This is a genomic window from Prochlorococcus sp. MIT 1327, assembly GCF_047304785.1.
GTDB classification, from domain to species: Bacteria; Cyanobacteriota; Cyanobacteriia; order PCC-6307; family Cyanobiaceae; genus Prochlorococcus; species Prochlorococcus marinus_D.
The window spans coordinates 343,189-804,561 of the sequence record NZ_CP138972.1 but is presented as its reverse complement, the minus strand read 5'-3'; the positions used below and the strand labels follow the sequence as shown (position 1 = coordinate 804,561).

The window sequence follows — 461,373 nt, the reverse complement described above, 5'->3', positions numbered from 1 at the left end:
TTCTCCCCCAGGTTGGCGCCATCACCATGGATCAACTCGTGCTTGATGCCACAAATCATCCCGACCTAGAGGTGGGAAGCATCGTGACCCTCCTAGGCAAGGACGGTGACGCCTGTATTACACCACAACAATGGAGTGATCTCAGTGGATCAATTCCATGGGAGGTGCTCTGCAGCTTCAAACATCGACTACCCAGACTGGTGGTTTGACACCAAACCCAGACAACTAAAACAAAGCACTAGAGGTGGGTATTGGTAGGGTATGTAGGCCGCTGGAGAGGTGGCCGAGTGGTTGAAGGCGGCTCCCTGCTAAGGAGTTACAGGAGGCAACTCTTGTCGAGGGTTCGAATCCCTCCCTCTCCGTTGAAAGTCAGTTTCCGAGAGTGCCAGGCACTCCTCAAACGGCTTTAATCGACTGCCCTCAAACAGTTCCTGCGTGTCAAACGGATTTGCGCCGTTTAGACCAGCTGCAAGCTTGTGTTGTCCAAGAAGCTATCCAATAATCGGCAAGAATTTTTCTTCGTGGCATGGCAAATCGCTTTGACTGCAAAGGCATGCAAGGAATTCGTTATCCAATTCTGCGTAATGTTCAACGAAAGGCTCTCCAGCTCGACAAAAGCAGGCAATGAACACATCTAAAAAGCTTATTATTTTCACTCAACTAACCAAGCTGGGGCTGAAAAGCATTAAACATCTAACAAATTCTCTACCGTTTTACCCCTCTAAAGGCGATTTGTTAAACGGGGCATAACAGGAAGCTTTGCCTTCTCTACTTAAGCAGAGAGCCTCCAAAGGATGTGTGAGACTTTGACTTCAAGCATAATATATGTAGCTTTTCTCCAAACTAATCCCGCTTTAACCGACTTAACTGAATCGATCCATTCAAGCCCCGCCAACGAGAAAGGCGGGAGCACTTCTGAAAAGATAAAAGGATATGAATTCACCAGATCACTTGCTATCAAAGGCTTTATCTGTATAGATAAATACTATTTAGGCATGTGCTGTCTGCTGTATACTGCTTTCACTCAAATTCAACTTTTTCTCGTTTGATTTACTTAGAGACCTCAATTCTTTTATCCCTATAGCTTGCTGAGTTCGCGAGCTATTGCCGGCAAGAGGGTTGTGTCATTAGCTCGCTCCCTTCCTTGAGTGAAGACTACCAAAAGCATCGGCCTGCCTCCTTGTAAAGACCACCAAGCCGCATCATGACGAGCCTGACTCATCCAGCCAGCCTTACTCCACAAACGGGATCCCACCGGCAAACCTTCTCCAAGAAATCCATCTACCTGATTCTCTGGATCAGCCTTGCGCTGCATGAGATCAATAGACCTTGAAAGAAGTTGACGCAAGCGCTTGCAGGCCAACGGAGACACCAAAGCATCAGTCATCACTGACTCAAGCAGGCGAGCTGTAGCTGCAGTGGTTAACGCATTGCGATTCCCGAGACCTACGCCATAAAAATCTCGCTCTCGACCATAAGGTCCATCACCCCAGGTCTTCTGGCAACAGTTCACCTTTTCCAACTCTTCCCAGCCCAACCCTTGCAGCCAGTCGTTCACCAGGTGCCGCTGCTGCTGCCAAGTCTGCCAGGATTCTCCCAGAAGCGATGGGCCGCTTGTCGTGCCGGTAAGCAAATCCAACACAAGGCTGGTGGCGTCATTACTCGAATCAGCAATCATGTCTCGCATCGCCCGACGAAGCTCATCGGCCTCTGGCAACAGGTCCCGCTGGAGCCATGCCTCAGCAGCAAGGGCATAGACAAGCTTGACCACACTGGCAGGGAAAAGAATGCGCTGATCCGACCAACCGGCCCCCGAGCCACTGCCGGGAGTTGGATCAGAACAGTCATAACGAACCCAACTGATCGCCACGCTGTTATGAAGGCCAGGGCGCCTCTCTGCCGCCAATCGATCTAACAGCCCCTTTAGCTGAGCCTGCATAGCACTATCGGGGCGGTAGAACGCCATTGCTAATCACTTCAGGCAATGCCGACCCTAGGCACCCCAATCACCACTGATCTTCTTGCTCCAGGCAGCTGCTGGCAACTGCAAAAGGGAGTCAACGGTTATGCCTGTGTCGAAGGAGCAGGACTGGCCACCCAGGCGGCCGCAGGCCGAAGCTTTGAAGTGCTCGATGCAGCGAAGCCCAACAAATATCAACAGCAAGTAACACGGCTACGGGTGCGGCTACTGGAAGACGGATACCCCTGCTGGATTGATCTGCGCGAAGTGAACGGCCAGATCATTCAACGGGGACGCTGGCGACCTCAACTGCTTGTCATCAGAGAGATCCGGCAACGACTAGCGGCTGTGATGACTTGGGTGGAGGCAGCAGCCAACCAGTCAAACACTTACCTATGGGGCGGCAGCATCGGGCCAGATTTTGACTGCTCTGGCCTTGTACAGACCGCCTTTGCTAGTCAAGGCATCTGGCTGCCGCGCGACGCCTATCAGCAGGAAAGGTTCTGTACGCCAATAACTGTGCAACCTGACAACACCAAACAACTCCGCCCTGGAGACCTGATTTTCTTCGGCAGTCGAAAACAGTGCAGCCACGTTGGCGTATATGGAGGCAACGGAAGCTACTGGCATAGCTCCGGTAAAGAGCATGGACGCAACGGCATCGGTTGCGATCGGCTGCCTGCCAACGACAACCATCCAGTGGCCTGCTACTACCGAGCTGAGCTGCGCGGGGCGGGGCGAGTGGAACGCTGCCATGACGGCACCACCCTCCCCTAAAGGGCAGCGCCTAAATTGCTCGCTACTGCGGAAGGCCTCCGGCATGCCCTCGCCCATGGACCTCTCAGTCGTAGTGCCCCTCTTCAACGAAGAGGAAAGCCTGCCAAAGTTGATAGATCAACTCCTTGCAGCCTTACGCCCTACTGGTGAAATCTTCGAGCTGGTACTCGTGAATGATGGCTCCACCGACGGAACCGCCAAGGTGCTGGAGCAGCTAAGTATTAAAACGCCAGAACTGGTAGGCGTACTTCTACGCAAAAACTATGGCCAAACGGCTGCCATGGCTGCAGGGTTCGACGTATCCCAAGGTGAAGTGATTGTCAGCATCGATGGCGATCTCCAAAACGATCCCGCCGATATCCCGCTACTCCTATCGAAGTTGCGTGAGGGATACGACCTCGTGAGCGGCTGGCGTCATCAACGCCAGGATGCTGCCCTAAAGCGCAAACTACCCTCAAAAATTGCCAATCGCCTGATCGGCCGAGTTACCGGTGTACGGCTGCATGACTACGGCTGCTCACTGAAAGCCTATCGGAAAGAAATCCTGACGGATATGCGTCTCTATGGCGAGCTGCACCGCTTCCTGCCGGCTTTGGCCTTTATCGAAGGGGCTCTGATCACAGAAGTGAAAGTCAACCACCGTGCACGCCAATACGGCAATAGCAAGTACGGGATCGATCGCACCTTCCGCGTGTTGATGGACCTATTCACGGTGTGGTTTATGAAGCGCTTTCTGACCAGACCGATGTACGTTTTCGGCTTCGGCGGGTTGCTCGCCATGGGCGGGAGCCTGCTGACGAGTATCTATTTACTGGCGATCAAGCTGATGGGAGAAGACATTGGCAACCGCCCACTACTCACCATGGCTGTGGTACTCGGCCTGACTGGAGTCCAATTGTTCTGCTTTGGTCTACTAGGCGAGTTGGTCATGCGCACCTACCACGAAAGCCAAGGGCGACCGATCTACCGCATACGGGCGACGTTGCGCGGCGGCGGTACATCCTGAATTAGCTCTGCACGCGGCTTACCTCGATAGCCTTCAAGTGCTGCCGCTGCAGCAGCCACAACACGGCCATCGGAGTCGTGCAGCCCCTGCCGTAGCAATGACATAACTGAAACATGACCCCACAGGCCTGCCAGGGTCACAGCCTCTAATCGTTGCTCAGGGCCGGCAGCCATGGCCTCACGTAACTGCCTTTGCAGAGTAAGGCGTTCAAGAGATGTAGCCGGCGAATTCCATGTAACCGGACTCTCAAGGGCTAACGAAGTGGAATCCTCAGATCCCTGCGATTGAGGCTTGGCTAGCGTTAGCTGAACACGATTCAAAGCAGCCACGCTGCTGGCGTCGGTACTGCTCAGCAGGAGCTTGCGAGGGCGTCTACCCAAACCCCAGAGCACCAGCGTGAGAGCTAAAACAGCAGCACCAGCAAACAGTTGATTCATTGAAAGATGGCTCGTTGAAACAGCGGTAACCGATGATGAGCCCGATAGTGATGGATTGAACTTTTATGTCGCCAATAGGGCCTGAATAGGCCCTATTCAAAGGCGATCTATACAGTAGCTATGGAACCTTTGGCTGACGCCATGACAAGTGATTTTGCTGCCACCTGGCTGCCTGCGGTGTTTGTACCCCTGATTGTGCTAGTGACACCGGCAATTTTCATTGTCCTAGTGGGTCGCCATATCACAGCTACCGATTGAGCTGTAGACGCTTAACCCCAGCCAACCGACTCCCCTAATGCCGAATGACTGACGAGAACCTGCCTCTAGGCCCCAAGACGCTCAACGAAAAGTACCGTGACCGAGGGCACGTAGAAGAGTGGGCTGTGCAGCCTGCTGCTGACCCCTGCGTCGGAAACCTGGCCACTCCAGTCAATAGTGGCTACTTCGTGAAAGCCTTAGTCAACAATCTTCCCCTCTATCGCGAGGGTATTTCTGCAAACTTCCGCGGCTTGGAAACTGGTGCCGCGATCGGCTACTTCATTTACGGTCCCTTCCTTGTAATGGGTCCGTTAAGAACGACCGATTTTGCTACAACCGCAGCTTTATTGGCAACAGTTGGAGCAGTGCATATCCTTACTGCTCTTTTAGTGCTTTACAACGTCCCCGGCAAGGCACCCACCGTGCCACCCCCGGACGTCACTGTTGCCAACCCTCCTGCCGACCTGTTCACAAGGAAAGGCTGGGCAGACTTCACGAGTGGCTTTTGGCTGGGTGGCTGCGCGGGCGCAGCCTTTGCATGGTTCCTATGCAACACTTTGCACATGCAACCACTGCTGAATGTTCCCATGAATGTCTGGGCTTCTTAAGAATCAAGAAGCTTTCACATCATCAAATCGAAAAGTAAAAAATCTTCTCCTGGGGTGGCTTGATTGCTTCCCCAGTTTTTTATTGCTTCAAGAATGCCAAGGCATGCTGAAAGGCCAATGAGTAAAGGTGTGGCAAGGTGGGAATAAGAAACCTGCCTCTAGCCCGCTTAAGCCAATCGCTTTAAGGATTTTCTGCCTCGCCAAGGAGAGGCAGAAAATCCCCACCCAACTTCAAAATCTCAGGCATTGGGAGAAAAAGGCACTAAGAAGACTAAGGCGAGCCTAGAGACTCGAATGAGATCGATAGACAATTAGAGGCATTGACGCCTCCTCAAAGTGAGCAAGCTTACAGAACAAATGGGCCTACATTCGCATCTTGGTATTCGCCAATACAAAGAGAGACGAAAGCCTAATCCGAGCAAAACCACCTAACAAGATTCCCTGAGTCGACTTGTATACACAGAACGGATTAACTCAGAGACAAGATAGTCCAGAGAAAGCGCATAAAAAGAAACCCTCTATCGGGCATGAACAAACTTTTGACGGCTTGCAATTGGCATCCTTTTTCAATTAATCCAATCAAAGCCAAACTCTTTGACTAGACAATTTCAAAGAATTTGACAAATCATTCTCATGGCATTAATTGCCCAATAGTTTTTTTTACAAGCCAATACTCTAAGAAGAAATGCATCCAACAAAGCAAGAAAAAACCCCGTCAAGTAAAACCTGACGGGGAATTATCTTTCTGCCGATGAATCGACTAACTAACTAGCTAGAGGGGATGTTATCCAAACTTGCTAGCTGTAGATGCAATCACAAAGGCACCGAAAGTAAAGATGTTCCCCACTGCAAAGTGAGTCACACCAACCAGACGGGCCTGCACGATCGAAAGAGCTACTGGCTTATCACGCCATCCAACCAGGTTGGCAATCGGAGAGCGCTGATGAGCCCAAACGAGAGTCTCGATCAGCTCCTGCCAATAACCCCTCCAAGAGATCAGGAACATGAATCCTGTTGCCCAGACCAAATGGCCTGCAAGGAACATGTATGCCCAAGGGGAGAGATTATTAATCCCGAATGGGTTATAGCCATTGATGATCTGGGAACTATTGATCCAGAGATAATCCCTAAACCAACCCATTAAGTGGGTACTCGACTCATTGAACTGAGCCATGTTGCCCTGCCAAGCGGCAAGGTGCTTCCAGTGCCAGTAATAAGTTGCCCAAGCAATGGTATTCAGTGCCCAGAAAATAGCCATGTAAGTGGAGTCCCACGCAGAGATGTCGCAGGTGCCGCCACGTCCAGGGCCATCACAAGCAAAGGCATAGCCGAAGTCCTTTTTATCGGGCATCAGCTTGGAACCTCTTGCATCAAGTGCACCCTTGATCAAGATCAATGCAGTGGTGTGAAGACCCAAGGCAATGCCATGGTGAACCAGGAAGTCTCCTGGGCCAATAGGCATGAAGTTGGAAACTTCTGGACTGGCATTAATCAGATCCATCCAGTAGTGATCCCCAGGCATCCCAGCCGCAGCCAAGGATGGGGCACTATTTGCATTCGCAAGCAGCACATCAAGGCCATACATGACCTTGCCACTAGCGGCCTGAATGAACTGAGCAAAAATGGGCTCAACAAGTATCTGCTTTTCGGGGGTTCCGAAAGCAATCACCACATCGTTGTGGAGATACAGCGCCAGGGTATGGAAACCTAGGAGCATGCAAACCCAGCTCAAGTGACTGATCAGTGCTTCTTTGGTTTCTAAGACCCTTGCAAGAACATTGTCCTTGTTGGCCTCAGGGTCATAGTCACGGACAAAGAAGATTGCTCCGTGGGAGAAGGCACCGCACATCAGGAAGATGGCGATGTACTGATGGTGGGTGTAAAGAGCTGCCTGAGTGGTGTAGTCCTGCGCAATGAAGGCATACGAGGGCAAGGCACCCATGTGATGCGCTACAAGACTGGCTGCTGTACCTAGACAGGCAAGAGCAAGACCAAGTTGGAAGTGCAGGGAGTTGTTGATCGTATCGGTGATCCCGTTGTGATTGAGACCGTAGTGACCGATTTTTTCTCGGAAACCATCCTTATGAGGATCATTGGGATGATTGGTGTTGTGACCGTCGGTGATTTCCTTAAAGGTATGGCCGATACCGAAACTATTCCGGTACATATGGCCACCGATGATCATGAAGACACCGATCGCAATATGGTGGTGCGAGATGTCAGTCAGCCAAAGGGCACCACTCTGTGGATGAACACCACCTAGGAAAGTAAGGATGGCCGTGCCAGCGCCTTCAGAAGTACCAAAGGCATGATTCAAAGAATCAGGATTCTGTGCATAGGCTCCCCAGTTTCCTGTGAAGAATGGGGTCAACCCTTCAGGGTGAGGGAGAACTGTGAGGAAGTTGTCCCAACCGACGTGCTGACCACGTGATTCAGGAATGGCCACGTGAACGAGGTGACCAGTCCAGGCGATGTTGGTGAAACCGAACAACACTGCGAGGTGATGATTCATCATCGCCTCAGCGTTCTTGAACCACGCCAGCGAAGGACGGAACTTTGGCTGTAAATGCAGCCAACCACCGAACAAGAGCCAAGCAACCAGGATGTCAATAAAGATGGCGCCCTGGTAAAGCTCTGTATTGGTGCGCATTCCGATGGTGTACCACCAGTGGTACAAACCGGAATAGCAAATGTTTACTGGACGGGAAGCACCCGCTTGAGTCAAAGCATCACTGATGCCTTGACCGAAGTGAGGATCCCAAATTGCGTGGGCAATAGGTTGAACATTTTGTGGGTCGGCGACCCACTGTTCGAAGTTGCCCTGCCAGGCGATATGGAACAGGTTTCCTGCAACCCATAGGCCAATAACAGCCAGATGACCGAAATGGGTAGAGAACAGCTTTTGGTAAAGCCGTTCTTCGGTCATGCCGTCGTGGCTCTCGAAGTCGTGAGCCGTGGCTATGCCGTACCAAATACGGCGGGTTGTAGGGTCCTGTGCCAGACCCTGGCTGAACGAAGGAAATTTCGTTGCCATGTGGGGAAAGGTCAGGAAAGGTCAGCCGAGCCCAAGAAGGCGGGCATGGAAGAAGGCCCAGGTGGTCACAATGCCACCAAACAGGAAGTGGGTTACACCAACTGCACGGCCCTGCGTAATCGAAAGTGCCCGGGGCTGGATGGTGGGAGCAAGCTTGAGCTTGTTATGAGCCCAGATGATGGATTCAAATAGCTCCTGCCAGTAGCCACGGCCGCTGAACAAGAACATCAAGCTAAAGGCCCACACGAAGTGGCCACCAAGGAATAAGAGGCCATAGCCGCTGAGGCCAGTGCCGTAGCTCGTGAGCACCTGTGAGGACTGAGCCCAGAGGAAGTCACGGAACCAACCATTCACAGTGATGGCGCTTTGAGCAAAGTTGCCAGAAACAAGATGAGTCACACTCCCGTCTGAATTAACAGTGCCCCATACATCGCTTTGCATCTTCCACGAGAAGTAGAAGATCACCATCGAGAGGGAGTTGTACATCCAGAACAGGCCTAGGAACACGTGGTCCCAAGAGGAAACCTGGCAGGTACCACCACGACCTGGGCCATCGCAAGAGAAGCGGAAGCCAAGATTTGCCTTGTCAGGAACAAGACGAGAACTGCGGGCAAAAAGCACACCCTTAAGAAGGATGAGGCAAGTTACGTGAATGGTGAAGGCATGGATGTGGTGAATCATCAAGTCGGCTGTTCCCAAGGGAATAGCCATCAGAGCCACCTTGCCGCCCACTGCTACAACACTTCCGTTGAACACATCACTAACTGCACCTGGCAGACCTGTTGTCGTGCCAACCACAGATGATGTGCCAATTGAAGACGCCCAAAGGCTTTGGATCCACTGAGCCAAGACAGGCTGCAACTGGATTGCAGAATCGCTGAACATGTCTTGGGAACGACCCAAAGCACGCATGCTGTCGTTGTGTATATAAAGTCCGAAGCTGTGGAAGCCAAGGAACATACACACCCAGTTGAGGTGACTGATAATGGCGTCGCGCGCTTTGAACATGCGGTCAAGCACGTTATCGACGTGAACTGAGACGTCATAGTCACGAATGACTGCGATGCCAGCGTGAGCGGCTGCTCCGCAAATCATCAAGCCACCAATCCACATGTGGTGTGTGAACAGCCCAAGAACCGTTGGGTAATCAGTAGCGAGGTATGGATATGGAGGCAGAGAATACATGTGGTGTGCAACCACGATGCTTCCTGAACCAATGCAGGCCAAGTTCACTGCCAGCTGAGCATGCCAGCTGTTGGAAAGGAACTCAAAGAGACCTTTATGACCATTGGGGGCTGGGAATAACAGGGGGTCACCCTTTACGTTCCCCATGATCTCTTTCATGCTGTGGCCGATACCGAATCTTGAGCGGTATACGTGGCCTCCAAACATCAAAAAGACGGCCCATGCCAAATGGTGATGAGCAACATCAGTACTCCATAAAGCACCGGTTACAGGATTCACTCCTCCGTTGTTGGTGAGAAAATCACTAAAGGCCCACCAATTAGCCGAGAAGAAATTCCCGATGCCTGAAGCAAGACCTGGATAAATCTGGCCAACGAGATCAGCGTTGTAGAGCTCGTGTGGCAGAGGGATATCCGCTGCAGTGGCAATGGTCTTGCCATCAAGCACCATTGGAGTGCCTGCATCTATGGCATCCAATAGGGCGTTGGTGGGGTTGGCCACATGGATCAAGTGACCTGTCCAACCAAGAGAGCCCAAGCCAAACAGACCAATCTGATGGTGCTGAAGCATCGACTCAATCTTCTTAAACCACTCAAGCTTTGGAGCTGCTTTGTGGTAGTGGAAGATTCCGCCATGGAGAACCAGGGCAGCCATGATTAGGGCACCAGTTGCAAGAGCCATGAGCTCTGTCTCACTGGTAATTCCCCAAGCCCTCCACATTTGGAAAATGCCGGAGGTGATCTGGATGCCGTTAAAGCCGGCACCCATCTCTGCATTCATGATTTCTTGACCGACAATTGGCCAAACGACCTGCGCACTTGCTTTCACGTGCGTGGGGTCGGCTAGCCAGCCGGAGTAGTTGGAGAAGCGGGCACCGTGGAAGAAGGCACCGCTTAACCAAATAAACACTATGGCCAAATGGCCGAAGTGCGCCGAAAAGATCTTCCGGCTGGTTTCTTCCAGATCCCCAATGTGGGTATCGAAGTCGTGGGCGTCAGCGTGGAGGTTCCAAATCCAGGTTGTGGAGTTTGGTCCCTTAGCGAGGCTTTTCGAGAAAAATCCGGGTTGTTCGAATTTTTCGAAGTCGGCTGGAACGTGGTCCCGGTCAACTGGTTGATCGTAAATAGGCTTCGCTTTTTCCCCACGCTCTGGTGGGCTGATGGTCATCGAGAGGTTCCTCGAGGGACGGGATCGAGGTGGAGGGCCACCCCTTCGACAGGCCCAAGGGCTTGCCGGGGCCCCGGAGACACCACCACCGAAGTGGTGCTGATACCGGGCGCCAGCACAAGTCAAAAGTCGAAACTCAGACTCACACTGGAGCTATGGGCCCCTACAAGGGGACCGCTTCAAGCAGCATAAAGCTGAGCACCACTCACTACGACAGCAAGTAACAAATGTTCTATCCGCTCGCTAATCAGTGGGGGCCTGGCGTCTGCAGAAGGGCCACTGACAGAAGCGGATCATTAATACACGTAAGTTTACAACTGCAAAAGAAGCGTATTTTCAACGCTAATTAACATAAATCAATCAACTAATCCAACACTGCCGCCTTGCAAGGAGTTGCCACGCTTTTACCCACGCCGGGTGGCTGCCCAGAATGACCAAATCTTGCCCCCTTCTAATGCCGCTTTCGAGCCGGCGTCAGCAATTCAATCTGTCGTTATGGCATGGGAAGGCCATGCGCCTATTGCAAGGCCTGGTGTTGGTTGTGCTGCTGAGCATCTCTGGGCTCTCCCCCGCACAAGCCCTGCCAGGCTGGCCCTTTAACAACCTAAACAAGGAACGTTCAACAACGCAATCCTTACGCGTGCCAGCGCCAACTGGAACTCTGCAAGAGATTGCCCCACCAGGCGCAGTACAACAACTGCGAGAGCAACTCGCCAAGCATCACCCCCAACTGAGCCTGGAAAGCCCAACAGACGGGACAGTGCTTGAGAAGGATGGGAGCTGGGAGCTCTTGCTCAATTTGAAAGACTGGCCACTCGCTAACGATCCAGAACTAGGCCTCGGTGCCCATGTTGTGGTGCAACTTGATGAGAATCCACCACTCCGCATTAGCGAAGCAGATGGTGGCCAACTGCGTATTGCGATGGAAGGCCTGCAGCCTGGAAGTCACAGACTCAGCGCCTACGCCGCTTATCCATGGGGCGAAGCTGTAAAGGATCCCAAGGCCAGCCTGCAATGGCGGCTGCATCAGCTGCAACCTCTGCAACGAACTCAACCGACAGAAGATGAGCCTTGGTTCGTCACCGTTAGCCCCTCAGAACTCAGCAACAGTGAACCCCTTCTATTGGACTGGTTGATTTGGAATGCTCCCATTCAGAACCTTAAAGAAGACAATGGCCGCTGGCGACTCCAAGTGAATGTGAATGGTGAAAGTTTCCAAATCACACACCAAGACGCCATTTGGATCAAGGGCCTGCCCTCAGGATCAGGCCCCATTAGCGTTCAAACAGAGATGCTCGACGGCTTTGGCAAGCCAATTAATCCAGTATTCAACAACCAACTGAGGATTGTTCAGACCAGCGAAGCAAACAAGCCAGCTTGGATGCAGGCAACGCTGACAAAGCAGCAAGTAGCAAGGCTCTTAGGCGAACCCCAGCCAGAAGAAGACCAGCCTTTGGCTGATCAAACCCCTCAAGACAAATCAGAAGCCCCGCAAATCTCGACACTTGACAACGCATCAGAACCAAAAAGTATGCAAGACGAACTTTCTGATCCGTCTGCAAAACAGAAGTTGCCGCTCTCAAGTCAAGCCGAGACAGAGCTCGAGTCTGGAGCCGAACTAAAGCCAGAAGCCGAACCAGAATCTGATCTCAATCCAACCCCTGATCTAGAACCAAACCCTGATCCAGACTCTGCTCTCGAGACAACTCCTGATCTAGAACCAAATCCTGATCCAGACTCTGCTCTCGAGACAACTCCTGATCTAGAACCAAACCCTGATCCAGACTCTGCTCTCGAGACAACTCCTGATCTAGAACCAAACCCTGATCCAGACTCTGCTCTCGAGACAACTCCTGATCTAGAACCAAACCCTGATCCAGACTCTGCTCTCGAGACAACTCCTGATCTAGAACCAAACGCCGAACTAGAGCCAAAACTCAAAGCAGACGCTGCCCAAGCCTCCCCAGCACCCAATTCCCAAACCCCTTTGCCAACCCTTGATTGATCCAAAAGCATGCTTTAACGCTCATGCCTAGATCAAATAAAAAGAAACAGCCTCCAACGTTCCCCTTGGCCAACCTGCCCTGACCCATCCCGACGCACCTAGCCCCGCTCTGCGCCTGGCTCTTGGTCTCTCTGTCAGCGCCTGGCCCCTTTTGCAAAGGCTTGCAAGACGCCACCAGGTTGATCAACTGGCCCTTACCCCGCGTGCAGCAAACACTCTCGAGGAAACACCTCAAAGCCTTGTAGTTGGCCCCGCCAGCGAAGTGCTGAGCAGAAACTGGCAGCCAAACGGGGTCTTGCTCATCGTGGGTGCTATCGGCGCCGTGACTCGCTTAATTGCTCCATTACTGATTGAGAAGGACAAAGATCCCGCCGTGATCGTCCTTGATGCCCATGGCAAACACGTCGTGCCATTGCTGGGCGGTCACCAGGCGGGCGCAGAACAACTTGCCATGGAACTGGCCGCAGAGCTAGGCGGCCATGCTGTACTCACCGGAGACTCCAACAGCCAAAACCGCTTGGCCCTCGATAGTTTTGGCAAAGGCTGGGGCTGGCGACGTAGCGGCAGCCGCGACAACTGGAATCAGTTGATGCTGACCCAAGCCCAAGGGGGGAAGCTTTTGCTTCTGCAGCATTCTGGTGCGACGTTTTGGCAAACAACTGCTGCTGCACAAGACGTTTTTGATGCCAATGCCAATGGTGATCAGGCTCGGCCAGGCCAGCTAACCATCGGCCCACAAAGCAGCATGTCTTGCAGCTGGCATCCCGCCAGTCTATGGATTGGAATTGGCTGCGAACGCGATACAAGCCTGAGCCTGCTTGAGCGCGCCGTGACAGCTGCCCTGGCAGAGGCAGGCCTTGCCCCAGAGGCAGTAGCAGGCCTTGCCAGCATTGACCGAAAGGACGATGAAACCGCTCTGCTCGCTCTCGCGCAAGCAAAGGACTGGCCTGTGCGCTTCTTCAACGCTGATGCACTCTCAGAAGTTGACGTACCCACACCTTCTGCTGTGGTAGCAAAAGCTATGGGCACCTCTTCCGTGGCCGAAGCAGCAGCACTACTCGCAGCTAGCAACAAAGGCACTTTGCTGCTAACCAAACAGATTCACCATGCTCAAAACGCTGAACATGGTGCTACCACCATCGCCATCAGCGAAGCCAATCACCCTTTTGCACCGCAAAGAGGCGAATTGCATCTGATCGGAAGCGGTCCTGGAGATTTAGCCTTTCTCACCCACGATGCCCGTGCAGCACTAGCCCGCAGTGCCATATGGGTTGGATACGACCTCTACCTCGATCTACTGGAACCGTTGCGCCGCCCAGATCAAGCCCGTCTGGACGGGCAACTCACTCGCGAACGGGATCGCTGCCTTAAGGCCCTGGAGCTAGCCCAACAGGGAGCTCGAGTCGCCTTGATCTCTTCAGGAGACAGTGGCATCTACGGCATGGCCGGCCTAGCCCTGGAACTATGGCTCACACAACCCCCTAGTGATCGGCCACAATTTCAGGTGCATCCAGGCCTCTCAGCCCTGCAATTAGCCGCCGCCAAGGTAGGTGCCCCTCTGATGCACGATTTCTGCAGCGTGAGTCTCAGCGATCGCCTCACTCCCTGGTCAAAGATTGAAACCCGCCTGAAAAGTGCAGCCAGGGGAGATTTCGTGGTAGCCCTTTACAACCCACGCTCTCAAGAACGCGACTGGCAGCTGACGCGTGCCATTGAACTCTTGCTGGAGCATCGAGCCCCCAGCACGCCAGTGGTCGTAGCACGTCAACTTGGACGAGCGCAGGAAAACATACAGCTGCACACACTGCAGACGCTGCCAGTCAAAGAGGTCGACATGCTCACGATTGTGCTAATCGGCAATAGCAGCAGCCGTTTGCAAGACAATCATGTGGTGACACCAAGGGGATACCCCGGAGCCGAACTGGCTTGAAAACAAGGCATAGTCAGTCAAGCTGAACGTTGTTTCAAGGCATCGCTGTTTCAAGGCATCGCTGAATTGATAGGGAACTTTTTAGCGAGGCGGAAAAAGAAAGCGTGAAAGCAACTTCAGCTCCCGCCCCTGCATACCCATTAGGCCCCAGCGAACACTCCAAGGGGCGCTAACAAACATGTTCACCATGGCAGCGACCAATTCCCGCAGGCTAAGAGTGTTGGTCAAAAAGCCGTACCATTCTTCGCTCGGCAAAGCAAAGAAACTGACAAAGAAATCACGCAGTTGGGGCTCTTTAAAACGCATCAGCTTCTCAAGGCCAAATTGATAAAGAGCATGCTTACGGCGCAACTCCTTGGGCCAAAGAGTCTCCCAACCTGCAGCCGCGAGCACCGCCGGCCCCGCCCCTGGATCGGCCATGGCTTCAGCCACAGCCTTTGCAACATAAGGTGCGCGGCGCAGCATGCTGCCCACCAAATAGCCCGAAGCAGGGTGCACCATCGCCGCCGAGCCGCCGAAACCAAGCAGCGGTTGCTGCAGGTCAGGCAGAGGCAAATTCATCGGCAGGAAATAACCAAGCTCCTCGTGCTGCAATTCAGTGATCGTTAAACCTTGATGAGCCAATCGCCGCTCCAAGCGTGAACGCAGGGTTTCTAAGGACACCGGAGGCGCGAGCCCTAGCGATGTTTCCTCTAAGAAGAAGCATCCCCCACCAAAGTCCATGGCATAAAGAAACGTGGGTGGCTCAGCTTTCTCCGCAGGGCTCAGATGATCACAGCGGTAGTCCATCAACACAAACTGGCCAGGCTCCACTGGGGGCTTATTGAAACGTCCCACCACGCCAAAGCAGGTCTGAACAGCCACCGGCCCATGATCTACATGACGCAGAAATACCGGCTTATAGCCAGTTGCATCAACCACCAAACGAGCTTGCAGCTCAACACCTTCGGCGGTGGTCACAGTACTAACGGTGGCATCAACAGCAAAATCAGTTGCAAGACCTTGATGCCAAGTCAAACCAGCAGCTTCGCATTGCTGCAACCAATGCTCCTGGAGCTTGATCTTGTCGAATAGGCCGTAATCCCGATGATGAGGACTTGGCCGATTCTCGTCAGCATTGGGGTCAGAGGCGCCTGGGCCAAAAAAACTCACTGTGTTCGACCAGCGGTGCTCGAGCAGGTGCCCCATATCAAAGGCATCCACCTCGTCACCCCAAATGCCATAGGTATATGGCCATGGCTCGCGAGGATTGCCAACCGTCAGTGCTGAGACCTGTAAACCCTCCTTGCCCAGGGCTGCAGCAATGGCCAGGGCCGCCGGACCAGCGCCAAGCACCAAGACATCCACCACTGCCTCTGTCACTGGCTCACCAGAACAATTGGTTGGGCATAAGCCACCAGCAAAGGCATTAGTAGACAGCGATAGACGTTGTTGCTCTCGTCAACCACCACTGCCAGGGATCGTCTCTTAAAAAGAGACTACCGCCCCTGGCGATAGTGATTTAAACGACATAGTTTTCTCGTGACTTTGCAACATCGTTTAAAGAGCAATCCTCTTGATACCGCAAGCGCTCAGCGACAAGGCTTCATAACAGTGGTCATTGCGATAGCCATTTGCTCATCCTTTGAGACGTATTCAATAGGAGTGTCAGACACAACAGCTTGAGCAGCACGATCCAGTGGATAGAGCCCCAATAGACCACCCTTCCTAAAGGCTCCCAACCAATGCACCGACCACTCCACACGACAAGAAACAAGATAAATCGGCCGACCGTGGTCTACAGCCATGCGTGGATTTAGAACAAAAAGAACAGCCGCAAATGCCACTACGGCAAGCAAAATGACTGGCTTCATCACTTCAAATTTCCCTTAAGCCTTGAACCTCCATTCCAAAAGTCAAGCAGCTGAAGCAAGTTTTCCTTGACCTAGGCATTAATAATCCATCAATAGCCTTCCCAGGGTTTACTCATGCATCCCATTGGCAGGCCTTAAGAATGATCAGAGAACTGATTAATATCAATTGTCGAAGGGATTACCTCGGACTAAAGCAACGATCAATCGGGATGACAGGATTCGAACCTGCGGCCCCTTCGTCCCGAACGAAGTGCGCTACCAAGCTGCGCTACATCCCGATAGGCTCACTGTAGAAGGTGAAGTCGCCTGGAACTGCTGCTGCCAGTGGGTTCCTGAACTGCTCTCATGACTGGAAAAGCCTTACTGAAACCCCACTGGTTGCGCGTCAAGGCTCCACAACAGCAACGCATCGGCGAGGTAGCCGAGCTGCTGAAGGGCCTCAATCTCAACACGGTGTGTCAAGAAGCCAGCTGCCCGAATATCGGGGAGTGCTTCGCAGGAGGAACTGCCACCTTCTTGATCATGGGGCCAGGCTGCACCCGCGCTTGCCCTTACTGCGACATCGACTTTGACAAAAGCCCACGCTCCCTAGACCCCACTGAGCCAGAGCGCCTAAGCGAAGCGGTGGCTCAGATGAACCTTCGTCATGTTGTCATCACTTCAGTTAACCGTGATGACCTCAGCGACGGGGGAGCCCGTCAATTCGTCGCATGCATCGAGGCCATTCGCCAACGTTCTCCCCTAACCACAATTGAGCTGCTAATTCCTGATTTCAACGGCAATTGGGATGCCCTCGCCAAGGTAATGGGAGCAGCTCCGGAGGTGCTCAACCACAACATTGAGACCGTCCCCCGGCTCTACAAACGGGCTCGTCCACAAGCCGCCTACATGCGATCTCTTGAGCTGTTGTATCAAGTGCGGCAAGGCTGGCCGAAGGTCTATAGCAAGTCCGGCCTGATGGTGGGGCTAGGTGAAACAGATGCTGAGGTGATTGAGGTCCTAGAGGATCTAAGCCGGCACCGAGTCGACATAGTGACCATCGGCCAATACCTATCGCCAAGCCCAAAGCATCTGCCAGTCGATCGCTTTGTGACACCAGAACAGTTCGAATATTTCCGCTCTATGGGGGAAACCGAGCTGGGGTTCCTTCAAGTGGTTAGTACCCCTCTCACACGCAGCAGCTACCACGCCGGCGAGGTCCAGCGGCTGATGGCCGCCCACCCACGCTGAACTCAAGCCATGAGCTCCCCACACACAGGGATCCACTGCTGCAGATCCCATTTAACTAAACCCTCAACAATCATCGGGTCCTGTTCGACTAAGCGTTTGGCTGCTTCAAAGGAGTCTGCCTGCAGCACCAACAACCCTCCACCTCCTGGTCGTTGTTCAGCATCAACCAAAAAACCACTCGAAACCTTGACACCTGCGGAGCGCAAAGCCTTGATCCATTCATGGTGGGCAGCTAAGTAAGTCTGCCGCTGCTCTGGCAAAAGGGTCAAAGTCTGCGCCGTAAACCTCTCGGTTTTGATAAACCAAGGCATTCATCAGGCTGCAACTTTCTCAAGCAAAGTTAAACCAACATTGACCTTTTCACTGGGTGGAACAAGCACCTTAAAAAGTGCTTTCCAACTGTTCCAGTTGGCCAAAATCGCCTTGGCTTTTGTACTGCCGGTCTGCGCGAGATGGGCTTCGAGCAGTGTTTTGAGAATGGCTTCCTGCTCAATAGTGGTTAGCGAGAAAATCTCAACAATCTCTTTGTTGACCCGATCGCTCACCATTCCCTGCTCATCCAGCAGGAACGTCACACCACCGGTCATCCCTGCCCCAACATTGCGGCCAGTTGATCCCAACACCACCACCACCCCACCGGTCATGTATTCACAGCAATGATCCCCCGCACCTTCAACAACAGCCTTCACACCGCTATTGCGCACAGCAAAACGCTCGCCAGCTCTACCTAGAGCAAACAACTCTCCACCGGTCGCGCCATACAGGCAAGTGTTGCCCAAAATCACCTGGCTGCCGCTTTGATCTGCACTCGAAGCCGGTACGAGCGTGATCCGACCACCATTCATGCCTTTACCGACATAATCATTGGCCTCACCCTCCAAGCGCACATTCACCCCCTGCAGCAGAAATGCCGCAAAACTCTGACCGGCAGCCCCCTCAAAGGAGAGATCGAGCTGACCTCGGAAACCTTTGTTGCCATGGCGTTCAGCAATCTCACCAGAGATCCGTGCACAAACGCTGCGATCCGTATTGACGATCGCGAGATTGCGGGCGATATGACCATGGCTATCGATCGCTGCCATCAGCTCGGCATCAGCAAGCAGCTGATCCTCGAGGATCGGTCCATTGTCATGGGCCTTGGCGTCATGAATCAACCAAGCCCGATCAACGGCCCCCGGAATCGGATCCAACAAGCAAGAAAGATCAAGGGTTTGGGTCTTCACCAAGTTGAGGCTGCGAGGCTCAAGCAGCTCTGTGCGACCAATGAGATCCTCAAGCCGAGCCACACCGAGCACACTCATCAGTTGGCGCACCTCCTCAGCTACAAACAGAAAGAAGTTGACAACATGCTCCGGGACACCTGGGAAGCGCTTGCGTAAGCCCTCCTGCTGGGTAGCAACCCCCACAGGACACTTGTTGGTATGACAGACGCGAGCCATGATGCAGCCCTCGGCAATCATCGCGACTGAGCCGAAACCATATTCCTCAGCCCCAAGCAAGGCGGCGATCACCACGTCCCAACCAGTCTTAAGACCACCATCAGCGCGCAATAACACACGATCACGCAAGCCATTTTCAAGCAGTGAACGGTGTACCTCGGTGAGACCTAACTCCCAAGGGCTTCCAGCGTGCTTAATCGAACTCAGAGGCGATGCGCCTGTACCACCGTCATGACCAGAGATCTGAATCACATCTGCCTTGGCCTTCGCCACTCCAGCCGCAATCGTGCCGATGCCAATCTCAGCAACCAGCTTCACGCTCACCTTGGCAGCCGGGTGAACCTGATGAAGGTCGTGAATCAACTGGGCCAAATCCTCAATTGAATAGATGTCGTGATGGGGAGGTGGCGAGATCAGCGCCACACCGGCCTTGCTATTACGCAACTTGGCGATGTAGGGATCAACTTTTTGCCCAGGCAACTGACCTCCCTCACCAGGCTTTGCCCCTTGAGCCACCTTGATCTCAAGTTGCTTACCGCTCCGCAAATATTCCGGCGTCACACCAAAGCGACCAGAGGCGACCTGCTTAATCGCAGAGCAAGCCGTATCGCCATTGCGCAAACCCTTAATGCTGGGCAGCGTTGCTGAACGACTCTCAAGATCGACATCATCAAGGATCTTGAATCGAGCCGGATCTTCTCCTCCTTCGCCACTGTTGCTCTTCCCACCGATACGGTTCATCGCCACGGCAAGCACCTCGTGAGCCTCCCGCGATAGGGCGCCAAGACTCATTCCACCAGTACAAAAACGTGCGCAAATGGATTCAACACTTTCAACCTGATCTAACGGGAGGGGTGTAGGGGCTAAGCGAAACGTCAGCAGGTCGCGCAGCCCAGTAGCAGGCCGATTCTCCAGCAGGTTCTTGTAGGTAGAGAAGTGGTCGTAGCCCGGCCCAGCCCTCACGGCCGCATGCAGGGCCTTAGACATGTCCGGAGTGTTGAGATGAAATTCACCGCCACTGCGATATTGCACAAAGCCCATGAACTCGAGCTTGGTGCGATCCAATTCAGGAAATGCCTTGGCATGGAAGATGAGGGTCTCGCTAGCCAAGTCATTGAGACTGAGTCCAGCGACTCGACTGGTCGTGCCCTTAAAAGCCAGCTCAATTAAATCGGCACCGATACCAATCGCCTCAAAAATCTGAGCGCCGTGGTAACTAGCAAGTAAGGAAATACCGATCTTGGAGAGGATCTTGCGCAGGCCATCTTCCTGCGCCTTACGTACGTTGGCCTGGGCCTGATCAATGGTCAGCGCTGGCAATTTGCCGGTTTCAATCAGTTTCTGAGTACGAGGATGCTGCCACCAATGCCGCGTAGTCTCCCAAGTAAGCCAAGGGCACACAGCGCTAGCGCCATAGCCGATTAAACAGGCCAGATGATGGGTACTCCAGCACTGTGCCGTGTCGACCACCAAGGAAGCATTCAGCCGCAAACCCTGCTTCAGCAAGTAGTGATGCACTGCACCAACCGCTAGCAGCGGTGGAATGTAGGTGGTGCTCGCAACAACCCCGCGGTCGGAAAGCACCACGATCTGGCTGCCATCGCGCACAGCATCCGCTGCTTCAACGCAGAGCCGTTTAAGAGAATCCCCCAAACCGCTAGGCCCATCATGAACGGGCAGCAAAGTGGAGAGTGTGGTCGTGGGAAACTCCAGCTGACCAAAAGCTGCAAGTTCCGCCTCATTGAGAATCGGAGTCTCAAGATGAATCAACGAAGCCGCCGCTGCCTCAGGCTTGAGGGGAGAACCACGCTTTCCCAGATGCATCTCGAGACTCATCACCAACTTTTCCCGCAAGGGATCAATCGGCGGGTTCGTGACCTGCGCAAAGCGCTGTTTGAAATAGTCGTATAGGAGGTGGGGCTTATCGGAGAGCACCGCCAATGGGATGTCATCACCCATGCAAAAAGTGGGTTCTTTGGCCCCAGCCGCCATTGAATCGATGATTAACTCCAAATCCTCAGCAGTGAAACCGAAGGCTGTCTGCTGCTGAAGCAGTTCCAGATCTCCCAGTTGAGAATCCTGCTGCCAAGACTTTTGACCAAGCTTGCAACGATTTTGACTGAGCCATTCGCCATAGGGATATCGGCCAGCAACCTCCTGCTTGACATCCCAATTGCGCAGCAAACGACCCTTTTCAAGATCAACCGCCAACATCTGACCAGGGCCAAGGCGTCCCTTCTCGATGATGCGACTTTCCTCAAGCTCAACCACACCAGTTTCTGAACCCATCACCACCAAGCCATCACTGGTGATGCAATAGCGGGCCGGGCGTAAGCCATTGCGATCGAGGCTGGCACCAACACTGCGACCATCTGAGAACACAAGCAAGGCTGGGCCATCCCAGGGCTCTTGCGTGCACGCGGAATACTCATAAAAAGCCTGAATTTCTGGCTTGTCAGCCAGCTCTGGCTGTTCTCGGAAGGCCTCAGGAACCAAGGTCAGCAAGCTGTCAACAATCGGGCGACCACTGCGGACAAGCAGCTCCAGAGTCGCGTCAAGGTTGGCGGAATCACTAAAAGCTGCATTAACAACCGGTTTTAGATCAGCCGCATCAACACCCCAAACGCTATCTAGGTTGACTTCAGTAGCCCTAGCCCAATTCAGGTTGCCCAACAACGTATTGATTTCACCGTTATGACCGAGCAAACGCATCGGCTGGGCGAGTGGCCAACGGGGCAACGTATTGGTGCTGAAGCGGCGGTGATAAACCGCAAAAGGAACCTCAAAGCGAGGGTCGCGTAGATCGGCATAAAACGCCGCAAGCACCTCGGAGCGCACCATGCCTTTGTAAACGACTGTGCGACTACTGAGTGACGCCACGTAGAGATCATTGGCATGCTCTCCCCAGGCCTGCCGAGCACGATCTCCGATACGCCGCCGCAATCGAAATAACAACGCCTCCAACGCATCACCTGGCTGAGATCCCTGCACCAGCCACTGCTCGATAACCGGCGCTGTATCACGGGCGAGGGGACCCAACACCGCCACATCCACAGGGACTTCTCGCCATCCTCTGGACCTGAGACCAAGGGACTCGGCCTCCTGCTCGCAAAAGCAACGTGCTTCTGCGCGACGTGCAGCATCTCGAGGCATAAACAACATGCCCAGGCCACAACGATGGTTTGCAGCTTCCACTGCCGACCACACGGCCTCAAGATAGCTCCAGGGAATAGCGCAAAGCAGACCTGCCCCATCTCCGGAATCCGCATCACCTCCGCAACCACCACGATGTTCCATGCAGTTCAGGGCCCGAAGTGCCTGCTGCAAAATCCAATTGCTAGCTACCCCATCAATTTGAGCCAAGAAACCAACGCCACATGCATCCTTTTCGCCAACCACGGCCGTAGGCGCGCTGCTGTCGCAATAGGGCCAATTGGAGCGACGGTGATCCTGAGACATAACCTTCAGCCAAACTATTTTCCTGCACCGCAGTGGACTGCGTTCACAGTGAAAAGCTCAATCAGTGATCCTAGGCAGGCGCCCTCCTCTAAGACTTAGCCGAATGAGAGGACTAGCGTCCAAACCATGGTTTCTCCTCCTCCCCCACCTCCCACTGTTGAGGTAAGAGCCGCGAACTTATTTGTTGGAGATCGCCTCAACATCGATGGTCAGTTAATCGAGGCCCCTTGGCGCTGGAGAGGCCATAGGGATGGCACTGCAAACCAGCTCTGGCTTCCCCTGGATCTACTGGTCGGACGTTTTGGCTTCCGCAGGTCCACACAGCCAAACGGACAGCAATTGCAATGGTATGGAAGCAAAGCCTCTCTGAAATCCCTCCCACAAATCACGCTTCAAGATGAAGTGGCATTGAATGTGGCCGAATGGCTCACGACGACAGGAGTCAAGATCAAGCGGAAAAGCAAGACCCTTCACGTTGAACTGCCAACACCACGCCTCAAAGGTCTTCGGCAGGGCAAGGGCAGCAATTCAAATCGTCTGGTGCTTGACCTAAGCGGTCCGGCGCTCGTGCAAAGCCTTGACAACAATCTCCTTCTTAATCTTCAGGCCACCGTCAAGCAGCGTAGGCAGATGAAGGCATTAGGCCTCATGCCCAAGCAGCAGCGCAATGGCCTAATGCTCATCGGTCAGGCAGAAGCCCTAAGCAGCCTCACCCTAGACAAACCCTGGCGCATTGTCTTGGACGGTATTGGCAAGCACAGCAACGCAACAAACCTGCGCTCGCCACTGCTCAATCCATCCATCCAGGCCCTCATCCAGCGCGGCCTGATCTTCGACACAAAAGTGGTGAACGTTGGGGTAAAACCACTGCAGATCACCAGGGTCGGTACAAATCTGTCAAAGCAAGGCCTGCTCCTCAGGCCTCTGCCGCAAATCAGCCATCAACAAGGCCTGCGTTTTCTCAACCAGTTGGCCCAACCTGCAGACGCTCTGATCGCCATCAACGGGGGTTTCTTCAATCGAGTGCGCCAGTTGCCCCTAGGGGCCTTACGACTTGATGGCACATGGTTGTCAGGCCCCATCCTCAATCGAGGGGCAATCGGCTGGGGCCCTACAGGACATCTATCCTTCGGCCGCCTGCAACTTCAACAAGAACTTCAAGGTTCTAAAGGGCAGAGATGGAATCTTGACACCTTGAATAGTGGCTATGTGCAGCGAGGCCTTAGTCGCTACACCAGAGCCTGGGGGCCTATCTACCAAGCCCTCAGCGGAGAAGAAAAAGCAATGATGATCATCAACGGGCGAGTCGTGCAGAGCTTCCAGCAAGTGCAGCTGGCCCGGGGGGTTCCTCTGAGCAAGGATGGGGATCTGGTCGTAGCCAGAGGAGGCTTCCCTTTACCGGCGGCGACTGGTGAAACAGTGAGCATACGGATGAAAGCATCACATCCTCTGGGCGAACTGCCTCAAGTGCTTGGTGGTGGTCCATTGTTGCTGCAAAACGGGCGGGTGGTTCTGTCTGGAAGACAAGAAGGCTTCAGCCCAAGCTTTCTATCTCTTGCTGCTCCCCGCAGTGTGGTGGGCCAAGGTGGTGGCAAGCTCTGGCTACTCACTCTCAAAGGGGCCAGGGGCAGCGATCCAACCCTGCTGGAAACAAGCCTAGCTCTGCAACAATTGGGGATCAGAGACGGCCTGAACTTAGATGGAGGCAGTTCAACGTCCCTATTGGTAGCGAATCAATTGGTTGTAACAGGTCGAGGCACACCCCCCAGAATCCACAATGGCCTTGGCCTCATTTTGCGCCACCACAAAGGCAATCCCCAAAGAAGCTAATAAGCCTCTTAAAAATGCCAGAGGTCAAGATCGAATCGCCAACAAATAATTAAAGAGATCAAACTTGGCTTCTCGCTCAACAAAACCGAAGCACTGCAAGGGCCCATGCCTCCCTTATCACCACATCCTCCATCGCTTTTAAGATTAAATTTCAAATAAGTATTGGTTGCAGAGCTGCTCTAATCACAATCTATTCCGTCTGATCATCAATCAGGCAAGCCGAAACGGTATGGTGGTTGATTGTGGAATCAGGTCGGATCTCCGACCAAATGCCGACCTTCGATGCCAACCATCCAACAGCTGATCCGAACTGAGCGTCAGCACCTGACTCGCAAGACAAAATCTCCTGCGCTGCGCGCTTGTCCAGAGCGACGTGGTGTCTGCACACGGGTCTACACCTCCACACCTAAAAAGCCCAACTCAGCCCTACGCAAAGTTGCGCGCGTGCGCCTTACCTCAGGTTTTGAGGTCACGGCCTACATCCCAGGCATCGGCCACAACCTCCAGGAACACTCTGTGGTGCTCATCCGCGGCGGCAGAGTCAAAGATCTCCCTGGGGTGAGATATCACATCATCCGCGGAACTCTGGACACTGCAGGTGTCAAGGATCGCAGTCAATCCCGCTCAAAATACGGCGCCAAGGCGTCGAAGCAGGATTAAAGAGCCTCTTCATTAATCTCTCTCCTTATTAGCTCTACCTCCGCCTTCTCCACTCCTAACGGTCTATGTCCCGCCGCAACGCAGCCGAAAAACGCCCAGTCCTGCCGGATCCCCAGTTCAACAACCGACTGGCCACGATGATGATCTCTCGGCTGATGAAGCACGGCAAGAAGTCCACTGCTCAACGCATCCTTGCCCAAGCCTTTGGATTGATTAATGAGCGCACCGGTGGCGACCCGATAGAGCTCTTCGAAACAGCCGTAAAAAACGCCACGCCACTGGTGGAAGTAAGAGCCCGCCGTGTTGGTGGTGCCACATATCAGGTGCCGATGGAAGTACGCCAGGAGCGAGGCACGGCAATGGCCCTGCGCTGGCTGGTGAACTTCTCTCGCGCCCGTAATGGCCGCAGCATGTCCCAAAAACTGGCTGCTGAACTAATGGATGCCGCCAATGAGGCTGGCAGCGCCGTTCGCAAGCGAGAAGAAACCCACAAGATGGCAGAAGCGAACAAAGCTTTCGCCCATTATCGCTACTGAACATGGCCAAGCCCTGACGGCACTGAACCGTTCCAACGGCTGACCTGTAGAGTCTCACCCGCCTTTTAACGCCAAACCCCGGAGAGTTTCCTGTGGCTCGCGCCTTTCCCCTGGAACGCGTCAGAAATATCGGGATTGCCGCCCATATTGACGCCGGCAAAACCACCTGTACGGAACGCATCCTTTTTTATTCCGGTGTCGTTCACAAGATGGGCGAGGTGCATGACGGCGCCGCCGTCACCGACTGGATGGCTCAGGAGCGCGAGCGCGGAATCACGATTACAGCGGCTGCGATCTCGACAACCTGGAACGATCACCGCATCAATATCATTGACACCCCAGGTCACGTTGACTTCACCATTGAAGTGGAGCGCTCGATGCGAGTGCTCGATGGTGTAATCGCCGTGTTTTGTGCGGTAGGTGGCGTGCAACCTCAATCAGAAACCGTCTGGCGGCAAGCCGATCGCTATTCCGTTCCACGGATGGTTTTTGTCAACAAAATGGACCGCACCGGGGCCGACTTCCTCAAGGTTCACGGACAAATCAAGAATCGCCTCAAAGCCAACGCCATCCCAATCCAGCTGCCTATTGGTGCAGAGGGAGATCTCAGCGGCATTATTGACCTCGTTAAAAACAAAGCCTTTATTTATAAGGACGATCTCGGCAAGGACATCGAAGAGACAGAGATCCCAGACCATATGAAAGAGCTTGCAGCTGAATGGCGATCCAAGCTGATGGAATGTGTTGCTGAAACCGACGAAGAACTGATTGAAGTTTTTCTAGAGACAGAAGAACTAAGCGAAGCCCAACTTGCATCAGGCATTCGCGAAGGGGTTCTCAATCACGGCCTAGTACCTTTGCTGTGTGGATCTGCCTTCAAGAACAAGGGCGTTCAACTGCTATTGGATGCAGTAGTGGACTACCTACCCGCTCCTGTTGATGTACCCCCGATTCAAGGTTTACTTCCCAATGGCAAGGAGGCAGTAAGGCCATCCGATGACAACGCACCATTTAGTGCTTTGGCCTTCAAGGTGATGTCGGACCCCTACGGCAAGCTCACCTTCGTGCGTATGTATTCAGGGGTGCTCGAGAAAGGCAGTTATGTGCTGAACTCCACGAAGAACGAGAAAGAACGAATTTCCCGACTGATCATTCTCAAGGCCGATGACCGTGAAGAGGTCGATGCACTACGCGCTGGAGATCTCGGTGCTGTTCTAGGCCTGAAGAACACCACGACAGGCGACACCCTTTGCACGACTGACGATCCAATTGTTCTAGAAACCCTCTACATCCCCGAGCCAGTGATATCGGTGGCTGTTGAGCCCAAAACCAAGGGTGATATGGAAAAACTTTCCAAAGCCCTGCTTTCATTAGCGGAAGAGGATCCCACCTTCCGCGTCAGCACAGACCCTGAGACCAGTCAAACCGTGATTGCTGGTATGGGCGAACTCCACCTTGAAATTCTCGTGGATCGCATGCTGCGAGAATTCAAGGTGGAGGCCAACATCGGCGCTCCTCAGGTCTCCTACAGGGAAACCATTCGTGCCAGCTCTAAAGGCGAGGGCAAGTTTGCCCGTCAAACAGGTGGTAAAGGCCAATACGGCCACGTGGTAATCGAAATGGAGCCAGGCGAACCTGGTTCTGGCTTTGAATTCGTCAACAAGATTGTCGGCGGCATCGTTCCCAAGGAATACATCAAGCCTGCCGAATCAGGCATGCGTGAAACATGCGAATCCGGCGTTATCGCTGGCTATCCGCTCATCGATGTGAAAGTCACCATGGTTGACGGGTCTTACCACGATGTGGACTCATCCGAGATGGCTTTCAAAATCGCCGGATCGATGGCTTTCAAAGACGGCGTCAAGAAGTGCAATCCTGTGCTGCTTGAACCGATGATGAAGGTTGAGGTCGAGATCCCCGAGGATTTCCTCGGTGCGATCATCGGCGATCTGTCCTCGCGGCGAGGTCAGGTTGAAGGCCAGTCCATTGACGATGGACTCTCTAAAGTGCAGTCCAAAGTGCCTCTAGCCGAAATGTTCGGTTACGCCACCCAGCTCCGATCTATGACTCAGGGTCGGGGTATCTTCTCGATGGAGTTCAGCCATTACGAGGAAGTTCCTCGCAACGTTGCTGAAGCCATCATCTCCAAGAATCAGGGCAATTCCTGATCTCTATAACACCCACTTTCCACCCCCCGATTCTTTTACACAATGGCTCGCGAGAAGTTTGAGAGGAACAAGCCTCACGTCAACATTGGCACCATCGGCCATGTCGACCACGGCAAAACAACCCTGACCGCAGCCATCACAAGTGTGCTTGCGAAAAAGGGTCAAGCCAAGGTGCAAGATTACGCCGAGATCGACGGCGCGCCTGAAGAGCGTGAGCGCGGTATCACGATCAACACCGCTCACGTGGAATACGAAACCGATGGGCGTCACTATGCACACGTGGACTGCCCCGGCCACGCGGATTATGTCAAGAACATGATTACCGGTGCGGCCCAGATGGACGGCGCAATCCTTGTTTGCGCAGCAACCGATGGTCCCATGGCTCAAACCAAGGAGCACATCCTTCTTGCCAAGCAGGTGGGCGTGCCTGCACTGGTTGTCGCTCTCAACAAATGCGACATGGTCGACGACGAGGAAATTATCGAGCTCGTTGAAATGGAGATCCGTGAACTCCTGAGCAGCTACGACTTCCCTGGTGATGACATCCCCATAGTCCAAGTCTCTGGTCTCAAAGCCATTGAAGGTGAAGCTGAATGGGAAGCAAAGATCGATGAGTTAATGGAGGCAGTTGATGCATCCATTCCAGAGCCCGAGCGAGAAATCGAAAAACCTTTCCTAATGGCCGTAGAGGACGTTTTCTCAATCACTGGTCGTGGCACGGTGGCCACCGGACGAATCGAACGCGGCAAGGTCAAAAAAGGCGAGGAAATTGAAATTGTCGGCATTAGAGACAGCCGCAAGACCACCGTGACCGGTGTGGAAATGTTCCGTAAAGATCTTGACGAAGGCTTGGCTGGAGACAATTGCGGGCTCCTACTTCGCGGCATCGAGAAGGAAGACATCGAGCGCGGAATGGTCCTCGTCAAGCCAGGCTCAATTACACCTCACACTAAATTCGAGGGTCAGGTTTACGTCCTCAAAAAAGAAGAAGGTGGACGCCACACCCCCTTCTTCGCCGGATACCGTCCACAGTTCTACATCCGAACCACTGACGTGACGGGCCAAATTACCGCCTTCACAGCCGAAGACGGCTCCAATGTGGAGATGGTGATGCCAGGCGACAACATCAAAATGACTGGTGAATTGATCTGCCCTGTGGCCATCGAACAGGGCATGCGCTTTGCCATTCGCGAAGGAGGCCGCACCATCGGTGCGGGAGTTGTCTCGAAAATCATCGAATGATCAAGAGGGGGATGATTGGGCCTTTGCCTGGTCATCCCTTAAATTCAAAGCTTCAGCCTGCATGAACGATCAACGTTCAATGCATCCCCAAAGAACCTCGACAATCCATCCCTAACCCCAATACAGGGAAAATCTCCTAAACCTTTCATGTCCACGGCTATCGCTCAGCAGAAGATCCGCATCCGCCTTAAGGCTTTTGACCGTCGCATGTTGGATCTTTCATGCGACAAAATCATTGAAACAGCCGACAACACTGCCGCGACGGCAATCGGCCCAATCCCTCTTCCCACCAAAAGGAAGATTTACTGCGTGCTTTGCTCCCCCCATGTGGACAAAGACTCAAGGGAACACTTCGAGACTCGGACCCATCGGCGCATCATCGATATCTACAACCCGTCAGCAAAGACCATCGATGCCCTGATGAAACTCGACCTCCCAAGTGGTGTTGACATTGAAGTGAAACTCTGAAGGCCTTCCAAGATGTGTGCAGGCTAACTAGGCTTTTAATCTCTCTAGGACATTATCTGTGACCGACCTGTCCGTCAGGGAGTTGCCTCTCTTCCCTCTGCCGGATGTCGTCTTATTCCCCCAAGAAGTGCTTCCACTGCACATTTTTGAGTCTCGTTACCGAATGATGCTCCAGAGTGTGCTTGAAAGTGATCGGCGTTTTGGTGTGCTGCGCTGGGATCCTCAAACAAAAACAATGGCGAATGTGGGATGTTGCGCAGAGATCCTGCAACACCAAACATCCAAAGACGGACGCAGCAATATCGTCACCCTTGGACAGCAGCGCTTCCGAGTGCTCGATGTGATTCGAGACGCCCCTTTCCGCACTGCCATGGTGAGCTGGATCGAGGATGACCAAATGGATAACCACAGCCAGCTAGAGGAGCTATCCATCAGCGTTGCAAAAGCCCTACACGATGTGGTGATGCTTACAGGCAAGCTCACAGATTCAGACATCACCATGCCCGATGACCTACCTGATCTTCCAAGGGAACTCTCTTTCTGGATCGGCGCCCATCTCGGGGGACCTGTTGCTGAAGAGCAACAGGCACTACTGGAGCTCACAAGTACCAGCCATCGCCTGCAGCGTGAATACGAGATGCTTGACCACACCCGCCGTCAGCTTGCGGCAAGGACTGCACTCAAAGAAAGCCTCACCAACGTCGATCAAGCCAACAATTAATGGACCTTTGGGTGTGGATATTGATCCTGGCAGGGACAACCCTGACTTCTGCTGTAGTGATCTGGACCCAACGGGATCGGCGATACAAATCAAGCGCCAGTGTTGCCTCTGCTTACGATGCCTGGACCAATGACCAGCTGCTCGAGCGGCTCTGGGGTGAACACGTCCACCTCGGCTATTACGGCAAACCTCCTAGCACCAGAGATTTCCGAGCCGCAAAGCAAGACTTCGTACATGAGCTCGTTCAATGGAGTGGACTCGCCCAACTCCCTCGAGGCTCCCGAGTGCTTGACGTGGGCTGCGGTATTGGTGGTAGCGCAAGAATCCTGGCCCGGGATTACAACTTTGAGGTACTTGGCATCACCATCAGTCCAGCCCAGGTGAAACGAGCGTCTCAACTCACTCCTGAGGGGATGACCTGTCAATTCCAGGTGATGGATGCCCTCGATTTAAAACTGGCCAACGGTAGCTTCGACGCTGTTTGGAGTGTGGAAGCAGGCCCCCACATGCCAGACAAGCAGCGCTATGCAGATGAACTGCTGCGTGTGCTGAGGCCAAAAGGTGTACTTGCGTTGGCCGATTGGAACCGCCGTGATTACGAGGATGGGGAGATGACCAGCCTTGAGCGATGGGTGATGCGTCAGCTACTCGACCAGTGGGCCCATCCGGAATTCGCCAGCATTAAAGGATTCCGCCGCAATTTGCTTCATAGCCCTTTTGCTTGCGGCACTGTCGAATCTGACGACTGGACAAGATCCATCCTGCCCTCCTGGAATGATTCGATTTTGGAGGGGGTTCGTCGCCCTGGAGCCGTGCTCGGGTTGGGTCCAGCCGCAGTGGTCAAGGGATTCAGAGAAATACCAACGATTTTGTTGATGCGCTGGGCTTTTGCCCACGGTCTGATGCAATTCGGTGTCTTCCGCAGCCGCGACTGATCTCAATCGAGCTCCAAGTCGCTGCTGAGATAAGAGCCGAAATGCACAAGATGTTCACACAAAGGCTGCAAGGCCTCGATGAGCTGCTCAGATGCACCAATACCCCCATCCCTCAATTCCACATCCACAAAGAACACGTATTCACCTAGTTCTCGCTTCGAGGGACGCGACTCAATACGACTCATATTGAACCCCAGTCGAGCCACACAAGTGAGTGCTTCGAGCAGGCTGCCCGGGGCGTTGGCATGCAGAGAGAATGCGAAGCTGGCCACATCCCCACGTTGCAGCGGTGTTCCCTGCCGTAACAACAGGAATCTGGTGCGATTGCCCGCGACATCGTTGATAGGAAAAGCCAGTTCTTTAAGGCCTCTTCCCTGGCCCGTAGGCCTAGAAGCGATCGCTGCCCGAAATCGACTATCTATAACCATGCTGGCCGCCTCGGCCGTAGAACTTGTAGGCAACTGCAGGGCATCAGGAAGATGATCAGCCAACCAGCCACTGCACTGAGCCAGAGCTTGGGGATGAGACAGGACTTCAGAGATGTCTTTGAGTCCGCCACTGCTCAGTAGAGCATGACGAATCGGCAAAACCACTGCCCTAAGGATGCATAACTGCGGATGAGACCAAAGCGCATCCAAGCTGGCAGTGACACCACCCTCCACGGAATTCTCCACCGGAACCACCGCCATTTCAGAGCATTTAGTGGCCACATGCTCAACGACGGAACGCAGACCTATACATGGCACCAGCTCAAAATTTGCTAATCCCTCAAGCTCCGCCAGAGCTTGGGCCGCTTGCTGACCATAGGTTCCCTCCGGTCCGAGGAAGGCCACGCGTATTGGCATCAGAAGCGCATCGCAAGTGAGGTCGATAGGATCATGACGCGTCAACCGCAAGCCATGCCTCTGGCTTTCCAAGCCTGCCAGAACCTCAATTTGCCGGTAAGGCAAAACACTGAGCGACTGCCTGCTTACCTGCTCGAGCAGGATAGGGTTCTGGCTGCTCTGCTGGAATGGGAAAAACTTACCCCACTAGGTGAGGGTCGCTTCAGCTACGCAGTGACCAGCCTGAACGTGTTTCAGCTGCAGATCAACCCAATTGTCTCACTCAAAGTAGACATCTGTGACGGCAAACTCAGCATCCGCGCAACCGATAGCGAACTTAAAGGTCTAGATCTAGTGGATGACTTCGACCTCGGCCTGGAGGCCATCATGGAAGCCACCCCAAAGGGTCTTGAAGGGGAAGCTCTGCTATCTGTCAGCGTTACCCCACCAGCACTGCTGAAGCTGATCCCCAAAGGGGTGTTAAAAAGCACCGGTCAATCAATTCTCAGCGGCATCCTGCTTGGCATCAAAACCCGTGTTGGCCAACAACTTGTCAAGGATTTCAGCCAATGGTGCCAAGAGACACCCATACGCTCAAGCGAGACTGCCATTAACAGCAAACAGCTTGGTGAGGAATGAGCGACGATGAAGCTCTGTAGGGCCTAAATCCAACAAGGCACGCCGGTGGATCGCCGTTCCATAGCCAACATGTCGCTCCAAACCGTAGCCATAGAAGCGACTAGCCAACCGCTTGATCAGCCCATCACGCGCCTGCTTGGCCAACACACTGGCTGCAGCGATGGCCGCACATTTGCTATCACCGCGCACCACGGTACGTTGTGGCCCCATCCAGAGGCGCAATGGCAACACGCCATCAACCAAGACAAGCTCCAACGGTATAGGTAGTCGCTGCAATGCCCTCAGCATGGCAAGTTCCGTCGCTGAGCGAATGCCTAGAGCGTCAATTTCGCGAGCCGAGGCCTGTCCAAGAGCCCAAGCCGTCGCGGCATCCTCAATCAGCGGCACTAGGCGAGCCCTGCGGCGAACAGTCAGTGCTTTGCTATCTGTTAACCCCTCAGCTAACAATTCGACTGCCGCAACTTCAGTCAGGACAACCGCTCCTGCAAACACAGGACCAAACCAGCAGCCCCGACCCACCTCATCAACTCCGGCGATGGATTCCGCCGAAGGGTCCATATCAGCCTGCAGCTGAGGAGCGACGGCGGCGGCGGCGCGGATCCTCGGGTTCACTCTCCTGGGGCTCGGAAATTGAAGAAACGGTTTCTACAGAAGCGCTACTCGATGAATGATCAACCTCAAGAGGAGTGATTTGAACACTTAGAGGATCATTCTTTGCGACAACCTTGGATTGCTGGGCAACGACCTCTGTGCCATTGGATGAAGGGGTTTCGACACTGGCTTCGGGAGCACCACGGCCGGCCCCTCGACCACCACCTCGTCCCCGACGCCGACGCCGATTGGAACTAGCTGAAAGCTGCTCACGGGCCTCCTCAAGGACAGACTCAGCATCTTCTCCAGGCCGAACCACGCGAACCAGAAGGTTGTCATTCTCTGGAGGTGGCTCAATCAAAAGCAAAGGGTTTAATCCAAGCCAAGCAAACACCTCCTCCTGCCCTGAATCCATTGGAACAGCAACCAATTCAGGTTCCTGGCGACGAATAACACCCTCAGACGAAGCCGAAGGCTCTTGTCTCTCAGGTTCAACAGTCGTGGTTGACTCAACTCCATTCGCCACATCAGAAGGAGACGTATGTGCAGGCAGCTCAACCGCACCGGTACGAATGCGCCCACCACGCCTACGGCGACCATTCCCGCCATCCGCTGGCACCTGCGCTTCAGCTCGAGCAGCGGCGGCTGATCTCACCAATCCAGTCGCCATAGCAAGTGGCTGTAGCAGATCTTTGCCAGGTAGTACCGCCACATGGCCAAGGCCACCACAGGCAGGACAAGCCCTGCCAAACAATTCATAGATGTTCTGCCCCTGACGCTTACGAGTGAGTTCCACCAGCCCCAATTCAGTCAACTGGGCAATCTGAGGACGAGCAGCGTCATCGCGAACTGCTGCTGTGAAATGCTCCAGCAACTGCAACTGATCACGGCGCGACTCCATGTCGATAAAGTCGATGATGATCACACCGCCAATATTGCGAAGCTTCAGCTGGCGGGCAATCTCAATAGCTGCCTCACAATTGGTCCAGAGCACCGTCTGACGAGCATTGGCCGAACGAGTGAACGAGCCTGAATTAACATCAATAACAGTGAGTGCCTCCGTCGGCTCAATGATCACGTAGCCACCGGATGGCAGATCTACCCTGGGCTTGAGAGCATCGCGGATGGCCGCATTAACTCGGTAATGCTCAAGAAGTTCGGTGGATTCGTTATGGGCCTCAACTAATACATTTGGCCCTTCCTGGCCAAGGAAACTGCTCACACGCTCAATGGCAGCGGCATCATTCACCACTACTCTCACAAGATCTGGACCGACGTGATCTCTTAAAACGCGATGAATGAAATCTTCATCGCGATTGAGAAGTACCGGTGGTAGAGCATTGTCTGCCGCCTGCTGGATAGCTTCCCATTGCCTGAGTAAAACCTCCAGATCATCGATCAGCAGATCTTCACTAATGCCATCGGCCTCGGTGCGAATCAACAGGCCAGCACCCGGCGGCTTCACTAGTACGCCAAGTGCTCGCAAGCGATTGCGTTCCCCTTCGGAATTAATCCGGCGAGAGATGTTCACCCCCTGGCCATGGGGCTGCAGCACCAAGTAGCGACCAGGCAGCGCCAGGTTGCCAGTAAGCCTTGGCCCCTTAGACCCTGTTGGCTCCTTCATCACCTGAACCAACACCTGCTGACGGGGCTCCAGCAGCTCGGTGATCCCTGCCGCACCCTTCTTCAAACGCAGAGGGCCCAGATCAGTGACATGGATAAAACCATTTTTCTCACTTTCCCCAATATTCACAAAAGCGGCATCAATTCCCGGAAGAACGTTCTCAACCGTGCCGAGGTAGACATCTCCGATCTGGTATCGACCCTGAGCGACGATCAACTCATCGACTCGCTCATCTGAGAGCAAGGCTGCGATGCGCAGCTGCTCAGAGATGACAATTTGCTGGGGCATAGAAAATAAATAGGGAGCCCTGCTGGACTCAGAACCGATCAATGGCCTGCCGGCTCAATGCATCGGGTGGAAAACGAATTAACAGCCAAAGGCCGTTGAAGAAGCAGACGGAGTCCAAAACTCCTATGGGTTATGTGTCTCACTGCTCCCGAACAGAGGGAACGGAATGAACGAGCAGCAAATAGCCTCGCTTTGCTCAGAATTGGAGTGAAGAAGGCCGGGACGGACCAGTGGCAAAAATTGCCCCTGCATTCGCGTCATATTTTGACTCTAACACTGCAGCAACTTGAGTTCCTGCCTTTGCACACCGCTCATGCACAAGGGCTCACCCATCTGCTCTGCAAGCCAATGCTGCACCTGAACAGGTTTAAGGCTACGGCCCATCGAATCAATACTTGCCTCCAGACGCAGTTGAACGGCGTCTAAGCAAAGAGACTCACCTCCCTCTTCGCATCTGTTGCACAGTTGAAGTTCACGCAATGCTGGCCGGCAGTCTCGTTGACGCGGCCGTCCCTTCTTATCAATGTCATGCCACAGCAGTTGATGAGCTTCCTTCAAGGACTCGACAGCTACTTGCCACTGATGCCACGTCGATGGCTTCTCAGACTCAATGGCCAAATCAAAGCGCCATGAGGCTGCAACCAGCAACTGAGAGAGGCTGCTACCACCTACAGGCACAGATTCCGCACTAAGCAAAGAGAGTCCCTTCGGCAAGGTGACCTGAAGCTGCTGACGCATGGTCTCGGCCTCCACCGGCTCCACAAACTCGAGATCCATCCATTCCCCAAAGGCCTCTACCCCCAAAGGCAAAGCCAGAGCTATTTGCAAACGCGGCAGGGAATGAAACCCACCGCTGTAACTCACTGGCAAACCACTGCGCCGCAGTGCTCTTTCAAGCAGACGCATGACATCCAGATGACTAAGAAGGGCCATCGAACCAGTTTTTGCAAATCGCAAACGGATGCGACAGGCTCGCTTAGTTAAAAGAGTTTTCTGAAGCTGCCGATCTGGCACAGGCGGCGGTGGCACCACCTCGTTGTGACCCATTTCAGAACCACAGACGCCACAACTACTACAGCCTTCGAAAGAACAGTCAGGCACCACCGTTGCCGTTAAAGCACGCTGCAGATCCTCTGCCAGCCAGCTCTTATCAATGCCCGTATCAATGTGATCCCACGGCAGAGACTGAGCGCAGAAGCTGCTCAGATCATCGCGATTGAGGGCTGATGTCGCTCCCCAGCTCCCTAACTCCAGATCCCTATATCGGCCCTCCAGCCCTGCAGCTGCAATAGCCCAGACCCAGGCCTGATAAGTGCGATCAAGGGCCTCGAACCAAGCATCCATGCCTCCCCCCGCCCGCCAGGCTGCCTCGATCACCGACGAGAGACGACGATCACCGCGACCGACAAAGTCCTCCATGGCGGAGAGGCGCACATCAGTGAAATTGACCTTTACGCCTCTGAGCGCCCGAAATGCCTGTTGCAGCTTTTGCTGACGTCGTTGCAGTTCTTGCGTAGATACGCTGTGCCACTGAAAAGGCGTATGTGGCTTTGGAGTGAAGTTACTAACCGTGATCTTCAGGTTCAACCGCCCAAGATCCCTGCACTGCTCCTGCAACATCTGACAGGTATCGGCAATGCCAAGCACATCCTCATCCGTTTCGCTCGGCAATCCGATCATGAAGTAGAGCTTGACCTTGCGAAAGCCGTTTTGCATCGCCGTGCGGATCCCCTGCAGCAGGTCGGCGTTCGTAAGACCTTTATTGACAACGTTCCGCAAGCGCTGACTGCCAGCCTCCGGCGCGAAGGTGAGAGCGGCCTGACGAGCACCGCCAACGATGTGAGCGATATCATCATCAAAGCGATCGACCCGTTGGCTGGGCAGCTGAAGGGTCACATTCTGATCAGCTAAACGATTTCGCAACTCCACACCAACCGCTGGCAGAGCCAAGTAATCGCTGCAACTGAGCGACAACAACGAAAAATCGCTATATCCCGTTCGCTTCATACCATTGTGCACTGCTTCAATCACCGCCTCCGGATCAACATCCCGAGCTGGACGTGTGAGCATGCCGGGCTGGCAAAAGCGACAACCACGAGTACAACCGCGACGAATCTCCACCTTGAGTCGATCATGCACCGTTTCGATATGTGGAACCAAACCCATGGCGTAGTGAGGCATCGGCTTGGCCACCCGTCGCAGAATCTTGGCCGGCGCAGCAGGCTCCAAAGGAACGATGGAGGTGCCATCAGGGCCTTGACCGTAAAGCGACGGCACGTAAACGCCAGGCACCTGAGATAAGTCCTGCAAAAGGCTTGAGCGACTCAGTCCATTGGCCTTAGCGTCAGCCACTACCAAACCAATCTCAGGTAGCAGCTCTTCACCATCGCCAAGGGCTACAAAATCAAAAAAAGCGGCATAGGGCTCAGGGTTACTGGTAGCCGTTGGTCCGCCAGCAAAGATCAATGGTGGTGCTGCTAGATCATTCAGAGGCTGATCACCACGATCGCTTGCCAACAAAGGAATCTCTGCCAGATCAAGCATCTCAAGGATGTTTGTGGCTCCAAGCTCATAACAGAGACTGAAGCCAAGGATGTCGAAGGCCTGGAGAGGACGGCGACTCTCCACCGCGAACAGAGGCTGCCGAAGATCCCGCAAGCGCTGGGCCAGGTCCTGAGCCGGAAGATAGGCCCTGTCACAAAGCTGACCAGGAACTGCGTTGAGAATCGAATAAAGAATGATGTGGCCCTGATTGCTCGCGCCCACCTCGTAGATCTCCGGGTAGGAGAGAGCCCAGCGCACCCGAGAGACCTGCCAATCACGAGGCTCCACCCCCAACTCATGGCCCATGTAACGGGCAGGGCGATTGATCCCGGCATTGACCAGGCTGTCGAAATCCACCGGCTCCAGACGGGGTGAGGCGACGGTCATGGCCAACAGGGCACTAATCCCATCGTATGGACAACGCTGGCCAACCCCCCGACACAGCGCAAGGCCCCGTGACGTAGCAAGATGCCTGCCAAGACTGCCAGCTCATCAGTGGTTCAGGTCAACAGCAACTACCTCAAACTCAAGGCGGGATATCTATTCCCCGAAATCGCCAGGCGGATCAAAAGCTTCAGTGAAGCCAACCCGGATGCTGCGCTCATCCGCCTCGGCATCGGCGATGTAACCGAACCTCTGCCACTGGCATGTAGAAACGCGATGAAGGTAGCCATCGACGAGATGGGGACCAACACTGGCTTCCATGGCTATGGCCCTGAGCAAGGCTACGACTGGCTGCGCGAAGCGATCGCCAAGCATGATTTCCAGACCAAAGGCTGTCAGATCAATGCCGAGGAGATCTTTGTCTCCGACGGATCGAAGTGCGACAGCAGCAACATCCTCGACATCCTTGGAAGCAGCAATCGCATCGCCGTTACAGATCCGGTTTATCCGGTCTATGTCGACAGCAACGTGATGGCGGGTCGCACCGGCGACGCCAATCAAAGCGGCCGCTACGCAGGCCTGAGCTACCTGCCAATCAACGCCGAAAATGGGTTTGCAGCCAAGATTCCCTCCGAACCAGTCGATCTGATCTATCTGTGTTTCCCCAACAACCCCACCGGAGCGGTAGCCACAAGATCCCAGCTCCAGGAGTGGGTGAACTATGCCCGCACCAACAGTGTCTTGATTTTGTTTGACGCTGCCTATGAGGCGTTCATCCAGAATCCCGACCTGCCGCATTCGATCTATGAGATCGAGGGCGCTCGCGAGTGTGCCATCGAATTCCGATCGTTCTCCAAGAATGCTGGATTCACCGGCACCCGTTGCGCCTTCACGGTGGTACCGAAAGGCTTGAAGGGCAAAAGCGACGATGGATCAGATGTGGAACTCTGGAATCTCTGGAACAGGCGCCAAAGCACCAAGTTCAACGGCGTCAGCTACATCATTCAGCGTGGCGCCGAAGCGGTTTACTCCGCTCAAGGCCAGGGGGAGATCAATGCGCTAGTGAGCTTCTACATGAGAAACGCCGCCATCATCCGCAGGGAACTTACCGCCGCCGGGATCGAAGTGCATGGTGGTGAGCATGCGCCCTATGTGTGGCTGAAGACACCGGACGACATGGATTCCTGGGGCTTCTTCGATCATCTGCTCCAAAACGCCCACGTGGTAGGCACCCCAGGCAGCGGTTTCGGTGCTGCAGGCGAAGGCTACTTCCGTATCTCCGCCTTCAACAGTCGCGTCAATGTAGACGAAGCCATGCGTCGGATCCGTGCCCTCTGAGACCACAGAATCAATCCCCCGCCATTGAAGCTGGGATTGCTCACCATCTGCACCATGGGTGAGCGGCCCACGTACATTGGAGCCGTCCCGATCGTCCTGGCCATGGCGGTGAATGCCCCCAGCCCCACTCCCGGTGGTGCCGCCGTCCTCGAGAAGCAAACCGAGCGGATCCGCAAGCAATCGCCTCATTACAAGGTGCTTCTTCACAACGATCCGGTGAACTCCATGGAATACGTGGTGGTCACCCTCCAGCAGGTCGTACCCCAGCTAAGCGAGCAGGACGCCATGGCCGTGATGCTGGAGGCCCATAACACCGGCGTCGGGCTGGTAATCGTCTGCGACCTCGAACCAGCCGAGTTCTACTGCGAAACACTGAAAGCCAAGGGGCTGACCAGCACACTGGAACAGGAAAGCTGAACAGGTCGGGCCTACATCCGCTCTGGTCAGCATGGTTAAACCAACGTTGGCGCTGGTTGCCGACAGTGACCCTGATCCCCCTGCTCTACGGGTTGGGCTGGCTGATCATGCAACCGACGGTCCTTTTCCTGCCAGGGCTGCCGCTCCAATGGCGCGACCTGCTGGGAACCCTCTGCAGTGCACTGCTGTTTCTAGTGCTACTGCCTGGCTGGGTTAGGGCCCGCTGGATCAGCCAACATCCATGGCGCAGCTTGGGCATCACTGGTGCAGACGTTGGCAACACCCTTCTGAAACCCCTGCTACTGGGATTGGTCGGGGCCGGGGCCCTGCTGCTGCTAATCAGCGTGATCACGATCAGCGGCCATTGGGGCTACTGGCTAGGGGATCTCAACGCCGAGAAACAGCTCAATGCCATTCTGCTCTGCCTCGTCGTGGGCTTGCTGGAAGAGCTGCTATTCCGCGGATGGCTCTGGGGAGAGCTCAAGCTACTGATCGGAGCACGGCTGGCACTGCCCATTCAAGCCCTGATTTTCAGCCTGGTGCACACACGCTTTAACATTGGAATCTGGCCAATGCTCAGCCTGCTGAGCGGGCTGTTCCTACTGGGCCTAGTCCTGGCCATTCGCAGGCGCCTAGACCATGGCTCCCTCTGGGGATGTGTAGGACTGCACGGAGGTTTGGTGGGTGGCTGGTTTGCCCTCCAATCCGGCCTCATCCGATTTTCCCCTCAGTCGCCGCTTTGGCTCACCGGACCAGCTGACAACCCCCTTGGTGGAGTGGTCGGCATCCTGGCGATGGCTTCCTTACTCGTCTATCAGCTCACGGCATTAGCCAAGGCCGCCCGCCCCATCACTGGAGCCCGTAGAGCCTCCTCCAAAGGCGCCACCCCGTAATCCCGCTCAAGCAACGCCATTACTGTACGTCCGAAATTGCCAGGCTCAGTCTCAAAAGCCTCGAGACAGATTCTTCCGAAAATGCTTCCCATCGGTTCAGGGTTCCAGAGCAGCTTCCTAGCCGTCCAGGGCATCATGCTCATGGGGTTGTAGCCGGGCTGAAGCAAACCCTGTTCAAAGCCGTACTGCTCCAAATGGGTGTGAGGTTGGAGGCCAATGAAGAAGATGGCAGGCTCCACCTTGTCGGGCCCGAAAATCCGTTCCAGCTCGCGGTGATAGGCGATGGATTGACGAATCGTTTCCGGTCTTTCGTCAATCACGTTGAAGGAGTAGTTCACCGACACGTGTTGACGGAAGCCAGCGCGGACTAACAGCCGACAGTTCTCAAGCACAGTTCGCAGGTTGTACCCCATGCGCATCTTGCGCACGAGCTCCTGAGACCCTGAGGTAATGCCAATCTCGAAGTAACTCATGCCGGTTGCAACCATCAACTCCGCAAGCTCGGCATCAAGGTTGTCGGCACGGATGTAGGCGGCCCAACGAATTCCATTGAGCCCTTCGGCCTGGATCGCCGTCAGAAGATTTTTGGCATCCTCAATGTATCGGCGGGCGGGGATGAACTGTGCATCAGTGAACCAAAAGCCACGTACGCCACGGTCATAAAGCTGGCGCATCTCCGCCACCACCTCTTTGACAGGATTGAGCCGTACCTGTTTCCCCTCCACAACGGTGTAAACGCAATAGCAACAATTGTGGGGACAGCCCCGCTTGGTCTGTACACCGACGTAGAAGTCACCACCCTCTAGGTACCAATTCAACTGAGGCCATATCGATGAGATGTAGTCGTAATCGCAGGCGGTTTTAGGACGACTTTCAGGCTGCTCATGAATCAGACCAGCTCGTACTGGCTCACCCACCACAAAACAGCGTTGATCATTCAGGGAAACGCCGCGCAGCAAATTCTCCAACAGGAGCTCCCCTTCCCCCACCGACACGATGGTGCCCTTCGGCAAAGAGCGACCAAGTTGCTCATAGAACACACTCACTGCACCACCACCCAAAACAGCCCGGGCATGGCTGACATAGCGACGAGCAGCTCGCAGCCCATGTCGCAAAAGTCGCTGATTGCGCCAGAGCTCCCCGTAATGGCTTTTCATCAACAACAATCCACCGAAGGCGCCCCGGAGGCGTCGCAAAGGATTGCTTGCATAAAACACCTCAAAGGAGTGCTGCAGTGGATTGCCAGTGCGGCCATCTACCGGTGCATAGATCTGGATATCTCTCCAAGAAAAAACCAGCAGGGTGGGGCGAAACTGATCAATGGTGGCCAACAACACCCGTTCAACATCCAGCACAGGCAAAGCAGCCAAATCCAAAATCCGTTGAGGAAGATCCGGGAAACACTTGTGCAGGTGATCGGCCAGGTAAATCGGCCCAATTGGAAAGATGGGATTGCAGGGCAACCTCACCAGCAGCACACGCTCCTCTACCTGCGAGGAAAATCCTCTAAAAACCTCAAAGGATGAAGCGGAACCCATTGGTCAAGAGCGCAGGATCTCAGCGATTGATCAAGCTGAAAGCGACGCTAACAATGACTGCGCTTCTCCCAAGCGCTAATCAGTCAAGCCGTTGTCTCTGAAACTCCCGGCATCAATTGAAGATGAGCAAAGCAAGCTCCCCGCTGCGCAGCGACTAATTACTCTCTAATAAGAATGAGTTCTTGATGGGCAGCAGCTTTGGGGATCTATTCCGAATCAGCACCTTCGGTGAATCTCATGGAGGGGGCGTGGGAGTCATCGTGGAAGGCTGCCCACCAAGGCTTGAGCTTGACCTACAGAAGATTCAGGCCGAGCTAGATCGACGCAAACCTGGCCAAAGCAAGATCAGTACACCCCGCAAGGAAGAAGATCAAGTCGAAATCCTCAGCGGTCTGCTCAACAACACAACCCTTGGGACACCAATCGCCATGGTGGTGCGCAACAAGGATCACAAGCCTGGCGACTACAAGGAGATGAATGTTGCATTTCGGCCTTCCCATGCCGATGCCACCTATCAGGCGAAGTACGGCATCCAAGCTCGAAGCGGTGGAGGGCGAGCCTCCGCAAGAGAGACGATTGCGCGGGTAGCCGCTGGAGCGATTGCCAGGCAATTACTGACCAAAGCCCATAACACCGAAGTACTGGCATGGGTCAAACGCATTCACACCCTGGAGGCCGAAATCAATGCCCAAGACGTCAGCATTGATGACGTCGAAGCAAACATCGTGCGTTGCCCGAACCAAGTCATGGCAGCGCAAATGGTGGAGCGTATTGAAGCCATCAGCCGTGAAGGCGACTCATGCGGTGGTGTGATCGAGTGTGTTGTACGCAATGCCCCAATGGGTCTGGGGATGCCTGTGTTCGACAAGCTTGAGGCAGACCTCGCCAAGGCCGTGATGTCACTACCTGCCAGCAAGGGCTTTGAGATCGGCTCGGGTTTTGGCGGCACCCTGCTAAAAGGCAGCGAGCACAACGACGCTTTCCTCCCCAGCAATGATGGTCGCCTACGAACAGCCACCAACAACTCTGGTGGCATCCAGGGAGGGATCACTAACGGTGAGTCCATCGTGATCCGAGTGGCGTTCAAGCCAACAGCCACCATCCGTAAAGATCAACAAACAATTGACGCTGATGGCAACACCACGACACTGTCTGCCAAAGGTCGTCATGATCCCTGCGTGCTACCTAGGGCCGTACCGATAGTTGAAGCCATGGTGTCCCTTGTACTCGCTGATCACCTCTTACGCCAACAAGGACAGTGCAGTCTCTGGTAAAGCAAATCTGCGCCTACCTAGACCAAGCAATGATTCCCCCTTCACAAGGTCCTACTACTCAATCATCATCGACAAATAGTTAAAGCATGCGCTGCCAATGGCGCTCTTCCCTCGTGATGCTGCCGATTCACGAGCCATGGAGCCATGAACGCCACAGCAGAATTGCCTTAATCACCAGCGGGATCGCCACTGCCAAACCACTGGCTCGACAATTAAAAAGGCCTCTTAGTACGACTGGCAAAACCGTTGGTTTGTACCCATTCGCCCGAGGCCTTAAAAAACGAAACGGAGGCACTGGATCAGCCAGTCACCTCCAAGCATCAAGTGCTCATTTGAGCGCTAATGGAACGCTACCGTTGGCGCCAACCGCCGAGCTAACGACAGAGGTCCCGAGACGACCAGCGGCCTTCGCCATGCGTTTTGCTACAGACGTGGAGGCAACAAGACTTTTGCTCCCACTAGCTTTGCGTGCACGGCGAGCTGGTCGCGACGTGCCAACTGATGTGCTGGAAGACTTCTTCGCGGAGGCCTTGGCAGCAGAGGTTTTCTTCGCGGGGGCTTTAACAGCAGAGGCTTTCTTTGCAGGGGCTTTAGCAGCAGAGGCTTTCTTTGCAGGGGCTTTAGCAGCAGAGGCTTTCTTTGCAGGGGCTTTAGCAGCAGAGGCCTTCCTTGCGGGGGCTTTCTTCGCAGGGGCTTTAGCAGCAGAGGCTTTCTTCGCAGGGGCTTTGGCAGCAGAGGCTTTGGTCGTAGAAGCCTTCCTTGCGGGGGCTTTGGTCGTCGAAGCCTTAGTCGTACTGGATTTCTCTGCAGACTTTCCACTAGAGACCTTCTTTGCAGGAGTCTTACTCGTTGATTTACCTGGACCACGACTGCGATGAGTCAGCACCATGGCCCACTCATCAGCAGTGAGATTTGAAGGCTTGCTGCCATGGGTATTGGCGAGCTTGGCAGCCTTTTCGATGTCCTTGATCAAATTGGTCCAGGAAGTCGCAAAGCGCTTGTCCGACTGAGACTTGGCACCGCTTTCAACCAAAGTTTCCACGACTCCAGCTGCGCTGACCTTCTTACGGCGACGGTTAAAAATCTCCTTCTGAAGCTGTGCGATCAGAGCATCGGCTTTAACGCTGAGCTTGATGGTTAGCTGAGACATTCAAGAATAAATAGCTATCTTATATGTAGCATCTCAATCGAATGTCAACAAATAGTCGAAGTTAGCCTGTCGTTGCCGGAGGCTTCAAACAAGCCTTCAATGCATGGTCAAGCTGCCCCTGTTGAAACAAATCACGCCCAAGAGCAACAGCGTCATACCCCGCATTAAGCCAGGGGACGAAGTCTTGAACCGTAAGCCCACCAGCGGCAATCACAAAGGGCAAAGAGTCCATCGGTCCAGCCAACTGACGCCAGTAGTCAAGCCCCAAAACTGATGCAGGGAACAACTTAACGAGCCGGCATCCAGAACGGTAAGCCTGCTGGATTTCAGTGGGAGTGAAAACCCCAGGAACAAGGACCTGATGCATTTCCCGCGCCTTCTGATGAAGGTCGGCATCCCAATATGCAGTCATGGCATAAGCAAGGCCTAGCTCTGCCACAGACTGCAAGGCTTCTGGACAGCTAATAGATGCTGCTCCCAGGCAGAGCCCTGCAAAGCAGTCCTGCACCTCCCTCATCAAAGACATCCAACCAGGATGAGGAGACCAGGCCAGCTCCACATGCCGAACTCCGAGAAGATGCAGCTGCTCGAAAACCGCAAACAAAGAAGCTCTGGAGCTAGATCCCTCCAGATGGTCGTACTCGCTACGCAATACCACAACCAAAGGCTGGGCTCGTAGTGAGGCTATCAAGACCTCTTGCCTATCAAGCCAGAGGCAATCACAGGAGCGCTCAGATGTATTCGGCAACCCTGACATCGCGTCGGATCAGCAAGTCCTGCAAATCCTGAGCATCAACAGTTTCCTTCTCGACAAGCAAATCAGCCAACTCATCAAGAACTGAACGATTTTCGATCAGTACTTTAGTGGCACGCTTGTAAGCCACATCAACCAGATCAGAGACCTCTGCATCGATAATCGCTGCAGTGTCTTCAGAGAAATCGCGTTCAGAGGCGATGTCACGACCAAGAAACATCCCTCCCTGAGACCGCCCCAAAGCGACCGGACCAAGCTTGTCGCTCATCCCGAACCTCGTCACCATCTGCCTGGCGACCTGAGCGACCTGTTGAAGGTCATTTGATGCACCAGTGGTCACTTCGTCTTCGCCGTAGACGATTTCTTCTGCAACTCGACCACCCAGAGCAACAGCCATCTGGTTCTGCAAATAAGACCTGGAATAGAGACCCGACTCCATCCGCTCCTCACTCGGGGTGAAGAATGTGAGACCACCAGCCTGACCACGAGGAATGATGGAAATCTTCTGCACTGAGTCGTAATCAGGCATAAGCGCTCCTACCAGGGCATGACCAGACTCGTGATAAGCAACCAGTTGCTTACGCCGTTCACTCATGACACGATCCTTCTTCTCAGGACCAGCCATGACCCGCTCAATGGCGTCGCTAATCTCGTCATTGCTCACTTCTGTGAGCTCCCGACGAGCTGCGAGGATTGCTGCTTCATTGAGCAAGTTGGCAAGATCAGCCCCTGTGAAGCCTGGTGTGCGCCGCGCCACTTTGTCGAGATCAACATCCTTGGATAGGGTCTTATCGCGGGCATGCACATTGAGGATCTGCAGGCGACCGGTGTAATCAGGGCGCTCCACCACAACCTGTCGGTCAAAGCGACCAGGGCGCATCAACGCCGAATCAAGCACATCAGGCCGATTGGTGGCCGCCACGATGATGATGCCGGTATTGCCCTCGAAACCATCCATTTCAGTAAGCAGCTGGTTAAGAGTCTGCTCACGCTCATCGTTGCCACCGCCAAGGCCAGCGCCCCGCTGCCGACCCACCGCATCAATTTCATCAATGAAAACAATGCAAGGAGCGTTCTTCTTGGCCTGCTCAAATAGGTCACGGACTCGACTGGCACCAACCCCAACAAACATCTCGACGAACTCCGAGCCTGAAATCGAGAAGAACGGCACCGCCGCTTCACCAGCCACTGCTTTGGCAAGCAGTGTTTTGCCAGTTCCGGGAGGGCCTACAAGCAGAACACCTTTGGGGATTTTTGCGCCAACAGCAGTAAATCGATCAGGGTTTTTGAGAAAGTCAACGACTTCGGTAAGTTCAAGCTTTGCCCCTTCGATCCCAGCAACATCACTAAAGGTGACCTGAGTGGAAGGCTCCATCTGAACTCTGGCCTTGCTCTTGCCAAAATTCATGGCAGGGTTGCCACCGCCGCCCCCACTCTGAGAACGTCGGAAGAGAAAGAAAAGTCCACCCAATAACAACAAGGGGAAAATCAAACTTCCGGCGGCCTGTTGCCAAGCACCTGCCTGACGGGTTGGTTGAACAGCAATATCAACGTTGTGATCCGTTAACAACTTCAAAAGGTCCTTGTCAGGGGCAAGGTTGACATCCGCGCGTCGACCATCGCTTTCAACAACCTGAGCGGTGGCCTGGTCGGGGGAGATCAGCACACGACTCACTTGGTTGTCCTGAACTGCTTCAACAAATTCGCTGTAGCGGAGAGTCTCCCGCTCAGTCGTGCCAGGTTTGCCGAGGAAGGCCGTGCCGACCACGACCACCACGACCACCAGAAGAACGTAAAGGCCTACGTTGCGCCAGCGTTTATCCAAGATTCTCCTGCCTGTAATGAAAGAATGTTATTCGGGCTCAGGGAATCACGTGGCTCTCAGCACCTCAACCACGCTACGGAAGGCAAACCACTCAGGGATCTCCTCGCCACTTCTCAACATCTTGCGAAACTGCGTACCGCTCAGCTTCTTGACATGTAATCCTCGAGTCTCGGCATGCTCGGCAGTGACGTAGCCCTCCTCTTCAGTGAAAACAAGATTCAACGAGGGGACCGTTTCCATTGCCAGCTCTACTGCACATTCCTGTGCAAAGTTCTGCGCGTCGTAAGGACCATAGAAGTCATCGCCGCTAAGGGAGGACTTACATCCGGCCATGTCACGACCGATAATGAAATGGGTACAGCCATAATTGCGGCGAATAATCATGTGTTGCAGGGCTTCGCGCGGACCTGCCATATGCATGGCATAGGGAAGATAGGCCCAACGAATGCGGGGATTATCTACCTCAGCAGCCAACCGCTCATAGGTCTGAAAACGTACACCGCCAGGGATATCATCCTGCTGAGTTGGTCCACAGGTGGGATGAACTAGCACAACAGCGTTCTCGCTCACATTGCTGGCATGCAAGGCTCGCGTAAACAACTCGTAGTGAGCACGATGAATGGGATTGCGACACTGAAAGGCAACAACGTCCTCCCCGGCAGGAAGTTCCGCCCGAACCTGTGCAGGGCTCTTGCAAGGGAAAATGCGCTTGGGCAAATCCAAACCCTGCAAAGTGCCCCCGAGATAAAAGCGCTTGCGTTCAGTGGCAATCATGCGCACAGCAGGATGTTCTAGAGAGGTGGTGCCATAGCAACCTTTGGCTTCCACAACCTTGTCGGGCTCCCATTTGTCCTCGACTTGAAGAACTGCCAAATCCTGATCCTTGTAACTCAGCAACACCCGATCACCAATCGCTACATCCTCTCGATCGGTATCCATCACGATTGGCAAGCCGAAAAGATAGCCGGAAAGAGTGCGATGGCCTGCAACAACAGCGTCGTAATCACCCTGGTGCATAAAGCCCCGCTCAGGCGAAAAGCCTCCACCGACAAGCAACTCCAGATCGCAAGCATTGCGATCTGAACACTCCAACACATGGTTAGCACTTGCCTTGACAGCTTCCTGCTGATCAGGAGCCACCATCAAATCCACCAGTTTCCCCCCATAGGGGGCGATCACGCCTGGAGACTGGGCAGATGCAGAGGGACTGGCAATCATGACAAGCCTGGGGATGCCGGGAGATTCTCCCAGACGACTGGTTTTGATCAGCTAAGACCAAACGCAACCAAAGCATGGTCAAAAAAAAGGGGCCCATAGGCCCCCTTGAAAAATCTTCAGTTAATTGGGATTAGGAACGATGAGAAGTCTTCTAATCAGCCCTTACGGCCATAGAGAACTCCAGAGATCTTGAGATCACGAGCTTCCTTAGAACCCATGTCTGTATCAGCAGTCTGTAATGCGACGAAGGTTCCAGCAAATTCATTAGAACCAGCGTCAACACTATCGACAGAGAGGGTGATTTGACCCTTGCCATCGATATAGCGCTTCACATTTTCAGTCTGGAGCTCCTTGTCATCACCCCCCAATGCTACGAGGCCTTGGGCATAGTCAACACCTGTAGTCAAAGCGCGACTCTTGGGATCAAGGAAGTTGCTGGTGCGATAGCTAGGTGTCCTTGTTGTGCCTTTGAACTCAGTACCAACAGAGATTGAAGAACTGTTGGAATCCACCTGCATGTCTTTAGCTGAGAAGACAAAAGGCACTTCCTCTCCGTTAGGAGCGAGGACGGTAATTAATTGAAAGTCAATACCACCCTTTTCAGCGAAGGCGCCAGATCCAGAAATGTCTCCGAAAACCTGCTCAATAGTGGTGTTATTGGATGGGCTGATGATCTTTGTTTTAGCGAAATCAGCTTTTTTGCGCTTTGTAGGAGCAACCTTCACAAGCACCTCAGTCGGTTGCAAGCAAATGTCGCTGAGAGTATCGCCAGAACCAATGCTGATGGATCCACTTGAACCCGCGGCGATGGTTGGGCAATCGTTTGCTCTACCGGTATTAACGATGTTGCCAAAACGTGCATTAGAGCGTTCATTGCCAACAACGAAATCGCTATCGCCCGCGCCATCTGTGATTGCGGCGGACACACTGCTTGGGGCAGCTACAAAGGTGAGACAGAAAGCCAGCACCAGGGCCAGCAAAGGACGAAACAGCATGGGAAGAAGCCGAAAGGCCAGATAACTGCGGGATGAACCGCCCAAAATGATCGTTTGGATCCTACAGGGCACAAATAGGCGTTACGGCTAGCCTTTTGCACCTCTCAACAACCCGTCGCTTACCGAGCTCAGTGACCACCCACAGCGACCACGCCATAAAAGGCCGTATAGCCCCACTGATAGCTGAACTACGAGAGGTGGCCGATGAGCACAAACAGGCAGAGACCCTGCTCCCATTACTGCGAGAGATTGCAACGATCCATCGCGATTCCAGGAAGGTCCCTTTCGCCAAAGATTGCCGGAAGACCGTCAAGACCTTTAACCGTTGCTTCAGACCATGGAGAAAAGCGGAGGCTGGCCATATATCTCAAGGCTGCAACTGCGCACTTTCATCGATCTACCGGGTCAAGATGGCGTCGAAATCACGACCTGAACCTCCAAAATGGCATCAAGTAACTGATGCGCCAATGCCAGCTTGGACGTAACAGGTAAAGAACGAACGCTGCCACCGGCAGAAAGCAACCAACCACCATTGAAATCCTCCTCAAAACCCTGACCAGGGCGATCAATCGGATTCGCCATCAGCAGATCACAGCCTTTGCGAAGACGTTTTTCCTCCCCAAGCTGCTGAATCTGAGCGTCATTACCAGTTAGCGCAGCAAAACCAAGCAGAACCTGACCAACTGGTCGCCTTAAAACGAGCTCAGCGAGAAGGTCAGGGACTTGCTCCCAGCCCTGACAAAAAGACTGAAGCAAGCAATCCTTCGAAAGCTTCTCAGTCTGAGCAGGATTAACCCGACGAACGTCCGCAACCGCCGCCGCCATTGCCACTGCATCTGCTTTGGACTGCAGCTGCGCCAGCATGTCCTGCATTTCATCTGCGCTTGTCACTGGATAGGCCGCCACCCCCTCCAACCAAGCAACAGGTAATTTCAAAGGACCATGCACCAAATCCACCTGGGCACCGCGTAGCCGCGCTGCCTGCGCCAGCAACACCCCCATACGGCCGCTGCTGCGATTGATCAACAGCCTGGCTGGATCCAAAACCTCCACTGTCGATCCAGCGGTCACCAACAACCTTCGCCCTTGCCAATCGCGTTGCAGCCTGCCTGTCTCATCAGCCTGCAAAAGCCCACTCACGACAGCCAGCTCAATCAACTTCGGATCGGCCATGCGGCCATCCCCGATCCGATCACAGGCCAGCAGCCCAGATTCAGGTACCAATGGCAGCACGCGTGGATCAGTCTGCAACTCTTGCCAGTTCCTCCTCACGGCAGGGTTGGACCACATGGCAGTGTTCATTGCTGCCGCTGCAAGCACCGGCCGTTCACAAGCCAGCAACAAACTTGCCAGAAGCCCCTCTGCAAGCCCCTGAGTCCAGCGGGCAAGACTCGTAGCACTTAAAGGAGCGACAATGACAAGCTCAGCCCATTCAGCCAGGGCCACATGTAAAGGACGAGGTTCGCTCGAATTCCATTGATCCTCATCCTGGTAGCAGCGATGCCTACTAAGACTGGCCAGAGCAACAGGGCTGACTAGACGAGCAGCACTAGGGGTCACAAGACAACGCACCTCAGCGCCGGCCTTGATCAGAGCACTCACCAGCAATGGTGTTTTAACAGCCGCGATACTGCCAGTGACTGCTACAAGCAGACGACGACCCATAAGAGGGCGTGCCGCCTCAATCTTCATCGAAGGGTTCCTGATCGATCAGATGCACGTATGGAGCTGTCAGCTCAGGGCGATGAATCGCCAAAGCCCTCAATAGATGCCAATCGCCCAACCCGGCAAAGGGCGTGGGGTAATCGTCATCTTCAAGACGCCTAGCAAGTACCGCAGTTGCCTCATCATCAAAGGCCTCAAGACGTTCTGGAGTAATCGCACCAGCAAGATCCATGGAAAGCACCTTGGAGTTCCGCATGGAGTTTGCTCAAACAAGGAGCAGCTCCATTCTGCCTGGACGCTAGGTTCCTGCCGCTGGGGAATTAGCTCAGTTGGTAGAGCGCTGTGATCGCACCGCAGAGGTCAGGGGTTCGAATCCCCTATTCTCCATTCAGGTCTCAATGAGATCGATTGCTATAGAGAGGCTTGTCAGATGCAAATCCGCTTAGACAAGTCTTAAGGCCATGGAGTTTCCTCTTCGAAGTATCCGTAAGCACAAACATCAGATCCTGATTGGGCTGGCAGGTCTTGTCACGATGACGGTGATCACACGTCCTTCAGCCCTACTCACATTTGCCTTAATTGCCCTTGCAGGAAATCTGACATGCGGACACCAGCACTCTTTGACAGTCCATGCGTTAAAAGAGAGTGAAGAAGGATCTGGTCCTCAATGTCGCAATCAAAACGTGAACAGGTGGTGAGTCATCTTCGCTACATCCGCCAAGAGCTACGAGAAATGCATCAAGGAGTCATGGAAGATGGCCTTCTCCCCGAAGCAGGCGAAGTGCGTGGAGTGATGGCACAAATGGAAGCTCTGCTTGAGCTACTCGAAGGCAAGTCATCGCGTAAAGCCAAAGCCGAAGCTAGTTAATTGCCCAGATCACTTGCCAAACCCTGCCTAGCAAGCTTTTTATTCAAATCCACAAACTATTGGAGAGAATGAAGACACATACGCTCCAAGTGTTGCAAAAGGGTCTGGCAGGATTCCAGGCTGGGTGATGGGGGGGCAACTCAATCCCACCCTGACAGTTTTTACTTATGCCCCAAAAGCTTCAGTTCACTCGCTTTCAACGCAGTGTTGGTCAAGCAGGGGAGCGCCTGGAATTTTGGGCTGTGAACCCATGGCGGAGAAGCTCATTGTTTGTGATCGTTTTATTAATCACCTTTCTGTTAGGCAGCTCGGTTGGAACGATCAGTGGCGCGTTAGACCTCATGGACCCCATCGGAGCCCTTCTCACTGTCGTGATTTGGGAAGTGATGGTGCGATTACGGCGGCAGTGGCCTGCTCCCAAACGGGCCGTTCTGGCCCGTCAATTATTAGATATGGCAAGGATTGGTCTGCTTTACGGCCTGCTCCTAGAAGGCTTCAAGTTGTTGTGATCTAAGTGAGAAGCATGACCTCAAATGAAATTGCCAACTTGCTCCATATCCGTCAAGCAATCCCATCATCAGAGGGGGCATGGGCAAAGAGCACTTCTTCCTCGAATTAGAGCCACCAGAAGAACGCCTACGCCCTGCACCCCATGTTGTGATTATTGGTGGTGGGTTTGCAGGAGTGCGTGCTTGCAAAGCTCTCGCCAATACAGAGGTGCGCGTCACTCTGATCGACAAACGAAATTTCAACCTCTTCCAACCCCTCCTCTACCAAGTCGCTACAGGCCTTGTCTCCAAAGGAGATGTGGCCACCCCCCTACGACAGTTGGTTGGCAGGCAATTCAATGTGCAAGTTCTGCTCGGTGAAGTCACCCAGCTCAATCCGCAAGACAAACAGATCGTTTTCAATAACAAAAGCTTGAGTTACGACTACCTCGTACTCGCTACCGGCTCTGGCAGCACCTACTTCGGGCATGAGGAATGGCGCAGCTTTGCTCCACCGATGAAAATCCTTGAGCACGCCGAAGAAATCCGGCGTCGACTGCTGATGGCAATGGAACAGGCCGAACAAACACCCGACCCCAACGCCCGTCAATTCCTACAGCGCGTCGTGATTGTGGGTGCAGGGCCCACTGGCTGCGAGATGGCAGGAGCCGTATCTGAGTTAATGCACAATGCCATGCGCCGTGAATTCAAACAACTCAATCCTGACCAAACCAAGATCTACTTGGCTGATCCTGGCGAAAGGGTGCTGCGCGCCATGCCTGAAATGTTGTCGAAATCAGCCCGCACGACTCTCGAATCACTAGGTGAAGAATGGTTTTCAAAGGCAGGGTGCAGTCCATGCAACCCGGCGAGGTGATGATTAGCACCCCTAATGGTGATCAGTGTCTTCAGGCTGCCACCGTGATCTGGACCGCTGGCGTGCGTCCTTCACACCTGGGCCGCAATTTGACCGACTCGATCGGTTGTGAACTCGACAAGGGGGGGGGCGAGTCGTTGTGGAACCAGACTTCTCCGTTGCCGGCCATCCCGAAATCCGAGTCGTTGGAGACCTCTGCTCCTATCGGCACACAACCAATCAGAACCCCCTCCCTGGCATGGCAGGCCCAGCTACGCAAGCAGGCGGATTTGTGGGCAAAGACATCACTGCAGTACTGAGTGGGTCATCCCGGCCAACATTCAACTGGTTTGATTTCGGCAGCATGGCGGTCCTTGATCGTGTAGCAGCGGTGGCAGATCTGCGTGGCTTCAAATTCTCAGGAGGGATTGGCTGGATGTGCTGGGCTCTTGCCCACTTGGCCTTCATGCCCAACCCGGAGAACCGCATCACGCTGCTTTTTAAGTGGTTAGTCGCCGTGGTGTCTCAACAACGCTCATCGATGCTGCTCACGGGAATGCCCAGCCAGCACATCGACATTGATGCCCCAGATGCTCATTTCCCAATGCAGCCTGGTTTAGGCCCCTCAATCGCAGCACCGGACGCAGCACTACAAGCCGCCATGAAGTACTACAGCACTCAGATCGCAGGCATAGCTCCTCAGCCGATGGCTGCTAAGGAAGGATCTGGGGAAGACTCAACAGCTGCCATCAAATAAAGCAAGGCCATGCGGATAGGAATGCCATTGCGCACCTGCTCTTCGACAAGACTGATGGAGTGATCATCCAGTAATGATCCACCCAACTCAATCCCTCTGTTCACAGGCCCAGGATGGAGCAGAGGGACAGACTTCCCGCATAACTTGAGGCGCTCGTGGGTGAGCCCATAATCACGATGAAAGCGGTTGAGATCAGTAAGCAAATGCTGATGCATCCTTTCCTTCTGCAACCTCAAAGTCATCACCGCATCCGCACCAGGCAACGCCTGCTCCAGAGTTCGCACTACCTCCACACAACCACGATGTTGAACCGGGTCATGAGCCTGACCAGGAGGTGGTGCCTCGACAAAAGCGACAAAATCTTGAGGCACAAGGCTCGGCGGACCACACAACACAACATCAGCACCGCAGGCAGTGAGTGCCCAAAGATTGGATCGCGCAACACGTGAATGGAGAACGTCTCCAACGATCACAATCCGCTTGCCCTGAAGGGCTTCAGGCAGAGGGTGATCCGGATCAAAATGATGAGCGAGGGTGTAGAGATCAAGCAATCCCTGGCTGGGATGGCTATGCAGCCCATCGCCACCATTGAGCACGGCCGTGCGTTCGCCTGAACGATCTAAAGCACAAGCAAGTTGTTCGGGAACATTGGTAGAGCTATGACGCACCACCAGAACATCAGCCCCCATCGCCACATAGGTGCGAGCTGTATCAAGCACAGTCTCTCCTTTGCTGAGTGAACTGCTAGCTGGAGTGAAACTCTGCACATCAGCCGAAAGACGACGGGCCGCCAACTCAAAGCTGCTACGGGTGCGCGTACTGGGCTCAAAAAACAACGTTGCCACCAAACGCCCCTGCAACGCCGGCAACTTGCGCGCACCCGTGACAGGCATGGAACGGAAGCGATGCGCTAGCTCCAGAACAGAGGTGTAATCCTCACGAGAGAAGCTGGCCAGATCAAGGATGTGACGATGGGACCAGCCGCTCATGGACAATCACTTACGGAAGGAGCCCAGGCTTGTTGCAAAGGCGGCGTGCGATCTCCCTTGGCACGGCGACTAATACTGCGACAGTTCTTCAGATACCAACGCCAAGAAATGTCTTGTCCTTGAGAGATACCGATCCTGGTTGTGCTCACAATCGTTGGCGTACCGAAAGCAGCCGGCCTAGGTGCCAGCCACACGTCATTGTCTCCTGTGACGGCTGCTCTGTCATGGGAGCGATCCAAACCAAAACGACGCGCCAATAAAGCTGGCCCCGCCGCGACGCGTTCCGGTTCGTCCGGCAGTGCAATCGCCCTCAACAAAACACCATTGGCCCATTCAGGTCGATCCGTCACCACATTCACGCAGTGGTGGATGCCATAGCTCACATACACATAAAACCGCCCAGGCTCTCCAAACAGCGTTTCGTTTTGCGGTGAGCGGCGCCGATAGCCGTGGCAGGCGGGCTCATCCTGCGAATACGCCTCCGTCTCAACAATCACGCCCCAGAGCACACGTCCATCCGCTTGGCGTTTCACCAGCCTGCAGCCCACCAAGTCAGGTCCGACAACTTCTGCGGGGCGGCAGAAGAAGGCGTGGGGCAGAGCGGGGAAATCCTGGGTGATGGGCTCGTTGGCTATAGGAGTGGCTTGGGGGGGGTGGCTTGCGTAGAGTGGGGTGCAGCACTGGATTGGGTGAGAAAGACCAAAAAGGGAGGCAGTGGGTTCTCAGCCGCCAAGCCAACCCCAACCCAACCCAACCCAACCCAACCCAACACAAAGGCAAACTGCCTCAAAAGCCTCTGCTATTCAAGACGCAAAGGAGCAACAAGCACTTGCAATAATCAACAAGGGCAAGCTGCAAGAAGCAGAGGTGATTTATAGGGATCTGATTAAAGCAAGATCAAATAATCACATTGTCTATGGAAACTTGGGAGGTCTTCTCAAGATAAAAGGAGACCTTCAAAGCGCCATTGCCTCCTTCAACACTGCTCTTCAACTCAAGCCCAACTTCCCAGACGCTCACTACAACCTTGGCAATGCTCTCAAAAAGCAAGGCGAGCTAAAAGCTGCCATTGCCTCCTTCAACACTGCTCTCAAACTCAACCCCAACTTGCCAGAGGCTCACTGGAACTTATCGCTAACAATGCTTCTTGGCGACGACTACAAAAACGGCTAGGAGAAATACGAATGGCGAACCAAGAAAGAAAAGGCTCCCATGAAATCTCACTCATCACCAAAATGCAAAACATGGAATGGGAAAACACTAAAGGAACAAAGCCAACTTCTCTTAGTGACTGAACAAGGTCTTGGCGACACGCTGCAATTTATGCGTTATGCCATAGCCCTACGAAATAAGGGAATATCCGTTTCATTGTGCGCTCAGTCAAAGCTACACAACCTCATCAAGAACTCAGGTGTTGACCCATCACCACTTACTCCTCAACAAGCAAATGAGGCTACTGAAGGTCAGTGGATACCCCTTCTATCAGTCCCCAGACATTTAGACGTCAGTCCACAGAACCCGATTATCACAGAGCCTTATATCAAGACCACAGACAAACTCAAGGCAAAATGGGCAGATATCCTCGCTACAGAACAACGACCCATCATCGGCGTCAACTGGCAAGAGAATCCAAAAATCGAGGTAACAGGACTTCGGGGGCGTTCATTGGCACTGGAGGCCTTTGCTCCAATTACTAGAAGCAGCAAAATATCCTTCCTCTCACTGCAAAAGGGCTTTGGCAGTGAGCAGCTGGAGACCTGTTCTTTCAGGGATCGTTTCGTCAATTGTCAGGATCAAATCAATGACACCTGGAACTTCCTAGAAACCGCTGCCATGATTGAGGACTGCGATCTAGTCATCACCAGCGACACCTCTGTGGCTCACCTGGCAGGGGGATTGGGAAAAACCACCTGGTTGCTGCTCCATAAAGTTCCTGATTGGCGATGGGACTGAGAAGGAGAGACCACCTTTTAGTATCCCTCCATGCGCCTATTCCGTCAGAAAGAGCTGGGCAACTGGGATGAGGTATTAGAGCGGGTCGCAGAAGAGCTCCAGCAGAAATTTGGGGATAATTCAATGGCTACTTAGGCTGAACCACCACCTCCAGAAACCAAGGTACCTACAGCTTCTACACCAGCACCCAAGGCACAGATGATCCAAGATATTTTCGCCCCGATTTCTTTGGGTGAACTCATTGACAAAATCACAATCCTCCAGACCAAGACTAAGCACCTTCATGGATCAGCTCTAGAGAATGTCAAAAAAGAGCTTGCAGCACTAGAAACTACACTCAACAATCTTCAGCTAGTCATTGATCCAACGCTCATCCAGCGCCTCAAGGAAGTCAATCAAGACCTCTGGCAGATAGAAGATGCTATTCGTCGCAAGGAAAAGCAGAAGGACTTTGGCAAGACCTTCATTCGCCTAGCAAGATCGGTCTATCAACAAAATGATCGTCGCTCAGTCATTAAAAAAGAAATCAACACCACCTATGGTTCAGCCTTCGTGGAAGAAAAGTCATACCAGCAGTATTAATCCCCTACCTACATAGCGAATACACACCTGCAGGCTGCCGTTGCTGTTGCTGAGGGAAGGTGGTTTCCTCAAGCTGCCGCCGCGGCTGACAACAGGGCTACGTTTGCACCACTGACCAAGCCAAGCCAGAAAACTCGTCTTGTAGCCCTTCCTAGCTGGGGGAACCCTCTAGACGAAAAATGTGGGAATTTTTCTGGAAGTGGCTTGGCGGTTGGCTGGGAGCCCTGAGCTACCGCTAAAATTTCAGCTCAGCTCGTGCTACTTGACCCCTGGGCTCGTTCCACGCAGTTGTGAATGCCATAGCTCACATACACGTAGAAACGACCGGGCTCTCCAAACAGCGTCTCGTTCTGCGGTGATCGTCTGCGATAGCCGTGGCAAGCAGGCTCATCCTGCGAATACGCCTCCGTTTCCACAATCACGCCCCAAAGCAAGCTGCCGTCGTCTTGGTGTTTCACCAATCTGCAGCCCACCAGCTCAGGTGCAACAACTTCTGCTGGGCGGCAGAAGAGCTCAAGGGGCAGAGCTGGGAAAGCCTGGGTGATGGGCTGGGTGGCTATGGGAGTGGCTGGAGCGGCAACCTTCTTCACCGAAGTCTGACAACGCTGCTTGCAGAAGAGATAATGAAATGAACCAAACCCTTACTCTCAGATGTCAGAAGAACAGCTCAAAGCATTTCTTGAGAAGGTCAAAGGCGACACCATGCTTCAGGACAAATTAAAAGCAGCAAAGTCATCTGAAGATGTTGTATCTATCGCCAAGGAATACGGACATGAATTCACCGCTGACAAGATCAGCCAGCTCAGTGAAGAGGAACTGGAAGGCGTAGCTGGGGGGGCGGGTTGGATCCATATACAACTTCAGTGTCAAACTCGTCAAAGCCACTGTTAGCCCTATTAAGCGATTGAGCGCAGTAATTATTAGCCAAAGACGCTGCAGCAGGCCGTTGCTATGACTCCAGGACAGACCTCATACCCATGTCAGAAGAGCAACTGAAAGCCTTCCTTGAAAAGGTCAAAGGTGATTCCAATCTTCAGGAAAAGCTGAAAGTCGCTGCTGATTCAGACGCAGTTCTTGCGATTGCGAAAGAGGCGGGATTTATGATTTCTGCTGACGACTTGAAGATGGCTCAATCAGAGATTTTGCTAACTTACAAATCAGAGATTTCTGAAGAAGAGCTGGAAGGCGTGGCTGGGGGGACTTGTATTGGGAGTCTAGGCGCTGTCAAGGACGGCGTAATGCTAGATACTGCTGTCAAGGAAGATTTACTCTGAACTAGGCTTAGCCTTAGACCGATGTGAGCCTACTCATCAAAGCCCCTGCAACCGCAGGGGCTTTTTATTTCTTCAATCACCCCAAACAGCCCACAAATCAGCCTTCAATACCTGGCACCACTGATAACAAAATAGTCATAGCCTTCACACATCCAGTCGCCTAATCCATCCACAAAAAATACAAGGCAGAGCAAATAAAGCCTCAGCATTCTTTAGCCCTGCATCTATTCATATTCCCTCAAAGCAACTGCCAAAACCTTCGCTCCCTATCACCATCACGGATGCCATTTGCCCTTCTAAATCTCACCGCAACTTGATGCCACTCCTCTGGAATTTGATTGAGCCGCACATCAAATGAAAATGGGAGTTGCTGTTGCTGTCCTCGTGCAACTCACTTCCTATTGTTTCTAGAAGAATTAAAACTCTGTGCCAAGCTTAGAGTTAAATGTATTGTTAATATCAGGTGATTGAAGAGCGCTATAAATTAGCCGAGCCACTAAAGACATATAAAATTTAGAGTCTTTGGAAGGGAAAAACTTTAGCGTACCACTCAAATCATTCCCTGCCGCCATGCCATTGACGAATGATCCTGTCAATTGATCTTTAATTGACAGCCGAAATTTCTCATTCACATCCCATTCTATGGCAGCCCCGATTGTTCCAGATGGAATGATCTCACCGCAGTATTTTTCCAAAGCAATTCCATCCGAAACGTAATCGCCTGTGTTGCAACCAGAGCCACCATCAAACCAGATCAGAGAAGGGCCTAAAGAGACTCTTAAAGATAATTTCTTATTATCTAAAACCTTATAGCCAACACCAACTGAAAAAACATTCGTGTTAACACCAACATCATTGAGTGCATTGTAAGTGTAATCCGTGGAGGCATATGTACTCCATTTAGGAGAAGATAAAATTCTGTCATAGCTAATAGAGAATGCGCCTTGATTGGTGTCAATCGCTGAAACACTTTCAGCATCTACACTCTTATCAAAGTCAAAGCTCGCCGAAGCATTCAACTCATGATCCATGCCCTTGAAACGAGTGGAAGCCGAAAGAGAATAGCCAAATGACAAATCATCTCCCGTATTCGATCCATCAATACCTACGTCAACCGAACTGAGCCATCGCGATGGAGTGGGCTCTGGTTGAATCAAAGAGGCATCAATATCTATACGATCAAAATAAGGACTAAGAAGGACTTTCACCTTATTGCTGCTTTCTTCTGGCAAGTACTCGCCACTGACCACATCTCCATTAATCAGTGTCAATGTAAGATTTTAAGCTCGTGCATATTGAGGGGCAATCATTGCACCAATGGCAACAAAAGCATAAACACTCTTGGCCAGCAAGGATGACAGATAGGCCAAAGGCAGGAGAAGAGCGCAGTCAATATTATAAACGAAAATACCTCTAATGTAAGCCTTCTAAGCTCAGAGACTAGCCCTTATACAGCTAGTTCATATGTTCACTATCAGCCCAAAATCTGATTCCACTCCTGTAGCAATCTGAATTAGATTCAAAAGAATTGTCCTTAAATATTCAACTAAAACCACAAGCAATAGGCCCCAGCACGGCAAATAAATCTGGAACAAACCATTATAAGAGAGAACCAATTAGGGCAAACGCTCTTGAGCCATCAACTACCGAAAGAATCCATGGCTTCACAATCTGCGGTGAGAGCTCTGATTCCCTCTCTTACCGTTGATTAATATCGCCAACACCTTCATCCAAAGCTTGAATCTCTGATCGATCCGCTTCCTTGAACAACTGAGCCAAGGTTTTTACGCCCTACAGGCAGCTTGAAAAGCATCAGCAACTAAAGCGTCCTCTGATTGAGCTACACATTTTTTGCGTGGCCGCCATGCTGTTGTTCAGAACCCAAGTTCTGCAACAACAAGACCATTGGTTCAACAGCAGCACCCAATAAGCCCTCGTCAAAGCATCCCTCCCCATCATGTCTTCCACCCTGCCCGGCGCCGTCAGCAGCGTCGACTCCATTCGCCTAGCCCTGCGTAGCTGGCCAGAAGTGGACGACTATCTGAACCATTGCAAAGGCGTGATCCTGCCACTTGGCTCCACCGAACAACATGGACCCACTGGCGCAATTGGCACCGATGCACTCACCGCTGAAGCAGTAGCTCTTGAAGTCGGCCGTCGCACAGGGGTGCTTGTCACACCGACCCAAGCCTTCGGGATGGCTGAACACCATCTCGGTTTCGCCGGAACGATGAGCTTAAAACCCGCCACTTTGCTCGCATTGATCCACGATCTCGTGATATCCCTTGCCAACCATGGCTTCGAGCGGATCTTTGTGATCAACGGGCATGGCGGCAATATCGCCACCACTAAAGCCGCCTTTGCCCAGGCCTACAGCAGCGCCATCAGCAACGACCTGCCCGTAGCATCCAAACTGCGATGCAAACTGGCCAACTGGTTTATGGCGGGCTCTGTCTTTCACGCAGCCAGAGAGTTATATGGCGATCAAGAAGGCCAGCACGCCACTCCCAGCGAAATTGCTCTCACCTTGTACATAGAACCCAGTCTGCTAAGCAAACAGCTGCCTCTACCAGAGCCAGCCCCTGCAGGACCGATCCACGGCCCGGAGGATTTCCGCCGACGGCATCCGGATGGCCGCATGGGCTCCAACCCCTATCTCGCTAAGCCAGAGCATGGTGCCTCATTACTAGAGACAGCGGCTACCGCGTTGAGCGAAGATCTAACAAGCTTCCTTAGCGCAGCATGAGCAAGATCACCGCCAAAGACGTACGCAAAGTGGCCCAGCTAGCTCGCCTAGACCTGCCAGATGATCAGATCGCAACCTATACAGAGCAACTAGAGAAAATCCTTGCTTACGTGGCCCAGCTTGACGAAATTGATACCACGAACGTAAAACCCACCACGCGAGCAGTAGAAGTGGTGAATGTAACGCGTACTGACGAGGTCTTTGAGACACCAGTACGCGAAGAACTTCTAAATCTTGCCCCTCAACGCGAAGGCAACTTCTTCAGAGTGCCAAAAATTTTGGCCGAATAATCAACGTTTCTTCGGTTCTGGCAAGACAGCAGTGCGATGCAACAAACCAATCCAACGTCGCCGCCAGCGGCGGCTGGGAATCAATTTGGCTAGTGGACGCATCTTGCTACGACGTGTTGTATGGCTACGGACACCCAAAACGATGTCATAGAGAAAATTAAATCCATCGGATCTGCTTTCAAAAAATCCGAGTCGCTGAGGTGATCCCCTGGCATCCAATAGAGGTTTTGTTGCTTCGTAGGCCGGCTTATACTCAAACCAGGGAATAGAAGGCCATAAATGATGAACAAGATGATAATTCTGACCCATAATTAACCAATTCATCATCCTGCTTGGATACACTCTGGCGTTATGCCAACGGTCCCTTGCAGTAAAGGGACGATGGGGCAAATAGTCAAAGAAAAGGCCCAGGGTGACCCCAACCATTAAGGCAGGGCCAAACCAACAATTATAAACAAAATTCATGAAGTCAAAATGAAGACCAGCGATCACAATCGAAACAAACAAACCGCGCTCAAGCCCCCACTGCATCAGCTCAAAGCGACGCCATAAGCGTCGTTGAAAGAAGAAATATTCATGATAGAAAAACCGCGGCGCAATCAACCAAAGCGGGCCAAAAGTGCTGACAATGTGATCCGGATCATTGTTGGGGTCATTCACATGTGAGTGATGCTGAAGGTGCACTCTTGTGAACACAGGAAAACTAAAGCCCAGCAAAATTGCTGAACCATGACCCATGAACTGATTAATCCAAGGATTCGGATGAGCCGCCTTATGACAAGCGTCATGGATCACAGTGCCTTCCATATGCAAGGCGAAAAACGCCAATGCCACCAGAACTTGTAAAGGCCAATCACCAAAACACCACTGCCAAATCGTTAGAGCCGCCAAGCCATAACCGCCCAGGAACAATCCCACCGTGGGATTCCAAGGGGAAGGCGGATCGAGGTACTCCTTCGGCACCGTTAGCTGTTGAGAGGCCGACTTGGAGCTGGCTTCAGCCTCAACAGGATCCGGGTTGGAGAGTACCTGAGTCATCAAATGGAAACATACCCCCTGATCAAACCAGGGGCTTTAAAAAGGATGCCCACCGGGGGACTTGAACCCCCACGACCTAAGCCACTGGTACCTAAAACCAGCGCGTCTACCAATTCCGCCAGATGGGCACGTACTGAACTCTAAACACCACTCCAGAATGGACCTACACCGTTGTGCCAAAGATGCTGGCCACCCTCCTCGGGGAGTTCTCTCTCCTGTTCGGCCTGGCAGTACTCCTGCTACCGCTGCTTGCCACTGAACTCAGTCGCCCCCGTGACGGACTGTGGGGAGCTGTGGTGCTCATGCTGGGGCTGGGGCTGATCACCAGCAGCGACCGCTTGCAGGGGCCCCCAATGCTGGCAGTGATCTGTGGCGCACTACTCGTGAGCAGGCTCGGGGTGGAAGTCGCCCAAAACCGATGGCAACAACTCAGCTCGGATGATCAGCAAGGGCTAATTTCTCGTGAGCGATGGACCACCAGCCTCAAGCAACTAGGCGCCTCTATCGCAAACCTGGGCAGCACCCTCAAGGGATTGATGGAACGGCTGCGGCCAAAACCCAACGCAGACCAAGACTCAGCTTTGGCCAACGAGATCACATCAGCGGAGGGATCTGAACCCAGCCCTGAATCAGGAGAAAGCCCTGAACCTCTCACCACTGAGAGTTTCAAAGAACTGTTTGCCTCACTGGCAAGCATCGGTGACAGGCTCAACGGGTTGATCGAACGGGTGCGGCCAAAAGCAAACGCAAGCAAGAAAAAATGGGTGCGACCTGAACCAACCGCCGACCAAGACGCAGCACCAGCTGTTGAGCAACAGCCATCTACAAGCCAACCTTCATCAGCAAATCAACAAGCCATCAACATTCCCCCAGCGGTGTCAACCGAGGCGGCAGCAGCCGATCAAGCAAAAACAAACTCTGAACCTAAAGAAAGTTCTTCGGCTTCAGCCAATACCAGCCTCAAGACATCGGTAGCCCCCAAGCAGACCACTGAACAACGATCAGAAGATCAGCAACCCGCTAAGAGCAAACAAACTATTGACGTTGGCAAAACTGACTCCCCTAAAAACTCAACACACCCTGAAGCAAAGGTTCGAGAACGCCCAGAGCCGAAAGCAAGCCAGCAGCAGACTTCAACGCCACAGCAAACGTTTGACCAACAGCCAACTGAAGCTCAACAGCCAACTCAAACTCAACAGCCATCTCAAGCCCAACAGCCCAAAGACATCCTCCAGGTGACTCCCGCCAAGGCCCCAACAGATAGCGAGCCAGACACAACTTCAGACACTGAAGACATTCAAGAGACAACAGCGGTAAAAACTGAATCGACACAGCCTTCCATTGATAATCTCTCCTGCTGCAGTGACACCGTGACCCAGGGAAAACAACCGGATGGTGTTGCACGAACCTCTTACAAGGACACTCTCAACCTTTTGCAAACCAGCTTTGGCATGCGCGCCAATGCAAGCCAACGAGAACCAGAGTTACAAGAGTTCTGGAAGCAACAAGGCATTGATTTAGAGCTTGGCCTGAACAATCAGGGCCAAAACTTCACCCTTCATGACGGGCCGCCCTACGCCAATGGAGCCCTGCATATGGGCCATGCCCTCAACAAGGTGCTCAAAGACATCATCAACAAGCATCAAATCTTGCGTGGCCGTCAAGTGCGTTTCGTGCCCGGTTGGGACTGCCACGGCCTTCCGATCGAACTGAAGGTGTTGCAGAACCTCAATCAGGAGCAGCGCGAAGCACTCACACCACTGAAATTGCGCAAGAAAGCTGCAGCCTTTGCACGCAAGCAAGTGGACAGCCAAATGGCAGGCTTCCGCCGCTGGGGCATCTGGGCCGACTGGGAGCATCCCTACCTAACGCTCCAGAAGGAATACGAAGCCGCCCAAATCCAAGTGTTCGGCACGATGTTTCAAAAGGGATACATCTATCGGGGACTCAAGCCGGTGCACTGGAGTCCCAGCTCCCGTACAGCCCTTGCTGAAGCGGAGTTGGAATATCCAGACGGTCACACCAGCCCAAGTGTCTACGTTGCTTTTCCAGCAGCCAAGCTGCCCGAGAACTTGCGCACATCTCTTGGCAATCAGGGCCTGGAGCTGCCGAATAACGGCCTCGAACTCGGCCAGGCTCTGCAAATTGCAATCTGGACCACCACCCCCTGGACTCTGCCCGCCAACCTTGCGGTTTCGGTCAACGAGAAACTCGACTACTCCTTTGCAGTTGACAACCAAGGTCGACTACTACTAGTGGCCGCTGAATTGTTGCCATCGTTACGCGACACCCTCGCGCTGGAACTCACAGCTCGCGCCACGGTCAAGGGAGCCCTTCTTGCAGGTCTCATCTACAAACACCCACTACTGGATCGAGACAGTCCGATCGTGATCGGCGGTGAATACATCACCACCGAATCGGGAACTGGTCTTGTGCACACGGCCCCAGGCCATGGTGTCGACGACTTCAACACAGGCCAAAAGCACGACCTGGGCATGCTCTGCCCAGTAGACGAAAGCGGAACCATGACAAGTGAGGCGGGTCCATTCGCTGGTCTCAACGTGCTCAAAGACGCCAACCCCACCATCATTGCGGCACTTGAGGAAAGAGGTGCTCTGCTGAAGCACGAACCCTATGCCCACCGTTACCCCTATGACTGGCGAACAAAGAAACCCACCATTTTTCGCGCCACAGAACAATGGTTTGCCTCTGTCGAAGGCTTCCGCAATGAAGCATTGACAGCTATCAACAGCGTGGAGTGGCTACCAGCCTCGGGCCGCAATCGCATGGAAGCGATGGTGCGAGAACGGGGCGACTGGTGTATTTCCAGACAACGCACTTGGGGCGTGCCGATTCCAGTGTTCTACGAGCGAGAAGGCAATGAGGTGCTGTTGAACGACGAGACACTTGCTCATGTCAAGGCCCTGATCACAGAACATGGTGCCGACGTGTGGTGGGAACGCAATGAAGTCGAGCTGTTGCCACCCGCCTATGCCGAAGAAGCTAAACGATGGCGTAAAGGAACCGACACGATGGACGTATGGTTTGACTCGGGCTCGAGTTGGGCGGCTGTTGCTAGTCAACAAGATGGCCTCGCCTACCCTGCCGAGCTGTACCTAGAAGGCTCTGACCAACACAGGGGCTGGTTTCAGTCTTCTTTGCTGACCTCCGTAGCCATCAACAGCCAAGCTCCCTATCGGCAGGTGCTCACCCATGGCTTCGCCCTCGATGAGAAGGGTCGGAAAATGAGCAAATCGCTAGGAAATGTCGTCGATCCAGCGGTGATTATCGACGGTGGCAAAAACCAGAAACAAGAACCTCCCTACGGCGCCGACGTTCTGCGCCTATGGGTGAGCTCTGTGGATTACTCCGCCGATGTTCCGATCGGAGCCAGCATTCTGCGTCAGATCGCAGATGTGTATCGCAAGGTGCGTAACACGTCCCGCTATCTGCTGGGAAACCTGCACGACTTCGATCCCGAGCGCGACGCGATTCCCGTGCAAGATCTACCCCTACTCGATCGCTGGATGCTGCAACGCACAGCTGAGGTCATGGATGAGATCTCAACGGCCTTTGATCGCTACGAGTTCTATCGCTTCTTCCAGTTACTCCAGAGCTACTGCGTGGTCGACCTATCGAACTTCTACCTCGATATTGCCAAGGACCGGCTCTATGTGAGCTCACCATCCGAACGTCGCCGACGCAGCTGTCAAACGGTGATGGCTCTCATCATTGAGCGTCTAGCTGGGGCCATTTCCCCAGTGCTATGTCATATGGCCGAAGACATCTGGCAGAACCTGCCCTACTCCGTAGCGGAAGACTCTGTCTTTCGTAGGGGATGGCCCACGGTCCCAGAGACCTGGCGAGACCCCTCAATGATGGCGCCAATGCACCAGCTACGTGAACTGCGCAGCGCCGTGAACCGCGTTCTAGAAGACTGCCGAAGCCAAGGAGAGCTGGGTGCAGCACTTGAAGCAGCTGTCCGCTTGGAAGCACACAGCGAAGCGCTCCAGGAAGCACTCGACTGGCTCAGACAACAAGGAGATCCCGATGTGGATGGATTGCGCGACTGGTTGCTGGTGTCTCACTTACAAGTAGGTGGTGAACCATGGGCAGAACTACTGGCAAGTCAGGACAACACCTTGGCGACGATCGAGGTTGCCAGGGCTCGCGGTAGCAAATGCGAACGTTGTTGGCACTACGAAACTGATGTCGGCCAGCACAAGACACATCCCACCCTTTGCGGTCGCTGCGTGGGCGTGCTCGAACATCAATAAAAAAAAAGGGGGGGGGCTCCACGACATCCCCCCATCCATCACAACCATGGCACCACCAATGTCATCAGCACTGAGCCTTTGCGTCCCTAGCGATATCCAGAGGCTTATCCAAGTCAATGCGGTGATGACATCAGCTCACAAGCAGCACACACGCATCCAGAACGGAAGTCATTAAACATTCTGCTTGAAAAAGCAAAACTCAAAGCATCGAAAGGGTGCCAAAAAATCATTCAATCGCGCAGTGGATTCAATGATCAAGCCTCCATCAAAAAGCTCCAGTAGCAGAATCTGGCAATGGCAGAGGGTCAACGTCAGGCAAACCAGATAGAAAAGATGTCTCTTCTTTGCTGGCCTGCTCTGAAAGGCCTGCATTCGAATTTGTATTAGCTTCTGCAGAAGGTGATCCACAGATAACCGCAGCAATACAAATTGCAGCAATCAGCGTAAAGAGCTTGTCGGGAATCAGCTCGGCTTTGTCGAATGTCATTGTCCTGATTTGGTTGTGAGGACAACCTGTCCTCGATACACATAGCTTCTCTGCAAGTTCTCTGTGTTGTGTTGACGCGCCGCAAGACCCGAGGTGATTTTGCTCACAGCTCCTCTATCGCATCAAAGGCAATAGGGTCAGAATTCACCAGCAACCCGACCCTGACGGGGAAGTCGCACCAGGAGCCACTGCAGCAAGCCCACTACATAAGCCACCAAGGCCACATAACCAATAAATGCGGCGACCGCTTCGGTCCACTGTCCACCGAAAACGAAATCGAACAGTCGCTCCGCAACCCGATGCAACCCCTGCGGAGCCTCAAGCCAGACGGGACAATTAGCCCCTGCAACGTCCTTCATGCAAGCAAGACTGGTTGACGCCATAGCCGCCGCCATTAGACCGAATCCGCTCAGAGCCCAGCGCCAAATACGCACCGTTAATGGCAGAGGCCGCCAGGGGGGTAAATCAGCAAGCTCCTCATTAAGGTCTACCCAAAACCAAACTGAAGCCACCATCAACAAGGGGGCCAGAAAGGTCGTCAGATAACCAATAGGCCTTTGATCGGTCAGCAACAGCACGCTGATGGCTAGCAAACTGGCAATCTTCCAATAGATGGTCAGTAAACGCACCATCGAAGCCTCCCGACGCACCGAAGCCCAGATCAACAAAACAAATGGCAGGCCCAGTGCAAACATTGCCGCAAGGCGGTAGGTCAGCCAGACCAGAGTGCGATAGGGGAGTTCAGGCACTTAGGAGGTTCGTGAAGGCGTCATTATCAATGCTGGCCTGAGTTCCGTCAGTGTTGTTAGGGTCCAATTCATGGAGCCCTTCTCTCCGCTCAATTGGTTCAGACGCAGCTCATCCCAGGCCAGCTGCCGAACGGCATTGTCCAGCCAACCTTCCCTTGAAGCTGCGGTTAACGAGGTGGCGGCAGCCCTGGCGGGGGGCAGCTCGGCCGATCTAGCACTCGTCTTTGCCTCCACCCACTACGCCAGCGATCTACAGCGATTGCTGCCTTTATTGCAGCGTCGACTGAAAGCAACCCACTGGTTGGGGTGTGCCGGTGGAGGCGTGATTGGCACCACAGCCAAAGGGAATGCCTCAGAGCTCGAAAAAGAACCTGCTCTCAGCATCACCATGCTGCAGCTGCCAGGAGCCATTCTCAAGCCCTTCTGCCTTGAAACCCAGTCATTACCAGACCTAGATGGACCAGCTCAGCACTGGCAAGAATGGGTTGGCGCTGATCCTTTCAATGCCCGCAGCATGTTGCTGCTTGTGGATCCCAGCTCACGCTCCATCAATGATCTCATTAGCGGCCTGGATTACGCCTACCCAACCACGACCAAACTCGGTGGCATTGCAGGCCCTCATAATGCACCTCATGGCTCCCTGTTCTTTGACGACCGCGTTGTCATGGGCGCCGTTGGCTGCAGCTTTGGGGGCGACTGGAATCTGGAAGTCGTGGTCGCACAAGGTTGCAAACCGATTGGTCCTGTGTTCGCCATTGAACAGGTACAAAAAAATATTCTTTTGGAGCTCAGTCACGAAAACCAGCGGGACAGTCCGATGGCCTGCCTACAACGCGTGTTAGATGATCTCTCAGAAGAAGAACGAGAGATGGTCCGGCATTCACTTTTTTTAGGAATAGAACGACGCGATCTGGTGTTAGCAGGAACCGGAGCACCTCAGCCTCAAGGAGCTTTTTTGGTGAGGAACCTGATCGGAGTAGATCCCAAGAATGGTGCCGTTGCCGTCGCCGAGCAAATAAGAGCTGGCCAAAACGTGCAATTTCAGCTGCGGGAAGCTGAGGCCTCACGGCAAGAATCTGAGCAACTGCTCGGTGCCGCAAGAGAGCGCAATACCAGCCCCCCTCTCTTCGGCCTATTAATGGCTTGCCTCGGGCGAGGACATGGCCTCTACGGCGTACCCAATGGTGATGTACACATCGCACGCAAACTGATGGCAGAACTACCTATCGCTGGAGTGTTCTGCAACGGTGAAATCGGCCCTGCCGGAGGCGTTGGCGCTACCCACATTCACGGTTACACGGCCTGCTGGGGTTTGCTTAGGCATGACCCCTCTGCCTCGGAACCAGCCAAATCGGTCTAAGTGTGCGCCAGCACGTCAATCCCCTCAGCCGTTTCTTCCAACTTCCCAGGCCACTGCCAAGCCCGGAAGAAATGTTTGCGCAATCCAGCCGCCCTCTCCATCTCGACATCGGTTGTGCTCGAGGTGGCTTCCTATTAAGCCTGGCTCCACTTCAACCAGAGTGGAATCATGTGGGTGTTGAGATTCGCCACCCGCTTGTGCTTTCAGCGGAAAGGGATCGCCAAGAACTCGAACTCGACAACCTCCGCTTCTTGTTCTGCAACGTCAATGTGAGCCTTGAGGAATGGCTTGATGCCCTGCCTAGAGATCAGCTGCAATGGGTGTCCATCCAGTTCCCAGACCCCTGGTTTAAACGTCGTCATCAAAAGCGCAGGGTGCTGCAACCCTCCCTGTTAATCGCCTTAGCAACAGCCCTGCAAACAGGCCGTGAACTCTTTATCCAGAGTGATGTGCTGTCTGTTATCGAGCCGATGGTGATGCTGATTGAACAAAGCAACTGTTTCGAGCGTCCTAAAAATGATTCCCATGCCTGGCAAAAGGCCAACCCACTGCCCGTGCCGACGGAGCGAGAACGTTATGTGCTCGATCAGGGCCTACAGGTTTACCGCAGGCTCTACCAACGCAACGACCAACAAGCTCCTGAACTGTCCAACCTCGAAGCTTTATGGCAACAGGTCGATAATCCCAGTGAAGAAAAACATAGCGACTGCTGATGCCTAAGACTGCGGCCCCACAGCCCCTTCTACTGCGCTGGCAGGGACGCATTCCCTCTTCTGAGGCGATGCAAATGCGCCTGCAGTGGATTGCGGGGTTGCTGTTGATGATGCTCCTAGCAACCCTGCCCATGCTGACTCGAACCGGGCTTGGACTAACAATCCTCGCGGCCGGAGCGTTATGGATCATCTGGGGCTGCGTGACACCAGCAGGCCGAATTGGAAGCATCAGTAGCTGGTTACTTGTGTTTTTCGCTATTGCATGTCTCGCCACAGGGTTCTCACCCGTTCCATTGGCAGCTGCCAATGGATTGATCAAACTCATCAGCTACCTGGGGGTGTACGCACTGATGCGACAGCTACTAGCCACCAGTAGCGACTGGTGGGATCGCCTGGTGGCTGCCCTACTAACCGGCGAACTGATCTCTTCTGTGATCGCAATCAGGCAGCTCTATGCCCCTGCTGAGGAAATGGCCCACTGGGCAGATCCCAATTCAGTGGCTGCAGGGACAGTGCGAATTTATGGTCCGCTTGGTAACCCCAACCTGCTAGCCGGCTATCTCATACCCATCCTGCCGCTGGCCTTAGTAGCCCTACTGAGATGGCAAGGCTTGGGAGCAAAGCTTTACGCGATGGTCGCTCTAGGGCTTGATATCACAGCAACCCTATTCAGCTTCAGCCGCGGTGGATGGCTAGGCATGCTTTCGGCTCTAGCTGTGATTTTGGTGCTGCTGCTGTTGCGCAGTACCAGCCACTGGCCTCTCGTCTGGCGTCGTCTGCTGCCCCTAATCGTGATTGTTTTAGGCACAGCCATGCTGGTGATAGCCGCAACCCAGATTGAGCCCATCCGCACCCGAATCACAAGCTTGATCGCAGGGCGAAGTGACAGCTCTAACAACTTCCGCATCAACGTTTGGCTATCAAGCCTTGAAATGATTCAGGCACGCCCGTGGCTGGGTATTGGCCCTGGCAACGCTGCCTTCAACAGCATCTATCCGCTCTTTCAACAGCCCAAATTCAACGCCCTAAGTGCCTACTCTGTTCCCCTGGAAATCCTTGTAGAAACCGGACTGGCTGGCCTCATTGCAAGTCTCGCTCTAGTAATTACCAGCATGCGCAAGGGCCTCGCTGGCCTCTACTCAAATCATCCGCTGGCCCTCCCCGCTCTAGCAAGCCTGGCCGCCATGGCTGGGCTTGCGGTTCATGGCATCACAGATACCATTTTTTTTCGACCTGAGGTTCAACTCGTGGGCTGGTTCTGCCTCGCCACACTGGCCCAAACACAGCCAGAACAAAAGCAACTCCAACAGACAGAGTGAACGGCCTTTTCCTTGCAGGCTTTGATGCAGGCCAAACCCAAACCCGATGCCGCCTAAGCCGCTGGCATCAAAATCAATGGTTGCCGATTGCAGAGGGCCTCGGCAGCGGAGTCATTCACCTGCACGCCTCTGACGGTGAAGAACGCTTTGAGAAAGCACTGCGAAGCAGCTTCAGCAAGGCTGTAGGCAATGCTGGATTGAGATCTGAAAAAGCTCTGATCTCTGCAGCGGCCGTCGGAGCAAGCGGAATAGAACATGACACCCCACTGCAAGAGCAAGCGCAGCACTTGCTCGCGCGTTGTCTAAACATCCCATCAAACCAATGCCTAGCAACTGGGGATGAACGCACAGCCCTGCATGGGGCCTTCCCCCAAGACGCAGGCATTGTGTTGATCAGTGGCACCGGCATGATCTGCATCGGGCGAAACAATCAAGGAAAAGAACAACGCTGTGGCGGCTGGGGTTGGCTACTTGATGAGGGTGGCTCAGCTCAAAACCTCGGACAAAAGGGGCTACAGCTCAGCCTGCGCATGGCCGATGGCCGTATCCCCGATCGACCTCTCCGCGAGAAACTCTGGCGCGCTCTCAATTGCTCATCGGCAGCAGCTATCAAAGCCCTTGTTGTGCAGCCCAGTTTCGGTGCTGCCGGATTTGCTCAACTCGCGCCACTCGTCGTTGCAGAAGCTCAGGTAGGCGATAAGGATGCAATCGCAATCCTTGAACAATCAGCCCACTCCATCGCCGAAGCGATCGCAGGAGTTGCCCAAAGCCTTGAGTTATCGGCTCCCAAGATCTGTGGCAACGGCGGAGCCTTTGAACATCTACAACCCTTTCGCGAGCTGATCGAGCAAGCCATTGCCAAGCGACTGCCTACTGCAAGCTGGATCAAAGGCCAGGGGGATGCCCTGGATGGTGCTCTGCAGCTTGCACTCCGCCAACTCAAACGCAACCCCGATTGAGGTGTTGCTCGGCAAGGTCGGCCAACTGTGCTGTCCAGAAGTCCACGGCAGCAGAATCCGCCGCTTCAATCATCACCCTTAACAACGGCTCCGTTCCACTCGCCCTTACCAAGACTCGGCCGTCTTCACCCATGGCTGATTCTGCCGCCAAGACCGCCTCCTGCAGAGGCTCACATTGCTGCCAACCCATACGTCGTTCCAAATCAGGAACGCGCACATTGACCAACTTTTGTGGGAACGCCTGGAAACTCTGATCCAACCACTCACCAAGACTCAGCCCCCTGCCATGACAGAGAGTGGCAAGCTGCAAAGCAGTGAGCACACCATCACCACAAAGGCCATGAGCTGCTGAAAGGATATGGCCAGACTGTTCACCACCTAAAGCCGCATTGCTCTCCACCATGGCGGCATAGACATGCTGATCACCTACCGGCGTGCGTTCAAGAACCCCACCTCTTTGCTGCCAAGCCCTCTCAAATCCGAGATTCGACATCACAGTGGCCACAAGCCTTTGTTGAGGTAAAGCCTGCCGATCCTGAAGGTCTGATCCCCAGAGGTAGAGCACATGGTCACCATCGACGACGCGACCCTGTCCATCCAAAGCCAGCATCCGATCAGCATCCCCATCAAAGGCAAAGCCCATGATCGCGCCTTGCTCAATCACAGCTCGACGCAACGGCTCGAGCTGGGTAGAACCACAACCGACATTGATGCGCCTGCCATCCGGTTCACCATGCAACACAGTGAGATCAGCCCCAAGGGCCGCAAACACCTCAGCACCACAGGCTGTTGCCGCTCCCCAGCAGAGATCAAGCACAATGGGCACGCCATCCAGGCGTTGATGCAGCACTGAGGCAAGCAGGGCATCGCGATAGTGGCTAAGAAGCTCGTTGCGCTGATAAGCAGGGCCGCAACTCGTGATCGTTGGTCGACCTTTGTCACCAATGGCCTCGCCGCGAAGCCCCGCTTCGATGAGACCCTGCTTTGCTGGGCTTAGTTTGGCACCATCGGCCCCAAACACCTTGATGCCATTGTCTTCAGGTGGGTTATGACTTGCTGAAACCATCAAACCGCCTGCAGCACCAAGCTTGCGAATTAATCCAGGCACAGCTGGGGTGGGACATAGGCCCAAGGTCCAAACTTCCCTCCCTGCAGCGGTTAAACCAGCCGTTAATGCCGAGGCCACCATGGCCCCACTGCTACGGGAATCCATCCCGATCAACACCGGGCCTTGATCAGGCAACACCTGACCACACCAGTAGCCCACCTGCAAAATAAACGCAGGCGTCAGCAACGTTCCGACCCGACCGCGAATGCCATCTGTGCCGAAGCTGGCCTGGGCCGTCCCGAGGGGAACACCTAAGGGGTCAAGAGCAGCAAAGACCATCAGGTCTCAAAAGTGGACTGAAGGTTAAAGGGCATGCGCCTGAGACTCAAGCGAGAGGGGACATGATCGAAGACAGTCTCAACGCCTAAAGCATGGGAGCCCAGAGCAAAGTGACGGGTTCAGGCACGCTTCAAACCACAACCAAAGCCACAATCCATCAAGGCCGCAACGGCATGGGCCAAAGCCAGCACAATCCCTCAACGAATCATGCCGCTTCCGCAACGGGTGCACACTCAGAGAGGTGAGCCTGAGCAAGCGGCATCAATCCTTTCGAAGACTGCATCACACAACTGGACTTCATCACCACAGAATGCCAACAGTTTCTGCTCTGGCGTGATCGCGAGCCCCTGTCGCGGATTCCCTCTACTCGGAGGTACAGCCCTACTCAGCTTGGCGGCAAGCCTCGCTGGGCAAGCCCTTTTAAAACCACAGCTCAAGCGACTTACGCCAAGGATGTCGCAAACAGAGCTCTGGCAGGCCTATCGCTGGTCAATCGATCCCCAGCAACGCCGAGATGCCTCATTGCTGCTCGTGAGCAAGACAAAAGGATCAACCCTTAGGCATCAGAGGCTGTTGGCCGGCCAAGGCTGGGGGAACAGCCCCTTAGCAGCCGTTGCCCTCAAGCTGCAAGCCCAAACAGCCGAGCGTCTTGGGGAAAAATCAAAGGCCAATCATCTTTGGCAAAGCCTGCTGAAACGTTTTCCAAACACGACGACGGCGGCTGATGCGTATTACAGCCTCGGGCGCCATAACCCTGAACTGCGTCAGCAACTCCTTCAGCAACATCCTGCTCATCCAGCGGCACTAGCCAGCGCAATTGAACTGGATACCAGCAACAGTCGCCATCAAAGAGCCATTCATCTAACGCGTTGGGGGGTCTTCTGGCCAGGTGCCGCAGAAGTCCTACGCAGCGCCTGCAGCGCTCCGGCAAGGAACGGACATTCAAACCAAGAGCGACAAGAACTAGCCCTTGGTCTTGCACAACTAGGCGACGGCAGAACAGCCCTGAGCTGCCTACAAGAACAACCTCCTGATCCTGCAGCAGCCCTAGCCATTGGCCAGACACTGCTCCGAGGCAATAAGGAGGAACAACTCCAGGGCGAATCTCTGCTCTTGAAGCTGGCTCAAGACAATCCAGAGGCTGCTGAAAGCCTTGAAGCGGTGAGCCTCCTCAGTGAACCTCTTCATCCGAAGGCGACTCTGCTGAAGTCCTTGCCGCCTGCCCTTGCTGATCGTTCCCCCAGCGTGGCGGCAGCCCGCGTACGCCTCGAAAATGGGATCCAAGCAGACGAGGTGTTTCAACGCTGGCCTGATAGTCCTGCTAGCTGGCAACTGCAATGGGATCTGAGCCGAGACGCTCTGCTGAAAGAGCAATGGAACAAGGCCCAATCGATTCTCGAAAGCATCCCAACCCAAAAATTGCCGGAGCCCCTCGCCGCTAGGCAACAGTTCTGGATCGGATTCACTGCCTCCAAACAGAGTCGCAATCGAGAGGCCACCCAGATCTGGAAAAAGCTGCTCCGATCCCATCCCAATGGGTACTACACCTGGCGCGCCCAGGCACGCCTTGGTCGAGCTGGTCTTCCTGCACTGCAAGGGCAACCCGTATCAATTTCGAACCCTGAACTCCCATCCTGGACCCCACTAGGCAGTGGAGAAAAGCTTGTAGACGAACTCTGGCGACTTGGTCTCGCAATGGAGGCCTGGGAAACGTGGCGGACTCTGAGGGTTGAAGTCGATCGCGCACAACATGATCCCAACACCAGGATGGTGGAAGGGCGGCTAAGGATGGCCGTCGGCGATAACTGGACGGGGCTAAGTCAGCTCTGGCGAACAAGCCTGCGACTCGTAGGAGAGGACTGCCACACACGCCAACTGCTCCATCACAGCCAACATCCATATCGCTTTTGGCCTGAGATCAAAAAAGCGAGTCACCGCAGTGACGTCCGAGCTGAACTATTGCTGGCCATAGCAAAGCAAGAATCACGCTTCTCGCCAGGCGTGGAGTCTCCAGTAGGCGCAATAGGGCTGATGCAACTGATGCCGGAAACAGCGGCAGAACTCAGCGATAGCCCTCTGAACAAGCAAGTGCTGTCCACTCCTGAAACCAATATTGAACTTGGGGCCCGTTACCTAGCAATGCTGCTGAAGCAATGGCAAGGCAATCCATGGCTGGCAGTGGGCAGTTACAACGCAGGGCCTGCTGCAGTAGCCGACTGGCTAACCCCAGAACTGGCTGCGGACCCTGAGCTCTGGGTAGAACGAATCCCTTACCCAGAGACACGCCTGTATACAAAAAAGGTTCTCGGCAACCTCTGGAGCTATTTAGGCCTATCCAGCAAAAAGCTTTGCGAGACTGAGATGTAAAGGCATAGAGATCTGCTGGCCAATCCATATCCCGCCAAGCAAAATCAACCCCAGAGCAATCGCCATCACAACCGGTGGTGGAACCACACGAATGCGAGTGAGATCCAAGCGCGCAAGCAATATCGCAGAAGCAAGGATGAGAACATCCGCAAGCAGGCTCAGGTGCAGTAGGTACAGGCCAGCGGTGATCACCAACAACAAAACCACCAGCAAACTGATTGCACGACTGGCAGCCATCAGCAAGGAAACCTGACGCAAGATCAGATCCGGCATCGTGCAAATCACGACCAACACGACCGCCTGAAGGAGCTCAACAACCCAGAAGAGCTCAACATCAATACCGAGGCTGTCTATCTGCTCAGACTGAAGCAACGACCAATGGTTGCCCATAACGACCGCCACCCCAAAGAGCAACAGCAACGAGGGGGCACGAAATGGCACAACGAGGAGACGCAGCATCAGCCTCAGCCTCAACGAATGGTGAAAAGACGCTTCACTTCTGAACAGTTAGCCCATTGAAGCGAGCAACAACAACAAAACAGACCTGCCAAAGTGCATCGAGAATCTTGCCCATCATGACCGGAAGTTCCCCGTCTTCCACTCTCGGCCAAGGCCAAAGGTTGATCCTGCTATTCACAGCATTGGGATTAGCAGTCGTTCTTTTCCTGCTGCGGGGCGGCCTCAATGCTGAGGCACCGCTCGAGCAACTGGCACGGCGCTCCCTCGACCCAGATGTCGCACTCACCAATGGTCGACCGACCGTGATCGAATTTTATGCTGATTGGTGTCAAGCCTGTCGTGAAATGGCCCCAGCCATGCTCACAACGGAACGTGAAAGGGAAAACCAGCTCGACGTTGTGCTGGTAAACGTCGACAACCCCCGCTGGCAAGACCTTGTCGATCGCTACGACGTCAACGGCATTCCCCAGCTGAACTTCTTCGATAACAAAGGCAAACTGCAGGGTCTCTCACTGGGTGCACGCACTCAAGAACAACTACAGCAATTAACTGACGCTCTGATTCAAAACCAACCACTACCCAAGTTCGCCGGTGTAGGCGCTATCAGCAACCTGAATGCATCACAAGAACGAACAGACAAGCAAAACGATTTAGAGGCTATTGGGCCAATGAGCCATGGCTAATCTAAAAGCAGTCAATAAGCAAATATCGATAACATGACGAGCTATCGCAGAAGCTCTTAAACTATCCACTAATATAATTATATCGACTGAACAGATCAAGCAAAATATCAATATTGTCCAGCGACTAAAGCTCTAGTCGCATAAGGCTAGAACAATGTATCGCAAGCAGCCTATCGACCATAACGCGAAAATAAATCTTACTCCAGCGAAGCATTTAAAGTGCTTTCTTATTCCTTATCGGTAGTTTTATCGCGAGCAAATTCTCTCCAATAGGCTAGACAAATGACCACTGCTCCCTAGCTAGCCGACCCCAGTTTCTCACTGGAAGTAACACCAATCTCACAAGAGACACTCCCGCTTGACAGCTCTGCTTCGCAGACAGTGACTGAATGCGGCAAGCCAGCAGGAAAGGTCAATAAGTTAAACAGCTGAGGCGATCTTTAGACACCTTGTTGAACTTAGCCCTAAAAGCTGATTAGGCCAAATATCCCCATCTCTAAACAATCGCAGGTTTGCTTGTCTAGCTAAATTCTTCTTATATCTAGGCCTAATTTGCGAATAAACTATTTAGGCATTTAACCAAATCAATAGCATCAATTCCCTTGGCTAGAAAATCTCTGTTTTCTAAGGCCAGGCAAAAGCAAAATCCCTATTGCAAGATGAATAAATACTCCTGGCCACAAAAAAACACCAATTAAATCTTGGCTCACACCAATAGACGCTAACAAAAGGCCAACAGCAATATTATAACAACAAAGAGATCTTCTCGGGTTTTGCATCGGCGCATGACTTGAAACTTCCCAGCACGCCCAGCCAAGAGCAATGATTGCCAATGCAAATAATCTTGCAATACCTACCAGTTCAGTGACTAGCGTATAACCAAAAAGTAGTGAACAAAACTTAACAGGCAGAACAAGAGCAAAAATCCCACCAAGAATTTCAAAGCCCGCAGAAAACCTGAACAGCAAAGAAGTCCGTATCATGGAATTAAGTTGCAAAAAATCTCATCTTTAACCTTGAAGCAGGCTAATACTGAACGCCAAAACTCCTACACAAGCAGCGAGAACGACAGCACTCACCCAAAAGACAAAAGAGTTGCCAAACTGTCCCCATCCACCAAGATAATCACCTGAGGTATTCACCTCCACCTCAGGAGGTGCGGATTTTGGCTGCTTGTCTGACATACGTGGGGGATGAGATCAGTAGCTTCACTCTATCAATGTCTACAAAATCAAAAAGATCTGTTGAGAGCAGACATGCATTCAACAGATCTTTTTCGTTCAAATCCTGGCGAGAGTGACGCGTTCTGGCTGATGTTGATATTTACCCTGGCGATCGCTGTAGGTGGTATCGCAGGGATCACCCTCGAAGAAAAGAAGCTGACAAATGCCTTCATTGGCATAGATACGGCAATCAGCTCCAGAACTATTGCTGAATTCAAGCGTGAGATGCCCTTCCCAACTGGCTTCGGCGGGAGTCGTATTAACGATGATACCAAGGCGAGCATAGGTACTCTTACCTAGGCAAATGACAGTGATATTTGATGGGACCTTCATCTTCTCCAGCGCCACACCGAGACCATAAGAATGAGCCGGCAGGATGAAATACTCGCCATCCTCGTCCTGATGCAAAGGGGTGGATTCGAGATTTGCAGGATTAAATCGCTTCGGATTCATCACCGTGCCTGGTACATGGCGAAAGATCAAAAACTCCTTCGCAGAGAGCCTTAGGTCATAACCAAAGGAAGAACAGCCAAAGCTCAGTACAGGCCGTTGATGCTGCTCAGGATCAAGATGTCGAATCAGTCCGGCTTGAAAGGGTTCAAGCATCCCTGCTGCGGCCTGTTCGGTGATCCAACGATCGTTTTTAAGCATTAGAAACCACGACGCAACTCAGTGACCTGATCAGCCATTGCCATCAGGATCGATGGCATGACTGAGCCAGTCAAGATGACATCCATCGACCCGGGGCGCTGTTCCAGAGTTGATAACACATCAGCTTCATCGAGATAACCAAGAGCAATCGCCAGACCAACCTCATCCAACACCATTTGATCCAAATCACTCGCCAAGATGCGATCCCGACATTCATGCCAAATGGCCTCCACGGCCTCAGGCGCGCTGGAGTCAAGGGCAAGCGTTGAAGCAGGCTCAGATAGACAGCCAGGAACCGCCGGGCGCAGCCACTCAAGTCGCCCACATAGGCGCACACGCCCATCTGGGCCTTGGTCTACTCCTCCCTTGAGGAACTGAGCCACCAACACACGACTTCCCAGCCCAGCCGCTCTTAACGCCTGACTCAAGACAACAGAAAAACTGCCTCGATAGGGGGCTGTATAAACCTGAAGCTGCCCTTCAGGAGCTACCAGATGCAGCAAACGCCTATCAGCAACTACTGCCAAAGACCGACTCCCATCACTCTCCTGCGAGCGATGGTCCGTCATGCACGGATCCACGGAGCGATGACTAGGGCTCAGGCTGGCAGTCATAAAAGTCTCAATCGCCCCGACAAAACCAGCAGAAATCAAATGTAGCGGTGGGAAGCTGCTTAACAAGGCTCTTGACACTATCCATGGTGTAAAAGCACCTGTTTCTGCCAGGCTCAGTTCATCTCAACCACCAACAGCACGATGCTCACATCCCCCCAGCCACGTGCTGACGGCCGCCTTGCTGACGTGATGCGGCCCCTTCAGATCACATGGGATCCAATGGGCTTTGCCCTCAGTTCGTTAATCATCCGCACTGGTCGCACCGCAGTGCTCTGCAGTGTTTGCGTTGAAGAAGGTGTACCCCGCTGGCGCAAAGGCCAAGGCAAAGGCTGGCTCAGCGCCGAGTACCGCCTTCTGCCTGGGTCTACACCGCAAAGACAGAACCGTGAACTGCTCAAGCTTTCCGGACGCACTCAAGAAATTCAACGCCTCATTGGCCGCAGCCTGCGCGCCGTGATCGACATGGCCGCTCTTGGGGAAACCACCCTGCGAATTGATTGTGACGTCATTCAGGCCGATGCCGGCACACGTACAGCCTCCATCACCGGCGCTTGGATTGCCTTAAAACGAGGCTGCGATCGCTTGCTAGAACAAGGGCTGCTCACGCATCAACCCGTCATCGAGCAAGTTGCTGCAGTATCCGTTGGTTTAGTGGAGAGTTATCCCCTTCTCGACCTCGACTACAGCGAAGACTCCAGGGCTGATGTGGATCTAAACGTGGTAATGGGCTCCAATGGGCACCTATTGGAGCTGCAGGGCACCGCTGAAGGGGCTCCATTCAGCAGGAATCAACTCAACGACTTGCTGAATCTGGCAGAACCCGGCCTGCAACATCTACAAGCCTTCCAACGTTCGGCATTAATGCAAGAAGACTAAAAACCGTCACCATTGCTACATGGTGGTGGAGGTCCACTCCCTAACTTCATATTTCTGCCGTTTGCTGCGCAGCCATGGCCGGCGTCATCCGCGGCTTCAGCCGTTACGCCCAGCAACCCTATGTTCAAGGGTCAGGAAGTATGGCCAACTCGCCTGCTCCACCCCAGAAAACCCTGCTGGAAGTCATCCGTGAACTGGATGGCGCCAGCAACGAAATGGTGGAGCGCTCCAAAACCATCTTCTTTCCTGGCGATCCTGCCGAAAAGGTTTATCTCATTCGACGCGGCGCCGTTCGGCTATCTCGGGTCTATGAATCTGGTGAAGAGATCACCGTGGCATTGCTGCGTGAAAACAGCCTATTTGGAGTGCTCTCTCTACTCACAGGCCATCGCTCGGACCGTTTTTATCACTCCGTAGCCTTCACCCGAGTGGAAATGATCACAGCGCCAGCCACCTCAGTTCGCCAAGCGATCGAAAACGACACCAGCGTGGGGTTACTTCTGCTGCAGGGTCTCTCAAGTCGGATCTTGCAAACCGAGACCATGATCGAGACCCTCACTCACCGCGACATGTCATCAAGGCTTGTGAGTTTCCTGCTAGTCCTCTGCCGGGATTTCGGGGTTCCAGGGGAACAAGGAATCACCATTGACCTACGCCTCTCACATCAGTCCATCGCTGAAGCAATCGGCTCGACTCGCGTCACCATTACTCGCCTGTTGGGAGACCTGCGCAATTCAGGTCTAGTGCAAATCGATCGCAAGAAAATCACCGTTCTTGATCCGATTGCCCTTGCTAAAAAATTCAACTGATCCCCGTCCCAGTCCAGGATGGTGAAACGGGTTGACACTATTCCTGATCCCACCCGCCCATTTTCGTGACCGGCTGGCTGCTGATCCTCTCCCTACTCGTCCTCGGTGGTGTGCTCTCCACCCTCGGCGATCGACTTGGCAGCCGTGTAGGCAAAGCAAGGCTGAGCCTGTTCAATCTCAGACCGCGAAGGACAGCCGTCTTCATCACCGTTCTCACTGGCAGCCTGATTAGCGCCCTGTCCCTAGGACTGATGCTGCTGGTCAGTCGACAACTGCGAGTAGGACTTTTTGAACTGGATGACCTTCAGGCCAAACTCCAACAAAGTCGTGATGCCCTCAATTCAAGTCGGTCGGCCCAGTTCAATGCCGAGCTTGATCTCAAGCAGGCCAGGTCGGACAGCAATCAGGTTCAGAATGAACTGAAGGAAGCCAAAAAGCGAGCTACTGCCCTTCGCAACGAACTCGCACCACTACAAAAACAAAGGCAACAGCTCGAGGCGGAACGAGCTCGTCTCAGTCGCGACATTTCCAAAAAAGATGCCGACATCCGCCGAACGGAAGTTGAACTAGCCAATGTTCGCAGCAGGATTAGCGCGGCTGAAAAAGAACTGAAGCAGCTCGAGACCAACCTCATTGCCTTACGTCGAGGGGATGTTGTGCTGAGCAGTGGGCAGCAACTTGCTGCAGCCACCCTGCGGCTCGATAACCCCAGCCAGGCGAAAGCCGTCATCGACCGCCTACTTCAGGAAGCAAACCTGGAGGCTTTTCGACGCGTACGTCCCGGTGAAGAAGCCAATCGACAGATCCTGCTCGTGCCACGCACCGATATCAACCGCATCGAACAGATCATCCGAAAGCCAGGCACCTGGGTGGTCTATGTGCGCTCTGCCGCAAACGTGTTGCGTGGTGAGAACGTGGTATATGCCTTCCCGGATGCTCGCCCAAATATCAACATCGTCCGACAAGGCGAAGTTCTCGCACGAACGACTCTTGACCAAAACGAGAAGAGCAGCGAAACCGTGCGCAACCGACTTAGCCTCCTGCTTGCATCAACTCTGGCAGAGGTAAAAAGACGCGGATCCCTCAGTTCAGGACTGCAGTTCGATGGCAGTGAGATGAACCGGCTCGGCAAGGCATTACTGAACCGTTCTCAAGAGCGGATTGAGCTAGAAGCCGTGGCACTCCGCAACAGCGATACAGCCGATCCAGTAGCAGTTGTCCTGCAGCCCGTGGGTGGTCCTTGGACAAAGATTCCCGAAGACAAACCATGACAAAGCTTGTGGCCATAGATCCTGGTCGCAATAAATGTGGATTAGTTCTTGCCGATACAGCAACAAGTGCTGTGCTGGAGGGGAAAGTGGTGGCCGCAGCCGCTGTGCTCGACCTCATCATGCATTGGCAAAACCAAGCACCCTTAGAAGGCATCTTGATCGGCAACGGCACCAGCAGTGAATACTGGCAAAACCTTCTACTGCACATTGCCCCCTTGCATGTGGTCGAAGAACGTGGGAGCACACTGCGCGCCCGCCATCGCTATTGGGAGCTATGGCCCCCAAGCAACTGGCGCCGCTGGCTACCCCGAGGAATGATCCTGCCTCCCCATCATCTGGACGCCATAGCCGCAATGGTGTTGCTTGAAGACCACCTCGGGCAACAACTCCTTTGGCCCGGACCACCCAACTTCAGAATCGGGCCCTAACAGTGAACATATAATCCCCACCAGGCTCAAGGCGGTAGTCAGCCTTAACGAGGAATCGCAGTAAAGCATCCTCAATCAGTGCTCGCCCAAGAGAGGGTTCCACTTTCAGTTCACCCCGATCGAAAGCCCAGCTGAACTGCCACTGAAACCCCCCAGCGGAAACCTCCCCATCCAAGCGTTGGTCGGCAAAGCTTTGGCGGTGTACACAGAGGCGAGCCGTGGTGACAGGCAAATGACTCATCAGCAGGCAGAACAACCCTCCGGTTGAAAAGCATTGAGACGATTACCTGCCCGTTCCAACCCAAGGCACTGAATCAGATCCAAACCCATCAGCACCTCATCAAGCACTTGATCGACTAGGAAGCTCTCCTGCCGACTAAACACCCCGAGCACATGCGAGACGGTTCGAGCTCTTCGTTCCTCAGAGGTACAACCTGGAGCACCGATCCCGATCCGCAGACGACAAAAATCCTGAGTCCCCAGATGTTGAATCGCGCTGCGCAAACCATTGTGACCTCCTGCACTTCCCTGGGCGCGAAGCCGCAGTCGACCCAAAGACAAATCCATGTCATCTACAAGCACCAGCAACTGATCAACCTCCAAGCCAAACCAATCGATGGCTGCACGAATCGCCCGACCGCTTTCATTCATATAAGTTTGAGGCATCAGCATTCGAACCCTCTCTGAGCCAACCGCCACTTCCGCCATCAGTCCATGGAACTTTGTTTGCGGCCTGAAACTGACTGACTTCTGCGCAGCGAACTTATCGAGGGCCATGAAGCCGATGTTGTGACGGGTACCGACATACTTTGAGCCTGGATTGCCTAGGCCTACCAATAGACGTAAACGACCCGGCCTCATACAACTCTCAGCTGGCGGGAGGGTTTTTAGCCTCCCGAGGGGTTTCACTTATTGCATTGGTGTCTTGCTGTATGGACCCTTCCGTCGCAGCCTGTTCGATGGACTCAGGTTCTGCCATCGTTTTATGAATCTCACGCTCGAATTCCTTTGAGGCTGCCTGAAAACCTTTCAAGGTTTTACCAAGGGTGCGACCAAACTCTGGAAGTCGTTTAGGTCCAAAGACAAGCAGGGCTATGGCGCCGATAACCGCCATCTCGGGGAGACCGATGCCGAACACATTCATAGGCGAGCCTCAGCCCAGCAGAGCCGAGGACAATCTATTCAAAGCTGATGCTTTGGAGAAGAAGCGACTGGTTGTAGATCTGCAAGATGGTCACCAGGAAAATTAGCAACATGAAGCCAATCCCAGCCATCACTGGGGTAGTTCCCCAACCTGGCACTACCTTGCCAGGGGCGTAGCCGGGTAGAGATTTGATCAGATTTCCCAGACGGGTGCTTTGAGCCATAACGGAGCTTCGGTCTCGGATGGTGATTAAGCATGCCTACTGTAATGGTCATAGTCCGCATACGGACTAATCCTGTCGAGAGATGTGATGGAAAACTCCTCCTCCGAGACCTACTCCCTGCTCATTGCCATGGTCACCATCACCTTCGGGCTGACCGGATACGGGCTCTACACAGCTTTTGGTCCTCCCTCAAAAGAACTCGAAGACCCCTTTGAAGAACACGAAGACTAACGATCACATCAATCGACACGCTCAAGCAATAGTTCAGCCAACTCTCCAGGCTTCAGCTCTACCGCTTCGCCGAGACAGGACTCGTGAGCGCTACCAACCCGCCAAGTCTTCCCTACGGCCCAAGACTGGCGTGTTGCACCGGCATTAAGCACGCTGAGCTTCAGCTGCCTTACTTCGGCATACGTCACAGCCAATGGAACCAGCTTTGAAGGCAGCGACGGCAATCCTGACCATGACACCTTGAGATCAGAAGGCCCCAGCCAGCCCGGCTCTCGAAAAGCCAACGCTGCCTGAGGCACAGCCTCCCGACTCCAACCATTGGGAACAGGCATCAGTGCTAATCGCTGACGATGCCAACCCCGATCAGCCGAGGGATCTGGCCAGGTAGCCCCTCTAAGCAGAGAAACACCAAGCCTGTCTGGGCACACCCGAACGCCTTGAGGTCCATCCAATAACACCGCAAGGCCACCACCCGGCGCCGCCGACTCGCTCGCCAACCAGGAGATCACAGGGACCTCCCAACGTGCTTTTTCCCTAGCCGTCATAGCGTCAGCAGGCCGTTCAATGACTCCACCGCTGGTATCCGCCGCCCATCTCACCGCTGTGCAAGCCAGGGGAACCTCCAAACGCAGTAGCTCATGACTTTGACGCCAATCCACGCCTAGACGCAGCTCGAGCCAGGGGCAATCAGCTCTCAGCTGCACATCAAGGCGCAGAGCACTGCTCCCAGCCCAACCTCGCAAGACCAAGCGCGCTACAAGAGGTCCGCGCTCCACCAGCTCCATCGAACCATTCCAGTTCAGAGCCAATGGATGCTGGCGATAATCTGCCGCCAGATCCCAGGCGTCCCAAAATTCGCCACGATCGCGAAAAAGCCCCCAGATCAGAGGTCCTGCGAACTGAGGTGTCCCGTTCCGATCCCAAAGTTGCTGCAAGCCTTCGGCACCAAAATCAGCTTGCAAAAGGCCATTACCAATCCGCCAACCGCCTTGATCAAGGGGCTGAATCTGCACAGCCCCACGAACAGGTAAGCCATCAACAACATCTAAGGCCTTACTGACACAACGCTGAAGCGGAACTGCTGCCAACCCTTGCTGCACAGGCAACTGCACCCAGGTTCCGCCTCCCTTGGCCTGTTGGCATGGAAGCTGCCTACCGGCGCTGCCCCATTGATCTCGTGGCAATCTCAGCACAGGCGACCAACGGTGTAGTGGCTGTAGACCTATCCAGACCCAGCACCCACCCGAAGACTCTGGATCGAATCGATCGGAGCAGGACACCCCACTGCGAAAAAGCTGCTGCAGATGCTGGTCGCGGCTCCGCCTTGATTCACGACATGACGATCGCCAGACCGGCTCAGCCTGCTCAAACACTTCAGGAATCGATGTGCCTGGAAGGATGTCGTGAAATTGCTGAAAGAGCAAAGGCCGCCAATCTGGCAATGAAGATGCAGAGGTTCCAGGAACGTCAGCCCTAACGTCAGCCTTATCGCCAAGCTGGCAAGCCAGCAAAGCTATAGCCAGGTCGGCTTCCCTCAAAAGCCTTTCAAGGTGTCGGTTTTGACGCTTCTGATCGGGACGGGTCGTCGCACAACCGCGATGAAGCTCCAAATAGAGCTCATCACGCCACACCGGCAAAGTCTCAGCATGAGCTTCAAGCGTCGCAAGGTAAGCCCTTACTGTGCCCGGCCTCTGGGGCAAAGCCTGAGGATGATCCTCCCAAAGCTGCAGCTGCTCTAGCATTTCTGCAGTGGGGCCACCTCCATGGTCGCCAACTCCCGGAACCCACAAAGCCTCTTCAACAGCGGTAGACGCCTGCCAAGACCGCTGCTCGCGAAGCATGGCCATCGGATTCCCATCAGTGCCAATTGGCGGAAGCATCAGCGCTAGCACCTCAGCCTGGCCACGACTGCACCAACGAAACAGTCGATGCGGGAAGGGATTACTGGCATTCCAGGCCAGTTTATGGGTGCAGAACCAACGGATTCCTGTCTGGGTAGCTACCGCTGGCAAACCAGCGGCAAAGCCAAAGCTGTCTGGAAGCCAGGCCAACTGATGGGACCACTCCGGGAATGCTGATCGGCTGTACTGCTGTCCAAGCGTGAACTGTCGCCAAAGCGAAGCAGTGCTCACCAGCACACAATCAGTCTCGACCCAAGGGCCATTGATCGGCTCCCAACGACCTGCCCGACTTGCATCCTGAAGCGCAGCAAAAAGAGTTGGACGGTGATGTTCAACCCACTGATAGAGAGCTGGCGAGGAGTGGCTGAAATGGAAATCAGGAAATCGCTGCATCAGGTGCAGCACAGAGCGGAACGTGCGCTCTGCCGCCTGCCAAGTGTCAGCCACTGACCACAGCCAGGCCAAATCAAGATGGGCATGGCCGATCCAATGGATCAGCCCCGGCGGCTGCGCTGCATTGCGTAGTTGCTGGTCGACAGCCACGGTTGCCTCCTGACTGTGCGGATCCAGCTCAAGCCAATCCTCCGGCAACACCTCTCCCACCTCTAAATAGAGCGCCAGCGCTTCGGGCAGCAGAACCTGATCTAGATCCACTGCACCGGCCCTGGGTTCCAGCACCAACTCACTGTTGATCAACGCGCCATCGTCATGGATAGGACTCCTCAACTCCAGCAAGAGTGTTAGAGGTCGCTCCCAACGGATCGATTCATGAAGGCTCCACCGACAAGTGGTATCGAACAGATCCCCCTCATGCACCAACACACCATCCACCCACAGCCGCATCTGATCGGCCCACCAACCCAAGACCAGTCGCAAACAACTTGCTTGAGCTTGTCGCCAGTCTTCAGGACAAAGGATCTCCTGCTGCAATTGCAGCCATACTCCGCCTCGAGGCCAGACCAATAAACCCCTGGAAACCCAGTCGGGTCGATGGATTTGAGCCCAATCATCGTGAAGCAGAGACTGCCGATCACGGTCCCCTGCGCGATACCAACCTGGCTTGAGATCCCACCGAGAGCGACTTCGAAAAGTTTCAATCCACGCCAATCGTCGGGCTTGAAGCTGCTCCTGCATCCCTAAGTGTCCTCTATGCCCCATAAGATGTCATCGATGTACTAGAAGCTGAACGGTCTCTCCATGCTCGCCCTCAAGCTCTCCGTTTACTCGGTCGTCTTCTTCTTCGTTGCGGTTTTCGTCTTCGGCTTCTTGGCCAGCGATCCTTCGAGGACACCAGCCCGTAAGGATCTCGAAGACTAAAAGCCTTTGCAAGCGAAACTTCTCGGGTCACGCAACACACTGGACTGAGGCCTGCTCAGATCTTCCATCAATTATGGGAAGATCAGCTGCCCCAGCTGAAGTCTATTGGCGGCGAACAGTCCCCCAACCCTTCTTGTTGGGCTCTTACTTGCTACAGGGGTAATCCCTGCTGAGGCAAATTCTCAGTCAAGCAACTCATACAAAGAAGACACCTCCTCGCCCAGCCAAGCAGCTCCCATCGCAAGATCAGGGGGGCAGTTGAGGCAATCAACAGTCCTTCAACGCCAGCCCAGCCTTCCAGAACAATCTCCCGAACCTCCCCGAGAGCTCAACCTTCGGGCTAACCGCCAACGCTATGACGCCCGACAAGAGCGTTTTATCGCTGAAGGTAACGTCAAGGCCGTTCTCAATGGAGGCGTCCTTCATGCAGACCGCATTGAGTTCGACAGCAACTTCAACACCCTTTATGCCAGGGGTAGCGTTAATTACCGCAAGGGATCTCAGTACTTCCAAGCCAGTTCCCTGCGCTACAGCCTGATTCAAAAAGAAGGGGAGCTTGAGGACGTCTATGGCGTTCTAGATCTCGACAGCGCAGCAATCGACCTTGGCCCCAATTCACCCGATGCAGCTCAGATCCAACAAAGCCCCTCAAAGCCAAGACGGCGCCTAGCAATACAAGGAAGTGAAAGCCTCGGGTTCCCCACTGCTTTAGACACTGAATTAAACAGCACCACCGCTGGAGCTATCAGCAACCAGACCGCTTCAACAACGATCTGGGATCAAAGTCTTGCCCAAAACAATCAATGGGTCCAGCTAGATCAGCCACCGCAATCGTCCGAGACATCTCGACAAGACGCAAACAATCAACCAGGCATGGCCTGTCCACCTGTGCTGCCTCCGATACCAGATTGGCATCCCCATCCCTGGGCCGTAACGGCTTGGGGTGGCCAGATGATTGATTCAAATTTTGGAGACACCTTTCTATTCAATGGCCGAATGAGGGAGGAATATCTCCTGGGCCTGGGTCTGCAGAAAAGAATCGCTCGTGCAGGCCCCTTCGCTCTTGAACTAGAAGCAGACCTCTTTGCTCACCATGCCAACCAACAAGCTGGTGGAGCATTCAATCAATCAGTACCATTTGCAGACACACCTGCCCAGAGCTTTGGTGAAGGTGTGCTGGGTATCGGAGCACGGCTATGGGTAAAACCGTGGTTGAGTTTTGGCGTGATCGAGGGAATCAGCTTCAATACGGCCTATAGCAACTATGAGAAGACCTACCGCGAAAACTATGCAAAATTGCTCAACTATCTGAGCTTTGAGCTTGAAGCCGCAGTCTCACAACAACTCTCTCTTGTGGGACGCATTCACCATCGCTCAGGAGCCTTCGGCACCTATAGCGGTGTCAAAGAAGGAAGTAATGCTTACCTTGTTGGCTTGAGATACCGCTGGGGCCAAGACAAAACAGCACCGCAGCAAGTTGACGTTCCGCCACCATTGGGTTGTCCTGACCCCGATCGTGCTAATCGAACAACTCGCCAAGGGCTCCAAGAGACCCTTGAGTCGATCACCCTTGGAGAGGGTGACCCTAAAGCCCAAGCAGAAGCTCTCCCTCTTGGCACCAGACCTCCCCAAGCTGTTGCCACGCGACAAAGACTCGCCCAGACGAATTCATCGACGCTCTCTCCAGCAGAGCAAGAAGAATTGCGCGCCAAGGCAATTGCCAAGATCGATCAACGTATTAGCAGCATCCAGTTCCAACAAGCCCTTACCATTGGATTGCAAAGAGGAAATCTGGCCTCAGCAAGGGAAGTAAGAGAAACAAATGCATATGGTGGAATCAAAGTTTCTCAATTAAACAGAGTATCGAACACTAAATTAATCACAGGATCAATCAGCCGCTGGAGGATTCAAGCCGCCAAGGTCACGATCAGCCCAGAGGGATGGAGAGCAGATCGCATGGGCTTCTCCAATGATCCCTATACACCTTCTCAAACGCGTATTGACGCCGAAGATGTTATCGCCACTGAAGAACCCAGTGGCGATATTGTGATACAAAGCAGCCGGAATCGACTCATTGTAGAGGAGCGTTTTCCTATCCCAGTCTCCAGAACCCAAACCATCAAAAAGCAGGAAGATGTTGAGAACCGTTGGGTATTTGGCATCGACAATGAAGATCGAGATGGTTTCTTTGTTGGTCGTGATCTAAAACCTATCGAGCTAACAAAAAACTACACCCTCTCCCTCCAGCCTCAATTCCTTTTACAGCGAGCCATCGACGGAGAGACCAACAGCTACGTTGCTCCTGGCACCTCAATTGACAGCAGCAAAACAACTCAGCCCATTACAGCTGCTGACTTATTCGGCCTAGAAGCAGAGATAACTGGGAAGACTTGGGGGTGGGACATTGATATTAATGCTGACATAAGTACCTTTAATCCTCTAAACATTGCTGACGGAAGCCGTTATTGGGTAGACCTCAAAAATGAGTTTGATATTCCCATCGTTGGCAATATTGATGCACATATCTTTGGGGCTTATCGCTACAAAGCTTGGAACGGATCACTGGGAGAAACAGATATCTACTCTGCTTATGGAACTTTAGTTGAGAAGCAAGGCAAGTGGCGCTGGGGTAAACTAAGAAACAACTTCCTCATTAGGGCTGGCGCAGGTAATTATCAAGCGGAATCATTTACTAGTGAAAATCTTTCAGATCTATGGCGTGTCAACTTCTATGGATCTTGGAATAGTAGATACCCAATTTGGCGCGGTAAACCTGCTGCACTCACACCAGAAGCAGCCTACCGATATTCCCCTTTAGCAATCGTACCTGGACTCGACTTCAGAACTAATCTAAGAGCCTCATTAAGCGCATACAGCAGTGAAGTTAATTCAAGTCAAAGCACCTTCACTTTTAGCGCTGGGCCAACCCTTACACTAGGAACATTCAGCAAACCTTTTCTAGACTACACACAACTTTCGCTAAGCGGTGGAATAACTCTAAAACAAGGCGAAAGCCCATTTGAATTTGACCAAGCCGTTGACTTAGGGACATTTGGGATAGGCATCAACCAACAAATTGCAGGCCCTTTATTACTTAGTGCAGGCATAGGAATGAATGTAGACCCCGACTCCATTTACTACGGTGACATCATTAACTCAAACATCGAACTGCGCTGGCAACGTCGTTCCTATGACTTCGGTTTCTACTTCAACCCCTACAAAGGCATCGGCGGCTTTCGTTTCCGTCTTAATGATTTCAACTTCACCGGCACTGGCGTACCTTTTGTTCCCTATACACCCATCAATCAATTCGATCAATTTGAAGAGCACCTCTTCTAATTCAGTTGATCAAGGAGCACCCCCATAAATCAAATGACTACCGGTTAAATCAGCACCGGCAAACTGCATTCCTTCCGTACGCACATCTGGCGAGTAAGCATTGATCACCACAGCCTCACGTAAGTCTGCACGCCGCAAGTCTGTCCCACTCAACTCAGTATTCGTAAGCACCGCCCCATTGAGCTGAGCATCATCCAAGCGAGCACTACTTAGATCAGCACCCTCAAGATTCGCTCCCTCAAGACGAGCACCCCGCAGATCAGCATCGCGAAGGTCTACACCAATCAAATGAGCATCACGGAGGTCTGCCCCGCGCAAATCACAACTCCTACACGCTCCGAATTGGTGCAACTGCTCCATCTGTGTTGTAAAAGGCTCAACATTGAGCGACACCACTGACGCTGCAAATGCTGGAGGAGCTAACAGAACGAGCACCACAGTCCAGATGTAACGGAGAGAAACCATGACCAGCTCGCTTTCTCTTTTCATAGACACGCTGCAAATGATCTGCCGCAGCAAATCACTAAAAATTCAATCTTCCGTGTCCTCAACAAACAACATTCAATGCAGAGACGCCACAAAATCATTGAGGTATGGGAGGTCTGCCATCGTGCGCTTTAGGGCTGCGTCCTGAGCCACCAACTGCGATGTGGCATCCCAACGTCCGCTAAGCAGCATCTCGCGATGGCCAGACTCAATCTGTAAATCCCATGAACCCGCAGCACTCGTCAACTGCTGAGCCTGAAGATTGAAGGCCCAGCTCTGCGACGGTTCCGCTGCTACCGCCTGCTGCAAGGCATCAATCTGAGCAAAGGCGGCAGTTGCACATGGAATTCCCAGCGCTAGACAGTTGCCATAGAAGATTTCTGCAAAGCTCTGTCCAATCAGCGCACGGACACCCCAGCGCATCAAAGCTTGAGGTGCATGTTCACGACTAGAACCACAGCCGAAATTATCATTAACAACCAAGATCGAAGCACCCTGATGAACCTTCAGGTCGAAGGGATGTGAACCACCCAGTTCCAAGCGATCATCCTCAAAAACCTGATCTCCCAGCGCCTCGAAACTCACACATTTAAGAAACCGGGCTGGGATGATCCGATCCGTGTCAATGTCGTCACCACGCAACATCACGGCCCGGCCCCGAACCTGGTCTATAGGGCCATGAGGGAAAGGTATAGCCTCAATCGTCATTGGTGGAAGCTTTGAGAAGGAACAGTGTTGCTGATTAGCTTGCGCACATCGGTGACCTGGCCGGTAATGGCAGCAGCAGCCACCATTGCGGGACTCATCAACAAGGTGCGGCCTCGGGACGAACCCTGCCGCCCCTTGAAATTCCTGTTACTGGAACTTGCACTGATCTGCCGCCCCTCAAGACGATCAGGATTCATTGCCAGACACATGGAACAGCCTGGTTCACGCCATTCAAATCCAGCCTTCCGAAAAACACCATCAAGCCCCTCTGCTTCCGCAGCCCTGGCAACTTGTTCCGACCCAGGCACCACAAAGGCCTTGATCCCTTTTGCTACATGGCGGCCCTTGGCAATAGCGGCAGCAGCCTTTAAATCACTCAGACGACCATTGGTGCAACTGCCAATAAAACAAACATCAACTGGAACCCCTTCAATCGCCATTCCCGGCTCCAAATCCATATAGCGACAAGCTTCCTCGGCGATTGGACGTTCACTTGGCTCAAGCGAATCAGAAGTCGGTACCGATTCGTCTACAGCAATGCCCTGACCGGGAGTGATGCCCCAGGTCACCATGGGCGCAACACTGGCCGCATCAAACGTCACCTCATCATCAAAAACAGCATTGGGATCACTGGCCAAGCTCCTCCACCAAGCCACTGCCCGATGCCAAGCCTCCCCAGTAGGCGCATAAAGCCGTCCTTGCAAATAGTCAAAAGTGACCCCATCAGGATTGACATATCCGCAGCGGGCGCCTCCCTCAATCGCCATATTGCAGAGGGTCATGCGTTCTTCCATGGAGAGCACATCAATGGCTGGTCCGGCGAACTCATAGGCATAGCCCACGCCAGCTTTAACCCCAAGGCTTCGGATCAGATGAAGGATCAAATCCTTGGCATGAACCCCGCAACCAAGCTGACCGTCGACCCAGATCCGGCGCACCTTGAGCTTGTTCATGGCAAGACTCTGACTAGCAAGCACATCCCGCACCTGGCTGGTACCGATGCCGAACGCAATGGCGCCAAACGCCCCATGGGTAGACGTGTGTGAGTCACCACAAGCCACAGTCATGCCCGGCTGGGTCAGCCCCAACTCAGGAGCTATCACATGCACGATGCCCTGGCGACCACTGCCAAGGCCGCAAAGAACAATCCCGTAGTTGGCACAGTTTCGTTCCAAGGTGCTGAGCATCTCCTCAGCCAAAGGGTCAGCAAACGGACGCTTCTGACTGATCGTCGGCACGATGTGATCAACAGTCGCCACGGTGCGCTCAGGGCACCGCACCGGCAAACCCTTGTCCTGCAAAGCAGCGAAAGCCTGCGGGCTGGTGACCTCATGGATCAAATGCAAACCCACAAATAACTGAGTGGATCCACCAGGCAGTGCAGCCACCCGATGGAGATCCCACACCTTGTCGTAGAGGGTGCCGGAGCTCAAGGTTCAGAGGCAGTAGCCGAAAACCTTAGCTCCCATCCAGCAGGAACCTGCGCAGCCGATCGAGACTGCGAACCACACTCAACTCCTGAATTGCCAACCTTCCACGACGAACACCGAACTGCACAGGGCTTGCATCACAGCCATGCGGTCCAGCTACTGCGATATGCACTAACCCCACAGGCTTGGCCTGCGTACCACCGCCAGGGCCTGCCACACCGCTGACCGCAATGGACCAATCTGCCCCCAGCCGTTGACGCGCGCCTTCAGCCATAGCCCGCACCACAGGATCCGAAACTGCACCGTGCTGATGCAAAAGGTCTGTGGATATCCCCAGTAGGGCTTGCTTAATGGCATTGCTATAAGCAATAACCCCGCCAAGAAAAACCTCAGAAGCTCTCGGAACAGCAGCCAAAGCGGCACCAACTCCGCCACCTGTACAAGACTCTGCCACTACAACGGTCTCACCTCGTTGACGCAACAAATCCAGCACAACCGAAGCCAAGCTCTCATCATCCGAGCCATAACAGAACAAGCCGGTGCGATGACGGAGCTCTGCATCCACTGGATCCAATAGCTGCCTCGCTTGCTCCACCGTTGCCCCTCGGGCCGTGATCCGTAGTTTCACCTCTCCCAGGCCGGCATAAGGGGCCACTGTTGGATTGCCCTGCTCAAGCAAATCAGCCACCTCTTCAGCCAGCGTGGATTCAGCAATGCCTGTAAACCGCAATAGCCGACTCACAAAGATGTCAGCCACTCCTCCGTGCTGACGCAGCCATGGCACGGCTGTCTGGGACCACATCTGCTTCATTTCAGAAGGCACACCCGGAAAGGTGAGCACAGTGAACCCCGGCCGAGGACACCAGATCATCCCCGGCGCAGTGCCGGAAGGATTTGGAAGGATTTCAGCTCCACGAGGGAACAACGCCTGCTTGCGATTACTGATTGCAGAAATGCTGCCGCCAGCAGTGAGCTTGGCCTGAATCTCGAACCAAAGTTCTAGACGTTCCTCAAGCGGAGTATCAAAAGCAGCCGCCAAAGTTTCAGTAGTCAGATCATCAGGCGTTGGTCCTAGGCCACCAGTGGTGATCAGAATCCGACTGCGATCAACAGCCTCCAAAACTGATTCTTTGAGACGTTCAACGTTGTCTCCTACAACAGTTTGGCGGTAATGAGGGAGCCCCAGAGCAGCCAGCTGCTCAGCTAACCAACGAGCATTGCTGTTAAGGATGTTGCCAAGCAACAGCTCCGTGCCAATGCAAAGGATCTCAACGCCATGCCTAGCCGAAGCCTCAGCCATGACCATCGCGATAGACACGTGGATCACTAGGAGCTGCAAGGGGGCCAGAAGGGTCTACGAAGACACCTTCAGCACTACGTTGACGACGGCTGATCACGACTGTCGCCACGAGAATGGCTGTCGCTAAAGCCAGCCACAAAAAACGCATTTCAGCATTGGCCACCACGAGGGCCAATGCTGCTAGCCATTGTGTAAACACGTAGATCAACAACACCGTTCGGCGATGACTGAAGCCGGCGCGCAGCAGACGGTGATGAAGATGGCGACGATCAGGGTAAAAGGGAGAACGGCCTTCCCGCAAACGCCCCATAATCACTGCCGACATATCAGCCAAAGGCAGAGACAAAATCAACAGTGGCAGCAACAGACTGACGGTAGTGAGTCCCTTGGCTGGTCCCACGATGCTGATTGCTGCCAAGGTAAAGCCAAGGAAATAGGAGCCGCCATCACCCATAAAAATGCGGGCTGGATTGAAGTTATGGCGCAGAAAACCAAGACAACAGCCCGCCAAAGCAGCTGCCAGAAAACCTGCAGCCACTTGATGAAGTGAAAAACTGACCGACACAAGACCAACAGCGGCAATACCAGCCACTCCTGCCGCAAGACCATCAAGACCATCTAGCCAATTGATGGCATTGGTAATACCCACAAGCCACACCAGCGTGGCAGCAAGGCTAAGCAAATCCGGCAAGGCAATTAAAGAAGAAGAGCCTTCCCCCAACCAGGGGAACTCAATCGTTCCAATGCGTACCCCCTGAGTCCACATCGCAAACGCAACGGCCACCTGTCCTGCCAAACGAGGCCAAGGAGACAAAACGAACAAATCATCTGCCAGGCCAATCACAAAAAAGCAAAGAGCCCCCGCCAGAGTGGACCAGATCAGCTGATCCTTCGCAGGCGCAAGTAAACCAAACCCCCCCAGCCCCCATGTCACTGCCAGAGCCAAACCAAATCCCAGCACCATGGCGATGCCACCAAGACGCACCATCGGAGTGCTGTGCTGCTTGCGGGAATCAGGCTGATCAGTGAGACCAAGGTGAAGGCCAAGCGCCCGCACGAGTGGGACAACCAAAGTGGTAAGCACAGCAGCTATCACAAAGCTCGCCGTAGCAAAAGCAAAGGGGCTGCTCGCGAGAGTCAAGTTCGCTCCTGTAGCAAGCGACCTAAAGAAGGGCCGATGGAATGAATCCTAGGCAGAGCAAACCTGTGATTCCAGAGCGAAGGGCCAGTCAAGCAAGCGCTGGCTGGAGGGCACCCCTGTAGAGAGGGAAACGGCCACAAAGTTGTCTCACCCGTTCCAAGCACTGCGCCTTGATCGATTCATCTTGCGGTTTAAGCAAACGATCTGCAATCACATCAGCAACCTCACGGAATGCCTCATCATCAAAGCCACGAGTTGTGAGCGCCGCCGTGCCCAAGCGCAGACCACTGGTCACAAAAGGCGACTCAGGATCAAAGGGCACTGTGTTCTTATTGGCGGTGATGTTCACGTCACTGACAAGCAAATCAGCAACCTTCCCGGTCATCCCAATGCTGCGCAGATCCAGCAAGACAAGATGATTATCTGTTCCTCCACTCACCACCGCAATCCCGCGCTCCTGAATGCGACCAGCAAGAACCTGGGCATTCGCCACCACCTGGCAGCTATAAGCCTGGAACTCTGGCTGAAGAGCTTCTCCTAAGGCCACAGCCTTGGCTGCGATCACATGTTCCAAAGGGCCGCCCTGACTGCCAGGAAACACTGCCTTGTCAAACTTACGGCCAAAGTCCGTATCACGACAAAGGATTAAGCCGCCTCTGGGGCCACGCAATGTCTTGTGGGTGGTCGTCGTCACCACATCACAGTGGGCGATAGGACTCGGATGGACCCCAGCCGCAACAAGGCCGGCAATGTGTGCCATGTCCGCCAACAAGTAAGCGCCCACCTCATCAGCGATGCTGCGAAAAGCAGCAAAATCGATTGTGCGGGGATAGGCCGAGTAGCCGCAGATGATCAGTTGAGGACGCTCTTTCAGGGCCAGCTGACGAACAGCCTCCATGTCGAGCTGCTGACTATCACGCTCCACGCCGTAATGAACGACCTTGAACCACTTGCCGCTGACATTGACAGGAGAACCATGAGTGAGATGCCCCCCATGAGATAGATCCATCCCCATGATGGTGTCACCGGGCTGCAACAGCGCCAGGAAGACGGCGAAGTTGGCCTGCGCGCCACTATGAGGTTGCACGTTGGCCCAAGCCGCACCAAAGAGCCGCCGAGCACGCTCGATCGCCAACTCCTCAATCGCATCGACATGCTCACAACCGCCGTAATAGCGCTTATGGGGAAGACCTTCGGCGTACTTGTTGGTGAGCACAGAACCCTGAGCCTGCATCACAGCTTGCGAAGTGAAGTTCTCACTGGCTATCAGCTCTAGATGGGTCTCCTGACGTTGCCTCTCCTGATCGATCAAGCCTGCAATCGCCGGGTCGGAATCCGTCAGGGCAGCATTAATAGAAGCCAAGAAGCGATCCGTCATTTACAGAACCCAACAGTTTTCGGATCGTAGGCAATGGTTCTACACGTCTTAAGCACAGCCCTTAGCCCTAAGACCGCCGCCGGACCCAAGTGCAAAAAAAAACTGCCCGAAGGGCAGTTAATCAGCGCGCCTGGAGAGATTCGAACTCCCGACCCTCTGATCCGTAGTCAGATGCTCTAATCCGCTGAGCTACAGGCGCTTAGAAGGAAACATCAGACTTCATCATGGGGGCCTTCGTCAACCGAGTCTCATCCAAGCGCCACAATCGAGAGATCTACAAGGACACTGCTCATGCCAATTCGCTGGTACGGCAACGCCGACACAACCGACCCGACCTATCAACATTTCGCTCGAATCGTCAACTTCACCCTGCATGCCATGGCCTTTGCAGCTTTCAACAGTGGCCTTTGGTTCATTCAACAAATGCGCCACCCATGGCCACACTTGGATTGGTTCAGCGAAATCTGGCTTGCTGGACTCTTCATCCACCTTGCATTTGTAGTCGTCAAAAGACCCAAGGCCAAGACCACCGAAGAGCAAGCCTGATCCCAACATCAAGCCAGCATCCACCTAGCAAGACCATCACTTATGACAATCGATCCAGCAGATTTAAAAGAGCTACAACTATCCCTTGCCGATCGCATCTACCTTCAGATCGCCAGCTGGCACCTTTATCTGGGCGATGCAGGGCTTGCAGAAAACCTTGCCATCGAATGCAGCGTCAGGCTCAATGAAGGCGCCAATGTGGCAGCCCGCCAAGCCCTAGAATCAGTGCAAGTGCCCCTAGGTGGAGGGAGCACCCGCCTACCACTGGCGCGCCTAATCCCAGCCTCTCAACTTCGTGACCTTGAGGAGATCCTGGAGCCCTACTGCCGATAAGGTTGCTGCCATCCATGGAGGGCCAGTGCTGATCATCGAGGTCACCAACGCCCGTGAAGTGATGCGTCAACGCATCGGACCACTAGGGGAGCGACTCATCGGCAAAGTTGTCGATGCTGAGGACCAGGTGGAGAAAGCTCTGATTCAAGAGCTCGAAAACGCCTTCCAGGAATTCGGGATCGAAGCACGCATCGTTTCGGTACAGGGACCCCAGCTAGTGGGCCGAGACCATCTGGAGCTACCAATTCAAGTCCGTGAGGATCGCGAAGTTCGCCTCAGCGAGGAATAACTCTGTAACGCAGCTCCCGCGCTAGCTCACGCACCTCAGCGACACCAAGAGAGATGCTGATTAGAGCGAATACAGCAAGGCCGGTGATCACTGACAGACACACCTCAATCAAAAGTCCCAGCAGGTCCTGAGGCCATTGCATCAAGGTCGCCAGAGCCCAAGCCGCAAACCCTGCCGCCAGGCCAGCCCAAAGCACCTTGACGCCATCAAAAGCCCACCGTTGCAAAGGCAAGCCCCCTAGCCGCGAATGCAAGCCCACCAAGAGAGCTGCGCAGGTCAGCAGATTGATTGCAACCGTCGCCAGCACCAAACCGGTAGCCCCGAAATTGAATGGCAACTGAGGGCCCCAAGGGGTTGGGCCACCAACCAACAACCAATCAAACACCACATTCAAGCCAATCCCTGCCGTAGAAAGTCGGAAGGGGGTAGTGCCATCACCTAGGGCATAAAACACACGCACCAGCAGATCACGAGCTAGATAGGCAGGCATGCCCACGCCATAGGCCATCAGCAATCCACTCACCAAGCTGGCCGCCTGGGCATCAAAGGCCCCTCGCTCGTACACCAAAGCAACGATTGGGGTTCCAAGAGCCACGAACATGGCCCCCAGAGGAACCATGCTGGCCGTAGACAACATCAACCCCTGACGGATGCGAGTGACTAGTGCAGGCCGATCTTCCTGGGCAGTGAGCCTGGCAAACGTTGGCAGTAATGGCACCAGCAATGCATTGGAGATCAGCCCCAAAGGCGTCTGTACCAAAAGATTGGCGTAGCCCAGACCAGCTGCCGCACCCAAAATGCCGGAAGCAAAAAACAGATCTGTAAAGACATTGATCTGCAACATGCCTGAAGAAAGGGTGGCCGGGCCCATGACCTGCCATACCTCCCGCACACCTGGATGATGCCAATCCCAAACCAACTTCATCTTGGTCAAGCCTTGCCTGATCAACGCCGGCAGTTGAATCAGCCACTGCAAAAGGGCTCCCACCAAGGTGGCTAGTGCCAAAACAATGCCACCCCTAAGGGCGAACTGCATGGAGCCGATGTTCGTGCCGACCTGCCACCACAAAACTCCGACACCGACCACCAAAGCAAGACTGGACATGATTGGCGAAACCGCCGGAATCCAGAACTCATCAGCAGCATTAAGGGAGCCGAAGCCCAGGCCGATCAAACCTGCCAACAAAGCCATTGGTGCCATCACCTGAAGCTGAACCACAGCAATCCGATGCAGCTCAGGACTCAGACCTGGGCCCACCAAAGTGATCAACGGATTGGCTGCCAGCACTAATAGAGCCGTCAAGAACAACAAAGCAGCACTAACCATGGTGTTGAGCGCCGCCAACACATGAGCGCTCTCCTGCCGCGGCCGTCTGCTGAGGACACTGACCATGGCGCTGTGGAAAGGACCGTTGATCCCACCCAGGAGAATCAACAGAAACCCCGGCAAGACGTAGGCGTAGTTGTAAGCGTCATAAGCCGCTCCCACCCCGAAGGCAGCCGCAATCACAAGCTGACGAACCAGCCCTCCCACCTTGCTAAGCAAGGTGCCGACTGTGACAACCAGAGCAATACGCTTTAAGGATCTCCCCATCCTTGGGCCTCAGACCATCTGATCATTTAGCAGCATTCTCAAGCCCTGCAAGCATCCCCATGACCGAGGCCATCCCGGAAGGATTGTTAGGGAGTCCACTGCTCACATTCCCACCACTCGAGGAAGGAATATTGGTGAAGCGCTACAAGCGCTTCCTTGCCGATGTGGAGCTAGTCAGCGGCGAAATCGTGACAGCCCACTGCGCCAACACAGGCCCCATGACTGGTGTTCTTCATCCTGGAGGCAGAGTGCGACTCCGCCATGCGCCTTCTCCCAAGCGCAAGTTGGCCTGGACATGGGAGCAAGCGGAGGCACCCAGCGCCCAGGGCGGCCTCTGCTGGGTGGGTATCAACACAGCCTTGGCCAATAGCCTGATCAGAGCCGCGATTGAAGCCGGACACCTCAAGCAAGTCCTCGGTCCGATCGCAGCAATCCGTGCGGAAGTGACTTATGGAAGCAACCGACGCAGCCGCATTGACCTGTTTTTAACCCCTGATGCCAATTGCTCGGACACCAGACCCATTTACTTAGAAGTCAAGAACACCACCTGGATCGAACACTCCTTAGCCCTCTTTCCCGACACGGTGACAGAACGAGGGCAAAAACATCTCAAAGAGCTAATCGGTGTCCTACCAGAGTCCAGAGCAGTCTTGGTGCCCTGCCTCAGCCGCCAAGATGTCCAAGCGTTCGCCCCAGGGGATAGCGCAGACCCTCGCTATGGCGAACTCTTTCGTCTGGCTCTTACAGCTGGCGTGGAAGTCATTCCATGTTGCTTCGGATTTCACCGCGACAAGATCACCTGGGAGGGCCTTAGGCCTACCAAGACAACACAGAGTTGACACAGCAAAAAGAGCTCCAGATGTAACAAAATGAACTTTCACCCCCGCAAATAGACCTAAAAGCGTCCATCAATCCCATATTTCGTATCAACATGAACATAAAAAAAACCCAAGTTGAGCAAGTTTCTCCTTTGAGCTATCACAAAGGCTTCCAGCTCGTTTTGCAGATCTGCTTCTTCCAATGACAACTGCTCCGCTTCCGCCCTCCAGGCGGCGCACGGTTCGCCTTCAGGAGGCCAGTCTCCTGGAGGGGCCAATGCTCCTCCTGCGCAGCATCCGTGGCTTCAGCTCCAATCGCTCAATCACATGGCTGACCTGTGTGCCCTTCGCCCTTTTCGGCCTAGGCGTTTTCAACCTTTCAGCCCATGCCGCCGACCTCCCTGAACTCACGCCAGGATTCCTAGCTAACAACCTCTGGTTGCTGATCGCAGCTGTGCTGGTGATCTTCATGAACGCCGGCTTCGCGATGGTCGAAGCAGGGATGTGCCGTCAGAAAAACGCCGTCAACATCCTCGCCAAAAACCTGTTTGTCTTCGCCCTTGCGGTGACGGCCTACTGGTTCATCGGCTTCCAGATCATGTACAAAGCAGACTGGCTGATCCCTGGTGTTTTGAAGTTCGGCGGGTTGTTCTTTGACCCCGCAGTAACGCCTGACATGGTCACCAATGGAGACTTGGTCCCAAGCGTTGACTTCCTCTTCCAGGCTGCCTTTGCAGGCACAGCAGCAACGATTGTCTCTGGCCTGGTAGCTGAGCGAATCAAGTTTGGCGAGTTTGTTGTTTTCTCGCTAATCCTTACGGCACTCATCTACCCAATCGCGGGTTCCTGGCAATGGAACTTCCCAGTCGAAGATGCAGCTGGTGTTGTCACTGATGCAGGTGGTTGGCTCAATCAACTTGGTTTTATTGACTTTGCCGGCTCAACGTTGGTGCACTCCGTGGGTGCCTGGGCTGGGCTGGTAGGGGCCATCGCTCTTGGCCCTCGCATCGGCAAGTTTGTCGGTGGCAAGGCCCAAGCTCTACCAGGTCACAACATGGCCATAGCCACTCTCGGATGCTTGATCCTCTGGATCGGTTGGTATGGATTCAATGCTGGCTCCCAGCTGGCAATGGATGCAGCGGTGCCTTACATCGCAGTCACCACAACCCTTGCTGCAGCCGGTGGCGCCATCGGTGCAACGATCATTTCCACCCTCTATTCCGGCAAGCCTGATCTAACGATGATCATCAATGGCATTCTTGCCGGCTTGGTAAGCATTACCGCCGGTTGCGACGGTGTCGCCATGTGGGCGGCTTGGCTGATAGGCCTCATTGGCGGTGTGATCGTGGTCTTCTCTGTGGCCTTCATCGACGGCCTGCAGATTGACGACCCCGTTGGGGCTTTCTCTGTGCACGGCACATGCGGCATCTGGGGCACTCTGGCAGTGGGCCTGTTCAACACCGATGCAGGTCTATTGACTGGCCATGGGTTCAGCCAACTTGGCGTCCAAGCGCTCGGCTGCATCTCATACGCAGTGTTCATTGTTGTGACCTGTTGGATTGCCTGGTCTGTCATCGGAGCACTGTTTGGAGGTATCCGCGTAACAGAGGCTGAGGAAATCGAAGGTCTGGATATCGGTGAGCACGGTATGGAGGCTTATCCAGACTTCGCCTCAGCCGGCAACTAAAGCCTGATCAACAACCTGAATCCCATTAAGCCCGACCCTGTGCCGGGCTTTTTTGTGCTTCAAAAGTGTTGAGCTGCCCATAGAGTCAGGAGATTGCTGCTGCCACGATGGATACACAAGCTTTCAAACGCTCGCTCCATCACTCTGAGCGTTACAACCGTAGGGGCTTCGGGCGAGCCAACGAAGTCGCCAGCAACCTTGAGAAGGCCTACCAAAGCAGCCTAATTGGCTCGATTCGAGACAACGGGTATGTGCTTCAACATGGCCGGCTTCAGGTGAAATTGGCTGAGGCCTTTGGTTTCTGCTGGGGAGTAGAGAGAGCAGTTGCGATGGCCTATGAAACCCGTAGGCACTACCCAAGCGAGCGCATTTGGATTACTAACGAAATTATTCACAACCCTTCAGTGAATGAACACTTACGCGAAATGGACGTGCTGTTCATCCACGCTGAAGGAGGTGTCAAAGATTTTTCCTGCGTCAATGATGGCGATGTAGTGATCCTGCCCGCCTTCGGTGCCACTGTTCAGGAGATGGAGCTGCTTCATGAGCGTGGCTGTCACATCATCGACACCACTTGTCCATGGGTTTCCAAGGTGTGGCACACCGTGGAGAAACATAAGAAGCAAGAATTCACCTCAATTATTCATGGCAAGGTGAAGCATGAAGAAACCTTGGCCACAAGCTCCTTTGCAGGGACCTATCTAGTTGTTTTAGACCTTGATGAAGCCCAACTAGTCGCCGATTACATCCTGGGCAAAGGAGATCGTGCAGCGTTCATGAAACGCTTTGCCAAGGCATGCTCTGCAAACTTTGACCCAGATCAAGATCTCCAACGCCTTGGGGTAGCCAATCAGACCACCATGCTGAAAAGTGAAACCGAGGAAATCGGTCGTTTATTCGAGCGCACCATGCTCAGAAAATATGGCCCAATAGAGCTCAACAAACATTTCCTTTCCTTCAACACCATCTGTGACGCCACAGAGGAGCGGCAACAAGCAATGTTCTCGCTAGTTGATGAACCTCTAGATCTACTGGTGGTGATTGGTGGTTTCAACTCATCCAACACCACTCACCTACAGGAAATCGCCATCAGCCGAGGAATCCGATCCTTTCACATCGATACCCCAGAACGTATTGGTGATAACAACAGCATCCAACACAAGCCACTGGGAGAAGATCTGTTCATCGAAAGTAATTTTCTACCTGCTGGAAGCGTGAGCGTCGGCATCACCTCCGGAGCCTCAACACCCGATCGAGTGGTTGAACATGTGATTCAGAAGCTGATCGACCTAACCTCCGACTGAACAACACCCTGGCTTTACATTTGTTAATATCCCAAGCCAACCCAGCCAGGGATGACCATCCGTGCCGCCCTTGTCGATACCTGCCGACCAATACCTGCGCCTCAGCGACAAATCACAAGTCCGCTGCTATCGAAGTCATTTTTCCGATCGCATGGAGATGCTTGCGCCGCCAAAAAACGTGGCGGCATATCTTGACCACCATCAAGGCTGGTTTCAACGCTGTGCTGCACCCATGGAGGTCAAGGCCCTCGATGATCAGTCCTATCTCCTCACCCTTGGTCGATTCGGAAATTTTGGCTTTGAAGTGGAGCCTTGCATCGGCCTAAAGCTGCTTCCTCAGCAGCAAGGGCTCTACCAAATCATCAATGTGGACCTAACGCATCAAGATCAGCCCCTTTGTGATCACTACGATGTGGACTTCAAGGCTGGGCTGCAACTTGAGCCATCAGAAACAGAAGCCAGCAATACTGTGCAACAAACCACCATCGTGAACTGGGATTTGGATCTTTCGGTGGGGATCCAACTACCGAAAGTGATCACCCTGCTACCAGATGGTCTTGTACAGACAAGTGGTGACCAGCTGCTGAGGCAAATCGTGCGACAAATCTCGCGACGACTCACCTGGAAGGTTCAAGAAGACTTCCATGCCACCCATGGACTGACCTGCCCACCACGTCGCCATGCAGCTTTCTGAGCGAGTCAACCCTGTTATCGCCTTGATCTGCAAACCGATTCTCTAAAGTGCTCACCTGCAATCCATGGTGATGATGGCCGGCTCCGAAACCCCTAAAGCAAAGGGATCTGACTCTGACCTAGGACCTCAAGCCAGTTCATCGTCAGAATCGATTAACTACTTCTCCGAATTTGGAATTCTCATACTCCGGCTCGGGATCAGCATTTTGATGGTCCACAACGGATTAGAGAAGCTCCAAAATCCAGAAGGCTTCTCGGAATTTGTCATCGGCCAACACCTTAACTTCTTACCAGGCGACCCTCTGCTGTGGACCTATGCAGCAGCTTTAACAGAAATCATTTGTCCAATTGGAATCGCTTTCGGACTTGCTACTAGGCTCTGCGCGCTTGGCCTTCTATCGACAATGGCTTTTGCCATTACATACCACTTATTTGATACTGGCCTGCAAGGCTTCCCCTTCGCCGTGGTCGAAAACCATAGCTATGCCTTTGAATTGTCTGGTGTTTATGCAACTATTTTCTTTTACTTGCTTTGCGCAGGGCCAGGGCGCATTTCACTGGCAGCAAGGAACAAAGCTAAAGCAAATTCAGTCAGAATGAAACTCATCAAGGAAATCAACAAAGTCAAAATATAGGCAAACAAATTCGCTCGATATTAGCTTTGATTATTACTAACTTAATGCAAGAAGTGGCGCTTTCCCGTCAACACCATTGCCAGACCAAAATCATCGCAAACAGCGATTGAATCTGCATCACGCTTGCTCCCACCAGGCTGGATTACGGCACAGATGCCATGGTTAGCCGCCAAACGCACCGTGTCGTCAAAGGGGAAGAAGCCATCACTAGCCAAAACAGCTCCCCTGGCTTGATCGCCAGCTGCCTCAAGGGCTAGTCGCGCCGAGCCGACTCGGTTCATCTGGCCCGCTCCAACTCCGAGACTCTGGCCAGCACGAGCCACCACGATGGCGTTAGAGCGCACATGTCTCACCAGACGCCATGCAAAGGAGAGATCCTCGTTTTCTTCAGCATTAGGCGAGCGTTTGCTGGCCACAGTCCAACTGGTGGGATCAATCGATTGATCGTCTTGGTCCTGCACCAACACGCCACCGAGGATGGTGCGAATGTGATCACGACCAGCCGCATCAATGGCACCTGGTGCCAGTTCCAACAAACGTAAGTTGGCCTTGCTGGCAAGGATTTCCCGAGCTTCTGGTTCAAAGCCTGGTGCCACAACACACTCCAAGAACAAACTGGTGAGCTCCCGAGCAGTCGTGGCATCCACCAATCCATTCAGAGCCACGATCCCTCCAAATGCACTCACCCGATCCGCATCCAAGGCACGGCTTAAGGCCGACGCCACGCCAGTGCCAATCGCGACGCCACAAGGGTTGGTGTGCTTAACCACCACGGCAGCATCTTGAACAGCTTGTTGAGCGCCTTCCGTGCCATATCCAAACTCCCGAACAGTGGCCAGGGCAGCTTCCAAATCAAGCAAATTGTTGGTACTGAGCTCCTTGCCCTGCAACTGAATGGCACCGCCCCAACCCTGCTTCGGAGCGCTGTACCAAGCCGCATGCTGATGGGGATTCTCGCCATAGCGCAGCCTCTGGCTAAGGGGAATAGCCTCAAGCCATTGGGAAGCTTGCTCAGTCAGCCGCTCGCCCATCCAATGGCTGATGGCCACGTCATAGGCAGCGGTGTGCTCAAAGGCTTCAAGGGCAAGCTCACGACGGAGCTGGTCATCCACACCATCACTTAAAGCCACTAGGAATCTGTCGTACTGATCCGGCCTCGTGAGCACGGCCACATGCGCATGGTTCTTTGCCGCCGCTCGCACCATGGCGGGGCCACCGATATCTATATTCTCAATTGCAGTTTCCCAACTCACCTGCGGATTGGCCACTGTTTCCCGAAACGGGTAAAGGTTCACCACCACCACATCAATGGGAGGGATCTGATGCTGCTCCAGATCGACCTCATGATCAGGGTCGCCCCGCATCGCCAAGATGCCTCCATGGACACGAGGATGCAGAGTCTTCACCCGTCCTCCAAGAATTTCCGCAGCACCTGTGTGCTCAGCAACCCGCGTCACGGGCAGACCGGCATCCTCCAGCACTTTGGCTGTGCCACCACTGGAAAGCAGCTGAAACCCATGCATGCGATGCAAGGATTCCGCTAGAGGCACAATCCCATGTTTGTTTGAAACGCTCAACAAGGCGATGGGAGCCATGGCAGCAGAGACGAAAGCATTCCGTGAGCCAACCTACGCAGCAGCGATACAACACCTGCCGTGAGCGACAACCTTCTCCGCGACATTCCCAAAGGTGCTTACTACAGGCTTGTGCTGCTGCATGGCTGGGGTGCAGATGCAGACGATCTGATGCCCCTTGGCCGAGAGCTCTGCCAAGTCATCGAGCCTCCCGTAGAACTAGTGGCTCTACGAGCACAACAACGTCATCCTCAAGGTCTGGGCCGGCAATGGTATGGACTCTTTCCAAGCGACTGGGCAGCCGTTCCTGATGCGATCTCTCAACTTCAGGCTCGATTGAAAGCCCTGGAAACCCCAGAAATTCCTCTACAAAGAACGGCTTTACTGGGTTTCTCTCAAGGAGGAGCAATGGCCCTGGCGAGTGGTTGTGATCTACCTCTAGCAGGCCTAATCGGCTGCAGTGCATACCCACATCCAAATTGGGTAGCGCCAAGCATTCGCCCCGCTGTGCTTCTCCTGCATGGGCGCCAAGACGATGTAGTTCCCTACGCCGCCTCTGAACAACTCCTCAAAAGCCTAAAAACAAGCGGATTGGAGACGGCATTAGTGAGCTTCGAAGGGGGCCACTGCATTCCGGGAGAACTAATCCCCCGGATGCAACAGGCCTTGCACTCTTGGTTCAACTAAGGAATCGCTTTCTCGTCAAACGAAGGCGTACTCATACTCCTCGATCTCCTCCCAGTCGTCGGAAGTCAGTTCAAGGCCTTCAAACATGACCTCTTCCCCAACGGAGTCAACGATCAAGCGCAAAGAAGGGAAGAGAAAATGGTTCTCTTCAGCGTACTGAGCACTAAACAATCCTTTCTCGCCCCAGAAAAAGCGATCAGTGGTGTGTTCGTTACGACGAACATTAAGGATCGCTGGTGAGACCAAACCAGATTCGGCGATGTAACGACGAGCTGCCGTCACAGGCTTGTATTCACCGGTTTCGAGATGGAAAGTAGGCACATGAGCCAACACCCGTTGACCAGCCAATCGTCTGCGGCTGATCCGCTTGCGCTTCTTAGACATAAACGGGAAACTCCTGTATAGGAGTGCGATGGAGAGAGGAACGGGGCGGCTTAGGACCGTCCTGCAAATAGCGCTCAAGCACGATGCAAGAGCATGAAGATGCCCAAATGTCAGCAAGCCTTACTCAGGGAATCGCAGCAGAGCTACAACACCCTGAGGGATCACTTTCAACATGATCGGCCGAGGCCGAGGATCCAACAGAGGACGCATCTACCTCTGCTGTAGCTTTGGCGACACGATTTGTGCAACCTCTGCTGTGGCTTTGGTGACACAATTTGTGCAACCTCTGCCTTGTCCGACTTTGAGCTACAGCCTCTGGGCGAGGCTTTCAAGCCAATCGACGCTCAAATTTTAATACTTTTTTCAGAATTTACAAGGTGTCATTCGTATCAGCCTCTTGGTGTCGGTGTCCAGAGGCACATCGCTCGCCATGAAGCTGTCAAACCGCTTCCTCAATCTGGTGAAGCAACAACTCAGCAGCTTCGAAGCGGAGGCTCCACTAGAGAAGCTTGTGGTCTATATCGCTCAAGCAAGAGACGGGCGCGCCCCCAGCCTGGAAGCCGTAAGTCAGTGGCCCGCCAATGGGAACAAATCCCTGCCACCTGTAGAGGCAGACCCTGAGCTTCGTGCACCCTCACCTGATCGACGCTGGTACCCGCTTCAAGAAGGAACGATCTTGCTTGGAGTACTCAGAGCCGAAAAACCCCTCTCTTCGCCATCCTGGCCCACCCGCCTAGACCGACGGCTGCTTGCTACTGCGAGTGCCATCACCGATTGCCTCAGTCTTGAGCTTGAGCGCGCCAGGCTGCTTGATGAGCTGGCCGAGCAACGGGAACAAATCAGCCTGATGGTGCATCAACTGCGCAATCCGCTAGCCGCGCTTCGAACCTATGCCCAACTCTTGATGAAGCGCCTAGAGCCCGATAGTCGTCACCGCCCCTTGATCAAGGGTCTGCTGAGCGAGCAAGCACAACTAGATCGCTATATCTCCAGCCTCGACCAGATCGGCCAGGACAATCTGCCCATCCAACCAAGCATCAAGGCCCCATTGCTGCTGCCTCCATTACTGCCACAAGCCACTGATCTCACTATCAAATCCTTACTAACACCACTGATCGAACGCGCCATAGCCACATCAGCCTTGCAAAAACGCCCTTGGCATGGACCCAGCCAATGGCCTGCCTGGACTGAAGAGCTACGTCCTTCAGCAGATGGAGTGGTCGCTGAAATCGTGGCCAACCTGCTGGAGAATGCTTTCCGCTATAGCCCTGCAGGCCGCCCTATCGGCCTTTGCCTGCAACAAAACGGAGTATGCGTCTGGGATGGAGGTGAACCCATCAATAAGCAAGAGCGTGAGCGCATCTTCAGCAGAGGCATTCGAGGCCAGAGCAGTGGCGATCGCCCCGGAAGCGGCCTTGGCCTCGCCCTGGGACGCCAACTGGCTGAAGATTTGGGAGGTTCGCTGCAACTGATCACCTCTCCAGCGAACCTTGATCCAGCCCTTCCTAGCGAAGGGAATGCCTTTCTGCTCAGCCTGCCGGCAGTAACACCGCCAGCAACAGAAGCGTGATTGTTTCCACCAGCACGACTGAAGCGCCATAAGAATCCCCGCTATGCCCACCAAGACGACGTCCAAGCAGTTCAGGCACTAAAAACGCCGGCAAGACACCCACACCAATTCCTGCCATCAAAACCATCTGACTGGGCCACCCCACGATCATGAGTGAAGGGACAAGCGTTAATGCCAAAAGCAGCACTAAGCATGCTGGTAATGCTTCCTGCCATCCCTTGCGATAACGACGATGAAAGGATGCGGTGCCAGCCTGCCCCTCACGCAAGTAAAAGAAGCGCGCCATGGCCCAAAGCGGCGCACAACGCCCCCAAAAGGCAGCAATCAGCAAAGCCAAAGGGGCTAGAGAACCAAGCCGAAGTAGGGCTGCAATCTGAAGTAACACCACCACAAGCAGAGCCTGGACTCCACTAGCTCCAACACAACTGTCGTCCATAGCCTGCAGACAGCGCTCACGACCAGCCGCCAGACCATCGGCCGTGTCCATCAACCCATCAAGGTGAAGACCACCCGACAGCCAGGCACCCAGCCCGATGACCAAAAGTGCCACTGCCGAGGTCGGCCAATCGGCACGGATCAAGACAAGCCAAAGGAAAGACTGCAGTCCTCCCAGCACCAATCCGATCCAAGGAGCAAAGCGAGCAATCCGTTCAAAACGTGGCTTCAGCCCTGGCCAAGCAGGCAATACGGAGTAGAAGATCCATGCTCCAGCCAAATCCCGGAGCCAAAGGGGAGCGCGCAAGATCTCCAAGCTCCAGCCAAAGGCAAAGCCCAACGTAGGGTCATGATCGGCCTGGTGCCCTGTGGCGCTGAAGTATCGCCGTAGCACTAGCCGTGTTTGATTTTCAGATCAACGCCCACTGTTCACACACACGTGCTCGCGTTGGCTGCTTCCGCACTCCTCATGGTTCTGTCAACACACCTCGTTTCATGCCTGTGGGCACGTTGGCAACGGTGAAAGGCATCACAGCCACTCAACTGGCCGACACCGGAGCTCAGATGGTGTTAGCCAACACTTATCACCTCCATCTTCAGCCAGGCGAGGGGATCGTGGCCGATGCCGGTGGCCTGCATCGCTTCATGGGCTGGGACCGCCCACTGCTTACCGACTCAGGTGGCTTTCAGATTTTCAGCCTGGCAGACCTGAATCGTATTGATGATCACGGGGTCGTTTTTCGCAACCCTCGTAATGGCAGCCAGATTGAACTCACGCCAGAACGAGCCATCGAAATTCAAATGGCCCTTGGCGCTGATGTCGCTATGGCCTTCGACCAATGCCCCCCATACCCAGCCAGCGAAAGCGATGTGGAGGCTGCCTGTAAGCGCACCCATGCATGGCTGGAACGCTGCTCGAACACCCATCAACACACAAATCAAGCCCTATTCGGCATTGTTCAAGGAGGATGTTTTCCCCACCTCAGAGAGCAAAGTGCTCAAATCGTGGCCAGCTTTGATTTGCCTGGCATCGCCATCGGTGGCGTCAGCGTGGGTGAACCGGTTGAAGACATTCATCGCATCGTGCGCCAGGTTTCTCCTCTGCTTCCCCAGGATCGCCCCCGCTATCTGATGGGGATAGGCACCCTGCGAGAAATAGCGATTGCAGTTGCCAGCGGTATCGATCTATTCGACTGTGTGCTGCCTACTCGCCTGGGAAGACATGGCACAGCACTTGTCGCTGGCGAGCGATGGAATTTACGCAATGCCCGCTTTCGTGAAGATCACACACCCCTAGATCAAAGCTGTACCTGTACAGCCTGCCGCCATCACAGCCGGGCTTATCTGCATCACTTAATTCGCAACGAGGAGCTCCTAGGGCTCACGCTTCTAAGCCTGCACAACCTCACCCAGCTGATCAGATTCACCTCAGCTATTAGCCAGGCAATTCAAGATGACTGTTTTTCAGAGGATTTCGCTCCTTGGCAACCGGACTCAGCAGCACATCACACGTGGTAACGTCCATGAAACGCAGCTGAGCAACTAGGGATGGCAGCCTTCACTCTCGATCTGATGGCCCAACTGCCAGAGGCCTATCAGGCCTACGCTCCAGCAGTGGATGTTCTTCCACTCATCCCCATTTTCTTCTTCCTGCTTGTCTTTGTTTGGCAAGCATCTGTGGGCTTCCGCTGAAGCATTCATTTCAATCAACGCTTTTTTCCTCGACGCCATACCTCCCAGACGAAGGTAGGCAGACAAAGAATGCGATTCCATCGGCTGGGCTCTTGGCCCAACCGATAGAGCCATTCGAGCCCTAACTGACACATCCATTGGGGGGCTCGCTTTTTCATGCCAGCCCATACATCGAAGCTTCCCCCAACACCCATCCAGAGGCCTGGGCATGCCCGCCTTACGCGTGGTATCCATGTTTCTTGACGGGGAACTCCTAATGCCACAAGCACAAGATCAGGATGCAAAACTCTCAACTTGGCTTCCAGGCCAGGCCAAGCATCTTGGGGCTGATAGCCATGCGAAGACATCACAAGTCGCAGAGCAGGCAGGTCTTGCTGCAGGAGTTGCCTCAAACGATCCATGACCTGCGGTGTTGCTCCCACTAGAGCCACCTTCCAATCATGAGCCTCTGCATAGGCAAGTAACGAACGTGCCAGTTCAATGCCAGGGCTGCGCGGCACCACAACTCCCTGACGCCTCAGCGCCCAAACCACGCCAATCCCATCTGGGATGACTAGATCTGCCGCCGCAATAGCATCACCTAGCCTCGGATTCTCTCTAGCCTCCATCGTCATCTCCGCATTAAGCGTGACGATCTGGCCACCACCACGAGCATGCAAACCAATCGCCGCAGCCTGAACATCGCGGCATGCATCCACTGGCACACCTAGAACACTTCGACGGTATTGATCGCTCGGTGCGGTGCTTGTTGATTCCATCAGCGAGACAATTGAGGTTGAAAATTTAGTGCTCTAAACCTTGAACGCAATCGATGGAGTCCAAAGCCCAATCGTCACAAGCAAGCGAATGGAGCAACAGCCGATTTGCAAAGAAGGCCTGAGAAAGTAACGCTGTGCGAGCCGGGAGGGTTGGACTGATGTGTTCCTAACGACTCAGATGGGCTCCTCCAAGGGAAGCCCCATTCCGGGGTGTTCGACGGCATGTTCAATCAGGTCAGCCAAACGCAGCGCGCGCGAAGCCTGCTCCCCATCCACGGCTGGTGTCTCACGACCTCGCAAACACTGAAGAAAATGCTCCAACTCTGCATAGAGAGGCTCAATAGAAGTCGTGCTGACCTCTTCGATAAAACCGTCATTGCGATACAACAACTCACCGTGATCGGCTGAATACCACTCATGAGCACGACGATGTATGTGCAGGGTGTGATTAAGAAAATCAGTCTCAACAAGACTGCCCCGACAATGAGCACTGAGACTGCGAATTTTGCGGTGGCTCATCTTGCTAGCCGTGAGGCTAGCCACCACACCATTGCTGAAGCCAAGCGTGGCATTGACGTAATCGATCGGACCCTCGGCAGTGCGGCCCCCTGCAGCAGCCAGACCTACCACCGGAGCACCCGCCAGCTCAAGAACCAAGTCGAGGTCATGAATCATCAGATCAAGCACCACCGACACATCATTGGCTCGGTCACCATGGGGGCTATGACGACGAGCCTCAAGAACCACCACCTCCTCATTTTCCACCACCTTTATTAACTCTCGAAAGGCAGGGTTAAAGCGTTCGATATGGCCAACCTGCAAGAGCCGTCCAGCCTTATTAGCCGCCACAATCAATGCGGATGCCTCCTCCTGACTGGCCGCAATCGGTTTTTCGATTAACACATGCAGGCCTGCCTCCAAGCAGGCCTGCCCGACCTTGTGATGGAGCAATGTCGGCACAGCAATGCAAACGGCTTCGACCTCGCCCAACAAGCTGCGGTAGTCAGGAAACCAATCACATCCAAACTGTTCAGTTGCCAGCTGACCGCGCTCCGGATCTGGATCAGCTACTGCCACCAGCTGGGCATCCTTAAGCAGACTGAGCACACGGGCATGATGCCAACCCATATTGCCAATCCCGATCACACCAACCTTCACCGGAACCATGGGATCGGTCATCGGCAGGCCATGGCGTATCGGGGAAATTATCAACGATCATTCCTCAATGTGATCGTGACTGGGAAGAATCAGTCGCACACGCTCGATACGAGGACCCTTCATCGTTACGATCTCGAATTGCAAACCATCGCAGCGCAAGGCCTCTCCAGCAGAAGGGATGTGTTGCAACTTTTCAAGCAGAAAGCCAGCCAAGGTGTGATGTCCATCAGCTTCAGGCAAGTCCAGATTGAGCTGTCGATTGAGCTCAATGATCTCAAGATCCCCTGCAACCATCCATGTGTCTGACTGACCCTCAATATGCTCAAGATCCGGCTCATCGTCGTCAGCATCAGGCTCATCGCCCACGATCTCGCCAGTGAGATCGGCAGCTGTAACCAATCCTTCGGTGCCGCCATGCTCATCAACCACAAGCAGTAGGGGCTGTCCACTTCGGATCATCGGCAACAATTCAGCCAAAGTGCTGGTCTCAAGAACCCTTGCAGCTGGTTGTAAAAAAGGTTCAAGCGCAGATTCTGCCTGCAAAGCACCCTGGGAGATTGGCTCCGCCAACCGACGTAAATCAAGCACACCCCTAACATCATCTAGGGACTGACCGATCACTGGAAAGCGCGCATGGCGGGTGCTATGCACCACTCTCATCAGTTCAGCGAAGCAGACCCCAACAGGCAAGGTGACCATGCCAGAGCGTGGCACCATCACCTCTCTAACTTGAGTGTCGCGCAAGGCAAAAACACCTTCAAGGATATTGCGCTCATCAGGACGAAGGCCTGTTACACCACCAATTTCGATCAGAGACTCCAGCTCACCAGCAGAGAGAGCAGGAACGAGAGAATCCCAATGTGCATTCAAACCAACCAGCCGCAACATCATCGAAGCGACAGCTTCCAGAAGGGCCAAAAGGGGAGCAAGCACACGCATCACCATCTCCAACAATGGAGCGAGGTTTAGAGCTGCAGCCTCCGGACGATTCAGCACCCAGGCCTTAGGAAGAAAACCAGCCAACAAGGTGGCCAACACCACAAGCAGCAGAAAAAGCCCCCCGTCCAACCAGTGACTAGCAGGATCAGCCAGAGGCCACCAGCGATGTCCAACACCACGGCCAACCCAGCCCAGGGCTACCAACGCCAGCATTTCACCCAATTGAGACACCATCAACGCCCTCCTCAAACGGCGCTGAAGACGATGCACGGCGGAAGCTCCGGGTTGCTGCTCTTCCACTAAAACCTGTACTCGACTAGGCCGCAGCCGCAACAAGGCAACCTCTCCCGCCGCGAAAAAAGCCGGTAGAACCAGCAATACAGCCAGGAAAAGCAACCTCATTTAATGAAAAAAATATGGGGGTCGCGAGGATCGAACTCGCCTTAGGCGAATTATGAGTTCGCTGCATTCACCAGATTGCTAGACCCCCTCAATCACGGATCTACCTCATGCCACGTGTAGGAGTGAAGGCCTCAGGCGCCACATTCATCTCAGGACCATCCTCCACCATGACAACTTCTGAACGATCACCCCCCGCAAGGCTGCTATCAAAACCGCTAGAGATATCTACAGTTCTCAAAGGCAAAATAGTGCTCTGCTCTTCTAGAAGCAACTGGTAGGTGTTCTGTAAAGCAGCACCATCCCAGTTGATCGTCTGATCAGGGAAACCAAATCCCATCAAACGATTCCCATCCTTACCAGCCACAACAATACCAAGCATATCTGTGAGCTGATGCCACACATCAACCCCCCTTGTATAAGGAGCAGTCCAACTGTAAAAGCGATTCTCCACCAAGTCAGCAGTAGTGGCTTTCAACGGTCCACAGTGGATCACCTCAACGGGCCCCATTGACGACTCGGACAATCCACGGTTCGTGAATATAGGCATCTCGGAAGGATCAGGCGCTTCAAGGGTCGTGGTGCAAACCACAGGCATCCCCCAGGCCAAACCGCCACCCCATCCAGTGACTGCCAATGGTGTCACCAGGGCTAAACCAAGCATCCTTAGTTTATGGAAGGACACCCAAGCCATAACTGCAAAAAACACGACTGCGCGCAAACTAGGCAATGAATCCTTAACGCACCAGCCCAATGAGCCCTCTTCCCCCATCGGCGGAGGCCTGCCGCGATGAGCTGCTCAACCGGCTAGCGCGAGAGGCCTACCGCCATGGAGACTTCACCCTGGCCTCTGGTCGCCAAAGCAACCACTACGTGAACTGCAAGCCAGTCAGCCTCAGTGGATCTGGCCTGGCGTTGCTAGGCCTGGCGTTACTCAAATATGTAGAGCCCGATGCTGTTTCTGTAGCTGGCCTCACCCTCGGCGCCGATCCCTTGGTGAGTGCAGTAGCGATGGCAGCAGCACAAGCGGAACGCACTCTCAATGCGCTAATAGTGAGAAAGCAAGCCAAAGGCCATGGCACCGCTGCTTGGCTTGAAGGTCCACTACCTCCCAGCGGTGCACGCATCACCATTTTGGAAGACGTTGTCACCACTGGCGGATCGTCACTCAAAGCCGTGCAACAGCTGCGTGAGACGGGCTATCTGGTGACACGCGTCGTCACGATCGTCGATCGACAAGAAGGTGGTAGAGAGGCCTTGAATGCTGCTGAGTTAGAGCTTGTCAGTTTGTACCAGCTCAATCAGGTCGCTGAGCGGGCCAGACAGCTGGAGACGGAGACATGAGCAGCTCGAGCAAGCAACGCTGGGACGCCCTTAAACCCCTATTGAGGCTGGAGGGTTCTGGTAGTCGAGACTTTCTTCACGGCCAGACCAGTGCCGATCTGCTGGCTGCCGAAACAGGCGCCCTACTGCGCTGCTGCTGGCTCACCGCCACAGGAAGGGTGCGGGCGCTGTTGGAGATTCGTCTGGATGAGAGAGGTGCAGATGTGCTGGTTCTCGCCGGCGATCACAACGCCGTAGCGACGGGATTTGAACAGGTGATCTTCCCTGCAGACCAGGTTCGTCTGAAGCCGAGCGACCCAATTCGACGCCTGCAGATAATGACCCAACTCAAACAGGAGCAAACTCCTGAGGTGATCTGGCTGCTGCCAGACGAACCACTGCCAAAGCAATGGGCTGCTATGGAGCAGGCCAATGCAGATCAAATTGAACGCTGGCGAATCAAGCAAGGCCTGCCCCTTGAACCTGGTGAAATCAATGGCGATACCAACCCGTTTGAACTGGGACTAGCCGCATGGGTGAGTCTCAGCAAAGGTTGTTACTTGGGGCAGGAAACCTTGGCCAAGCTGGCCAACAGCGGTGGTATCAAACAACAACTGCGCTACTGGCAAGCCAACCGCCCAATTGCCGTAGGCCAAAAACTAATCAAGCTTGAGCCAGAGGCAGGTGTCAACAATCGAGCAGGGGTCATTACTTCAGCGATGCAAGACCAAGACTCAAAAGGCAGCTATGGCTTGGCCTTGGTGCGCCGCAAGGCTCTAACAGAGACTGAACTATGCCTGGCGGAAGACTCAACAAGGGTTCGCCTCACCATTCCTACGGGATTTGTGACTCCACCCATAAGTGACTGAACATGGCTTGACGATGCCCAGCTACTCGTCTTGCTTTAACAGCTCGTCTTGCTTTAACAGCCATGCCGCCACGGCCCAAGTGGCGAGACAATCATCGTGGTTGTAATCAAAGATCCAACGCAGTGAATAGGAACTGCCGCGATCTTGAAGACCTGAACCACGCCACTGGCGCCACCAAAGCAGAGCTCGAGCCCCATCGACCCCCACCTGACGCCAACAAAATCCCAGCCAACTAGCCACGCACTTCAACCCATAGCTGTTTAAAGGCAATCGCCAATAACGCCGCACCCGATCGTGCACATCAATCATGCGCTTGCTCAGTACACTCAACTCAGCCGCGTCAACTCCCTGCCGTTGAGCCATACGGCGAAGAGCCAGAGACTCCGTTTCGCCATAATGCATCACTGGCCAGTCGGGATAACTCTTCAGCATGCGTTGCAACCGCTGCCAGCAACGTGCCTCGCCGTGCTCATAAAGCACCAAAAAGGGGTGATACTGCGCACCCTCTAAATCCCAACTGCCATCTGGCCTGCGGCCCAGCAGGACAAAACCATGCAGAAAATCATCGCGAGCATCTGGATCAGATTCGATGTCGTACAACAACACGCCAGGGGCAGTGGCCAATTCCGGCAAAGCTGATGCGAAATCCAAGCGCTCACAACGACCATCCCGCTGAGCGCGGGCCTGAGCGACAAGCTCACAAGCCACTTCCCCGTGCTGCTCACCGAAATGTTGCAAACGACTTCCGAGTTCATTCGGATCGGCTGCCGCTAACTCCTGCAAACCAAGGATCCCCAGTTCCTGAAGCATCTGCCGTCGACGAGTCCCGATACCGCTCACCTCACTGAGGTGTCCCTCTGCAGAAGCCGCGGCATTGCAAACACCTCGCCAGGAACACAACTTGCACTTGCGCCGATCGGCAACCAAAGGCGGAGGCTCGCTCAGCTTGAGGTCTACTGCCAACTTGACCAGCACATCATCAAGCTGCCGCTGCAGCCCCCCCAGCAATGAAACTCGTTCCATGTGAAAACTGCGACCAGCTCCGGCCAAAGCCAATCCTTCAGGCACGGGAGCCGACTGCAGCGGTGCCAATAAACGACCAGCAAGGGCCAAAGCCAAGCGATGCTCTCTGGTCAATCGTCGACCCTGACGTGCAAGCACCGGTCGGTAAGCAAATGCCCCCCAACGACTTTGCCCCTCGACCCTCTGCAGCAATGGCGGATGGGCCTCCAATAACTGCCCCGCAGGACCAAACCCCTTAAGCCTCAGCCCCACCACCCCTGGGCATCCTTGACTGCAACCTTCTAGACCCCTGCATGGTTTGCGCGGCAACAAAGCAACAAAGTTGCGCTGCTGATCATCAAGTTGCAGAGTGCGGTGAGCAGTCCAGAGCCGTTGCTCTCCATCGCCATAACGGTCTAACCAAGCCCTACGACGACAGCGCAGCCAACTACGCAGCAAGCGATCAGTCAGAACGTTGGCAGCGAGAGGGGTGGCACCCATCAGTCGACGTTACGGCGCCTACCTGCTAGATCGAATCCATTAGTTGATCATTTATGGCATCGGCCTCCCTGCCGCTGGCCGCGGCCCCCATCCACTTCGGTACCGACGGTTGGCGCGGGGTCATCGGCGTGGACATCACAGTCGAAAGGTTGTTAACCGTTGCTGCTGCTGCTGCACAGGAGCTGGCCTATCGCGCACCCACAGAACTCAAAAGCCGCTCAGTGATCATCGGCTACGACCGCCGCTTTCTAGCTCCGGAAATGGCAGAGGCCATTGCTGCCGCCGTGCGCGGCTGTGAGCTGGAGCCCTTACTCACCGAAACGCCTGTGCCGACACCTGCCTGCAGCTGGGCAGTCGTTCAACATCAGGCCATTGGCGCCTTAGTGGTGACAGCCAGTCACAATCCGCCGGAATGGTTAGGGCTAAAAATCAAGGGGGCCTTTGGCGGCTCAGTGGAAGACACTTTCACCGCAGCGGTGGAACAGCGACTTGCTGCCGGAGGGATCTCAGTACCCATCAATGGGATTACCAAGCGATTTGATGGGCGTGGGCAGCATCTCAAAGGATTGCGAGAGAAGCTCGATTTAACGTCCCTGGTCAAGGGCCTGCAGAAGATGGGGCTCAAGGTCATCATCGATCCGATGCACGGTTCAGCAGCGGGTTGCATTGCCGAGCTACTGGACCCGCACAACCAGGGCTTGGTTCAAGAAATTCGCGCCCAGCGCGACCCGTTGTTCGGCGGCAACCCGCCCGAACCCCTCGCCCCATATCTGAGCCAGCTGATCGCAGCTGTGCAGGCCTCCAGCGCTACCGGACAACCCGCCGTGGGTCTTGTGTTCGATGGCGATGGCGACCGCATTGCAGCCATAGATGAAGCTGGCAACTTCTGCAGCACCCAGCTGCTGATGCCCCTCCTGATTGACCACCTCGCCCGAGCCAAACAACTGCCAGGCAAGGTTGTAAAAACCGTGAGTGGCTCTGACCTGATGCGTCTAGTTGCTGAGGATCTAGGCCGGGAGGTGCTGGAACTACCGGTTGGTTTCAAATACATCGCCGCTGAAATGCTCAGCGGCGATGTGCTGGTGGGAGGTGAGGAATCAGGAGGGGTGGGCTTCGGAATGCACCTACCTGAAAGGGATGCCCTCTTTGCAGCCCTGCTTGTACTGGAAGCACTTGTGGAGGGAGGGCAGCCCCTCGGCGCTCGCATGAAAGCCCTGCAAGAGCGTTGTAGGGGGAGCAGTTTTTACGAACGCTTCGATCTACGCCTTGCTGACATGGACTCGCGACAACGACTAGAAACGCTGCTTGAGCAAACCCCTCCAGCCACAGTTGCTGATCAACCCGTTCAGACCGTGATCCGTACAGATGGCGTGAAATTTCGACTTGGACCTAGCCACTGGTTGATGCTGCGTTTCTCCGGCACCGAACCCCTGCTCAGGATCTACTGCGAAGCTCCCAGCGAGACAGACGTCAAAGCAGCTCTGAACTGGGCAAAGCAGCTCGCAGAACGAACATGAGCAGCAATGAATTGACAGCGCGGGTGCTGGTGATCGCCAGCGGCAATGCTGGCAAAATCCGCGAGTTCCGTCAGTTGCTGGCTCACCTGCCGCTCAGCGTGCAAGCCCAACCCAAAGATCTTGCCGTGGAAGAAACAGGCCAGACCTTTGCAGAAAATGCACGCATCAAGGCCTTGACAGTTGCTCAAGCCACGGGGCAATGGGCCCTCGCAGACGACTCCGGACTCAGCGTAGAGGCACTGGCAGGCGCCCCTGGGGTGTATTCAGCCCGCTATGCCGCGAGTGATGCCCTAAGGATTGAGCGCCTACTACAAGAACTCAAAGGGATCGATGATCGCCGCGCTCACTTCAGCGCTGCTCTTTGCATCGCATCTGAGACGAATGAAGTTTTACTGGAGGTCGAAGGCCGCTGCGAAGGTTTGATCACCCACGCAGCTCGAGGAGAAAAGGGCTTCGGCTATGACCCGATCTTCGAAGTCGAGGCAACCGGCACAACCTTTGCAGAGATGACTATTGAGCAAAAACGCCAATGGAGCCACAGAGGTTGCGCCTTTGCCCTGTTAGATCCAGCCCTGCAAGAACTGCTCCACAAACAAAACAAGCCCTAATCGCGAGACCACCGAATCGCTAAACAATCAATCCGCTCTCAACTAAGGAATTGAGCAGATCGCTTGATGGTGTTGATCTGAAGCAAGGCAGCCAAAATGATCCCCAACAAAGCAAGGCTGCCGTAGGTCAACACCACCAGAGTTGTATTGCCGGGGGTCGATACCTGCAGCAATACCCCAGAGAGCATGATCATCAACGCTCCCATCAACGTGCCTGCTGTATTCACAAAAGCGACAACAAGAGCCGTTTGAGCTGGAGGAGCTGCAGCTTCTGCAAGAGGAAAAGCCAAAACACTCGTGCCAAGGCCCAGACCAAGAATGGCTCCAGCCAAAATCAAAACGATGACGGATTGAGGGTTGGTCGCCACCAAGACCAGCAGAGCGGCGGCGGCGCTGCAGCTGCCCGCCAACAAGATGGGAGCACGCCTGGACTGATGACTGCCAAGCCAACCTGCCCCAAGCATTCCTACGGATGTAAAGAGGGAAAGAACCATGCCCACGCCCACCTTGAGGGAACCGCTCCACCCCTCAACCTCGGACAGCAAGCCATATTGACAAAAGCCAAAAAGAGTTCCAGCACCCCAGGCATAAATCAAGGCCGCATGAACAACCTTCTTGATGGCATCGGCACTCCAGCGCCCTGAATGATCAGCAACTTGGCGTTCGCGGATCGATTGGCTTGGCTTTGCACGACTCTGCTGCGAGCTGGCAACAACCACGACAACTAACGGTGTTGCCACCAGCAAAGCCAGCACCATGATCTGCAACGTCACCTGCTGCCGCCAGGAGCCCAAATGGATCAACACAGGCATCAAGGCAGCCAAGGCGGCGCCAAAACCAAGCAGGCTGTCGGTAGCACCCATCGCCAAGGCAAAACGCTGCGGCGGCAGGGTTCGCCTCGCAAGCAGCCCTGAGGCCGGGAAGGCAACAGCACAAGCAAGACCCATGCCAGCGCGGCTGATGATCAAGCCATCAAGGGTTTCAGCTCGAGCGAAGGCCAGTGTCAGTGCAGTAGCCGTGATGGCACCGAGTAACAGCCAACGTTCGGCACGGCCACGATCCAACACCCAACCGACAGGAATCTGAACGAGGCCATAGGGCAGCAGGAAGGCTCCCCCCACAACGGCAACATCAGCAGAGGAGAGAGCAAGCTCATCAGCGAGCGATTGATCGAAATATTGAAAGCTCGTTTCAGACCAAACCATCCAGGCCACGAAGAGCAGGCTGAGGATCCAAAGCAAGCGATCGCGCATCAAGTCATTGAAGACATCCAGGAGAATGTATTGGCTGCGAATCTGTTTGTCTTCAAGACAAGCAGTAATCGAGATTCAGCGTGAGCGACTGGCGCGGCTGCGGTGCTTCGTCGGGATTGAAGCGTGAGCTTGCTGCTTTTGAAAAACTGAGCCGACGTATCGAGCCATCACCGCGCTGATCAATGCGCAGCAATCGCACCTGCTTGAGGCCAAGTGCATCAGAGGTGGTTTCAGCCTGATGCTTGCCCTGCTGTAGAGCCCTACGCAACAACTGATTCTTCAATTGCTGTTCGCTAGCAAGATCAGCACGTGAAGACATGCCTTGCAAATCAACACCAGGCAACCTGCCTGCGATCTGAATCAACGCGTCGTAATTGGATCGGCCCACCTCCCCACTGACACTGGTAAAAGCACGCTGCAAGCGTGGTTTGCCGCTGTTGCCATCAATGGCATAACTGCGCGGAGCAGGAATCTTGAGATCGCCCAGGCTGAGTGGCCGCACGCGACTACGAACTGTGGCTAAGCGCTGATTGAGCTGATCCATTGCTGCCGATGAAGTTTTCCCCTCGGCTTCAACTTGCAAGGAGAAACGAAAGCGATCTGATCGCAGCTCGCCACTTTCACGAACAATAAGCTGCAGCAAAGTGCCATCACATCGAAGCTCACCAGCATGAGCAGGCGAGCTTGCTAAGCCCATCAATCCACTCGTGCTAACAAGCAAGCCAAACATCAAGGGAGAGCACAACAATCGCATCGAAGCTGAAAACATTAGACAGTGAGATCTCTAACTTAGGTCTAGCGCCCTTGAGCCATCAAAGTGTGAATGAATTACATAGCAAAAACGTCAATTCACAACTAAACATGGCTGGAGAGCAATGGATTCCCTTTTACTTTCTCCAACAAAATTGACCAATTAAATAGCAATGATCCCAAGTCAACACAAAACCGCAAAGCTTTGCAGCGCCTATAAAATATTGGGCTATCATCAATAAATACAGACTTTACAGTGATGGGCAATCAGATCTCTCCAAATCCAAATCCAGCAGGCACTATATATGCTGTAGGAGATGGTGATTAGAACAAGTAATTTTATCAAAATCTTGGCACGCCGGACAGCGATGGCTTCACGCTGAACAACAACCACATACTGCATGACTTCGGCCGTGGCAAGCTAAGCAACAACTACTATTTGAACAACAACAGCAACACCTCCCTAAATAACTCTCCCTGCTGAATAATAATGCCGATTGCGAGCTAATCGACTATGGCTGACTAAGAAATTACAACGGCACGCTGAACAGCAGTGGATGGCTGTGCACCTACAACAGCGGCAGGCTGAAGAACGAGGGCGGTGCAACGCTAATCAACGACGGGACTATTGACAATTCGAACAATTATTTAGGCGCAAAAAGTTTTATTAATCGGGGATACTATTCAGGAAATAGCAAAATTATAGGCAGCTGGATTGATCACGGCCAAGTCAAACCAGGCAGCTCGACTGGCGGAATGTTGGTTGATGGCAGCTACTACAAGAAAGGTGGCTCTACAGAAATAGAACTAGGAGGTACACTCGGTGGATGGTGGAAATTTGCAGAATTCGATCGGATTGAGATTACTGGCGATCTAGAACTTGCCGGGGATTTACGTGTCTTAGCGATCAATGATTTCCAGCTTTCTGCTGGTGATTCATTTGTAATTACTAGAGTTGATGGAGATCTCGATGGTCAATATGATGGCCTCAATGAGGGAGATTCAGTCGGGAGTTTTGAAAGTGATAACGACGGCATCCTTGAGCTCTTCATTACCTACAAAGGTGGTGATGGCAATGATATTGCGCTCTACACCCAATCATTATCTGGTGTTCTTCCTGAGAGCTTGCGTGAGCCAAAAATCATTGGTTCTGCTGCTGATGATTCCTTAACTGGAACCTCTGCAGATGAAGTGATCTTTGGTGGTAGTGGTGATGATGTTTTGCTAGGAGGCGGTGGAGATGATCAAGTGACTGGAGGAAATGGCGATGATCGGCTATATGGTGGTTTCGGTGATGATATTCTCAAAGGTGATCGAGGCGCTGATACCTACAGGCTGAGTCGTGGTAATGATGTGATCATCGCCTTTTCATTCGCTGAAAACGATCGCATCTCTGTAGCAGATGGAGATGAGCTTTCCTTTAAGCAAGTTGGTGATGATCTATTGATCACAGCAGATGGCATTCACACCACCTTGAAGGATGTTGATAAGGGTGAGTTTCTCGCCGCTGATGTGATTGACTTTGTCTAGTCAACCAACCAAATCCTGAAGTTCAGAGCGAACAAATTCCAAATAAGCTTGGACTTTGTTCGCCAATCAACACCCTAAACTCAATCAATCAATCAGCAGCAACCCAGCTGCCATGTAATCCGTATGGAATGGTTATAGGCATCTCAAGCACTGCCTGCTCGCTTAAATCGTTTGCATTCAAAATCAACAACTGACTGGCACGACGCTCTCCATTCCATACAAAAACCAACAGCCAACCATCATCCTCAGCTTCACTGCCAGGGCGTGGCACCATCAATGGCTCACTGACAAATCCACGCGGCGCTGCACTCCACAAGCATTGATCACCATTGCTCAAATCCAGTTTTTTGATCGCCTGTAGGGGGGCATAGCCGGTTTCACGCTCTGCCACAGCCATCCATGCATAACGAGCCGACAACCCTTCTCGGCGTGGATTGACCATCGCAAATTCACAACAACGCTCACTAAAGCGCTTGGTTTCAATTCCTTTCCCCAAAAGATTGATGCGGCACTGCTCTAATCGACCCTCAGGGAAAAAGTCAAAGTCCATCGAGAGGAAGTCCTCGCCGGGATCAATCGAGGGGTAATCGCTGTAGTAAATGCTCTCCAACACCAACTCATCCCCCTCCTCCCAAGCATTGAGATGGTGAAAAACAAAACCATCGGGAGCATCAAAGATGCGCGGCGGCTGCCCAGCAAAAGTGCCGCAATCACGAGGAATCAACCAAAACTTTGCCTGGCCTCCAGGCTTAGACGTTAAACATTGCGCCGCACCTTTCTGACCCAGAACAAACGGCAACGGATTGAAGTTGATCGCATTCTGCAAAAAAAGCGTCCAGTTGGGAGTAATCGCGAAGTCATGCAGAAAAGCAAAACCCTTAAAACTGTCTGTGCGATCACTGATGAGGCGTCCCGCATCTGGCCCCTGAGTGGCAAACTCCATCAGCCGGATCTTGCTAGTCGGCCCTGTGTTCACACCAAAGGTGACCATGCGAGGATCGCCATGGTGGCCAGGATCGAAGCGGGGATGAGCGCTAAAAGCCTCTCCAGGCTTCAGCACCCCATTGAGACTCGAAAGCCCATGAGTTTCCAGGCTGACAGGGTCAAGCGCGTGCGGGCCAGCCGCCTCCCAAAGAGCCAGTAACTGATCGCCAAGTTGAACCACTTGGGTATTGGCAATGTTCTTGAAACGCACGTCAAAAGCATTCGCCTTCGCCCCACCACGCTTCTGCGTGCCAAACACCCCCCGATAGAGGAAGCGACCGGCCTTTTCCTCTTCCTGCCAGTATTTCGTTCGCACAAAGCGATTACTCAGCGTGGCCTTGCTATCGCTGAATCGCACAGCAGTGATCATGCCGTCGCCATCAAAGGGGTGATGCACCCATTGCCCATCGCGTTCAAACCTGCCTGGACCATTGCGATAGTGGCTGCCTTGCAGTTCAGCTGGAATCTGTCCCCTCAGGGGACTTAAAGACACAGCATTGAGCTCTTGCTCAACATTGCAATAACCACTTGCCCAGTCATCCCGATCAAACCCGCCGGGTACATCTATTGAGGTCGCGGACACTGTTGAAGGGCTATCGCTCACTGTGCTCACTGCAAGGCTGATCAAGATTGACCAATCCTTACGCAAAAAGGCTTACAGCCGCGAGCGAGGAAATCCCCACTCCCCAAGCATTCAGCTCTTCTGCCCGCCAGCCTGCTCCAGCACACCCTTGCTGCTAGGTACTGCTCCGGCCCTTCGCGGGTCGATTTCAATTGCCATGCGCAGAGCTCTGGCAAAGGCCTTGAAACAGGCTTCAACGATGTGGTGGGAATTGGTGCCTGCCAACTGGCGAATATGCAGGGTGAGGCCGCTGTTGTTCACAACTGCCACGAAAAACTCCTTCACCAACTCGCTGTCGTAGCTACCAATGCGCTGAGAGGGAATTTGCAGGCCATAACTGAGATGAGGCCTACCGGAGCAATCCAGAACAACCTGAACCAACGCCTCATCGAGTGGTGCCACAAAATGACCGAAGCGGTGGATGCCACGTCGATCTCCAAGCGCCTGAGATAGGGCCTGACCAACAGCTATACCAACATCCTCATTGGTGTGATGGTCATCGATGTGGGTGTCACCAGTCGCGGTGATCTCTAAATCCAGCAGGCCATGGCTGGAAAGCTGGTGAAGCATGTGATCGAGGAAGGCGACCCCCGTAGAAACGTTGCACTGACCACAGCCATCAAGCCCAACACGAACAAGCACGTCGGTTTCAGCGGTGACGCGATGAACATCCCCCTGCCTTAGCGACGTCATGATGCCCATCCAAATGAAGTCATGCTGCCAGTCAAATCACATTCCGTTAATGCAGTAACCAGCATCCACATAAAGCGTCTGACCGGAGATACCACTGGAAAGATCGCTCAGCAAGAACGCGGCTGTATTGCCAACTTCGATCTGGGTCACAGTGCGACGCAAGGGAGCCTTTTCTTCAACGTTATGAATCATCTCGAGGATGCCGCCGATCGCAGAACTAGCCAAGGTGCGAATTGGGCCAGCACTGATCGCGTTCACACGCACCTGCTTATCAGGGCCAAGTTCTGCAGAGAGATAACGCACTGAAGCCTCCAAAGCAGCCTTGGCAACACCCATCACGTTGTAATTCGGAATGGCACGATCTGCACCGAGATAGGTCAACGTCACAACCCCTGCACCATCACTAAACAAAGGCTTGGCGTGATGACAAAGCGGGGCCAGCGAGTAGGCACTGATCTCCAAGGCGCGTGCGAATCCCTCGGCCGAGGTGGCGCTGTAATCACCCACCAATTCCTCCTTGCCTGCAAAGGCAAGACAATGGACCAAACCATCCAACTGGCCCCACTGCTGGGCAATCACAGCAAACACCTCCTCGATCTGATTGCTGTCCTGCACATTCAAAGGCAAAAACAAACTGGGTTCTAGAGGAGCAGTGAGATCGCGCACCTTGCCTTCCGAACGGCCCCTTTCATCCGCCAAATAGGTGATTCCCAGCTCAGCGCCGGCAGCTTTCAACTGTTGAGCGATGCCCCAGGCAATGGAACGGTTGTTGGCGATACCTGTGACGAGGATCTTCTTACCGCTTAGATCGAGAAGCATCAGAGCGAACGCACTAGGGAACATTGGCAGCGATTCTCTCCCATGCCACGCCGAGTTTCACTGGATGCCCCGAATAAGGTCGCCAAGAGTTCTATTCGATCAGCTTCCAGACCAGTTGCCGTTTAACAACTCATCCTGAAGCTTCCTCTCTTCTTCTGGATCCCTGAGCAGGTCTTCTTCCTCCAACGCAGGCAATCTCAAAGGCTTCACCTGATCAGCAGCGCGGGGCGGCTCCTGCCAACGCCATCTCGCCCTAGGTGCCCGATCAACACAAAGAGCCTTCAGCTCACGCTTCAAGGCACGGCGGACATCCCCGCGGGCCACTACCACGAAAAATTCCTTACGAGACGCAAGCCCTGAGCTGAATGGGGCATTGCCATTGCCATTGAAAAGCCTTGCAGGGTCTGGCAACCAACGGGGCGTACAGATCCCTGGATCACTGGTGTCCGTTTCGAGAAAGAGATGCACGCCATAGCCATCAGGCTCACTCACCACCGCCAGGCCGTCATGAGCTTGATGCCGCTGCAAGGGATAAATAGCCCAGCTGGGCTTGGAAGACGACGTCATACAGCCGTTAAGCACTACGGCTAAAGCCACTAACAGGAAGGTCTTTCCTTTTGCATTGACTTGCTTCACGGCATTGATGCAGCCATGCAAAGTCATCCTGAACCAGCATTGAAGGGCTGCTTTCCCAACATGGCCCTCACTCCCTCCACGATGCTGCCTCTCGGGACCTCCTTACCGGCGTTTGAATTGAAGGTGGTACCCGGCACCAATCTTGAGATCGATGGCGGGCTTGGCGCCCTGAACACAATCAAAACAAGCAACCTGCCAACCAAGCCCCTCCTGCTGATGGCGCTCTGCGCCCACTGCCCTTTCGTGAAACACATTGAAAAAGAACTGACCCATCTTGATCAGGACTACGGAGATTCCGTGCAGCTACTGGCTATCGCCAGCAACAGTCTGATCACTCATCCCCAAGACGGTCCTGAGCAGCTCGCGGCTCAAGCCAAGCAACAAGGCTGGCGGTTCCCTTATCTACTGGATACTGACCAAAGCCTCGCCAAGGCCCTACAAGCCGCCTGCACACCAGACTTCTTCCTCTTTGCCCCCTCTCCACAAGGACAGCAGCGACTCTGCTACCGCGGCCAACTGGATAACAGCCGCCCTGGGAACGATGCACCTGTGACTGGATCGGACCTACGTGCTGCCTTAGATGCCGTTTTGAACGGGCAAAATGTCTCTCCCCACCAGCAGGCCTCAATCGGCTGCAACATCAAGTGGCACCCAGGACAAGAGCCCCCCTGGTTCGGCTGATCTGCCACTTCAAAAGCTGCTAAACCGTCTTCGGCTCGGCTTAAGGTGCTTCTCATGCAGGTGCCCCCTTTTAGCCTTACTCAACAGATAGCCGAACTGGGGCCTGACCTTGATGAGGCGGTCTTGCGCGTGCTGCGCAGTGGCCAATACATCGGCGGCACCGAAATTGAATCTTTTGAACAAGCCTTTGCCAACTCCCTTGGCGTGCCTTATGTCGTTGGTTGCAACAGCGGCACCGATGCTTTGGTCCTGGCCCTGAGGGCACTGGATATCGGAGCAGGAGATGAGGTGATCAGCTGTTCTTTCAGCTTTTTTGCCACTGCCGAGGCAATCAGTTCGGTCGGCGCCAAACCTGTCTTCGTGGACGTCGAAGCGGACACCTATCTCATCGACCTGGAACAAATCGAAGCAGCAATAACCCCAGCCACCCGTGCTCTTTTACCAGTTCACCTTTTCGGCCGCCCCGTCAACATGGAGCAGCTGATGGCCATCGCCAACAAACATGGGCTGAAAGTGATCGAAGATTGTGCCCAAGCCAGTGGTGCAGCGTGGAACGGACGGTCTGTAGGCAGTTGGGGCGATGTGGGCTGCTTCAGCTTCTTTCCCACCAAAAACCTTGGCGGCGCTGGCGATGGTGGAGCCGTCAGCACACATGACGCAAAGCTTGCTCAGCGAATGCGAGAACTCGCTGTTCACGGAATGCCGCGTCGATATTTGCATACCGAACTTGGCTACAACAGCCGACTGGATGCACTGCAAGCCGCCGTTTTAAACGTGAAACTACCAAGGCTTTCTTGCTGGGTTGAGAAGCGACAAGCCATCGCGACCCGTTATCAAACGTTGCTCACAAACCTTCCTTGCCTTGAGCTTCCAGAGCAAACAAAAGCAAGCCATCTGCAGCATGCATGGAACCAATTCGTGGTGCGGGTAACAAGCTGCCCAATGAACCAAAGCAACTCTGAGAGCCTTGGCAAACCATCAAAAAACAATGGCAGCAATAGCCTGCCGGATAGCAGTTGCCGTGATTGGCTCAAACAAAGTCTTTTAGAACATGGCATTAACACCATCATTTACTACCCAATCCCGATCCATCTCCAACCGGCCTATGAAGGCCTAAGCCAAGGCCCAGGCAGCCTGCCGGTCACTGAACAGCTTTGCAGTCAAGTGCTGAGCTTGCCGATCTTCCCAGAATTGAGCGAAGACCAGCAGCAACAGGTTGTCTCTATGTTGCACAAGCTGCTGAGTCCAGCAACCACAACTCAAATGAGCAAGGTTGCTTAAAAAGCCTTATTTAATACCTGCTATTGCTTGTTATTAGGCACAACCTCCATAGATAAATACTGCTTCGCAGTAATACCAGAACAACCAGCGGAATAGTGATCTTTAGAGACCCAACAACTGACGCGCCCGATACCAAGCGGTAATGCTCTTGCCATCCAGAGCTTCATCACCACTAGCTAAGCAAGCATCGAATTCAGCTGGGGTCATATGCAGCACCTCAAGATCCTCGTCTTCATCACCAGCAGGAGATTCGCTCAGGGCTTTAAGGTCTCGGGCCAGAAAAAGGTGTATGACTTCATCGGAGTAGCCAGGACAAGGCAGCATCTGCCCCAAAGAATCCCAGCGAGCTGCGCTGTAGCCAGCCTCCTCTGCCAGTTCCCGCTCCATCGAAGCCTGGGGATCTTCACCATCCTCAAGCGTGCCAGCAGGAAATTCCAGGATGCGGCGGGCTACCGCAAAGCGGTACTGACGAAGCACCACAACCCTGCCATCGGCAGTGATTGGCACCGCTAAGGAAGCACCAGGATGGCGAATCAGACCAAAGAGACCCTGTACCCCAATCGGCAGCTCAAAACGGTTGATCTCAAAACGAATCTTTCTTGCCTCTAACGCTGCTGTGGTTTCCAACAGCAAAGATGGCTCAGGGGGCGGAAGAGGCACCATGTTGACCACAAACAAAGAACTCCCAGCATGGTGGCTGATGACCAGACAAGGACTTGAATTGCGCCACCCCTATTCAAGCCAGCCCAAATCAGGGGGAATACGGCGCGGCACCTGAGCCACTCCCGTTAGGGCCGCTGCAAGTGGCACCACGACAAAACTTCGTTCAATCAGACGGGGGTGAGGAAGGATTAGGGCCTCGTGCTGAACCTGTAGTGCGCCCCAGGCAAGCAAATCAAGATCCAGTGAGCGCGATTCCCAGCGCATCAACTCTGCCTGGCGATCTCGTCCGAAGCGCTTCTCCAGGGCCAGCAGTCTGGCTAACAAGGACAGCGCAGCCGCTTCACAAGGCTGCAACAAAGCAAGCCGCGGCCCATCCACCACAACTACCGCATTGATGTAGACAGGCTGCTCGGGTGGACCGCCAACGGGGTCGGTCTCAAATAATGGCGACCAACGGCAACGCAAACCTGCAGGATTCACCCTTTCGCCCGATGCCTCTCCAAGCGATGTTGAGAGCCACTCATGGATGGCCTGCTCTAACTCAGGTCGCACTGCCCTCAAGGTGGCACGCGGAGGTCCAAAAGCACTAGCCAAATTGGCTCCTAGTGCCACAGCTAACGTGCTTGGAGCAGAATAAGCAGTAGAAACTCCGAGTTGATCAGCGAGACTGGCGCACACGTCATCGAGCCGGGGGGACTCCATGGTTGCAAGCGGATCGGCCGCAACTGCCAACACAAGGTCCAGAGATCGAGCAGGCCAGGACATGGCCACTCGTGCTTTTCCTCTTGCCGCAATTACAGGCCATGGAACGCTCAAGCTTTCACTGCTCCTAGCAGCGGTTGATCCAGAACTCGGTGGGGTGGTGATCGCCGGCGGCCGCGGCACTGGCAAATCGGTCTTGGCACGGGGACTGCATGCACTGCTACCGCCAATCGATGTGCTCGATCTGGAAGCCCTTAGCAAAGATCAGCAGACTTCACAAATTCATCGCCCCATTGGTCTCAACCTGGATCCAAAGCTCCCTGAGGAATGGGACGAAGCCAGCCAACGCCTGATCACGAAACAGGGCGCCACCGATGAGGAGAACTCAAAGGAGCCACTGCCGAGCCGTGTGATCCCAGCACCCTTTGTGCAAGTTCCAATTGGCATTACTGAAGACAGACTTGTTGGCGCTGTAGACGTCACGGCCTCCCTAACCAGTGGAACCCCTGTCTTCCAACCTGGACTACTAGCAGAAGCCCATCGGGGAGTGCTCTATCTCGATGAGCTCAATCTGTTAGATGACGGCATCGTCAACCTCATGCTGGCGGCAGTGGGAGCCGGCGAAAACCGAGTAGAGCGAGAAGGCCTCAGCCTCAGCCATCCCTGCCGTCCACTACTGATTGCTACTTACAACCCTGAAGAAGGGGCAATGCGCGACCACCTATTGGACCGTTTCGCCATCGCTCTCTCCGCCGACCAGCTGATCAGCAACGAGCAACGTGTTGAGATCACCGAGGCAGTACTGGCCCATGGCCAATGCAGTGTCAGCTTCGCTGCAAAGTGGGCCCAGGAGACCGAAGCACTAGCAACTCAGCTGCTACTGGCTCGTCAATGGCTGCCCGATGTACAAATCAGCCACGCACAGATCGAATATCTGGTCAATGAAGCCATTCGTGGAGGCGTGGAAGGGCATCGCTCTGAGCTTTATGCAGTACGCGTGGCACGGGCCCACGCGGCTCTCAGCGGCCGAGACCAGGTTGAAGCAGACGACCTCCAAGTCGCCGTGCGGCTGGTGATTGCACCGCGTGCATTGCAATTGCCGCCTCAAGAAGAGCAAATGGAGCCCCCCCCGCCAGAGCAACAGCAAGCACCGCCACCTCCAGATCAATCGCAAGAAGACACTTCTGAAGAAGATGAGGATGAAGATGATGACGAAGACACCCCTGAAGAGCAGACATCACCACCGGTTCCAGAAGAGTTCATGCTTGATCCAGAAGCAATTGCAATCGATCCAGACCTTTTGCTGTTTTCTGCAGCCAAGTCAAAAAGTGGAAACAGTGGGAACCGTTCGGCAGTCCTCAGTGACAGCCGTGGCCGCTACGTCAGGCCCATCATCCCTCGTGGCCCTGTTCGACGTATCGCCGTCGACGCGACATTAAGAGCTGCGGCCCCATATCAAAAAGCTCGGCGATCCAGACAGCCGGATCGCACAGTGATTGTCGAAGAAGGAGATCTGAGAGCCAAGTTGCTGCAACGCAAGGCTGGTTCACTCGTCATTTTCCTTGTTGATGCAAGCGGTTCGATGGCTCTAAATCGCATGCAGGGCGCCAAGGGAGCAGTCATTCGCTTACTCACCGAGGCCTATGAGAACCGAGATGAGGTTTCACTCATCCCATTCCGAGGAGAACAAGCAGAGGTTTTACTGCCTCCAACCAAATCGATTACTGCAGCAAAAAGAAGGCTAGAAGTGATGCCCTGCGGCGGCGGCTCTCCTCTCGCCCATGGTCTTACCCAGGCTGCTCGTGTGGGTGCTAACGCATTGTCTAAAGGAGATCTCGCCCAAGTTGTCGTTGTTGCCATCACGGATGGACGCGGCAATGTGCCTTTAGGGACCTCACTAGGTCAGCCACAACTTGAAGGAGAAGATCCACCGGATCTAAAGCAGGAATTACTTGATGTAGCGAGCCGCTACCGCAGTCTGGGGATCAAATTGCTAGTCATCGATACCGAGCGTAAGTTCATCGGCAGTGGTATGGGCAAGGACCTAGCAGAAGCTGCCGCCGGCAAATACGTCCAACTGCCAAAGGCAACTGATCAAGCGATTGCCGCCATCGCAATGGAAGCAATAGACCAGGTTAAATAATACTTAGACCTATTAATTGATCACGCATATAGGCTCTAAAGAGCTTAATACTTCAAGGTCTATTACCACTATTTTGGGCCGGGTAAAGCTCATTAAAAAACTCACCAAGGCCAATCGTAACGCTACGCAAAGAATTCATGAATTGCGGATCATTCGTAAGCTTTTCCACATCTCCACCCACTGCATCAAACTTTTTAGTAAGCGAGCGAGCGTAACTCACAGTCTGCTTGAGATCATTAACTGTTTTCGGGTTATCGAATGCTTCAACCACATTGTTGATATGGCCGGTTGCCAGATTGAGATTGGTAATCATCGGTTCAGCTCGAGCTACCTCATCCTTGAGCTGACTCATTAATTTGGAGACATCTTCGGCGGTGCTCTCAATCTGCTTGGTGGAATCAACCAAATACGTGACCAACTTCTGCTTCTCTACCTCTTGCAGAATGCGCTCAAGTGTCTCTGTCACTGAAGAGATACTCACCGGAGGCTCACCCACAATCGTTGCCCCGTTACACAACACCTTGCTGCCAGAACAATCCATTGATCGAGGCAGGGGAGCATTAGCAGACAACGGCTGGCCAAGACTCACCAACGCCACCTGAGAATCACCCCCAAGCAATGAACTAGAGGCCACCTTGGCGACAACCGGCTTGGAAAGGCGCAGATCACCCTTATTGATTTCGAGGGTGGCCCGCACAGCTTGGGAAGTCACATCGATTTTGACGACAGTGCCCACCAAGATGCCGCGATAAGTCACGGGGGAACGTTCAGCAAGACCGGTTGCATCGGGGAAGTTCACCTTGATGCTCCAAACCTTGGCGCCAAGACGCACACCCCTTAACCAGAGCAAAGTTCCTGCAAAGGCAACCACGGCTCCAACGATGGAGAATCCGACAATCGCATCACGAACGCTACGTCGCATAGACATCAATGCTCTTCAGGTTGCATTGGCCCGCGAAGACTACCGGTACGGAACTGTTCAACATAAGGATTATCCGTCTTACCGAAATCTTCTATAGAGCCAGCCCAGTGAAACTTGCCTCCATAAAGCATCACAACCCTTTCTGCAGAACGTTCAATCGTGCTGCGTACATGGCTCACCACTACCGAACAACCTCTGGCCACTGTGGTGGTCTTAACAATTAAATCTTCAATTCGTGTGCACGCCACAGGATCAAGGCCAGCAGTTGGCTCGTCATAAAGCAATAGCGGCATCGCTCCGCTCTCCCGATCAGGATCATCAATCAGGGCCCTAGCAAAACTTACTCGTTTCTGCATGCCACCACTGAGCTGGCCTGGAAGTAGATCAGCCACATCGTAAAGCCCTACAGCTTCTAGACAAGCCATGGCTCGCTCACGAATCTCCTTCTGCTTAATGCGCCCCCCCCGCATCAACAAAAACCCCACATTCTCCTCAACCGTGAGGGAGGCCAGCAACGCTGGGTTTTGAAAAACAAGGCGCACATCAGGGGGTTGCTCCTGATCAAGACGCAAATAAGCCTGCTGCTCACCAAAGAGACGAAGCTCTCCGCTGGTAGGCAACTCCAAACCTGCCAGCAACCGCAACACCGTGGACTTACCAGCACCAGAGGGCCCCACGACCGCCAAGCGTTCCCCAGGCTGCATGACCAAGTTGACCTGATCAAGCACTGGCCATTGTCCCCACTGCATGGTGAGATCACACATCTCGACCACGGGGGTGGCGTTTGACACAAATACCCTGTGCTGGGAACCGAGTCATTGTGCCCGGGATGTCGAAGAAGGAAAGCTTTCGTACAGTTGCGTTAAAGACCTATGGCCGGTTTGTCCCCGCGCATGTGACCTCGCCCAAACACCGCTTTACTCAGCGCCGCTCTCATCAGCGCCGCGCCAGTATCAAAGGGATAAAGGCTGCTAGCGAAAGGGGTCTAATGATCCGTTCTCGCAGAGCAGTGAGTTGGCTCCTACCTGGACTGGTCGTCAAGCGCTGGCTGCTCACTTCGGGCCTGGGCCTTCTTATGGCACTTCTAGGAGCAGCCATCTGGGCAGACCTCAAGCCCATCTACTGGATCATCGAGACCCTCGTCTGGCTACTGGGAACAATCACAACTGTGCTGCCACGCAGCATTACAGGTCCTTTAGTGGTCTTAATCGGAGCCGCCCTAGTGCTATGGGGACAAAGCCGCAGCTTTGGTTCGATCCAACAAGCACTAGCGCCCGACAAGGACACCGTGCTCGTCGACGCCCTTCGTGCCAAAAGCAAACTCAACCGCGGCCCTAACATCGTCGCCATCGGAGGTGGAACAGGCCTCTCCACTCTGCTCAGTGGCCTGAAGCGCTACAGCAGCAACATCACAGCGATCGTCACAGTTGCTGACGATGGCGGCAGTAGCGGAGTCCTGCGTCGCGAACTTGGTGTTCAGCCCCCAGGCGACATTCGCAACTGCCTGGCTGCACTCTCAACAGAAGAACCCCTGCTCACACGACTGTTTCAATATCGTTTCTCAGCAGGTAGTGGCCTAGAGGGCCACAGCTTCGGCAATCTCTTTCTCTCTGCACTATCAGCCATCACGGGCAATCTAGAGACAGCCATCACAGCGTCTAGTCGAGTCCTCGCAGTTCAGGGTCAGGTCGTTCCCGCGACCAATGCAGATGTACAGCTCTGGGCGGAACTGGAAAACGGCCAGCGCATTGAAGGGGAATCAGCGATCGGCAAGGCACCAAGTCCAATCGTGAGGCTTGGCTGCTTGCCCGCACAACCACCAGCCCTGCCCCGCGCGCTAGAGGCAATCTCTAATGCAGACCTGATTCTTCTAGGACCTGGCAGCCTCTACACATCCCTATTACCCAATTTGCTTGTACCGGCCTTAGTTCGAACCATCCAGCAGAGCCGAGCACCGAAGCTTTACATCTGCAACTTAATGACTCAACCCGGCGAAACAGATGGCCTGGATGTTGTTGGTCACCTAAGAGCAATCGAAGCCCAACTCGCCAGCCTGGGCATCAGCCAGAAACTATTCAATGCCGTATTGGCTCAGGATGACCTAGGAGAATCCCCATTGGTGAAGCAATATCAAGCACGAGGCGCTGAACCGGTCAACTGTGATGCTCAAGCGCTCATCGCCAAGGGTTATGAGTTGATGCAAGCTCCATTGCAAGGGAAAAGGCCTCGCGCAACACTGCGCCATGACCCACGCAGCCTTGCCCTAGCGGTGATGCGCTTCTATCGAAACTATAAAAAGAATGCTCAATAAGCATCCTGCATCTCATAAAAGTCTGGCTGCACATAATCTTTCCGCAGTGGCCAGCCCTTCCAGTCTTCAGGCATTAGCAACCTTTTCGGATGGGGATGTCCCTCAAAGTTGATGCCGAACATGTCAAAAGTTTCCCGCTCCTGCCAGTCAGCTCCGCGAAACAAGCCGTAGATCGATGGGAGCGAAGGTGTGTCTTCACGGGATAAAAACACCTTGAGGCGTACCTCACGGACCTTGGCCGCTTCCGACGACGAATCTCCCACCCCCATCTTTGCAACCATTTCAGCCATGGCCACGAGATGGTAGAAGCAGACCAGCTGCTGGCCAGGGCCTTCGTCATAGCCACCCTGGCATTGAAGATAATCAAAACCATCAGCCTTGAGAGCTGCAACGATCACCTGCAGGAACATCGACTCAACACCAATCACCTCCACACCAAGATGATCAGGATCAAGCAACTGATGCTCAAAACCCTGCTGGTTGAGCCAGCGGCTTACAGGTCCCGGTTCCGGACCCGCCGGCACCGGGGGGGTGGAAGGGGTCTCGCTCATGACTCGTAGGTTGATGAAGACTGAGAAGCTGGGCTGGCATCAATTTCAGAGGTGTTCAACTCCGCAGCCATTGGCAGCCCAGCACCAGGCGTCAAAGCAGCTTTCTGGGTATCAGCACTCAAGTAGGCCCCGGTGACAATTGGCTCAACTCGCTTCATTTGATGGGGCACTGTGAAGTAGCGGTGGGTCTGGGCAATCTTGATCCGCTCAGCAACCGATTCATCACCCACTTTTTTACGTAACTTGATCACCGCATCAAAAATTGCTTCAGGGCGAGGTGGGCACCCTGGGAGATACAGGTCTACGGGGATGAGCTTGTCTACTCCACGCACAGCGGTAGTGGAGTCAGCACTGAACATGCCACCAGTGATCGTGCATGCACCCATAGCAATCACGTATTTAGGCTCAGGCATCTGCTCATAAAGCCTGACCAGGGCTGGAGCCATCTTCATGGTCACCGTGCCCGCAACGATCAAGAGGTCAGCCTGCCGAGGAGAGCTTCGGGGCACCAAGCCAAAGCGGTCAAAATCAAAACGTGATCCAATCAGAGCCGCGAACTCGATAAAGCAACACGCGGTGCCATACAGCAACGGCCAGAGACTGCTAAGCCGAGCCCAATTGTGTAGATCGTCCAGGCTTGTGAGAATGATGTTCTCACTCAAGTCACTGGTCACACTGGGAGCGCCGACAGGGCCACAACTCGCTGCACGCAAGTCACGTACGGCATCGATGGAGGGGGTCACTGACATGAAATCAACTCCACTCGAGGGCACCCTTGCGCCAGGCATAAGCCAGTGCAACAAGAAGGATGGCAATAAAAATAAGGGCTTCGATGAAAGCCAATAGACCTAAGCGATGAAATGCCACAGCCCAGGGATAAAGGAAAACGGTTTCCACATCAAAGATGACGAAAACTAAAGCGAACATGTAGTAGCGAATGTTGAACTGAATCCAGGCGCCACCAATGGGCTCCATCCCTGATTCATAGGTCAGCTCCCGCTCGCCGGTACGACTGCGAGGCGCCAAGAGCTTGTTGGTGACAAGCGCCAAGATCGGTACTGCTGCTGAAATCAGCAGAAAGCCGAGAAAAGCGTCATAACCCGGCAGCGCAAACATGGACAAGTACGACTTGCTTCTCAGTCTGGCATTCACTGCCATGGGCTAACGCCGATAGAGTTATCCCACCTGACAGTGCAGCTGTGAGCGACAAAACCACACCTGCCGAAGACTCGACAGAAGCCGAATCAGTTGCTCAAACTGACGTTGATGGTATGGCCACAGACACCATCGCCTCAGCAGAGTCCGACACCGATCAGCTCACTCATCGCTTTGAGTGCCGCAGTTGCGGTTACGTCTATGACCCAGAAGAAGGAGTCAAGAAGCTTGGCATCACTTCCGGAACAGCTTTCAAGGATCTCGATCCAACCAACTTTCGTTGCCCCGTATGCCGTGCCCGCATCGACGCCTTCAAAAACATCGGTCCTCGCAGTGCACCTAGCGGCTTTGACCAAAACCTCAACTACGGCATTGGCGTCAACCGCTTAACACCAGGGCAAAAGAATGTCCTGATCTTTGGAGGCCTGGCACTGGCCTTCGCCTTCTTCCTCTCCCTCTACTCACTGCGTTAACGCATCCCTGCCATGAGCCGCCTGTTCTCGAACCTTTTCAACCTTCTGCTGATTGCGGCCATCGGGTTCGGCCTCAGTGGGTGCGTCACCAGCCGCCTTCCGATCGCCAGCACCAGCCCATGGCAACCCGTGGAGTTGAACACTGAGTCAAATCCACTGGACATCAGTTTCTCTGACGCCAACCACGGCTTCGTTGTTGGTACCAACCGCTTAATCATGGAATCAAATGATGGCGGTGTCAGCTGGAAGAAGCGCAGCTTGGATCTTGAAGAGGATGAAAACTTCCGGCTCATCAGTATCGATTTCAACGGCAATGAGGGTTGGATCGCTGGGCAGCCAGGGCTGGTGATGCACAGCACTGACGCAGGCAAGAACTGGTCCCGCCTGAAGCTTGAAAACAAACTCCCAGGCGATCCATATCTGATTACCAACCTAGGTCCAAATAATGCTGAGCTTGCCACCAACGCAGGTGCCATCTATCGCACAAGCGATGGTGGCACCACCTGGCAAGCAACTGTGAGTGAAGCTGCAGGTGCAGTGCGCGACCTCAGGCGTAGTGCAGCTGGCAATTACGTGAGCGTAAGCAGTCTCGGCAATTTCTTCTCCACCTTGGATGTAGGCCAGGATGTTTGGCAAAACCATGAGAGGGTCAGCAGCAAGCGGGTGCAGAGCCTGGGTTATCAACCCAACGGTGAACTATGGATGGTGGCCAGGGGGGCCGAGATCCGCCTGAACGATCAACCCGGAAACGTCGACAGCTGGGGGAAAGCGATGATTCCAATCACCAATGGCTACAACTACCTAGATCTTTCCTGGGATCCCAACGGGGGCATCTGGGCAGCGGGCGGCAACGGAACTCTTATTAAGACTCTGGATGACGGAAAAAGCTGGCAGATCGATCCCATGGGCGACACACAGCCCTCGAACTTGATCAGGGTCCTGTTCGACACCAGCTCTGAAAGCCAAGCCAAAGGGTTTGTTCTTGGGGAACGAGGCCACCTTCTGCGCTGGGTGGGCTAAGGCTTGACCTTCAGCCAAATGAGCAACGCTCTGTAACCATGCCGTTCACCAGACGCAGTGTTGAGGCTCAGCCTTATAGGATCTAAAAGCTGATACGCCTGAGGCCATGGCTGCTGGCTCCACCGGGGAACGCCCTTTTTTCGAGATCGTCACTAGCATCCGCTACTGGGTGATCCACGCCGTTACCCTGCCGTCGATCTTCCTCGCCGGCTACCTGTTTGTGTCCACGGGCCTTGCCTATGACACATTCGGCACACCTCGCCCTGATGCCTATTTCCAGGCAAGCGAAAGCAAGGCTCCTGTCGTTAGCCAACGCTACGAAGCCAAATCCCAACTCGACCTGCGCCTGCAATAAGCCATGGCTCAATCTTCTTCTGCACCTCTTCAAGCGCTTAACGTCCGTGTCTATCCGATTTTCACGGTGCGTTGGCTCGCTGTACACGTCCTGGGTGTACCCACAGTGTTTTTTCTTGGCGCCATAACCGCCATGCAGCTCATCCGTCGCTGATCCCACTCCCAAACCATGGAGCAAAACCCAAACCCGAACAACCTGCCGGCAGAACTGAACCGCACCAGCCTTTACCTAGGTCTGTTGCTGGTTTTTGTGACAGCCGTGCTATTTACCAGCTACTTCTTCAACTAAGGGATCTGAAGCATGAGTACGAAACTTAAAGGCCCTGACGGACGCATACCTGACCGTCTTCCAGACGGCAGTCCAGCCGTTTCATGGGAACGCCGTTGGACAGAAGGTTCACTACCCCTATGGTTAGTTGCCACAGTTGGCGGCATGGCGGTCCTCTCAGTCCTAGGCCTCTTCTTCTTCGGCTCCTTCACTGGAGTCGGTTCCGCTTAATTTAGAGTCAAGATTCTGTGTGTAAACCCTACCTAGCAGGGTAGGGATTTACATGCAGAGCTAGATCTTCTAAAAAACAAAAACTGACCATCAACTACCGCCAAACTCGCCCCAATAAGGCCTTGTAAAGAGGTCAAGTTTGCGGCGGGTTTTGTCAGTTACATGTTTTTTGGCGGTTAGCAAAGCATCTTCCAAAGCATTGTGCGCTGTGCTGACGGGACGAATATCTGCAACCATTTTGGCTGTTGCCCGAACGATCTTTGTGGCCAACTGTGCATTGGCCCTCAGATTTGCAAGCACCATCTCTACCGTCACGCTGTCATGGTGACCATGCCAACAATCGTAATCAGTAACCATTGATAAAGAAGCATAGGCAATCTCGGCTTCCCGAGCCAGGCGAGCCTCAGTGTGATTGGTCATTCCGATCACCATGCAGCCCCAACTCCTATACAGCTTCGATTCAGCTCGAGTGGAAAAGGCCGGACCTTCCATCGCCAGATAGGTACCACTACGATGCAATTGGCGTCCATCCGGCATCAGACTTTCGCCAACATCAGCTAACAAGCGAGAAAGCGTGAGGCAAAAAGGATCAGCCATTGCCACATGAGCCACCGCCCCATCTCCAAAAAAAGTCAGTGGTCGCTGATGAGTCCGATCAATGAATTGATCAGGTACCACCATGTCTAAGGGGCGCACCTGTTCCTGCAATGAACCAACTGCTGAAGGCGAAAGGATCCAACGCACACCAAGCGAACGCATCGCCCAAATATTTGCTCGATAGGGAACTTCCGTAGGCAAAAAAGTGTGATTACGCCCATGGCGAGCAAGAAATACCACCTCCATACCGTCAAGGGTGCCGAGTCGAAAAGCGTCAGAAGGCTTTCCAAAGGGAGTATCAATCTCCAATTCTTGAATGTTCTCAAGGCCTTCGATGGCATAGAGACCACTGCCTCCCAAAACTCCCAAACGAGCGCCTTCGAGAGGAGAAGTTGTGAGGCGATTCAATTAACGTCTTTCAGCTTTAAATAGCATAGCCCGTCAATAACTCGATCAATACTTATAGCCTTCAAGGGCTTCATACATACAACTGATAGTCGAAGTATCACATCAAGTCATGAGTTTAATTAGCAAATATTTATTCAACCTTCAAAAAACTAACCAGCCAAGGTCTCCAGCAGAAAGAATCCATCAATCCCTGAGATAACTTACAAAGTGTTTACGATCAAGATGCCTGCACACACACGTGAAATAACAATTAGATGATTCAAGCGGGCAATCATCTAAAGAGCCGCCTTGATCCACTGCATTGAGTTGAACAAGAGCAAATCCTAACTGGCTTAAAAAGCATTTTAAAACCTGAAGGCGAGGTTTATCTTGATAAGGTTAATTTAAAAAAGAGTTAACTCTTAAACACAAGAGGCACTAACCCAGGCAAAGGTTAGACCAGGCCTAATGCTTTCATTCAGCCCAAAAGGTTACTGGGCCTAGCAATAATCAACAAGCCACACTTGAGCTAATCTTCAACCATGACTTCAATGCAGAAGCCTTGCTCGCAGCAAGGCTCAATGTATTAGTAGCCAAATATCACAATGGGCGATTGCACCAGGATGAATTAGCCATGCAACCTAACCGCTTTAGAAATTAGGATCTGCCCAGGCATAACATCGACTCGATCAACACTGCCCAGGATCATCTAAATGGTGAAAGGTCATGAACATTGATGGCACAGCCTGGCGCACCATCTGGCTTGAAAAAGATGGGCATTCAGTCGGCGTGATCGATCAAACCCAACTGCCCCACAAGTTCAGCACCCTCAAGCTCAGCAACTGCCAAGAGGCCGCAACCGCAATTCGCACCATGGTGGTGCGTGGGGCTCCATTGATCGGAGTCACCGGGGCCTATGGATTAATGCTGGCCCTACAAGAAGACCCCAGCGATGACGCCCTAGAGGCGGCCTTTAAGCAACTCAATGCCACCCGGCCAACAGCAGTCAATCTGCGCTGGGCCCTCAAACGAATCCGAGACAAAGTAAAACCCCTTCAACCAGCTAAGCGTGCAGAGGCCGCCAGAGCCGAGTCTGCCCTCATTGCCGAGGAGGACGTGGCCATGTGTGAGGCCATCGGCAACCATGGCTTAGCAATCATCCAAAAGCTTGCTGCAGACAGACCAAGCGTGCGACAACAAGAGCCCATACAAGTGCTCACCCACTGCAATGCTGGCTGGCTAGCCACCGTTGATTGGGGGACCGCGCTGGCACCGATTTACAAGGCCCACCGGGCCGGCCTAAACATTCATGTATGGGTTGACGAGACACGCCCCCGCAACCAGGGCGCGAGCCTCACTGCCTATGAACTAGGTCGTGAAGGCGTACCCCATACCGTGATCGTGGATAACGCGGGTGGGCACCTTATGCAGCAAGGATATGTTGACGCAGTCGTCGTAGGTAGCGACCGAACCACACGCAGCGGTGACGTGTGCAACAAAATCGGCACCTATCTCAAGGCCTTAGCGGCCCTAGACAACGGCGTGCCCTTTTATGTGGCCCTACCCGCCTCAACAATCGACTGGTCAATCTCGGATGGGGTCGCAGAAATCCCTATCGAAACCCGCTCGGCGATGGAAGTGACCCACATCCAGGGACGAAACAACAACGCTTCTAGCAACAACCAACTCACCACCGTACAACTCACTCCCAATCAAAGCGAAGGATTCAACCCTGCTTTTGATGTAACCCCTGCGCGCCTCGTAACGGCCCTAATCACCGAACGCGGAGTCGCGGCAGCAAGCGAGACGGGCCTCATGGAGCTTTACCGCGATGATTAGAAATCAAAACCAATGAATGAAAAATATCACTACGGAAAGATTGGTCAATGACCAATCAAACTCAAGGTCGTCTTTAATTATAGAAAAATCTTCACAGCAGCACTCAATCCTCACTATCCATAGATGCTAAACATGAGATGAATTGAAATCACTAAGATCGACTCAACTTACACACTCAAATACAAAGAAGATCCTTACATTGCTACTCCCTAAGGCTTAACTAAACCTATGCAAAAGAAGCAAATCTTCGTCAAGGTTAAATACTTTGCAGAAAAGATATGACATTCCGCATAGCAAGCTTTTATTCCTCAGCTTGACACCTTTACAGCACCAGAGCTAAAATAGTTCATTAGATCTAGAGTTCGGCAATCATCAACAGAAGGCTGCTCGGCTTGACAGGAATAGCCAACATTATACTCTTCTATATATGGCCACACAATCATTCAAAATCCTAAACATCCGAGGCTTTAGAACTTTTATATCAACATCTTTTTCACCTGCAAAGCCCAGACGGAACAGCATATGCACAATAACCAATCAGTAAAAATTCAACCCTCTGGCTGAGAATCTCTTCAGTCAACACTTCATGCCAGGGAATTATAATTCTTGTCATGGCAACATCTCAACGAACTGTCTAATAAAGCTTTGCCCCTTAAACATCAGCAAAGGAGAAAGCAGAGGAACTTCAGCGCGACTGAAGTAACGTTCTCGTCGATACGCACCAATCAATGACGTGCCAAAACCGCTGGTCGGATGCCGAGGCACAAGCTGCCATCAAATCTTACGCCGCGCAGGACGTCTCTGAAGACCTGGCTCTCCGCACTTACACAGCCCGTCTGCTCGGCTCCGACCCCCAGCTGGTGCTGCATGGCGGAGGCAACACCTCGGTTAAAACCAGCTGCATAGGATTGTTTGGTGATCACATACCAGTGTTGTGCGTGAAGGGCTCAGGCTGGGACCTATCAACCATCGAGCCGGCCGGCCATCCTGCTGTGCGATTGGAGAACCTGCAGGCCTTAAGAGATCTATCTGCACTTAGCGACGAGGACATGGTTGCAGCTCAACGCAGCAACCTGATCGATCCATCGTCACCCAACCCTTCGGTTGAAGCACTACTACACGCGTTCTTACCAAGTAAATTCGTCGATCACACCCACGCAGTAGCTGTTTTAGCCCTAGCAGATCAACCAGATGCCGAACAGATCTGCCGTGAGCTCTACGGTCGACGTGTCGCGATTGTTCCCTATGTCATGCCGGGCTTCCAACTAGCCTTGGCCGCCATCAAAGCCTACGAACAAGCAGAAGTAGAAGCAGCTAAAGCGGGAGTTGAACTTGAAGGGATGGTGCTTCTCAAGCACGGCTTATTTTCGTTTGCTGCCACAGCACAACAAAGCTACGAGCGAATGATCAACTTGGTGCGTGAGGCGGAAGAGCATCTTGGGGAAACCCCAACGCTTTGCCTACCACCACCAACCAATCCAGCTCCTAAAACAAACATCGCTGCAATTCTGCTCCCACTGTTACGTGGTGCCCTGGCTCAATCTGCAGCTGTGCATAACGCTCCCCAACGTTGGCTTATGGAGTTGCGCTCAACCCCACTGGCACTCCAACTAGTCAACGACATTCACCTCCAAGACTGGTCTCGCCGTGGAGTCGCTACCCCCGACCACGTGATCCGAACCAAACCCTGGCCTCTCATTCTCAAAAAGCCTCCACAAATCCAAGGAGATGAAGCGATTGAATCCTGCCCAGTGCTGAAGGAATGGCTCCACTCAGCAAAACTGGCATTAGAGAAATACATCAACTCATATCAGGATTACTTCGAGCGTCAGAATGCTCGCGTTGGAAGCCATAAACAACACCTCGATCCACTACCAAGGCTGATCGCAATCCCTGAACTTGGCCTCGTTGGCCTAGGTCGTTCAACAGCCGAAGCCAATGTCACCGCAGATATTGGTGAAGCCTGGGCCGCAACACTGATGGCAGCTGAATCAGTGGGACGTTTTCAACCAGTCAACGAGGCAGATACCTTCGAGATGGAGTACTGGAGTCTCGAACAAGCAAAGCTCGGCAAGGGCAAAGAAGCACCACTGGCACGCCATGTTGTCTTGGTCACTGGTGGTGGTGGTGGAATTGGTGCAGCGATCGCCCTTGCCTTCGCCAAGCAAGGTGCACAAGTTGTCGTACTTGACAAGAATGGTGAAGCAGCAACAAAGACTGCCAAAGAATGTGGCTCAAGTGCTCTCGGACTGAAGTGCGACCTCACCAATGCTGCTGAGGTTCATGATGCATTCACGACAATTGCAGCTTGCTTCGGGGGCTTAGACATCGTGGTATCCAATGCTGGGGCGGCTTGGAGCGGAGACATTGCCACTCTTCCAGAATCCAAGTTGCGAGCAAGCTTCGAGCTCAACCTATTTGCTCACCAGCACGTTGCACAAGCTGCTGTTCACCTGTTTCGAGCCCAGAGCAATAGAACGACAGAAACCAGCAAATCCTTAGGCGGACAGCTGCTCTTCAATATCAGCAAGCAAGCGCTAAACCCAGGCCCTGGTTTTGGAGCCTACGGAATTGCAAAAGCGGCATTGCTGGCACTTATGAAGCAATACGCCCTGGAAGAAGGGCCCTCAAGCATTCGCTGTAACGCCATCAATGCAGATCGGATTCGGTCCGGCCTGCTCGATCAGGCAATGATCCGAGAACGAGCGGAAGCGCGCGGCATCAGCGAAGCCAACTACATGGGTGGGAACTTGCTCGGTGCAGAAGTCCGAGCAAGTGATGTGGCGAATGCTTTCGTGGCATTAGCCTTAATGCCACGAACCACTGGTGCATTACTGACAGTAGACGGCGGAAATGTTGCGGCGATGGTGCGTTGACGCCTACATGCACATGCATGTCAAGCTCTCGATCAAACCTCATAAAAGCTTCGATACCACTGAGAGAAGCACTCCACCCCCTCTGCGATTGGGGTCGACGGCCGAAAATTCACCCAGGCCTCAAGAGCAGATGTATCAGCAGCGGTGGCCATCACATCACCAGGTTGCATCGGCTGGAAGTCCTTCACCGCTTCCCTCCCGAGAGACTTCTCCAAGAGCTCAATAAAATGCATCAACTCAATGGGCTCGCTATTACCAATATTGAAAAGACGGTGGGGTACAGCAGCGGTGGCTGGATCAGGGTTCCGCGGATCGAAGCCTAAATTTGCGGTAGCAGGCTTGTCGCAACAACGAAGTAGTCCTTCAACGATATCGTCGATATAGGTGAAATCACGCTGCATCTTGCCGTAATTGAACACCTTGATGGGCTCGCCAGCAAGAATCGCCCTGGCGAAGAGCATCGGAGCCATGTCCGGGCGGCCCCAAGGTCCGTACACAGTAAAAAAGCGCAGTCCTGTAGCAGGCAAACCATACAAATGGCTATAGGTATGAGCCATCAATTCATTAGCCTTCTTAGTAGCTGCATAGAGACTCACCGGGTGATTCACAGGCTGTTGCTCGTGAAAAGGCAAGTTGCGATTGCCACCATATACCGAGCTACTTGAGGCATACACCAAGTGCTGCACTCCATGATGACGACATCCCTCAAGGATGTGACCGAAGCCCACCAAATTGGCCTGAATGTAGGCCGCCGGATTTTCCAATGAGTAGCGAACCCCTGCCTGAGCCGCCAAATTAACGACCACCTGAGGCTTCTCAGCCCTAAACAATTCCTCTATGCCTGCACCATCTTCCAAGGCTATTGGATAAAAAGTCCAAGACGCTGTAAGGGAAGCCGCTTCAATCTGAGCAAGTCGTGCACGCTTCAAAGACGGATCGTAGTAGTCATTTAGGTTGTCAATGCCAATGACACGGTCACCCTGGGCTAATAGCCTCTGCACGAGGGCAGCACCAATGAATCCTGCAGCACCGCTAACAACAACGCATCGACTCATACAGCACCATCTCCAACTCGCCAAAGCATCAAGCCAGACGATTTCACAGCTTCTGGATCGACAACAGCGCGAGCATCAAACACCCAGGCAGGTTGTCGCATCAAAGGGGCCAAGGCGACCCAATCAAGCTGTCTAAACTCATGCCACTCCGTCAGGATCAGCGCAGCATCAGCACCAGCGACTGTATCGGCAACGCTACTGCCGGACCACCAGGTTCCTTCGCCGCTAAGGGCGGCACGGGTAGGACCTGCCTGGACATCTGGCGGGGAACTAGCCGACAGCTGCAAATCAAACGCAATCTGTTGCGGATCCACCTTCGGATCATAAATAGCCAGCTGAGCACCCTCCTCAAGCAGATCATGTGCGATACGAATCGCCGGCGCTTCTCGAGTGTCGTTGGTGTCTGCCTTAAAAGCAAAGCCGAGCAGTGCCAGCCGCTTACCTGTAACCGTTCCAAAAAGCTTTTGAACCACCAAACGAGAAATGCGGTGCTGCTGCCAAGTATTGAGAGCTACTACGTTTTCCCAATAGTCCGCTACATCCGGCAAACCAAAATGACGACAGAGATAAACCAGATTGAGGATGTCTTTCTGAAAACAACTCCCACCAAATCCAGGCCCAGCTTGAAGGAACTTGGAGCCAATACGAGAATCGCTTCCAATAGCGCGCGCCACCTCACGAACATCCGCACCAGTGCGTTCGCAAAGAGCCGCCACTGAGTTAATGGAACTGATGCGCTGAGCAAGAAACGCATTGGCGGTGAGCTTGGAGAGCTCACTGCTCCAAAGATTGGTAAGCAGAATTTTCTCAACTGGCACCCAATGGCCATAAATCTCTGCCAAAGACTGAATGGCAACGGGGTTTTCACCACCGATCAACACACGGTCCGGCGACTCCAAATCACGAATCGCCGTGCCCTCGGCAAGGAACTCTGGGTTGGACAACACAGAAAAACTGATCGGTAGTTCTCCATCAACCGCCTGCCGCTGAGCTGCCTCAAGAATCGAACGCACAACTTCAGCGGTTCGCACTGGCAGCGTGCTCTTCTCAACCACAATCGTGTGACCCTGCGCAGATTGAGCAACCTGACGAGCACAAGCTTCCACCCAACGCAGATCACTGGCCTGACCGGCCCCCAGCCCTTTTGTTTTGGTTGGTGTATTCACCGAAATGAACACCATGTCAGCAGCAGCAATCGCAGCGTCCACCTGCGTAGAGAAAGTGAGATTGCGCCCGCGAGCCCGGTCGACCACCGCATCCAACCCAGGCTCATACACAGGCAGTTTGTTGAGATCAAGGTCATTCCAAGCAGCAATGCGGGCCTCATTGAGGTCCACCACGTTCACCTGAATCTGTGGACAGCGATCGGCAATCACCGCCATAGTCGGACCGCCTACGTAACCCGCACCAATGCAACAGATGTTGCGGATCGGGAAGGTACTCATAGCGTTGTAAACAGCGAGTTCAACAAAAGATGAGGGGAGAGGCCTGCTCAGTCATGGCAAAAGATTAAGTGGAACCTCAGCCTGCGAAGAAAGTTATACGAAGTCATTCTTGAAGCAAACGAACAAGACCAGTGACATCGTCGAGTCGATGGAGTTGATCGATGGGAGTCGGATTGGCTTGAGTTGTTGCCTCCTGCAAATACTTAAGGCGTCCCTCGCCCCGTTCGACCTCATCATCACCAATCACCAAGGCCCAGGTAGCCCTACTGCGACCGGCACGCTTGAACTGCTTATTAAAGGCAGCTCCAGAACTATCCAGCTCCACCATGAGCCCCGCAGCCCGTAGCTGATGGGCAATGACCAGGGCGACTCGTTCCGCCTGCTCTCCCCGATTCACCACATAAAGATCCGGACTCGTGGAAGCCGTTAAGCGAGCAGCTGATCCACTTGGATTAATACTCGCCGCAGCCTCAAGCAAAAGCATCAACCGCTCCATACCAAGAGCCCAACCAAAAGCGGGCGTTGGCGCCCCCCCTAGCTGCTCAACCAACCCGTCATATCGGCCTCCTCCACAGACTGTGGCCTGGGCCCCAAGCTGATCGCTAGTGATCTCAAAAGCGGTATGGCCGTAGTAGTCAAGGCCGCGCACAAGACGAGGATTGAGTTGACAAGGTATCTGGAGAGCCTCCAAGTCGACCTGAACCTCCTCAAAGCGGGCCTTACTCTCCACGCTGAGCGCCTCAAAAAGCGTGGGAGCATCCTGCAACAATTCACTGATTACAGGATTTTTACTATCAAGAATACGCAGTGGATTGGTATACAAACGCTTGCGTGAATCGTCATCAAGCTGGTCACTGCGGGCTTCTAGCCACGCCACAAGCTCCTCTCGATACTTCTGTCGATCCTGAAGGGTGCCGAGGCTATTGATCTCCAGAACAAGACCTTGCACCCCCAAGTCGACCAGAAGTGCCCAGGCCAATGCAATGACCTCAGCATCACTACGAGGACTACCAACCCCGAGATACTCCACACCAATCTGATAAAACTGTCGTTGCCGACCAGCCTGAGGTCGCTCATAGCGAAACATTGGACCGCCATACCAAAGACGCTGTGGCCCCTGACTTAACAAGCCGTGCTGTAGAGCAGCACGCACAACAGAAGCGGTTCCCTCCGGCCGAAGGGTGCAGGATCGATCACCCCGATCAACAAAGGTATACATCTCCTTTCCAACAACATCTGTAGCTTCACCAATGCCACGTGCGAAGAGTTCAGTCACTTCCAGAAGAGGCGTGCGAATTTCCTGCAACCCTGCTCTGCGGAAGTGATCTCGCGCAACGCTTTCTACCGCCTGCCAGCACCTCGTCTGTTCCGGCAATAGATCCACCATTCCTCGCAGGCTCTGCAGCTGAGTCACTCTTCACCGACAACCAGTAGGCAGTCTGCCGGGCCAGTGATCACCAAGCTCGATAAACGAGGCAACCAAACACGTCGCGCAATGCCCCTGAACTGTTAGCGAGGCTGCAGGCCGCTGGCAACCACCACAACGGATCAAGCCACAAGCGATCTGCCCAAGCCCAGCAAGCCTTGAAATCAACAAGAAATGGCACCACCTTGAGCCCCCCTACGCTCAAAAAGCCCTGAGCAGGACGCCTATGGAAAGTACCTCTCGCAAGAAGAATCCTGATAGATAATGATGCGTTAACTGATCTCAACAACTGACTGATGGTGGTGGCCTCTGCTGCTGTATTCACCACTGGCGGAGTCCTGGCCATTGCGGTACCAATGTGGGCCTAAAAAAACACCAGCGAAATACCACGCCAACAAGCAATTGAATGAGGTTCAATCCCAGAGGCAAACGATTGATGCGCAAATAGCTGATCACGAGTCGAAAAGCTCTCGGAAGTAGGCGATGGTGGGTCGAAGCCATCAATCTGGTGTATTTGATGCTGCCAACGAAATGCTGCAATACCAAATCAATAACCGACCGGCGCTGCAATGGAGCATCGCTAGGCAAGAGTTTGTTCATTCATCGATAGAGAAGGATTGATTCGCTAGCACTCCAGCTCAGCCAAGTTTCAGGTCATGACTTCAACGAGGTCCCGAAGCATTCGAAGTCTTTGATGGAGTTCAGGGTTGAGCTGCTGCCTTGAAGACTACGGTTCTGAACATTGAAGGACAGCTCACTATCACAACGAAAGGGGGCCGACGATGCCCCGCAGACTCTGCAATGGCTCCTCTGGTCAGCTGATCATTTCAAGAGTCTTATGAAATGGAACAGGTACAGCTCCTAGCCTGACTGCCTAAGTCATTTAATTTGCGATGGCCGAGTTGTTGATCACGGGTGGTGCCGGGTTCATTGGCAGTCACGCCTGCCTGGTGCTTCTGGAAGCCGGCCACAGACTAGTGATACTCGACAACTTTTCCAATAGCTCAGCTATTGCCTCAAAAAGGGTAGCCGAACTTGCTGGAGTGGCCGCTCAAGAGCGAATGCTCGTATTGGAGGGAGATATCCGCAATAGCAACGATCTAGATCGCGCTTTCAACTCAATGGAAAACGGCATCGCGGCTGTGGTGCACTTCGCCGGGCTTAAGGCAGTTCATGAATCAATTCAGTGGCCACTGAAATACTGGGATGTGAATGTGGCTGGCAGCCGCTGCCTGCTGGAAGCCATGCAACGGCATAACTGCCGCACGATTGTTTTCAGCAGCAGTGCAACGCTCTATGGCTATCCCGAGCAAATCCCAATCCCTGAGACAACTAGGGTGCAACCGATCAATCCATATGGTCAAAGCAAGGCAGCGGTGGAGCAGTTGCTAGATGACCTGGCCTGCAGCGAACCTGGTTGGCGCATTGCCCGATTGCGCTATTTCAATCCAGTTGGAGCCCACCCCAGCGGCTGCATCGGCGAAGATCCCAAGGGAACACCCAACAACCTTTTCCCTTTTGTGAGCCAAGTAGCAGTGGGCCGGCGAGCGGAACTCCAAGTATTTGGAGCCGATTGGCCTACACCCGATGGGAGTGCTGTGCGCGACTACATCCATGTGATGGACTTAGCTGAGGGACACCGAGCTGCACTGGAGGTACTGCAACGAGAGGAACCGCAACTCCTCACTCTTAATCTCGGCAGTGGCAAAGGCCACTCGGTGTTGGAAGTTGTGCAGGCCTTTGAAAAGGCAAGCGGCCAACCCGTTCCATACAGCATTAACCAGCGCCGCGCTGGAGATGCCGCATGTAGCGTCGCAGATCCAAGACTTGCCGCCGAGCGGTTGGGATGGTACACACAGCGCAGCCTGTCAGACATGTGCCGCGACAGTTGGAATTGGCAGAAGGCCAATCCACAGGGCTACAGCCAGGAACAACAATGAAACCATTGTTGTTCCCCAAGACCAACACATAGCCAGGCCAGACCTAGGGTCACCAAGTCGCTGTGATGCCCTTGTCCTGGCGCGATCCTCGCCGCAACTTGCTGATTTGTGTAGGCCTAGATCTGCTTGGCCTAGTGGGAGTCCTGTCTGGATTATCAAGCATCTGGTCACAACCGCTAACGGAACAACTTGGCTGGATGGTGACAACGATCACGGCCTATTTACTACTGGGCTGGCTGTTGGGCACATACACCCTGCTGAGCTGGCGCAGACTGCCCCGCTGGACACTGATCCAACGACTGGGGCTTTGCCTGCTGACCACATTGATGCTGGTGGCGATCCTGCGCTGGGTGATCAATCCACCACTAGACATCTGGCTGGTGCACCGCAGCACCCAGATGTCATGGCTGCTACCAGCAACACTATGGTCACTCCTAGTGCGAGTCAGTCTGCGCAAGGGGAGACTTCAAGCTGAAGAGCCCAAGCTGATCCTTCTAGCCTCCGAAACAGAAGCAGATCAGACCCTTCAGGCCTGGCGACAAACACCGACAAGACTCATGCCGAAATGGCTACCTGCTGCAGAGATAGCAAAACAACAAGGGCCATTAGTGATAGCTGTATCACCCAACTTCAGGCACCAACCTGTTTGCAGCGAATTACTCGAAAAATTGGAGCAACGCGACCCCCGCGAATGCAACCTGACAACACCTCTTGCCCTTGCAGAGCGACAACTCGAACGACTGCCTCCAAAGCTGCTGCCTGAAGCCTGGCTGAGCTATTCCGAAATTCCCTGGAACATGTTGTTCAGCCCTCAACGCCAACTCAAGCGAGTAGCAGATGTTGTATTAGCAATGCTGCTTTTGGCGGTGACAACACCGCTATTCCTGCTGCCAGCGGCCCTGCTGATCTGGTTAGAAGATCGCGGTCCGATCTTTTACATCCAGGAACGCAGCGGCTGGTTAGGCCAGCCATTCATGGTTCTGAAACTCCGCACGATGAAAGTGCTACCACCTCATGCCCCCATCAGCTGGACAATGCCGGGCGACCCACGCATCACCCGAATAGGCAACTGGCTGCGACGCTCGCGCCTCGATGAACTCCCTCAGCTCATCAACGTGCTGCGTGGTGACATGAGCCTGATAGGACCGCGACCTGAACGTCCTGAAATAGAGCATGAACTGGAAGAAAGCATTCCCCACTACCGCAAGCGCCACTGGATGCGCCCGGGATTAAGCGGCTGGGCCCAGGTATGCGCCCCCTATGCCGCAAGTGTTGAGGATTCAGAGCTCAAACTCTCTTACGACCTCTATTACCTCAAATACTTCAATAGCTGGCTAGATCTCATGATCCTGCTACGCACAATTAAAACGGTGCTCAAGGTGGGTGGTCGTTGAACATCTCGCCACAGGCAACACGGTCAACTGCCAACGCAATACCAAGCCTCAACTCCATGCTGCGCTGATAAACCATGACGGCTGATCACCTCGTTCTGGCCGGGGGGGGACATAGCCATGCCCTGATGCTGCGTCGCTGGGCCATGCGTCCCCAACTCCGACCTGCAGGACTGATCACCTTGATCAACCGCCACAGCAGCACCCTCTACTCCGGCATGGTGCCTGGTCTCATTGCCGGTCATTACAGACACAGTGAAATCGCGATCGACCTCCGTCGCCTCACAGACCGAGCTGGCGTAGCACTCATCATTGCCGAAATCACAGCAGTGGAGGCCCACAACAATCGCCTGCTCCTCGCCAAGCGTCCTCCCATACATTTCCAACGAATTAGTTTCGATGTGGGCGCCGAAACCTTCAACAAGAGTCCTTACCTTGAACGAAGCCAGGCTGCACTGGCAATGCCAATCAAGCCTTTGGAGCCTGCCCTGGCATGGCTTGAACAGCAAGACAGTCAGGTGCTGCTCAATGATTCCACGCCACTGACGGTGATCGGGGCTGGCCTGGCGGGAGTAGAAGTGGCGCTCGCCCTTCGTCAACGCTGGCCCAAGCGCCCTTTAAATCTGCAGGCGCATCATGGGCAACCCAGACCAGCTCTAAAACAAGCCCTCTCCAGGGCCGCAATCGTAGTAGTGCCAAGCGGAACTCCCTCGAGTGGCCCCGCCCTGCTCTGCACTGGCAGCCAAGCCCCCGCTTGGCTTGCTACCAGTGGCTTTCCCGTGGATCCCTTTGGGCGTGTTCGCACCACTAAGACACTTCAAGTCATCAACCATCCCCACTGCTTCGCCGTCGGCGACTGTGCGGTGATTGATAAGGCCCAGCGGCCAGCCGCAGGGGTATGGGCCGTGCAAGCCGCAAAGCCTCTTGCCCAAAACCTAGAGCGGCTCAGCCGTAGACAACCCACCCGTCCATGGCAGCCACAACAGCTTGCCTTGCAAATACTGGGAGGTCAGCTGACCTCCGGGAGGTTCACCGCCTGGGCTTTTTGGGGCAACCTGATCATCGGGCCCCATCCCTGGCTTTGGTACTGGAAAGAAGCTATCGATCGGCGCTTCATGGGGAGCTTTAACGAACTCCCAAGCATGAGCGGCGTTCTCAAGCGACAGGAGAGCATGGCTTGCCGAGGTTGCGCAGCCAAATTGGCTGAGAAGCCTTTAAACGATGCCCTAAAGCAGGCAGGCCTAGGAGCTCTTGGGCAACAACCTGAGGACGCTGCCTTGATTGCCAGCACATCATCAGGCGACAGCTTGCTGCAAAGTGTCGATGGTTTCCCTGCACTGATCAGCGACCCCTGGCTTAATGGTCGCTTAACCACACTGCATGCCTGCTCAGATCTTTGGGCCAGTGGTGCGCATGTGATCTCTGCACAGGCTGTCATCACCCTGCCCAAGGTGTCTTCTGAACTTCAACAAGAGTTGTTGGTCCAAACGCTCAAAGGAATCCAAGCAACCCTCGAACCGCAAGGCGCCAAATTAATTGGAGGGCATACCCTCGAAGCCCGCAGCATTCCCCCCCAACCAATCAATCTTGGGATCCAGCTCACCCTTAGCGTTAACGGCAAGGTGGCTTCTGGGCGTGTGCCTTGGAGCAAAGGCAAGCTGCAATCGGGAGATGTCCTGCTCCTCAGCCGCCCCATAGGCAGCGGCGTGATCTTTGCTGCAGCCATGGCAGGAGAAGCTCACCCAGAGGATCTCGACGCTGCACTTGCGCAGATGACAATCAGCCAGCACAACCTCCTGACAGCGCTGCGCAGCCTTGAAGAGAGACATACAGGAATGCAAACCATTCATGCATGTACCGACATCACCGGCTTCGGACTACTGGGCCATCTCGGTGAAATGCTCAGTGCAAGCAATCACCAACGCCATAGAGCAGGGCTACAACCTCTACGTCTCATCCTCGAAGCCGCCGCCATTCCCTCCCTGCAGGGTGCTCTACCGCTACTCAAAGCTGGCTATTCGAGCACCCTGGCCCCAGCCAATCGCCGCAACTGGCACTTGCTCAATCCAAGCATCAACGGCGAACCCGCACCGATCGAAATTGCACTGAACGATGTAACGCCAGGCAGTGAACACCACCAGGCACTGCTCGAACTCATGGTGGATCCACAAACCTGCGGCCCATTACTCCTGGCCTGTTCAACCAAGATCGCCTCAGAGCTGCTCAGGGACGGGCCTTGGCAACGCATCGGCCAGGTTCAGCCGATGTAGAGGTTGCTGCTCATTCAGTTGAAGTTAGCTACTGAGAGTCACCAACATTGGACGTCGTCAACGTGCAACGCAAGATGCGTCTGTACTCAATCTATGGGCCATCCTCCCGACATTCATACCCCCCTCTTTCAGCTCTCTTAATCAGAGGCTTGAGCCACCGACGCATTGATTGGTCAGGACCACTACTCCCAGCCCCAAGCGCCGCCAGAACAACATCACCTCAACGCCACCTGCTGATCGATCAGCTCCAGCCTGAGCCGCTGTAATTCGGCCCCCAAAGCCGGACCGGGTCGCCAGCCCTGATCAATCAAAGCCTGTGCCGATACAGGAGACTTCACTTGCCGCCAACGCCCCCACCAACGCAGCAAGGGTCGCCACATCGGTACACCCAAGCAAACGCAAAGAGCAACCGCCTCTGGCTGCCAACCATTGCCCTCCAGGGTTTCGCACCAGCGAGCGGGCGACCACGTCGACAAACTCTCAGCGACCTCTAGCGAAGCCAACACAATCTGCAATTCGGCCGCTTCCGCCAACAACCTTTGCTGCAATTGTGGCAGCTGCAAGCGTTCTGCCAGAGCCAGAGGATCCGCAGCTCCGGCAACCAATGCTGTCAGCAACGGCAGCTCCAAGCGCCAGGCCCAGCGCATTCGACGATGCCAGTTTTGATCAGCCTGAAGGTCCTCATCAAGTAACACCAGAGCTCCCCAGTCCTGCAAATGAGCCACTGCCTTCTGCCAAGGCTCCCTTTCCAATAACAACTCCAGCTCCATCCGCAACCGCGTTGAAAGGGCTGGCGGTGCCAGCTTCGGCGCTTCGCCTGGACGCCAAGCCCAAGGCCAGGATTGAAGAGTGGAGCGCACCTGAGCGAGAGCCTCAGGCGCCAATACAAAACCAAGACGGGCCGCATAACGGGCCCCTCGCACAACTCGCGTCGGATCGTCCGCGACACTGTTTAAGTGTAAAAAAACCAGCTGACGCTTGGCTAAAGCCGCCCAACCATCATGGGGATCTAACAAGGTCATCCCTGGCAACTCCAAAGCCATGGCATTCACCGTGAAGTCCCTTCGGGCTAAATCTTCTTCGAGATGACCCTCCGTGACCTGCGGGTTTTGTCCAGGAGAAGCATAGGTTTCTTGCCGAGCAGTCGCTAAATCAAGCAATAACCCATCAACCACAAGTTCCACCGTTCCGTAAGCCCCATGCACACGCAGCTGCGGCAACTGCTCTGGCCCTACATGCCGGCGAAGTGCCTTGGCTAAAACCACCGCTGAACCCTCCACCACCAGATCGAGATCAGGCAAACCTCGCCAGGGATCAAAAAGAACCCGATGCAACAGGCCATCTCGAACCGCACCACCCACCAAGGCAAGGCGTTTAATCCCAACCTCCGACGCAACTTGCTGCAGTACCGCCAACAAACCCATTGGCAAACCTGGTCCATCGAATCCAGGCTCTGGCTTCAACAGACTCTCCATGGCGGTGGTATGCAGGAGAATTACCGCATCATCACGAACTTACAGTTTGTCTGCCCTCACCCGCTGCCTGCAGGAAGAGGCCGCGGCCATTGCCGCCGCTGCCGAACGACTAGGGACAGCAGAAGTTGAACAGGCCTTGGCCCTACTCGAGGACTGCGCTAATCAAGGCGCAAAACTTGTCATTACTGGTGTTGGGAAGAGCGGCATCGTGGCCCGCAAAATCGCCGCCACCTTTTCGTCTATCGGCCTAATGGCGATTTACCTCAACCCACTCGATGCAATGCATGGCGATCTGGGAGTGGTAGCCCAAGAGGACGTCTGCCTCATGCTCTCCAACAGCGGTGAAACTGCTGAGCTTTTAGAAATAATGCCTCATCTCAAACGACGTGGCACGTCAAGAATCGCCCTGGTGGGTCGTCGCAATAGCTCACTTGCCGACGGTAGCGATGTGGTGCTTGAAGCCAGCGTCGATCGTGAAGTGTGTCCATTGAATCTAGCGCCAACTGCCAGCACAGCTGTGGCCATGGCAGTTGGCGATGCACTTGCCGCAGTGTGGATGGAACGTCGGGGCATCTCACCAACCGACTTCGCTATCAATCATCCAGCCGGTGCGCTGGGTAAAAAACTGACAAGCACTGCAGAAGATTTAATGGTGCCCACTAAAAAACTTCATCCGTTAACTCCTAATACCCCCTTTCAAGAGGTCATTAGCGGACTGACCCGCGATGGGATTGGCAGTGGTTGGGTTGAGGATCCCAACCATCCTGGCCGCCTACTAGGAATCATCACTGATGGTGACTTGCGTCGTGCCCTTCGCAATCATCCAGCCGAAAAATGGGCCTCACTGAGTGCCATTGACTTGATGACAAAAGATCCCATCACTGTGGAAGCTGATTTACTCGTTGTGGAAGCGATTAAACAGATGGAACGTAATCGTCGCAAACCGGTCTCGGTCTTACCTGTGGTTTCAGCAGCAAGCACTGGCCGGCAGCTGCTCGGGCTGCTACGGCTTCATGATCTGATTCAAGCAGGGCTGACATGAGCGGCACCACCCTGATCTCCCGAACCCACCCCCGTTACTGGAACCGAGAGCTGCAATGGCGACTGAAGTGGAAGGCATTAGCTTCCATCGATCTACTGGTGATGGATGTTGATGGAGTCCTTACCGATGGTGGGCTATGGCTTGATGCTCACGGTGAACTGCAAAAGCGATTTGATGTGCGCGATGGACTGGGACTACGACTGCTCCAACAAGAAGGGCTGACCCTTGCTTTCCTCAGCGGTGGCAAAGGAGGTGCAACCGAATTTCGCGCTAAACAACTGGACATTCAGCATTGCTTAGTGGGAATCAAAGACAAAACAACAGCGCTATCCGAACTGCAACAACAGTTAAACCTCGCCCCATCGCAGACCGCCTTTATCGGCGACGACCTCAATGACCTGATCGTGCGTCCTCTGGTCAAGCTCTTGCTCGCCCCTGCGGATGCCTGTCGTCCCCTTCGATCCCAAGCCGATGCCGTGCTCCAACGCCGTGGGGGGCATGGTGCAGTGCGAGAACTCGCAGAACGCCTACTAAAAGCCCGTGGTCAATGGCATCAACTGCGCAAAAAAGGTTGGAAGGACCGCAATGACTAAAACAAACTCGACGACACAACAAGGGGTCTTCCTTCTCGTGGTTGGCGCGCAAAAAGCCGGCACGTCTTGGCTCCATTACAGCTACATAACAGAGCCGATGCACATTTTGGCTTCTGCAAGGAATATCACATCCACGATGCATTAACTGTTCCAAAGCTAGTCCGCTATAGGCAACAACAAGGTTCATGGCTCAAGCCACACACTTGACGTCGCCAAGGCTTCTTCAAGGATACTGAGCGCTATTACGACTACTTCTGCAGTCTACTAGGCCAACCTCATATCAACCTAACCGGAGACATTGCCCCCTCCTATTCATGCCTAAGCGCCAATACCCTGATGACAATCAAACGTGAATTTACACCACGCGGGATTCCTGTTCGACCGGTTTTTCTGATGCGTGACCCCATTGAACGAGTGATTTCCAGCCAACGCATGAAACTGCGTAAACGCGGCCAACTATCCCCAGACGAGGGAGTAGAAAGCCTTCGTTCTCTTGTTAAAAAACTGCCAAAACAAGTCTCGATTCGCAGTAATTATGCGCAGACTTTGGGTGCCCCAGACGAAGACCTTGGTCACGAAAACTGCTTCATCAGCTTCTACGAAACATTGTTTAAGCAGAAAACTTACGCGAACCTATGCAAATTCCTAAACATGAACTACCCAGAGCCAAGCTGGGGACAAAAGATTAATGTAAGTGCTACAGATACTCTAATACCAGAAGATATTTTAGGGCAGCTAGGGCTTTGGCAATCGCCTATCTACCACGCAGTTAAAAATCAGTTAATAAATGTCAATATTGACTCAATATGGTCAACATCTTCAAATTGGTGCAGAGACCAATAAATGCCATTCACCTTGGCTTCACAGTCATGATTTCAGCATAACTTCCTAGCCTCCTCCAACTGCTCCTTCGTATCCACAGAAAGAGATGATCCTTCGACAGTAAATGTGGCAATGGTATGGCCAGCCTCAATTAATCGCAGCTGTTCAAGACGCTCCACATCCTCAAGAGGGGATGGTGGTAGATCCGCCCAACCAGCCAACACATCTCCTCGAAAGCCATATATCCCCAGATGCCCCCAGTAGGTGGCATGGCGATGCCAATCCAAAGGGTCCACATCACGCACATGCGGAATCGCTGAGCGGGAGAAGTAAAGAGCACGTCCATCCTGAGCAAGCAACGTCTTAACGACATTGGGGTTATGGATGGTCTCGGGCTTGAGTCGGTAAACCGGAGTTATCACAGCTGGAACAATCTCTCTCTGCTCGAACTCCATCGCCATTGTCGTCACCACCGCAGGGTCCAAGAACGGCTGATCCCCTTGCACATTGATCACTGCAGTCATAGCCAACCGCTGTTGTTGCTGCTGCTGCCAACGATCAGCTTGCTCATCCCAAGCCATGGCAACCAAATGATCTGCAACCGAAGCAATTCTTTCGCTACCTGAACTGCATGAAGCCGAAGTCATCAACACCGGGAAACCCCAGTCTTCCGCCATCTCTTTCAATCGATCACTATCCGTGCAAAGGACAACCGCCGTGGGCCCATGAGCCTGACTGCAGCGCTCAAGAACACGCTGCAGCATTGGCATCCCGCCGATATCTGCCAGAACCTTATTAGGTAATCGCGATGATTCAAGCCTTGCAGGCACGGCCACGACACTGCGTTGAACTCCCATCGGCATTAATCCCAAAGCTTCATCGCATCATCGCGAGCACTAAACCATTCAGCCGCTAAGGCACCACCCATTGTTCGCTGATCGCGGAACCATGGTCCACCCAGAGTCCAATGCAGTAACTGGGGTCGTGTCTGCTCATCTGACAACGCAAGGCCATCCTGTACAGCAACCAAGTGGTTCCAACGCCCACCATCAAGAGCCCCAATCTCATGATCACCTGCAAGCCAGTGAAAACGATGCAAATCCAAACCCGTAGCCATATTCACGTAATCAACTGTGAGCGCTTTGCAACGACAGCAGTTCAGCATCATTAGCGAGCTCCAGTTTTTTTTCGGGTAGGGGCTCTGCACCTCACCCAAGAATTTTTTCGTTTCTCCTGGCTCATGCTGATGCTTAACGCACATCACAGCCATCTGTTCATCTCGCTGTGTCCATAGCTCCGCGATATCACCACGACATAGCATGTCGCAATCCATAAAAATCGCCCAGCCTTGATAATCCATCAGCTTCGGCACAAGAAATCTCGTGAAGGAGAATGCCGTGCTTTGCTTCGGATCGCGCTCCCGCCTAAACAAGCCTTGGCATTCTAGCTGAGGAGTGACCAAAGGGGTGATCGCCAGCGGCATCGAGCTGTGCTGGTAAAGACTGTCAATCAGAACATTGGTTGCAGCTCTTTCACGCGGGTCGTAACCGATATAAATCGGTATCGGCGTGGTCATGACTCACATGTTTCGCTCATGAAAATGAGCGTAAACCTTTCTCGTCTCACTAACTCAATGGAGCAGACACCCAAGCCGAATCAGGCGCAACAAAATTCAACGTCGTAGCTCTATGACTTGAGGATGATGACAAAAAGCAATGAAGCCCAACCAACGAACAGCAGCAGCAATCACATCCAAAGCAATGTCTCCGATTCAAGAACAGCAAGGCTGCGATTCTCCAAAGCAGGAGAAGAAGATCTGTTCTAGATTAAAACATTTTTCGCCTCACCATCATGGCCTGTAATTCAATGCTGAGCCAGCCGATATTGGCTTAGAATATACTATGGCAAGACTAATAATTACCAGCCAACAATCGTTCACTAGTATCAAGACAAACCTAGAAAGGCTACAAAAAGATATCAGACAAGCAAAGGCAGTTCAGGAATTCCGTATCACCGTGATCAAGGTCATCCAAAAATCACAAAAATACCGTCGATTGCCCAAGCCGGCTACACTCAATACAGAAAATCAAAACGAACAATCAAGATGACAAGTACTCGCGTCTCAATAGATGGTATTAGCGTTGGCAACGATCAACCCTTCGTATTGATCGGCGGGGTGAATGTGCTTGAAAGCCTTGATTTTGCCATCAACGTGGCCGGTCACTATGTTGAAGTTTGTCAACGCCTAAGCATTCCATTTGTCTTCAAAGCCTCTTACGATAAAGCCAATCGTTCTTCAATTCATTCGTATCGAGGTCCAGGGATAAAAAAAGGTCTCAACATACTAAAAGCCGTGAAAGAAACATATAAAGTCCCGGTTTTAACTGATGTGCACACACCAGAAGAGGCCTCTGAAGCTGCCGCCATTTGCGACGTAATTCAACTTCCTGCCTTCCTAGCACGCCAAACAGATCTTGTGCGGGCGATGGCAGAAACAAATGCCGTGATCAATATCAAGAAGCCACAATTTCTGAGCCCAGAGCAAATGAAAAATATTACTGAAAAATTTAGCGAATGTGGCAACACTAAATTGCTTCTTTGTGAACGTGGCTCCAACTTTGGCTACGACAATCTAGTTGTCGACATGCTGGGCTTTGGAGTCATGAAGCAGACCTGCAATGATTTGCCCCTGATTTTCGATGTCACCCATGCATTGCAATGCCGCGATGCTGGTGGAGCCGCCTCGGGCGGCCGGCGTTCACAAGTTCTTGAACTCGCCCGTGCTGGCATGGCCGTTGGGCTTGCGGGGTTATTTCTTGAATCTCATCCCGATCCCAACAAAGCTTTATGTGATGGTCCAAGTGCGCTTCCTCTAACACTTCTTGAGGCTTTCTTGGGACAAGTTAAATTAGTTGATGACCTAGTCAAAGCCATGGATAAATTAACCATTGAATAAATACAAAGAATCAAGAACCCTTGCTCTCGAAATGGGAGCAATCTTAATTATCGGGTAAAATATTTAGAGAATTAGTTTTGAACATTAAGATCTGGGTCCATGCACAAAATACTTCTTGCCACAAAGTCTTGATTAAATTTATCATCTACATAAGTAGATGTCTCTAGCAATGCATAGCGAGACTATGATTCAATACTTTCTCCCAAGTCACCCGAAGTCCGATCCACGTGTCCGCACACTGTGCAGAAGATCACACCCATTCACAAGCTTTCGCTACCTCACATCAGATCTATATTCGAATCACAAAAAGATAACTTTCGGCTATCTAGGTACATTCGCCAGAACGATCCTATTAGGCCCATCAAGTGCTCAAAAAGCTGCTCTTGAAAAGCTGGTGATCCTTGATCACGCCTATGCTCCAAAAAGTCATAAGTTTGGCCTATTTCGTGCAAGCCGCTTTAGCAAAGAACTCCAAACACTCAAATTGCCAGGTCAAGATCTACTCGAAAATAAGCACAAGAATGATCTCTACTCATACCTAAAAGAACAACAAGGAGAAGATCAAATCATGCTGAACGGGGAAGCAATTCAAGACTTCAGCATCAAAAACTCATCCAACATTCTTCTAATCAACCCGGCACCAGTATTACTAGCGTTGCGCTCAATCAATCGCGAAAATTTCAACCAGGAGCTAATTGAGAGGATCAAAGACAGGCATGATTCAAAAAACATATACAACTCGTACAAGCCTCTAGAGATTAATTTGACTCAAACAGGCGAAAGAGACAAGCAAAAAAGACCGTGCAAAAAAAAGACCTTTCAATACAACTCTATCGATAAGGTTTACTGTCCAACTTCAATGCTTGCGCTACGTTTCATCCTGAAAGGAATTCCAGTTGAACTTTCAAGTCTTCATCCACTACAAAAAATCCTTGGCGAAAACATCCATGCTCATTCAAGTCAAGAGGCCTTAGACATCGTTTACAACTCACTTCTCAAAACAACTTTGTCTATCCGAAGACTACGAAAATTCGAGAGATTTATAGCGAGTAAGTCAACCTGAAAAATTAAATCATCTCAGCATGATGACCAGAGAAGCAAATCGAAACGAGTTGACGAGCAAGAGCAGAAAACTGAGCGGGTCTCAAAATCTCAAAGCGTTGGCGAAAAACATCCTCATTAAGAAGCTCATTGTTAGACAACAGCATTGTAATTTGCATGCACCAAGCCTCACAGTCGGCTCGTAAGGGCATCAGCCAACTTCCAAGCTCACCTGACTGAATATCTGCTGGGAAGCCTGTTGGAGATGACAGCATCAAGCAGCCACTAGCCATTCCTTCTAGGAAAGAAACAGGACCACCCTCCTGAGCCGCCACCGAACAAACCAAGCGAGAATTCTTATAAACTTTAGGGGTCTCAGAATGTGGTAGATCAATCAAGCGAACGCGTTGATCAAGAGAATATTCACAACACTCCCAATCATGGCCTAGTATGGCTACATTTAGGCCCATCATAATCAAACGATTGACTATCTGTACCTGCAAGCCATAACGTTTACGCTTGTGGTAATAACCATCAGAGCCTTCACGATAACGACCAACAAATAAAACATCGATATTACGCTCGCCACACTGTTGAGAAACCCCATCTTGGTCATTTCCGGCAAATAAACAGGGGTCGTATCCAGCAGGAAAAACATGAATCCGTTCTTTCTTAACCTTGCGCATAGATACCAATTCTTTTTCAAAGTGATTTAAAACAAGCACTGCATGAAGCCGATCAATCCGATCAAGTGGTAAACCCAAGCGCACATGAGTATGATAAAAGACAATACGCTTTTCAGGTACTCCAAACTCAATAAGTTCATCTAAAAACTTCAAGCCCATAGCCACTACATAGATATCGTGACGACCGATAAATTGGCGCAACTCAGCTTCATCCCCAGCAATCTCACAGCCAACCGATTTAATACAACTAAACTGCGCCTGAAGATCTCTCCAAAGAAAATAGAGAATCCATCCCCGATTTTGCATCGGCAGGTAAGCAACCAGGCAAGGTTGCTTACCTGCCGATGCATCAAATAGCCGCTTATACTGCTGGCCTTTGATTAAGCGTAAAACGCGCTTGCATACATACAGAAGTGCTTGCTTCAGAGCTTTCATAAAGGATACGCAGATCGCAACGCGGGATACGCTCGCAGAAAGTATTGAACTTGCCAAAGGAATAACCAGTAGGCGATCCAACTTCCCCCTATAACGCTACAAAACAAACCCAAACGATTGCGTAGCGCAATCGCGAGACAGGCGACGAGATAAACCAAGCCCAGACCTAAAGCTGCTGTCCAAGTAATGGCATGAATATCTGGATGCTCTGCTACCGACTGGTTAATCAAAACACACCAGAGTAACGGGGGAGCTGTTATGATTGCAAGTGAACCTGAATATAGAGAATTCACATGGTTACAGTAAATAATCAATGCAATCAAGCCAGTACCTGCCAAAAGGTAAAGAAGAAGGTGCTCAAAGCTAGCGACTTTTGATATCTTGTCAATCATCAATTCAGATTGCCTCCATGCAAAACCAAAAGACTGAGCTATTGATTCATAATCCAAATCTGATTGAGCTTTGCCTTTTGTTTTATGAATAAAGCCAAAACGGTCGAGCATGGAGCTACCACCTAAAATGAAGCGTCCTGTCAAATCAACTACAGCAAGACGGATATAATGCATCGCACTAGAAGCGAAAAGTGCCAATGCCATTGACCAAGAATAGATAGCGCGAACAAAAGAGTCTTTCAAGTCCAATGCATAGCGACCAATCAGCACTGTGATTGCACACATCACTCCCATCCTTGGGCAGCCAATTGCAGCAATCACCAACAGCACCGCTGAAAGTTGATGAAGCCAAGCACTCCTCAAACGGATCGCCAACGCCAAGCATGATGCACTAACAGCCACTAGGACAGCAGAAAGAGCACGGTCATCGCTATTCCACAACGCTCCCCAAATACCCTCGCTTGGGAAGACAACAGCAAAAGCAGCAAATAAGACCAAACCAAAAATATAACGAGGAGTCGAAATTGAACGAGAACGTTCTTCAATAATTAGCCATGACAGCGTGGCAACAGAAAGAGAAATTAAAACTGCAGATGCATAAGCAGAAGCCCGAATTACTTGCCAAAATCCAACCACTCCAGCCAACTGGTAGGCAAAATAATGGGGCACAATATATAAGGTGGACTGTGAGGAATAAAGATCCTTAGGTATTGATGAAGGCAGCGTCACCAATAATTTTCGAAAAGTCATCAGACCACCAAGCTCCCAAAAACCAAATTCATGCCATGAACGAACAGAATCAAGCAAGCGAACATTGCATGTTGAGGCCAAATGGTTCAGAGAATTTCCCGCATTTCCCAAAGCCGCATTAAACAACAACACGCAAATCGTTACGCCAAGTAACCAGGGTATGTACATCAACCAACATGGGCCGGTTGAGCTGCTTGGCGATGTTGATGTCATGAGAATTCCTCTCTGACTAGTGGTTGCTCTGAGATGAACTGTTTAGACATATTAAAGTACAAAGGCATTACTCCTATAACGTTAACAACTGTATGCTCAGGTAGAGAAGAATCCATGCGAATCAAAACCGTAATCACTACAGATCTCATCGATCTATTTCATCTAAAGGGAATAATAAGACTGTACTAATCATGAGACTGTTGATGTCATCTCTATTGCTATACCCCTCACACTGGCTGCTAGCCCATCAATGAGCTGAAATCATGATCTCGGCTGTATGTCACCGAAGAAGGATCATCCGCTGCAATCACCCTCTCCTTGCTGTTGCAACAAGGGTAAAAGTCAACAACAACGTCATCAGCATGGGAAAGTTCTGCTAACACTCTCCTCTCCAACCATCTGCCAGGAAGTAAAGAGATCTAAGAAACAGACATCAAATCTACAACTTTGCAGCTATCGCTAACCGAGAGGGTTAACAGCTTCCACCTAAGCACCCTACTAGTTGATTTCTACAGAGTTCAGCAGCGGCAGGCACTTCAGAGTCATGAGATTTTTGATGGCTACCACTCGATGAAACCATCGGCAAGCTGAGGCAATTCGTATCCACTTTTTCTCGCATTGCCATAGCTTTCAGCACAAACGAGCTTTTTATGGCAATGCATCTCTACCCTGATCAGAACTTGAGTGAACCAAGCATGGTTCAAATAAATCGCCTTGAATCCATGTATAAGCAGATCCCTGCCATCAACACCATGGTAGCTGTTCTGCTCTTTCAAAACATCCTATGAAAGACACCCTGCGCTGGCAGACCATCGCTTGGGGACGCATCCTGTTCAGGAAACGCTTGGCTCGTTCGGAATGGGAGGCCTTGAATGCTTGGCAGGGATTGGTCCATCAGGCCTACCAAGGCAATCCGATACAACCCAATCTCTGCCATGACCTTTGGCACCAAGACCAATTCCAAAAGCCTGACGAGCAAAAAGCTTTTTTCACCCCCAATCGACGCGAACGAGAACCTTCATCGCACCACTACGGCCACGATATTCAGTTGAAACGCTATTGCGGTTTGCCACTAGTTGGAGCCCCGCTTGAAGTGCTCTTGGAACACGGCCTCAAAGTTGCAAAAAGCTCACGTTTTGAAGCTCCAAAAGCCTGGGCAAAGCAAGGCTACCTTTGCATGGGTCCATTACGTGCTCGATGGTTACAGGAAGAACAGGCTGTCCCTGCTCACCCGATTGGACCATGGATTCGCTTCGCAAAACCTTTGCTCACTGCTAAGCAGCTGCAGCTATATCGCGAACACTGGGGCAAAACCCTACTGGTGGTACTAGCCCACAGCTGGGATCAAGTGGAACGATCCATGGATCTAAAGGCCTGTATCGATGCAGTCAGCTCCATTGCTGAGCAATACGGTTACTTAAAAGTGGTTTGGCTACGGCACTGGAAAGATCCTGTGAACCCACCTATTCCAGATGGTTGGATCACCGCCTGCAATGGCCACCGCTCAAACCCCTGGTTTCTAGACTCACTGCGCACACTTCTGGAACTTAGTGATGGATTAGCAAGCAATGCTTTCGGCACACATTTGGGTTACGCCACAGCTCTCAAAAAAAATCTGCACTGGATCAATGTCACAGCCAAGCAGGATCTAAGTCTGTTGGCAGCTACCAAAGCACAAGAGGAGCAGATCGAATGGCAGGAAAGACAACGCTTGAGCGAAGAATTGATCTCTGCACTTAAATTACCGTTTGATCAGCAAGCCTTAGCGATACATCAACTACTAGATCCTTACTGGGGATTGAGTATTCAGCCTTCCCCTACAGAGATCGCAAAAATACTAGGTCGTTAATTCAGTCCTTCCACTCATAAGAATACTATTGCTTGCAATAAGACAGAGGTTGAAGTCAGTCAGCAGACATCAAGCCAAAGAACAAAGCGAAGGCAGCGTTGGCCAACCAGGCAAATAGCCAGAGCAGTATTTACTGAACAGAAGTACAAAATCCCCCACAAACCTGAGCCATAGATATCGGCTCCTGGTACTTGACCACGCCTCAGCAGCTCCGTGACTGGTACTTACTGAAAAGAGTGGTCCTTCAAAGCCAACCAAGGCAAAAACTGTTCCAACCGCGACCACCTCGCCAAAGGGCACACAGCAGTTCAAAGCAACCTCCATCCAAAAGAAATGCAAGGCCTTTTCCACCCTCTCTCGAAGCAGGGTTACGCAAAATGCGAACTGCCTCTGCAAGACCAAGCCTCTGAGGATTGGCCTGTTGACAAGATCGAGCACCTTGACTCCGGCTATGACCCAAAGTGCGAATCAACAGCAGCGCTGCCTTTTCAAGGCAATCATTTTCAGGGATAAGTAGCCCACTTCTCTTATCACCTCACTCCAATGGTTCTATCGGCGCAAGACGGGGGTCAAGAATCTTTGGCCCCATCCCTACAAACTTCACCGCAATTGAAACCTTTTGACCACTGCCGAAGGTATGTGTAATTTCACCAACACCGAAGCTGGAGTGCGTAACCCGATCACCAACGGCCCAGCGGCGACTAGAAGCGGAATTAGTCTGTCGACGTCGAACAGCATTTGCCGGCGGTGCACTAGGCCGCTGACGATCCACACGCGTCAGTCTTTCCAGATGACGTTCACGACGCATGGCGGCCCCTCCGCTCTGAGGGACATCACCATGCACTAGTGCTTCAGGCAGTTCCGAAAGAAAAACTGATGGCACGGCAGCCTCACGCATGCCTCCCCAGAGCCGTCGCTCACAGGCGTGAAAAATGAACAGCCGCTCTTTAGCCCGGGTAATCCCTACATAACAAAGACGACGCTCCTCCTCCAGCGAAGCCGGATCATCTAGCGAGCGATAGCTCGGGAACAGTCCCTGCTCCAGGCCCACTAGTGAAACGACGGGAAACTCAAGCCCCTTACTGCTATGCAGAGTCATCAAGGTGACCCGGTCGGCCGCAGTGTCTTTGCTGTCGGCATCGCTTGACAGAGCAGCACTAGCCAGAAAGCCCTCTAAATCACCTTCCTCGTTCTCCTCCTGATACTGAAGTCCTGCATTGACTAATTCCTGCAAATTGCGACGCCGCTCCTCCGCCTCATCAGTTCCATCTGCAATCAGCTCACTCACGTAGCCACTCTTCTCCATCACCTGCTGAATCAATTCCGCAGGAGAAGACTCCTGAATCTGCCGCTGCAAATCATTAACTAGCTCACAAAACTGCAAAAGACCCTTGGCTGAACGACCACCCAAAGAACGCACGGCTTCCGGATCACTGACCACATCCCAAAGCGGGATCCCAAGCTGATTAGCCGCATCGGTTAATCGCTGAATAGTGGTTTTACCAATTCCCCGCTTAGGCACATTGATAACACGCAAAAGACTTACACCGTCTGCTGGGTTAACAAGAAGCCTCAGATACGCCAACACATCTTTGATCTCACGTCTGTCATAAAAGCGAAGGCCACCCACCACCAAATATGGAATTCCCCAACGAACCAATGATTCTTCAATGGCGCGTGATTGGGCATTGGTGCGGTAAAGCACCGCCATATCCCCCCAACTGAGTTCTGGGTTTGCAGACTCCAACATCCTCAGCCGATGCACCACTGCTTCGGCCTCGGCAATCTCATCATCACAACGAGTGAGTGTGATCAGCTCTCCTTCGCTACGCGTCGGTCGCAATACCTTGTCGATCCGTTCGGTGTTGTTCGCAATCAGCGCATTGGCAGCCTCAAGGATCGTTGCAGTGGAGCGATAATTCTCCTCCAACTTGACCATCGTCCGTGTGGAGTCCTCCGGAGCCTGATCACCAAAATCGTCCTGAAATCCCATCAAGATGGTGAAATCCGCAGCCCGGAAGCTGTAGATACTCTGGTCGGCATCGCCGACCACAAATATTGAACGCCCCTGCCAATCGTCGTAACTCTGAGGATCTCGACCATCAATCACCAGAAGCTTGATCAGCTCGTATTGGGTACGGTTGGTGTCCTGATACTCATCCACTAACACGTGACGGAAGCGGCGATGCCAATAGCCGCGAACCTGCTCGTTCTGTTGTAGCAACTGCACTGGTAACAACAGAAGATCGTCGAAATCGAGTGCATTATTCGCCGCAAGAGCCTTTCGGTAACGGCGATAGGTCTCAGCGGTAAGCTTGCCCCGCTGGCCTTCTGCATTGGCCTCCAGCTCATCAGGCAGCCATCCCTGGTTCTTGGCGTTGCTGATCGCCCAACGCACCTTCTTCGGCTCAAAACGCTTTGGGTCTAGCTGAAGATCCTGAGTGACGATCTCCTTCACCAGGCTTTGGGCATCAGCCTCGTCATAAATTGAGAATTGCTTGGTCCAGGTGAGGCCCTCCGGATCTTTGAACTTATCGATATCAAAACGCAGCATGCGCGAAAACAGCGCATGGAAGGTGCCGATCCACAGCTCCTTAGTCACCTCCCGGTAGATGCGCGAACGCAGTTGACGCTGCTCCACCGGCGGCAGCGTGCTCCAGGGCTGGCCGTACTGGCTCTGAGCCAGGCGCTGGGCCAGCAACAACTCCAGCCGCTCCTTCATCTCTCGGGCGGCCTTGTTGGTGAAGGTCACCGCCAGAATCTGAACCGGATCGGCGCCATGCTCACCGATTAGGTGGGCGATGCGATGGGTGAGGGCCCGGGTCTTGCCGCTACCGGCACCCGCTACGACCAACAGCGGCCCTTCGTGGTGATCCACCGCCCTGCGCTGGGCGTCGTTGAGGCCGGCCAGAAAGCTCATGAGCAGAGGCTACAGAGCCTCAACAGCGCCAAGGCGGCGCTTCTGCCGCTTGGGGTCCTTGTAAAAAATGGATTGAAATCAAGCCTCTTAGAATCCAGGCCAGAAAAGACAAACAATGAGCGATACCTGCAGTTCCCATTTTTCATTCTCGGAACAACTCAAGCAAGCCGAATTTCATCCCGAGACATTTCCACACTGGATCTGCCGTAACTTCCTTCCCGAAGCGCTACTCAAACCGCTCGCCAGCCGCTTCCCCACAAGCCAGGCCATCCACCATTTTACCAAACCCAACACTCCTTACACACAGAACACGGCCTATCCCTGGGAATTCACATCACTTCCAGCCGACCTGACGGAACTCAACACGGTCGCATCCGCCTGGACAGCACAGAAGCAAGACCTAATCCAGTTCATTCATCCCCATCTCCCCCCCCATCTGCAGCCTCACCTTCAGGAGCTGATCGACCACACCGAATCTCGAGGAGATGGGCGGGCAACCTCTCCCTGCACCATGAAGGGCACAACGCAGTTAGGCCCCCATTGCGACAACCCCAAGGAACTTTTGGCAGGGCTCATTTACCTGAGAGACGATCGCGATCAAGGAGAAGGCGGAGCCCTCGATATCTATGCGCTGCGAAACCCCAACCGAACCCGCTACATGTCGGCAAAGAGACGAATCCCCTCCCGCTATTTAACCAAGATTCGCTCGATTCCCTACGCCTCCAACACAGCTGTTTTCTTCGTGCCCACCCACTTGGCGATTCACGGGGTCTCATCCCGCGACATCACTACTCATGACAGGCGCCTGATCAACCTCTCAATCGAAATCACCAAACAGTCCAATCTCAAACTCTGGGATCCCCAGCGACATCTTCATCGCAGACATGAACTGAACCTTCGCCTTGCTCACCGTGCAGCGAAGCTGGCCCGTCAGGCGGGACTGAGCACTGTCAGCAAAGTGCTGAGCGAAATCGGCAGCAGTGGCGAGATCTACAACTTCATCAACAGCAAGAGGCTCAGATGAGGTCCAGTCACAAGACTGCTGATCAGGAATGACGGCTACGGTGACACTGGGCTGCAGCGTGGCCCAGGACAGATGCCACGGTGGAGATGTGATTCCCCACCGTGAACCGCTCGCGGGCATGCCGCTGCGCGGCACGCCCCATCTGCGCCGCCAGAGCTGGATGCTCCAGCAGCCTCAGCAACCCATACGCCAACGCCTCCAGATCCCCTTCTTCTGCAAGGAAAGCGGTGCGCTCCTCAAGCACCACCTCCGGGATCCCCGCATGAAGGGTCGACACCACAGGCAGCCCGGCCATCTGCGCCTCGAGCACGGCCACGGGGCATCCCTCGGAATCACCATCCGCCGCGACCCGGGAGGGCAGCAACAGGCAGCGCACCTGCCGCATCGATGCGGCTACCTGGGCAGGTGACTGAAATCCCAGCAGTTCCACCTGACCCTCGAGGCCCAGTTCTCGGATGCGCACCTCCAAAGCCGGTCGCAGGGGACCCTCACCAATGAAGTCCAAATGCAGTGGCAGCTCAGAACGCTGCTGAACCATTGCAAAAGCCTCAAGCGCATCTAAGGGAGCCTTCTTCTCAACTAATCGACCGACAAACAACACTCGGGGTGGTGCATTTGCAGGCGAAGCTCCGTAAAACAAAGTGGGGTTTGCCCCAGAAGGGCTGATTGTGATCCGTTCAGAATCTGCCCCAAGCTCCTCCAAAACGACTTTCATGGGCCGACTCTTAACGATGAATGCTGATGCGATACGCATCAGACGCCTATAGCGCTCCTGCAACAATCTCAAACGCCTGTCTGCGGATGCATCAGAACCCCGGAAATGCACAACAAGAGGCACGCCACTCCAGCGAACAGCATCCATGACCCGCACTGCATGGAAACCAAATTCAACAAGAATCACGTCTGGCCTATGACAACGGATCAGCCAATAAGCGATGAATGATGATGGCAAAGTTGCCAATCGCTGAAGACCAAGACGTGTGCAGACCTTGCTAAGGAAAATTGCAACGCCATAGGCCATTTGCCCAGGACTATTTGAAGTTCCAGCGTATTCATCGCCAAAAAAAGCAATTTGCCGCAAAGGCATTGCAGCAAGATTGCTCCGTATAAATGTCTCCGAAGGAGAACATCTAGTGGGTGCGAATACCATCACAAGAGGGTCCAAAGCCTGCTGAACAACATCCTCAAACTGCTTACGAACTACAGACGGTGAATACAACTCACGGATCCTTCGAGCTTCTCGCCCAAAACCTTCAAGCTTTAAAGGGTTCTCAATCAAGGTTGCAATAGAGTTTCCCAACTTCTGCGCATCAACATTTTCAGGTAGTAATTCACCATTAACGCCATGTTGTATCAACTCTCGAGGCCCTGTTGGACAATCAATGGCAAGACATGCTGTCCCAGATGCCATTGCTTCCATAAGCACATTGGGGCAGCCTTCAAACCTTGAACTAAGGACAAAAAGATCAGCTCTTTCATACCAATCACCCACATTCCCGACACGTCTAATTAACAGACGCCGGCTTTGACCGTTGACATGAGCGGAAAGAGTCTGACGCAAGTAAGGATGACTCTGATGAACACCCGCGATAACAAGCCAGCAATTCGGATGATCATTAGCAAGCAAACTAAAGGCCTGCAATAATCGATCAAATCCCTTTTGATGAGGCTTAGTCCCTACAGCCAAAACAACCTGTGCTTTAGCCGGGAGACAAGATTCAGGAGGAATGCAAGGGTCCTGGATCGGCAAAGGCCATTCCACTGGATTAGACACAATCCGCCAATGGCTAGTCAAGCCTGAATCTTCAAGCCACTGACCGATTCTTAAAGTTTGGACCTGATGCAGAGCTGCTCTTGGATAAAGAATTCTGCGTAAAATCCACCACGACAATGGCAATATTTTTGCCGGTGGATAATTAACCTCTGCAACAATGACACGCCAGGGTTTACCTACATTGGCCAATAGCAAGTTAATCGATGGCCTGGTGGAAACACCAATTGCTAGATCAGGTGGATACTTGGCTAAATAACTTCGCAGCCATCTCCAAGTAGACTCTTTTGATCCAATAGGGCGGGTAACTACTTGAAGGCCAGGCGGCGCCTGGAAAAATACTTCATCAGGCGGGAATCCTAATAAAAGAGTTACCTCATGCCCCATATCCTGCAACCAAGCAATCCACTTCAAAGCAATACGCTCTGCACCCCCCAAGCCCAAATCATGGATATGCAATACAATCTTTGCCATATTTTAGCTATCCGATAAAAAGTTAGGTTCAAGGGATTCAAGCCAGTCAAGCGCCCCCTCAGCAATGCCAGGCGAAGCTATGTTAATCATTATGGAAAGCCTTTTTTCACGCAAAGCTTGTGAATCTGACGTCATAGCCAACTCGACCAAGTCAAGGACTTCAATCAAGAGGCCAAGATGATTCTCCTTGGCCTCTTCAACTGGTCTTCGATATCGACCACACTCAAGCTCTATCCGCAATCTTTTCAAGGAATTGCACAACTGATGACATCCTAACCGATTAAAGCTTAGACACAAAAGTCCTCTCAAAAGATTAGTAGTACTGCGATATAGCACATCAGCAGAAATCTCTCGAAAAGGCATCGCATTGAGAATCCGTAAATTTGCGTTGCCAATTGACTCAATTGTTTTAGCAGCAGCCCTTCCTTCAGAAAGAGATAACTGCAGCAAGCAGGCGCGAGCCGAAATAATTTGTTTATATGGACATTCACGGTTACGCCAATGAGGACTAAAAACAATCTGTTCTGAGCTAGTCAGGCCTGCCTGCCTAAAAAGCCATGGGCGTAAGCCATCCAAACTAACTGAATTCTTTTGTTGAATAGAAATATAAATAGCTGCAATTCCAGCATAAAAACACTGATGAGAAAGGAGAGACTCAGACTTGTGAATCCCGACAAGTAAAGTCAAAGCCTTATCAGGTCCTGCCGGCCTGCAATCTGGTCTAAAAACAAACCTCTCCACCTGAAAATGCCACTGATATTTATACTGCTGATATTCAAGAAACCTTAATGCACTATGTATATCATCGGCATCGATAGCAGTGTCGACAGAACATTCAGAAGCCTTGATTTTTTTATAACTCAACAGCCACAGGAGGCGTCGACACAAACGACCCATATGACGCCTTAAAGCTCCAAACAAATCAGCCACAACTCCATAATAACCTTACAATGCTTATTGGAGCAACTAAAGGGATTAAAGCCCTCTAAAAGACATAAGCATAATTTTGCGGCCACCAGCACATAAACCAAACCTTTAAACGACTCCCCCACCGAAATTGTCTAAAAAAGTACAAATAAATCAATAGTACACAATCTGCCAAGGCCACCTGTCAGGGATGCAAAGGAAGTCATCATCAAAGCCACAATTAAGGCCAACCGGGTCAACCAATTGCTTACCCCAGATCATCAAACTAAAGAGAAGTAAAGGCAGCAACATCTGATTACTGCTATAAAGTTGAAACCAACGCAGTACAGATAGCAGCAAAAATAACCCTATCGGATCTGCAAATCTGAAGACGATCTGTGGGTAGATTTCAAACCTCACTCCGCATTGCACAATGATGAACATCAACATGTAAAGAAGCAAAGTCCTACTCGCCTGACAATGCTTCAAAACAGACCATGATATTTGTCTCCTTTGGCAGGAAAGAACAATCGCTACCAACAAAAGCACTTCTGAAACCAAAACAGGTCGCTGAATTGAATAAGAGCTGAAAAAATTCATCTGACTTGTGTAATCCAGCAATTTGAGCCAGATCGGTTGTGCAAAAATAGTCAATACAACGACGAGCAATCCAAAGACGCCAATCTTCACGAGACGCGGCAACCTGGCCAAAGAACCTATGCCTTGCCAACTTGCAGGAATTGAGGCCAAAACAAGCGTAGGGAAAGCCGTGAGATGACTAAATAAAGCCAAAATAGCAGAAGATAAAACAGGAAGTATTCGTATTTCAACAAAGCCCGAGGCACGTAGAAACAGTGGCACAGCCAGTAAAACTGCCCAAGCCTGTCGGGTGTGAGCGTTCTGCAAAAAACCTCTTAGTAATGGGCTTGTCAACAACAACAAAGCCCACCAGCCACCCCAGCCTGGCAATCGCCAACAACGGGAGAGAAAGATGGCCAAAACAGCGAAAAACGTCGTAACAAGCCCATGAATGGCTGCCATCCTGTAAGGAAGAACCTTGATCAAGGGAGCCAATATCCACCAAAAGGGCTCTCTAGGTAGATGTACAACAAACTGGTCGATGTAATGATTCAACTTGGTGACATCGCTTGTACCCCATGAGGACAACGTGAAAAAAGCCGTAGTCACTAGACAAAAAAGGCCTACAGCAAGCCACCACCAAGACATCTTCTGGCGGACAGCCAACCAATTGATGCAAGTCGCAAAGAGCACTTGGCTGAAAAATAACAACGTCATCAACCATGGTGATGACATCACCTGATCAATCCGATAGGGGGACTCGCTCGGGAACATCAGCAAGAGACTCAAGAAAGTGCTCCAATACATAGAATAATCAGATCTTTGAGTGGCATAGCCAACGTCGAACATAAGCAACTGAAGTACATCCGCAAGACACTAAAGGTACTTATTAAGTGTTTGACGAAGCTAGGCGGTAAACAAGGATGGCAAGTTGATTTTCAAAACATTCCAACTCAGAAAAAAATTAAGAACAAGAAGCTTTCTCCAAGCGAAAATGAAAAGGATTTTAATCAAATTTCTGATGCTTTTATAGTGCCCATCAGCAACCAAGTCGTGTTAACGGCATAAGGCCTTGACTATTGCTCCAATAGAACATCTAAAAGAACTTCAAAAAAACGTGCCCATCAAGGGTAAGGGCGGCGTAGACATCCCTTAAACAAGATAAGCAGATTGACAGGGATGCGCAAAAGCCGACGCAAAGTATGCCAATAACACAAATGCCAAGAGCGAACAACAAATTTACCCTCATGATCGGGAGGGAGGAGCTTGACAGGCAAAAGCTTTACGTGCAGATCTGGCAGCTCAAGGAAGCGTGACCAGAACACCTGCCGACGCAAATGCTGGAGTTCTGCAGCAGCTAAGCCATCAACTTTTGGAATCGTGCTGGGGTCACACCGCCATACACCAGCAGCAACATATTCGTAACGACTGCCTGATCGCTGAGCTGTCCAAGGCATGTGAGCTGCAGCTACTCGGTTGCTCATTGCAGTAGCCCTATGCAGAGCAAAGCTACGCGAATTTTCCAAAGCAGTGGATTTGAGCTGAGGGGCTCGCAAACGGCTCACTCGTTCATGAATGGAGTGAGGAATCACCCCGATAGCTGCTTCTGGCATTAGCTGAACGGAATAGTTGAGGCTCTGCAACCTGGCCTTGAGGTCTTTGTCATCAAATCCATAGCCAACGAGAACTTCGTTGAAGCCTCCAACAGCTTCAAAAGATTCACGTGCCATTAAGAACTGTCCAAGGCGGCCATCCAGGCCAGAACCAAACCAACACCTTTCATAACCATCCGCAAAATATGCAAGAGGGTCAAGATCTTCTGGCCAGCAATCTGCATCTAGCTTGAGCAAGAGACTACCCCTTGCGAGTTGTGCTGCGAAGTTATAAGCACGGCATAGATTCCATCGCTCTTCCCGCTCGACGCGTTCCAAACGAATCCTGGAATCATCTGGCAACTGACTCCTTTGCACAGGATCTCGACTACTCCAATCCAGGACCAAATGTTCTTGATGATGGGGCCAAGCAGCTAATTGCTGAGCAGAGGTCAACAAATGATGTTGACGATTCATGCATACCGTAATAACACTCAAATCTCTAATCATGGCAAGGCCTCTAAAGCCGACAACATGCGTTTAGTACGCGCCTGGTAGGTGTACTGCGATGCCATCGCCAAGCGCACACTCTGATCAGGTCCATGACCAGCTAAGCAACCCGTCAAAGCTTTGGAGAAGGCCTCAGGTGTGTCATCGCACAACCAAGCAACAGAAGAAAACTCTCTTAAAGCATCAATCTCTGTAGCCACTACAGGCAAACCGGCGGATATGTACTCAAAGAATTTCATCGGGAACATGGCCTCCGTGTAAGGCGTCAACCGCAATGGCAACCACCCACATGCAAATCCTGCGCAATAGCGCGGCAAATCCTCATAAGATCTCTTACCGAGCAAATGGATATTTGGCTCCTTCTCAAGCAAGCTGATATCTGTAAAGGGCTCTCCCTCACCAGTAGGCCCAATAAACACGAACTGCCAAAGCGGCTTAGAACGAGCAACTGCTACAACTAATTCAAAATCAAGCTTGTAACTGCTCACAGCCCCGATAAAACCAATTCTGGGCAACGTTATAACTGCAAGGTCGCTAGGCAAGCCTGCCGATCCAACCTTCATCGCCTGCGCAAAATGATCCTGATTGGCAACATTGGGATCATATCTAATCCGTGCAGAATGCGGCTCAAGCTGACGTTTCAGTTGTGGAGAAGTCACAAACACTTGATCAACCAAGCGACATAGTCTTTGCTCTTCAGCTTCAATCACTTCCCGAGGCATACAAGGCTGTTCCTGCAATGCATCAACAGCGTGATAGATGCATAAAGAAAAGCCCTTCAAACTCAGAAACCTTGCTGTGAGAGGGTTATATGTCCATAACCAAGGTCGACGAAATTCAATAAACCAGAGAGCTAAACGCAACCCCATCGCAAGGCTGAGACGATTCAACATCAAAGCAATTCCCTGATTACCACCTGGAAGAACTAAAGGAGACCAAACCCAGAGCCCTTTGCGGACTTGCCTGGGCAAGCCAAGACCACGTCTCAAACGACTAATAACACGTCGAAGATCACGCCCAGTGGGCTGAAACATCCGCAACCCAAGCGAATCTACATAAAGGATTCTGTGACCTTCATCTAAAAGAGAACAGGCCACATGTTGCTTATTAGTCCACAACGGATGATCCCAATCCGCTGTGGATACCAACACAACATCAGCCATCCTGAAGATTGACCAACTCCTCAAAAGATCGCGAACGATCCTTCAACTCATCGTAGGTGCCAGAAGCCACCACCCGACCTTGACTAAATTCATAAATACGGTCACAAAAGCGAATTGTAGACAATCTATGAGCAATAACAATTGTCGTACAACGCCTTCCAATCAGCTCAAGTGATTCCATGACATCACTCTCCGTCTTGTTATCTAAAGCACTTGTAGCCTCATCTAGCACCAGTACTTTGGCACGCTTATAGAATGCTCTTGCTAAAGCCAATCTCTGGCGCTGACCACCGGAAAGGCGCATTCCATCTTCACCAATCCTTGTGAAAGCTCCAAAAGGCAAATCAGAGACAAATTCAGCCAACTGAGCCATCTCGAGACAGTCCCAGAAAACATCTTCATCAATGCATGCATCATCAATACCAAAGGCAACATTTGCACGCACACTTGCATCAAGAAGCCTGATATGTTGGGGAACAAAAGCACAACATTGCTGCCAGGCTTGAACCTCTTCCTGCCTAATATCTACACCATCAAGTAGTAAACTCCCTTTTTGAGCACGTAACAGGCCCAAAATAATATGAGCCGCCGTGGTCTTACCTCCTCCAGTGGTGCCAACCAGTGCCACTCTGGCCCCGACAGGAATAGTCAACTCAACATCCTCTAGGACCCAGTTAGAATGCTTTAAATACCTATAAGAAACTCCATTCAATTTAATCGTATAACGTGGCATAATTCCAGCTGGACTAACGGGGCCGGAAGATGAATCAAGCAAGCGATTAGGCTTAAGCTGAAGAAGATCAATGGCATTTTCTAGATCTGGCAGTGATCCTCTCAAGATGGTTACTGCTTTAAAAACAGCCTGTATTGGAGACGCTAGTCGCAATGATGCAAAGACCACGCCTACGAGAGCAGGCAATGCATCGCGTACAGAGTCTTGGCTCTCACCGCCAATCAAAAGCGGAAGAAGACCGAGTGCAAACAAAACAGTTACCCCTACAGGCTCAATTGCAAAGCGAGGTAAATTAGGCAGGATTTTTGATATACGATCATAGCGCTTGCCTTGAGATCCAATTTCCTCAAAACGACGAAGAAAGAAAACCTCAGAACCATGCAAATGAATATCACGAATAGACCTAGAGGATTCTAATAGTATTTGATTGACTCGTCGGCTATATACATACTTCTGCCTCGAGAGAAAGCGCATCCTTGGCGTAATCAACAAAGAAGCAATCGAATAGGCAAAAAGCAATAAGCCAAAAACAACAAGTGCAATCCACCCAAAAGCAACAATAACCCCGAAAGCTAAAATTGCAGCAGACAAGCTATTGCCAAAAATTGTTAATATTGGCATTACAATATTATCCGAGACTTTACTCAATACACGGTTCAGACGCGTGAGTAACTTGGTAGAACTACTATCCTTAAAATAGTCAAACGGCTGCAACAAAAGATTTCCATAGATCTTGTTACCCAAGGCCGACCATATCTCAGCACTGACTCTGGCACCTATCAACTGGGTAAGGAATTTCAATCCAGTAGAGGCCCAGATCAAAACAATCAAGATCCCCACAATCCATAGCCCCCTATCCAGAGCATCACCTCCGAAAACCCTGACATTGGGGAGATTATCTGCGAGACTAGAGCCACTTAACGAACCCACTAACTTAGCAATCAAACCCACAAACAAAAGATCCCCCAATCCCACACCAATGGACATCAATAACAACAAAAAGAATCCTCTTAATTGCCTCTTAGGTAGATAACTAAGAATCCCCCTGACGTGTTTCAGGGTTGCACTGCGACCAAAGTTTCTCTTATGTTTAGCCACGTGAGATTCAGGCAAGTATCAACCTCACCTGATGAGATGCACACAACATAAGGCTGTACTTCCAAGCCCTATTGACCTTCAGTGCCAGCCAGCCAACCGATTGACCATCCCCAAGTCCCTTATTCGATGCAGCAGCTCATCAGAAAGGCAGAAGCAACAATTAGCTGCGAGAGATCAGCTTTCTCAAGAGCCTCAATAATCGACCAACCTTTCGATTGCATCGCAACACAAAAAGTGAAGACCTCCTGAGGGGCAGTTCATCTGACGGCATGGTCTCAATAGCAGCCAGCGCCGATCTCCAACGCGACATCAAAGCCGTTTCCGTATGTTCACTTAACAGCTGATTGAGCCGCTCCTGAGTTGGACGCCAAGCCGCCGGCTCTCGCACAGATTCGCAAATCCGCCGCACATCCCAGGCGAGACTGCCGCAACCAATCTGATGGCCCACCACACTCGGCTCAAGTGTATCGGCGAGCGCATGGTTGAAACTGCTGAACACAACGCAGCCGCAAGCCATCGCCTCCAGAGGGGGCAAACCAAAGCCCTCACTCAGGCCATTACTGCGCCAATACTCAGCCGAATCGTAGATATAAACCTTGGAATCGTTGAACAGAGCGACCAGATCCTCCACCCAGCCACTCTGAACCACAACCTTCAGCCCCAGCTTTCTCAAGGCAGGAACCAATTGCCCCAGCACATAACGGCTACTCTTTCGCTCCTGCACCAAGACATCGATGGGACGATCTCCAGCTTCAGCCACAGCTTCTCCAACCCGAGCACCTCTCTCCAACCAATAGGGCTCTAAAGCATTAGGCACCAAAAACAGAGGGTTGCGAGGAGCCCGGTCACCCCAGTAGCCAAGGGTATTCCTGCTCACAGCGAAGACAGGAACCCCTGATGGAAGATCAAATCCATAACCGCTGCTATGGGCGTGATACACCACATGCCGCCCCCTTAGACGCCGCAACAACTTCGGCACTTCAAACCCCCAGCTCACCACCCAAAGTGTTTCCCCTTGAGCTGGTTCTTGCTGCAAAAGATCATCCAAAAACAGATAATCGTCCTGACGGTTCCGATAGGTCACCAAATCAGTAGGAATAAGCCTGTTCACCAACCTTGCGGTATGGAGCGCCACTGAAAGACCACCGCAGCGATAGCGATCAGTAGTCCCCGGAACCAGAAAAAAGACGCGACGCACAGGGGCGAGTGGACTAACCGATGCAGAACTATGCCGCAGTTTGCTCAAATCTGACGATTGCAAAGCTCCTCAGACCACCGCATCGTCGGTGCTGCCACCTCGTTGGCGGCACCGAGGAATCCACCAGCAAGACCTTTCCAATTGCAGCCACCAGGTTGCGATAACTGGAGAGATCAACCACGTCTTTAAGGAAAGAGCTCACGAAATCAGTGTTCTCGGCCATCGTATGGGCTGCCTTAGTGCCTTCTCTGAGTGCGCTCGCAAGGGCTACCGCAATTGGGGAAACAAAGCTTTCAAAGGTGAAAGGACATGAAAAATAGCCGGTGCTTCATGAAGTCATCGATTGCAGAGAGTTAAGAGAACAACCTCGCCGCCTTGTTGATTTGCATCAACAAGGCGGTACTAAAGCAACGAACTCCAAAGGTGTATTAGTAGAGAAAGATCAAGGGGCTCACCCTCAAACCAACTGCAAATCTCTGGATCATCCCATCAGCAAATGAAGATGGATTGAGCGGCTGGTATATGCGGACTCAAAACATGACCATTCAATCTGGCCCTGAGCAAACTCCAAGTGATTCATCTTGTAGGGACTGCATCCAGTCTCCTAAAGCGTACCAATCTTGCAGGATCAATCAGTGCCATGCCATTACGGTTGCGGCACTTTGATGTTGTCCCTGATGAGGAATCGCTCTGCCATGTCATGTCTATTGCTACTCGATCATCTCAAAACGATGAATACAGTCCTTGAGACTGTGCTCTCATGAGTTTGCAGCCATTGGCTGCACGGGTAGGGCGTTATGGACTAGTCGGACTAGCAGCTGCAGCCATACACGCAACGCTGCTGGTGCTCATGGCAAAGCTCATACCGTTCTGGCTGAGCAACCTCAGTGGCTTCTTGGCCGCCTCATTGGTCAGCTATCTAGGCCATGCCCTGTACACCTTCCGTTCAGAAACAACTGGACAGCGCTTCGCACGTCGCTGGTTGCTTCTGCAGTTCAGTGTCAATGTCAGCGTGAGCGCACTGTTGCCATTGGCGCTCAGCCCTTGGGCTGCACTACCCATCACCACAGTGATGCTGGTTTTTACACCGACATTGCTCAATGCTTTGATCTGGTCAAGGGCAGCCCGATTCAGCATGCGCCGGCACCAACGATCTAACAAGACGAAGCCTCAACTGCATGCCGATGACCTAGGTCTCACCAACGCGACCAACACCGCCATCCTTGCTCTTGCTGCGGCCAGGCAGCTCGACAGCGCCAGCCTGCTGGTCAACGGCAATGCCGTTGAGTCCGCTATTGAACAATGTAGAAGCTACCCCAGCCTTCAACTTTGCTTGCACCTCTGCCTAAGCGAAGGTCGAGCAGTAGCGCCCCCTCAACAAGTCTATGAACTCATTGATAATTTAGGGCGGCTCAAATGCTCTTTTGGGACGTTAATGCTGGCATCATGCCTACCTAAAAATGCACCAAGACGACGACGACTTGAAAGGCAAATTCGCTGTGAACTGAATTCTCAAATCCAGCGATTTCGAGAACTCACTGGACTCACCATCATCGCCATTGATGGCCATCAACATGTGCATCTGGTGCCCATCGTGCTCGATGTGATCCTCGAACTAGCCCCTGAACAAGGCATCAGCTGGTTACGCACCACTGCTGAGCCCTTGCCCACTGGACTGTCATCACGCTACTGGCTAACAGCTCTAACGAATGGTGGCTGGTTGAAGTGGCTTGTGCTGCAAACCCTCACTCGCATGGCTTTACCAAGACTGCGCAAAGCGTTAGTAGCTACCAACGCCCGATTTGCCGGCGTACTTTTCACAGGGCGAATGGTGGATGCTCCGCTCAAAGCCGCTTGGCAAGAACTCAAATCTGTTTCATTCTCACCACCGCACACACAACCTTTGCTGCTATCGCATCCAGCTGCAGCGCTAAAGCCAGAAGAGATTCATAAAGGCCTAACAGATTTCCCTTTGTCTCGTACATTTTTCTCATCCTCATGGCGTCAAATGGAGTGGCAAGCAGTAAAAAAACTACAAGCCAGTGCCTCCACTCAAAGGGAACCGTGAATGGCCCTAATGAAATAGTGTGGTCTGGCTTTGGTATCCACATAGATCCGACCGATGTACTCGCCAAGTACACCGATACCAATCAATTGAATGCCCCCAAAAAACAGAACCGCCACAATGAGTGAGGCATAGCCAGGAAGATCAACTCCATTGAAAATCGTGATCAAAATGATAACTGCAGCGTAAAGTAAACTAATCAAGGAAACTACAAGGCCCAAAAAACTCCAAATCTTTAGAGGAATCACTGAGAAGGAAAAGATGCCGTCGAGTGCATAGCTCCATAGCTTCAGTGGGCTCCAGGAGCTACGACCTCCCATTCGTTTCACCCTGCTATAACTCAGCTCGAGACTGCGATATCCGGTCCAAGGAAGTAAACCTTTGGAGAAACGACTGAATTCGCGCATTTGAGTGAGGGCTTGCACAACTGGTGCACTGAGTAAACGAAAATCTCCTGCCCCATCAATCAGTTGAATGGAATCCACTACCCGATTGAAAACCCTGTAGAACCAGGAGGAAGTTGTTACTTTCAACCTTGATTCCTGATCACGATCGTCACGGACTGCAGTGACAACCTCAGCACCATCACGCCAAGCCTGAGCCATCTGCGTAATCAGCTCTGGCGGATGCTGAAGATCTGAATCAATCAGCACCACAGCATCGCAGTGACCCTGGGCATAATCCAAGCCAGCCAGCATTGCCGCTTCTTTACCAAAGTTCCTTGTGAGCTCCAACAAAGTGACTGGAATAGAAGCCTTAGAACCAACAAATCGCTGCTGCCATATGCGGATCTGAGCCACCGTGGCATCACGTGAGCCATCATCCACCAGCAACAAATGACTGACTTCCGGCAAGGCCAGCACTCGTTCTATGAACTGACAGATCACAGCCTCTTCATTGAAACAAGCCGCTACTACCCAGATCTGACCAGGCAAACGCTCTGAGATTGATGACATCTCCATCACTCTCTATGGACGTAGAACTGCACTACTGAATTCGAGAAGAGTTTGGCAAGCTCAAGCTAAGTCTCTGAAGCCTGGTCGTCAGGGCCACCACCAAGGCATAGGCTCGCCTCAGCAAGCGTCACCGTCGAGCACGTTTCCATGGCTCAGTTCGAGAAGCTCTCCACACCAAGCCAGGGCACGGCCATCCGCTTCGTGAACGGCCAGCCAGTCGTACCCAACGAGCCAATCATTCCCTTCATCCGCGGCGATGGCACAGGTGTCGACATCTGGCCCGCGACCCAAAGAGTGCTGGATGCAGCTGTAACAAAGGCCTATCAAGGGGTGCGTCGTATCGAATGGTTCAAGGTATATGCAGGCGACGAGGCCTGCGATCTCTACGGCACCTACCAGTACCTACCAGAGGACACCCTTGAAGCGATCCGCACCTATGGGGTCGCCATCAAAGGCCCCCTCACGACTCCAATCGGTGGCGGCATCCGTTCCCTCAATGTGGCCCTACGTCAAATCTTCGATTTGTATTCCTGCGTCCGCCCGTGTCGCTACTACAACGGCACACCCAGCCCCCACAAACGGCCTCAGGATCTTGATGTCATCGTCTACCGAGAAAATACTGAAGATATTTACATGGGGGTGGAATGGGAAGCCGATGATCCAGTCGGCCAGAAATTGCGCGAACATCTCAACGCAGTCGTCATTCCAGCCAACGGCAAGCTGGGCAAACGCCAGATTCCTGAAGGCTCAGGCATCGGCATCAAGCCGGTAAGCAAGCACGGCAGCCAGCGCCATATCCGCAAAGCGATCCAGCATGCGCTTCGACTGAAGGGCGACAAACGCCACGTCACCTTGGTGCACAAAGGCAACATCATGAAGTTCACGGAAGGAGCCTTCCGTGACTGGGGCTATGAACTCGCCACAAGCGAGTTCCGCGATGTGTGCGTCACCGAACGAGAGAGCTGGATTCTCGGCAATCTTGAGAACGATCCAGAACTGACCATCCAAGCCAATGCCCGCATGATCGAACCTGGCTACGACAGCCTGACTCCTGAGAAAAAGGCCAGCATCGATGCCGAAGTACTCGCCGTGCTGGATGCCATCGGCACCAGTCATGGCAACGGCCAATGGAAAGCGATGGTGCTTGTCGATGACCGGATCGCCGACAGCATCTTCCAGCAGATCCAAACGCGGCCGCAGGAATACTCGATTCTCGCGACACTCAACCTCAATGGCGACTACATCTCCGACGCCGCTGCGGCGATGGTGGGCGGCTTAGGCATGGCCCCCGGAGCCAACATCGGCGAGAACGCTGCCATCTTCGAAGCGACCCACGGAACAGCACCCAAGCATGCCGGCCTTGATCGCATCAACCCTGGATCGGTCATCCTCAGCGGCGTGATGATGCTGGAGTTTCTGGGCTGGCAAGAAGCCGCAGACTTGATCACAAAAGGGCTAAGTGCTGCGATTGCCAATCAACAGATCACCTATGACCTGGCTCGCCTGATGGACCCGCCAGTAGAGCCTGTGAGCTGTAGTGGTTTCGCTGAAACGATCATCAAACGATTCTGAAACGCAACTAACCTTGCCCTTCAGCCATGCCTACCCAGCCTTCAAAAGCTATCGCAGAATACAATCAATCACTACATAAACAATAAGCCAAATCTCATAAATTCCAACTCGGCAATCAAGAGCTCTAAATTACTAAAATGGCAATCCAAAAAAAGAAATACTCAAAAAGCAATTTACAATTTCCATGGCCAATATTCCTCATAACAATTAGCAGCTTAATTGCAGGCATCGGAATATGCCTGGCAATCTGGATTCACAAAAACAACCACTTACTACCAACAGCTAATTCAAGTGAAGGCAGAGCTTTGATTCGCTTATATCTCGGATACGCACACGACCTCTTTCTAATATTCATATTAACCGGGACATACAAGCTGACAGCGCTTGCACCTCGACATTACAAAAAGAACAAAAGTCAATATCAATCAACTCGCCCTTTCTTGAAAAACTTAATCGAATTCGGAAGCAAGAATCCACTGACTTCAATCCTTCTTGCCTGCTATGCAATAGCAATAATCTATGGTTCTTCCTACCTTTACTTCGACATGATTGGCTGGTATCCAGACCTAATCAATGGAAACCTGTTAGATAATTTTTCAATCCGCTACAGCTTTGTCAACGAAACAATGAGGAGAAGCGATTTTCGCTTTTTCCCACTAGCCCATCAGGATTTACACATTCTTAGCTGGTTCACAGTTCAAATCAAGACCTGGCTACTTTTTTGCTCATTCCAGCTTTTTTTAATAGTTTTCTTTTGTACAAAAATCGTCGAAAACCTTTCAATAAAAGGAAAAGTTAATCAGTCAAGCTTAGCAATATTTATCACCATAATCCTTCTCTTTCACCCTTCTACAGTATTTACGTTTTTCCACGTCATCTACTCCGAGAGAACAGTAGGAACACTTTTTGCAGCCTATTTATATTGCTACATTAGACACGCTAAAGAGAATAAAAATACAACTTTCTACACGGCAATTATTCTCGCATCAATAGGATCTTTAACTAAAGATATAGCCATCCTTCTCTTCCTAACGCCTTCTATCGTGAATCTTGCGCTAGAGGCGAAGAAGATGTCCGCTTTTGGCCCGAACCATCTTAAAGGCCTATTCAGCAAACTCTTAAAAAGCAACAAGCTGGATCTCTACATTCTTCTTCTTATTCCAGTATTCATTGCAAGCTATGTAGTTCTCTCCTTAATTCCAGGAGTTTATGCAAGTGAAGGTCTTTACATCGAGGGGAATCAACTCAATCTGAATCTCGACATTCGGATCACAGCGTTAGGCCTCATAACCATCACAAGGTTATGGATGGCTATAAAAAAATTAGTCACATTAAACATACTTGATTCTTTTAATATTGCTGCGTTTATTTATGGGACAGCTCTTCTTGGCCTAACACGCCTGAAAGCAGACGACTATCAATCATTTCCCCTCCAAATAGTCATTATCATCAATGCTGCTTATGCATGGTCAAAATGGATTGAGCCATGGATTAAAAATCACTTAAATACGAATAAACCTGTTTTCACCAGCATAATATTTGCGGCTGGAATTCTCATATGCGAACACTTGCAGTTCTCAGCGCTCAGGATTTCAAGCGTTTACCAAACTGCAAAATGGATAAAACTAGAGCAAATTTCCAATCAAGCAAATTTCGAACATTTAGATGAAACCCTTAGACAGATCAAAAGAATTGGCAACGAGGTCAACCTCATTATCAACGAGAAATCGAGGCTTTCACGCGAGCGGTTCCTGGGACAATTAAAATATGATAGGCTGATTGAATACGATTCAAAGACAAAAACTTATTTAATTAAGGACGGTATCAACAAGGGTCAAAGGTACTTACCTAAATCAGGAGACATTGTTGCAAGCATTGACCAAAACAAGAGCCTGCTAGATCCAATTTTAGAACAAAGGCAGTTTACGATTATCTACAAAGATCAGATTGTACCTAACAAAGGATTATTTGTCCGCTTAAAATAAACTCCTGATACCTTTCAAAAGGTTGATCTGCAATACTGATTCAGATTTGCAAACAATGCCCATATCTCGAACTCTTGGGAGCCCAAAATCCAGGATATTTTCCATCAAATTGGCAGTGCCTCTAAATGCTAGCGGCAATATTTATCCTGAGTAAGTAGCATGAGCAAAAAATCATAAAGTTGGTGCCAAAAAGCAAATCTTCAGGCAACAGCCAACGGTATTGAGAACGATCGCCAATAGTGATGGCGCATACTGCCGGCATGCGACAGAGCGACATGGAAGTCGCCAGACTCAAAGCATGACCTCTGTTGACGTCACGCCAAACCAAAATGACAAGGTCTTGAGCCGTCTCCCAGCAGACGCCACCGACCCCTGCGTGCACTGTGGTTTCTGCCTGCCAACCTGCGCAAGTTACCGAGTGTTGGGCACTGAAATGGATTCACCACGAGGGCGAATCCATACCCTCAAGGCGATCGACAACGGTGAGCTGGAGCTTGATGCCACCGTCGCCAGCCACTTCGACTCCTGCCTAGGTTGCTTTGCCTGTGTAAGTGCCTGCCCCTCAGGCGTTCGCTACGACCAGCTCATCGAGGCGACGCGCCCTTTACTGAACCAAGCAGAACTTCGCAGCCCCTGCCAGAACCACTTTCGTCAAGTTCTACTGAAGTTGCTCCCCTATCCCGGCCGACTGCGCGCCCTTCTGCAACCTTTGCGTGCCTACGCGGGGACACCAATACAAGCACTCAGCCGCCGCCTCGGTATCAACAAAATTCTTGGGCCCCAACTGGAAGCGATGGAGGCCTTGTTACCTGCACTTGCAGCAGAAAATTTTCAGGATGATCTGCAGGTTCTCCACCCCGCAACAGGTCAACGCCGCAGCAGAGTGGGGCTTGTTCTTGGCTGTGTGCAACGTTGCTTCGATCCCAACGTGAACCGAGCCACTATTGCTGTGCTGCAAGCGAATGGCTTTGAAGTCGTTGTGCCAAAAGATCAAGGCTGCTGTGGCGCCGTCTCCCACCACCAGGGGCAACTCAAACAAACCCGAGAGCTAGCCGAGAAGCTTGTCCAAAGCTTTGCCAATGTTGTCGGCCCAGGGCGACCTGCTGGAGCCGAGCCCTTAGAGGCTGTGCTGGTGGCCGCCTCGGGCTGTGGCCACACCATGAAGGCCTACGGCGAACTCCTCAACGCAACAGCAAGCTTCAACATTCCCGTCTTCGATGTGCATGAATTCCTTGCGGAACACGGTCTCGACAGCAACTTTCAGCAAAATCTTCAGCCTCTTGCCCATCACAATGGGCAGCCTGCCAGCCCCCAAACTCCTCTGAAAGTTGCATACCACGATGCCTGCCACATGATTCATGGCCAAGGAATCCAAGCCCAACCAAGACAACTATTGAAGGCCATTCCACATCTGGTTTTGAGCGAAGCCACAGAAGCCGGAGTTTGCTGTGGGAGCGCAGGAATTTATAACTTGGTCAACCCTAAAGAAGCTGCCGAACTGGGGAGAATCAAGGTTGCTGACCTCAGCAACACTGGAGCGGAGCTGATTGCCAGCGCCAACATTGGCTGCACCTTGCAACTCCGCCGCCATCTGGATGGTGATGTGGCCGTCGCCCATCCAATGGAACTACTGGCCTGTGCCGCCGGCCTCCATCAATCGCCAGGCGGTCAACAGCGTGGTTTCATTGCCAAGATTTCCCGGGAAGGTAAGGATCGGCAGATCAACCAAGCCATCTCCAGCTAAAGGCCGCACCAACGACAAGCCTGGCAAGATTTGCCCCTCAAGCTGCACCATCTCCAAGCCCAGCCCTTCTGCCAAGAGAGTGTGGGTTGTAATTCCACCCTTACTGATCAAATAGCCCAACCTCGGCGCGAGAGCAGCCGCCAGACGAGCCATCAATTGAGCCAAAGCAACGCCAAAGCTCAGCCTTGCCGCTGATGTCGAACAATCCAATTCACCGCGACTCGTAAACAACACCGGTGTACGACCGATGGCAAGCGCCTCGCCAAGCTGATTGAAGCAATGCTGCTCCAATTCAGCCAAGCGCCCATCAGACAAGCCTCTCTGCAAGATCTGCGCCAAGCGGGGAACTGGCAATTCCACCCCCATGCACTCTGGCTCCTCGAGTAAACATTCCAACTGAGCATCAGCCAGAGGAACGTGGGAACCAACCATCACCAACCCAGGCCATCGTTGACCTGAGTGATAGGTCCGTCGCATGCCAGCCAAGCCATCAGCAGCATGAGGTTGTGGTGCAAGATCTGCCAACGCATTGAGCAAGCTTGCTGCAGAGCGAAACAGAAAACGCTTATGACCAGCCAACTGCCTTACCGCTTCTGCTAAGGCCAGCAATTGCTCAGAATGCTCCGCATCCACTACCACAGACTGATTGTGATGAAGCCGAGCCAACCAACGACGCAACTCTGTGCGGCCTGTCTTCAATGGCGTCGCAGCATCTTGATTTTCAACAGCCGCATCCAACTGCGCAAGGCAGAGGCGCTGAACAGTTTGAGCTCGGATCTGCCCACCACTTTTCTCCTCTAGCCAAGCAGGGAGATCACTGGTGCTGTAACCAAACAAGCGATCTTTGGCAAAAGCACTGGAATGCACTGGCTTGCCATCAAGCAAATGCACGCCATTTACCGTGGTGCGCCCTCCTTCGAGGAAGGCAGGAACATGCAGCGTCGCATCGAAGGGGCCAAGCTCCTCAGCGATCACCTCAGGCTCCAAAACGCCATGACCGCGCAGCGTGGAGTCACCGCGACTGACCACAACAACTTCCGCTGCTGACATGCCTTCCGCCGCGAATGCTTGCCGCAAAGCAGAACAAATCTCACGATTGCGGGATGCCGCCTGATCAGGAGCTAACGCACGTGTGTTGGCCAGCACAAACAAGAGTGGCGAAGGGTGGCGCAACCCATGCCGCAACACATCAACATCCCAGCGCAGCAGCAGCAGACAGCCATGCACAGTCTGGGAGCCGGTGGGGTCGTCATCAAGCACCACAATCTTCATGGCACCATCGTGACGTGAACACGTTCTTCGCCGATACCGCCAACGTGCCAGCACCTGCTACGGCAGATGAACTGGCCGATCTTGTTGCGGGGCTGCATGCAGCAGCAACCCCCTGGCTGCCCTGTGGTCTTGGCAGCCGTCTGCAATGGGGGCCGCCTGTGGAGATGCCTTCACAACCAATCAGCGTGAGTGGTCTCAATCGCATCCTTGATCACGCTGTCGACGACCTCACGATCACTGTTGAAGCCGGCCTGCCGCTGGCAGAGCTACAAATGGTTTTGAAAGAACACCATCAGTGGCTAGCTGTGAACTGGCCCAGGGGAAGCCAAGCCAACGCAGATCCCAACAGTGCTGGCAGTGTGGGTGGGTTGGTGGCTCGTGGCCTCGCCGGCGGTTTGCGACAGCGGCATCTGGGTATCCGCGACCAACTGATCGGAATCGGCCTCCTGCGGAGCGATGGCATTGCTGCGCATGCTGGAGGCCGGGTCGTCAAAAACGTGGCTGGCTATGACCTCATGCGCCTGCTGTGCGGCAGTTGGGGCAGCTTGGCTCTGATCACGGAACTCACTCTGCGCTGCCAACCAATCCGCCCAGCACACATCGGCCTTCACCTTGATGGTTCTCTGGAAGCTCTGGAAGCATGGCGAGCTGCACTATTGCGCACCAGCTTCACCCCGGAATACTGCGATTGGATCAAAACAGATTTAGAAGACTGGCATCTCAACATCGGCGTGGCCAGCGTGAGCGATCAAGCCGTCAACGACCAAATAGGCCACCTCAAAGCCCTCGCCAATCAACATCAACTGGGCACAAGACAGCTCGACTGGCTCGGCCCCCATCAAGAGCCACACCCATCTGAAGGATCTTTCGATAGCAACCATTGGCTAGTACGGATAGCGCTGCAACCAAGCAACATTCACCGGCTGATCGCCAGCAAAGAACTACAAGCCCTCAACGGCTGGCATTGGCAGCTTGCCGCTGGCGCCGGCATCGGCGACGGCTGGCAAATATCACCAGCAAACGCAAACGAGATAAGCCAAAGCGAGGATCTCAACGCGCTGCGCCACGAGATTGCTCGCCTCGGTGGCCAGCTCACACTCCTGCAGCAGCCCAGTCAAGCTGGCGATCACCTCCCTGCTTGGCTGGATGCACCTTCAAGGCCACTGATTGAAGCTGTGAAGAAACAATTCGATCCGAAACAACAACTAGCAAGAGGCCGATTGCCAGGAGTTTGTGGTTAATCAACGGCCAAGTAGACATGGCGGAATGCCTCAATAAAGCATCGAGAAGAGGGCTATCTTATCAAACTTAAACCCTGAAGATAGCACTAGCATATAAACAACTATCAGGCACAAGATCTAAACGGCCAGGCCTCTTCCCAAGCCTTTAATCGCACCCAAGCATATCAATCAATTAACTTAAACCCTAAAAGATTAGATCCAAGCCATGGCCACCGCAGAGATCAACATATCCCATGTTAAACTTTTAGAAAATGATTAGACTATCAAGACCAAGACTCCAAGTCCTTTGCGCAAGGATGCATGCAAGGTAAGTCCAATCAAGGTAGATTAATTTAAATCTTATGGCATGGTCGAATACGAGCCAAAAGGCAGAAGCTTGGCCAGCCAATATCAATTCATACTATGCGTACTCAATCTGAAAATGAAGATATTTTCACTGGGGATTAAAGTTGCATCAATAGGGAAAATTGATCAACAATTAACCAAGGCACATCTCAGCCTCTGCTGGCCACCAGCTTCGATCTCCAACTTTCGATCCCCACTAATCAAAGCCTCACGCGGCCCAGTCCAAGGCTCAAGGCATACCATCTGCCGCGGTGGATCAGTCCACACCACAGTGAGATCCATGGGATTCTCATGCTGAAGCTGCAGAGATCTCTCACAGGCTTCATCCACAAGGGTGACTGGCCCCGCAGGGCGAGTCAAGAAGTCCACCCCCTCAGTTAAAGCTGCCAATTGGATGGAGGTTTCAGCTTCTGCCATCTGCAAATGATTGAGACATGAATTTGGTAAGCCTTCAAGGCGAACCTTGTTCAAATCAGTGACCTTGAAATAAGGGTGCAAACCAAAACTGAATGGCATCGCAACTTGACTACGGTTATGTACATTTACCTCGATCTCTAAAGCATTGCGAATCGGACGCACCACCATCTCAAGCAAAAAAGCGAATGGATAAGCAGCACGCGTCTCTTCACTATCACCAAGGCTAAGCTTCACGCCACTGTGATCTTCTAATAACTGCAATTCCCAGGGCTGATCCCTAGCAAAACCATGCTGTTTAAGAATGAACTCACCACTTGGGAAGGATAATAAATCGTCTGGCAGGTTTCCGCAGATGGGAAACAACACTGGAATGCCTCCGCGAATACTTTTCTCTGGATCTGCAAAACGCTCCTGATCCAAATAGAGCAGCTCATGGCCATTACAACACCAATCAGTGACTAAACCACCTCGCTCAGGCACAATCCGCAAACGATCACCACTTTCTGGGTGCAGATACTGCCAATGAGGATAGGGACTCTGCCTACGTAGAAGAGGAGAACTATGGCCGTCAATCATTCCTAATTTAAGCAATACTCAAACCATTTAGCCACTCCAGCAATTCAGAATTCACCAAGTCAGGCACCTCATCATGAGGGCAATGTCCAGCATTTAAAAGCACCTCTTTCACTTCCAAAGAAGCTTCTCTGGCATATGTGCGAAACTTATCTTGCTTAGCTTTTGCATTCCTCAACCAAGGATCACCATCACCCCAGAGCAATAAAAGAGGAGCTTGCAAATCATTGAACAATTCATCAATAGCCTTACCCCTAAGCCCACGTGCCTGAAAAACATTGCGAAACACTTGGAACGCGCCTGGATCCAGAGAAGGCCTACGAATCGACTCAATTAGATCATCATCAACATTGGCAGGGTCTATATAAACCTGCTGGAGAGTCTTGCGAATGACACCAGGCCTGCGCAGATTCTCAAAGATCATTCTCTGGATCAAGGGATATATCAACCACTTCACCACAAGATCCCTTGAAAGACCTTGCCCAATCATCTGGCGAAGCCTCGAACTCATGTCTTTTGGTTTTGGAGAAAACTTCTCATCGCTGAAATAACCAGCAGCATTCAGTAAAACCACTCCGGCCGATTGCGATTCAAGAGCAGCAGCTGCAGCCAAGGCTGCATAACCTCCCAGCGAATTGCCAACAATCACAGTGGGCCTTCCAATCCGCTCATTGACATATGCAACCAACTGGTCTTTCCAAAGGTCCCCGCCATAATCGAGCCCACCAGGTTTGGCACTACGACCAAAGCCAAGCAGGTCTATGGCATGCACCTCATGGGTGAGAGAAAGCTTTGGAATGTTGTGGCGCCAGTGATCTGTAGAAGCCCCGAAGCCATGCACCAACAACAATGCCGGCCGTTGGCGTCCCCCATGCTCAACATCCTGATCTGGGATGCGTTGTAAGCAATGAACATCGTGCCCCAGATGGCTCCAGGAAGCATTAAGAACGGCAGATGGAGCTGACGTCACAACGGCGACGGTGGCGAAAGTTGATGGTAGGCAATTCTTTTACTTATCAGGGCTAGGCAATCAAAAAAGCTGCACTAAACCAGGCCAACAGGATTGGCAGCAACGTCATCAGGGATGGAGTTGCCGCCTCCAGGCGTTTTGTCTTTAAGCACCAAACGCAAAAGCAACGGTGCAAGGAAGGTGGTGCTAATCACCATCAATAGAACGGCAGCTTCTAAAGAAGGAGAAAGCAGTCCGGCGCTTGTACCCAGCCCAAGAAAAATCAAACCAACTTCACCGCGCGGCATCATGCCAAGACCAACAACCAAACGATTGGTGGGTTTGTCAATCCAGAAAGCCCAACCAGCAGCAATCTTGCCCACAATCGCTACAACAACCAGGAAGCCAGCCACAACGAGTGCAGAGCGGCTCGCAGGATCCAGAGGATTGATCACTGAAAGATCCATGCCAGCGCCAACCAAAACAAAGAAAATCGTGGCGAAGAGGGTCACGATCGGCAAAACCGACTGCTGAATCGCGTGATTGTTCTTCGAGCTGCTGAGGATCAATCCAGCGGCAAAGGCCCCCAAAGCGGCTTCCAAACCAATCGCCGTAGCGATAAAGCAACACAGTACAAGAATCACAAACGAGGCCACAACAACCGCTCCAGGCGCTTTAAGTCGGTCGATCACCCAATCAAAGGCTGGAGCCGCAGTACGGCTAAGCACGATTGCTAAGACCACAAACACTGTCGCTGCTACGACAAGTTTCACAATCGGGGCAATCTCGAGGTTGCCTCCTGTGGCCAAGGCCACAACAACAGCAAGGATCACAATGCCAAGGATGTCATCAAGCACAGCCGCACCAATCACGATCTGGCCCTCTCGCGTTTTGAGATAACCGAGTTCGCCAAACACACTGGCAGTGATGCCGATGCTGGTAGCAGTCATCGAAGCACCAGCAAAAATCGCCGGGATCAATTCCACCTGGAAGAGAGCCATCAAACCAAAGGTGCCTAAGGCAAAAGGCAGCACCACGCCAGCCATGGCCACGGTGAAGGCCTGGACTCCTACAGCGACCAACTCTTCCAACTCACTTTCCAACCCGGTGAGGAAAAGCAGGGCATACAAGCCGAGCGTGGCAACCGCTTGCAGAGAGGGGAAGGTTTCGTAATAGAGGTCTGGTACGGCCTCAGGAGGAATCGAGGCCAAAGCGCTGATCAGGCTGACCAAACCCTCATTCAAATGAGAATGAGTACTTGGCGGCACCAATAGATGCAAACCTGAGGCCCCGATCAGAACCCCTGCGAGCAGTTCGCCGACGATCGTAGGTAGATGCAAACGCACTAAAAGCTCAGCCAGAGTGCGTGCTGCAACAAAAATCAGCAGGAAATTCAGCACACCGATCAAAGTTTCAGCCACCTCCACGTCGTGGCTGCTCAGCACGGACAACACTGAATGCAAAACCATGGAGCCGGATTTCAGTCTTTGTGAGCGAGATTAAAGGAAAGGCAAATCCTGCTTTGGTGTGCTCAAACCGAAGCGTGAGGAGAACCTGCAGGTGTTGATGTGCGGTTGCTAGGGCAAACAAGCCGCACATCGCAGCTAACTTCCAGAGATTCCCCAGCTGGGTTCGATGGCCTAAACCCTTCGCCTCAAGAGAATGAGCATCCTCAACACACGTGACGAGGATGAACCAATCAATCACCTTGACACCTTTTGAGCTGCCGATTGGCCACTGACTCCTACTACGCCTGATTACTCGTTCCCTTAATACCCCTTACAAGGAGAGCCTCCAGCCCTCCAACATTATTTTCTCTCCGCCGTCATGAGCAGCTCCCACCCCCTAGATCTACGCCTGCCCACTCCGGGGTGCTTCGCCGACCCTGAACGAGCCGGGCTGGATGCCGATGCTGTATTCGACGGGATGACAGAACATCTGTTCTTTACCCTCGGAAAACTTGCTCCCACAGCAAGTAACCATGACCTCTACATGGCCCTGAGTTATGCCGTGCGGGATCGGCTGATGACTCGCTACCTGGCAAGTCTTGAGGCAATCCGAGCCAGACCCCACAAGACGGTGGCCTATCTATCTGCTGAATTCCTCATCGGTCCGCAGCTCAACAGCAACCTACTCAACCTTGGCATCTCGAAAGAAATCGCAGAGCAAGCTTTACGCCGCTTCCGGATCGAATCACTCGATCAGATCCTTGAGGTCGAGGAAGAGCCCGGTCTCGGCAATGGAGGTCTAGGCCGTCTTGCCGCCTGCTACATGGAATCACTGGCCAGCCTGCAGGTGCCAGCTATCGGCTATGGAATCCGCTACGAATTCGGCATCTTCAACCAGTTGATCCGAGATGGCTGGCAGGTAGAGGTCACAGACAAATGGCTCAAGGGTGGTTGGCCATGGGAACTCCCCCAACCCGAGGAGGCCTGCTTCGTGGGCTTTGGTGGTCGCACCGAGAGCTACACCGACGGCAAGGGCAACTACCGCTCACGCTGGATCCCCTCCGAGCATGCCATCGGCATTCCCCACGATGTGCCGGTCCTTGGCTATCGGGTCAACACCTGTAACCGCCTACGCCTCTGGCGAGCAGACGCGACTGAAAGCTTTGATTTCTACGCCTTCAACATCGGTGACTACTACGGAGCTGTGGAAGAAAAGGTTGGTTCAGAAACCCTTTCCAAGGTGCTCTATCCCAATGACGGCACCGATGAAGGACGCCGCCTGCGCCTCAAGCAGCAACACTTCTTTGTGAGCTGCTCCCTCCAAGACATGCTGCGCAGTCTTGGAAACCGAGGCATTCCCATTGAAGAGTTCCCTAATCACTGGACCGTTCAGCTCAACGACACCCACCCGGCGATTGCGGTAGCAGAGCTGATGCGACTGCTCATTGATGAGCACTATCTGGATTGGGACACCGCCTGGGACATCACGACCCGCTCAGTCGCATACACCAACCACACGTTGTTGCCAGAAGCCCTAGAGAAGTGGGATCTCACTCGCTTTGCCAGCCTGCTGCCCCGCCACCTTGAGCTGATCTATGAGATCAACCGCCGCTTCCTACAACAGGTACGCCTGCGTTACCCAGGCAATGATGCGATCCAGAGAAAATTGTCGATCATCGATGAGGATGGTGGCAAGGCCGTGCGCATGGCGAACTTGGCCACCATTGCAGCCCATCATGTGAACGGTGTTGCGGCGTTGCACTCTGATCTGTTGAAGCGACAGCTGATGCCGGAATTCGCTGAGATCTGGCCGGAGAAATTCACCAATGTCACGAATGGCGTCACGCCGCGGCGCTGGGTAGCCCTTGCCAACCCAGCCCTCTCACGATTACTCGATGAACACGTTGGTCCTGAATGGATCACCAACATGGAATTACTCACCAAGCTGGAGGAGCGGCAACATGACACCGCCTTCCTAGAGCAATGGGGAGCAACCAAACTTTCGGTGAAGCGCAAACTTGCCGGTTACATCCATCGACAAACCGGTGTTCTGGTGGATCCTTCGAGCCTCTTCGATGTGCAGGTCAAACGAATCCATGAATACAAACGCCAACACCTCAATGCCCTGCAGGTGATCACCCACTACCTGCGCATCAAGAACGGCCAGGCCAAGGGAATGGCTCCGCGCACCGTGATCTTTGGAGGCAAGGCAGCACCTGGCTACTACATGGCCAAACTGATCATCCGCTTCATCAATGGCATTGCCGAAACAATCAACGCTGATCCCGATATGGAGGGCCGCCTTCGGGTCGTTTTCCTACCTGACTACAACGTAAAACTCGCTGAGCAGATTTATCCCGCCTCAGACCTCTCCGAACAGGTCTCAACCGCAGGCAAGGAAGCTTCAGGCACCGGCAACATGAAGTTCGCGATGAACGGAGCTCTCACCATCGGCACCCTTGATGGTGCCAACGTTGAAATCCGTGAGCGAGTCGGCCCTGAGAACTTCTTCCTGTTTGGCAAAACCGAGACGGAAATCATGGCACTCCAAACCAAGGGCTATCGACCCAGGCAAATTGTTGAAACCTTGCCCGAGCTAGCGGAAGCCTTAAGGCTGATCGGCCTTGGCCATTTCAGCAACGGCGATGGAGAACTGTTCCGCCCCCTGCTCGACAACCTAACTGGCTTCGATCCATTCTTCGTATTAGCCGATTTCGCCGATTATCTGCGCGCCCAGGACGAAGTCAACCAAGCCTGGACCAACCGGAAACAATGGAACCGGATGTCACTGTTAAACACCGCAAGGACTGGCTTCTTCTCCTCAGACCGCTCAATCCAAGACTACTGTCAGACAATCTGGAAAGCTGAGCCCTTCCCTGTAGAAATTACCTGCGATGTGCCCTGAAGAATCAATAAACGATGGATTAGGAAAGCTAATTGCGATCAGGCAAATCAGGGGTCTGATGCAGAAGACGGTTGAGGCGAAGCCGATCTGCATTGAGAGGATCTGGAGCTAGTTCACCTGCAAGTTCTCGGAATTTCTGCTCAACAGCTTCTGGCACCTTCACATCAAAGATGCGTTCCATCAGGGCTTCGATGGAAAACAGGTGCGCATTGATGTTCTCCAAATCAGCGATCGATTGCTGGATTGCATCAGCTGGCTCTTCTCCCCCACTAACAGGAGTGGCGTGAGTATTAGCAGCCTCATTGGCTTGGGAGCCATATTGCTTCTGCAGATCTTCAAGAACACGACCAGAAAGTGTTCGAAAAGACTGCAAAGCAGCCCAATTGAGCTCCTGCTGATGACGCAAGGTAGGGCACTCACGAATCAGCCGATCATGCTCCCGGTAAAACCTTTGACAGTCAGGGCATTGACAGGGCTCTTCAGGCACCGCACTCCGTCTAGCTCAGATCCCATCATGGCATCTACTAAGCCGCAAGAGGAGGCTCGCTTGAAAAACTGCCCTCCCCCGAATCTGTATCGCCTGGAGCCGGCAAGGGAATCTCAATGGTGGACACCACCTGGATCACGTCGCGGAGTCGCATCGAGTCAGCAAACCAACCCATCGCCTGCTCTGTATCACCTCGACGTTCAGCATCACTGGCCTGATCTTCATGAGCCTCAGCCAATACAGCCAACCAACAGAGGCAGCGTGCCTGAACCACAGAGAGGTCCAGGTCCATGGGTTGTGAATTTGCAATGCTCTCGCTTTCCTGCTGCACAAGTAGCCGTAGCCGCAGATCGTGAAGCTGGGTCATGACGCCTGATCCACCGAATCAACACTAGCGAGAGCGTGGCATTTGCCTAGCCCACCAGATGTAGTACCGGCTACCGCGAACAGTTGGCAAAAAACGGGGCTGGCGGGACTCGAACCCACGACCTACGGTTTAGGAAACCGTCGCTCTATCCGGCTGAGCTACAGCCCCATCACAGGGAATTATGCCCTCAATGCATGATGGAAGCTGAAAGCAGGTGAGGTGTTCGCGATCAAGTCGTCATTGCCATTGGCAAGACGAGCTTGGTTGAGGAAAGTCCGGGCTCCCCGATGGCCAGACTTGCTGGGTAATGCCCAGTGCGGGTGACCGTGAGGAGAGTGCCACAGAAAAACACCGCCGATGGCCTCATGGGTTTTTACTCCGGGCACAGGCAAGGGTGCAAAGGTGCGGTAAGAGCGCACCAGCAGCATCGAGAGGTGCTGGCTCGGTAAACCCCGGTTGGGAGCAAGGCCAAGGGGCGATGGCTGGCCATCTGCCACGTTCCACATAAATGCGCCGCTTGAGGCCGTCGGTAACGGCGGCCCTAGATAGATGAGCACCCACTGCTCTTGAGCAGTGAACAGAACCCGGCTTACGACCTGCTTTCACCCTCTTCCCTAACGCTGTTGATCAATCTGCAGAGAAGGCCAGACAATCCATCCTTAGCGTGATGACTCATCGATCAAAGACGAAAACATCCCGAACAACCCCAAAAAACCTCTCTAACGAGCGGGTCCAGCAACTGCAAAACCTGCTAAAGAAACTCTCGCTGGTGGATCCTGCACGATCAAAAAGCTGCCCTGGAACTGAACCGAGAGGTTTAGCCATTCTCGATGAAGCACTGACGCACACCTCAGCTCAAGAAATAATCAACCACGAGCGCCTGGAATTCCTTGGCGACGCAGTTCTGCGGCTAGCCGCCTCGGAGTATATCGATCGCCACTTCCCGCGCATGGACGTAGGCGAGCGCTCGGCATTAAGAGCTCACCTTGTGAGTGATCGCTGGCTAGCCGAAGTCGGTCAACGTATCGGCATCGAAGCAGTACTCATCATCGGACCCATGGCGGCAGGGGATGCCTCTGCTAAACCCACTCTGCAAGCTGAAGCAACCGAAGCGTTGATTGGAGCTATCTATGAGTGCTGGCAAAGCCTTGAGCCAATCCACCACTGGCTCACACCCCACTGGCAAGAAGCAAGCAGTGCGGTTCTAGCCGATCCTCATCGACTCAACAGCAAATCCGCGCTGCAGGAATGGAGCCAGGCACGAGGGCTCGGGCTACCCCGCTACGAATGTGCAGAACGAAGCAAGCAACATGGCGATCCTCAACGTTATGTTTGCCAAGTTCATCTCGATGATCGGCCAATTGGAGAGGGTTGGGGAGGCTCCCGCCGCAATGCCGAGCAAGAGGCAGCCCGCCACTCACTTCAGGCACTCACCCAATCAGCTACCGACAACTAAAGCCGCACTGAACAGAAAACCAGGCTCCTGAAAGATGGAGATCAATCTCTTTGCTGACTAGAGAAAGTTAGTGGCAGCAGTGAAGGGACTGCCAAAACCTCAAGCCAGCAAAAGATGTTTCAGAGGAATCGTGACCAACTTGTCCCAGTTTCCCCCCTCAAACAAGACTGCAGCTCGATCTCCACTGATACGTTGCACACATCCGCTATAGCCGTTGTAGATCGAGCGAATCTCGTTCACAACCACATTGGAACCAGGCAAGATCGGTGCTTCTACAGAGGCCATGAGATCAGCTTTTGGCAGTCTTAGCGCCATTATCAGCAGACATGCTTTCTCCGCCCATGAACGGCGACGAAGACTGGCTCACCGTGGGAAAACTGGTGGCCGCCCAAGGAATGCAAGGTGAACTACGAATCAACCCCAGCAGTGACTTCCCTGAACGCTTCACTCTTCCGGGTCAACGCTGGCTCAAAAAACGCAATGATGAGCCACGACCTATTGAATTGCTGACTGGACGTCAACTACCTGGGAGGTCCCTCTATGTCGTGAAATTTGCTGGGGTGAACAATCGCAATGCGGCCGAAGCGCTTGTAGGCCAAAACCTACTGGTGCCTTCAAGTGATCGTCCCAGCCTGGCAGAAGGCGAGTTTCACCTGCTTGATTTGGTCGGCCTCGAAACCCGTTTGGAAGCGGAAGGCCCTGCAATCGGTCATGTCACCGACCTCACCACCGCCGGGAACGACCTCCTCGAGATCGAATTACTTGCAGGACGGCGGGTTCTGGTTCCATTCGTAGAAGCCATCGTTCCAGAAGTGCAACTCAATCAAGGCTGGCTCCGACTCACCCCACCTCCTGGACTGCTAGAGCTCTAAGCAATCGACAGAAGCAAGATATCTAAGCGATTCTGGGAACACTGAAGTACGAAACCGTGGCCACCACCACCCTGATTCCTGTGATCCTCTGTGGGGGAACAGGCACCCGCCTTTGGCCTCTGTCGCGCGCGAGCTACCCCAAGCAGTACTGGGCTCTAAGCGGCTCCAGTGAAGAAACGCTGCTTCAGCAAACCCAACAAAGACTTAAAGGCATCGAGGGGCTTAGTGCGCCATTGCTGATCTGCAACGAAGATCATCGCTTCATCGTGGCCGAGCAGATGCGCCAAATCGATGTGGAGCCCAATGCAATCATGCTGGAGCCCATGGGCCGCAATACAGCTCCAGCAGTAACAGTGGCGGCGCTGCAAGCCACAGAACGAGGCGAAGATCCACTCCTGCTAGTCCTGGCTGCAGACCATGTCATCCGCGATGCAACTCAGTTCCGTCATGTCATCGAAGCCGGTCGCATCCCAGCAGAAGCCGGGCGACTTGTGACCTTCGGCATAATACCCACCGCCCCTGAGACAGGTTACGGATATATCGAAGCCGCAGAATCATTCGGCAACGGTGAACCCAAAGCTGTACCCATTGCCAGGTTTGTGGAAAAACCTGATCGCACCGCAGCTGAGCAGTTCCTCTCAAATGGATGCTTCACCTGGAACAGTGGCATGTTTATGTTCAAAGCGAGCGCCATACTTAGCGAGCTGGAGCGACTATCTCCCGAGGTGGTGAGCTGTTGCCGTGCTGCCCTGGAGCAGGAAGTGCCAGACCTTGACTTCTTACGGCTGGAACGTGAGGCCTTCGCTAAATGTCCCAACATCGCTATCGATGTGGCAGTTATGGAGCAAACCGAACTGGGCACTGTGCTGCCTCTCGATGCTGGCTGGAGTGACGTGGGCAGCTGGAGTGCCTTATGGGACACCACTGATCGAGATCTGAACGGCAACGTGCTACGAGGTCATGTCATCGCTGAAAGCAGTCGAAATTGTTACCTACGTAGCGAACATCGCCTGGTGGTAGGCCTAGGAGTAGAGAACCTGGTCGTAGTCGAAACCGACGATGCTGTACTTATTGCCGAGCGAAGTAAAGCCCAAGACGTAAAAACTATTGTCAAACAACTAGAAGCAGACGGAAGCCCAGAAGGCAAGGCTCACCGCAAGATCTATCGCCCTTGGGGGCATTACACCTCTGTAGTTGAAGACAGCCGTTGGCAGGTCAAACGTATCGAGGTGAAACCCGGTGCAAGCCTCTCCCTACAAATGCACCATCACCGTGCTGAGCACTGGATCGTAGTCAAAGGAACCGCCTTAGTTGAAAGAGACGGAGAGCGCCAATTAGTAGGCGAGAACCAGAGCACCTACATCCCTTTGGGCTGCAAGCACCGACTCACCAATCCTGGACGAATGCCAATGGAATTAATAGAGGTGCAAAGTGGTCCTTACTTAGGCGAAGACGACATAGTCCGCTTTGAAGATCGTTACGGACGAAGCGAAAAAATGATCATCAATTGATCTATTCCACTGCTCTATTCCACCGTGACGCTTTTGGCCAAGTTGCGTGGCTGATCAACGTCCAAGCCTCGATGAGCTGCAATGTGATAGCTCAGTAGCTGTATCGGAACAAGTGTGAGCAGGGGGCTGATCCACTCGCTCACCTCAGGGACAGGAAGTAAAGCATCAAACAAGTCCGTATCAGGACACTCCGGCGCCACACCGATCAGCTTTGCATCACGAGCTTTCGCCTCCTGTGCATTGCTGAGCACCTTCTCAAAAACCACTCCCGGCATCGCAATCGAGACGACCGGCACATGCGCGTCGAGCAAAGCAATAGGTCCATGCTTCATTTCCCCAGCTGGGTAGCCCTCTGCATGGATATAGCTGATCTCCTTAAGCTTGAGAGCCCCCTCGAGAGCAATGGGATAGTTGATGCCACGACCCAAAAAGATCACATCCTGAGTATCAGCGAAGCGATTAGCTAAAACTTCGCAGCGTTGATCATGAAGCTCCACCAGCGAGTGCAGCTGATGCGGTAAAGCCCTTAGTTCCTCTTTTAGGTTGGCAATCTCAGTCACTGAACGGTGACTACGACGAGCAGCAAATGCCAACGCAAGCCCATAAAAAGCCAACAACTGCCCCAAGAAGGTCTTTGTAGCTGCCACCCCCACTTCAATCCCTGCACCGATATCGAGAATGTATGGAACCTGACGAGTCAGGGAGCTTTCTGGCCGATTCGTGACCCCTAACTGGCGAGGCGCAAATGCAGGCTCCCCATGAGCCTGCCTACGCTGAGCATCCATCGCCAATGCCGCGAGAGTATCAGCCGTCTCACCAGACTGGGTCACCCCAATCGTGAGTGTGTGGGGTGCTAGTGGAGGCGGTGCATAGCGAAACTCACTTGCGTAAAAGACAGAAGTGGGAATTCCCGCGAACTGCTCCAACAAATAGGCCCCTACAAGTGCCGCATGACGACTCGTGCCACAGGCCAAAATCTGAATTCGCTCTAGATCGGCATAAAAGGAATGATCGAAGGGCAAAGCCACAGGATCATCAGACGAAAGATCTGGAGGCAGATGACGTGCTAACCACAGCTCCGCAGTCTCAGGCTGCTCGTGGATTTCCTTCAGCATGAAATGACGGAAGTGACGTTTATCGGCCACTTGATCACCGCCACTGAGCAGTGAAGGGCTTCGCTGCTGCCGTTCGCCTTGTGCGTCATAAAGCTCAATCCCCAAAGGCGTGAGCAAGGCCACCTCTCCATCTTCCATAGGAAGAATCGTGCGCGTGAAGCCTGCCAAAGCTGGCGTATCACTTGCACAGAGGAATTCACCTTCGCCAAGACCAATCAACAGCGGTGCCTGCTTGCGTGCGACGACAAGAGCACCTGGTACTTCCCCCCAAACCACTGCAAGGGCATAGGCACCCTTCAACTGAGGCAACACCCGTTGCACAGCCTCTAACAACATCCTTCCACTCACGACTCGGCCCTGAACCTGCAGAGCACGAAGTTCAAGCGAGATGAGATGAGGAATGACTTCCGTATCTGTCTCTGAAACAAACCTCACCCCTTCAGCCTGAAGTGCCTCGCGGAGAGAACGGTGATTCTCGATAATGCCGTTCTGCACTACCGCCACAAGACCAGAGCCATCCCTATGGGGATGAGCATTGCGCTCTTCAGGTTTGCCATGGGTGGCCCAACGGGTGTGGCCGATGCCGCAATGCCCTGGCGCACCCTTCTCTTCCACACATTCTGTGAGGTTTACCAGCTTTCCTTTAGCCCGCTGGCAGGTGAGTCGACTTGAACCATCCTCAGCTAACAGCTCAACAGTGGCAAGACCAGCAGAGTCGTAACCGCGGTATTCGAGCTGCCTAAGCCCTTCTAAAAGCAACGGGGCCGCCTCACGGGAGCCAATAACCGCAACGATTCCGCACATAAAAAAAGCCCGGCACCTGCCGGGCTGAGCTTATGGGGTAGATGCGCAAAACAGGGCCAACTGAGACTGAGACGTTGAACTCAGATCAGTAAGCCAGACCCATACTGCGCGTGGTCTCGTCGCCTAAATAAACCCGAATGCTAAGGAAATCAGTGGGGCAGGCGGTTTCGCATCGCTTGCATCCCACACAATCTTCAGTGCGAGGAGATGCAGCGATCTGGCCGGATTTATGGCCATCCCAGGGAACCATCTCGAGAACATCGAGAGGGCATGCACGAACGCATTGGGTGCAACCAATGCATGTGTCGTAAATCTTGACAGCGTGAGACATGAGCCTGGTCCGGAACAAAAGGCTTGAATTAACGGTAACTGGCAAGACTCCTATTGAGACAAGTTCGACGTGTTGCCGTCACCGTTGTTAACCCCACTACCGCCAGCTCGTAGGATGCGTCGTCCCGTCTTCACGGCTATGTCCCAGGAAGCGATCCTTGAGAAAGTCCGTTCAATCGTTACGGAGCAACTGAGTGTTGAGGCCGGCGAAGTGAAGCCAGAATCGAGTTTTCAGAACGACCTTGGTGCCGACTCCCTAGACACCGTGGAACTCGTGATGGCCCTCGAAGAGGCCTTCGACATCGAGATCCCCGACGAGGCGGCTGAGGGCATCACAACCGTCGGTGACGCCGTCAAGTACATCGAAGACAAGCAAGCCTGAGGATCGGCATGATGGAGGATCTCCATCGGGTTGTGATCACCGGTCTCGGAGCGGTCACACCGATTGGCAACACGGTCGCGGACTATTTAGAAGGGTTGAAGACAGCCAACAATGGCGTAGGCGCCATCAGCCTGTTTGACGCGTCAGCCCATGCATGTCGCTTTGCCGCAGAGGTCAAAGACTTTGACCCAACCGGTTTCCTCGAAGCGAAGGAATCAAAAAGATGGGATCGATTCAGCAAATTCGGTGTAGTAGCAGCCAAGCAGGCAGTTGCTGATGCCGGTCTAAGCATCGCAGAGGAAAATTCCTCCCGCATCGGGGTGATTATTGGTTCAGGTGTTGGTGGTCTGCTCACCATGGAGACCCAAGCCCACGTTTTGAATGAGAAAGGTCCCGGTCGGGTCAGCCCATTCACAGTGCCGATGATGATCCCCAACATGGCTACTGGGCTTGCCGCCATTGCATTGGGGGCCAAAGGACCCAGCTCAGCAGTAGCCACAGCCTGTGCAGCTGGATCCAATGCCATCGGCGATGCTTTCCGGCTGCTGCAACTCGGCAAAGCTGATGTAATGGTATGTGGTGGTGCAGAAGCAAGCATCACGCCACTAGGTGTGGCTGGCTTCGCCAGTGCCAAGGCCCTCTCCTTCCGCAATGATGACCCCGCCACGGCTAGCCGTCCGTTCGATGCAGAACGAGATGGATTCGTCATCGGGGAAGGATCTGGCGTCCTGGTCCTTGAAACCCTTGAGCACGCCAAAAATCGCGATGCCACGATCCATGCTGAGATTGTGGGCTATGGCATCACCTGCGATGCCCACCACATCACCTCACCAACCCCTGGTGGCGTTGGTGGTGCAGAAGCAATCCGCCTGGCCCTAAAAGACGGACAGCTGGAGCCCACCAGCGTGGATTACATCAATGCCCATGGCACCAGTACTCCTGCCAATGACAGCAACGAAACAGCAGCCATCAAAAATGCTCTCGGTGAGAGGGCTTATCAGATTCCTGTGAGCTCCACAAAATCCATGACGGGTCACCTTCTTGGTGGATCGGGCGGCATTGAAGCTGTGGCGTGCGTGCTTGCCCTTCAGCACGGCATGGTGCCTCCCACCATTAATTACCTCAACCCAGATCCACAGTGTGATCTGGACTATGTCCCCAACATGGCCAGAGAACACAGATTAAGCGTGGTGCTCTCCAATTCCTTCGGCTTCGGCGGCCACAACGTCTGCCTCGCCTTCCGCCAAATGGCCTAAGCGGCTCTGCCGCCTCCATCCTTCAGACTCCCTGCTATCCCATCTCAACACCATGGTCGCTGCGACTGCTTCCCTAGATACGCTCTGCATCAACAGCATTCGCATGCTGGCCGTCGATGCGGTCAACAAGGCCAACAGCGGCCACCCTGGTCTTCCCATGGGCTGTGCCCCCATGGGCTACACCCTCTGGGACCAATTTCTGCATCACAACCCCAAGAATCCTCAGTGGTTCAACCGCGACCGCTTTGTCCTCTCAGCCGGTCACGGTTGCATGTTGGTTTACGCGCTGTTGCATCTCACCGGGTATGACTCGGTGAGCATCGAGGACATCAAGCAATTCCGCCAATGGGGCTCCCGCACTCCTGGACATCCCGAAACATTTGAGACCCCTGGAGTCGAAGTCACCGCAGGCCCCCTTGGTGCTGGGATCTCTAATGCCGTTGGCCTTGCGATCGCTGAAGCTCACCTTGCGGCCAAATTCAATAAACCCGAAGCAAAGATCGTTGATCACTACACCTACGTGGTGATGGGCGATGGCTGCAACCAAGAAGGTATTGCCTCGGAGGCCTGCTCCCTTGCCGGCCACCTCAAGCTAGGAAAACTGATCGCCCTCTACGACGACAACCACATCACGATCGACGGCCGCACAGACGTTTCCTTCACCGAAGACGTTCTCAAGCGCTACGAGGCCTATGGCTGGCATGTACAACATGTCGCCAATGGCGACACCGACGTGAATGCCATCGCCAAGGCGATCGCTGCCGCCAAGGCCGTGACCGATAAGCCGTCCATTATCAAGGTGACCACCACCATTGGTTACGGCTCCCCTAACAAAAGCGACACTGCCGGCGTGCATGGGGCGCCCCTTGGCGAAGAAGAAGCCACTCTCACTCGCCAACAACTGGGATGGAACTATGGCCCTTTTGAAATTCCCCAAGAGGCCTACGACCAGTACCGCAAGGCCATAGATCAAGGCGCTCGCCTTGAATCTGAGTGGAATCAAGCACTCGCCAACTACAGAAGTCAATACCCAAATGAAGCAGCTGAATTCGAGCGGATGTTGCGCGGTGAACTTCCCAAGGGGTGGGACAAAGATCTACCGACCTATACCCCTGAAGACAGCGGCCTCGCAACGCGTAAGCACTCCCAGATCTGCCTCGGCGCGCTGGGGCCAAATCTGCCCGAACTGATTGGCGGTTCTGCCGACCTCACTCACTCCAATTACACCGATATCAAAGGTGAAACCGGCTCCTTCCAAAAGGAAACACCCGAAAAGCGTTATCTACATTTCGGTGTGCGCGAGCACGCCATGGCCGCCATCCTCAATGGCATCGCGTACCACAACAGTGGTCTAATCCCCTACGGCGGAACCTTCCTGGTTTTTGCTGACTACATGCGCGGCTCAATGCGCCTTTCAGCCTTAAGTGAGCTTGGAGTGATCTACGTACTCACCCATGACTCAATCGGCGTCGGTGAAGATGGGCCTACCCACCAACCGGTCGAAACCATTCCCTCCCTGCGCGCCATGCCAAACATGCTGGTGTTCCGTCCCGGAGATGGTAATGAGACCAGCGGAGCGTACAAATTAGCCATCCAGAATCGCAAACGCCCCAGCTCTCTTTGCCTGAGCCGTCAGGGCATGGCCAACCAAGCCAATTCATCCATCGAAAATGTCGCTCTCGGCGGCTACGTACTGGAAGATTGCGAAGGAACAGCTGATCTGATCCTGATCGGTACAGGCACAGAGCTTGACCTTTGCGTGCAAGCCGCCAAGCAACTCAGTGCTGAAGGCCACAAGATTCGCGTGGTCTCGATGCCTTGCATAGAACTTTTTGAAGAACAGAGCAGCGCATACAAACAAGAGGTGCTGCCAAACGCTGTACGCAAGCGCATCGTGGTGGAAGCCGCCGAATCATTTGGCTGGCACAAGTACATCGGCCTTGATGGCGACAGTGTGACCATGAACAGCTTTGGCGCTTCTGCACCAGGTGGCACATGCATGGAGAAGTTTGGCTTCACCGTAGAGAATGTGGTGGCGAAGTCAAAAGCGTTGCTGAATTGATCTGCAAGTTAATCAATAGCTCTAGCAAGCCTCGTTTCTGCTCCGCATCTCTACTGGTGCGGAGCTTTTTTCTTGGTATCAAGTGAGCAGACATCTCCGCCTAGACTCAGATCTAAATATCTAACACTGAAGCCTTGCAACCGACTCGCAATCTTGTTACCGGAGGCGCAGGTTTTCTTGGCTCTCATCTAGTCGACAGGCTCATGCAGGCGGGGGAAGAAGTCATTTGCCTCGACAACTATTTCACTGGGCGCAAAGTCAATGTTGCGCAATGGATCGAGCATCCACGCTTCGAATTAATCAGACACGATGTCACCGAACCAATCAAGCTCGAAGTTGATCGGATCTGGCATCTGGCATGCCCTGCATCACCGGTTCACTATCAGTTTAATCCAATTAAAACAGCCAAAACCAGTTTTCTTGGTACCTACAACATGCTGGGCCTCGCTCGCAGGGTAGGCGCACGCCTACTACTCGCAAGCACAAGCGAGGTTTACGGCGACCCAGAAATTCATCCCCAACCAGAAAGCTATCGCGGTTGCGTTAACACAATCGGGATTCGCAGCTGTTACGACGAGGGAAAGCGCATTGCAGAAACACTCTGCTTCGACTACCAGCGCATCCATGCCACGGAGATCAGAGTGATGCGCATCTTCAACACCTATGGCCCCCGAATGTTGCCAGATGATGGCAGGGTGGTGAGCAACTTCATCATGCAGGCACTTCGTGGTGAACCACTAACCCTCTACGGAGATGGCCTACAAACGCGTTCATTCTGTTATGTGGATGATCTCATCGAAGGCATGTTGCGCCTAATGAACAGTGATACAACTGGACCCATTAACATCGGCAATCCCAGTGAATTCACGATTCGCCAACTAGCAGAGTTAGTTCGCAATAGTATCCAACCCAATCTGCCTTTGATCTCAAAGCCCTTGCCTCAAGACGATCCAATGCAACGCCAGCCAATAATCGACTTAGCCCAAAAGCAACTGGACTGGAAGCCACGCATTACACTTGAAGATGGACTAACAAGAACGATCGACTGGTTTCGCAAGCAACTATGAAACAATGGACCAATAGAATTCACCCTGGCCTCGGCAAATTCAAATATTAGCCATCAACTAGACAACCCCATTTATCAAAACAAACCATCAGAAATAACACGGATTTACTAACAGACAAGCACTAAAGAAAATATTGATTCTATGCCCGGAAGGAGATTGCCTTGCCGAGCATCGAAGGATGCTAAAATAGCAAGCGGTCAACCAACGCTTAGAGATGGCAGAGACTGCCAGCTTATCAATAATATTGCCTGCTTTCAATGAAAGGGATAATATTTGCACCATCATCGAATCAATCATTGATCTATCCTTGCAATACAAGTTAGAGATTATCGTTGTAGATGATGATTCGCCAGATGGCACCTCTGAGGTGGTATTGGAATTGGCTCGTCAATATTCATTCATCCGATTAGTTAGGCGTGTAGGCAGAAGTGGTCTTTCCAGTGCCATCAAAGAAGGACTCTTAAATGCTTGCCATGAATATGCTCTTGTCATGGATTGCGATGGTCAACATCCTACGTCAGCCATCAAACAATCAATAAGTCATCTAAGAGGCAAAGGCTTAGATCTTGTTGTTGGCAGCAGGTTTCTTCAAGGTTCTGCAATCAATGGTCTCACCAATGATCGAGAAAGTGCTTCTACTTTTGCAAACTTTCTTGCCAAAAAAAGTATCTCAAAAAGATATCGTCATTTAACTGATTACATGAGTGGATTTTTTGCAGTCGACTTGAAGCAGGCCATGCCAATCATTCGCTCTGTTGATGTCAATGGCTTTAAGTTCCTATATGAATTATTGGCCAAAAGCAATGGAGCCTTATTGGTTGGCGAGGTACCCCTGATCTTCGAGAAGAGGCTTCATGGAAGCTCTAAACTGGATATCGCAGTCGCATGGGATTTCTTATTATCATTTCTACATTCAATTAGCCTAAAGCTTATTCCTCGTCGCGCAATAAGCTTTGCGCTCGTTGGCCTAAGTGGTGTTTTCGTACAGCTGTTTAGTGTTTTTATTCTCACCAATATACTTGCTTATTCCTTTCAATCCTCTCTGCCTATTGCTGTCATATTAGCAGCAACATCTAATTACTTAATCAACAATATTTTGACTTTTAGGTTTGCACGCCTTAATGGCTTGAAATTAATAAAGGGCCTTACAAAGTTTTTACTTGTTTCCTCTTTACCATTCGTGGCCAATATTGGTTTGGCATCTGCTTATTACGAGCACATCTCTTCCAACGAGCTGATCGCACAACTGCTTGGCATCATCTTTGCCTTTACTTGGAACTATGTGGCAAGCAGCAAATTTGTTTGGAATACTCCATAGCCATATAACTTATGCTCTTCATTGGTGACACACAAAATATTTTAGGGCAATGCCATTTCAGACTTGCAATTGAATTGACGCATCTATCTCGTATGACTCAACATAGTCTCCAGCCATTCTATATGCTCTCGAGACAGATTTTCATTTATAGGATACTTGCTTCAGTCCGCAGATCTAGAAATGATCAATGTGCTGACATGCATTCAACCCTAGATTCACATCATAATGCCCCTGGGAAAAATCGCAAACTGCAACAATTATAAGTGATGATTTAAAGGCTCATGATGTTAAAGGGAGCTTGGATTGAGTTTGTCTTCTCGATACGTAATGCCTGCACGATTTCATCGGTGTTCAGCAACAGTGTTGTCAAAGCGAACTAAATCTATCCAAATGAACTCAACTTTGAACAGATCCAGGAGGTTCCAGGCGTACCGCAAACCACTGCAGGCAGAGACCTTGGCCCACCTCCAGCTCACAAGCTGTATCAAGCAACCGCTGGGCCGCTGAAGCGAGTGAGTTCTGACTCTGCAAATCCTCTGGCAAGACATCCAAACTCTGGAGCCAAGCCTGCAGCCAAACAAGTGTGTCAGCAGCGCTCAGAAGCCGCTCAGGCTGGCCAGGCTCCAAAACAACGTAGTGATCAGAATCACGAATCAAGGGATCAGACATTAGACAGCCATTTCTGCATCGATGTTCAAGCAAGGCTCATCGGACTGAGTCATCCGTCTCAAGCAATAACAACTCAAGCTGATCCCTCCAGTGGAATAAGGGCTGCAGCCGCGGGTGATCACTCAGGCCGAACACACCTTTACCGGCAAGTGCTGCCCCAGCCGAGGCTGGAAAACGCATTAAAGAAATCTGAGCGGCTACAGCTAAATCAGCCAAACTCATCGCATCTCCTACTAGCCAGGACCTTTTCTGCATCAAATCAGCCAATTGTTCGAGGCTCGCTAATAACTCAACCCTCTCTGCCTGGCCAATGATCTCAGAGGCACCGTTCAATAACCCCCCCGGGAGATCTCCCATGACCTGACGCAAGGGAGTTGGCAGATCTTCTGGAAGAAGAGCTAAACGCAACTCAGAGTCCAAGGCTGCAGCCTGCAACAAGGCTGACCGGCCTGCCCGCGCCAATGTCGTATCAGCCCAATCTTCAATCAAGTACACCTGCGCGGCCTGCTGTGGATCAACCGGAATGAGGGCTGGTTCCGGCTGCTTAGCCTCGAGATGTCGAGCAATGGTGCTGGAATCTGCCAAAACAACATCGCCATCGACAAGTACCGGGACCTGACGCTGACCTGACAAGCGAAACACGTTGAGCTGTCCTAGCCCGGGGGTAACTTCCACCACCTGGTAAGTCAAACCCTTGGCCTGCAAGACCATCCGCACCTTGAGACAGAAGGCGGAATGGCGGAATTGATGCAGTTCCATCATCGTTTGCTCTGCCAAAAGAACGGCAGAGTAGCTAACAGCTTCAAAAGCCCGCTAAGGCAAAAAGGGCAATGATCGAATTTGGCTTTCGGCTGAGAGTGGAAAATGAAAAGAGCTGTTTTATACAAATTCAATCAAGTCAGGCCAATGCAATCGGCTTTGAAAGTTAGCCAAATGGCTGTATTTCAAGACACCAATTAAACAGTTTCTTCTAGGTAAATAATTAATTTAGCAACCGCAAATGGTGCATGCTGAGCAATGAATTAACAGAAATTTGCGACGCGCCGAAGAGAAGTGTTCCAGATTTCTTCCCCTTTAACGGCTTCGCTAATTGCCTTTTCTTGAGCAACACTGCCTACGGCTATCGCCAGAATGGCCGCACCAACTGAGCTGAGATCTGAGCCCCCCGCTGGCCGCTCTAAGCAATAGAGGCAACAGCAAGCCCTAAGACGCTGCACTGCGGTCTCTCAAAGGAACTACCGCAGTGCCTTCTACCTCACTAAACTAACGTCGTATAACTGGTCACACTGAGAATGCACGATACCGGCAACCTTCGCGCTCAGGTGATCTGTGACTTCAGAAGTAGCTTCATCCTCACTTTGGGCTAACCCATTTCCCAAAAACCCTCTGCAATAACTGAAGATGAGAGAGTTATTTCTCAACTTGTCACGCTATCCGCGATACCTCATCGCCTTCTGTCTTGGTTTGCTCAACAACTACATCGAGCCACTCGCCAAGCGTCGCAGTAATCCCGTCACTGCAATAGCCATCATTGGGGCCCTAATAAGTGGATTGATCAGCATTGTCTTAATCATGCATGCCATGGTGTATCCAACATCACTGGCATAGATATGGCACCTGGACGACGGGTGGAGCGGGTCGCTGCCCTAATTCGCCGAGAGACAAGCGAATTACTCATCCATGGCATCCGCGACGAACGGGTGCATCAGGGCATGGTGAGTATTACGAATGTGGAAGTCTCCGGCGATCTACAGCACTGCAAGATTTTTGTGAGCATTTACGGCGAAGAGATCCAACGCTCTGAAGTGCTAGAGGGTCTAGAGGCCGCCAGTGGTTTCCTCAGAGGCGAGCTTGGCCGCAGATTGCAGATGCGACGTGCACCTGAAGTGCACTTTCATTTGGATCGCGGAATCGAGAAGGGAACTTCGGTACTGAATCTTCTTGAGCAATTGGAACAACAGCGAGAAACCCTTGAAGAAGTGCCATCAGAGAGTGATCAACCAACCACTTACGAGACAACAACTGTCAACAAAACGTGAACCCGCCGATCCAGAGCCCCCTTCGACGTCAAGTCGCTGAGTTGCTGGTGGTGCGAGCAAGTGGTCATGCCAGCGATGACCAACGCCGTTATCCAAAATGGGAACTAAGCAACGCTGAGCTAAAACGTCTGCTCGCTGAAGGTGTGGGCGGTGTGATTTTGCTGGGCGGCACAAGCACCGAAATAAGGCATCGCTGCAAGAGACTTCGACAATGGGCGAGAGCACCCCTCCTGTTATGTGCCGATGTGGAAGAGGGTGTCGGTCAACGCTTTGAAGGCGGCACTTGGCTCGTACCGCCCATGGCCCTTGGACGGCTTTATCAAGAAGACCAAGGTCGTGCTGTCAATCTGGCCGAGCGCTACGGCCGCTGCACAGGACACCAAGCTCGACGCTGCGGACTCAACTGGGTGTTAGCACCCGTCTGCGATGTCAACAACAACCCAGCCAACCCTGTCATCAATGTGCGGGCATGGGGAGAAGACACTGCCACCGTCTCTTCTTTGGCCTGTGCTTTCCAACAAGGTCTTGCAGCAGAAGGTGTGCTGGGATGCGCCAAACACTTCCCAGGTCATGGCAATACGGGAATGGATTCCCATCTGCAGTTGCCTGTACTGGATGACAACCTCCGCCAGCTTGTGGAGCTTGAACTCGTGCCTTTCCAGGCAGTCATGAAAGCCGGCATCGACAGCGTCATGACGGCCCATCTATTGATGCGAAACCTCGACGCCTCCTGTCCGGCGACCCTGTCTCCAGCTGTTCTCCAAGACCTTTTACGCCGCCAACTCAAGTTCGAGGGATTGGTCGTGACCGATGCCCTGGTCATGCGAGCAATCACTCAGTCCTATAGCGCTGGCGAAGCCGCCGTGATGGCCTTTGCCGCCGGTGCTGACCTGATTTTAATGCCCGAGAACGCAGATGACGCTATCGAGGCCCTATGCGAGGCCCTCCAGTCGGGCCAAATTCCAATGCAACGCTTGCAAGCCTCCCAAGAACGCCGGCGAGAAGCCTTACAAAAGGTTGCTACCTCCACTGCAAAGCTGACCCTCAAAGACAGCACAAGCATTGACAAACCCCTGGAACGAGATGAAGACCGTGCTCTCGCCAGAGAACTGGTGACTGCATCGCTAAAAATCCACCATCCAGGACCGGTCACCCCAACTGAGTCAGGCATCAATCTCCTGCGGGTGGATGGAGTCTTGCCCTGCTCGGTACTCGCAGCCACGGCCCCAGCACTCGTACTGCCCTCTGAAGCTGGATTTCAAAGTTTGCTCTGTCACCCCCTAGGGATCTCTCCCTGGCAAGACGACCCAGATCAGCCTTTAGCTCTTGAACGATTGGGCAGCGGCCCAATAATGCTGCAACTTTTCTTACGCGGGAACCCCTTCCGTGGCGACCAGGATCGCCACGAACCATGGGTGGCAACCGTCAAGCAACTCCAACAGCAAAAACGCCTCGCAGGCCTAGTTGTCTACGGCAGTCCTTACATCTGGGATGAGCTGATTGAAGTGTTAAATATCGACATCCCCGCGGCTTACAGCCCTGGTCAGATGCCTGAAGCGCAGCGCCAGGTTCTTACCTGCCTGCTACAACCTGCGCAGGTGCAATCAAGTGCCCAAACGCCGCTGTTCCAAGACTTCACTGACTGACGTCTATATCCTCGAGCCAACCTACGAACCAGCTCCAATGCTCAGCCTCTCGATGGTCGTACGCAACGAAGAGAGTCGCCTGGGAGCCTGCCTGGCGTCCGTGAAAGGGTTCGTAGACGAAATCGTGCTAGTCGACACGGGGTCCACGGATGCAACAGTGGCCATAGCTGAAGCCGCCGGTGCACGAATAGAGCACCTGCCGTGGCCAGGGGACTTTGCCCCAGCCCGTAATGCCGCCCTGAACCTGATCACGGGGGATTGGGTGCTTGTTCTTGATGCCGATGAACAACTACGCGCTGAGGCCATCTCAGGCCTACAAAACTTGATGGCTCAGCCAGATGTTCTGGTGATAAACCTGCTGCGCTTTGAGCAGGGAGCAACGATGGCCCCTTATTCAAACGTCAGCCGTCTGTTCCGCCGACACCCGCGAATCCACTGGAGCCGCCCCTACCACTCCATGATTGACGACAGCGTGAGGGATCTGCTCAGCGAAGAACCCCATTGGCGCATCGTCGATTACCTTGAGCCGGCTTTGCTCCACGAAGGCTACCGGCCAGATCTACTCCAAAGCAGCAACAAATCCCAACGGTTGAGGACAGCAATGGAGGCCTGGCTGGCTGAGCATCCAGGCGATCCGTATACCTGTGCAAAACTCGGCGCTCTCGAGGTGGACGAAGGGCAAAAAGAACGCGGCATCCAGCTCTTGCGGCAAGGCCTAAAGCAGAACGAAAACACGAATGCCAATCCGATCGAACGCTACGAACTTCTTCTGCACCTAGGCATTGCCCTTGCCCAAGACGATCCCCAAGGAGCCGTCACGGCCTACCGCGAAGCCGTGGCTCTACCCATGGACATCAGAGTGAGCCTGGGAGCTCGCCTCAACCTGGCAGCCCTGCTCATGCAACAAGAGCTACTGGATGAAGCCATCGCACTCACCACCACCGCGACCCAACAAGCCCCGGAAGTCGCTCTGGCGTGGTACAACCTCGGATTAATGCAGCGTCGCCGAGGCAATCTTGTAGAAGCCTTATACGCCTACGAACAAGCGAAACAACTCAATCCTGAGCATGCTGAGACCCACCAAAATCATGCGGTTGCGATGCTCGTCGCTGGGGACATCAATGGTGCCCGCAACAGCTTTAGCAAGGCTATTACGCTGCTGCAGCGTCAAGGACGAAGCAAGGAAAGCGAAGGGCTGCGCCATCAGGTAGCGGGCATTGTGAAACTAAATGAGGAAGAGAAATGAGCAGCAAACCCATAGCTCCCCTTCATGGCTGCACAATCATCATGACCCGTGCCCAGGAGCAACAGAGTGAGGCTCGGAGTCGACTTCAGGCCCTTGGATCGAACGTTCTTGATCTGCCCGCTCTTGTAATTGGCCCACCCGACGATTGGCAACCCCTCGATGATGCCTTAGCCGACATCAAGACTTTCCACTGGTTGGTTTTCTCCAGCGCCAATGGAGTACGGGCCGTTGAAGAACGGCTTCAGCGGATCGGCCGATCTCTTGCTAATCGTCCCAAGGGACTAAAACTTGCAGCAGTAGGCCGCAAAACAGCCCAATATCTTGAACACCTAGGAGCTGCGGTTGATTTTGTTCCCCCAAACTTTGTGGCTGACAGCCTGATCAATCATTTCCCAGTGTCAGGCTTTGGACTGAAGATGCTGCTGCCAAGAGTCCAGAGCGGTGGCCGCACCATTCTGGGAGAAGCCTTCCGGGAAAGCGGAGCACACGTGATTGAAGTAGCAGCTTATGAATCCCGTTGCCCAGAAGCAATCCCGGAGGACACGGCCACAGCCCTCGCAAACAGCAATGTGGATGCAATTGCTTTCAGCAGCGGCAAAACCGCTGCACACACAGCAAGTTTGCTCAGCCATCGTTTTGGTAGCGACTGGCTGCAGCAGCTTCAAACAGTCAAAGTTATCTCCATTGGCCCCCAGACAAGCCTCAGCTGTGAGCAGCATTTTGGAAGGGTCGATCAAGAAGCCGATCCCCATGACCTTGAGGGGCTTGTCAGTGCTTGTGTTAAAGCATGCAGGTCGGAGACTGAGACTTGCCCCCCTGGCTCAGGGTGATGCAGCCGCGCTGAACGTCGATCGATAGCAGCGACCAGCTTGGAGGTAACAGCTGGTCCGCCTCAACTTGACCGGGGCAAAGACCTCCAGGCCCCACGCACAATGCTCCTGATCCATCTGATGTTTGAACCAATGCCCGCTGCTGCCCGCCAACAACCAGGACACCTTTCAGGATGAATCCATTTGAAGTTGTTGAGCCAACAAGCGGTTGAAAAGGATCCCTTCGACCTGCGAGCACTCGCTCTTGAACCTCTGTGGCCGAAGGCAGTGGTGTGAGCCGATCAGAAAGATCAATCGGCATCACAAACTGCTCAGAACGATCCGTAGCCGATCGCGGTGTTGTAGCCAACTTCTCGGTAGTAGTGCGATCGGTACTGCATCCCGTTAGCGCAACCGTGAGCAGGATCAATGCACTCCTCAACCGCCAGACGGCTGTCCTCGAGTACTCAGGAGGAAACGCAGTAACCGCTTTCCACAAGATCCCTAAATCTGTCAAGATTGGCCTGGAGCTCACGAGTAACAATCCCTCCCAGGATGCTCGGTTCCATCAAGGGTGCCAAGGGCCTCGGCAACTCGTAAGTAACGCTCAATTTCACAGCTGTACGGTTCTCGCTCTCCGGATAAAAACGCACAGCTCCTTTCGTAGGTAGCCCTCCGATCGATTCCCATTGCAACTGCTGCCCTTCAACCTGCTTGCTGATCCTTGCCTGCCAATGGAAACGAAAGCCCTGAGCAGCCAAGGTCCAATCCGTGAGGCTTGGATCCTCCAGGGTTTTGACAGATTCAATCCAGTTCATCCAGCGGGGCATGGCCTCGAGATCCATCCAGACAGCCCATACCTGCTCAACGGGAGCATTGATATCGCTAGTGACTGTGTGTTCAAGCCAGCGTCCCATCGTTAAGCCACCGCCTGATTGGTGGCCAACTTGGCTGGTTGATGAAGGATCGCCGCCGCCGCCAAATGGCCACTCATCGTGGCACCCTCCATTGAGTCGATGTAATCCTGGCGGGTATAACTCCCCGCCAAAAAGAAATTGCTGACAGGCGTGGACTGATCTGGTCTATAAGGCTCCATCCCTGGAGCTTCTCGATAAAGAGACTGAGCAAGTTTGACGACGTTGCTCCACACCAGCTTGAGAGAAAGAGACGAAGGGAACAATTCACGCACTTGAGCATCGGTGTGCGAAACAATCGTCTCTAAGGATTTAGAAATCCAGGGGTCACCAGGAGTGAGTACACATTGGAGTAAAGAGCCCAGACCCTCCCGGCGATAGTCCTCAGGACTCGCCAAAGCCAGATCCGCAAAGCAGCTGAAATCTGCATCAGCTGTATACAAAAGATTATCCAAGCCAACAGGACTCCGGAGATCCCGGCGTGCAGCCTCGTGAATGGGGTCATTACCCAACTCAGTCACCCAGCCGTCGTAACGGAGCTGCACGGTGGCGACTGGCACGGCTTGGAGCTTGTAGATGTCATCAAATTGGGGGAACTTACGCCATGCTTCAGGAAGCAAGCGCTGAATGCCTGGCACATCGCAAGCGGCCAAATAGCAATCAGCTTCAACCATGACATCCCCGTCTGGTGTGCCAAGGCTTAGCCCGGTAACCACGGGAGCTTCGTCATCGCGAAAGTGCACCTCACGAACACGATGGCGGAGATGAAGACGACCACCCCTTGCCTGGATGTAATCAAGAATCGGCGCGGTAAGCCAACGATGAGGGGAGCCTTTAAGCAAATTCAGCTTGGATGCTTCCGTACGAGCTGCAAACATCATGAAAATGGTGAGCATGCAACGGGCAGAGATCGCCTCACAGTCGATAAAGCCCAGGGCATAGGCAACCGGGTTCCACATGCGCTGAATGCTCTGCAGGCTGCCGCCATGACTGAGAAACCACTGTTGAAAACTCACTGCATCGAGAGCACGGATTGTGCTCATGGCCCCCTCGTAATCCACCAGGCCCCTAACAATGGGACTCGTTCCCAGAGCAAGGGCATTGCGCAATTTATCGATCCAGTTCAGCTGAGGAGTCGTAAAAAAAGCCTTAAGACCGTTAAAAGGAGCCCCTAGGGCAAAACGAAAATCAAGAGATCGAAGATCACCGCCACGATTGACGAACAAATGGGTGTGGTCCTTTGGCAGCAGATTGTCAATTGCACCCACCTTGCGCATCAGCGCAAAAAGATTGGCGTAATTGAAAAAGAAAACATGCAACCCCATTTCGACATGGTTGCCATCTGGATCTTCCCAACTACCAACCTTGCCACCAATGAACGGCCGAGCTTCGTAGAGATCCACGGTATGACCGGCATCAACGAGATCAACAGCTGCAGCCAGTCCGGCAAGCCCAGCGCCCACAATGGCGACCCGCACGCGCTTCCTACAAAAATCCTTCCGACTCTATAAATATGGCGGATAGGTTGACTGAATTGGATAGTGCAACGAGAGACATCCCTCCATAAAATGAATTGAGGTCTGTGCCAGCACTGAATGACCAGCACCACTAATCCTGCAACCCACCACACCGCTACTGACGGCAAAGGCATCCAAATCACCAACACAGCTATGCAGCAGTTGGCCAGGCTCTGCCTTGAGAAGGGGAATGATCAGGTGCTGCGAGTAGGCGTGCGCTCGGGCGGCTGCAGCGGCATGAGCTACACCATGGATTTTGTACCCTCAGCCGATATCCAAGAAGGAGATGAGGTCTATGAGTACACCGCAACCGATGGCGCAAGTTTCCGTGTGATCTGCGATCCCAAAAGCCTGCTGTACATCTATGGGATGCAATTGGATTTCAGCACTGAAATGATTGGCGGCGGCTTCAATTTCACCAATCCCAACGCCAGCCAAACCTGCGGTTGCGGCAGCTCATTCGCTGTCTGAAGTCAATGGCCACCGCTCCGTGGGAATCTGAAGAGACCTAAGCAGTTCTGCTGCATCCGATGGCGTCCACCAACGAGAACCTCTTTGAAACAGCTATGGCCCGGTATCAGTCCGGAGCTGAAGCCAGTGAGCTGATCGAAGACTTCAAAACCATCACAGCAACGGCGCCCAATCAAGCGGCTGGCTGGACATGCCTAGCCTGGCTACAGCTTCTTAATGCGCAACCCGATGAGGCCCTGCGCACAGCGCGCACTGCGGTAAAGCTCAACGCCCAGGATCCCCAAGCTCGTATCAACCTCAGCCTGGCCCTGCTGGAAACCAACTCCAAGGGTGTACGAGATCAAATCGACATGGTGCAAAAAATTCTTGCTGTTGCACCGGAGTTTGCCAAAGACCTCAAGGACTCAATCGCCGATGGGTTACTTCGCAGACCAAATTGGCAGGCTTTGAAAAAAGTAAAGGCTTGGCTGGAGCTCTGATTTGGCGAAGCTGCTGCTGTTGAGTAATGGACACGGGGAAGACCTTTCCGGGGCCCTCCTAGGCAAGACCCTGCTCAACCTCGGCCATCAACTGGAGGCCCTGCCTTTGGTCGGTCATGGTCATGCCTATACCGAAGCAGGAATCAAAATCCTTGGACAGGCCAAAGCATTCAGCACAGGCGGGCTTGGATACACCAGTCTTCGAGGCAGGCTGACTGAACTGCTACAAGGCCAAGTGTTGTATCTCCTAAGGCGCCTGGGACGTTTGTTGCAGGTGGCACACCACTACGACCTGCTGGTGGTGATTGGCGATGTGATCCCTGTGATGGCAGCTTGGCTTAGCTGCCGTCCCGTCGCGATCTACCTAGTGGCTTACTCCAGTCACTATGAAGGTCGCCTGCGCTTGCCTTGGCCTTGTGGCAGCTGTCTGAGAAGCAAGCGGTTTTGGGGTGTATACAGCCGCGACGAGCTCACCGCAACAGACCTCACGGCTCAACTTCAACGCCCAGTGAGCTTTCTGGGCAATCCCTTTATGGATCCAGTCCTCACACCTCAAGCACGCTTACCAAGCTGCCGTTATCGCCTAGGACTTCTCCCTGGCAGCCGCCTCCCAGAACTAGAACACAACCTGCTGTTGCTGTTGGCGATGGTGGAATATCTTCCAGAACAACTACTAGCCAGCGATGAAATAAGCCTAGATCTTGCACTGGTCCCAGCTCTAGACGACAGCAGCCTGGCTCAATTAGTCGCTCAAAAAGGCTGGCAAATGCAACCTGGTATTGGCAACGCAACACTCACCAAGCTTGTGCTCGGTCAACGACACATCACCTTGCAACGCAACTGTTTCATTGCGGTCCTTCAGAGCAGCGACCTCCTGATCAGCATGGCGGGCACGGCGACTGAACAAGCGGTAGGACTCGCTAAGCCAGTGCTACAACTTCCAGGAATGGGGCCCCAGTTCACCGCCGCATTCGCAGAAGCTCAGCGCCGACTACTCGGGCCCACTGTGTTTTGTGCTGGTGGGAAGCCTGGCGAAGCGCTCAACCTGCAGAACACTGCCAAACTGACTCTGGAGCTCTTGAAACGCAGCCAAGCGGACCCTGACCTGCAACAACAATGCCAGAAGCAGGCCTTGCAAAGACTCGGGGTGGCAGGTGGCGGGCAACGATTAGCCCAAGCCATTACAAACATGCTCACTGAAAGACATCAATGACAACTCCTTCTGCCGATCCCCAATGGAAACAGTGGTTGGACCGACTGCTGATCATCGATGTGTTCCTAGTGATTGCCGGAGCACTCTGGTTTGTCACAGCGATCCTGGCCGCAAGCCAGGGAGTGGAGAAACCAATAGGACTGTTTCAGCAACTCTGGATGCCCCTATTTTTGCCCGCCATCAGCCTGTTAATGACCGCTGCCCTCATCAATGGGGTGTGGGCATGGTGGCTGCGGATAAGGCCTGGCATAGATCGGGATACTTAAACCTGAAACCCAACCCTGCAAGTCGTTCTGAGAACACCTGTTGACCCTCAAGGACGACACGAGCGCCATCCCCAAGCAAGATCTTGAGGAGCGGACCTGGAACCGGCAAGAGGCTTGGACGACCAAGAGTCTTGCCGAGAACCTCCGCGAACGAAGCCATAGGGACAGGCTCAGGAGCAACCCCATTCACCACACCGGACCAAGCCCGTTCCTTAAGAGCCTTTTCAATCAACTGACACAGATCAGTGCGATGAATCCAACTCATCCACTGAAGGCCACTGCCCACCGGACCACCAATACCAAGCCTGAACACTGGCAGCATCTTGCCTAGAGCCCCTCCGTCGGGCCCTAGAACGATGCCGATACGCACTACTACCAATCTGGTAGCAGACGGTTTAGCAGCCGCTGCAGCCTCCCACCGCTCACAAAGGTGAGAGAGGAAATCTTGTCCACAAGGACTCTTTTCCGTGAAGCAGCCATCTGGACTGGTGCCGTAATAGCCCACCGCAGAGGCATTCAAGAGCACTCTTGGTGGTGTCTTGAGTTGACTCATGGCTTTCACCAATGCCCTGGTTGTGTCCAAACGACTCGACTCCAGCTTCTGGCAATGAGCAGCTGTCCAGCGCTGCTCAGCGATCGGTTCTCCGGCCAGGTTCACCACTCCTTCGACTTGCGCCAAGGCAGTCAGTAGTGGGCCATCGAGCCAACTGTTTGGATCAGCGGGGTCGATCTGCAGCCACTCCAACTGCCCTGTCTGGCGCTCTTGATCGAACCCAGAGGCAGCCTTACGACTGACCAAGATCAACTGATGCTTGGCTGCCAACAACTGGGGGACCAACTCACGGCCGACAAAACCTGTGCAACCAACAAGTAGAAGGCGCATGAAAGAACTGAGGGCATTGGCCGCGAGACTAAAGGGCTGAGAGCGGAGCCTCCACTCGACTAGCTAGCCCAAGGCGATTTGCAATAGGCACTAAAGCAAACCCCTGGAACAACAATCCGAACAAAACCACCGCCAGGGCAAGAGGAGGCATGGTTTTCCCCCAACTCACCGACGACGAAGCCCAGACCTGAATCGCTAAAGCAATAGGCACCGCACCACGCAGGCCAGCGCAGCACACAAACGTCCGCTGCCCTAGCGAAAATGAACTGCGTAAGAGCAGAGAGTGAACAATCAACCAACGCACCACCTGCACTAAGAGAAACAGCAGTAATGCTCCGCCTGCTGATCGAACAACGTCTTCAGGGGAAACAACAAGCCCCATACAAAGGAACAAAAGCAGTTCAGCCATTTTTGCGAAACTGGCATGGGCCTGCTCAAGAACCAACTGATCGGTGCTTGAACCATTGCCGAGCACAAGCCCCGCCACATAAGCAGCCAGCAAGGCACTGCCACCCATCAAGGTGGTTCCACCTGCAAGCACCATCAACAAAGCAAGGCTCACAACTGGCAACATGGAATTGGTATTCAAAGACCTACGACTACCGAGCACCTGAGTGGTGAGACTGCCCCCGAGAAAACCAAGCAAGATACCCAACAGAAACTGACGTAACACCTCGGTCACCAAAGCAGCCGGAGCAACACCCTCCCCGCCTGCCAAAGCCATTGCCACCCCTGCCAAAACCACAGCCACAGGGTCGTTGAAGCCCGACTCCGTTTCAATCAGGTCCAAAACAGGCTTGGGTAATCGTCCAGCGAGAGGCCGCAAGAGAGCAAAGGTCGCAGATGCATCCGTGCTGGACAACATCGCACCCACGAACAAAGCCTGCGGGAACAACACCACCCAACCGGCACTGCCTTCGGCCACGCCAAATGCAAGCATCGCCAAGGTAATCAGAAGGGCTGTGAATAAAGCACCAAAAGTTGCCAGTCTTAGAGCCGATGGGATCACAGAGCGCATTGCTGCCCAATTCGTCGTGAGCCCCCCGAAGAAAAGCACTAAAACAAGTGCTGCCTGCGTGATTTGGTCTGCGTGGACCAGAGAAAGCAAGGGAGGAATCGCGTCAGCCGCATCCGAAGTCACAGTCAAATGGTTATCAACCAACAAACCAAGAATCAGCACCATCAGGATCCCCGGAACCCTCACGCGAGCAGCCAGGTCATCGAGAAGTACGGCTACAAGCAACAGAGCTCCGAAGGCCAAAAAATAGAGGGCGAGTGAATGACCCAAATCAGAATGTTGGTGATCCTGAGGAGGTTCTAGCCTGAGTCTTAGAGAAAGCCACCTCATGGCCGAAACATCTGCACCAGCAAAGGCCACGGCAGCCCTCAAAAAAGGAGCCCTTGTTCGGGTCAATAGGCACGCCTTTAGCAGCAGCACTGAAGCAGCGGCCAGTGATCCTTCTCCCCCCGACTACATTTTCGAAGGTCCTGGTGAACTACTCGCCGTCAAAGAGGGCTATGGGCAAGTGCGCTGGCGCATGCCTGTTCCGGACGTGTGGCTACGGATCGATCAGCTGGAACCCTTCTCATAAGAAGAGGGCTTTAGCGCTTCCTCAACCTGTTGCACAGCCTTAGGGATCGAGCCTGAGGCCGCAGGCAAACGCCACAAAGCTCCTGCTAAAACCCCACTGAGATCACCAAGACCCGCCAATAGATCATTGGGATGCTTGCGCTGGGCTCGATCAGCCACAGCTGATGCCTGCCAGGGATTCAAGCCCGCCAGGATCACCACACTGCGATAAACACTGGGCCAAGGACTCTCTGGTAGTCGTTTCTCCAAGACGGCGAATTGAGTCGCTGCCTCAACAGGGCGATTCGCCAACACTGCCAAAAGCGCCAATGTCCAGCGCGCATCAGTATCCGCAGGATTATCAAGCAAACGCCGCATTGCGGCTTCTCGCACTTCAGCTCGATAACTGAAATGGCCATCCAACATATGCTCGACAGAGACCGCAGCAAAGACTGGTTCAAGCCCTTGAGGTCCCTTCGCCAGCCCCAGGGCCAGAGAGGGAAAACGTTCAGCAAAGCTTGCTGCCCTAGGGACCCCAGAACTGCGTGCCCAAAGGGAATAGCTGCCGCCAGATTGCCGTGAAAAACGGCGCAGCTCAACAAATACACCACTGCTACGAACAGCCTGATCAAGGCGTGCCGCAGTGTCTCGAACTGAGCCCTGATCTCCCTCTGCCAGCACAACCCACTCAGCCTGCTGCAGCAACGGCTCCACATCACCGGAACTACTACCAAGCTGGCGACCTACCAATCGACCACCCCGCCTGCGACCGAAATAACTGACATTGTGCTGATTGAGATCCGGAGTACTGGGCACCACGATGACTGTGGTGGGCAAGCCATTGGGATCAGCGCCTCCAGCCGCCCGGACAATGGCCTCCACAGGCCCCTTGTGGCGCTCTGACAAACGAGTGATCTGAGCCGACAAAGCTGAAGGAAGAATGGCCAAAAACCCCGCCAAGAGGGTCGTAGGCAAAATCAGCCAGGAGCCCTTCAGCCAGCGACGGTTCGCCCACAACCCCCATTGCCACCAACCCCTAGCGAGCAACAAGAGCAATGGTGGGAGCAGTGGAGTGATATATCGATCACCCTTATTCGGACTGAGGCTGGTGAACAACCAACCAGCAACCAGAGTCACGATCAGCCAACGCCAAGCCAGTGGATCATCAGAAGACAATGCTCTTTGTGTTGAAGATCCAAGGCTGCGGCAGTGAATGACCAACCAGAGCAAACAACCACTGAGACCCACGATGAGCAGAACAGGGCCTAACTGCGCCGGCAACAAACGTGGATACCAAAGCCAATTTTCAAGGGTCCATAGGGAAGGGTCCCCTTCCCTAGCCGCGGATTCGATCACGGCCCTATTCGTTCCTCCAAGCGTTGTGATCCAGTTGTGACGTAACCAAGGACCCAGACCGAACAAAAACACACCCACACCTGCCAGCAACTGAAATCGGGTGCGATTGGTACGACATAAGGCACACCAACTGGCCCACAACAGCGCCGGAAGCAAAACCAACAGAGCGCTTTGCTTTACCAGAAGTGCCGCCGTACAAGCAGCGGCAGCGAACAGGGCCTGTACCCAACGCCCACCTCGCTGTGGATCCCACCAACACCCCAGCCGCCATAACGCCAAGGTGACTGCAGCAGTGAGCGGCATCTCCAAGACGTAATCCGAGCGCAACTCCAACAAGGCTGGAGCCATGGCAACAAAGACAACGGCAAGCAATGCCATCCCCTGCCCACGCAAACGCAACCCCCATGCCGCAACAGCAACAAGGAGCAGCCCATGCCAAACACTCAGGCTCCAGGCGGCCTGCTTAGGTGCATCTCCAGCCACTGCCATCACAGTGCCATTCACCAGCGAAGCCAAGGGCGGAATTTTGGGCGAAAGGTCGAGTAAAGCGTTCCATCCCTGCCATTGGCCTCCTGGTAACAATCCCAGTGCGCGTCCATGATCGAGAGCGCTATTGAGGTAATCGGCCTGATCCCAAGAGGGGATACCGCCGTAGTGATGCCACCAAATCCGATCGATGCCCGTAGCCAGCAACCAAATCAGCGCCACAAACGACCAAAAGCGCCAGGGAGCTTTCACAAAATCTCCAGCCGACGGCGTTCCTCCTTTAAGCGTAAACGCCGCTTTTTGGCTTCCCGCAACATCTCTCGACCATCATGGAGATAACCATCGACATAGCCCATCGTGTAGCGCTCCAACTCAGCCAAAGCATCTTCTACTTGGGAGAGGCAGTGATACAGGCTCAAGCCAAAACCTTGTGCGGACGCAGGGATAGGCAAAGCTCGATAAAGGCTATTCACCTTTTCAATCCGATTGCAACTGTCTTGCAGGTAAGTGCAAAAGACCTCCATCAACGAATCGTCGTAAGGGTCAGCCGAAAGAGAGCGAAACTGAGCAGGAAAAGGATTGATCACTTGCCCCAGCAATCGGTCGATCGGGACATAAACCTGCTTGATCCACTGCACAAGAGCCTCATCTTCTGCTGCTGCTTGGCCTTTGGTCGCTCGAGCAGCCGCACTAGCACGAGCATTGCGAACCCCTCGCTGATGCGCTTCGTCAGCAACTGAAACGCCATGCTTTCTTGTGCGGTCATAGGCGCGTCGATGCTCTGAATCCCCCAAAACCTCCCAAGCTGCATTGAGCGCAAGGATCCCCTGCTCATCTCCACCAGCGTCAGGGTGATGCCTTTTCACCAACTGGCGATAGGCAGCCTTGATCTCAGCCGAGCTAGCTGTGGAGGATACTCCCAACACCTGATAGGGATCTGCAGCCATAGAAACCAGTCATTTGGAAGACATCAAAGGTATCCATCACGCTGCGCCGGCACCGCCGAAGCAGAGCTAAACATCGGCGTTGAAAGATAACGCTCACCAAAACTTGCCAAGACAACAACAAGGCGCTTGCCCACCATCTCAGCCCTACTACCCACTTGCAGGGCAGCCGCAACAGCAGCGCCACTGCTTACCCCACTTAGCAAGCCCTCCTCCCTCGCCAAGCGCCGACCCATCTCCATCGCGTCGTCATCAGAGACCGGCAGGATCTCATCGATCAAAGAGAGATCAAGAACGCTAGGGATGAAGCCAGCACCAATCCCCTGAATGCGATGGGGAGCAGGGCTCCCGCCTGCCAAAACAGGGCTTAACGCTGGCTCGACCGCAAACACTCGCAGGCTTGGAATGCGTTGCTTGAGCAAACGCGCACAACCTGTGAGTGTGCCCCCCGTTCCTACTCCAGTAATCAGACCATCCAACCGCCCCTCGCAATCATTCCAGATCTCCTCTGCGGTTGTGCGCTCATGCACCTGCGGATTCGCAGGATTATCAAACTGCTGCAAAAGATAAGCCTCAGGGATGGTTGCCACCAACTCCTTTGCCAACTCAATGGAACCAGTCATTCCATCGCTGCCTGGGGTGAGTTGCAGTTCAGCGCCATAGGCCCTAAGCATGGCGCGACGCTCTGTACTCATGGTGTCTGGCATGGTGAGAATGAGGCGATAGCCTCGGGCGGCAGCCACCATGGCCAAGGCGATCCCAGTGTTGCCACTGGTGGGTTCCACCAGCACGGTGCGTCCCGGAGCAATGGTTCCAGCTTCCTCCGCTGCATGAATCATGGCCCCCGCAATGCGGTCTTTAACCGAGGCAGTGGGATTGAAGCTTTCCAACTTGGCCAACACCTCTGCATGGCAACCACTGACCTGTGGCAAGCGATTAAGGCGCACCAAGGGAGTGCGCCCAACTAAAGCCGTAATGTCAGCAGCGATAGGCATAGGCGATAACAGTGTCATGGCCACTGACCCATCCAAACAAAGCGATGGGGATCAAGCCATCAAAAAGCCCCCCTTTTCCGGAGGGCGGCAATTGATAGAGATTGTGAGGAGGAGGTTCTGAGGCCCAACAAAATGTTGGGCCTCAGAACTTAAATGTGGTTCTAACTAAACCACCAAAGTTGCTGAAGGTGTCGTCATCACGGCCACCACCAAAGACAGGGCCACCACCAGCGGTGAGATCACCCAAAGGACGGCTGAGGTAATAAACCGCAGGAGTCACAGAGATGTTATCGGTGACCTGGAACTTGTACCAGAGCTCAAAGGCATAGTTGCCATCAGCAACGAAATCGGAGGCATCAACATCGTCGTCATAGTCGACGGCAGTGACGAAGGTGGGCTGACCCACAGCAGCACCAAGGACATTGCCCTCGATAAATGCATCTTCCCACTGAAGACCGACATACCAAGACTGGGATGTCGCATTATCAATCAGATTGGCGTCATCGTCGTTGTTATTGACAGAGTTGAGACCCCAACCAGCACTGATGCTTGGGAACCAACCGGTGTCTTCAGGAGCCCACCAAGCACTCACGGCATAGGAATTGGTCGTACCATCCCCCGCCAATGCAACAGCCAAAGGTGTGGCATTACCAGCGTAGATGCCAGCGCCATTGTCTCCTGAGGTGTAGGAGTAAACAGCTGCAATGCCCCACTGTTCATCGGCGTATGCGATTTGAGCCGTTGCATTGGAAGCAGCACCATCTGTGGCAATCCCACCAGTATTGGGGTTGCCATCATCAGCATTGCCAGAAACGTAGCTAGCGCTAATGCTCCAGCCGCTGTCGTTGTCATCCCACCAGATGCCAGCACCACCACCTTTGGTGAGGCTGTAGGCGCCAGGGGCACCGGCATAGGTGAAGACGTCAAGGATGGTTTCGGCCGGATAATTGCTTGGCCATACGGCAAGCATGTTGTCCTGACGAACCATGGCACCAGCGGTTACGGTGAACTCTTCACCGACTGGGAACTGATACCAGAGGCGATCAACTTTGACTTGATCAGCTTTGCCAGATTCGCCATAGGCAACTTCCATGGCATCAAGGCCCACGTAGCCGCCGCCGCCGTAAGGGGAATCACCAAAGTTGCCAGCACGCAGGCGTGTCTTCAACAGATCCTTACCAGTGAAGCTGGTATTGAGCTCAAGGCGCATGTCGTAGTTGAAAACAGTCGCGCCAGAGGCAGCGGCAGCTTCCTCATCACGCTCATCGCCGAAAATATCTTTGGCATCACCGGCAAAGCTGTTGGCGCCAATCACGAAGGTCGTCTGACCAACCAATTTGGTTGTGGTGGAGAACTGAGTGGCTTCTAGTTCACCAACGCGGGCTTCTAGGCCATCAACACGGCCCTTGAGGATGGCGAGCTCCTGCTCGAATTCGTTGAGCAGACGACGCAGTTCGTCGGTGACCTCAGTGATGCGATCGAGGCAGGCATTCAATAGAGCAGCCGCTTCAAAGCGGGTCATGGCTCTGTTGCCGAGGTAACTACCGCTTGGATAGCCAGCCACACAGCCGTAGCGCTCAATCAGGTTGCTCAGAGCCTGATAAGCCCAATCGGTTGGGTAAACATCTTGGAATTGGGAGATGCTGGTGACCTGCTCGCTGGAGGCCGAATAATCGGACACACCTTTGATGTCTAGGTCTGCGGCATTAGCAGCCATTGGTGCCATCAGGCCCAAGGCAGCAGGTGCCACCAGCAATTGCTGGAAGAGTTTCATTTGGTTCCTCACACAAAAAGAGGTTTGTAGATGAAAGATATTTGTGTATAGGCTCTTCAAAACAGATTGCCCAAGTGCCAGATATGCCACTGGCTTGTATCAGCAAACACAAAAAAGACCCTTCAAAACCGAATCTGTGTGGATTAAGCAATCTCCACCACCTAACAAAAAACTCCATGCAAGCTGATTCAGAATTCTGAAGCCCTTTTAGATTCGAATCTCAGATCAAAGCATAGAGGCGAATCTTGATAGCCGCAGCATCAGATATACGCAATGGGATAGACATTGCTAGTTACCGATTAATAAATCACTAAGAATCAGAGCATGAAAAAGCCCCCCGTTTCAGGAGGGCGACAATTGATAGAGATTGTGAGGAGTAGGTTCTGAGGCCCAACAAAAAGTTGGGCCTAAATGATCAGAACTTGAAGGTAGTTTTCACTAGACCACCGAAGTTGCTGAAGGTGTCGTCGTCGTTGCCAAAACTTCTACCACCACCATCGGTGTTTTCACCATAAGGACGGCTGAGATAGAACACAGCAGGAGTCACAGAAATGTTATCTGTCACCTGGAACTTGTACCAGAGCTCAAATGCATAGTTGCCATCAGCAACATTGTCATTTGGATCGTCAGTGGAAGAGACACCATCGTCGTAGTCGATGTCAGTCACGAAGGTGGGCTGACCTACAGCAGCGCCAAGGACATTGCCCTCAATAAATGCATCTTCCCACTGGAGGCCTACATACCAGGACTGGGATGTAGCGCTCTCATAAATGGTATTTGCGTCGTCACCAGCCTCGGTGACTGAGTTCAATCCCCAACCTGCACTGACACTAGGCATCCAACCAGTTTCCGCAGGCGACCACCAGGCACTTATACCAACAGAGTTGGTAACACCCATGGCTTGTACATCGTTGGCCAAAGGTGTGCCATTACCGGCGTACAGCCCAGCACCATTATCACTGGATGCGTAGTTATAAGCAGCAGCGGCACCCCAACGATCATCAGCATAAGCAAGCTGAACTGTGCCATTAGAAGCAGCACCATCTGTAGCGATACCGCCACCCTGTGTGCGGCCACTTCTGTCGTTGTTGGGGTTGCCATTATCGGCGTTAGCCGAAACGTAGCTAGCGCTAATGCTCCAGCCACTGTCACTGTCATCCCACCAAATACCACCACCACCACCAAGGGTCAAGTTGTAGGTACCCGGTGCACCGGCGTAGGTGAAGAAGTCAATGACTGTGTCAGCAGGATACGCGCTGGGCCACACAGCAAGCATGTTGTCCTGACGGACCTTGGGACCAACCGTCATCGTGAACTCGTCGCCTAATGGAAACTGATACCAGAGGCGATCAACTGTGACCGTGTCACCCGTTGAAGAGGCAACTTCCATGGCGTCCAGGCCTACATATTGACCGCCACCGAATGGAGAGCTGCCAAAGTTGCCAGAGCGCAGACGTGTCTTCAGTAAGTCCTTGCCAGTGAAGCTGGTATTCAGATTCAGGCGAAGGTCGTAGTTAAAAACTGTACCGCCAGAGTTCTCAGCAGCCTCATCTGCACGCTTTTTGTCTCTTGAATCAACAGCATCACCACCAAAGCTGTTGGCGCCAATCACGAAGGTCGTCTGACCAACCAATTTGGTTGTGGTGGAGAACTGAGTGGCTTCTAGTTCACCAACGCGGGCTTCTAGGCCATCAACACGGCCCTTGAGGATGGCGAGCTCCTGCTCGAATTCGTTGAGCAGACGACGCAGTTCGTCGGTGACCTCAGTGATGCGATCGAGGCAGGCATTCAATAGAGCAGCCGCTTCAAAGCGGGTCATGGCTCTGTTGCCGAGGTAGCTACCACTGGGGTAACCAGCCACACAGCCGTAGCGCTCAATCAGGTTGCTCAGAGCCTGATAAGCCCAATCGGTTGGGTAAACATCTTGGAATTGGGAGATGCTGGTGACCTGCTCGCTGGAGGCCGAATAATCGGACACACCTTTGATGTCTAGGTCTGCGGCATTAGCAGCCATTGGTGCCATCAGGCCCAAGGCAGCAGGTGCCACCAGCAATTGCTGGAAGAGTTTCATTTGGTTCCTCACACGGATAGGCGCAATGCGCCGTTTCGATGGTGGCCCCTACTCTCTCCTTAAACACCTCTTGGTGTGACAGATGTATCAATGGTTTCAATGGTGGGTATCAGAAACACCAAGTCAAACCATGCCAGCCAGCATCCCTTCTAGAGCTAGCAAGCGCTGAATGAACTCCTGAAGTCATCCCTGGCGCGCTGAACCCAGCTCAGCAGATTAAGGATGTCAATGACCAGCAAAAGGTGACACTTAGTGGATAACGGCCATTGACCTAAGGCCTGCCATGCCCGTCGACTAGCTCTGAATCTTGTTCACGCCAGCAGCTGAAAACAATCCATCCATTCGCAGAGCACCTCTGCTGGGTTTGCTCTTGCTTTGGCTGGTGGCATGCGTGCTTGCACTGGTGGGGCTAGGAGATCTACCCCTGCGCGATTTTGATGAAGGCATCGTGGCCAGAGTCGCCTTTGAATTAAGCCAAAAACAGGGCCCAGAAGCTCTACTGCCCACCCTGTGGGATTCGCCCTACCTCAACAAACCACCAGGCTTGCATTGGCTGATTGCTGCCGCCATCCAACTCAACAACAACGGCGCGTCCTCTTTAACAGGGATCCCCTCAAACACTCTGGTGCGTCTGGTGCCGGCATTGCTATCGACGTTGATTGTTCCGTTAGGCGGGCTCGTGCAATGGAAATTACGGCCAAATGATCGCACTGCATGCTTAGCCACAGCTGCAATTTTGCTAACGCTGATGCCAGTGGTACGCCATGGTCGGCTAGCCATGCTCGACGGCCCTCAACTCAGTGCCATGGCCTTGTTGTGGTTACTCGTTTTAAGCCTCGACCGCAGCCCAATGGACCGCTGGCGAATGCTGGGGGCAGGTCTCATCAGCAGTGGCATGCTGCTGCTCAAAGCTCCTTTGCTGCTACCAGCAGCAGCAGCAGCATTAATTCCTATCCTCTGGGGTGGCGAATTCAGGCGCTGGTGGCGATGGCCACTGGCAGGCTGGTTTGGAGTGGGGCTGATCCCTGGCCTGGCCTGGCACCTCTGGCATGGCTTACATCGAGGAACTGGAGCGCTGTGGCTCTGGGGAGGCGATGGTGCAGGCCGCGTTCTGTTTGATGCTGGAGAAGGCAGTGACCTCGGCTGGAGAGTCCCGGCCATTGAGATACTGGAAGGTGGCTGGCCCTGGCTGTTGCTATGGCCCTTCGCAATGGCCTGGGCCTGGCGTCAACGACACAGCCGTTGGGGCAAATGGGCACTGGGCACACAAGCCGTACTAGCCATGGCAATCCTGCCACTGAAAACCCAACTCCCCTGGTACAGCCACCCCCTCTGGCTCCCATTTGCACTGCTATGTGGAGCACCACTGGCCTGGCTCATTCATAGGCAGGATCTAACAAATCCTCCTGGTGCAGCAGTTTTAAAACATGTTCCGTTCCTCTGGCTGGCCCTAGGAGTCAGTCTTGTTCTATTCGGGCTGATCGGAGCATCAGGGCGAGTTCTCACGTTTTATCCCTATAGCGGTATTGCACTCGCTGCTGGGGTTGGCTGGAGTATCGGCGGCTGGCTGATGCTGCGCCCAACCCATGCCAAACGCAAATTGGGCGCCATCAGCATGGTGGCTGGAAGCGTCGCAGCCCTATACCTATTAATGGGCTCCTCACTCTGGCTCTGGGAACTCAATGAGAACTGGCCCGTGGAACCTGTCGCCCAGCTCGCCGCACAAGCAAAGGGAGCGAAGGTGGTGCTCGAGGGGAATGATGAAAGGCCCAGCCTCAACTGGTATGCAGGCCAGCGCATCAGCTCCTTAGAGGCTGTTCCAGACGCTGAATGGATCTTGACGCGCAATCCCCAGCGAGTCAGCAGCATGGCTCAGGAGCGGCAGTGCAAGCTTGCGCAAAGCAAGGAAGACTGGGCCCTACTTTTTTGTGACCCGCAAACCCAATAACGTTGCTCGATCTAGGGAAGCCAAGGCATGCAACACATTCTGCCGAACCCACCAAACAGAACGCCTGTAGGCGGTTCGGCTAAGCCACAACAGCCTCACTACTCAGCTCAAGGAACTGCTTGCTCTGAAGAAGCCCTATGAACTCAAACGACCCGTGGTGGCTGATGTTTCAAACCACGGAATCGAAGCACTCTTCATGGCGCTGACCCACCAAGATCACCGCATGCAAGGCATGCATCGTTTCAGCAGCGCAGGCTTAACGAAGACAATCAAAGAAAGACTGCTCAATGCCACAGTTGGCCTGGTAGCCATCATCGCCAACATGACCAAGCTGCCATTCTTCAGTGAAGTGCAGCAACTAGGAAAAAACAAGCAGAATTTGCTTGCTAGAAGCCACTGCCTAGGCATAGCCAAGCAAGAACCGTTGACGAAGCCAACATCACAACTTCAGCTCATCTTTGGCAAATTGCCTCGCGAGTTGCAGCTTGCCGCGTCTCTAATAAGAACCTCACCGATGCAATGAAAAACTGTTTGGTCATCGATCTAAAAACCTGTGTTTAGGTCATCAGCAAGTTGGATCTCAACGGCTTCAAATTCCTCTATGACCTGCTGGCATTCACTCCTGTTCAGCTTGCAGAAAGAGACTTGCCACTCAAATTCCAGCCACAGACACAGAGCAGTTCAAAGATCGATAGCAACTGCAGCGACTTCAAATGATCTGATCAATCATCGCCTCAAACTTTGCCTAGACACCTCTCTTGGAGGACTCACCAACATCGCAGTAGCGACCTGCAACTACAAAAACGTTGTATCAAATACCTTTTGGGCTCAAATAGCAGTGATCCTGATGATGTTTATCTGGAACGATGTCACCTAGTCCAGTTGCATCCGGAATACCCCTTGATTGAAAACAGTTGCTGATGGCGAAGTCTTTTGCCCGCTGGGCTCAACAAATCTGGTTTCCTGTGGGCTTAGGGGTAATCCTGCGACTGATCCAACTGCAGGCTCCCATCCTCGGTATCCATAGCTGGCGCCAGGCGGATACAGCAGCCATGGCAAGGCATTTTGCCCTGCAAGGCACACCGATCTGGTTGCCGCAAATTGATTGGGGTGGAGCCAGCCCCGGATATGTGGAATGCGAGTTTCCTTTATATCCCTATCTACTTGGCCAGCTTTACAAGCTTGCGGGCTTGCACGAATGGTTGGGACGAGGCCTTTCGGTTTTCTGTAGCGCACTAACCATCGTGCTCATCATCCGCATCGGGCGTCGCCTGCTGGATCCGATTAGTGCTTGGTGGGGCGGGGTCTTCTTCGCTGTCCTGCCACTAGGGGTTTATTACGGCCGCACTTTGCAGGCAGAAGCGCTTCTACTGCTACTAGCAGCACTGAGTATCGAGCGGCTGCTTGTCTGGAAAGAGCGGCGCTCTCGCTGGGCTCTGCTCACCAGCTGGCTGGCATTTTGCCTTGCCTGCTTGATCAAAGTGCTGCCCTTGATCTGGCTCGGCATACCCCTTTTGGTCGTACAAATGCAGCCTCAGCCACTTGGACCAGCACTACCACTTGCAACGTGCATTCGAAACTTAAGAAAGCTTGCACGTTCGCCTGGTGCTTGGATCTATGCAGGTAGCTCAATACTGATTGGAGCCCTTTGGTATGGCCATGCTTATCAACTTGGCCAAACCAGTGACTTGAGCTTCGGATTCTGGGGCAACAACTCTGATCGCAGCAGCCTGAGCCTGCTGCTGGATATCGATCTCTGGCTAAACCTATTGCTGAGAATCAGCGTACGCAACCTGGCTGTGCTGGGTGTGCCGATCGTGATCTTTGGCCTGTGGGAATGCCGCCGAGATGCAGGTGGTCAAATTCTGGCAGCAGGCCTACTCAGCATCGGAGCCTGCACAGCAGTTTTCTTACGAGCAAGCTCTATTCATGAGTACTACCAAATGCCCCTATTGATTTTTCTCTGCCCATTAATGGGAAGGGGCTGGCATTCTTTAACGAAGCTAATCACATCCAAAAAACCACATCCCCAATGGTTGACCAACATCAACCTTGCACTGATTGTTGCTATCAGCCTCACTGTACTCAATTTTGATTATTGGGCTCTCGAGCGCCAACAAACAGAAATCTGGATGCCATTAGCCCAAAGCATCCGCAAAGAAGTACCAAGCAAGGCTCGGATCGTGAGCGTTACTGGCAGTGATCCCAGTTTGTTGAACCTTGCACGGCGTCAAGGCTGGCTCACCACTGCCAAAAGTATTAATCAGAAACAACTAAAAGCCTGGTATGCGCATGGTGCTACCCATCTCGTTGGCAGCCTCAACTGGGAAGAAAGCTTTAAACCTCTCACTCAAGGAAATGCAAGAAATAACCTGCAGGCTCTTTTGTGTGAGCAGCCAAACTCCACTTACTGCCCCCAAACATCTCATCAAACTTATCTAGCTCCCATCAACCTATTAATCCGATAAATCATCAGTACCGGCAACTGCTTTATCTGAGCAGAGGCGAAAGCCTATGAGATGCTCACCAACATCTTGAGCATTCCTGCTTGGACACCAAGGCCTGCCCACCCCGCCGCCTGAGCCTCACCTGCCTGGCAATCTTCCTGCTGCTTTGGGCCGCCGCCGCAACACGTCATGCTCTGCTGCAGAGCAATGCTTACGATCTTGGCCTGTTCGACCAGTGGGTCTGGTTGGCCAGCCAAGGGTTGCCACCCTATTCCTCCATGGAAGGGGTGCATCTGCTAGCTGATCACGGCGCCTGGGCTCTCTATCTGGCAGCCATTCCATATCACTTCCATGCCAGCGTTCAATGGCTACTCGCCAGCCAGGCGGCTGGACTAAGCCTGACAGCACTACCCCTTTGGTGGGTGGGCCGACAAGCAGGCCTTACTCCAAAACTGTGCTGGCTGATCTGCACACTTTGGTGGCTGCAGCCAGTGGTGTTCAACGCCAATCTGTTCGACTTCCACCCAGAGGTGTGGGTGATGCCGGCCCTGGCAGCTTGTTACTGGGCCAGTCGAGCCAAAAAAGCCTGGCTCTGGTTTGGCTTACTGCTCTTATTGCTTGGCTGCCGTGATGGACTTGTGCTTGTGGTAGGAGGCCTGGGGTTAGAGCAGGCTTTGCGTAAGCGATGGATCTGGGCCTTTGCAGCCATTGGATTGGCCTTGGGCTGGTTGGCCATGCTCAATCACTGGCTTTACCCCTGGCTGAAAGGCAGTACTGGAGGCCCTAAGGCAGCCGGAGCCCTTTTCTCTTACCTAGGCGACAGTTTCGATGAGGTTCTCTTCAATCTGATCACAAAGCCTCAGTTGTTAATCGAGCATGTGGATTGGATCGGCGGACTGATCTATCTGCTGTTACTCAGTATTGCCGTCGCTCCATTCTGGCGCCGAAACTCCCTACCCGTTCTGATGGGAGGTTTACCGCTAGTTCTGGTGAATCTGCTATCGGAAGAGTCACCGCAACGAACACTGATCCATCACTACAGCCTGCCAATTGCGGTGATAGCTGTTGTAGCTGCCATCGATGGACTGGCTGTACGCCCAAAACAAGCTGTTCCTTGGCGGCTACTGACCTGGAGCACCATCTGCTGGGTAGCCCTTGCTAAGCCCTGGTTTTTTAGTGGGCCTTATCTCGAAAGACTCAATGCATTGACCCCATCCCATGAAGCCATCGCAAACATTCCTAGCAGTAGCCGCCTTGCCACTACCAGTTATCTCGCCCCCCATCTCAGCCAACGCATTGCCATTGACTTCCCCCGCCGCAAAGGAAAGTCTTTAGATCTAGAAAGCTTTGATGTACTGCTTCTCAACCCAAAAGATCCAGGTTGGGGATCCAACCGAAAACAACAGCAGCGCCTATTGAACCAAGCCAAACAAGCTGGCTGGGGGTGTGAAAACTGGGAGAACGGCTTGGAACTTTGTCAGCGATCCGAGCACAAATCCATCAAACAACCTTGAGACCCTCTAATTGATTAAAAGCCTGAAAACGATGCCCCCGCCATGCGCACATGACGGGGGCTCTCGTCGGGTCCACTCTGGCGCGGAACCATTTGATCAGGGAACAGGTATAAAAATCAGCCGGCGTTCTCCGCGATCAGCAGACCCTGCATCGAACAACTGGAACTCATGAGCACCTCCTCCTTTGGGGATAACGGCAATTCACGAAGCATGCGACGCATGCCTATTTCAGGCAAAGTCACTTCGCTATTGCCAAAGCAAATCAACAGTAACCGGAATCGAGCAGAAGGCACGTTCTCAACCTTCTATTTCATCCAGGCTCCAGTGCTAGCAATGCATCAAGACAACGCTGTGCATCAGGAGAGGAATCAACGCTATTGCGCAAAACCACCAACCCATCCGCGCAGCTCACCACCCCGTAACGCCCCTCTTCCATGAGTTCCTGCAAGGCCTTATTGATAGATCGCCAACGAGACGTTTCCTGGCGAAACAGTGGCATCAACGAACGGTAATAGCCAGGGAAAGCCAAGACCCATTGAACCGATTCAATTTGATCCCGACGGTTGTAGTACTCGATATGTTTCGGGAAGCGCAAGGCAACTTCACGTTCCGCCAGCAGCGGCAACAAGGGAGTATCAGCAGCGACCGAGGCGTTATCTGGCACAAGCCCAACGGCATGACGGGCCGTTGCAGCTCGCTGCAGCATGGCGACCGGCGAGACATGAACGAATGGACTAAAGCTATCCGGTACCAGAGCGGAGAACGTGCGATGGGGATTGCTTGCCAAAGTCAAAACAAGCCCTAGGGCAAGACATCCCGTCCAGAAACGCCGGAACCAAAGATGAGACCAGAAACCTGGATGGGCCTGCCACCAAAGCATTGCGCCCATAAATAACCCTGGGACCAAAGCAAGCACATACCTGAGCGTTACCGACAACGCACTCATGCCCTGGGACACCAAGGCGATGAATAAAGGCACAGCCACCATCAGGGCCACATCCAGCGAGACAAAGGGGATAAAGGCCAAAGGCAACGCTGGCGCCAGCAGAAAAGCCAAGGTGGTTCCAGGGGGAGACACCAAGGCCGCCAGCAAACGAAGCGGATGGGTCACCATCGTCCATAGAACGGTGAAGGTCCCACCAGTGCGGCCTTGCAAAAGATGCCCAAACTTTTCCTGCAGGAAGCGATCAGACAGGGAGGAATCAAACTGGGGCTGAATCCAGCCAGTCATCACTGCCACATAAACCAACGACATCGCCATGACCATGAGGCCGATAGCGCGTGCACCAGGTCGACGAAGCGATGCCCACAATCCAAGTGAAAAGAGGGTGAGACCAGCATCTTCACGCACAAACAGCATCAGGAAACTGCAAGCCATAACCTGGCGCCACCCCTGCTTGAGGAGACCATCAACAACCAAAAAGCCCAGTAATGGCAACCAACAAAGGTCGTGAAAGTTTTCAACAAGTGGGCCAATCACGGTTCCACTGAGGTAGTAGGACGCGGTCAAGCGAATCGCCAAGGGTCTCGACAATCGGGCCGACGCCATCCGCCACAACACCAAACCTGCTAGAGCCAACAGGCCCACTTGAATCAACGGCAAGGCCCAGCGACCAAAGAGTGCTACTAAGGGCGCTGCCAACACAGTCAGCACATTGGCGTGCTGGCCAAGATGGAGATAGTCGATGCTTGGCAAAGCATCTTGATTGGCAACAGCTGCCGACAACTCCGACGAAAGGCTGCTTTCAAAAAAATGACCCCTAGCAGTAGACCAAAGCTCCTGCAAAAAAAGAGCTTGGTCGTAAGTAGCAGTCAGGCTTTCAAGGCGCCAAAACTGAAGCAGCAGTCCGACCAGCCAAAAGCCGCCAGCCATCCCAAGAACCACCCCAGGGAAGTTGTCTCTGCGATAAGACCTCAACCCACTGACAAGAGATGACATTCGCATCATTCCTCAGCTGCCGAAATGAATACTAGAGAGCCGCCAAATACCATCCTAAGGAAGGATAAAGACCAGGAGAAAAGGGCAGAGACAGTCTGGTTAGAGACTTTCCCAAATCCAGTCATCAATGGAATAATAGGCGAAAAAAAATTATACTTAATACCAAAAGACAACCTTCACTCATAACATCACTGACTCAGGCGGTAACTTGCTCAATACCGGCAGATATCTATCAACCATTTTAGCGCCCTGACGGATTTGCTAGCAAGACATAGGTTCGCAGCAACCCTAGGCCGAAGGAGAGATAAAGCATCAACTCTGCCCACTCCTGATCAATATTCAGAACCAAAGCTGTCGCTGACCTGGTAGCAACAAAATAAGACAAAAACGCAGCACAAAAGAATAGAGGCCAAAAATACCTGGGCAGAAAAAATGTTCCGACAGGAATTACACCCTCTCGAGATGATCTTGCTTTAAACAATCCAAAAGATGGCCGCCATAACACCAAAACCAGAATCAATACTGACACCAGAAAAAGATTAATATCGAGATAATCTTGAAAAAACTCGAGGTTATGAATTGTTGTCTGATTTTGAGCATTAAGAGCAGCTATGTTATCAGGTGTTCTCCAGCCGAACAAAACCTGACCCCAAGCAAGCTCCTCTAAGCCAACAAAAAGCATTCCCAAAGCAATCATCCCATAAATGGCTCCATGCAAGCGCATCAACAGACGCCTCCATAAGTCCCTAGAAATCAGCCAAGAGACCCAAGCTGAAGTGAACAGAATTAGAGCCTGCAAGTACTCAAGAATTCCTCCTTCTCCAAGCAGCCGTTTGTAACGCAAAACATCCTGAACGGACAGCTTGAATAGAGCTACAGATCCCATAATAAATAATGCAAGGATCAACATCAATAGAGAGCGACTTGCTCTAGCCGAAGGACTAAACTCCGAAAGCAAAGACTTTAAGAAGGTTGAGCGTCGCAGAAAATTCCCTAAAAAAACTAACAACAGACCAGCGACTCCAAGCTGCAGCTCAGGCCAAGGAGAGACATCTAACGAGAAAGCGCTGACAAATTTATACAGCGAAACTGCAACAATAAATGCCCCAAAATAGATAACAGCCTGGCCGCAAATACGTTGCACAAGCTTTTGTCTAACCACGCTCTCGCGAAGAGAATCACCAGCATCTCGCTGAACCTGGGAATTCGACGGAAGGGGAGTACTCATTAGGCACTGCTCTGTGTCTTAAAGGAAGATTAATACAATCTTAATTGGCCGTGTGATAGTCAAGAGAAGAAACCCATCACAGCCACCTAGCCCATTGGCCTCGCCAAAAGACTCATAGCAAAGGACTTCAATCAATAAATTCACTGCTTACTAGGGATTGATTTAAAATTAAAATCCAGCCCTTGATGCCATAAATCGCACGGCATTGCCTGCAGCAAGCAGATCATAATCGGGAAGACAATTTTAAAAATACTTGCCCACAAAGGGCTTCCAGGCTCTAATTACTGCATTCAAAAATAAACTCTCAATCGAGAAGCTGTCGGGCTCTGACTCCTCAGGGGCGCAGATTTCCTGTGAGACGAAATCGGTGAGCTGCAGATCGGCACCCAAACAAACAATGCCGACACGACAAGATCCAAGCCTAAAGGGGCACACATCACCCATCCGAGCAAAAGATCCTTGACTGTCCACATCACTCCAACTGGACACTGACCCCATGGAAAGGGGGCATGACGGCCGCTCGAGCAAACGATTCATTGCTAAGTGTAAATACTTATCCACTTTGGCCTGCATGGCAAATACTGGAGCTTGATTCGCAAGAATGATGCAATCCTGTCAACGTTGTCCGTGTACGTCATTGAGCTGGCCCTCAAATTGAGCCCCTTGCCGGTATCTGTGCAGCGCAAAGCATTGACAGATGCGGAAGCCGTTTACCAGCAAGTGCGCAAATGCCTGGAGAGAGGTCAGCCTCACCTTCTGGAGCTCAGTTGCGAAAAAGTCGAAGACAAGAAAGTCACTGTTTTGGTCAGTGAAATAGTTGCTGTTCAGCTCTATGAGAAAACAGCAGCAACTGGAGGCAGTAAGCGGCCTGGCTTTTCCTTTGAAACCTGAGGCCATGGTGGACGAGAACGCTGATCAAAGCATCTTGAGAGATGGCCCCCCTCCTAAGTTTTGAGCAGGTGAGCTTCATTTGGCCCTCCGGCACAAAAGCCTTGGACCAATGCAGTTTTGCAATTCCAGAACCAGGCCTTTGGATGCTCGTAGGCAGCAATGGCAGCGGCAAAAGCACCCTTGCCAAGCTAATCAGCGGTTTATTACAGCCACAGCATGGTCAGGTGACTTGCATGCTCAAACCTGCTCTGGTGTTTCAAAACCCTGACCATCAACTGCTGTTGCCAAGTTGCGGCAGCGACTTGCTGCTGAATTTACCTAGCGACATCCCAATCAAACAACGCCAACAGCGCATTGGCGATTCCCTAGAGCAGGTTGGTTTGGCCGCCATGGAATCGCGCCCGATTCATACCCTTAGCGGAGGCCAAAAACAACGCCTAGCAATTGCCGGCGCCCTGGCCAGTGAAGCCACACTGCTGCTGCTGGATGAACCAACAGCACTCCTAGACCCAGCAAGCCAACAAAGAATTTTGGCAACAGTTCAACAGCTTTGCCATCGCTCCCACGCACCCCTAACGGCCCTTTGGGTCACCCATCGCCTCGAAGAACTCGACCATGCTGATGGGGCTGCCAGGATGGAACACGGCCGAGTAGGAGCCTGGCAATCTGGCCATCAGCTAAGACAAAACCTCCAACCCCTTGCAGGTCGGCGGGGATGAAGGGTAGGTTCTTCGGGTTGCAATCCTCGGTAGCTCAGCGGTAGAGCGGTCGACTGTTAATCGATTGGTCGCAGGTTCGAATCCCGCCCGGGGAGTTTTCAGATCCACAGCCGGTGGCTGTGGTTTTTGATTGCCTGTTAGAGGGCATCCACAACAGTGCATGGACAGATTCGGAAGACTTCCTAAAAAGAGGACGCCTTTAAGGAATTCGTCAGCCAGTCAAAAGGTCAGTCTGCATGGGAGTTTCAGTGATTGGGCTCTATGCCCCCACATAGATGCCAATGATGCACCTCAAAGCAAATCTTGAGAGAATCTGACAAGCGCTGACTTCACAGCACCCCGATGATTTCAAATTCCTCCTGGACTCCGATCTAAATGAAGCCTTGCATCCTGCTGATCGAAGACGACCAGGACATGCGTGAACTGGTAAGCAGCCATTTAGAGCACAATGGTTTTGACGTACAGAAGGCTGAAGACGGCATCAAAGGTCAGGCTCTTGCCCTTCAGTACACCCCAGACCTGATTTTGCTCGACTTGATGCTTCCTAACGTAGATGGGCTAACTCTCTGCCAGAGGTTGCGTCGAGACGAGCGCACCGCGGGGATTCCGATCTTGATGATCACCGCCTTGGGAGGCACAAAAGACAAGGTCACCGGCTTCAATTCAGGCGCGGATGATTACCTAACAAAGCCTTTTGATCTTGAAGAATTGCAAGTGAGGGTGAAAGCCCTACTACGTCGCACCGATCGAGCGCCGGTGGGCACCAACGCTCATCACGAGATCCTCAGCTACGGCCCTCTCACACTCGTGCCTGAACGATTTGAAGCGATTTGGTTTGAGCGTCCCGTACGGCTCACGCACCTGGAATTTGAGCTGCTCCACTGCCTACTTCAGCGCCATGGACAGACCGTGGCACCTTCTCTAATCCTTAAGGAGGTGTGGGGCTATGAACCTGATGATGACATCGAAACCATCCGAGTACACGTTCGCCACCTGCGCACCAAGCTGGAACCCGATCCACGTAAACCCCGCTTCATTAAAACCGTCTACGGGGCTGGTTACTGCCTTGAATTGCCTACAGGAGGACAACTCGAAGGGTTCCAAGACCTACTAATCCAGGCACGCCAAGAGAGGGAAGCCAGAGAAGCACAAAACAAGCAAGGAGAGCGCGCCAGCGCTTAAGCGCCAGGAATCAGTTCCAGCAAAGCCACTTCCCACGCCAGCCTGGGTTGCACAAACCCCAGCAGGTGTGAACGCAGCCTTTCCAAACGTTTCAGTGGTGTTGGATCAGGCCGTTGGATCCAAAAATGTTGTTGCCACCAATCAATCAGCCAAAGCTGCTGCTCCCCATTAAGAGCCTCCGTAAGGTCCCTCGCCAGAGCTAAGGCTTCCATTGGCTTTTGGGGACGCTCTTCAAGCCGTAGCCAAAACTCCTCTGGGACTGCCTGCCAGAGCCCAAAATTCTGCAACAGCGCCCCAGGAGAACCAGCCGCCATCGCAACCAGTTCCGGCTGATCCAATGCCAACAAGGACGACCCCATCTCAGCTGTGCTCGTCCTGGCCAGAGCAGCCTGCATGTCAGCTGCTTCAAGACGAGCAAAAAGAATCTGTTGGCATCGAGAACGAATTGTCTTGAGCAAGCGCTCAGAAGCGGTCGAAAGCAGAATCAACAAGCCATGACCTGGTTCTTCCAGCGTTTTAAGCAAAGCATTGGCAGCAGCTTCGGGCATAGACTCTGCCGCTTCAATCACCACCATGCCCCTTGGGGCCTCAACAGGTCGTCGTCCTAGGAATCTTGTCACCCCGCGAATCTGTTCGAGGCGCACCTGTGGGGGGGAACGGCGGTTGACACCTTCTTCCTCTGCCTGGGACTTAGGGACCAAGCGGCCTTGATGCTGATAAGTCGGTTCGACCCAAAGCAGATCAGGATGGTTGAAAGCCTCTAAACGACGGCGTTCACGCAGGGCCGGCTTACCACTGCTGATGAGGCCCTCGAGAAAACGCAATGCCGCCAAACTGCGACCCACTCCATCTGGACCAGAAAAGAGATATGCGGGAGCCAGTCGACCCTGACTCAAAGCTGCCTCCAGCAATGCAACTGCCAACGGCTGAGCGATCAAATCTTCAAACAGCCCACGCGACTCAATCTCAAGGCTCATCGCATGCTCTCTTGCAAAGGCCCAAAATGGTGCTTCAGCTGGCTCTCCAAAGCAGAACTAACTGACTCAACTTGTTGATCCGCCTGCAACGGCACCCAAGATCGTTCCCTAGCCAAAACAGCAAATCCAGTTGCCACCCTGGTTAAAAAATCAACTCCTTCCGCTTCGATTCGATCGTTAGATCTTGCATCACGCCGAAGCAGACTTTCTTCTACAGGCAACTCCAACCAAAAAGTTAGGTCCGGGACAAGTCCAGCCGTGGCGATCTGCTCGAGTTGCTGAATCAAATCCAGATCCAACTCTCTTCCATAACCCTGATAAGCAAGGGTAGAGCCACTAAAACGATCACTGAGAACCCAGTGCCCCTGCTCAAGCGCCGGTCGGATCAACTGAGCCACGTGCTGGGCTCGATCAGCCGCATACAACAACAGTTCCGCAAGGGGTTCTGGGGAGGCATCCCCAGGCGGGTGAAGAACCAACTTGCGCAAGGCAATACCCAAAGCCGTACCACCGGGCTCACGGGTGAGATGCAACCTTGCACCCTCAGGCATCAAACCGCTGCGTGGCAGCCAGTTGGCAAGGTGACGAAGCTGAGTGGTCTTGCCACAGCCGTCAATACCCTCCAGAACAAGAAAGCGACCACTCATGTAGTACGCAGTGCCAAAGCGTTCACGACCACCGTGATTGAACTAAGGGCCATCAATAGAGCTGCGATGGGTGGGGAGAGCAATAACCCAAAGCCCGGCAACAACAATCCTGCAGCAATTGGCAAAGCAATGAGGTTGTAGCCAAAGGCCCAAGTCAGGTTTTGACGCACTTTTGCCATGGTGCGGCGAGCCAACAACAGGGCTTCCGGCAAACCCTCCAGGCGATCCCCAAGCAACACCAGATCAGCAGAATCCTGGGCTATCTGCGTGCCGGTACCCACAGCGATACCAAGATCTGCTGCCGCCAGAGCTGGGGCATCATTAATGCCATCGCCAACCATTGCCAACAGTCCAGCCTTGCGAAGACGTTGCAAGCGCTCCAGCTTCTGATCAGGCAACAACTGCCAGCCCAGTTGATGGGGTTGAAAACCCAACTGCTGCCCCAGGCGTTCCACCGCCTGACGTCTATCACCACTAAGCATGGCCAGAGTCATCCCCTGCTCTCGTAATCGATCCAAAGCAACAGACACATCAGGTCGAAGCCGATCATCAATGGCCACAAGGCCCAAAGGCTCTTCCCCCAGAGCCACGGCTACCACCGATTGCCCCTGAAGAGACGACAGCTCAACATCAGCCTGAAGTTCAGCTGTCCAATGAACCCCTTCAGCCTGAAGCCATTCCGGTGTACCTACTCGAACCGTTCCTTCTACACCTTCAAGCTCACCGGCCAGGCCGGAGCCTGGATAGGTACGGGTTGCCAAAGTGGACAGTAGCGAAAGCCGATGCCGTTGAGCCTCTTGCAAAACAGCATGGGCCAAGGGATGGCGACTGTTTTGCTCAAGACTTGCAGCTAGCTGCAACAATTGATCAGGTTTTTTTGTGCCAACAACCCCTGCCACCAAAGGGCGGCCAAGGGTAAGAGTGCCAGTTTTGTCGAAGACAACTTGCCTCAGCGAGGCTGCCATTTCAATCACATCCCCACCGCGAAATAACCACCCCCGGCGGGCCGCCTGACCAGAGGCCACTGTGATCACTGTGGGCGTTGCCAATCCCAATGCACAGGGACAGGCCACGACTAGAACAGCGATGGCGAGCTGTAAAGCCAATCCTAAGGAGGTTTCAGCGACGCCTCCAAGCGGGACATGATGACCATATCCATGCACCAACCCCTGACCCGAAGCGTGCAACACCTCTGGCCAAAGACGTGCACCCAGTTGCCACCAAAACAGAAAAGTCAGCAGTGCCAGGCTGACAACGCCATAGCAAAAGCGACCTGCAACCCGATCAGCCAGGCCTTGAATAGGAGCCTTACGCGCCTGGGCCTGTTCCACCAAACTAATGATTCTTGCCAGAGCTGTCTCAGCTCCCACATGTCGCACTTCTAGCAACAAGGTGGCTTCAAGATTGAGGCTGCCTGAAGTCAGCTCGATTCCTGGAGCTGCCTCCAACGGCAATGGCTCACCAGTAATGCTGGACACGTCGACAGCGGAATGTCCCTCCAGCACCATGCCATCAACAGGAATGCGATCCCCTGCTAACAACTGAACCCTCTCCCCAGGTCTGAGAGCACCGACTCTTACCTCACGGATAGTCCCATCACCTGCCAGCAACCTGGCAGTATCTGGCTGCAATTGAGCCAGCTGTTGGAGGGCCCGCCCAGTGCGGAAACGAGCACGCTCCTCAAGGAACCTTCCCAACAAGACAAAGCCGAGCAACATCACGGGTTCATTGAAGAAGCAAGGCCAACCCACCTGAGGCCAAAGCAGAGCAACCAGGCTCGCCAGATAGGCACTGCTAACGCCCAATCCCACCAAGGTGTCCATGGTGGGGGTTAAGGCAAGAGCCGCCCGCGCTCCGCCAACAAGAATCGGCCGACCAGGGCCCAACAAAGCCACCGTGGCCAATCCGGCATGGAAGGGCAAGGCCCCTACAATCACCAGCTCAAGATGTCCACCGGCAGCAAGGTGGCCAAGAACAGACAGCAACAGCAACACCAAGGCCACCATTAACTGACGCCACTGACTCCACCAAGCCCCTAGGGAATCACGCGTTGAAGGCGTTAGCTGTTCTAATGAGCCCGTATTTCTTGGCTGAGCAGAGAAACCCCGGGCTGCCAGAGCAGCAAGGATCGGCTCAAGAGACTGGCCTGGATCGTTGAGATCCAGCCAAGCAGTGCGGGCTACCAAGTTGACACTGGCACGAGCAACACTGGGCTGCTCAAGCAAAATACGCTCTACCGATTGAACGCAGCCGCCGCATTTCATCCCCTCGATATCGAGTGCGACGGATGGATGAGCCAATGGACGGTCGTTGCGGCTCACGGATCGGTGAAATGTTCCCGCACGCTAATGACAATCGTTACGCATAGCCCATCCCATAACTGCAGACCAAAGATCTCACCAGAGACTCAAAACAGTCTTTTCAGAATAAGGCGAGGATAATGGTGTGATTCCTTTATTCACGCCGTGCCACGCACCCAAAACAAAGACAACTTCATTGACAAGACCTTCACGGTGATGGCCGATCTAATCGTGAAGATGATGCCAATCAACGATAAGGCGAAAAGAGCCTATGTGTATTACCGCGATGGCCTATCAGCCCAGAACGCAGGCGACTATGCAGAGGCACTGGAAAACTATGAAGAGAGTCTCAAGCTTGAGGAAAGCCCCTTCGACCGCAGTGAAACCCTCAAGAACATGGCGATCATCTATATGAGCAACGGGGACGAGGACCTCGCTCTTGATACCTATCAGAGGGCCCTTGACCAAAACTCAAATCAGCCCTCCTGCCTAAAGAACATGGGCTTGATTTACGAAAAACGCGGCCGCACAGCACAAGAAGCTGGTCTGCAAGACGAAGCTGATCGATTGTTCGACAGAGCTGCAGACGTGTGGACCCAAGCGGTAAGGCTCTATCCCGGCGGCTACCTAGATATTGAGAACTGGCTGAAGACAACAGGCCGAAGCAACATAGACGTCTATTTCTAAAGCGAAAACATCCTTCAGCAGCCATCAGCAGCTGGATTCACACCAAGGGCCATGACCAAAGCCTCAGTCACACTCGCAGCCTCAAGTAGTTCCAACTCCAGCTCCTTGCCGATGGGTCCTAGGCCACTGCCCTGCGGCACTACTGCACGATGAAAACCTAAGCGAACTGCTTCCTTAAGACGCTGCCCAAGCTGCCCCACTGGCCTCAATTGCCCCCCTAAGCCCAACTCCCCAAGCAAAACTGTGCCTTTTGGCAGCATGAGATCTCGATAACTGGAAACAACGGCAGCGGCGACACCCAAATCAGCAGCAGGCTCTTCGACTTCTAATCCGCCAGCAACAGCCAGATAACAGTCATAGCGTGACAATGGCAAGCCCATGTGCTTCTCCAATACGGCCAGAATTTGGTGCAAGCGGTTGGTGCCTAATCCTGTAGCGGTACGGCGTGGACTGGCATAGCTGGTTACACCCACCAAAGCCTGCAGATCCACCACCAATGAACGGGTGCCTTCAAAGGCCACGATGGTGGCCACCCCAGAAGCAGATTCACCCTTGAGAAAGAGCTCGCTGGGATTCCCGACTTCAGCTAAGCCCTTCCCCTGCATCTCGAACACCCCAAGCTCATGGGTGGCTCCAAAGCGATTTTTTACAGCCCTCAGAAGGCGATGACTGGCAAACCGATCGCCCTCAAAAGTGAGTACTGCATCGACCAAATGCTCAAGCACCTTGGGGCCCGCCAGCATCCCCTCCTTGGTGACATGGCCCACCAAAACCAAGGCTGTGTCCTGACGCTTAGCCAAACGCTGTAAAGCTGCTGCACACTCGCGCACCTGAGCGACAGAGCCAGGCGCACTGGAAAGCGACCCATCATGCAAAGCCTGAATGCTGTCGATAATTGCCACCTCAGGCCGCAGTGCTTCCAATTCCTCAAGCACCAATTCCAAGTCTGTTTCCGCCAAAAGCTGCAGGTCCGACGCAATCCCCTCAAGGCGCAGCCAACGCAACTTCACCTGCTGGGCAGACTCCTCAGCACTCACATAAAGCACAGAGTGTTGCAGTGCCATAGCCGTGGCGCTCTGCAAAAGCAACGTGCTCTTGCCAATCCCAGGATCACCTCCAACTAACACCATTGATCCAGGCACCAGCCCGCCGCCCAGGACTCGATCCAATTCGTCGTAGCCACTGGCAAGACGGCGAACGGGTTGATCCCCGAGAGAAGCCATCGCCATCGAGCGCCGCGCCGCTGGTTCCACGGCCGGATCAAAACTGTTACTGCGGCGGCGACCATCAGTTGAATGAGCGACCTGTTCGACCAAAGAATTCCAAGTTCCGCAACTGGCGCAGCGACCAAAAAACTGGCTGGTCTTAGCGCCACAGCTCTGACAGACGTAGACGGAAGCAGTGCGCACTTACTAAGATAGGTAAAGAAAGTTGGCTTTAAATGAACCAAAAGGCCGGTAAGCCTTAACAGCTCTTATCTAAGATTCATTGATTGCAGCCGCCAAAGAAAAAAAATGACGGCCACCAGCCCATCTAAAGAGACGATCCTCGTGGTCGACGATGAGGCCAGCATTCGTCGGATCCTCGAAACCCGTCTCTCGATGATCGGCTATCAAGTGGTCACGGCATGTGACGGCAACGAAGCTCTCGATATCTTCCACAACTGTGAGCCTGATCTTGTTGTGCTCGACGTGATGATGCCAAAGCTTGATGGCTATGGAGTTTGTCAAGAGCTTCGCAAAGAATCGGATGTCCCGATCGTGATGCTCACGGCCCTTGGAGATGTCGCTGACAGAATCACGGGGCTTGAGCTGGGTGCAGACGACTACGTCGTCAAACCCTTCAGCCCTAAGGAACTTGAAGCGCGCATACGCTGCGTGCTTCGACGAGTTGAGAAAGAGCACGTTGCCGGCATCCCTAACTCAGGGGTGATTCAAGTGGCTGAACTAAGAGTCGACACCAACAAGCGACAGGTTTTCCGAGGAGATGAGCGGATTCGCCTTACCGGTATGGAATTCAGCCTGCTTGAGCTACTGGTCAGCCGCTCAGGGGAGCCTTTCAGTCGCGGCGAAATCCTCAAGGAGGTATGGGGTTATACACCTGAACGACATGTAGACACCAGAGTCGTGGATGTTCATATTTCACGTCTTCGCTCCAAACTCGAAGACGATCCCGCCAATCCCGAGCTGATCCTCACCGCTCGAGGTACCGGCTACCTGTTCCAGCGCATCATCGACTCCCTTGCCCCCGAAGGACTCTGATTCCTCCACGGCCTCCGGGCCCCGGAGCAAGACCACCCGCCCCAGAGCCATTAGGCGTCTGGTGATCTGGTATCGCCGCAATGCTGCCGTTACCAGCCTGGTAGGAAGTGCCACAAACTCAGCTTCCGCCGCTGGAAACGTAGCCGGAACAGTTGTTTCCAGTGCTGGATCCGTGGTGTCGAATGCTGGATCAATGGCAGGAAGCATGCTTCAGCCACTCGTTTTTGATCCACTGCGGCGACTACAAAGCAGCGAAAACAACCCAGAAGCGGAGGACATCAAAAATAGCGATCGGCTCTGGGTTGCCGTCGATGGCATGGGTGGAGACGAGGCTCCTGGCCCCATTCTTGATGGCTGTCTAAAAGCGATTCAAAGACTTCCCCTCCGCATCAAGTTCGTCGGAGAGACCGAAAAAGTGTTAGGTGCTGTCCAAGCCATGGGTCTCACCGAACTCTTCAACCAAGCCACAGCCGCTGGTCATCTGGAGCTTGTCGCAAGCGGTCCCTCTGTGGGCATGGATGAAGAGGCCACTGTGGTGCGCCGCAAACGCGACGCCAGCATCAACCTGACCATGGACCTGGTCAAAAAGGGCGAAGCTCTAGCAATGTATTCAGCTGGAAATTCCGGAGCCATGATGGCCTCAGCCATCTTCCGCCTGGGGCGTCTAGCAGGGATAGACCGTCCCGCCATCGGTGCTCTATTCCCAACAAAAGATCCAACACAACCAGTGCTAGTGCTGGATGTGGGCGCCAACATGGATTGCAAGCCCATCTACCTCCACCAATTTGCCCTACTTGGCAATATCTATTCCCGCGACGTTCTCCAGGTGGCTCGCCCACGCATCGGGCTTCTGAATATTGGCGAAGAGGAGTGCAAGGGCAACGATCTAGCCATTCGCACTCATGAGCTACTCAGCGAAGAGCATCGGATTCAATTCGCGGGCAACTGCGAAGGTCGTGATGTTCTTTCAGGGGCTTTCGACGTGGTGGTATGCGATGGCTTCACCGGCAATGTGCTCCTCAAATTCCTGGAGTCTGTCGGCAGCGTGCTGCTTGATGTATTACGAGCCGAACTGCCACGAGGCAGACGCGGCAAGGTGGGTTCTGCGTTCCTACGCAGCAACCTCAAACGAATTAAGAAACGCCTCGACCATGCAGAACATGGTGGGGCACTATTGCTGGGTGTGAATGGCATCTGTGTGATTGGCCATGGCAGCAGCAAGGCGCTATCCGTGGTCAGTGCACTACGACTAGCCCACTCCGCAGCGAGCCATGGTGTCATGGACGATTTAGCCGAACTGCAAAAGGCACCTGTTGAAAGCGCCTAAAGGCGCTCTGCCGAAACGCTGTGATTGACTGACGCCACCTTGGACCACTTGCCCCTTGGCTGAAACGTCCACAATCGGTAGTGGAGTAGCTCTGGTGGGCTGCGGCAGTGCCACACCATCCCAACGGATTAGCAACGACCAACTCGGCCAAAGGGTTGACACCAGCGATGCATGGATCCGTAGCCGCACTGGGATCAGTGCCCGACGTGTTATCGGACCGGATGAAACGCTGACAGGCCTAAGCCATCAAGCTGCAGCCAACGCCCTAACAATGGCTGGCTGGGAACCCGAAAGTGTTGATCTGATCATCCTGGCCACATCAACCCCTGATGATCTCTTTGGTTCAGCCCCGCAACTGCAAGCCATTTTGGGAGCTCGCCAAGCAGTGGCTTTTGATCTCACAGCCGCTTGTAGTGGTTTTCTATTCGCCCTGATCACTGCCGCCCAGTTCCTTCGCACTGGTGCAATGCGGCGAGCACTCGTGATCGGTGCGGACCAACTAAGCCGCTGGGTCGACTGGGACGATCGTCGCAGTTGTGTGCTGTTTGGCGATGGAGCCGGAGCTGTTGCTCTGGAAGCAACGAATGCTGCTCAGAACGGGCTGCTGGGCTTTCAGCTGAAATCTGACGGCAGCCGCGGCGACTGCCTCAACCTGCCGCAAGTTCAAAACCATCTATCCCTGGTAGCGGGTAATAGCCATCAGCAAGGCGGTTTTAAGCCAATTCAGATGAACGGACAGGAGGTCTACAAATTCGCTGTCCGAGAAGTACCTGCCATCCTCCAAACCCTTCTCAAAGCCACCAACACAGCCCCGGAGTCGCTGGACTGGCTCCTGCTTCATCAAGCCAATCAACGCATCCTCGATGCAGTAGCAAATCGCTTCGCCATTCCGCAGGCCAAGGTGCTCAGCAACCTGGCTGAGTACGGCAACACATCGGCAGCCACCATCCCACTCATGCTTGATGAAGCCGTACAAGACGGAAGAATTAAACCTGGTCAACTGATCGCAAGCAGCGGTTTTGGAGCTGGTCTCAGTTGGGGTGCAGCGTTAATCCGCTGGCATGGGCCCATCTAGGCTCGCGCTAAATCGCTAGACCATTCTGATGTCGATCGCTTGGGTGTTCCCTGGTCAGGGCTCACAAAAGCTGGGCATGGCTGACCCGATCATCAGCTTGCCCGATGCCGAAGAGCGCTTTGCCCTCGCCTCTCAACTAATGGGACGTGATCTCCTTGCGATTTGCCGCGGTAGCGACCAAGCCAATCATGACCCGGCCGACCTCAATGACACCCGCAATACTCAACCGGCACTTTTTGTCGTTGAATCATTACTGGTGGATGAACTGCGCAGGCAGGGTCGTGAGGCATCGCTCATCGCAGGGCACAGCCTGGGTGAACTTGTAGCCCTCTATGCGGCTGAGGTTTTTGATGTAAACACCGCCCTGCTGCTGCTGCGACGCCGCTCAGAACTGATGGCCTCAGCCGGTGGTGGGGCCATGACAGCCATATTGGGCTTTGACCGCACACAGCTAGAAGCTCTGGTAGCAGACACAGAAGGAGTCGTGATCGCCAATGACAACAGTGCTGCCCAGGTGGTTTTATCCGGCACCCCAGAGGCTGTTAGCAAGGTCAGCAGCCAGCTGACCTGCAAGCGAGCGATTCCGTTGCCAGTCTCGGGAGCCTTCCATTCGCCTTTCATGGCCACAGCGGCCACAGAATTTGCAGCTGAACTGGATCAAGTGACTTTCAAAGACGCCCGTGTCCCCGTTCTCTGCAATGCCGATCCAATCCCAACCTGCGATGCCAACTTGCTGAAGCAACGGCTAAAAGATCAAATGACAACAGGCGTCCGTTGGCGCGAAACGATGGATACCATGGCCAGCCAAGGGGTCAACACAGTGGTCGAAATCGGCCCTGGCAATGTGCTCAGTGGTCTCGTCAAGCGATCTCTTCCAGGAGTTGCGACCATCCAGCTGAGCTGTTCTGCAGACCTGGGGAATTGAACTTTGACCCAAGCCAATCCCCTATTGAGCTCAAGCATGCCGGTGCTAATGACACCGCAGCCAAGTCTCACCTATCGACTCGTGAGCTATCTACTGGTGTTTCCCATCTTCCGGGGTCTATTTAGGGGATGCACCTTTGGCAATGAAAATGTTCCGCGTCAAGGTGCTGTTGTGGTCGTCGCCAACCACGGCTCTCACCTCGACCCGCCCCTTCTTGGCCATGCTCTTGGGCGCCCTGTGGCCTTCATGGCCAAAGAAGAACTGTTCCGGATCCCCCTCTTAGGAGCAATCATCCGTGCCTGTGGTGCTTACCCGGTGAAACGCGGCGCCAGTGACAGGGAAGCCATCCGCATGGCAACTGCCCGTTTGGGCGAAGGCTGGGCCATCGGGGTCTTCCTTGATGGCACTCGCCAAGCCAACGGCCGCGTCAATGCCCCCAGGCCTGGAGCCGCACTGCTAGCGGCTCGCAGCGATGCGCCCCTACTTCCAGTAGCGATTATCAATAGCCACCGTGCCCTTGGTAAACGTGGACAATTGCCCCGACTCATACCAATACAACTGCGGATCGGCGAACCGATCCCACCACCTTCCAGCCGACGTAAACACGACTTGGAAGCCACCAGCGCAGAACTCCAAAAAAGAATCAATGCGCTGCTGGATCAAGGACTTTTGAGTTCGGCAGAAGAGCGTCTCCGCCGCCAGCGCTGAGTGCCTCTGGCCAGCGCCGCTGTGCCCAATCCTTAAGATCACGACCTGTAGCCACCCAAGCCCAAGCCCTTACCCAATCGCTAATCCGCTTGCGCAACCCCTCCTCCCGACATTGATTAGCGCAAGAGACAGAGATGCCTGTGAGGCGGATCCCTCGGCTACCAGCCACAACATGACCCACGGCCATGGAACGGGGCAAATGATCCTCACTAGTCACCAGTAAGACATGTTGGATGCCCTTTAAGCGCAGTTCATCCACAAGAGACGTGAAGTTACCCAGGGTGTCCTTAGCGCGGTAGTCGAGCTGAACCTGACTCAGAGGAATCCCCACCTCACGAACCAACCACTGGGCATATTCCAGGTTGCTACCACCACTAACAACCAAAGGCAAATTCAAATCCCTCGCCAATCGGATGCCAAGATGCTCACGATCAACATCACCTCCTAGTACCAAGATCAACTGAGGAGGCTTCCCATTCGTTAGCGCTTGCCGATAAGGACGCAAAGGTCCGGCAGCAATTAGCCAGAACAAGAGGCCTCCTACAACAATCGCCCCAGGACGACACCAACTCCTCAAGGCGAAACCACCACCGGAGATGTCGGATAAATAGGAAGCACATCAGTCCAGGCGACCTCCTGGTCCAAACTGTGCGCCGTGGCGCAGAGCTCAAGTAAATGCTCCACATCCTTAGCCACATCATCTTGGGCATCAAGGGCAGGGAAGGCCTTGAAATCCTCTGCTAACAAATGGGGCGATTCCAACTCCACAACAACCTTTGCAGCGCCACCGTCTGCAGCCATTTGCAACTGATAACGACCGGCCACAGTTCCTCGCCGGGGCAAGGTTTTCACGATCCAAAATGGCTGCTCCATTTGCTCATCGCTTAACGCAACCGCCAAGCGAGGAGCCATCAAAGCAAAACTGCTCACCCCATCGAGGGAACAACCAAGCTGCTGGGCCAGAGTTCTTGCCATCACGACGGTTAAACGAGTCCCGGTAAATCCGCCAGGACCAATGGCCACGGCCAAGCGAGCCAACTGAGGCCAAGAGGCTGCTGGCAAAAGCTCCTCTACACAATTGAGCAAACTATTTGAGAGCCCGCGGCCCAGTGGGAAAGTTGCAGTTCGCCGACTGGCCTTGGGGTCGCGACAATCGAGAACAGCTACACCAAGCGTTTCTGAAGAACTGTGGAGTGCCAAAAGCAAAAAAGCCTGATCTTCTTCCAAGGATGAACCGGTCTGACAGCTCATCGAGGCAGCTCCTGGCCAGGGCACAATCGCTTCCAGCGCCCATGATCTAAAAGAAAACTACCGCAGTTGCGTACATCCCATTCCACGCCTGTCACTCCTTCAGGCAAATCAATCACACTGATATGGATGCGTGGGTTCTGAGGCTCCAGATCCGGTGCCGCATTGAGATGGGCAACCCCGTGCTGCCGCTCCACCGCGTGATAGGCCTGGCAACGATCAACCCAGCGGCAGTCGACACAAATACACATGCCCTCCCTTCGCTCTGCTGCACCCATTCTGGAGGGTGATCCCACCATCCGGGTCCAGGCCCTTTGGGAACAATTACATCCTGATCACTGGCCACTATCGATTCAAGACCTTCCTGCTGGAACGGTCTTAGTAGGAGGTGCCGTTCGTGATGGCCTCCTTGGCCGACTCCAGCAGCAACCAGATCTCGACTTCATTGTGCCCAGCAAGGCACTAGAGATCACCCGCAGCCTGGCCAAGACACTGGGAGGCACATGTGTGGTGCTGGACGCCGAAAGGGACATGGCGCGATTGGTCATCAAAGGCTGGACCATCGACATCGCCGCCCAAGAGGGATCCAACCTTGACGAGGACCTTTGGCGGCGGGACTTCCGTCTCAACGCCATTGCCCTCACCCTCGAGGCCACCCCTCAGCTCGTGGACCCAACGGGAGGGCTAAGTGATCTGGAGCAAAAAAAACTTGTTGCGGTACGTGAGCAAAACCTGCTCGACGATCCCCTGAGGTTGCTGCGCGGTCTGCGACTGATAGCCGAACTGCAGCTCAGCCTGGGAAAGCAAACCTTGGCATGGATCAATTGCCACCACAGACTTCTGCCCCAAGCAGCTCCTGAACGAATTCAGGCAGAACTACAACGGATCGTGGCTGCGCCTTGGGCCGATGACGTGCTGCCGCTGCTGCTGCGCACTGGCCTACTGGATTGTTGGCAAAACACCATTGAAAGAATCAGCCGACCAGCACCATGTTTAAAGGTTGCCAAATTCCTCAAACCTGAAGAGCAAGCCGTTGCCCTTCCCTTGGCTCGTCTCACTCATCTGCTCAGCAATGAGGGGCTGAGCGCATTGCGCTTCAGCCGACGGCAATGTCAACGCTGCCAACTCCTTCGTTACTGGGAAGACCGCAACGACGGTATGGCGTTTGCAAGCCTCAGCGAATTGGATCGGCTGCAATTGCACCTCGATCTAGAAACAGACCTTCCAGCCCTCATCCTGCAGCTCCCGCACATCAGCCAGGTGCAGTGGCTAGAGCGTTGGCGGAACGCGGATGATCCTCTGTTCCACCCCTCACCTCCTGTGGACGGCTATGCACTGCAAAAGACCCTCAAACTCCCCAAAGGTCAAGCTCTAGGTGAGCTGCTTCGCCATCTCTGCCAAGAAAAAGCCTTTGGTCGGGTACAGAATCGAAAGCAAGCTTTTAAGGCGGCAACTTACTGGTGGGCACAAAAACAAACCTTGCTGTGATTAACTGCACTGGCAATAAGGACATCGATCGGCCTGATCCACATCCTTTTCTCATTCCCCTCTCTTTTTCATGAGCGTTCGCCTTTACATCGGCAACCTGCCGCAAACTTTTGAAAGCAAAGAGCTGGAAACGCAGCTGGCCAGCGTTGGAGATGGGATTCGCTTCAAGGCAGTTCTCGACCGAGAAACTGGAGGTTGTCGTGGATTCGGCTTCGCCAATGTCAATGATGAGAAAATTGCCAATGCGGTAATTGAACAGTTCAACGGCCGAGAATTCAACGGAAACAACTTGCGGGTTGAGCGTTCTGAACGCCGCAATACAAACGAAGGATCCGGTGGTGGTTCACGCCGCAACGGTACAAATTCAAGCGGCAATGCCCCAGGATCAGCCAGAAAATCGGCCAACAAAGTTGTACACAGTGATGCGCCTGCTGAAGAAGCACCCGACCCACGCTGGGCTGGAGAACTTTCCAAACTGAAGGATCTCCTCGCCAATCAAAAGACAACTGTTTGAACTGAACCGGTACTCCTCTTTCAAAATCTGTTTGTCTAGCCTCAGCGTGCTTGGGCCATCAGATATGACAGAGGAAGATCAACCAACTTCATCCAGCGACTCACATAAGCCCGATTATTAAAAACGTCATAGTCCAAGCGTTCGATGGAATCGAGGATCCCTCTATAAAGCCGCAAGGAAGCCCATACTGGCCAACGGGCATCTTGAGATAGCCAGCGCACTCCAGCTTCCGACCGGGCAAACCACTCGCGAGCACGCTCCAATTGGAAAGCCATCAAATCCTTCCAAGCACTATTCAAACGTCCAGCCATCAAATCAGCTTCTGAATAACCAAATCGGTCGAGATCTTCCTGGGGAATGTAAATACGGCCACGACCACGGTCCTCTCCGACATCACGAAGAATGTTGGTCAGTTGATTGGCAATTCCCAGAGCGATAGCAGCATCTGATGTCTCTGGAGAAGAACTCCAAGGGGCTGTTGTGTATGCAGGGTCAAGACCCATGACGTGCTGGGTCATCAAACCCACAGTGCCTGCCACTCGATAGCAATAGAGCTCTAGCTGCTGAAAGGTGGCGTATCGATGCTGATTCAGATCCATGCGCTGCCCCTCAATCATGTCCAGATAAGGCTGTATGGACTGAGGGAAACGTTCAAGAGTGTCTGCCATGACCGCATCGAGGCCATCCAGCACCTGGCCAGCGAACATGGCTCGAGTGCGTTCTTCCCATTGATCAAGCCGATTCGCTAATTCTGAAACAGGACGCGTCTGAGCCTCTGCGCTATCCATCAGCTCATCAGTTCGCCGACACCACACATAGATGGCCCAAATCGCTCTGCGTTTGATCGAAGGAAGCAACATGGTGCCGAGATAGAAGGTTTTCGCCCACTGAGCTGTTTCCTTCCGACAAGCCTCATAAGCCTCATCAAGACTCAAGCAAGCCTGAGCATTGATAATCGACGAATCCGGCGCTAGCTGAGTCATTCTTCAGGCCTGGAGAGGCTTGCTAACAGACTGGGCCGCGGATAACTTCTCCCCACAGCTATCCACGGCATTTGCACACAACTTGCCGCTGAGCACCGCACCCTCCATCGACGCAAGGTATCGCTGCATTGTGAAGTCACCAGCGAGAAAAAAGTTGGCAATCGGAGTCTCCTGGCTCGGGCGAAGCTTCTGACACCCAGGGGTGGTCTTATAAACCGACAGGGGTGTCTTAATGACCTTGTACTTGCGCAGTTTGGCCTGTTTTTCGCCTGTGAAGTGCATCGGGAAAAGCTTCTTGAGCTCAGCCAATGTGGCTTCGATGATGTCCTCATCGCTACGGCCGATCCAATCTTTGGCTGGAGCAAAGACCAGTTCCAACATAGAGCGATCTGGATCTTCGTACTCCTTGCAGGTAATGCTCATATCGGCGTAGACACTCAAAAGAGGGGAACGACTGAAGAGCAGGTGATCGATATCCGTGAGCTTGCGATCGAACCAGAGATGAATGTTGATCACTGGAACACCGCGCAGTCCATCGAGTTTGCGAAACACCTCCATCTGCTTCCAAGGGGCCGGCAAAAGCAATTTGAGCGGATCCACAGGAAGAGCACTGACATAAGCATCGGCTTGAACATTCCTAGGTTCACTGCCCGGCTCACCTCCAATCAGAAAGCTCTCCACACTGCTGTCTTCACTGAGCTTGATCTCCCGCAAGGGGCTGTTGAGATAAACCTCGCCACCATGAGACTGAATATGCTCCACCATCGGTTGACAAAGCCGCTCAGGAGGGGCCCCATCAAGGAAGGCCATCTTGGAACCATTCTTTTCCTGAAGAAATCGATTGAGCGCCGTGAGGATGACAGTGGCTGAAATCTCATCAGGGTCAATAAAGTTCAATGCCTTACTCATGGCGATGAAAACCTCCTCATTCACCCGCTCAGGGATGTTGTGGAGCCTCAGCCATTCAGTCCAAGAATATTGATCACACTCCTCCACGTAATCCTGGCCTCGCAACATTGCCGGTACGAGACCCAAGCCGAAGGCAACCTTCTCTGGCCAGCTGAGCAAATCGTTATTCCCTAAAATTGCTGCCACTCCATTGAATGGAGCTGGAAGATCAGGAAAGTCAAAGCGGCTGTAGGTTCCAGGCTCCTCAAGCTGGTTGAAGATCATCGAGTGACTTTTCCACTGCAAACGCTCCTCGATGCCCAATTCTTTGAACAACTGGAGCATATTTGGATAAGCCCCAAAAAAGATATGTAAACCAGTCTCATACCAGTCACCATCCTCATCCTTCCAAGCCGCAACTTTGCCGCCAAGCACATCGCGGGACTCATAAACAACTGGAATGTGTCCCGCATCAACTAGATATTTGGCACATGAGAGTCCAGCCAGACCTGCTCCTGCGATGGCAACGCGCATGCTTCTCACGACAAGTAAACATCAACCCTAAAAGGAGCCCTCCCCCATTCTCTTCCTAGAGTCCCTTCACTTGCTCTAGCGGGCCCCATTGCGGGACCGGTCCATGCCATGAACGAGACCCTATTGAAGTGCACGACCCGTCACGTCAGGATCTTCACGGCCAGGGTTGAAAACAATGATCTCGTTCCAGACCCCAACCAGCTCACGCTTGATCTCGATCCTGACAACGAGTTTCTTTGGACAGAATCCGTCACAAAAGAGATCCAGCAACGCTTCGCAGAGTTGGTGGCCTCGCATGCCGGAGGCGAACTTAGCGACTACAACCTGCGCAGAATTGGCTCAGAACTCGAAGGAACAATCCGAAAGCTGCTTCAGGCTGGAAAATTGAGCTACAACCCAGAGTGCCGCGTGCTGAATTACTCCATGGGGCTCCCGCGTACCCCTGAGCTGTTGTGAATCGCTCCCGATACAACCGCCAATCGCCTCCTGAGAGCTATGGCCAAGAGGGAGGCCGCGGGGACCGCTACTCGCGCCGCAACCGCTATGAAAGCGAGGACTACAGCTATGACCGTTCCCCTTCAAGTCGTTCTGGCCCTCCCACCCCACCAGGAGGCAATGGCATCCGCTTGAGTACAGCCAGCCTGGCTGTACTCGCAGGGGTTCTGATCGTTGGAATCGGGATCGGCAGTGCTGTCACTAGCACCACCCAAGGCGACCAAGGCAACATTGCCAGCAGTCAGCAGCTGGACATGGCTGTGCCTGATCCTGAATTCTGTCGACAGTGGGGGGCCAGCGCCTTCGTCATCGACGTTGAGATGTACACCACGCTTAACCCTTCAAGCAGTTTTGTCACACAGCCAAGTCTGCAGCCTGGCTGTGTCATTCGTAGGGAAAACTGGACGGTGCTGGAAAAACAAGGTGCCGTCACCAATAGCCAGGTGAGAGAGTGCAAGCAACGCATGAACACCTTCGCTTATATCGGTTCAATCCGCGATAAACCAATCGTCCGCTGCGTCTACCAGACAGATATCAGAGAGAATAAATTTATTACTAAAGGAGTTGCTGACGATTCCGTGGGCGTAACACCGGAAGCGGATCAATTCTGAGTCGACTCTTAACCATTGCCATCTGCAAGAACGGCCCTGTTCTGACGAATGGGGCTATCGGCACTAGCAAAGACTGGCAGCACATCACGCCTAAAGGCTTCTGCTGCACGTGAACAGTAACGCGCAGGATGGCTGATCAACTTCAGCTGACGACGCACCTGCAGATCAACCACCAACGGTTTGTGCACTGTGCCGGCGGTGAGTTCACGTTCAATCGATACCACAGGCAAAAAAGCTGCCCCAAGACCAGATTGAACTGCATTCTTGATCGCCTCAAGAGAATTGAGCTCCATCTCTATCCGCAAGCGCTGCACATCCAAGCCAGATCGAGCCAGCAGCTGGTCCAGCATCTTGCGAGTGGTGGACTGGGAATCAAGACTGATAAAGCCCAAGCGATAGAGATCTTCCTTGGTGAGTTCAACAAGCCTCGACAAAGGATGTTTCACCGGAAGAACCAGGGCCAGTTCATCGCTGGCGTAAGGCACAACCTGAAGAAGTTCGTTGAGCTCCGTTGGCAGCTCGCCTCCAATGATCGCTAGATCAATTTGACCATTGGCAATGCTCCAACCGGTGCGTCGGGTGCTGTGCACTTGCAATTGCACAGCCACGTCCGGGTACTTTTGGCGAAATAAGCCAATCATGCGCGGCATCAAATAGGTGCCAGTCGTCTGGCTAGCCCCAATCACTAACGATCCACCTTTGAGGTCATGCAGATCATCAAGGGCTCGGCAGGCTTCCTGACACTGACTAAGAATCCGCTCGCAATAGCTCAAGAGAAGTCGGCCCGCTTCGGTGAGCTGAGCCTTGCGACCCCCACGATCAAACAAGGAGACCTCTAACTGCTTCTCCAGGTTCTGAATCTGCAGGCTCACCGCCGGCTGCGTGACATAAAGGCTATCGGCTGCTTTCTTAAAGCTGCCCTCACTCACGATGGCGTGGAGGATGCGCAACTGATCGAGTGTGAACGGCAGATCGGCCATGGAGGACCTGCCAACCCGGCAGTAACAACAGAAAAACTGTAAGCGGAAAAGCCTGGACGCCAGAATCGATAATCATTGCCACTGCCGCTTGGCACAATTGTCATCCACTGGGCTCCATCACAGCACCCTTGTGATGCTTGTTCTGTTGTTTCTCTTCGCTGTAATCCACAGCGGCGGAGCAGCCCTACGTAGCCATGCCGAAACCAAAATCGGGGCTAGGGCATGGCGATTGATTTTTGCCGCAACAAGCATTCCCTCCGCTGTGGTGGTGATCGGTTACTTCCTCGCACATCGCTATGACGGGCTGCGGCTCTGGAATCTGCAAGGGGTGCCAGGCATGGTGCCAATGATCTGGGCCCTCACGGCCATCAGTTTCCTCTTCCTCTATCCCGCCACCTACAACCTGCTGGAAATCCCAGCCTTGCTCAAGCCGAAAGTACGGCTTTATGCCACGGGGATCATCCGCATCAGTAGACATCCCCAAGCCATTGGCCAAATCCTCTGGTGTTTCTCCCATGCGCTCTGGATTGGCAGCAGCTTCATGCTGGTGACTTGTTTAGGCCTGATCGGCCATCACTTATTTGCTGTTTGGCATGGCGACCGCAGATTGCGAGCCCGCTTCGGCGATGCTTTTGAGGAACTGCGTCAAAACACCTCCGTAATCCCCTTCAGGGCGGTGATCGATGGACGACAACAATTGCTATGGCAAGAAGCTTTGAAGCCTTCCCAGCTCGGCATCGCTATCGCTGTGGGAGTGTTCTGGCATGCCCATCGCTTCATCCCCATCGGCAGCGCGGCCTTCCTCTCCTCCAAGCTGGAAGGCCTGCTGAGCTGAATTGCCTACACTCCCATGATCCTGCCTGGACCGGATGACCTCGGCCGCCGACCTCGCCTGGTTAATCCCGGTGTTCCCCCTACTCGGAGCGATCGCCACAGGCCTGGGACTAATCAGTTTCAACCGCACCATTAACCGCCTGCGTAAGCCGGTAGCTGTGCTGCTGCTCACCTCTCTAGGTGCTGCCGCCGTCTTGAGCTATGCAGTCCTCGCCGAGCAGCTGAGCGGTGCTGCACCTGTCGAACATCTCTTCGTCTGGGCCAGCGCCGGCAGTTTCATTCTGCCAATGGGTTATGTGATTGATCCCCTTGGGGCCGTGATGCTTGCCCTGGTCACCACCATCGCTCTGCTGGTGATGATCTACTCCCACGGCTACATGGCCCACGACAAGGGCTACGTGCGTTTCTTTACCTATCTAGCCCTATTCAGCAGCTCGATGCTGGGCTTGATTATCAGCCCCAACCTTCTCGAAATCTACGTGTTTTGGGAGCTGGTAGGGATGTGCTCCTATCTCCTGGTGGGCTTCTGGTACGACCGAGATGGTGCCGCCCATGCAGCTCAAAAGGCTTTTGTCGTCAACCGTGTGGGTGATTTTGGCTTGCTCCTTGGCATTCTCGGACTCTTCTGGGCAACGGGCAGTTTTGATTTCCATGGCATTGCGAATGGCTTGTCAGATGCCATCGCGAACGGCACCGTTCCAGGCTGGGCGGCCTTGACCTTATGCCTATTGGTCTTCATGGGGCCGATGGCCAAGTCAGCTCAATTCCCCCTTCATGTTTGGCTTCCCGATGCCATGGAAGGGCCCACACCAATTTCAGCTCTCATCCATGCGGCAACCATGGTTGCCGCCGGTGTCTTCCTCGTTGCCAGGCTCGAACCTCTCTACAGCCAGTTCCCCATGGTGGGTTTGGTGATCGCCTTGATCGGCACGATCACCTGTTTTCTGGGAGCGTCGATCGCGCTCACCCAGATGGACCTCAAGAAGGGACTGGCTTACAGCACGGTGTCTCAACTTGGCTACATGATGCTGGCGATGGGCTGCGGCGCTCCCGTAGCAGGAATGTTCCACCTGGTGACCCATGCCTTTTTCAAGGCCATGCTTTTCCTTGGCTCAGGTTCAGTGATCCACGCCATGGAAGACGTTGTTGGTCACGAGCCCATCCTGGCCCAAGACATGAGGCTGATGGGCGGCCTGCGCCAAAAAATGCCGATCACAGCCATCACCTTCCTGATCGGCTGCATTGCCATCAGCGGCATTCCCCCTCTAGCAGGCTTCTGGAGCAAGGACGAAATTCTTGGACAAGCATTCACAACCTTCCCATTGCTCTGGGTTGTGGGCTTTCTGACAGCAGGGATGACGGCCTTCTACATGTTCCGCCTCTACTTCCTCACATTTGAAGGGCCATTCCGCGGAGACGACAAAACCCTTCAGGCAAACCTGCTTGCTGCTGCGGGCAAAGGCAGTGAAGACGAGCATCCTCATCAAGGCGGGGTGCTGCATGAGTCGCCCTGGTCCATGACTCTGCCATTAGCAGTCTTGGCAGTGCCCTCGATGCTGATTGGTCTACTCGGCACCCCCTGGAACAGCCGCTTTGCAGGCCTGCTCAACCCAGAGGAGGCCCTTGAAATGGCCGCAACATTCAACTGGAGTGAATTCCTGCCACTCGCAGGTGCTTCAGTGGCGATCTCAACAGCAGGCATCAGCTTGGCTGTCTTGGCTTATGCATTGCACCGCCTCGATCTCGAAGAACTATTTGCCAATCGTTTCCCTGTCATCAATACCTTCCTGGCCAACAAGTGGTATTTGGATGACATCAATGAAAAGATCTTCGTACGCGGCAGCCGCAAACTGGCTCGTGAAGTGCTTGAAGTGGATGCCAAGGTGGTTGACGGCGTGGTGAATCTCACCGGCCTACTCACGCTTGGAAGTGGCGAAGGTCTTAAGTACTTTGAAACAGGCCGCGCTCAGTTTTACGCCCTCATCGTTTTCGGTGGTGTCATCGCCTTAGTCGTGCTTTTCGGCGTCCTAGGCAATCCTGTGAGCTGATAAACCAAATTGTGTGTTATCGCCTATCGATGCAGTGTCAGAACGCCAAGCATTTCTACACTCCGACCAGTGCTGAAAAGGCCTGTCCGTGCTGGAGTTTGCCATAAGCGCACCCTTGGACACAGGTGCCGAGCTGCTGAGTGATCAAGTGAGCGCTAACTTCCCCTGGCTGAGCCTCTCAATTCTGTTCCCGATTGTGGGGGCCTTTCTGGTGCCGTTCATCCCTGATGAAGGGGAGGGTAAGCAGGTTCGTTGGTTTGCACTCGGCATCGCCCTGGTGACCTTTCTGATCACCGTGGCTGCCTACCTATACGGCTATGACCCCAGCCTGAGCGGCTTACAACTATCCGAACGGGTGAGCTGGCTACCTGATCTGGGCCTCACCTGGGCCGTCGGAGCCGATGGCATCTCGATGCCACTCATTCTGCTCACCAGTTTCATCACAGCACTGGCAGTCCTGGCAGCCTGGCCAGTGACGTTCAAACCCAAGCTGTTCTTTTTCCTGATACTGGCAATGGATGGCGGCCAGATCGCAGTTTTTGCCGTTCAAGACATGCTGCTGTTCTTCCTGGCCTGGGAACTGGAATTGTTGCCGGTCTACCTGCTGCTAGCGATCTGGGGTGGCAAAAAAAGGCAATATGCAGCCACAAAATTCATCATTTATACCGCTGGCAGTTCGCTGTTCATCCTGCTGGTGGCCCTAGCCATGGGGTTCTTTGGCGGAGGCACACCCAACTTCGAATACACCAACCTCGCCCAACAAAGCTTTGGGACAGGTTTCCAGTTGCTCTGTTACGCCGGACTGCTCATTGCCTTCGGCGTCAAGCTGCCAATTGTGCCTCTACACACCTGGCTACCCGACGCCCATGGAGAAGCAACGGCGCCAGTTCACATGCTGCTTGCAGGCATCCTGCTGAAGATGGGCGGCTATGCCTTGATGCGCTTTAACGCTCAACTGCTACCTGAAGCCCATGCCCAGTTCGCCCCTCTTCTCATCGTGCTTGGGGTGGTCAACATCATCTATGCAGCTCTCACCTCCTTCGCCCAGCGCAACCTCAAACGCAAGATCGCCTATAGCTCAATTAGCCACATGGGCTTTGTACTGATCGGCATTGGCAGCTTCAGTGCCCTAGGAACGAGTGGCGCCATGCTGCAGATGATCAGTCATGGTCTAATCGGCGCCAGTCTGTTCTTCCTTGTAGGAGCCACCTACGACCGCACCCACACCTTGCAACTTGATGAGATGGGAGGAGTGGGTCAAAAGATGCGAATCATGTTCGCCCTATGGACTGTCTGTGCACTCGCCTCCCTCGCTCTGCCTGGCATGAGTGGTTTTGTTTCTGAATTAATGGTGTTCGTGGGCTTTGCTACCGATGAGGCCTACACGCTGACTTTCCGGATTGTGATTGCAGGGCTTGCGGCAATCGGCGTCATCCTTACCCCAATCTATCTACTCTCAATGCTGAGAGAAATCTTCTTCGGCAAAGAGAATGCCCAACTGGTCTCCCATACCAACCTGGTTGATGCCGAACCAAGAGAGGTCTACATCATTAGCTGCTTACTCGTGCCGATCATCGGCATTGGCCTCTACCCCCGACTCATGACCGATAGCTATACCGCATCCATCCAAGAATTAGTAAAGCGAGATGAATTAGCCCTGCAAAGCATCAAAAAACCCTCAGCATTGATGATTCGAAACACCACCATGACGCCTGCTTTGGTCTCATCCCCAAGGCTGCCGATCACTCAAACGCGATAGGAGCAGCTCACTAGGAAATAAGAGCTTCAGCCTTTCTTTGAATAGCGAAGTATCCTGAAGTCTGCAGCAGTAATGATTAATTAGTTCCTGTTTTAAGGAATTCGCCAGATCAGTTTCATGTTGATCTTGTGCCTCGCCCCCAACAAAGCGATTCACAATTCTCTCGAGCCCTTTTGGATGGTATTGCATAAGGGCTAACAATAGATACTTATTCACTGCCGGGAGTGCCTGATGTAGAACCATGCCAAGCAATCCCGACCTCAGCCTCTAAGCCACCAACTCAACCGACCAAGACCAAGCAAGACGATCAAACGTTGAGACGGAAGCTGACTAGAAACCACCTCATCAGCTTCCTCCTAACCCAATTCATATAACCCTTTAAAGGCATGATGATCTATGGAATCCCCCTAGCGCGCGCCTAACAAGATCGATAACTTATTTCAAGCGTGATCTTTGCCTTGCAGGATGATGGACTGAACAGGGGGGCTGATTCAGGCGCACGCCTTGCAATCCGCCTGCTGCAAGATGCCGCAGAGCGAGGTGAATTAGATCCCTGGGATGTCGATGTGATCGCTGTGGTTGATGGTTTCCTCGATCAACTACGCCAGCGCATTGAGGTGCCCCAGCAAGTGGCCGCACAAGTTCAACGGCAAGGCGGCAGTTATGAACAGGATTTAGCAGACAGCAGCGAAGCCTTTTTGGCCGCATCAGTCCTGGTTGGTCTCAAAGCAGAGGTTCTCGAAGCCCAAACCTTTCCACCTGAACCTCTGTTTGAAGAAGGCTTCGAAGCAGAGCTGGGAGAGCAAGGCTGGCTAGATCCAAGTTTTGCGCTTCCCAGGCGCCCAGAGCGCCACCTCTTACGTCGTCCGGCAGCACCACCGCCCCTTCGTAGGCCAGTGACTCTTGGCGAGCTCATCGAACAACTGGAATCCATCGCCGAGCAACTCGAATCCGACGAACTGCAACAGCGACGCCGCAAACGCAATAAACGTTTGAGCGAGCGTGAGGCCATTGCCCAAGTCACAGCTCTGGCGCACCGGGAAAAACTTCCTGAAACGACTGCAGCCTTAGGAGTTTTCCTCAACGCTTGGGAACAGGCCCTGCACTGGGTTGATTTCGAGCAGTTGGTTGGTCAGTGGGAACAGGTCTCAACAGCAGACCTGGACACGGATCGGGTGGGCGTGTTCTGGGCTCTGTTATTTCTATGCTCACAAGGAAAAGTGGAGCTGGCACAGGAAGGATCCCTCTATGCCCCCCTACGACTGAAGCGACTGCTGGCCCCAGGAACCATTGCTCAGCTCCCACTTACCAGCCTTAACGTGCCAGCTGCCACTCCGGCCGAAGTCGTGAATGCCGCTTGAATGGAGGTCTATGTTGTTTAACCGAGCTGAGGCCTAACAACGCCAATGAAGGCGATGATTTTGGCGGCCGGCAAAGGGACGCGCGTCCAGCCGATCACCCACGTGATCCCCAAGCCGATGATTCCCATCCTTCAGAAACCCGTGATGGAGTTTCTGCTCGAACTGCTGAAGGAGCACGGATTCAAAGAAGTAATGGTGAATGTGTCTCACCTAGCTGAGGAAATTGAAAACTACTTCCGCGATGGCCAGCGCTTTGGCGTAGAAATCGCCTACAGCTTCGAGGGACGCATCGAAGAGGGAGAACTGATTGGTGATGCCCTTGGTTCCGCTGGCGGCCTCAAAAAAATCCAGGATTTTCAACGATTCTTTGATGACACCTTTGTGGTGCTCTGTGGCGACGCCCTCATTGATCTCGACCTCTCAGAAGCCGTAAAACGCCATCGAGCCAAAGGCGCTCTGGCGAGCTTGGTGACCAAGCGAGTCCCCAAAGATCAAGTCAGCAGCTATGGCGTGGTGGTCACAGACGAGAATGATTGTGTTCAGGCATTCCAAGAAAAACCCTCCACTGATGCAGCGCTGAGCGACACAATCAACACAGGCATCTATCTCTTTGAACCAGAGATTTTCGAGCACATTCCTTCCGACCAACCCTTCGATATCGGCTCTGACCTATTCCCCAAGCTGGTGGAGATGGGCTTACCATTCTTCGCCCTACCCATGGATTTCGAATGGGTGGACATTGGCAAGGTTCCGGATTATTGGAGGGCCATTCGCAGCGTGCTGCAAGGAGAGGTTCGCCAAGTAGGCATCCCTGGCAAGGAAGTCCGTCCTGGGATCTACACAGGCTTGAACGTTGCCGCGAACTGGGACAAGATCAATGTGCAAGGGCCAATTTATGTGGGTGGCATGACCCGCATCGAAGATGGAGCAACAATTATTGGGCCATCAATGATCGGCCCTAGCTGTTGCATCTGCGAAGGGGCAACCGTGGACAACTCGATCATCTTTGACTATTCCCGTATTGGAGCTGGTGTGCAGCTGGTGGAAAAGCTGGTGTTTGGCCGTTACTGCGTTGGCAAAAACGGCGATCACTTTGACCTTCAAGAAGCAGCCCTTGATTGGCTGATCACCGATGCAAGGCGCCAAGACCTGGTGGAACCATCTCCTCAGCAGAAGGCCATGGCCGAACTCCTTGGCACAGACCTCACACCGGCACCAAGCTGATTCCAGCCTGATCAAGAATCTCGGGGATGCGCTCTTCTGCTTTCACGGCCATCAGATGGACGCCCTGGGCAAGAGACAAGTAACTCCTGACCTGCTCAGCAGCAATAGCGATCCCCTCAGCCATTGGATCAGATGCTTGCTCCAGCCGAGCCACAAGTGATTCAGGAATGCATGCTCCAGGCACAACCCTATTAATAAAGCTTGCATTACGAGCTGATTTCAGCAAAAACACCCCAGCAAGCACAGGCAACCCAAGGGGATTGGCCACCTCATTGCAAAAGTGTTCAAGCACAGCGGGTTTCATCACCATCTGAGTCTGAAGAAAGCGAGCGCCGGCCTCTTTCTTTCGTTCAAGGCGCCGCCGCAGGCCACTCAAGCTCTGGCAATTGGGATCGGCAGCGGCCCCAGCAAACAAAGCAGTCGCTCCATCAGGGAGTAATCCCGAAACAGGATCCTCCGCACGGTTGAAGGCAGAGACCTGATGCAGCAATTTCACCGACTCGTAGTCATGAACAGGTCTCGCCTCAGGTTGATCACCAACCCGAACCGGATCACCTGTAAGGCAGAGCACGTTGCGAATACCCAGAGCATGAGCTCCAAGTAAATCGGATTGAAGGGCGATCCGATTGCGATCACGGCAAGCGAGCTGCAAAATCGGTTCAAGCCCCTCATCTAACAGCAAGCGGCAGAGAGCAAGGCTGCTCATCCGCATCACTGCACGGCTGCCATCAGTCACATTGATGGCATGAACAAAACCTTTCAAACCTTGAGCCATCGTCAAGGAATGAACAGGATCTGCACCACGAGGAGGCATGACCTCAGCAGTGATCGTCACCGCTCCGGCCTCGATGGAGCGCTGCAAGGCTGAACTCAAATCACGATGTCCTTCACTTACTCACCAACTATGAGGGATCGCTTGCCCAAAGTCTGCGTAAGATGAACGGAGATAATCAATGGGGAGGAAATGGCCACAGGCAAAATCCCCAGTTCCGTTCATATCTCACTCTCTTCAAGGGAAATGGAAATCATTGACCTTGTCGCCGACGGTCTAACCAACCAAGAAATCGCTGAAAAGCTAACCATCAGCAAGCGAACTGTCGATAATCATGTCAGCAACATGTTCACCAAAACAGGCTCAAAAAATCGTGTGGCCCTTCTGAACTGGGCCATGGATCACGGCAAGATCTGCCGCGATGGTTTCAATTGCTGCTCCTTGCCAGACGACTCCGACTCTGACTCCTAAACCCAAGCGCAGCGGGCTCTGGGATGGACATCAAAGAACATCCTTCGGACTCGAGATCAAACAACTCGACATAGGCCATACAAGCCTCACGATCCCGGCATGTAAAGCGGAGGATGCCATCGGTATCGTACAAACCAAACACAAGTTGCCTTCCCGCAGCCTCTGCTGCCCGAACAACCAGTTCACTCGATCGGAACTGTTAAGAGATTATAAAGGCCCTTGGGGCGCTTTGGTCAAGCCAGGCCGTTATCTCTGCGCCTCTGATCGGACCATTGCTGAATCGGGGTGCGTGCCAAAGCGGCATTGTTCCACTCAGATGCACCAGTCACCTCCTGCCAACACCACGCGGGAATCTCTAGCCGATCCTCCGCAGAGACAAGTTCCACCTCCGCTAGCACAAGAGGAGCATTCGCTCCTTCGAAGCAATCGACCACCCAATCACCACCTTTAAGGCTTAGTTCATAACGTGTCTTGATCAGACGATCAGGCGCCAAGCCCCAGAGAGCCTCTGCATCGACTAGAGGGATCCGATATTCGAACTCATGGCGAGCAATACCCTCAGCAGGAGCCTTGAGGGTGAGCCAAGCCTGCTCCATCGCCATGATTCTCATCCTGACAGTGAACCCTTGAGGAGACCCGGCCAGGTAACCCTGACGCAAAGGCAAGGCCGGTCCTGCCAAAGCTCGCCACTCTTCTCCCACCACCAAAAACCTCCGTTCGATCTCGAGGCCCATGAGCTTCAGCTGGGAGATGGTTGATTGTTGAGCAGACTTCCCGCCCAATGCAGCTTGTGCGTGAGAGTTCTGTAATAAGAAGGGCTCTGTTCAAGAACCACCATCAATGCATGGTGCCGAGCCCTCTGAACAACACAACACTGGCCTGGTTCAAGCAGGGCACCACTCGCCCCATCTTTCCAAAGCTTCACCCGGCGAGTGTTTTCTCCCAGAAGCCCAATCACGAGCCGTGAAGCTGGAGGCACGATGACCGGACGACTAGAGAGACTCATCGGACAAATTGGACTCACGATGATGGCATCAATGCCAGGGTGAAGAATCGGCCCTCCAGACGCCATCGAGTAGCCGGTAGACCCTGTGGGTGTCGCCAAGATCAAACCATCGCCACGGTAATGATCCACCACCTCACCATCGATCTCTAGTTCAAGGGTGCAGGTAGGCGACACATCATCGCGATAAGGACGCATATAAAAATCATTCAGGGCCCAGTGCGGTGCCTTAGTCCCATTCAAATCCTGGAGCGAAGCAGTAGGTCGAGCAGTTCGTTCAGCAGGGGAGCGGCTGTCCACTGCAGCCTGCAACATCATCCTGCGCTCCAAAGCAAAGTTGTCCTGCAACAATCGCTGCCATAGCTGACCGCCATCAAGCAAACAGCGTTCATGCGTCAGAAAACCTAGATGCCCGCCGACGTTGAAACTAAGGATTGCTACATCATGAACGGCAAGATGACGGGCCGCACCGAGCACCGTGCCATCGCCCCCAAGCACAACAGCCAAATCAGGCAGGCCGGCTTCTGAGGCCAATAAATCAGGGAAAGGGTTGGCCGTCACTCCACTCATGGCCATCACCACTTTCACTCCAAGCGCTTGGAGCTCGTCAACACAACAACAGGCTTCACGATGCGCAGAATGACTTCCCGCCCGATAGATCACCCAGACCAAATCGAGACGCATGCCTTGGTCTCCTTACCAGCGCAGCAGATTGAAGCGCTCCATATCCACAGTGACGCGATTGCGATACAAGGAAAGGAGGATCGCAAGACCCACAGCTGCCTCTGCAGCAGCAACAGTAATCACAAACACAGCAAAGACCTGACCGCGGATCAGATCACCATCAATATATGAAGAGAATGCCATCAGATTGATATTCACCGCATTGAGCATCAGCTCAATGCTCATCAAAACCCGAACAGCATTACGGCTATTGATCAGCCCCCACACGCCGATACAGAAAAGCATCGCAGCAAGCAAGAGATAGGCCTGAAGAGGAACAAGACCGGACGAGGACTCGAGCATGGGATCAATAAGGGGAAAAAGCAAAGTGTCCTGAACTGATCAGGGCGTGGACTTATCGACAAGCAACGGGGTTTGAGCCTTCTCGATCAGACCCTGATTGACAGCATCACCTGTACCAACATCAGTCTCCAACACATCTCTGCGGGCCAACACAATTGCACCGATCATGGCCATCAGTAGAAGCACAGACGCCAGCTCAAAAGGCAAAAGGTAGTCAGTAAATAGGTGTTCACCAATTCGCTCAGTAGCCCCTACTCCAATCGCTGCGGGGCCTGGCACTGCCCAAGGTGTGGTGATCACCACACGAAAGAAAAGAACAAACAACCCTGCACAAACTCCACCAGAGAGCAGCCTTCGAATAGGCAATCCCTCGATCGGCTTCAAATCTTCGCGCTTGTTGACCAGCATGATCGCGAAGAGAATCAGCACGTTGACTGCACCCACATAAACCAGCACCTGTGCTGCTGCAACAAAACTGGCATTGAGAAGCAGATAGAGACCAGCCACAGCCATAAATACGCCACCAAGCAAAAAGGCGGAGTAGACGATATTGCCCAGCAAGACGACACCAAGACTGCCGAGAACCACCACGGCGCCTAGAACCAGGAAACAGATTAATTCTGTGGAAGTAGCAATCGTCATCCGCTGGGCTGGTCTTGATCAGAAGCATCCTGCAACGATTCTCTCTCATCCCCTTGAACAGACTCTTGTTGCAAGCTCAGACTCTTGAGCGCCTCTGCCGGGAGCTGTCCGGCTCGAGGTTGATTGGCAGGGACATCATGAGGATCCATCACCCCTTTAGGCAGATAGGCCAGCTCTCTTAAAGGCTGCACAGATGGGTCTGTCGTCACACTGGTTGGCAAACGACCCAATGCAACATTGTCGTAGTTGAGGCTATGTCGATCGTACGCAGCCAGCTCATATTCCTCTGTCATCGATAAGCAATTGGTAGGGCAGTACTCCACACAGTTGCCACAAAAGATGCAGACACCGAAATCAATGGAATAATTGCGCAGCTCCTTTTTCTTCGTCTCCTTATTCATCACCCAGTCCACAACAGGCAGGTTGATGGGACAAACCCTGACGCAAACCTCACAAGCAATGCATTTATCAAACTCGTAGTGGATACGACCGCGATAACGCTCTGAGGGGATGAGCTTCTCGTATGGATACTGCACCGTGATCGGACGCCGGCGCAGGTGGTCGAATGTGACCGCAAGGCCCTGGATCAGATAGTTCGCTGCATCCGCAGCGTCGCGGGTGTAGTCAGCAACTTTTTTGAGGAACCCGAACATGCGAAAGGACCCTCTAAGAGGCCCACTAGGAGCATTCGATAAATCCTACAAGCTTTTTAACCAGGATAAGTAAAAGTGCTTAGTCCTCCCGGAACGAGATCCAGCACCTTCAAGCGCTTTGGCTGCATCAACCACCAAAGGCAACAGGAAAAGCCAACTTAAGAGCAGCGGTAATCAGCAGATTTCCAAGAGCGATCGGCAAAAGAAACTTCCAGCCCAAATCAAGCAATTGATCAATACGTACTCGTGGAGTAGTCCAGCGCAACAAGATGGCTAAGAACACCAGTAGATAAGCCTTCAGCACTGTCATCACAATGCCAACGGAGCCAGTGATCACCTGCACCAAGGGAGCATCAACCGACTGACCAAGCCAACCAGCCAGCCATTCCACCGGGATGGGGAAGCCCCATCCCCCTAGGTAGAGCACTGCGACCAACAAGGACGAAAGCACAAGGTTGATGTAACTACCGAGATAAAACAGGGCAAACTTCATCCCTGCGTACTCGGTCTGATAACCCGCCACCAGCTCTTCCTCAGCTTCAGGGAGATCGAAAGGAAGTCGTTCGCACTCGGCCAGCGCACAGATCCAAAAGATCAAAAAGCCCACAGGCTGCCGCCACACATTCCAACTCAGCAAGCCAGCACCATTTTGTTGGGCAACAATGTCGACCGTGCTGAGCGAATTGCTCATCATCACCACTGCCAGAACAGCCAAGGCAAGAGGGATTTCGTAACTGATCGATTGAGCTGCAGCCCTCAGCCCACCCAAGAGTGAGTACTTGTTATTGGAGGCATAGCCACTCATCAATAGGCCAATGGGCTGAATGCTGCTGAGGGAGATCCAGAGGAAAATCCCTATCCCCACATTGCTGATCAGCAGATTTTGACCAAAGGGCACGATCAACCAGGAGAGGATCACAGGCACAAGCACCAGGACCGGACCAAGAGTGAACAGCAGGCCATCCGCCCTGACAGGGATCACGTCTTCCTTAACCAGCAACTTCAAGCCATCGGCCATCGGCTGCAAAACGCCGAGAGCTCCTGCGTATTCCGGTCCGATCCGCTGCTGAACAGCCGCCGAAATCTTCCGCTCCAGCCACACGGTGACCAAAACGCCCACCATCGCCGCGGTCAACACCAACAGCATCGGCAGCGGCAGCCAAATGAGATGGGCCATCTGAGGGGAAAGCCCCAGCCCTTGTAATGACTGACTAAAGCTCAACTCCAGATCAAGGCCAGAACTCACCAAGCCTGAGGTTGCAGTGGCAAAGGTGGTCACCATGGTGATGGCTGAGCTGGCTGCAACTTAGGCGCCCGTAGAAGAGACACGCTCATCACTAGGGATCCAAGTTCTGTTCTGGGCACCGGTGTAAATCTGCGAAGGCCTGAAAATCCGATTCGCGCCAAGTTGCTCTCGCCAATGAGCTAGCCAACCGGCCACCCTTGAGATAGCAAACACAGGAGTAAAAAGATCACGTGGAATTCCAAGCTTGCGATACACAAGCCCGGAATAGAAGTCCACATTCGGATAGATCCCTTTAGGCCCTAAACGGGTAGCAGCCGCCTGCTCCAACGCCTTGGCCACGTCGTACATCTCATCGGTGCCGAATCGGGCAAACAACTCCTCTGCAAGACCCTGAAGGATCACAGCGCGAGGATCCTTGACCCGATATTCCCGATGACCAAAGCCCATCACCTTGCGCTTAGAAGCAATCGCTTCATCCAAGTAATCACCAGCATGCTCTGGGCTGCCGATCTCTTCGAGCATCGCCAAAACATCCTCATTGGCACCACCATGTAGAGGTCCTGCAAGGGTGCCCACTGCGGAGGCCACCACTGCATAAGGATCAGTGAGCGTACTGGCGGTCACGCGAGCACTAAAAGTACTGGCATTCAGACTGTGTTCCGCATGCAGGATCAAGCAGCGATCAAGAACCCTGGCCGCCAAAGGGTCCGGTTCACGCTCGGTGAGCATGTAGAGGAAATTGGCTGAGTAGGCCAGGTTGTCACGCGGCTGAATGGGATCTTGCCCTTTGCGAATCAATTTGAAGGCCGCCACCATCGTGGGAATCTTGGCGATCAGCCTCACCACGGCGTTATAGACGTACTTCGGGTCATCGATGGCTCGACGGGAATAGAACAGCCCCAGGGATGCCGCACTCGACTGAAGTGCATCCATCGGGTGCCCCGAAGCTGGGAAGCACTTCATCATGTCGCGTACCCGGAAACTCACGCGACGGTGCATCTGCACCTCAGCTTCAAAATCACGAAGTTGCTGTGGGCTGGGCAGATCGCCCCAGATCAACAGATAAGTGGTTTCCAAAAAGCTGCTATGCGCTGAGAGCTCCGCAATTGGATAACCCCGATAAGCAAGCCGCCCCTGCATTCCATCGATATCACAGATGGCGGATTGGGTTACTGGCACTCCCTCCAGCCCCGGACGAAAGCTGATGCCACTGCGATCGTGGCGAATCTCCCCAACCTGCTCCTGCCCCACCGCATCTCAACAACTGCTTGGCAACCTAAGCGGAACAGGGCAACAACACCGACGGCCTCAACAACACCTGCAGCGTTGCCCTGCCAGCAGGGCTTCGTTTCTGCTGCGACCATCTGAGGTGAGCAAAACCAGCCTTCTTCAACACCAGGCAGCCCGTAGGGATGCCAAGCAACCTTGCTGCTAGATGGGTCAAATCAGGTTCATGACCCACCAAAAGGCAGCGCCCAACCAATCCTTCAAGCAAAGGCCAAGGATCCCTGCCAGGAAGCAAGCAACTCTCGAATTCCACACGCCCCGCCAGACCTGCCTGCTGCGCAAGTTCGGCCGTCTGAGCCGCACGCAGATAAGGACTACTCAGCAGACGATCAGCAGCAAAGCCAAGGCTTCGCAAGCGACGAGCGACCTCCATCGTGCGCAGAATTCCTTGCTCTGTAAGTGGCCTTAGCGAATCATCAACGCCATAGCAACGCTGCTCAGCGATGCCATGGCGCAATAAGAAAAGATCAACCGAGGTTGAGGCGGGCACGCATGCGAAGAGAAGAGCTTTGCTCATCTTGATCAGGCCCCACAGCCATGGCCAACCCCTGCACACTGGGCTGCATTGAACCATCAGCAAGCGTTTGCATCAACGTCCAGGGACGCCAATGCTGAAGCTGCACGCGACCAGGACTTGCACCAAGAACCAGCTGTTGAGTAAGCGGACGATCATCTCGATTGAGATTGTTCAGCTGACGAAGACGAGGCTGCAATGCCTTGCCCTGCTTGCGCTGCTGCAGAGCCGCAAGGGTCTGCCCCCACCAGGCCTGGTCTGGCTCTTCGGCCAAAGCAACGCCCAACTGAGCCTCAAGCAAGTTCTTAGTGGAGCTTTGTTGACGTGCCAAGCGCGTCCACACCTGCAGAGATTCGTCATCAGACGGCAAATCCGAACGAATAAAACCCTGCTCAGTCAGCGCATCATCCACCACCGAGACAGCTGGATGGTCCTGCTTGGTCGCAACCAGCCAGCCTTCGGGCTGCTGAAGCCACAACAACGGTCCATCGTCCAAACCAGCAATCGTGGCAGCCGAAGACAGTTCATTTGCCTTCAACTGCTGACGCAGTAAGGGGCCTAACCACTGCACCAGAGGATCCTGATCTGAGGGATCCAGTAATCGAGAAGGTGAACTCAGCAAAGCGAGTGCCTCCGCCTGACCACCAGCCGAGGCAGTGAGCTGAGCAAGTCCATCAGCTGATCCAGCCTCACTTGCAACAGCTTCCAGGGGTTGCTGGAAACGCAACAGCCCTTCCAGCGCCAAATCGGACCCTCCAGGCTTCAAGGCAGCCACCAAACCCAACAGATCCTCCCGCTGGCTGAGCTGCTTAGGCAGGCCTAACCAAGAGTGAAGCGCGGGCGGCGAGGCAACCATCAGCGCTACACCATCCCCCAGCTGGCGCACGATCTCGACAAGCTCCTGATCGCCAAGTTGATGCTGATCAGACAACTGGGAAACATCAAGAGCCTGTTCCAATACCCCCCGGCCGGAGGCAAGCAACAGCAGGTCATCGTCGATCAATGCTGTTGCCAAAGGCTGTGGATTGCGTCCGCTCAAAGCCCCTTTGCCACTAATCACTCCCATCCCCCGATAGCGGCTGATCTGCAGATCTGTGCCAGCCAAGCTGCGGGCTTGCCAAAAGCGCTGTAAAAACCGCCTCGCACCATCCTGATCTCGACTCTCTAGAACCAAAAGCCAACCCATGGATCCTTCTGACCCGTTGGGTTCCAACAGAGCCATACTCACTTGCGGACCAAGCCAGTCGACCAACTCCGACTCAAAATCCAAACCAGCGAGTGCGAAAGCACCATCACGAATCTGCTGAGCACCATCGCGAGCCTTGCGACGGTTGCGTGCCGGCGCTACAGCCTGGGCATAGGCCGGCACACGCACTGGATCCATCAACCAATGAACGGCAAGAGCAGCATCTCGAGGCACAAACCTTGCAGCACGTGGCAACTCCAGTGGCTGATCAACCAAACGAAGAGGGTTTTGGCGGGCCATAGCCCATCCAAGCCCCGCCACCAATGAGAACAGGACAAACACCGTGGCTAGCACGGCAATCAAAAACGGGCGGGCCTTCATGGGCCGGCAATGGGACTCTTTAGATCATCTTTATCCATTAATCATCTGATCGTCTTGCGCCCAGTATGAAGCGCTCACAAAGTCAACAACAATGAGGCGATTGACAGGCCTGTTTGCGCAAGCCAACTGAATCGCGAACAGCAGCAAAATTTCCGCCACAAAATCTTGTCGAGCTACACGACGAGAACCACAACAGCTGCAATCTGGAAAGAAGCATCGAGACTTGGTGATGCTGGGTTGCAAGCAAACTGCGCCAACACTGAGGCCGGCTTAGTGAGTTCGTGACAGAGCACAAAAGAAGGGCGACCCCCCCCCGTACCATCAAGATCCCGACGTCACCGCTTTGGAGTCGCTACCGGCACGACAACAGCAGGTGCTTCAAGCAACGGTGCACCACTACGTGGACACGATTGAGCCCGTCGGCAGCAAAACCCTGGTGCAACGCTTTGGCCTCCAAGCGAGCGCCGCAACGGTTCGTTCGGCAATGGGGGCCCTTGAACAGCGTGGCCTGCTCACCCAACCTCATACCTCGGCGGGAAGAGTGCCGAGCCCGCAGGGCTATCGCCACTATGTGGACTGCTTGCTGCCGCCTCCAGGATCGGCGGCGCAGCACCTGGAACGGGAACTGACAAACCTCAGTCTGCGCTGGGCAGCTCTCGATGACTTGATGTGGCAATTGGCCCGTCGCCTCACCGATTTCACCGGCCTGATGAGCTTGATTACCAGGCCAGCACGGCCAAAGCCAACGCTTCAAGCCGTACGCCTGGTGCGCAGTGGCGACCGGCTGCTGGTGATGCTGGTTGAAAGCTCCAACCAAGCCAGTCATCTCAATCTGCGCCTGCCCCATGAAGCCAGCAACGAACTCGAAGCCATCGAGGAGTGGACCCGCGATCAATTGGCCACAACGGGAAACGGCAGCCTCGACTGGTCGAGCCTGCCACCGCAGCTCAATCTGAGCGGATCTTTACTGCGAGAGGCGATTCACAGCCACAGCCAAGCTCAAACACCGGCTGAATCAGATGCGGTGTTCCATGGGATGTCCAGGCTGCTTGCGCAGCCAGAATTCAGCAGTAGCGCCAGCCTCCAACCTTTACTGGAACTGATGGATACGCAGCCAGCTGCAGTGGTGCCAGTTGGCAGTGAGCAACTGGGAGGCGTGTGGATCGGCGCGGAGCACCCCAAGAGCGCCCTAGAAGCCTGTTCCGTGGTGCAAGCGACCTATCACAGCTCCGGGGAAGGCATCGGACAAGTTGCTCTGGTTGGCCCGATGCGCATGGCTTATGCCACAGCCAAGGCAGCCGTGAGCAGCGTGGCGAATCACCTTGAAAGGTTGCTCTGCTAAGCGAGACAGCTAGCCATGAGTTGCAAACTTTTTTGCTACGACTACCAAGCTTCGACGACTAGGTTTTCGGCGGTATAAACGGTTCAACAAAAACTGGAAATGGAGCCCATGAACTGATTGATCTTTGCGTTATTGGTTCTCGTGATCAGTTACTCGTTAACCCCTTGCCGATGGTCAAGCTCTGATGCCATCAGCTCATGGCTCGAGCAAAACGCTTACTGCCGGCAGCCATCACTCAAAGCTGATTGCCCAGTTTCTCTGCCACGGTGTTGACATCTTTATCGCCACGGCCAGAGCAATTGATCACCACTTCTGTTCCAGCGGCGAGAGTGGGGCAAAGCATCTCTAACCAAGCAAAGGCATGGGCCGTCTCTAGAGCAGGAATAATTCCCTCTAGTTCACTCACCAAGCGCAGGGCATCCAAAGCCTGCTGATCGCTAACCGCGGCATACTCCGCCCTACCAATCTCACACAGGTAGCTGTGTTCTGGACCCACTCCTGGGTAGTCGAGGCCGGCACTAATCGAATGCGCCTCTTGCACCTGACCTTCATCATCCTGAAGCAACAAACTCATCGCTCCATGCAAGACGCCTACTCGACCTTCGGTGATTGTTGCCGCATGACGACCAGTTTCAACACCATCACCAGCAGCTTCCACTCCAATCATGCGCACAGAGCGGTCCTGCACGAAGGAATGAAACAAACCCATGGCATTGGACCCACCACCAACGCACGCCAAAAGAACATCAGGCAAGCGACCGAAAGCCTCAGCACACTGCTGCCTGGCCTCCTGACCGATCACGGCATGAAAGTCGCGAACAAGCATCGGATAGGGATGGGGACCAGCCACCGAACCAAGGATGTAATGGGTGGTTTCCACATTGGTGACCCAATCACGAATCGCCTCACTCGTCGCGTCCTTCAGCGTGGCCGTGCCTGCGGTTACAGGCTGCACTGTGGCTCCCAGCAGACGCATGCGGAACACATTCAACGCCTGACGGCGCATGTCCTCAGCGCCCATGTAGACGACACACTCAAGACCAAAGCGGGCACACACCGTGGCCGTGGCCACACCGTGTTGACCCGCACCTGTTTCGGCAATGATCCGCTTTTTACCCATGCGTAAGGCCAACAGAGCCTGACCCAAAGCGTTATTGATTTTGTGAGCGCCTGTGTGATTGAGGTCCTCACGCTTAAGCCAGATCCTGGGGCCTCCGTCTGAACGGCAGTAATGAGCTGTGAGGCGCTCAGCCTCATAAAGCGGCGTCGCCCGACCCACATAGCTACGCAGCAACCGATCCAACTCAGCAGTGAAGGCAGGATCTTTCCATGCCAGCGCAGCTGCTTGCTCCAGTTCAGCCAAGGCAGGCATCAAGGTTTCGGGCACGTACTGGCCCCCATATCTGCCGAAACGCCCCTGGGCAGAAGGTCGCGCACTCACAGCGAGGTCCGCATCTTTGGGCTGAGAGGGCAGAGTGCTGGTCACCGGTACGCCAGGCAAGAACAACACCAGCCTAGGAATCGAAAGAATCACCCCAAGCAGCAAAGAGTGCTTTCGTTTGAAGCCGCAAAGTTAGAGGGAGTCTTTGCCAGCCAACTCAACCATCCGCCCCATGGGCCCTGCCCAAGCCAGACCAACAACGAAAAGACTGGCAGCCGCTGCAATGGGAATCCGCTCTCTACTCAAGCTGAACGCCGTCGCGTTCGCGCTGCAATCGTTGTTGCAGCAACCATCCAGCAGAGCATCACCAGCAGCCATCGGATCGCGGAGTTGCATCTGATCACCGCGAAGATGGCATGCAAAAACAACGATCCCCGTACATTCACAACATTGGCGATCAGACAATGCCCCGAGGTGGCTGGCAAGAATTCACAGACCCAGGTGGTTTTTCAGGGCAATCCAGAGCGATAGCGCGTCCCGATATCAGCCAAGCCAATCCCAAGGAGCAGCAAGCTGTGCGGGTGCAACGCACACGCGGAGGCAAACGTGGCAAAACAGTGACCCAGATCACTGGGCTGGCACTCACCGCGACAGAAGCCAAGGCTTTGCTCAAGCGCCTTAAGGCCCGCGCTGGCACCGGCGGAACAGTCAAAGACGATCTACTCGAGCTACAGGGCGACCAGGTGACCCTGGTGATGGACTTCCTGCAAAGCGAGGGCTTCCGTCCCAAACAAGCTGGTGGCTGAAAGGAGCTGACAGATCAGCTAGGCGGAATGGAGAATGGCAGCCCAATCAACATCAAGACCATGAGCTCTGCCCCGCAAGGAGATACAAACCCCAAGGGCACGAACATTGTCTGGCATGAAGCCTCCGTAGACCGTCAATCGCGAGCACAACAACGCGGCCACCGCAGTGCAATCCTCTGGTTCACTGGCCTATCCGGTTCTGGCAAAAGCACCCTTGCCAATGCAGTGAATGCGGCACTTTTTGAGCAAGGTCTTGCCACCTATGTCTTAGATGGCGATAACATTCGCCATAGCCTTTGCAAAGACCTCGGCTTCTCCGACTCAGATCGAGAGGAGAACATTCGCCGCATCGGCGAGGTCGCCAAGCTCTTCCTCGATGCCGGTGTCATCGTGCTCACCGCTTTCGTCTCCCCCTTTCGAGCCGACCGTGACAAAGCCCGCAAGCTTGTAGATGTTGATGATTTCATCGAAATCCACTGTGCAGCGGACCTAAGCATTTGCGAAGAGCGAGACACCAAAGGGCTTTATGCCAAAGCCAGGGCAGGCGAAATCAAAGATTTCACCGGTATTTCCAGCCCCTATGAAGACCCTGCGTCACCCGAACTAAAGATCAATACCGGAGAGCAAAGCCTGGACAGTTGCGTTGAGATCGTGCTCAAGACTCTGCTGGATCGAAAGGTGATTCCCGCCAAGCATCAACCAGTGTCTTAATACAACTCGCCACGGGAACGGCCAGCAATAACCCCAAGAGCTGACCAAAACCAAATAATGCTCCTGTTCTGGCACCAATCGGCAAAGCAATGAGCAACCAAGCAGGCTGCAAGCCAACGATGCTTCCCATCAGGCGCGGTTGGATCACTTGATCCACAATCTGACCAACAGCGATCGCAGCGGCCAAAATCTCTAGACCCATGCGGGGGTCCTGTAATGCGAGCAGTGCACTAACACCAACAATCGTGATCGCACTGGCGTAGGGGATCAAAGTCGTAAAACCAATTAAGACCGCAAATAACACTCCAAAGGGAATGTCTAGCAGCGTAAAAACAGCGATTTGGCCGCCGCTGAGAATCAATGCAAGCAAGACCTGCCCGGCAAAATAACCACGGAATGTGCCCGTGATCGTATCGACAACAAGCTCCCTCCATTGATCCGGCAACCAACGAGCCAGCCCTGCAGTAATTGGATCGCCCCCCAACAAAAGAAACACTGCCAAGACAAGCACCAACAACGTGTTGATGGTGATGCCAAGAGTGGCTCCAAGAATGCCGAGTAATTGCTGACTCAACTGAGTCGCCACGCGGCTCAATCGTGTCAGTAAATCACTGCTGAAGTCTCCGAATTCACTAGGCAATCCCCGACCCGAAGCCCATTCCTGGAGCCGTGTAACCCACCCTTCTGCAGCCACAAGCCAACCGGGTAATTCATTGATCAGCTGGCCAAGCTGATCAATCAGACGGGGCACCAACGCAACGCCCGCCAACACCAACAAACCCACTGTCACAACGGCTACCACCCCAATAGCCAACCAACGGGACAGACCACGCTGATTCAACCAGCGACTGGGAATATCTAGCAAAAATGCAATCAGCGCTGCCGTGACAAACAGCCCTGGGAACGGGGCCAAAGGCAGTAGTAACTGACGCAGCACCCAAAGATTGAGGGCGAACAGAGGCAAAAGCAGACTGAGCCGCAACCAGATAGGGAATACCAATGGCCCAAGCATCAGAGAACTCTCATTGAGATCCTCAGCAGATCAGTCACTAGGCTGAAGCTTCGCTCCTCGCAAAGAAGCCTGCCACCAAAATGCAAGCCAGCAAGCAATCCCAACAAACTTAAAGCCCTCTTCAAACAACTGCACCGTGGCGTAGCCAATGGGCAATAGATCCTGAACCTTATCGCTGACTATCGAGAGGCCCAGAAGCAAGGTCGCCGCCAGGAATGCCACACCATCAGCCTGGATGACTCATTTGCAAAAGCGTCCGCAGAAAGAAAGCTGTAATGATGCAGTAACAGCCAGCTTGAGCTAATTGCGCAAGGCTCATGCCGTAAGGAAAGATCATCAAGACAAAGCAATCTGGAGAGCATGGCCACCCTTAGGCATTAGGGCAGAATTGTCTCTAGAGGCGTTTGGCTCAGCAGTAGAAAGCCTGCCTTACAAACACGATCTCGCTGGTTCTATCCCGGCATCGCTAATCACCTAAAAGGTCTAGTCAATGAATTTGGCTCTTTCCCCAACGCTGGCTGCATGTCGGCCCCGGCAATGGCCAAAGAATCTGTTGGTTTTCGCTGCTCCACTTTTTGCCTTCCGCTTCGAGATTGAGATTTGGCAGCGAGCACTTGCTGCACTTGTGGCTTTCTGCTTGATCTCTAGCGCGATCTATCTACTGAATGACTGTCTTGATGTCGAGGTCGATCGAGTTCACCCCAGCAAAAGATGTAGATCCATCGCCTCTGGGCTGGTCACGGTGCCTGCAGCCCTAGCAACAGCCTTGATGCTCACAGTAGTCAGCCTCAGTTTCGCAGCCGTAATTACTCCAAAATTGGCAGGCGTGGTGCTGCTATACGGCCTCATTCAAGTCGGCTACTGCTTAAAGCTGAAGCACCAGCCGTTACTTGATCTTTTCGCTATCGCATCGGGGTTCTTATTGCGGGCCATCGCAGGTGCTGTTGCTGCTGGCCTACCCCTTTCCCCCTGGTTCCTTCTCACTGTGGGACTGCTAGCGCTTTTTCTAGCTATTGAAAAGCGCAAGGCCGAACTTCGCGTAACGAAGAACGCTGGGGTAACGACCCGCACAGTGTTGAAGCGCTACTCATTACCTCTGCTGCTGCGGCTTGAAAGCTTGGTGGCAACCAGTTCCTTTATGTCTTATTCACTCTGGGCCGCCGGTCCAGCTCTGAAAGGAGCGTCAACCAGTTGGATGCTACTCACCGTACCCTTCGTACTAGTAGGGATTTTCCGCTATCAGTTGCTCAGTGATCCTGAAGAGGTCGAACGCCGTGGCACATTGAGACCAGATCTCAATGGCGAAAAGCCTGAGGAGATTCTGTTGAATGATCGCGGCATTCAGTTCACCTTGATCGGCTGGGTCTTGACTACTTTGCTGATCGGGTTAGTCAACCACGCAGCTGCATAATCATGGCGATTGCAGTTTTTGATGTGGACGGCACTCTTTTGCAGGGTGATTGTCTACTGATGGCATGCCGACGATCGCGTGGCGCCTTGGGCACAGTCTTGGCAGTCCTGATCTGTATGCCTTGGCTGATTGCATGGCAACTACGGCTCATCAAAACTGGACGTTGCAAAGAGAAGGTAATTGCAGCCTTTCGTATCTGTGAGGCCGTTAATCAGGCCGCATTGAACGATCGCCAGGATTGGTTACTGCCAATGCTGCAGCGTCAACTACGTGATGAAGCTGTTCAGAGATTGCAATGGCATCAGAAGCGTGGTGATCGAGTATTGCTCTGCTCTGCTTCACCGCGCCTACTCTTACAACCACTAGCCGATGTTTTGGGCGTAGAACTGCTCTGCACTGAATTAGCAAAAGTAGAGGGTTTATGGCAACCGCAATTGGTGAGTGCTAATTGCAAGGGCTCCGAGAAGGTGCGATGCCTGGAAGCCCATTTAGGGCCACTAAAACATTTCACAATTGAAGCCTATGGCGATAGTCGGGGCGATCGGGAACTACTACAAGCTGCCGCGATCCCCCACTACCGCAGCTTTTGTACTGAACCAAGGCCCTACCCTGCTTTCTCGCTGGGCGCTTTGTTGCCATTGATCGCTCTGACCCTGCTGAGCTATGGGCTGTTGGGGAGTTGGAGCCAGGGCGACAAGTTACTTCCGCTATTTCTGCGCCTTTGGCCACAGATATCAGTGGGGCTGCTGCTTGTACTGGTTAGCTATACGGTTCGCTACGGCAGGTGGAGGCTGTTACTGGCGGCTCTCTCTTTGCAACCACCCATAGCAGATGATGCCAGGATCTGGATGGGTTCCTATGCTTTTACCGCTACGCCAGGTAAAAGCGGAGAAGCTGTTCGTTCTTGGCTACTCAAGCAGAACTGCAATATCCCGGCACCCCCGACTCTGATGGCGTTGGCGGTAGAGCGCCTCACTGACGGTACTTCTGTACTGCTTATTTTGTTGTTCAATCTGCCCTTGCTGCTGCGTTGGAAACTGCCTTTTGTCTTGCTATGCACCTTGGGGCTAATTGCTGTGATCGGGTTCTGGCTGTTGGGCTGGGGACGCTGGTTGAGATCGTTGTTTTGCTCGACTGCTAACAAGTTGCTGCCTGAGAAGTTTGTCAGCGCAAGCGGAGATGGTCTGATTGCATTACGGCAATTGTTGCGAGCGCAACTCTTGCTAACGGCAACCATGATTGGGGTAGTGGCATGGTCATTAGAAGGCCTCAGCCTATGGATATTGATTAAAGGCATCGGCGCAGGCGGCATCAACTGGAATGAAGCAACAATTGCTCACACGGCCGCTGGCCTCCTCGGAGCTCTTTCCCTATTGCCAGGTGGACTTGGCAGCACCGAGGCAGGCACCATTGGTCTGTTGAATCTCCAAGGTGTACCTCTTGCCGTCGCCACTCCGGCCACTCTGCTAATCCGCTTGATGACTATCTGGTTCGCTACCGGTCTGGGAGTGTTGTGCTTGCTATGGCAAGAGCGTAGAAGCTGATGTCAGCTGCTGACTCTGAACCCAGTCAAGGCTGGAAACCAGCATGGAGCAGTTTCATTGCCCTGACACTCATAGCTGTGGCTTTAACGGCGATGCTGCAGAGGCCAGCTTCTGAGCGCCAAGTACTTGTAGCGTCGACCCACAAGCTGCTGCTGTGGCTTCCAGTGCTCTACGGCATCGTGGCAGTCAGCTATGCAGGCCGTTATTGGCGCTGGAGGCTATTACTGGGCCGAATTGGAATCGGTCGACTGAGTTGGGCCGATCTGATCGGCTGGTTTCGTGGCTTTGCCCTCACGGCAACCCCCGCCAAGTTGGGCGAACTCAATCGGATTCGGCAGCTCCATAGGCAGCTGAACTACCCCCGCAGCCCCCTGGTGCACGTCTTTGTAGTTGAACGCATCGCTGATGCATCTGCCGTGGCTTTTCTGCTGATGCTGTTGACGCCGAATCAATTGCTGGTGCATCTTTCAGGCCTGAATTGGATCGTTGAACTACTGCTAGCTGTGGGGGTATTGGCTGTTGTTTTCTTTTCCGCCTTACGCCCCCTGCGCTGCTTCTTATCCAATCGCCTAAAAAGCTGGCATCATCATCTACCCAGCGGCGCTCTGGGGCGCGCCATCTGGCCCGCCATATTGATTTCAATGGCGCTGTGGGCCAATGAGGCCTTAGTGCTTTGGTTACTGGTGCACTTGCTGAGCCCTACACCTATAAGCATCCCAACAGCCATCAGCATTTATTTGCTGTCTGGTGTCATCGGCATAGCTTCATCATTACCTGGCGGGGTTGGAGTGAATGAGGCCGTCACAGTCTTGCTTTTAAGCAGACTGGACATTAGCCCTGCAGTGGCCCTGCCGGTTGCGGTGCTTAGGCGGATTATCACCCTTTGGTCAATCGTGGCTCTCGCTGCTGCGATTAGGATTTTCTGGCCTTATCCAGCCTTCTCATCTAGCAAGTTTGCGAAAGGATGAACACTATGGGTCAAGCAGCGAGAACTCCGATTCGCAGCTCCTTTGTGCTTGGAAGTACCAGTGAAATAGCCAAGGCAATTTGCCATGAGTTGGCTCGATGTGGCTGTCGTCAGTTCCATTTGATTGCCCGCAACCAGGCTGGGAACGAACAACTGGCCGAACAACTGAGAAATCACTATGGCGCAGTCGTCACCCAGGAGCAGACCGATCTTTTGACTGATGTAGCCCTTGATGGTCCTGGCAAGCCGCAGGTGGGCAACTATGACTTGTATTTGATCACTGCGGGTTCTCTTGGTGATCTCGAACTAGCGCGCAACGATGCCACTGAGGCCTTGCGAATCACAGCTGCAAACTACAGCGGTCTGCTGCCATGGTTAACCGCGATTGCTACTCCTGAGCGGCTGTCTGGCCCGGGGCGGTTGTGGGTGTTCAGTTCAGTTGCAGCTGATCTTGGCAGACCCTCCAACTATCACTACGGAGCAGCCAAAGCTGCTCTTACTGCGTTCTGCGAGGGTCTACAACTGCGCTGCCAAAGGAAGCCTTTTGCAGTGCGCACCATCAAGGCTGGCTTTATGGCCACATCGATGACGATTGGCAAGGCACCAAAAGTTCTGTGCGTCAGTCCACAATCGGTGGCGCGTGATCTACTGAGACGCCCCAACCGTAGAGGTATCGAATACCTCCCCTGGTGGTGGGCACAGATCATGTGGTTCATTCGCTTGTTGCCTGCGCCCTTTGCTTCAAGGCTGTGACCTTGCCCCTCTCTTCGCAAACACAAATCCTCAGCGGTTGGGGCCGCACAATGCCAGTGCAGGCAAAGGTTGTGCAGCCAGCCAGCGTCCAACAAGTCCAGGAGCTAGTGCGTCAGGCCAGCCCGGCCTCACTGATCGCGAGAGGGCTAGGCCGCTCATACGGTGATGCGGCCCAACTGGATGGTGCCTCTGCGGTTGAGATGGGAGCCTTTGATCAAATCAACCTTGATCTTGTCAAAGGCTCTGTGACAGCCGGCGCAGGGGTAAGTCTGAATCAGTTGCTGCGGGTAATCGTGCCGGCAGGCTTTTTTTTGCCCGTCACCCCTGGCACTCGTAACGTCACCATTGGCGGTGCCATTGCAGCAGATGTGCACGGCAAAAACCATCACGTTGATGGCAGCTTTGGCAATCATCTCCAACGGCTGTTGCTTGTTGATGGCAAAGGCGAGCTGCGTGAGCTCACCCCCAGCGGGAAAAGCAGCGTGGATGAAATCGAACAGTTCTGGGCAACGGTGGGTGGGATGGGTCTCACCGGCATCATCGTGGAAGCCACCTTTTCACTCATCCCAATCAGCAGCTCTTTGATCAGCGTCAATACCGCTCGATATCACAATCTCGATGAGCTGATGGCTGCGATGGTGGCGTCTGATAGCAATTACCGTTACAGCGTCGCCTGGATCGACAGCCTCGATGCAAAGGGCCGCGGAGTTCTCAGCTGCGGTGACCATGCCATGGCCGAACAACTACCCACCAGCCAACAGGCGGATCCACTGGTTTACGACCCCAAGCCCTTGGCCTCAGCACCGACTTTTCTCCCTGGAGGGCTACTCAACAAGCTCACCGTACGAGCCTTTAACGAAGCCTGGTTTCGCAAGGCACCCAAGCAGCGCCTAGGTGAATTGCAGACAATCGGAGCCTATTTCCACCCTCTTGATGGTGTGCAGGACTGGAATCGTATCTATGGCCCGGCCGGTTTTTTGCAGTATCAATTCGTTGTGCCAGACAACGCCTCACACTTAGTGCTGTACACGCTAGAAGCCTTGCGAAAAATTGGCACTTCGAGCTTTTTGACTGTGCTCAAGCGTTTTGGTCCTAGTAACCCAGGCCACTTGTCGTTTCCAATGCAGGGATGGACACTTGCAGTGGATCTTCCTGCAGCGGTACCGGGATTATTTGAGGTACTTGACCATCTAGATGAACACATAGCGGCTGAGAATGGCAGACTTTACCTAGCGAAAGATTCGCGCCAATCAGCCACAATCCTTCGCCGAACTTATCCACGACTGGAGGAGTGGCAGCAAGCAAGAGAAAAGCTTGACCCCAGCAAAGTCTTCTCTTCAGACATGGCTATTAGGACTGGACTTTAGACCAATCATTCTCATCAATCTAGAGAACACTCCCTGACACTATCTGCATGTATATGACGCAATCATTCTGCGCCAACAAGTCAATGCTTCTCTAGCTAACATGATCGTTGTCAACAAGTAGTGTCATCGACTGGAGATAGCGAAGAAGATACAGTCCAAAACCATTCATCTTGAAGCAAATCAGCCAAGCCAAATATTGGCTTGCAAAGAATACTTAGAAATTTTGCTTAAGCCAAATACTGCCGGTTGAATCATACCCAATCGGCTAAGGATTGGATTCAAAAGCAATATCGCAAATCACAAGTATACTTGCCAGAACATACATTCAGCCAAAAGAGTGGTTGCCAAGCCCACATTACAAGAGCTTGCAAAGCCCATCAACCAAACAGTCTACGCATTAACAAAATAGAACGACAGCATTTAGCGATCTCAAGAAGAGATATTCCAATGGAAGTAGCATCAACAAATTAACCTTTGCGGAAATTTTATGCCAGCTATGTTGCATTTATTATGCCCAATAAGTAGGCCTTGCAATGTGATTTAAAGCTGGCTTGATCCTACCGGTCAGCGCCAAGGCTAAAATCAAGAAATTAATAGAGGCTTCTATTGATTTGAAAAAACATGGATGGCTACAGCTTTTTATGAGTCACTTCTGGGGGGTCTCATTATCTTCAGCAGACAGCATTGTGATGCTGATGCTTTCCGCTACATTCCTCCGAGGCATACTGCGCAATATTAGTGAAAACAATAGCTACAACGATTCTTGGACTGTTGGGGAATGGCTTATAAACTACTCAGGAGGCTTTGTACGCCGAGGGCTGCCTGGCTCCGGCATTTATCATCTAACAATTCTCACAGGAGTTAATCCTGAAAATCTTGTTTTAGCTATATCTCTTTTATTCTTCGCAATTTTAGCGGTCTTTCTCTGCTGCCGTAGAGAGCTGTTGTTGCATCCACTGGTCATTCTTTCATCAGTAGGGCTTCTAGGGCCATTGACAACTGGCAATTTGATCCGAAAGGATTTTACTGTACTAATTCTTTTGCTTGCTTGTCTATTAATTCTTAGGGCCTGGTGGTCTCGTCGATGGTCGACAATTCCAGCTCTAATCATGATCAATACAATCTCAATTATGGGCATCCTTAGCCAGGAAATATATGGTTTTGTTGCACTACCAATATTAATTCTAATAGCAAGTTATTTGATCGCGCAAGATAGAAATTGCCATGTATTCATTTTTTGGAAAGGTTTAATAAGGGCCTTTCTATTCTTGCTCCCTACTTTGGCAATATTTTCCTTAGTTCTGCACGTACATGGCAATAGTGAGATTGCCCATGCCATCCATAGTTCGTGGGTAGCACTTGCCGATCTAATGGGGCCGTCAGACAAGCTAATCAGTGGATCACCCGATGGAGCAATTAAGGCCCTAGCCAGGGTCCCTGGCACTCAATTTGCCAAAACCTATACAATCTTCAAAAGCTTTGCGGGTCCGATTTGGGTGCCCCTGGCTTGGCTGATAACGGCCATGGCTGGATTACGTCTACTCTTGGCAGGGTTTGGCCATAGTGCCATGGCCAATATTAATTTTGATCGCTTTCAATTACGCCGCTTTGCTCTAATGGTGGCCTCGATCCAAATTATCGCCATTGCACCCCTATTTATCCTCGGAACCGACTATGGTCGCTGGCTATCATTCTGGTATCTAAGCACTTTACTAATCGTATTGGTTTGGGCCCAAACGGATCTGATTAATGTTAATCAATATTCCTCCATTCATTTGCTTATGCCAACATCTATCGATTCGTACTTCATCAAAATGCAGAATTGGCTTTGTTCTGATATGCATCCGAACACCCTTCGCTGGCTTGTAATCCTTCTAGGGATACCAGAACATGCTTCCTGGAGCCTAATGGATTGGCTTGCCGCCACTCCATTAGGCTATCTAATTCACCTCTAATAATTAATGATTTAATATTATCAACGCCTTACGAATTCCGGGCGATCATCAATCAAAACACTTCTATGCAATTCAGGAAAATATGACTATTTCTTTAGTATATGATTATTTCTTTAATATTTACGCCAAATGCGGCCTCCGAATGATCAAGCCCTAAAGCAATTACTACTATCCAAATATTACCATGAAGTTGATTCTAACAACCAGGAGATGGTGAAAAAATGCAATGCCCCCGCTGATTAAGTTTAGCCTTCTCTTCAAGCGATATTGTTCCGCGAGGGCTAATCCAAAGCGCTCGTTGAGATCCTCAGCAGGTCAGTCGCTAGCCTGAAGCGTGGCTCCTCGCAAAGAAGCCTGCCACCAAAATGCAAGCCAGCAAGCAATCCCAACAAACTTAAAGCCCTCTTCAAACAACTGCACCGTGGCGTAGCCAATGGGCAATAGATCCTGAACCTTATCGCTGACTATCGAGAGGCCCAGAAGCATGGCCGCCGCCAGGAATGCCACACCATCAGCCTGGATGACTAATTTGCGAAAGCGTAACAAGATGAATAGGGCCAAAATGGCATAGGAGGTATATAGAAAATCAGGGCCTATATGACGATCATGCAGTAAAAATAAATCATCGAGACAAAGAATAGTGGAAAAAATGCCACCCACTAGCAACAGCTGATACCAATCACGCTTTATTGCTAGCCCAGAGAGGGAAACAAAAAGGCTTATGGCTGCCGCTGCAGCCCAAAGCAAAAATCCAAAATTAGAAAGCATGCCAACAGCAACTGGGAAGTCGCATGTCTGCATTAGATCCGTTAAAACTTTTCCAGGTTGAATACCCGCAGCTGCCGAGAGAGACAGCACAACAATGTAGATGATTAATGCCGGGAAAATAGCAACAACCAAGAGGCGGGTGAAAGGATTACGCAGCATCAAAACTCATAGACAAGCATCAAGCCGGGACCTTACCTGTGGCTTGAGTGGAGTTGCGAGGTTCCAACAAGACCTTCACATCTGCCCCAAATAAGCCTCACTGCCAAGCTCCAACAAGCGAGCATCCTTGGCTACCACAGCATCGTGAAGATCCTGGCGGTAGGCCCTCAACCGCTCTGCAAGCTTTGGATCGCAGATCGCCAGGATCTGAGCCGCCAGCAAGCCAGCATTAAGCCCTCCACCAATCGCCACTGTTGCCACAGGGATTCCTCCAGGCATCTGCACAATCGAATGCAAGGAATCCACCCCGGAAAGAGCCCTGCTCTGCACAGGTACTCCAATCACTGGCAGCGTGGTGAGTGACGCCACCATGCCCGGCAAATGAGCAGCACCGCCGGCACCTGCCACGATCACCTTCAAACCTCTCTGATGAGCTTCCTTTGCAAAGGCCACCATCTCAAGGGGCGTACGGTGCGCAGAAAGCACACGCACCTCCACCTTCACACCGAACTCCTCTAAGACGGTGACGGCCGGTTGCAGGGTTGGTAAATCAGAATCACTACCCATCACCACAGCCACCTGCGGCGGCGATTCAGCAGCTGCCAAAGGCACAGGCAGAGAAGCAGAGGTCACGATGAATAATGACGACAATGCCATGGTCCCGCACTAGCACCGCCTGGCCACCTCCCATGCATCGGATCACCCACATCCGCCTGCCCGAACCTCTCAACAAAGCCGTGGACACCAAGCTGTGGTGGATGGCCTTAGATGAACACGAGCGGGTGCTCAGTGTTCAACCCATGGCAGATGGCTCTGCCATGGACGGGGAGAGCTGGCAGGGCGACTGGCTCAGCCCCATGGGCATCGATCTACAAATTAATGGAGGGCTGGGATTGGCCTTCCCCGAGCTCACCGCCAAAGACATTCCCCAGCTCCTGAAGCTGCTCGACAGACTCTGGCAAGACGGTGTACAGGCAATCTGCCCCACGCTTGTGAGCTGCGGGGTAGCAGCCCTGCGTCAATCTTTAACGGTGCTGCATGCAGCCCGAGCACAACACTGCCCGCAACGCTGTGAACTGCTAGGGACCCACCTTGAAGGCCCTTTTCTGGCAACGGCACGCCACGGCGCCCATCCCCTGGAGCATCTCTGTGCTCCGAGCCTAAGGGCACTGGATGAACGCATTCGCGGCTTTGAGCAAGACATCAGTTTGATGACCCTGGCTCCAGAACTGCCCGGATCATCTGAAGTGATTGAACGACTCAGGACCCTAGGCATCGTGATATGCCTAGGGCACTCGAACGCAGATGGGCAAGCATCTGCCGATGCCTTCTCCCAGGGAGTGGGAATGCTGACCCACTCCTTCAATGCCATGCCTGGTCTTCACCATCGTGCAGCTGGCCCGGTGGGGGAAGCCTGCATGCATGGAGAGATCGCTATGGGCCTAATCGCCGATGGAGTTCATGTTGACCCCACCATGGCGGTGCTATTGCAAAGACTGGCACCACAACAGCTGGTACTTGTGAGCGATAGTCTCGCTCCCTACGGCCTCAAAGATGGCAAGTATCGCTGGGATGAAAGAGTTCTGCTGGTCGAAAAAGGAACCTGTCGTTTGGAAGATGGCACTCTGGCAGGAGTCACATTGCCGCTCCTGGAAGGGAGTCGACGTTTAGCTACTTGGAGTGGTGAACCTGCCGCGGCCATCTGGGCTGCCACCATGGCCCCTCGTCAGGTGATGGGCAATGGCCGCCCACTGCATGAGCTACTTGTGAATCAGCCCTTAACAGACTTACTCCGCTGGCAGTGGAAACCGGATACTGAAGAGCTGATCTGGAAGCATGCTGCTTAAGATCCCGATCGTCTGAACCCAACTCAATGGCCATGGAACAGCGCCAAGAGCTCAAACAGGCCGAAAAAACTGAAGTAGCCAACTACTTCAACGGAACAGGGTTTGATCGCTGGAATCGCATCTACAGCGAAAGTGATGACGTCAATAAAGTGCAGCGCAACATCCGCATCGGCCATCAAAAAACTGTGGATGATGTGCTCGCCTGGCTTCAGGAACGCGGTGATCTGAGTGCCATGAGTTTCTGCGACGCCGGCTGCGGGGTAGGAAGCCTCAGCCTTCCTCTGGCCGCAATGGGGGCTGGATCAATTGCCGCAAGTGACATTTCCGCCGCCATGGTGGCCGAAACCAAACGCCGCGCTGCAGATGCAAAGTTGGATCTAAGCCGACTAACCTTCACCACCTCCGACCTCGAAAGCCTGCAGGGTTGCTTTCACACCGTGATCTGCCTGGATGTCTTCATCCACTACCCCCAACAAGCAGCGGAAGAGATGGTCCGTCACCTATGCGGACTCACACAAGAAAGTTTGCTAGTGAGCTTTGCCCCTTACACCCCTCTACTAGCGCTACTCAAACGCATTGGCCAGCTGTTCCCAGGGCCTAGCAAAACAACTCGCGCGTATACCCTTCGCGAAGACGGCATCATCAAAGCCGCAATGGGCTGCGGATTCGAACCCATCCGCAGCAAACTCAATCAGGCTCCATTCTACTTTTCACGACTAATTGAGTTCAAGAAAAGCTAGAATCAAAGCCAAATCTTCTGGCAAAAACAATAGGGAAAGGCAATGTCTACTAAACTCAATCAAGCTTGAATTGACTAAACAAGTTAATATCAACTACCACTGCATCTCCAGGCTTAACAAATGCGGTACCCACCAGCCCAGTGTAAGAACCACCCTCGCCAATAACTGAAAGCCTATCGCTCTCAGGAAAGATGTTAGCAAGAACAAGATCAATAGAACCGGATTGATTAATAGCTTTCCACTTGCTAGCGCTTAAGCCAAGAGAACCCAGGCCTCGCAACTGTAGGTTCCCTTTCTTCAACCCAAAAGTTCCCTGAAAATGGGTCACAAAAGTCTGCTGCCGATCATGCCCCAAAGCCTGCCTCGCCACAATCTGCTCAACAGCATAAAAGGTTGATTGCGACTGAGCACAAGCAGCATCCTCAGAAACATTAAAAGCATACGTCACATGATCTCCAACTGAAATTTGTCCGTCCTGATTTACATCAGAGAAAAACGTAGACTTTATTTTGCAGACTAATAATTGCAGGTCCAATCTTTCAGGCTGCAACACTTGATGCTGGCGCACAGAATTCAAAGAGCACCCGGCAATTCCCATCAAAGAGCATGCAATCAGCAACCCACGCTTCAACATCAAAAGTCACGAGCTCTTGGGGATTCAACGATCACCCTAACTGGTGAAATAGGCGCCGCTCATCTTTCCGTCTTCATCTGGAGGCGCCGCGGCGAGCAGGCTGTGAAGCCATGCAGACGGTTGCGGTAGGGCACATCCAGAAGCCTGTGAGCATGAAGACAATAACCACCATCACCTGGTGTTGCTGCTGATGAAATCTGCCCATCAAAGCCGTAGAGAGGGTCGCCAATCAAAGGCGAACCAATCGCTGCCAGATGGATTCGGATTTGATGCGGACGCCCAGTTTGAATTGCGACCTCAAGCAAATCTGCATCCTGACGTCGCTCCAGCAATCGCACAGTTGACAAGGCTGTAAGAACACGAGATTCAGACCGCTTTGAATCATGTTGCCGGGATGAATCAGCAGCAACCCAAACCTTGCCCACCATGGGGTGAGCCGTCTGCACAATCGGGATCCTGATCGTGGCAACCTCATCGCAATGGACATTCAGATTGCGGTGCGCCAAAGCGCGATAAATCTTCTTGCAACCTTGATCACCAGCAGTGGCACGACGAAACATCGCTGAGAGTTTCGCTCGAGTCTCCCTTTGCCTAGCGCAGATCAACAGTCCCGATGTGAACCGTCCCAGGCGATGCACCGGCCTTGGCAGCCGAGACTCCCCATCCAGCTGACAACGACGTTGCAGCAGCCCCGTCAGCGTGTGATCAAGGAACCCCCCACCTGGGATCACCGGCAACCCTGAAGGCTTATTGACGACCAGCAGATCGCCATCATCAAAAATCACCTCCCAGCTCGCCGGAACCGCAGCTTCCAGCCATGGAGGGCGCTGCCAACACACCTGATCACCTGAGGCGAGCAGCTGATCCAATCGCACCAGCTCGCCATTCAGCCGAATCTGCCCCGCCTGCAAACGCTGTTGCCATACATCTCGACTCGAGTGGGTGTAATGCACCGCAAGCAGCTCCACCAACCCTCGACCAGCATCCACAGCAGCAATGCGTTGGCTGTAGGTCCACCCATGGTTGAAGCTGGCTGAGAGCCAATCCGCATCAGACACGCCATTGCAGCCTGCCAATGGTCATGTCACTAACTGGTTTTCCAAGGCATAACGAACCAACTCAGTGCGACTTGACGTGCCCGTTTTGATGAACAGACGACTCACGTACTTCTCAACATTGCGAATTGATGTCTCCAACTTCCGAGCGATCTCCTTATTCATCAACCCCTCAGCCACCAATTGCAGAACACTCGCCTCCCGCGGCGTGAAGTTGTGAAGCGCTACATCCTTGGATGAACTGCCATCACCATGGGCAAGCATGGTGCGAATCTCTGTGATCTGCCGGGCCATCTGACCCACATCAGTATCCGCGAAACGAGCTGCTTCCCGAAGAAGGCGATCTTGCCGACGAACCACGTTGCGGACACGAGCCACCAACTCCTCAGGGTCAAAGGGTTTAGGGATGTAGTCATCCACCCCAGCCAGATAACCCTCGGTGCGATCGGCCGTCATCCCCTTAGCAGTAAGAAAAATCACAGGAGTGCCACCCAAGCGCTCGTCCTCCCGCATCCGCTTAAGCAGTCCATAGCCATCACAACGCGGCATCATCACATCGCTGATGACCAAATCAGGCAGCATCTCTTGAGCCTTCTGCCAGCCATCGTCTCCATCGACAGCAGTGGTGACCTCAAATCCTTCATCCTCCAGATAAGCCTGCACCGCAGTGCGCAGTCCGGGTTCATCATCAACCAGTAGTAACCGCGGAGACGGGGCAGCCTCCACATTCTGGGGAAGGGTCTCACTCATGGGCCAACAAAATTGCAAGCTGCAAAAATCTAGAAGCGATCGCCCCAACAGTCCTGAAGCGATAGGGACCTCAACGGACTGGTCCGACCAAGACTTCTTGGGATTCAACTAACACGGTTGAATAACCGAGTGATAGAGCCTTATCTTTCAGATTGGTTGGATCTGTGCCGCCCAGCTCTGGGACACAAGCCGCCCACCACACAAGATGGTCCTCCCGATTCGCTGGGTTCACAATCCCCCCTGGATTAAGACGACGCACATACACCGCTCTGCTATCTCGGGTGATCCGAAGAGGTTCTTCGGTGCTGCAGCTCACTGACTCCGTGTGAACGTTGAGGTCATATGACCACTCCTGCCAAAGTTTGAAGCGGCGCAGATCCTGATCAAACTTGTCCGTCTTGAGCGCATACATCCCCAAGAGATAATCGCCACCAACATCAGGGCGCTTAATTAACACCACCAAATTGGCAGGCCGACTCTTCTTCATCTGCTCAATAACCTCCTGAGGCTCAATAGCCTCTGAAGGGCGGAGGCATAACAAAAACAAGGCCGTGAGGCTCAGACCAACGATCCTGAAAGAACGACGCATGCGCGACAGAGCAACGGAACTTTCCACCATGCTGCCAAGCCTTTCCAGTGGATCCCTAAAACAATCCCCCCTTTGCTTGGATTATCAGGCAACCACACCCTGTGCTGCCGAGGTTGTCAAGGCCATGGCCGCCTACTGGAGCGAGGACTGGGGAAATGCCTCAAGCCGCCAACATCGCTCTGGATTGAAGGCCGCAGCCGCAGTGAGCCTCGCTCGAGAGCAACTGGCCTGCCATCTGCGCGTCACACCGCAACGAGTGATCTTTACGAGCGGTGCCACAGAAGCGAATAACCTGGCGCTAGTGGGCCATGCCAGGGCAAGAGCAGAACAACGCGGAGCACCAGGCCACCTGATCACGCTGGTTACTGAACACCATGCCGTACTCGATCCGCTGCGCCAACTGCAAAAGGAGGGTTTCCGACTAACCGAACTACAACCACGGGCTGATGGTCTACTGCGACCGGAGCAACTGGCTGAGGCATTTGAAAACGACACGCTGCTCGTGAGCGTGATGGTCGCCAACAATGAAACGGGTGTCATCCAACCCCTTGCAGAGCTGTCAGAGCTTTGCCGTAAGCGTGATGTGGTTCTGCATAGCGATGCCGCACAAGCCTTTGGTCACGTCCATCTCGATGCAGATGCTCTCGGGCTCGATCTGGTCAGCATCAGCGGCCACAAGCTTTACGGCCCTAAAGGGATCGGCGCACTCGTCGTACGTCCTGAAGTGCCAATCAAACCCTTGCAGTGGGGTGGGGGCCAAGAGCAGGGCCTAAGGCCTGGGACACTACCCGTGCCATTAATTGTGGGCCTCGCTAAAGCCGTAGAACTAGCCATGGAGGACATCACCAGCCGCCAAGACAAGCTCTGCACGCTGCGTAATCAACTCTGGGATGGTTTACGTGAACGCCTCCCCGATCTCATCCTCAATGGATCGCTAGAGCACAGGCTGCCTCACAATCTCAACATCACAATTCCAGGCGTGCGCGGCAGCAACCTGCATCAACAATTGCGACCGCTCATTGCTTGCAGCAGCGGCTCTGCCTGCAGCCAAGGAGCCCCATCCCATGTGCTGATGGCCTTAGGACGCACATCAGCTGAGGCGGAAGCCTCGCTGCGACTGAGCTTGGGTCGCAACACCTCAAGCGAAGAGATCACCCAGGCTGTGGAGTCGATTAGCAATGTCGTGACCGACCTGAGAGCTAGATAGCAAAAACTGCCTCAATCGATGTCGCAGTTTCAAAAAATCCTGAGCAAAACTGTTACTGCGGCTAGTTTTTAACAACATCTGTTTATTAGACGGTGGCAACTACTCCAACCGGCTCCAGCCTTCAGGTGCTCAAAGCCGTCGAGGACGGCTGGAACGCCTTCTGTAAAGCTCCCTGGAGTTTTTTGCTTTTCCAAATCCTTGTGGGGGTGGTCACGCTCCCCTTCATCGGCATTGCTGCTCTTGGCGGTACTCGCATCGCCGCTGTCAAAGAAGTTGCATGGTTACATCCAGTCCTGGGTTATCTACTGCTGGTCGTTGGCCTGATCGGTTACATCATTGTGGTGCTATGGGGAATTGTGGGACTAATCCGAGGCGCTTGGACAGCACTCGATGGTCAAAAGCCTGACTTCGCCGTCTTTACACGTTGGGATCAAAGCTCCAGCTGGCGGCTACTGGGCTCATTGATTCTTTATATCGTCGTGATCGCTGTTGCCTCAGTGATTGCCTACCTGATAGGCCTGGGGCTAGGCCAGATCAATCAAGCCCTAATCGTGATTCCAAGCATTGCCCTAGCAATCTTTGCAATCTGGTTCCTGGTAACCCAACAGTTCCTCGTTCAAAACAGCCTGCTTGGCAGCAAGAACTCAGCCAATGCATTGAGTTCTGGTATCGATGTGATCAACCCTTCCTGGTGGATCGTGCTCTGGCTGCTGATTGTGGAAGCTGTGATCCATGCCATCGCCGCCACCTTCCACTATGGAGGTCTCTTCGTGATGGTTCCTGCCATGGTTTGCATCTCAACTGCGGCCTACCGTCAGTTGTTCGGCAGCACAGACAACACTGGCCTGCTTAAGCCCAACTGAGCAGCAAAAAGCCAGCGATGCCGAGTAGCGCCAAAACGAATTGGGCTACTCGGCTCACCAATAAGCCAGCGACCACTGCAAGCCCGACCAGCGCACCACGGCGAGCAGCAAGCAACCATCCAAGTGCTAAAGGAGGTTGACTAGCCGTCAACGTTTCCACCAAAGCAGCGCCCAGCCAAGGTCCAAAGAGAGCCCCTAGCAATGGGCCTCCAAAAGGCAAAGCCGGCAATAGACCCACCAAGCCAAGCAGCAGCCCCAATCCAGCACCCAAAACTGCCCAGCGGCTTGCTCGTAAACGAGCAGAAGCAAGAGCTACCGCTAACAGATCAGCAATAAGGCCAAGTGAAAAAACAATGCAGGCCAAACCAAGGCTGAGCCAACCTGCACGCCAGCCCACATGCCAAACCCATAAACCAGCACCGAGTGGCAACCACAACAAACTCGGTAACACCGGCAACAATGCTCCAGGGAGAGCTAGCAGTTGCACTCCAAAAGCCCACCACCAGATTGGATCAGCGGGCATCGGCAGTGGTCGCTTGAGGCAAGCGGCGAGCGAATCGAAACTTTGCACTACGGCTGCGTGGATTGGCAGCGATCTCCATCTCGCTGGCCACCAAAGGCTTACGGGTTAGCCGCTCCAGGCGCTGATCACGCAAGAAAGCAGTCTTGACGCGACGGTCTTCAAGAGAATGAAAGCTGATCACTGCGAGCAAACCTCCTGGGACTAACCAGTCAGGGGCCTTTTGCAAGAAGCGATCTAAGGCATCCAATTCATTATTCACAGCAATGCGCAGGGCCTGAAAAGTACGGGTGGCTGGATGGATACGACCATGACGGGCCTTCGGCGGATAGCAACCAGCCACCGCATAAGCCAAAGCGGCGGTGCCGGCATAGGGTCCTTGCTCTGCCAGATCGTGCTTAATGCGCCGGGCGATGCGACGGGACAAGCGCTCCTCGCCATAGGCATAGATGAGATCTGCCAGCTCTGTTTCTTCGAGACGCCCAATCAGCTCAGCCGCCGTTTCGCCCACCTGGGGGTTCATGCGCATGTCGAGCGGACCATCGAGGCGAAAGCTAAAACCTCTTTGCGCCACATCCAGTTGGGGACTGCTCACTCCCAAGTCAGCCATCACCACCACTGCCGGCTCGGCAGGGCTGAAATCGACAAAATTAGTCGCCACGATCGTGACGCGATCTCCAAATAGCGCCAGTCGCTCAGCCGCCGCCGCACGAGCCGTGGGGTCTTGGTCCAAACCGATCAGGCGGAGATCTGGATGACGTTCCAGCAACAGAGCACTATGGCCGCCGCCGCCCAGGGTGGCATCAATGATCAACCCGCCAACGAGCAGCTCTGCAGGCAAAGCAGCGACAGGCTGCGACACGGCATCTTCCATTACGGACAGATGCTTGAAACCTGAATCCGAGTTAATGGACGAATCGGGCATGGGTTCCTTCCTAAGATCCCGCTAACGCTCTGCAACTCAAGGCCCCATGTCGCAGCTGGAAACGCGTACGGAGCCAATGGTCGTCAACTTCGGCCCCCATCATCCCTCGATGCATGGAGTGCTGAGGCTGGTGGTCACCCTCGACGGTGAAGATGTCGTGGACTGCGAACCGGTGATCGGTTATCTCCATCGGGGCATGGAAAAAATTGCCGAAAACCGCACGAGTGTGATGTTCGTGCCCTACGTGAGCCGCATGGACTATGCAGCCGGAATGTTCTACGAGGCAATCGTCGTGAACGCTCCGGAGCGCTTGGCCAACATCTCTGTGCCGAAGCGAGCCAGCTACATCCGCGTGCTGATGCTCGAGCTCAATCGCATTGCCAACCACCTGCTCTGGCTTGGCCCCTTCCTGGCTGATGTGGGTGCCCAAACACCCTTTTTCTATATCTTTCGAGAAAGAGAAATGATCTACGACCTGTGGGAAGCAGCCACAGGGCAACGATTGATCAACAACAACTATTTCCGCATCGGTGGCGTCGCCTGTGATTTGCCCTGGGGCTGGCTAGAGAAATGCCAAGACTTCTGCGACTGGTTTGGTCCTAAAATCGATGAGTACGAAAAACTAATCACCAACAACCCAATCTTCCGTCGCCGCATCGAAGGTTTGGGCGCCATTGGGCGAGATGAGGCGATCAACTGGAGCCTTTCGGGGCCAATGCTGCGGGCATCAGGAGTGCCATGGGATCTACGCAAAGTGGATCACTACGAGTGCTATGACGACTTCGATTGGGATGTCGCCTGGGAGAAAGAAGGCGATTGCTATGCGCGCTATCGCGTTCGGATCGAAGAAATGCGCCAATCACTGAAGATCCTGCGCCAGGCCTGCGAGATGATCCCAGGCGGACCAACAGAAAACCTCGAAGCTCAGCGGATGGCGGAGGGTAAGACAAGCCCCTTTGTGGGATTTGACTATCAATACGTCGCCAAGAAGGTTGCACCCACCTTCAAGATCCCTAATGGTGAGCTTTACACCAGGCTTGAGTCAGGCAAGGGAGAAATAGGCGTTTTCCTACAGGGCAACAATGACGTCACACCATGGCGTTTCAAAATCCGCGCTGCTGACCTCAATAACCTGCAAATCCTTCCCCATATCCTCAAGGGAGCAAAAGTCGCAGACATCATGGCGATCCTTGGCTCCATCGACGTGATCATGGGTTCTGTGGATCGCTAAGGCACAAGGCACTGAACCGTTTTCTGCGACGGATCCAACGGGCTGGTTATCTACTGCCGGCAACACTCACTGGCTCCCTGTGGATCAAGGGTCTGCATCCATCGCTGCCAGGCTGGCCCTGCCCACTCAGAGCTCTCACCGGCATTCCCTGCCCAACCTGCTTCCTTACTAGGGCCACGACTGAAGCACTGCAGGGCAATCTCAGCAGCTCAATGCAATGGCATGCTTTTGGGCCAGTGGTGGCAGCAATGTTGATCATCTGGTCGGTGCTGGCCATCCAGCAGCGCCGATTGAGGCCCTTTGCTATCCACGCTTGGCATTTGATCGTGGCAGCCGTTGCGTTGATCAGCTACTGGCTGGTGAGACTTGGCTTGAACTTTGGCCTAGGAATGCAAGCATTCCCTGTGTACTGAGGAATCCACAAAGAGCAAAAGGCAAGAAAAGTTTTGAGCTGATGCGGAGCCTTTTACTGAGATCGAAATAGATACTGACTAGTTTAATCTTGTCCAAATTAGCCAAGCTGCTATCACCAATCCATTAAGCCCTAATGCCAAGCCAATCGTGATATACGCGAAGACATTACCAACTGCATTCTTCTCCCCGTTGAGATTGACTCTCATGACTAGCCATTAGGGTTCAAAGTAAGTATATGATTTCAAGAGCCTGACAGTATTAGCACCGCTTCTTTGACAGCCTTAATTCTGAAAATGATACAAGGGCCACTTACCCAATCCATTAAAAATGTTCTTCTTTGGCTTAGATGGCTTGTCTGCCTTTACTCAGTAAATCTGTTACATCATCAGCTCGGCGGAGGAAGTAGTGGTCTTGTATGTATTTCATCCTGGTGTCAGCATCCTCTAGAGGGACAGGAAGAGGAGCACTGACTTTAAGCCACATGTTTGATTCAACCAATAACATCGCCAGCCAGGGATTGTCCAGCAGATCAATCGCTAGCGCATCCGCGAAAGTATCTACAACACTCAACCGATCACAGCAGCTACCAAAAAAGTCTGCCGCCAACACCCCATCACAATGATGATGGTGATCTTCGCCTTCGACCAGAATCCCAAACATGAATCCAGAAAACTGGTTATTGCTGTGCCGCGTGGTGCGCTTTGGCGATACTGATGCCGCCGGTGTGATGCATTTCCATCAGCTATTTCGCTGGTGTCATGAAGCATGGGAAGAGAGTCTTGAGCACTACGGACTAAACCCCGCAGACATCTTTCCTGGCAGCCGCAAGTCTGAAGTCACACCGGAAGTGGCCTTGCCGATCATCCATTGTCAAGCAGATTTCCGCAGGCCGATCCACACCGGAGACGCATTGGCTATGGAGCTACGCCCAGAGCGACTCAATCCAAACAGCTTCCAAGTTCACTTCGAATTCCGCTGCGAAGAGCAAATCGCTGCCCTCGCTCTCATCCGCCATCTAGCGATCAACGCCCAGACACGTCATCGCTGTGCACTACCAGAAGGCATTGATCGCTGGCTGGAGGCTTCCGGTGTGGGGAAGATTGGCTCAATCTGACCCACGCCAACGCCCCCAACTGCAGCGGTAAAAAACTTGCCATCAATGCAAAAGGATGAAAGGCATCCTGTGGCATAGACGCGAAGATACTACAACTCATCAGAGCAGATCCTGCAAGCATCAGCCGTTGCAATATGCGCATTGAACTAACACTCATTAGAACCACTCCTTGTCACCATCAAGATAAATCTCTTCAAATTCTTGCGGTGTTTGTGTTAAATAAATAATGCCCTCAATTAAACCTATAACTTGCATGACTGCATATGCAATCCCACAAGTAATAGAGCCTCCCGCAATCGAAACCACCAACATAATCATCGCCGGATTATTCTTGCCTAAGACAAATTTATGAATCCCTAAAGCGCCAAGAAAGATCCCTAGCAAACCCGCGGCTAATTTCTTATTACTAAGCTCAGCATCAGAAAGACTGGCCATAGTCAAAATTCTGTACTTTCCGCTTCTAGCAACCGCAACCATTGCTGCCAATAGCCCCGTTGCCATTTTCCATTCGCCATCGGAGCAAGCATTGGACAAAGCCGCCAATGCATCGGCCGATCGGCAGGCGGCCAATCGGCACAGAGATGGCGTAGTTGCTTGATCAAATCCTCTCCATTCGCCCCAGCAGCAGGACGCACAAGCGCCACCAAGCGTTGCCCCCATTCCCTGTCTTCAACAGCAAGCAGCAACACAGCCTCAACAGGCAAACCAATCGCCGCCACTTGTAAACGGGCCTCCAACTGTTCAGGGAACACCGTTTCACCACCAGAGTGAATCGCTCCATCCAAGCGGCCAGCAATGCTGAGACAAACCCGGTTGCTCTCAGTGATCAAGCAACCAGCATCTCCAGAGGTCCACCAGCCTTGCTGATCGCGAACATCCTCCAAGCCCTCACCCAACCAGCGCGCCAACGCCAACCGCGCTGTTCGAACTTGCAACGCGCCTGCTTGCGTCAACTGCAGCTCCACATCTTCAAGCGGTGATCCACAGCCCGTCGCACCCGCCAGGAAATCCTCAGGAGCAAGCGCTGTCACCATCGCCGCTGTCTCAGTTGCTCCATAGCAGGGTGCCAAGCGCAAGCCTTCGGCCCGTGCCGCTTTCATCAACCCTGGCGAAAGCACTGCTCCACCAACCCAAATCACAGCACAAGCCTTCAACACACGCACACCAGCGTTATGCATCAACAACCGCTGCAGTTGTGTTGGCACCAAAGACATCAAGACCGGTTGCTCTCCCCATCCCGGCAACGAGCCACACAACTGCTCTAACGCGTCTGGATCCCTCAGCAAGCCAGGCTGTAGCCATGCATGCCCAACACGCCAACAACGACTACGCCACCAAGGCATCAAGCCACTAACGTGATGCAACGGCAAAGGATTAAGCACCATGCATTGCTGCAGGTCATAACCCTGCTGCTGAAGCCATTGACCTGTAGCCGAAGCTGATAAGTCGAGATGGCTACAAGGCTGCAAACAGTGCTGCTGTCCGCCGGAGGTGCCTCCACTTGCGACCACCACACCAGGACCATCAGGCAAAAGAGCCCTAGGGATCAAACCGCTAGTTCCAACGGGCGGCAGCAGTTGCACCCAATCGCCTTGCTCCAAGGCCTGAGCGAGCTGCAAGGCCCTTTGCTCAGCCTGAGCGGGATTGCAACGCAGGGCAACCAACTCCCTCATGCCGCCGCCCAGACCACTTCGGGATCAGCGCTAAATAAAGGTCCATCAGGGCACCAACCCGGGGCCAGGCCAGGAGCCACTGGTGTAGGGCCCTGATGCTGCAAAGCAGCGAGATGGTGCAGCCAACGCCGACCAATGCCGGTTTCAAAGGCCGTGCTCAACATCCGGTAGCCAACACCCTCCTGCAGCCCCCTCAGCAGAGGTCTGGGATCACCGTCTAAAAGCGGACGCCGCACCTGCCAGCCAGACCATGACTCTCGCAGTGATGGCTCAAGCACAAGCGACTCATCAAGAGCCACGGGAACCTGTTGAGCCAAAGCTCTTAACCCCTCAAGATCACCAGCAGGCAAAGGTTGTTCCAACCATTCCAGCCTCGGATCCTGCAGACATCGCTCCACCCACCAGCTCACCACACTGCGATCCCAACCGCCATTGCCATCAAGCCTGAAGCGCGCATGCTCTGGCAGCCGCTCCAACAATTGCAACAAGAGGCGCCGCTCCAATGCATCTGGAGCGACCGCCACCTTCCACTTCACAGTGAAGGGATCAGCTGCTGAGGGAACCCTCTCAAGCATGGAATCCAACGCATTCAAAAGAGGCTGCCCCGCCGGCAACAACACAGCCGAGGCAGGCGCCGCAAGCCAACCGCCTGTTGCTAAAGACCCCACGAGGCCATCCAATTCCGCCAGAGCTGCACCCACACCAAAAGCCAAAGGCGCAGGCCAAAACGCCATTCCTTCCTCCAACTCCAAACGCGTTGGGGCCAAGCGCAGCTTGACCAAACAATCGCCGCAGGCCTTTAAACCAGCCACATCCATCGGAGCCACCTCCCCCCAACCACAACGACCCGCGCAATCCTCCAATCTCAGCAACCAACCCTGACGTTCTTCAACAACCCCCTGAGCCGTCTGCAACACTCGACTCAAACGAAATGAAAACGGTTTGCACTGAAACTTGAGAGCCATCAACTCAACCTGCGCTAGATAGCGCAAAGCCCAAGCAAGGCGCTAGCGCTAGGCCCAAGCTCAACCCCAAGCCATTGAGCGCCTGAAAGCGCAATGCCAAAAACTTGCTGCCACGAATCTTCTCTGGCTGATCATGGTGATGGCGAAGCAAACGGACCAGCGCTGCTCCTGCAGGCAATCCCAAACCACCAAGCAGAGCTGTCAGCGGCCAATCTCCCTGCAGCACAGGGATCCACTCCAGAGCAAACACAAGCGAAAGAATCCAGGGCACCAAAGCCGCCGCACGAGCTGTGCCCAAGCGCACCACAGGCGATCGTTTGCCAAAAGCCGCATCCTCAGCGACTTGATGAAAATGAGAGCAAAAGAGCACCAAGGTTGTCGCTAAGGCCGGACCACTCCCCAGGGAGAACGCCGTTGCCCATGGAATCACTGATCCATCACCGTTGAGCGGTGCTAACGCCAACAAGGCAGCGGCAGTAGCGAAAGGGCCAAAAGCCAACCAACACAGCGGCTCACCGAGGCCTATGTAGCCCCAGCGAAAGGGCGGCCCCTGGTAGAGGTATCCCAAACAACAACTCACCAGCACCAAAAAGAGCACAGCAGCACTACTACGCAAAGCCAACACCAACATCAACAACAATCCCAGCACGAGCGCTAAGTGGGCAAAACGGCGCACAGGTCTCCGCTGACCCAGCAACGCAACCACCGAATGCAACTTGGTGAAGCTGTCCACGCCGGTATCTGCATCAAAGAGGTCGTTGCTGAGGTTTTCCCAAAGCAAAAGCAGCACAGCCGCAACCAAAAAGCCAAGCAGTTGATCAAGACGCACTGCTTCGCCGGCCCCCACCAGCCAACCTGCCGCCAGCATCGCCGGCATCACTGCCACGGAGTACATCGGCCACTTGATCGCGGCTGTCCAAAGAGCTCGCCTTGTGGAGGCCTTGGCGTAAAGGGATGCAACATCCTGCTGGTCTGGCATGGGAAAGAAGCCTGGAAACCAGGGAAAGGCCCATACATTTGAGCAGGACCCGCGCTCAACTCCGATCCCGGATGACAGCTGACCGTAGTTTCAGCAACCTTTTAACTGCCGCATCCCTGGGCTGGTGCGAACGCAAGGGCGATGAAGGTGTCCTCAGCCTGGCCCTGCCTCTCGACGAGGTGGATCCCCTGTACCACCTGCCCTTACTAGCCGATGAGCATCCCTTCCAGTTTCTCTGGGATAGTGCACCAGGCCTTTGCTTTGCAGCAGCTGGTCAGTGCCAAAGCCTTGATCTTGCAGGCCCCAGACGCTTTGAGCTAGCCCAACGATTCAGCGATACAACCCTGGCACGCCTCACAGACGCGACGCCCAACGCCCCTGCCCAGGCTCGCGCCAAAATCCTGCTGGCCTTTTCCTTTTTCGACCATCCAGCAGAACGACAACGCAACCAGATCCGCACAGCAGCAGTTCAAGCGGTACTGCCGCGTTGGCAACTCAGCCGCCAGGGTCGACACGGTTGGCTGCGTCTCAATGGCGTGATCACCCAACAAGCAGAAGCGCGGGACCTAGCAGAACAGCTTTGGCTGATGGCGGAAAACCTGCTTGACCCCAATCACAATTCAAAAGATTTCTGGCCCAGCAGCGTCCACGGCACCACGGGAGTCAAGCCCTGGCAGGAGTGTTACAGACCAGCTCTCAAACGCGGACTGGATTTAGTAAGCAGCGGTGAGCTCAACAAATTGGTGCTGGCTGTACGCCAATCCATTCAGCTCCAAACACCCTTAAACCCGCTGCCAGTACTGGCCAAACTACGTCAACACCAATCAGGTAGCTGCCGCTTCTTATGGCGAAGAAGCCACGAGGACGCCTTTTTTGGAGCTTCGCCTGAACGGCTACTCAGCCTGCAAGGGAATCAGCTACGCACCGACGCTCTGGCCGGCACTGCTGATCGCAATGACGATGGCCAAGAACTACTCCGCTCTGAAAAAGACCGTCGCGAGCATGAACTTGTCGTTGCCTCAATTACCAGTCAACTGTTCAATCAAGGACTGACACCACGGCGACCACGGAACCCCCAGATCGCTCGTCATGGCCAACTGGTGCATCTGCATACACCGATTACAGCCAATGCCCGTGGTCACACATCCCTCAATCTGGCCAAAATTCTTCATCCAACACCGGCGGTAGCGGGTCTGCCTTGCCGGGAGGCGATGGCCTGGCTGCGCACATTGGAACCTTTTGAACGTGGCAACTATGCGGCACCGATTGGCTGGATCGACAGCCAAGGCGATACGGAACTGCGCGTGGCCATCCGTTGTGGCCATGCACGCGGTTCAATGCTTGATCTCACCGCTGGAGCTGGTTTGGTCCGAGGGTCTGTGGTCGAACGCGAATTACAAGAAGTTGGCATGAAGCTGTCTGTACTGGCCGACCAACTCGATCTGCGTGCCAAGGATCAACCAAGACTGACCAGCAAACGCGCAATCACTTGATCAGCGAGGGGAACACCCTTGAGGCGCTCAACCTCACGAATGCCAGTGGGACTGGTGACATTGATCTCACTCAGCAGGCCATCAATCACATCAATTCCCACAAAAAACAAACCCTGCTCTCTCAAAACGGGTGCCAATTCTGCACAGATCTGCAATTCACGACTGTCTAGCTCTGTGGGTTCAGGGCGACCACCCATGGCAAGGTTGCTGCGAAAATCTCCAGCCTTAGGACGACGGTTCACTGCACCAAGAGGCTCTCCATCCACCAACAGGATGCGCTTGTCTCCTTCAATGACAGCCGGCAAAAACCGCTGAGCCATCACCGGTAACTGCTCCTGATCCGTCACCAACTCCAGCAAGGCCTCAAGTCCGGGAGCGGCACCAACGACTCGCACCAGCCCCTGACCAGCTCGACCCCCTAAAGGTTTGAGCACCACCTCTTCTTGCTCACGGGCAAAGGCCGCAAGCTCACTGACCCGACTGGCCACAAGCGTGGGAGCCATCATGTTGTTGAAGCGCAGCGCACCGAGCTTTTCATTCCAGGCCCGCAACGCCGCTGGCCTATTGAGCACGCACACACCAGCCCGCTCGGCCAGCTCAAGCAAATGGGTGGCATAGAGATAAGCCTCATCGACAGGGGGATCCTTACGCATCCAGATGCAGGCGAAGTCCGTTAGAGGAAGGCTCTGGGGCTCACCGGTGCTAATCCAAGGCTCAGGCACCACAGGGATGGCAATCGCAGCGAGCTGATCTCCGCGAGCCTGAAGATCAGCGGGTGTACAAGCCCAAACCTCAATCGATGCCCGTTGAGCCGCCTGCATCAACGCAGCTGAGGAATCCTTGGCAGGTTGAATGCACTGCAGGGGATCCAAGACGAACAGCTGTCGCATGGCGTCAGACCTTGCCTTGGAGCAAACCATCAAGTTTTTGAGCCCCCTCAAGGGCATGCAACTCATCGCAGCCACCAATGCTCAGATCATCGATAAAGATCTGGGGCAACGTGTTTTTCCCCCCAGCCCGGCTCGCCATCGCTGCGCGGGCTTCCTGGTCGCCATCGATGGCGTGCTCCTGGTAACTCACCCTTTTGCGATCCAAGAGAGCCTTGGCACGCAGGCAGAATGGGCATGACTGCCAGGTATAGATCTCAACCTTGGCCATGGCACTGTGATGACGTCACTGAGATCCTATGCAGGCTGGCCCCGCTGATAGCGTCAGATCTCTGGACTCAAGCACCAACGTTGCTGGACCTCACCGACTTCAAACGCGATCTTTCTGAGCTCACCGACCGCCTGGGCCAAGCCCAGGACTGTCTTTGACGTTCCTGCTCTAAACGCTCGCCAACAAGATCTTGAGCAACTCGCTGCTCAACCAGATTTCTGGGACGACCAGCAAAACGCCCAGAAGCAGATGCGTCAGCTGGACGAAGTTAAAGCCCAGCTGGTGCAAATCACGCTCTGGCGGAGTGCCGTCAATGATGCCCAAGCAACCTTAGAGCTCTACGACCTGGAGCCAGACGACGAGATGCTCAGCGAAGCCCAATCGGGGCTGAAACAGCTACGCCAAGGGCTTGATCGCTGGGAGCTCGAGCGACTACTTAGCGGCGAGTACGACAAGGAAGGAGCCGTGCTCTCAATTAACGCTGGAGCTGGTGGCACAGATGCTCAAGACTGGGCTCAGATGCTGCTCAGGATGTACACCCGCTGGGCAGAGGATCACGACATGACAGTGACCGTAGACGAGCTTTCCGAAGGAGAAGAGGCCGGAATTAAAAGCGCCACGGTAGAGATTGAAGGCCGCTATGCCTACGGCTACCTGCGTAATGAAAAGGGCACCCACCGCTTGGTGAGAATCTCGCCTTTTAACGCCAATGGCAAGCGCCAAACAAGCTTTGCAGGCGTGGAGATCATGCCAAAAATCGATAAGGAAGTAGAGCTCGATATCCCCGAGAAAGATCTAGAAGTCACCACCAGCCGCTCCGGGGGCGCCGGGGGCCAAAACGTCAACAAGGTGGAGACAGCCGTACGCATTCTGCATATCCCAACAGGATTAGCGGTGCGCTGTACGCAAGAGCGCTCACAACTACAAAACAAAGAGAAGGCTTTGGCTCTACTGAAAGCCAAGCTGATGGTGATCGCCCAGGAGCAGCGTGCTGCAGAGATCGCTGACATCCGCGGCGATATCGTAGAAGCTGCCTGGGGCAATCAGATCCGCAACTATGTCTTCCATCCCTACCAAATGGTGAAAGACCTGCGCACAGCAGAAGAAACCACAGACGTGCAAGCGGTGATGAATGGTGATTTAGACCGATTCATTCAGACCCTGCTGCGTCAGGGTGTCGATCGTCCAGGCAGTGATATGGATCACTAAATCAGACATACCAATGACGACAGATCCAAGCTCCAAGGAGCCTCCATCACAAGCAACACCACCGCCAAGCTTCGTGAAACTGGCAATGCGCAACATGGTGCGCAAAGGTGGACAGAGCCTTTGGCACTTCGGCCTCACCGCCTTTGGCGTTGTGGGGTTCATCTTGATGATTGCCTGGCTAGGCAGGCCCACACTTCCCCATTGATATTGATGCGCGCATGAGCGCACTGCAAAGCTCTCCGATCAACCTCGACCTCGATCTGGCCTTTCATCCCGCCAACGATGATGCTTTGACGAGCTTGGTTGATGCAGACACAAAGCGCCGCCTCACTAACGCAAGTCCCTGGCAGCAAGACCTCACAGCCTGGATTGAAAGCGTCCGTCGTGACCCAACCCTGACCTGTCCTGAGATTGTGCGCCTCAGCCCGATGCTCAGCCTGGGACTTCAACTCACGGATGACGCCACCATCACCGAACTGAATCACGCTTGGCGTCAACGATCTGAAACGACTGACGTCCTCTCCTTCCCAGCAGTGGATAACAGCCTCGTCCTACCAACAGACACTTGCGTCGAACTGGGCGACATTGTCGTCTCAGTGCAAACAGCACAACGCCAAGCCAAACAACACAGCCATGAACTTGGCCTAGAACTCCGCTGGCTGGTAAGCCATGGCCTCCTGCATCTACTGGGCTGGGACCACCCAACAGATCAGAGCCTGAAAACGATGCTGAGCTACCAGGAGCAACTTCTCAGCATCAACGGTAAGGTTCATCACCACTAGTGATGCAATCCAAGAGATCACTACATGCTCCCTCAGACCAACAATTTGTTGTCCGAAGAGATCACCCCACTATCCAATCAAGGGCATCAAGCTGCCCGGCGGGGCGCCTGGCGAATTGCCGCAGACCTACCAACCAGTTTTCGCTACGCAGCCCAAGGTCTGGCCTATGGCATCGTCAGTCAGCGCAACTTCCGTATCCATGTCGTGATCGGCGCCGTCGTTTTCGGTCTGGGGCTCTGGCTGCAACTGAATCTCAACGATCTAGCCGTATTGGTTCTCACGGTGGCGGCAGTGCTTGTCTTGGAGTTGCTCAATACATCCATCGAAGCTGTGGTGGACCTAGCAATCGGTCGCCGCTTTCACCCCCTTGCCCGCATCGCCAAAGACACTGCTGCTGCTGCTGTCATGGTTGCCGCCATTAGCTCTCTACTGATTGCCCTGCTTCTGCTGCTCCCTCCTCTACTGATCCGCCTTGGGCTCTGACGCCCTGCAGCCCCATGCTCCTAATTATCGACAACTACGACAGCTTCACCTTCAACCTGGTGCAGTATTTAGGGGAACTGGCCGCAAAGTATCCTGTCGCTGCTGATCTACGGGTTGAGCGCAACGATGCTCTCTGCCTAAGCCAAATCAGGGAGCTACACCCCGCCGCCATCCTGCTCTCACCTGGTCCGGGCAATCCTGATCAATCCGGAGTTTGCCTGGAGGTGCTGACCGAGCTGGCTCCCACAATCCCCACCCTCGGGGTGTGCTTGGGGCATCAAGCCCTAGCTCAAGCCTACGGAGGCAAGGTGGTGCAAGCTGATGAACTGATGCATGGCAAAACCTCTCCTGTGCTGCACAACGGCGAAGGGCTGTTTAAAGGCTTACCCCTACCACTCACTGCTACCAGATATCACAGCCTGATTGCAGAGCGAGAGAGCCTGCCGGACTGCCTAGAAGTCACAGCATGGCTAGAGGACGGCACAATCATGGGCCTACGTCATCGAACACACCCCCATCTACAAGGAGTGCAGTTCCATCCCGAAAGTGTGCTCACGGAGGCAGGTCATCAACTGCTTACCAACTTTTTGCGTCTGACAGAACCAAACGAAAAGCACTGCTAACTTCCATACCCTAATCACTTCCACTCATGCCTTCCCGCTTCAAGGTTCTGAGGCCCCGCAGCCTATCCGCCGCAACAGCAGTGGGGTTGATGCTGTCTACGGCATCCTCAGTTATGGCCGGTGGGGTCACAATCACCAGTTATGGCCACAGTGCCCTGCTCATCCAAGGCGGTGGGCAATCGGTGTTGCTCAACCCATTCAAGGCCGTGGGCTGTGCCGCAGGCCTGCGCGAGCCCAGGGTGAATGCCACTGTGATCCTTGCCAGCTCTGAGCTCGCTGATGAAGGGGCTCGAGTCGCGAGTGGTCGCTTTCTCGTGCAACCAGGTTCATACCGCATTGGCGGCTTAAACCTGGAGGGATTTGCGGCTCCCCATGACCGCCTTGGCGGTCGCCGTTTCGGCCAAGCCACCCTATGGCGCTGGCAACAGGGTGGCTTGCAGTTTGCTCACCTTGGCGGTAGCGCTGCCTCGTTATCGGGAGAAGACAAAGTTCTGCTTGGACGTCCCGACGTCTTGATCATCGGCGTAGGGGGTGGCGCCAAGGTCTATGACGGCGCTGAAGCAGCACGGGTCGTCAATGCACTCAATCCACGCCGAGTCATCCCAGTGCAATACGTGAGTGGTGCAGCGCCAAGCGACTGCGATCAAACTGGGGTGCAACCATTCCTTGATGCGATGGCAGGTACACCGGTCAAGCAGACAGGAACGACCATCAGCCTGCCGAGCGATCTGGGCGATGGGCCTGTCATTGAGGTGATGCGCTAACAGCGCATCAATAGCCTGAGTGAGTCGATCAGCATGGCTTGCCAGTCACTCAGGCTGCAAGAGACTCAACAGTGGCAAAGGCTTGCCAAAATTGCTGCATTTGCTCAATCGTGCCGATGCTGACCCGCAAGGATCCATCAATCAGCGGTTTACCAGTCATCAGCCGAACCAAGATGCCCCGCTTGCGCAAGGCTGCTTCCACCTCTGCTGGTTGCTGCTGCGGCCAGATCAACAGGTAATTCCCTCCATCGAGGTGGTAAGGCAAACCAGAGGCTTCAAGACGAGCGCTAATCCAATCACGCGCCTTCAACACATCAGCCACGTAGGCATCCACGTAAGCCTGATCATCAAGAGCCGCGAAAGCTGCTGTTACCGCAAAGCTATTGATGTCATAAGGCCCAGTCACACGACTGACGCGATCGATGACATCAGCAGAGCCGATCGCAAACCCCATGCGAAGACCCGCCAAACCTGCGGTTTTGGCTAACGAACGCAACACCAACAGATTCGGGGTAACACTGAAATCTGCTTGCGGCAAAACGCTATCGCCCGTGAACGCCTCATAAAGCTCATCGACTACCACCAACGTTTCAGGCGCAGCCATAGCAAGTTGCTGAATCTGTTCTGGTGCCAAACGAGTGCCTGTGGGATTGTTGGGATTGCAGAGCAACAACAGCCTTGGCTTCTGCTCCAGCACACGCTTACGAATCGCCTCAAGCGGAAAGCAAAAGTCGCTGCCTTCATAGGGAATAGCCAGAATCTCCATCCCCTGCATCTGGGCGCAGGGCGCGTAGTAGCCAAAGGTAGGGCTCGTTGTCAGTAAGCGATCACCACGATCGCCATAGGCATGAAAGATGGCGTGAATCGCTGCATCAACGCCGTTAAATAAGCCAATCTGACTAGGGCTAAGTGGCTGGGTCAGCCCTGGTCGGCCCTGATCACGATTGCTCAAATTGGCCACCACCGCTTCTTGCAACCCGTCGTACTCCGGATAAACAGCGATCTGATCAGCAGCAATAGCTCGCAACGCCTCGAGTACACGAGGGCTAGGGCCGATCGTATTTTCATTGAAATCAAGGCGCAGCAATCCACGGCGACCCTCAAGCGGAGCGCTATAGGCCTTCAGACACTCCACTTCCACCCGAGGAGCGGGGGCACCAGAACTCATTCGTGAAGGTGAAGACCCCATCACATCCGCTCCAGCGTGGGAATACCCAACAACGACAGCCCTAGTTTTAGGGTATCTGCCGTGAGCCGGCAGAGCGCTAGGCGACAGCTACGAGAGGGTTGCTCAGCTTTCAACACCGGCACCTGATCGTAAAAGCGATTAAACACCTGACTGAGCTCAAACAGATAGGTGCAGAGACGATTGGGTAACAACTCCTCCTCAACTTCGGCGATCACTGCATCAAACTTGAGTAACTCCCGCACTAAAGCCCATTCCTGCGTTTCACTGAACTGAAGCTCAGCCGTAGTGACATCAAGATCACCCCCCTTGCGCGCAATACCGGCGATACGAACAACGGCATAAAGCAGATAGGGAGCTGTATTGCCCTGCAGAGCAAGCATGCGATCAAAACTGAACTGGTAGTTGGTGATTCGGTTCTGGCTGAGATCGGCATACTTCACTGCTGCCAGCCCCACCGTGGTGGCCACCTGCTGAATAAAAGATTCATCTTCATCCCGCCCCTCCTCCTGCAGCCGACGGCGCAGATCAGACTCAGCGCGCTCGACAGCCTCATCCAGTAACTCGCGCAGGCGCACCGTGTCACCAGCACGCGTTTTGAGCTTCTTGCCATCTGCCCCCTGAACCAGGCCAAAAGGCACGTGCTGGAGACGTCCAGCATCAGGGATCCAACCAGCGCGATTCGCCACCTGGAACACGCCAGCGAAATGATTGGCCTGGCCAGCATCGGTCACGTAAATCACACGCCGAGCGCCATCCCCTTGAGGAGGAGCAGCAAAGCGATAGCGCATGGCTGCCAGATCGGTGGTGGCGTAATTGAAGCCACCATCACTCTTCTGAACAATCACAGGCAGAGGTTTGCCGTCCTTACCCGTAACACCCTCAAGGAAGACACACTGAGCGCCGTCATCGGTAACGAGCAAACTGGAGACATTGAGATCCTCAACGACGCTCTCGAGATAGGGGTTATAAAACGATTCACCACGCTCGTTGAGACGAACATCAAGCCGATCGTAGATCTTTTGAAATTCACGGCGCGACTGTTCACATAGCAATCCCCAGGCCTTAAGGGATAAAGGATCTCCCCCTTGTAATTTCACCACCTCCTCACGGGAGGTGGTCTGAAAAGCCTCGTCGTCATCAAAGCGTTGCTTGGCCTGGCGATAAAACACCACAAGATCGCCAAGATCAACAGCATCAGCTGTTTCAAGAGCCTCTGGTGCCACTTGCTTCAAGTGGGTAATCAACATCCCAAACTGCGTACCCCAATCGCCTACATGGTTAAGACGCAGCACGAGGTGTCCACGAAACTCCAACACCCGAGCAAGGGAATCGCCAATGATCGTGGAACGCAAGTGCCCCACATGCATCTCCTTGGCGATGTTGGGGCTGGAGAAATCCACCACCACTGGAGTAGGCTGTTGCCCATCGTTATCGCCCTCCACCAGCGGCACGCCCAGACGAGCATCAGCCAGCCTTGCCTGCACTTCAGCAGCCAGGCATTCGGGCCGGACGGTGAGATTAATGAAACCTGGCCCAGCAATTTCTGGCGTCAAGCAAATGGCAGTGAATTCCGTATCGACCATCAGCTGGTCGACAATCGCTGCAGCAATTTGACGCGGAGGCTGCTTGAGCGGCTTAGCGAGGGGTAAGGCAGCATTCGCCTGAAAATCACCAAATTCAGGCTTGCTGGCTGGGGCCAATTGTGGATCCAAGCCAGTGCCACTCACACCTGCTGAGGCTGCGGCTTCAGGGAAGGCACGGTCGATCGCCGCACGCAGTTGACTCTCCAGAGCGTGGGCAAGGCTGAGCATGAACTCCGCAGCGAAATGGACCTGCAATCACCCTGATCATCACTGACCACGATGCCGGCAACCCACCAGCCTGCTTCAGCACTGTTCTTAAGCGATCACCATTAACACTGCACGCGGATCTTTTAAACGGTGAACGAGCAGCAGGAAGAGCTTGGCTCGCTAAACCTGAGAGCTTCCTTCTCCGTCTAGGTTCTCGGCTCAACAGAAGCTGGATCAGCAGAGCCAAGCCACTAATCATTTCGTTCTCGTAATCAGTGACTCGTTAACCCCTTGCTGATGATTCTGCGCTGATGCCGCAAGGCCATGGCTCGATCCAAACGCTTACTGCCTTCTGGCTGCAGTTTTCATATCACGCTGCGCTGCAATAGCCGTCAGTTCTTGATTGCTAAAGCCCTTAGGCGTGATGTGTTGTTGGCGGTACTTAAAAAGGCCAAGCAGAAATTTGCCGTGAAGGTTTATGGGCTCTGCCTGATGGCTAACCACCTTCACTTGCTCATCAGGCCAACCAATGCCAAGAAGCTGCCTAGGTTGATGCACTGGTTTGCTTGGTATTCCGCCATGGCCTTGAACCGCTTGAGCGGGCGTTGCGGGCACTTCTGGGAGGCCAGGTATTTCTCAACGCCGATCCACCCCAAAGACCACAGAAGAGAGTTGAACACCTTGAGGACTATCCATGCCAACCCAAAAGCGGCTGGGGTAAGGAAAGGCTTTTATGACCCCTATTCCAACTATGGCCACTACAGCAGGTTGCAAGCAGATGGCATCAGCGAATGGAGCCCTGCCTTTTTAAAGCTCTCGGAAACACTGGATGGTTGTGCCAAGCGTTATGAGCGTTTCTGCCAGCGCTATCGCCATAAGAGCAAAGGCGCTCCTTGCAGTACACCTTGGAATCCCCAGTTGAATTTGACCGCATCCTTGAGGTTGATCTCCATCACCCCCAGATCTGCTGCACTGACATCGTCTTGAGCAGCGACTGGCAGGATTGGAGAACCAGCTAAGGAAAGAGCATTAGCACTCGCTATCGATAGAGGAAGACGAAGGGAACGCAGCTCTTGGATTGACTAACTGATCAGCTCATAATGCTTTGAACACTGGCTTGCAAAGCAGAGCGTGAGGCAGTCGTTGGGTTGGCTAGCAAGATTGGCTTAAAGCCGAACAACCTCAATACCACTTAGGCAGGCGTCGTTGATTCAAACCGCATGCTGATATCAAGCCAGGGGCTGCGCGTCACTGGAGCACTCGTCGAGATCAAGTCAATCCCCGTTGCCGCATAGGCATACAACTGGCCAGGGTCCACACCAGACGCCTCCAGAACCACAGACCCTTCAGCTCTTTGCTCTGCCAATAGACGCAAGCGAGGCACCAAATCTTGCAACTGAGCAGGGGAAAATTCATCGAGCAGCACCCCATCGGCTCCAGCCCGAATCGCCTCATCAGCCTGGTCGGCAGTTTCAGCTTCAACGATCACTTGAGCTGGCCATGGTGCGCTTGTGCGAACAGCGGCGACAGCTGCAGCCATGCCGCCAGCCCAAGCCAAATGGTTCTCCTTGAGCATGGCGGCATCATCCAAACCACAACGGTGATTCACTCCCCCCCCACAGCGAACGGCGTACTTCTCCAACACACGTAGCCCAGGAGTGGTCTTACGGGTGTCAGCCAAGCGCACAGACGACCCACGCAACTGATCCACGAGCCCGGCAGTTGCGGTTGCCACGCCAGACAATCGCATCGCCAAATTCAGTGCTGTGCGCTCAACAGCCGCCAACGCTGAGGCCTGCCCCTCAAGCCGCAGTAAGTCTTGGCCAACTGAAACTGAAGCCCCTTCAGTGACGAGAAGCTGCACCCTGGCCTTTGAATCAAGCGCATGCAGCAATGGCTCAACGAGCACTCCACCACAAAACAGACCATCGGCTTTCGCTCGCCAACACGCACGACCATGACAACCACTCAAAGCAGGAGCGGTGAGATCACCACGACCGAGATCTTCTGCCAACCAGCTCTCAAGCCTGCTGCGCAGTTCTGGAGTCAGGGTCAGCGAAGGTGAAGAGACTGGCATTGAAAACATCTTGCAAACAAAAAGACAATCTTTCGAGGAGTGATTAACTAGGCAGAAAAAAGCATTTTGACACTATGAATTAACAATAGTGAGTTTCCATTGACGCCTACTTGCCAATACAGAAACGCGAAAAGATTCGATCAAGCACAGCTTCTGTGATCTCCTCGCCAATAATTTCCCCCAAGCTGCTGATCGCTTGCCGCAGATCAATGGTCCAGAAATCCCAGGGCAACTGATGCTCTGCTGCTTCCTGACTACGGCTCAAGGCAATTGCTGCTGCTGCGGCAAGATCTTGCTGCCGTTGATTGAGAGCAACCACCAACCCCTGCGCTTCGCTGGCCCCACAAGTCTTCAAAACAGCCTCAATCAAGGCCTCTTCTCCTTGCCCAGTGAGTGCGCTCAACATCACATCCACAGTCTTGCCATCGACCTGATTGCCAAGTGAAGCAGCCATCGAGGCAGGCTGAAGATCAGCTTTATTACCCACAAGAAGCCTTGGCAGATCATCTGGGATCTGAGCGAGCAACGCCGCATCTTCGGATGTCCATCCCAGGCTGAGATCAAACACCAACACCGCCACATCTGCTGCAGCGAGAGCCTGATGACTACGGTCTATCCCAAGTTGCTCCAGCGCATCCTGCGTGGCGCGAATGCCTGCGGTGTCAACCAAGGTGATCGGCACACCCTCCAGCACAATCTCGCTCTCCAAGACATCCCTGGTCGTACCAGGAAGATCCGTCACGATCGCCCGCTCCCGGCGGCTGAGGCGATTCAACAGGGAGCTCTTACCAACATTAGGGCGACCGACCAGAGCCACCTGCAGCCCCTGGCGCAACACATCACCACGCTTGGCATCTTCAACAAGCTGTTCGAGCTCTCGCCGCACGCACTGCAACTCAAGTAACAACTCAGCACCATCGAGAGGGGGAAGATCCTCCTCAAAATCAACCCTGGCCTCCAGCTCACTGAGCTGATCCAACAACCTTTCCCGCAGGGAGGTGATACGGCGCTGAATGCCTCCATCAACTCCCGTCATCGCCAACTGGGCTGCTCGACGACTACGCGCCGCCACAAGTTCACTGATCGCCTCCGCCTGGGTGAGGTCAAGCCGGCCGTTGAGCACCGCCCGCTGGCTGAACTCTCCAGGCAATGCCCGGCGCACATGCGGCTGAGCCAACACACGCTCAAGCACCCGCTGAACAGCCATCAATCCACCATGACAGTGGATCTCCACAACATCCTCGCCAGTGAAACTGCGTGGCCCCTTCATCAGCAACACAAGAACTTCATCGATCCGTTCCTTGCCGCTCTCATCCATCACATGGCCATACAACACACGATGACTAACCCAAAGTTGTTGCCCGGGGATCGACACCACACTCCGCCCAACGACCTCAGCCGCTGGCCCAGAAAGCCGCACCACAGCAATACCCCCTTGGCCTGGTGCGACCGCCGTTGCCACTGCGGCAATCGTGTGTTGAGGCGGGATAGGAGAAGACATCATCACTGGCACCTTCAGCCCTTCCTACGATCAAAGGCACCCTGCAGCACCATTGCTTCGGTCTGGCCATGATCCAGCAAAACCTCCAGGGCATCAACAGGCGACTTCGCCGCTGGCTTGTTTGGCTCTGGCAGCAAGAAGGAACGCCAGGGCAACGGGCGCGAGGGGTCGCAGCGGGAGTGTTCAGCGGCTGCTTCCCTTTCTTCGGGTTACAGACACTGATGGGTGTCGCCTTAGCAAGTGTGGTGCGCGGCAACCATGTACTGGCTGCCATAGGCACCTGGATCAGTAACCCGATCACCTATTTGCCGCTCTATTGGTTCAACTATCAAGTTGGCTGTTACCTGATTGGCCAAGGGCAAAATGACCTTTACCTCACTAAAGTCAATGACCAAGATCTTTGGGCTCAAGGCTGGGCCTTCAGCACTCGCCTTTTACTTGGATCAAGCTTGGTAGGAGCAATCGCAGCTCTATTCGCAAGCTGCGCTGTCTATGGGTTGCTCAAAGGGCCAGCAAAAGCAAAATCGCGAAAGCGAATTTATCGCAGACGAAGCCAAAGTAATACATGATTAAACCGAAATTAGCTTACCTAGGCTGAGATCTACTGAATTGCAATCCTCTTAGGAATCAAGCGAAAGGCCTGTATTGAATGTCAAAGTGATGATGGGGCTGTCGAGAGTTGTCTCAATAGCCATAATTATAAAAGATTTAAATTTATCGTCGTAAGATCATAACGGTTAGCTACAGCTAATGTGATCAAAGAGGCTGATGGAGCAATCCCCTCCGACCTTAAGTTGATGAATCTCACGATCCTGAATATCCAGCAAAGGAGCTAAGGTAGCTTATGCCTCCACTACCCCCGCGACTGATACGCCGTGCACTTCTTCTCGATGTGGTGCTGGCGTTGGTCTTCCTCAGCCTCTCTTTATTTGCCGAAGAACAGGTCTGGCGTTTAATCTGGGGTTGCGGCGCCTTGCTCGCAGTGGTCGATGCCCTAGTAGCCAATCGATTCCTTGACGAGGAAGACCTGGACTGAGGAAAATAACTAAAATTTTCTGTATTTGAGCTCTTCGCTTATAATATCTATATTGAGATAAACTTATTTTTTATAAAATATAGATTTTAATAAAAAAGTTACAAGAGCGTAAAAAATCAGTTCGACGACAACCTCAACTCCTGGGCCAGTAAAAGGCCAAAGAATTGATGCTAATTCGAGCATTAACGCGATTATGGCAATATAACGTACAACAATATAGACACTAAAAAAATCAACCCCCAGGAGATAGGCCTGGAAGGGGAAAGAGTCAATCCCTTAAAGACTTGAATTAGCCGGTCATACATAAAACTGGACCAAAGAACTTAGGCCATCTATTAGGTGTAGGTATTTTCTTTGCAGTCGTTGCTTAATGTTCATCCTAGCAACTACAACCTTCTCTACGGCTAGCGTTCTATCAACAGTGATGCAGTATTGAACTCATTGTATTCACCATCAGTCCAGCTGTATGCGACATCCGAATCCACCTGCTTCACCTTCATGCTCTTACGATCTGTTTTGAGAACCTGTCCCCTAGCCCTGAAATTTCCTTTTATTCCATCCTTATTGACCTGAACGTATATTGCTCCTACTTCAAAGCCTCTATCACTGCAAAATATTTCATCAAAACAAGTATGTACAGTAACTGCATAATCATCAGATACAAAGCCAGCCCCAGCAGCGTAAGTATTTGAACATCTCCAACTGCCACCAGTGATCAAACCTGACTTTGCCCCAGAGGCTAAATTTTCATTCCATCCAATAGCCTCAAATGCTGCACAACCAGCGTCAGCCCTGACGGGAAGCGTGAGGCTGGCACAGCAGACCGTCACAACTGCTCCGAACATAGCCCGGGTCAAGACTTGAAATGTGTTCAGGTGTAGGGGCAAGAGCAGTATTGGCTAGCTATAGAGGCTCCAATGACCACGATAAGCCAAACCATTTCTGTGGAAGAAGGATACCGTTACCCAAATCAAGAAATATGGCAGGAAACAATACCCTGCGATCAATCGTTCAAAGCTTTTACCCGGTCTAATCATGTCTTTATTAGCAGACAACACATTCCTATTAACTGCTGATCGAGCATGACGAAAGCAATTGGTTTAAGAATTGTCGTGTTAAAAGTAATCAAATCATTTTGACTAGCTAAAGGTGATTTGATCACTTTGGTGCCTCAGCAGTGATCAGTCATCAAGATCACTGCTGAGGATTCTCGCTTCAAAGAGGTAACTTAGTAGGTTATCAAGCATCGAATTGATTAAATAAAAGTAGCAAGTGACGTAGTAATCCCAGAGCTTTTTGGAGGTTGATATTAAAACGGCACCTACAAGGTAAAGCAAATGATTTAACTCGTGATTGCGCGACGCTTGACCGCAAGAAAGCCACCAAATGCAATAGGAATAAGAGCTACCAGTGCTGCAATTGCCAGGATAGTAGGAAGTGAAAGTTCTGGCATCGTCTTAGTACAAGTGACAGAACTATTTTAATCGAATGTCAAGGTCAAAATAGGAGGGCCTGCGTGATGTTGCATCAACAACATCTATTCTTCCTTATCGACATTCCGTGAACGCAAAAGTATATTATTACAAATCATTCTATGGTCAAGTGAAACAAATACTCACAGCCATATGCTCTGCCATTGTATTAACCATATCTGCAGAGGCTCAATCCACATCCTCCTCCTTTCGGCAGGCTTGCTAATGATTGTTGGCGGTTAACCGACGATTCGTATGCTTTTCCTGTGGATGTCAGACGCTGACACTGGCAACACCATTTTTGTGGGCAACGCAAGCACTGGCGAAATCTATGCGCGCTACGGACTCTCTCCGGAGTGGCGTGCTGATCCTAAGGTCATCAACACATTCAAGACAAGTGTCTAGCAACTGTGATTCAAGCTTTGATTCTTTCGATTCTATCCATGAGGCCTGCTTAAATTTAGATATTTACAATGTTTCTGACAGGAAGCCCTTAAAGAAGGGATAGAATCTAAGCTGTGAAGACTTTAAGTCTGTCCCTAATGGATCGGAAGCCAACATGAGTAGCAGTGAGAAAGAGCTTGATCTGCGCATTGATCGTCTTCAGAAAGAATTAGCGTTGGCCGAGCAAGAAAGAGATATTCTACGTGCGACTATGATGCAGAAAAAGATTCTCATGAAACTCCTTAAAGAGAATCCTTAGAAGCAGGGTTAAAGCCAAGTCGCATAGGGAGTTGTTTATATTCGCCCATAGAGACTAGCTCTCATTTACATTTATACTGACAATGAAACTCATTTTGGTTGCAGGGAGATTAAACATTGAATTAGCCAAGCATTTATCTGGCCACCTATCAAGTAGGTTGGGCTGAATAGCTAAAACATTATTTCACAGAGCACCGTCAACTTGCTTTCAAGGTTAGGCCTCAAATAAAGCTGACTAAAATCAAATTGTTTTCATTAAAAGTACCAGCCTAATCGCACCTTCACAACTACTTAGGATGGTGCGCAAATCCTTGTCGCGCTCGTTTTGCTTTTATGCCTATTAAGCTAGATACCACAAAAGAGCAATCTCCTATGGCTGCCAAGTACACCTTTGAATCTCAGACGGAGATTTATTACATGTTGAAGGCCTTAAACCAGACTCAATGGTGTGTTGAGAATGGATTGCTTGAAATGGACAGGAAGACGCTCAAAGGTTTTCAGACATTGCGCAAGAAGTTTGCAGACTTCGCATTAGCGAATCCATAGCTTAGATCTTCATGAGTAGATTTGCTTGTCTTGCTTATAACGACAAGGCATCTTTGACTTAAATTAAGCAGGCTTACGATGATGAGAACTAATCTCAGGCTTAACATTACTGGCTAATTCTTGGTTACTAGTGATCCAACTAAGATTGAGCCATTTACATCAACAGGTGATCGTCTGGGCGCCAATGATTTTTTTTAGATTGATTAAGTATGCACTCAATCATCTCAGACAAGAAACTGATCCTTCTCTAAATCAAGTCATTTGTGGGGAAAGCGATCACCTCTAATCAAAAGAGCATCGTAAACTTGCTTAAAGAAATGCTGACTCCATAACCAACAGCAATCTGATCATCTTCAGCAGATGCGCAAGAATCAATAAATTTTTTGGCGCAACTGAAGAGATCGGCATCAGCGACACGGTCAACTTCAAACTGGAACCAGCATTGCCACCAGTGACTGTTAGCCTCCTTACTCTAATTAATATAGCTTGTCTGCGTCTACATGTTTGCAATGTTCTGGAAGATTGCATCGTCTGATTCACTGAGAGACAATGTATCTATTTCTTGTAAATCAACTGGTAGACACACCACTTCTTGATCAGACCACTTCTGGATCAGACCATTTTCTTGAGAGAGGCTTATCTTGCTCTTGATGATTGTGACTGCTGTGATAAAGGCAGTTTTATCTCTACCCTGATTCAACTTTCCTGAGTAAGATTTGCTCACACCAGATCAAGCCGCATGCCCAATACGCAACAAGAGCTACTCAACAAGATCGATTTTTTTCAAAGTCAAGAAGGGATCCTGGTCGGAACTGTCTTCTTAGCTGTTCTTTGGTTGATACTGGTTCTACTGGATAAGTACGGAAGGCGGATTGGCCCTCTGGTAGCGAGATCCATCCGAAGGCCCTTATTGCTTGGATTTAGTTCAGCTCTTTACTTGGGTTGGCTGTTACACCTCTTGGAACTGCAAGCTAAGGCCTTGTTGCCTATTAAAAGTTCAGCAGTCTCAACTGCTCTGGTGGTGATCACTCTGGGCTGGGCCACGATCAATCTCGGCCGGGCACTGCTCCTGCAATCGAATCGCATTCAACTCTGGCTGAAGGTAGAAGATCCCAGAGATGAGGCCATGTTGACCACCTTATTGGATCGAGTTTTCACCATTGGAGTCATTGTTTTAACTATCGCGGGCCTGATGGTGACTTTTGGGGTGTCTACAGCAGCAGTAGGCGCTTTGCTTGGTGGAGCAGGCATTGGCCTCGGCTTTGGGACACAGCAGATATCTCAGAATTTCCTTGCAGGGTTCATGCTCTTTTTTACTCGTCCATTCTCAGAAGGTGACTGGATTAGCGTCTCGAGCTTTGATGATGGAACAGTTGAGAAAATTGGCTGGTATCACACCCGCATTCGTACCTTTGATCGTCGACCACTCTATATCCCAAATTCGATCTTTGCGACTACTCCGATCGAGAATCCTGGACGAATGTATAATAGAAGAATCAAGGCCAGCATTAGTCTTCGCTACGAAGATCTGCCCCGTATCGAAGCGATTACCAAGAATGTTCGTAGTCTGCTGTTAAACCATCCAGAGATAGATCAAAAACAGAGCATCTTAGTTAATTTCAACGAATGGGATAGCTCCTCTATCAACATGATGGTGTATTGCTTTACTAAAACAACTGTTTGGAAAGACTGGCTAGATATTCAACAGGAGGTCTTCCTCCAGATTGCAGACATTGTTCAGAAAGCTGGTGGTGATTTTGCGTTCAATTGCGCTACCCTCTATCCGGCGCCAAACCTGAACGATGATAATCCAATTAGTCGCTTGGGTGAAGATCTAAAATCGAACAGATCGCTGCTGTAAAAAATAAAGGCTCGCATCTATCAACTATAGATAGGAGTCAAACGACTCCAAGCAATTGATGTTGTTGGAACAAAGCAAAACCATTAGATTTTATTTGCAAAGAAGAATTTTCCTCTCAATCTCATATGTTGCAAGCAAGGCATGCCGGAATCGAATGAACATGGCATGATCCACATCTATCAATAACAGAGGCTAAGCTTTTATTTTATAGTTTATTTCATTTTGCATAGGGTGAGTTATCATAGGCTTTGGTTAATAACTGACGATATTCTGGATGCCATTGAAGGTTAGGACGGCTTCGACGTGCATTAAGGAGCATAATAAATCCAAAAATGAGCACCAATGACGCCTGACAAGAGGCTAAAAGTGGAGAATGACTGAACAGATTAAGCATAGGGCTTCATTAACTATCAATATCATTATATTGGCTAGTCAAGAGGAGGTTAAAATCAATCGAGTTGTTGCTTTAGCGACTTATTGGCTGTATCAAGCCATCTGACAGGTGTTGCCCTAATTAGAGATTCAAAATCTCCGTTTAAAAAGCCATGAGAACACTAATAAGCAAACTTGTCTATTCTTGTGCTCCCTCATATTTGCTACACGGCCATTAAGAAGATGTTTCGCAAGTTTTAATCTCAGCGTGTGGCTTTCATCTGTAGGCACTCATCCATACAGACGATCAGCAATCACCTCAATTACTTAATCGTTTAATATCATTATATCCAAAGCTGCCTAGCCGAATGAGGCAGTGGCGCACATAATAGCTACTGAACAAAATACATTCTCAATACCTCAGGCAATACTTAGCTTGATAGATTCTAAGATAATGATTTTATTAAATACAGCAATGATAAGGCTTGCAATGAATTAAAAGAAGATAGGCCTGCAGCTAATTAAGGCTTTCTGCAACACATCTCGCCCTAAGAAGTCTTTGATATTTCATATTCAATGATGCAGTCTGGCAAGCTGCCATTAAGGCTTGCCGACAAAATTAATTCCATTTTTTTTATCCTCTCCCAAGCACTGACAGAGAACTCAGCCCTAAGTCAAATCTTCTAAAAGTTGATGCCGACAAGCCACTAAATCCTAATAATCATCATCTGAATTATAGGCCTCTTGGCTATTGAAAATTGCCAGGTGTCTTAGTTTAAGATCTATTTGAGTCTTGTTAGCAGCTTCAAGCCTTTGGTGGTTTCATCCCAGCATCTACTTTTGAAGTCAAAGCATGGTTAATTTGAGATCGCAGAATCAATTACATGGTTTGAATTTTCCTTTTCCTACTTTACATTGTGGACATTTCCAATCTCTGGGCAAATCAGCAAAACTCGTGCCAGGTGGGATCCCATTGGTCGGGTCACCAACCCTTGGGTCATAGACATAGGTGCAAACCTTGCAGGCGTACCTTTTCATTGTTCGATTTGAGCTTGTGCTTAAGCTACTATAGTTGCTATTAAGCTATTACAGTGAGGATTGAAAAGTAGATTATGGATTCCATTCCTTGGGACATAATTGGCGCTATCATGCTATTGCTAGTTGGAGTAGGATGGTTTTTGTACTACATCTTCACGATGGATAGTAAAGAGTAGTTCCTTCTTCTCAACCTATTGCACTCTTAAAGCATTTGCTGATACGTATAGATAGATGGTTCAAATCCACTACCATCAAGATATCATGCCCGCATGTTATTTCATCGGCATCTTGTTCTAGGTATTGCAACGATAGTCTTTGTATATCCTTTGAGGGTGATTTGCTCTTGGCTGCTTAATCTGATACAGCACAATTTTGCAGAGCTTATTCTTTGCAGAATTGATCCCTCTAGAAGGTCTCATACAGAGCGTTTCCCCAATGGACAACAAAACTTTCTGAGAGCATCAACGCTAAGATATGCTTTGGCTAATGATCCCTTTGTTGATTTAAGTAAGAAAAGGGTCCCAGCAAGATTAATATTCTCCTGGCAAATTTTAAAAGGTGCTTCTTCATAGTCAGAGAAATTCAGCAGGAGAATAAACCGTATCTTTAAGACGATTTGAAACTCGATTGAGCGATCACAAGATGTCTAGTGTATGGTCGTAAAATATTAATCTCTTTTAACAAATGAAAGCCGTGCTGGTATACTAAGTATTAGAAATAACAACTATTTTTTGGGTTGACCTTATGATACCTAGATCTCTTTCTCTTAGCTCTAGTTTCTGGCAGCATCTGAGAAATATAACAGTCGTCAAAGAGTGCACAACATGTCAATAGCAATAATTAATGCAATAGGATGGCCCATATAGACTTAGCAGCATATAATTACTATTATAGGGCCAAGTCAAGGCCTGAGTCTATATCTTGATTCTCAACAGTATGGTAGAGGCTTGTTTTCGATCATTTCAATTTTAAACTGGTAATCATATTACCTTTTAGGTAAAGCCACCTTGAATAAGGTTAATACTCATTCGGCTTACCCAGTAAAGCTCAGTCTGTAATCTTTTGCGCGAGACAGTTTCTTGATCCTTCCCTTAGCCTTCCTAACCATTTTCATTTTCCCTTCACATTTACAACCTGCCCATTCCCTCGACAGGCATGTGCACTATTTAAATTTATGAGTGTTTATACAGATTGCCCCGTTCCATTTCTCAGCGATACTTGAATAATATTAATATCTTTTAGCATGAAATTTACTTTTGAATCCCAATCAGAAATTTATTACATGCTAAAAGCATTGAATGAAACCCACACTGCCATAGAAAATGGGCATGTGGGCCTAATCAATGATCAAACTCGTAAAGAGTTTGATTCATTGAGAGATAAATTTCAAGACTTTGTTCTTTCCAATCTCTAGCTGTTAAAGCGCCTAGTGGTCCGCATAATTGATTGGGCATTAAAGATAGAGCTCCCTTACCTAGCTTTTACTGCAAAGGTCATTTCAGCGGATCACTTATCCCACTGCCTCAAAGTGTGTCATAAGTGACCTTACGCTCCAGGGGAATGCCTTTCCTTTTTTTGCAGGTGAAGCTTTTTGCCTTGTTTAGATGAGTAAAAGCACACTACTGCTTATATTTCTATAAAAAGTGTTGGGTATTATTTCCATAGCCTCGGATTGAAAGTATGCTGCTATTGACAATATATTGATTCAATTAAAAACGACCTATTTCTTGATAGAAAACATCGTAAGTTCGCAAATTATTTTCTATAAAGAAAACTGTCTCTCATCTTTCTTTCTTGAGGGGAGAAGCTAGCTCGTCTATACAAGACACATTGGCTCGATTGACAGCTTTCAAACATCAGATATAAATACTCCTAAAGTCTATCGACTTGCTTATCAAGCTAGCTCATAGGTGATGATTCAATTGATCATCACGAGAATAGTATTTAAGAATAGAGCCAATTAAATTAAAAGCTTACCTTTTCGTGTTAGAGACTGTTATCATACAATCAATCAAGTGTTAGACAGTTGAGAACATTATCAAGGCTCCCGATTTTAATGACAACACTGCTTTCATTTCTATTCTCTGGCCCAAGTAGTGCTCAGGCTCAATCACAACAAGACGTCGGCATCAAAATCAATAGTGACAATGGAAATACTTATTTTTTCCGTCAAGCTAATGTTGCCTGTGAAGATAAAGTTGGTGCTTATCAATTCCCTACATCAACTTGGTGTCAAGCGAATGGTTTTTCAGAAGACCTTACGGGGCAAAGAAAACCTTACACTGGCTCGAAACTTTGTGCCATTACATCTCGATATCTTGCGCCCCCAGAATATAGTAATGTCAAGTCAGTGACCTGTACAGCTGCGCGCAAGGCCGGAAAACTTCCTGAGCTGATTGAGTAGTGTTGCAGTTGTTTGTTTTCTGCTTATCTAAGACGCCACCAGGCTTCATGTTTCCAAGTTCTTCTTTTCGCTATCAACTTTTTGCTTAGGATTGAATTGTTAGAAGCTTTTCTATGATCAAAAGTTTTTCCTTTATGAACCCTTGCAAAAATGATAACGCCAATAATGATTGGCAACTATGGCTAGATGCCCGTTCCTTGCTTTCAGTTTTTCTATTATGCCGCGTAGCAGATTAAAGCAATTCGTTTCGCAATATTCTTATTGTATAAGTGCATGCATCAACGCAGAGGCAATCCTATGAAGTGGAAATTATATGTTAATAAAGCCAACTTAAATCTCTCTTGAATCCTGCTTTCGTCAACACGAGCGGGCGCAATCTTTTCAGAGTGATTGAGAGGACAATACATGATCATCACGAGTTCATTTACTTATCCATTCATCAACGCACCTGGATTGGCCATATTGTCAACAGTGTTTGTACAACTAATGGACATTGATCTACATTTCCAGAGAAATATCTGCTGAGCTTGGTTCAAGCACACTGGAACTCCCCGATGCTCCAGTGATCTCTATCTCATCATCTCTTGCCATGCAGCAACGGATTGTTCCAGTTCATTGACTTGGCAACCATGAAATGGCTCATTTCTTTTTTGAACAACGAATTTGCGTGTGCTTGCAGAAGCGAATGGTGATGCAGCCATCCAAACTAGTCAGGCGTGTTTTACACATGTATCAGGCTTCTGGTTGCTTACTTTCTATCTCAGGATATCGACAAGGCCATGTCATGAATGGTTGGGATAGCGAGCTAATTTGCCTTTCTGTCTATAAACCTAAGATCGCAATTAGTGGGAAGCCAGCAGTTGGAAGCTTTTAGCAACACTTAGATCATCCTGCTCTACGTCTATAAATTCTTCAAAGCTTCTAGTTTCAATCTTTTATACTTGCATCTACTTTGACCCATCTAAATATGGATGATTGATCAGTCTTGATCGAGTTAGCACTGATTGGCATCAGGGATTGTTTTGCCCTTGTTTGAACTTTAAAGCTGATCAAGACGACTGGATATGCTTGATCACGTGGACAAACCATCACCAACTGAGAAGAAGAACCGCAAGCGCCCACGCTTTTGGCTTGGACCTTTGTTGGTGGGTGGGTGTTTTGCTCTGGGCTATGGCATGACCCAGAGGATCATGATTCTGCGTGGCAACACGCAACAGCCTCAGCAACAGTCTTTTGGACCGACTCCTTTTCCATTTCCAGGAGAGCGCCTAGAAGGACTGCGTCGTCGGCATGGTGGCAGCAGTGCAGATCTACAGGCGGATGTCGCTGCCAAGGAGGCCAAAATTACAGCCAAACGTAAGACCAAAGAGCAAGCTGAGACGCAGGCAAAGCAGCAAGCAGAGAAGTTGGCTGCTGCGGCTGCTCTTCGTCGTGAACAGGAGCTTCAAGCGATTCGCCAAGCCACAGAAGCCGACTCTGCAGACCCCGCTCTGGCTGCTCCAGAACTGCCTGCACCAATCAACCCTCAGAGAACAAGACCTGCTCAACCAGTAGCGCCAAAACCAAAGCCTTCCAGCACACCAGCATCAAACTCTCTTGGCAGGCCAACGCCGCCTCAGCCGGTAGCGCCAAAACCAAAGCCTTCCAGCACACCAGCATCAAACTCTCTTGGCAGGCCAACGCCGCCTCAGCCAGTAGCGCCAAAGCCAAAGCCTTCCAGCACACCAGCATCAGATTTCCTTCGCAGGGGAGACTCCCCTCAACGGCCGCACTCGCCAGTATCAGACTTTCTTAGGAGAAACTATCCCTAAAAGCCCTTGAAAGTAATCACCCCATTTCCAAGCGACCCACCTAATACTTTGACAAGGCCTCCCAACGCTCCTTCAGTACTTTGATTGCGAGTTGGATCTGCCACAGTTTCAGACATCCGTGCTGTGGTCATGAGTTCTCCTGATTCCCTACTCAGAGCGACCTTGAACCGCTTAGCAGCACGATTGGGTCATGGGCTTGCTGACGCTGCTGCTGGCTTGGCCGTGCTGGCGAAGGATGCTCCAGAGCGCTTTAGCAAGGAATGGGATCTTTTTCAGCAAGAGGTGATTGCAGAGGCCGATCGTCTGGAGCAGGAATCTGGCGAGGTCAGTGAGACAAAGTCAACCTCATCGCCAGTTTCTAATCAAGAACAGGCTCAGGATCAGATCGATCGTCTTAGGGCAAAGGTGGCAGACCTCAATCGCCAAGTTGAGATCAACCAGTAATGGCTTGTCCCTCCCTGCTGGTAGCGATTCGGCGTGGGCTGCGTGCGCTACGTATTTGGCGTGCAGTTTTGACGTTAATCATCTTTGTTTGGTGGGATGCCCGTCAATGGACTTATCCAGGTGGTTGTACCAGTGAGCGGCGGCAGGCCCGCCAAACGATTCGAGCTCGTTGGCTCACTACAGAATTGCTCCAACTTGGTTCCGCTTTTATCAAGCTTGGCCAGTTGCTCTCGGCACGTCCTGATGTTTTGCCAGTTCAATGGGTATCTGAACTGGCTGATCTTCAGGACAAGGTCCCTGCATTTAGTTTTGAGCAAGCTCAAATTCTGCTGGAGCAGGAATTGGGGGACCGCTGTGCAGAGATCATTGATCTTGATGATCAGCCCCTTGCAGCCGCCTCCCTAGCTCAGGTTCATCGCGCCAGTCTGCGCAGCGGTCGGCAAGTTGTCCTGAAGATTCAACGGCCTCGCCTGGAGCGATTGTTTCGCCTGGATTTGCAAATCATGCAGCAGGTCGCTGCTGTACTGCAACGTCACCCCAAATGGGGACGTGGACGCGACTGGGTAGGGATTGCTCAGGAATGCCGGCGGGTCTTGTTAAGGGAGCTCGACTTTCGTGTGGAGGCTCAGTACGCAGCTCGGTTTCGTCAACAGTTTCTTGATGATTCTCGTATTCGCGTGCCTGCAGTGGTCTGGGAGCTCAGCACCCGGCGTGTTCTTTGTCTCGATTATTTGCCAGGCATCAAGGTGAATGATCTTGATGCTTTATTGAAGGCCGGCATTGACCCCTCGGCCGTAGCGGAGCTTGGAGCCGCCAGTTATCTGCAGCAGCTCGTGCGATTCGGTTTTTTTCATGCCGATCCCCATCCAGGCAACCTTGCCGTGGCCCCTGATGGAGCTCTCATTTACTACGACTTCGGCATGATGGGGCTGCTCTCCGATTCTTTACGACGTCGGCTCGGTTCGATGATTCGTGCGGCGGCGGCTAGAGATGCGGCAGCCCTGGTTGAGGAGTTGCAGGCTGCGGGTTTGATTGCTTATGGCATCGACGTTGGGCCTGTGCGGCGGTTGGTGCGAGTGATGTTTCAAGACGCTTTGACGCCCCCCTTCAGCGCCAATGTGATCGAGAAACTTTCCGGTGATCTGTACGAGTTGGTTTATGGCCAACCCTTTCGGCTGCCAGTTGAGCTGATTTTTGTGATGCGTGCTCTCTCCACCTTTGAAGGTGTGGGGCGAAGCCTCGACTCAGGCTTTAGTTTGATGGCTATAGCCAAGCCATATTTACTGCCACTGATGACTTCAAGCGGTTCTGGTCCAAACGATTTGCTCAATGAGCTCGGACGTCAGGTCGGTGCTATTGGCAGCCGGGCGGCAGCCTTGCCAAGGCGTCTGGACGAAAGCCTTGAACGACTGGAACAAGGAGATCTGCAATTGCAGATCCGGATGGGTGAATCCGATCGACAGTTGCGGCGCATGATCAGCGTTCAGAAGGCCCTTGGTCAATCGGTGTTATTGGGCTCTCTAGGCATTGCAGCTGCTCTTTTGGGGGCAAGTAGTCGGCCGATTTGGGCTGTCTTGCCGTTGATCGCGGCTCTCCCGGTTGGCTTCGGGTGGTTCAGATTGCAGATCAAGCTGGGACGTGAGTCGCGCATGGATCATGTGTCGAGTCAGAGTCGCTGAAAGTCTTCCAAAGTGATCCCTGTCCAACCCTTTGAGGCCTGTGCTTAGCTTCGGCCCCGTGGCCCTTGTCCTGTGGCACCGGCATAGAGCGCTTGACTACCGAGTTCGTCTTCGATTCGCAGCAGTTGGTTGTATTTCGCTACCCGTTCACTGCGACTTAGGGAGCCCGTTTTGATCTGCCCAGCACGGGTAGCAACGGCAAGATCTGCAATTGTGGTGTCTTCTGTTTCGCCGCTGCGGTGGCTGATCACGCTGGTGTAACCAGAGCGCCCAGCAAGATCAATGGCCTGAAGCGTTTCGGTTAGCGAGCCGATCTGATTCACTTTAATCAAGATGGAATTGGCTACGTTTTGATCAATTCCCTGTTGTAGGCGCTTAGTACTAGTTACAAAAATATCGTCACCTATCAGTTGGATACGCTTCCCCAATTTTTTTGTGAGTAGAGCCCAACCTTGCCAATCATCTTCTGCTAGTCCATCTTCGATCGAAATGATTGGGTAGCGATCAACAAGTTTTTCGAGCTCATTGACCATTTCGGTGCTGGTGTAACTCCCACCCCCGAAGGCATAGCAGCCGTCTTTATAGAACTCTGTGCTGGCTACATCTAGTGCCAAGGAAATATCCTTACCAGGCGAATAGCCTGCTTTTTCGATTGCTTGAATGAGCAGATCTCCTGCTGCATCATTGTTGGTCAGGTTGGGCGCAAAGCCGCCTTCATCTCCAACTGCCGTTGAGAGCCCCTGAGCACTGAGCAGGCCCTTGAGTGTATGGAATACTTCTGCGCCCATGCGAAGCGATTCTCGGAAGGTGCTTGCTCCATGGGGCACCAGCATGAATTCCTGAAAATCGAGATTGTTAGCAGCATGCGCACCACCGTTGATCACATTCATCAGCGGTACGGGCAGCAATGAGGCCATGGGGCCACCCAGGTAGCGGTAGAGGGGCAAACCCAAGCCATTGGCGGCCGCGCGGGCAGTGGCCATGCTCACGGCCAGGATCGCGTTTGCGCCCAGGCTTGATTTGTTGTCGCTGCCATCAAGCTCTTGCATGGTGCCATCAACACTGGCCTGATCTAGGGAGGAGATCCCACAGAGCGCTGGGGCAATCCGATCCTCGATATGGTTCACAGCCTTAGTCACCCCTTTGCCCATGTAGCGGCTGTCGCCATCTCTTAATTCATGCGCTTCATGGGCACCGGTGCTTGCTCCGCTGGGCACGATGGCCCGACCGATGGCACCTGCTTCGAGCAACACTTCTGCTTCAACTGTGGGGTTGCCGCGGGAGTCCAGAACCTCTCTGGCCACGATGGTGTCAATGACGAGGTCGAGGGAATCGATCACCTGTGACGAATTGAAGTTGCGTGGATCCTATGGTTTGCCATCCCGCGGACTGTGCACCGCCTAGCCCTTTTACTGATGCTGAGGCTGTTGTCAGTCGTAGAACGACGCAGAATGAACTGAGTCTTAAAGGTCAGGATCGCTCGAGATGCGGATGTTGCACACGATGCTGAGGGTGGGGGATTTGGATCGTTCTCTGCGCTTCTACACCGAGGTTCTAGGCATGCAGCTGTTGCGGCGAAAGGACTACCCCTCAGGTCGCTTCACCTTGGCGTTTGTCGGTTATGGCGAGGAGAGTGACACCACTGTGCTGGAGCTCACACACAACTGGGACCAAGATCACTACGAGTTGGGAGAGGGCTATGGCCATATCGCCTTGGGCGTGGAGGATATTCAATCCACCTGCTTGGCCATCTCAAAGCGAGGGGGGCGTGTGGTGCGAGAACCCGGGCCTATGCAACATGGCAGCACCGTGATTGCCTTTGTGGAAGATCCCGATGGCTACAAGGTGGAGCTGATTCAACTGGCCTCTCGTGAGGCCGCGAGCTGAACCCTATGCATCCTGAGACCAGCCAAGCCGCTTCCGCCCAGGGAAGTCTCACAAGTGATCCTGATCGATTCAGTGATGAAGCTTGGGATTTGTTGCTTGTCGGTCAGGATGTCGCCCGCCGTTGGCGACATGGTCAGCTGGATGTGGAGCACTTGATCCAGGTGCTTTTCAGTGATCGGCGTTACAGCGATTGGGTGTTGGCTCTGCCCATTGATTCAACTGCGCTGCTGGATCGCTTGGAAGGTTTTTTGGCCGAGCAGCCTATGGCTCGAGGTGATGAGTTGTTCATCGGTGATGACCTTGAAGACCTCCTTGAAGAAGCAGACCGTTCCAGAGTTCGCTGGGGATCTCGGCTGATTGATGTGTCTCATTTGCTGATTGCGTTGGGGCGCGATCCGCGCATTGGATCCGAGCTATTTGAAGAGTTAGGACTGCCCAGTGAACGCTTGGAAGCGGAGTTGAGACGCTTGCCCAAAGGCAGGCGCCAGTTGCGTACATCAACGCCGCCTTCTCCTCCTGCGCCCGATACTGCGCCACCTGCAGCGGTGGCCTCACAAACGAGACCTCTCTCCTCTGCTACCCCACCGATTATCCAAGAGCCTGCCATCGCTGCTGGTGAGCCAACTCCATTGCAACTCCAGCAAGAACCTCAGGCTCTTGAGGCCTATGGTCGTGACCTTACCGCTGCAGCTCAGGCAGGGAAGCTAGATCCTGTGATCGGTAGAGATCCAGAGATTCGCCGTTTGATCAAGGTTTTATCCCGTCGCGGCAAGAACAATCCGGTGTTGATTGGAGCTCCTGGTGTTGGTAAAACGGCCATCGCCGAGCTGTTGGCTCAACGCATTGTTGCTGGGGAGGTTCCTGATTCCCTGAAGGGTTTGCGCTTGATCTCCCTTGATCTTGGTGCACTGATTGCTGGGGCCAAGTTTCGTGGTCAATTTGAGGAACGGCTTCGGTCTGTGTTGAAAGAGGTGAGCGATCCAGATGCAGGTGTGGTGTTGTTCATCGATGAACTGCACACGGTGGTGAGCAGCGATCGTTCCAGTGCGGATGCTGGAAGTTTGCTCAAGCCGGCTTTAGCAAGGGGAGACCTCCGCTGTATTGGGGCCACGACCCCTGAGAACTATCGCCGCACAGTGGAGAAGGATCAGGCACTCAATCGGCGTTTTCAGCAGGTTTTAATCAAGGAGCCGAGTCTTGAATTGAGCGTTGAAATCTTGCGAGGCCTGAAAGAGCGCTACGAACTTCACCACGGCGTCACGATCACCGATGGTGCGGTGACTGCTGCAAATCGCTTGGCTGATCGCTACATCAGTGACCGCTGCTTACCTGATAAGGCCATCGATCTCATCGATGAGGCTGCAGCCCAGCTCAAGATGGATGTCACCTCGAAGCCTCAGGTGGTTGAAGAGGCGGAGGCAGAACTGCGTCGTGTCGAGCTTGCTTTGCTGGCGGCTGAGCAGGCACCGGAGGTTGAACGGGTGCAGTTACAGGCTGCTCGAATTGCTGCGGCGTCTCAGCTCACAGATTTACGAGAGCGCTGGCAGATCGAACGGGATCATCTGGCCGAGTTGCGGGATTTGTTGCAACAAGACGAGGATCTCCGCAATGCCATTGCTGAAGCAGAGCGACTCGGTGATCTAGAGGCGGCTGCACGTCTTCAATACGACCAATTGCATAGGGTTCAGCAACGGCGGGCCGACCTTGAAGAAACGTTGGCTGTTGCCCAGGCATCTGGTTCGGCGCTCCTACGCGAGCAAGTGGAGGCTGAAGACATTGCCGATGTCGTTGCACGCTGGACTGGCATTCCTGTTCAGCGGTTGCTGGCGGCTGAACGGCAAAAGTTGCTAGATCTTGAAGCCCATCTAGGCGAGCGGGTGATTGGTCAGCCCGAAGCGGTTCAGGCGGTGGCGGCAGCGATTCGTCGAGCTCGAGCGGGCATGAAGGATCCGCGCCGTCCTGTTGGTTCGTTTTTGTTTCTTGGACCCACTGGCGTGGGCAAGACAGAACTGGCAAAAGCTCTTGCGGCCTCCTTGTTCGATGAGGAAGAGGCGCTGGTGCGACTCGATATGAGTGAATTCATGGAACGCAATGCCGTGGCGCGTCTTTTAGGGGCTCCTCCCGGCTATGTCGGCTATGAGGAGGGTGGACAGCTCACCGAAGCAGTGTGTCGCCGTCCTTATGCGGTGTTACTTCTTGATGAAATTGAGAAGGCTCATCCTGATGTGTTCAATGTGCTCCTGCAGGTTCTGGACGATGGCCGTCTCACTGACTCGCAGGGCCGCACCGTGGACTTCCGTCACACCGTGGTTGTGATGACTAGCAACTTGGCTAGTCGCGCCATCCTTGATGCGTCTCGCTTGGCGCAGCAGGAGGGGACAGATGGGGATTGTCTTGATCAGAGCCTGGCTCAAAAGGTTGATCAGGCCCTCAATAAGCAATTTCGGCCTGAATTTTTGAATCGCATCGATGAGGTAATACGTTTTCGGCCGCTCAAGGCTGATGACCTTCAGCGAATTGTGCAGCTGCAATTGGCCGATCTCTCCAGCCTGCTTGCTGAGCAAGGTCTTGAATTGCGTGTGGAGGCAGACGCGGTTGAGGCTTTGGCTTTGCAAGGTTATGAGCCGGAATATGGCGCTCGCCCTTTACGGCGTGTACTGCGTCGTCGGGTTGAGAACCCGTTGGCCACGGAATTGCTGGAAGAGCGTTTCAGCGGTGCCCGCGCCGTGCGCGTGATACCTGGTGCTCAGGCCTCCGAACCATTTCAGTTCCTTCCTGAGGATTGAAACAGGTATCCGGTAAAGTGTTTGTTTGCCGGCGTGTGCTTCAGCACCGGCGATAGCCACCGGCCTAAGCTCCGTGACCAGCCCTATTTCCGAGGACACCACAGACTCCAGCGAATCTCCTGCCGAGGACACCACAGACTCCAGCGATTCTCCTGAGGCAGAACCGACCCGTCAGAGTGGGTTTCTTGCAGCAACATATGAGGAGTTGAGCCTGGTGGTATGGCCCAGTCGCCAGCAGCTGTTCAGCGAATCCATCGCCGTGATCCTGATGGTCAGTCTCTCGGCTGCATTCATCGCTGCCGTGAGTCGGTTTTATAGCTGGGCGTCGTCCCAGATTTTCGTTTGATTGTGTAGGGCGGTTTTGCTGTCTTGCCTCAACCGTCTTTCTCAAACCATTAGCTTCTTATCAGCGCAAGTGTCAGAACTCGAGCTCACACCACAAGAACCATCTGAGGTTCTGGAACTGCCGGCTCCTAATGATGGAGAGGAGGGTACCAAGGCCCCAACTCCTGCAGCCAGAACAACCGTAGCCCGCTGGTATGCCATTCAGGTGGCCTCGAGCTGTGAGAAGAAGGTGAAGGCAACTCTTGAGCAGCGGGCCGTCACCCTTGGTGTGAGCAACAGGATTCTGGAGATCGAAATTCCCCAGACCCCAGCGGTGAAATTGAAAAAGGATGGCAGTCGTCAGTCCACTGAGGAGAAAGTCTTTCCGGGGTACGTGCTGGTACGAATGGTTCTTGATGAAGACACAATGATGGCGGTGCGCAGCACCCCCAACGTGATCAACTTCGTGGGAGCTGAGGACCGCCGCGCCACAGGGAAAGCTCGTGGTCACATCAAACCCCGACCACTCAGTCGTCAGGAGGTGGATCGCATCTTCAAGCGTGCTGCTGAGAAAAAGACACTCGTCAAGGTCGATCTCGCTGAGGGCGATCAGATCCTTGTGACTTCGGGTCCTTTCAAAGACTTCCAGGGGGAGGTTATCGAAGTCTCTGGAGAGCGCAGCAAGCTGAAAGCTCTTCTCTCAATCTTTGGCAGGGAAACACCTGTGGAACTCGAGTTTTCTCAAATCAATAAACAGAATTGAGCTAACGGCGGCCGTCTCCCTGCGGAGGGCGGCCAAAGAGGTGGGCCACCATCTTGCCGCACTTGTCCCAAGGGCCAGGTCATCCGCAATCGTTCAATCCCGCTCGTCCATGGCCAAGAAAGTTGTATCTGTGATCAAGCTGGCCCTTCAGGCTGGCAAAGCTAATCCTGCTCCGCCTGTGGGTCCTGCCCTTGGCCAGCATGGAGTCAACATCATGGCGTTTTGCAAGGAGTACAACGCTCGCACGCAGGACAAGGCCGGATTAGTGATTCCGGTAGAGATCTCGGTTTTTGAAGACCGTAGTTTCACATTCATTACCAAGACTCCCCCAGCATCAGTGCTGATCACGAAGGCTGCCGGGATCGAAAAAGGTTCTGGTGAGTCCGCCCATGGCAAGGTCGGCTCCCTAAGCCGTTCTCAGCTTGAAGAGATCGCCAAGACCAAGCTGCCTGATCTCAATTGCACCAGTATTGAGTCGGCCATGCGCATCATTGAAGGTACTGCTCGAAACATGGGCGTTTCCATCAGCGACTGACACTGATGTAGCGTCCATCTTCAAGATTCATCTATTCACCATTTTCGGGGGAGACACGTTGTGTCGCCTGCACCCCACATCTGCCATGCCAAAACTGTCTAAACGTATTACTGGTCTTCTCGCCAAAGTTGAAGACCGTGTTTATCAGCCTATTGAGGCCATTCAGCTCGTCAAAGAGAACGCAACAGCAAAGTTCGACGAAACCATCGAAGCCCACGTGCGCCTTGGGATTGATCCCAAATACACCGATCAACAGTTGCGAACCACTGTTGCTCTGCCTCAAGGTACGGGCCAGAGCGTGCGCATCGCTGTAATCAGCAGGGGTGAGAAATTAGCTGAAGCAAAGACAGCTGGGGCTGAGTTGGCTGGGGATGATGATTTGGTGGAAAGCATCGGCAAAGGCCAGATGGATTTCGATCTTTTGATCGCTACCCCTGACATGATGCCCAAGGTGGCCAAGCTGGGCAGAGTCCTAGGTCCCCGTGGCCTAATGCCAAACCCTAAGGCTGGAACAGTAACCACGGATTTAGCAGCTGCGATCAAGGAGTTCAAGGCCGGCAAGCTGGAATTCAGGGCTGATCGTGCTGGCATCGTGCATGTGCGTTTCGGCAAGGCAAGTTTTTCCGCAGACGCCCTGCTCGAGAATCTGAAGACCTTGCAGGAGACCATCGATCGCAATAAGCCAAGTGGTGCCAAGGGTCGCTATTGGAAGAGTCTGTACATCACCTCCACCATGGGTCCTTCAGTGGAAGTGGACGTAACTGCTCTTCAGGACCTCGAAGAAGACGCTTGACCTTGTTGCTGTAGAGTTGCCCCTTGGCGAAAGCCAACGGGCACGCCCCCGGCCAAAGACAACAGGTTGCCATCTTGCAGTGATGCTTCATGCATCATTTGAGGTTGTTTAAGTCCTGTCGAGGTAGATGCGAAGGTTTTTCCCTGTTGGGATTGGATCGACACGCGGCCTCTGCTCTTTTTTGAGCACTTGGCGAGTGCGTGCCTAGCTTGTTCACCCGATCCGATCCAATTCCTATGGGCCGCACTCTGGAGAGCAAGCAACAGATTGTCGAAGAGCTCAAGGGGCTTCTCGGCGAGGCCGAAATGGCACTGGTCCTGGATTATCAGGGCCTCTCCATTAAGGAAATGTCTGATCTGCGCACGCGTTTGCAGGCCAGCAACGGGGTGTGCAAGGTGACCAAAAACACCTTGATGCGCCACGCCATTAATGGGAATGGTGCCTGGTCGAATCTCGAATCCTTACTGACTGGTACCAACGCCTTCGTTCTGATCAAGGGCGATGTTGGTGGTGCTGTTAAGGCCGTACAGGCTTTTCAGAAGGACACTAAAAAATCCGAGACGAAGGGTGGTCTTTTCGAAGGCAAGCTCCTCTCACAGGGTGAGATCAAGGCTATTGGTGATCTTCCGACCAAGGAGGTTCTGATGGCGCAGATCGCAGGTTCCCTCAATGCCTTGGCTACCAAGGTTGCTGTGGGTATCAACGAGGTTCCTTCCGGCCTTGCCCGGGCTCTTCATCAGCACGCCGAGAGTGGCGAGAGCTGAACGTCTTCGATTCGACTGTTTCTCCCTGATCTGTTGCTTAATCCAAACCATGTCTAAAAAAACCGACGACATTCTTGACTCGCTAAAAACCCTTTCTTTGCTTGAGGCGTCTGAGCTGGTTAAGCAGATTGAGGATGCTTTTGGCGTCTCTGCCGCTGCTTCTGCAGGCGTTGTGATGGCTGCTGGTGGTGCTGGTGGTGGTGCTGCTGCTGAAGCTGCCGAAGAACAAACCGAATTTGATGTTGTGCTTGAGAGTTTCGACGCTTCAGCCAAGATCAAGGTCCTTAAGGCCGTTCGTGAAGCCACCGGCCTCGGCCTGGGCGACGCTAAAGCCATGGTCGAAGCAGCTCCTAAGACCATCAAGGAAGGCATTGCTAAGAATGATGCTGAGGCTCTCAAAAAGGCCATCGAAGAGGTTGGCGGTAAGGTCAGCCTCAAGTGATTGCCAGCGGATAGCGGCCTTCAGCTTGGTTGCTATGCATCCCTTTTTTTAACTCTTAACCGGTCCTTCGGGGCCGGTTTTTTTTTGCGTGGCAAATATGCAAAAAAAATCCCCGCCTAAGGCAGGGATTTTTAGGAGGGACAGATTCAGGAGTCTTTCCTTGTTTCGACCCTGAACTGTTGATTAGCACCCCTCACAATGTTAATGATATGTGGCAATCTTTAGAGTTACTAGCATTAAGGGGCGCTACTTCAACTGTCCTCTCTGCAGTGGCCTGCGTCAGGGACGATAAGGAATCACCACGAGTCTAATCGGGCCCTTGCCATAGATGACGCTGTTGTTGGCTATTGAAATTGGAGGAGGGAGTGGTGCCTTGGAAGCTCCTAGTTGATTGAAGACGGAAGGTCCTTGATGAGCTGATGCTTTGGCAATTAAGAGGTTCACAGGATCTGGATGAGCAAAGTAGACATGGCTGAGTTTGCGTCCTTGGTATATGCGACGCTCCAGCTTCCAACCGGGTTCCAGGTTTAATTTCACAAACGCATCACGATTGCGTTGGGGAAGTATTGCGCTGGCAACGGTAATTGGAACCGACCGCGCAGGATCGAGAGCTTTTAGTTCCAGATGGTCTCGGCTTTGTTTGATGCGCAGCCGAAAGCTGTGAGCAACGTCTTCGCCGCTACTTCGCAAGGAATAGCCGTTGCTGTCTAAGTAACGATTGCAGATTCCTGCAAAGTTAAAGTTATTAAGGGTTGGGTTGACCAATCCGTCTGGACGGGTTTCCCAGCACAGTGGCAGGGGCTTGATTTGTTCGAGTACGAGCAGTTTCCAGCGATTTCCTCCCACTGCCTGAGCCAGTACGACCAAGCGTTCTTGGTTGAGAGGCTGACTGTTGAAAATCGTTTTGGAGATTGCTGGCAAGGTCGTCAGCAAAGTGAAGAAACCAAGACCTAAAACCAACAGCCTGTTGCCTGGCTTTCTCCATGCCATGAGGAGCTCGGGGTAGGTTCGCGACATAGCGTCTAATTACTAAGGACCAAGCGAACCGTGTTGTACCAAACAACAACAGACTTCTCAAATGGCTGATGGTCGTGGACGGGTTGTGGCTGCTGCCACTGATGGGGCTTGTAGTGGAAATCCTGGCCCTGGGGGCTGGGGGGCACTGCTGCGCTTTGAGGATGGGAGCGTGGAGGAGTTCGGAGGCTATGCGCCGGCCACGACCAACAACCGCATGGAACTTCAGGCGGCCCTTCATGTGCTGGAGCAGCTAAAAGAGCTTCCTTGTCACCCCGATTTAAAGATCCGTACCGACAGCAAATATTTAATTGATGGTTTGAGCAAATGGATGGCGGGATGGAAACGTAAGGGTTGGCGTACGGCAGCTGGCAAGCCTGTGCTGAATCAAGATCTCTGGCGAGCTCTAGACCGTGCTCGTTTGGATGATGTGCCCCTGGCTTATGTAAAAGGTCACAGCGGTGACCCAGACAATGAAAGGGTTGACCAAATCGCAGTGAGCTTTTCTAAAGGAGGTGGTGCTCCAGCGTTGATATCTGGACAGGGGTCAGCCTCTATTGCACTCGGTCTTGTTGAGCCGATCAAAGAAGCTGGTGATGGCGAAGATGATGCCCCTTCTGATTTGCGGCTGCTGCTCACAAGACTGGAGCTGGCTGATCGTTTCGCTATGCGTGGCTATGGCCTCAGCCTGGTTGAGTTGGCCCAGTTGGTGGAGCAACCAATCGAACAGCTTGCGAGTAAGACTGCCCCCTGGCGTTGGCGCGATTGGCTATTGGAGCCTATGGGGGAAAACCGCTGGCGGTTGCGCCGCTGCACGGCAGGATCGGATCAGATCTGAGGAGGCCCAGGATGGCTGAGCCATCACCTGCAAAGGTGTACTCCACCGGTGGGTTGTATCGCCGTTGGCTGGGACCAATACTCGCGAATGATCAGGGCTTAGATCCGGAACAGTTGACTCAAGCAGCATTGAGTGCCCTTAGCCAGACGTCCCTACGTAGAGATTGGCCAGGCGTATCAACTGTCTTGGCAGCTATTGCCTTGGATTTGCAACGCCATGATCTGCGGCTTGAGCAAGTGTTGTTCGGCTGCCGGTTTCGTAATCCTGTTGGACTGGCGGCTGGCTTTGACAAAAACGGAGTGGCGGCCAGTATCTGGGATCGCTTTGGATTTGGATTCGCCGAACTCGGCACTGTGACTTGGCATGGGCAGACCGGTAACCCTCGGCCCCGACTCTTTCGCCTTGCTGCTGAGCAGGCCGCTTTGAACCGGATGGGTTTCAATAACAACGGTGCTGAGGTGATGCGTCGCACTTTGGAGAAACAGGCTTTGCCTTCACCTGGCCAGCGTCCAGCTGTGCTGGGTCTCAACTTGGGCAAATCCAGGATCACGCCATTGGAGCAGGCCCCAGACGACTACGCCTTGTCGCTTGAGTTGCTGGCACCATTGGCGGATTACGCCGTGATCAATGTCAGCTCGCCTAATACACCCGGCTTGCGTGATCTCCAGGATGCCAACCAGTTAAGGCGTCTGGTGGAGCGATTGCGACGCTTGCAAGGATGCCCGCCACTACTGGTGAAGATCGCTCCGGATCTCGAGGATGATGCCATTGATGGCCTGGCTCGCTTGGCTTATGAGGAGGGTTTGGCAGGTGTCATTGCTGTCAATACCAGCCTCGACAGGTTCGGCCTCGACGGGCGGGTCCTTCCAAAAACGGGTCGCACCCTCGCGGAGGAAGCTGGTGGGCTCAGTGGAGCGCCTCTGCGTCAACGGGCCTTGGAGGTGCTGCGTCGGCTGCGGGCCACTGCAGGTCCGGCGTTGCCCTTGATCGGCGTGGGAGGCATCGACTCGCCAGAGGCTGCATGGGAGCGAATCAGTGCAGGAGCTTCACTTGTGCAGCTTTACACCGGTTGGATCTTTAAGGGTCCAGATTTGGTACCGAATATTTTGGATGGGCTGATCGGCCAGCTTGACCGCCATGGCTTCCGGCATGTGTCGGAGGCTGTCGGGAGCGGCGTGCCCTGGCAGTAGCCGATACCCTTCGTCCAGAGCGGGGTTGCCTTTCCTTGGTGTTGGCTGGTCTACGCGAACGTTTTCCGCAGCTGGAACAGTTGCAGGCCATGGCGGAGCGTTGGCTTTTGAAACAACGGGTGCTGCTTGTTGTTGATGAGTCTGCTCTCGTGATGCTCTGGAAACAGGGGGAGAGATTGACTCTTCGACATGTACCCCTGCCTCAGGGCCTTTGTCGTGCAGGAATGCCGACCCAGCGTCAAGCTTTGGGTGAGTTGTTAGGGGACCTACTTCTGGATATCGGTCTTCTCGGAGGCCAGCTGGAGATGTTGTTGCCGATGGAGACCTGTCAATGGCGCTTGCTCTGCTGGCCCGATGGTGAACCAGAGGTGGATCAGGCAAAGGCCCTGCGAGAACTAAACCCTGAGCTGCATTGGCCATTGTCCTTATCGGAGTCTTATTTAGCTGTTTCATCAGTGCAGCTTGCTGGATCTTTGTCGACTCCAACGCCGCTGTCTTTAGCCGTTGCGACTGATCGGTTGATGGTGCATGCCTGGATTGATGTCGTCGAGGCGGCGGATCTGCCGCTACTCAGCCTTGAGTGGATGCTGACAGCTGCCTGGCGAGCTGTACGTGTGGCCAGCCAACACTTTGAAGGAGATCTAGCTTGGTTGTTGAAGCATCATGGGCACTGGCGCTTGGTGCTATTACGCAGCGGTTTGCCTGAGCTCGACCATGGTCTTTCGGCTTCTTTTGATGGTGGCGAACTGACGCAGGATCTTTTGCAGGAGCTTGATGAAGTGTTGCAGGCTTGGCGTTTACGCAGCGAAGGGGCGTCGCCCCCTTTGGCATGGTGGGTTACAGCCGCTGCTGTTGATCAACAACAACTTTGTTTAGCGTTGGAGTCTCAAGGTCAAGGTGAGTGCCTAAGCAAGCAAAAGCTTTGGGTAGTTGGTGAAGAGCAACCCGCCCTTGAAGGTCCAGAGCCTGATTTCTGGCAGGGTGACTGCGCAGCTTTGGCTTGTTTAGCCCTAGCGGGCGCCTGGGAGCAATGCTGATGGCTCCATTGACTAGGGCTGAGTTGAATCTGTTGCAAGAGCGTCGCCAAGAGCTGGGTCTGAACGTTCAGCCTGCTCTTGTGCCTCAGGTGCGATCCTTGCTTGGCAAGGGCATGGGGCTCGGGGCTCTGCTGGTGCTTGCTGTTGGAGCAGTGGCCGCTTGGTTGGCCTGGCAAGAAAGTCAGCAACAGGTTGAGCTTGATCGCTTGCAGCCACTGGAACAACGATTGCGGCTGGATCAGACGCAACTGCAGCAGCTAAAGGCACGTACAGCAGTCATACGTAAGGAAAACACCCAGATCGCTGAACAGTTGGTCGCGGTTCGAGCCAGCTCTGCACTGATGGAACAATTGCGCCGGCTGACGCCTCAAGGCATACAGCTAAAGGAGGTTGCGGTAAGAACTCAGCAGATCAAAATTGTCGGTCAATCCTTGGGCGGTGGTTCTCCGGGGCCCTTTGAACGCATCAATGCATTGGTTCTGCAACTTGCAGCACTGCCGATGGTGAAACCTGATGGGGTGAAGGTTTTGAAAGTGGTGAGGGAGGGGGCTGATGAGGATGGGGAATTCGTGCAATTCAGCGTCGATGTGACTTTGGATCCCAAGGCGAAGCCTTCTCTGCAGGAGTTGAGTGAGTTGGGTGCAAGCGGTTTGGTAGAGCGCTATCGGCTGCTTGAGGAGCAGGGCGTAGCACCATGACCAATCTCAGCCAAGAGCGACCGAGCTGGCAACGCAAACTCTCACGTGAGCGTGTCTTGGTGGGAGTGCCGCTCGTGGTAGGCGGCATGGTGGCTTGCTCGTTGGTCTTCACGGTTGTATCGCCTAGCTTGGTTCGCTTGGAAGACCAGCAGCAACGCCTGGAACAACTGCTCAACCAAGAGGCCTCATTACCGTTGCTGCCTGGCCAGTTGAACACAGCCACTGAACAGCTAGCAAAGGTTCAACAACAGCAAGATGTGTTGCTGAATCTGGTGGCAGGTAAGAACAAAATTCAAACCTTTTTGGCTCAATTGAGCCGTGAAGCCATGACGGCAGGGGTGGTTCTGGAGCTCTATGAACCTGTGTTAGTCGCCCCGTCACCATCGGCAACTACCAGCCAAGAGCCTCCCGGAACGAAGTCGAATCCAGATGGCGAGGAGATCAGCCCTGAAAACCCACTAGCAGGACGGGGTTACGAGAAAACAGCCGTGCTCCTTCAGGCCCGTGGACCTTTTATCGCCCTGCAGGGCTTTCTTAGAGGAATAGAAGCTTTGCAGCTCGTGGTCCAACCCAGTGATCTTGAGCTCACAGCACTCGACCCTAAGCAGAGGCCAGAAGATGACGTCATAACAGGAGTAGCACTCACGCAGCTCAAGCTGAAACTAACCTTCTATGACAAAACATCCGTTCCTACCAAGCAAGGCAAGCGAAGGCTTCTTGATTCTGAGGAAGGATTCCCTCCTGAAGCCTGAAGCGCCCCTAGCTGGCAAGGAAATCGATCGATACCATCCGTGAAGATTGTGTGCCAGATCGACCCTGGGTCGCCGTATGTCTCGTTCCCAGCGACTGGTTCCTTTGCTTGCAGCTCTTGGTTTGTATGGCGCGTCTATCAGCGGTGGCTTGATGCTGCCAGCTCCGGTTAAGGCACAGAAGCAGGGAACGATGGAGCTGAAGTTGCGACGCTCGCAAGACAGCGTTGAAGTCATCATTGAAGGTGTGGGCCCGCAGCCCGTTGTGCAGCAGCGACAGAGTGGTCAAAACTGGGAAGGTCGATTGACTACCCAGGGCAAGCCTGGACTGCGCCGTGGTCCACAGCAAGTGTCGATGCCGCAACTGGGGCTGCAATCTGTGAGCCTTGCAGGATCAGGCGAGAGCTATCAATTAAATGTTGAAGGGGTGGCCGGCAGGCCGTTGCTGGAACCATTGGTTAGTGCCGACGGCCGCAATTTGATCCTTAGCTTTCCTGGATTGACGGCTCAGGCTACGCAAACTGGACGATTGGATCTACGCACACCAGGGCGGGTCCCTCAGGCGTCTTATGTACCGCCTTTGCGACAACGTGCTGTAGCGCCTCCACTAGGAGATATGGCTGTGGGCACCATGGTGCTGAGTAACCGCAGTTTTGTGCAGGTGAGTGGTCCTTCAGTGACTCTGACCTTGAACAATGCTCCTGCGAAAGATGCCTTGATGTCTCTTGCTCAATTGGGAGGCTATGGATTCATTTTTGTAGGGGATGATTCCGAAAGTGGAAACACGACTGGAGTGGACACATCAGCAGATGCGCCAGTCAATGGTGGGAATAAGAAGGTGTCGATGGCTTTTCAAAATGAGAGCTATGCCCGTGCCCTCAATGGGGTGCTGTTGGCATCAGGGTTACAGGGCAAGCTTGATGGCCGCACGTTGCTTGTTGGCAATGCCGTTGCGAGCAAAACATTTGGTCCTCAGGTTTCGAAGGTGTATCGGTTGAATCAAGCAAGTGCTGCTTCTGCAGCTGACTACTTGGCCAGCCTCGGAGCTGCGATCAGCAAGGTGAATATCGTCAGCATTACATCTGGCAACGCATCATCCGCAGGCACATCTCAGCTCAGCAATCAGGTTTCACAAACGTCTTCTAAGACGACGAGTATTGAAACTTACGGAGCATCAGCTGGCCCTCTCAGGGGTCTTACAGGTACAACTGATTCTCGCTTGCAAACAATCACATTGGTAGGGGATTCGCAATTGGTTGCTGTGGCGGAGAGCTATCTCAAGCAGATCGATCTGCGTTCTAGACAAGTGGCCTTATCAGTGAAGATATTAGATGTTAATTTAGACAATGATAGCGAAATGGAAAATAGCTTTTCAATTCGGTTTGGCGATAATTTAATTGTCAACGATAATGGCGAATTATTGGCAGCATTCGGGAGCAACATGCCTGCCAATAAAGAGACTTTTAGCTCTACAACAGTAGAGACTGAAAGTGAGGTAAGCACAACCAATACTACAGGCTATAATTATGGATATGTTTACGAGCTGACACCAACAGGTGAATCTACTGGGCGAATAAAGTTTGATGAGGCAGGCCTCCCTATCAAGGCGGAGGGCATGCAGTTCGATGCCTCTGGTGCCGTCATTACTAATGGTGGTGCTGGCCCAACTCTGTACGACATTGATACAGCCTCGTCATCCAACACCTCGACATCGTTAGCTGCAGGAGCAAGCACTCCAAATCCCGCCTCTAATTATCAGGATCAAGTTTTTTATGACTTCCTGAGAGCGCAAATTGTATCGTCTAATACTAAGATTATGGCTTCACCCACGTTAATACTATCCGAGAGTTCAGAGAGTATTCCTGGAGAGATCGGTCGAGACAATGCCAATGAAGCATATGTACGTCTTGGCGATAAAGTTGTCACTGCATTTAGTGTCACATCAGATGAAAATGGCAACATCTTTTGCGAACCAACATTTGAGACTGCCGGCTTATCTCTTGGTGCAATGGTCAGCAAGATTGATGACAATGGCTTCGTCACCTTTACACTAGAACCCAATCTTTCGGCTGTGGTTGGCGAACCAGTTCAGCAGGGTCAATGCGGAAGCATTACAACTGTAAATGAGCGGATTCTGGAAACTGGTGCTGTCCGCGTTCGCGATGGACAAACTCTGATACTTACAGGTGTGATCAGTGATGCTGATATTCAGGTGGTTAGAAAATGGCCAATTCTTGGAGATATTCCTGTGATTGGCCAGTTCTTTAGGCAGACCAGTGGGAAAAAGAGCAAGAGTGAACTCGTGATCATGGTTACGCCTCGTATTATTAATGACGAGCGAGGGGGAACTTACGGCTATGGCTATCAACCTTCTACTAAAGCAACACGCAATTTAATTTATTCCCAGTAGTTCAACACAATCAATAGTCTTTCATTTTAGGCTTTTAAAAGGCGAGGGGTGATAAAAACTTCACTGCTATGGGTAGCAACTGTTGAAACAAACCAGTGGCACTGTTAAGTATCGAGCTGCCAACTCCATTGCCTCCTCGTTGGGCTGGATCTTGTTTCACTTGTTCTGCACCATCTCGTAGTTGTTTGGCAATTTCAGGTTGTTCTTGTTGTTCGTAGAGCTCAGCGGCGAAGGCAAAATCTCTTGAGGCCAATTCTCGTTTCGCTTGTTCGGCTCGAGTGATGCCGCGGGCAACCCATGTGATTGCTGCATCCGGTCGACGCATTAGGGCTTTATTGAAGTAGTCCTCTGCTTCTGGATAGCGACCTTGCAAAACTTCCTCCACACCAGCGTTATGGAGGGAGGCATAGTCGCTAGCCACTGCTTGTACTCCCTTGGCATCCTTCCAGTGACTACTAGACAATCCGTTTTCGTCCAGTTTTGCGCCACTGAGATCGGCTCCGATCAGATCAGTTCCTGTGAGCGTGGCACCTCTGAGATCGGCCCCACGTAATGAGGCATGGCGAAGGGTGGCAAAGCTCAGATCAGACCCGTTTAGGTTGGCTCCATCAAGCTGAGCGCGACCGAGGTCGGCTCTCTGCAACTTGGCCTTTTCAAGGTTGGCCGCACGCAGATCGGCATGCATCAGATCGGCATCCTCAAGACTGCAACTCATGCAGGTGCCTGTCTCCAGCAGTTGCACGAGATCCTTGAAGTTGTTTTCAGCTCCACTGCGTTGAGCAATGCCAAGGATTGCAGTGCTGCCAACCAGGATCACCATGAAAGCGGTCAGACGACGGCGCATCGTTTGAGCGATTAGAAATTTGCTTTGCCATTGCTTTCTATCGGCTTTTTTGAGCACGTCGACTCCCTCCCACTCGGCAGGATGGTTTGTTGTTATGGGTCGCCATTGACTTGAGCTCCGCTCCCTCCCTTCACGGTGGCAATCGCATTGATGAGGCGCAACGGCTGGGTTGTCGACCGGAGCAGCTTTTGGATGCCAGTGCCTCTTTGGTGCCTTTCCCTCCATCGCGAGCTTTACAAGGGTGTTTAAGAAGGGCTCTAACTGACAACACGCTGAGGGATTATCCGGATCGCAGCCATCAGCGCTTGCGAGACGTGATCAGCAACTGGCATGGGGTTGATCCCCTGATGGTGTTGCCGGGAAATGGCGCAGCGGAACTGTTCACCTGGGCCGCTCGTGATGCGGCGTTTGAGGGCGTGAGTGGCCTGCCTAGTCCAGGCTTTGCTGATTACGGCAGGGCTCTGAGGTGCTGGCAAGCCTGCCAGCAAGCTTTGCCACTGCCCCTCTCCTGGTCTGGTGAGATGCCTCAGCCTTTTCCGCTGCTATCGGATACCGATGTTCTTTGGATTACCAATCCCCATAACCCTACTGGTCAGTTGTGGAGCAAAGCAACGCTTGAACCGTTGCTAGCGCGTTATCAGCTGGTCATCTGTGATGAAGCGTTTTTGCCATTGGTGCCCGATGGGGAGAGCCAGTCTCTTGTTTCGCTAGTGGTCAACCACCCCAATCTTGTGGTGATTCGCAGTTTGACAAAGTTGTTTGCTGTGGCCGGATTGCGTTTGGGTTATGCCATTGGCACGCCTGAACGTTTACAACGTTGGCAGCAATGGCGAGATCCATGGCCTCTTAATGGATTAGCGATTGCTGCAGGGATTGCCTTAATGGCGGATCGTCCTGCCTTCGAGCGGTGGATAGCGCGGGTCCAGGAATGGGTTGGTCAGGAAGGTCTTTGGATGCAAACTCAGCTGCGTTGCCTACCAGGGATCCGGTCTTATCCATCTGCCGCCAACTTCTTGTTGATTCGTGGCGATGTCTCCCTTGTGCCATTAAGAGAGAGAATGGCACATCGGCGCGTGCTGTTACGTGACTGCCGCTCCTTTGCAGAACTTGGGGAGCGCTGGTTGCGCATTGGTTTGCAGCAGAGGTCAGGCAATCGCCGCATCCTTGCTGCGTTCAAAGCCCTGCTCCGATGAGTGGCTTCAGCAATGTCACCAGCAACTGGTCTGCCTCACGCACTGCCAACTTCATCATGCCTTGCTTCATGGGCATTAAAGGGTTTCTGGCAGCAGCGTCGCCGCGTAGGCGAGGTCCCATGAGTTGTTCCAAAGCATGACCAAGAGCCCGATGTTCGGCTGCATGTTGATGCACGATCACGGCAGCCCCAAGCGCAGCGGCGCAGGCTGCATTGGCCTCTTGATGCTGGTCTGCCGCTTGGGGGAAGGGCACCAAGATGGCTGGGGTGCCACAGACGGCCAATTCACTCAGGCTGCCGGCGCCCGCACGGCTGATGGCAAGATCGGCATGTTGCAGCAAACCAGGCATCTCATGGCTGAAAGGCTGTTCCACCAGGTTGGGGTGATCGAGTTCTCCTACATCTGGATCGTTGTTGCCGGTGAGATGCACCACGCGACAACCGGCCTCCAGCAGCGATGGCAGTGCGCCTCGCACCATGCGGTTGAGTCCGACGGCCCCTTGACTACCACCAATCACCACCAGCAATGGGCCATCACCGCCAGGAACCCAACGCGGCAAGGGCTGTGGCGAAAGGAATGCCGAGCGCACCGGTGTTCCTGTGACCACAGCTTTGCTGCCTGGGATGCGCTTGGCAGCAACAGAGAGGCCTACAGCCACGACCTGGCAGAAGCGGCCCAATAAGCGCGTCACTCGTCCGGGGATGGCATTGGATTCGTGCAGCACCACAGGGATTCCGCACCAGCGAGCCGCCAAGATTGCTGGTGCAGCGATATAGCCCCCAGTGGTGAAAACAGTCTGGATGCCTTGCTTTCGCAGTAGCTTTCTGACCCGGCCAGTGGCAGCGAGTAATTGCAGCAACTGCACCAACTTGCGCAGGCCGCGACCTTGTAAACCTCCGGCGCGCACAGTGGTCAGCTCATAGCGTTCTGACACCAGTTGGGTTTCTAGGCGATCTGGCACTCCCAGCCAGCACACGCTCCAGGAGCCGGGCAAGGCTTCGGCAACAGCTAGTGCTGGAAAAAGATGGCCACCGGTGCCGCTTGCAGCAATCAGAAGCCTGGGCATGGCAGTGGGCAGAGCATGAAGGTGCGGCCTAACTTATCGGCAGTGCCCTCCAGCCTCCAGTGCGTCATCTCAAGCCAGTCGCTTTGGCCTCCAGTCTGCTGGCATTGTGCTCAGCGTTGATGCCATTGATTGGCAGGGCTGCAGATGCTGTGCCTCTCAGTAGCCGATTGCAACAGGCTCTCAATACCCCTGGAGGTGAAGCCCTCAGAGATCTGCTCGCAGACGAATATGCATCTGATCTGGAAAGTCGTTTTCGCATTTTCTCTGCCAAGTTTCCTGATGCCCGTTGGTCTGTTCGTCCTGCCAAACCTTTAAAGGATGGACAGCCGACCTTTGAAGTTGAAGTGCGTGGTCGTCGTGAAGCGGAAAGCCTGAGCTATGCCCTTGAGGCCAACCAACGCTTGGCATTGCTCACTGAAGGCAAACTGATCACTGGTGAAGAAGTGATCAGCGAGCAATCGATCCTGCGTAGCGCCAGCAAACCTTTGCCGATCAGCCTGTTGATTCCTGATGCGGTGCTCACAGGTAGTCGTTACGACGTTGACGTGATCTTTGATCAGCCCTTGGGCCATGCGATGGTTGCCGGTGGCTTGATTGCTCTTACGCCTGCACAGGTCAGTCTTCAAAGCACGCCTGATATCCAGCTGGCACCGATGCATGGTGGTGGAATCTTTAAATCCGTGCAGGCCCCGTTCACGCCCGGCAGCCAAACATGGGCAGCGATGTTGGTGCATCCTGATGGCGTGATCACAGTGACCAAGCGTGTGCGGGTGGTAAGCAATGAAGACGAACTGATCCCTTGAGTATTGGTTCGCGTAAATCTTCTTCATTGCCGTCAGCGGTAGAGATGGGATGTCTTGATTGGCGTGATCAAGTCATGATTGCCTAGGCGTGAAGATCAAGGAGAGGTTGTTGGCAGGCATTTCAATCACCTCATTCAACAAGAGGCCTGAATTGACACCAAGACGTTCTACATCTTCGAGTTCACGCACTCCCCAACTTAGATCTTGCGTGCGCAGATAATCATCAAATCTGGCATTGCTTTCACTCGTGTGAAGACCATTACGCTTGTATGGCCCATAGAGAATTAGTGGTGCAGAGTTGCCCAGCAATTGAGCAGCTTCTTGGACTAAAGATTCACAACAATTCCAAGGAGAAATATGAATCATATTGATGCAAATAACCCCACAAAGATGATCAGTTAATCCATCAGGCAGTTGCCAGGGGCGCGCGTTGACATCGATCTTGAGGGGTGGGGGCATGGTCTGTTCAAGCTGCTCAAAATGGATCCAAGCATTGATGCTGCGAAGATGCATTGGATCAATGTCGCTGGTATGCCAAATGAGCTTTGGGAACAGTTTTTGAAAAGCAACGGCATGTTCGCCACTGCCACTTGCAAGTTCCAACACTCTCCCATCGCTTGGCAGCGCCTTGCTCAGAACAGCAGCAATTGCATCACGGTTCCTCTCTGTTGCGGCAAAGTGAAGACGATCTTGATAGGCATCAACGCGTTCATTCATGGATAAGTTTCCACAAGTTCTACAGCGCTCAAAGGCAGGACTCCAAAAAGATGAGGGAAAAGCTCCCCGGCTGATGAGGGTTCGGCTCGAAGCGGCATTGTCAGTTGCTCTGGGTTTAATTTCAAGCTAAGCACCTGGCCTCGATCACGATAAAATTGATGATAAGTAGACTCAAGTTGATGCTGATAGCTCAAATGGATGAATCCAATCTCTTTGAGTTTTAATCCGCGAGTAGAGAATTGATAAACCCCTTGATTGCATGCGTCTTGCCAGTCTTCAATCAAAGCCAGATGAAACAATGGTTGATCTGTTTTAACTAAACTTGCATCAACAGGGAAAGTCCGCGGTTGATGTGCTGGCAGCCAAGGCTTGACTGGTGTCATCAACCTTGTAAACAGTGGATGTTGCAGAAAAGCTTGCAACCATCTTTTGATGGCTTGAAGATCTTGATCGCAATCAAAGCTTGATGGATCAGCGAGGCGGTATTGACGCACAAAAGGCCATAGCGCCCAGTCTGCAAGGCTTTGAGATTTTCCGACCAGCCAACCATTGCGATCCTTTGATTCTTGTTGTACCAGTCGCGCATTCCACTCCACAAGAATGTCTCTAGCCATGTTGTGATGCTCTTCAGCATCTTCTCCTTTAAACCTGCAAGCATATTTAAAGCGATCTAAATGATATTTAAAAGGGCCATCATTCTGTTCGATAAGCTGCTGAATTGTTTTTTGTGCTCCGGTTTTTCCGCTGCGTAGCCCATCAAAGGGGTCAGCTTGCTGAAGAGCCCAGTGCATGACATCAATGCTTTCATCAATCACTGTCCCATCTGCAGTCAACAGCACTGGCACGGTTCCTTTTTGAGAAGCCTGCAGCAGCTCTGGCGGCTTATTTTTCAGGGCCACTTCACGCAAGGTCACCAAAAGACCAGAAACCAAAAGAGCCCATCGGGCTCTCATTGCATAAGGGCAGCGACGGAAGCTATACAACAACGGATTCGACATCAAGCTCAAGGCACTGGATAACTTGATTGGTGATGCAGGCTGTCATTTTTTACCATGGTGGGAAGTGAGTTGTTAGGTGCGCGTTCTGTATCTTAAGTCGTTGCATTGAATTGGTTTGTGTAGCCTAGCTGATCAATCAAATATTGCTAATGCCATCACTAATCCCTTCTGCACGTATCAGTTGGAGTTCGTGAAGTAGTAGATCACAAATGAACATTCAGGCTGAATCTGTTGGCTTTCATTTGAAATAAAGATCAGCCTTCAATTGAAGCAGTATTAACAACTGATTCATCCTGCCGAAGGCTAGATCAAGATTGCTGAGATTCTGCCTGTTGGTGATCAAACCACCTCCTCAGCACTGATACATCTTCCTCGCTATGGCCGTGTTCAATCAAGCTCTCCTCCATGGATTTCACTTGGCTTGTGATGGGCAGTTGTAGTCCCACGCGTTCTGCCGTTTCCAGGGCAATGCCGAGATCCTTGTGATGTAAAGCCAGCTTGAAGCCGAGCGGATAGTGATCTTCAAGCATCGCTGTTGATCGGTGCTTGAGGGCCCATGAGCCTGCGGCACCATGCTGTAAGGCTGTGATCACCTCCTGCATCGGTAGACCCAGCTGCTGCCCTAGCGCGATTGCTTCTGCTAAGGCGGCATAGCTACCGGCCACTAGCACTTGGTTGAGCGCCTTCACCTGCTGGCCCCGTCCCACCGGACCGAAGTGATGAATGGTCTCACCGATCACCTCCAGCAGTGGCTGCACCCTTGCCAGAACTTGTGCGCTGCCACCAACCAAAACGGTAAGCGTTCCTGCTCTGGCCCCTTCAGTGCCTCCGGTTACCGGTGCATCCAGATAGGTCACCCCTTGCTGAGCGAGTCGCTCAGCCATGGTGATCGACGTTGCTGGGGCAATCGTCGAGAAATCCACCACAACGGCGCCGGAGCTGAGCATAGAAGCTGCTCCCTGAGAACCAAAAAGAACCGCTTCTACTGCTTCATCATCGCTAACGCAGATCAGTAGAGCCTGGCTATCTGCTGCTGCTTCTGCTGGTGAGCTGCAGGAACGGCTTCCTTTCAAAGCCAAATTCAGTTCAGCCGCACGACTGCGGCTGTGAACCTTCAGCTCATAACCCGCAGCCAGCAAATTGGCAGCCATGGGTAAACCCAATGCGCCAAGGCCAACAAAGGCAAGGCTAGACCTTGGGCTTAGCTGAGCTTTGCTCATGGTTGTCAGTCGAGCTACTTCGATTGTTACTACTTCGGCTCAACATTGGCAGTTGCTTCAAACCTGCAAACTGAGGATCTTGCCTCATGATTCTCGACGAGCTTGACCTAAAAGAATTTGCAGGTTTGCACTCGGGCAGCTCAAAGCTTGCAAGGTGCTGAATCGTCTAGTCAGTTGCAGTCTTCTTCGCTGTTCATGCACCTTGCGATTGTTGGGATGAAGGTTCGCTATCAGATCGGTATTGCGCCAGAAGTTTGCTCGAGAGCTCTTATCAGAGCTAATGAATGCGGGGGCCATTGCCGTCATGCAAGGCAATGGCCCGATAAGACAAGCGAGGCCTTTGCTTAGGCGTCGTCGAGAGCGGCGACACCTGGCAACACCTTGCCTTCCAGCAGCTCAAGGCTGGCGCCACCACCGGTAGAGATGTGGGACATCTTCTCGGCGAGGCCGGCCTTCTCAACAGCAGCCACGGAGTCGCCACCACCGATGATTGTGCAGCAACCCTTGCCACTGAGGTCCGCCAAGGTTGTGGCGATGGCATTGGTGCCGGCGGCAAACTTGTCAAACTCAAACACGCCCATGGGGCCGTTCCAGATCACGGTTTGGCAGTCAGCCAATGCGTCTTGGAAGAGATTGATTGAGTCGGGGCCAATGTCCAGTCCCATCCAACCATCGGGAATGGCGTCGATGGATACGGTCTGACTATTGGCGTCGGGGGCGAAGTCATCGGCTAGAACCACATCAGTGGGCAGAAGCAGTTGAACCCCCTTGGCCTTGGCCTTGGCCTCTAGCTCCTTGGCGAGTTCCAACTTGTCCTCTTCCACCAGACTCTTGCCGACTGAAAGGCCACGCGCTTTGTAGAACGTGAAGATCATGCCGCCGCCGATCAGCACCTTGTCGCACTTGTCGATCAAGGCTTCCAGCACGCCGATCTTGCTGCTGACCTTGGACCCACCCACGATCGCTGCAAGGGGTCGCTTAGGGTCGTCGATGGCACCTTGCAGATATTGAAGTTCCTTCTCCATCAGGTGGCCTGCAACACTGGGGTTGAGGAATTTCGTGACCCCTTCGGTAGAGGCGTGGGCACGGTGTGCAGCACCGAAGGCGTCATTCACATAGGCGTCAGCAAGTGCTGCGAGCTTTTGGGCGAAGTTGCCATCGTTTTTTTCTTCTTCTGAGAAGAAGCGCACGTTCTCGAGCAGTACGACATCTCCATCGGTCATGGCATCGACCTTGGCTTCGGCGTCGCTACCGACGCAGCTTTCGGTCTTTGTCACGGTTTTACCGAGTAGTTCGCTGAGGCGTTTTGCTACTGGTGTGAGCCGCATGCCTTCGTTGATTTGACCCTTTGGTCGGCCAAAGTGAGCCGAGAGGATCACCCGAGCACCTTTGTCGATCAGGTCATTGATCGTGGGCAGGGCAGCGCGGATGCGGGTGTCATCGGTAATGGCTCCGTTCTCGTTGAGAGGCACGTTGAAATCAACCCGAACCAGCACACGCTTACTGCGTAGGTCCGCTGCGCTGAGACTGGACAGTGAACGCTTCGCCATGAGGGTTGTGCCGTACGGTAAGAAAAACCCGCTGAGATTAACCCGTGTTTTGTTTGGCTGGTTGCCTTGATGGGCCGGCGCACTGATCTGGTTGGCGCTAAGACAAGGTTGAAGCAAGCATTTAGTTCAAACACATGTTTGAAACCGTTCTCTTCCCGATTGATCAGAGCCGGGAAGCGATGGAAACAGCCAGCAAGGCTTTGGAACTGGCTAGAAGCCATAACAGCCGTTTGATCATCCTGTCTGTGGTCCAGGCTGAGCAGCCTGAAATGCATGATCCTGAGGCTGTGGCAGTTCTGTTGAAACGGGCTCGAGAACAAGTCGAGCAGGCTGGGATTGCTTGTGAAGTGTTGGAGAGAGAAGGTAAGCCTGCCTTCGTGATCTGCGATGTGGCTGATGAATTAAATGTGGATGTGATCGTGATGGGCACGCGCGGTGTCAATTTGGATGGCGATAGCGAGAGCACAGCAGCCCGGGTGATCCAGTTGGCCCCTTGTCCGGTGCTGGTAGTGCCGTGAGCACTCCAACAATTCAGTGGTATCCAGGCCACATCGCTAAGGCGGAACAACAGCTCAGCAAGAATCTCGACAAAATTGACCTTGTCATTGAGGTGCGGGATGCTCGCATCCCGATAGCCACTGCTCATCCGCAGCTGCAGCGCTGGATTAAGGGCAAGCAGCATTTACTAGTGATCAACCGCCGCGACATGATTTCCTCTGCGGCTCAACAATCTTGGGATCGTTGGTTCCGTGACCATGCCCAAACCCCCTGGTGGTGTGATGCCAAGGCTGGCACAGGTGTTAAGCAGGTTCAACAAGCAGCCATACGAGCTGGGGATCAGCTCAATCAGCGCCGCCGCTCCCGTGGTATGCGACCACGCCCTGTAAGGGCCCTCACTTTAGGGTTTCCCAATGTGGGCAAGTCCGCCCTGATCAATCGTTTGGTCCGTCAGAAAGTTGTGGAGAGTGCTCGTCGCGCCGGCGTGACCCGCACCCTGCGCTGGGTGCGCTTGGGTCAAGACCTTGACTTACTTGATGCCCCCGGCGTTTTGCCACCCCGCCTCGATGACCAACAGGCTGCTTTGCATCTCGCCCTTTGCGATGACATCGGCCAGGCCGCCTATGACGTTGAGTTGGTGGCCCTCGCGTTGCTGGAGACACTGACTGTGTTGGAGAAGCAAGCGGCGGCTGGGGTGGTTGCAGGGATCCTTAAGCAGCGTTACGGCATCAACTTGGCCGGTGATCAAGCTGATGCCCATGCTTGGTTGATGACTGTTGCCGAACGCCACACCTCGGGTGATACAGGGCGAATGGCCCAACGGCTTTTGGATGACTTTCGCCGAGCACTGTTAGGGCCGATCGCACTGGAGTTGCCGTTGCCATGACATTGGACGAACGGACATTGGCGTTCGGGGAAGGTGAGGGTGAATTGCTGAAGCTGCACTACCCCAAGCCCTTGCCGATGCGACTGGATCGTTGGCTTGTGAGCCAGCGATCGGAGCAGAGCCGTTCACACATCCAAAAATTTATTGAGGCTGGTCTTGTGCGTGTAAACGGCATCACCGGGCGAGCTAAGACTCCTTTGCGTCAAGGCGACGAGGTGGAGTTGTGGATGCCACCACCGGAACCGCTGCCCTATCTACAGCCGGAGGAGATGCCGCTGGATGTGCTGTTTGAAGATAAACATCTGATCGTGATCAACAAACCTGCGGGCCTCACAGTGCATCCAGCTCCAGGCAATCGAAACGGCACGTTAGTGAATGGTCTTTTGCATCATTGCTCTGACCTGCCTGGCATCAGTGGCAAGTTGCGACCAGGCATTGTGCATCGTCTCGATAAAGACACCACTGGCTGCATCGTGATTGCCAAGAGTCAGGAGGCATTGGTGAAACTGCAGGAACAGATTCAGAAACGCATTGCATCGCGCAACTATTTAGCTGTCGTGCATGGCGCTCCTTCTGGCGAGCAAGGCACGATCATGGCAGCGATTGGTCGCCATCCGGTGGATCGCAAAAAATATGCCGTGGCAACTGAAGACGGAGGCCGTCATGCTTGCACCCATTGGACGTTGGTTGAACGATTAGCTGACTATTCCTTGCTGCGTTTCAAGCTTGACACGGGGCGCACCCATCAGATTCGTGTTCATTGTGCACACATTGGTCATCCAATAGTTGGTGATCCCATTTACAGCCGCTGCCGCAAATTGCCGATGGATTTACCTGGCCAGATCCTTCACGCAGTGCAGCTTGGCTTAGATCATCCACTCACCCGTGAGCGGATGATCTTTGAGGCACCTTTACCAGATCTATTTGAGAAGCTTTTGACAGTGTTGCGTCGACGAACAGGCCCAACCTAAGTCTTGAATGGTGCGAGATAATTGCACCTACTCCAGACTCAAAAGATTTTAGTTTTATTTAATGACTTCGTGTCAAGGGCAACAAGCTGCTATTCACTTGATTTTTGGCTTTTTCTGCTTTCATTAGACCAATGCCAAGCACGTCTTTAAGTTGTTCGATTGTGATCACTGTAAATTGATCTGTTTACTCAGATAGTCGCTGACTGCCTCAAGTATTAACTCAAAAAATCATTTTTCATACTATCAATTCCTGAACTTTTGGCAATACTGTTGACGGGAACCAATTGAGAGCAAACACATCCCAGAACGCCTAAATTGTATGTTAAGTCTTTAATTTTGGAGATAATACTCTAGTTCGAAAGACTTTATTTAAGAACTTGTCGTTATTTTGGCATGCCTTTAAGGCATTGTTGTTGGCAGTCTCGGGCAGGCTTCTACGAGTGTGCGGGTAATCGCTGCTTGGGGTTTCTGAAGGAGCTGATCGCCGGGTCCTTCCTCAACGATTTGCCCATGGTCGAGCACGATCAATCTGTGGCAGAAACCACTGGCAACCGAGAGGTCGTGGGTGATAAAAAGCATCGCTAGCCCCAATTCTTTCTGAAGCTGACGCAATAGAGCCAGCACCTCGGCTTGGATTTCCGCATCCAGCATGCTGACGCTCTCATCGCAAATCAGCACCTTCGGTTTTAAGGCGAGGGCTCGGGCAATGGCGACGCGTTGTTGCTGGCCGCCAGAGAGCTGGCGAGGCAGTCGATCTTGATAGTCCTCTGCTGGGCTGAGGCCCACATGCTCGAGTAACTTCCGCCCGTTTTGCCTTGCTTCGGCTCGGCTTGTCATTCCATGGATGAGTAGTGGGTCGGCGATGGCTTCTGCGATCGTCATTTTTGGATTGAGGCAGGCGAGGGGGTCTTGAAAAACCATCTGCAAGGCCTGGCGGGCTTGCCTTAATGGCTGTCCTTGCAGGCTGAGCAAGTTGTGGCCTTGGAGATGCACCTGACCACCCCGGATCGGCGTAAGACCCATGAGAGCCCGGCAAAGGGTGCTTTTGCCGCAGCCAGATGCTCCAACCACACCAAGGCTCTCGCCAGCACGGATGTTGAAGCTCACTCCATCAACAGCTTTGAGCCAGGTCGGAGCCCAGGGCCAGCCTCCCAGAGCATGCCAACAGCGCAAGGCATTGACTTCTAAAACGACCGCAGCGGTATTCGAGCAAGTTGGAGTGCTTCCGCCTTCACGCGCCTTGGCCGCACCCACCAGCCGAGTGCCGATGGCTGAGCGGGGATAAGAAAGCAGCTCGTCGCTCCGGCCCTCTTCCACCATGCGCCCCCCATCGAGAATGGCCATGCGCTCGCACCAGCGAGCTGCCATCGCCAAGTCATGGCTGATCAACATGAGAGCACTGCCGAGCTCCTCGCAGAGGTTGCTGAGTTCGGCCATAACCTGACCAGCCACGGCGACATCAAGGCTGGTGGTGGGCTCATCGGCGATGACCAGAGGGGGATTGAGGGCGATTGCTAGCGCAATGGACAGCCGCTGACGCATGCCGCCACTGAATTCATGGGGGTAAGCGCGGAACCGGTTCACCCCGATTCCCACTCGCTCCAGGAGTTCCTCGGCCCGCTGCTCTCGCCAGCTGGGGGTAGCTTCTGGTTGGTGGGCGTTGAGAGTGTCAAGCAAATGCTTTCCCACCGTCATCAACGGATTAAGGCGGGTCATTGGATCCTGAAAAATCAGACCTACCGCTTCACCACGCAGTTGCCGCAATCGCTTCTGTTGCAATGGTCTTGGATCTTGGCCGGTCAGTAGCAACCCCCCCTGGCAAATGCTGCCAGGCGGAAGTAGATGCAGTACGGCTTTGGCCACGGTGCTCTTGCCGCAGCCTGAAGGGCCCACCAGGGCGAGTCTCTCTCCTGACTTGATGCTTAGGTTCAGTCCATCCAGTGTCCAATCAGCGCTGCGGGGATAACGCATGCGCAGTTGGCTGAGCTCGAGTACCTGCTCTGAAGAGCTGGGCATCGTTAGTAGCACGGAGTCTTGAGACTGAATACCATGGATTGATCCGCTGGGTCGGATGCCCAACGTCACCACTGCCCCAAAGTCAACACAGGCCAATGCTGGCTGTGGTTCAGAGGTGTGTGGTTTGCCCGAGATCAGGACACATCCGTTCAGCAGTGTTGATGACTACGGCATTGCCTTGCCGGAATGGTTGAAAGACTGTATTAAGCACATTCCTCCTGGGCTTGGGCAGAGTTGCCCAATCGATTCAGAAGCCCTACTTGCAGCAGCTTTTGATTTGGCCTTTCAGCTACATGAGGGGCAATTTCGAGCCAGTGGTGACCCATATATCGTTCACCCCGTGGCAGTGGCTGATCTGTTGCGGGATATCGGCGCTAGCGCCAGCGTGATCGCTGCAGGTTTCCTTCACGATGTGGTGGAAGACACCGATTTAACCCCAGAGCAACTGGAAGATTATTTCGGCGCTGAAGTACGGGAACTGGTGGAAGGCGTCACCAAACTGGGGGGGATTAATTTCACGAACCACACTGAGGCCCAAGCTGAGAACTTGCGCAAAATGTTTCTGGCAATGGCCAGCGACATCCGCGTGGTGCTGGTGAAATTGGCCGATAGGCTTCACAACATGCGCACGCTTGGCTCATTGCAGGCTGATAAGCAGCAGCGCATTGCTCGTGAAACCCGCGAGATATATGCACCTCTAGCCAATCGCCTCGGCATTGGTCGCTTCAAATGGGAACTCGAGGATTTGGCCTTCAAGCTTCTTGAACCTGAGGCTTTCCGAGAGATTCAGCAAGAGGTGGCTACCAAGCGCAGTGAACGGGAGAACCGTCTGGCGAACACGGTTGAACTGTTAACCGAACGACTGGCCTCTGCGGGGCTTGATACTTGTGAAGTCAGTGGGCGGCCAAAGCATCTCTATGGCATCTGGAGCAAGATGCAGCGCCAACAAAAAGCCTTCCATGAGATCTTCGATGTAGCGGCTTTGCGGATTATCGCTCCCAGTGTGGAGACGTGTTACCGCGCCTTGGCTGTCGTGCATGACACCTTCCGGCCTATTCCCGGACGTTTCAAGGATTACATCGGTTTACCAAAGCCCAATGGCTATCAATCGCTACATACGGCGGTGATCGGCAAGCATCGGCCCATTGAGGTGCAGATTCGTACTCCAGGGATGCATCGTGTGTCTGAATTCGGCATTGCAGCTCATTGGGAGTACAAAGAAGGTAGATCCCCAGCGGCCGCTAATAAGGAGCGGTTTAATTGGCTTCGTCAGCTAGTGGAGTGGCAACAAGAAGGAGGCAATGCTGACCACAACGACTACCTTGCTTCGATCAAAGAAGACTTGTTTGATGAGGAGGTGTTTGTATTTACTCCTAAAGGCGATGTAGTGGGCTTGCGCAAAGACTCAACAGTTGTTGATTTCGCCTATCGGATTCATTCAGAGGTTGGCAACCATTGCCATGGTGCGCGCATTAATGATCGTCTTTGTCCATTGTCGACCTCATTACAGAACGGTGATTTCGTGCAAGTTCTCACCAGCAAAACAGCGCATCCAAGCCTCGATTGGCTGAACTTTGTGGCTACTCCCACAGCCCGTAATCGCATCCGTCAGTGGTATAAGCGAAGCCATCGTGATGAAACGATCCAACGGGGGAAAGACCTTTTGGAGCGTGAACTCGGTCGCAATGGTTTTGATGCCCTGCTCAGTAGCGAAGCGATGACTCGCGTGGCAGAACGCTGCAATTTACCGGTTACAGAGGATTTGCTTGCGGCGCTTGGTTTTGGAGCTTTGACCTTGCAGCAAGTGCTGAATCGTTTGCGAGAAGAAATCCGTCTTCAGACTGTCGAGCCTGAGCAACCACTCAGCAATGTCAATGTTGCGAAACGGCTTGTGGCTCAAGTGGAGTCAAGCCCAGCCAGGCTGTCTGCGTCTGATGGCGTACCGATCCTTGGCGTGGAGGGCCTTGATTACCGCCTGGGCGGCTGTTGTAGTCCGCTGCCAGGAGAAGCGATCCTTGGCACGGTTGCTCTTGGTAATCACGGCATCACGATTCACCGGCAGGATTGCGTCAATGTTGGCTCGATCCCAAGTGAAAGACGATTGCCGGTGCGCTGGAATCAAGGTGCCTTCATCGAAGGCGAGAGATTCCCAGTGCAGTTGCGTATTGAAGTGATTGACCGAGTGGGAATTCTGAAAGACATCCTGATGCGTCTTTCAGATCACCACATCAATGTGAGTGATGCCAGGGTTAAAACATCCTATGGCAAACCCGCCTGCATTGATTTGCGGGTTGAGCTCAACAGTGCTGCTCAGCTGGTCTCAATGATGGATCAGATTCGCTCGATGGCCGATGTTCTCGATATAGCCCGCACTGGCTTGAGCTAGAACAGCGCGATGTAAACAGGCAAAAGCCACTGGGAGTCTCTTAGTGGCCGTTCCTTTCTTGGTTGAACTTGGTCTCTACGTCTACTACCGGGAGGCATCTCTGCCATATGAGCAACTGTTTCGCATCGTGCCATTCCTTTATGGGTCTAGCTCCATGCCCTTTCTACATAGCCATTCCCCTGCGTTGCTGCTTCAGGCCCTCAAGCGTCTTGGCTGATCTATTCCTTGCCTAATGACTTAGAGGTTGTCTCTACGTGCTGTTTCCCAAAGCATGACTGCAGGCAATACAGCGCGCATTGAGAAGCCTGGGGATTGTTATCTCTACGGCGATTCCTCTGATTTCTAAATGAGATCAGAGCAATGGAATCGTAAGCGATGCTTTTGATCAGTCAACTTAGTCTTAGATCTTCTTGCAATCGCTCACGTTGATCCTGCTTGCTAGCGGGGCAGGTTCTGATAGCAAATGCCAAGATTATCTTAACGATCAGATGTACGCTTAACAAATAGATCTCTACGGTCACTAAGCGACCTTGCGCTGTTCACTATTTTAGTCACTGACTCTATTAAAGATAATCACAAGACTACCACATTGCCCAACGATTAGAGTAACCCTAAGCACTCGTGGCGGAGGAATCGCAAGGCTTTGGCTGATGGGTTCCTGACTTATTCTTTAGCGCTGGAATCATATCAAAGATCAATTGATTGACACAAAGTTTTCCGCTGGCCCCGTCAATAAAGACTTTCCTAGCTCCCTCTATATCAGCAGAGCTCTTGAATTATTTTTTGGAATTATGCGCTGCAATCTATCAGACAAAAGTCTTGAGTTAGCATCAAGATTGCCGAGGAAGCACTGCCTTGCTCTGGCGGGTATTTTGGGCGATACAACGATGAGGACTCCTTCAACCGCTGCTATGTGGCTAAGCAGGGGAATAAAATGTTGGCCATGAATGCAAGAGGGCTGTCTATGAATTCGAGAACAAGCTGTAACGACAGCTTTGTGTTGGATTGACTAACTTGCTACTCGCATTGAACTTTGAGCCGCAGATTGAAAGTCTGGGCTCTGAGTATTGGGATGTGGTCGATGCTGCACGATTTCCGCGCACTGAATTGCGTTTCCGTAATGATGCCTTGCTTAGGCAGCTTGGGATTGAGCCTGACGCCGTAGAGGATCATCATCTAGAGCAGGCTTATGGTTGTTTTGAGGCTCGTACTCCGTTATTAGCTCTGCGATATCACGGCTATCAATTCGGTACATACAATCCATTGCTTGGGGATGGTCGAGGCTTCCTTTATGGTCAACTGCGTGATCGATTTGGACAGCTTCAGGATCTTGGCACTAAGGGATCTGGTACAACTCCCTGGAGCCGTGGAGGGGATGGTCGGCTGACCCTCAAAGGGGGGGTGCGGGAGATCATCGCCAGTGAGGCGCTGCACCGTTTAGGCGTCACCACGAGCCGAACTCTTTGCCTAGTGGAAACCGGTGAGAAGCTTTGGCGTAGTGATGAGCCTTCTCCGACTCGCAGTTCGGTGATGATGCGTATGGCACGCACGCATCTACGCTTTGGCACTTGTGAGCGGCTGCTGCATTTGCGGGATGCTCAGAACCTAGAGCGTTTGTTGCGTCATGTGGTTGATGCCTATTATCCACAGATTGCAGCTGCCTATCCTGTTCAAGAAGGCAATGCTGCTGGCGCGATCGAAGCTCAGTTGCTGGCTTTCTACGCAGAACTCGTTGAACGGGTGGCCAGGTTAACGGCGGAGTGGATGGCAGCAGGCTTTACCCATGGCGTTCTCAATACCGACAACATGTCTCTGCTGGGAGAAAGTTTCGATTACGGTCCATTCGCCTTTTTGGATCAATGGGAGCCTGGATTTACTGCTGCTTATTTTGATCAAACAGGCCTCTATGCCTATGGCCGACAACCTGGGATATGCCATAACAACTTGCGCCTGCTGCAAGAACCATTGGCAATGCTGCTGCCACGGCAGCCAATGGAACAGTCATTAGAGACATTTGCTCCAATTTACCAATCTCATTATAGAGCTTGCATGCAGCGTCGTCTCGGTCTTCCGAGTAGTTCTGGTCGCAATGACAATGATAATGGTGGTGATGATGCCGTGCGTAAAACTCTTGCACTCCTCGCCGCTTGGCCTGTTGGTTATGGCGCCTTCTTTGCAGGCCTTGCTGCTCAAATTTCGACCAAGGGGTTACCGGAAGAGCCAGAAGCTTTGTTGCCAGTGGTCTTAGATGGTGCTGAACCTGCAAGGAAAGTCTGGATGGATTGGAGAGATCGTTGGTGGACTCAGCAACGGGAAGCTGTCTCTGCTGAGCCGGCTGAGACACAAGCCATCAATGCGCGATTGCAGCGCTGGAATCTTGTCAAAACACCAATTCGATCTGTGATTGAGGAGTTTTGGCACGCAATCGATCAATATGATGATTGGCAGCCTTTGCAGACTTGGTTGAAAACCATCAGTGTGGAGTAATCACAGTTTCAGATGGGGTGATCTGATTCAAGACATAGAGCAACGTCATCATTGGTTGATGTAGCAACACTTGCTAAAGCCATGACTTAAGAAAAAAGCTGGCCAAGAAGATGTGATCAGCTAATGAAACTGATGAGATGCGATTAGAAGCAACTCCATTGGAAGATGTGTATTAACATCACATGATTGAATGATGCGATCCGAGCATTGCAAGGAAACAATTCACATATAGAGAATAGAGCGACAATTCTCGTAATTATTCTAAGGACCCCCAACCCAGCCATCATATCCAATCAACGTCTACGTATGCAAGAGTCAAAAATCAATACCTGGCAACATGCCAATGGCTCAGGGAAAGCCCTGCCCAAACCGGCAGGGCATGAATTGAATTGACTAGAAGTACTATGAGAGGCGCTAAAAGTAATTCTTTATCCGAAGTACTGTTTGCGACTGTGACATCTGATGCATTGCCCTATGCGTTAATTGATCGATATTTAAATTCAGCTCGTCTTCATTTGGGCCAGGAAAAAAGGGACCAGGACTTCCAGTGCTTAAAAGCCATTCGGAATCAAGGACCCTTGCTTTAGCAAGCCTTCCAGATCCACCATGCACAACTTTTAGCAAGGCAGGTGTTAACTCTTCCTCGACAATCTGAGATTGAGAATTGAGCTTGATTGTGTTAATTAAATTCATTAGTTTGGGGTGATGATAAGGAATGATTAGGCTATGTAGTGCCGATTTTGTTTAGCCTGGCGGCTTGGCTTCCTGAAATTCCGAGAGTAAGTGCTGACTTTAAGCCATAATCCATACTCCATCTAGATAGTAGCCTCCGTTCCCGGTTGCTCCCTTCTGAGCAAGCCAATCTTTGTACGCCAGAATAATTGCCCCAGGAAAGTTGGCATGAAGTCGATAAGCTCGACTTCCATTCAGCATCGATAATTCTTCTTGAGTAAGTTCTTGGTCAAGACTCAGATCTTCATTAGTCATTAGCTTTAGGTTGTTGTGAGGGAAATGTCCCTCTGACAAACACACCATCTTCTAAATCAACAACCGATGTGATATCCCCAATCACACGTTCTTGTGAAGCTGGTCACACCTTGCAGGGAGATTCAAAAAATAAAACCAATCCGGGAAACTGGATACCTATGGAGAATGACGTTTTTACCCCGTAGCCACTGTTCCATGCAAAGCTATTTGAATGAAACGTGATGTTTTAGGGTGAATTAGTTGTGCAGAGTCGAGGCCACCAGAGCCATGAAGCCAAGCGGGCAAAAGAAGCGCTCTCAACAGGCAGAAAGCGACTTAAAGCTGCCTTGGGTAATGACTGGATGCCGTGATCCCTATATCGACGACAACTAACCAACTCATCTCATCCCAACCTTCTTAAGTGCTCTTCGCCAACCACCGATATGCCCAGTAACCGCAGATCGCGACGATCACCCATGGAATCAATGCTCTGACAAGCCAAAGGGCAAGCAGCACTAGCAAGGCAGAAACAGCAATCCGCTTGGTGATTGCCTTTGCCTCATCGGTCATGACTTCCCAGCGAGGTACCAGAGACATGGTTGTTGCTTTATTGAATGCATCTGATCTTCTACCGAACCCTCTTGCTATGCAACTTCAGGAGCCCATCCAACCTCCAGCTCCCTTCTGATGATCCATTGATGGCATTTGCTGTTGAGGTGCTCTCCTTGAGGAATCAAGCGTTGATGAATGGGACAGGTCAACAAGGTCTGGCACTGCTTTCCGACCGCATAGCGGAAGTGATTACAGGTCATGCACACTGCTCCTGATCGCGAGGATTTGAGAGTGCCCTCATCCATGCACTGCCACTCCTCTGGGTCAGAAGAAGGGATGGGTGATAGTTGCCTGCCTGAGAACCGTGCCATCTAGCCCTTCGCATCCAGTACTCCTGTACTAACTCAAACAGGCTGCTTGGGTCAAGTGATTGGAAGTGACTGTTCTGATCTCAAGTGCTCGAAGGAATCCCGCAGTGCAATGGTGCTTGTTAAGCAAGTGCAGCATGGTCCTTCATGCAAGCAACTTCGGCTTAATCTCAGGCCTTTTCCATACCACCCAAACGGGCCTTTTGAGCCCTGGGCCTAGAGGGTATTTTTACATATTTACACACTATCAGAAAGAATCAGTTATGTTTGGTGCGAACATTAACCATTAATTGAACAATGCTTCGCAAGCAAGAAAAAAATGCAATCACAAGAGGTGTCTTACTCGGTATTGGTTGGGGGTGGGGTTTAGATAGGTTTTATGAGGGGGATAAAAAAGGAGGAATTCTTTCAATCCTTGGATGGGCAATCATTTTCATGAGTCTCTTCTATCTAAAATGTTCAGGAATTGAATACGTCGATGGCGTAAAGGATTATTCCAACTACAGTCCTAATCCATTCATTGTTCTTCCCTTAATCGCTGGATTATACGGCGCATATTTGATTATCAGAAAGGCATTTAAATTGGCAAAGCAATTTGAAAACGCAGAAGATTAATTAGTCATCAATTAAGCTAGAGGCGCTATACTCCTCAAGCAGTTTTTTTGTCATGGGCGCTGATCGACTTTGGCGCCCTTTCTCATGCTTCTTTATCACTGCTTAACTCTGATTATCGGTTCAAGATCTAATGCTGCCTATATCCACAATCAGTATTCCAGAGTAATGGAGATGTGCCGATGAGTTTGTGACCTCGAAGATAGATAGGTGCGGCAGAACTCAAGTCGAGGTATTCAATCACATCCATGACCTGCAGCAGCAAGGCATCCATATCAGAACTCTTGATGGACTGATCTACACTAGAGGTTTAGGCAAGTTTGCTCCTGTGCTCATTGGTCTGCTTTCTGGTCTTGCAGAAGTAGAGCGCTCACTGACCAGAGAGAGAACGATTGAAAGCATCCAACACCGCAAAGACACTGGCGGGAACTTGGGAGGTAGACCCAAGACCAGTCGCATCACAGAAGGTCTTGTCCTACGCCTAAGAAAGGAAGGGTGCTCTTACAGGTCCATCAGAGAGCAAACAGGTCTTGCTCTATCAACCATTAGAAGGATCATCGTGGAGCAAGAGGTAGTAGCGGTTTGAACCTTCCACCACATTTCTTGGACGAACAGAAGAAAGAAGTGGTCTTCCATATCAAGGGAGTTTTGCCAGTAACTATGGAAATACCTAAATGGATGCAATCGTTCCCACCTGAGTACAAGGGTGTTGTTGTGAGGTGCGAGGAAACTTTCTATCGTCTAAGAGAGGGAGCAGGAAAATGACAAAGAGAACAATGAATCCGGAGTTTTAACTATGGACTGGGATGCTGCGAGAAAGCACTGCACTGAGAGGGACTGGAAGTGGACGCTGCACTTAATCGACGAGTACCAAAAGGAAATGCAAGAACTAAAAGATGAGAACGTGAAGCTCAAGCGTCAGTTAGTTCTTCGCTCTCAACTCAAGAAGTAATGCCAGTATTGATCATTGGTTGGGGTGTCTACGACAAACTGACTGAAAAAGAGAAAAAGGAGTTTGCTTTAGTGGCAAATTATGAGACTTCTTATTTCTATGAATGTTATGAATATGAGTATGCTAAGGGTAATAAAAATTACGAATGGAGTGATCGATGCTTTAAGAGTCAAGAAGAATTATTGGAATTTTTTGGTTATGAAATGATTGAAGATTTAGACGCAGATGCTGTGTATGCAAAAAGGTTAGAGACTTATGTCGAGGAGGACCTAAAGAAGTGGATGCAATTAAGTGAGAATAGAAATCAAGTCAAAGTTATAGGAACACAGTAAATGCTTGCTCGTATCCGACAAGTGCATGACTCAACGTTGGATCGTTATAGGAAGTTGGGTCTGAACAACTCCACGATTGCCTGGTTGCTTTTTGCAGAAGGTGTGTTTGTGTTTCTGGTAGGCAAAGCGCTTGTGGATTTAGTCTTATAGTCCGGTTTAAAATTAAGGCATCTATGCACTCGTTCCTTTATAAATGGTTGCCATCCAGAAGAAGAGTAAACAATACCTCCCCTTTGATGCAAGAATGAGCAGCAGTAGTAACAACAAAAATGGGTTTCATCGTGAAGCACAAGAAGTTCATTGCTTGGTACCAAAAAATACTTGGACTCAGCGACTATGGATTGCTTTGGTTTATGTTCTTTAAGGGAGTCGTTATTTCCTTGATACTTGAACGATTGATTATTCATTAAATCCAACATACTGACCTATGATTGATGCCTACACGCTGGATCAATGCAGCAAGAATGAAGAGGTTCTGCAATTAAAAATAAAGAATCTAGAGCATGCCATCCAACAGTCAGAAGCAATGATTGCCGAATCAAGCATGGATGGCGATGCTTTAACATTTCTAAGACGTAAGGTTGCAGAATCAATGCAGGATTTGGAAGTTCTTTATTTACTTAAAAGCGACTAAAATTTCTTGGAGAATTTTTTCGACGTTTTTAATAGCAAACTTAAATATTTTATCCCGCACTTGAGTTGAACCCATAGGGCATAAGGCAAAAGAAAGCAGATGAGAGTAAATCTTTATTTTAGAAAAGGTTCCAGTTACAGAAAGAATGCTAAAAACAATCAAGCGTAAAAAATTCAATGGTTAATGCGTCACTTAATTGGAGCAGCATTGTTGGAATCCTAATTTTCCTTTGGGGTATACCTGCAGGAGTTTTAGGTTTGTTCCAGTTATTTTTTGTCCTGCAACGAAGAGCAGACACTTCTCCTGCAGTTATAGGGAAAAGCATTTTTCTTGTTTTTCAATCACTGGGAAGAATGCTGATGCTTCCACTGGCGGGGTTAATCTTATTCTTTCAAGGGTGGAGGTTAGATCCAATTTTGCAGTTCGCTGTATTTCTGCTTGCAGCAGGTGTGATCTTTGAGTCCGCAACAGGGATAATTAGTGATTATCAAAAATGGAGATTCCGCACAGGTCGTGCATCAGCAAATATTCCCGTGCAACAGCAACCAACAGATCAGGTTGACTGATTGATTTTTATATGAAAGCGCCTATTGTTTTTCTAATTACTTTACCTCTCTTGACTGCACCAGTGAAAGCAGCACAAGGATATTGGTTAGACCAATATAATGCATTGATTCTAAGACGCAAGGTCCCAGAATCAATGCAGGATTTGGAAGTTCTTTATTTACTCAAGAGCGACTAAAATTTCTTGGAGAATTTTTTTCTTTAACAAGTTATAGACCTCGAATTTGGCTACCTCTGTAGGTTATAAAGTTCATTTTTTATTATTATACTTTTCTTGTAATAGCACCTCTATATAATCATCTGGTTTCATTCTGTTCTTCTTTGATAGTTCAACTAACATCTCATAGTGAACGGAAGATAATTTAACCATCTTCATAGCATGTGTACCTGACTATATCTTTCTCTAATTAGGGTCTTGTGCAGTTGACTTCTGTTGTATCCATAGTGCTTCATGAGTTCACTTTCCATCTTTAGTACCTTACCAACTTCTTGTTGCTGGTATGAGATGGAGACTTTGGCTTGCTTCTGTTCTTTTGTCGTTTGAACCTGAACCAGTTGGGAACACGGAGTTACCCGAGAGGGTAAAATTTAATAAATCAGATGAATCATTATCACCACCTAAGTTCAATCTATTTCTATTATTTTGAGAAGGAATGACTCTAGGATCATTTCCAGAGGGTAAGTTAACCCCACCACTAATACCCTGAGTCATAGTTCTTGATTAGTAAAGGACGCCTCTTTGTCCATGAGGTGTCCTTTTTTAATGTCCATCGTCTAGGAACCTGTCAGGTTCCTTCTTCTTCACTTGTCCCAAGGGTCGGTTGAAACTTTCGTTTCAGGTTCTACAGGATTCTTCTGAACCCTTTTGCTTCTGAACTGGGTGCCGAGTCTGTCTAAACCCATGCCCCCGCCAGCTACATCCTTTACTCATCCATTGAGAGTTCCTCGTTGATTTCTTCGTTTTCTTTTGGGTCAGTCATGATTAGGGAGAAGTGAAGGGATTAGTGTTTTTATTTCCTAGACATTATCGTTATCTAGCTATATTTATATCAAATCCAACTTTATGACCAGGGTCAATAATCCCAACACTCTTGTCGTAATCACGTCGTGTCATCCCAGAACCTGAACCTTGTGGGTTTCTCAGAGAAGTTCCAACGTCACAGATTTCCGCCAAGTTATTTCCTTTCAACATCGTTCCGTTCCCACGAATGACAATGCCACCACTCACACTCTTCAACTCGTCAATAGATAGTTCCTCGTTGATTTCTTCCTTTTCTTTTGGGTCAGTCATTGAGTGTAAATACTCTCATAGTTAGTATAGCTATCCTTGAGAGTATTTGCCAAAACTGGAATATTGGAGGAAACTGCCTGAGATTAACTGATCAATTAAGCTCTACTAGTTACAGGACCTACATTGGATCCGGCAATGGACCGGATACTACATCAAGTCCAACTTTATAAATAGGATCAACAATAAGATCTGGATGGATAACTACTCTCCGTTGATTTGAGCGTGAAATTCTTGAACTGAAGCCGTCCAACTTCGCAAATACACCACCACCGTTGATGGACTGTAGCTCTTCAATTGTAAGTTCGTTGTTTGTCATTGGTTTGGATTGGTTGTGAGAGATCTATCCCTCGGATGAACACATCATCTACCAATTCCTCTACTACGTCATTGATCCGAATCATTGCCAGTTGTGAAGTTGGTCACAGGTCCTGAGAGGAATTTGCCGGAGATTACCTAATTAGATCACCTTGCTCTTGCACTGCCACTTCAGCCTACAAACCTTTGTACCCAGTACATGCACGATATGGCAGGCCATGTAACATGGCTTCGCAGTTCCGACTCGAGCTATTAAAGGCATCATGAACTCTAATGTTTCTATTACGTGGACTTGAGAACATAGCCCGTATTACTGGTGTTAGTTCTGGTTGCTTCTGTGGTTTCTTTTGTTCTTCTTCAGCCATTGAAGGTAGTGATACAAGGAATGTTAGAAGTAGGAGGATGTTAGGTGTTTTCACTAGCCGCATGTATGTCTAGATAGTATAGCTATCCTTTGAAGAAATTACCAGAAAAAATATTTTCAGCTCGGGTCAGATCTCGGATATTGTTTTAAGCGAATATCGAAGTCGTTGAAGAAATAAAAAGCCCCTGCTAATCCAAGGGTTTTCAGTGTCTAGGCTGTCGATAATCGGCTGCCTGAGTCAGCACTTATGTGACCCAGGATCGGCACTGATACAGTAGTCGGGACAGCGGGACTGATTAATAAATGCCTACTCAATCATTACGCCCCAAGCAAGCCCAACCCAACGCAAGAAGACAACTCAAAGTTCAACAACTACTAATATCTGAAATAGAACAGCTACAACAACCGCAACTTCAAGCGCAACAACCACTTACGATTAACAAACCGATTAAACAAATCCCTAAGCAGACACATAAAAAAATGGAGCTAACCGATTGGAAGCTCCGTATACAAAACCTAATCCAACTAAACCTGGTAAGCCTTCGTCAGCTGAACTTAAAAAGCAGAAGCAGGAAATGTTGGACTGGTTGAATAACGTAAGGATTGGCTAGTTTCTATTAGAGTCATCCTAGTCACAATCCCAAGTCGGATCACAGACACATACTTCAGTAAAAAGACTCATGTCTGTGCCGCCAGCCACGCCTTCAAGCTCAGCATCAGAAAGGGTTTGGCGAGCAGGCTTTAGGTCTTCTGTGCTAATCGAGAACCCAGCAGCCTTAGCAATAGCAACAGTGTCAGCGCCTTCTGCCTTTAGCTGTTCCTGTAGTGAAGTATCGGCTTGAACTTTGGCGAGGAATGCCTTCAGTTGTTCTTCTGACATTGGATTAGAAATTGGGTGTTGTTTATAAGTTTAAGGTGCCAGGTATCGGATGCCGTTTTAAGCGAATAGGGAAGTCGTTGAAGAAATAAAAACTTCCAGATGCAAGGGGTTTGAGTGTTTAGGCTCTTTGGTGCGCCATGTACCGAATTAACGAATTAGAATTATCACTCATAGGGTGCAGTCAACAGGGCCTTTATACATGGTGGCCGGCGGCTCTAATTGATTTATATTTATCGAGCAGAACTTGCCCCCAGCCACGTCTTCCAGCTCATCATCAGACAGATTTTGGCGATGAGTTTTTAGGTCTTCAGTGGTAATCACGAACCCAGCAGCCTTAGCAATAGCAACAACATCAGCACCTTCTGCCTTTAACTGTTCTTGTAGTGAAGTATCGGCTTGAACTTTGGAGATGAATGCCTTGAGTTGTTCTTCTGACATCAGATGTAGTTGTCTATACTTTATGTATAGCCCAATCTAAGGCTGATGAGTGCAAGCATCAATTGAATTGTATGATACTTCCACTACAACAGATTGAGGGCAGACGGCATCAGTGAATGGCCGCCTACCTTTTATAAAGCTCTCGGCAACACTGAATGGTTGTGCCAGGTGCTATGAGCGCTTTTGCGAGCGGTATCGCCATCACAGCAAAGCTTCTCCTAAATGCCATTGGGGTAGTCGAATGCTTAATCGGCTCGTGAGCAGTGCAAGAACTAGAAGCAAGAAAAAGAGGATCTCACCAGGTCAACAACGATTGCCTTGGGCTTGGGATGTAAGGCTTAATCAAATTCCAGACGAGTGGCATCAAGTTGCGGTGAGATTTAGAAAAGCCAATGGAATCAGAGATGGAGATCAAAACCTCAATCTGTGGTAATTAGTTGGCAATAACTGACATGAAGAAGGGCACCCGCGTTGGATGCCCTCAAGTCCAGGACAGGTTTTCTGGGTTTCGACGTCCTCGGACTCCTGATCTAGGTCTAAGCATGCAGAGACAAGGCGTCAGTAGGCAGAATTGCTCCTTTTGATCAAGCGTCTCTAAATGTCCCCGCAATACCCTCTCACACCACTCAGGGGCTGGATCGCTAAAGCATTTATTGATTCTAAGAACATAAAAAAGAACCCCCCGAATTGGGATGGAGGGTCAAGTAGGCATTATATTCTAAACGGGATTGGACCTTCCTCTCTATTACTTACAATCAGGCCAGTTGGGACCTGCTCAGCCGGCGTTAGTGTTTATTGATGAGCAGTCACAGCACAGTTCAGTCAAGCTGGAAAACCCTTTGGTTGGAAGCTGTTGCTCCTGATGAGCCACACAAATTCGAACGGCGCCTGCAATGGGATGCCATCACGGAGGATGACTTTTATGCGGTGCTAAACAAAGAACATGTTTTCCTGCATGAAGATGCACCTTCTGCTCAGGAATCTCTGCAAGATTCGCTTGAGGCTTTGAAAAATGCCTGGGACTTGCCCCTGTTGCCCGTTGATAATAATTTCAAGCACCCTTTTATTGACCTGTGGTGGCCAGTTCGTTGCCATTCAGCAGCGAAACTCAGAGAAGTCTTTGCTTCAGATAGCGCTGGCCTTACTGATGAAATTTTTGATCAGCTAGCTGACAGTTTGCTTGATCGACTCTGTTCTCTTGGTGATCAAGTGTTATGGGAAGCCTTCAATACGGAACGCACACCAGGCACGATGCTGCTTGCGCACCTGGGTGCGACTGGAGATGGATCAGGGCCACCGATACGTGAACACTACGAGCGATTCATCCAATCCCATCGTCGCAATGGCTTAGCAGCATTGCTCAAAGAATTTCCTGTACTTGGGCGCCTGATTGGAACCGTTCTTTCGCTTTGGTTTCAAGGCAGTGTGGAGATGCTGCAACGCATCTGTGCCGATCGCACAGTCCTTCAGCAACGCTTTGCGATTCCCTGCAAGCACCATCTCAAAACCATCAAGCAGGGCTTGAGTGATCCCCACCGCGGTGGCCGTGCAGTCGCAGTTTTGGGATTTGCTGATCCCAATTCCACTGATCACTCCTCCATGCATGTGGTGTACAAGCCCAAAGACATGGCTATAGATGCGGCTTATCAGGCCACCTTGGCTGATCTAAATACCCACAGTGATCTACCACCGTTGCGCACTCTTGCCATCCACAACGGCGACGGCTATGGCTATATGGAGTATGTAGTTCATCACGTTTGCGCTAATGACCAAGAACTAACCAATTTCTATTTTAATGCCGGTCGACTAACCGCCTTACTGCATCTACTAGGTTGTACTGACTGCCATCACGAGAATTTGATTGCCTGCGGTGATCAGTTACTTCTGATCGATACCGAAACATTGTTGGAAGCTGATCTTCCTGATCACATCAGCGACGCTTCCTCAACGACAGCTCAACCCGAGCCTTCCACTCTGCGAAAACAGTTTCAGGGTTCTGTTTTGCGTTCCGGTCTACTACCGCAATGGATGTTTCTTGGAGAATCCAAACAGGCATTTGACATCAGCGCTCTTGGCATGTCGCCGCCGAATAAACCCGACAGAATTGCTCCCGGCTGGCTTGGGTTCAACAGCGACGGGATGATGCCTGGTCGTGTTAGCCAGCCTGTTGAAATCCCAACAAGTTTGCCAGTGGGAATCACAGGTGTTAATCCATTTGATCGGTTTCTGGAAGACTTCTGTGAAGGGTTCTCAATTCAAAGTGAGGCGATCATCAAGCTCCGCAATCGCTGGCTAGATGTCGATGGAGTATTGGCTCACTTTGCAGGACTGCCACGCCGGATTGTGTTGCGAGCCACGCGTGTGTATTTCACCATTCAACATCAGCAGTTAGAGCCAGCTGCTTTGCGTTCTTCGCTTGCGCAAGCGCTCAAACTCGAACAGCTAGCACGTAGTTTTCTGCTCGCCGAATCAAAGCCTCATCACTGGCAAATTTTTGCAGCAGAAGTCAAGCAGATGCAGCAATTGGATATTCCTTTCTTCACTCATCTAATTGATGCTGATGCCCTGCAACTCGACGGATTGGAGCAAGAATTACCCGGCTTTATCCAAACCAGCGGTTTAGCGGCCGCTTATGAGCGATTGCGAAATCTGGATGCCGATGAGATTGCTTTTCAACTTCGCCTGATTCGTGGTGCCGTCGAAGCACGTCAGCTGCGCACGTCTCTCGAGAGTTCACCAACCATTGAATCCCCTGCGACATCTGAGGCGCTGATGTCGACATCGGCTGAGACGAGTCTGGAGGCAGCAACGCGTATCGCCCATCGCCTTTTGGAATTGGCGATTCGCGGCTCGCAGGGGCAGGTGGAGTGGCTGGGTATGGACCTGGGGGCTGATGGCGAGAGCTTTGCCTTTGGACCTGTTGGTCTATCGCTTTATGGTGGATCTATCGGTATTGCTAACTTGCTGCAGCGCTTGCAAGCACTGCAGGTTTCAGTGATGGATGCCGAAGCCATTCAGGCTGCAATCCTGGAACCACTGGTTGCACTTGTTGATCAACGCATCGACGATGGTCGTCGGCGCTGGTGGCGTGATCAGCCACTGGGGTTAAGTGGCTGTGGTGGCACCCTGTTGGCTCTTGCTCTACAAGGCGAGCAGGTGATAACCAATAGTCTGCTCTCGGCAGCTCTACCGCGTTTCATCGAGGCTGATCAGCAACTGGATGTGATTGGTGGTTGCGCAGGCTTGATTGGACCGCTGTTGCAGCTGGGAACGGAATCAGCGATGCAGTTGGCTTTGCGTGCTGGTGACCAGCTCATCACGCAGCAAAATGAAGAAGGTGCCTGGAGCTCATCGTCAAGCAAGCCAGCACTTTTGGGCTTCTCCCATGGTGTTGCGGGTTATGCGGCAGCTCTTGCTCAGCTACATGCTTTCTCCGGTGATGAGCGCTACCGCACAGCTGCCGCAGCTGCACTGGCTTATGAGCGGGCTCGCTTCAATAAAGACGCGGGCAATTGGCCTGATTACCGCCACATTGGTAGAGACTCAGATTCTGATGAACCAAGCTTCATGGTGAGTTGGTGTCATGGGGCCCCGGGTATTGCCCTTGGCCGAGCCTGTCTGTGGGGTACGACTCTTTGGGATGAACAATGCGCCAAGGAGATAGAGGTTGGCTTGCAAACCACAGCAGATGTGAATGCTGTTAGGACGGATTATCTTTGCTGCGGATCACTGGGTTTGATGGTCTTGCTAGAGATGCTTTCTGCAGGCCCTTGGCCGATTGACGACCAGCTCAGATCTCATTGCCAAGACATTGCTTCTCAGTACCGCCTGGAAGCTTTACATCGCTGCTCAGCTGAACAGGTCAATCTGCGTTGCTTCGGCACACAAGAAGGATCACTTGTTCTTCCCGGTTTCTTCACAGGCTTAAGCGGGATGGGATTAGCGCTGCTCGAGGATGATCAATCACGAGCGGTCGTCTCTAAAATGATCAGCGCTGGGCTCTGGCCTGTGCTCAATGACTAGCCAACATACTGGCCAGATAGCCATGGCCTTTAAGCTCATCCCACGTGCCTGACATAACTTGTTGCGGTTGATTTCTGTCCAGCACCACGATCTGGTCAGCCTGCTGGATCGTGCTCAAACGGTGGGCAATGCTGATCCTGGTCATGCCCAGCTCCTTGATCGTTTGTGTGATCAGCTCCTGGGAGCGATTGTCTAACGCACTGGTCGCTTCATCCATGATCAGAACCTTTGGTTGGGTGATCAGGGCGCGAGCAATCGCAATGCGTTGAACTTGCCCCCCAGAGAGATTGCCACCGGAATCGCTTAACAATGTTTCCAATTGCATTGGCATCGCCCGCACTTCATCAGCTAAAGCAGCTTGTTCAAGTGCTTGCCAAACTTTATCTTCGCTGCGCCCCACTCCGCCGCAGATGACGTCATAGATGGATCCGGAATTGAGTCTTGCTGTCTGCATTACCACCCCGAGCTGACGACGGTAGGCCCGGATTGCTAATTGCGTCAGCGGGATGCCATCTACCAAAAGTTCTCCGGCCTGGGGGCTAACGAAGCCAAGCAGCATGCGGACCAATGTTGTTTTTCCGCAGCCACTTGCACCAGTAATTGCCGTGTGTTGACCAGCTGGAATCGTGAGAGTGAGGCTGTTGAATAATTGCTCACTACTTTCTGGAAACTCGTAGGAAATACCCTGCAGTCGAAATTCGCCCCGCAAGCTGTGATAGATCGCCTCAGGTTGATACCCCTTTTCAATATCTGCATACAACACTGGTTCAGCCCGCCGCCAAAGAACAGCTGCACGTCCAGCCACGTTAGCCAGAAGATTCACCGCACCGGTTAGTGCGCCGTTGAAGCCAGAAAACGCAGCATTAAAAGAAATAAATGCCACCATTGTTTGATTCAAATTAATTTCGCTGGGGCCATTCAAAACCTGAGAGGTCACCACGGCGAACATGAAAAGACTGGCCAAGGGGGTGACCAAGGTTCCGTATTGCTCCATCGCATCGCTATAGACGTTGCTGCGTAATTGCAAGGATGCATAGTGATTGATCTCTCTTAGCCAGCGAACCAATAGGTAAGGCTCACTGCCAGCGCTGCGGATCTGGGGCATGCCCATAACAGCTTGCAGGGAAAAATTTGTGATCTCTGCGCCACTTTCTAGTAATGGCCATTGCAATTGGATCGAGCGCCAAGTGATCCAAAGCAGGCAGATGATGGCAACAAGAGTAAAGGCGCTGGCCCATAGCGCCAGCTGGTTGTCGTAGACGAACATCAGCACAAAAAAGCTGATGGCAAAGAGGCTGGAAAGCAGGGTGGATAGCACACCATTGCCAATCAGTTGACGCAACTGACTGATCGAAGTCACTCTAGAGGCGAGGTCGCCTGTGGTGTATTTGCTGATGAAGCTCATCGGCAAGCGCATCAGCCGATCCCAAACTGCAGATTGCAGACGCAAATCAGCAATGCTCTCCAAGCGCAATAGCATCAGGCTCTGCAGAAACTCAGTGGCCATTGAGCCAATCACAATCAAAACGACAACCGTCACGCCCTGAAAAAGCAACTTCTGATCACTTTGAGGAAGAATTCTGTTCACCAGCAGATTGGTGAGCATCGGAATCGAAAGAGTAAACAACATCACCACCGCAGAGGTGATCACCAGGGCTGTTAGAGCTCCGAGTTCGGTAGCAAAAGCGAAACGCAACACAGCCAGCGGACCTAAAACGGTTTCCGGTAAAGAGGGGTAAACCTCATAAGCAGTTGCAGCGAGTTTCAGGTTCGAATCACACAGCTGATGACTCTCATCCTGCGGGTCATAAAGCCAGTTTTGACCTCTATGTCTATAAAGAGCGAAGGGAGTGTTGTGTTCAGCCTCAAAGACAACCAGTAATGGATATTCCGCTTGGTTCGGGTCACGTGGCAACTCAATCTTGCGGTGATGAATATCATTGAAATTCAGAAGCTTTTCGATGGAGGCGCCAGAAAGTGGCTCCAAACGTTTTTGACGTCTTCCGAGCTTCGCCATACAAAAGCCAAGTAGACGAAGCTCGATTTGCCCTTCATTCTCGGGGGTATCGCTGAACAGCAGCTCCTCCTCAAGTGCTCTTGCTTGCAGCAAGGCCTCACGGCCTGGATTAGTCGTCATGCGCTCACTTCACTCTTCTGCTGTTCGGATTGCACCAAGGCCTGAAAAGCGCTTTGTCTAGTCAAAAGATCCTTGGGAGAACCGATTTCAATGACTTTGCCGTCTTGCATCACCATGACCTGATCACTACGTAGAGCTGCATCAAGGCGGTGGGCCACGCTCACCGTCGTCAAACGGCGAGCTTTGAGAGCATCGAGCACTCGAGTCTGGGTGGCGTTATCAAGGGCGCTGGTCGCTTCATCCAACAAGAGAATCTTCGGCTTTCGCAGCAGTGCCCGACAAAGTTCCAATCGCTGCCTTTCTCCCCCACTGAGATCGCTTCCGTTGTCACGAAGTACGCGCTGGAACGCTTTTGGATGTGCTCTGATCGTATCCAACACCTGGGCATCGTTAGCTGCAGTCTCGAGATCTTCCAGCCCATAGACAGGGTTCCAAAGGGTGATGTTGTCATGCACGGAGGCGTTAAAAACAAACACCTGCTGCGGCACATAGGCCAAGCTGTTACGCATTACTCGATCGCCATGCTCCTGCCAGGGTTTTCCATCAAATAAAAGAGTGCCACCACTGGGCTGATAAAGGCCAGCCAGCAAACGAATGAGAGTGGTTTTTCCACAACCACTACCGCCCACAATTGCTAACTGAGAACCCGCTGGGATCGTTAGATCAAGTTGATCAATGAAAGGAGGGGAATTGACATCAAAGCTATAGCTAATTTGTTGTAACTCGATCATCCCCTCGAGGCGTTTAGCCTCGTTAGATGTTTCGTCTTCAATCCCTAAGGCAGTGGTTTCACTCATCGCGAAACTGCGTACCAACGGGTCATCTTCACTTTTGTCAAGATCTTGGAGACGTGCAAGATCGCCAATTAGCCTCTGAATACTGGCATTCAGTTGTGGAAGGGAAGAGATCGGAGCAGTGAGCTGACCTTGCAAAAATTGAAACGCCACTAAGGTGCCAAGTGACATCTTGCCAGCGATAATCAGCAACCCTCCGACAGTGATAATCAAAGCATTGAGCAGAAAGGTACTGCCGCTAGCAGAGACTGTGGCCATAGCCATCTGTGAACCAAGCAGCTGGTTCTGAATCACCACGTTGCCAAAGCTGCCTTGCCATTGGCTCAGGAAGTCAAATTCCAGGCCAGAAGCCTTGATTGTTTCGATGTTGTTAATCCCTTGCAGTCCCTTACCCTGAGCCTTGCCCTGCTCCAGGGCGAGTTTACGGTTGGCGTCGTAGCGCTGCTCAGTTAACCACCAGTTAAGAAGAAGATTGGCGCCCATCACGACCAGCACCAAAAGCGCTAGCCAGATTGAGATAAACAAAGCCACGGTCAACATCAGAACACTGGTCCAGAGGCTCAAAAGAAAACGCAGCAAGTTGCTAATCACGACCTGCGTGGTTTGCATGCCCAGTAGCATGCGACTAGCAATTTCACCCTGAAAACGGGTCTGATAAAACCCGAAGGTCACTTGAAAAAGCTTGCGGAATAAATCGGCAGTCAGTCTTTTGGAGAGCAACAGCTCCATCCTTCGTAGGATCAAGTAGTAAATACTGAGCACCGCCAACCAGCCAAGAACGGTGAGCAGCAGCAACCAAAGAATTGGAATGCCGAAATAGAGTCGCTGATTCTGTAGAAAGTTGTCGATGAAGCCCGAAGTGAAGCCAGCAACCAAAAGGCCGAACACCGCTTGGGCGCTAGCTACGCAAAGCAGCTGAAGCAAAGATCTGATGTATGGACGAAGCTTGGCGGGCAGACTCAACAGTGGCGATCGCTCACTGCCGCCAGTGCGGAACTCAGGCCCGGGTTCGAACTCGAGCACGATGCCAGTGAAGTTATCAAGGAATTCCTCCATCTCCACCCGCAGCCGACCCTGAGCAGGATCACTGAGGTAGGCGTGGTTATCGTCAAACCCTTCAACCACTAGAAAGTGATTGAAGCCCCAAAAGACGATGCATGGGAAGCGGCCTTCACTACTGAGAGTTTCTCCTGAGCTGCGATAGGCATTTGCTGTGAGACCGTAATCACGAGCAGCCTTAAGTACTTGCTTGGCATTAGAACCATCACGGTTGACGCCGCAGGCCAAACGCAGCTCGCTCAGTTCAACAATACGGCCAAAGTAAGCGAGAATCGTGGCAAGCGAAGCGGCGCCACATTCAGCTGCTTCGTATTGCAGCCGTGCTTGAGCCTTGACACGCTTCCGCTGCAGTTTCTTCATTCGTTGATTTTTTGTTTGTTGTCGCTAGTTAGCTGATTCGGGCTATCTGGCGGACTCATTCCAAAGAAATAGCGGACACTAGGAAGCACCATTTCGATAGGAGCAACGTGCCGGGTGGTGATCTGCACAGAAAGGCGATCACCGGGGGTCGGAGGGAATGGCAGATCCCCCTTTGAACTCCAGCGGTAACCACCGCTATTGAAAGGGGAGGTCTTTCCAGTGCGCTCAAGCGCCACGACTGCAAGGGTTGGAGACGGCTCGCGATTTGTGATCACTTGGGCCAGCGATTTCAGGCCTACTCGGGCACTAACATCTTCAAGCCCGCTTGGCACTTGGGCCATCGACACCACGCGCCCACGGATGCCACCAACCTCCGAGCGTTTATAACCCTCTGGAGTAGCTAGAGCATCCATGCCTGGGAACACCTGGGCCATTTCCTTGGAGCCGAGAAACACTGGCACGAGTCTGGGACCTTTGAGCGAATCATCACTCAATTGCAGTACAACTTGGCCCTTGCTGACACTTTCACCATTGTTTGGGATGACTTGGGTCAAATAAACATCATGCGAGGCAAAGATCATTTCCTGATTAATAAGATTAGAAAGGGTATTGCCCAATTTCTGATAAGACTGATCCAGTTGATTGGCAAGTTGAATTAACTCATTTTTGTTGCTGTAAATCTGAGTGCGAAGATTATCAACCTGAGCTTGTTCCTGTAGAATCGTTGCACGTGTCACATATCCCTTGCTTTCAAGGCTTTGCATCTGGGCAAGGTAAGAGGAACGTCTAGCAAGTTCTTGACGAAGGATTGATTGTTTAGAATTGATATTGTTCTGTTGAGCCAGGGTATCGCGGAGTGTTCTCTTGAGTTGGTCAAGTTGACTATGGAGCTGCTCATGCTGAACAGATGATTGAATCCAAAGCATTAGCTTGCCTGCTGGGATTTTCTCTCCATGAAAGCTTTGATTAAGTTTATCTGTAAAATTTTCAGCAGATGAATTCTGAGCGATTGATATCTTTTCTGATATTTTATCGATGGCAATAAGGATCTTTTTCGCCAGCTCAGTCATTTGGCGATTATTGAACTGATCAGGCCGATTTTGGAAACGCCTGGCTGATAGATGCCATTGCTGCTTTGGTTGATTAAACATCCAAACAACATTGCCGTTGGTACCGCTGATGCTGCTATTAATTGTACTAACTGGAAGTAGCACACCTGTGCCTTCTACACTCAAGGGTATACGTGCAAAGGTGGCCCACATAGCTCCGCCAATGGCAATCAGCAGACCCATCCCCAAAGTAGCCTTTAAAGGTGGCGTCAATAATTTAATTGGTGGGTTGCGATCACAAACTTGATGGCGCTTTTCCAAAGCGCGTTTGTTAAAGGGATTAGTCAAGGCATTAGAGAGGAGTTTTTAGGATTACTCGATGGATTACGCATCATTCTTAAACGCATCTGTACATCCTTCTCTGTACTACCAGGCCATGTTGCTGAGTAGCGATAGAGTTCAGCAACAGCATTATTGTAGCTAAGTATCGCTTGCGAGGATTGTTGTGCAGCTATAGATAGCTGTTGAATCGTCTGTACAACGCTGGTGATGTCACCTACCCCAGCAGCCCAGCGCACTCGAGCGACCTCTTGCGCGAGCTTTGCACTTTCGTAAGCCCTTTGGGCACTGGCAATGGCGACGCGTGATGTTTGCATTTCAGCAAAGCTGTTTCGTACTTGACGAACAACAGTTAGTTCCGTTTGGGCTGCTTGGGCTTTTTGTTGACGGCTCTGCGCATAAAAAGATTGAGCATTGGCTGCATTAATGCCGCCATCAAACAAAGACCATGAGAAGCCTATCCCGACAGTAGCTGTCCACGTGCGAGTCCAATGGTAAGCACTCCCAGGATCATCATCGACAGGGACGTATGGGTAACCATTGCTGAAGTTAAGTGATCCAGTCCCCATAAGTTGAAAAACCGGCAAGTAGCTGCGTATAGAGGCTATACCTCTCCATTGAGCTGATTCAGCGGCAGCAAGACTGGCAAGAATCTCTTCACGTTGCTGGAGTGCATTTTTGAGGGTTTCTTGAAGGGTTTCACTCCAACTCCCTGCCAGAGCGGCTGGATCACTAGGGATGGCGAGTTGTCCTGGTGGTAGTGCTAGGTATTCTGCTAATAAAGCAGTTTGCTTGATGTATTCCTGGGTATAGCTAACTAGTTGGCTGAGCTGAGTAAAAAGCTGAGACTTAGTTTGCTCAACATCAAGCACAGTCGCCATCCCGATATTTTTTTGAGCTTCTAGCATCTTGAGTTGTTGTTTATTAATCTCATAAATCTGTTTAAAGCTGTTAATGAGCTGTTGGCCACTTTGAATGCCGTAGTAGCTCTGCTGAAGGTTGAGGATGAGGCTACGGGTGCTTACATTAAAAAGTAATTTTTGTTGCTTGAGTGATTCAGATACTGCGTTGATATCAGGCTTTCGCGTTGGATCAATGAAGTTCCAGCTCACTATCGCTCCAGGCTGGAGTAGAAATGATTGGTTCTTCTTTGTTGAATAGAGTGAGTTAGAGCTTAGAGTTGTTGATGAATCTCTGTTTCCACGCATGCCATATTGATTGTTAATGTAAGTTCCCCAGCTGTAACCAATGAATGGAGATCCATTGGATAATTGTAATTGAGGATACCAGCGTCTTTGTGCAGCAATCAAAGACCATTCGTATTGCTGAATCGAGCCAAATGCTTGAAGCAGTTCTGGATTATTAGTAATCCCAATAACAATAGCTTTGTCAAGGCTAATGGGCACACTGTTTTGCTTCACAATATTCTGCAGCCTATTCAATTCATTGGCTAAATGCGTTGAATCATAATTGGCATTTTTGCTAGCTAAAATTTCATTTGATTTCGATGTCTGCGCAAGGCTTTGTGGCACAATCCAAAATCCAGCCAGCTGTAAAACTGCTGTTGTAGTGAGCAAGGAGTGCAGAATTGACATCTATAGATTACGAACTAGGTGCTTAATGGAATTTGAGTAATATTATAGACTATTGTGCTAATTCTGGAATTAGCATGACACGCTGTGTTGCATTGGCCAGCCTCTGCAGGCTATCAGAAACTCCGTAGATTGTGTCCTAAGGCTCAATTAAATTCCTTAGTAATGGCATCAAGTTACTCTAAAATCTGACAGGGATAATGGAATGAGGAATGGTGATATTTAGTTCGAGTCAGGAGGGTTACTTAAGGGCAAAAAATGTGAGTTATAGGCGAGAAGTTAGCAGTTAATTTTGTGGTATTAAGTCAATAATACGATGGTTGGCTTAGATTAGATTCATGCTTATCTGAGCATCCCAGAGGCAACTTGTTGCCAGGTATCGGATGGCGTTTTAAGCGAATAGTGAGGTGGTTAAAGAAATAACAAGCCCCCTACTAATGCAAGTGCTTTGAGTGTGTAGGCTTAAAGATTAGCAGTCATGAACAGCAGTCAATACTGTAATTGGTTTTGCAGGCCCAGAATGTGACGCTACATTGGTAGTTTTTTTGGATGCCTCCAGCCACATTTTCAAGCTCATCATCAGACAGATTTTGGCGATAAGTATTTAGATCTTCTTTTGTAATTGCGAACCCAGCAGCCTTAGCAATAGCTACAATATCAGCTCCTTCTGCTTTGAGCTATTCCTGTAGTGAAGTATCGGCTTGAACCTTGGCAATGAATGCCTGGAGTTGTTCTTCTGACATTTGATTTTAGGTTTATGTGTTATATTTAGCAGTCAGCAGGAGACAGAGAGAAAAATCACACAAATCTTTCACGCCATTTAACGATAGGAAGCGGGCCTCATTGTCCCCATAGTCCTTCTACAACGCACGGCTATTTCTTTGAGACGTGATCTGTTAGGGCGAGCAAGGTGCGTTGAGCCATTACTAGTAGACAACAAATGGCCTATCGGCCTATGTCCATATTCAGCGTAAGCATTGCGTAAGCGCCTATTTGACAGCCCCTCAAAAGCCTTTCAGCACAACCATTCTCAGTCTAGGTGGTGTAATCGGCATTGATGCGCACATATTACCCTTAATCTAGTATTTGCAGCGCTTCTGCTCATAACCTATCATCGTTACCATGGTGTTACCAGATCACTGCCGCTCCTGACATCCCTCTTGCGGCGGTCCTGCCGTACCCAAAGCGTTACCAGCTCGCTCCACTAACTGTTGACGACTTCAAGCGTTCTCGATAAAAAACAGATCCCAACCGATAACAACGCCTACGTCTACAGGCGTGCAGAGCGGGGTGGTCGATGGTTCCTCTACTTCTACGACCAAGAAGCAGGAACAAGGCACCGCTTTGCTCTTAAAGATGCCAAGGGTCAATATCCCAAACCAGACATCACAGGACAAGACGATGCCTGGATGGTTGGTCTTGCTCTCTACATGGAACTCAAAGCCAAAGCAGAACGGGGAGAAGCCATCCGTTCGATCTCATTCGCTGAGATGGCTCAACAGTTCCTAGCCAAAGAACAAAAGAAGATCAGCTCTATCCCACTCCAAGGGATTACAGCTGCTCGCTACAGGTTGCTTGCCAATCAGATGCGCTGGCTCAGGGACTACGTCGGAGATGACAAAAAGCCCATTCACAAGTTTCGGCGTTCTGCCTTTTTGAACTACGAGACATGGCGCAAAGAGCGAGCCATGCAAATCGGCAAAAAGATCCCAGTGCAAACCACCATCCTCCAAGAGATGTCTGCCCTTAAACGCGCCTTTGAGGAAGTCGGCGTCGCCCATGGTTTTGTCACGCGAGAGAGCCTTCCTGAGATCCCACGCATCAAGCTGCCGAAAGACCAAAAGCACCGCCGTGATGACTTCTCAGAAAAAGAGTGGTTAGAGCTTGAAAAAAGCAGCCGGCTCTGGTGGAGCAAAGGCTTGCAACGCACTTTCGATGAACAAGGTCAGCTACTCAAAGATTCCAGCGGCAAGTACATCACAACCGTCAGCGTTGATGGCCTTTCGCCCCGCTCTGCAGCACAGCTCATCCATCGGCAACTCATCTACTACGCGATGCGCATCTCGATGGATAGCGGCATCCGTCCTGGCTCCCTACGCAAGATCAAGTGGAAGCACATCTCAGAGAACACCGCTATCCCCAAAGCAGAAAGGAAGACATGGATCATTGTTGAGGTGCCGCCAGAGAACACCAAAACAGCTCGCTATTACCGCATCTCTGCTCCCATCGCTCGTCACCTTGAGACCCTCAGAGATATCACCAGATTCAAGAAGCCCGACGACTTGCTTTTTGTCAATCAACGGACAGGGCAAGCCTTTAGTGAACGCATCTGGAAAGACGCTTTCGCTGAGGCATTAGTAGAGGCACGACTCGCCGATTGGGCAGATGATGACAGCAACAACCAAAGACGCATCAACATCCACTCCGGCAAGAACCTCACCTGGTACAGCTTTCGACACACTCACATCAGCATGCGTCTTAAAGCCGGTGTACCAGTTCCTGTGATTGCAGCTAACACCGACACCAGCATGAAATACATAGAAGACCATTATTTCCACTACCGAGCCGATGAAGCAACAGATCTACTTAGCAAAGGCAGAAAGACAATTAAAGCTGCAGAAAATCAACTCCATTGGATTGGTTAGATCAAACAATAAAACACGTATCACCAACACGAACTCATGGGTCAAAGCAAGCAAAATAAGTTCAATACAACATCAAAGTCCAAGGCCTTCTTTCCCATCAAGCAGCATCGATTTGATTCTTCAAAGCATCCCATCATTCAATCAAATCAAAAGTGTGCATCACGCATGACAACGATGCTATCTGCGCAAGAAGATCAAATGCTAGAAGGTCTTATTAACTCTTTTCAATGCAATCAAAGGGAAGCCATTCGCATTGCCTTACACGAGGTCTCTAGAAGCGGTTTCAAGGCCCTGCAAAGCACCTCTAGATCGCAAGAGCATCAACAGTAGACAAGGGTCATGCAGGGCGCTCTAGGCCTCTCTCGGTCAGTCTTCCTAAAGCAGAAAAGCATCAGGCAATCGGCTTGGCCGATCAACTCGAACTTACAGACAAAGAAATCCTCAGGCTTGCAATCATCTGGCTCGCTAAAGCCATCAAAGATGAAACCATCACCAAGCTGCAAGACACTCCCAAGCTCTCTCAAGATTCATTGGCTAAGCAATGGAGCCAAACCCACAAAGGCGAGCCATCCAAACTCACAAAGCTCAAAGCATCAGCCAAGGCTGCTTACCAAAAAGCAGAAGCATTGGGCCAAGAAAAAGACAAGCAGCTCTACGAGCAACGGGGTTTGATGATGCAGCAGCTTGGCGATCAAGCACAGCTAACAACTATCGACGCCATGCTGCAGCGAGAAGCAGGCGATCTCATCGATCAGATCATCAATGACTTCAAAGACACAGAAGCTCTAGGTCAAAAAGAAGAGGAGATCTTCCGCATCATGATCTCTTACCAGATTTGGGATGAGCAGCTCGCAACTGAGATCTGGCAACAAGAGCAACAACGAAAACAAGCAGAAGCCTTAGAACCTCAAATGACAGATGACATGCTCGATGAATGGCTAAAGGGCATTAGAGAAGAGACTCAAGACACAGAAGATCCCCCAACTCCTACCCCCTTACAGCTGATGGCTCATCAACCTCGAGAGCACCTCACACCAGAAGAGCTAATCATCAAACGCTTCTTTGATGCTCTTGACTGAAAACCATTGCTAGCACTAGAAAAAGACACCTACCCCCCTACTCTAAGAGGAAAGACAACATAGACATACCAACACCATGACGACACTCACTACCGCTAAAGAAAAGCTTTGCCGCTCCATGCTTAGCAAAGTCAGCATCTACGAAAAGATGTTGCTAACAGCACAAGAAGATAAAGACACACAGACAATCAAACACCTCTACCAACACCACACTCATCTAATGAACAGGCTTGAGAGGTTGCTCTGCTCATAAGGACCACACACTATTTACGCAAGACACAACAGCTCCTTAGCTCCCTATTGCTGATCGTGCGGTGAACGAGCGAGCAAAGCGAGCGAGTGAACCACCATCTTTAATACAACTTCCTTCACTAGCTCTTACTGGAACAGAAGGAGTTACGAATGAAGATCTCACTTGGCTTAGCCACTGACGACAAACCAATTGCTGAAGTTGATGCGACCTAATCGCTGCAAGCAAAAACATGCCAGATAATGAGTGACCTTTTAAGCGTTCAAACCCAGTGCAGCATTCCCTTCGTCTCTCCTTATCGCTTGCTGGTGTTGCTGCTCTTGCCTTAGCCAACACTCCCATCCAGTCAGTCGCTGCTCAAGACGATGGCAGTGCAGCAGACCTGGGCGTGATGGAGATCAACCTTAAAGACGCTGTGCAGTTCAACTGGGGTTTTCAAGGTGCACTACAAGGAGCAGGTACTCCCAATCAAGCCGGCATTGGAGCCTTCCTACCGATTGCCGTTGGTGAGAACAGCGTTTGGTTCATTGATGCTTTAGCCAATGCCAACTTCGCTGACCGCGGTAATTACTCAAGCTAGGCAACGGTATTCTTGTTGTTGTTGATACGCTGGAAGTGCGTTGAGGCTCATTATTACCAAAAAAAGCCCTGGACATATGCCCAGGGCGATGAAAGGAGAAGCGCTTAGATCGTGTTATTAATCAAGCTAGAAAATCCGTATTGTTGTACAGACTCGCTAATTCATTATCGACTGAGAGAGCATGAGAGCGACGAACTGCAGATTCAGCATTGATTGTGCCTGCACCGTAGGTGTCGTCACGCCCTGTAGCTCCTAAATCCATGGCACTTGTTGTCAGGATATCTCTAACCTCTCCGCCAGTTAGAGATAAATTTTCACTCCAAACAAGAGCAGCAACTCCAGCTACATTGGGGTTTGCACACGAGGTTCCGCCAAAAGATCTTTGCCATCCGTTCGCATCAATAGATTGACTGTCTGTCGGTGCTACTAATGTAAGGTTATCGCCTCTATTGGAATAACCAGCAAGTTCAGTTCCTGTAACATTAGTAAGTGAACCACCAGTAATAGCATCGATTTCTTCTGTGCCTGTGAACTTCAGAGCACCGACACTAGCAATATTGTCATTTGTAGTTTGTGCTTTGGCTAGACCTGAAACACTAGTTAGATAGTCGTCGTCATCGAGGTTGCCACCTGGGCCACCGTTACCGGCTGCGATGGCAAAGAAGCCATAATCTGCTGTTTCATCTAGAGCAGTTTGCATTTCTGCCTTGGTTGCGCCATGGGTCCACCAACCTTCACCTTGAATACCACCTTGAAAGACTAGTCTTTGACTACAATCGCGTTGATCTTTGGCATCTTCAATTGAATCGTAGAGTGAATCACCTCCACCATAAACATTGTAGGCCCAAAGTTCACTTCCAGGAGCAATACCTGCCAAGTTTTGACTATCATGTTTGGCAGCCATCACACTCATGGCTCGATGTCCATGGGAGTTATTTGACTTGCCGGTTTGGTTGACAACATGATCAATTTCATCATGAGCATCAGTTGCACTTCCTGCAACATCATTAAGACCAGTATCCAGAGATACGAGAACAACATCTTCTGAACCTTTGTTGAATCGCCAAGCACCTCCTGCATCCATGGCTTGTAGATTCCATTGTTCTTTTGTACTGTCGCTCATTCCTTCTCTAATGCGGTAGCTATCGTCTTCGGTGGTAATCTTCTCAAAACCTTGTAGATAAATCTCATCTCCATTTTTGAGGCTCAAGATGTCGAAAGCTGTGCCTTGATAAATGGCCTGTTCGCCGATTGTTGTGTAATCAGTCAGACCGCTGAAGGTTTCGCCATTGAAGCTCTTGATGTCTGCACTATCAATACCATTAAGTATTAGTTCGTCGGTTCCACCACGAGCTTTGTAAATTCTACCTGAATCAAATTGTGAACCTACCCATGATAATGCATCCAGATCATGATAAGTAAAAGTGTTGGCTTCAATGTCACCATCAAATGTACTCCAGTCAAGAGCATCAATCATTGTTAATGTTTCATCAAAGTCTTCTATATTTTCCCTTATACCTCCGAAGACAGCATCAATATCCACATCAAAGTCCCAGTTACTGCGTCTATCGAGGTAGCTTTCCGCAGCATCGATCTTGCCGTTAAGATCGACAAGGAATCGATCTTCTGATAGGTCTAGTGTGTATGATCCAAGATCAACACTTTCTCCTGTAGTGGTGTGGGTTGCATTGACTTGAGCTTCAACATTACCAAGTTTCATTGTTGATAATGGGCCCCAACTCAAGCCAAAAACATCTGAGAAATCCAACCTATTATCATTTAAGAAATCGCCATCATAATTGATTCTGATTGCACCATCTTCAAAGACTTCTTTTTTCGTGCCATCGTGTGATGCATCATAAATTCGGGTATAACCATAATCAAATAGACTCACTGCACCAAAGTCCCATTGCTTGATGCTGATGCTTAGATCGACATCGTTTAGATCGACATCGTATGGTCGTGGGTTATGCCTGAAAGAGTGTCGATCTAAACCTTTGCTAAATGGGTTGCGTGAACCACCTTCTTCGCCAGCTTCATGTTCACCATTTGTGCGATCTTCGGGTAACCCCTGTTGGGCTTTTCTTGCTATCCAGTTTAGCCTTCCGAAGGAAAACCTATTTGATTTCCGTTCGAACTGGCCTTGATGGTTGAATTCATCAGGTGATTCATCGCGATCTTGCTGATTTGCACTGGAAGAGAAACCTTGCTGATTGAATGAACGAAATGGCTGTCTTAGGTTTCGTCTAAATGTATTTGGACCATGTTGATTGCCTGTAATCGTATCTTCCAGTCTTGTGGAATGATGAACATTGAATGTTTCTTGCCTCTCAAAAGATAGTCTACTATAGCGAGGATAATCTTTGGTTGTGTTGTTTGCATTTGAGGCTCCCTTAGCTTCTAGCTCAAAGGGCTGCTCTTGTTCAGTCATCTCGCCACTATTGGAGTAATAGTGGCTTGAATGCCCCGAGCCAAGATGAGTGTTCTGACTGTCTATTGGCTTTGCTAAATTTAGTGATTCACTGATGAAGTCTCTGCGCTCTGATTGCTTGTTATTTGAGCGGATACTTCTGAAGAGCCGTTTCATGATTAGAGAAAAGGCAAAGCCTTTTGAATGACTCAATCAATTTCGCTCAATGTCATGACTTTAGATGTGATCCAGAACCTTTTGAGTCACGAACTTGCTCATATTCAATTGTGACGTAGGTCACACCTTTATTTGTGCATATCGATTGATTAGAAGTGATTTGGATGGTGAATCTGATTATTCTAGATCAGTCTTGTGACTAATCCTATCAATAGCCTTGCTTTTTAGCTCTCTATTTAGTTGCGGCTTGCTTATTCAGTCAATGACAGCCTCTGTAACCTGTGCTTGTAGTTGTCGCTGCAGTTGTTGTGACTGCTGATCAATAATCGCTGTCGCTAGGTGGATGGGACCCAACTGGCGTGATTGCGAGGGATACAGCGGGCCTGGGAAAACCCGCTTAAAAACGAAACGCCTACTTGAACCCTCTATCCCGATTCGAATGGTTCTTTTTTATGTTCTGAGAAGCAAAAATGCTTGTGCGATCTAGCCCCTGAGTAGTGCGAAAGGGTAGTGCGGGGGCGTTTAGAGACGCTTGATCGAAAGGAGTAATTCTTCCTACTGACGCCTTGTTGTTGTTTGCTTTGACCTAGATCAGGAGTCCGAGGACGTAGAAACCCTGAAAACCTCTCCTGGACTTGAGAGCATCCAACGCGGGTGCCCTTCTTCATGTCAGTTATTTGTGCAAATTGCAGAAAAAATGGACATGTTCTTGTTGCTTGTGCTCAAACTCATTTCTGGTATTGAGCCAAGACACTACTTGCCAAAAGAATTGCAGAGAATCTATGGATAGCGGTGAAGGATGAAAACAAAAAGTCGCCACCGCTTTAGGAGGAGAAAACAAATAAACAAAAGCCCCGCTTCATGGCGGGGTTTTTTGATGGTTAGTCATCAAAGTTTTTCCATCTTCTTTTACAGCAGTTGATGTGGCCTGATAGCTGCAAGCAAAAACATGCCAGATAATGAGTGACCTTTTAAGCGTTCAATCCCAGTGCAGCGTTCCCTTCGTCTTCCTCTGTCGCTTGCTGGTGCTGCTGCTCTTGCCTTAGCCAACACTCCCATCCAGCCAGTCGCTGCTCAAGAGGCAGGTGGCGCAGATGATCTCGGGGTGATGGAGATCAACCTCAAGGATGCGGTCAAGTTTAACTGGGGTTTTCAAGGCGCACTACAAGGAGCTGGAACACCAAATCAGGCGGGCATTGGTGGGTTCCTGCCAATCGCTGTTGGCGAGAACAGCGTCTTCTTTGCTGATGTTCTTCTCAATGCAAACTTTGCTGATTACGACGGCAATAGCAGCAGCATCAATACCGAAGTCGGTGGTGGTTACTCAACGTCAACGCGCCTGGGGTATCGCTGGCTGAACAGCGACCGCAGCTGGATGTATGGGCTGAATGCTGGTTACGACAGCCGCTCGCTGAAATCTGGTGATGCCGATACCGGCGTCAACGTCACCAACAAGAAGACCGTCGGGTTCCAGCAGATCGCACTGAATGCAGAAGCTGTTTCCAATAGCTGGACCTTGAACGGCTATGGACTGATTCCTGTTGGTGATGTCGAGCAGAAGCTCAATAGTGTTTACCAAGGCGGTGCATTGAACACCTATGGATTGGATGCTGGATATTTTATTACTCCAGTTTTGAAAGCATCAGTTGGTTATTACTACCAACACCGTGAGCAAGAACATGTCGATGGTTCTGGTGTGCGTGGACGCTTGGCCTATGAGATCAGCAACGGTTTAACAGCTGGTGTGAATGTCTCCTACGACGAAGCATTCGAAACAAGAGTTTCAGCCGATATTAAAGTTCGCTTTGGTGGTGCAGGTACAACAGCCCAGCGCAAAGAAGTTCAACAACTACCAGTGATTAATGCCCTAAAATCAACGCCAAGCAATAGGGATGTGCGGGTGCATGATTATGAGACGTCGTCCTGCACAGGTATGCGCTCATTGATAGAAATAGACGGGCCGAACTGGAACTACTCGTATTGTGATCAGTGGAACAAACCTGGGACAAACACTTTTAATTGAAACACCTCCTCGCCATCCCAATCGCACTGCTTCCATCAGCAGTCTTGACTGAGCAGTTCACGCCGCAGCAGATGCTTGGGATGACCATTGTAATCATTTAGTTATTCAATAGGCACGAAATCTTTTTCAGTGCCATTCACGAGTATTCCCCTGGTGTGTGAGACACTAACTCCAAAAGCCCTTGCAATTACAGGGGTTTTTTATTTCTTTAAGTACCTCACTATTGGCTTGAAACAACCATCGATACCTGGCACATATTCATCAACACAGCCTGAATAGTGACGCACCAACGTGGCAGGTTCTTGCCTATAAGCTGCTTGTAATGGTGTGCGACTGATCGGAACAAGGTGATTCAGCTCTGGCAATAATTACCCAGCGAAACTAAGCCAGTTATAAACTTATATTCTATTAGTACCAACTTTAGTCCTGACCGAAACCCATTCCAAACACTACAAATCAGACCATACCCCCCTACTCTAAGAGGAAAGACAACATAGACATACCAACACCATGACGACACTCACTACCGCTAAAGAAAAGCTTTGCCGCTCCATGCTCTGCAAAGTAGGCATCTACGAAAAGATGTTGCTAACAGCACAAGAAGATAAAGACACACAGACAATCAAACACCTCTACCAACAGCACACTCATCTAATGAACAGGCTTGAAAGGTTGCTCTGCTCATAAGCACCACACACCATTTACGCAAGACATCACAGTTCCTTAGCTCCCTATTGCTGATCGTGCGGTGAACGAGCGAGCAAAGCGAGCGAGTGAACCACCATCTTGAATACAACTTCCTTCACTCCTTAAACTTATCAATAAATGCCTACTCAATCATTACGCCCCAAGCAAGCCCAACCCAACGCAAGACAACAACTCAAAGTTCAACAGCTACTCATACCTGAAATAGAAAAGCTACAACACATGGAACTACAAGCGCAACAACCACTTACCATTAACAAACCAATCAAACAGATACCTAAGCCAACACATAAAAAAGGAGCTAACCGATTAGAAGCTCCTTATACAAAAACTAATCCAGCTAAGCCTGGTAAGCCATCACCAGCTGAACTTAAAAAGCAAAAGCAGGAAATGCTGGACTGGTTAAATAACGTGAGGATTGTTTAGCGCATTTTTTCATTTCTAGTTATAAGGGTCCCATCCAGCCAAACCAGTCTTATTTGCTTTCTCAAAATCAGCTTTTGTCATACCTGAACCAGAACCATGTCCAGCTAAGAAATCCTCGGAACTTCCCCCCTTCACTGTATCTCCAGACGAACCCTGACCCCTCAATCCACCACTAACACTCTTTAACTCGTCAGCAGATAGTTCCTCATTCATTTCTTCGTTTTCTTTTGGATTAGTCATTAGTCAGAACTCCCTAAGATAACCACACCAGACTTATTAGCTCTTTCAAAATCAGCTTTTGTCATTCCCGAACCAGACCCATGAGGCTTCCTCAGAGAAGTTCCAACGTCACAGATTTCCGACAACTTACTTGGTCTCAACATCGTGTCGTTATCACGAATGACAATCCCACCACTAACACTCTTTAACTCGTCAGTTGAGAGTTCCTCGTTGATTTCTTCGTTTGTCTTGTTGGGTTCAGTCATTTGTTTGTTTTTGAGATGTTGGATTGGTTGAATAACGTGAGGATTGGCTAGTCTTATTACAAGAACGGATTCGAATCATTCTCATCCCCTAGTGATATTCTCTGACTGTTCCTTCTGTCCTCCAGATTACTTAGAGAAGGATTACTAGATTGTTGGCTGAACTGGGTGCCGAGTCTGTCTAAACCCATTCCCCCGCCAGCTGCATTCTTCAACTCGTCAATAGATAGTTCCTCGTTGATTTCTTCGTTTTCAGTTGGTTCAGCCATTAGGTGTAAATACTCTTTCCTGAGTATAGCTAACTTCAGAGGAATTGCTGGGACTGTAATAATGGATGAACCTAGCTGAGCTTATCGCTCTCTTCCTATTGGACCAACTTCATTTTTACTTACAGGACCTGTATCTAATCTAACTTTATAAATAGGATCACACATGGAATCTGGATTGATAATCAGCAATTGCTTACTTCTTATTAATGCACCACCTATAATTCCCTGTAGCTCTTCAATCGTAAGCTCGTTGTTTGTCATTGGTTTGGATTGGTTGAATAATGTGAGGATTGGTCAGGGCTATTTACACTTCATCACCAATAATAGAAACTAGACCTGTTCTAATCTTGTACTTGTTATTATGAGACTAAAGAAAGGCCGGTACTGCAACAGCGCGTTCGACGGCGTCGCCTATTCCTCGCAATCCAACTTTATGACCAGGATCAATAATAAAATTTGGATGGATAATCACTCTCCGTTGATTTGAGCGTGAAATTCTTGAACTGAAGCCGTCCAACTTCGCAAATACACCACCACCGTTGATGGACTGTAGCTCTTCAATCGTAAGTTCGTTGTTAGTCATTGGTTTGAATTGTTGTGAGGGAAATCTCCCTCTGACAAGCACATCCTCTACCAATTCCTCTACTACGTCATTGATCCGAATCATTCCTGGTTGTGATGTTGGTCACACCTTGCCGAAGGAATTACCAGAAAAAAATAATTTCAAATTGGGCTTAGGTTTTATGACACAAATGTCTGAACCGCTTTAACGTATGTAGATAACCCTCATTGTCCCCATAACCACCCTGCAACGCACGTCTATTTCCTTGAGACGTGATCTGTTAGAGCGAACAATGTGCATTGAGTCGTGAGCACCAGAGCGAAGGATCCAATGAGCACTACGTCTTTTACAACTGTTACCACTGCGTTACCAGCGATATCCAATCAGCTCAAACGCCTTTCTACACAATGAATCTCCGCCTAGGTGGTGTAATCGGCGTTGATGCGCACATATTGATCTGAAAGGTCGCAGCCCCAGGCCATGCCATCGCCCGATCCATCACCCACAACCAAACGAATCCTCACTGTGTCATCACATAAATAACTCCCATCAACCCGCTCATGGATATAGCGAGATGCAGCAATCCGATCAAAAGGCAAGGGTTCACCGAATTCCATTAACTGATGAGGGCCCAACCAAAGGGCTACTGCTGCAGGATCAAAAGACACACCAGCACGCCCTGCAGCCGCGAGGATTCGCCCCCAGTTGGGGTCACGACCATGGACGGCCGTTTTCACTAAAGAGGAGCCGCAAACAGTACGGGCAATACGGCGAGCCTCAACATCGCCAACAACACCCTCTACCTGAACCTCCAGTAAACAGGTGGCACCTTCACCATCACGAGCGATGGCCTTGGCGAGCTGCTGGGCAGCCACTAAAAGGCCAACCTCTAAAGCCTGCAGATGTTCTCGATCTAGAGGTTCACCAGCTGCAAAAGCCAACAGCGAATCATTCGTACTGGTATCACCATCCACCGTAATCGCATTAAAGGAGCGATCAACAACCCGCTTCAGCATTGCTTGCCATACATCTACTGCAACACCGACATCACAACTTAAATAGCCCAGCATCGTTGCCATATCAGGATGGATCATTCCTGATCCCTTAGCCATCCCGCCGATACGAACTAAACGCCCACCAAGCTCTGCCTCGAGAGCAACTTGTTTCTCTACTAAATCGGTCGTAAGGATTGCGCAGGCCGCTTCCGCACCACCCTCATCGTTAAGTGCTTCCACAAGGGTATCCAAGCCTGCAAGCAGAGTGTCTATCGGGATCGGTACACCAATTACACCGGTTGAACAAATCAAAACCTGCTCAACTGGAAGCCCAAGTCGATCAGCCAGAGCCTGAGTGACTCGAATGCTATCGAGCCAACCGCGTTCACCGGTGCAAGCATTCGCCTGGCCAGAATTAATCAACACAGTCCGTGCCGTACCACCACAAGCCTGCAAATGATCCACACAAAGATCAACACAAGCTGCACGCACCAATGACGTGGTGAACGTCCCTGCACAAACAGCACCTTCTGGAGCCAAAAGTAACGCAAGATCCGGCTTGCCAGATTCCTTCAAGCCAGCTGTGATGCCTGCCGCCTGAAAGCCGAAAGGTGCCGTGAGGCCACCAGAGATGGGGCGCCAAAGGGAGGCAAGCGCAACACTCACGGCCTTAGGAGACAAACTAAACACATCCTCCACCTACACGATGACCACCGAGCCAGAAAGCCCGGTAGCACTCCCACGTTGGCAGGGGCCGCAACGACGCATCGGTCTTACCGGCGGCATCGCCAGTGGTAAGAGCAGCGTTGGGCACTACCTCGCGGAGCAACACGCCCTGCCTGTGCTGGATGCCGATTTGTACGCCCGAGAGGCCCTAGCCCCTGCCAGCACAGCCACCATGGCCGTGCTGGCACGCTATGGAAGCGCAGTAAGAAAAGCAGGCCAACGCAGTCAAGCCAGCCTCGATCGCCCAGCCCTAGGGCGAATTGTATTTAGCGATACCCGCGAACGCCGCTGGCTGGAGCAGCTCGTTCATCCCATCGTTGCAAAGCGCTTTGATATGGCTCTGGGGGATCTCTCAGCAGAGCCGGTGGTGGTGCTGATGGTGCCGCTGCTGTTCGAAGCCAAACTCACAGGCCTCTGCAGTGAAGTGTGGTTGGTGGATTGCAGTCCAACACAGCAATATCAACGGCTCATCGCTCGCGATGGCCTCACACTCAAAGAAGCAGAGCAACGCATCTCCGCTCAATGGCCACTGGAAATCAAACGGCCGCTGGCAGATCTCGTGATAGACAACACTGGCATACCTGGAGCATGGCGAAGTCAAATCTCACCAATCTGACAAATAGACCTCATTACACCTTCAACAGATGGAAAACCTGATCCCAATTTGTAATTTTGCTTTCAGGTACGCAACCTTCAACTATCAAGACTTTCCTCAGTTAGAGCCAAAATCTCCTGCCAGGAAGTAACATTATCAGAGGACTAATTCACTAAGGCCAGATACAAGCAAAATGGATATATCCTTGCAGTGCCATAAGAGGCTATCCCTAGAATCAATTTATCTGATTCAGCATCTTCTTAAAATTATTACCCAAAAAAGCATCAGAAGCTGGTGAAGCCTATACTTATTTAAGGCTATTTCTGATATAAGGTTGACAACATACAGAGAGAGAAACTCCACTCCCTCGCGCAAATCGACGCTATAGTCTTATATCATACTGGTCACAAGCGCACACCTCTCTAACAAACTCATCCTGCGCAGCTGTCCGCTCAATTACTTCCTTACCTGCCAAGTCCGTAATGGTGACGAAATGTCCTTAGAGGATGACCTTTGGATCTACACAAACAATGAATGGGACGTCCGCGCCAATCTCTAGGTGTGAGCACAATCACTAGACAATGAGACTTTACTCAAAGACTCAGCTCCGGATTGAGAGCAAGGTGAGGTCACTCAAAAGAGTTCCTCACCCCCATGAAAAATCCCATAAGCCTACTTTCGACAATCACCTTCGGCAGCACAACCCTTCTGACCCCACTTAGCGCATTCAGCCAGACATTAAGCAATAAACTAATAGCCTTTGATTGCTTCGATCGTGAAACCAAGGCTCTAATAGCACGAAGCACTGAAGACATCACTAGTCCAGCACTTAGTTGTCTACCTATCCCCGATGTAGCACTAGCACCAATCGCTGAAGAGAGTGCCATCCCACAAGATGGACATGCTGAAGCCAATATGAATATTGAACAGTCGCAGCCAAGCGGTCCCAATATAGGCGAAATCATCATCGGAGCCGCTGCTCAAGAAGGTTTTCGATCCCTATTTGGAACCTACGACCAAGTTGACAACTCCGTGACTAACAACACTGCGATCCACAATGGCGATCGCTGCTATGTAGAAGGAATGGGTAACATCTGTGGCAATGGAAATAGTACGGGCGATATTGGGTCAGGGAATACTTCAGATTCAGGGAATACTTCAAATTCAGGGAATACTGTTTTAATTCCTAAATTGCCGCCAAAAAGCACTATTGTCCTGCCTCACTTAATACCAAACAAAAACTTATTACCGGCCACAAAAACACCAGCCCCAAAAACAACGATCACAAAAAGAAACCCAAAAACAGGCAAGCGCATCTCAGTAAAAAGAAACCCCAAAACAGGTAAGCGCATCTCAGTAAAAAGAAACCCAACAACAGGTAAGCGCATCTTAGTAAAAAGAAACCCAACAACAGGTAAGCGCCTCTTAGTAAAAAGAAACCCAACAACAGGTAAGCGCATCTCTATCAAGCAGAAAAAGTAGATCACTATCCCTAGGCGACAACAAATGCTAAAAAAATTGACAGGAAAAATCACCACAGGGAGGCAACCTATTGCAAAGCTTGCAAAGTAGAAAATAAAGTACCAATCATTTATCAAAGGCCCCTCAAGCAGGGGTTTTTTAATGCTTTTACAAGTCCGTGAGCAAAGTCACACAAAATAATGACTCCAATCATGGGTATATCTCTAGCTATAGATCAAAGTAAATACATCGGAGGAACAATCAACTCCGGTCTCATCCACACATTAAAAGCCATGATTAAAACTCTTATCCTCGCCATTTCGCTCTCAAGCATCAGCACACTCACCACACCACTCATGAGTCAGGCCCAGCAAGTAGGAAGCTCTTGTAGTGGCACAGGAACAATCTGTGGCAATGGAAACTCAATTGGCGGAATTAACTCTGGCAACACCTATAACTCAGGTAATTCTATCGGTAATGGCAACACGACAGGCTCCTACAATGGATCTACAGTTGGCTCCTATAACCAAGACAATCGCCGCTCTGACAACAGACATTATAACAATTCTTTCAATAGAAACCGTCAAAATAATCAGCGTTACAATAACCGGCGTTATAATAATGCTTTTAATAGAAACCGTCAAAATAATCAGCGTTATAATAATCAGCGCACAAATAATGTACAAACTGATGTCAGAAGCGATGTCAGCCTATGGTGATGACTTCATAGTCTAAATCAGCATGCCTCGTGCATTCCCCAGGGCCTGTTGAGGCCCTTTTCTGTTGACAAGCAAAATTCTTAAGCTCATGATTAACACTTCAACTCCTGGGGAGGGGGAATCTGATAAGCCACGCTAAAATAAACCTTGGCAACCATTGATTTCACCAACTGATCAACAAGTGATCTCTTCCCCATACTCATGTCTACCAGACAGGGGAGAATGCCACCTGGGATTGAGAAACCAATGATTTTTCCGCAATGGATAGCAAGTAGATCTATCCTGAGGCAAATCAATGGCAAAAGCCACTTGCCTAGAATATAAGCTCAATTACGATGTCTCAATGACAACCAAGTACAACATCTGGCATGCATTAGGAGGCATGCCAGACAAGAGCCCGACGACGACTAATGCACACTATGGACAACATGCAGGATTACTCATTCATCACCAGCCTCACACATTCAACCTCTAGCCAACCCATCTATCAACTCAGAAAGATCTATTAGCTCAACCACCTCTGCACCCCAGGCATACTCTATTAAAGCTATTTACAACCCAAAAGCAGACTCATCTCCAGACCTTCACTTTATAAATGCTCTTATGAAAGACATTACTATTCTGCTGAGCCTCAGTACTGCCAGCGTCTTACTCGCCAATACTGTTAAAGCAGAAGCTATGACCTTCAAATGCTTCAATCGCTCCACAGGGGAACAAGTCGCCGAGAGCACCATTGACATCACCACTCCGGCCATGAGCTGTATTCCAGCCGATGGCAGCAACCCTGTGAGGCCATTCACACCGGAGAGATCAACGCCCAAGCTCACGACGAATGATGAGAACTTCAGGCAACCGCAACGCCCTGGAAAAAGCACAAACTCCTCCTCTCGTCCTGATCCATTAGCAGCCAAGCGCGCCATCAACCTCGCCCGAGGCACAGCAATCAAATTGAATGGTGGTCTTAGTCAGTACAGACCGGGTAACTGCATGTTTACCAGTACAGTCGCAAACCCCTGCATCACCCAAGCCAACGACTCAGGGTTTGAGTTCAGAATTCCTGGCGGAGCACCTGGATGGGAGCAAAACGGTGAAAACCCAACAGTCCTGAACATCGTGCGGATTGCTCCCGATGGACGTTCTGTTCTGGGACAAATCCAGAAGTAGGCAACCTCATTCTCCCTTCAACTTCTTGCTGAGGATCTGATTGGCGAGCTTGGGATCGGCTTTGCCGCCAGTCTTCTTCATGAGCTGCCCAACAAAGAAGCCCTGCAGCTTGGTCTTACCGCCGCGGAAGGCCTCTACTTCCTGAGGGTGAGCGGCCAACAATTCCTCCACAATGGTTGTGATAGCCGCCGGATCACTGATCATCCCAAGCCCACGCTGATCAACAACCGCCTTCGGTGAGCCGCCCTTCTCCAGCAACTCAGGCAAGATTTCCTTGGCGATCTTGCCGCTGATTTTGCCGCCATCGATCAGTTGCACCATCTCTGCCAACTGCTCCGGTCGAAATGGCAACGTGGCATAAGAAAGGCGATTGGCATTCACGTAAGCGGCAAGATCGCCCTGGATCCAATTCGCCACTCCCTTAGCCTCGGCACCTGCCGCCACGGCCGCCTCGAAGTATTCCGCCATCGGATAATCATCAGTGAGCACCCTGGCGTCATAGCCCGACAAACCAAACTCTTCGGCATAGCGATGACGCTTCGCTGCCGGTAACTCGGGTAGTTCATCTCGCCAACCCTCACGTACCGATGCCATCACCTCAATCGGACCTAGATCAGGGTCGGGGAAATAGCGGTAATCGCTGCTGCCTTCCTTCGAGCGCATGCTCTTGGTGAGTTGCTTGCCCTCATCCCAAAGGCGAGTTTCCTGCACCACTGCTTCACCGGCCTCATAGGCCTTGATCTGGCGCTGAATCTCGTACTCACAAGCTTTCTGGATGGCCGAAAACGAATTCATGTTTTTGATCTCAACCTTGGTGCCAAAGGGAGCGTCGGCCCCTTGGCGCACGGAGATATTGACGTCACAACGCAAAGAGCCTTCCTGCATGTTTCCATCAGAGACCCCTAAATAACGCATGATCCTGCGAATCTCCGAGGCATATTCCGCCGCCTCACGACCAGTGCGCAGATCAGGTTTACTGACAATCTCAGCTAACGCCACGCCGGCCCGGTTGTAGTCCACCAGGGAATGGGTGGAGCCAGCGAGTCGATCGCTGCCAGCATGAACGAGCTTGCCGGCGTCCTCCTCCATATGGAGACGCTCGATGCCAATACGCTTGAGGTAAGTGTCCTTCCCCTTCTCCGCAACTTCCACCTCAATCCAGCCTTCTTCTGCAATCGGCTCATCAAATTGAGAGATCTGATAGTTCTTCGGTAGATCGGGATAGAAATACTGTTTGCGATCAAACTTGCTGTGCTCGGCAATATTGAGGTTGAGTGCCATTGCCGCCTTGACCGCGTATTCCAACACCATCTGATTAAGCACCGGTAACGTGCCGGGGAGACCACACACAACAGGGTCGATGTGGGTGTTGGGGTCATCGCCAAAGGTCGTGGAAGCGCATGTGAAGATCTTGCTATTGGTGCCTAGCTGCACGTGTGTCTCCAGACCGATCACGGCTTCCCATGCGCCGTTATCCGAGCTGGTGGCCACTGTCATTACCGATCTCCAATGACTGGGTACATGTCCTTGATCTTATGGAAAGGTTCCCTCACATGGCCGAAGTTGGGTCAACAGGCTGAAACACTGAACTGATCTGGACTGTTCATTCAGTTGACCATGGCAGCAATGCGTACTGAATCAGTTCTGATCCTGGGAGGCGGCTTGATGGGCCTAGCTGTGGCACATAAATTGGCTCGCCGCGGCCGCTCTGTAGAAGTACTAAGCCGCCGCCGCAATGAGGCTGCCGGTTTCGTGGCAGCGGGCATGCTCGCTCCCCACGCAGAAGGACTCTGCAAAGAGCAGCTGCAACTAGGACAACTGAGCCTGGAGAGCATTCCCTCCTGGGTAGAGCAAATCGAAGCCGACAGCGGCCTCTGTTGCGGTTTACGACCCTGCGGGATCGTAGTGCCCTTCGCCACGGCAACGCAGCGAGATCTCTATCCCACCGCCTACTTAGGTGAGACCCTCAATCGTTCGGGCCTGGAGCGAGAAGTAGCAGGCATTGGACCTAACTGGCAGGCCGGCTTGCTCTTCAGCCAAGACGGACAAATCGACAACCGAAGGCAATTAATGCGGGCCCTGGAAACGGCCTGCGTGAACCTTGGAGTTCGCTTCCAGGAAGGGGTGAACGTGCAAGAACTCCTGCAAGATGGCAATACCTTTAAGGGAGTGCGCGTACGCAACGCTGAAGGAGAGCTACACACACTTACTAGTAAAGAAGCTGTGCTCTGCTGCGGTGCCTGGAGCGTCCAACTGCTCCCAGAGCTATCTATTTACCCTGTAAAAGGCCAAATGCTTTCGCTACAAGGGCCACGCCATGCCTTAACGCGAATTGTGTTTGGCCCAGGTACTTACTTAGTGCCACGAGAAGATGGCCTACTGGTGGTGGGAGCCACCAGCGAACCAGATGCCGGCTTTACAGAAGGCCTCACCCCTTTTGGCCAACGACAACTGCAAGCAGGCATTGCTTCACTGCTACCGCAGGCAAACCAATGGCCACCGATGGAGCGCTGGTGGGGCTTCCGACCTTGCACACCTGACGAGGGTCCCCTACTTGGTCGCTCTTCCGTGGATGGACTCTGGCTAGCGACCGGACATCATCGCAACGGCGTTCTGCTAGCAGCAATCACAGCCGAGATGTTGGAGAACTGCCTAAGTAATGAACCTCTCAGCACTAAACAACAGCAACTACTTCACGCCTTTCGCTGGGACCGGTTTTAGGCGTAACACTGCGACCTAAAGAGCGATCAGCATCACTCAACTGAGCGCCTGGAGATCGCAAACAAGTTCACACCCGCTGGCTCAAAGCGCAAATAGGTCTGATCAGGAACGAAACCAGCCTTCTTGGCAAGCGATTCCATAGCGGCCTCATCTCGATGGATCAGGCGCCAGTCGAGCAAATGATCCATCAGCCCGCGGGTGGGGTTGCTGGTATGGAAATTGCCAAGAATCGACCGACCGCCTGGGGCCAGGACATCATGGATCCAACGCTGCAAACGGGTGACAATCCGATCGTCGAAGTAATCAATAAGACCGATCGAATAGATCAGATGTTGAGGAGGTAAATCCAAAGTCTGGCGACCTAAACAAAGATGCAGCAAATTACGGCGCTCCAATCTGATTGGCCGCGAGAGGTATTGATCCACCCCTGGCTGCGCCAAGCGAGACTGCACATGGTCAAGAGCCTCCTGATCAACATCAACCAGGGTTAACTCCAGCTGCATGGCCAATTCGGGCTCTGTCAAAAGATCAAAGACTTCCGCAGCAGGACCACAAGCCAAGCTGGTGACCCGCAAAGGCCGCTCCTCAGTGAGCCGCAGTGCTGTCTCCAACTCCTCTTTCAGCAGACCACGGCGGTTTCTAACTGCCTGCGCAGCCGGTTCATCTAGAAAGCAGCGATCAAGAAACCGCCCTAGCTCCCCAGCACCACCAGGCTGGTCGGCATACATCCACTCGATCGTAAGGAAATCTCCGGCATACCCGCGAGGTTTGCGATACATCCGCTCCGCGGAGCGAGTGAGCAGCAAATAAGGGAGCAGCTCCGTTCTCAAAAGCTGCAGAGAACCGCACTCCGTCGCAGGCTCCGCACCTGAGCGCGCCGGGAAAGCCTCATGGACCGTCTGAACTACAGCACTAAACGCGGCTGCTAGATCCTGCTGAACCTTAGTGTCAGGGCTAGTGCGACGTAAGTTCACCTCAAAAGCAGCTGCTGCATGCTTGAAACGGTCAATCACCTGGCTGATAGTCGGATCCAACCGTTGAGCCTTGCCATAGGGCATAACCTCAAGCAAACCCTGCTGATGAGTCTGGCCAATCAGGCGCTGAGCATTAATCGCAGCAAGGGCGCGATAGATCCGGGCCGCCAGCACTGGAAACTCCTCCGCCACGCGCTCCAAAGCATCACGCGACAATTCGAGACATTCCACCGGCTCAAGTGCCACCACCTGAGCCCTGGTTGTCCCCCCCAATAAAAAAGACACATCCCCCAGCAAGCTGCCGGGACCCACTCGAGGTTCTTGCTCTTCTGGAAGACCTTGCCAACGCACCTGACACACCCCGGAAGACAGCAACAACAAACTCGTCAGCGGAGCACCTTCAGCAACAATCTCCTCCCCAGCCAAGAAACGGCGAGGCCGAAGCTCATCGAACACTTGGTCCATGCCATCGTCGATGGCTTGCAGCAACATCAGCGACTCAGAGTTCATGCCGCTACGGATATCGCACTAACCAACACCCTATTAATGATGAATGAACCTGGCAGCAAAAAAGCTGTCATCGCCTTGATCAAGACAGAGCTGATGCCTTCTAGCATGCCCCCTATAGCCAAGCCGAATCCATCTAAAGCCCTGCGATGAAAACCTTTATGGATCACATGATTTCAAATCAAGATTATAATATTTATATAGTGCCATAGTCCAACACCCTCAAAGTACCAGTTCACCACCAGCGCTCAACCATTCCAGAAGAAAGCCGACTAGTAGCCGACGGAATCGTAACTACCGAAAGATATTGACCATTACGTAGGTAGTCATAGCGACAAAATCCCATTCCAGTAGCTGAGCAAGATCTAAGACTTGGCAGATTTAGACCAGAAAGCTGTATATCGAAATTCTGGGGCACCTGCTCAGAATAAGGTCGCCAACCCTGGGCAATCAATGCCGAGTTTGCCTCAACAATCGGCTGGCCCATAGCCAATGGCAAATATCTTTCCTTAGCGATAGCGCCATGGCTAACAAGGGAAAATCCCAATATAATCGTAATAGAATTTATTAATTGTATGCGCATCATCAAAACCACCACTTGTTGAACGTGTGAAGGAGAACTACGTGCCCTCTATTTGCACAAGATCTCTCAAGCTGCGACTTGCAGCAGTGACTCAACTCAAACCAAACTGTGATCTCCCTCACAGCTTTAAGCAAAGTTGCTGAATGCCACCATCAGGCCAAACAAGGCCCAATCAAATCCAAAATAAAGTCGCGATTTAAAGTGTCTTGCCTTTTAACATCTTTGAAAAGGCAGATTCCAAGCTGCTGGCCTGGATTCGTGATGTCTCTGTCGTAAGGGAAATCACAACCTCCTGTCGTCTGATCGAAGAAGGCAGCACTCCGGACGGCTTGTTTGTAGTGGAGTCAGGAGCAATCACGGTTTGCACCAAGCAAGCTGATGGCGGAAGCTTGGCACTCGCCAGCCTAAAAGCAGGCAACCTGGTGGGAGAGATGAGCTGGCTGGAAGAACGTCCAGCAGTGGCAAGCATTGATGCTGGTCCAGGAAGTCGTCTGCTCCAAATCCCTAGAGAGGCTCTGGAGTCAATCAATCAATCCGAGGCTTTCATTTGCCATCTCCTCTATCGCCTCATCGCTGAAAAACTGGCCCTCCAAGTGCAAGGCCAAAATGCATGGGTTCATCGTTTTGCCGCGACTGACCAGGAACCCCTCCGCAAAGTTCTGGTGCTCTTCGCAGAACTCGAAGAGAAGGATGTGGCCTGGATCGCCAGGTCCGGTAAATTCAAACGTCTTGTCGCTGGAGACGTTCTCCTTCAAGAAGGAGATAATGTGCCTGGCCTCTATCTGCTGCTCGCTGGAGAGGCAAGGATCAGTATCACTGAAAACGGAAGCTGGCAATCGGTAGGCAGCTCTCGACGCGGTGAACTACTCGGTGAGCTCACAATGCTCAACCCTCAAGCAGCCGGAGCTGCTGCCAATGTGGACACACTCACAGGCATAGAGCTACTGATGCTCGACAAAGAGGAACTCAGCATGACCCTCAACGCCGATCCGAGGCTGGCCAAGCGTTTCTACAAAGGCATCGCACGCATGCTCTCCCAACGCAGCCGTGATCAACTCCTCAGCCGTGGATTTGCTGAAGCAAGCCGCATAGCCGAGGAACTCATCGACAACGAACAGCTTGGTCTTGATCAACTCTCGGCCATCAGTTCAGCCGGGTTGCGTTTTGACTGGCTGTGCAGACAATTTCAGGACAAGGAGGGCTGATGTCTTGAAACTGCTACCCGGTGAAGAGCAACCATGGCCCTCTAACCCTTTGAAGGTTACTGAGGGAGAGATAAGACTGATCCTTGAGCAACGCTCTAAGGAAGGATCCCTTCGCTCAAGACTTGGCCTGCTGAGCCTGAATGAAGGCGCAATCCTGCCTGGTTTACCTATTGATGGTCTCAATAGCACCAGCCAACTTCGCATCAAAGCAATCACTACCAGTGTGTTGACGTCGCTGAACAGCTCAGATCCAGAACAACAAGAAGGACTGGAAATGCTGCAAGCGTTGCTATGGGAGAAACTTAGCCATCGTCCTGAGACAACAAACTCCAGCAAAGTTGCTCTCGCAAACCTTCTGGAAGCCCACCATCAACAAGCCTGGGAGCAACACCACTTAAGACAACACAGTCATGAGCCACTGAGCCAACAAAGCGAAGAACATCTATTCCGCAGTCTTGAGGCAGCTGGTCAAGCTAGCCAGAGCCAGCAACATCAGCCCCTACAAGAAACTGTTCGTCAAGATCCTCTTCTGGCCTGCGTCGCGACCCTGGCCCAACAAGGCTCAACATCAGCGAAGGCACCAATTCGAAACACGCCTGACCCACGCTCAAGGCTACTGCTGATTCTGGAATCGGCAGGTTTAATCGGACGGGATGTACTGCTCAACGACAACCTGCTGGAGAAAGATTGCGGGGACCTCATCGGTTTTCTCGAGCAGACGCCTACAAGCCCAGTTGTGCTTCATTCCACTGCCAACGGCTATCGCGTCTGGGCTCCCGAGCGAATGGCAAAGCCGATACCACTCTCCCAAGCAAGCCAACTACTTGAAGAACTGAACCCAAGGGTGATGGCCATCAGCCCCAAATTCCAAACCAAGGATCTAACCACCTTGGGGCTTTTGCGTTTTACCTATGGACAACCAAACAATCTCACCAGGTTTGTAATCAGTGGTGTGCTCTTGGGAATCACATTAGGTTTCTTACTCGCTATTGGCCGAGAGGTCGGTGCTGCGCGCTGGATCTTCGGGATGGGGGTCACCGGATTGGCAGCTGGGGCATGCCTTGGACTACTCAGCGGCGGCTTCCGTATCGGAGTTGGCGTGATGTTTTTGGCAACTCTTCTGAGCTTGCTTACCCCCACGTTCAACATCGTGATTACAAACTCGGCTTTGCCCGACAGAGACCTTCTTCTATTGCTGCAAATAGGCCTAATTCTTATCGCTGCTGGTATCACACGAGTGGCATTGGAATGGATCCAAAGCCGGTCTTTCCAAATCACCCAACAAAAAGGGGGGGCAAAGTTCCAGCTGGCCAGTATTAAGCACTTGCTAAGCCTGCGGACGGATTTCTTCCGTCAATACAACATCGGCGACCTTCAACTCCGCTTTAATGCACTAGAGCAATTGCGCAGTCAAATCCAAAACCTCTTGGAGGGGGGTCTGGTCAAGGTAGTGCTCACCAGTATTTATGTGCTGTTCATGTTGAGGATCAGCGTCAAGTTGACATTGCTGGCGCTAGTAATCTCCATGATGGTGCTTCTGCCGACAGCATTGATCGGTCTGCAAACTCGCCCTCTAAAACGCCAACAGGAGGAGATCGAAGGCCAAGCCCAAAGTCGCAATCTTGAGCTCATCAGCTCCGTATCGAAACTGCGTCTAGCAGGAGCTGAAGCTGCGGCCGCCCGCTGGTGGGGAGAACACTTCCAACGCGTCGTGGTTCTAGAAAATGCTCTGGATATCAAAGAAGCAACCGCCGCACTCCTGCAGGGTGTGATGCCAAACCTTGGCAACCTGCTGCTTTACATCGTGATCACAAAACTGATCGCTGATGCCGCGATGACCCCTGCACTCAATGCACCCAACGCCGGCCAGTTACTTGGGTTTTTCTCAGCCTTCGGAACATTTGTAGGAGGCATGGCCAGCTTCGCTGGGCTTGCAGTTTCAGCCTTCGATATGCCTGTCCTCTATGAACGAGCAAAGCCTTTGCTGACAGCCACACCAGAAGTTTTCGATGAAGCCGTCGAACCAGCAGAGCTACGTGGAGCCATCAAACTCGACCGCGTGAGTTATCGCTATGCCCCAGATCTGCCCTTGGTTCTAGATAACGTAAGCCTGCAAGCAAACCCAGGTGAATTCATCGCTCTGGTGGGTCCTTCAGGATCAGGCAAATCAACAATCGTGCGCATGCTGCTGGGATTTGGGAAGCCTGAAAACGGAGAAATCAGATATGACGATCAGCCGCTTAATGGCTTACGCATCGAAAGCTTGCGGCGTCAAATTGGCACAGTGCTACAAAGCAATACCCTATTCAGCGGCAGCCTGATGGAGGCTATCGCCGGAGGATGCCTGATCAATCAAGAGGACGCCTGGGCTGCTGCTGAGATGGCAGGCCTGGCAGACGACATCCGCGAAATGCCAATGGGACTACAAACCATTGTTTCTGAGGGAGGGGGGACCCTCTCAGGTGGCCAACGCCAACGAATTGCCATCGCCCGAGCCTTGGTGCGGCAACCGCGAATTCTGATCTTTGATGAAGCCACAAGCGCCCTGGACAATCACACCCAAGGAATTGTGAGTCGCAGCCTTGAAACACTAAGCATCACACGTTTGGTCATCGCCCATCGACTGAGCACAATTCGCCACGCCGATCGCATCATTGTGCTGGAGAAAGGTCAAGTGCATCAACAAGGCACATTCGAAAGTCTGATGAATGAAGCTGGGCTATTTGCCCGCTTAATGGAGAGGCAGGTTGCATGAGCCTGTTTCGAAAAAATGCTCTGGATGCATTATCCAGCCCTGAACAACTAGACCAGCCTCTTGAATTGCTCAGACCAAGTTACTGGCTTTTACTGATCTCACTATTAGGGTTCAGTCTTAGCATTCTGCTGTGGTCAATATTTGGCCGTTTACCAGTAAGAATCGAAGGACGTGGCGTCCTAGTTCGAACAGAAAACTTACAGTGGATTCAAAGCGAAATCAATGGCCGCATCAAAGAATTCAAAGTTAATGTGGGAGATTGCATCAAGCAAGCAACACCTCTTGCCATCATTGACCCAGTGCAATTAGAGCTGGAACAACAAAAAGCAAACAACCAACTTGAGATTCTAATCGCCAATGATGCAAGTTTAGACCTCATTGCTATCCAACGGGAAGATGAGCTCAGAAAAAGCACAGCACGCTGGAAATTGGCATTTCAAAAGAATGCGGTGAGTCAAGTCGAATGGGATCAAAGAGTCCAACGACTCTCTGAGCTGTTATACAACCTAGAGACAAGTAACAACCAACGTGAACAATTAATTAATCAGAAACAAAGCGAAATTGTTGCCCTAGAACAACAAATTACACGAACAGCAACCGTGAAAGCACCTCAAGCAGGCTGTGTCACCGACCGCCATGTCCAATTAGGACAAGTGGTGCAACCAGGCGTCACACTCTTTGAACTTGAGCGAGACAAAGACGCCAATACGCTTGAAAGCCTGGCCTTCTTCCCAGCCAGAGATGGTAAACGCCTTCGTATCGGTCAGCCAGTTCGCGTGACCCCAACAACGACCAAAGCACAACGCCATGGTGGCATCGAAGCTGAAATCCTCAAAGTGCGTCGTTTGCCAGTCAGCAAAGAGGCGGTTATCAATCGGCTCTACAACAAAGAATCACTGTTCAAGGCCATCAAGAGCGAAGACGAAGGTCCACTGATCGAAGTCACCACGTCCTTAGCCAAAGACCCAACAACACCTAGCGGTTATGACTGGGGCGGCAGCAAAGGGCCAGACCTAAAGCTCACAGCAGGCACACCAACAACGCTGCGAGTGCTTGTAGAGCAAAGGCGGCCAATCAGCTATGTGATCCCTCTATTGAGAAATCTCAGTGGGATCTACTGAGGGAGATAAGACATGAACCTGCAGGCTTTCTGTCGTCAACTCTGGATCCGCATCCAAGCTCGTCTCAGCAAGCAGTGGGTACGTACCCCAACATTGCTGCAATTAGAAAACACGGAATGCGGGGCAGCCTCCCTGAGCATCATCCTCCAGTACTACGGCCGTTATGTACCGCTGACCCAACTACGCGAACTTTGTGGCGTCTCACGTGACGGCAGTGATGCGGCCAATTTATTACTTGCAGCGCAAAGCCTAGGCCTCAAAGCAAAAGGATTCAAAAAAGGATTGCTGGCTTTGGAACAAATTCAGCCACCAGTCATCGTGTTTTGGGAATTCAACCATTTCCTCATCCTGGAAGGTTTTATTGGTGATCGGGTGGCCCTCAATGATCCAGCTCTCGGTCCTCGAACTGTCAGTCGCGAAGAATTCGATACCAGTTACACCGGCATTGTCCTAACGCTGGAGCCAGGTCCAAACTTTCAAAAAGGCGGAAAGGCACCATCAGTCTGGCCAGTGGTTTGGCGGCGCTTAAGCCTTGAACCCAAAGGAGCCCTATTCATTCTGCTAGCTGGTCTGCTGCTGATCCTGCCCCAGCTGGTGATGCCGATCTTTGCCCAGATCTATATGGATGAGATTATCGGCAATCAAATCCAAACGTGGTTAAAGCCAATGTTGTGGGGCATGGCCCTCACCATCAGCCTGCAAGTGGTGCTGCAGCATCTTCAGCTCATCGGAACACGAGCCCTGGAGAGGCGACTAACCCGACGCTTTGCTGCACAATTTGAGCACCAGGTCCTGGCCTTACCAGAGCGTTATTACGCCCAACGCTATGCATCAGATATAGCCAGCAGGGTTACCAGTAATGCCCGAATTGCCGAATTCATCGGCGGAGAACTGATCCCCATGCTCACCGGCATTGTTCTACTGGTGTTTTATCTGGTCTTAACTTTGCTCTACAGCCCAATTCTAGGACTGCTAGTAGGCGTGACTACTGGAGTCAACGCCCTCGTGGTAGCCATCAACCTTCGAGTACAACAAGACTCTAGTCAACAGCTCCAAAAAGATGGGGCCAAAGCTGGCGCAGTCGTTGTCAGCGCCTTGCAAGATATCGACACCGTAAAAGCAGCAGCTGTAGAAAACGACATCTTCAGACGCTACGCGGGTTACCAAAGTCGACTCCTCAACACTGTGCAAAAGCTTCAACTTCTCAACGCACGGATCAGGGTGATCCCCAGCGCCATGACCACCTTGAACGAGGTGGCAATTTTGTTGGTTGGATTTTTCCTGGTGATTCAAGGCCAGCTCACTCTAGGAATGCTCCTGGCAGCCCAAACCATTGCCAGCAAGCTAAAAGCTGAAATCGAAAATGTGATTGGCTTCGTGCAGAGCCTGCCCGACTTGGAAGCTGAAGTACTCCGCCTGGAAGATGTTCTTGAACAACCTAGAGACCCATTACTCATCGACGCACCAAAAATTCAGGCCTGGAATAGCGACAGGGAACGCCTATCAGGCGCCATCGAAATTCAAGACCTCTACTTCGGCTACATGCCACTTAACCCCCCTCTCATCAATGGACTACGTCTATCCATCCAACACGGCCAAAGGATTGCTTTTGTCGGAGGCAGTGGCTCTGGTAAAAGCACAATCGCCAAACTGCTTGCCGGTCTCTATCAACCTTCCTCAGGACAAATCCTCTACGACGGTATTCCGCTGAACGAAATACCACGAGCCATCAGCGTCAGCTCACTTGCGATGGTTCAACAAGATGTACAACTCTATGGATGCAATGTTCGTGAGAACCTCAATCTCTGGAATAACAGCCTTCCAGACAAAGACCTTAGGCAGGCATGTGCAGATGCCCAAATACTCGACACCGTTCTCGGCCTGCCTGATGGCTTTGAAACCGTACTTAGCGAAGGAGGTCGCAACCTTTCAGGCGGTCAACGACAACGGCTCGACATTGCTCGTGCCCTGGTTCAAAATCCCAGCATCCTGATCCTCGATGAAGCCACCTCAGCACTCGATAGCGAAACAGAGCGCTTGGTGGACGAGGCCTTCCGACGTCGTGGATGCACCCAAATCATCGTGGCCCACCGCCTCAGTACCATCCGTGATGCTGACCTAATCCTAGTGCTCGAGCATGGTCAAGTGGTCCAACAAGGTCGCCATGAAGACATGGCTACCGTCACTAATTCTCCCTACCAGAAGCTCTTAGCGGAAGTGGCCTAATCAATGATTTAACAACCCATCACCCTCTCTTAGAAAGGCTATAAACCTCAAGGCGCCCAATCCCCTTTAGCTCTTGCATCCCCAAAGATCGGATAGCAAAACCCTCTCCCGCCAATTCTGAGGTGCGCTGATCGAAAAGAATGGATTGATCCAGGCTGCGGGTCAATCCCTCTAGGCGGCTAGCAAGGTTGACGGTGTCTCCGATCACGGAAAGCCCCCCAAGCTTGCGACCACCAATACCACCAGCCAAGACGATGCCGCTAGCGATACCAATCCCATTAACCAGAGGCTCCACTCCCTCCGACTGCCAGAGACGATTCATATGAACAAGCCTCTCACGCATCGCCATAGCACAACAAATAGCGGATTGCGCTTCCGTCGCTTCCCCACGACCATCGGGCAAACCAAACACGGCCATCACGGCATCGCCAATAAACTTGTCGAGGAATCCATGGTGGTCCCATACCACCGAACGCATCTCATCAAGATAATGATTGAGCTGCTCAAGATGAACACGAACTCGACCCTGCTCACTGCGCTGTCTAGTCAGAGCAGTGAACCCTTGAAGATCCGCAAACAACACACTTACAGATTTGAGCTGGCCATCAAACAAAGCCTCCATATCACTCGGGTCGCTGAGCATGGGGCCTACAACGGAGGGGTCCACACAACGTTCCAACCAGCGACGCGTCAAGCGCCGTTTGATCGACATACGTCGATAAGCCTCACCTCCATAGAGCAAAGCACCAACCACCAATGCGACAGGAGGTGTAAGCACGGGAATCCAGACATGACGATGCTGCATCAGCCCATAGCCAAGGACAAACCACAGACCTGCGCATGCAAAAAGCACGCCAAGCCGCCAACCCAAATCGGTGCGATAAAAAGCCAGTAAAAGTGTGAGTAGAACAACAAGGCCAACAAAAGCGCCTCTCTGCGGAAGTGACTGGGGCCAGGCCCGCAGTCCATCGCCTGTCAAAGCATTGGCAGTGGAGGTGGCAAGCAACTCCATTCCCGAAAGATCACCGAAGGGTGATGGCAGATCGCTTAACGCGCTTCCACCACCAGACACAACAACACCCACCAAAACGACAGCCCCACCAACCTGCTCGCGACAGGGATGCACCGCCCATTGCCGCGGATTGATCACATTCTTTGCCGACAGTCGCAAAAACCCGTGAACAAGGGTTGAGCAGGATCCATCCATCCCGATGGGCTCGGGCTCAGGGCCATAGAAGTTAAGAGTCTGGCCATCAAGGTCCAACTCGAGCGAGCGGCCTGCCTGCTCCAATGCAGCAACTGGCAAAGAATGCAACGCCTCATGACCGAGCGGTTGTTCCAACGTGGTGGCATAAAACTCTGGTTGCAAAAACCGAGCTCCATGCTCAGGGGGAAAGAGATTGCTCAAGCCCAGCGAGAGTTTGTCGAGTTCAGCGGCGTCCACAGCATCAGGACGCAAGAGAGAAATTGCACCGGCGCCGAGTTGATCTTCTGCCTCAACCATTTCTGCCGCCAGTACAAGGTGCTGCTGATGGGGCTCGAGGGCTGCGATAAACGCCTTGTCGTCTGCTGGCCCGAAGACACTCTCTCCAGCAAAGACCACATTCAAGACCACTACATCAGCACCAGCCGCTATCAAAGGCTCCAAAAGATCGCCGTAGCGCGCTCGTGGCCAGGGCAGGCTTCCCATTCCCGCGGCCCAGGATGGTATCTGCTCCTGCTGCTCAAACCAGAGACCCTCCGAGAGGGTTGCGTCGTCGATCACCACCTGCACGATCTCTGGCGAGGCCAGGCGAGGCCCACGAATCCTGACGAGCTGACCCTCAAGATTGCGTTCCAATGCCCACCAAGGTCGACACAACGATGCCGAACAAGATGCCAATAGGGCAGCAGCAAGCGTCAGGACACCAGCCACAAGAAGCACTGGAGCATTTCTAGGAATGCGCATCGGTGCCTGACCAGGGAATCATCTTGCTCACCCAATCCATATGAAGATCACTCAGATCTTCCAGGGCTCATTGAATCAAAACCGAAAAAAGCCACCACCAGGGATCCGAGGGGTAGAGGAAGGCACGATCGTGGGAATTGAAGGAATTCTCACTGATGGGAACTGAGATCGTACATAAGATTGGAGTGAAGGCAAAGCAGGGATCTCAGTCTGGAAGCCCTCAAACAAAGGGCCTGCAAAGATGCTGCTGTAATCGCCAGCCGTTAGCTTTCTCAATGCTGAGATCATGCCATCAGAGGTCACCCGAAGCGATTCTCCAGATCTAATGATGACCGGCTCATCACTTAAAGGTTGTTGATCCTGAGCTTGATCCATCCTGGGAGATTGATCAGCTTGAGCTTGAGGCTCTACAGAACGATATTCCACCTCACCCTCCAATACAGACACCTCAGTAGCCCCATCGTCCGAAACCTGCAGAACGTAATTCGTGCCTCGAACACTCAGTCGGGCTGAACGGGTACAGCCATCTTGCTTCCCGGAGACCAAAATCTGCCCCTCGGTAAGGTGATAACAACTACTACCTAATTGCATTCTGGAAAACCGATTCAGGCGACCAGATGCTCCGGAATTGAACAAAAGCTGGCCACGACTATCGCCCGTGCTGACTTGCTGTGGCTCAGCAGCCTTTTGATTCACTTTCGCCTGTTGAGAATCGATGTACAACTGATTGCCATCGAGGATCTCCTGCACCATTGCGGTCTCTGCAGCTTGAACCGAGCTCGAAAGCATCATGGCCATCAAACTGAAGCCAGTGAAGAGCCCCACTGGCTTCAGGGTTGTGATGTCAGTCCCAACCATCACAAAAGCCTGATCAACAGCACAATCATTTTGCCCCAATCAGGCACGCGAAATCTTTCAACCTCAGCTTTCAATACGCCAGCTCTGATCTGAAGGAGTCCATGCGTTGAGCTCTTCAGCAGAGAACCAGAGGTTGATCTCAAACTGAGCGGTGTCTGGACCATCGGAGCCGTGGATCACATTACGACCGATGTTCACAGCTAAATCGCCGCGGATGGTGCCTGGCTCAGCCTCAAGAGGCTTGGTGGCGCCGATCAACTTGCGGGCACTCGCAATCACACCATCACCTTCCCAGACCATTGCAACCACCGGCCCGGAGGTAATGAAATCAACAAGTCCAGCGAAGAAAGGGCGCTCACGGTGCACTCCGTAATGCTCACCAGCCAAATCACTACTGGGGGTGACCTGTTTGAGCCCCACGAGCTTGAAGCCCTTGCGCTCAAATCGACCCAGAATTTCTCCCACCAAACCACGCTGGACGCCATCGGGCTTGATGGCAACAAAGGTGCGTTCCACGGCCATGTTCATCAGTCGTTATTGCGGCCATCGTCCGTGTTGGAGTGACCGCTTGGCAAGCCAATGGTTTAACAAGGGCTTGTTCACTGGTACTAAGACATCTATCTGGCCTTAGGCAAACAGTTCTTTATCCACATCTCTGACCAGGGAAATGCTGCAAATAAACAGTGCTCACAGGGAGTCAACTAAACCAATTGGTCATGAACCAACCACTTGTGAAGAGAATTTGCCCAGGCAAGCCGATCAAAAAACCCATGAGCTCTGGGCAAGAGCCAAACACCTCCATGGCACCTGAGCGAAGAGGCGCCTTGCATTCAAATGCTTCAAGAGCCTATAGAGATCTTGGAACTGTGCCGTGAAGTGCGCGAAGCAGCATCAGCACATAGCACTGGCAGCTCAGTAGGCCAATCTGAATTAATAAGATCAGCTAGCTCAAAACGACTAGATAATTCCTGCACAACAACATTGGAATCACAAGAGTCAGTCAGCCAAGAGATGTTATTAGCCACAATCTGATCCCCCGGCATTGACGCATCGAGAAGAAGGGTAATTGCAGGAGGAGCAGCAGCCTGAACAAATCCCAGTAGACCAATCTCACTATCTGCATCTTCCTGGCAGTTGAAGGATGACTCCCAAACCATTGGCTCTCTCAAGACTGGGGATCTAAGCAAATAAATCCCAGGTCCAGCAGGGTCGAGCTGCTTCTGCTGAATCACTGGGCCAACCCTATAGGCCGAACCCTCCTTCAGATAAGTACGAAAACTCACAACAGCAGGTCTTGGAAGAGTGGTTGGCCCCTTCAGCAAAGCCAGGTACCTTGAAGGCCCAGGAGAGTAAACACTTTCAGGTGAAACCAAATGCACTAACAGGCGCGAGGTACATTCCGCCCTAGTTGAACCAACAACACGCCGGCCAGGAAACAAGCTATAGAGCAATTTTTTTGTAAGCTCACCATCATCAGGTGCTTGCATTTCAGGCGCAATTGAAGAACCCTCGTCAGAGGATTGCTGAGCAGCAGTCGGCAAAGACTTGAAACCAAAGATCATTAACAATGCAACAGTCAAACACTTCAGCGGATGAGATAATGACTTCAAGCATGAGCATGCCATCAGAGTTAAAGAAATGGCTAATACTTCAGTATGTCTACTTCATGACATTGCTAGCGATCAAAAACTGTCAAAACTCCTAACCAGAAGGCTCGATTCGTATGACGTTTGAACTGCGCTTACTCGCGACAATTCTTATCAGCTTGATGTTGATGGCTCTACGTCAACTCAACCGCATTCGCACCAAGTGGCCAAAAGCACCACTAGTGCTGCCAGCATGTGGACTCGTGGTTTGGATGCTAAGTGCCCTGCCAATAGGGGATACATGGTTGATATCACAAATGATGCTGTCAACCGTGGGGCATATTGCGCTCAGCTATGCAACTCTCAGAGTGGGGAGTTGGTTACTGATTGAAGTTCCAGGAACTCTTGGCATTTGGCATCCGCCACCAAAAATTGTGCGTGATCTTGGCCAACTGATCCTTGCTTCAATCCTAACGATAGTCATTCTTCAGCAAGCTGGAGTCAAGCTTGTAGGGCTAATTACAACATCAGCTTTACTAACAGGCGCCTTAGCCTTTGCTGCTCAAGAACCACTAAAAGACATTTTTGGAGGGGTGAGCCTCCAAGTCGACCGAGCCTTTAAAGAAGGTGACTGGGTTCAGATAGGAGATGAAAGTGGAACAGTCATAGGCCTAAGCCTAATGAACACCTATCTACGCAACAACGTTGATGGTTGCACATTGATCATCCCCAACGACACCGTCGCCCAATCGACAATCAGACGGATGCAAACAGGCCATCCCTATGGCAATTATTTTGAAGTTGGCCTTGATTACGGCTTTCCACCCTCACAAGCCGTAGGCCTCCTTCTAAGGGTGGTCAAGAGCCATGCATCTGTGCTAACCAAACCTCCCGCAAAAGCTTGGGTAACAAGTTTCGACGACAGTCGAATCTCCTATGGCATTCAAGTATGGCACAAGGATTTTGGAGATATTGAGCGAAAACGCATACGTGGAGAGCTGCTTGAGCAGATTTGGTATGCCCTAGAGCGAATAGGGCAAAGCATTCCTTTCCTGGTACGCATGGGCAGCCCTAATCAACAGATTTTAGCCAAAGACGATCCAATGTGTGCAGACAATCAACACAAAATTAACTGGTTGGCTAGTAATGCACTGTTTACCGACCTAAATCAAGAGCAACTCGAATCCCTAGCAACAAATATACGTTGCGTTCGATTTACTAAAGGTGAGGCAGTTGTCAAGCAAGGAGAGGCAGGTGATTGTCTCTATCAAGTCATCACAGGAATGCTCGAGGTATCTCAAACAACTAAGCAAGGTCAGATACAGACTATTACCAAGCTTGGCGTTAATGAAATCTTCGGAGAAATGGCTCTATGCAATAATCAACCACGCAATGCGACAGTTCGTGCACTAAAAGAGTCTGTACTCCTTGAAGTAGAACGCAGTGACTTGCAACCATTAATTGATCAAGATCAGACATTACTGGAAAAGTTAGCCCGATTAATACATCTCAGACAAATTGAACTTGGAGAATTAAACAAGGGGAAACATGAATCCAATACATCATCGGTCAATCGGCTCATTCGCTCCATGCAAAGGTTATACAACGTGTTTCTCGGCAACTAGTCAAGCGATAGGCTTTAAATAAACCATATTTTCTTCCTCAACTGCCTCAAGGGAGTAAGTAGCCCTAATCCAAGAATCACATCAACTAAGCGCTCAAAGACACCTGATTCCCAACAATATAAATCTTAGCCAACAGAAAGGGCTGCACTATACCAACCCATCAAATCAAGATTTACCTATGGATCAATGCAAATCTGAACAGCTTACATTTCTGATCTCGTTAAAACAAATTAATCGAAAGATAGCGTCATTTGCAAGCAGCTCGACACCAGCTAGTTCTTCACGAATAACACAAGCCAGAGAAAGCCATCTATGCATATTTTTAAACGCTGCTCTTTGCAAAAATAAGTACTCAAGCAATAACATTTCAAACCCACCTATCTAGAGGAACGGTCGCATTGAGCTGTAGCCGGAACTATAAGTAACTAAACTTGCATTTAATTCAAGCAGCTCGGGAGATGCTAATAGGCTAAGGGCAAAAGAAGCCTTGATGATGGAAGTAACCTCAAAACACAAAGTAATCAAGCCCAAGCAACAAGATTCGGCAAACGCAACAAGCAGAAGGTCGATTGCCCCTGGAAAGCTTGTAAAACGAATAGCCCCCTACCTGGGAGGTTTAGCTTTACTCACTGGCTTAAAGCTTTCAGGAGTAGCCCAAAGCATTGATCTACTGCTATACGACCTCGTCACCACGTTGCGCCCTGCAGCCTCAGGCAAAACACAACCAATCACAATCATTGGCATCGGGGAAGACGACATTCGCAAGCATGGATGGCCAATCGATGATGGCCTGTTCTGCAAAGGCATCGACCAACTCAGCGAGAATGGAGCTGTTGCCATTGGCTTCGACATCTATCGCGATCAGGGCGTGGGTCCGAATCAGGAGTGCCTACGCGAGCGCTTTCGCAATAATCCTCGACTGATCTCGATTTCCAACGTAGCCAGCAATATTCCAGCTGTTCCAGGAACGCCTCCTGAACGACATAGTTACAACGACGTCTCCGTGGATGATGACAATGTCATCAGGCGAGATCTTGTTCATGTTGCCGGCCAAGATGAAGCCACCGTAGCCTTTCCTTTGCGTATCGTCGAAGTGGGTACAGGTGATAAAAAATTACGCCAGCAACTAGAGGCTGGGTCGATCAATGATGCCTGGCTAACCGCCAATTCCGGGGGCTATGACAACGAAACAGATGCAGGCCTAGGCATGCAACGACTCCTGCTCTTCCGCGAACCAGGTAGTTTCCGCAGCTACTCTCTCTCCGCTCTGCTTAAAGGAGATATCCCCCAGAAAGACATTCAGAGCCATATGGTATTGATTGGCAGTACAGCACCTTCACTGAAGGATCTCTTCGAAATTCCCCATAGCCGCTTTAGTAAAGGGGAAGTACATATGAAAATGCCTGGAGTGGAAGTTCATGCACTTCGTGTGGCCACTCTGCTTGACCGCAAAAAAGGAATCCTCGTTCATGGCTTCCTGATGCCCGGTTGGGGCAACCTTTTACTAGTCCTATTCTCGGGTGGGATGGGGCTATGGCTTGGCGAAGCCTTCCTTACACTGCGCCGCAGCGTGATTGTTGTCGCAACCTCAGTCGTTGCTTTGAGCACTGCGCTGATGGCTTTGCTCATCAATTACATCTGGATCGGTAGCGTCATGCCAGTTGCTGGCCTAACAATCATGGCAGGAACGGCCTGGCTGCGCAGGGGCGCAGCCAGCCAGCAACACCAAAAAGAAGTTCAACGGCTGCTCGGCCAAGCCACCTCTCCTGCCGTTGCCGATCAACTATGGCAACAGCGCGATCAACTACTAAAAGACGGACGTTTCGAAGGTCGTCAACTACCAGTCACGGTGCTATTCACTGATACAGCCAACTTCACAACAGTTTCCGAGCATTTTCAACCTGCTGAGCTGATGGACTGGCTGAACCGAGGCATGGCTAGTTGCGTTCCAGCCGTTACAACTCGAGGAGGAATGATCAACAAATTTACCGGTGACGGGATGTTGGCAGTCTTTGGAGCCCCCCTTAGTGACGACCCAAAAGCCGACGCCCGCGCCGCCATTGAAGCGGTAAGCGAAATTCAAACTGGGCTGGTAAAACTCAATGAACAATTAGCAAAAGAGGGTGCACCAGCCAACCGTATGCGCATTGGCATTCACTCAGGTGTCGTCCTAGCAGGATCGATGGGTAGCAGCGAGCGGCTGGAATACGCGATCATCGGCGATACCGTAAACTGTGCATCAAGACTTGAGAGTTTCGAAAAAAGTCGCCATGTAGGAGTTCTTCGTGTGTTGGTTTCATCAACCACCAGAGAACTACTCGGAGACGAGTTCAACAACTCTCTGCATTGGGACGAGTGGGGAGAGATTCAAGTCAAAGGAAGGGAAGAACCCCTTCTCGTTGCCGAACTCAAGATGGACAACGCACCGGAAGTTCAGCGGGCCAATCCGCATCAATAACATCCCCAAGGCTAAAAATATGAGCGAAAGTCTCAGTAGAAACACTCTTGCCACACTGACTTCGTAAGCTTGCGAGAGCTTTCTGAATACTCAAATCATCGGTCTCTGAATCGCTAACAAGTAAGCTCAATGCAGGGGGTGATGCGGTTTGAACGAAAGATAGAGGATCACTGCTCATACTCTCATCACCACCACACCGGTAAGCAGACTCCCAAACAGTTGGAGCATTAAGAGCTTCAAGATTGATCAAAGTAATCCCTGCTGCGGAAGCCGGCAATTCACTAGTGGTGAGCATTTCCCCAGACATCTGATCACTAGTGGCGTCGCTCCATCGACGAAACTGTATTTGAATCGGTTTAGGGTTAGCAGTCGGTCCTTCAAGCAAACCAACCTGCAAAGTTCTGCCAGGGGCATAAATACTGTTTTCAGTTACCAGGTGAGCTAACAAACGTGCACTACATTCACCTCGAGTTCCCCCTCCCACTCGCCTGCCGGGGAAAGTACTGCGAAGCTCAGACTGAGCAAAGCCAACTGCTGGAGCCAAAGCAAAGGCCGCCAGAAACAAAAACAATGAAGATCTGCGAACTAACTTTAATGCGTAAATAGACCTTAACAAAGGCATGACGATCTAATTGAATTCTAGTGGCATCCATCCTGAACCCTTTCCGGCACTTATGCCAAAACACGTCTCAAGAAGAAGCAAATACAAGCAACATACATAAAGCAAGCAGCCATTATCTTGGCGTCCATAAGACTTGTTCACCAAGGGGAGCCAAGCAGTTCAATCCCAGCCCAAAAGAAAGGATTTTCCATACCCCGAACCACACGACGTTGCTGTGTTGGCGTTAGATTGATCAAAAGAGGTGTACCGTCAACCCCAATAATCTGATCTCCCTCAAGAGTAACTAATCCTCTAATAAATGCCTGACGAGTGAGCTGAAGCGCTTCAGCCTTGGGCATGTCTTTATCTAGATAACGATACATCTGTACGAAGTAAGCAGACGTAACTACATCATCTACATACCAAAGGGTGCCGATAGCACTACGGGCACCAGCCTGGATTGCAAGCCCAGCAAAACCGAGCTCAGAGTCAGCGTCACCAAGTGCTGTACGGCAAGCACTAAAGACAACCAAATCTAGAGGCACACCTTTGCGACGTTGGCGTAATTTCGACAACTCATCCATAGCTATGGGACCAGTACCAGAGTGAAGCTGAGAGGCAGATGGCCCACCTGGCCGAAACTCAGCATGAGTAGCTACATGCACTCGATCATAGCGAGATTCGCCACCCTTAATGAGCAACGCTGATGGAGTGAAAGCCTTATTTAGAAAAAGATCCTTGCGATTGGGATCAGAGCTTGAGATTTTGTCGAGCTCCTGCGGCACTAGTGGAAGTGCCGCCAAACCATCAAACTCAGAAGCACCAAGGGCTAGTAAATAAGAGCCACTCTGAGTAGGTAGGTTTATATCGGTAAGTGCAAGTGATGGTGTCATCGCAAAGGCATAGCGATCACCGAAGTAGCGATTACCATCACTCAATGCCGCAAAAGGAACTGCCTGTAGACCTCGATCAGCAGCAATAAGCAATGTGCTGACGCGATGCTTCTCAAGTAATGGGGTAATACTTTCAATCAACAGCTGATGCAATCGTCTAGTAGGAGATTCTGGATTTGCCTCATCCAAGGAATCTTGCCGAGAGAGCTGCATATAAAGCAGCCTCAGTTGGGAGCCGAACTCACGGGTGGAGATCTCAACACGCCGCCCCTGAACCTCACCTTTAGATGGAATTAAAGTTAAATCAAGAAAAGCATCTGTATCTTTGGAAGTGGTCTTTCCAGCAGCCTGGGTAAAGCGCACATGCAAAACCGCTGGGTTGTAGGCCGCCCGGTTGAATTCAGGAGATGGATTTGGATTTGCCGAAGACAAATCTTTTGCAGCAGCAGCGGTCAACCAAGGATCGTTATAGATCAATTTGGACTTAACCTCTTGCGAAGTGAAACCCTGGCCTGCAGTAGTTGCTGAGGCCATCAGCAGGAGTAATAGGGACTTGGCAAAATTGGTGCTCGCCTTAACTAGTTTCATGGCTGCCCACCAAAGCGTTGTAAAGCCTGCTGCATACTTCCCTGGAGTTGAGCCGGCGTTGGCGTAGGTTTGTCAGCCAAATCAGGCATATTGAACTGTTTAACAAAGCCGCTCGTGGCCGCCTGATCGGCCGTGGAAACATTGGCTGTCGCTTGAACGGTTGTCACTCTGCTTACAGAATTCGAGCCTGATACTGCTGTCGATGACGCGCCGGAGTCTGCAGTAGCACCTGCTGCTTCCCCTGATTCGGCTCCTCCACCCTCGGCAGCAGTACCTGTCGCTTCCCCTGATTCAACTCCTCCACCCTCGGCAGCAGTAACTCTCGCTTCCCCTGATTCAACTCCTCCACCCTCGGCAGCAGTAACTCTCGCTTCCCCTGATTCAGCCCCTCCAGCCTCGTTAGCAACACCTGCCACTTCTCCCAATTCGGCTCCGCCGCCCTCAACAGAAGACCCATCAGGACCTAGCCCGCCAAACTCGCTATCAGGACCTCCAGCAAACTCACCCTCAGGAGCTACCCCGCCAAACTCGCTATCAGGACCTCCAGCAAACTCACCCTCAGGAGCTACCCCGCCAAACTCGCCATCAGCTCCTGGCCCGCCAAACTCACCCTCAGGAGCTACCCCGCCAAACTCACCCTCAGGGCCTGCACCGCCAAATTCGCCAGGGCCTGGCCCGCCAAACTCGCCATCAGGACCTGCCGCAAATTCGCTACCAGGGACTGGCCCACCAAACTCGCCATCAGCTCCTGGAAAGCCAAACTCGCCAGCAGGGCCAACATTCTCAACAGCAAAGTTGCTTGCTTCTGCTACATCAAAGGCTCCCTCAAACTTCAGATTTACAGCAACGCCAGGTGCCTCCAAAGCTTCTGGGGTCAATCTCAGCGCAACAGTTTCAACAACATCAAATGCTATTTCAGGGCTAGATGCACCAGGGCCTGCTGCTGCTAACTCACCCGCTGCAGCAGGTTCAACAATGCTAGGACCTTGCAGGGCGTCCGGCGCAAACTCTCCAGAAGCAGCTCCTGCACCGCCAAACTCACCCTCAGGACCTCGCCCGCCAAACTCACCCTCAGGACCTCGCCCGCCAAACTCACCCTCAGGACCTCGCCCGCCAAACTCACCCTCAGGACCTCGCCCGCCAAACTCACCCTCAGGACCTCGCCCGCCAAACTCGCCATCAGGACCTACCGCAAATTCGCTACCAGGGCCAGCGTCAAAACCTCCGGGGCCAGCGTCAAAACCTCCAGAACTTACGGCGGGGTTGAAAGCAACGGAGCTCTCGCCCGGGTTGAGAACTCCAGGGTTGAAAATTCCAGGATTGAACACTCCAGAATCGAAACCTCCGGGGTTGAAAACTGCAGGGTTATCTTCTGGATTCGCTACAGGGTTATCTTCTGGATTCGCTACAGGGTTATTGACTGGATTCGCCACAGGGTTATTGACTGGATTCGCTACAGGGTTATTGACTGGATTCGCTACAGGGTTATTAACGGGAGGATTACCGCCACCGCCACCGCCACCGCCACCGCCACCGCCACCGCCACCAACTGAACAAATAGAGCTGGCGCCACTAGCAGAACAAGTAGCAACAGTAGGGAAAGCAGAATTAACTACCAATCTGCCATCAGTAACATTTGTAGGTCCTAAATAACTATTAACACCCTCCAGGATTAATTCTCCAGCACCAGTCTTAGTCAGACCGTTAGTAGAAGTTCCACCCTGAATATTAACGCTGTCAGTGAATACTGTAACCCCATTATCTACATTGAAAGTTCCGCCCTTTATTCCCAAACTTAATGTCGTAGTAGGCGCGCTAGGATCACGTGGAATATCCACAAGAAATCTGAGAGTAGCAGCATTTGTACTAGAGCCAAGATTAATCGATGTAGACCTGCCAAAAGCATTTGTACTGCCAACCCCCAGCACGCCTGCTGACACAGTCGTATTACCTGTATATGTATTTGCACCACTCAGAATTAATTCTCCTGTGCCAGACTTGGTAAAATTCCCAGCACCAAAAATATTACCGCTGTATGTAGAAGTTCCGGTTTGATTTACTTCGAATGTGCCACCAGAAGCAACTGAAACATTACCTGCACCAGTGAAGGTTGCAGCAATAATCCCTAATCCTCCTGAACCTGTAGTAACTGTTACGCCATTATCAATATTGACATTATCACCAGCATTCAGCTGAAGCTTTCCAGTACCGCCCGACCAATCCAAGCTAACTTGCACATTAATGTCGCCATCAGGCGCATTTACGAATCCAATATCCGCAGCGTCGACATAAGTATTATCATTTATACTGGTACTAATTGTTACATTAGTACCAGTAATTAAAGCATTTTGAATCGCGCTCTGGCTAGAGCCATCAATGCTATAAGTAAAAGGGTCTAACAGCCATTTTCCTTGCTCACCATTAAAACTGCCAACATCAATAACAACCTTATCAGTATCTAAAAGAGCACCAGATGTCTCAATCCACCCCCCATTACCTTGAAGACTTCCTCCGCGACTAATGAAACTTCCGGCAACCTGAGTAAGGCCATCTGGGTTATAAATGTCACTCCAAGCAACAATTGTGCCCCCATCACCATCCCAAGTGGCTGAAGCATCAAGCAATGCGCCAGCTTCAACTGTGGTGTTGACCGCCTGGCGAACACTTACATCACTATTTTGCCAACTACCTCCCACTTGAATTAATCCACCGCCAGTGGCACCAGTAGCCAAAAGCTGAGAGCCACCATCAACCCTTACTTGATCACCGGTCAGCGTGAGACTGCCGCCACTGCTATTCGCTGAACTCGCCGATAGACGGCTGTTAACTACCTCGACGGTGCCACCAGGTGCATCAACCAACAGGCTCTGATCAATCGAAATATCTATGCCTTCAAGCAGAATCCTTGGAGTAGAGATAAGACCAAGCTCTGCACCCCGAGAAGGGTTGTCTAAGAATCCCTGTGATCCTGGCAAAGGATCAGACGTCAAAGCAGCCAACTGATGCGATCTACTGCCAAACACATCGAAAACACCGTTAGGGAAACGCAGTGCACTCGCCGTACTTAACTTGAGCTGCTGAACATTCACAAAGCCAACCCCTGAGCCAAGATGAATGCCACCTGGTGACAGCCAGAAAAGGTTGGCTGGTGCCGACAAACTCAGTACCTTGTCGAGAAAAGTTCCAGCAGGAGCAGTCACACCCACAACCAAATTGCGCTTGCCACCCGTATCGAAATTCACTCCCTCAATCGCACCACGAGTGTCAAAAGCACTAAATTTAAGAAAGCGATTCTTGCCGCCATCGCTGCCACCAGTGATGCGACAGATTCCGCGCCTACAGCCCCCTTCAAGATTCCCATTCACACGGGTACCCAAGCCACCAGAACGCACTTCAGCACGCCCCATAGAACCAAGCCAGGTCGAAGCACCTAGCGCTAGCGCCAAGGTCAGTGAAACCCGTCTAGCGGTAGGTGACATTACAGGAAGTTTGCGAGCTTCTAACACATATCCTCTCAATAAAAACCTTGATCAACTGTGACCGGAGTCAATATTTGCTGTGATCTTGCTAACTTGACCAATAGTGAATCTAATCGCTTAATTGCATAAGCAAGACAAGCATACGCCAAAGACTCTTGATTCATGCTATTATTTTATAATTAATATTGGGTTGTGCTTAGCATGGCCTGCCTGCATAATTAACTGACTTCAACTTAATCATAAAACCATATTCCTTCTAATAGCACAACTTGTAGCGCCGCCTATACAGCCTGGGCCAGTACGGATGCCGGATCGTACCCCCTTGGAATCACGACCCCAGCCGAGTCAGCCGATAATCCTGCAAGAAAAACAGCAACCACTCGAAAACGACCCCAAAGAACCCCCTAGCAAACCTCTTGGAATCCCAGTCTCTAACTGGCAACCTCCTATAAAAGGCACAACCCCGTATAGCCCTGAACAACTTACACAAATCCTAGGATCCTGCGGAAGACCAACCGTGGCCAGCACCCTGACAACTTGTGCTGCCACCCTCACCGCCCGACTAGTACGCGATGGCTATGTGAACAGTCGAGTCTTCACCCTTACTGAACCAAGTCCAGGAGCACTGGAAGTCGTTGAGGGCAGAATCGCCGAATTGCGCATCAAAAGCACTGACTTAGGCCTACAACAAGAAATCAAGCAGCGACTGAACTCACTGATCAACAGCGTGCTGCATTTACCCAGCCTTGAGAAAGCTTTGGTAAATGTCCGAACCATCCCTGGAGTCGGACAAATCAGCGGGAATCTTGGCCGCCTCGGCAGCGATGCCACCCAAGCCGTGCTGAACCTGACAATCGATGTAACTCCCAGCCCCTGGATGGGGGAGGCAAGCATCCGCAACGACGGCAACGCTGGTACAGGGGCCTATCGCAGTGTGGCAACGGTGGTGAAGAACAGCCTGCTGAAGCGCAACGACACATTTTTGGCATATCTAGAACTCAATGGAGATGCCGATCCAGAACTCGGTGCAGCCATTACTTCCATAAGCTATAGCTGGCCGCTATCCGAAAGCTGGCTACTAACAGGATCCATGGGCTGGAGCCGCCGCTGGATGGTGGAAGCACAAGACGTAGGCCATGAAATTAGCTTCCGCCAATTCCAGGGAATGGCACAAATAGAAAAGACATTGCACCAATCATCAAATCAATTTTGGAGCGCCTTTGCGAGCATTAGCAGCAGTCGCAACGATGCCTACCTAGCTGGTTACAGCGCCCCCCTGGTACTAGGAGGTGGCCTGGATGGCTGGCTTCGCAGTGGATATTTAAAAGCCGGCATTAACTTTGGTGGTAACACCAACTCACTGGCCTGGGGAGGTAACATCTATGGCCTTCAGGGCATAGCAGGGTTCAGCACGGAGAGCCAACTCAAAGAACTTGCTTGGTACGGTATCGATTCGGGTGAAGCGAAAGCCATCGGGGGCCTTGCCAACCTCACTTGGAGAATCAAGCCCAACGTAAGCTTGAATCTGCGAGGAGCATATCAATGGGCCTTCAACAAACTTCCTAGCGATATGGGCTTCAGCATCGGCAGCGATCTTGGTTTAATTGGATTACCAGGCACCCTGATCAGTGGAGATAGCGGTTGGCTGGCAAAAAGTGAATTAGTGGTAACACCATGGCTAAAAAATAATCAAGCATTCCAAATTGTTCCGTTCTTCGGGATTGGTGGAGTCCACACTGATTTTTCCGAATTAATTATTGAAGATACCGTAGGTTCTGCTGGCATTCTTGGCCGTTATATCAATGGTGCCTGGTCGATGGAATTGGGATGGGTTGATTCCTTTGAGACAAATGATAACCCAGGTTTGTGGCAAGACTGGGTCGTCGGCAACGGACTCTATGCAAACCTAAAATATCACTTTTGAATGCTAAGCAACAAACCTGCAGATTAGCCTGAATGCCTAAAAGAGATCCAAACATGAACACACTCATTCATCGCAACTCTTGATAAAGGGAACAAGTAATCTCAGCTCTTAACAAAGCAATTCCAAACAAATCACTAAAACAAAATGATAAAACACAGAATATTCCGATGGCTAGAAGAATCGAATGCCAAAGCACACCTAGATTTCCTTGTCATTCTCTCAGCGATCCGTCTGCGTGCGTTATGTCGGCAGCCGACCCCATCCAGGGCAACCAGTCATGGACCATTGCCGATAGTGCAGCCCTCTATGGCCTAGATCACTGGGGGGAGCCTTACTTCTCAGCCAACGCCAACGGCCACGTGCAGGTCCAGCCCCGCGGCGATCAAGGCAGCTGCCTTGATCTCGTGGAACTAGTAGAGGAGCTCAAAAGCCGCAACCTCAACTTGCCTCTGCTGATCCGCTTTGATGACATCCTCGAAGACAGGCTAGAGAAGCTGCACAGCGCCTTCGAACAGGCCATTGCCAAATACGGATACGGCAGTCGATATCAAGGCGTATTCCCAGTGAAATGCAACCAACAGCGCCACGTCGTAGAGCAACTAGTGGAAAGTGGTCGCCACTGGCACTTTGGCCTAGAGGCTGGCAGCAAGGCTGAGCTGCTGATTGCTCTTTCACTGGTCAACGACCCAGAGGCACTACTGATCTGTAACGGCTACAAAGATCAGCGCTACATCGAAACCGCGATCCTGGCCCGCAGGCTTGGTCGCCAACCTGTGGTAGTGATTGAACAACCAGATGAGGTGGAACGGATCATCCGCTGCAGCCAAGAACTTGGCGCAGCACCCTTCATCGGTGTACGAGCAAAGCTAACGACACGCAGTACGGGCCACTGGGGTAGCTCAGTGGGCGAGAAAGCCAAGTTCGGTCTCTCATTCCCGGATCTGCTAGCCACGGTGGAAGCCTTAAGACAAGCTGATCTACTCAGCGATTTGCGCCTACTGCACTTCCACATCGGCAGCCAAATCAACGACATCGCCGTACTAAAAGACGCGCTTCAAGAGGCAGGGCAAATTTACGTAGAGCTGACGAAGATGGGAGCCCCCATGGGGTATTTAGATGTTGGGGGTGGTCTGGGTGTCGACTACGACGGCAGCCGCAGCGCTAGCGCAGCATCGACCAACTACTCCCTACAGAACTACGCCAATGATGTGGTCGCAACGGTGCGCGAATGCTGTGAACCCCGTGGCATCACTTTGCCTATCCTTGTGAGCGAAAGCGGACGCGCGATCGCTAGTCATTTCTCAATACTCGTTTTCGATGTACTGGGCACAGGAACTGTGCCAGGAGCTGTGCCCAATCAAACAGGACAGGAACCCCTCACCATTCACAACCTTAGGGAGACACTCGCAGCACTTATGGCAACTCAGAAGGATGGTGTATCTGAGATATCGCGCCTACAGGAAGCATGGAACGACGCGGTGAAATTCAAAGATGATGCTCTCGCAGCCTTCCGCCTGGGTTACATCAGTCTGCCAGAACGGGCTCTCGCGGAACAACTCACATGGGCTTGCGCCGAAGCAATTATGAGCCAATTGCCTCGGAACGAAACCATCCCCGACGACCTACAAGGTTTAAGAGCTGTTCTCGCTGGCACCTACTACGCCAACCTTTCAATATTTCGTTCAGCCCCAGACACCTGGGCCATCAAACAACTCTTCCCGCTTATGCCGATTCATCGCTTGAATGAAGAACCAACTCAGCTAGGTCACTTCGCTGACCTCACATGCGACTCCGACGGAAAACTGGACAACTTTATCGGGCATGGGCAAACCAAAACTCTGCTGGAGCTTCACAACCTGCGCCAAAATGAGGATTACATGATTGGCATGTTTCTCGGCGGGGCTTACCAGGAAGTAATGGGCAATCTGCACAACCTCTTCGGCAGTACCAATGCCGTGCACATCCGGCTAACAACCGGTGGTGGCTACCAAATAGACCACGTGGTGCGAGGCAACACCAATTCCGAGGTGCTCGAAGCAATGGAGCACAACCCTGAGCTCCTGCTAGAACGACTTCGCTTGGCTAGTGAACTTGCAATTCAGCGAGGCGAGCTAACGATCAACGATGTGCGTCGACTGATGGACCATCTAGAAACGAGCCTGCGTCAGACTACGTACCTTCAAGGCTAGAGCTGGCAATCATTCCTATATGGGAGGCATGAGAAACTTTGATCACAACAACTCATTGAGCACTGAAAAGTCGCATCCCTGGAGATCAGCAACTGCTTTTTCTGAACGCTTCCCAAAAACACCTAAGTCAAGACTCTTCTGGCCAGTCAATTCAACCCGGAACTGTGCTCAGAAGCTCTAAGAGCCAAGCGGCAACAGTCCTCGTTTGATCAGCGGCTGCAGATCCAGCAAACGAAGGCAACCTTCGATCTCCTCCAGAGTTCCACGACTCCGCAGCTTGCTCAATGTCCGAGAGGCAGTCTCCCGGGACAAACCTGCAATGAGACCCAACTCCCTTTGGGCTAGAGGTGGAATCGCAACTTTGGGATCAGCGGCGGAAGAACTCTTGCGAGCTAAGTAAGCCAATGCATTGAGTAAGCGCGTGGTCGCATCACTTGACTGGATTGCGAAACGCTGATTGAGATCCCGCAAGCGAGAGGCCTCAAGCTGAGCAAGGGCAAGCGCAAAGCCCACTTCCTTGCGCAGCAAAGCCACAAAAGGCGACGCCCTCATCTTCAAAAGCTTCACTGGCGTTAAGGCCACAACATCAGCAGTCCTAGGTGCTGCATCAAGAGCAGCCATCTCACCAAACAGATCCCCCTCCCCCAACACTGAAATCACAACTTCATCGCCATCAGCCGTATAACTACGAACTTTGGCCATGCCTGAGCACAACAGGAAGACCGACTCACCCCAGTCTTGCTCCATCACAAAAACCTGTTCAGCTGCATGACTGGACTCAAGATGGCGGTCCAATAGTTGCCCACACTCTTCAGCTGTTAAAGCCGAAAACAATTGCAAAGCCTGCAATTGCTCGACAGTAAAAACGGCCATTTCAATTATTTTTTAGTTATTAAATGGTAATACAATAATTCCCATCAAGCCAACTTGCAAGAAAAATACAACCTCGAAATTGCTCTTCAATTAACAATCAATTATAGGCGCATTAATCGATCTCCACCACACACTAAGCATGAACTATTCCTCATGACAACAGTCGATCTCAAAACAAAGCTGTTTCTGCCTAATGCAACACGAGCTGGCTGTTAGGAATAAATGGGATCACCATCGTTACTAGCGGCCTTGAGCATGGATGGCGGCAAAGGGCAAGTTGGCCAAGCACCAAGCACCAAGCGGCTGTCTTAAGACTTGGAGTGGTGATTGGCGGCATTGGCTTGCTCTATCCCGGAGACATAGAGCTTCTTGGACTGGCATTTGTCGATGCTGCACAACATCTGCGTGGGCCACACCACATCCGGTGGCCAATGGAAACATAATTTTATTGCCACGCAAAATTGATTGCAAGGCAAATTAAGACTTAATCTCAATAGTTGGTCCAAAAGCAATTATCTTGCAAAGAGATGTCCAGACACCAATATCACTATTTTATTTAAAAAAGTCTTCCCCCATAAAGCAACGGATTGCATTGGATCTGCAAGTTGTTGCCAGTCATACCAAAATAATGAAAGCCATCCACGGCAGCCATGTGGGGACAAGAACCTCAACTTCAGCGAGTCCACGAGCGACTGAAGTTACTGCTTGCGATCCACACCAATGAACTCCAGCCCACAACCGTGCATGCCCAGCAAGGAGAGCTCCTGCTCAAGCAAAACGCACCAGCCAAACACCTGCTTCTGCTGACTCAGGGAAAGGTAGCGATTCAGATCCAACACCAAGGTCAGTCACCGCACACATTGACGGTAGTTGAAGCCGAAGCAATTTTGGGAGAAATGGGACTATTTGGCGGTGGCATCCACTCCAATGACGTACGAGTTGTCGATGGTCCAGCCGAACTGCTCCAAATCTGCGGTGACGATCTACTCAAAGCACTAATCTACGACTCAGATCTACTGATCGAGCTCCTTTCTCTGGTTAGTGAGCGAGCCTGCAATGCCAACAAAGGAATCACATTGCTACTTGATTCCATTAACGCAGCATACAAAGGAGATGATGTCTTATTGGACAAAATGCTCACAGAATTAACAAGTCTGAACCACTATATTTCGCAAACTGCCCAACAACTCAAGAAGCTCGACAAGAAAAATAAATGACTTGTGCAATCAGTCAATGAGAAAATAAGACTTTGCTTATGTTGAATTCCATGTAAAAAATTGCCTCCACAGAGGCACTCCGAAATTTAACAAGTTGATCTCGGCACCTAGCCTTCGACTCACAATATAAACGATTTCAGTCGCAAGGTATTTTTTTTTATAAAAAAATACCTTCTTCTTCCAAATAGCATGCAGAAATCTCCAGAAATAAGACAGGTGGCTATTCTCAAGCCATCAGTCTTATTTCTAAAATCCAGCCCTAAGTCAGATCGGATCTCTTTTATTTCCTCTATATGCATACTAATTCAAGATTAGGTGATGACTTACGGCTCAACAATAAAAAGCGTAGAGAAGCCGTTACCCTTCAATAAAAAGCTCAGCCCAAGGCTTGCTTCAGCTCAACCTTTGCCGCTTCCAATGCTCCATCCAAAGCCGCACCATCGCGTCCGCCCGCCTGAGCCAGATTGGGGCGACCGCCGCCGCCGCCGCCGCAAAGCTTAGCGATCGAGCCAATGAACTTGCCCGCTTGCTGACCCTGAGCGATCACCTGCTTGCCAAAGGCCGCTACCAAAATCACCTTGCCTTCGTCGCTCGGATCAGGCAAACCTCCCAACACAACAGCAGCACCATCCCCCAATTGATCCAATAAACCCTGAGCTGCGTTTTGTAAGCCCGCACCCTCCACACCATCAAGACGCGCCACCAACAACTGATATTCACCAACAGCTACTGCCTGGGTTGCCAAGGCCGCTGACTTCGCGACCGCTAATTCAGCCCGTGCTGCAGTCAACGCTTTTTGGCTGCTCTTCAGCTCCTCCTGCAGCGATGTCACCCGTTCGACGATTTCGCTGGGCTGCACCTTCAAGCGCTCCAAAAGTTTCTTCACCACCTCATCGCGCTCATTGAGATACGCCAGCACCGCCGGACCAGCCACCGCCTCAATCCGCCGAATTCCTGCAGCAACACTGCTCTCAGCAACGATCTTGAACAAGCCGATCTCAGCTGTATTGGCCACATGGGTTCCGCCGCAAAGTTCCATCGACACACCTGGCACATCCACCACGCGCACCACATCGGCGTACTTCTCTCCGAACATCGCTACAGCGCCGGCAGCCTTGGCCTCTTGGATCGACATCTCCTCCACATTCAGATCATGAGATTCCATGATCCAACCGTTAATCAAAGCCTCAATCTGCTCGAGTTCCTTGGCCGTAACAGCTCGCGAACAGTGGAAGTCGAAGCGCAAGCGATCGAAGTCCACCAGAGAACCTGCCTGAGCGATCCCCGAATCAACGACCTGCTTGAGCGCCGCCTGCAAGAGGTGAGTTGCAGTGTGATTGGCCTGGGCACGGCGACGACAGGCCCGATCCACCTGAGCGTTAACCAAGTCGCCCAGAGCCAACGTGCCGCGCTCAATACGACCAAAATGCACAAATACGTTGCGATGACGACTCACATCGTCAACAGTCACGATCACACCATTGCCGCCGGAGCCTTCACCCGAAAGCACACCGTGATCACCCACCTGGCCGCCACTTTCACCGTAGAAGGGCGTGGTATCGAGCACGATCTGCACACTGTCACCAGCGCTGGCTCGTTCGGCCGACTCCCCATTCACGACTAGGGCCAAGACACAGCAAGGCTGCTCCAAGACCTCATAACCCTTGAAGCGAGTGGCCTCCAACTCAGCTGCCATTTGCTCGATAGCCCCTTGCAGCGTGAGATCAATGCTCACTGCAGCGGCCTTGGCCCGCTGACGTTGCTGATCCATCGCTTGCTCAAATCCTTGGAGATCCACAGTCAAACCATGCTCTTCAGCAATCTCCTGGGTGAGTTCCAAAGGAAAGCCATAGGTGTCGTACAACTCAAAGGCCTGGCCCCCTGAAATCATCTGGGGATTAGCAACCAGCACATCAGCCAGCACCTTCTCACCACGCTCCAACGTTTCCAAGAAGCGGGCCTCCTCGCGATTGAGTTCCGCCAGAATCAGCTTTCGGCGCTCCTCAAGCTGGGGGTAAGCCTCCACCATTAAGGCAATCGCCGCTTCCCCCATGGCCTGCAAGAAAGGCTTCTCGATCCCGACCAGTCGCCCATGACGCACCACCCTGCGAAGCAAACGCCGCATGATGTAGCCGCGACCAAGGTTGCTAGCAGTAACCCCATCACAGATCAAATGCGTAATCGCGCGGCAGTGATCGCCGATCACCTTGAAGCTGGTCTTCCCCTTCTCATCAAGCTTTTGATAATCGAGACCCGCGAGCCCAGCAGCCGTCTCGATCAATGGGTAAATAATGTCAGTTTCATAGTTATTAGGGACGCCCTGCAAAATCTGAGCCATCCGCTCCAAGCCCATGCCGGTATCAATATTGCGGTTCGCGAGTGGGGTGAGATTGCCCTCCCCATCTCGGTTGTATTGCATAAAAACCAGGTTGTAGAACTCAACAAAACGACCGTCGTCTTCCAGATCAATGTCGTCGTTGCCCAGATCCGGCTTGAAGTCGTAATAGATCTCCGAACAAGGTCCACAGGGGCCAGTCGGCCCTGAAGCCCAAAAATTATCAGCCTCATCCATACGAATGATGCGCTTGGGATTCACCCCCACCACATCTCGCCAGATGGTCTCAGCCTCATCGTCCTCACGAAAGACGCTCACCACCAAATTCTTCGGATCAAGTCCAAACACCTCTGTCGTGAGCTCCCAGGCCCACTCAATCGCTTGTTGCTTGAAGTAATCGCCAAAAGAGAAGTTGCCAAGCATCTCAAAAAACGTGTGATGCCGCGCTGTGCGACCCACGTTCTCGATGTCATTCGTGCGAATACATTTCTGGCTACTGGTGGCCCGCGGCGCAGGGCGTTCAGCCTGACCCATGAAAACGGGCTTAAACGGCAGCATGCCAGCAATGGTTAGTAGCACCGTGGGGTCTTCAGGAACCAACGAAGCACTAGGAATCACCTGATGCGCACGCTCAGCAAAAAATGTCAGAAAAGCAGTGCGGATTTCTGACCCAGTGCGAGGTCGCGAATCACCAGAACGCAATGATCTTGCAACGGCCATGAAGAATTCGGACGTGGAACAAGGATCCACCAGCCATGATCGCCTTTGGACCTCCCTATGACGTTGCCCGCCACCGCAACCAACCCAATGGTTGGGGCCCAGATGTATTTGCATTCGCTTGGGCAATGCCAACTTCAGGCATGCATGCAGCCCTGTTAAACCTGCCCTTCAAACTGGCAATGGACTTGCGCTCCTAAGGCTTGGGCTTGCTCTATGGCAGCTTTAGCTTGCGCAATCCACAGCCGCACCCCCTCGAAAGCAGCTGGCCATAGCTAGGGGACCGGCGCCCTGGCATGATTGGTTGTGGAACTCCTGCGTGGATGGTTGCCGTTGATCGGCAGTGCACTCCTGCTCCAAGAAACCCAACACATACTTTTTGCGTCGCGGCCATGAGCCTGCTGCACGCCACCTGGCTTCCAGCCATCCGTACTCCGACCAGCTCCGGTCGCCCTGCGCTCCTTGTGTGGGCAGATACCTGGCGAGTCGCTACCCCAGCAGGACCAGCAGCAACTCCCGCACTCCACCCCTTCACCCTCAGCCCAGACGATCTACGTGCCTGGCTCATTGAGCGCGATCTACTGCCTGATGAAATCATCGACGCCACAGCATGTCTGACCCTGCCTAGCCGAACAGTCAAACCGCGCAACAAAACCAAGAACGTATCCACTGAATCCGACGAAGCCAAAGACAACAAAACAAGTTGGACAGGACTGCCCTTACAAGCAGGCGAACCCATTCCCAAGCAAACGGAATGGTGGCCCTGGCAGGTGCAAGGCCTGGCAGTGGAACCTGCTGCCGCAACGGCCTGGCTTTCGAAACTGCCTCTTTCAGGAAATCATCCTGATCTGGCCGATGAATTGCGCTGGTGGAGCCATCTACAGCGCTGGGCCCTGAGCATGATTGCTCGCGGACGTTGGCTACCCCAGGTGGAACTCAGCAAGGGAGAGGGCTATCCCCACCGAGCACGCTGGACACCGCTACTCAACCGTGAAGATGATCGCCGCCGCCTCGAAGACCTTGCCGCTCAGCTTCCCTTAGTGGCCACCTGCGCCCTCCCCTGGCGGGAGCCCACCGGAAGGCGTAGCAACCGAATGACCCGCCTAAGACCAGAGGCGATGCGAGCCGCTAACCCTGTGGCTTCATGCCGACCCCGCAGCGGTCGCCTTCGCGTAGCCAGCTTGCTGGAAGAACTCTTGGATGCCCAACTGCGCACCGGATTTGAAGCGAGTGAGCAAGGCCTAGACCCATTGCTCACAGCCTGGCAGGAAGCACTGGGGTCGGACAGCGGCGTGATCAACCTCCCCGATGAGGAAGCCGAACGTCTAGCTACAGCAAGCAACCATTGGCGTGAAGGCGTGGCTGGCAACGTCGCACCAGCCAGGGCCTGCTTAGAACTCTTCACTCCAGGAGAAGGGGAAGACCTCTGGGAGCTGCGCTTCTCCTTACAGGCTGAGGCTGATCCCACGATCAAAGTACCGGCCGCAGCAGCCTGGGCAGCTGGTCCCAAGGTGCTGCAACTAGGCGAAATCCGTGTGGAACATCCAGGCGAGGTGCTACTGGAAGGCATGGGGCGAGCCCTCACGGTGTTTGCACCGATCGAACGAGGCCTCGACAGCGCCACACCAGAAGCAATGCAGCTCACCCCTGCTGAAGCCTTTGTATTGGTGCGCACTGCAGCGGCCCAACTGCGTGATGTTGGCGTTGGCGTGGAATTGCCTGCCAGCCTCTCGGGAGGGCTGGCCAGTCGCCTAGGCCTAGCGATCAAGGCGGAGCTATCGGAGAGATCTAGAGGTTTCACTTTGGGCGAAACCCTCGACTGGAGTTGGGAGCTCATGATCGGTGGCGTCACCCTGACGCTTCGCGAACTGGAGCGACTAGCAAGCAAGCGCAGCCCGCTTGTCAACCACAAGGGCGCCTGGATCGAATTACGCCCCAACGATCTCAAACATGCAGAACACTTCTGCAGCGTCAATCCAGGCATCAGCCTCGACGATGCCTTGCGCCTTACCGCAACCGATGGCGACACGCTGATGAGACTGCCCGTTCACCGCTTTGAGGCCGGTCCACGACTACAGGCGGTGTTGGAGCAGTACCACCAGCAAAAAGCACCAGACCCCCTACCTGCTCCCGAAGGCTTCTGCGGTCAGCTCAGGCCTTATCAGGAAAGAGGTCTGGGTTGGCTGGCCTTCCTGCATCGCTTCGATCAAGGGGCATGCCTAGCCGACGACATGGGCCTTGGCAAAACGATCCAGCTACTGGCATTCCTGCAACACCTCAAGGCGGAACAGGAACTCAAACGGCCGGTATTGCTTATCGCTCCCACGTCCGTACTCACCAACTGGAAGAGAGAGGCATTGGCCTTCACACCAGAGTTAAATGTCCGCGAACACTATGGGCCGCGTCGGCCCTCTACCCCCGCCGCCTTAAAGAAAGCACTCAAAGGCTTAGACCTCGTTCTCACCAGTTATGGGCTCCTGCAACGAGATAGTGAGCTCCTGGAAACGGTCGACTGGCAAGGCGTGGTCATCGATGAAGCCCAAGCCATTAAGAACCCCAACGCCAAACAGAGCCAAGCAGCACGCGATATGGGTCGCCCAGACAAAAACAATCGCTTCAGGATTGCTCTTACCGGCACACCCGTAGAAAACCGAGTCAGTGAACTTTGGGCACTGATGGACTTCCTTAACCCAAGGGTTCTCGGTGAAGAAGACTTCTTCCGCCAGCGCTACCGGCTGCCAATTGAGCGCTATGGCGACATGTCTTCCCTGCGAGACCTCAAGGGCCGTGTTGGTCCCTTCATCCTGAGACGACTAAAAACCGACAAGGCAATCATCTCCGACCTACCCGAAAAAGTAGAGCTGAGCGAATGGGTGGGGCTGAGCAAAGAACAGGCAGCCCTCTATCGCAACACAGTGGATGAAACACTGGAGGCCATTGCCCGCGCACCCAGGGGTCAACGTCATGGCAAGGTGCTCGGATTACTTACCCGACTGAAGCAAATCTGCAACCATCCCGCCCTAGCCCTCAAAGAACAAACCGTTGCCAAAGGGTTCATGGACCGTTCCGCCAAGCTGCTGCGTTTGGAAGAAATTCTCGAAGAAGTAATCGAGGCAGGAGATCGCGCTCTGTTATTCACCCAATTCGCAGAATGGGGTCATCTCCTTAAGGCCTACCTGCAACAACGCTGGCGCTTTGAAGTTCCCTTCCTGCACGGCAGCACAAGCAAAACTGAACGTCAGGCCATGGTTGATCGCTTCCAGGAGGATCCACGTGGACCCCAACTGTTCCTGCTGTCACTCAAAGCCGGTGGTGTAGGCCTCAACCTGACGCGAGCCAGCCATGTGTTTCATGTTGATCGCTGGTGGAATCCTGCCGTAGAAAACCAGGCCACTGATCGCGCTTACAGGATCGGGCAAACCAATCGGGTGATGGTGCACAAATTCATCACCAGCGGCTCAGTTGAAGAGAAAATTGATCGCATGATTCGTGAAAAATCTCGACTTGCCGAAGACATCATTGGCTCTGGAGAAGACTGGTTAGGTGGCTTAGGCGTCAGTCAATTGCGCGAACTAGTGGCCCTAGAAGGCAGCTGATTCAAAGATGACGTCATGACAAGCAGCACCAACAACACCAGCATCACAACCGCCCTAGGTGAAGAGGGGCTAGGGCAACAGCCTTGGTGGGTGGAGCAATGGATGGAATTGATTAATTCCTATCGCTTCAAAAAGCGACTTGAGCGTGCCTGGACCTACGCCAGAGAAGGCAATGTCACCTCAATACGCTTCGAGGGTCGCCGAGTACACGCCCGCGTCCAGGGCACCGGTGAAGACCCCTACAAGGTGAAACTCTGGCTTGATGTCCTCAACGACGAAGACTGGGGGTATGTCCTGGAAGCCCTTACCCAGAAAGCACGCTGGTCTGCCCAGTTGCTAGCAGGGATCATGCCGGCAGACATCGAGCGGGCATTTGCAGCCAGTGGTCGACGTCTTTTTCCCTTCAAGCTGCAGGAAGTCCGCAGTGAATGCAGCTGCCCAGATAAAGCCAATCCCTGCAAACACATCAGCGCCATCTATTTCCTGATGGGGGATCGCTTCAGCGAAGATCCCTTTGTACTGTTTCAGCTACGCGGTCGCACCCGCAACAAATTGCTTGCGGATCTAGCCGAACAACGGCGCGATGCACTCGCAAAACTGGCAGCAACTGCGGCCGAAAAGAATGAGGTTCCTACTGAGCCATCCAGCAGCGACGACCTGCCTATACCACCCCATCCGGCCGTTGTGGACCCGAGCTTATGGTGGCGCTACGACTCCAGCCTCGATGCCGATCTGGTGGTGATTACTCCAGCCATGGAAGGCGACACAGGGCTCGATGCAGCAGGTGATCTGCCCCTGGCCGAAGAACCCCGCTTCCCAAAAGCCCGTCAGACTTTTCTGAATCATCTCAGGGAGCAGGGACAAGCCCTATCCCAGCAAGCCATGCTGCAAGCGATGGCGACCGGTGGCTGAAGTCCCCTGGCTATCTTCGGAGAAGCAGGAGCTGGTGAACCTGCTTCTAATCTCTCACCAACAAGCTTTCAATCACCCACTTCTGGCATGTGAGCGACGGCAGCCTTCACAACGTCTTGCCAGCCAGGAACTGTTTGCATTAAGACAGCCCGTACTAGCCCATAGTGACGGGCACGATCCCAATCTTAGCTATGCCAATGCTGCAGCACTTCAGCTGTGGGGACGGCGCTGGGCAGAGATGGTCGGCATGCCTTCCCGCTTGACAGCACCAACCAGCGAACAAGATGCACGCGCCAATGCCTTAGACAAAGCGCTCCAACAGGATGCAATCAAGGACTATCAAGGGATCCGTATTAACCATGAAGGGCGAAGGTTTCTAATCAAGAACGCACGCATATGGACCCTATGGAATCAAGAAGGTCTACGCATCGGCCAAGCTGCTGCAATCGGCAGCTGGTATTGGTTATGAGTGCACACCAGTCCATTAACAATAAAATTGACGCCTCCTTGCAACCAAGTTCATGCAAAAAATTAAGGGGATCATCAGCCGATAGGCATAGTCCATTTTTTTGATACATGAATTTTGATGCATGAAATTTGATACATGAAATTTAGGCAAAATACGCATATTAACTTTGCCTTAATCACTTAAGCCTTGAATATTTTCTATTTTGAGAGTCCAAGAATTCTGATCAAAAACCAATCTTCCTTTGCGTTATTCAAACGCCTGAAACAACCACTCGACACATCCCAGCCCATTACCACAACTGAAATTGTGCAAACAGAAATGAAAGTTACACAATTTCAGTTAACCGGTCGGATTTAGGCCAAGCCGCCATGAGTTTAAGAAACTACCAAACTGACCCTGATATTCAATGCTTAAGGGCGCAACAAAGATAAAAACACTTCGCTGACCAATAACAACAAAGAGTCTCTGATCCTGCTGTCAAAATTTTGAGCCATGAACGGCTCAAAACATTCTGCTATGGGGTCTTGCATCATCACTGCCACTGGCCCTAAGGGCGAGAGCGCGAACAGACAAAAGTGGCCTAGCGCAGTGCGATTCTCGAGATCAGCGTCGCCAAAAACCAAGCATCACATCGCCAACACGGTTCAGCTGAAGAACGACGTGAGATACCAACAAGACCCTTTAAGCATGGCTCAATGTTGTGGAGGCGTACTCTTTGAGACCAGCCCTAGCCCGAAAAGCAACTCCAAGCTTCATTCTTCAACTGACATCGTTGCTCTGAACTTGTAGAGGCGCCGTAAAATCGCAGCGACCCAGAGAACTGTATGCAACGTCGAAAACTACTCGGGTCTGGTGCTACGGCTGTCTCAGCAGCCGTCGGCGCAGGCATTCTCAGTGCCTGCACAATCCGTAGAGAGGAAGAAAGCGGCAGTAACAGCAGCCAGCCCAAGATCCGCTGGCGAATGGCCACCAGCTGGCCCCCCTCACTAGACACGATTTACGGCGGGGCCGAAACAATCAGCAGAAGGGTGAATGAACTAAGCGGAGGCAACTTCCAAATCAAGCCCTATGCGGCCGGCGAGCTCGTACCAGGCCTAGAAGTCCTTGATGCGGTTCAGGCGGGCTCCGTCGAGTGCGGTCATACCGCCAGTTACTACTACATTGGCAAAAATCCCGGCTTTGCCTTCGGCACTTCCGTACCGTTTGGCCTTACTGCACAACAACAGAACGCTTGGCTCTACGAAGCAGGCGGTAACGACGCCATCAACAACCTCTATGCCGATTTCGGAGTGATCAGCTTCCCCGCTGGCAACACCGGTGCACAAATGGGCGGATGGTTCAAGCGCAAACTCGAGGGCCTCAGTTCTCTACAGGGACTCAAAATGCGTATCCCTGGCCTGGGCGGCAAGGTGCTTGCCCAGCTGGGTGTGAACGTCCAGGTTTTGCCTGGTGGAGAGATCTACCTGGCTCTAGAGCGTGGCGCGATCGACGCCGCTGAATGGACCGGCCCATACGATGACGAAAAGCTTGGCCTAGCCAAAGCCGCACGCTTCTACTACTACCCAGGTTGGTGGGAACCCGGCCCCACCCTTGCCGCTCTGGTCAACCAACAAGCCTGGAGCAAGCTGCCGAGCGAATATCAAGCGATGTTCAACACCGCCTGTTACGAAGCCAACCTCACCATGCTCAGCCGATACGACAACCTCAACGGGGCTGCTCTGCAAAGGCTTTTAAAGGGCAACACCGAGCTGGTTCCCTATGACCAAAGCATCCTTAAAGCTGCCCAGGAAGCAGCCTTCCAGCTCTATAGCGATACCGCCGCGAAAGATGCCAGCTTCCGCAGCCTGCTTCAGCAATGGCAAGGCTTCCGCAAAGAGGTTTACGCCTGGAACAACGTCAATGAGTTCTCATTCGCTCGCTTCAGTTACGACCAGCTGCAAGGAACTTGATGAGACGCTGGCTAGACCTAGCAGAACGCCTTGACGCCTTAAACAAGGCCTTTGCAGTCATTGCGCGCTGGTCGGTGTTGATGATGTTGGGATTAGGGCTCTGGAACGTTGTGGGGCGCTATCTGGGTGTGTCTATCGGCCACAATCTCAGCTCCAACGGTCTCATCGAAGGGCAGTGGTACCTCTTTGATCTGGTGTTCCTACTGGGACTGGGCTGGACCCTCCAACGCCATGGGCATGTGCGGGTTGATGTACTTCAAAGCCGCTGGGGAGAAAAGCACCAAACACGTATGGAGCTGCTTGGCACCCTGGTCTTCCTGTTGCCATTTGCCCTGGGAGTAATGCTGATCTCGCTCGAACCCGCCCTGCAGTCTTGGAGGATCAGCGAAGCCTCACCCGACCCCAACGGCCTGCCGCGCTACTGGGTTAAATCCCTCATCCCCTTGGGCTTCCTACTCTTGGCCCTACAAGGCGTCGCCGAAGCCATTCGAGCCTGGGCAAAGCTAAAAGCCCAAACATTGATGCCATTCAACCCTGAAGCGGAACAGGGCGGAGATCGCCTTGATTGAGATTGAACTACTCGACCATGTGATCAGTTTCGATCCCGCCACCACACTTGGGCCTGGGATGTTTATAGCCCTGGTCTTCGCTCTATTGAGCGGCTATCCAGTGGCCTTTTGCCTCGGTGGCATTGCCGTGATCTTCGCGTTGCTGGGCATGGCTCTTGGTGTGATCGATCCACTGTTCGTTACCGCTCTGCCGCAGCGAATCCTGGGGATCATGGCCAACTTCACCTTGTTGGCCATTCCGGCGTTTGTGTTCATGGGCGCCATGCTCGAGACATCAGGTATTGCAGAGCGACTGCTCGAGAGCATGGGACGTCTACTCGGCAAACTGCGCGGTGGCCTAGCCCTGGCGGTCGTGCTAGTCGGCTCACTGCTCGCTGCCACCACCGGAGTCGTAGCAGCGACAGTCACCACTATGGGGCTGATCTCTCTACCGGCCATGCTGAGAGCGGGCTACGACCGCTCACTTGCCACGGGGGTCATTGCTGCCTCAGGCACCCTTGGCCAGATCATCCCACCCAGCATTGTCTTGGTGGTTCTCGGCGACCAGTTGGGTGTCTCAGTAGGAGATCTGTTCCTCGGCTCACTGATTCCAGGGGTGCTCATGGCTGGTGCATTTGCCACTTATGTGCTCGTGATCAGCCACCTCAAACCTCATCTCGCCCCCCAACTGAATCCAGCAGACCTGATCCCCATGCAACCTGGCCAACTGCTGCGTGTGATCATCCCGCCCCTAGGCCTGATCCTCTTGGTGCTAGGCAGCATCTTCTTTGGAATCGCAACACCCACCGAAGCTGGTGTTCTTGGTGCCACTGGCGCCATGGCCCTAGCAGCGCTCAATGGAGGGTTCAGCCGCAGCAGCCTCTCAAAAGTATGCGATGAAACCCTACGAACCACCGCCATGGTGATGGCGATTTTACTGGGCTCAACAGCTTTTAGCCTTGTCTTTCGCGGAGTAGGCGGCGATCAACTCATTGCCGATCTTTTGCTGAACCTGCCCGGCGGCAAGGTTGGTTTTATGGCCGTGAGCATGCTCACGATCTTCGGCCTCGGCTTTTTCATCGACTTCTTTGAAATCGCCTTTATTGCCGTACCGCTCTTACTGCCCGCAGCTCGCCAAATCCTTGGACCCGAGGCCTTGATCTGGCTAGGTGTGGTCATCGGCGCCAATTTGCAAACCTCCTTCCTCACTCCACCTTTCGGCTTCGCACTCTTTTATCTACGCGGAGTAGCCCCTAAAACCATTACCACACAAGAAATCTATAAGGGTGCACTGCCCTTCGTGGGCCTGCAAATCGCTGTCTTGGTGCTGATCATTGCAGCCCCACCCCTAGTGGATTGGCTGCCCAACCTTGCCGCCTCCTGAAAGAAAGCACAGTTCTCCGAACACCCTCCGTAGAGTTTTGGCATTGGTGTAAAGGGTCCATGAACGTTGCGAGCAAAGACACCACGGTGACAACGGCCAGCACTGCTCCAAGGTTGTCACTGCAATGCGCAGCTATCGCTAGCGACACCACCACGATCCGTGCCCTCGATTGGGACCGCAGCCGCTTTGATATCGAGTTCGGCCTCCGTAACGGCACCACCTACAACAGCTTCCTGGTGAGAGGTGCCAAGACAGCACTGATCGATACCAACCACCTCAAGTTTGAGGACACCTGGCTACCGATGCTTAAGCAGCAAATCGATCCAAAAGCGATCGACTATCTAATCATCAGCCACACCGAACCCGACCATTCCGGGCTAGTGGGCCAGATCATCGATCTCCATCCCGAGATCGAAATCGTTGCTTCGAAGGTCGCCATCAAGTTCCTAGAAGATCAGGTGCATCGCCCCTTCCGCTCGCGAGAAGTCAAAAGCGGCGAAGAACTGGATCTAGGCACTAACTCAACAAGCGGTATCGCTCACCGCTTCGAATTTCTGAGTGCGCCCAACCTGCACTGGCCAGACACAATCTTCTCTTTCGACCACGCCACAGGGATTCTTTACACCTGTGATGCATTTGGTCTGCACTATTGCTCAGAAGAACTCTTCGACCAGGACCCCTCCGCACTGGCCCCAGACTTCCGCTTCTATTACGACTGCTTGATGGGGCCCAATGCGCGCAGTGTTGTCCAGGCTTTGAAGCGCATGGATCAACTGCCAGAGATCACCACAATTGCCGTTGGTCACGGCCCGCTACTCCGCCACCATCTCAAGCTTTGGGTCGACGACTATCGCGACTGGAGCAGCCAACGAAGCCAAGGAGAAAGCTATGCAGCCATCTGTTATCTCAGTTATTACGGCTTTTGCGACCGGCTCAGCCAAGCCATTGCCCACGGCATCGGCAAAGCCAAAGGCGAGGTACAACTAGTCGATCTTCGCGCCACTGATGCGCAAGAACTGAGCGCATTAATTGGTGAAGCAAAGGCTGTAGTAGTACCAACCTGGCCATCCCAACCAGATGCAGAACTGCAGAGTTCAATTGGCACCCTATTGGCAGCTTTGAATCAAAAGCAATGGGTTGCCGTTTACGATGCCTATGGCGGCAATGATGAGCCAATTGATGCAGTAGCAGCGCAGCTGCGTAGCCTTGGGCAAAAAGAAGCTTTCGAACCTTTAAGGGTGCGGCAAGCTCCTGACGGGAATGTCTACCAACGCTTCGAAGAAGCTGGTACCGACCTTGGACAACTGCTCAACCAAAAGCAAAATATTGCGGCAATGAAAAGCCTAGATACTGAACTTGACAAGGCCATGGGTACCCTGAGTGGCGGCCTTTATGTCGTCACCGCCAGCCAAGATGAAGAGTCCAGCCAACGACGTGGCGCCATGATCGCAAGCTGGGTAAGTCAAGCAAGTTTCACACCGCCAGGGCTAACCGTCGCAGTAGCCAAAGACAGAGCCATAGAAACCCTGATGCAAGTAGGGGATCGTTTCGTGATCAACGTATTAAGAGAAGACAACTATCAACCCTTACTAAGGCAATTCCTCAAACGCTTCCCCCCCGGAGCCGATCGTTTCGAAGGAGTGAATGTACTCAACAATGTTGCTAAAGGAGGCCCCGTCCTCGTGGATGCGCTGGCCTTCTTGGATTGCCTCGTCAAACAGCGACTAGAAACCCCCGATCACTGGATCATCTACGCCCTGGTGGAACAAGGCAATGTGGCGGATGCTGAAGCTAAAACAGCAGTACATCACCGCAAAGTAGGGAACCACTACTGATGTCGATGTCCTCCATCCACGAGCCTGCTGCAGCAGCGCAGCGAACGGTGATCACACTCCCAATCGAAAAGGGCCTGATCAGCTTGCGCGGCCTTAGTCCACAACGTCTGCGCTTTGAGCTGGAATATGCCCTGGAGCGAGGCAGTACCGCCAATAGCTTTCTTTTCTCTGCCGGTGACGACTCATATGGGCAACCTCAAGCGGCTGTCCTGGTACACCCCCCTGGCGACGCCTATGCCGAGGTTTTCATGCCGGCACTCTCCCAGGCTCTACCTTCAGATACCACAACGTTGAAGGTGGTCGTTGGTCACATCAACCCCAACCGAGTTGCGCTACTCAAAAAGCTAGCCAGCACCTACCCCAAGCTGGAATTAATCAGTTCCAATCCCGGCGCCAAATTGCTCAGAGAGCTTTGGGAACAACGCAAACCAGCAACACCCAACAACAATGAAGAGGAAGAGTCATCCCTTCCTTCTCTTCCATCCATTGAGATTGTTCGACAAGAACAGAAGCTCTCCCTCAGCAACGAACACGCATTGTGGCTGCTACCAGCGCCAACAGCTCGCTGGCCAGGCGGCCTACTGGCCTTCGAGGAAAGCCTTGGCTTGTTGATGAGCGACAAACTATTCGCCGCCCACCTCTGCACAAGCGAATGGGCAGAAGCCAATCGCATCAGCACCGAAGAGGAGCGCAGGCATTTCTACGACTGCCTGATGGCTCCCATGGCCAGCCAGGTAGATACCTTAGTAGAGCGGCTTGAAGAGCTAGACATCCGCACGATCGCCCCATGCCATGGGCCAGCCATAGAAACGAGCTGGCGGAGCCTGTTGAATGACTACCGCCGCTGGGGTGAAAGCCAACAACAAGCCCCTTTAAAGGTCGTTCTTCTTTTCGCCAGCGCCTACGGCAACACAGCGGCGATTGCTGACGCACTCGCAAAAGGAGTCTCCAGTACTGGTATTCAAGTAGAAAGCCTCAACTGCGAATTCACACCTGCGAATGAATTGGTGAATGCAATCCAACAAGCCGATGCCTACTTGATTGGATCGCCAACCCTTGGAGGGCATGCACCAACACCAATCGTATCGGCCCTAGGAACCTTGCTGGCCGAAGGTGACCGCAACAAAAAGGTAGGCATATTCGGCAGCTATGGCTGGAGTGGAGAGGCATTGGAACTTCTCGAAAAGAAGCTACGTGATGGTGGTTTCTCCTTTGGATTCGAGCCAATCAAAGTGAAGTTCAGTCCCGATGCTGCCATGGTGAAAACCCTGGAAGAGACAGGAACACTGTTTGGGCGAAACCTGCTCAAAGAACAGCGGCGTCAGCAACCACGAGCAAGCAGTGGCATGAGTGCAAGCCGTAGCGATCCAGCCGTGCTTGCCCTTGGTCGGGTAGTGGGCTCACTATGCATCTTGACGGCTCGTAAAGGGGAAGGGAATACAGCGCTTAGCGGCGCAATGGTCGCAAGCTGGGTCAGCCAAGCCAGCTTTTCACCGCCAGGGCTGAGCGTGGCCGTCGCCAAAGACCGAGCCGTTGAAGCGTTGCTGCATCGGGGCGACCACTTCGCTCTCAATGTGTTGGCAGCAGGAAGGCAACACGAACTAATGAAACATTTCCTGCAACCATTCCCAGCTGGTTCAGACCGGTTCGCAGGGCTAGACCTTGACGCCAGTCCCGCAGGTCAACCGCTGCTTAAAAATGCTCTGGCATGGCTTGAAGGATGCGTACAGCAACGCATGGAATGTGGAGACCACTGGCTGCTATATGCCGAGATCAGCCATGGTGCCCTACTTGAGCGAGAAGGCACGACGGCTGTGCATCAGCGCCGCAGCGGGGCGAACTACTGAAGAAGCAGCCTTGCGAGAAACTCGCGCAGACAGGCCCCATACGCTCCTCCTAACTCATACCGATTATGAGTTAGGCTGCCAATTCTTGCGCATCCCTCCATTCATGAATCTCACCACCAACGCCAATCTTGAAGCGGCCTTTGGCGGCGAGAGCATGGCCAATCGCAAATATCTCTTCTTTGCCGACGTTGCCAAAAAACTTGGCAACAATGAATGAGCCAAGCTTTTCCGCGACACTGCGGCCCAGGAAACCGAACACGCCTTCGCTCACTTCCGCTTGCTCCATCCTGAGCTATTAATCGAAGATCCTGCCGCACTCAACGCTGCTGACAAGCAGAAGATGCTCACCCGCTGCCTCGAGCTGGCCATTGAAGGTGAAACCCATGAGTACACCACCATGTACCCAGAGTTCGCTACTCAGGCCCGCCAGGACAGAGACAGCACTGCAGAAGCAGAATTCAACGAACAGATCGAAGAGTCTCAGCAACACGCGAACCTTTTTCGTCGTGCAGCCAGCAACTTCGGCTTTTTGGTGCCAATCGAGCAACATCATGCTGAGCGTTACGGCGTTACCCTCAAAGCACTGGAAGGCAAGGGCGTCGTAAGCGAAGCGGATCAACCCGTAACTGGTAAATGGATCTGCAAAGTGTGCTCGATGATCTATGACCCGGCCATCGGCGATCCCGAGTCAGGCATCTCAGCAGGAACCGCATTTGAAGCAATCCCAGAAGATTGGGTCTGCCCCATCTGCGGCACCCGAAAAGCCAACTTCGTGCCTTACCGAGAAGCCGAGCTCAAAGAAGCGGCCTGAGATTGGCTGAGGTGCTGCAAAACCATGTACAAATTTGTTGCGTGAGCACAGCATCTCTTGAGTTAGACCAGGTTTATGGCTTTATCACCCCCCCCCGATCTGCTTGTCATCGCCGCTAGCAATGGCCAGAACCTAAAGCTAGCTCGTCGCATCGCCGCTCAAGCTGAACACCAGGGCCACAGAGCCAAGATTCTCGATCTCACAAGCTTGGGCCTGCCACTGTTCACGCCTGTGGCAAAGGAAGCTGGAATGCCAAACGGTGTCACCCCACTCCATCAACAGCTGATGGCGGCCTCGCACTGGGTGATCTGCGCGCCTGAATACAACGGCTCGATTCCACCTGCATTCACAAGTGCCGTCGCCTGGCTCTCCGTACAAGGAGATGACTTCCGCAGTTTGTTCAACGGCAGGCCAATCGCAATAGCAAGCTTTTCCGGCGGGGGCGGCATGGGCATGTCGATGAGCCTGCGCAGTCAACTCAGCCACCTCGGCGCTCAAGTGCTTGGACGGCAGCTGATGAGTAACCACGCCAAACCCGCCAAAGACGAATCCATTCGAGACTTAGTGCACCTGCTAATGCAGATGCAACCTCTCAAGCTTTGATCCATCCGAACCAATCACCTTGTTGCACAAGCCTCGATCAGAATCTTCTCGCCGACCGCTCAAAGGCCTAGAACTGCGAAACAAACTAAATCTAGTGAACACTAGATATGGATTCTTACAAAAGAAACTCTCTACAGCTTTAAACGCAAAAAATCTGGTTTTGCTAACTTAAGAATGAGAGCAAAAGCCTGATCTACCAGAAGCCTTGCCCTGTCTAGAAACAACAAAAGCCAGACATAATCCCAATCATAAAGACAATCTAAAAAAGATTGGCACGCTAGATATTGTGGCTTGAAATGCACAAGTCATTGCATTCAGCCCTCGGCGCGATGGGATCTCAGCCTGGCCAAAACGCTGCTGTTCGATACCGCGGTTTTCTGCTCCTGCCACAGAGCAACCAAACATGGTTAGTTAGGCCTGAACGCAGTCCCATGCTTTTGTTGCCGTTCCGCACCCCAATCTGTTCCTTGACAGATGTCAAGTCGATGCTGGATTGGCGTCTCTCTCAACAATCAAAGTTGCTTGATGCTGCCTGATCAATTAGGCAGCATGAGGAGGAGGTGTGGGGTGTCCTTGAGATTGAAATGGCAGCACCAATGTTGCCCATCGCTCTGGACGCTCAGGTCGTTGACGGCGTGGCTGACGGACACCAAAAGGGACACGCACCACATTGGTTCCATCAACCGCCAAGGTATGTCCCTGCAGCAGAGCTGATTCCAATCCATCTGGAAGGGTAGGAAGAGTTACCCCAGCCCCCCTAGAGGACTGATCTCCTTGGTTCAATGAAGTGTCGCTATCCATGCTGTCCCCCCAGCGATGGTGCAGATGCGGGACAGTATGGTCAAAACACTGCCACATGTGCTGAATTAAAAACCAAAAATTCGGTTTTCAGTGAAAAGTTACTGCCTTTAATCTGTTCACACCAGGGGAGGTTGAAGAACAGCGTTATCAGCAAGCTCCTCAACCGATGGGCAGCTACACAGCAAATTGCGATCGCCATAGGCATTATCAATTCGCGAAACCGCAGGCCAAAACTTGCTTTGGCGCTGCTCAGCCAATGGGAAAGCAGCTTCGGCGCGGGAGTATGGACGATCCCAAACCTCTGCTGTGACGGCCGCCAAGGTGTGAGGCGCCCGTCGCAGCGGGTTGTTCTGAGGATCGATCTGGCCTGACTCAATCGCTGCCGTTTCTTCCCGTATGGCAATCATGGCGTCGCAGAAGCGGTTGAGCTCCTCCAAGCTCTCGCTCTCAGTGGGTTCCACCATCACAGTCCCTGCCACAGGCCAGCTCACGGTTGGGGCATGAAAGCCGTAGTCCATCAACCGCTTTGCAATGTCATCCACCTCCAAGCCTGCACTTCGCTTAAGGGGGCGCAGGTCGAGGATGCATTCATGGGCAACCAACCCTGCTTGACCCCGAAACAGCACCGGGTAATGAGGATGCAACCGATGGGCTAGGTAATTAGCAGATAACAGTGCAACAGCACTGGCCTGCCGTAATCCCTCCGCACCCATCATGCGCAGGTACATCCAGCTGATCGGCAGGATGCCTGCACTGCCCCATGGCGCAGCCGAAATTGCGCCGATTCCCTGCTCGCCGCCGCAGGCAGCGAGGGGATGACCTGGAAGGAAGGGCATCAAATGAGCAGACACCGCGATCGGACCAACCCCTGGTCCACCACCGCCATGGGGGATACAAAATGTTTTGTGCAGATTGATATGACAAACATCAGCGCCATAAGTCCCAGGACGACAAAAACCGATCTGCGCATTGAGATTGGCGCCATCGAGATACACCTGGCCACCGTGACCATGAACGAGCTCACAGATTTCACGAATCTGCGGTTCAAAGACACCATGGGTTGAGGGATAGGTGACCATCAGGGCTGCCAGCTGAGGAGCATGGGCCTCTGCCTTGCTGGCCAAATCATTGAGATCCACGTTCCCCTCTGCATCACAAGCCACAGGCACCACCCGCAAACCCGCCATCACGCATGTGGCTGGATTGGTGCCATGGGCACTGGTGGGAATCAGACAAACATCTCTCTGCTGCTCTCCGCGGGAATGATGCCAAGCGCGAATCACTAACAAGCCAGCTAATTCCCCCTGAGAGCCGGCATTCGGCTGCAAAGACACCCCGGCAAAGCCAGTAATGTCTGCAAACCAATGTTCCAGGTCCTGAACCAATCTCTGATACCCCTGGCACTGATCCTGAGGAGCAAAAGGATGCAGCGCCGCAAACTCCCTCCAACTAATGGGGATCAGTTCAGCTGCAGCATTGAGCTTCATCGTGCAACTACCCAGGGGGATCATCCCGTGCACCAATGAAAGATCGCGGCCCACCAATCGCTGGAGGTAACGAAGCAGCTCGGTTTCGCTGCGATAGCGATGGAACACCTGCTGCTGCAACCAAGGTCGCTGGCGCAACGGCAAGCCAACAAGCTCCTCAAGGTGAGGGTTTCCAGGGTCTTCGAGAACTGGCACAGGCTGACCTGCAGCCTCAGCCAAAATCTGGAGGATCGACTTCAGCTCCTGATCGGTGCTGAGCTCATCAAAACTAATGCCAAATCCATGGGCTGCCTCTGGAGCAACACCCAAAGGCAACACCCGTAGGTTAAATCCCGCCAAAGCGGCTGCCTGATGAACAGCAGGGGCTTCACGACAGATCACCTCAATCGTGTCAAAGCGAGCTATCGACTGGACTGGATAGCCCAACTGGTGCAATCCCCTCTCCAGTTGAGCCCGTAAACGCAGGACTCGTCTAGCGATTGCAGCGAGCCCATCCGGTCCATGGTGCACTGCATAGAACGACGCCATCACAGCCAATAAGACCTGCGCCGTGCAGATATTGCTGGTGGCCTTGTCTCGGCGGATGTGTTGCTCCCGGGTCTGCAACGCCAATCGCAAAGCCGGTTGCCCCTCCGCATCCACAGACTGGCCGACTAGACGTCCGGGGACCTGGCGCTTGAAGATCTCAAGGGTGGCAAAAAAGGCGGCGTGAGGTCCCCCAAAGCCCATTGGCACCCCAAACCGTTGAACACTGCCAACAGCAATATCAGCTCCAAATTCAGCCACTGGAGCAAGCAAAACCTGAGCAAGAGGATCAATAGCAACAGTTGCCAGGGCCCCTACCTCATGAGCAGCCTGAATGGAGGTCGTGGGGTCCCAGAGCCTGCCGCTACGTCCAGGCAACTGAAGCAAAACACCAAAGACCTCAGCATCAAACTGAAAGGTCATCGGCTCGGCCACCTCGAGATCAATGCCCAGAGGTTCAGCCCGAGTTCTCAACACGGCAAGAGTCTGGGGAAGAACCTCCGCATCCACGAGAAAACGATGGGCCTCAGGGCGCTTGCAAATCGCAAAGCTGAGGCTCATCGCCTCAGCAGCTGCCGTTCCCTCATCAAGCAAGGAAGCATTGGCGATCGGCAACCCCGTGAGCTCACTGATCAGCGTCTGAAAGTTGAACAGAGCCTCAAGCCGTCCTTGAGAGATCTCAGCCTGATAAGGGGTATAAGCGGTATACCAAGCAGGATTTTCAAGCACCTGTCGCTGAATCAACGCAGGCGTTGCTGTGCCGTAATAGCCAAGCCCAATTAAAGAACGCCTCACCCGATTCGCCGCCGCGATGAGACGCAGTTCCTCCATAGCCTGA

The 461,373-nt window shown here is 52.5% G+C and carries 425 protein-coding genes, 8 tRNA genes, 1 other RNA gene and 9 pseudogenes (2 of these 443 cut by a window edge); 235 read left to right on the top strand and 208 right to left on the bottom strand.

The window, feature by feature from the left end:
• Together alr and SIB80_RS03855 are read left to right on the top strand one after the other, a co-directional pair.
• Positions 1-209 carry the end of an alanine racemase gene (alr, locus tag SIB80_RS03860; RefSeq protein WP_063420411.1) on the top strand. It extends 988 nt beyond the left edge of the window, so the window shows 209 of its 1,197 coding nt (coding positions 989-1,197); its start codon lies off the left edge, out of view; the stop codon is at positions 207-209.
• A 64-nt stretch (positions 210-273) separates the two neighbouring features.
• Positions 274-362: transfer RNA gene (locus tag SIB80_RS03855), tRNA-Ser, on the top strand.
• A 716-nt stretch (positions 363-1,078) separates the two neighbouring features.
• Here the strand turns inward: SIB80_RS03855 and SIB80_RS03850 are convergent.
• Positions 1,079-1,966 carry a serine hydrolase gene (locus SIB80_RS03850; protein ID WP_011131131.1) on the bottom strand — a complete coding sequence of 296 codons (888 nt, stop codon included), beginning with the start codon at positions 1,964-1,966 and terminating at the stop codon, positions 1,079-1,081.
• A gap of 18 nt (positions 1,967-1,984) precedes the next feature.
• Between SIB80_RS03850 and SIB80_RS03845 the strand changes: the two genes are divergently transcribed.
• Together SIB80_RS03845 and SIB80_RS03840 are read left to right on the top strand one after the other, a co-directional pair.
• Positions 1,985-2,737: a C40 family peptidase gene (locus SIB80_RS03845; protein WP_063420412.1), complete on the top strand. Its 753-nt coding sequence runs from the start codon at positions 1,985-1,987 to the stop codon at positions 2,735-2,737.
• Positions 2,738-2,780: 43 nt separating this feature from the next.
• Complete coding sequence (locus SIB80_RS03840) at positions 2,781-3,743, top strand: glycosyltransferase family 2 protein (RefSeq protein WP_011131133.1); 963 nt, start codon at positions 2,781-2,783, stop codon at positions 3,741-3,743.
• Here SIB80_RS03840 and SIB80_RS03835 read toward each other — a convergent pair.
• A complete protein-coding gene (locus SIB80_RS03835; RefSeq protein ID WP_063420413.1) occupies positions 3,701-4,180 on the bottom strand; it encodes a hypothetical protein in 480 nt (159 codons plus the stop codon). The two genes, SIB80_RS03840 and SIB80_RS03835, sit on opposite strands and share 43 nt — an antisense overlap.
• A gap of 141 nt (positions 4,181-4,321) precedes the next feature.
• On the opposite strand from SIB80_RS03835, the gene SIB80_RS03830 reads away from it, so the two are divergent.
• Together SIB80_RS03830 and SIB80_RS03825 are read left to right on the top strand one after the other, a co-directional pair.
• A complete protein-coding gene (locus SIB80_RS03830) occupies positions 4,322-4,438 on the top strand; it encodes a photosystem I reaction center subunit VIII (RefSeq protein ID WP_011131134.1) in 117 nt (38 codons plus the stop codon).
• Positions 4,439-4,482: 44 nt separating this feature from the next.
• On the top strand, positions 4,483-5,046 hold the full coding sequence (locus SIB80_RS03825; protein ID WP_011131135.1) for a photosystem I reaction center protein subunit XI: 564 nt from the start codon (positions 4,483-4,485) through the stop codon (positions 5,044-5,046).
• A gap of 784 nt (positions 5,047-5,830) precedes the next feature.
• Here the strand turns inward: SIB80_RS03825 and psaB are convergent.
• The 3 genes from psaB to SIB80_RS03810 are packed head-to-tail and all read right to left on the bottom strand — an operon-like array spanning position 5,831 to position 10,551.
• Positions 5,831-8,080 carry a photosystem I core protein PsaB gene (gene psaB, locus SIB80_RS03820; protein WP_063405093.1) on the bottom strand — a complete coding sequence of 750 codons (2,250 nt, stop codon included), beginning with the start codon at positions 8,078-8,080 and terminating at the stop codon, positions 5,831-5,833.
• Positions 8,081-8,101: 21 nt separating this feature from the next.
• The gene (gene psaA / locus SIB80_RS03815) at positions 8,102-10,432 is read right to left on the bottom strand and encodes a photosystem I core protein PsaA (protein WP_063420414.1); all 2,331 of its coding nucleotides are present in this window, start codon (positions 10,430-10,432) and stop codon (positions 8,102-8,104) included.
• Positions 10,429-10,551 carry a hypothetical protein gene (locus SIB80_RS03810; RefSeq protein WP_255454362.1) on the bottom strand — a complete coding sequence of 41 codons (123 nt, stop codon included), beginning with the start codon at positions 10,549-10,551 and terminating at the stop codon, positions 10,429-10,431. Before SIB80_RS03810 ends, psaA begins: the two co-directional genes overlap by 4 nt.
• A 311-nt stretch (positions 10,552-10,862) precedes the next feature.
• On the opposite strand from SIB80_RS03810, the gene SIB80_RS03805 reads away from it, so the two are divergent.
• Positions 10,863-12,437 (top strand): hypothetical protein, encoded by a 1,575-nt coding sequence (locus SIB80_RS03805; RefSeq protein ID WP_413681496.1) that lies wholly within the window; start codon positions 10,863-10,865, stop codon positions 12,435-12,437.
• A gap of 151 nt (positions 12,438-12,588) precedes the next feature.
• Positions 12,589-14,367 (top strand): precorrin-3B C(17)-methyltransferase, encoded by a 1,779-nt coding sequence (cobJ, locus tag SIB80_RS03800; RefSeq protein ID WP_063420416.1) that lies wholly within the window; start codon positions 12,589-12,591, stop codon positions 14,365-14,367.
• Positions 14,368-14,448: 81 nt separating this feature from the next.
• Here the strand turns inward: cobJ and crtL are convergent, their stop codons facing one another.
• From crtL to SIB80_RS03785, 3 genes are all read right to left on the bottom strand, one after another.
• A complete protein-coding gene (crtL, locus tag SIB80_RS03795) occupies positions 14,449-15,729 on the bottom strand; it encodes a lycopene beta cyclase (RefSeq protein ID WP_063420417.1) in 1,281 nt (426 codons plus the stop codon).
• Between the two features lie 209 nt (positions 15,730-15,938).
• Positions 15,939-16,220, bottom strand: coding sequence for a hypothetical protein (locus tag SIB80_RS03790; protein WP_063420418.1), 282 nt, complete (start codon positions 16,218-16,220; stop codon positions 15,939-15,941).
• A gap of 204 nt (positions 16,221-16,424) precedes the next feature.
• Positions 16,425-16,498 (bottom strand) — tRNA-Pro (locus SIB80_RS03785).
• A 67-nt stretch (positions 16,499-16,565) separates the two neighbouring features.
• On the opposite strand from SIB80_RS03785, the gene lipA reads away from it, so the two are divergent.
• Positions 16,566-17,450, top strand: coding sequence for a lipoyl synthase (lipA, locus tag SIB80_RS03780; protein WP_063420419.1), 885 nt, complete (start codon positions 16,566-16,568; stop codon positions 17,448-17,450).
• Between the two features lie 2 nt (positions 17,451-17,452).
• Here lipA and SIB80_RS03775 read toward each other — a convergent pair whose 3' ends face one another.
• Both SIB80_RS03775 and gltB read right to left on the bottom strand, forming a co-directional pair.
• The gene (locus SIB80_RS03775) at positions 17,453-17,761 is read right to left on the bottom strand and encodes a YciI family protein (protein ID WP_063420420.1); all 309 of its coding nucleotides are present in this window, start codon (positions 17,759-17,761) and stop codon (positions 17,453-17,455) included.
• Between the two features lie 3 nt (positions 17,762-17,764).
• Positions 17,765-22,348: a glutamate synthase large subunit gene (gene gltB, locus SIB80_RS03770; RefSeq protein WP_063420421.1), complete on the bottom strand. Its 4,584-nt coding sequence runs from the start codon at positions 22,346-22,348 to the stop codon at positions 17,765-17,767.
• 126 nt (positions 22,349-22,474) lie between these two features.
• On the opposite strand from gltB, the gene SIB80_RS03765 reads away from it, so the two are divergent.
• The 8 genes from SIB80_RS03765 to SIB80_RS03730 all read left to right on the top strand — a co-directional run bounded on the left by SIB80_RS03765 (position 22,475) and on the right by SIB80_RS03730 (position 30,908).
• On the top strand, positions 22,475-24,178 hold the full coding sequence (locus tag SIB80_RS03765) for a phosphodiester glycosidase family protein (protein WP_063420422.1): 1,704 nt from the start codon (positions 22,475-22,477) through the stop codon (positions 24,176-24,178).
• Positions 24,179-24,460: 282 nt separating this feature from the next.
• Positions 24,461-24,838, top strand: coding sequence for a 30S ribosomal protein S12 (gene rpsL / locus SIB80_RS03760; protein ID WP_011131146.1), 378 nt, complete (start codon positions 24,461-24,463; stop codon positions 24,836-24,838).
• Between the two features lie 65 nt (positions 24,839-24,903).
• Entirely contained in the window at positions 24,904-25,374 is a 471-nt protein-coding gene (gene rpsG, locus SIB80_RS03755; protein ID WP_011131147.1) for a 30S ribosomal protein S7, read from the top strand.
• A gap of 92 nt (positions 25,375-25,466) precedes the next feature.
• Positions 25,467-27,542: an elongation factor G gene (gene fusA / locus SIB80_RS03750; RefSeq protein WP_063405080.1), complete on the top strand. Its 2,076-nt coding sequence runs from the start codon at positions 25,467-25,469 to the stop codon at positions 27,540-27,542.
• Between the two features lie 42 nt (positions 27,543-27,584).
• Entirely contained in the window at positions 27,585-28,784 is a 1,200-nt protein-coding gene (tuf, locus tag SIB80_RS03745; RefSeq protein ID WP_011131149.1) for an elongation factor Tu, read from the top strand.
• 147 nt (positions 28,785-28,931) lie between these two features.
• The gene (gene rpsJ / locus SIB80_RS03740; protein WP_011131150.1) at positions 28,932-29,252 is read left to right on the top strand and encodes a 30S ribosomal protein S10; all 321 of its coding nucleotides are present in this window, start codon (positions 28,932-28,934) and stop codon (positions 29,250-29,252) included.
• 58 nt (positions 29,253-29,310) lie between these two features.
• Positions 29,311-29,973, top strand: a complete 663-nt coding sequence (locus SIB80_RS03735; RefSeq protein ID WP_063420423.1) for an LON peptidase substrate-binding domain-containing protein — start codon at positions 29,311-29,313, stop codon at positions 29,971-29,973.
• Complete coding sequence (locus tag SIB80_RS03730; protein WP_063420424.1) at positions 29,973-30,908, top strand: methyltransferase domain-containing protein; 936 nt, start codon at positions 29,973-29,975, stop codon at positions 30,906-30,908. Before SIB80_RS03735 ends, SIB80_RS03730 begins: the two co-directional genes overlap by 1 nt.
• 2 nt (positions 30,909-30,910) lie before the next feature.
• Here SIB80_RS03730 and pheA read toward each other — a convergent pair whose 3' ends face one another.
• Positions 30,911-31,753, bottom strand: coding sequence for a prephenate dehydratase (gene pheA / locus SIB80_RS03725; RefSeq protein ID WP_063420824.1), 843 nt, complete (start codon positions 31,751-31,753; stop codon positions 30,911-30,913).
• Positions 31,754-31,786: 33 nt separating this feature from the next.
• On the opposite strand from pheA, the gene SIB80_RS03720 reads away from it, so the two are divergent.
• The gene (locus SIB80_RS03720; RefSeq protein ID WP_063420425.1) at positions 31,787-32,371 is read left to right on the top strand and encodes a DUF1997 domain-containing protein; all 585 of its coding nucleotides are present in this window, start codon (positions 31,787-31,789) and stop codon (positions 32,369-32,371) included.
• Here SIB80_RS03720 and SIB80_RS03715 read toward each other — a convergent pair.
• From SIB80_RS03715 to SIB80_RS03705, 3 genes are all read right to left on the bottom strand, one after another.
• On the bottom strand, positions 32,327-32,929 hold the full coding sequence (locus SIB80_RS03715; protein ID WP_063420426.1) for a ribonuclease HII: 603 nt from the start codon (positions 32,927-32,929) through the stop codon (positions 32,327-32,329). The two genes, SIB80_RS03720 and SIB80_RS03715, sit on opposite strands and share 45 nt — an antisense overlap.
• A gap of 1 nt (position 32,930) precedes the next feature.
• Entirely contained in the window at positions 32,931-34,874 is a 1,944-nt protein-coding gene (locus tag SIB80_RS03710) for an Rne/Rng family ribonuclease (protein WP_063420427.1), read from the bottom strand.
• A 270-nt stretch (positions 34,875-35,144) separates the two neighbouring features.
• Positions 35,145-37,805 carry a TIGR03960 family B12-binding radical SAM protein gene (locus SIB80_RS03705; protein ID WP_063420428.1) on the bottom strand — a complete coding sequence of 887 codons (2,661 nt, stop codon included), beginning with the start codon at positions 37,803-37,805 and terminating at the stop codon, positions 35,145-35,147.
• Between the two features lie 108 nt (positions 37,806-37,913).
• On the opposite strand from SIB80_RS03705, the gene SIB80_RS03700 reads away from it, so the two are divergent.
• The 3 genes from SIB80_RS03700 to SIB80_RS03690 all read left to right on the top strand — a co-directional run bounded on the left by SIB80_RS03700 (position 37,914) and on the right by SIB80_RS03690 (position 40,450).
• Entirely contained in the window at positions 37,914-39,140 is a 1,227-nt protein-coding gene (locus SIB80_RS03700) for an LL-diaminopimelate aminotransferase (RefSeq protein ID WP_236066201.1), read from the top strand.
• Positions 39,141-39,242: 102 nt separating this feature from the next.
• Positions 39,243-39,557 carry an ATP-dependent Clp protease adapter ClpS gene (clpS, locus tag SIB80_RS03695; RefSeq protein ID WP_041385209.1) on the top strand — a complete coding sequence of 105 codons (315 nt, stop codon included), beginning with the start codon at positions 39,243-39,245 and terminating at the stop codon, positions 39,555-39,557.
• Between the two features lie 107 nt (positions 39,558-39,664).
• Positions 39,665-40,450: a type II CAAX prenyl endopeptidase Rce1 family protein gene (locus SIB80_RS03690; RefSeq protein ID WP_063420825.1), complete on the top strand. Its 786-nt coding sequence runs from the start codon at positions 39,665-39,667 to the stop codon at positions 40,448-40,450.
• Here the strand turns inward: SIB80_RS03690 and SIB80_RS03685 are convergent.
• The gene (locus SIB80_RS03685) at positions 40,372-41,988 is read right to left on the bottom strand and encodes a photosystem II high light acclimation radical SAM protein (RefSeq protein ID WP_063420430.1); all 1,617 of its coding nucleotides are present in this window, start codon (positions 41,986-41,988) and stop codon (positions 40,372-40,374) included. The two genes, SIB80_RS03690 and SIB80_RS03685, sit on opposite strands and share 79 nt — an antisense overlap.
• 185 nt (positions 41,989-42,173) lie before the next feature.
• Between SIB80_RS03685 and aroC the strand changes: the two genes are divergently transcribed.
• The 3 genes from aroC to SIB80_RS03670 all read left to right on the top strand — a co-directional run bounded on the left by aroC (position 42,174) and on the right by SIB80_RS03670 (position 44,403).
• Positions 42,174-43,262, top strand: coding sequence for a chorismate synthase (gene aroC, locus SIB80_RS03680; RefSeq protein WP_063420431.1), 1,089 nt, complete (start codon positions 42,174-42,176; stop codon positions 43,260-43,262).
• Positions 43,263-43,348: 86 nt separating this feature from the next.
• Complete coding sequence (locus SIB80_RS03675) at positions 43,349-44,140, top strand: hypothetical protein (RefSeq protein ID WP_063420432.1); 792 nt, start codon at positions 43,349-43,351, stop codon at positions 44,138-44,140.
• Positions 44,141-44,190: 50 nt separating this feature from the next.
• The gene (locus SIB80_RS03670) at positions 44,191-44,403 is read left to right on the top strand and encodes a hypothetical protein (protein ID WP_063420433.1); all 213 of its coding nucleotides are present in this window, start codon (positions 44,191-44,193) and stop codon (positions 44,401-44,403) included.
• A gap of 70 nt (positions 44,404-44,473) precedes the next feature.
• Here the strand turns inward: SIB80_RS03670 and SIB80_RS03665 are convergent, their stop codons facing one another.
• The 7 genes from SIB80_RS03665 to SIB80_RS03635 form a co-directional block, all read right to left on the bottom strand.
• Entirely contained in the window at positions 44,474-45,169 is a 696-nt protein-coding gene (locus SIB80_RS03665) for a bifunctional 4-hydroxy-2-oxoglutarate aldolase/2-dehydro-3-deoxy-phosphogluconate aldolase (protein ID WP_169189961.1), read from the bottom strand.
• Positions 45,144-46,991: an ATP-dependent zinc metalloprotease FtsH3 gene (gene ftsH3, locus SIB80_RS03660; RefSeq protein WP_063420434.1), complete on the bottom strand. Its 1,848-nt coding sequence runs from the start codon at positions 46,989-46,991 to the stop codon at positions 45,144-45,146. Before ftsH3 ends, SIB80_RS03665 begins: the two co-directional genes overlap by 26 nt.
• Before the next feature lie 45 nt (positions 46,992-47,036).
• Positions 47,037-48,209: a sulfate adenylyltransferase gene (sat, locus tag SIB80_RS03655; protein ID WP_063420435.1), complete on the bottom strand. Its 1,173-nt coding sequence runs from the start codon at positions 48,207-48,209 to the stop codon at positions 47,037-47,039.
• A gap of 155 nt (positions 48,210-48,364) precedes the next feature.
• Positions 48,365-49,204, bottom strand: coding sequence for a photosystem II manganese-stabilizing polypeptide (locus SIB80_RS03650; protein ID WP_063405421.1), 840 nt, complete (start codon positions 49,202-49,204; stop codon positions 48,365-48,367).
• Positions 49,205-49,440: 236 nt separating this feature from the next.
• A complete protein-coding gene (locus SIB80_RS03645) occupies positions 49,441-49,566 on the bottom strand; it encodes a hypothetical protein (RefSeq protein ID WP_328585580.1) in 126 nt (41 codons plus the stop codon).
• Between the two features lie 43 nt (positions 49,567-49,609).
• Complete coding sequence (coaBC, locus tag SIB80_RS03640; RefSeq protein ID WP_063420436.1) at positions 49,610-50,896, bottom strand: bifunctional phosphopantothenoylcysteine decarboxylase/phosphopantothenate--cysteine ligase CoaBC; 1,287 nt, start codon at positions 50,894-50,896, stop codon at positions 49,610-49,612.
• Positions 50,886-51,125, bottom strand: a complete 240-nt coding sequence (locus SIB80_RS03635; RefSeq protein ID WP_063405053.1) for a DUF2555 domain-containing protein — start codon at positions 51,123-51,125, stop codon at positions 50,886-50,888. The genes coaBC and SIB80_RS03635 overlap by 11 nt, the downstream gene beginning before the upstream one ends.
• Positions 51,126-51,183: 58 nt before the next feature.
• Between SIB80_RS03635 and SIB80_RS03630 the strand changes: the two genes are divergently transcribed.
• The 4 genes and pseudogenes from SIB80_RS03630 (at position 51,184) to SIB80_RS03615 (ending at position 53,838) form a co-directional block, all read left to right on the top strand.
• Positions 51,184-51,256: transfer RNA gene (locus SIB80_RS03630), tRNA-Ala, on the top strand.
• Positions 51,257-51,536: 280 nt separating this feature from the next.
• Positions 51,537-51,737 (top strand): hypothetical protein, encoded by a 201-nt coding sequence (locus SIB80_RS03625; RefSeq protein WP_011131171.1) that lies wholly within the window; start codon positions 51,537-51,539, stop codon positions 51,735-51,737.
• A 167-nt stretch (positions 51,738-51,904) separates the two neighbouring features.
• Positions 51,905-52,246, top strand: coding sequence for a DUF565 domain-containing protein (locus tag SIB80_RS03620; protein ID WP_063398914.1), 342 nt, complete (start codon positions 51,905-51,907; stop codon positions 52,244-52,246).
• 79 nt (positions 52,247-52,325) lie between these two features.
• A pseudogene (locus SIB80_RS03615) lies at positions 52,326-53,838 on the top strand (NAD(P)/FAD-dependent oxidoreductase).
• Here SIB80_RS03615 and SIB80_RS03610 read toward each other — a convergent pair.
• Positions 53,781-54,827, bottom strand: coding sequence for an aspartate carbamoyltransferase catalytic subunit (locus tag SIB80_RS03610; RefSeq protein WP_063420437.1), 1,047 nt, complete (start codon positions 54,825-54,827; stop codon positions 53,781-53,783). The pseudogene SIB80_RS03615 and the gene SIB80_RS03610 overlap by 58 nt on opposite strands.
• A complete protein-coding gene (locus SIB80_RS03605) occupies positions 54,824-55,462 on the bottom strand; it encodes a DNA-3-methyladenine glycosylase (RefSeq protein ID WP_074160161.1) in 639 nt (212 codons plus the stop codon). Before SIB80_RS03605 ends, SIB80_RS03610 begins: the two co-directional genes overlap by 4 nt.
• Positions 55,463-55,541: 79 nt before the next feature.
• On the opposite strand from SIB80_RS03605, the gene SIB80_RS03600 reads away from it, so the two are divergent.
• The 3 genes from SIB80_RS03600 (at position 55,542) to SIB80_RS03590 (ending at position 57,362) form a co-directional block, all read left to right on the top strand.
• Positions 55,542-56,000, top strand: coding sequence for a tetratricopeptide repeat protein (locus tag SIB80_RS03600; RefSeq protein WP_063420439.1), 459 nt, complete (start codon positions 55,542-55,544; stop codon positions 55,998-56,000).
• Between the two features lie 114 nt (positions 56,001-56,114).
• Entirely contained in the window at positions 56,115-56,780 is a 666-nt protein-coding gene (locus SIB80_RS03595; protein ID WP_205909662.1) for a hypothetical protein, read from the top strand.
• A gap of 198 nt (positions 56,781-56,978) precedes the next feature.
• On the top strand, positions 56,979-57,362 hold the full coding sequence (locus SIB80_RS03590) for a DUF6165 family protein (RefSeq protein ID WP_063420441.1): 384 nt from the start codon (positions 56,979-56,981) through the stop codon (positions 57,360-57,362).
• 281 nt (positions 57,363-57,643) lie between these two features.
• Here SIB80_RS03590 and SIB80_RS03585 read toward each other — a convergent pair.
• Positions 57,644-57,907: pseudogene (locus SIB80_RS03585) on the bottom strand (DNA-3-methyladenine glycosylase); the annotation flags it as partial.
• 106 nt (positions 57,908-58,013) lie between these two features.
• Here SIB80_RS03585 and SIB80_RS03580 point away from each other — a divergent pair.
• Together SIB80_RS03580 and SIB80_RS03575 are read left to right on the top strand one after the other, a co-directional pair.
• Positions 58,014-58,253, top strand: a complete 240-nt coding sequence (locus tag SIB80_RS03580; RefSeq protein WP_063420442.1) for a Nif11-like leader peptide family natural product precursor — start codon at positions 58,014-58,016, stop codon at positions 58,251-58,253.
• 86 nt (positions 58,254-58,339) lie between these two features.
• Entirely contained in the window at positions 58,340-58,636 is a 297-nt protein-coding gene (locus tag SIB80_RS03575; protein WP_169189993.1) for a Nif11-like leader peptide family natural product precursor, read from the top strand.
• 416 nt (positions 58,637-59,052) lie between these two features.
• On the opposite strand, the gene SIB80_RS03570 is transcribed toward SIB80_RS03575, so the two are convergent.
• Positions 59,053-59,868 carry a DUF481 domain-containing protein gene (locus tag SIB80_RS03570; protein ID WP_240953203.1) on the bottom strand — a complete coding sequence of 272 codons (816 nt, stop codon included), beginning with the start codon at positions 59,866-59,868 and terminating at the stop codon, positions 59,053-59,055.
• 725 nt (positions 59,869-60,593) lie between these two features.
• On the opposite strand from SIB80_RS03570, the gene SIB80_RS03565 reads away from it, so the two are divergent.
• Together SIB80_RS03565 and gatC are read left to right on the top strand one after the other, a co-directional pair.
• The gene (locus tag SIB80_RS03565; protein ID WP_063420443.1) at positions 60,594-61,382 is read left to right on the top strand and encodes a creatininase family protein; all 789 of its coding nucleotides are present in this window, start codon (positions 60,594-60,596) and stop codon (positions 61,380-61,382) included.
• Positions 61,379-61,672 carry an Asp-tRNA(Asn)/Glu-tRNA(Gln) amidotransferase subunit GatC gene (gatC, locus tag SIB80_RS03560; RefSeq protein WP_063420444.1) on the top strand — a complete coding sequence of 98 codons (294 nt, stop codon included), beginning with the start codon at positions 61,379-61,381 and terminating at the stop codon, positions 61,670-61,672. The genes SIB80_RS03565 and gatC overlap by 4 nt, the downstream gene beginning before the upstream one ends.
• Here the strand turns inward: gatC and crtR are convergent, their stop codons facing one another.
• A complete protein-coding gene (gene crtR, locus SIB80_RS03555; RefSeq protein WP_041384673.1) occupies positions 61,673-62,710 on the bottom strand; it encodes a beta-carotene hydroxylase in 1,038 nt (345 codons plus the stop codon). It lies immediately after the preceding gene.
• Between the two features lie 46 nt (positions 62,711-62,756).
• Positions 62,757-62,838, bottom strand: a tRNA-Leu gene (locus SIB80_RS03550).
• A gap of 1,242 nt (positions 62,839-64,080) precedes the next feature.
• Between SIB80_RS03550 and ileS the strand changes: the two genes are divergently transcribed.
• Positions 64,081-66,987: an isoleucine--tRNA ligase gene (gene ileS / locus SIB80_RS03545; RefSeq protein ID WP_063420828.1), complete on the top strand. Its 2,907-nt coding sequence runs from the start codon at positions 64,081-64,083 to the stop codon at positions 66,985-66,987.
• 265 nt (positions 66,988-67,252) lie between these two features.
• Here the strand turns inward: ileS and SIB80_RS03540 are convergent, their stop codons facing one another.
• Complete coding sequence (locus SIB80_RS03540) at positions 67,253-67,474, bottom strand: hypothetical protein (protein WP_063420445.1); 222 nt, start codon at positions 67,472-67,474, stop codon at positions 67,253-67,255.
• A gap of 137 nt (positions 67,475-67,611) precedes the next feature.
• Entirely contained in the window at positions 67,612-68,223 is a 612-nt protein-coding gene (locus SIB80_RS03535) for a DUF3177 family protein (protein WP_063420446.1), read from the bottom strand.
• Positions 68,224-68,293: 70 nt separating this feature from the next.
• On the opposite strand from SIB80_RS03535, the gene SIB80_RS03530 reads away from it, so the two are divergent.
• The 4 genes from SIB80_RS03530 to SIB80_RS03515 are packed head-to-tail and all read left to right on the top strand — an operon-like array spanning position 68,294 to position 72,574.
• Positions 68,294-69,583 (top strand): FIST N-terminal domain-containing protein, encoded by a 1,290-nt coding sequence (locus tag SIB80_RS03530; RefSeq protein WP_063407289.1) that lies wholly within the window; start codon positions 68,294-68,296, stop codon positions 69,581-69,583.
• A gap of 2 nt (positions 69,584-69,585) precedes the next feature.
• On the top strand, positions 69,586-70,296 hold the full coding sequence (gene trmB, locus SIB80_RS03525) for a tRNA (guanosine(46)-N7)-methyltransferase TrmB (RefSeq protein ID WP_063420447.1): 711 nt from the start codon (positions 69,586-69,588) through the stop codon (positions 70,294-70,296).
• Complete coding sequence (locus SIB80_RS03520) at positions 70,296-71,615, top strand: IctB family putative bicarbonate transporter (RefSeq protein WP_063420448.1); 1,320 nt, start codon at positions 70,296-70,298, stop codon at positions 71,613-71,615. The genes trmB and SIB80_RS03520 overlap by 1 nt, the downstream gene beginning before the upstream one ends.
• Positions 71,612-72,574 (top strand): N-acetylglucosamine kinase, encoded by a 963-nt coding sequence (locus SIB80_RS03515; RefSeq protein WP_063420449.1) that lies wholly within the window; start codon positions 71,612-71,614, stop codon positions 72,572-72,574. The genes SIB80_RS03520 and SIB80_RS03515 overlap by 4 nt, the downstream gene beginning before the upstream one ends.
• On the opposite strand, the gene glmM is transcribed toward SIB80_RS03515, so the two are convergent.
• Positions 72,555-73,961 carry a phosphoglucosamine mutase gene (gene glmM / locus SIB80_RS03510; RefSeq protein ID WP_063420450.1) on the bottom strand — a complete coding sequence of 469 codons (1,407 nt, stop codon included), beginning with the start codon at positions 73,959-73,961 and terminating at the stop codon, positions 72,555-72,557. The genes SIB80_RS03515 and glmM overlap by 20 nt on opposite strands.
• Before the next feature lie 207 nt (positions 73,962-74,168).
• On the opposite strand from glmM, the gene SIB80_RS03505 reads away from it, so the two are divergent.
• A complete protein-coding gene (locus tag SIB80_RS03505; RefSeq protein WP_240951619.1) occupies positions 74,169-76,328 on the top strand; it encodes a lytic transglycosylase domain-containing protein in 2,160 nt (719 codons plus the stop codon).
• On the opposite strand, the gene SIB80_RS03500 is transcribed toward SIB80_RS03505, so the two are convergent.
• The gene (locus tag SIB80_RS03500; protein WP_011131192.1) at positions 76,293-76,787 is read right to left on the bottom strand and encodes a hypothetical protein; all 495 of its coding nucleotides are present in this window, start codon (positions 76,785-76,787) and stop codon (positions 76,293-76,295) included. The two genes, SIB80_RS03505 and SIB80_RS03500, sit on opposite strands and share 36 nt — an antisense overlap.
• Positions 76,788-76,903: 116 nt before the next feature.
• Between SIB80_RS03500 and SIB80_RS03495 the strand changes: the two genes are divergently transcribed.
• On the top strand, positions 76,904-77,470 hold the full coding sequence (locus SIB80_RS03495; protein ID WP_063407294.1) for a thioredoxin family protein: 567 nt from the start codon (positions 76,904-76,906) through the stop codon (positions 77,468-77,470).
• A gap of 593 nt (positions 77,471-78,063) precedes the next feature.
• On the opposite strand, the gene SIB80_RS03490 is transcribed toward SIB80_RS03495, so the two are convergent.
• The 4 genes from SIB80_RS03490 to SIB80_RS03475 all read right to left on the bottom strand — a co-directional run bounded on the left by SIB80_RS03490 (position 78,064) and on the right by SIB80_RS03475 (position 79,958).
• Positions 78,064-78,453, bottom strand: a complete 390-nt coding sequence (locus SIB80_RS03490) for a hypothetical protein (protein ID WP_236066138.1) — start codon at positions 78,451-78,453, stop codon at positions 78,064-78,066.
• A gap of 27 nt (positions 78,454-78,480) precedes the next feature.
• Positions 78,481-78,654 carry a hypothetical protein gene (locus SIB80_RS03485; protein ID WP_155724711.1) on the bottom strand — a complete coding sequence of 58 codons (174 nt, stop codon included), beginning with the start codon at positions 78,652-78,654 and terminating at the stop codon, positions 78,481-78,483.
• Between the two features lie 96 nt (positions 78,655-78,750).
• Positions 78,751-79,344 carry a dCTP deaminase gene (gene dcd / locus SIB80_RS03480; protein ID WP_011131195.1) on the bottom strand — a complete coding sequence of 198 codons (594 nt, stop codon included), beginning with the start codon at positions 79,342-79,344 and terminating at the stop codon, positions 78,751-78,753.
• Positions 79,344-79,958 (bottom strand): cob(I)yrinic acid a,c-diamide adenosyltransferase, encoded by a 615-nt coding sequence (locus SIB80_RS03475; protein WP_063420830.1) that lies wholly within the window; start codon positions 79,956-79,958, stop codon positions 79,344-79,346. The genes dcd and SIB80_RS03475 overlap by 1 nt, the downstream gene beginning before the upstream one ends.
• A gap of 141 nt (positions 79,959-80,099) precedes the next feature.
• Between SIB80_RS03475 and rph the strand changes: the two genes are divergently transcribed.
• The 4 genes from rph to SIB80_RS03455 all read left to right on the top strand — a co-directional run bounded on the left by rph (position 80,100) and on the right by SIB80_RS03455 (position 83,342).
• Complete coding sequence (rph, locus tag SIB80_RS03470) at positions 80,100-80,834, top strand: ribonuclease PH (protein WP_063420452.1); 735 nt, start codon at positions 80,100-80,102, stop codon at positions 80,832-80,834.
• A 74-nt stretch (positions 80,835-80,908) separates the two neighbouring features.
• Complete coding sequence (ntcA, locus tag SIB80_RS03465) at positions 80,909-81,643, top strand: global nitrogen regulator NtcA (protein WP_041384680.1); 735 nt, start codon at positions 80,909-80,911, stop codon at positions 81,641-81,643.
• 65 nt (positions 81,644-81,708) lie between these two features.
• Positions 81,709-82,914: a DUF3084 domain-containing protein gene (locus SIB80_RS03460; RefSeq protein ID WP_063420453.1), complete on the top strand. Its 1,206-nt coding sequence runs from the start codon at positions 81,709-81,711 to the stop codon at positions 82,912-82,914.
• Positions 82,911-83,342 carry a resolvase gene (locus SIB80_RS03455; protein ID WP_236066140.1) on the top strand — a complete coding sequence of 144 codons (432 nt, stop codon included), beginning with the start codon at positions 82,911-82,913 and terminating at the stop codon, positions 83,340-83,342. Before SIB80_RS03460 ends, SIB80_RS03455 begins: the two co-directional genes overlap by 4 nt.
• On the opposite strand, the gene SIB80_RS03450 is transcribed toward SIB80_RS03455, so the two are convergent.
• From SIB80_RS03450 to psbH, 4 genes are read right to left on the bottom strand one after another with little or no spacing between them, the layout of a single operon-like run.
• Positions 83,326-83,583 (bottom strand): DUF3146 family protein, encoded by a 258-nt coding sequence (locus SIB80_RS03450; protein WP_063420455.1) that lies wholly within the window; start codon positions 83,581-83,583, stop codon positions 83,326-83,328. The two genes, SIB80_RS03455 and SIB80_RS03450, sit on opposite strands and share 17 nt — an antisense overlap.
• Positions 83,583-84,203, bottom strand: a complete 621-nt coding sequence (pth, locus tag SIB80_RS03445) for an aminoacyl-tRNA hydrolase (protein ID WP_063420456.1) — start codon at positions 84,201-84,203, stop codon at positions 83,583-83,585. The genes SIB80_RS03450 and pth overlap by 1 nt, the downstream gene beginning before the upstream one ends.
• Positions 84,204-84,210: 7 nt before the next feature.
• The gene (locus SIB80_RS03440) at positions 84,211-84,486 is read right to left on the bottom strand and encodes a TatA/E family twin arginine-targeting protein translocase (protein ID WP_063420457.1); all 276 of its coding nucleotides are present in this window, start codon (positions 84,484-84,486) and stop codon (positions 84,211-84,213) included.
• 34 nt (positions 84,487-84,520) lie between these two features.
• Entirely contained in the window at positions 84,521-84,709 is a 189-nt protein-coding gene (psbH, locus tag SIB80_RS03435) for a photosystem II reaction center phosphoprotein PsbH (RefSeq protein WP_011131204.1), read from the bottom strand.
• Between the two features lie 87 nt (positions 84,710-84,796).
• On the opposite strand from psbH, the gene psbN reads away from it, so the two are divergent.
• Entirely contained in the window at positions 84,797-84,940 is a 144-nt protein-coding gene (gene psbN / locus SIB80_RS03430; RefSeq protein ID WP_011827045.1) for a photosystem II reaction center protein PsbN, read from the top strand.
• Positions 84,941-84,948: 8 nt separating this feature from the next.
• On the opposite strand, the gene SIB80_RS03425 is transcribed toward psbN, so the two are convergent.
• On the bottom strand, positions 84,949-87,975 hold the full coding sequence (locus SIB80_RS03425) for an alpha-mannosidase (protein WP_063420458.1): 3,027 nt from the start codon (positions 87,973-87,975) through the stop codon (positions 84,949-84,951).
• Positions 87,976-88,038: 63 nt separating this feature from the next.
• On the opposite strand from SIB80_RS03425, the gene SIB80_RS03420 reads away from it, so the two are divergent.
• Positions 88,039-88,158 (top strand): photosystem II reaction center protein I, encoded by a 120-nt coding sequence (locus tag SIB80_RS03420; protein ID WP_074160162.1) that lies wholly within the window; start codon positions 88,039-88,041, stop codon positions 88,156-88,158.
• A gap of 105 nt (positions 88,159-88,263) precedes the next feature.
• Entirely contained in the window at positions 88,264-91,497 is a 3,234-nt protein-coding gene (locus SIB80_RS03415) for a DUF3769 domain-containing protein (RefSeq protein ID WP_063420459.1), read from the top strand.
• A gap of 9 nt (positions 91,498-91,506) precedes the next feature.
• Here SIB80_RS03415 and SIB80_RS03410 read toward each other — a convergent pair whose 3' ends face one another.
• The 7 genes from SIB80_RS03410 to SIB80_RS03380 form a co-directional block, all read right to left on the bottom strand.
• Complete coding sequence (locus tag SIB80_RS03410; protein WP_236066141.1) at positions 91,507-91,962, bottom strand: pentapeptide repeat-containing protein; 456 nt, start codon at positions 91,960-91,962, stop codon at positions 91,507-91,509.
• A 96-nt stretch (positions 91,963-92,058) separates the two neighbouring features.
• The gene (locus SIB80_RS03405; RefSeq protein WP_063420461.1) at positions 92,059-92,691 is read right to left on the bottom strand and encodes a 3-isopropylmalate dehydratase small subunit; all 633 of its coding nucleotides are present in this window, start codon (positions 92,689-92,691) and stop codon (positions 92,059-92,061) included.
• Positions 92,688-94,124: a 3-isopropylmalate dehydratase large subunit gene (leuC, locus tag SIB80_RS03400; protein ID WP_063420462.1), complete on the bottom strand. Its 1,437-nt coding sequence runs from the start codon at positions 94,122-94,124 to the stop codon at positions 92,688-92,690. The genes SIB80_RS03405 and leuC overlap by 4 nt, the downstream gene beginning before the upstream one ends.
• Positions 94,125-94,149: 25 nt before the next feature.
• On the bottom strand, positions 94,150-95,421 hold the full coding sequence (locus tag SIB80_RS03395) for a competence/damage-inducible protein A (RefSeq protein WP_205909668.1): 1,272 nt from the start codon (positions 95,419-95,421) through the stop codon (positions 94,150-94,152).
• Positions 95,414-96,562, bottom strand: coding sequence for an MraY family glycosyltransferase (locus SIB80_RS03390; protein ID WP_063420464.1), 1,149 nt, complete (start codon positions 96,560-96,562; stop codon positions 95,414-95,416). The genes SIB80_RS03395 and SIB80_RS03390 overlap by 8 nt, the downstream gene beginning before the upstream one ends.
• Before the next feature lie 88 nt (positions 96,563-96,650).
• Complete coding sequence (gene glyA / locus SIB80_RS03385; protein ID WP_063420465.1) at positions 96,651-97,940, bottom strand: serine hydroxymethyltransferase; 1,290 nt, start codon at positions 97,938-97,940, stop codon at positions 96,651-96,653.
• A gap of 125 nt (positions 97,941-98,065) precedes the next feature.
• Positions 98,066-98,139 (bottom strand) — tRNA-Arg (locus SIB80_RS03380).
• Between the two features lie 92 nt (positions 98,140-98,231).
• Between SIB80_RS03380 and SIB80_RS03375 the strand changes: the two genes are divergently transcribed.
• The 3 genes from SIB80_RS03375 to SIB80_RS03365 are packed head-to-tail and all read left to right on the top strand — an operon-like array spanning position 98,232 to position 99,108.
• On the top strand, positions 98,232-98,486 hold the full coding sequence (locus tag SIB80_RS03375; protein WP_011131215.1) for a 2TM domain-containing protein: 255 nt from the start codon (positions 98,232-98,234) through the stop codon (positions 98,484-98,486).
• A 42-nt stretch (positions 98,487-98,528) separates the two neighbouring features.
• Complete coding sequence (locus tag SIB80_RS03370) at positions 98,529-98,819, top strand: DUF3181 family protein (RefSeq protein ID WP_011131216.1); 291 nt, start codon at positions 98,529-98,531, stop codon at positions 98,817-98,819.
• 25 nt (positions 98,820-98,844) lie between these two features.
• Positions 98,845-99,108 carry a hypothetical protein gene (locus SIB80_RS03365; RefSeq protein WP_011131217.1) on the top strand — a complete coding sequence of 88 codons (264 nt, stop codon included), beginning with the start codon at positions 98,845-98,847 and terminating at the stop codon, positions 99,106-99,108.
• Here the strand turns inward: SIB80_RS03365 and murJ are convergent.
• Entirely contained in the window at positions 99,095-100,702 is a 1,608-nt protein-coding gene (gene murJ / locus SIB80_RS03360) for a murein biosynthesis integral membrane protein MurJ (RefSeq protein ID WP_063420466.1), read from the bottom strand. The genes SIB80_RS03365 and murJ overlap by 14 nt on opposite strands.
• Positions 100,703-100,761: 59 nt before the next feature.
• Here murJ and sfsA point away from each other — a divergent pair, with 59 nt between their 5' ends.
• From sfsA to SIB80_RS03335, 5 genes are all read left to right on the top strand, one after another.
• Positions 100,762-101,541 (top strand): DNA/RNA nuclease SfsA, encoded by a 780-nt coding sequence (gene sfsA, locus SIB80_RS03355; RefSeq protein WP_063420831.1) that lies wholly within the window; start codon positions 100,762-100,764, stop codon positions 101,539-101,541.
• A gap of 181 nt (positions 101,542-101,722) precedes the next feature.
• Positions 101,723-103,207, top strand: a complete 1,485-nt coding sequence (locus tag SIB80_RS03350) for an ammonium transporter (protein ID WP_063404987.1) — start codon at positions 101,723-101,725, stop codon at positions 103,205-103,207.
• Positions 103,208-103,314: 107 nt separating this feature from the next.
• On the top strand, positions 103,315-104,511 hold the full coding sequence (locus tag SIB80_RS03345) for a 4-hydroxy-3-methylbut-2-enyl diphosphate reductase (RefSeq protein WP_063420467.1): 1,197 nt from the start codon (positions 103,315-103,317) through the stop codon (positions 104,509-104,511).
• Between the two features lie 61 nt (positions 104,512-104,572).
• Positions 104,573-105,205 carry a DUF1997 domain-containing protein gene (locus SIB80_RS03340; RefSeq protein ID WP_063420468.1) on the top strand — a complete coding sequence of 211 codons (633 nt, stop codon included), beginning with the start codon at positions 104,573-104,575 and terminating at the stop codon, positions 105,203-105,205.
• A 73-nt stretch (positions 105,206-105,278) separates the two neighbouring features.
• Positions 105,279-105,839, top strand: coding sequence for a DoxX family protein (locus SIB80_RS03335; protein WP_370520999.1), 561 nt, complete (start codon positions 105,279-105,281; stop codon positions 105,837-105,839).
• Positions 105,840-105,880: 41 nt separating this feature from the next.
• On the opposite strand, the gene purH is transcribed toward SIB80_RS03335, so the two are convergent.
• Positions 105,881-107,434 (bottom strand): bifunctional phosphoribosylaminoimidazolecarboxamide formyltransferase/IMP cyclohydrolase, encoded by a 1,554-nt coding sequence (purH, locus tag SIB80_RS03330; protein WP_063420470.1) that lies wholly within the window; start codon positions 107,432-107,434, stop codon positions 105,881-105,883.
• Between the two features lie 60 nt (positions 107,435-107,494).
• On the opposite strand from purH, the gene SIB80_RS03325 reads away from it, so the two are divergent.
• On the top strand, positions 107,495-108,100 hold the full coding sequence (locus SIB80_RS03325) for an alpha/beta hydrolase (protein WP_011131225.1): 606 nt from the start codon (positions 107,495-107,497) through the stop codon (positions 108,098-108,100).
• Between the two features lie 15 nt (positions 108,101-108,115).
• Here SIB80_RS03325 and SIB80_RS03320 read toward each other — a convergent pair whose 3' ends face one another.
• Positions 108,116-108,484 (bottom strand): DUF3155 domain-containing protein, encoded by a 369-nt coding sequence (locus tag SIB80_RS03320; protein WP_011131226.1) that lies wholly within the window; start codon positions 108,482-108,484, stop codon positions 108,116-108,118.
• Between the two features lie 430 nt (positions 108,485-108,914).
• On the opposite strand from SIB80_RS03320, the gene SIB80_RS03315 reads away from it, so the two are divergent.
• Positions 108,915-110,054, top strand: coding sequence for a sensor histidine kinase (locus SIB80_RS03315; protein WP_063420471.1), 1,140 nt, complete (start codon positions 108,915-108,917; stop codon positions 110,052-110,054).
• Here SIB80_RS03315 and cobS read toward each other — a convergent pair.
• Positions 110,014-110,796, bottom strand: a complete 783-nt coding sequence (cobS, locus tag SIB80_RS03310) for an adenosylcobinamide-GDP ribazoletransferase (RefSeq protein WP_205909660.1) — start codon at positions 110,794-110,796, stop codon at positions 110,014-110,016. The genes SIB80_RS03315 and cobS overlap by 41 nt on opposite strands.
• A gap of 92 nt (positions 110,797-110,888) precedes the next feature.
• On the opposite strand from cobS, the gene tgt reads away from it, so the two are divergent.
• Both tgt and SIB80_RS03300 read left to right on the top strand, forming a co-directional pair.
• On the top strand, positions 110,889-112,007 hold the full coding sequence (tgt, locus tag SIB80_RS03305; protein ID WP_063396829.1) for a tRNA guanosine(34) transglycosylase Tgt: 1,119 nt from the start codon (positions 110,889-110,891) through the stop codon (positions 112,005-112,007).
• A 30-nt stretch (positions 112,008-112,037) separates the two neighbouring features.
• Positions 112,038-112,181, top strand: coding sequence for a photosystem II reaction center protein K (locus SIB80_RS03300; RefSeq protein ID WP_011131230.1), 144 nt, complete (start codon positions 112,038-112,040; stop codon positions 112,179-112,181).
• Positions 112,182-112,195: 14 nt separating this feature from the next.
• On the opposite strand, the gene SIB80_RS03295 is transcribed toward SIB80_RS03300, so the two are convergent.
• The 5 genes from SIB80_RS03295 to SIB80_RS03275 form a co-directional block, all read right to left on the bottom strand.
• Positions 112,196-112,939: a WecB/TagA/CpsF family glycosyltransferase gene (locus SIB80_RS03295; protein WP_063420472.1), complete on the bottom strand. Its 744-nt coding sequence runs from the start codon at positions 112,937-112,939 to the stop codon at positions 112,196-112,198.
• Positions 112,940-113,113: 174 nt separating this feature from the next.
• Positions 113,114-114,118: a Gfo/Idh/MocA family protein gene (locus SIB80_RS03290; protein WP_063420473.1), complete on the bottom strand. Its 1,005-nt coding sequence runs from the start codon at positions 114,116-114,118 to the stop codon at positions 113,114-113,116.
• A 36-nt stretch (positions 114,119-114,154) separates the two neighbouring features.
• Positions 114,155-115,438, bottom strand: a complete 1,284-nt coding sequence (locus SIB80_RS03285) for a hemolysin family protein (RefSeq protein WP_063420474.1) — start codon at positions 115,436-115,438, stop codon at positions 114,155-114,157.
• Positions 115,439-115,453: 15 nt separating this feature from the next.
• A tRNA-Ile gene (locus SIB80_RS03280) sits at positions 115,454-115,526 on the bottom strand.
• Between the two features lie 12 nt (positions 115,527-115,538).
• Complete coding sequence (locus SIB80_RS03275; RefSeq protein WP_063420475.1) at positions 115,539-116,189, bottom strand: hypothetical protein; 651 nt, start codon at positions 116,187-116,189, stop codon at positions 115,539-115,541.
• Between SIB80_RS03275 and pyrE the strand changes: the two genes are divergently transcribed.
• Together pyrE and SIB80_RS03265 are read left to right on the top strand one after the other, a co-directional pair.
• Positions 116,189-116,779 (top strand): orotate phosphoribosyltransferase, encoded by a 591-nt coding sequence (gene pyrE / locus SIB80_RS03270; RefSeq protein WP_063420476.1) that lies wholly within the window; start codon positions 116,189-116,191, stop codon positions 116,777-116,779. The genes SIB80_RS03275 and pyrE overlap by 1 nt on opposite strands.
• Positions 116,776-117,627, top strand: coding sequence for a YgfZ/GcvT domain-containing protein (locus SIB80_RS03265; RefSeq protein WP_063420477.1), 852 nt, complete (start codon positions 116,776-116,778; stop codon positions 117,625-117,627). The genes pyrE and SIB80_RS03265 overlap by 4 nt, the downstream gene beginning before the upstream one ends.
• A 21-nt stretch (positions 117,628-117,648) precedes the next feature.
• On the opposite strand, the gene SIB80_RS03260 is transcribed toward SIB80_RS03265, so the two are convergent.
• Positions 117,649-119,130: a TM0106 family RecB-like putative nuclease gene (locus SIB80_RS03260; RefSeq protein ID WP_063420478.1), complete on the bottom strand. Its 1,482-nt coding sequence runs from the start codon at positions 119,128-119,130 to the stop codon at positions 117,649-117,651.
• 53 nt (positions 119,131-119,183) lie between these two features.
• On the opposite strand from SIB80_RS03260, the gene SIB80_RS03255 reads away from it, so the two are divergent.
• Positions 119,184-120,647: a phosphoglucomutase/phosphomannomutase family protein gene (locus SIB80_RS03255; RefSeq protein ID WP_063420479.1), complete on the top strand. Its 1,464-nt coding sequence runs from the start codon at positions 119,184-119,186 to the stop codon at positions 120,645-120,647.
• Positions 120,644-121,255, top strand: a complete 612-nt coding sequence (rdgB, locus tag SIB80_RS03250) for an RdgB/HAM1 family non-canonical purine NTP pyrophosphatase (RefSeq protein ID WP_063420480.1) — start codon at positions 120,644-120,646, stop codon at positions 121,253-121,255. Before SIB80_RS03255 ends, rdgB begins: the two co-directional genes overlap by 4 nt.
• Before the next feature lie 38 nt (positions 121,256-121,293).
• Here the strand turns inward: rdgB and SIB80_RS03245 are convergent, their stop codons facing one another.
• Both SIB80_RS03245 and SIB80_RS03240 read right to left on the bottom strand, forming a co-directional pair.
• Entirely contained in the window at positions 121,294-122,508 is a 1,215-nt protein-coding gene (locus SIB80_RS03245; RefSeq protein WP_063420481.1) for an MFS transporter, read from the bottom strand.
• Positions 122,509-122,560: 52 nt separating this feature from the next.
• Positions 122,561-123,277, bottom strand: coding sequence for an SIMPL domain-containing protein (locus SIB80_RS03240; protein WP_063420482.1), 717 nt, complete (start codon positions 123,275-123,277; stop codon positions 122,561-122,563).
• Between the two features lie 737 nt (positions 123,278-124,014).
• On the opposite strand from SIB80_RS03240, the gene SIB80_RS03235 reads away from it, so the two are divergent.
• A complete protein-coding gene (locus tag SIB80_RS03235; RefSeq protein ID WP_063420483.1) occupies positions 124,015-124,788 on the top strand; it encodes a calcium-binding protein in 774 nt (257 codons plus the stop codon).
• A gap of 88 nt (positions 124,789-124,876) precedes the next feature.
• Here SIB80_RS03235 and SIB80_RS03230 read toward each other — a convergent pair whose 3' ends face one another.
• The 4 genes from SIB80_RS03230 to SIB80_RS03215 all read right to left on the bottom strand — a co-directional run bounded on the left by SIB80_RS03230 (position 124,877) and on the right by SIB80_RS03215 (position 128,569).
• Positions 124,877-126,355: a carotenoid oxygenase family protein gene (locus SIB80_RS03230; RefSeq protein WP_370520998.1), complete on the bottom strand. Its 1,479-nt coding sequence runs from the start codon at positions 126,353-126,355 to the stop codon at positions 124,877-124,879.
• 111 nt (positions 126,356-126,466) lie between these two features.
• Positions 126,467-127,096 carry an imidazoleglycerol-phosphate dehydratase HisB gene (gene hisB / locus SIB80_RS03225; RefSeq protein WP_063396816.1) on the bottom strand — a complete coding sequence of 210 codons (630 nt, stop codon included), beginning with the start codon at positions 127,094-127,096 and terminating at the stop codon, positions 126,467-126,469.
• Between the two features lie 27 nt (positions 127,097-127,123).
• Positions 127,124-127,906, bottom strand: coding sequence for an enoyl-ACP reductase FabI (gene fabI, locus SIB80_RS03220; protein ID WP_011131247.1), 783 nt, complete (start codon positions 127,904-127,906; stop codon positions 127,124-127,126).
• Between the two features lie 99 nt (positions 127,907-128,005).
• A complete protein-coding gene (locus SIB80_RS03215) occupies positions 128,006-128,569 on the bottom strand; it encodes a hypothetical protein (protein WP_063420834.1) in 564 nt (187 codons plus the stop codon).
• Here SIB80_RS03215 and SIB80_RS03210 point away from each other — a divergent pair.
• On the top strand, positions 128,558-129,223 hold the full coding sequence (locus tag SIB80_RS03210; RefSeq protein WP_063420833.1) for a thioredoxin family protein: 666 nt from the start codon (positions 128,558-128,560) through the stop codon (positions 129,221-129,223). The genes SIB80_RS03215 and SIB80_RS03210 overlap by 12 nt on opposite strands.
• Positions 129,224-129,277: 54 nt before the next feature.
• A complete protein-coding gene (locus SIB80_RS03205) occupies positions 129,278-130,504 on the top strand; it encodes a DegT/DnrJ/EryC1/StrS family aminotransferase (RefSeq protein ID WP_063420485.1) in 1,227 nt (408 codons plus the stop codon).
• A gap of 102 nt (positions 130,505-130,606) precedes the next feature.
• On the opposite strand, the gene SIB80_RS03200 is transcribed toward SIB80_RS03205, so the two are convergent.
• Together SIB80_RS03200 and folK are read right to left on the bottom strand one after the other, a co-directional pair.
• Positions 130,607-131,167, bottom strand: coding sequence for an NUDIX hydrolase (locus SIB80_RS03200; protein ID WP_041375232.1), 561 nt, complete (start codon positions 131,165-131,167; stop codon positions 130,607-130,609).
• Positions 131,168-131,236: 69 nt separating this feature from the next.
• Positions 131,237-131,932, bottom strand: coding sequence for a 2-amino-4-hydroxy-6-hydroxymethyldihydropteridine diphosphokinase (gene folK / locus SIB80_RS03195; RefSeq protein WP_328585652.1), 696 nt, complete (start codon positions 131,930-131,932; stop codon positions 131,237-131,239).
• On the opposite strand from folK, the gene SIB80_RS03190 reads away from it, so the two are divergent.
• Positions 131,868-134,012 (top strand): putative cobaltochelatase, encoded by a 2,145-nt coding sequence (locus SIB80_RS03190; protein ID WP_063420486.1) that lies wholly within the window; start codon positions 131,868-131,870, stop codon positions 134,010-134,012. The two genes, folK and SIB80_RS03190, sit on opposite strands and share 65 nt — an antisense overlap.
• 52 nt (positions 134,013-134,064) lie before the next feature.
• Here SIB80_RS03190 and SIB80_RS03185 read toward each other — a convergent pair whose 3' ends face one another.
• Together SIB80_RS03185 and SIB80_RS03180 are read right to left on the bottom strand one after the other, a co-directional pair.
• On the bottom strand, positions 134,065-134,940 hold the full coding sequence (locus SIB80_RS03185; protein ID WP_063420487.1) for an MlaD family protein: 876 nt from the start codon (positions 134,938-134,940) through the stop codon (positions 134,065-134,067).
• Positions 134,940-135,683 (bottom strand): ABC transporter ATP-binding protein, encoded by a 744-nt coding sequence (locus tag SIB80_RS03180; RefSeq protein WP_063416927.1) that lies wholly within the window; start codon positions 135,681-135,683, stop codon positions 134,940-134,942. Before SIB80_RS03180 ends, SIB80_RS03185 begins: the two co-directional genes overlap by 1 nt.
• A gap of 239 nt (positions 135,684-135,922) precedes the next feature.
• On the opposite strand from SIB80_RS03180, the gene SIB80_RS03175 reads away from it, so the two are divergent.
• Positions 135,923-137,245, top strand: coding sequence for a gluconeogenesis factor YvcK family protein (locus tag SIB80_RS03175; RefSeq protein ID WP_063420488.1), 1,323 nt, complete (start codon positions 135,923-135,925; stop codon positions 137,243-137,245).
• Here SIB80_RS03175 and SIB80_RS03170 read toward each other — a convergent pair.
• From SIB80_RS03170 to SIB80_RS03160, 3 genes are read right to left on the bottom strand one after another with little or no spacing between them, the layout of a single operon-like run.
• A complete protein-coding gene (locus SIB80_RS03170; RefSeq protein WP_063404934.1) occupies positions 137,239-137,796 on the bottom strand; it encodes an NAD(P)H-quinone oxidoreductase subunit J in 558 nt (185 codons plus the stop codon). The genes SIB80_RS03175 and SIB80_RS03170 overlap by 7 nt on opposite strands.
• Positions 137,793-138,545 carry an NADH dehydrogenase subunit K gene (locus tag SIB80_RS03165; RefSeq protein ID WP_063407331.1) on the bottom strand — a complete coding sequence of 251 codons (753 nt, stop codon included), beginning with the start codon at positions 138,543-138,545 and terminating at the stop codon, positions 137,793-137,795. Before SIB80_RS03165 ends, SIB80_RS03170 begins: the two co-directional genes overlap by 4 nt.
• A 4-nt stretch (positions 138,546-138,549) precedes the next feature.
• Positions 138,550-138,912 carry an NAD(P)H-quinone oxidoreductase subunit 3 gene (locus tag SIB80_RS03160; protein WP_011131259.1) on the bottom strand — a complete coding sequence of 121 codons (363 nt, stop codon included), beginning with the start codon at positions 138,910-138,912 and terminating at the stop codon, positions 138,550-138,552.
• A gap of 83 nt (positions 138,913-138,995) precedes the next feature.
• On the opposite strand from SIB80_RS03160, the gene SIB80_RS03155 reads away from it, so the two are divergent.
• The 6 genes from SIB80_RS03155 to SIB80_RS03130 all read left to right on the top strand — a co-directional run bounded on the left by SIB80_RS03155 (position 138,996) and on the right by SIB80_RS03130 (position 141,297).
• Entirely contained in the window at positions 138,996-139,424 is a 429-nt protein-coding gene (locus tag SIB80_RS03155) for a rubredoxin (RefSeq protein WP_063404930.1), read from the top strand.
• Between the two features lie 12 nt (positions 139,425-139,436).
• Positions 139,437-140,444, top strand: a complete 1,008-nt coding sequence (locus SIB80_RS03150; RefSeq protein ID WP_063420489.1) for a photosynthesis system II assembly factor Ycf48 — start codon at positions 139,437-139,439, stop codon at positions 140,442-140,444.
• Positions 140,445-140,550: 106 nt separating this feature from the next.
• Positions 140,551-140,799 (top strand): cytochrome b559 subunit alpha, encoded by a 249-nt coding sequence (psbE, locus tag SIB80_RS03145; RefSeq protein WP_011131262.1) that lies wholly within the window; start codon positions 140,551-140,553, stop codon positions 140,797-140,799.
• A 3-nt stretch (positions 140,800-140,802) separates the two neighbouring features.
• Complete coding sequence (gene psbF / locus SIB80_RS03140) at positions 140,803-140,952, top strand: cytochrome b559 subunit beta (RefSeq protein WP_011131263.1); 150 nt, start codon at positions 140,803-140,805, stop codon at positions 140,950-140,952.
• Between the two features lie 15 nt (positions 140,953-140,967).
• Positions 140,968-141,087: a photosystem II reaction center protein L gene (locus SIB80_RS03135; protein ID WP_011131264.1), complete on the top strand. Its 120-nt coding sequence runs from the start codon at positions 140,968-140,970 to the stop codon at positions 141,085-141,087.
• Positions 141,088-141,099: 12 nt separating this feature from the next.
• Complete coding sequence (locus tag SIB80_RS03130) at positions 141,100-141,297, top strand: photosystem II reaction center protein J (RefSeq protein WP_011131265.1); 198 nt, start codon at positions 141,100-141,102, stop codon at positions 141,295-141,297.
• A gap of 90 nt (positions 141,298-141,387) precedes the next feature.
• Here the strand turns inward: SIB80_RS03130 and mtnP are convergent, their stop codons facing one another.
• Positions 141,388-142,302: an S-methyl-5'-thioadenosine phosphorylase gene (gene mtnP, locus SIB80_RS03125; protein WP_063404926.1), complete on the bottom strand. Its 915-nt coding sequence runs from the start codon at positions 142,300-142,302 to the stop codon at positions 141,388-141,390.
• A 705-nt stretch (positions 142,303-143,007) separates the two neighbouring features.
• Between mtnP and mtnA the strand changes: the two genes are divergently transcribed.
• Both mtnA and SIB80_RS03115 read left to right on the top strand, forming a co-directional pair.
• Complete coding sequence (gene mtnA / locus SIB80_RS03120; RefSeq protein WP_063420490.1) at positions 143,008-144,120, top strand: S-methyl-5-thioribose-1-phosphate isomerase; 1,113 nt, start codon at positions 143,008-143,010, stop codon at positions 144,118-144,120.
• A gap of 728 nt (positions 144,121-144,848) precedes the next feature.
• Positions 144,849-146,996 carry a bifunctional aldolase/short-chain dehydrogenase gene (locus SIB80_RS03115; RefSeq protein WP_063420491.1) on the top strand — a complete coding sequence of 716 codons (2,148 nt, stop codon included), beginning with the start codon at positions 144,849-144,851 and terminating at the stop codon, positions 146,994-146,996.
• A gap of 32 nt (positions 146,997-147,028) precedes the next feature.
• Here SIB80_RS03115 and SIB80_RS03110 read toward each other — a convergent pair whose 3' ends face one another.
• From SIB80_RS03110 to SIB80_RS03090, 5 genes are all read right to left on the bottom strand, one after another.
• Positions 147,029-148,051 carry an NAD-dependent epimerase gene (locus SIB80_RS03110; protein ID WP_063420492.1) on the bottom strand — a complete coding sequence of 341 codons (1,023 nt, stop codon included), beginning with the start codon at positions 148,049-148,051 and terminating at the stop codon, positions 147,029-147,031.
• Positions 148,048-149,496, bottom strand: a complete 1,449-nt coding sequence (locus SIB80_RS03105) for a nucleotide sugar dehydrogenase (protein WP_063420493.1) — start codon at positions 149,494-149,496, stop codon at positions 148,048-148,050. The genes SIB80_RS03110 and SIB80_RS03105 overlap by 4 nt, the downstream gene beginning before the upstream one ends.
• Before the next feature lie 103 nt (positions 149,497-149,599).
• Positions 149,600-150,910: a histidine--tRNA ligase gene (hisS, locus tag SIB80_RS03100; protein ID WP_063420494.1), complete on the bottom strand. Its 1,311-nt coding sequence runs from the start codon at positions 150,908-150,910 to the stop codon at positions 149,600-149,602.
• Positions 150,911-150,950: 40 nt separating this feature from the next.
• Positions 150,951-151,268, bottom strand: coding sequence for a hypothetical protein (locus tag SIB80_RS03095; protein WP_169189992.1), 318 nt, complete (start codon positions 151,266-151,268; stop codon positions 150,951-150,953).
• The gene (locus SIB80_RS03090; RefSeq protein WP_063420496.1) at positions 151,244-151,522 is read right to left on the bottom strand and encodes a hypothetical protein; all 279 of its coding nucleotides are present in this window, start codon (positions 151,520-151,522) and stop codon (positions 151,244-151,246) included. Before SIB80_RS03090 ends, SIB80_RS03095 begins: the two co-directional genes overlap by 25 nt.
• Positions 151,523-151,815: 293 nt before the next feature.
• Here SIB80_RS03090 and galE point away from each other — a divergent pair, with 293 nt between their 5' ends.
• The 3 genes from galE to selD all read left to right on the top strand — a co-directional run bounded on the left by galE (position 151,816) and on the right by selD (position 156,523).
• Positions 151,816-152,862 (top strand): UDP-glucose 4-epimerase GalE, encoded by a 1,047-nt coding sequence (gene galE, locus SIB80_RS03085; RefSeq protein WP_063420497.1) that lies wholly within the window; start codon positions 151,816-151,818, stop codon positions 152,860-152,862.
• Positions 152,863-152,924: 62 nt separating this feature from the next.
• The gene (locus tag SIB80_RS03080) at positions 152,925-154,256 is read left to right on the top strand and encodes a sugar transferase (protein WP_063420498.1); all 1,332 of its coding nucleotides are present in this window, start codon (positions 152,925-152,927) and stop codon (positions 154,254-154,256) included.
• 74 nt (positions 154,257-154,330) lie between these two features.
• On the top strand, positions 154,331-156,523 hold the full coding sequence (gene selD / locus SIB80_RS03075) for a selenide, water dikinase SelD (protein ID WP_063420499.1): 2,193 nt from the start codon (positions 154,331-154,333) through the stop codon (positions 156,521-156,523).
• Between the two features lie 215 nt (positions 156,524-156,738).
• On the opposite strand, the gene SIB80_RS03070 is transcribed toward selD, so the two are convergent.
• A complete protein-coding gene (locus SIB80_RS03070; protein ID WP_063420500.1) occupies positions 156,739-157,998 on the bottom strand; it encodes a CCA tRNA nucleotidyltransferase in 1,260 nt (419 codons plus the stop codon).
• Here SIB80_RS03070 and SIB80_RS03065 point away from each other — a divergent pair.
• From SIB80_RS03065 to SIB80_RS03055, 3 genes are all read left to right on the top strand, one after another.
• A complete protein-coding gene (locus SIB80_RS03065; RefSeq protein WP_169189991.1) occupies positions 157,997-159,040 on the top strand; it encodes a KpsF/GutQ family sugar-phosphate isomerase in 1,044 nt (347 codons plus the stop codon). The two genes, SIB80_RS03070 and SIB80_RS03065, sit on opposite strands and share 2 nt — an antisense overlap.
• Positions 159,037-159,633, top strand: coding sequence for a KdsC family phosphatase (locus SIB80_RS03060; RefSeq protein ID WP_063420502.1), 597 nt, complete (start codon positions 159,037-159,039; stop codon positions 159,631-159,633). The genes SIB80_RS03065 and SIB80_RS03060 overlap by 4 nt, the downstream gene beginning before the upstream one ends.
• A 393-nt stretch (positions 159,634-160,026) precedes the next feature.
• Positions 160,027-160,476 (top strand): hypothetical protein, encoded by a 450-nt coding sequence (locus SIB80_RS03055; RefSeq protein WP_240951617.1) that lies wholly within the window; start codon positions 160,027-160,029, stop codon positions 160,474-160,476.
• 32 nt (positions 160,477-160,508) lie between these two features.
• Here SIB80_RS03055 and kdsB read toward each other — a convergent pair whose 3' ends face one another.
• Both kdsB and SIB80_RS03045 read right to left on the bottom strand, forming a co-directional pair.
• Positions 160,509-161,312, bottom strand: coding sequence for a 3-deoxy-manno-octulosonate cytidylyltransferase (gene kdsB / locus SIB80_RS03050; RefSeq protein ID WP_063420836.1), 804 nt, complete (start codon positions 161,310-161,312; stop codon positions 160,509-160,511).
• Positions 161,313-161,317: 5 nt separating this feature from the next.
• Positions 161,318-162,031, bottom strand: coding sequence for a glycosyltransferase (locus SIB80_RS03045; protein WP_063420503.1), 714 nt, complete (start codon positions 162,029-162,031; stop codon positions 161,318-161,320).
• A 528-nt stretch (positions 162,032-162,559) separates the two neighbouring features.
• Between SIB80_RS03045 and kdsA the strand changes: the two genes are divergently transcribed.
• Both kdsA and SIB80_RS03035 read left to right on the top strand, forming a co-directional pair.
• Positions 162,560-163,411 (top strand): 3-deoxy-8-phosphooctulonate synthase, encoded by an 852-nt coding sequence (kdsA, locus tag SIB80_RS03040; RefSeq protein WP_063420505.1) that lies wholly within the window; start codon positions 162,560-162,562, stop codon positions 163,409-163,411.
• Positions 163,412-163,805: 394 nt separating this feature from the next.
• Positions 163,806-164,474 carry a hypothetical protein gene (locus SIB80_RS03035; protein ID WP_169189990.1) on the top strand — a complete coding sequence of 223 codons (669 nt, stop codon included), beginning with the start codon at positions 163,806-163,808 and terminating at the stop codon, positions 164,472-164,474.
• 4 nt (positions 164,475-164,478) lie between these two features.
• Here SIB80_RS03035 and SIB80_RS03030 read toward each other — a convergent pair whose 3' ends face one another.
• From SIB80_RS03030 to SIB80_RS03020, 3 genes are all read right to left on the bottom strand, one after another.
• Positions 164,479-165,573: a glycosyltransferase gene (locus SIB80_RS03030; protein WP_063420507.1), complete on the bottom strand. Its 1,095-nt coding sequence runs from the start codon at positions 165,571-165,573 to the stop codon at positions 164,479-164,481.
• On the bottom strand, positions 165,570-166,883 hold the full coding sequence (locus SIB80_RS03025; RefSeq protein ID WP_063420508.1) for a hypothetical protein: 1,314 nt from the start codon (positions 166,881-166,883) through the stop codon (positions 165,570-165,572). Before SIB80_RS03025 ends, SIB80_RS03030 begins: the two co-directional genes overlap by 4 nt.
• 605 nt (positions 166,884-167,488) lie before the next feature.
• The gene (locus SIB80_RS03020; RefSeq protein WP_063420509.1) at positions 167,489-167,704 is read right to left on the bottom strand and encodes a hypothetical protein; all 216 of its coding nucleotides are present in this window, start codon (positions 167,702-167,704) and stop codon (positions 167,489-167,491) included.
• An 8-nt stretch (positions 167,705-167,712) separates the two neighbouring features.
• Between SIB80_RS03020 and SIB80_RS03015 the strand changes: the two genes are divergently transcribed.
• Positions 167,713-168,777: a hypothetical protein gene (locus tag SIB80_RS03015; protein ID WP_063420510.1), complete on the top strand. Its 1,065-nt coding sequence runs from the start codon at positions 167,713-167,715 to the stop codon at positions 168,775-168,777.
• A 244-nt stretch (positions 168,778-169,021) separates the two neighbouring features.
• On the opposite strand, the gene SIB80_RS03010 is transcribed toward SIB80_RS03015, so the two are convergent.
• Positions 169,022-169,249 carry a hypothetical protein gene (locus SIB80_RS03010; protein WP_169190038.1) on the bottom strand — a complete coding sequence of 76 codons (228 nt, stop codon included), beginning with the start codon at positions 169,247-169,249 and terminating at the stop codon, positions 169,022-169,024.
• 63 nt (positions 169,250-169,312) lie between these two features.
• Positions 169,313-171,697: a UvrD-helicase domain-containing protein gene (locus tag SIB80_RS03005; protein ID WP_063420513.1), complete on the bottom strand. Its 2,385-nt coding sequence runs from the start codon at positions 171,695-171,697 to the stop codon at positions 169,313-169,315.
• A gap of 115 nt (positions 171,698-171,812) precedes the next feature.
• Between SIB80_RS03005 and SIB80_RS03000 the strand changes: the two genes are divergently transcribed.
• Entirely contained in the window at positions 171,813-172,721 is a 909-nt protein-coding gene (locus SIB80_RS03000; RefSeq protein ID WP_063420514.1) for a 2OG-Fe(II) oxygenase, read from the top strand.
• Between the two features lie 22 nt (positions 172,722-172,743).
• Here the strand turns inward: SIB80_RS03000 and SIB80_RS02995 are convergent, their stop codons facing one another.
• The 3 genes from SIB80_RS02995 to SIB80_RS02985 form a co-directional block, all read right to left on the bottom strand.
• The gene (locus SIB80_RS02995; protein ID WP_413681495.1) at positions 172,744-174,930 is read right to left on the bottom strand and encodes a glycosyltransferase; all 2,187 of its coding nucleotides are present in this window, start codon (positions 174,928-174,930) and stop codon (positions 172,744-172,746) included.
• Between the two features lie 39 nt (positions 174,931-174,969).
• A complete protein-coding gene (locus tag SIB80_RS02990) occupies positions 174,970-175,896 on the bottom strand; it encodes a hypothetical protein (RefSeq protein ID WP_169190036.1) in 927 nt (308 codons plus the stop codon).
• A 150-nt stretch (positions 175,897-176,046) separates the two neighbouring features.
• On the bottom strand, positions 176,047-177,225 hold the full coding sequence (locus SIB80_RS02985; RefSeq protein WP_169190035.1) for a hypothetical protein: 1,179 nt from the start codon (positions 177,223-177,225) through the stop codon (positions 176,047-176,049).
• Between the two features lie 123 nt (positions 177,226-177,348).
• Here SIB80_RS02985 and SIB80_RS02980 point away from each other — a divergent pair, with 123 nt between their 5' ends.
• Positions 177,349-177,519 (top strand): hypothetical protein, encoded by a 171-nt coding sequence (locus SIB80_RS02980; protein WP_155724990.1) that lies wholly within the window; start codon positions 177,349-177,351, stop codon positions 177,517-177,519.
• A gap of 56 nt (positions 177,520-177,575) precedes the next feature.
• On the opposite strand, the gene SIB80_RS02975 is transcribed toward SIB80_RS02980, so the two are convergent.
• From SIB80_RS02975 to SIB80_RS02955, 5 genes and pseudogenes are all read right to left on the bottom strand, one after another.
• The gene (locus tag SIB80_RS02975) at positions 177,576-178,553 is read right to left on the bottom strand and encodes a glycosyltransferase family 2 protein (RefSeq protein WP_074160163.1); all 978 of its coding nucleotides are present in this window, start codon (positions 178,551-178,553) and stop codon (positions 177,576-177,578) included.
• Positions 178,550-179,716: a glycosyltransferase gene (locus tag SIB80_RS02970; protein ID WP_063420519.1), complete on the bottom strand. Its 1,167-nt coding sequence runs from the start codon at positions 179,714-179,716 to the stop codon at positions 178,550-178,552. Before SIB80_RS02970 ends, SIB80_RS02975 begins: the two co-directional genes overlap by 4 nt.
• On the bottom strand, positions 179,709-181,562 hold the full coding sequence (locus tag SIB80_RS02965; protein WP_236066148.1) for an ABC transporter ATP-binding protein: 1,854 nt from the start codon (positions 181,560-181,562) through the stop codon (positions 179,709-179,711). Before SIB80_RS02965 ends, SIB80_RS02970 begins: the two co-directional genes overlap by 8 nt.
• Positions 181,563-181,707: 145 nt before the next feature.
• Positions 181,708-182,784, bottom strand: coding sequence for a glycosyltransferase (locus tag SIB80_RS02960; protein WP_205909584.1), 1,077 nt, complete (start codon positions 182,782-182,784; stop codon positions 181,708-181,710).
• A 106-nt stretch (positions 182,785-182,890) separates the two neighbouring features.
• A pseudogene (locus SIB80_RS02955) lies at positions 182,891-183,022 on the bottom strand (biliverdin-producing heme oxygenase); the annotation flags it as partial.
• 483 nt (positions 183,023-183,505) lie between these two features.
• Here SIB80_RS02955 and SIB80_RS02950 point away from each other — a divergent pair.
• Positions 183,506-184,813 carry a ChbG/HpnK family deacetylase gene (locus tag SIB80_RS02950; RefSeq protein WP_063420520.1) on the top strand — a complete coding sequence of 436 codons (1,308 nt, stop codon included), beginning with the start codon at positions 183,506-183,508 and terminating at the stop codon, positions 184,811-184,813.
• Here SIB80_RS02950 and SIB80_RS02945 read toward each other — a convergent pair.
• A complete protein-coding gene (locus SIB80_RS02945) occupies positions 184,798-185,772 on the bottom strand; it encodes a glycosyltransferase family 2 protein (RefSeq protein ID WP_063420521.1) in 975 nt (324 codons plus the stop codon). The two genes, SIB80_RS02950 and SIB80_RS02945, sit on opposite strands and share 16 nt — an antisense overlap.
• Positions 185,773-185,913: 141 nt before the next feature.
• On the opposite strand from SIB80_RS02945, the gene SIB80_RS02940 reads away from it, so the two are divergent.
• The 3 genes from SIB80_RS02940 to SIB80_RS02930 all read left to right on the top strand — a co-directional run bounded on the left by SIB80_RS02940 (position 185,914) and on the right by SIB80_RS02930 (position 191,067).
• Entirely contained in the window at positions 185,914-187,338 is a 1,425-nt protein-coding gene (locus SIB80_RS02940; RefSeq protein WP_063400973.1) for an NADP-dependent isocitrate dehydrogenase, read from the top strand.
• A 137-nt stretch (positions 187,339-187,475) separates the two neighbouring features.
• Positions 187,476-189,323 (top strand): hypothetical protein, encoded by a 1,848-nt coding sequence (locus SIB80_RS02935; protein WP_063420522.1) that lies wholly within the window; start codon positions 187,476-187,478, stop codon positions 189,321-189,323.
• Between the two features lie 298 nt (positions 189,324-189,621).
• Positions 189,622-191,067 carry a (Fe-S)-binding protein gene (locus tag SIB80_RS02930; RefSeq protein WP_074160164.1) on the top strand — a complete coding sequence of 482 codons (1,446 nt, stop codon included), beginning with the start codon at positions 189,622-189,624 and terminating at the stop codon, positions 191,065-191,067.
• Here SIB80_RS02930 and SIB80_RS02925 read toward each other — a convergent pair.
• A complete protein-coding gene (locus SIB80_RS02925) occupies positions 190,951-192,339 on the bottom strand; it encodes a four-carbon acid sugar kinase family protein (protein ID WP_063420523.1) in 1,389 nt (462 codons plus the stop codon). The genes SIB80_RS02930 and SIB80_RS02925 overlap by 117 nt on opposite strands.
• 14 nt (positions 192,340-192,353) lie before the next feature.
• On the opposite strand from SIB80_RS02925, the gene SIB80_RS02920 reads away from it, so the two are divergent.
• A complete protein-coding gene (locus tag SIB80_RS02920) occupies positions 192,354-193,580 on the top strand; it encodes an FAD-binding oxidoreductase (RefSeq protein ID WP_236066149.1) in 1,227 nt (408 codons plus the stop codon).
• A 471-nt stretch (positions 193,581-194,051) separates the two neighbouring features.
• Here SIB80_RS02920 and SIB80_RS02915 read toward each other — a convergent pair whose 3' ends face one another.
• The 3 genes from SIB80_RS02915 to SIB80_RS02905 form a co-directional block, all read right to left on the bottom strand.
• Positions 194,052-194,918 (bottom strand): galactose mutarotase, encoded by an 867-nt coding sequence (locus tag SIB80_RS02915; protein WP_063420841.1) that lies wholly within the window; start codon positions 194,916-194,918, stop codon positions 194,052-194,054.
• 7 nt (positions 194,919-194,925) lie between these two features.
• The gene (locus tag SIB80_RS02910; protein WP_063420524.1) at positions 194,926-195,885 is read right to left on the bottom strand and encodes an alpha/beta fold hydrolase; all 960 of its coding nucleotides are present in this window, start codon (positions 195,883-195,885) and stop codon (positions 194,926-194,928) included.
• A gap of 74 nt (positions 195,886-195,959) precedes the next feature.
• On the bottom strand, positions 195,960-197,333 hold the full coding sequence (locus SIB80_RS02905; protein ID WP_011131309.1) for a cation:proton antiporter: 1,374 nt from the start codon (positions 197,331-197,333) through the stop codon (positions 195,960-195,962).
• Positions 197,334-197,691: 358 nt separating this feature from the next.
• On the opposite strand from SIB80_RS02905, the gene SIB80_RS02900 reads away from it, so the two are divergent.
• Complete coding sequence (locus SIB80_RS02900) at positions 197,692-200,217, top strand: glycogen/starch/alpha-glucan phosphorylase (RefSeq protein WP_063420525.1); 2,526 nt, start codon at positions 197,692-197,694, stop codon at positions 200,215-200,217.
• Between the two features lie 28 nt (positions 200,218-200,245).
• Here the strand turns inward: SIB80_RS02900 and SIB80_RS02895 are convergent, their stop codons facing one another.
• From SIB80_RS02895 to SIB80_RS02885, 3 genes are all read right to left on the bottom strand, one after another.
• A complete protein-coding gene (locus tag SIB80_RS02895; RefSeq protein WP_011131312.1) occupies positions 200,246-200,704 on the bottom strand; it encodes a hypothetical protein in 459 nt (152 codons plus the stop codon).
• 37 nt (positions 200,705-200,741) lie between these two features.
• Positions 200,742-201,071, bottom strand: a complete 330-nt coding sequence (locus SIB80_RS02890) for a hypothetical protein (RefSeq protein ID WP_063420526.1) — start codon at positions 201,069-201,071, stop codon at positions 200,742-200,744.
• Positions 201,072-201,165: 94 nt separating this feature from the next.
• A tRNA-Arg gene (locus tag SIB80_RS02885) sits at positions 201,166-201,239 on the bottom strand.
• A gap of 38 nt (positions 201,240-201,277) precedes the next feature.
• Here SIB80_RS02885 and rnpB point away from each other — a divergent pair.
• Together rnpB and rnc are read left to right on the top strand one after the other, a co-directional pair.
• An RNA gene (gene rnpB / locus SIB80_RS02880) (RNase P RNA component class A) lies at positions 201,278-201,679 on the top strand.
• A gap of 59 nt (positions 201,680-201,738) precedes the next feature.
• Positions 201,739-202,527 (top strand): ribonuclease III, encoded by a 789-nt coding sequence (gene rnc / locus SIB80_RS02875; protein ID WP_063420842.1) that lies wholly within the window; start codon positions 201,739-201,741, stop codon positions 202,525-202,527.
• A 99-nt stretch (positions 202,528-202,626) separates the two neighbouring features.
• Here the strand turns inward: rnc and SIB80_RS02870 are convergent, their stop codons facing one another.
• Positions 202,627-202,812, bottom strand: coding sequence for an NAD(P)H dehydrogenase subunit NdhS (locus tag SIB80_RS02870; protein ID WP_063416920.1), 186 nt, complete (start codon positions 202,810-202,812; stop codon positions 202,627-202,629).
• Positions 202,813-202,853: 41 nt separating this feature from the next.
• On the opposite strand from SIB80_RS02870, the gene rimM reads away from it, so the two are divergent.
• The gene (gene rimM, locus SIB80_RS02865) at positions 202,854-203,399 is read left to right on the top strand and encodes a ribosome maturation factor RimM (RefSeq protein WP_063420527.1); all 546 of its coding nucleotides are present in this window, start codon (positions 202,854-202,856) and stop codon (positions 203,397-203,399) included.
• A 56-nt stretch (positions 203,400-203,455) separates the two neighbouring features.
• Positions 203,456-204,910: a mannose-1-phosphate guanylyltransferase/mannose-6-phosphate isomerase gene (locus SIB80_RS02860; protein WP_063420528.1), complete on the top strand. Its 1,455-nt coding sequence runs from the start codon at positions 203,456-203,458 to the stop codon at positions 204,908-204,910.
• A gap of 14 nt (positions 204,911-204,924) precedes the next feature.
• On the opposite strand, the gene glmS is transcribed toward SIB80_RS02860, so the two are convergent.
• Both glmS and psaC read right to left on the bottom strand, forming a co-directional pair.
• Positions 204,925-206,829: a glutamine--fructose-6-phosphate transaminase (isomerizing) gene (glmS, locus tag SIB80_RS02855; protein WP_063420529.1), complete on the bottom strand. Its 1,905-nt coding sequence runs from the start codon at positions 206,827-206,829 to the stop codon at positions 204,925-204,927.
• 85 nt (positions 206,830-206,914) lie between these two features.
• The gene (psaC, locus tag SIB80_RS02850; RefSeq protein ID WP_011827179.1) at positions 206,915-207,160 is read right to left on the bottom strand and encodes a photosystem I iron-sulfur center protein PsaC; all 246 of its coding nucleotides are present in this window, start codon (positions 207,158-207,160) and stop codon (positions 206,915-206,917) included.
• A gap of 138 nt (positions 207,161-207,298) precedes the next feature.
• Here psaC and acpP point away from each other — a divergent pair, with 138 nt between their 5' ends.
• From acpP to SIB80_RS02825, 5 genes are all read left to right on the top strand, one after another.
• Complete coding sequence (gene acpP / locus SIB80_RS02845) at positions 207,299-207,541, top strand: acyl carrier protein (RefSeq protein ID WP_011131320.1); 243 nt, start codon at positions 207,299-207,301, stop codon at positions 207,539-207,541.
• A gap of 8 nt (positions 207,542-207,549) precedes the next feature.
• A complete protein-coding gene (gene fabF / locus SIB80_RS02840) occupies positions 207,550-208,797 on the top strand; it encodes a beta-ketoacyl-ACP synthase II (protein WP_063420530.1) in 1,248 nt (415 codons plus the stop codon).
• 52 nt (positions 208,798-208,849) lie between these two features.
• Entirely contained in the window at positions 208,850-210,859 is a 2,010-nt protein-coding gene (gene tkt / locus SIB80_RS02835) for a transketolase (protein WP_063420531.1), read from the top strand.
• Positions 210,860-210,993: 134 nt separating this feature from the next.
• Positions 210,994-211,926: a UDP-glucuronic acid decarboxylase family protein gene (locus SIB80_RS02830; RefSeq protein ID WP_063420532.1), complete on the top strand. Its 933-nt coding sequence runs from the start codon at positions 210,994-210,996 to the stop codon at positions 211,924-211,926.
• Positions 211,927-212,140: 214 nt separating this feature from the next.
• Positions 212,141-213,244, top strand: coding sequence for a glycosyltransferase family 2 protein (locus tag SIB80_RS02825; RefSeq protein WP_063420533.1), 1,104 nt, complete (start codon positions 212,141-212,143; stop codon positions 213,242-213,244).
• Positions 213,245-213,640: 396 nt separating this feature from the next.
• Here SIB80_RS02825 and SIB80_RS02820 read toward each other — a convergent pair whose 3' ends face one another.
• The 3 genes from SIB80_RS02820 to SIB80_RS02810 all read right to left on the bottom strand — a co-directional run bounded on the left by SIB80_RS02820 (position 213,641) and on the right by SIB80_RS02810 (position 215,130).
• A complete protein-coding gene (locus SIB80_RS02820) occupies positions 213,641-213,913 on the bottom strand; it encodes a chlororespiratory reduction protein 7 (RefSeq protein WP_063420534.1) in 273 nt (90 codons plus the stop codon).
• Between the two features lie 36 nt (positions 213,914-213,949).
• Positions 213,950-214,675 carry a glutathione S-transferase family protein gene (locus tag SIB80_RS02815; protein WP_063420843.1) on the bottom strand — a complete coding sequence of 242 codons (726 nt, stop codon included), beginning with the start codon at positions 214,673-214,675 and terminating at the stop codon, positions 213,950-213,952.
• 260 nt (positions 214,676-214,935) lie between these two features.
• Positions 214,936-215,130: a hypothetical protein gene (locus SIB80_RS02810; protein WP_169190033.1), complete on the bottom strand. Its 195-nt coding sequence runs from the start codon at positions 215,128-215,130 to the stop codon at positions 214,936-214,938.
• Positions 215,131-215,314: 184 nt separating this feature from the next.
• Between SIB80_RS02810 and SIB80_RS02805 the strand changes: the two genes are divergently transcribed.
• From SIB80_RS02805 to SIB80_RS02785, 5 genes are read left to right on the top strand one after another with little or no spacing between them, the layout of a single operon-like run.
• On the top strand, positions 215,315-215,521 hold the full coding sequence (locus SIB80_RS02805) for a DUF751 family protein (protein ID WP_011827188.1): 207 nt from the start codon (positions 215,315-215,317) through the stop codon (positions 215,519-215,521).
• A 2-nt stretch (positions 215,522-215,523) separates the two neighbouring features.
• Positions 215,524-215,952: a 30S ribosome-binding factor RbfA gene (gene rbfA, locus SIB80_RS02800; RefSeq protein ID WP_063420535.1), complete on the top strand. Its 429-nt coding sequence runs from the start codon at positions 215,524-215,526 to the stop codon at positions 215,950-215,952.
• Positions 215,949-217,598, top strand: a complete 1,650-nt coding sequence (locus SIB80_RS02795) for a glycoside hydrolase family 3 N-terminal domain-containing protein (RefSeq protein WP_063420536.1) — start codon at positions 215,949-215,951, stop codon at positions 217,596-217,598. The genes rbfA and SIB80_RS02795 overlap by 4 nt, the downstream gene beginning before the upstream one ends.
• 37 nt (positions 217,599-217,635) lie before the next feature.
• The gene (locus SIB80_RS02790) at positions 217,636-218,844 is read left to right on the top strand and encodes a glycosyltransferase (RefSeq protein ID WP_205909578.1); all 1,209 of its coding nucleotides are present in this window, start codon (positions 217,636-217,638) and stop codon (positions 218,842-218,844) included.
• Positions 218,841-219,674 carry a uroporphyrinogen-III synthase gene (locus SIB80_RS02785; RefSeq protein WP_063420538.1) on the top strand — a complete coding sequence of 278 codons (834 nt, stop codon included), beginning with the start codon at positions 218,841-218,843 and terminating at the stop codon, positions 219,672-219,674. The genes SIB80_RS02790 and SIB80_RS02785 overlap by 4 nt, the downstream gene beginning before the upstream one ends.
• On the opposite strand, the gene SIB80_RS02780 is transcribed toward SIB80_RS02785, so the two are convergent.
• From SIB80_RS02780 to zds, 3 genes are read right to left on the bottom strand one after another with little or no spacing between them, the layout of a single operon-like run.
• Entirely contained in the window at positions 219,625-220,095 is a 471-nt protein-coding gene (locus tag SIB80_RS02780; protein WP_063420539.1) for a hypothetical protein, read from the bottom strand. The genes SIB80_RS02785 and SIB80_RS02780 overlap by 50 nt on opposite strands.
• A 25-nt stretch (positions 220,096-220,120) precedes the next feature.
• Entirely contained in the window at positions 220,121-220,570 is a 450-nt protein-coding gene (locus SIB80_RS02775) for an SRPBCC family protein (protein WP_063400993.1), read from the bottom strand.
• A gap of 2 nt (positions 220,571-220,572) precedes the next feature.
• Positions 220,573-222,045, bottom strand: a complete 1,473-nt coding sequence (zds, locus tag SIB80_RS02770) for a 9,9'-di-cis-zeta-carotene desaturase (protein WP_063420540.1) — start codon at positions 222,043-222,045, stop codon at positions 220,573-220,575.
• Between the two features lie 117 nt (positions 222,046-222,162).
• Here zds and SIB80_RS02765 point away from each other — a divergent pair, with 117 nt between their 5' ends.
• From SIB80_RS02765 to SIB80_RS02750, 4 genes are read left to right on the top strand one after another with little or no spacing between them, the layout of a single operon-like run.
• Entirely contained in the window at positions 222,163-222,555 is a 393-nt protein-coding gene (locus SIB80_RS02765) for a HesB/IscA family protein (protein WP_011827196.1), read from the top strand.
• Between the two features lie 59 nt (positions 222,556-222,614).
• A complete protein-coding gene (locus tag SIB80_RS02760) occupies positions 222,615-223,034 on the top strand; it encodes a hypothetical protein (RefSeq protein ID WP_063396758.1) in 420 nt (139 codons plus the stop codon).
• A gap of 1 nt (position 223,035) precedes the next feature.
• A complete protein-coding gene (locus tag SIB80_RS02755; protein WP_063420541.1) occupies positions 223,036-224,247 on the top strand; it encodes a lipid-A-disaccharide synthase-related protein in 1,212 nt (403 codons plus the stop codon).
• Positions 224,244-224,513, top strand: a complete 270-nt coding sequence (locus SIB80_RS02750) for a hypothetical protein (protein WP_011131337.1) — start codon at positions 224,244-224,246, stop codon at positions 224,511-224,513. The genes SIB80_RS02755 and SIB80_RS02750 overlap by 4 nt, the downstream gene beginning before the upstream one ends.
• On the opposite strand, the gene SIB80_RS02745 is transcribed toward SIB80_RS02750, so the two are convergent.
• Together SIB80_RS02745 and SIB80_RS02740 are read right to left on the bottom strand one after the other, a co-directional pair.
• Positions 224,455-225,396: a TIGR01777 family oxidoreductase gene (locus SIB80_RS02745; RefSeq protein WP_063420542.1), complete on the bottom strand. Its 942-nt coding sequence runs from the start codon at positions 225,394-225,396 to the stop codon at positions 224,455-224,457. The genes SIB80_RS02750 and SIB80_RS02745 overlap by 59 nt on opposite strands.
• Positions 225,397-225,424: 28 nt before the next feature.
• Positions 225,425-226,684 (bottom strand): cation:proton antiporter, encoded by a 1,260-nt coding sequence (locus SIB80_RS02740; RefSeq protein WP_063420844.1) that lies wholly within the window; start codon positions 226,682-226,684, stop codon positions 225,425-225,427.
• A 58-nt stretch (positions 226,685-226,742) separates the two neighbouring features.
• Between SIB80_RS02740 and SIB80_RS02735 the strand changes: the two genes are divergently transcribed.
• Positions 226,743-226,988 (top strand): NAD(P)H-quinone oxidoreductase subunit O, encoded by a 246-nt coding sequence (locus tag SIB80_RS02735; RefSeq protein ID WP_011131340.1) that lies wholly within the window; start codon positions 226,743-226,745, stop codon positions 226,986-226,988.
• On the opposite strand, the gene SIB80_RS02730 is transcribed toward SIB80_RS02735, so the two are convergent.
• From SIB80_RS02730 to SIB80_RS02710, 5 genes are all read right to left on the bottom strand, one after another.
• The gene (locus SIB80_RS02730; protein WP_063420543.1) at positions 226,967-229,060 is read right to left on the bottom strand and encodes a phospholipid carrier-dependent glycosyltransferase; all 2,094 of its coding nucleotides are present in this window, start codon (positions 229,058-229,060) and stop codon (positions 226,967-226,969) included. The genes SIB80_RS02735 and SIB80_RS02730 overlap by 22 nt on opposite strands.
• Entirely contained in the window at positions 229,057-229,755 is a 699-nt protein-coding gene (locus SIB80_RS02725; RefSeq protein ID WP_063420544.1) for a J domain-containing protein, read from the bottom strand. The genes SIB80_RS02730 and SIB80_RS02725 overlap by 4 nt, the downstream gene beginning before the upstream one ends.
• 23 nt (positions 229,756-229,778) lie before the next feature.
• Complete coding sequence (cysK, locus tag SIB80_RS02720) at positions 229,779-230,747, bottom strand: cysteine synthase A (protein ID WP_063420545.1); 969 nt, start codon at positions 230,745-230,747, stop codon at positions 229,779-229,781.
• A 142-nt stretch (positions 230,748-230,889) separates the two neighbouring features.
• Complete coding sequence (locus SIB80_RS02715) at positions 230,890-232,521, bottom strand: iron uptake porin (RefSeq protein WP_063420845.1); 1,632 nt, start codon at positions 232,519-232,521, stop codon at positions 230,890-230,892.
• A 415-nt stretch (positions 232,522-232,936) separates the two neighbouring features.
• Entirely contained in the window at positions 232,937-234,592 is a 1,656-nt protein-coding gene (locus SIB80_RS02710; protein WP_063420546.1) for an iron uptake porin, read from the bottom strand.
• A gap of 307 nt (positions 234,593-234,899) precedes the next feature.
• Between SIB80_RS02710 and SIB80_RS02705 the strand changes: the two genes are divergently transcribed.
• The 4 genes from SIB80_RS02705 (at position 234,900) to SIB80_RS02690 (ending at position 240,501) form a co-directional block, all read left to right on the top strand.
• On the top strand, positions 234,900-236,540 hold the full coding sequence (locus SIB80_RS02705; protein WP_169190032.1) for a phospholipid carrier-dependent glycosyltransferase: 1,641 nt from the start codon (positions 234,900-234,902) through the stop codon (positions 236,538-236,540).
• 157 nt (positions 236,541-236,697) lie between these two features.
• Positions 236,698-237,063, top strand: coding sequence for a hypothetical protein (locus tag SIB80_RS02700; RefSeq protein WP_169190031.1), 366 nt, complete (start codon positions 236,698-236,700; stop codon positions 237,061-237,063).
• Positions 237,064-237,460: 397 nt separating this feature from the next.
• Complete coding sequence (locus SIB80_RS02695; protein WP_063420549.1) at positions 237,461-239,008, top strand: ArnT family glycosyltransferase; 1,548 nt, start codon at positions 237,461-237,463, stop codon at positions 239,006-239,008.
• Positions 239,009-239,088: 80 nt separating this feature from the next.
• On the top strand, positions 239,089-240,501 hold the full coding sequence (locus tag SIB80_RS02690) for a DUF2079 domain-containing protein (RefSeq protein ID WP_063420550.1): 1,413 nt from the start codon (positions 239,089-239,091) through the stop codon (positions 240,499-240,501).
• Positions 240,502-240,617: 116 nt separating this feature from the next.
• Here SIB80_RS02690 and SIB80_RS02685 read toward each other — a convergent pair whose 3' ends face one another.
• The 3 genes from SIB80_RS02685 to SIB80_RS02675 form a co-directional block, all read right to left on the bottom strand.
• On the bottom strand, positions 240,618-240,794 hold the full coding sequence (locus tag SIB80_RS02685; protein WP_155724997.1) for a hypothetical protein: 177 nt from the start codon (positions 240,792-240,794) through the stop codon (positions 240,618-240,620).
• A 17-nt stretch (positions 240,795-240,811) separates the two neighbouring features.
• Positions 240,812-242,440, bottom strand: a complete 1,629-nt coding sequence (locus SIB80_RS02680; protein WP_236066152.1) for a DUF2079 domain-containing protein — start codon at positions 242,438-242,440, stop codon at positions 240,812-240,814.
• Positions 242,441-242,681: 241 nt separating this feature from the next.
• Positions 242,682-243,668 carry a hypothetical protein gene (locus SIB80_RS02675; RefSeq protein ID WP_063420551.1) on the bottom strand — a complete coding sequence of 329 codons (987 nt, stop codon included), beginning with the start codon at positions 243,666-243,668 and terminating at the stop codon, positions 242,682-242,684.
• Positions 243,669-244,295: 627 nt separating this feature from the next.
• Between SIB80_RS02675 and SIB80_RS02670 the strand changes: the two genes are divergently transcribed.
• The 4 genes from SIB80_RS02670 to SIB80_RS02655 all read left to right on the top strand — a co-directional run bounded on the left by SIB80_RS02670 (position 244,296) and on the right by SIB80_RS02655 (position 246,460).
• Complete coding sequence (locus tag SIB80_RS02670) at positions 244,296-244,559, top strand: hypothetical protein (protein ID WP_041384706.1); 264 nt, start codon at positions 244,296-244,298, stop codon at positions 244,557-244,559.
• A gap of 41 nt (positions 244,560-244,600) precedes the next feature.
• Positions 244,601-245,278, top strand: coding sequence for an ABC transporter ATP-binding protein (locus tag SIB80_RS02665; protein ID WP_063404795.1), 678 nt, complete (start codon positions 244,601-244,603; stop codon positions 245,276-245,278).
• A 23-nt stretch (positions 245,279-245,301) separates the two neighbouring features.
• Positions 245,302-245,373: transfer RNA gene (locus SIB80_RS02660), tRNA-Asn, on the top strand.
• Between the two features lie 280 nt (positions 245,374-245,653).
• Positions 245,654-246,460, top strand: a complete 807-nt coding sequence (locus tag SIB80_RS02655) for a response regulator transcription factor (RefSeq protein ID WP_063396743.1) — start codon at positions 245,654-245,656, stop codon at positions 246,458-246,460.
• Here SIB80_RS02655 and SIB80_RS02650 read toward each other — a convergent pair.
• Genes SIB80_RS02650 through SIB80_RS02640 form a run of 3 tightly spaced genes read right to left on the bottom strand, consistent with a single transcriptional unit; the run spans position 246,457 to position 250,405 of the window.
• Entirely contained in the window at positions 246,457-247,437 is a 981-nt protein-coding gene (locus SIB80_RS02650) for a DNA polymerase III subunit delta' (protein ID WP_063420553.1), read from the bottom strand. The two genes, SIB80_RS02655 and SIB80_RS02650, sit on opposite strands and share 4 nt — an antisense overlap.
• Positions 247,434-248,084 (bottom strand): dTMP kinase, encoded by a 651-nt coding sequence (tmk, locus tag SIB80_RS02645; protein WP_011131355.1) that lies wholly within the window; start codon positions 248,082-248,084, stop codon positions 247,434-247,436. Before tmk ends, SIB80_RS02650 begins: the two co-directional genes overlap by 4 nt.
• On the bottom strand, positions 248,081-250,405 hold the full coding sequence (locus SIB80_RS02640) for a heavy metal translocating P-type ATPase (protein WP_063420554.1): 2,325 nt from the start codon (positions 250,403-250,405) through the stop codon (positions 248,081-248,083). Before SIB80_RS02640 ends, tmk begins: the two co-directional genes overlap by 4 nt.
• Positions 250,406-250,549: 144 nt before the next feature.
• Here SIB80_RS02640 and SIB80_RS02635 point away from each other — a divergent pair, with 144 nt between their 5' ends.
• Entirely contained in the window at positions 250,550-251,071 is a 522-nt protein-coding gene (locus SIB80_RS02635; protein ID WP_011131357.1) for a photosystem I assembly protein Ycf3, read from the top strand.
• Between the two features lie 14 nt (positions 251,072-251,085).
• Here the strand turns inward: SIB80_RS02635 and radA are convergent, their stop codons facing one another.
• Positions 251,086-252,480 carry a DNA repair protein RadA gene (gene radA / locus SIB80_RS02630; protein WP_063420555.1) on the bottom strand — a complete coding sequence of 465 codons (1,395 nt, stop codon included), beginning with the start codon at positions 252,478-252,480 and terminating at the stop codon, positions 251,086-251,088.
• A 105-nt stretch (positions 252,481-252,585) separates the two neighbouring features.
• Here radA and rpaB point away from each other — a divergent pair, with 105 nt between their 5' ends.
• The 5 genes from rpaB to SIB80_RS02605 are packed head-to-tail and all read left to right on the top strand — an operon-like array spanning position 252,586 to position 257,367.
• A complete protein-coding gene (gene rpaB, locus SIB80_RS02625; RefSeq protein WP_063396737.1) occupies positions 252,586-253,332 on the top strand; it encodes a response regulator transcription factor RpaB in 747 nt (248 codons plus the stop codon).
• Positions 253,313-254,659 carry a phosphate acyltransferase PlsX gene (gene plsX / locus SIB80_RS02620; RefSeq protein WP_063420556.1) on the top strand — a complete coding sequence of 449 codons (1,347 nt, stop codon included), beginning with the start codon at positions 253,313-253,315 and terminating at the stop codon, positions 254,657-254,659. The genes rpaB and plsX overlap by 20 nt, the downstream gene beginning before the upstream one ends.
• 55 nt (positions 254,660-254,714) lie before the next feature.
• The gene (locus tag SIB80_RS02615) at positions 254,715-255,734 is read left to right on the top strand and encodes a beta-ketoacyl-ACP synthase III (RefSeq protein WP_063420557.1); all 1,020 of its coding nucleotides are present in this window, start codon (positions 254,715-254,717) and stop codon (positions 255,732-255,734) included.
• A 28-nt stretch (positions 255,735-255,762) separates the two neighbouring features.
• Positions 255,763-256,659 carry an ACP S-malonyltransferase gene (gene fabD / locus SIB80_RS02610; protein ID WP_063420558.1) on the top strand — a complete coding sequence of 299 codons (897 nt, stop codon included), beginning with the start codon at positions 255,763-255,765 and terminating at the stop codon, positions 256,657-256,659.
• Positions 256,660-256,707: 48 nt separating this feature from the next.
• Positions 256,708-257,367: a lysophospholipid acyltransferase family protein gene (locus tag SIB80_RS02605; protein WP_236066153.1), complete on the top strand. Its 660-nt coding sequence runs from the start codon at positions 256,708-256,710 to the stop codon at positions 257,365-257,367.
• Here the strand turns inward: SIB80_RS02605 and SIB80_RS02600 are convergent.
• Genes SIB80_RS02600 through SIB80_RS02590 form a run of 3 tightly spaced genes read right to left on the bottom strand, consistent with a single transcriptional unit; the run spans position 257,303 to position 258,866 of the window.
• A complete protein-coding gene (locus tag SIB80_RS02600) occupies positions 257,303-257,944 on the bottom strand; it encodes a YdcF family protein (protein ID WP_063420560.1) in 642 nt (213 codons plus the stop codon). The two genes, SIB80_RS02605 and SIB80_RS02600, sit on opposite strands and share 65 nt — an antisense overlap.
• Positions 257,941-258,618: a tRNA (adenosine(37)-N6)-threonylcarbamoyltransferase complex dimerization subunit type 1 TsaB gene (gene tsaB, locus SIB80_RS02595; protein ID WP_063420561.1), complete on the bottom strand. Its 678-nt coding sequence runs from the start codon at positions 258,616-258,618 to the stop codon at positions 257,941-257,943. The genes SIB80_RS02600 and tsaB overlap by 4 nt, the downstream gene beginning before the upstream one ends.
• Positions 258,615-258,866, bottom strand: a complete 252-nt coding sequence (locus SIB80_RS02590) for a Ycf34 family protein (RefSeq protein WP_041384710.1) — start codon at positions 258,864-258,866, stop codon at positions 258,615-258,617. Before SIB80_RS02590 ends, tsaB begins: the two co-directional genes overlap by 4 nt.
• Here SIB80_RS02590 and SIB80_RS02585 point away from each other — a divergent pair.
• Entirely contained in the window at positions 258,865-260,103 is a 1,239-nt protein-coding gene (locus tag SIB80_RS02585; protein ID WP_063420562.1) for a tRNA nucleotidyltransferase, read from the top strand. The genes SIB80_RS02590 and SIB80_RS02585 overlap by 2 nt on opposite strands.
• 70 nt (positions 260,104-260,173) lie before the next feature.
• Entirely contained in the window at positions 260,174-260,617 is a 444-nt protein-coding gene (locus tag SIB80_RS02580; RefSeq protein WP_011131367.1) for an RNA recognition motif domain-containing protein, read from the top strand.
• A 41-nt stretch (positions 260,618-260,658) separates the two neighbouring features.
• Here the strand turns inward: SIB80_RS02580 and SIB80_RS02575 are convergent, their stop codons facing one another.
• Positions 260,659-261,600: a phytoene synthase gene (locus SIB80_RS02575; RefSeq protein WP_011131368.1), complete on the bottom strand. Its 942-nt coding sequence runs from the start codon at positions 261,598-261,600 to the stop codon at positions 260,659-260,661.
• A gap of 3 nt (positions 261,601-261,603) precedes the next feature.
• Positions 261,604-263,022: a 15-cis-phytoene desaturase gene (gene pds, locus SIB80_RS02570; RefSeq protein WP_063420563.1), complete on the bottom strand. Its 1,419-nt coding sequence runs from the start codon at positions 263,020-263,022 to the stop codon at positions 261,604-261,606.
• Positions 263,023-263,130: 108 nt separating this feature from the next.
• On the opposite strand from pds, the gene SIB80_RS02565 reads away from it, so the two are divergent.
• A complete protein-coding gene (locus SIB80_RS02565; RefSeq protein WP_011131370.1) occupies positions 263,131-263,478 on the top strand; it encodes an NAD(P)H-quinone oxidoreductase subunit M in 348 nt (115 codons plus the stop codon).
• Positions 263,475-264,128 carry a DUF3172 domain-containing protein gene (locus SIB80_RS02560; protein ID WP_063404769.1) on the top strand — a complete coding sequence of 218 codons (654 nt, stop codon included), beginning with the start codon at positions 263,475-263,477 and terminating at the stop codon, positions 264,126-264,128. Before SIB80_RS02565 ends, SIB80_RS02560 begins: the two co-directional genes overlap by 4 nt.
• 8 nt (positions 264,129-264,136) lie before the next feature.
• Here the strand turns inward: SIB80_RS02560 and SIB80_RS02555 are convergent, their stop codons facing one another.
• Complete coding sequence (locus SIB80_RS02555) at positions 264,137-265,108, bottom strand: LysR family transcriptional regulator (protein ID WP_063420564.1); 972 nt, start codon at positions 265,106-265,108, stop codon at positions 264,137-264,139.
• A gap of 133 nt (positions 265,109-265,241) precedes the next feature.
• Between SIB80_RS02555 and SIB80_RS02550 the strand changes: the two genes are divergently transcribed.
• The 5 genes from SIB80_RS02550 (at position 265,242) to SIB80_RS02530 (ending at position 272,334) form a co-directional block, all read left to right on the top strand.
• Positions 265,242-265,943, top strand: a complete 702-nt coding sequence (locus SIB80_RS02550; protein ID WP_370520985.1) for an NnrU family protein — start codon at positions 265,242-265,244, stop codon at positions 265,941-265,943.
• Between the two features lie 34 nt (positions 265,944-265,977).
• Complete coding sequence (locus SIB80_RS02545) at positions 265,978-267,990, top strand: NAD(P)H-quinone oxidoreductase subunit 5 (protein WP_063420566.1); 2,013 nt, start codon at positions 265,978-265,980, stop codon at positions 267,988-267,990.
• An 88-nt stretch (positions 267,991-268,078) separates the two neighbouring features.
• Positions 268,079-269,749 carry an NAD(P)H-quinone oxidoreductase subunit 4 gene (locus SIB80_RS02540; protein WP_063404765.1) on the top strand — a complete coding sequence of 557 codons (1,671 nt, stop codon included), beginning with the start codon at positions 268,079-268,081 and terminating at the stop codon, positions 269,747-269,749.
• A gap of 458 nt (positions 269,750-270,207) precedes the next feature.
• Positions 270,208-271,110: a segregation/condensation protein A gene (locus SIB80_RS02535; protein ID WP_063420848.1), complete on the top strand. Its 903-nt coding sequence runs from the start codon at positions 270,208-270,210 to the stop codon at positions 271,108-271,110.
• A 45-nt stretch (positions 271,111-271,155) separates the two neighbouring features.
• A complete protein-coding gene (locus SIB80_RS02530) occupies positions 271,156-272,334 on the top strand; it encodes a nucleotidyltransferase family protein (protein ID WP_063420567.1) in 1,179 nt (392 codons plus the stop codon).
• Here the strand turns inward: SIB80_RS02530 and SIB80_RS02525 are convergent.
• Positions 272,315-273,208, bottom strand: coding sequence for a methylenetetrahydrofolate reductase (locus tag SIB80_RS02525; RefSeq protein WP_063420568.1), 894 nt, complete (start codon positions 273,206-273,208; stop codon positions 272,315-272,317). The genes SIB80_RS02530 and SIB80_RS02525 overlap by 20 nt on opposite strands.
• Positions 273,209-273,298: 90 nt before the next feature.
• Between SIB80_RS02525 and SIB80_RS02520 the strand changes: the two genes are divergently transcribed.
• Positions 273,299-273,577 carry a helix-turn-helix domain-containing protein gene (locus tag SIB80_RS02520; protein ID WP_011827256.1) on the top strand — a complete coding sequence of 93 codons (279 nt, stop codon included), beginning with the start codon at positions 273,299-273,301 and terminating at the stop codon, positions 273,575-273,577.
• Positions 273,578-273,810: 233 nt separating this feature from the next.
• Here SIB80_RS02520 and SIB80_RS02515 read toward each other — a convergent pair whose 3' ends face one another.
• From SIB80_RS02515 to SIB80_RS02475, 9 genes are all read right to left on the bottom strand, one after another.
• On the bottom strand, positions 273,811-274,311 hold the full coding sequence (locus SIB80_RS02515) for a CYTH domain-containing protein (protein ID WP_063420569.1): 501 nt from the start codon (positions 274,309-274,311) through the stop codon (positions 273,811-273,813).
• 5 nt (positions 274,312-274,316) lie between these two features.
• The gene (locus SIB80_RS02510) at positions 274,317-275,264 is read right to left on the bottom strand and encodes an NAD(+) kinase (RefSeq protein WP_063420570.1); all 948 of its coding nucleotides are present in this window, start codon (positions 275,262-275,264) and stop codon (positions 274,317-274,319) included.
• A gap of 12 nt (positions 275,265-275,276) precedes the next feature.
• A complete protein-coding gene (gene nuoK / locus SIB80_RS02505) occupies positions 275,277-275,606 on the bottom strand; it encodes an NADH-quinone oxidoreductase subunit NuoK (RefSeq protein ID WP_011827260.1) in 330 nt (109 codons plus the stop codon).
• Positions 275,607-275,645: 39 nt separating this feature from the next.
• On the bottom strand, positions 275,646-276,248 hold the full coding sequence (locus SIB80_RS02500) for an NADH-quinone oxidoreductase subunit J (protein ID WP_011131383.1): 603 nt from the start codon (positions 276,246-276,248) through the stop codon (positions 275,646-275,648).
• Positions 276,245-276,901, bottom strand: coding sequence for an NAD(P)H-quinone oxidoreductase subunit I (gene ndhI, locus SIB80_RS02495; RefSeq protein WP_063420571.1), 657 nt, complete (start codon positions 276,899-276,901; stop codon positions 276,245-276,247). Before ndhI ends, SIB80_RS02500 begins: the two co-directional genes overlap by 4 nt.
• Before the next feature lie 127 nt (positions 276,902-277,028).
• Positions 277,029-278,147, bottom strand: a complete 1,119-nt coding sequence (nuoH, locus tag SIB80_RS02490) for an NADH-quinone oxidoreductase subunit NuoH (RefSeq protein ID WP_196757156.1) — start codon at positions 278,145-278,147, stop codon at positions 277,029-277,031.
• Between the two features lie 60 nt (positions 278,148-278,207).
• Entirely contained in the window at positions 278,208-279,398 is a 1,191-nt protein-coding gene (locus SIB80_RS02485) for a citrate synthase (RefSeq protein ID WP_063420572.1), read from the bottom strand.
• A gap of 25 nt (positions 279,399-279,423) precedes the next feature.
• On the bottom strand, positions 279,424-279,924 hold the full coding sequence (locus SIB80_RS02480; protein WP_371807585.1) for a SixA phosphatase family protein: 501 nt from the start codon (positions 279,922-279,924) through the stop codon (positions 279,424-279,426).
• A complete protein-coding gene (locus SIB80_RS02475; RefSeq protein WP_169246963.1) occupies positions 279,902-281,515 on the bottom strand; it encodes a DUF3352 domain-containing protein in 1,614 nt (537 codons plus the stop codon). The genes SIB80_RS02480 and SIB80_RS02475 overlap by 23 nt, the downstream gene beginning before the upstream one ends.
• A gap of 343 nt (positions 281,516-281,858) precedes the next feature.
• Between SIB80_RS02475 and hrcA the strand changes: the two genes are divergently transcribed.
• The gene (hrcA, locus tag SIB80_RS02470; protein ID WP_063416604.1) at positions 281,859-282,857 is read left to right on the top strand and encodes a heat-inducible transcriptional repressor HrcA; all 999 of its coding nucleotides are present in this window, start codon (positions 281,859-281,861) and stop codon (positions 282,855-282,857) included.
• Between the two features lie 235 nt (positions 282,858-283,092).
• On the opposite strand, the gene trpB is transcribed toward hrcA, so the two are convergent.
• Complete coding sequence (gene trpB, locus SIB80_RS02465) at positions 283,093-284,343, bottom strand: tryptophan synthase subunit beta (RefSeq protein ID WP_063420849.1); 1,251 nt, start codon at positions 284,341-284,343, stop codon at positions 283,093-283,095.
• Between the two features lie 87 nt (positions 284,344-284,430).
• Positions 284,431-284,703 carry a hypothetical protein gene (locus SIB80_RS02460; protein WP_205909718.1) on the bottom strand — a complete coding sequence of 91 codons (273 nt, stop codon included), beginning with the start codon at positions 284,701-284,703 and terminating at the stop codon, positions 284,431-284,433.
• Here SIB80_RS02460 and SIB80_RS02455 point away from each other — a divergent pair.
• Both SIB80_RS02455 and cysC read left to right on the top strand, forming a co-directional pair.
• Positions 284,703-285,044, top strand: a complete 342-nt coding sequence (locus tag SIB80_RS02455) for a translation initiation factor (RefSeq protein ID WP_011827280.1) — start codon at positions 284,703-284,705, stop codon at positions 285,042-285,044. The genes SIB80_RS02460 and SIB80_RS02455 overlap by 1 nt on opposite strands.
• Before the next feature lie 60 nt (positions 285,045-285,104).
• The gene (cysC, locus tag SIB80_RS02450) at positions 285,105-285,755 is read left to right on the top strand and encodes an adenylyl-sulfate kinase (protein WP_196757648.1); all 651 of its coding nucleotides are present in this window, start codon (positions 285,105-285,107) and stop codon (positions 285,753-285,755) included.
• Here the strand turns inward: cysC and SIB80_RS02445 are convergent.
• Both SIB80_RS02445 and SIB80_RS02440 read right to left on the bottom strand, forming a co-directional pair.
• Positions 285,700-286,767: an AI-2E family transporter gene (locus tag SIB80_RS02445; RefSeq protein WP_063420577.1), complete on the bottom strand. Its 1,068-nt coding sequence runs from the start codon at positions 286,765-286,767 to the stop codon at positions 285,700-285,702. The genes cysC and SIB80_RS02445 overlap by 56 nt on opposite strands.
• A gap of 30 nt (positions 286,768-286,797) precedes the next feature.
• Positions 286,798-286,989, bottom strand: a complete 192-nt coding sequence (locus SIB80_RS02440; protein WP_063416584.1) for a hypothetical protein — start codon at positions 286,987-286,989, stop codon at positions 286,798-286,800.
• Between the two features lie 268 nt (positions 286,990-287,257).
• Between SIB80_RS02440 and SIB80_RS02435 the strand changes: the two genes are divergently transcribed.
• The 6 genes from SIB80_RS02435 (at position 287,258) to SIB80_RS02410 (ending at position 294,764) form a co-directional block, all read left to right on the top strand.
• Complete coding sequence (locus tag SIB80_RS02435; RefSeq protein ID WP_063420578.1) at positions 287,258-288,178, top strand: decaprenyl-phosphate phosphoribosyltransferase; 921 nt, start codon at positions 287,258-287,260, stop codon at positions 288,176-288,178.
• Between the two features lie 2 nt (positions 288,179-288,180).
• Positions 288,181-289,722 carry a flippase-like domain-containing protein gene (locus tag SIB80_RS02430; RefSeq protein ID WP_063420579.1) on the top strand — a complete coding sequence of 514 codons (1,542 nt, stop codon included), beginning with the start codon at positions 288,181-288,183 and terminating at the stop codon, positions 289,720-289,722.
• A complete protein-coding gene (locus SIB80_RS02425; protein WP_063420580.1) occupies positions 289,722-290,690 on the top strand; it encodes a lysylphosphatidylglycerol synthase transmembrane domain-containing protein in 969 nt (322 codons plus the stop codon). The genes SIB80_RS02430 and SIB80_RS02425 overlap by 1 nt, the downstream gene beginning before the upstream one ends.
• 5 nt (positions 290,691-290,695) lie before the next feature.
• Positions 290,696-291,442, top strand: coding sequence for an SDR family NAD(P)-dependent oxidoreductase (locus SIB80_RS02420; RefSeq protein WP_011131399.1), 747 nt, complete (start codon positions 290,696-290,698; stop codon positions 291,440-291,442).
• Entirely contained in the window at positions 291,439-292,809 is a 1,371-nt protein-coding gene (locus SIB80_RS02415; RefSeq protein WP_236066204.1) for an FAD-binding oxidoreductase, read from the top strand. The genes SIB80_RS02420 and SIB80_RS02415 overlap by 4 nt, the downstream gene beginning before the upstream one ends.
• Before the next feature lie 551 nt (positions 292,810-293,360).
• On the top strand, positions 293,361-294,764 hold the full coding sequence (locus SIB80_RS02410; RefSeq protein ID WP_063420581.1) for a hypothetical protein: 1,404 nt from the start codon (positions 293,361-293,363) through the stop codon (positions 294,762-294,764).
• 315 nt (positions 294,765-295,079) lie between these two features.
• On the opposite strand, the gene SIB80_RS02405 is transcribed toward SIB80_RS02410, so the two are convergent.
• Complete coding sequence (locus SIB80_RS02405; protein WP_063420582.1) at positions 295,080-295,691, bottom strand: hypothetical protein; 612 nt, start codon at positions 295,689-295,691, stop codon at positions 295,080-295,082.
• Positions 295,692-295,766: 75 nt separating this feature from the next.
• On the bottom strand, positions 295,767-296,348 hold the full coding sequence (gene purE, locus SIB80_RS02400; RefSeq protein ID WP_255454355.1) for a 5-(carboxyamino)imidazole ribonucleotide mutase: 582 nt from the start codon (positions 296,346-296,348) through the stop codon (positions 295,767-295,769).
• A gap of 32 nt (positions 296,349-296,380) precedes the next feature.
• Here purE and SIB80_RS02395 point away from each other — a divergent pair, with 32 nt between their 5' ends.
• Together SIB80_RS02395 and bchM are read left to right on the top strand one after the other, a co-directional pair.
• Positions 296,381-297,538, top strand: coding sequence for an N-acetylglucosamine-6-phosphate deacetylase (locus SIB80_RS02395; RefSeq protein ID WP_063420583.1), 1,158 nt, complete (start codon positions 296,381-296,383; stop codon positions 297,536-297,538).
• A 26-nt stretch (positions 297,539-297,564) separates the two neighbouring features.
• Complete coding sequence (gene bchM, locus SIB80_RS02390; protein WP_063420584.1) at positions 297,565-298,278, top strand: magnesium protoporphyrin IX methyltransferase; 714 nt, start codon at positions 297,565-297,567, stop codon at positions 298,276-298,278.
• 55 nt (positions 298,279-298,333) lie between these two features.
• On the opposite strand, the gene SIB80_RS02385 is transcribed toward bchM, so the two are convergent.
• From SIB80_RS02385 to SIB80_RS02370, 4 genes are all read right to left on the bottom strand, one after another.
• A complete protein-coding gene (locus tag SIB80_RS02385) occupies positions 298,334-298,912 on the bottom strand; it encodes a hypothetical protein (protein ID WP_063420585.1) in 579 nt (192 codons plus the stop codon).
• 59 nt (positions 298,913-298,971) lie between these two features.
• Complete coding sequence (locus SIB80_RS02380) at positions 298,972-299,970, bottom strand: pseudouridine synthase (RefSeq protein ID WP_236066159.1); 999 nt, start codon at positions 299,968-299,970, stop codon at positions 298,972-298,974.
• 21 nt (positions 299,971-299,991) lie between these two features.
• A complete protein-coding gene (locus SIB80_RS02375; protein ID WP_011131408.1) occupies positions 299,992-300,717 on the bottom strand; it encodes a response regulator transcription factor in 726 nt (241 codons plus the stop codon).
• A 70-nt stretch (positions 300,718-300,787) separates the two neighbouring features.
• Positions 300,788-301,306 (bottom strand): hypothetical protein, encoded by a 519-nt coding sequence (locus tag SIB80_RS02370; RefSeq protein WP_236066160.1) that lies wholly within the window; start codon positions 301,304-301,306, stop codon positions 300,788-300,790.
• Here SIB80_RS02370 and SIB80_RS02365 point away from each other — a divergent pair.
• Positions 301,305-302,513 (top strand): cysteine desulfurase family protein, encoded by a 1,209-nt coding sequence (locus tag SIB80_RS02365; RefSeq protein ID WP_236066161.1) that lies wholly within the window; start codon positions 301,305-301,307, stop codon positions 302,511-302,513. The two genes, SIB80_RS02370 and SIB80_RS02365, sit on opposite strands and share 2 nt — an antisense overlap.
• A gap of 92 nt (positions 302,514-302,605) precedes the next feature.
• Positions 302,606-303,376, top strand: a complete 771-nt coding sequence (locus tag SIB80_RS02360) for a hypothetical protein (RefSeq protein ID WP_011131411.1) — start codon at positions 302,606-302,608, stop codon at positions 303,374-303,376.
• Here the strand turns inward: SIB80_RS02360 and SIB80_RS02355 are convergent.
• Together SIB80_RS02355 and rsmH are read right to left on the bottom strand one after the other, a co-directional pair.
• Positions 303,363-303,899 carry a DUF456 domain-containing protein gene (locus SIB80_RS02355; protein ID WP_063420589.1) on the bottom strand — a complete coding sequence of 179 codons (537 nt, stop codon included), beginning with the start codon at positions 303,897-303,899 and terminating at the stop codon, positions 303,363-303,365. The genes SIB80_RS02360 and SIB80_RS02355 overlap by 14 nt on opposite strands.
• Complete coding sequence (rsmH, locus tag SIB80_RS02350) at positions 303,889-304,821, bottom strand: 16S rRNA (cytosine(1402)-N(4))-methyltransferase RsmH (protein ID WP_063420590.1); 933 nt, start codon at positions 304,819-304,821, stop codon at positions 303,889-303,891. The genes SIB80_RS02355 and rsmH overlap by 11 nt, the downstream gene beginning before the upstream one ends.
• A gap of 46 nt (positions 304,822-304,867) precedes the next feature.
• Between rsmH and SIB80_RS02345 the strand changes: the two genes are divergently transcribed.
• The 3 genes and pseudogenes from SIB80_RS02345 to SIB80_RS02335 all read left to right on the top strand — a co-directional run bounded on the left by SIB80_RS02345 (position 304,868) and on the right by SIB80_RS02335 (position 306,536).
• Positions 304,868-306,052, top strand: coding sequence for an NAD(P)H-quinone oxidoreductase subunit H (locus tag SIB80_RS02345; protein WP_063420591.1), 1,185 nt, complete (start codon positions 304,868-304,870; stop codon positions 306,050-306,052).
• A gap of 11 nt (positions 306,053-306,063) precedes the next feature.
• Positions 306,064-306,255 (top strand): annotated as a pseudogene (locus SIB80_RS02340) (DUF2752 domain-containing protein); the annotation flags it as partial.
• Positions 306,256-306,269: 14 nt separating this feature from the next.
• Positions 306,270-306,536: a hypothetical protein gene (locus tag SIB80_RS02335; RefSeq protein WP_063420592.1), complete on the top strand. Its 267-nt coding sequence runs from the start codon at positions 306,270-306,272 to the stop codon at positions 306,534-306,536.
• Positions 306,537-306,808: 272 nt separating this feature from the next.
• Here the strand turns inward: SIB80_RS02335 and SIB80_RS02330 are convergent, their stop codons facing one another.
• The gene (locus tag SIB80_RS02330; RefSeq protein ID WP_063420593.1) at positions 306,809-307,126 is read right to left on the bottom strand and encodes a hypothetical protein; all 318 of its coding nucleotides are present in this window, start codon (positions 307,124-307,126) and stop codon (positions 306,809-306,811) included.
• Here SIB80_RS02330 and SIB80_RS02325 point away from each other — a divergent pair.
• Positions 307,125-307,580 carry an acyl-CoA thioesterase gene (locus tag SIB80_RS02325; RefSeq protein WP_063420594.1) on the top strand — a complete coding sequence of 152 codons (456 nt, stop codon included), beginning with the start codon at positions 307,125-307,127 and terminating at the stop codon, positions 307,578-307,580. The genes SIB80_RS02330 and SIB80_RS02325 overlap by 2 nt on opposite strands.
• A gap of 156 nt (positions 307,581-307,736) precedes the next feature.
• Here SIB80_RS02325 and SIB80_RS02320 read toward each other — a convergent pair whose 3' ends face one another.
• Genes SIB80_RS02320 through menA form a run of 4 tightly spaced genes read right to left on the bottom strand, consistent with a single transcriptional unit; the run spans position 307,737 to position 311,197 of the window.
• Complete coding sequence (locus tag SIB80_RS02320; protein WP_063420595.1) at positions 307,737-308,015, bottom strand: TM2 domain-containing protein; 279 nt, start codon at positions 308,013-308,015, stop codon at positions 307,737-307,739.
• 2 nt (positions 308,016-308,017) lie between these two features.
• Complete coding sequence (locus SIB80_RS02315) at positions 308,018-309,253, bottom strand: AMP-binding protein (protein WP_063420596.1); 1,236 nt, start codon at positions 309,251-309,253, stop codon at positions 308,018-308,020.
• The gene (locus SIB80_RS02310; protein WP_063420851.1) at positions 309,250-310,218 is read right to left on the bottom strand and encodes an o-succinylbenzoate synthase; all 969 of its coding nucleotides are present in this window, start codon (positions 310,216-310,218) and stop codon (positions 309,250-309,252) included. Before SIB80_RS02310 ends, SIB80_RS02315 begins: the two co-directional genes overlap by 4 nt.
• 4 nt (positions 310,219-310,222) lie before the next feature.
• Positions 310,223-311,197 (bottom strand): 2-carboxy-1,4-naphthoquinone phytyltransferase, encoded by a 975-nt coding sequence (menA, locus tag SIB80_RS02305; protein ID WP_063420597.1) that lies wholly within the window; start codon positions 311,195-311,197, stop codon positions 310,223-310,225.
• A 71-nt stretch (positions 311,198-311,268) separates the two neighbouring features.
• Here menA and SIB80_RS02300 point away from each other — a divergent pair, with 71 nt between their 5' ends.
• Positions 311,269-312,690 carry an isochorismate synthase MenF gene (locus SIB80_RS02300; protein ID WP_063420598.1) on the top strand — a complete coding sequence of 474 codons (1,422 nt, stop codon included), beginning with the start codon at positions 311,269-311,271 and terminating at the stop codon, positions 312,688-312,690.
• Here the strand turns inward: SIB80_RS02300 and gshB are convergent.
• Positions 312,654-313,580, bottom strand: coding sequence for a glutathione synthase (gene gshB / locus SIB80_RS02295; protein WP_205909719.1), 927 nt, complete (start codon positions 313,578-313,580; stop codon positions 312,654-312,656). The genes SIB80_RS02300 and gshB overlap by 37 nt on opposite strands.
• Before the next feature lie 4 nt (positions 313,581-313,584).
• Positions 313,585-313,848 carry a glutaredoxin 3 gene (grxC, locus tag SIB80_RS02290; protein WP_063420600.1) on the bottom strand — a complete coding sequence of 88 codons (264 nt, stop codon included), beginning with the start codon at positions 313,846-313,848 and terminating at the stop codon, positions 313,585-313,587.
• Between the two features lie 80 nt (positions 313,849-313,928).
• On the opposite strand from grxC, the gene prfB reads away from it, so the two are divergent.
• The 6 genes from prfB (at position 313,929) to SIB80_RS02260 (ending at position 317,709) form a co-directional block, all read left to right on the top strand.
• A protein-coding gene (gene prfB / locus SIB80_RS02285; RefSeq protein ID WP_169190029.1) for a peptide chain release factor 2 occupies positions 313,929-315,057 on the top strand; the annotation gives its coding sequence in 2 pieces (ribosomal slippage) (positions 313,929-314,003 and positions 314,005-315,057; 1,128 coding nt in all).
• 13 nt (positions 315,058-315,070) lie between these two features.
• On the top strand, positions 315,071-315,262 hold the full coding sequence (locus SIB80_RS02280; protein WP_011131429.1) for a DUF3285 domain-containing protein: 192 nt from the start codon (positions 315,071-315,073) through the stop codon (positions 315,260-315,262).
• A 13-nt stretch (positions 315,263-315,275) separates the two neighbouring features.
• Entirely contained in the window at positions 315,276-315,839 is a 564-nt protein-coding gene (ybeY, locus tag SIB80_RS02275) for an rRNA maturation RNase YbeY (protein WP_063420602.1), read from the top strand.
• A 24-nt stretch (positions 315,840-315,863) separates the two neighbouring features.
• Complete coding sequence (locus tag SIB80_RS02270) at positions 315,864-316,322, top strand: diacylglycerol kinase family protein (protein WP_063398742.1); 459 nt, start codon at positions 315,864-315,866, stop codon at positions 316,320-316,322.
• Positions 316,323-316,336: 14 nt separating this feature from the next.
• Positions 316,337-316,945, top strand: coding sequence for an anthranilate synthase component II (locus tag SIB80_RS02265; protein ID WP_063420603.1), 609 nt, complete (start codon positions 316,337-316,339; stop codon positions 316,943-316,945).
• A gap of 26 nt (positions 316,946-316,971) precedes the next feature.
• A complete protein-coding gene (locus SIB80_RS02260; RefSeq protein WP_063420604.1) occupies positions 316,972-317,709 on the top strand; it encodes an MBL fold metallo-hydrolase in 738 nt (245 codons plus the stop codon).
• A 49-nt stretch (positions 317,710-317,758) separates the two neighbouring features.
• Here the strand turns inward: SIB80_RS02260 and SIB80_RS02255 are convergent, their stop codons facing one another.
• Both SIB80_RS02255 and argS read right to left on the bottom strand, forming a co-directional pair.
• The gene (locus tag SIB80_RS02255) at positions 317,759-318,898 is read right to left on the bottom strand and encodes a pyridoxal phosphate-dependent aminotransferase (RefSeq protein ID WP_063420605.1); all 1,140 of its coding nucleotides are present in this window, start codon (positions 318,896-318,898) and stop codon (positions 317,759-317,761) included.
• Entirely contained in the window at positions 318,898-320,709 is a 1,812-nt protein-coding gene (gene argS / locus SIB80_RS02250; protein WP_063420606.1) for an arginine--tRNA ligase, read from the bottom strand. The genes SIB80_RS02255 and argS overlap by 1 nt, the downstream gene beginning before the upstream one ends.
• 303 nt (positions 320,710-321,012) lie before the next feature.
• On the opposite strand from argS, the gene SIB80_RS02245 reads away from it, so the two are divergent.
• Positions 321,013-321,675 (top strand): transposase, encoded by a 663-nt coding sequence (locus tag SIB80_RS02245; RefSeq protein WP_169190028.1) that lies wholly within the window; start codon positions 321,013-321,015, stop codon positions 321,673-321,675.
• Between the two features lie 205 nt (positions 321,676-321,880).
• On the opposite strand, the gene nadC is transcribed toward SIB80_RS02245, so the two are convergent.
• The gene (gene nadC / locus SIB80_RS02240) at positions 321,881-322,774 is read right to left on the bottom strand and encodes a carboxylating nicotinate-nucleotide diphosphorylase (RefSeq protein WP_063420607.1); all 894 of its coding nucleotides are present in this window, start codon (positions 322,772-322,774) and stop codon (positions 321,881-321,883) included.
• Between the two features lie 97 nt (positions 322,775-322,871).
• Positions 322,872-324,269, bottom strand: a complete 1,398-nt coding sequence (mnmE, locus tag SIB80_RS02235) for a tRNA uridine-5-carboxymethylaminomethyl(34) synthesis GTPase MnmE (protein ID WP_169190027.1) — start codon at positions 324,267-324,269, stop codon at positions 322,872-322,874.
• A gap of 65 nt (positions 324,270-324,334) precedes the next feature.
• On the opposite strand from mnmE, the gene SIB80_RS02230 reads away from it, so the two are divergent.
• Together SIB80_RS02230 and SIB80_RS02225 are read left to right on the top strand one after the other, a co-directional pair.
• Positions 324,335-324,835 carry a DUF2062 domain-containing protein gene (locus SIB80_RS02230; protein ID WP_063420609.1) on the top strand — a complete coding sequence of 167 codons (501 nt, stop codon included), beginning with the start codon at positions 324,335-324,337 and terminating at the stop codon, positions 324,833-324,835.
• Between the two features lie 275 nt (positions 324,836-325,110).
• Positions 325,111-325,302 (top strand): hypothetical protein, encoded by a 192-nt coding sequence (locus SIB80_RS02225; protein WP_063420610.1) that lies wholly within the window; start codon positions 325,111-325,113, stop codon positions 325,300-325,302.
• A 404-nt stretch (positions 325,303-325,706) separates the two neighbouring features.
• On the opposite strand, the gene SIB80_RS02220 is transcribed toward SIB80_RS02225, so the two are convergent.
• Positions 325,707-326,147, bottom strand: a complete 441-nt coding sequence (locus tag SIB80_RS02220) for a Paralytic/GBP/PSP peptide (protein WP_236066163.1) — start codon at positions 326,145-326,147, stop codon at positions 325,707-325,709.
• Positions 326,148-327,044: 897 nt separating this feature from the next.
• On the opposite strand from SIB80_RS02220, the gene SIB80_RS02215 reads away from it, so the two are divergent.
• Entirely contained in the window at positions 327,045-327,179 is a 135-nt protein-coding gene (locus SIB80_RS02215; RefSeq protein WP_255454316.1) for a hypothetical protein, read from the top strand.
• A gap of 154 nt (positions 327,180-327,333) precedes the next feature.
• The gene (locus tag SIB80_RS02210; RefSeq protein WP_011827334.1) at positions 327,334-327,477 is read left to right on the top strand and encodes a hypothetical protein; all 144 of its coding nucleotides are present in this window, start codon (positions 327,334-327,336) and stop codon (positions 327,475-327,477) included.
• Positions 327,478-328,518: 1,041 nt separating this feature from the next.
• Here the strand turns inward: SIB80_RS02210 and SIB80_RS02205 are convergent.
• Complete coding sequence (locus SIB80_RS02205; RefSeq protein WP_063420612.1) at positions 328,519-328,746, bottom strand: hypothetical protein; 228 nt, start codon at positions 328,744-328,746, stop codon at positions 328,519-328,521.
• A gap of 15 nt (positions 328,747-328,761) precedes the next feature.
• On the opposite strand from SIB80_RS02205, the gene SIB80_RS02200 reads away from it, so the two are divergent.
• Positions 328,762-329,883: a mechanosensitive ion channel family protein gene (locus tag SIB80_RS02200; protein ID WP_063420613.1), complete on the top strand. Its 1,122-nt coding sequence runs from the start codon at positions 328,762-328,764 to the stop codon at positions 329,881-329,883.
• 1,248 nt (positions 329,884-331,131) lie between these two features.
• Here SIB80_RS02200 and SIB80_RS02195 read toward each other — a convergent pair.
• The gene (locus tag SIB80_RS02195; RefSeq protein ID WP_071818094.1) at positions 331,132-331,293 is read right to left on the bottom strand and encodes a rubredoxin; all 162 of its coding nucleotides are present in this window, start codon (positions 331,291-331,293) and stop codon (positions 331,132-331,134) included.
• A gap of 2,056 nt (positions 331,294-333,349) precedes the next feature.
• Between SIB80_RS02195 and SIB80_RS02190 the strand changes: the two genes are divergently transcribed.
• From SIB80_RS02190 to SIB80_RS02175, 4 genes are all read left to right on the top strand, one after another.
• Positions 333,350-333,697, top strand: a complete 348-nt coding sequence (locus SIB80_RS02190; protein WP_236066165.1) for a hypothetical protein — start codon at positions 333,350-333,352, stop codon at positions 333,695-333,697.
• 1,076 nt (positions 333,698-334,773) lie between these two features.
• Positions 334,774-335,508, top strand: a complete 735-nt coding sequence (locus tag SIB80_RS02185) for a hypothetical protein (protein WP_236066167.1) — start codon at positions 334,774-334,776, stop codon at positions 335,506-335,508.
• 129 nt (positions 335,509-335,637) lie between these two features.
• Entirely contained in the window at positions 335,638-335,952 is a 315-nt protein-coding gene (locus SIB80_RS02180; protein ID WP_063420616.1) for a hypothetical protein, read from the top strand.
• Positions 335,952-337,631, top strand: a complete 1,680-nt coding sequence (locus tag SIB80_RS02175; RefSeq protein ID WP_063420617.1) for an ABC1 kinase family protein — start codon at positions 335,952-335,954, stop codon at positions 337,629-337,631. Before SIB80_RS02180 ends, SIB80_RS02175 begins: the two co-directional genes overlap by 1 nt.
• Before the next feature lie 44 nt (positions 337,632-337,675).
• Here the strand turns inward: SIB80_RS02175 and eno are convergent, their stop codons facing one another.
• A complete protein-coding gene (gene eno / locus SIB80_RS02170) occupies positions 337,676-338,971 on the bottom strand; it encodes a phosphopyruvate hydratase (RefSeq protein ID WP_063420618.1) in 1,296 nt (431 codons plus the stop codon).
• A gap of 145 nt (positions 338,972-339,116) precedes the next feature.
• Between eno and gloA the strand changes: the two genes are divergently transcribed.
• From gloA to rplL, 8 genes are all read left to right on the top strand, one after another.
• The gene (gene gloA / locus SIB80_RS02165) at positions 339,117-339,518 is read left to right on the top strand and encodes a lactoylglutathione lyase (protein ID WP_011827346.1); all 402 of its coding nucleotides are present in this window, start codon (positions 339,117-339,119) and stop codon (positions 339,516-339,518) included.
• A gap of 5 nt (positions 339,519-339,523) precedes the next feature.
• Positions 339,524-342,304 carry an ATP-dependent Clp protease ATP-binding subunit gene (locus SIB80_RS02160; RefSeq protein WP_063420619.1) on the top strand — a complete coding sequence of 927 codons (2,781 nt, stop codon included), beginning with the start codon at positions 339,524-339,526 and terminating at the stop codon, positions 342,302-342,304.
• Between the two features lie 73 nt (positions 342,305-342,377).
• The gene (gene secE, locus SIB80_RS02155) at positions 342,378-342,650 is read left to right on the top strand and encodes a preprotein translocase subunit SecE (protein WP_011131450.1); all 273 of its coding nucleotides are present in this window, start codon (positions 342,378-342,380) and stop codon (positions 342,648-342,650) included.
• Positions 342,651-342,719: 69 nt separating this feature from the next.
• The gene (nusG, locus tag SIB80_RS02150; RefSeq protein ID WP_011131451.1) at positions 342,720-343,391 is read left to right on the top strand and encodes a transcription termination/antitermination protein NusG; all 672 of its coding nucleotides are present in this window, start codon (positions 342,720-342,722) and stop codon (positions 343,389-343,391) included.
• Between the two features lie 109 nt (positions 343,392-343,500).
• Complete coding sequence (gene rplK / locus SIB80_RS02145; protein ID WP_011131452.1) at positions 343,501-343,926, top strand: 50S ribosomal protein L11; 426 nt, start codon at positions 343,501-343,503, stop codon at positions 343,924-343,926.
• An 85-nt stretch (positions 343,927-344,011) separates the two neighbouring features.
• Complete coding sequence (gene rplA / locus SIB80_RS02140; RefSeq protein ID WP_063404632.1) at positions 344,012-344,719, top strand: 50S ribosomal protein L1; 708 nt, start codon at positions 344,012-344,014, stop codon at positions 344,717-344,719.
• A gap of 236 nt (positions 344,720-344,955) precedes the next feature.
• Positions 344,956-345,483: a 50S ribosomal protein L10 gene (rplJ, locus tag SIB80_RS02135; protein WP_011131454.1), complete on the top strand. Its 528-nt coding sequence runs from the start codon at positions 344,956-344,958 to the stop codon at positions 345,481-345,483.
• Positions 345,484-345,532: 49 nt separating this feature from the next.
• On the top strand, positions 345,533-345,925 hold the full coding sequence (gene rplL / locus SIB80_RS02130) for a 50S ribosomal protein L7/L12 (protein ID WP_063420620.1): 393 nt from the start codon (positions 345,533-345,535) through the stop codon (positions 345,923-345,925).
• 279 nt (positions 345,926-346,204) lie between these two features.
• Here rplL and SIB80_RS02125 read toward each other — a convergent pair whose 3' ends face one another.
• Positions 346,205-346,942, bottom strand: a complete 738-nt coding sequence (locus SIB80_RS02125) for a DUF3747 domain-containing protein (protein WP_063420621.1) — start codon at positions 346,940-346,942, stop codon at positions 346,205-346,207.
• 61 nt (positions 346,943-347,003) lie between these two features.
• Here SIB80_RS02125 and rnhA point away from each other — a divergent pair, with 61 nt between their 5' ends.
• The 6 genes from rnhA (at position 347,004) to SIB80_RS02095 (ending at position 353,861) form a co-directional block, all read left to right on the top strand.
• Positions 347,004-347,777, top strand: a complete 774-nt coding sequence (rnhA, locus tag SIB80_RS02120) for a ribonuclease HI (protein WP_063420622.1) — start codon at positions 347,004-347,006, stop codon at positions 347,775-347,777.
• A gap of 11 nt (positions 347,778-347,788) precedes the next feature.
• Positions 347,789-348,967, top strand: a complete 1,179-nt coding sequence (locus tag SIB80_RS02115) for a quinone-dependent dihydroorotate dehydrogenase (RefSeq protein WP_063420623.1) — start codon at positions 347,789-347,791, stop codon at positions 348,965-348,967.
• A 38-nt stretch (positions 348,968-349,005) separates the two neighbouring features.
• On the top strand, positions 349,006-350,004 hold the full coding sequence (locus SIB80_RS02110; protein ID WP_063420853.1) for a hypothetical protein: 999 nt from the start codon (positions 349,006-349,008) through the stop codon (positions 350,002-350,004).
• A complete protein-coding gene (locus SIB80_RS02105; protein WP_063420854.1) occupies positions 350,004-350,702 on the top strand; it encodes a PilN domain-containing protein in 699 nt (232 codons plus the stop codon). Before SIB80_RS02110 ends, SIB80_RS02105 begins: the two co-directional genes overlap by 1 nt.
• Positions 350,699-351,454, top strand: a complete 756-nt coding sequence (locus tag SIB80_RS02100) for a hypothetical protein (RefSeq protein ID WP_063420624.1) — start codon at positions 350,699-350,701, stop codon at positions 351,452-351,454. The genes SIB80_RS02105 and SIB80_RS02100 overlap by 4 nt, the downstream gene beginning before the upstream one ends.
• 76 nt (positions 351,455-351,530) lie before the next feature.
• The gene (locus SIB80_RS02095; protein WP_063420625.1) at positions 351,531-353,861 is read left to right on the top strand and encodes a type II secretion system protein GspD; all 2,331 of its coding nucleotides are present in this window, start codon (positions 351,531-351,533) and stop codon (positions 353,859-353,861) included.
• A gap of 34 nt (positions 353,862-353,895) precedes the next feature.
• Here SIB80_RS02095 and SIB80_RS02090 read toward each other — a convergent pair whose 3' ends face one another.
• Positions 353,896-354,705 (bottom strand): pentapeptide repeat-containing protein, encoded by an 810-nt coding sequence (locus SIB80_RS02090; protein ID WP_063420855.1) that lies wholly within the window; start codon positions 354,703-354,705, stop codon positions 353,896-353,898.
• A gap of 110 nt (positions 354,706-354,815) precedes the next feature.
• On the opposite strand from SIB80_RS02090, the gene SIB80_RS02085 reads away from it, so the two are divergent.
• Positions 354,816-355,898 (top strand): pyridoxal phosphate-dependent aminotransferase, encoded by a 1,083-nt coding sequence (locus tag SIB80_RS02085; protein WP_169246964.1) that lies wholly within the window; start codon positions 354,816-354,818, stop codon positions 355,896-355,898.
• Here the strand turns inward: SIB80_RS02085 and murG are convergent.
• Positions 355,879-356,964, bottom strand: a complete 1,086-nt coding sequence (murG, locus tag SIB80_RS02080) for an undecaprenyldiphospho-muramoylpentapeptide beta-N-acetylglucosaminyltransferase (protein WP_063420626.1) — start codon at positions 356,962-356,964, stop codon at positions 355,879-355,881. The genes SIB80_RS02085 and murG overlap by 20 nt on opposite strands.
• Positions 356,965-357,083: 119 nt before the next feature.
• On the opposite strand from murG, the gene SIB80_RS02075 reads away from it, so the two are divergent.
• A complete protein-coding gene (locus SIB80_RS02075) occupies positions 357,084-357,767 on the top strand; it encodes a hypothetical protein (RefSeq protein ID WP_063420857.1) in 684 nt (227 codons plus the stop codon).
• 72 nt (positions 357,768-357,839) lie between these two features.
• Here SIB80_RS02075 and SIB80_RS02070 read toward each other — a convergent pair whose 3' ends face one another.
• From SIB80_RS02070 to SIB80_RS02050, 5 genes are all read right to left on the bottom strand, one after another.
• The gene (locus SIB80_RS02070; protein ID WP_063420627.1) at positions 357,840-358,484 is read right to left on the bottom strand and encodes a DUF938 domain-containing protein; all 645 of its coding nucleotides are present in this window, start codon (positions 358,482-358,484) and stop codon (positions 357,840-357,842) included.
• Positions 358,481-359,482 (bottom strand): DUF952 domain-containing protein, encoded by a 1,002-nt coding sequence (locus SIB80_RS02065; RefSeq protein WP_063420628.1) that lies wholly within the window; start codon positions 359,480-359,482, stop codon positions 358,481-358,483. Before SIB80_RS02065 ends, SIB80_RS02070 begins: the two co-directional genes overlap by 4 nt.
• 308 nt (positions 359,483-359,790) lie before the next feature.
• Positions 359,791-360,702, bottom strand: a complete 912-nt coding sequence (locus SIB80_RS02060; RefSeq protein WP_063420629.1) for an NAD(P)-dependent oxidoreductase — start codon at positions 360,700-360,702, stop codon at positions 359,791-359,793.
• 84 nt (positions 360,703-360,786) lie between these two features.
• Positions 360,787-360,999, bottom strand: a complete 213-nt coding sequence (locus SIB80_RS02055; RefSeq protein WP_063420630.1) for a hypothetical protein — start codon at positions 360,997-360,999, stop codon at positions 360,787-360,789.
• A 47-nt stretch (positions 361,000-361,046) separates the two neighbouring features.
• Positions 361,047-362,252 carry a phosphoglycerate kinase gene (locus SIB80_RS02050; protein WP_063420858.1) on the bottom strand — a complete coding sequence of 402 codons (1,206 nt, stop codon included), beginning with the start codon at positions 362,250-362,252 and terminating at the stop codon, positions 361,047-361,049.
• 134 nt (positions 362,253-362,386) lie between these two features.
• On the opposite strand from SIB80_RS02050, the gene SIB80_RS02045 reads away from it, so the two are divergent.
• Genes SIB80_RS02045 through SIB80_RS02035 form a run of 3 tightly spaced genes read left to right on the top strand, consistent with a single transcriptional unit; the run spans position 362,387 to position 364,607 of the window.
• A complete protein-coding gene (locus SIB80_RS02045) occupies positions 362,387-362,770 on the top strand; it encodes a universal stress protein (protein ID WP_063420631.1) in 384 nt (127 codons plus the stop codon).
• Entirely contained in the window at positions 362,767-363,636 is an 870-nt protein-coding gene (gene ylqF, locus SIB80_RS02040) for a ribosome biogenesis GTPase YlqF (protein ID WP_063420632.1), read from the top strand. Before SIB80_RS02045 ends, ylqF begins: the two co-directional genes overlap by 4 nt.
• Positions 363,633-364,607 (top strand): RluA family pseudouridine synthase, encoded by a 975-nt coding sequence (locus SIB80_RS02035; protein ID WP_063420633.1) that lies wholly within the window; start codon positions 363,633-363,635, stop codon positions 364,605-364,607. The genes ylqF and SIB80_RS02035 overlap by 4 nt, the downstream gene beginning before the upstream one ends.
• A gap of 399 nt (positions 364,608-365,006) precedes the next feature.
• On the opposite strand, the gene SIB80_RS02030 is transcribed toward SIB80_RS02035, so the two are convergent.
• Entirely contained in the window at positions 365,007-366,623 is a 1,617-nt protein-coding gene (locus tag SIB80_RS02030; RefSeq protein WP_063420634.1) for an ABC transporter ATP-binding protein, read from the bottom strand.
• 55 nt (positions 366,624-366,678) lie between these two features.
• On the opposite strand from SIB80_RS02030, the gene SIB80_RS02025 reads away from it, so the two are divergent.
• The 3 genes from SIB80_RS02025 to SIB80_RS02015 all read left to right on the top strand — a co-directional run bounded on the left by SIB80_RS02025 (position 366,679) and on the right by SIB80_RS02015 (position 371,496).
• A complete protein-coding gene (locus SIB80_RS02025) occupies positions 366,679-369,009 on the top strand; it encodes a RelA/SpoT family protein (protein WP_413681494.1) in 2,331 nt (776 codons plus the stop codon).
• A 43-nt stretch (positions 369,010-369,052) separates the two neighbouring features.
• The gene (locus SIB80_RS02020; protein WP_169189826.1) at positions 369,053-369,226 is read left to right on the top strand and encodes a hypothetical protein; all 174 of its coding nucleotides are present in this window, start codon (positions 369,053-369,055) and stop codon (positions 369,224-369,226) included.
• Positions 369,227-370,014: 788 nt separating this feature from the next.
• Entirely contained in the window at positions 370,015-371,496 is a 1,482-nt protein-coding gene (locus SIB80_RS02015; protein ID WP_063420636.1) for a protein adenylyltransferase SelO, read from the top strand.
• A gap of 1,383 nt (positions 371,497-372,879) precedes the next feature.
• Here the strand turns inward: SIB80_RS02015 and SIB80_RS02010 are convergent.
• On the bottom strand, positions 372,880-373,059 hold the full coding sequence (locus tag SIB80_RS02010) for a hypothetical protein (RefSeq protein WP_063420639.1): 180 nt from the start codon (positions 373,057-373,059) through the stop codon (positions 372,880-372,882).
• 101 nt (positions 373,060-373,160) lie between these two features.
• Between SIB80_RS02010 and SIB80_RS02005 the strand changes: the two genes are divergently transcribed.
• The 6 genes and pseudogenes from SIB80_RS02005 to SIB80_RS01980 all read left to right on the top strand — a co-directional run bounded on the left by SIB80_RS02005 (position 373,161) and on the right by SIB80_RS01980 (position 376,478).
• Positions 373,161-373,289, top strand: a complete 129-nt coding sequence (locus tag SIB80_RS02005; RefSeq protein WP_370520956.1) for a hypothetical protein — start codon at positions 373,161-373,163, stop codon at positions 373,287-373,289.
• A 390-nt stretch (positions 373,290-373,679) separates the two neighbouring features.
• The gene (locus SIB80_RS02000) at positions 373,680-373,997 is read left to right on the top strand and encodes a hypothetical protein (RefSeq protein WP_063420641.1); all 318 of its coding nucleotides are present in this window, start codon (positions 373,680-373,682) and stop codon (positions 373,995-373,997) included.
• A 178-nt stretch (positions 373,998-374,175) separates the two neighbouring features.
• Positions 374,176-374,580: pseudogene (locus SIB80_RS01995) on the top strand (recombinase family protein); the annotation flags it as partial.
• A 365-nt stretch (positions 374,581-374,945) separates the two neighbouring features.
• Entirely contained in the window at positions 374,946-375,278 is a 333-nt protein-coding gene (locus SIB80_RS01990) for a hypothetical protein (protein WP_063420643.1), read from the top strand.
• Between the two features lie 427 nt (positions 375,279-375,705).
• The gene (locus SIB80_RS01985; RefSeq protein WP_063420644.1) at positions 375,706-375,912 is read left to right on the top strand and encodes a hypothetical protein; all 207 of its coding nucleotides are present in this window, start codon (positions 375,706-375,708) and stop codon (positions 375,910-375,912) included.
• A gap of 176 nt (positions 375,913-376,088) precedes the next feature.
• Positions 376,089-376,478, top strand: a complete 390-nt coding sequence (locus tag SIB80_RS01980; protein ID WP_063420645.1) for a hypothetical protein — start codon at positions 376,089-376,091, stop codon at positions 376,476-376,478.
• Between the two features lie 1,028 nt (positions 376,479-377,506).
• Here SIB80_RS01980 and SIB80_RS01975 read toward each other — a convergent pair.
• From SIB80_RS01975 to SIB80_RS01960, 4 genes are all read right to left on the bottom strand, one after another.
• Positions 377,507-377,767 carry a CCRG-2 family RiPP gene (locus SIB80_RS01975; protein ID WP_063420646.1) on the bottom strand — a complete coding sequence of 87 codons (261 nt, stop codon included), beginning with the start codon at positions 377,765-377,767 and terminating at the stop codon, positions 377,507-377,509.
• Positions 377,768-377,885: 118 nt separating this feature from the next.
• Positions 377,886-378,083 (bottom strand): CCRG-2 family RiPP, encoded by a 198-nt coding sequence (locus SIB80_RS01970; protein WP_169189887.1) that lies wholly within the window; start codon positions 378,081-378,083, stop codon positions 377,886-377,888.
• Positions 378,084-379,074: 991 nt separating this feature from the next.
• Positions 379,075-379,326, bottom strand: coding sequence for a Nif11-like leader peptide family natural product precursor (locus SIB80_RS01965; protein WP_063434996.1), 252 nt, complete (start codon positions 379,324-379,326; stop codon positions 379,075-379,077).
• Positions 379,327-379,494: 168 nt separating this feature from the next.
• Positions 379,495-379,764, bottom strand: a complete 270-nt coding sequence (locus tag SIB80_RS01960) for a Nif11-like leader peptide family natural product precursor (RefSeq protein ID WP_063420648.1) — start codon at positions 379,762-379,764, stop codon at positions 379,495-379,497.
• Positions 379,765-380,562: 798 nt separating this feature from the next.
• On the opposite strand from SIB80_RS01960, the gene SIB80_RS01955 reads away from it, so the two are divergent.
• On the top strand, positions 380,563-383,787 hold the full coding sequence (locus SIB80_RS01955; RefSeq protein WP_063420649.1) for a type 2 lanthipeptide synthetase LanM family protein: 3,225 nt from the start codon (positions 380,563-380,565) through the stop codon (positions 383,785-383,787).
• Here the strand turns inward: SIB80_RS01955 and SIB80_RS01950 are convergent.
• The 5 genes and pseudogenes from SIB80_RS01950 to SIB80_RS01930 all read right to left on the bottom strand — a co-directional run bounded on the left by SIB80_RS01950 (position 383,777) and on the right by SIB80_RS01930 (position 391,860).
• A complete protein-coding gene (locus SIB80_RS01950) occupies positions 383,777-385,924 on the bottom strand; it encodes an ATP-binding cassette domain-containing protein (protein ID WP_063420650.1) in 2,148 nt (715 codons plus the stop codon). The two genes, SIB80_RS01955 and SIB80_RS01950, sit on opposite strands and share 11 nt — an antisense overlap.
• Positions 385,921-388,137, bottom strand: a complete 2,217-nt coding sequence (locus SIB80_RS01945; RefSeq protein ID WP_063420651.1) for an ATP-binding cassette domain-containing protein — start codon at positions 388,135-388,137, stop codon at positions 385,921-385,923. Before SIB80_RS01945 ends, SIB80_RS01950 begins: the two co-directional genes overlap by 4 nt.
• The gene (locus SIB80_RS01940) at positions 388,134-389,534 is read right to left on the bottom strand and encodes a hypothetical protein (RefSeq protein WP_063420652.1); all 1,401 of its coding nucleotides are present in this window, start codon (positions 389,532-389,534) and stop codon (positions 388,134-388,136) included. The genes SIB80_RS01945 and SIB80_RS01940 overlap by 4 nt, the downstream gene beginning before the upstream one ends.
• On the bottom strand, positions 389,531-391,120 hold the full coding sequence (locus SIB80_RS01935; protein WP_063420653.1) for a TolC family protein: 1,590 nt from the start codon (positions 391,118-391,120) through the stop codon (positions 389,531-389,533). Before SIB80_RS01935 ends, SIB80_RS01940 begins: the two co-directional genes overlap by 4 nt.
• A 473-nt stretch (positions 391,121-391,593) precedes the next feature.
• A pseudogene (locus SIB80_RS01930) lies at positions 391,594-391,860 on the bottom strand (Nif11-like leader peptide family natural product precursor).
• Positions 391,861-392,328: 468 nt separating this feature from the next.
• Between SIB80_RS01930 and SIB80_RS01925 the strand changes: the two are divergent.
• The 4 genes and pseudogenes from SIB80_RS01925 to SIB80_RS01910 form a co-directional block, all read left to right on the top strand.
• Positions 392,329-393,762, top strand: a complete 1,434-nt coding sequence (locus tag SIB80_RS01925) for a site-specific integrase (RefSeq protein WP_063420654.1) — start codon at positions 392,329-392,331, stop codon at positions 393,760-393,762.
• A gap of 404 nt (positions 393,763-394,166) precedes the next feature.
• A complete protein-coding gene (locus tag SIB80_RS01920) occupies positions 394,167-394,841 on the top strand; it encodes a hypothetical protein (protein ID WP_063420656.1) in 675 nt (224 codons plus the stop codon).
• A gap of 76 nt (positions 394,842-394,917) precedes the next feature.
• Positions 394,918-395,094, top strand: coding sequence for a hypothetical protein (locus tag SIB80_RS01915; RefSeq protein WP_169189949.1), 177 nt, complete (start codon positions 394,918-394,920; stop codon positions 395,092-395,094).
• Between the two features lie 268 nt (positions 395,095-395,362).
• Positions 395,363-395,668 (top strand): annotated as a pseudogene (locus SIB80_RS01910) (carbamoyl-phosphate synthase); the annotation flags it as partial.
• 124 nt (positions 395,669-395,792) lie between these two features.
• Here the strand turns inward: SIB80_RS01910 and SIB80_RS01905 are convergent.
• Positions 395,793-398,258 carry a S8 family serine peptidase gene (locus tag SIB80_RS01905; RefSeq protein ID WP_063420658.1) on the bottom strand — a complete coding sequence of 822 codons (2,466 nt, stop codon included), beginning with the start codon at positions 398,256-398,258 and terminating at the stop codon, positions 395,793-395,795.
• A gap of 988 nt (positions 398,259-399,246) precedes the next feature.
• On the opposite strand from SIB80_RS01905, the gene SIB80_RS01900 reads away from it, so the two are divergent.
• The 3 genes from SIB80_RS01900 to SIB80_RS01890 all read left to right on the top strand — a co-directional run bounded on the left by SIB80_RS01900 (position 399,247) and on the right by SIB80_RS01890 (position 401,412).
• Positions 399,247-400,281 carry a carbamoyl-phosphate synthase gene (locus SIB80_RS01900; RefSeq protein ID WP_236066171.1) on the top strand — a complete coding sequence of 345 codons (1,035 nt, stop codon included), beginning with the start codon at positions 399,247-399,249 and terminating at the stop codon, positions 400,279-400,281.
• A gap of 510 nt (positions 400,282-400,791) precedes the next feature.
• Positions 400,792-400,968: a hypothetical protein gene (locus SIB80_RS01895; RefSeq protein ID WP_169189921.1), complete on the top strand. Its 177-nt coding sequence runs from the start codon at positions 400,792-400,794 to the stop codon at positions 400,966-400,968.
• A gap of 138 nt (positions 400,969-401,106) precedes the next feature.
• Positions 401,107-401,412, top strand: coding sequence for a hypothetical protein (locus tag SIB80_RS01890; protein WP_063420659.1), 306 nt, complete (start codon positions 401,107-401,109; stop codon positions 401,410-401,412).
• A gap of 15 nt (positions 401,413-401,427) precedes the next feature.
• Here SIB80_RS01890 and SIB80_RS01885 read toward each other — a convergent pair whose 3' ends face one another.
• The 6 genes from SIB80_RS01885 to argJ all read right to left on the bottom strand — a co-directional run bounded on the left by SIB80_RS01885 (position 401,428) and on the right by argJ (position 404,419).
• Positions 401,428-401,652, bottom strand: coding sequence for a CCRG-2 family RiPP (locus SIB80_RS01885; RefSeq protein ID WP_063420660.1), 225 nt, complete (start codon positions 401,650-401,652; stop codon positions 401,428-401,430).
• Entirely contained in the window at positions 401,652-401,897 is a 246-nt protein-coding gene (locus SIB80_RS01880) for a CCRG-2 family RiPP (protein WP_063420661.1), read from the bottom strand. Before SIB80_RS01880 ends, SIB80_RS01885 begins: the two co-directional genes overlap by 1 nt.
• Before the next feature lie 56 nt (positions 401,898-401,953).
• On the bottom strand, positions 401,954-402,163 hold the full coding sequence (locus SIB80_RS01875; protein ID WP_063420662.1) for a CCRG-2 family RiPP: 210 nt from the start codon (positions 402,161-402,163) through the stop codon (positions 401,954-401,956).
• A gap of 81 nt (positions 402,164-402,244) precedes the next feature.
• On the bottom strand, positions 402,245-402,424 hold the full coding sequence (locus SIB80_RS01870) for a CCRG-2 family RiPP (RefSeq protein WP_097519257.1): 180 nt from the start codon (positions 402,422-402,424) through the stop codon (positions 402,245-402,247).
• 106 nt (positions 402,425-402,530) lie between these two features.
• Positions 402,531-402,746, bottom strand: coding sequence for a CCRG-2 family RiPP (locus SIB80_RS01865; RefSeq protein WP_097519258.1), 216 nt, complete (start codon positions 402,744-402,746; stop codon positions 402,531-402,533).
• Positions 402,747-403,144: 398 nt separating this feature from the next.
• On the bottom strand, positions 403,145-404,419 hold the full coding sequence (argJ, locus tag SIB80_RS01860; RefSeq protein ID WP_063420664.1) for a bifunctional glutamate N-acetyltransferase/amino-acid acetyltransferase ArgJ: 1,275 nt from the start codon (positions 404,417-404,419) through the stop codon (positions 403,145-403,147).
• A 7-nt stretch (positions 404,420-404,426) separates the two neighbouring features.
• Here argJ and coaE point away from each other — a divergent pair, with 7 nt between their 5' ends.
• The 4 genes from coaE (at position 404,427) to SIB80_RS01840 (ending at position 408,385) form a co-directional block, all read left to right on the top strand.
• Positions 404,427-405,062 carry a dephospho-CoA kinase gene (coaE, locus tag SIB80_RS01855; protein ID WP_063420665.1) on the top strand — a complete coding sequence of 212 codons (636 nt, stop codon included), beginning with the start codon at positions 404,427-404,429 and terminating at the stop codon, positions 405,060-405,062.
• Between the two features lie 633 nt (positions 405,063-405,695).
• Complete coding sequence (locus SIB80_RS01850) at positions 405,696-406,523, top strand: hypothetical protein (RefSeq protein ID WP_063420666.1); 828 nt, start codon at positions 405,696-405,698, stop codon at positions 406,521-406,523.
• A gap of 179 nt (positions 406,524-406,702) precedes the next feature.
• The gene (locus tag SIB80_RS01845) at positions 406,703-407,221 is read left to right on the top strand and encodes a hypothetical protein (protein WP_240953174.1); all 519 of its coding nucleotides are present in this window, start codon (positions 406,703-406,705) and stop codon (positions 407,219-407,221) included.
• Between the two features lie 603 nt (positions 407,222-407,824).
• Positions 407,825-408,385 (top strand): hypothetical protein, encoded by a 561-nt coding sequence (locus tag SIB80_RS01840; RefSeq protein ID WP_236066173.1) that lies wholly within the window; start codon positions 407,825-407,827, stop codon positions 408,383-408,385.
• 6 nt (positions 408,386-408,391) lie between these two features.
• On the opposite strand, the gene gatB is transcribed toward SIB80_RS01840, so the two are convergent.
• Positions 408,392-409,882 (bottom strand): Asp-tRNA(Asn)/Glu-tRNA(Gln) amidotransferase subunit GatB, encoded by a 1,491-nt coding sequence (gatB, locus tag SIB80_RS01835; RefSeq protein WP_063420668.1) that lies wholly within the window; start codon positions 409,880-409,882, stop codon positions 408,392-408,394.
• 120 nt (positions 409,883-410,002) lie between these two features.
• On the opposite strand from gatB, the gene SIB80_RS01830 reads away from it, so the two are divergent.
• On the top strand, positions 410,003-411,106 hold the full coding sequence (locus SIB80_RS01830; RefSeq protein WP_063420669.1) for an NAD(P)/FAD-dependent oxidoreductase: 1,104 nt from the start codon (positions 410,003-410,005) through the stop codon (positions 411,104-411,106).
• Positions 411,107-411,138: 32 nt separating this feature from the next.
• Here SIB80_RS01830 and SIB80_RS01825 read toward each other — a convergent pair whose 3' ends face one another.
• The gene (locus tag SIB80_RS01825) at positions 411,139-412,590 is read right to left on the bottom strand and encodes a cyclic nucleotide-binding domain-containing protein (RefSeq protein ID WP_169189862.1); all 1,452 of its coding nucleotides are present in this window, start codon (positions 412,588-412,590) and stop codon (positions 411,139-411,141) included.
• Between the two features lie 232 nt (positions 412,591-412,822).
• Positions 412,823-413,173, bottom strand: coding sequence for a hypothetical protein (locus SIB80_RS01820; protein ID WP_240951585.1), 351 nt, complete (start codon positions 413,171-413,173; stop codon positions 412,823-412,825).
• Positions 413,174-413,376: 203 nt separating this feature from the next.
• Between SIB80_RS01820 and SIB80_RS01815 the strand changes: the two genes are divergently transcribed.
• Genes SIB80_RS01815 through SIB80_RS01800 form a run of 4 tightly spaced genes read left to right on the top strand, consistent with a single transcriptional unit; the run spans position 413,377 to position 420,477 of the window.
• Positions 413,377-414,375, top strand: coding sequence for a cyclic nucleotide-binding domain-containing protein (locus SIB80_RS01815; RefSeq protein ID WP_063420670.1), 999 nt, complete (start codon positions 413,377-413,379; stop codon positions 414,373-414,375).
• A 4-nt stretch (positions 414,376-414,379) separates the two neighbouring features.
• A complete protein-coding gene (locus SIB80_RS01810) occupies positions 414,380-417,130 on the top strand; it encodes an ATP-binding cassette domain-containing protein (RefSeq protein ID WP_236066174.1) in 2,751 nt (916 codons plus the stop codon).
• Positions 417,127-418,251, top strand: a complete 1,125-nt coding sequence (locus SIB80_RS01805) for an NHLP bacteriocin system secretion protein (protein WP_063420671.1) — start codon at positions 417,127-417,129, stop codon at positions 418,249-418,251. Before SIB80_RS01810 ends, SIB80_RS01805 begins: the two co-directional genes overlap by 4 nt.
• A 12-nt stretch (positions 418,252-418,263) precedes the next feature.
• Positions 418,264-420,477, top strand: a complete 2,214-nt coding sequence (locus SIB80_RS01800; RefSeq protein ID WP_169189861.1) for an NHLP family bacteriocin export ABC transporter peptidase/permease/ATPase subunit — start codon at positions 418,264-418,266, stop codon at positions 420,475-420,477.
• Positions 420,478-420,496: 19 nt separating this feature from the next.
• Here SIB80_RS01800 and SIB80_RS01795 read toward each other — a convergent pair whose 3' ends face one another.
• The 4 genes from SIB80_RS01795 to SIB80_RS01780 form a co-directional block, all read right to left on the bottom strand.
• The gene (locus tag SIB80_RS01795; RefSeq protein ID WP_063420672.1) at positions 420,497-422,425 is read right to left on the bottom strand and encodes an adenylate/guanylate cyclase domain-containing protein; all 1,929 of its coding nucleotides are present in this window, start codon (positions 422,423-422,425) and stop codon (positions 420,497-420,499) included.
• A 75-nt stretch (positions 422,426-422,500) separates the two neighbouring features.
• On the bottom strand, positions 422,501-423,283 hold the full coding sequence (locus tag SIB80_RS01790; RefSeq protein WP_063420863.1) for a FecR domain-containing protein: 783 nt from the start codon (positions 423,281-423,283) through the stop codon (positions 422,501-422,503).
• Between the two features lie 63 nt (positions 423,284-423,346).
• On the bottom strand, positions 423,347-423,805 hold the full coding sequence (gene ndk, locus SIB80_RS01785) for a nucleoside-diphosphate kinase (RefSeq protein ID WP_063420673.1): 459 nt from the start codon (positions 423,803-423,805) through the stop codon (positions 423,347-423,349).
• Positions 423,806-424,122: 317 nt separating this feature from the next.
• Positions 424,123-424,863, bottom strand: a complete 741-nt coding sequence (locus SIB80_RS01780; RefSeq protein WP_063420674.1) for a hypothetical protein — start codon at positions 424,861-424,863, stop codon at positions 424,123-424,125.
• 143 nt (positions 424,864-425,006) lie between these two features.
• On the opposite strand from SIB80_RS01780, the gene SIB80_RS01775 reads away from it, so the two are divergent.
• Both SIB80_RS01775 and SIB80_RS01770 read left to right on the top strand, forming a co-directional pair.
• The gene (locus tag SIB80_RS01775; protein WP_063420675.1) at positions 425,007-426,494 is read left to right on the top strand and encodes a mechanosensitive ion channel family protein; all 1,488 of its coding nucleotides are present in this window, start codon (positions 425,007-425,009) and stop codon (positions 426,492-426,494) included.
• Between the two features lie 490 nt (positions 426,495-426,984).
• The gene (locus SIB80_RS01770; protein WP_236066177.1) at positions 426,985-428,952 is read left to right on the top strand and encodes a CHASE2 domain-containing protein; all 1,968 of its coding nucleotides are present in this window, start codon (positions 426,985-426,987) and stop codon (positions 428,950-428,952) included.
• On the opposite strand, the gene SIB80_RS01765 is transcribed toward SIB80_RS01770, so the two are convergent.
• Positions 428,903-429,523, bottom strand: a complete 621-nt coding sequence (locus SIB80_RS01765) for a hypothetical protein (protein ID WP_169189859.1) — start codon at positions 429,521-429,523, stop codon at positions 428,903-428,905. The two genes, SIB80_RS01770 and SIB80_RS01765, sit on opposite strands and share 50 nt — an antisense overlap.
• Positions 429,524-429,711: 188 nt before the next feature.
• The gene (locus SIB80_RS01760) at positions 429,712-430,980 is read right to left on the bottom strand and encodes a CHAT domain-containing protein (protein WP_236066178.1); all 1,269 of its coding nucleotides are present in this window, start codon (positions 430,978-430,980) and stop codon (positions 429,712-429,714) included.
• Between the two features lie 1,040 nt (positions 430,981-432,020).
• On the opposite strand from SIB80_RS01760, the gene SIB80_RS01755 reads away from it, so the two are divergent.
• Positions 432,021-432,587 carry a DUF6470 family protein gene (locus tag SIB80_RS01755; protein ID WP_413681533.1) on the top strand — a complete coding sequence of 189 codons (567 nt, stop codon included), beginning with the start codon at positions 432,021-432,023 and terminating at the stop codon, positions 432,585-432,587.
• Between the two features lie 66 nt (positions 432,588-432,653).
• Here the strand turns inward: SIB80_RS01755 and SIB80_RS01750 are convergent.
• A pseudogene (locus SIB80_RS01750) lies at positions 432,654-434,441 on the bottom strand (autotransporter-associated beta strand repeat-containing protein); the annotation flags it as partial.
• Between the two features lie 376 nt (positions 434,442-434,817).
• Here SIB80_RS01750 and SIB80_RS01745 point away from each other — a divergent pair.
• Together SIB80_RS01745 and speA are read left to right on the top strand one after the other, a co-directional pair.
• On the top strand, positions 434,818-436,437 hold the full coding sequence (locus SIB80_RS01745) for a ShlB/FhaC/HecB family hemolysin secretion/activation protein (RefSeq protein ID WP_169189999.1): 1,620 nt from the start codon (positions 434,818-434,820) through the stop codon (positions 436,435-436,437).
• 242 nt (positions 436,438-436,679) lie between these two features.
• Positions 436,680-438,626, top strand: a complete 1,947-nt coding sequence (speA, locus tag SIB80_RS01740) for a biosynthetic arginine decarboxylase (RefSeq protein ID WP_063420680.1) — start codon at positions 436,680-436,682, stop codon at positions 438,624-438,626.
• 177 nt (positions 438,627-438,803) lie between these two features.
• Here speA and SIB80_RS01735 read toward each other — a convergent pair whose 3' ends face one another.
• The gene (locus tag SIB80_RS01735; protein ID WP_063420681.1) at positions 438,804-439,499 is read right to left on the bottom strand and encodes a Crp/Fnr family transcriptional regulator; all 696 of its coding nucleotides are present in this window, start codon (positions 439,497-439,499) and stop codon (positions 438,804-438,806) included.
• Positions 439,500-439,739: 240 nt separating this feature from the next.
• A complete protein-coding gene (locus SIB80_RS01730) occupies positions 439,740-439,940 on the bottom strand; it encodes a hypothetical protein (RefSeq protein WP_063420682.1) in 201 nt (66 codons plus the stop codon).
• Positions 439,941-440,149: 209 nt separating this feature from the next.
• Between SIB80_RS01730 and SIB80_RS01725 the strand changes: the two genes are divergently transcribed.
• Positions 440,150-440,716 carry a cyclic nucleotide-binding domain-containing protein gene (locus SIB80_RS01725; protein ID WP_063420683.1) on the top strand — a complete coding sequence of 189 codons (567 nt, stop codon included), beginning with the start codon at positions 440,150-440,152 and terminating at the stop codon, positions 440,714-440,716.
• 376 nt (positions 440,717-441,092) lie between these two features.
• On the opposite strand, the gene alaS is transcribed toward SIB80_RS01725, so the two are convergent.
• Entirely contained in the window at positions 441,093-443,771 is a 2,679-nt protein-coding gene (alaS, locus tag SIB80_RS01720) for an alanine--tRNA ligase (RefSeq protein WP_063420684.1), read from the bottom strand.
• Positions 443,772-443,806: 35 nt separating this feature from the next.
• Here alaS and SIB80_RS01715 point away from each other — a divergent pair, with 35 nt between their 5' ends.
• The 12 genes and pseudogenes from SIB80_RS01715 (at position 443,807) to SIB80_RS01660 (ending at position 458,258) form a co-directional block, all read left to right on the top strand.
• Positions 443,807-443,968 (top strand): hypothetical protein, encoded by a 162-nt coding sequence (locus tag SIB80_RS01715; RefSeq protein ID WP_236066180.1) that lies wholly within the window; start codon positions 443,807-443,809, stop codon positions 443,966-443,968.
• Positions 443,969-444,160: 192 nt separating this feature from the next.
• The gene (locus SIB80_RS01710; RefSeq protein WP_063420685.1) at positions 444,161-447,364 is read left to right on the top strand and encodes a DEAD/DEAH box helicase; all 3,204 of its coding nucleotides are present in this window, start codon (positions 444,161-444,163) and stop codon (positions 447,362-447,364) included.
• Between the two features lie 15 nt (positions 447,365-447,379).
• The gene (locus tag SIB80_RS01705; RefSeq protein ID WP_063420686.1) at positions 447,380-448,276 is read left to right on the top strand and encodes an SWIM zinc finger family protein; all 897 of its coding nucleotides are present in this window, start codon (positions 447,380-447,382) and stop codon (positions 448,274-448,276) included.
• Complete coding sequence (locus tag SIB80_RS01700; protein WP_063420687.1) at positions 448,269-448,745, top strand: MEKHLA domain-containing protein; 477 nt, start codon at positions 448,269-448,271, stop codon at positions 448,743-448,745. Before SIB80_RS01705 ends, SIB80_RS01700 begins: the two co-directional genes overlap by 8 nt.
• A gap of 824 nt (positions 448,746-449,569) precedes the next feature.
• Positions 449,570-450,694 (top strand): TRAP transporter substrate-binding protein, encoded by a 1,125-nt coding sequence (locus tag SIB80_RS01695; RefSeq protein ID WP_063420688.1) that lies wholly within the window; start codon positions 449,570-449,572, stop codon positions 450,692-450,694.
• Complete coding sequence (locus SIB80_RS01690) at positions 450,694-451,263, top strand: TRAP transporter small permease subunit (protein ID WP_063420689.1); 570 nt, start codon at positions 450,694-450,696, stop codon at positions 451,261-451,263. Before SIB80_RS01695 ends, SIB80_RS01690 begins: the two co-directional genes overlap by 1 nt.
• Positions 451,256-452,626: a TRAP transporter large permease gene (locus SIB80_RS01685; protein WP_169190000.1), complete on the top strand. Its 1,371-nt coding sequence runs from the start codon at positions 451,256-451,258 to the stop codon at positions 452,624-452,626. Before SIB80_RS01690 ends, SIB80_RS01685 begins: the two co-directional genes overlap by 8 nt.
• A gap of 59 nt (positions 452,627-452,685) precedes the next feature.
• The gene (locus SIB80_RS01680) at positions 452,686-454,461 is read left to right on the top strand and encodes a diflavin flavoprotein (protein ID WP_063420690.1); all 1,776 of its coding nucleotides are present in this window, start codon (positions 452,686-452,688) and stop codon (positions 454,459-454,461) included.
• Positions 454,461-456,308: a diflavin flavoprotein gene (locus SIB80_RS01675; RefSeq protein WP_063420691.1), complete on the top strand. Its 1,848-nt coding sequence runs from the start codon at positions 454,461-454,463 to the stop codon at positions 456,306-456,308. The genes SIB80_RS01680 and SIB80_RS01675 overlap by 1 nt, the downstream gene beginning before the upstream one ends.
• A 103-nt stretch (positions 456,309-456,411) precedes the next feature.
• Positions 456,412-457,119, top strand: a pseudogene (locus SIB80_RS01670) (rubrerythrin family protein).
• A 75-nt stretch (positions 457,120-457,194) separates the two neighbouring features.
• Positions 457,195-457,722: an NADPH-dependent FMN reductase gene (locus SIB80_RS01665; RefSeq protein WP_063420692.1), complete on the top strand. Its 528-nt coding sequence runs from the start codon at positions 457,195-457,197 to the stop codon at positions 457,720-457,722.
• 329 nt (positions 457,723-458,051) lie between these two features.
• On the top strand, positions 458,052-458,258 hold the full coding sequence (locus SIB80_RS01660; RefSeq protein WP_041385292.1) for a hypothetical protein: 207 nt from the start codon (positions 458,052-458,054) through the stop codon (positions 458,256-458,258).
• A 4-nt stretch (positions 458,259-458,262) separates the two neighbouring features.
• Here the strand turns inward: SIB80_RS01660 and SIB80_RS01655 are convergent, their stop codons facing one another.
• A complete protein-coding gene (locus SIB80_RS01655) occupies positions 458,263-458,523 on the bottom strand; it encodes a hypothetical protein (protein WP_041385294.1) in 261 nt (86 codons plus the stop codon).
• A gap of 116 nt (positions 458,524-458,639) precedes the next feature.
• Positions 458,640-461,373, bottom strand: partial view of an aminomethyl-transferring glycine dehydrogenase gene (gene gcvP, locus SIB80_RS01650; protein ID WP_063420693.1) — the 3' portion only. 215 nt of this gene lie beyond the right edge of the window; the window shows 2,734 of its 2,949 coding nt (coding positions 216-2,949); the start codon falls outside the window, past its right edge; the stop codon is at positions 458,640-458,642.

Excerpts from the sequence above, each read along its gene's own strand:
- SIB80_RS03850 (WP_011131131.1), bottom strand. The coding sequence starts at position 1,966 with ATGGCGTTCTACCGCCCCGATAGTGCTATGCAGGCTCAGCTAAAGGGG.
- SIB80_RS03845 (WP_063420412.1), top strand. The coding sequence starts at position 1,985 with ATGCCGACCCTAGGCACCCCAATCACCACTGATCTTCTTGCTCCAGGC.
- SIB80_RS03840 (WP_011131133.1), top strand. The coding sequence starts at position 2,781 with ATGCCCTCGCCCATGGACCTCTCAGTCGTAGTGCCCCTCTTCAACGAA.
- SIB80_RS03835 (WP_063420413.1), bottom strand. The coding sequence starts at position 4,180 with ATGAATCAACTGTTTGCTGGTGCTGCTGTTTTAGCTCTCACGCTGGTG.
- SIB80_RS03830 (WP_011131134.1), top strand. The coding sequence starts at position 4,322 with ATGACAAGTGATTTTGCTGCCACCTGGCTGCCTGCGGTGTTTGTACCC.
- SIB80_RS03825 (WP_011131135.1), top strand. The coding sequence starts at position 4,483 with ATGACTGACGAGAACCTGCCTCTAGGCCCCAAGACGCTCAACGAAAAG.
- psaB (WP_063405093.1), bottom strand. The coding sequence starts at position 8,080 with ATGGCAACGAAATTTCCTTCGTTCAGCCAGGGTCTGGCACAGGACCCT.
- psaA (WP_063420414.1), bottom strand. The coding sequence starts at position 10,432 with ATGACCATCAGCCCACCAGAGCGTGGGGAAAAAGCGAAGCCTATTTAC.
- SIB80_RS03805 (WP_413681496.1), top strand. The coding sequence starts at position 10,863 with ATGACCAAATCTTGCCCCCTTCTAATGCCGCTTTCGAGCCGGCGTCAG.
- SIB80_RS03790 (WP_063420418.1), bottom strand. The coding sequence starts at position 16,220 with ATGAAGCCAGTCATTTTGCTTGCCGTAGTGGCATTTGCGGCTGTTCTT.
- lipA (WP_063420419.1), top strand. The coding sequence starts at position 16,566 with ATGACTGGAAAAGCCTTACTGAAACCCCACTGGTTGCGCGTCAAGGCT.
- SIB80_RS03775 (WP_063420420.1), bottom strand. The coding sequence starts at position 17,761 with ATGCCTTGGTTTATCAAAACCGAGAGGTTTACGGCGCAGACTTTGACC.
- gltB (WP_063420421.1), bottom strand. The coding sequence starts at position 22,348 with ATGTCTCAGGATCACCGTCGCTCCAATTGGCCCTATTGCGACAGCAGC.
- SIB80_RS03765 (WP_063420422.1), top strand. The coding sequence starts at position 22,475 with ATGGTTTCTCCTCCTCCCCCACCTCCCACTGTTGAGGTAAGAGCCGCG.
- rpsL (WP_011131146.1), top strand. The coding sequence starts at position 24,461 with ATGCCAACCATCCAACAGCTGATCCGAACTGAGCGTCAGCACCTGACT.
- rpsG (WP_011131147.1), top strand. The coding sequence starts at position 24,904 with ATGTCCCGCCGCAACGCAGCCGAAAAACGCCCAGTCCTGCCGGATCCC.
- tuf (WP_011131149.1), top strand. The coding sequence starts at position 27,585 with ATGGCTCGCGAGAAGTTTGAGAGGAACAAGCCTCACGTCAACATTGGC.
- rpsJ (WP_011131150.1), top strand. The coding sequence starts at position 28,932 with ATGTCCACGGCTATCGCTCAGCAGAAGATCCGCATCCGCCTTAAGGCT.
- SIB80_RS03730 (WP_063420424.1), top strand. The coding sequence starts at position 29,973 with ATGGACCTTTGGGTGTGGATATTGATCCTGGCAGGGACAACCCTGACT.
- pheA (WP_063420824.1), bottom strand. The coding sequence starts at position 31,753 with ATGCCAATACGCGTGGCCTTCCTCGGACCGGAGGGAACCTATGGTCAG.
- SIB80_RS03720 (WP_063420425.1), top strand. The coding sequence starts at position 31,787 with ATGACGCGTCAACCGCAAGCCATGCCTCTGGCTTTCCAAGCCTGCCAG.
- SIB80_RS03715 (WP_063420426.1), bottom strand. The coding sequence starts at position 32,929 with ATGGACCCTTCGGCGGAATCCATCGCCGGAGTTGATGAGGTGGGTCGG.
- SIB80_RS03710 (WP_063420427.1), bottom strand. The coding sequence starts at position 34,874 with ATGCCCCAGCAAATTGTCATCTCTGAGCAGCTGCGCATCGCAGCCTTG.
- SIB80_RS03705 (WP_063420428.1), bottom strand. The coding sequence starts at position 37,805 with ATGACCGTCGCCTCACCCCGTCTGGAGCCGGTGGATTTCGACAGCCTG.
- clpS (WP_041385209.1), top strand. The coding sequence starts at position 39,243 with ATGGCGGTGAATGCCCCCAGCCCCACTCCCGGTGGTGCCGCCGTCCTC.
- SIB80_RS03690 (WP_063420825.1), top strand. The coding sequence starts at position 39,665 with ATGCAACCGACGGTCCTTTTCCTGCCAGGGCTGCCGCTCCAATGGCGC.
- SIB80_RS03685 (WP_063420430.1), bottom strand. The coding sequence starts at position 41,988 with ATGGGTTCCGCTTCATCCTTTGAGGTTTTTAGAGGATTTTCCTCGCAG.
- aroC (WP_063420431.1), top strand. The coding sequence starts at position 42,174 with ATGGGCAGCAGCTTTGGGGATCTATTCCGAATCAGCACCTTCGGTGAA.
- SIB80_RS03675 (WP_063420432.1), top strand. The coding sequence starts at position 43,349 with ATGCGCTGCCAATGGCGCTCTTCCCTCGTGATGCTGCCGATTCACGAG.
- SIB80_RS03670 (WP_063420433.1), top strand. The coding sequence starts at position 44,191 with ATGGGTATTGGCGAGCTTGGCAGCCTTTTCGATGTCCTTGATCAAATT.
- SIB80_RS03665 (WP_169189961.1), bottom strand. The coding sequence starts at position 45,169 with ATGTCAGGGTTGCCGAATACATCTGAGCGCTCCTGTGATTGCCTCTGG.
- sat (WP_063420435.1), bottom strand. The coding sequence starts at position 48,209 with ATGATTGCCAGTCCCTCTGCATCTGCCCAGTCTCCAGGCGTGATCGCC.
- SIB80_RS03650 (WP_063405421.1), bottom strand. The coding sequence starts at position 49,204 with ATGCTGTTTCGTCCTTTGCTGGCCCTGGTGCTGGCTTTCTGTCTCACC.
- SIB80_RS03645 (WP_328585580.1), bottom strand. The coding sequence starts at position 49,566 with ATGGCCAGCCTCCGCTTTTCTCCATGGTCTGAAGCAACGGTTAAAGGT.
- coaBC (WP_063420436.1), bottom strand. The coding sequence starts at position 50,896 with ATGAAGATTGAGGCGGCACGCCCTCTTATGGGTCGTCGTCTGCTTGTA.
- SIB80_RS03635 (WP_063405053.1), bottom strand. The coding sequence starts at position 51,125 with ATGCGGAACTCCAAGGTGCTTTCCATGGATCTTGCTGGTGCGATTACT.
- SIB80_RS03625 (WP_011131171.1), top strand. The coding sequence starts at position 51,537 with ATGTCGCAATCAAAACGTGAACAGGTGGTGAGTCATCTTCGCTACATC.
- SIB80_RS03620 (WP_063398914.1), top strand. The coding sequence starts at position 51,905 with ATGCCCCAAAAGCTTCAGTTCACTCGCTTTCAACGCAGTGTTGGTCAA.
- SIB80_RS03610 (WP_063420437.1), bottom strand. The coding sequence starts at position 54,827 with ATGAGCGGCTGGTCCCATCGTCACATCCTTGATCTGGCCAGCTTCTCT.
- SIB80_RS03590 (WP_063420441.1), top strand. The coding sequence starts at position 56,979 with ATGATCCAAGATATTTTCGCCCCGATTTCTTTGGGTGAACTCATTGAC.
- SIB80_RS03580 (WP_063420442.1), top strand. The coding sequence starts at position 58,014 with ATGTCAGAAGAACAGCTCAAAGCATTTCTTGAGAAGGTCAAAGGCGAC.
- SIB80_RS03575 (WP_169189993.1), top strand. The coding sequence starts at position 58,340 with ATGTCAGAAGAGCAACTGAAAGCCTTCCTTGAAAAGGTCAAAGGTGAT.
- SIB80_RS03565 (WP_063420443.1), top strand. The coding sequence starts at position 60,594 with ATGTCTTCCACCCTGCCCGGCGCCGTCAGCAGCGTCGACTCCATTCGC.
- gatC (WP_063420444.1), top strand. The coding sequence starts at position 61,379 with ATGAGCAAGATCACCGCCAAAGACGTACGCAAAGTGGCCCAGCTAGCT.
- crtR (WP_041384673.1), bottom strand. The coding sequence starts at position 62,710 with ATGACTCAGGTACTCTCCAACCCGGATCCTGTTGAGGCTGAAGCCAGC.
- SIB80_RS03540 (WP_063420445.1), bottom strand. The coding sequence starts at position 67,474 with ATGACATTCGACAAAGCCGAGCTGATTCCCGACAAGCTCTTTACGCTG.
- SIB80_RS03530 (WP_063407289.1), top strand. The coding sequence starts at position 68,294 with ATGGAGCCCTTCTCTCCGCTCAATTGGTTCAGACGCAGCTCATCCCAG.
- SIB80_RS03520 (WP_063420448.1), top strand. The coding sequence starts at position 70,296 with ATGCCTAAGACTGCGGCCCCACAGCCCCTTCTACTGCGCTGGCAGGGA.
- glmM (WP_063420450.1), bottom strand. The coding sequence starts at position 73,961 with ATGGTCTTTGCTGCTCTTGACCCCTTAGGTGTTCCCCTCGGGACGGCC.
- SIB80_RS03505 (WP_240951619.1), top strand. The coding sequence starts at position 74,169 with ATGCCGCTTCCGCAACGGGTGCACACTCAGAGAGGTGAGCCTGAGCAA.
- SIB80_RS03500 (WP_011131192.1), bottom strand. The coding sequence starts at position 76,787 with ATGCTGCGTCTCCTCGTTGTGCCATTTCGTGCCCCCTCGTTGCTGTTG.
- SIB80_RS03495 (WP_063407294.1), top strand. The coding sequence starts at position 76,904 with ATGACCGGAAGTTCCCCGTCTTCCACTCTCGGCCAAGGCCAAAGGTTG.
- SIB80_RS03490 (WP_236066138.1), bottom strand. The coding sequence starts at position 78,453 with ATGATACGGACTTCTTTGCTGTTCAGGTTTTCTGCGGGCTTTGAAATT.
- SIB80_RS03485 (WP_155724711.1), bottom strand. The coding sequence starts at position 78,654 with ATGTCAGACAAGCAGCCAAAATCCGCACCTCCTGAGGTGGAGGTGAAT.
- dcd (WP_011131195.1), bottom strand. The coding sequence starts at position 79,344 with ATGCTTAAAAACGATCGTTGGATCACCGAACAGGCCGCAGCAGGGATG.
- SIB80_RS03475 (WP_063420830.1), bottom strand. The coding sequence starts at position 79,958 with ATGACTGCCAGCCTGAGCCCTAGTCATCGCTCCGTGGATCCGTGCATG.
- rph (WP_063420452.1), top strand. The coding sequence starts at position 80,100 with ATGCTCACATCCCCCCAGCCACGTGCTGACGGCCGCCTTGCTGACGTG.
- ntcA (WP_041384680.1), top strand. The coding sequence starts at position 80,909 with ATGGCCGGCGTCATCCGCGGCTTCAGCCGTTACGCCCAGCAACCCTAT.
- SIB80_RS03455 (WP_236066140.1), top strand. The coding sequence starts at position 82,911 with ATGACAAAGCTTGTGGCCATAGATCCTGGTCGCAATAAATGTGGATTA.
- SIB80_RS03450 (WP_063420455.1), bottom strand. The coding sequence starts at position 83,583 with ATGAGTCATTTGCCTGTCACCACGGCTCGCCTCTGTGTACACCGCCAA.
- pth (WP_063420456.1), bottom strand. The coding sequence starts at position 84,203 with ATGAGGCCGGGTCGTTTACGTCTATTGGTAGGCCTAGGCAATCCAGGC.
- SIB80_RS03440 (WP_063420457.1), bottom strand. The coding sequence starts at position 84,486 with ATGAATGTGTTCGGCATCGGTCTCCCCGAGATGGCGGTTATCGGCGCC.
- psbH (WP_011131204.1), bottom strand. The coding sequence starts at position 84,709 with ATGGCTCAAAGCACCCGTCTGGGAAATCTGATCAAATCTCTACCCGGC.
- psbN (WP_011827045.1), top strand. The coding sequence starts at position 84,797 with ATGGAAAACTCCTCCTCCGAGACCTACTCCCTGCTCATTGCCATGGTC.
- SIB80_RS03425 (WP_063420458.1), bottom strand. The coding sequence starts at position 87,975 with ATGCAGGAGCAGCTTCAAGCCCGACGATTGGCGTGGATTGAAACTTTT.
- SIB80_RS03420 (WP_074160162.1), top strand. The coding sequence starts at position 88,039 with ATGCTCGCCCTCAAGCTCTCCGTTTACTCGGTCGTCTTCTTCTTCGTT.
- SIB80_RS03410 (WP_236066141.1), bottom strand. The coding sequence starts at position 91,962 with ATGGTTTCTCTCCGTTACATCTGGACTGTGGTGCTCGTTCTGTTAGCT.
- SIB80_RS03405 (WP_063420461.1), bottom strand. The coding sequence starts at position 92,691 with ATGACGATTGAGGCTATACCTTTCCCTCATGGCCCTATAGACCAGGTT.
- SIB80_RS03395 (WP_205909668.1), bottom strand. The coding sequence starts at position 95,421 with ATGGCTGAGGCTTCGGCTAGGCATGGCGTTGAGATCCTTTGCATTGGC.
- glyA (WP_063420465.1), bottom strand. The coding sequence starts at position 97,940 with ATGACGGATCGCTTCTTGGCTTCTATTAATGCTGCCCTGACGGATTCC.
- SIB80_RS03375 (WP_011131215.1), top strand. The coding sequence starts at position 98,232 with ATGCCAATTCGCTGGTACGGCAACGCCGACACAACCGACCCGACCTAT.
- SIB80_RS03370 (WP_011131216.1), top strand. The coding sequence starts at position 98,529 with ATGACAATCGATCCAGCAGATTTAAAAGAGCTACAACTATCCCTTGCC.
- murJ (WP_063420466.1), bottom strand. The coding sequence starts at position 100,702 with ATGGGGAGATCCTTAAAGCGTATTGCTCTGGTTGTCACAGTCGGCACC.
- sfsA (WP_063420831.1), top strand. The coding sequence starts at position 100,762 with ATGACCGAGGCCATCCCGGAAGGATTGTTAGGGAGTCCACTGCTCACA.
- SIB80_RS03350 (WP_063404987.1), top strand. The coding sequence starts at position 101,723 with ATGACAACTGCTCCGCTTCCGCCCTCCAGGCGGCGCACGGTTCGCCTT.
- SIB80_RS03345 (WP_063420467.1), top strand. The coding sequence starts at position 103,315 with ATGGATACACAAGCTTTCAAACGCTCGCTCCATCACTCTGAGCGTTAC.
- SIB80_RS03335 (WP_370520999.1), top strand. The coding sequence starts at position 105,279 with ATGGCCGGCTCCGAAACCCCTAAAGCAAAGGGATCTGACTCTGACCTA.
- purH (WP_063420470.1), bottom strand. The coding sequence starts at position 107,434 with ATGGCTCCCATCGCCTTGTTGAGCGTTTCAAACAAACATGGGATTGTG.
- SIB80_RS03320 (WP_011131226.1), bottom strand. The coding sequence starts at position 108,484 with ATGTCTAAGAAGCGCAAGCGGATCAGCCGCAGACGATTGGCTGGTCAA.
- SIB80_RS03315 (WP_063420471.1), top strand. The coding sequence starts at position 108,915 with ATGAAGCTGTCAAACCGCTTCCTCAATCTGGTGAAGCAACAACTCAGC.
- SIB80_RS03300 (WP_011131230.1), top strand. The coding sequence starts at position 112,038 with ATGGCAGCCTTCACTCTCGATCTGATGGCCCAACTGCCAGAGGCCTAT.
- SIB80_RS03295 (WP_063420472.1), bottom strand. The coding sequence starts at position 112,939 with ATGGAATCAACAAGCACCGCACCGAGCGATCAATACCGTCGAAGTGTT.
- SIB80_RS03290 (WP_063420473.1), bottom strand. The coding sequence starts at position 114,118 with ATGACCGATCCCATGGTTCCGGTGAAGGTTGGTGTGATCGGGATTGGC.
- SIB80_RS03285 (WP_063420474.1), bottom strand. The coding sequence starts at position 115,438 with ATGAGGTTGCTTTTCCTGGCTGTATTGCTGGTTCTACCGGCTTTTTTC.
- pyrE (WP_063420476.1), top strand. The coding sequence starts at position 116,189 with ATGAGCCCTCTTCCCCCATCGGCGGAGGCCTGCCGCGATGAGCTGCTC.
- SIB80_RS03265 (WP_063420477.1), top strand. The coding sequence starts at position 116,776 with ATGAGCAGCTCGAGCAAGCAACGCTGGGACGCCCTTAAACCCCTATTG.
- SIB80_RS03260 (WP_063420478.1), bottom strand. The coding sequence starts at position 119,130 with ATGGGTGCCACCCCTCTCGCTGCCAACGTTCTGACTGATCGCTTGCTG.
- SIB80_RS03255 (WP_063420479.1), top strand. The coding sequence starts at position 119,184 with ATGGCATCGGCCTCCCTGCCGCTGGCCGCGGCCCCCATCCACTTCGGT.
- rdgB (WP_063420480.1), top strand. The coding sequence starts at position 120,644 with ATGAGCAGCAATGAATTGACAGCGCGGGTGCTGGTGATCGCCAGCGGC.
- SIB80_RS03245 (WP_063420481.1), bottom strand. The coding sequence starts at position 122,508 with ATGCGCGATCGCTTGCTTTGGATCCTCAGCCTGCTCTTCGTGGCCTGG.
- SIB80_RS03240 (WP_063420482.1), bottom strand. The coding sequence starts at position 123,277 with ATGTTTTCAGCTTCGATGCGATTGTTGTGCTCTCCCTTGATGTTTGGC.
- SIB80_RS03235 (WP_063420483.1), top strand. The coding sequence starts at position 124,015 with ATGTTGGTTGATGGCAGCTACTACAAGAAAGGTGGCTCTACAGAAATA.
- hisB (WP_063396816.1), bottom strand. The coding sequence starts at position 127,096 with ATGGGCATCATGACGTCGCTAAGGCAGGGGGATGTTCATCGCGTCACC.
- fabI (WP_011131247.1), bottom strand. The coding sequence starts at position 127,906 with ATGCTTCTCGATCTAAGCGGTAAGAAGATCCTCGTCACAGGTATCGCC.
- SIB80_RS03210 (WP_063420833.1), top strand. The coding sequence starts at position 128,558 with ATGCAAAGTCATCCTGAACCAGCATTGAAGGGCTGCTTTCCCAACATG.
- SIB80_RS03215 (WP_063420834.1), bottom strand. The coding sequence starts at position 128,569 with ATGACTTTGCATGGCTGCATCAATGCCGTGAAGCAAGTCAATGCAAAA.
- SIB80_RS03205 (WP_063420485.1), top strand. The coding sequence starts at position 129,278 with ATGCAGGTGCCCCCTTTTAGCCTTACTCAACAGATAGCCGAACTGGGG.
- SIB80_RS03200 (WP_041375232.1), bottom strand. The coding sequence starts at position 131,167 with ATGGTGCCTCTTCCGCCCCCTGAGCCATCTTTGCTGTTGGAAACCACA.
- SIB80_RS03190 (WP_063420486.1), top strand. The coding sequence starts at position 131,868 with ATGGTTGCAAGCGGATCGGCCGCAACTGCCAACACAAGGTCCAGAGAT.
- folK (WP_328585652.1), bottom strand. The coding sequence starts at position 131,932 with ATGTCCTGGCCTGCTCGATCTCTGGACCTTGTGTTGGCAGTTGCGGCC.
- SIB80_RS03185 (WP_063420487.1), bottom strand. The coding sequence starts at position 134,940 with ATGTCTATGCGACGTAGCGTTCGTGATGCGATTGTCGGATTCTCCATC.
- SIB80_RS03180 (WP_063416927.1), bottom strand. The coding sequence starts at position 135,683 with ATGCAGTGGGGACAATGGCCAGTGCTTGATCAGGTCAACTTGGTCATG.
- SIB80_RS03175 (WP_063420488.1), top strand. The coding sequence starts at position 135,923 with ATGATCCGTTCTCGCAGAGCAGTGAGTTGGCTCCTACCTGGACTGGTC.
- SIB80_RS03170 (WP_063404934.1), bottom strand. The coding sequence starts at position 137,796 with ATGAGCGAGACCCCTTCCACCCCCCCGGTGCCGGCGGGTCCGGAACCG.
- SIB80_RS03165 (WP_063407331.1), bottom strand. The coding sequence starts at position 138,545 with ATGTCAGTGACCCCCTCCATCGATGCCGTACGTGACTTGCGTGCAGCG.
- SIB80_RS03160 (WP_011131259.1), bottom strand. The coding sequence starts at position 138,912 with ATGTTTGCGCTGCCGGGTTATGACGCTTTTCTCGGCTTTCTGCTGATT.
- SIB80_RS03150 (WP_063420489.1), top strand. The coding sequence starts at position 139,437 with ATGAGCCGCCTGTTCTCGAACCTTTTCAACCTTCTGCTGATTGCGGCC.
- psbE (WP_011131262.1), top strand. The coding sequence starts at position 140,551 with ATGGCTGCTGGCTCCACCGGGGAACGCCCTTTTTTCGAGATCGTCACT.
- psbF (WP_011131263.1), top strand. The coding sequence starts at position 140,803 with ATGGCTCAATCTTCTTCTGCACCTCTTCAAGCGCTTAACGTCCGTGTC.
- SIB80_RS03135 (WP_011131264.1), top strand. The coding sequence starts at position 140,968 with ATGGAGCAAAACCCAAACCCGAACAACCTGCCGGCAGAACTGAACCGC.
- SIB80_RS03130 (WP_011131265.1), top strand. The coding sequence starts at position 141,100 with ATGAGTACGAAACTTAAAGGCCCTGACGGACGCATACCTGACCGTCTT.
- mtnA (WP_063420490.1), top strand. The coding sequence starts at position 143,008 with ATGAACATTGATGGCACAGCCTGGCGCACCATCTGGCTTGAAAAAGAT.
- SIB80_RS03115 (WP_063420491.1), top strand. The coding sequence starts at position 144,849 with ATGACGTGCCAAAACCGCTGGTCGGATGCCGAGGCACAAGCTGCCATC.
- SIB80_RS03110 (WP_063420492.1), bottom strand. The coding sequence starts at position 148,051 with ATGAGTCGATGCGTTGTTGTTAGCGGTGCTGCAGGATTCATTGGTGCT.
- SIB80_RS03105 (WP_063420493.1), bottom strand. The coding sequence starts at position 149,496 with ATGAGTACCTTCCCGATCCGCAACATCTGTTGCATTGGTGCGGGTTAC.
- SIB80_RS03095 (WP_169189992.1), bottom strand. The coding sequence starts at position 151,268 with ATGGCCAGGACTCCGCCAGTGGTGAATACAGCAGCAGAGGCCACCACC.
- SIB80_RS03090 (WP_063420496.1), bottom strand. The coding sequence starts at position 151,522 with ATGAACAAACTCTTGCCTAGCGATGCTCCATTGCAGCGCCGGTCGGTT.
- galE (WP_063420497.1), top strand. The coding sequence starts at position 151,816 with ATGGCCGAGTTGTTGATCACGGGTGGTGCCGGGTTCATTGGCAGTCAC.
- selD (WP_063420499.1), top strand. The coding sequence starts at position 154,331 with ATGACGGCTGATCACCTCGTTCTGGCCGGGGGGGGACATAGCCATGCC.
- SIB80_RS03065 (WP_169189991.1), top strand. The coding sequence starts at position 157,997 with ATGGCGGTGGTATGCAGGAGAATTACCGCATCATCACGAACTTACAGT.
- SIB80_RS03070 (WP_063420500.1), bottom strand. The coding sequence starts at position 157,998 with ATGGAGAGTCTGTTGAAGCCAGAGCCTGGATTCGATGGACCAGGTTTG.
- SIB80_RS03060 (WP_063420502.1), top strand. The coding sequence starts at position 159,037 with ATGAGCGGCACCACCCTGATCTCCCGAACCCACCCCCGTTACTGGAAC.
- SIB80_RS03055 (WP_240951617.1), top strand. The coding sequence starts at position 160,027 with ATGCGTGACCCCATTGAACGAGTGATTTCCAGCCAACGCATGAAACTG.
- kdsB (WP_063420836.1), bottom strand. The coding sequence starts at position 161,312 with ATGGGAGTTCAACGCAGTGTCGTGGCCGTGCCTGCAAGGCTTGAATCA.
- SIB80_RS03045 (WP_063420503.1), bottom strand. The coding sequence starts at position 162,031 with ATGACCACGCCGATACCGATTTATATCGGTTACGACCCGCGTGAAAGA.
- kdsA (WP_063420505.1), top strand. The coding sequence starts at position 162,560 with ATGACAAGTACTCGCGTCTCAATAGATGGTATTAGCGTTGGCAACGAT.
- SIB80_RS03030 (WP_063420507.1), bottom strand. The coding sequence starts at position 165,573 with ATGAAAGCTCTGAAGCAAGCACTTCTGTATGTATGCAAGCGCGTTTTA.
- SIB80_RS03025 (WP_063420508.1), bottom strand. The coding sequence starts at position 166,883 with ATGTACATACCCTGGTTACTTGGCGTAACGATTTGCGTGTTGTTGTTT.
- SIB80_RS03015 (WP_063420510.1), top strand. The coding sequence starts at position 167,713 with ATGAAAGACACCCTGCGCTGGCAGACCATCGCTTGGGGACGCATCCTG.
- SIB80_RS03005 (WP_063420513.1), bottom strand. The coding sequence starts at position 171,697 with ATGAGCTTTCTGGCCGGCCTCAACGACGCCCAGCGCAGGGCGGTGGAT.
- SIB80_RS03000 (WP_063420514.1), top strand. The coding sequence starts at position 171,813 with ATGAGCGATACCTGCAGTTCCCATTTTTCATTCTCGGAACAACTCAAG.
- SIB80_RS02985 (WP_169190035.1), bottom strand. The coding sequence starts at position 177,225 with ATGTTCCCGAGCGAGTCCCCCTATCGGATTGATCAGGTGATGTCATCA.
- SIB80_RS02975 (WP_074160163.1), bottom strand. The coding sequence starts at position 178,553 with ATGATTAGAGATTTGAGTGTTATTACGGTATGCATGAATCGTCAACAT.
- SIB80_RS02970 (WP_063420519.1), bottom strand. The coding sequence starts at position 179,716 with ATGGCTGATGTTGTGTTGGTATCCACAGCGGATTGGGATCATCCGTTG.
- SIB80_RS02950 (WP_063420520.1), top strand. The coding sequence starts at position 183,506 with ATGAGTTTGCAGCCATTGGCTGCACGGGTAGGGCGTTATGGACTAGTC.
- SIB80_RS02945 (WP_063420521.1), bottom strand. The coding sequence starts at position 185,772 with ATGGAGATGTCATCAATCTCAGAGCGTTTGCCTGGTCAGATCTGGGTA.
- SIB80_RS02940 (WP_063400973.1), top strand. The coding sequence starts at position 185,914 with ATGGCTCAGTTCGAGAAGCTCTCCACACCAAGCCAGGGCACGGCCATC.
- SIB80_RS02935 (WP_063420522.1), top strand. The coding sequence starts at position 187,476 with ATGGCAATCCAAAAAAAGAAATACTCAAAAAGCAATTTACAATTTCCA.
- SIB80_RS02930 (WP_074160164.1), top strand. The coding sequence starts at position 189,622 with ATGACCTCTGTTGACGTCACGCCAAACCAAAATGACAAGGTCTTGAGC.
- SIB80_RS02925 (WP_063420523.1), bottom strand. The coding sequence starts at position 192,339 with ATGAAGATTGTGGTGCTTGATGACGACCCCACCGGCTCCCAGACTGTG.
- SIB80_RS02915 (WP_063420841.1), bottom strand. The coding sequence starts at position 194,918 with ATGATTGACGGCCATAGTTCTCCTCTTCTACGTAGGCAGAGTCCCTAT.
- SIB80_RS02905 (WP_011131309.1), bottom strand. The coding sequence starts at position 197,333 with ATGGTTTTGCATTCAGTGTTGTCCGTGCTGAGCAGCCACGACGTGGAG.
- SIB80_RS02900 (WP_063420525.1), top strand. The coding sequence starts at position 197,692 with ATGAGCAGCTCCCACCCCCTAGATCTACGCCTGCCCACTCCGGGGTGC.
- SIB80_RS02890 (WP_063420526.1), bottom strand. The coding sequence starts at position 201,071 with ATGACCCAGCTTCACGATCTGCGGCTACGGCTACTTGTGCAGCAGGAA.
- rnc (WP_063420842.1), top strand. The coding sequence starts at position 201,739 with ATGACTCATCGATCAAAGACGAAAACATCCCGAACAACCCCAAAAAAC.
- SIB80_RS02870 (WP_063416920.1), bottom strand. The coding sequence starts at position 202,812 with ATGGCCTCTGTAGAAGCACCGATCTTGCCTGGTTCCAATGTGGTTGTG.
- rimM (WP_063420527.1), top strand. The coding sequence starts at position 202,854 with ATGCTTTCTCCGCCCATGAACGGCGACGAAGACTGGCTCACCGTGGGA.
- glmS (WP_063420529.1), bottom strand. The coding sequence starts at position 206,829 with ATGTGCGGAATCGTTGCGGTTATTGGCTCCCGTGAGGCGGCCCCGTTG.
- psaC (WP_011827179.1), bottom strand. The coding sequence starts at position 207,160 with ATGTCTCACGCTGTCAAGATTTACGACACATGCATTGGTTGCACCCAA.
- acpP (WP_011131320.1), top strand. The coding sequence starts at position 207,299 with ATGTCCCAGGAAGCGATCCTTGAGAAAGTCCGTTCAATCGTTACGGAG.
- fabF (WP_063420530.1), top strand. The coding sequence starts at position 207,550 with ATGATGGAGGATCTCCATCGGGTTGTGATCACCGGTCTCGGAGCGGTC.
- tkt (WP_063420531.1), top strand. The coding sequence starts at position 208,850 with ATGGTCGCTGCGACTGCTTCCCTAGATACGCTCTGCATCAACAGCATT.
- SIB80_RS02825 (WP_063420533.1), top strand. The coding sequence starts at position 212,141 with ATGGCAGAGACTGCCAGCTTATCAATAATATTGCCTGCTTTCAATGAA.
- SIB80_RS02820 (WP_063420534.1), bottom strand. The coding sequence starts at position 213,913 with ATGTCTGATCCCTTGATTCGTGATTCTGATCACTACGTTGTTTTGGAG.
- SIB80_RS02815 (WP_063420843.1), bottom strand. The coding sequence starts at position 214,675 with ATGATGGAACTGCATCAATTCCGCCATTCCGCCTTCTGTCTCAAGGTG.
- SIB80_RS02805 (WP_011827188.1), top strand. The coding sequence starts at position 215,315 with ATGAGAGAGTTATTTCTCAACTTGTCACGCTATCCGCGATACCTCATC.
- rbfA (WP_063420535.1), top strand. The coding sequence starts at position 215,524 with ATGGCACCTGGACGACGGGTGGAGCGGGTCGCTGCCCTAATTCGCCGA.
- SIB80_RS02790 (WP_205909578.1), top strand. The coding sequence starts at position 217,636 with ATGCTCAGCCTCTCGATGGTCGTACGCAACGAAGAGAGTCGCCTGGGA.
- SIB80_RS02785 (WP_063420538.1), top strand. The coding sequence starts at position 218,841 with ATGAGCAGCAAACCCATAGCTCCCCTTCATGGCTGCACAATCATCATG.
- SIB80_RS02775 (WP_063400993.1), bottom strand. The coding sequence starts at position 220,570 with ATGGGACGCTGGCTTGAACACACAGTCACTAGCGATATCAATGCTCCC.
- SIB80_RS02765 (WP_011827196.1), top strand. The coding sequence starts at position 222,163 with ATGACCAGCACCACTAATCCTGCAACCCACCACACCGCTACTGACGGC.
- SIB80_RS02760 (WP_063396758.1), top strand. The coding sequence starts at position 222,615 with ATGGCGTCCACCAACGAGAACCTCTTTGAAACAGCTATGGCCCGGTAT.
- SIB80_RS02750 (WP_011131337.1), top strand. The coding sequence starts at position 224,244 with ATGACAACTCCTTCTGCCGATCCCCAATGGAAACAGTGGTTGGACCGA.
- SIB80_RS02745 (WP_063420542.1), bottom strand. The coding sequence starts at position 225,396 with ATGCGCCTTCTACTTGTTGGTTGCACAGGTTTTGTCGGCCGTGAGTTG.
- SIB80_RS02735 (WP_011131340.1), top strand. The coding sequence starts at position 226,743 with ATGGCCGAAACATCTGCACCAGCAAAGGCCACGGCAGCCCTCAAAAAA.
- SIB80_RS02725 (WP_063420544.1), bottom strand. The coding sequence starts at position 229,755 with ATGGCTGCAGATCCCTATCAGGTGTTGGGAGTATCCTCCACAGCTAGC.
- cysK (WP_063420545.1), bottom strand. The coding sequence starts at position 230,747 with ATGCCTATCGCTGCTGACATTACGGCTTTAGTTGGGCGCACTCCCTTG.
- SIB80_RS02715 (WP_063420845.1), bottom strand. The coding sequence starts at position 232,521 with ATGAAACTCTTCCAGCAATTGCTGGTGGCACCTGCTGCCTTGGGCCTG.
- SIB80_RS02710 (WP_063420546.1), bottom strand. The coding sequence starts at position 234,592 with ATGAAACTCTTCCAGCAATTGCTGGTGGCACCTGCTGCCTTGGGCCTG.
- SIB80_RS02695 (WP_063420549.1), top strand. The coding sequence starts at position 237,461 with ATGGCGAAGTCTTTTGCCCGCTGGGCTCAACAAATCTGGTTTCCTGTG.
- SIB80_RS02680 (WP_236066152.1), bottom strand. The coding sequence starts at position 242,440 with ATGTCATCTCTTGTCAGTGGGTTGAGGTCTTATCGCAGAGACAACTTC.
- SIB80_RS02675 (WP_063420551.1), bottom strand. The coding sequence starts at position 243,668 with ATGAGTACTCCCCTTCCGTCGAATTCCCAGGTTCAGCGAGATGCTGGT.
- SIB80_RS02665 (WP_063404795.1), top strand. The coding sequence starts at position 244,601 with ATGGCCCCCCTCCTAAGTTTTGAGCAGGTGAGCTTCATTTGGCCCTCC.
- SIB80_RS02655 (WP_063396743.1), top strand. The coding sequence starts at position 245,654 with ATGAAGCCTTGCATCCTGCTGATCGAAGACGACCAGGACATGCGTGAA.
- SIB80_RS02650 (WP_063420553.1), bottom strand. The coding sequence starts at position 247,437 with ATGAGCCTTGAGATTGAGTCGCGTGGGCTGTTTGAAGATTTGATCGCT.
- tmk (WP_011131355.1), bottom strand. The coding sequence starts at position 248,084 with ATGAGTGGTCGCTTTCTTGTTCTGGAGGGTATTGACGGCTGTGGCAAG.
- rpaB (WP_063396737.1), top strand. The coding sequence starts at position 252,586 with ATGACGGCCACCAGCCCATCTAAAGAGACGATCCTCGTGGTCGACGAT.
- fabD (WP_063420558.1), top strand. The coding sequence starts at position 255,763 with ATGTCGATCGCTTGGGTGTTCCCTGGTCAGGGCTCACAAAAGCTGGGC.
- SIB80_RS02605 (WP_236066153.1), top strand. The coding sequence starts at position 256,708 with ATGACACCGCAGCCAAGTCTCACCTATCGACTCGTGAGCTATCTACTG.
- tsaB (WP_063420561.1), bottom strand. The coding sequence starts at position 258,618 with ATGAGCTGTCAGACCGGTTCATCCTTGGAAGAAGATCAGGCTTTTTTG.
- SIB80_RS02585 (WP_063420562.1), top strand. The coding sequence starts at position 258,865 with ATGCCCTCCCTTCGCTCTGCTGCACCCATTCTGGAGGGTGATCCCACC.
- SIB80_RS02590 (WP_041384710.1), bottom strand. The coding sequence starts at position 258,866 with ATGTGTATTTGTGTCGACTGCCGCTGGGTTGATCGTTGCCAGGCCTAT.
- SIB80_RS02580 (WP_011131367.1), top strand. The coding sequence starts at position 260,174 with ATGAGCGTTCGCCTTTACATCGGCAACCTGCCGCAAACTTTTGAAAGC.
- SIB80_RS02575 (WP_011131368.1), bottom strand. The coding sequence starts at position 261,600 with ATGACTCAGCTAGCGCCGGATTCGTCGATTATCAATGCTCAGGCTTGC.
- pds (WP_063420563.1), bottom strand. The coding sequence starts at position 263,022 with ATGCGCGTTGCCATCGCAGGAGCAGGTCTGGCTGGACTCTCATGTGCC.
- SIB80_RS02565 (WP_011131370.1), top strand. The coding sequence starts at position 263,131 with ATGAACGAGACCCTATTGAAGTGCACGACCCGTCACGTCAGGATCTTC.
- SIB80_RS02555 (WP_063420564.1), bottom strand. The coding sequence starts at position 265,108 with ATGGCCGATCTGCCGTTCACACTCGATCAGTTGCGCATCCTCCACGCC.
- SIB80_RS02550 (WP_370520985.1), top strand. The coding sequence starts at position 265,242 with ATGCTTGTTCTGTTGTTTCTCTTCGCTGTAATCCACAGCGGCGGAGCA.
- SIB80_RS02545 (WP_063420566.1), top strand. The coding sequence starts at position 265,978 with ATGACCTCGGCCGCCGACCTCGCCTGGTTAATCCCGGTGTTCCCCCTA.
- SIB80_RS02530 (WP_063420567.1), top strand. The coding sequence starts at position 271,156 with ATGAAGGCGATGATTTTGGCGGCCGGCAAAGGGACGCGCGTCCAGCCG.
- SIB80_RS02520 (WP_011827256.1), top strand. The coding sequence starts at position 273,299 with ATGGCCACAGGCAAAATCCCCAGTTCCGTTCATATCTCACTCTCTTCA.
- SIB80_RS02515 (WP_063420569.1), bottom strand. The coding sequence starts at position 274,311 with ATGGGCCTCGAGATCGAACGGAGGTTTTTGGTGGTGGGAGAAGAGTGG.
- SIB80_RS02510 (WP_063420570.1), bottom strand. The coding sequence starts at position 275,264 with ATGCGTCTCGATTTGGTCTGGGTGATCTATCGGGCGGGAAGTCATTCT.
- nuoK (WP_011827260.1), bottom strand. The coding sequence starts at position 275,606 with ATGCTCGAGTCCTCGTCCGGTCTTGTTCCTCTTCAGGCCTATCTCTTG.
- SIB80_RS02500 (WP_011131383.1), bottom strand. The coding sequence starts at position 276,248 with ATGACGATTGCTACTTCCACAGAATTAATCTGTTTCCTGGTTCTAGGC.
- ndhI (WP_063420571.1), bottom strand. The coding sequence starts at position 276,901 with ATGTTCGGGTTCCTCAAAAAAGTTGCTGACTACACCCGCGACGCTGCG.
- SIB80_RS02475 (WP_169246963.1), bottom strand. The coding sequence starts at position 281,515 with ATGAAGGCCCGCCCGTTTTTGATTGCCGTGCTAGCCACGGTGTTTGTC.
- SIB80_RS02455 (WP_011827280.1), top strand. The coding sequence starts at position 284,703 with ATGCCCCGAGGTGGCTGGCAAGAATTCACAGACCCAGGTGGTTTTTCA.
- cysC (WP_196757648.1), top strand. The coding sequence starts at position 285,105 with ATGAGCTCTGCCCCGCAAGGAGATACAAACCCCAAGGGCACGAACATT.
- SIB80_RS02445 (WP_063420577.1), bottom strand. The coding sequence starts at position 286,767 with ATGCTTGGGCCATTGGTATTCCCTATCTGGTTGCGGCTCAGTCTGCTT.
- SIB80_RS02435 (WP_063420578.1), top strand. The coding sequence starts at position 287,258 with ATGAATTTGGCTCTTTCCCCAACGCTGGCTGCATGTCGGCCCCGGCAA.
- SIB80_RS02430 (WP_063420579.1), top strand. The coding sequence starts at position 288,181 with ATGGCGATTGCAGTTTTTGATGTGGACGGCACTCTTTTGCAGGGTGAT.
- SIB80_RS02425 (WP_063420580.1), top strand. The coding sequence starts at position 289,722 with ATGTCAGCTGCTGACTCTGAACCCAGTCAAGGCTGGAAACCAGCATGG.
- SIB80_RS02420 (WP_011131399.1), top strand. The coding sequence starts at position 290,696 with ATGGGTCAAGCAGCGAGAACTCCGATTCGCAGCTCCTTTGTGCTTGGA.
- SIB80_RS02405 (WP_063420582.1), bottom strand. The coding sequence starts at position 295,691 with ATGCTGCGTAATCCTTTCACCCGCCTCTTGGTTGTTGCTATTTTCCCG.
- purE (WP_255454355.1), bottom strand. The coding sequence starts at position 296,348 with ATGGCATTGTCGTCATTATTCATCGTGACCTCTGCTTCTCTGCCTGTG.
- SIB80_RS02395 (WP_063420583.1), top strand. The coding sequence starts at position 296,381 with ATGCATCGGATCACCCACATCCGCCTGCCCGAACCTCTCAACAAAGCC.
- bchM (WP_063420584.1), top strand. The coding sequence starts at position 297,565 with ATGGCCATGGAACAGCGCCAAGAGCTCAAACAGGCCGAAAAAACTGAA.
- SIB80_RS02385 (WP_063420585.1), bottom strand. The coding sequence starts at position 298,912 with ATGTTGAAGCGTGGGTTGCTGATTGCATGCTCTTTGATGGGAATTGCC.
- SIB80_RS02375 (WP_011131408.1), bottom strand. The coding sequence starts at position 300,717 with ATGAGTGAGACCCTTCCCCAGAATGTGGAGGCTGCCCCGTCTCCGCGG.
- SIB80_RS02365 (WP_236066161.1), top strand. The coding sequence starts at position 301,305 with ATGCGCGACAGAGCAACGGAACTTTCCACCATGCTGCCAAGCCTTTCC.
- SIB80_RS02370 (WP_236066160.1), bottom strand. The coding sequence starts at position 301,306 with ATGCGTCGTTCTTTCAGGATCGTTGGTCTGAGCCTCACGGCCTTGTTT.
- SIB80_RS02355 (WP_063420589.1), bottom strand. The coding sequence starts at position 303,899 with ATGCCCGCTGATCCAATCTGGTGGTGGGCTTTTGGAGTGCAACTGCTA.
- rsmH (WP_063420590.1), bottom strand. The coding sequence starts at position 304,821 with ATGCCCGATTCGTCCATTAACTCGGATTCAGGTTTCAAGCATCTGTCC.
- SIB80_RS02345 (WP_063420591.1), top strand. The coding sequence starts at position 304,868 with ATGTCGCAGCTGGAAACGCGTACGGAGCCAATGGTCGTCAACTTCGGC.
- SIB80_RS02335 (WP_063420592.1), top strand. The coding sequence starts at position 306,270 with ATGGCATGCTTTTGGGCCAGTGGTGGCAGCAATGTTGATCATCTGGTC.
- SIB80_RS02325 (WP_063420594.1), top strand. The coding sequence starts at position 307,125 with ATGAATCCAGAAAACTGGTTATTGCTGTGCCGCGTGGTGCGCTTTGGC.
- SIB80_RS02330 (WP_063420593.1), bottom strand. The coding sequence starts at position 307,126 with ATGTTTGGGATTCTGGTCGAAGGCGAAGATCACCATCATCATTGTGAT.
- SIB80_RS02320 (WP_063420595.1), bottom strand. The coding sequence starts at position 308,015 with ATGGCCAGTCTTTCTGATGCTGAGCTTAGTAATAAGAAATTAGCCGCG.
- SIB80_RS02315 (WP_063420596.1), bottom strand. The coding sequence starts at position 309,253 with ATGAGGGAGTTGGTTGCCCTGCGTTGCAATCCCGCTCAGGCTGAGCAA.
- SIB80_RS02310 (WP_063420851.1), bottom strand. The coding sequence starts at position 310,218 with ATGGCTCTCAAGTTTCAGTGCAAACCGTTTTCATTTCGTTTGAGTCGA.
- menA (WP_063420597.1), bottom strand. The coding sequence starts at position 311,197 with ATGCCAGACCAGCAGGATGTTGCATCCCTTTACGCCAAGGCCTCCACA.
- SIB80_RS02300 (WP_063420598.1), top strand. The coding sequence starts at position 311,269 with ATGACAGCTGACCGTAGTTTCAGCAACCTTTTAACTGCCGCATCCCTG.
- gshB (WP_205909719.1), bottom strand. The coding sequence starts at position 313,580 with ATGCGACAGCTGTTCGTCTTGGATCCCCTGCAGTGCATTCAACCTGCC.
- grxC (WP_063420600.1), bottom strand. The coding sequence starts at position 313,848 with ATGGCCAAGGTTGAGATCTATACCTGGCAGTCATGCCCATTCTGCCTG.
- SIB80_RS02280 (WP_011131429.1), top strand. The coding sequence starts at position 315,071 with ATGACGACAGATCCAAGCTCCAAGGAGCCTCCATCACAAGCAACACCA.
- ybeY (WP_063420602.1), top strand. The coding sequence starts at position 315,276 with ATGAGCGCACTGCAAAGCTCTCCGATCAACCTCGACCTCGATCTGGCC.
- SIB80_RS02270 (WP_063398742.1), top strand. The coding sequence starts at position 315,864 with ATGCTCCCTCAGACCAACAATTTGTTGTCCGAAGAGATCACCCCACTA.
- SIB80_RS02265 (WP_063420603.1), top strand. The coding sequence starts at position 316,337 with ATGCTCCTAATTATCGACAACTACGACAGCTTCACCTTCAACCTGGTG.
- SIB80_RS02260 (WP_063420604.1), top strand. The coding sequence starts at position 316,972 with ATGCCTTCCCGCTTCAAGGTTCTGAGGCCCCGCAGCCTATCCGCCGCA.
- SIB80_RS02255 (WP_063420605.1), bottom strand. The coding sequence starts at position 318,898 with ATGGGGTCTTCACCTTCACGAATGAGTTCTGGTGCCCCCGCTCCTCGG.
- argS (WP_063420606.1), bottom strand. The coding sequence starts at position 320,709 with ATGCTCAGCCTTGCCCACGCTCTGGAGAGTCAACTGCGTGCGGCGATC.
- SIB80_RS02245 (WP_169190028.1), top strand. The coding sequence starts at position 321,013 with ATGGCTCGATCCAAACGCTTACTGCCTTCTGGCTGCAGTTTTCATATC.
- nadC (WP_063420607.1), bottom strand. The coding sequence starts at position 322,774 with ATGTTTTCAATGCCAGTCTCTTCACCTTCGCTGACCCTGACTCCAGAA.
- mnmE (WP_169190027.1), bottom strand. The coding sequence starts at position 324,269 with ATGATGTCTTCTCCTATCCCGCCTCAACACACGATTGCCGCAGTGGCA.
- SIB80_RS02230 (WP_063420609.1), top strand. The coding sequence starts at position 324,335 with ATGATCCAGCAAAACCTCCAGGGCATCAACAGGCGACTTCGCCGCTGG.
- SIB80_RS02225 (WP_063420610.1), top strand. The coding sequence starts at position 325,111 with ATGCCTCCACTACCCCCGCGACTGATACGCCGTGCACTTCTTCTCGAT.
- SIB80_RS02220 (WP_236066163.1), bottom strand. The coding sequence starts at position 326,147 with ATGTTCGGAGCAGTTGTGACGGTCTGCTGTGCCAGCCTCACGCTTCCC.
- SIB80_RS02215 (WP_255454316.1), top strand. The coding sequence starts at position 327,045 with ATGTCAGACGCTGACACTGGCAACACCATTTTTGTGGGCAACGCAAGC.
- SIB80_RS02210 (WP_011827334.1), top strand. The coding sequence starts at position 327,334 with ATGAGTAGCAGTGAGAAAGAGCTTGATCTGCGCATTGATCGTCTTCAG.
- SIB80_RS02200 (WP_063420613.1), top strand. The coding sequence starts at position 328,762 with ATGCCCAATACGCAACAAGAGCTACTCAACAAGATCGATTTTTTTCAA.
- SIB80_RS02195 (WP_071818094.1), bottom strand. The coding sequence starts at position 331,293 with ATGAAAAGGTACGCCTGCAAGGTTTGCACCTATGTCTATGACCCAAGG.
- SIB80_RS02190 (WP_236066165.1), top strand. The coding sequence starts at position 333,350 with ATGACAACACTGCTTTCATTTCTATTCTCTGGCCCAAGTAGTGCTCAG.
- SIB80_RS02180 (WP_063420616.1), top strand. The coding sequence starts at position 335,638 with ATGAGTTCTCCTGATTCCCTACTCAGAGCGACCTTGAACCGCTTAGCA.
- SIB80_RS02175 (WP_063420617.1), top strand. The coding sequence starts at position 335,952 with ATGGCTTGTCCCTCCCTGCTGGTAGCGATTCGGCGTGGGCTGCGTGCG.
- gloA (WP_011827346.1), top strand. The coding sequence starts at position 339,117 with ATGCGGATGTTGCACACGATGCTGAGGGTGGGGGATTTGGATCGTTCT.
- SIB80_RS02160 (WP_063420619.1), top strand. The coding sequence starts at position 339,524 with ATGCATCCTGAGACCAGCCAAGCCGCTTCCGCCCAGGGAAGTCTCACA.
- rplK (WP_011131452.1), top strand. The coding sequence starts at position 343,501 with ATGGCCAAGAAAGTTGTATCTGTGATCAAGCTGGCCCTTCAGGCTGGC.
- rplA (WP_063404632.1), top strand. The coding sequence starts at position 344,012 with ATGCCAAAACTGTCTAAACGTATTACTGGTCTTCTCGCCAAAGTTGAA.
- rplJ (WP_011131454.1), top strand. The coding sequence starts at position 344,956 with ATGGGCCGCACTCTGGAGAGCAAGCAACAGATTGTCGAAGAGCTCAAG.
- rplL (WP_063420620.1), top strand. The coding sequence starts at position 345,533 with ATGTCTAAAAAAACCGACGACATTCTTGACTCGCTAAAAACCCTTTCT.
- SIB80_RS02125 (WP_063420621.1), bottom strand. The coding sequence starts at position 346,942 with ATGTCGCGAACCTACCCCGAGCTCCTCATGGCATGGAGAAAGCCAGGC.
- rnhA (WP_063420622.1), top strand. The coding sequence starts at position 347,004 with ATGGCTGATGGTCGTGGACGGGTTGTGGCTGCTGCCACTGATGGGGCT.
- SIB80_RS02115 (WP_063420623.1), top strand. The coding sequence starts at position 347,789 with ATGGCTGAGCCATCACCTGCAAAGGTGTACTCCACCGGTGGGTTGTAT.
- SIB80_RS02105 (WP_063420854.1), top strand. The coding sequence starts at position 350,004 with ATGGCTCCATTGACTAGGGCTGAGTTGAATCTGTTGCAAGAGCGTCGC.
- SIB80_RS02100 (WP_063420624.1), top strand. The coding sequence starts at position 350,699 with ATGACCAATCTCAGCCAAGAGCGACCGAGCTGGCAACGCAAACTCTCA.
- SIB80_RS02095 (WP_063420625.1), top strand. The coding sequence starts at position 351,531 with ATGTCTCGTTCCCAGCGACTGGTTCCTTTGCTTGCAGCTCTTGGTTTG.
- SIB80_RS02090 (WP_063420855.1), bottom strand. The coding sequence starts at position 354,705 with ATGCGCCGTCGTCTGACCGCTTTCATGGTGATCCTGGTTGGCAGCACT.
- murG (WP_063420626.1), bottom strand. The coding sequence starts at position 356,964 with ATGCCCAGGCTTCTGATTGCTGCAAGCGGCACCGGTGGCCATCTTTTT.
- SIB80_RS02075 (WP_063420857.1), top strand. The coding sequence starts at position 357,084 with ATGCCATTGATTGGCAGGGCTGCAGATGCTGTGCCTCTCAGTAGCCGA.
- SIB80_RS02070 (WP_063420627.1), bottom strand. The coding sequence starts at position 358,484 with ATGAATGAACGCGTTGATGCCTATCAAGATCGTCTTCACTTTGCCGCA.
- SIB80_RS02065 (WP_063420628.1), bottom strand. The coding sequence starts at position 359,482 with ATGTCGAATCCGTTGTTGTATAGCTTCCGTCGCTGCCCTTATGCAATG.
- SIB80_RS02060 (WP_063420629.1), bottom strand. The coding sequence starts at position 360,702 with ATGAGCAAAGCTCAGCTAAGCCCAAGGTCTAGCCTTGCCTTTGTTGGC.
- SIB80_RS02055 (WP_063420630.1), bottom strand. The coding sequence starts at position 360,999 with ATGGCCCCCGCATTCATTAGCTCTGATAAGAGCTCTCGAGCAAACTTC.
- SIB80_RS02050 (WP_063420858.1), bottom strand. The coding sequence starts at position 362,252 with ATGGCGAAGCGTTCACTGTCCAGTCTCAGCGCAGCGGACCTACGCAGT.
- SIB80_RS02045 (WP_063420631.1), top strand. The coding sequence starts at position 362,387 with ATGTTTGAAACCGTTCTCTTCCCGATTGATCAGAGCCGGGAAGCGATG.
- SIB80_RS02035 (WP_063420633.1), top strand. The coding sequence starts at position 363,633 with ATGACATTGGACGAACGGACATTGGCGTTCGGGGAAGGTGAGGGTGAA.
- SIB80_RS02030 (WP_063420634.1), bottom strand. The coding sequence starts at position 366,623 with ATGCCCAGCTCTTCAGAGCAGGTACTCGAGCTCAGCCAACTGCGCATG.
- SIB80_RS02025 (WP_413681494.1), top strand. The coding sequence starts at position 366,679 with ATGCCCAACGTCACCACTGCCCCAAAGTCAACACAGGCCAATGCTGGC.
- SIB80_RS02010 (WP_063420639.1), bottom strand. The coding sequence starts at position 373,059 with ATGTCTCTGGTACCTCGCTGGGAAGTCATGACCGATGAGGCAAAGGCA.
- SIB80_RS02005 (WP_370520956.1), top strand. The coding sequence starts at position 373,161 with ATGGCATTTGCTGTTGAGGTGCTCTCCTTGAGGAATCAAGCGTTGATG.
- SIB80_RS02000 (WP_063420641.1), top strand. The coding sequence starts at position 373,680 with ATGCTTCGCAAGCAAGAAAAAAATGCAATCACAAGAGGTGTCTTACTC.
- SIB80_RS01990 (WP_063420643.1), top strand. The coding sequence starts at position 374,946 with ATGCCAGTATTGATCATTGGTTGGGGTGTCTACGACAAACTGACTGAA.
- SIB80_RS01985 (WP_063420644.1), top strand. The coding sequence starts at position 375,706 with ATGATTGATGCCTACACGCTGGATCAATGCAGCAAGAATGAAGAGGTT.
- SIB80_RS01980 (WP_063420645.1), top strand. The coding sequence starts at position 376,089 with ATGGTTAATGCGTCACTTAATTGGAGCAGCATTGTTGGAATCCTAATT.
- SIB80_RS01975 (WP_063420646.1), bottom strand. The coding sequence starts at position 377,767 with ATGACTGACCCAAAAGAAAAGGAAGAAATCAACGAGGAACTATCTATT.
- SIB80_RS01970 (WP_169189887.1), bottom strand. The coding sequence starts at position 378,083 with ATGACAAACAACGAACTTACAATTGAAGAGCTACAGTCCATCAACGGT.
- SIB80_RS01965 (WP_063434996.1), bottom strand. The coding sequence starts at position 379,326 with ATGTCAGAAGAACAACTGAAGGCATTCCTCGCCAAAGTTCAAGCCGAT.
- SIB80_RS01960 (WP_063420648.1), bottom strand. The coding sequence starts at position 379,764 with ATGTCAGAAGAACAACTCAAGGCATTCATCTCCAAAGTTCAAGCCGAT.
- SIB80_RS01955 (WP_063420649.1), top strand. The coding sequence starts at position 380,563 with ATGAGCAGTCACAGCACAGTTCAGTCAAGCTGGAAAACCCTTTGGTTG.
- SIB80_RS01950 (WP_063420650.1), bottom strand. The coding sequence starts at position 385,924 with ATGACGACTAATCCAGGCCGTGAGGCCTTGCTGCAAGCAAGAGCACTT.
- SIB80_RS01945 (WP_063420651.1), bottom strand. The coding sequence starts at position 388,137 with ATGAAGAAACTGCAGCGGAAGCGTGTCAAGGCTCAAGCACGGCTGCAA.
- SIB80_RS01935 (WP_063420653.1), bottom strand. The coding sequence starts at position 391,120 with ATGTCAATTCTGCACTCCTTGCTCACTACAACAGCAGTTTTACAGCTG.
- SIB80_RS01915 (WP_169189949.1), top strand. The coding sequence starts at position 394,918 with ATGACGACACTCACTACCGCTAAAGAAAAGCTTTGCCGCTCCATGCTT.
- SIB80_RS01905 (WP_063420658.1), bottom strand. The coding sequence starts at position 398,258 with ATGAAACGGCTCTTCAGAAGTATCCGCTCAAATAACAAGCAATCAGAG.
- SIB80_RS01895 (WP_169189921.1), top strand. The coding sequence starts at position 400,792 with ATGACGACACTCACTACCGCTAAAGAAAAGCTTTGCCGCTCCATGCTC.
- SIB80_RS01890 (WP_063420659.1), top strand. The coding sequence starts at position 401,107 with ATGCCTACTCAATCATTACGCCCCAAGCAAGCCCAACCCAACGCAAGA.
- SIB80_RS01885 (WP_063420660.1), bottom strand. The coding sequence starts at position 401,652 with ATGACTAATCCAAAAGAAAACGAAGAAATGAATGAGGAACTATCTGCT.
- SIB80_RS01880 (WP_063420661.1), bottom strand. The coding sequence starts at position 401,897 with ATGACTGAACCCAACAAGACAAACGAAGAAATCAACGAGGAACTCTCA.
- SIB80_RS01875 (WP_063420662.1), bottom strand. The coding sequence starts at position 402,163 with ATGGCTGAACCAACTGAAAACGAAGAAATCAACGAGGAACTATCTATT.
- SIB80_RS01870 (WP_097519257.1), bottom strand. The coding sequence starts at position 402,424 with ATGACAAACAACGAGCTTACGATTGAAGAGCTACAGGGAATTATAGGT.
- SIB80_RS01865 (WP_097519258.1), bottom strand. The coding sequence starts at position 402,746 with ATGACTAACAACGAACTTACGATTGAAGAGCTACAGTCCATCAACGGT.
- coaE (WP_063420665.1), top strand. The coding sequence starts at position 404,427 with ATGACCACCGAGCCAGAAAGCCCGGTAGCACTCCCACGTTGGCAGGGG.
- SIB80_RS01850 (WP_063420666.1), top strand. The coding sequence starts at position 405,696 with ATGAAAAATCCCATAAGCCTACTTTCGACAATCACCTTCGGCAGCACA.
- SIB80_RS01845 (WP_240953174.1), top strand. The coding sequence starts at position 406,703 with ATGACTCCAATCATGGGTATATCTCTAGCTATAGATCAAAGTAAATAC.
- SIB80_RS01840 (WP_236066173.1), top strand. The coding sequence starts at position 407,825 with ATGAAAGACATTACTATTCTGCTGAGCCTCAGTACTGCCAGCGTCTTA.
- gatB (WP_063420668.1), bottom strand. The coding sequence starts at position 409,882 with ATGACAGTGGCCACCAGCTCGGATAACGGCGCATGGGAAGCCGTGATC.
- SIB80_RS01830 (WP_063420669.1), top strand. The coding sequence starts at position 410,003 with ATGGCAGCAATGCGTACTGAATCAGTTCTGATCCTGGGAGGCGGCTTG.
- SIB80_RS01825 (WP_169189862.1), bottom strand. The coding sequence starts at position 412,590 with ATGAACTCTGAGTCGCTGATGTTGCTGCAAGCCATCGACGATGGCATG.
- SIB80_RS01820 (WP_240951585.1), bottom strand. The coding sequence starts at position 413,173 with ATGATGCGCATACAATTAATAAATTCTATTACGATTATATTGGGATTT.
- SIB80_RS01805 (WP_063420671.1), top strand. The coding sequence starts at position 417,127 with ATGAGCCTGTTTCGAAAAAATGCTCTGGATGCATTATCCAGCCCTGAA.
- SIB80_RS01800 (WP_169189861.1), top strand. The coding sequence starts at position 418,264 with ATGAACCTGCAGGCTTTCTGTCGTCAACTCTGGATCCGCATCCAAGCT.
- SIB80_RS01795 (WP_063420672.1), bottom strand. The coding sequence starts at position 422,425 with ATGCGCATTCCTAGAAATGCTCCAGTGCTTCTTGTGGCTGGTGTCCTG.
- SIB80_RS01790 (WP_063420863.1), bottom strand. The coding sequence starts at position 423,283 with ATGGTTGGGACTGACATCACAACCCTGAAGCCAGTGGGGCTCTTCACT.
- ndk (WP_063420673.1), bottom strand. The coding sequence starts at position 423,805 with ATGGCCGTGGAACGCACCTTTGTTGCCATCAAGCCCGATGGCGTCCAG.
- SIB80_RS01775 (WP_063420675.1), top strand. The coding sequence starts at position 425,007 with ATGACGTTTGAACTGCGCTTACTCGCGACAATTCTTATCAGCTTGATG.
- SIB80_RS01770 (WP_236066177.1), top strand. The coding sequence starts at position 426,985 with ATGATGGAAGTAACCTCAAAACACAAAGTAATCAAGCCCAAGCAACAA.
- SIB80_RS01760 (WP_236066178.1), bottom strand. The coding sequence starts at position 430,980 with ATGGCCTCAGCAACTACTGCAGGCCAGGGTTTCACTTCGCAAGAGGTT.
- SIB80_RS01745 (WP_169189999.1), top strand. The coding sequence starts at position 434,818 with ATGCCGGATCGTACCCCCTTGGAATCACGACCCCAGCCGAGTCAGCCG.
- speA (WP_063420680.1), top strand. The coding sequence starts at position 436,680 with ATGTCGGCAGCCGACCCCATCCAGGGCAACCAGTCATGGACCATTGCC.
- SIB80_RS01735 (WP_063420681.1), bottom strand. The coding sequence starts at position 439,499 with ATGGCCGTTTTTACTGTCGAGCAATTGCAGGCTTTGCAATTGTTTTCG.
- SIB80_RS01730 (WP_063420682.1), bottom strand. The coding sequence starts at position 439,940 with ATGTTTCCATTGGCCACCGGATGTGGTGTGGCCCACGCAGATGTTGTG.
- SIB80_RS01725 (WP_063420683.1), top strand. The coding sequence starts at position 440,150 with ATGTGGGGACAAGAACCTCAACTTCAGCGAGTCCACGAGCGACTGAAG.
- alaS (WP_063420684.1), bottom strand. The coding sequence starts at position 443,771 with ATGGCCGTTGCAAGATCATTGCGTTCTGGTGATTCGCGACCTCGCACT.
- SIB80_RS01715 (WP_236066180.1), top strand. The coding sequence starts at position 443,807 with ATGATCGCCTTTGGACCTCCCTATGACGTTGCCCGCCACCGCAACCAA.
- SIB80_RS01710 (WP_063420685.1), top strand. The coding sequence starts at position 444,161 with ATGAGCCTGCTGCACGCCACCTGGCTTCCAGCCATCCGTACTCCGACC.
- SIB80_RS01705 (WP_063420686.1), top strand. The coding sequence starts at position 447,380 with ATGACAAGCAGCACCAACAACACCAGCATCACAACCGCCCTAGGTGAA.
- SIB80_RS01695 (WP_063420688.1), top strand. The coding sequence starts at position 449,570 with ATGCAACGTCGAAAACTACTCGGGTCTGGTGCTACGGCTGTCTCAGCA.
- SIB80_RS01690 (WP_063420689.1), top strand. The coding sequence starts at position 450,694 with ATGAGACGCTGGCTAGACCTAGCAGAACGCCTTGACGCCTTAAACAAG.
- SIB80_RS01680 (WP_063420690.1), top strand. The coding sequence starts at position 452,686 with ATGAACGTTGCGAGCAAAGACACCACGGTGACAACGGCCAGCACTGCT.
- SIB80_RS01675 (WP_063420691.1), top strand. The coding sequence starts at position 454,461 with ATGTCGATGTCCTCCATCCACGAGCCTGCTGCAGCAGCGCAGCGAACG.
- SIB80_RS01665 (WP_063420692.1), top strand. The coding sequence starts at position 457,195 with ATGGCTTTATCACCCCCCCCCGATCTGCTTGTCATCGCCGCTAGCAAT.
- SIB80_RS01660 (WP_041385292.1), top strand. The coding sequence starts at position 458,052 with ATGGGATCTCAGCCTGGCCAAAACGCTGCTGTTCGATACCGCGGTTTT.
- SIB80_RS01655 (WP_041385294.1), bottom strand. The coding sequence starts at position 458,523 with ATGGATAGCGACACTTCATTGAACCAAGGAGATCAGTCCTCTAGGGGG.